The organism is Bacteroides parvus, assembly GCF_017309675.2.
GTDB lineage: Bacteria > Bacteroidota > Bacteroidia > Bacteroidales > Bacteroidaceae > Bacteroides > Bacteroides uniformis.
The window spans coordinates 3229606-3690978 of record NZ_CP084680.1 but is presented as its reverse complement, the minus strand read 5'-3'; the positions used below and the strand labels follow the sequence as shown (position 1 = coordinate 3690978).

The 461373-nt window shown below is 45.9% G+C and carries 372 protein-coding genes, 6 tRNA genes, 3 rRNA genes, 1 other RNA gene, 6 pseudogenes and 1 CRISPR repeat array (2 of these 389 cut by a window edge); of the genes and pseudogenes, 252 read left to right on the top strand and 136 right to left on the bottom strand.

From position 1 onward, the window contains the following. Together JXR92_RS15105 and JXR92_RS15100 are read left to right on the top strand one after the other, a co-directional pair. Positions 1 to 1249, top strand: the 3' portion of a protein-coding gene (locus JXR92_RS15105) for a DUF4374 domain-containing protein (RefSeq protein ID WP_119962075.1). Its footprint begins 155 nt before the window's first position; the window shows 1249 of its 1404 coding nt (coding positions 156-1404); its start codon lies beyond the left edge, outside the window; its stop codon occupies positions 1247 to 1249. Positions 1250 to 1256: 7 nt separating this feature from the next. Next, on the top strand, positions 1257 to 2450 hold the full coding sequence (locus JXR92_RS15100) for a PepSY-associated TM helix domain-containing protein (protein ID WP_117600343.1): 1194 nt from the start codon (positions 1257 to 1259) through the stop codon (positions 2448 to 2450). A 75-nt stretch (positions 2451 to 2525) separates the two neighbouring features. On the opposite strand, the gene JXR92_RS15095 is transcribed toward JXR92_RS15100, so the two are convergent. Continuing rightward, positions 2526 to 3164 (bottom strand): Crp/Fnr family transcriptional regulator, encoded by a 639-nt coding sequence (locus tag JXR92_RS15095; protein ID WP_117600342.1) that lies wholly within the window; start codon positions 3162 to 3164, stop codon positions 2526 to 2528. A 183-nt stretch (positions 3165 to 3347) separates the two neighbouring features. On the opposite strand from JXR92_RS15095, the gene hcp reads away from it, so the two are divergent. Further along, on the top strand, positions 3348 to 4997 hold the full coding sequence (gene hcp, locus JXR92_RS15090) for a hydroxylamine reductase (RefSeq protein ID WP_117600414.1): 1650 nt from the start codon (positions 3348 to 3350) through the stop codon (positions 4995 to 4997). A 40-nt stretch (positions 4998 to 5037) separates the two neighbouring features. Here the strand turns inward: hcp and JXR92_RS15085 are convergent, their stop codons facing one another. Further along, positions 5038 to 5913 carry a PfkB family carbohydrate kinase gene (locus JXR92_RS15085; RefSeq protein ID WP_061412187.1) on the bottom strand — a complete coding sequence of 292 codons (876 nt, stop codon included), beginning with the start codon at positions 5911 to 5913 and terminating at the stop codon, positions 5038 to 5040. A 114-nt stretch (positions 5914 to 6027) separates the two neighbouring features. On the opposite strand from JXR92_RS15085, the pseudogene JXR92_RS15080 reads away from it, so the two are divergent. Both JXR92_RS15080 and JXR92_RS15075 read left to right on the top strand, forming a co-directional pair. Further along, positions 6028 to 7117: pseudogene (locus JXR92_RS15080) on the top strand (MBL fold metallo-hydrolase). A 75-nt stretch (positions 7118 to 7192) separates the two neighbouring features. After that, the gene (locus JXR92_RS15075) at positions 7193 to 8026 is read left to right on the top strand and encodes a DNA-formamidopyrimidine glycosylase family protein (RefSeq protein ID WP_138345382.1); all 834 of its coding nucleotides are present in this window, start codon (positions 7193 to 7195) and stop codon (positions 8024 to 8026) included. Positions 8027 to 8205: 179 nt separating this feature from the next. Here the strand turns inward: JXR92_RS15075 and JXR92_RS15070 are convergent, their stop codons facing one another. Both JXR92_RS15070 and JXR92_RS15065 read right to left on the bottom strand, forming a co-directional pair. Then, positions 8206 to 8781, bottom strand: a complete 576-nt coding sequence (locus JXR92_RS15070) for a DUF4251 domain-containing protein (protein WP_008664890.1) — start codon at positions 8779 to 8781, stop codon at positions 8206 to 8208. A 125-nt stretch (positions 8782 to 8906) separates the two neighbouring features. Next, a complete protein-coding gene (locus tag JXR92_RS15065) occupies positions 8907 to 9632 on the bottom strand; it encodes an RDD family protein (protein ID WP_005832400.1) in 726 nt (241 codons plus the stop codon). Positions 9633 to 9732: 100 nt separating this feature from the next. On the opposite strand from JXR92_RS15065, the gene JXR92_RS15060 reads away from it, so the two are divergent. From JXR92_RS15060 to JXR92_RS14965, 20 genes and pseudogenes are all read left to right on the top strand, one after another. Beyond that, positions 9733 to 10695: a stage II sporulation protein M gene (locus tag JXR92_RS15060; RefSeq protein ID WP_005832397.1), complete on the top strand. Its 963-nt coding sequence runs from the start codon at positions 9733 to 9735 to the stop codon at positions 10693 to 10695. Further along, a complete protein-coding gene (locus JXR92_RS15055; RefSeq protein WP_022402021.1) occupies positions 10676 to 11620 on the top strand; it encodes a hypothetical protein in 945 nt (314 codons plus the stop codon). Before JXR92_RS15060 ends, JXR92_RS15055 begins: the two co-directional genes overlap by 20 nt. A gap of 9 nt (positions 11621 to 11629) precedes the next feature. Continuing rightward, on the top strand, positions 11630 to 12244 hold the full coding sequence (locus JXR92_RS15050) for a DUF4129 domain-containing protein (RefSeq protein ID WP_009038199.1): 615 nt from the start codon (positions 11630 to 11632) through the stop codon (positions 12242 to 12244). Further along, positions 12241 to 13464, top strand: coding sequence for a DUF4350 domain-containing protein (locus JXR92_RS15045; RefSeq protein WP_016274301.1), 1224 nt, complete (start codon positions 12241 to 12243; stop codon positions 13462 to 13464). Before JXR92_RS15050 ends, JXR92_RS15045 begins: the two co-directional genes overlap by 4 nt. 11 nt (positions 13465 to 13475) lie before the next feature. Beyond that, the gene (locus JXR92_RS15040; protein WP_117600335.1) at positions 13476 to 14450 is read left to right on the top strand and encodes an AAA family ATPase; all 975 of its coding nucleotides are present in this window, start codon (positions 13476 to 13478) and stop codon (positions 14448 to 14450) included. Then, complete coding sequence (locus tag JXR92_RS15035) at positions 14447 to 15757, top strand: DUF58 domain-containing protein (RefSeq protein WP_119962080.1); 1311 nt, start codon at positions 14447 to 14449, stop codon at positions 15755 to 15757. The genes JXR92_RS15040 and JXR92_RS15035 overlap by 4 nt, the downstream gene beginning before the upstream one ends. Positions 15758 to 15915: 158 nt before the next feature. Continuing rightward, the gene (locus tag JXR92_RS15030) at positions 15916 to 16809 is read left to right on the top strand and encodes a helix-turn-helix domain-containing protein (protein WP_138345384.1); all 894 of its coding nucleotides are present in this window, start codon (positions 15916 to 15918) and stop codon (positions 16807 to 16809) included. A gap of 50 nt (positions 16810 to 16859) precedes the next feature. Continuing rightward, on the top strand, positions 16860 to 17642 hold the full coding sequence (locus JXR92_RS15025; protein WP_138345385.1) for a Cof-type HAD-IIB family hydrolase: 783 nt from the start codon (positions 16860 to 16862) through the stop codon (positions 17640 to 17642). A 44-nt stretch (positions 17643 to 17686) separates the two neighbouring features. Next, the gene (locus JXR92_RS15020) at positions 17687 to 18265 is read left to right on the top strand and encodes a Crp/Fnr family transcriptional regulator (RefSeq protein WP_005832383.1); all 579 of its coding nucleotides are present in this window, start codon (positions 17687 to 17689) and stop codon (positions 18263 to 18265) included. A gap of 64 nt (positions 18266 to 18329) precedes the next feature. Then, positions 18330 to 18752: a GNAT family N-acetyltransferase gene (locus tag JXR92_RS15015; RefSeq protein WP_138345388.1), complete on the top strand. Its 423-nt coding sequence runs from the start codon at positions 18330 to 18332 to the stop codon at positions 18750 to 18752. A 717-nt stretch (positions 18753 to 19469) separates the two neighbouring features. Then, a complete protein-coding gene (locus JXR92_RS15010; protein WP_122203593.1) occupies positions 19470 to 20756 on the top strand; it encodes a site-specific integrase in 1287 nt (428 codons plus the stop codon). Positions 20757 to 20769: 13 nt separating this feature from the next. After that, positions 20770 to 21798, top strand: a complete 1029-nt coding sequence (locus JXR92_RS15005) for a hypothetical protein (protein ID WP_178495514.1) — start codon at positions 20770 to 20772, stop codon at positions 21796 to 21798. A 221-nt stretch (positions 21799 to 22019) separates the two neighbouring features. Continuing rightward, on the top strand, positions 22020 to 22328 hold the full coding sequence (locus JXR92_RS15000; RefSeq protein ID WP_008647321.1) for a DUF3853 family protein: 309 nt from the start codon (positions 22020 to 22022) through the stop codon (positions 22326 to 22328). Positions 22329 to 22339: 11 nt separating this feature from the next. After that, on the top strand, positions 22340 to 23410 hold the full coding sequence (locus JXR92_RS14995) for an AAA family ATPase (protein WP_122203592.1): 1071 nt from the start codon (positions 22340 to 22342) through the stop codon (positions 23408 to 23410). A 207-nt stretch (positions 23411 to 23617) separates the two neighbouring features. After that, positions 23618 to 23791, top strand: a pseudogene (locus JXR92_RS14990) (toprim domain-containing protein); the annotation flags it as partial. Positions 23792 to 24347: 556 nt separating this feature from the next. Beyond that, positions 24348 to 26156: a reverse transcriptase/maturase family protein gene (locus JXR92_RS14985; protein WP_004308094.1), complete on the top strand. Its 1809-nt coding sequence runs from the start codon at positions 24348 to 24350 to the stop codon at positions 26154 to 26156. A 4-nt stretch (positions 26157 to 26160) separates the two neighbouring features. Then, complete coding sequence (locus JXR92_RS14980) at positions 26161 to 27069, top strand: toprim domain-containing protein (protein ID WP_226791195.1); 909 nt, start codon at positions 26161 to 26163, stop codon at positions 27067 to 27069. Positions 27070 to 27253: 184 nt separating this feature from the next. Further along, positions 27254 to 28597 carry a MobV family relaxase gene (gene mobV / locus JXR92_RS14975; protein WP_122203590.1) on the top strand — a complete coding sequence of 448 codons (1344 nt, stop codon included), beginning with the start codon at positions 27254 to 27256 and terminating at the stop codon, positions 28595 to 28597. Positions 28598 to 28933: 336 nt separating this feature from the next. Beyond that, on the top strand, positions 28934 to 29494 hold the full coding sequence (locus tag JXR92_RS14970) for a hypothetical protein (RefSeq protein ID WP_122203589.1): 561 nt from the start codon (positions 28934 to 28936) through the stop codon (positions 29492 to 29494). A 43-nt stretch (positions 29495 to 29537) separates the two neighbouring features. Further along, positions 29538 to 30335, top strand: coding sequence for a TerB family tellurite resistance protein (locus tag JXR92_RS14965; protein WP_122203588.1), 798 nt, complete (start codon positions 29538 to 29540; stop codon positions 30333 to 30335). 267 nt (positions 30336 to 30602) lie between these two features. Here the strand turns inward: JXR92_RS14965 and JXR92_RS14960 are convergent. Next, positions 30603 to 30676, bottom strand: a tRNA-Asp gene (locus JXR92_RS14960). A gap of 360 nt (positions 30677 to 31036) precedes the next feature. Here JXR92_RS14960 and purU point away from each other — a divergent pair. The 9 genes from purU to JXR92_RS14915 all read left to right on the top strand — a co-directional run bounded on the left by purU (position 31037) and on the right by JXR92_RS14915 (position 38952). Continuing rightward, entirely contained in the window at positions 31037 to 31894 is an 858-nt protein-coding gene (purU, locus tag JXR92_RS14955; RefSeq protein WP_117600329.1) for a formyltetrahydrofolate deformylase, read from the top strand. A gap of 74 nt (positions 31895 to 31968) precedes the next feature. Continuing rightward, positions 31969 to 32559, top strand: a complete 591-nt coding sequence (gene hisH, locus JXR92_RS14950; RefSeq protein ID WP_117965314.1) for an imidazole glycerol phosphate synthase subunit HisH — start codon at positions 31969 to 31971, stop codon at positions 32557 to 32559. Positions 32560 to 32579: 20 nt separating this feature from the next. Next, entirely contained in the window at positions 32580 to 33302 is a 723-nt protein-coding gene (gene hisA / locus JXR92_RS14945) for a 1-(5-phosphoribosyl)-5-[(5-phosphoribosylamino)methylideneamino]imidazole-4-carboxamide isomerase (protein WP_117600327.1), read from the top strand. Between the two features lie 70 nt (positions 33303 to 33372). Next, complete coding sequence (gene hisF / locus JXR92_RS14940; protein ID WP_117600326.1) at positions 33373 to 34128, top strand: imidazole glycerol phosphate synthase subunit HisF; 756 nt, start codon at positions 33373 to 33375, stop codon at positions 34126 to 34128. A 120-nt stretch (positions 34129 to 34248) separates the two neighbouring features. Beyond that, entirely contained in the window at positions 34249 to 34854 is a 606-nt protein-coding gene (gene hisIE, locus JXR92_RS14935) for a bifunctional phosphoribosyl-AMP cyclohydrolase/phosphoribosyl-ATP diphosphatase HisIE (RefSeq protein ID WP_117600325.1), read from the top strand. Positions 34855 to 34890: 36 nt separating this feature from the next. Continuing rightward, on the top strand, positions 34891 to 35592 hold the full coding sequence (locus JXR92_RS14930; protein ID WP_117600324.1) for a cell division ATP-binding protein FtsE: 702 nt from the start codon (positions 34891 to 34893) through the stop codon (positions 35590 to 35592). Between the two features lie 115 nt (positions 35593 to 35707). Continuing rightward, positions 35708 to 37027 carry an aspartate kinase gene (locus tag JXR92_RS14925; RefSeq protein ID WP_117600323.1) on the top strand — a complete coding sequence of 440 codons (1320 nt, stop codon included), beginning with the start codon at positions 35708 to 35710 and terminating at the stop codon, positions 37025 to 37027. A gap of 146 nt (positions 37028 to 37173) precedes the next feature. Further along, the gene (gene lysA, locus JXR92_RS14920) at positions 37174 to 38334 is read left to right on the top strand and encodes a diaminopimelate decarboxylase (protein ID WP_117600322.1); all 1161 of its coding nucleotides are present in this window, start codon (positions 37174 to 37176) and stop codon (positions 38332 to 38334) included. Between the two features lie 135 nt (positions 38335 to 38469). Beyond that, complete coding sequence (locus JXR92_RS14915; protein ID WP_117600321.1) at positions 38470 to 38952, top strand: ferritin; 483 nt, start codon at positions 38470 to 38472, stop codon at positions 38950 to 38952. Positions 38953 to 39017: 65 nt separating this feature from the next. Here the strand turns inward: JXR92_RS14915 and kbl are convergent, their stop codons facing one another. Further along, positions 39018 to 40205, bottom strand: coding sequence for a glycine C-acetyltransferase (gene kbl, locus JXR92_RS14910; protein WP_117600412.1), 1188 nt, complete (start codon positions 40203 to 40205; stop codon positions 39018 to 39020). A gap of 154 nt (positions 40206 to 40359) precedes the next feature. Here kbl and JXR92_RS14905 point away from each other — a divergent pair, with 154 nt between their 5' ends. The 5 genes from JXR92_RS14905 (at position 40360) to JXR92_RS14885 (ending at position 45737) form a co-directional block, all read left to right on the top strand. Beyond that, a complete protein-coding gene (locus tag JXR92_RS14905; RefSeq protein ID WP_117600320.1) occupies positions 40360 to 41316 on the top strand; it encodes an NAD-dependent epimerase/dehydratase family protein in 957 nt (318 codons plus the stop codon). 20 nt (positions 41317 to 41336) lie between these two features. Continuing rightward, complete coding sequence (locus JXR92_RS14900; RefSeq protein ID WP_117600411.1) at positions 41337 to 42185, top strand: DUF4348 domain-containing protein; 849 nt, start codon at positions 41337 to 41339, stop codon at positions 42183 to 42185. Positions 42186 to 42202: 17 nt separating this feature from the next. Continuing rightward, positions 42203 to 43189, top strand: a complete 987-nt coding sequence (gene murB / locus JXR92_RS14895) for a UDP-N-acetylmuramate dehydrogenase (protein ID WP_117600319.1) — start codon at positions 42203 to 42205, stop codon at positions 43187 to 43189. A gap of 70 nt (positions 43190 to 43259) precedes the next feature. Further along, positions 43260 to 44027, top strand: coding sequence for an MBL fold metallo-hydrolase (locus JXR92_RS14890; protein ID WP_117600318.1), 768 nt, complete (start codon positions 43260 to 43262; stop codon positions 44025 to 44027). A 72-nt stretch (positions 44028 to 44099) separates the two neighbouring features. After that, positions 44100 to 45737, top strand: coding sequence for a DUF3352 domain-containing protein (locus JXR92_RS14885; RefSeq protein WP_138345395.1), 1638 nt, complete (start codon positions 44100 to 44102; stop codon positions 45735 to 45737). A 168-nt stretch (positions 45738 to 45905) separates the two neighbouring features. Here JXR92_RS14885 and JXR92_RS14880 read toward each other — a convergent pair whose 3' ends face one another. Beyond that, positions 45906 to 46274: a DUF3127 domain-containing protein gene (locus tag JXR92_RS14880; protein ID WP_117600316.1), complete on the bottom strand. Its 369-nt coding sequence runs from the start codon at positions 46272 to 46274 to the stop codon at positions 45906 to 45908. A gap of 187 nt (positions 46275 to 46461) precedes the next feature. Between JXR92_RS14880 and dnaN the strand changes: the two genes are divergently transcribed. From dnaN to JXR92_RS14845, 7 genes are all read left to right on the top strand, one after another. After that, positions 46462 to 47586 (top strand): DNA polymerase III subunit beta, encoded by a 1125-nt coding sequence (gene dnaN, locus JXR92_RS14875; protein WP_005831387.1) that lies wholly within the window; start codon positions 46462 to 46464, stop codon positions 47584 to 47586. 138 nt (positions 47587 to 47724) lie between these two features. Further along, on the top strand, positions 47725 to 48495 hold the full coding sequence (locus JXR92_RS14870) for a 3'-5' exonuclease (protein WP_005831385.1): 771 nt from the start codon (positions 47725 to 47727) through the stop codon (positions 48493 to 48495). Next, positions 48496 to 49725, top strand: a complete 1230-nt coding sequence (gene coaBC, locus JXR92_RS14865; protein WP_005832361.1) for a bifunctional phosphopantothenoylcysteine decarboxylase/phosphopantothenate--cysteine ligase CoaBC — start codon at positions 48496 to 48498, stop codon at positions 49723 to 49725. A gap of 26 nt (positions 49726 to 49751) precedes the next feature. Continuing rightward, positions 49752 to 51422, top strand: a complete 1671-nt coding sequence (recN, locus tag JXR92_RS14860) for a DNA repair protein RecN (RefSeq protein WP_117600315.1) — start codon at positions 49752 to 49754, stop codon at positions 51420 to 51422. Positions 51423 to 51450: 28 nt separating this feature from the next. Next, complete coding sequence (gene rlmB, locus JXR92_RS14855; protein WP_005831382.1) at positions 51451 to 52191, top strand: 23S rRNA (guanosine(2251)-2'-O)-methyltransferase RlmB; 741 nt, start codon at positions 51451 to 51453, stop codon at positions 52189 to 52191. Positions 52192 to 52194: 3 nt separating this feature from the next. Further along, positions 52195 to 53898 (top strand): serine protease, encoded by a 1704-nt coding sequence (locus JXR92_RS14850; protein ID WP_117600314.1) that lies wholly within the window; start codon positions 52195 to 52197, stop codon positions 53896 to 53898. 226 nt (positions 53899 to 54124) lie between these two features. Then, the gene (locus JXR92_RS14845; protein ID WP_008664867.1) at positions 54125 to 54499 is read left to right on the top strand and encodes a RidA family protein; all 375 of its coding nucleotides are present in this window, start codon (positions 54125 to 54127) and stop codon (positions 54497 to 54499) included. Here the strand turns inward: JXR92_RS14845 and JXR92_RS14840 are convergent. Further along, the gene (locus JXR92_RS14840) at positions 54467 to 55720 is read right to left on the bottom strand and encodes a bifunctional folylpolyglutamate synthase/dihydrofolate synthase (RefSeq protein WP_138345396.1); all 1254 of its coding nucleotides are present in this window, start codon (positions 55718 to 55720) and stop codon (positions 54467 to 54469) included. The genes JXR92_RS14845 and JXR92_RS14840 overlap by 33 nt on opposite strands. Before the next feature lie 168 nt (positions 55721 to 55888). Here JXR92_RS14840 and JXR92_RS14835 point away from each other — a divergent pair, with 168 nt between their 5' ends. Further along, positions 55889 to 57214: a PhoH family protein gene (locus JXR92_RS14835; protein ID WP_005832353.1), complete on the top strand. Its 1326-nt coding sequence runs from the start codon at positions 55889 to 55891 to the stop codon at positions 57212 to 57214. A 185-nt stretch (positions 57215 to 57399) separates the two neighbouring features. Continuing rightward, on the top strand, positions 57400 to 59304 hold the full coding sequence (locus JXR92_RS14830) for a polysaccharide biosynthesis protein (protein WP_117974367.1): 1905 nt from the start codon (positions 57400 to 57402) through the stop codon (positions 59302 to 59304). 92 nt (positions 59305 to 59396) lie between these two features. Here the strand turns inward: JXR92_RS14830 and JXR92_RS14825 are convergent, their stop codons facing one another. From JXR92_RS14825 to JXR92_RS14815, 3 genes are all read right to left on the bottom strand, one after another. Continuing rightward, positions 59397 to 60374: a dihydroorotate dehydrogenase-like protein gene (locus tag JXR92_RS14825; RefSeq protein ID WP_138345397.1), complete on the bottom strand. Its 978-nt coding sequence runs from the start codon at positions 60372 to 60374 to the stop codon at positions 59397 to 59399. 18 nt (positions 60375 to 60392) lie between these two features. Next, a complete protein-coding gene (locus tag JXR92_RS14820; protein WP_022402042.1) occupies positions 60393 to 61058 on the bottom strand; it encodes a YggS family pyridoxal phosphate-dependent enzyme in 666 nt (221 codons plus the stop codon). Positions 61059 to 61137: 79 nt separating this feature from the next. Then, positions 61138 to 61602 carry a DUF4494 domain-containing protein gene (locus JXR92_RS14815; protein ID WP_005831367.1) on the bottom strand — a complete coding sequence of 155 codons (465 nt, stop codon included), beginning with the start codon at positions 61600 to 61602 and terminating at the stop codon, positions 61138 to 61140. Positions 61603 to 62864: 1262 nt separating this feature from the next. Between JXR92_RS14815 and JXR92_RS14810 the strand changes: the two genes are divergently transcribed. From JXR92_RS14810 to JXR92_RS14710, 21 genes are all read left to right on the top strand, one after another. Next, positions 62865 to 63398: a UpxY family transcription antiterminator gene (locus tag JXR92_RS14810; RefSeq protein WP_117965293.1), complete on the top strand. Its 534-nt coding sequence runs from the start codon at positions 62865 to 62867 to the stop codon at positions 63396 to 63398. A gap of 45 nt (positions 63399 to 63443) precedes the next feature. After that, positions 63444 to 63935, top strand: coding sequence for a UpxZ family transcription anti-terminator antagonist (locus JXR92_RS14805; RefSeq protein WP_117965285.1), 492 nt, complete (start codon positions 63444 to 63446; stop codon positions 63933 to 63935). A gap of 103 nt (positions 63936 to 64038) precedes the next feature. After that, positions 64039 to 65580, top strand: a complete 1542-nt coding sequence (locus JXR92_RS14800) for a lipopolysaccharide biosynthesis protein (RefSeq protein ID WP_117965283.1) — start codon at positions 64039 to 64041, stop codon at positions 65578 to 65580. 44 nt (positions 65581 to 65624) lie between these two features. Then, positions 65625 to 66938: a UDP-glucose dehydrogenase family protein gene (locus tag JXR92_RS14795; protein ID WP_138345399.1), complete on the top strand. Its 1314-nt coding sequence runs from the start codon at positions 65625 to 65627 to the stop codon at positions 66936 to 66938. After that, the gene (locus JXR92_RS14790; RefSeq protein WP_138345401.1) at positions 66938 to 67870 is read left to right on the top strand and encodes a glycosyltransferase family 2 protein; all 933 of its coding nucleotides are present in this window, start codon (positions 66938 to 66940) and stop codon (positions 67868 to 67870) included. The genes JXR92_RS14795 and JXR92_RS14790 overlap by 1 nt, the downstream gene beginning before the upstream one ends. Before the next feature lie 73 nt (positions 67871 to 67943). Continuing rightward, a complete protein-coding gene (locus JXR92_RS14785) occupies positions 67944 to 69089 on the top strand; it encodes a hypothetical protein (RefSeq protein ID WP_138345402.1) in 1146 nt (381 codons plus the stop codon). A gap of 494 nt (positions 69090 to 69583) precedes the next feature. Next, the gene (locus JXR92_RS14780) at positions 69584 to 70420 is read left to right on the top strand and encodes a glycosyltransferase family 2 protein (RefSeq protein WP_117965275.1); all 837 of its coding nucleotides are present in this window, start codon (positions 69584 to 69586) and stop codon (positions 70418 to 70420) included. Between the two features lie 142 nt (positions 70421 to 70562). Beyond that, positions 70563 to 71696 carry a glycosyltransferase family 4 protein gene (locus JXR92_RS14775; protein ID WP_117965273.1) on the top strand — a complete coding sequence of 378 codons (1134 nt, stop codon included), beginning with the start codon at positions 70563 to 70565 and terminating at the stop codon, positions 71694 to 71696. A gap of 171 nt (positions 71697 to 71867) precedes the next feature. Further along, the gene (locus JXR92_RS14770) at positions 71868 to 72476 is read left to right on the top strand and encodes a sugar transferase (RefSeq protein ID WP_138346050.1); all 609 of its coding nucleotides are present in this window, start codon (positions 71868 to 71870) and stop codon (positions 72474 to 72476) included. Positions 72477 to 72487: 11 nt separating this feature from the next. Then, a complete protein-coding gene (locus tag JXR92_RS14765) occupies positions 72488 to 73132 on the top strand; it encodes an acetyltransferase (RefSeq protein WP_138346048.1) in 645 nt (214 codons plus the stop codon). A 34-nt stretch (positions 73133 to 73166) separates the two neighbouring features. Next, a complete protein-coding gene (locus tag JXR92_RS14760; RefSeq protein WP_117965268.1) occupies positions 73167 to 73397 on the top strand; it encodes an acyl carrier protein in 231 nt (76 codons plus the stop codon). Positions 73398 to 73419: 22 nt separating this feature from the next. After that, positions 73420 to 74457: a 3-oxoacyl-ACP synthase III family protein gene (locus JXR92_RS14755; RefSeq protein WP_117965266.1), complete on the top strand. Its 1038-nt coding sequence runs from the start codon at positions 73420 to 73422 to the stop codon at positions 74455 to 74457. A gap of 5 nt (positions 74458 to 74462) precedes the next feature. Further along, positions 74463 to 75221: an SDR family NAD(P)-dependent oxidoreductase gene (locus tag JXR92_RS14750; RefSeq protein ID WP_117965264.1), complete on the top strand. Its 759-nt coding sequence runs from the start codon at positions 74463 to 74465 to the stop codon at positions 75219 to 75221. Positions 75222 to 75235: 14 nt separating this feature from the next. After that, positions 75236 to 75472, top strand: a complete 237-nt coding sequence (locus JXR92_RS14745; protein WP_098032745.1) for an acyl carrier protein — start codon at positions 75236 to 75238, stop codon at positions 75470 to 75472. Next, on the top strand, positions 75465 to 76910 hold the full coding sequence (locus JXR92_RS14740; protein WP_117991333.1) for a class I adenylate-forming enzyme family protein: 1446 nt from the start codon (positions 75465 to 75467) through the stop codon (positions 76908 to 76910). Before JXR92_RS14745 ends, JXR92_RS14740 begins: the two co-directional genes overlap by 8 nt. Continuing rightward, positions 76898 to 77959 carry a ketoacyl-ACP synthase III gene (locus JXR92_RS14735; RefSeq protein ID WP_117965260.1) on the top strand — a complete coding sequence of 354 codons (1062 nt, stop codon included), beginning with the start codon at positions 76898 to 76900 and terminating at the stop codon, positions 77957 to 77959. The genes JXR92_RS14740 and JXR92_RS14735 overlap by 13 nt, the downstream gene beginning before the upstream one ends. 13 nt (positions 77960 to 77972) lie before the next feature. After that, positions 77973 to 78989: a sugar-transfer associated ATP-grasp domain-containing protein gene (locus JXR92_RS14730; RefSeq protein ID WP_171030457.1), complete on the top strand. Its 1017-nt coding sequence runs from the start codon at positions 77973 to 77975 to the stop codon at positions 78987 to 78989. A 19-nt stretch (positions 78990 to 79008) separates the two neighbouring features. Next, positions 79009 to 79998 (top strand): aldo/keto reductase family protein, encoded by a 990-nt coding sequence (locus JXR92_RS14725; RefSeq protein ID WP_310591133.1) that lies wholly within the window; start codon positions 79009 to 79011, stop codon positions 79996 to 79998. Positions 79999 to 80102: 104 nt separating this feature from the next. After that, positions 80103 to 80711, top strand: a complete 609-nt coding sequence (locus tag JXR92_RS14720) for an MBL fold metallo-hydrolase (protein WP_138346046.1) — start codon at positions 80103 to 80105, stop codon at positions 80709 to 80711. Between the two features lie 134 nt (positions 80712 to 80845). Then, positions 80846 to 82087: a DegT/DnrJ/EryC1/StrS family aminotransferase gene (locus tag JXR92_RS14715; protein WP_138346043.1), complete on the top strand. Its 1242-nt coding sequence runs from the start codon at positions 80846 to 80848 to the stop codon at positions 82085 to 82087. Between the two features lie 229 nt (positions 82088 to 82316). Further along, complete coding sequence (locus tag JXR92_RS14710; RefSeq protein ID WP_057089503.1) at positions 82317 to 82910, top strand: master DNA invertase Mpi family serine-type recombinase; 594 nt, start codon at positions 82317 to 82319, stop codon at positions 82908 to 82910. A gap of 63 nt (positions 82911 to 82973) precedes the next feature. Here JXR92_RS14710 and JXR92_RS14705 read toward each other — a convergent pair whose 3' ends face one another. After that, positions 82974 to 83573 (bottom strand): HdeD family acid-resistance protein, encoded by a 600-nt coding sequence (locus tag JXR92_RS14705; protein WP_005831320.1) that lies wholly within the window; start codon positions 83571 to 83573, stop codon positions 82974 to 82976. A gap of 126 nt (positions 83574 to 83699) precedes the next feature. On the opposite strand from JXR92_RS14705, the gene tpx reads away from it, so the two are divergent. Beyond that, a complete protein-coding gene (gene tpx / locus JXR92_RS14700; RefSeq protein ID WP_138346041.1) occupies positions 83700 to 84200 on the top strand; it encodes a thiol peroxidase in 501 nt (166 codons plus the stop codon). Positions 84201 to 84290: 90 nt separating this feature from the next. Here the strand turns inward: tpx and JXR92_RS14695 are convergent, their stop codons facing one another. The 4 genes from JXR92_RS14695 to JXR92_RS14680 all read right to left on the bottom strand — a co-directional run bounded on the left by JXR92_RS14695 (position 84291) and on the right by JXR92_RS14680 (position 89010). Continuing rightward, positions 84291 to 84929, bottom strand: a complete 639-nt coding sequence (locus JXR92_RS14695; RefSeq protein ID WP_005831315.1) for a DedA family protein — start codon at positions 84927 to 84929, stop codon at positions 84291 to 84293. Positions 84930 to 84957: 28 nt separating this feature from the next. After that, the gene (locus JXR92_RS14690) at positions 84958 to 86370 is read right to left on the bottom strand and encodes a tetratricopeptide repeat protein (RefSeq protein ID WP_117965856.1); all 1413 of its coding nucleotides are present in this window, start codon (positions 86368 to 86370) and stop codon (positions 84958 to 84960) included. Positions 86371 to 86374: 4 nt separating this feature from the next. Beyond that, the gene (locus JXR92_RS14685) at positions 86375 to 88114 is read right to left on the bottom strand and encodes a glutamine--tRNA ligase/YqeY domain fusion protein (protein ID WP_138346039.1); all 1740 of its coding nucleotides are present in this window, start codon (positions 88112 to 88114) and stop codon (positions 86375 to 86377) included. A 74-nt stretch (positions 88115 to 88188) separates the two neighbouring features. Further along, positions 88189 to 89010: a PstS family phosphate ABC transporter substrate-binding protein gene (locus JXR92_RS14680; protein WP_138346037.1), complete on the bottom strand. Its 822-nt coding sequence runs from the start codon at positions 89008 to 89010 to the stop codon at positions 88189 to 88191. Positions 89011 to 89267: 257 nt separating this feature from the next. Between JXR92_RS14680 and pstC the strand changes: the two genes are divergently transcribed. The 6 genes from pstC (at position 89268) to JXR92_RS14650 (ending at position 94360) form a co-directional block, all read left to right on the top strand. Beyond that, complete coding sequence (pstC, locus tag JXR92_RS14675) at positions 89268 to 90452, top strand: phosphate ABC transporter permease subunit PstC (RefSeq protein ID WP_005832300.1); 1185 nt, start codon at positions 89268 to 89270, stop codon at positions 90450 to 90452. Between the two features lie 12 nt (positions 90453 to 90464). Beyond that, entirely contained in the window at positions 90465 to 91325 is an 861-nt protein-coding gene (pstA, locus tag JXR92_RS14670; protein WP_117965847.1) for a phosphate ABC transporter permease PstA, read from the top strand. A gap of 17 nt (positions 91326 to 91342) precedes the next feature. Further along, positions 91343 to 92098, top strand: a complete 756-nt coding sequence (gene pstB / locus JXR92_RS14665; RefSeq protein WP_055288615.1) for a phosphate ABC transporter ATP-binding protein PstB — start codon at positions 91343 to 91345, stop codon at positions 92096 to 92098. A gap of 60 nt (positions 92099 to 92158) precedes the next feature. Continuing rightward, complete coding sequence (gene phoU, locus JXR92_RS14660; protein ID WP_057282083.1) at positions 92159 to 92854, top strand: phosphate signaling complex protein PhoU; 696 nt, start codon at positions 92159 to 92161, stop codon at positions 92852 to 92854. 351 nt (positions 92855 to 93205) lie between these two features. Further along, positions 93206 to 93808 carry a riboflavin synthase gene (locus tag JXR92_RS14655; protein ID WP_138346035.1) on the top strand — a complete coding sequence of 201 codons (603 nt, stop codon included), beginning with the start codon at positions 93206 to 93208 and terminating at the stop codon, positions 93806 to 93808. 12 nt (positions 93809 to 93820) lie between these two features. After that, on the top strand, positions 93821 to 94360 hold the full coding sequence (locus tag JXR92_RS14650) for a nitroreductase family protein (protein WP_138346033.1): 540 nt from the start codon (positions 93821 to 93823) through the stop codon (positions 94358 to 94360). A gap of 80 nt (positions 94361 to 94440) precedes the next feature. Here JXR92_RS14650 and JXR92_RS14645 read toward each other — a convergent pair whose 3' ends face one another. Beyond that, positions 94441 to 95760 (bottom strand): YihY/virulence factor BrkB family protein, encoded by a 1320-nt coding sequence (locus tag JXR92_RS14645; protein ID WP_117965840.1) that lies wholly within the window; start codon positions 95758 to 95760, stop codon positions 94441 to 94443. 201 nt (positions 95761 to 95961) lie between these two features. Between JXR92_RS14645 and JXR92_RS14640 the strand changes: the two genes are divergently transcribed. After that, positions 95962 to 96702: a hypothetical protein gene (locus JXR92_RS14640; RefSeq protein WP_226791193.1), complete on the top strand. Its 741-nt coding sequence runs from the start codon at positions 95962 to 95964 to the stop codon at positions 96700 to 96702. A gap of 14 nt (positions 96703 to 96716) precedes the next feature. Here JXR92_RS14640 and rnpB read toward each other — a convergent pair. After that, positions 96717 to 97118: RNase P RNA component class A (gene rnpB, locus JXR92_RS14635), an RNA gene on the bottom strand. A 202-nt stretch (positions 97119 to 97320) separates the two neighbouring features. Here rnpB and JXR92_RS14630 point away from each other — a divergent pair. The 10 genes and pseudogenes from JXR92_RS14630 to JXR92_RS17580 form a co-directional block, all read left to right on the top strand. Continuing rightward, positions 97321 to 98526, top strand: a complete 1206-nt coding sequence (locus tag JXR92_RS14630) for a C40 family peptidase (RefSeq protein WP_138346031.1) — start codon at positions 97321 to 97323, stop codon at positions 98524 to 98526. Positions 98527 to 98654: 128 nt separating this feature from the next. Further along, positions 98655 to 99827, top strand: a complete 1173-nt coding sequence (locus JXR92_RS14625; protein WP_131225303.1) for a dipeptide epimerase — start codon at positions 98655 to 98657, stop codon at positions 99825 to 99827. Next, positions 99824 to 101158: a transglutaminase-like domain-containing protein gene (locus JXR92_RS14620; RefSeq protein WP_138346028.1), complete on the top strand. Its 1335-nt coding sequence runs from the start codon at positions 99824 to 99826 to the stop codon at positions 101156 to 101158. The genes JXR92_RS14625 and JXR92_RS14620 overlap by 4 nt, the downstream gene beginning before the upstream one ends. Before the next feature lie 285 nt (positions 101159 to 101443). Next, positions 101444 to 102973, top strand: a complete 1530-nt coding sequence (locus tag JXR92_RS14615; RefSeq protein ID WP_005831283.1) for a Do family serine endopeptidase — start codon at positions 101444 to 101446, stop codon at positions 102971 to 102973. 192 nt (positions 102974 to 103165) lie between these two features. After that, a complete protein-coding gene (locus JXR92_RS14610) occupies positions 103166 to 104026 on the top strand; it encodes a sigma-70 family RNA polymerase sigma factor (protein ID WP_002561589.1) in 861 nt (286 codons plus the stop codon). Between the two features lie 120 nt (positions 104027 to 104146). Next, complete coding sequence (locus tag JXR92_RS14605) at positions 104147 to 104545, top strand: hypothetical protein (RefSeq protein WP_138346026.1); 399 nt, start codon at positions 104147 to 104149, stop codon at positions 104543 to 104545. A gap of 10 nt (positions 104546 to 104555) precedes the next feature. Then, positions 104556 to 105770, top strand: coding sequence for a clostripain-related cysteine peptidase (locus JXR92_RS14600; RefSeq protein WP_138346025.1), 1215 nt, complete (start codon positions 104556 to 104558; stop codon positions 105768 to 105770). Between the two features lie 177 nt (positions 105771 to 105947). Further along, on the top strand, positions 105948 to 108428 hold the full coding sequence (locus tag JXR92_RS14595; protein WP_138346023.1) for an FAD-dependent oxidoreductase: 2481 nt from the start codon (positions 105948 to 105950) through the stop codon (positions 108426 to 108428). Positions 108429 to 108439: 11 nt separating this feature from the next. Then, positions 108440 to 108796 carry a MarR family transcriptional regulator gene (locus tag JXR92_RS14590; protein WP_117601275.1) on the top strand — a complete coding sequence of 119 codons (357 nt, stop codon included), beginning with the start codon at positions 108440 to 108442 and terminating at the stop codon, positions 108794 to 108796. 280 nt (positions 108797 to 109076) lie between these two features. Further along, positions 109077 to 109259 (top strand): annotated as a pseudogene (locus JXR92_RS17580) (hypothetical protein); the annotation flags it as partial. A 26-nt stretch (positions 109260 to 109285) separates the two neighbouring features. On the opposite strand, the gene rlmH reads toward JXR92_RS17580, so the two are convergent. Further along, positions 109286 to 109759: a 23S rRNA (pseudouridine(1915)-N(3))-methyltransferase RlmH gene (gene rlmH / locus JXR92_RS14585; RefSeq protein WP_117601274.1), complete on the bottom strand. Its 474-nt coding sequence runs from the start codon at positions 109757 to 109759 to the stop codon at positions 109286 to 109288. Positions 109760 to 109853: 94 nt separating this feature from the next. Here rlmH and JXR92_RS14580 point away from each other — a divergent pair, with 94 nt between their 5' ends. From JXR92_RS14580 to JXR92_RS14540, 9 genes are all read left to right on the top strand, one after another. Further along, the gene (locus JXR92_RS14580) at positions 109854 to 110246 is read left to right on the top strand and encodes a DUF4783 domain-containing protein (RefSeq protein ID WP_119962138.1); all 393 of its coding nucleotides are present in this window, start codon (positions 109854 to 109856) and stop codon (positions 110244 to 110246) included. After that, the gene (gene nadC / locus JXR92_RS14575) at positions 110239 to 111087 is read left to right on the top strand and encodes a carboxylating nicotinate-nucleotide diphosphorylase (protein WP_117866338.1); all 849 of its coding nucleotides are present in this window, start codon (positions 110239 to 110241) and stop codon (positions 111085 to 111087) included. The genes JXR92_RS14580 and nadC overlap by 8 nt, the downstream gene beginning before the upstream one ends. A 230-nt stretch (positions 111088 to 111317) precedes the next feature. Further along, positions 111318 to 112028 (top strand): hypothetical protein, encoded by a 711-nt coding sequence (locus JXR92_RS14570; protein ID WP_117965814.1) that lies wholly within the window; start codon positions 111318 to 111320, stop codon positions 112026 to 112028. Positions 112029 to 112034: 6 nt separating this feature from the next. Next, positions 112035 to 112739, top strand: coding sequence for a hypothetical protein (locus JXR92_RS14565; RefSeq protein ID WP_117601270.1), 705 nt, complete (start codon positions 112035 to 112037; stop codon positions 112737 to 112739). Between the two features lie 50 nt (positions 112740 to 112789). Continuing rightward, the gene (locus JXR92_RS14560) at positions 112790 to 113398 is read left to right on the top strand and encodes an RNA polymerase sigma factor (RefSeq protein ID WP_117601269.1); all 609 of its coding nucleotides are present in this window, start codon (positions 112790 to 112792) and stop codon (positions 113396 to 113398) included. Continuing rightward, positions 113385 to 114485 carry a porin family protein gene (locus tag JXR92_RS14555; RefSeq protein ID WP_117601268.1) on the top strand — a complete coding sequence of 367 codons (1101 nt, stop codon included), beginning with the start codon at positions 113385 to 113387 and terminating at the stop codon, positions 114483 to 114485. Before JXR92_RS14560 ends, JXR92_RS14555 begins: the two co-directional genes overlap by 14 nt. A gap of 19 nt (positions 114486 to 114504) precedes the next feature. Then, a complete protein-coding gene (locus tag JXR92_RS14550; protein WP_117601267.1) occupies positions 114505 to 115062 on the top strand; it encodes a DUF4943 family protein in 558 nt (185 codons plus the stop codon). 55 nt (positions 115063 to 115117) lie between these two features. After that, positions 115118 to 115780, top strand: a complete 663-nt coding sequence (locus tag JXR92_RS14545) for a DUF4858 domain-containing protein (protein ID WP_138346020.1) — start codon at positions 115118 to 115120, stop codon at positions 115778 to 115780. A 78-nt stretch (positions 115781 to 115858) separates the two neighbouring features. Further along, entirely contained in the window at positions 115859 to 116809 is a 951-nt protein-coding gene (locus JXR92_RS14540; RefSeq protein ID WP_117601265.1) for an NAD(P)H-dependent flavin oxidoreductase, read from the top strand. Positions 116810 to 116902: 93 nt separating this feature from the next. Here JXR92_RS14540 and gadC read toward each other — a convergent pair whose 3' ends face one another. From gadC to JXR92_RS14520, 4 genes are all read right to left on the bottom strand, one after another. Continuing rightward, the gene (gene gadC, locus JXR92_RS14535) at positions 116903 to 118489 is read right to left on the bottom strand and encodes a putative glutamine/gamma-aminobutyrate antiporter GadC (RefSeq protein ID WP_206897517.1); all 1587 of its coding nucleotides are present in this window, start codon (positions 118487 to 118489) and stop codon (positions 116903 to 116905) included. Between the two features lie 103 nt (positions 118490 to 118592). Then, complete coding sequence (locus JXR92_RS14530; protein ID WP_117601288.1) at positions 118593 to 119336, bottom strand: potassium channel family protein; 744 nt, start codon at positions 119334 to 119336, stop codon at positions 118593 to 118595. A gap of 107 nt (positions 119337 to 119443) precedes the next feature. Continuing rightward, complete coding sequence (glsA, locus tag JXR92_RS14525) at positions 119444 to 120409, bottom strand: glutaminase A (protein WP_138346018.1); 966 nt, start codon at positions 120407 to 120409, stop codon at positions 119444 to 119446. Between the two features lie 8 nt (positions 120410 to 120417). Continuing rightward, positions 120418 to 121854, bottom strand: coding sequence for a glutamate decarboxylase (locus JXR92_RS14520; RefSeq protein WP_025833896.1), 1437 nt, complete (start codon positions 121852 to 121854; stop codon positions 120418 to 120420). A gap of 202 nt (positions 121855 to 122056) precedes the next feature. On the opposite strand from JXR92_RS14520, the gene JXR92_RS14515 reads away from it, so the two are divergent. After that, complete coding sequence (locus JXR92_RS14515) at positions 122057 to 123280, top strand: MFS transporter (protein WP_138346016.1); 1224 nt, start codon at positions 122057 to 122059, stop codon at positions 123278 to 123280. A gap of 65 nt (positions 123281 to 123345) precedes the next feature. Here JXR92_RS14515 and ald read toward each other — a convergent pair whose 3' ends face one another. Further along, positions 123346 to 124449: an alanine dehydrogenase gene (gene ald / locus JXR92_RS14510; RefSeq protein WP_117965796.1), complete on the bottom strand. Its 1104-nt coding sequence runs from the start codon at positions 124447 to 124449 to the stop codon at positions 123346 to 123348. 198 nt (positions 124450 to 124647) lie between these two features. Here ald and JXR92_RS14505 point away from each other — a divergent pair, with 198 nt between their 5' ends. The 3 genes from JXR92_RS14505 (at position 124648) to JXR92_RS14495 (ending at position 129819) form a co-directional block, all read left to right on the top strand. Beyond that, the gene (locus JXR92_RS14505; RefSeq protein WP_226791191.1) at positions 124648 to 126315 is read left to right on the top strand and encodes a M23 family metallopeptidase; all 1668 of its coding nucleotides are present in this window, start codon (positions 124648 to 124650) and stop codon (positions 126313 to 126315) included. Between the two features lie 36 nt (positions 126316 to 126351). Further along, the gene (locus tag JXR92_RS14500; RefSeq protein ID WP_117965790.1) at positions 126352 to 127995 is read left to right on the top strand and encodes a C69 family dipeptidase; all 1644 of its coding nucleotides are present in this window, start codon (positions 126352 to 126354) and stop codon (positions 127993 to 127995) included. Between the two features lie 81 nt (positions 127996 to 128076). Next, entirely contained in the window at positions 128077 to 129819 is a 1743-nt protein-coding gene (locus JXR92_RS14495; protein ID WP_138346014.1) for a phospho-sugar mutase, read from the top strand. A 289-nt stretch (positions 129820 to 130108) separates the two neighbouring features. On the opposite strand, the gene nudC is transcribed toward JXR92_RS14495, so the two are convergent. Then, positions 130109 to 130915: an NAD(+) diphosphatase gene (nudC, locus tag JXR92_RS14490; protein ID WP_131225297.1), complete on the bottom strand. Its 807-nt coding sequence runs from the start codon at positions 130913 to 130915 to the stop codon at positions 130109 to 130111. 120 nt (positions 130916 to 131035) lie between these two features. Continuing rightward, positions 131036 to 131674, bottom strand: coding sequence for an HU family DNA-binding protein (locus JXR92_RS14485; protein WP_005832241.1), 639 nt, complete (start codon positions 131672 to 131674; stop codon positions 131036 to 131038). 473 nt (positions 131675 to 132147) lie between these two features. Here JXR92_RS14485 and cas9 point away from each other — a divergent pair, with 473 nt between their 5' ends. The 6 genes from cas9 to JXR92_RS14455 all read left to right on the top strand — a co-directional run bounded on the left by cas9 (position 132148) and on the right by JXR92_RS14455 (position 143512). Further along, positions 132148 to 136674, top strand: a complete 4527-nt coding sequence (gene cas9, locus JXR92_RS14480) for a type II CRISPR RNA-guided endonuclease Cas9 (RefSeq protein WP_138346012.1) — start codon at positions 132148 to 132150, stop codon at positions 136672 to 136674. Then, positions 136667 to 137524, top strand: coding sequence for a BRO family protein (locus JXR92_RS14475; protein WP_005832239.1), 858 nt, complete (start codon positions 136667 to 136669; stop codon positions 137522 to 137524). The genes cas9 and JXR92_RS14475 overlap by 8 nt, the downstream gene beginning before the upstream one ends. Before the next feature lie 23 nt (positions 137525 to 137547). Next, on the top strand, positions 137548 to 138480 hold the full coding sequence (gene cas1, locus JXR92_RS14470; RefSeq protein WP_005832238.1) for a type II CRISPR-associated endonuclease Cas1: 933 nt from the start codon (positions 137548 to 137550) through the stop codon (positions 138478 to 138480). Continuing rightward, a complete protein-coding gene (gene cas2, locus JXR92_RS14465; protein ID WP_005832235.1) occupies positions 138480 to 138812 on the top strand; it encodes a CRISPR-associated endonuclease Cas2 in 333 nt (110 codons plus the stop codon). The genes cas1 and cas2 overlap by 1 nt, the downstream gene beginning before the upstream one ends. Before the next feature lie 103 nt (positions 138813 to 138915). Then, positions 138916 to 140346: direct repeats of the CRISPR family, unit length 47 nt; unit sequence GCTGTTTCCAATGGTTCAAAGATACTAAAATGAAAGCAAATCACAAC. A gap of 138 nt (positions 140347 to 140484) precedes the next feature. Continuing rightward, positions 140485 to 142038 carry an AAA family ATPase gene (locus JXR92_RS14460; protein WP_138346010.1) on the top strand — a complete coding sequence of 518 codons (1554 nt, stop codon included), beginning with the start codon at positions 140485 to 140487 and terminating at the stop codon, positions 142036 to 142038. A 22-nt stretch (positions 142039 to 142060) separates the two neighbouring features. After that, complete coding sequence (locus tag JXR92_RS14455; protein ID WP_138346052.1) at positions 142061 to 143512, top strand: vWA domain-containing protein; 1452 nt, start codon at positions 142061 to 142063, stop codon at positions 143510 to 143512. On the opposite strand, the gene JXR92_RS14450 is transcribed toward JXR92_RS14455, so the two are convergent. The 6 genes from JXR92_RS14450 to cdd all read right to left on the bottom strand — a co-directional run bounded on the left by JXR92_RS14450 (position 143509) and on the right by cdd (position 151620). Further along, the gene (locus JXR92_RS14450) at positions 143509 to 145380 is read right to left on the bottom strand and encodes a TonB-dependent receptor (RefSeq protein WP_373152902.1); all 1872 of its coding nucleotides are present in this window, start codon (positions 145378 to 145380) and stop codon (positions 143509 to 143511) included. The two genes, JXR92_RS14455 and JXR92_RS14450, sit on opposite strands and share 4 nt — an antisense overlap. 153 nt (positions 145381 to 145533) lie before the next feature. Then, positions 145534 to 146934 (bottom strand): aldo/keto reductase, encoded by a 1401-nt coding sequence (locus JXR92_RS14445; protein WP_206897518.1) that lies wholly within the window; start codon positions 146932 to 146934, stop codon positions 145534 to 145536. A 48-nt stretch (positions 146935 to 146982) separates the two neighbouring features. Continuing rightward, complete coding sequence (locus tag JXR92_RS14440; protein WP_117601252.1) at positions 146983 to 148479, bottom strand: 4Fe-4S binding protein; 1497 nt, start codon at positions 148477 to 148479, stop codon at positions 146983 to 146985. A 20-nt stretch (positions 148480 to 148499) separates the two neighbouring features. Next, positions 148500 to 149039 carry a flavodoxin family protein gene (locus JXR92_RS14435; protein WP_087333058.1) on the bottom strand — a complete coding sequence of 180 codons (540 nt, stop codon included), beginning with the start codon at positions 149037 to 149039 and terminating at the stop codon, positions 148500 to 148502. A gap of 105 nt (positions 149040 to 149144) precedes the next feature. Then, positions 149145 to 150779 (bottom strand): ABC-F family ATP-binding cassette domain-containing protein, encoded by a 1635-nt coding sequence (locus JXR92_RS14430; protein WP_117601251.1) that lies wholly within the window; start codon positions 150777 to 150779, stop codon positions 149145 to 149147. Between the two features lie 358 nt (positions 150780 to 151137). Further along, positions 151138 to 151620 carry a cytidine deaminase gene (gene cdd, locus JXR92_RS14425; protein WP_005837423.1) on the bottom strand — a complete coding sequence of 161 codons (483 nt, stop codon included), beginning with the start codon at positions 151618 to 151620 and terminating at the stop codon, positions 151138 to 151140. Positions 151621 to 151721: 101 nt separating this feature from the next. Between cdd and JXR92_RS14420 the strand changes: the two genes are divergently transcribed. The 13 genes from JXR92_RS14420 (at position 151722) to JXR92_RS14360 (ending at position 168694) form a co-directional block, all read left to right on the top strand. Beyond that, positions 151722 to 152645, top strand: coding sequence for a glucosaminidase domain-containing protein (locus JXR92_RS14420; protein WP_016274394.1), 924 nt, complete (start codon positions 151722 to 151724; stop codon positions 152643 to 152645). A gap of 143 nt (positions 152646 to 152788) precedes the next feature. After that, complete coding sequence (locus JXR92_RS14415; protein WP_117601250.1) at positions 152789 to 154036, top strand: efflux RND transporter periplasmic adaptor subunit; 1248 nt, start codon at positions 152789 to 152791, stop codon at positions 154034 to 154036. A 261-nt stretch (positions 154037 to 154297) separates the two neighbouring features. After that, positions 154298 to 154963 carry an ABC transporter ATP-binding protein gene (locus JXR92_RS14410; RefSeq protein WP_117601249.1) on the top strand — a complete coding sequence of 222 codons (666 nt, stop codon included), beginning with the start codon at positions 154298 to 154300 and terminating at the stop codon, positions 154961 to 154963. A 50-nt stretch (positions 154964 to 155013) separates the two neighbouring features. Further along, the gene (locus JXR92_RS14405) at positions 155014 to 156288 is read left to right on the top strand and encodes an ABC transporter permease (RefSeq protein ID WP_117601248.1); all 1275 of its coding nucleotides are present in this window, start codon (positions 155014 to 155016) and stop codon (positions 156286 to 156288) included. A 13-nt stretch (positions 156289 to 156301) separates the two neighbouring features. Further along, positions 156302 to 157564 carry an ABC transporter permease gene (locus JXR92_RS14400; protein ID WP_117601247.1) on the top strand — a complete coding sequence of 421 codons (1263 nt, stop codon included), beginning with the start codon at positions 156302 to 156304 and terminating at the stop codon, positions 157562 to 157564. 144 nt (positions 157565 to 157708) lie between these two features. Then, positions 157709 to 158323 (top strand): GIN domain-containing protein, encoded by a 615-nt coding sequence (locus JXR92_RS14395; RefSeq protein ID WP_138346004.1) that lies wholly within the window; start codon positions 157709 to 157711, stop codon positions 158321 to 158323. A 1-nt stretch (position 158324) separates the two neighbouring features. Continuing rightward, entirely contained in the window at positions 158325 to 159620 is a 1296-nt protein-coding gene (locus JXR92_RS14390) for an ABC transporter permease (RefSeq protein WP_117601245.1), read from the top strand. A 33-nt stretch (positions 159621 to 159653) separates the two neighbouring features. Continuing rightward, a complete protein-coding gene (locus JXR92_RS14385; RefSeq protein WP_117601244.1) occupies positions 159654 to 160892 on the top strand; it encodes an ABC transporter permease in 1239 nt (412 codons plus the stop codon). A 25-nt stretch (positions 160893 to 160917) separates the two neighbouring features. Next, complete coding sequence (locus JXR92_RS14380; protein WP_117601243.1) at positions 160918 to 162198, top strand: ABC transporter permease; 1281 nt, start codon at positions 160918 to 160920, stop codon at positions 162196 to 162198. Positions 162199 to 162201: 3 nt separating this feature from the next. Next, complete coding sequence (locus JXR92_RS14375; RefSeq protein ID WP_117601242.1) at positions 162202 to 163470, top strand: ABC transporter permease; 1269 nt, start codon at positions 162202 to 162204, stop codon at positions 163468 to 163470. A gap of 6 nt (positions 163471 to 163476) precedes the next feature. Continuing rightward, positions 163477 to 164709 (top strand): ABC transporter permease, encoded by a 1233-nt coding sequence (locus JXR92_RS14370; protein ID WP_117601241.1) that lies wholly within the window; start codon positions 163477 to 163479, stop codon positions 164707 to 164709. 39 nt (positions 164710 to 164748) lie between these two features. Further along, the gene (locus JXR92_RS14365; protein ID WP_138346002.1) at positions 164749 to 165996 is read left to right on the top strand and encodes an ABC transporter permease; all 1248 of its coding nucleotides are present in this window, start codon (positions 164749 to 164751) and stop codon (positions 165994 to 165996) included. A 94-nt stretch (positions 165997 to 166090) separates the two neighbouring features. Next, on the top strand, positions 166091 to 168694 hold the full coding sequence (locus JXR92_RS14360; protein ID WP_138345999.1) for a sensor histidine kinase: 2604 nt from the start codon (positions 166091 to 166093) through the stop codon (positions 168692 to 168694). Here JXR92_RS14360 and JXR92_RS14355 read toward each other — a convergent pair whose 3' ends face one another. Beyond that, positions 168695 to 169930 (bottom strand): fucose isomerase, encoded by a 1236-nt coding sequence (locus JXR92_RS14355; protein ID WP_138345997.1) that lies wholly within the window; start codon positions 169928 to 169930, stop codon positions 168695 to 168697. A 261-nt stretch (positions 169931 to 170191) separates the two neighbouring features. Between JXR92_RS14355 and JXR92_RS14350 the strand changes: the two genes are divergently transcribed. Both JXR92_RS14350 and JXR92_RS14345 read left to right on the top strand, forming a co-directional pair. Beyond that, the gene (locus JXR92_RS14350; RefSeq protein WP_117601237.1) at positions 170192 to 171391 is read left to right on the top strand and encodes a pyridoxal phosphate-dependent aminotransferase; all 1200 of its coding nucleotides are present in this window, start codon (positions 170192 to 170194) and stop codon (positions 171389 to 171391) included. A gap of 99 nt (positions 171392 to 171490) precedes the next feature. Then, entirely contained in the window at positions 171491 to 172735 is a 1245-nt protein-coding gene (locus tag JXR92_RS14345; RefSeq protein WP_005837409.1) for an ABC transporter permease, read from the top strand. A 5-nt stretch (positions 172736 to 172740) separates the two neighbouring features. On the opposite strand, the gene JXR92_RS14340 is transcribed toward JXR92_RS14345, so the two are convergent. The 7 genes from JXR92_RS14340 to JXR92_RS14310 are packed head-to-tail and all read right to left on the bottom strand — an operon-like array spanning position 172741 to position 179983. Next, positions 172741 to 173913, bottom strand: a complete 1173-nt coding sequence (locus JXR92_RS14340) for a glycosyltransferase (protein ID WP_117601235.1) — start codon at positions 173911 to 173913, stop codon at positions 172741 to 172743. A 29-nt stretch (positions 173914 to 173942) separates the two neighbouring features. After that, entirely contained in the window at positions 173943 to 174590 is a 648-nt protein-coding gene (gene bioD / locus JXR92_RS14335) for a dethiobiotin synthase (RefSeq protein ID WP_117601234.1), read from the bottom strand. Continuing rightward, positions 174590 to 175366 (bottom strand): malonyl-ACP O-methyltransferase BioC, encoded by a 777-nt coding sequence (gene bioC / locus JXR92_RS14330; protein ID WP_117601233.1) that lies wholly within the window; start codon positions 175364 to 175366, stop codon positions 174590 to 174592. Before bioC ends, bioD begins: the two co-directional genes overlap by 1 nt. After that, the gene (locus JXR92_RS14325) at positions 175351 to 176040 is read right to left on the bottom strand and encodes a pimeloyl-ACP methyl esterase BioG family protein (protein ID WP_057252819.1); all 690 of its coding nucleotides are present in this window, start codon (positions 176038 to 176040) and stop codon (positions 175351 to 175353) included. Before JXR92_RS14325 ends, bioC begins: the two co-directional genes overlap by 16 nt. Before the next feature lie 6 nt (positions 176041 to 176046). Beyond that, on the bottom strand, positions 176047 to 177237 hold the full coding sequence (locus JXR92_RS14320) for an 8-amino-7-oxononanoate synthase (RefSeq protein WP_138345995.1): 1191 nt from the start codon (positions 177235 to 177237) through the stop codon (positions 176047 to 176049). Positions 177238 to 177272: 35 nt separating this feature from the next. Beyond that, entirely contained in the window at positions 177273 to 179507 is a 2235-nt protein-coding gene (gene bioA / locus JXR92_RS14315) for an adenosylmethionine--8-amino-7-oxononanoate transaminase (protein WP_138345993.1), read from the bottom strand. Beyond that, complete coding sequence (locus tag JXR92_RS14310) at positions 179504 to 179983, bottom strand: hypothetical protein (RefSeq protein ID WP_117601230.1); 480 nt, start codon at positions 179981 to 179983, stop codon at positions 179504 to 179506. Before JXR92_RS14310 ends, bioA begins: the two co-directional genes overlap by 4 nt. Positions 179984 to 180463: 480 nt before the next feature. On the opposite strand from JXR92_RS14310, the gene JXR92_RS14305 reads away from it, so the two are divergent. The 21 genes from JXR92_RS14305 to JXR92_RS14205 all read left to right on the top strand — a co-directional run bounded on the left by JXR92_RS14305 (position 180464) and on the right by JXR92_RS14205 (position 203602). After that, positions 180464 to 180901 (top strand): hypothetical protein, encoded by a 438-nt coding sequence (locus JXR92_RS14305; RefSeq protein ID WP_117974371.1) that lies wholly within the window; start codon positions 180464 to 180466, stop codon positions 180899 to 180901. Between the two features lie 319 nt (positions 180902 to 181220). Beyond that, positions 181221 to 181523 (top strand): DUF4248 domain-containing protein, encoded by a 303-nt coding sequence (locus JXR92_RS14300; RefSeq protein ID WP_005831107.1) that lies wholly within the window; start codon positions 181221 to 181223, stop codon positions 181521 to 181523. Between the two features lie 187 nt (positions 181524 to 181710). After that, positions 181711 to 182367, top strand: a complete 657-nt coding sequence (locus JXR92_RS14295; protein ID WP_117601228.1) for a hypothetical protein — start codon at positions 181711 to 181713, stop codon at positions 182365 to 182367. Then, on the top strand, positions 182357 to 183736 hold the full coding sequence (gene dnaB / locus JXR92_RS14290) for a replicative DNA helicase (RefSeq protein ID WP_117601285.1): 1380 nt from the start codon (positions 182357 to 182359) through the stop codon (positions 183734 to 183736). Before JXR92_RS14295 ends, dnaB (JXR92_RS14290) begins: the two co-directional genes overlap by 11 nt. Before the next feature lie 252 nt (positions 183737 to 183988). Beyond that, positions 183989 to 184501: an HU family DNA-binding protein gene (locus tag JXR92_RS14285; RefSeq protein ID WP_005837397.1), complete on the top strand. Its 513-nt coding sequence runs from the start codon at positions 183989 to 183991 to the stop codon at positions 184499 to 184501. Positions 184502 to 184657: 156 nt separating this feature from the next. Beyond that, positions 184658 to 184759 (top strand): smalltalk protein, encoded by a 102-nt coding sequence (locus JXR92_RS14280; RefSeq protein ID WP_005837396.1) that lies wholly within the window; start codon positions 184658 to 184660, stop codon positions 184757 to 184759. Between the two features lie 46 nt (positions 184760 to 184805). Continuing rightward, a complete protein-coding gene (locus tag JXR92_RS14275; RefSeq protein WP_035448724.1) occupies positions 184806 to 185279 on the top strand; it encodes an N-acetylmuramoyl-L-alanine amidase in 474 nt (157 codons plus the stop codon). Positions 185280 to 185999: 720 nt separating this feature from the next. Next, positions 186000 to 187526, top strand: a 16S ribosomal RNA gene (locus JXR92_RS14270). 135 nt (positions 187527 to 187661) lie between these two features. Further along, positions 187662 to 187735 (top strand) — tRNA-Ile (locus tag JXR92_RS14265). Positions 187736 to 187791: 56 nt separating this feature from the next. Next, a tRNA-Ala gene (locus tag JXR92_RS14260) sits at positions 187792 to 187865 on the top strand. 122 nt (positions 187866 to 187987) lie between these two features. After that, a 23S ribosomal RNA gene (locus JXR92_RS14255) occupies positions 187988 to 190865 on the top strand. Positions 190866 to 190938: 73 nt separating this feature from the next. After that, positions 190939 to 191049, top strand: a 5S ribosomal RNA gene (rrf, locus tag JXR92_RS14250). The 16S, 23S and 5S rRNA genes sit together here with 2 tRNA genes alongside, the layout of an rRNA operon. A 312-nt stretch (positions 191050 to 191361) precedes the next feature. Further along, positions 191362 to 191952, top strand: a complete 591-nt coding sequence (locus tag JXR92_RS14245; protein ID WP_117601385.1) for a hypothetical protein — start codon at positions 191362 to 191364, stop codon at positions 191950 to 191952. 16 nt (positions 191953 to 191968) lie between these two features. Next, positions 191969 to 192808: a DUF2764 domain-containing protein gene (locus JXR92_RS14240; RefSeq protein ID WP_138345988.1), complete on the top strand. Its 840-nt coding sequence runs from the start codon at positions 191969 to 191971 to the stop codon at positions 192806 to 192808. A 19-nt stretch (positions 192809 to 192827) separates the two neighbouring features. Beyond that, complete coding sequence (locus JXR92_RS14235; RefSeq protein ID WP_117601383.1) at positions 192828 to 194582, top strand: V-type ATP synthase subunit A; 1755 nt, start codon at positions 192828 to 192830, stop codon at positions 194580 to 194582. Positions 194583 to 194722: 140 nt separating this feature from the next. Beyond that, positions 194723 to 196048, top strand: a complete 1326-nt coding sequence (locus tag JXR92_RS14230; protein WP_005827389.1) for a V-type ATP synthase subunit B — start codon at positions 194723 to 194725, stop codon at positions 196046 to 196048. A gap of 120 nt (positions 196049 to 196168) precedes the next feature. Continuing rightward, on the top strand, positions 196169 to 196774 hold the full coding sequence (locus tag JXR92_RS14225) for a V-type ATP synthase subunit D (protein ID WP_117601382.1): 606 nt from the start codon (positions 196169 to 196171) through the stop codon (positions 196772 to 196774). Further along, on the top strand, positions 196771 to 198597 hold the full coding sequence (locus JXR92_RS14220) for a V-type ATP synthase subunit I (RefSeq protein WP_117601381.1): 1827 nt from the start codon (positions 196771 to 196773) through the stop codon (positions 198595 to 198597). The genes JXR92_RS14225 and JXR92_RS14220 overlap by 4 nt, the downstream gene beginning before the upstream one ends. Before the next feature lie 33 nt (positions 198598 to 198630). Then, positions 198631 to 199050: an ATPase gene (locus tag JXR92_RS14215; RefSeq protein ID WP_005827396.1), complete on the top strand. Its 420-nt coding sequence runs from the start codon at positions 198631 to 198633 to the stop codon at positions 199048 to 199050. Positions 199051 to 199345: 295 nt separating this feature from the next. After that, positions 199346 to 201007, top strand: coding sequence for a glycogen/starch synthase (locus JXR92_RS14210; RefSeq protein WP_117601379.1), 1662 nt, complete (start codon positions 199346 to 199348; stop codon positions 201005 to 201007). Positions 201008 to 201037: 30 nt separating this feature from the next. Beyond that, a complete protein-coding gene (locus JXR92_RS14205) occupies positions 201038 to 203602 on the top strand; it encodes a glycosyltransferase family 1 protein (RefSeq protein WP_117601378.1) in 2565 nt (854 codons plus the stop codon). Between the two features lie 125 nt (positions 203603 to 203727). Here JXR92_RS14205 and fldA read toward each other — a convergent pair whose 3' ends face one another. Beyond that, entirely contained in the window at positions 203728 to 204234 is a 507-nt protein-coding gene (gene fldA / locus JXR92_RS14200) for a flavodoxin FldA (protein WP_138345986.1), read from the bottom strand. Between the two features lie 243 nt (positions 204235 to 204477). Between fldA and JXR92_RS14195 the strand changes: the two genes are divergently transcribed. Both JXR92_RS14195 and gpmA read left to right on the top strand, forming a co-directional pair. Then, complete coding sequence (locus JXR92_RS14195) at positions 204478 to 204774, top strand: hypothetical protein (RefSeq protein WP_005837364.1); 297 nt, start codon at positions 204478 to 204480, stop codon at positions 204772 to 204774. Positions 204775 to 204810: 36 nt separating this feature from the next. After that, entirely contained in the window at positions 204811 to 205557 is a 747-nt protein-coding gene (gene gpmA / locus JXR92_RS14190) for a 2,3-diphosphoglycerate-dependent phosphoglycerate mutase (RefSeq protein WP_138345984.1), read from the top strand. Between the two features lie 28 nt (positions 205558 to 205585). On the opposite strand, the pseudogene JXR92_RS14185 reads toward gpmA, so the two are convergent. Continuing rightward, positions 205586 to 206308, bottom strand: a pseudogene (locus tag JXR92_RS14185) (DUF6064 family protein). Positions 206309 to 206421: 113 nt separating this feature from the next. Between JXR92_RS14185 and JXR92_RS14180 the strand changes: the two are divergent. Continuing rightward, the gene (locus JXR92_RS14180; RefSeq protein WP_117601374.1) at positions 206422 to 207768 is read left to right on the top strand and encodes a threonine/serine exporter family protein; all 1347 of its coding nucleotides are present in this window, start codon (positions 206422 to 206424) and stop codon (positions 207766 to 207768) included. 50 nt (positions 207769 to 207818) lie between these two features. Here JXR92_RS14180 and nrdG read toward each other — a convergent pair whose 3' ends face one another. Further along, a complete protein-coding gene (gene nrdG, locus JXR92_RS14175; RefSeq protein WP_117601373.1) occupies positions 207819 to 208325 on the bottom strand; it encodes an anaerobic ribonucleoside-triphosphate reductase activating protein in 507 nt (168 codons plus the stop codon). A 123-nt stretch (positions 208326 to 208448) separates the two neighbouring features. Next, complete coding sequence (locus JXR92_RS14170; RefSeq protein WP_098032254.1) at positions 208449 to 210656, bottom strand: anaerobic ribonucleoside triphosphate reductase; 2208 nt, start codon at positions 210654 to 210656, stop codon at positions 208449 to 208451. A 419-nt stretch (positions 210657 to 211075) separates the two neighbouring features. Here JXR92_RS14170 and JXR92_RS14165 point away from each other — a divergent pair, with 419 nt between their 5' ends. Next, positions 211076 to 212047, top strand: coding sequence for a uroporphyrinogen decarboxylase/cobalamine-independent methonine synthase family protein (locus tag JXR92_RS14165; protein ID WP_117964508.1), 972 nt, complete (start codon positions 211076 to 211078; stop codon positions 212045 to 212047). Positions 212048 to 212201: 154 nt separating this feature from the next. Here JXR92_RS14165 and JXR92_RS14160 read toward each other — a convergent pair whose 3' ends face one another. From JXR92_RS14160 to JXR92_RS14140, 5 genes are all read right to left on the bottom strand, one after another. Continuing rightward, the gene (locus JXR92_RS14160) at positions 212202 to 213299 is read right to left on the bottom strand and encodes a TlpA disulfide reductase family protein (protein WP_117601371.1); all 1098 of its coding nucleotides are present in this window, start codon (positions 213297 to 213299) and stop codon (positions 212202 to 212204) included. A gap of 123 nt (positions 213300 to 213422) precedes the next feature. Continuing rightward, complete coding sequence (locus tag JXR92_RS14155; protein ID WP_117601370.1) at positions 213423 to 213971, bottom strand: 30S ribosomal protein S16; 549 nt, start codon at positions 213969 to 213971, stop codon at positions 213423 to 213425. A 174-nt stretch (positions 213972 to 214145) separates the two neighbouring features. After that, a complete protein-coding gene (locus tag JXR92_RS14150) occupies positions 214146 to 215456 on the bottom strand; it encodes a Na+/H+ antiporter NhaC family protein (RefSeq protein ID WP_117964510.1) in 1311 nt (436 codons plus the stop codon). 176 nt (positions 215457 to 215632) lie between these two features. Then, complete coding sequence (locus JXR92_RS14145; RefSeq protein WP_117601368.1) at positions 215633 to 217144, bottom strand: UxaA family hydrolase; 1512 nt, start codon at positions 217142 to 217144, stop codon at positions 215633 to 215635. Positions 217145 to 217258: 114 nt separating this feature from the next. Next, positions 217259 to 218314 (bottom strand): LacI family DNA-binding transcriptional regulator, encoded by a 1056-nt coding sequence (locus JXR92_RS14140; protein WP_117601367.1) that lies wholly within the window; start codon positions 218312 to 218314, stop codon positions 217259 to 217261. A 271-nt stretch (positions 218315 to 218585) separates the two neighbouring features. Between JXR92_RS14140 and JXR92_RS14135 the strand changes: the two genes are divergently transcribed. The 11 genes from JXR92_RS14135 (at position 218586) to JXR92_RS14085 (ending at position 231071) form a co-directional block, all read left to right on the top strand. Then, positions 218586 to 219611: a sugar kinase gene (locus JXR92_RS14135; protein WP_117601366.1), complete on the top strand. Its 1026-nt coding sequence runs from the start codon at positions 218586 to 218588 to the stop codon at positions 219609 to 219611. A 51-nt stretch (positions 219612 to 219662) separates the two neighbouring features. Further along, the gene (locus tag JXR92_RS14130) at positions 219663 to 220028 is read left to right on the top strand and encodes a four helix bundle protein (protein WP_138345982.1); all 366 of its coding nucleotides are present in this window, start codon (positions 219663 to 219665) and stop codon (positions 220026 to 220028) included. Positions 220029 to 220114: 86 nt separating this feature from the next. Then, positions 220115 to 220783 carry a bifunctional 4-hydroxy-2-oxoglutarate aldolase/2-dehydro-3-deoxy-phosphogluconate aldolase gene (locus JXR92_RS14125; protein ID WP_022401191.1) on the top strand — a complete coding sequence of 223 codons (669 nt, stop codon included), beginning with the start codon at positions 220115 to 220117 and terminating at the stop codon, positions 220781 to 220783. 639 nt (positions 220784 to 221422) lie between these two features. Continuing rightward, a complete protein-coding gene (locus tag JXR92_RS14120; RefSeq protein WP_117964514.1) occupies positions 221423 to 222592 on the top strand; it encodes a glycosyltransferase family 2 protein in 1170 nt (389 codons plus the stop codon). A 37-nt stretch (positions 222593 to 222629) separates the two neighbouring features. Next, a complete protein-coding gene (locus tag JXR92_RS14115) occupies positions 222630 to 224531 on the top strand; it encodes an asparagine synthase-related protein (RefSeq protein ID WP_117964515.1) in 1902 nt (633 codons plus the stop codon). A 16-nt stretch (positions 224532 to 224547) separates the two neighbouring features. Continuing rightward, the gene (locus JXR92_RS14110) at positions 224548 to 225582 is read left to right on the top strand and encodes a glycosyltransferase family 2 protein (protein ID WP_226791189.1); all 1035 of its coding nucleotides are present in this window, start codon (positions 224548 to 224550) and stop codon (positions 225580 to 225582) included. A gap of 6 nt (positions 225583 to 225588) precedes the next feature. After that, the gene (locus JXR92_RS14105) at positions 225589 to 226617 is read left to right on the top strand and encodes a glycosyltransferase family 2 protein (RefSeq protein WP_138345978.1); all 1029 of its coding nucleotides are present in this window, start codon (positions 225589 to 225591) and stop codon (positions 226615 to 226617) included. A gap of 33 nt (positions 226618 to 226650) precedes the next feature. After that, positions 226651 to 227697, top strand: coding sequence for a glycosyltransferase family 2 protein (locus JXR92_RS14100; RefSeq protein WP_117601360.1), 1047 nt, complete (start codon positions 226651 to 226653; stop codon positions 227695 to 227697). A gap of 26 nt (positions 227698 to 227723) precedes the next feature. Then, positions 227724 to 228629: a glycosyltransferase gene (locus JXR92_RS14095; RefSeq protein WP_117964516.1), complete on the top strand. Its 906-nt coding sequence runs from the start codon at positions 227724 to 227726 to the stop codon at positions 228627 to 228629. Further along, positions 228623 to 230152 carry a lipopolysaccharide biosynthesis protein gene (locus JXR92_RS14090; RefSeq protein WP_138345976.1) on the top strand — a complete coding sequence of 510 codons (1530 nt, stop codon included), beginning with the start codon at positions 228623 to 228625 and terminating at the stop codon, positions 230150 to 230152. The genes JXR92_RS14095 and JXR92_RS14090 overlap by 7 nt, the downstream gene beginning before the upstream one ends. A 145-nt stretch (positions 230153 to 230297) precedes the next feature. Further along, on the top strand, positions 230298 to 231071 hold the full coding sequence (locus JXR92_RS14085; protein WP_117601357.1) for a glycosyltransferase family 32 protein: 774 nt from the start codon (positions 230298 to 230300) through the stop codon (positions 231069 to 231071). 149 nt (positions 231072 to 231220) lie between these two features. On the opposite strand, the pseudogene JXR92_RS14080 reads toward JXR92_RS14085, so the two are convergent. Then, positions 231221 to 231406, bottom strand: a pseudogene (locus tag JXR92_RS14080) (N-acetylmuramoyl-L-alanine amidase); the annotation flags it as partial. Between the two features lie 871 nt (positions 231407 to 232277). On the opposite strand from JXR92_RS14080, the gene JXR92_RS14075 reads away from it, so the two are divergent. Next, on the top strand, positions 232278 to 233204 hold the full coding sequence (locus JXR92_RS14075) for a SecDF P1 head subdomain-containing protein (RefSeq protein WP_138345974.1): 927 nt from the start codon (positions 232278 to 232280) through the stop codon (positions 233202 to 233204). 416 nt (positions 233205 to 233620) lie between these two features. On the opposite strand, the gene JXR92_RS14070 is transcribed toward JXR92_RS14075, so the two are convergent. Further along, entirely contained in the window at positions 233621 to 234907 is a 1287-nt protein-coding gene (locus JXR92_RS14070) for a hypothetical protein (RefSeq protein WP_226791187.1), read from the bottom strand. Between the two features lie 362 nt (positions 234908 to 235269). On the opposite strand from JXR92_RS14070, the gene JXR92_RS14065 reads away from it, so the two are divergent. Further along, on the top strand, positions 235270 to 236301 hold the full coding sequence (locus tag JXR92_RS14065) for an acyltransferase family protein (RefSeq protein ID WP_226791185.1): 1032 nt from the start codon (positions 235270 to 235272) through the stop codon (positions 236299 to 236301). Here JXR92_RS14065 and JXR92_RS14060 read toward each other — a convergent pair. The 18 genes from JXR92_RS14060 to trpB form a co-directional block, all read right to left on the bottom strand. Next, a complete protein-coding gene (locus JXR92_RS14060; RefSeq protein ID WP_117964519.1) occupies positions 236281 to 237234 on the bottom strand; it encodes a phosphoribosyltransferase in 954 nt (317 codons plus the stop codon). The two genes, JXR92_RS14065 and JXR92_RS14060, sit on opposite strands and share 21 nt — an antisense overlap. After that, positions 237231 to 238433 (bottom strand): glycosyltransferase, encoded by a 1203-nt coding sequence (locus JXR92_RS14055; protein WP_131225280.1) that lies wholly within the window; start codon positions 238431 to 238433, stop codon positions 237231 to 237233. Before JXR92_RS14055 ends, JXR92_RS14060 begins: the two co-directional genes overlap by 4 nt. A gap of 12 nt (positions 238434 to 238445) precedes the next feature. Continuing rightward, entirely contained in the window at positions 238446 to 239567 is a 1122-nt protein-coding gene (locus JXR92_RS14050; RefSeq protein ID WP_138345972.1) for a glycosyltransferase family 4 protein, read from the bottom strand. Continuing rightward, positions 239564 to 240769 (bottom strand): glycosyltransferase family 2 protein, encoded by a 1206-nt coding sequence (locus tag JXR92_RS14045; RefSeq protein WP_117601351.1) that lies wholly within the window; start codon positions 240767 to 240769, stop codon positions 239564 to 239566. Before JXR92_RS14045 ends, JXR92_RS14050 begins: the two co-directional genes overlap by 4 nt. A 23-nt stretch (positions 240770 to 240792) precedes the next feature. Beyond that, positions 240793 to 242250, bottom strand: coding sequence for an O-antigen ligase family protein (locus JXR92_RS14040; protein WP_117601350.1), 1458 nt, complete (start codon positions 242248 to 242250; stop codon positions 240793 to 240795). Next, positions 242251 to 244410 (bottom strand): GumC family protein, encoded by a 2160-nt coding sequence (locus tag JXR92_RS14035; protein WP_119961504.1) that lies wholly within the window; start codon positions 244408 to 244410, stop codon positions 242251 to 242253. It abuts the gene before it with no gap. Positions 244411 to 244417: 7 nt separating this feature from the next. Beyond that, positions 244418 to 245266, bottom strand: coding sequence for a TolC family protein (locus JXR92_RS14030; RefSeq protein WP_119961505.1), 849 nt, complete (start codon positions 245264 to 245266; stop codon positions 244418 to 244420). A gap of 21 nt (positions 245267 to 245287) precedes the next feature. Then, on the bottom strand, positions 245288 to 246454 hold the full coding sequence (locus JXR92_RS17495) for a sugar transferase (protein WP_131226401.1): 1167 nt from the start codon (positions 246452 to 246454) through the stop codon (positions 245288 to 245290). Positions 246455 to 246472: 18 nt separating this feature from the next. After that, positions 246473 to 246832 (bottom strand): response regulator, encoded by a 360-nt coding sequence (locus JXR92_RS14020; protein ID WP_119961506.1) that lies wholly within the window; start codon positions 246830 to 246832, stop codon positions 246473 to 246475. Positions 246833 to 246857: 25 nt separating this feature from the next. Further along, complete coding sequence (locus JXR92_RS14015) at positions 246858 to 249140, bottom strand: LruC domain-containing protein (RefSeq protein WP_138345970.1); 2283 nt, start codon at positions 249138 to 249140, stop codon at positions 246858 to 246860. A 177-nt stretch (positions 249141 to 249317) separates the two neighbouring features. Next, entirely contained in the window at positions 249318 to 250361 is a 1044-nt protein-coding gene (ansA, locus tag JXR92_RS14010) for an asparaginase (protein ID WP_087333088.1), read from the bottom strand. A 64-nt stretch (positions 250362 to 250425) separates the two neighbouring features. Further along, on the bottom strand, positions 250426 to 251208 hold the full coding sequence (gene trpA, locus JXR92_RS14005; RefSeq protein ID WP_131225275.1) for a tryptophan synthase subunit alpha: 783 nt from the start codon (positions 251206 to 251208) through the stop codon (positions 250426 to 250428). Between the two features lie 156 nt (positions 251209 to 251364). Beyond that, complete coding sequence (locus tag JXR92_RS14000; protein WP_138345968.1) at positions 251365 to 251988, bottom strand: phosphoribosylanthranilate isomerase; 624 nt, start codon at positions 251986 to 251988, stop codon at positions 251365 to 251367. A gap of 110 nt (positions 251989 to 252098) precedes the next feature. Further along, positions 252099 to 252926: an indole-3-glycerol phosphate synthase TrpC gene (gene trpC, locus JXR92_RS13995; protein ID WP_138345966.1), complete on the bottom strand. Its 828-nt coding sequence runs from the start codon at positions 252924 to 252926 to the stop codon at positions 252099 to 252101. Between the two features lie 4 nt (positions 252927 to 252930). Further along, positions 252931 to 253926 (bottom strand): anthranilate phosphoribosyltransferase, encoded by a 996-nt coding sequence (gene trpD / locus JXR92_RS13990; RefSeq protein WP_005837316.1) that lies wholly within the window; start codon positions 253924 to 253926, stop codon positions 252931 to 252933. A gap of 64 nt (positions 253927 to 253990) precedes the next feature. Next, positions 253991 to 254659: an anthranilate synthase component II gene (locus tag JXR92_RS13985; protein ID WP_138345964.1), complete on the bottom strand. Its 669-nt coding sequence runs from the start codon at positions 254657 to 254659 to the stop codon at positions 253991 to 253993. Positions 254660 to 254805: 146 nt separating this feature from the next. Continuing rightward, the gene (locus tag JXR92_RS13980) at positions 254806 to 256206 is read right to left on the bottom strand and encodes an anthranilate synthase component I family protein (protein ID WP_117601341.1); all 1401 of its coding nucleotides are present in this window, start codon (positions 256204 to 256206) and stop codon (positions 254806 to 254808) included. Between the two features lie 76 nt (positions 256207 to 256282). Further along, the gene (gene trpB / locus JXR92_RS13975) at positions 256283 to 257458 is read right to left on the bottom strand and encodes a tryptophan synthase subunit beta (RefSeq protein WP_171030456.1); all 1176 of its coding nucleotides are present in this window, start codon (positions 257456 to 257458) and stop codon (positions 256283 to 256285) included. A gap of 628 nt (positions 257459 to 258086) precedes the next feature. Between trpB and JXR92_RS13970 the strand changes: the two genes are divergently transcribed. Continuing rightward, on the top strand, positions 258087 to 258662 hold the full coding sequence (locus tag JXR92_RS13970; protein ID WP_005827537.1) for an HdeD family acid-resistance protein: 576 nt from the start codon (positions 258087 to 258089) through the stop codon (positions 258660 to 258662). Positions 258663 to 258747: 85 nt separating this feature from the next. Here the strand turns inward: JXR92_RS13970 and JXR92_RS13965 are convergent. The 11 genes and pseudogenes from JXR92_RS13965 to JXR92_RS13915 form a co-directional block, all read right to left on the bottom strand. Further along, a pseudogene (locus JXR92_RS13965) lies at positions 258748 to 260047 on the bottom strand (S28 family serine protease). Positions 260048 to 260228: 181 nt separating this feature from the next. Then, positions 260229 to 262418, bottom strand: coding sequence for a glutamine synthetase III family protein (locus JXR92_RS13960; RefSeq protein ID WP_005837309.1), 2190 nt, complete (start codon positions 262416 to 262418; stop codon positions 260229 to 260231). A gap of 45 nt (positions 262419 to 262463) precedes the next feature. Further along, positions 262464 to 263732 (bottom strand): ammonium transporter, encoded by a 1269-nt coding sequence (locus tag JXR92_RS13955; RefSeq protein WP_005837308.1) that lies wholly within the window; start codon positions 263730 to 263732, stop codon positions 262464 to 262466. 58 nt (positions 263733 to 263790) lie between these two features. Then, a complete protein-coding gene (locus JXR92_RS13950; RefSeq protein ID WP_005827548.1) occupies positions 263791 to 264147 on the bottom strand; it encodes a P-II family nitrogen regulator in 357 nt (118 codons plus the stop codon). Positions 264148 to 264225: 78 nt separating this feature from the next. Next, positions 264226 to 264951, bottom strand: a complete 726-nt coding sequence (locus tag JXR92_RS13945; protein ID WP_005837306.1) for a hypothetical protein — start codon at positions 264949 to 264951, stop codon at positions 264226 to 264228. An 85-nt stretch (positions 264952 to 265036) separates the two neighbouring features. After that, positions 265037 to 266269, bottom strand: a complete 1233-nt coding sequence (locus JXR92_RS13940) for an LL-diaminopimelate aminotransferase (protein WP_138345962.1) — start codon at positions 266267 to 266269, stop codon at positions 265037 to 265039. Positions 266270 to 266296: 27 nt separating this feature from the next. After that, positions 266297 to 267145 carry a diaminopimelate epimerase gene (gene dapF / locus JXR92_RS13935; RefSeq protein WP_005827555.1) on the bottom strand — a complete coding sequence of 283 codons (849 nt, stop codon included), beginning with the start codon at positions 267143 to 267145 and terminating at the stop codon, positions 266297 to 266299. 339 nt (positions 267146 to 267484) lie between these two features. Then, complete coding sequence (locus JXR92_RS13930; RefSeq protein WP_005837303.1) at positions 267485 to 268249, bottom strand: glycerophosphodiester phosphodiesterase family protein; 765 nt, start codon at positions 268247 to 268249, stop codon at positions 267485 to 267487. Between the two features lie 59 nt (positions 268250 to 268308). Beyond that, the gene (locus tag JXR92_RS13925) at positions 268309 to 269010 is read right to left on the bottom strand and encodes a Lin1244/Lin1753 domain-containing protein (RefSeq protein WP_005827562.1); all 702 of its coding nucleotides are present in this window, start codon (positions 269008 to 269010) and stop codon (positions 268309 to 268311) included. A gap of 25 nt (positions 269011 to 269035) precedes the next feature. After that, positions 269036 to 269401: an SH3 beta-barrel fold-containing protein gene (locus tag JXR92_RS13920; RefSeq protein WP_008664384.1), complete on the bottom strand. Its 366-nt coding sequence runs from the start codon at positions 269399 to 269401 to the stop codon at positions 269036 to 269038. A 180-nt stretch (positions 269402 to 269581) separates the two neighbouring features. Further along, positions 269582 to 269941 carry a hypothetical protein gene (locus JXR92_RS13915; RefSeq protein ID WP_057097873.1) on the bottom strand — a complete coding sequence of 120 codons (360 nt, stop codon included), beginning with the start codon at positions 269939 to 269941 and terminating at the stop codon, positions 269582 to 269584. Positions 269942 to 270556: 615 nt separating this feature from the next. On the opposite strand from JXR92_RS13915, the gene JXR92_RS13910 reads away from it, so the two are divergent. The 18 genes from JXR92_RS13910 to JXR92_RS13825 all read left to right on the top strand — a co-directional run bounded on the left by JXR92_RS13910 (position 270557) and on the right by JXR92_RS13825 (position 286877). Further along, a complete protein-coding gene (locus JXR92_RS13910) occupies positions 270557 to 271093 on the top strand; it encodes a UpxY family transcription antiterminator (RefSeq protein ID WP_057097874.1) in 537 nt (178 codons plus the stop codon). A 23-nt stretch (positions 271094 to 271116) separates the two neighbouring features. Next, the gene (locus tag JXR92_RS13905) at positions 271117 to 271602 is read left to right on the top strand and encodes a UpxZ family transcription anti-terminator antagonist (RefSeq protein ID WP_057097875.1); all 486 of its coding nucleotides are present in this window, start codon (positions 271117 to 271119) and stop codon (positions 271600 to 271602) included. A 73-nt stretch (positions 271603 to 271675) separates the two neighbouring features. Then, entirely contained in the window at positions 271676 to 273244 is a 1569-nt protein-coding gene (locus JXR92_RS13900) for an ATP-binding protein (protein WP_057097876.1), read from the top strand. 10 nt (positions 273245 to 273254) lie between these two features. Continuing rightward, positions 273255 to 273407, top strand: coding sequence for a hypothetical protein (locus JXR92_RS13895; RefSeq protein ID WP_005827578.1), 153 nt, complete (start codon positions 273255 to 273257; stop codon positions 273405 to 273407). Between the two features lie 326 nt (positions 273408 to 273733). Continuing rightward, a complete protein-coding gene (locus JXR92_RS13890) occupies positions 273734 to 274351 on the top strand; it encodes an IS66 family transposase (RefSeq protein WP_158562836.1) in 618 nt (205 codons plus the stop codon). Between the two features lie 176 nt (positions 274352 to 274527). Further along, positions 274528 to 275772, top strand: a complete 1245-nt coding sequence (locus JXR92_RS13885) for an oligosaccharide flippase family protein (protein ID WP_206897519.1) — start codon at positions 274528 to 274530, stop codon at positions 275770 to 275772. Beyond that, the gene (locus JXR92_RS13880) at positions 275769 to 276395 is read left to right on the top strand and encodes a CatB-related O-acetyltransferase (protein WP_057097879.1); all 627 of its coding nucleotides are present in this window, start codon (positions 275769 to 275771) and stop codon (positions 276393 to 276395) included. Before JXR92_RS13885 ends, JXR92_RS13880 begins: the two co-directional genes overlap by 4 nt. Next, positions 276379 to 277266, top strand: a complete 888-nt coding sequence (locus JXR92_RS13875) for a glycosyltransferase family A protein (protein WP_005827587.1) — start codon at positions 276379 to 276381, stop codon at positions 277264 to 277266. Before JXR92_RS13880 ends, JXR92_RS13875 begins: the two co-directional genes overlap by 17 nt. After that, positions 277263 to 278357: a glycosyltransferase gene (locus JXR92_RS13870; RefSeq protein ID WP_005827589.1), complete on the top strand. Its 1095-nt coding sequence runs from the start codon at positions 277263 to 277265 to the stop codon at positions 278355 to 278357. The genes JXR92_RS13875 and JXR92_RS13870 overlap by 4 nt, the downstream gene beginning before the upstream one ends. Further along, positions 278354 to 279736, top strand: coding sequence for an O-antigen polysaccharide polymerase Wzy family protein (locus JXR92_RS13865; RefSeq protein ID WP_005827591.1), 1383 nt, complete (start codon positions 278354 to 278356; stop codon positions 279734 to 279736). The genes JXR92_RS13870 and JXR92_RS13865 overlap by 4 nt, the downstream gene beginning before the upstream one ends. Before the next feature lie 4 nt (positions 279737 to 279740). Beyond that, a complete protein-coding gene (locus JXR92_RS13860) occupies positions 279741 to 280736 on the top strand; it encodes a glycosyltransferase family 2 protein (protein WP_005827592.1) in 996 nt (331 codons plus the stop codon). Beyond that, complete coding sequence (locus tag JXR92_RS13855) at positions 280733 to 282109, top strand: bifunctional cytidylyltransferase/SDR family oxidoreductase (protein WP_005827593.1); 1377 nt, start codon at positions 280733 to 280735, stop codon at positions 282107 to 282109. Before JXR92_RS13860 ends, JXR92_RS13855 begins: the two co-directional genes overlap by 4 nt. Positions 282110 to 282111: 2 nt before the next feature. Further along, the gene (locus JXR92_RS13850) at positions 282112 to 283380 is read left to right on the top strand and encodes a CDP-glycerol glycerophosphotransferase family protein (RefSeq protein WP_005827594.1); all 1269 of its coding nucleotides are present in this window, start codon (positions 282112 to 282114) and stop codon (positions 283378 to 283380) included. Next, positions 283352 to 284158 (top strand): glycosyltransferase, encoded by an 807-nt coding sequence (locus JXR92_RS13845; protein WP_081027380.1) that lies wholly within the window; start codon positions 283352 to 283354, stop codon positions 284156 to 284158. Before JXR92_RS13850 ends, JXR92_RS13845 begins: the two co-directional genes overlap by 29 nt. Before the next feature lie 14 nt (positions 284159 to 284172). Next, complete coding sequence (locus JXR92_RS13840; RefSeq protein ID WP_005827596.1) at positions 284173 to 284763, top strand: sugar transferase; 591 nt, start codon at positions 284173 to 284175, stop codon at positions 284761 to 284763. A gap of 70 nt (positions 284764 to 284833) precedes the next feature. Beyond that, on the top strand, positions 284834 to 286075 hold the full coding sequence (locus JXR92_RS13835; RefSeq protein ID WP_005827597.1) for a DegT/DnrJ/EryC1/StrS family aminotransferase: 1242 nt from the start codon (positions 284834 to 284836) through the stop codon (positions 286073 to 286075). Positions 286076 to 286240: 165 nt separating this feature from the next. Beyond that, complete coding sequence (locus JXR92_RS13830) at positions 286241 to 286744, top strand: HU family DNA-binding protein (protein ID WP_005827604.1); 504 nt, start codon at positions 286241 to 286243, stop codon at positions 286742 to 286744. A 40-nt stretch (positions 286745 to 286784) separates the two neighbouring features. After that, positions 286785 to 286877: a smalltalk protein gene (locus tag JXR92_RS13825; RefSeq protein ID WP_005837261.1), complete on the top strand. Its 93-nt coding sequence runs from the start codon at positions 286785 to 286787 to the stop codon at positions 286875 to 286877. A gap of 68 nt (positions 286878 to 286945) precedes the next feature. On the opposite strand, the gene asnB is transcribed toward JXR92_RS13825, so the two are convergent. From asnB to gltB, 3 genes are all read right to left on the bottom strand, one after another. Continuing rightward, positions 286946 to 288673, bottom strand: coding sequence for an asparagine synthase B (gene asnB, locus JXR92_RS13820; RefSeq protein WP_117959159.1), 1728 nt, complete (start codon positions 288671 to 288673; stop codon positions 286946 to 286948). 41 nt (positions 288674 to 288714) lie between these two features. After that, a complete protein-coding gene (locus JXR92_RS13815) occupies positions 288715 to 290073 on the bottom strand; it encodes a glutamate synthase subunit beta (RefSeq protein WP_057097913.1) in 1359 nt (452 codons plus the stop codon). An 84-nt stretch (positions 290074 to 290157) separates the two neighbouring features. Then, positions 290158 to 294711 (bottom strand): glutamate synthase large subunit, encoded by a 4554-nt coding sequence (gene gltB / locus JXR92_RS13810; protein WP_394373477.1) that lies wholly within the window; start codon positions 294709 to 294711, stop codon positions 290158 to 290160. Between the two features lie 365 nt (positions 294712 to 295076). Between gltB and glmS the strand changes: the two genes are divergently transcribed. The 4 genes from glmS to carB all read left to right on the top strand — a co-directional run bounded on the left by glmS (position 295077) and on the right by carB (position 303480). Next, positions 295077 to 296921: a glutamine--fructose-6-phosphate transaminase (isomerizing) gene (gene glmS, locus JXR92_RS13805; RefSeq protein ID WP_138345958.1), complete on the top strand. Its 1845-nt coding sequence runs from the start codon at positions 295077 to 295079 to the stop codon at positions 296919 to 296921. A 134-nt stretch (positions 296922 to 297055) separates the two neighbouring features. Next, complete coding sequence (locus JXR92_RS13800) at positions 297056 to 298939, top strand: amidophosphoribosyltransferase (protein ID WP_138345956.1); 1884 nt, start codon at positions 297056 to 297058, stop codon at positions 298937 to 298939. 8 nt (positions 298940 to 298947) lie between these two features. Then, the gene (gene carA, locus JXR92_RS13795) at positions 298948 to 300024 is read left to right on the top strand and encodes a glutamine-hydrolyzing carbamoyl-phosphate synthase small subunit (RefSeq protein ID WP_138345954.1); all 1077 of its coding nucleotides are present in this window, start codon (positions 298948 to 298950) and stop codon (positions 300022 to 300024) included. 219 nt (positions 300025 to 300243) lie between these two features. After that, positions 300244 to 303480, top strand: a complete 3237-nt coding sequence (carB, locus tag JXR92_RS13790; RefSeq protein WP_138345952.1) for a carbamoyl-phosphate synthase (glutamine-hydrolyzing) large subunit — start codon at positions 300244 to 300246, stop codon at positions 303478 to 303480. A gap of 80 nt (positions 303481 to 303560) precedes the next feature. Here the strand turns inward: carB and JXR92_RS13785 are convergent, their stop codons facing one another. Continuing rightward, positions 303561 to 306689: an efflux RND transporter permease subunit gene (locus tag JXR92_RS13785; protein ID WP_138345950.1), complete on the bottom strand. Its 3129-nt coding sequence runs from the start codon at positions 306687 to 306689 to the stop codon at positions 303561 to 303563. A 20-nt stretch (positions 306690 to 306709) separates the two neighbouring features. Beyond that, complete coding sequence (locus JXR92_RS13780) at positions 306710 to 307780, bottom strand: efflux RND transporter periplasmic adaptor subunit (RefSeq protein ID WP_138345948.1); 1071 nt, start codon at positions 307778 to 307780, stop codon at positions 306710 to 306712. Positions 307781 to 307947: 167 nt separating this feature from the next. Here JXR92_RS13780 and JXR92_RS13775 point away from each other — a divergent pair, with 167 nt between their 5' ends. Next, a complete protein-coding gene (locus JXR92_RS13775) occupies positions 307948 to 308493 on the top strand; it encodes a methylated-DNA--[protein]-cysteine S-methyltransferase (RefSeq protein ID WP_117600898.1) in 546 nt (181 codons plus the stop codon). A 2-nt stretch (positions 308494 to 308495) separates the two neighbouring features. Here JXR92_RS13775 and JXR92_RS13770 read toward each other — a convergent pair whose 3' ends face one another. Then, positions 308496 to 309389, bottom strand: coding sequence for a helix-turn-helix domain-containing protein (locus JXR92_RS13770; protein WP_138345946.1), 894 nt, complete (start codon positions 309387 to 309389; stop codon positions 308496 to 308498). A gap of 191 nt (positions 309390 to 309580) precedes the next feature. Between JXR92_RS13770 and JXR92_RS13765 the strand changes: the two genes are divergently transcribed. The 6 genes from JXR92_RS13765 (at position 309581) to JXR92_RS13740 (ending at position 317030) form a co-directional block, all read left to right on the top strand. Further along, the gene (locus tag JXR92_RS13765) at positions 309581 to 310843 is read left to right on the top strand and encodes a TolC family protein (RefSeq protein ID WP_138345944.1); all 1263 of its coding nucleotides are present in this window, start codon (positions 309581 to 309583) and stop codon (positions 310841 to 310843) included. A 34-nt stretch (positions 310844 to 310877) separates the two neighbouring features. Further along, positions 310878 to 311768: an HlyD family secretion protein gene (locus JXR92_RS13760; RefSeq protein WP_005827632.1), complete on the top strand. Its 891-nt coding sequence runs from the start codon at positions 310878 to 310880 to the stop codon at positions 311766 to 311768. Then, on the top strand, positions 311746 to 313203 hold the full coding sequence (locus JXR92_RS13755) for an ATP-binding cassette domain-containing protein (RefSeq protein WP_138345942.1): 1458 nt from the start codon (positions 311746 to 311748) through the stop codon (positions 313201 to 313203). The genes JXR92_RS13760 and JXR92_RS13755 overlap by 23 nt, the downstream gene beginning before the upstream one ends. A gap of 47 nt (positions 313204 to 313250) precedes the next feature. Next, positions 313251 to 314354 (top strand): ABC transporter permease, encoded by a 1104-nt coding sequence (locus JXR92_RS13750; protein ID WP_016273869.1) that lies wholly within the window; start codon positions 313251 to 313253, stop codon positions 314352 to 314354. Positions 314355 to 314466: 112 nt separating this feature from the next. Then, on the top strand, positions 314467 to 315582 hold the full coding sequence (locus JXR92_RS13745; protein ID WP_138345941.1) for an ABC transporter permease: 1116 nt from the start codon (positions 314467 to 314469) through the stop codon (positions 315580 to 315582). A gap of 311 nt (positions 315583 to 315893) precedes the next feature. Further along, positions 315894 to 317030, top strand: coding sequence for an acyltransferase family protein (locus JXR92_RS13740; protein ID WP_138345939.1), 1137 nt, complete (start codon positions 315894 to 315896; stop codon positions 317028 to 317030). Between the two features lie 80 nt (positions 317031 to 317110). Here JXR92_RS13740 and JXR92_RS13735 read toward each other — a convergent pair whose 3' ends face one another. Then, positions 317111 to 317554: an Hsp20/alpha crystallin family protein gene (locus JXR92_RS13735; protein ID WP_171030452.1), complete on the bottom strand. Its 444-nt coding sequence runs from the start codon at positions 317552 to 317554 to the stop codon at positions 317111 to 317113. A gap of 246 nt (positions 317555 to 317800) precedes the next feature. Beyond that, positions 317801 to 318280 (bottom strand): alanyl-tRNA editing protein, encoded by a 480-nt coding sequence (locus JXR92_RS13730; RefSeq protein ID WP_138345937.1) that lies wholly within the window; start codon positions 318278 to 318280, stop codon positions 317801 to 317803. A 46-nt stretch (positions 318281 to 318326) separates the two neighbouring features. Here JXR92_RS13730 and JXR92_RS13725 point away from each other — a divergent pair, with 46 nt between their 5' ends. Beyond that, positions 318327 to 320357 (top strand): recombinase family protein, encoded by a 2031-nt coding sequence (locus tag JXR92_RS13725; RefSeq protein ID WP_226791181.1) that lies wholly within the window; start codon positions 318327 to 318329, stop codon positions 320355 to 320357. Between the two features lie 41 nt (positions 320358 to 320398). Here JXR92_RS13725 and JXR92_RS13720 read toward each other — a convergent pair whose 3' ends face one another. From JXR92_RS13720 to JXR92_RS13710, 3 genes are all read right to left on the bottom strand, one after another. Further along, a complete protein-coding gene (locus JXR92_RS13720) occupies positions 320399 to 321538 on the bottom strand; it encodes an IS481 family transposase (RefSeq protein WP_094582489.1) in 1140 nt (379 codons plus the stop codon). A 173-nt stretch (positions 321539 to 321711) separates the two neighbouring features. After that, positions 321712 to 323043 (bottom strand): hypothetical protein, encoded by a 1332-nt coding sequence (locus JXR92_RS13715; protein ID WP_138346477.1) that lies wholly within the window; start codon positions 323041 to 323043, stop codon positions 321712 to 321714. Between the two features lie 285 nt (positions 323044 to 323328). Then, a complete protein-coding gene (locus JXR92_RS13710; protein ID WP_138346474.1) occupies positions 323329 to 323574 on the bottom strand; it encodes a hypothetical protein in 246 nt (81 codons plus the stop codon). A gap of 143 nt (positions 323575 to 323717) precedes the next feature. On the opposite strand from JXR92_RS13710, the gene JXR92_RS13705 reads away from it, so the two are divergent. From JXR92_RS13705 to JXR92_RS13675, 7 genes are all read left to right on the top strand, one after another. Continuing rightward, positions 323718 to 324017: a hypothetical protein gene (locus JXR92_RS13705; RefSeq protein ID WP_138346471.1), complete on the top strand. Its 300-nt coding sequence runs from the start codon at positions 323718 to 323720 to the stop codon at positions 324015 to 324017. Positions 324018 to 324106: 89 nt separating this feature from the next. Beyond that, positions 324107 to 324775 carry a recombinase family protein gene (locus tag JXR92_RS13700; protein WP_138346468.1) on the top strand — a complete coding sequence of 223 codons (669 nt, stop codon included), beginning with the start codon at positions 324107 to 324109 and terminating at the stop codon, positions 324773 to 324775. 399 nt (positions 324776 to 325174) lie between these two features. Continuing rightward, complete coding sequence (locus tag JXR92_RS13695; protein ID WP_138346465.1) at positions 325175 to 326284, top strand: WG repeat-containing protein; 1110 nt, start codon at positions 325175 to 325177, stop codon at positions 326282 to 326284. Then, positions 326281 to 327387: an SPFH domain-containing protein gene (locus JXR92_RS13690; RefSeq protein ID WP_138346462.1), complete on the top strand. Its 1107-nt coding sequence runs from the start codon at positions 326281 to 326283 to the stop codon at positions 327385 to 327387. The genes JXR92_RS13695 and JXR92_RS13690 overlap by 4 nt, the downstream gene beginning before the upstream one ends. Positions 327388 to 327746: 359 nt before the next feature. Then, positions 327747 to 328901 (top strand): hypothetical protein, encoded by a 1155-nt coding sequence (locus JXR92_RS13685; protein ID WP_226791179.1) that lies wholly within the window; start codon positions 327747 to 327749, stop codon positions 328899 to 328901. Positions 328902 to 328924: 23 nt separating this feature from the next. Further along, positions 328925 to 329740 (top strand): hypothetical protein, encoded by an 816-nt coding sequence (locus JXR92_RS13680; protein ID WP_138346458.1) that lies wholly within the window; start codon positions 328925 to 328927, stop codon positions 329738 to 329740. Between the two features lie 17 nt (positions 329741 to 329757). Continuing rightward, positions 329758 to 330288 (top strand): hypothetical protein, encoded by a 531-nt coding sequence (locus tag JXR92_RS13675; protein WP_138346455.1) that lies wholly within the window; start codon positions 329758 to 329760, stop codon positions 330286 to 330288. 359 nt (positions 330289 to 330647) lie between these two features. On the opposite strand, the gene JXR92_RS13670 is transcribed toward JXR92_RS13675, so the two are convergent. Beyond that, positions 330648 to 331949, bottom strand: coding sequence for a GNAT family N-acetyltransferase (locus tag JXR92_RS13670; protein WP_138346452.1), 1302 nt, complete (start codon positions 331947 to 331949; stop codon positions 330648 to 330650). A gap of 206 nt (positions 331950 to 332155) precedes the next feature. On the opposite strand from JXR92_RS13670, the gene JXR92_RS13665 reads away from it, so the two are divergent. From JXR92_RS13665 to JXR92_RS13635, 7 genes are all read left to right on the top strand, one after another. Further along, positions 332156 to 333814 carry a DUF6377 domain-containing protein gene (locus JXR92_RS13665; RefSeq protein WP_117600890.1) on the top strand — a complete coding sequence of 553 codons (1659 nt, stop codon included), beginning with the start codon at positions 332156 to 332158 and terminating at the stop codon, positions 333812 to 333814. A 250-nt stretch (positions 333815 to 334064) separates the two neighbouring features. Next, entirely contained in the window at positions 334065 to 337067 is a 3003-nt protein-coding gene (locus JXR92_RS13660; protein ID WP_057089473.1) for a SusC/RagA family TonB-linked outer membrane protein, read from the top strand. A gap of 14 nt (positions 337068 to 337081) precedes the next feature. After that, positions 337082 to 338572 (top strand): RagB/SusD family nutrient uptake outer membrane protein, encoded by a 1491-nt coding sequence (locus JXR92_RS13655; RefSeq protein WP_171030471.1) that lies wholly within the window; start codon positions 337082 to 337084, stop codon positions 338570 to 338572. Positions 338573 to 338591: 19 nt separating this feature from the next. After that, positions 338592 to 340088 (top strand): SusF/SusE family carbohydrate-binding protein, encoded by a 1497-nt coding sequence (locus JXR92_RS13650; protein ID WP_016273861.1) that lies wholly within the window; start codon positions 338592 to 338594, stop codon positions 340086 to 340088. Positions 340089 to 340101: 13 nt separating this feature from the next. Then, entirely contained in the window at positions 340102 to 341907 is a 1806-nt protein-coding gene (locus JXR92_RS13645) for an endo-dextranase (protein ID WP_138346449.1), read from the top strand. Between the two features lie 34 nt (positions 341908 to 341941). Then, entirely contained in the window at positions 341942 to 344440 is a 2499-nt protein-coding gene (locus JXR92_RS13640) for a glycoside hydrolase family 31 protein (protein ID WP_138346446.1), read from the top strand. A gap of 21 nt (positions 344441 to 344461) precedes the next feature. Continuing rightward, the gene (locus JXR92_RS13635; RefSeq protein ID WP_138346443.1) at positions 344462 to 346615 is read left to right on the top strand and encodes a glycoside hydrolase family 97 protein; all 2154 of its coding nucleotides are present in this window, start codon (positions 344462 to 344464) and stop codon (positions 346613 to 346615) included. Between the two features lie 343 nt (positions 346616 to 346958). Here JXR92_RS13635 and JXR92_RS13630 read toward each other — a convergent pair whose 3' ends face one another. From JXR92_RS13630 to JXR92_RS13605, 6 genes are all read right to left on the bottom strand, one after another. Continuing rightward, positions 346959 to 348626 carry a long-chain fatty acid--CoA ligase gene (locus JXR92_RS13630; RefSeq protein ID WP_138346441.1) on the bottom strand — a complete coding sequence of 556 codons (1668 nt, stop codon included), beginning with the start codon at positions 348624 to 348626 and terminating at the stop codon, positions 346959 to 346961. A gap of 115 nt (positions 348627 to 348741) precedes the next feature. Next, on the bottom strand, positions 348742 to 350193 hold the full coding sequence (locus tag JXR92_RS13625) for a potassium/proton antiporter (protein WP_138346438.1): 1452 nt from the start codon (positions 350191 to 350193) through the stop codon (positions 348742 to 348744). Between the two features lie 94 nt (positions 350194 to 350287). Further along, positions 350288 to 351595, bottom strand: coding sequence for a sensor histidine kinase (locus JXR92_RS13620; RefSeq protein WP_117964543.1), 1308 nt, complete (start codon positions 351593 to 351595; stop codon positions 350288 to 350290). After that, positions 351585 to 352955: a sigma-54-dependent transcriptional regulator gene (locus tag JXR92_RS13615; RefSeq protein ID WP_138346435.1), complete on the bottom strand. Its 1371-nt coding sequence runs from the start codon at positions 352953 to 352955 to the stop codon at positions 351585 to 351587. The genes JXR92_RS13620 and JXR92_RS13615 overlap by 11 nt, the downstream gene beginning before the upstream one ends. 243 nt (positions 352956 to 353198) lie before the next feature. After that, positions 353199 to 353936 (bottom strand): hypothetical protein, encoded by a 738-nt coding sequence (locus JXR92_RS13610; RefSeq protein WP_044468800.1) that lies wholly within the window; start codon positions 353934 to 353936, stop codon positions 353199 to 353201. Then, a complete protein-coding gene (locus tag JXR92_RS13605) occupies positions 353911 to 354717 on the bottom strand; it encodes a metallophosphoesterase family protein (RefSeq protein WP_034525553.1) in 807 nt (268 codons plus the stop codon). Before JXR92_RS13605 ends, JXR92_RS13610 begins: the two co-directional genes overlap by 26 nt. 284 nt (positions 354718 to 355001) lie before the next feature. On the opposite strand from JXR92_RS13605, the gene JXR92_RS13600 reads away from it, so the two are divergent. From JXR92_RS13600 to JXR92_RS13585, 4 genes are read left to right on the top strand one after another with little or no spacing between them, the layout of a single operon-like run. Then, complete coding sequence (locus JXR92_RS13600; protein ID WP_138346359.1) at positions 355002 to 357317, top strand: ABC transporter permease; 2316 nt, start codon at positions 355002 to 355004, stop codon at positions 357315 to 357317. Between the two features lie 24 nt (positions 357318 to 357341). Continuing rightward, positions 357342 to 358025, top strand: a complete 684-nt coding sequence (locus JXR92_RS13595) for an ABC transporter ATP-binding protein (protein WP_057097889.1) — start codon at positions 357342 to 357344, stop codon at positions 358023 to 358025. Between the two features lie 21 nt (positions 358026 to 358046). Further along, entirely contained in the window at positions 358047 to 360350 is a 2304-nt protein-coding gene (locus JXR92_RS13590; RefSeq protein WP_138346356.1) for an ABC transporter permease, read from the top strand. Between the two features lie 22 nt (positions 360351 to 360372). After that, positions 360373 to 362676 (top strand): ABC transporter permease, encoded by a 2304-nt coding sequence (locus JXR92_RS13585; RefSeq protein WP_138346362.1) that lies wholly within the window; start codon positions 360373 to 360375, stop codon positions 362674 to 362676. Between the two features lie 86 nt (positions 362677 to 362762). Here the strand turns inward: JXR92_RS13585 and JXR92_RS13580 are convergent, their stop codons facing one another. Beyond that, a complete protein-coding gene (locus JXR92_RS13580; protein ID WP_117600880.1) occupies positions 362763 to 364118 on the bottom strand; it encodes an MATE family efflux transporter in 1356 nt (451 codons plus the stop codon). Positions 364119 to 364236: 118 nt separating this feature from the next. Here JXR92_RS13580 and JXR92_RS13575 point away from each other — a divergent pair, with 118 nt between their 5' ends. The 3 genes from JXR92_RS13575 to JXR92_RS13565 all read left to right on the top strand — a co-directional run bounded on the left by JXR92_RS13575 (position 364237) and on the right by JXR92_RS13565 (position 366733). Further along, positions 364237 to 364884, top strand: a complete 648-nt coding sequence (locus JXR92_RS13575; protein ID WP_138346353.1) for an HAD family hydrolase — start codon at positions 364237 to 364239, stop codon at positions 364882 to 364884. Positions 364885 to 364953: 69 nt separating this feature from the next. After that, positions 364954 to 365775 carry a 3-methyl-2-oxobutanoate hydroxymethyltransferase gene (panB, locus tag JXR92_RS13570; RefSeq protein WP_025832138.1) on the top strand — a complete coding sequence of 274 codons (822 nt, stop codon included), beginning with the start codon at positions 364954 to 364956 and terminating at the stop codon, positions 365773 to 365775. Next, entirely contained in the window at positions 365756 to 366733 is a 978-nt protein-coding gene (locus tag JXR92_RS13565) for an MFS transporter (protein WP_138346349.1), read from the top strand. Before panB ends, JXR92_RS13565 begins: the two co-directional genes overlap by 20 nt. On the opposite strand, the gene JXR92_RS13560 is transcribed toward JXR92_RS13565, so the two are convergent. Both JXR92_RS13560 and JXR92_RS13555 read right to left on the bottom strand, forming a co-directional pair. Continuing rightward, positions 366709 to 367080 carry a diacylglycerol kinase family protein gene (locus tag JXR92_RS13560; RefSeq protein WP_138346345.1) on the bottom strand — a complete coding sequence of 124 codons (372 nt, stop codon included), beginning with the start codon at positions 367078 to 367080 and terminating at the stop codon, positions 366709 to 366711. The two genes, JXR92_RS13565 and JXR92_RS13560, sit on opposite strands and share 25 nt — an antisense overlap. A gap of 16 nt (positions 367081 to 367096) precedes the next feature. Further along, a complete protein-coding gene (locus JXR92_RS13555; protein ID WP_117600876.1) occupies positions 367097 to 369316 on the bottom strand; it encodes a RelA/SpoT family protein in 2220 nt (739 codons plus the stop codon). A gap of 105 nt (positions 369317 to 369421) precedes the next feature. Between JXR92_RS13555 and JXR92_RS13550 the strand changes: the two genes are divergently transcribed. Then, positions 369422 to 370939: a DUF4301 family protein gene (locus tag JXR92_RS13550; protein ID WP_117600875.1), complete on the top strand. Its 1518-nt coding sequence runs from the start codon at positions 369422 to 369424 to the stop codon at positions 370937 to 370939. Positions 370940 to 371078: 139 nt separating this feature from the next. After that, complete coding sequence (purT, locus tag JXR92_RS13545; RefSeq protein ID WP_057089426.1) at positions 371079 to 372245, top strand: formate-dependent phosphoribosylglycinamide formyltransferase; 1167 nt, start codon at positions 371079 to 371081, stop codon at positions 372243 to 372245. 69 nt (positions 372246 to 372314) lie between these two features. On the opposite strand, the gene JXR92_RS13540 is transcribed toward purT, so the two are convergent. Continuing rightward, positions 372315 to 372809: a PepSY-like domain-containing protein gene (locus JXR92_RS13540; protein WP_117600874.1), complete on the bottom strand. Its 495-nt coding sequence runs from the start codon at positions 372807 to 372809 to the stop codon at positions 372315 to 372317. An 83-nt stretch (positions 372810 to 372892) separates the two neighbouring features. After that, positions 372893 to 373726, bottom strand: a complete 834-nt coding sequence (ispE, locus tag JXR92_RS13535; protein WP_117600873.1) for a 4-(cytidine 5'-diphospho)-2-C-methyl-D-erythritol kinase — start codon at positions 373724 to 373726, stop codon at positions 372893 to 372895. A 296-nt stretch (positions 373727 to 374022) separates the two neighbouring features. On the opposite strand from ispE, the gene dnaB (JXR92_RS13530) reads away from it, so the two are divergent. Continuing rightward, on the top strand, positions 374023 to 375594 hold the full coding sequence (gene dnaB / locus JXR92_RS13530) for a replicative DNA helicase (RefSeq protein ID WP_022402387.1): 1572 nt from the start codon (positions 374023 to 374025) through the stop codon (positions 375592 to 375594). A gap of 157 nt (positions 375595 to 375751) precedes the next feature. On the opposite strand, the gene JXR92_RS13525 is transcribed toward dnaB (JXR92_RS13530), so the two are convergent. Next, positions 375752 to 380224, bottom strand: coding sequence for a translocation/assembly module TamB domain-containing protein (locus JXR92_RS13525; protein ID WP_138346342.1), 4473 nt, complete (start codon positions 380222 to 380224; stop codon positions 375752 to 375754). A gap of 204 nt (positions 380225 to 380428) precedes the next feature. Here JXR92_RS13525 and tsaD point away from each other — a divergent pair, with 204 nt between their 5' ends. From tsaD to JXR92_RS13440, 17 genes are all read left to right on the top strand, one after another. Continuing rightward, on the top strand, positions 380429 to 381451 hold the full coding sequence (tsaD, locus tag JXR92_RS13520; protein ID WP_138346339.1) for a tRNA (adenosine(37)-N6)-threonylcarbamoyltransferase complex transferase subunit TsaD: 1023 nt from the start codon (positions 380429 to 380431) through the stop codon (positions 381449 to 381451). A 15-nt stretch (positions 381452 to 381466) separates the two neighbouring features. Further along, complete coding sequence (locus tag JXR92_RS13515; protein WP_138346336.1) at positions 381467 to 381934, top strand: CinA family protein; 468 nt, start codon at positions 381467 to 381469, stop codon at positions 381932 to 381934. A 121-nt stretch (positions 381935 to 382055) separates the two neighbouring features. Next, positions 382056 to 382316: a 50S ribosomal protein L28 gene (gene rpmB, locus JXR92_RS13510; RefSeq protein ID WP_004291052.1), complete on the top strand. Its 261-nt coding sequence runs from the start codon at positions 382056 to 382058 to the stop codon at positions 382314 to 382316. A 20-nt stretch (positions 382317 to 382336) separates the two neighbouring features. After that, positions 382337 to 382525 (top strand): 50S ribosomal protein L33, encoded by a 189-nt coding sequence (rpmG, locus tag JXR92_RS13505; protein WP_002560155.1) that lies wholly within the window; start codon positions 382337 to 382339, stop codon positions 382523 to 382525. Between the two features lie 14 nt (positions 382526 to 382539). Continuing rightward, positions 382540 to 382698 carry a DUF4295 domain-containing protein gene (locus JXR92_RS13500; RefSeq protein WP_005827735.1) on the top strand — a complete coding sequence of 53 codons (159 nt, stop codon included), beginning with the start codon at positions 382540 to 382542 and terminating at the stop codon, positions 382696 to 382698. A 250-nt stretch (positions 382699 to 382948) separates the two neighbouring features. Next, complete coding sequence (ftsY, locus tag JXR92_RS13495) at positions 382949 to 383908, top strand: signal recognition particle-docking protein FtsY (RefSeq protein WP_005827738.1); 960 nt, start codon at positions 382949 to 382951, stop codon at positions 383906 to 383908. After that, positions 383905 to 385203, top strand: coding sequence for a 30S ribosomal protein S12 methylthiotransferase RimO (gene rimO, locus JXR92_RS13490; protein WP_117964557.1), 1299 nt, complete (start codon positions 383905 to 383907; stop codon positions 385201 to 385203). Before ftsY ends, rimO begins: the two co-directional genes overlap by 4 nt. Before the next feature lie 78 nt (positions 385204 to 385281). Continuing rightward, positions 385282 to 385554 carry an HU family DNA-binding protein gene (locus tag JXR92_RS13485; protein ID WP_117600868.1) on the top strand — a complete coding sequence of 91 codons (273 nt, stop codon included), beginning with the start codon at positions 385282 to 385284 and terminating at the stop codon, positions 385552 to 385554. 27 nt (positions 385555 to 385581) lie between these two features. Then, a complete protein-coding gene (locus tag JXR92_RS13480) occupies positions 385582 to 386763 on the top strand; it encodes an HU family DNA-binding protein (RefSeq protein ID WP_138346333.1) in 1182 nt (393 codons plus the stop codon). 193 nt (positions 386764 to 386956) lie between these two features. After that, positions 386957 to 387952, top strand: coding sequence for an AAA family ATPase (locus JXR92_RS13475; protein ID WP_057256497.1), 996 nt, complete (start codon positions 386957 to 386959; stop codon positions 387950 to 387952). Between the two features lie 167 nt (positions 387953 to 388119). Then, a complete protein-coding gene (locus JXR92_RS13470) occupies positions 388120 to 388989 on the top strand; it encodes a DUF58 domain-containing protein (RefSeq protein ID WP_005827747.1) in 870 nt (289 codons plus the stop codon). A 7-nt stretch (positions 388990 to 388996) separates the two neighbouring features. Beyond that, entirely contained in the window at positions 388997 to 390076 is a 1080-nt protein-coding gene (locus JXR92_RS13465) for a hypothetical protein (RefSeq protein WP_117600866.1), read from the top strand. 95 nt (positions 390077 to 390171) lie between these two features. Beyond that, on the top strand, positions 390172 to 391155 hold the full coding sequence (locus JXR92_RS13460; protein WP_005827750.1) for a vWA domain-containing protein: 984 nt from the start codon (positions 390172 to 390174) through the stop codon (positions 391153 to 391155). 79 nt (positions 391156 to 391234) lie between these two features. Beyond that, complete coding sequence (locus tag JXR92_RS13455) at positions 391235 to 392263, top strand: VWA domain-containing protein (protein WP_117600865.1); 1029 nt, start codon at positions 391235 to 391237, stop codon at positions 392261 to 392263. Then, the gene (locus tag JXR92_RS13450; RefSeq protein WP_117600864.1) at positions 392260 to 392973 is read left to right on the top strand and encodes a tetratricopeptide repeat protein; all 714 of its coding nucleotides are present in this window, start codon (positions 392260 to 392262) and stop codon (positions 392971 to 392973) included. Before JXR92_RS13455 ends, JXR92_RS13450 begins: the two co-directional genes overlap by 4 nt. Before the next feature lie 21 nt (positions 392974 to 392994). After that, positions 392995 to 394842, top strand: coding sequence for a BatD family protein (locus JXR92_RS13445; RefSeq protein ID WP_138346330.1), 1848 nt, complete (start codon positions 392995 to 392997; stop codon positions 394840 to 394842). Positions 394843 to 394852: 10 nt separating this feature from the next. Then, the gene (locus JXR92_RS13440; RefSeq protein ID WP_117600862.1) at positions 394853 to 395698 is read left to right on the top strand and encodes a tetratricopeptide repeat protein; all 846 of its coding nucleotides are present in this window, start codon (positions 394853 to 394855) and stop codon (positions 395696 to 395698) included. A gap of 142 nt (positions 395699 to 395840) precedes the next feature. On the opposite strand, the gene JXR92_RS13435 is transcribed toward JXR92_RS13440, so the two are convergent. Further along, entirely contained in the window at positions 395841 to 397004 is a 1164-nt protein-coding gene (locus JXR92_RS13435) for an IS4 family transposase (protein WP_119961547.1), read from the bottom strand. Between the two features lie 269 nt (positions 397005 to 397273). Here JXR92_RS13435 and JXR92_RS13430 point away from each other — a divergent pair, with 269 nt between their 5' ends. Together JXR92_RS13430 and JXR92_RS13425 are read left to right on the top strand one after the other, a co-directional pair. Beyond that, the gene (locus JXR92_RS13430) at positions 397274 to 397549 is read left to right on the top strand and encodes a DNA-binding protein (RefSeq protein ID WP_085929906.1); all 276 of its coding nucleotides are present in this window, start codon (positions 397274 to 397276) and stop codon (positions 397547 to 397549) included. 79 nt (positions 397550 to 397628) lie between these two features. Beyond that, on the top strand, positions 397629 to 398762 hold the full coding sequence (locus JXR92_RS13425) for a universal stress protein (RefSeq protein ID WP_117601673.1): 1134 nt from the start codon (positions 397629 to 397631) through the stop codon (positions 398760 to 398762). A 186-nt stretch (positions 398763 to 398948) separates the two neighbouring features. On the opposite strand, the gene JXR92_RS13420 is transcribed toward JXR92_RS13425, so the two are convergent. Then, a complete protein-coding gene (locus JXR92_RS13420; RefSeq protein ID WP_117964559.1) occupies positions 398949 to 400190 on the bottom strand; it encodes a tetratricopeptide repeat protein in 1242 nt (413 codons plus the stop codon). A 30-nt stretch (positions 400191 to 400220) separates the two neighbouring features. Then, positions 400221 to 402749: a DNA gyrase subunit A gene (gyrA, locus tag JXR92_RS13415; RefSeq protein ID WP_117976680.1), complete on the bottom strand. Its 2529-nt coding sequence runs from the start codon at positions 402747 to 402749 to the stop codon at positions 400221 to 400223. A 301-nt stretch (positions 402750 to 403050) separates the two neighbouring features. Between gyrA and JXR92_RS13410 the strand changes: the two genes are divergently transcribed. From JXR92_RS13410 to JXR92_RS13390, 5 genes are all read left to right on the top strand, one after another. Continuing rightward, positions 403051 to 405579 carry an ATP-dependent Clp protease ATP-binding subunit gene (locus JXR92_RS13410; RefSeq protein ID WP_138345458.1) on the top strand — a complete coding sequence of 843 codons (2529 nt, stop codon included), beginning with the start codon at positions 403051 to 403053 and terminating at the stop codon, positions 405577 to 405579. A gap of 111 nt (positions 405580 to 405690) precedes the next feature. Further along, positions 405691 to 407739 carry a molecular chaperone HtpG gene (gene htpG, locus JXR92_RS13405; protein ID WP_138345456.1) on the top strand — a complete coding sequence of 683 codons (2049 nt, stop codon included), beginning with the start codon at positions 405691 to 405693 and terminating at the stop codon, positions 407737 to 407739. Between the two features lie 180 nt (positions 407740 to 407919). Beyond that, a complete protein-coding gene (locus JXR92_RS13400; protein WP_131225252.1) occupies positions 407920 to 410217 on the top strand; it encodes a patatin-like phospholipase family protein in 2298 nt (765 codons plus the stop codon). Positions 410218 to 410292: 75 nt separating this feature from the next. After that, positions 410293 to 410366 (top strand) — tRNA-Arg (locus JXR92_RS13395). Positions 410367 to 410390: 24 nt separating this feature from the next. Further along, positions 410391 to 410464 (top strand) — tRNA-Arg (locus JXR92_RS13390). Positions 410465 to 410958: 494 nt separating this feature from the next. Here the strand turns inward: JXR92_RS13390 and dapA are convergent. Continuing rightward, the gene (gene dapA, locus JXR92_RS13385) at positions 410959 to 411852 is read right to left on the bottom strand and encodes a 4-hydroxy-tetrahydrodipicolinate synthase (protein ID WP_087332404.1); all 894 of its coding nucleotides are present in this window, start codon (positions 411850 to 411852) and stop codon (positions 410959 to 410961) included. A 103-nt stretch (positions 411853 to 411955) separates the two neighbouring features. Continuing rightward, a complete protein-coding gene (ligA, locus tag JXR92_RS13380; protein ID WP_138345452.1) occupies positions 411956 to 413953 on the bottom strand; it encodes an NAD-dependent DNA ligase LigA in 1998 nt (665 codons plus the stop codon). 89 nt (positions 413954 to 414042) lie between these two features. Between ligA and trmD the strand changes: the two genes are divergently transcribed. Further along, the gene (gene trmD, locus JXR92_RS13375) at positions 414043 to 414720 is read left to right on the top strand and encodes a tRNA (guanosine(37)-N1)-methyltransferase TrmD (protein WP_005837186.1); all 678 of its coding nucleotides are present in this window, start codon (positions 414043 to 414045) and stop codon (positions 414718 to 414720) included. Between the two features lie 93 nt (positions 414721 to 414813). Here the strand turns inward: trmD and JXR92_RS13370 are convergent, their stop codons facing one another. The 5 genes from JXR92_RS13370 to JXR92_RS13350 form a co-directional block, all read right to left on the bottom strand. Next, positions 414814 to 415725 carry a dihydroorotate dehydrogenase gene (locus tag JXR92_RS13370; RefSeq protein WP_117601667.1) on the bottom strand — a complete coding sequence of 304 codons (912 nt, stop codon included), beginning with the start codon at positions 415723 to 415725 and terminating at the stop codon, positions 414814 to 414816. Beyond that, positions 415713 to 416489, bottom strand: a complete 777-nt coding sequence (locus JXR92_RS13365) for a dihydroorotate dehydrogenase electron transfer subunit (RefSeq protein ID WP_117601666.1) — start codon at positions 416487 to 416489, stop codon at positions 415713 to 415715. Before JXR92_RS13365 ends, JXR92_RS13370 begins: the two co-directional genes overlap by 13 nt. A gap of 117 nt (positions 416490 to 416606) precedes the next feature. Next, positions 416607 to 417068 carry a helix-turn-helix domain-containing protein gene (locus JXR92_RS13360; RefSeq protein ID WP_117601665.1) on the bottom strand — a complete coding sequence of 154 codons (462 nt, stop codon included), beginning with the start codon at positions 417066 to 417068 and terminating at the stop codon, positions 416607 to 416609. Between the two features lie 907 nt (positions 417069 to 417975). Further along, the gene (gene holA, locus JXR92_RS13355; RefSeq protein ID WP_138345450.1) at positions 417976 to 418995 is read right to left on the bottom strand and encodes a DNA polymerase III subunit delta; all 1020 of its coding nucleotides are present in this window, start codon (positions 418993 to 418995) and stop codon (positions 417976 to 417978) included. A gap of 39 nt (positions 418996 to 419034) precedes the next feature. Further along, positions 419035 to 419811 carry an AMP nucleosidase gene (locus tag JXR92_RS13350; protein ID WP_117601663.1) on the bottom strand — a complete coding sequence of 259 codons (777 nt, stop codon included), beginning with the start codon at positions 419809 to 419811 and terminating at the stop codon, positions 419035 to 419037. Between the two features lie 64 nt (positions 419812 to 419875). On the opposite strand from JXR92_RS13350, the gene JXR92_RS13345 reads away from it, so the two are divergent. Continuing rightward, positions 419876 to 420325, top strand: a complete 450-nt coding sequence (locus tag JXR92_RS13345) for a type I restriction enzyme HsdR N-terminal domain-containing protein (protein ID WP_117601662.1) — start codon at positions 419876 to 419878, stop codon at positions 420323 to 420325. Between the two features lie 30 nt (positions 420326 to 420355). Here the strand turns inward: JXR92_RS13345 and JXR92_RS13340 are convergent, their stop codons facing one another. The 10 genes from JXR92_RS13340 to JXR92_RS13295 form a co-directional block, all read right to left on the bottom strand. Beyond that, positions 420356 to 421246: a CblA family class A beta-lactamase gene (locus tag JXR92_RS13340; RefSeq protein WP_117964564.1), complete on the bottom strand. Its 891-nt coding sequence runs from the start codon at positions 421244 to 421246 to the stop codon at positions 420356 to 420358. A gap of 137 nt (positions 421247 to 421383) precedes the next feature. Then, positions 421384 to 424497, bottom strand: a complete 3114-nt coding sequence (locus JXR92_RS13335; protein ID WP_117974606.1) for an efflux RND transporter permease subunit — start codon at positions 424495 to 424497, stop codon at positions 421384 to 421386. 25 nt (positions 424498 to 424522) lie between these two features. Then, a complete protein-coding gene (locus tag JXR92_RS13330; RefSeq protein WP_120128887.1) occupies positions 424523 to 425626 on the bottom strand; it encodes an efflux RND transporter periplasmic adaptor subunit in 1104 nt (367 codons plus the stop codon). Between the two features lie 25 nt (positions 425627 to 425651). Continuing rightward, complete coding sequence (locus JXR92_RS13325; RefSeq protein WP_138345448.1) at positions 425652 to 427085, bottom strand: efflux transporter outer membrane subunit; 1434 nt, start codon at positions 427083 to 427085, stop codon at positions 425652 to 425654. Between the two features lie 93 nt (positions 427086 to 427178). Further along, positions 427179 to 427961 (bottom strand): porin family protein, encoded by a 783-nt coding sequence (locus JXR92_RS13320; protein ID WP_138345446.1) that lies wholly within the window; start codon positions 427959 to 427961, stop codon positions 427179 to 427181. 25 nt (positions 427962 to 427986) lie between these two features. After that, positions 427987 to 429141, bottom strand: coding sequence for a PCMD domain-containing protein (locus JXR92_RS13315; protein WP_138345444.1), 1155 nt, complete (start codon positions 429139 to 429141; stop codon positions 427987 to 427989). Between the two features lie 145 nt (positions 429142 to 429286). Then, on the bottom strand, positions 429287 to 430126 hold the full coding sequence (locus JXR92_RS13310; RefSeq protein WP_025836049.1) for a zinc ribbon domain-containing protein: 840 nt from the start codon (positions 430124 to 430126) through the stop codon (positions 429287 to 429289). Positions 430127 to 430131: 5 nt separating this feature from the next. Next, a complete protein-coding gene (locus JXR92_RS13305) occupies positions 430132 to 431226 on the bottom strand; it encodes a Nif3-like dinuclear metal center hexameric protein (protein WP_138345441.1) in 1095 nt (364 codons plus the stop codon). Positions 431227 to 431349: 123 nt separating this feature from the next. After that, the gene (locus JXR92_RS13300; RefSeq protein ID WP_117599751.1) at positions 431350 to 432159 is read right to left on the bottom strand and encodes an ABC transporter permease; all 810 of its coding nucleotides are present in this window, start codon (positions 432157 to 432159) and stop codon (positions 431350 to 431352) included. 11 nt (positions 432160 to 432170) lie between these two features. Further along, positions 432171 to 432794 carry an ABC transporter ATP-binding protein gene (locus JXR92_RS13295; RefSeq protein WP_117599717.1) on the bottom strand — a complete coding sequence of 208 codons (624 nt, stop codon included), beginning with the start codon at positions 432792 to 432794 and terminating at the stop codon, positions 432171 to 432173. Positions 432795 to 432886: 92 nt separating this feature from the next. On the opposite strand from JXR92_RS13295, the gene JXR92_RS13290 reads away from it, so the two are divergent. From JXR92_RS13290 to JXR92_RS13280, 3 genes are all read left to right on the top strand, one after another. Then, positions 432887 to 433423 carry a ferredoxin domain-containing protein gene (locus tag JXR92_RS13290; RefSeq protein WP_117599716.1) on the top strand — a complete coding sequence of 179 codons (537 nt, stop codon included), beginning with the start codon at positions 432887 to 432889 and terminating at the stop codon, positions 433421 to 433423. 138 nt (positions 433424 to 433561) lie between these two features. Continuing rightward, positions 433562 to 434677, top strand: coding sequence for an agmatine deiminase family protein (locus JXR92_RS13285; protein ID WP_138345439.1), 1116 nt, complete (start codon positions 433562 to 433564; stop codon positions 434675 to 434677). Between the two features lie 38 nt (positions 434678 to 434715). Continuing rightward, complete coding sequence (locus JXR92_RS13280) at positions 434716 to 435603, top strand: carbon-nitrogen hydrolase (RefSeq protein WP_117599714.1); 888 nt, start codon at positions 434716 to 434718, stop codon at positions 435601 to 435603. A 26-nt stretch (positions 435604 to 435629) separates the two neighbouring features. Here JXR92_RS13280 and JXR92_RS13275 read toward each other — a convergent pair whose 3' ends face one another. The 3 genes from JXR92_RS13275 to JXR92_RS13265 all read right to left on the bottom strand — a co-directional run bounded on the left by JXR92_RS13275 (position 435630) and on the right by JXR92_RS13265 (position 438965). Further along, positions 435630 to 436010 (bottom strand): GtrA family protein, encoded by a 381-nt coding sequence (locus tag JXR92_RS13275; RefSeq protein WP_005827823.1) that lies wholly within the window; start codon positions 436008 to 436010, stop codon positions 435630 to 435632. A 21-nt stretch (positions 436011 to 436031) separates the two neighbouring features. Beyond that, the gene (aspS, locus tag JXR92_RS13270; protein ID WP_117599713.1) at positions 436032 to 437789 is read right to left on the bottom strand and encodes an aspartate--tRNA ligase; all 1758 of its coding nucleotides are present in this window, start codon (positions 437787 to 437789) and stop codon (positions 436032 to 436034) included. A 132-nt stretch (positions 437790 to 437921) separates the two neighbouring features. Beyond that, positions 437922 to 438965 (bottom strand): diacylglycerol/lipid kinase family protein, encoded by a 1044-nt coding sequence (locus JXR92_RS13265; RefSeq protein WP_117599712.1) that lies wholly within the window; start codon positions 438963 to 438965, stop codon positions 437922 to 437924. 208 nt (positions 438966 to 439173) lie between these two features. Between JXR92_RS13265 and spt the strand changes: the two genes are divergently transcribed. The 3 genes from spt (at position 439174) to JXR92_RS13250 (ending at position 442299) form a co-directional block, all read left to right on the top strand. After that, on the top strand, positions 439174 to 440361 hold the full coding sequence (gene spt / locus JXR92_RS13260) for a serine palmitoyltransferase (protein ID WP_022402410.1): 1188 nt from the start codon (positions 439174 to 439176) through the stop codon (positions 440359 to 440361). A gap of 99 nt (positions 440362 to 440460) precedes the next feature. After that, positions 440461 to 441267: a M48 family metallopeptidase gene (locus JXR92_RS13255; protein WP_138345437.1), complete on the top strand. Its 807-nt coding sequence runs from the start codon at positions 440461 to 440463 to the stop codon at positions 441265 to 441267. 345 nt (positions 441268 to 441612) lie between these two features. Then, the gene (locus JXR92_RS13250; protein WP_117599711.1) at positions 441613 to 442299 is read left to right on the top strand and encodes a hypothetical protein; all 687 of its coding nucleotides are present in this window, start codon (positions 441613 to 441615) and stop codon (positions 442297 to 442299) included. Here JXR92_RS13250 and JXR92_RS13245 read toward each other — a convergent pair. The 6 genes from JXR92_RS13245 to JXR92_RS13220 form a co-directional block, all read right to left on the bottom strand. After that, positions 442270 to 444612, bottom strand: a complete 2343-nt coding sequence (locus JXR92_RS13245; RefSeq protein WP_138345434.1) for an ABC transporter permease — start codon at positions 444610 to 444612, stop codon at positions 442270 to 442272. The two genes, JXR92_RS13250 and JXR92_RS13245, sit on opposite strands and share 30 nt — an antisense overlap. A 150-nt stretch (positions 444613 to 444762) precedes the next feature. Continuing rightward, on the bottom strand, positions 444763 to 445437 hold the full coding sequence (locus JXR92_RS13240; protein WP_117974604.1) for an ABC transporter ATP-binding protein: 675 nt from the start codon (positions 445435 to 445437) through the stop codon (positions 444763 to 444765). A 37-nt stretch (positions 445438 to 445474) separates the two neighbouring features. Next, positions 445475 to 447874 (bottom strand): ABC transporter permease, encoded by a 2400-nt coding sequence (locus JXR92_RS13235; protein WP_138345432.1) that lies wholly within the window; start codon positions 447872 to 447874, stop codon positions 445475 to 445477. Positions 447875 to 447893: 19 nt separating this feature from the next. After that, positions 447894 to 448259, bottom strand: a complete 366-nt coding sequence (locus JXR92_RS13230; RefSeq protein WP_117599707.1) for an ABC transporter permease — start codon at positions 448257 to 448259, stop codon at positions 447894 to 447896. A gap of 11 nt (positions 448260 to 448270) precedes the next feature. After that, on the bottom strand, positions 448271 to 449521 hold the full coding sequence (locus JXR92_RS13225; RefSeq protein ID WP_138345430.1) for an efflux RND transporter periplasmic adaptor subunit: 1251 nt from the start codon (positions 449519 to 449521) through the stop codon (positions 448271 to 448273). 169 nt (positions 449522 to 449690) lie between these two features. Continuing rightward, positions 449691 to 451178, bottom strand: a complete 1488-nt coding sequence (locus JXR92_RS13220) for a TolC family protein (RefSeq protein WP_022402419.1) — start codon at positions 451176 to 451178, stop codon at positions 449691 to 449693. Positions 451179 to 451396: 218 nt separating this feature from the next. Here JXR92_RS13220 and JXR92_RS13215 point away from each other — a divergent pair, with 218 nt between their 5' ends. Both JXR92_RS13215 and JXR92_RS13210 read left to right on the top strand, forming a co-directional pair. Beyond that, on the top strand, positions 451397 to 452770 hold the full coding sequence (locus JXR92_RS13215) for a sigma-54-dependent transcriptional regulator (protein WP_138345462.1): 1374 nt from the start codon (positions 451397 to 451399) through the stop codon (positions 452768 to 452770). Continuing rightward, the gene (locus JXR92_RS13210) at positions 452767 to 453732 is read left to right on the top strand and encodes a sensor histidine kinase (RefSeq protein ID WP_138345428.1); all 966 of its coding nucleotides are present in this window, start codon (positions 452767 to 452769) and stop codon (positions 453730 to 453732) included. Before JXR92_RS13215 ends, JXR92_RS13210 begins: the two co-directional genes overlap by 4 nt. A 63-nt stretch (positions 453733 to 453795) precedes the next feature. On the opposite strand, the gene JXR92_RS13205 is transcribed toward JXR92_RS13210, so the two are convergent. Both JXR92_RS13205 and JXR92_RS13200 read right to left on the bottom strand, forming a co-directional pair. Further along, positions 453796 to 453870, bottom strand: a tRNA-Pro gene (locus JXR92_RS13205). 86 nt (positions 453871 to 453956) lie between these two features. Continuing rightward, positions 453957 to 454664: a tRNA1(Val) (adenine(37)-N6)-methyltransferase gene (locus JXR92_RS13200; RefSeq protein WP_117964583.1), complete on the bottom strand. Its 708-nt coding sequence runs from the start codon at positions 454662 to 454664 to the stop codon at positions 453957 to 453959. Between the two features lie 170 nt (positions 454665 to 454834). Between JXR92_RS13200 and lon the strand changes: the two genes are divergently transcribed. Genes lon through JXR92_RS13185 form a run of 3 tightly spaced genes read left to right on the top strand, consistent with a single transcriptional unit; the run spans position 454835 to position 459575 of the window. Next, on the top strand, positions 454835 to 457315 hold the full coding sequence (gene lon / locus JXR92_RS13195; protein ID WP_117964584.1) for an endopeptidase La: 2481 nt from the start codon (positions 454835 to 454837) through the stop codon (positions 457313 to 457315). After that, positions 457312 to 458442 carry a tRNA guanosine(34) transglycosylase Tgt gene (gene tgt / locus JXR92_RS13190; protein ID WP_005825470.1) on the top strand — a complete coding sequence of 377 codons (1131 nt, stop codon included), beginning with the start codon at positions 457312 to 457314 and terminating at the stop codon, positions 458440 to 458442. Before lon ends, tgt begins: the two co-directional genes overlap by 4 nt. Beyond that, positions 458439 to 459575 carry an LptF/LptG family permease gene (locus tag JXR92_RS13185; RefSeq protein ID WP_117964622.1) on the top strand — a complete coding sequence of 379 codons (1137 nt, stop codon included), beginning with the start codon at positions 458439 to 458441 and terminating at the stop codon, positions 459573 to 459575. Before tgt ends, JXR92_RS13185 begins: the two co-directional genes overlap by 4 nt. Before the next feature lie 273 nt (positions 459576 to 459848). On the opposite strand, the gene JXR92_RS13180 is transcribed toward JXR92_RS13185, so the two are convergent. Next, positions 459849 to 460349: a thioredoxin-like domain-containing protein gene (locus JXR92_RS13180; protein WP_117964585.1), complete on the bottom strand. Its 501-nt coding sequence runs from the start codon at positions 460347 to 460349 to the stop codon at positions 459849 to 459851. Between the two features lie 276 nt (positions 460350 to 460625). Between JXR92_RS13180 and serB the strand changes: the two genes are divergently transcribed. After that, positions 460626 to 461373, top strand: partial view of a phosphoserine phosphatase SerB gene (gene serB / locus JXR92_RS13175; protein WP_117599649.1) — the 5' portion only. 482 nt of this gene lie beyond the right edge of the window; 748 of the gene's 1230 nt are visible here — the first part of the coding sequence; it begins with the start codon at positions 460626 to 460628; its stop codon lies beyond the right edge, outside the window.

Here is a 461373-nt window from a genome sequence, read left to right as displayed (position 1 = left end):
CTCCGTTCCTGTCCTGCTGACAGCCGAGTCACTGGAAAGCGGTGAAATTACTGCTGCCGGCAATGGCCTTGTGAACGATGGGGCTACTTACTGGGTGTTCTACGGAAACAAATATCTGTATGCCTTGAATTATCACCAGGGAAATGCAGGCACTACCCAGTCGTTCATTATGAATACAAACGGTGAACTGGAAAAACGTAGCCAGGAGTATAACGTCAATCGTTTCACTACCTACGGCTATTATGACCAATTTATAATGACGACTTCTACCGGCGACGGCCCTACGGAACTGAATGATGCAAATGGATATACTCCCCAATCTTTTTTGATTTCCTATCTGGATGTCGAGAAACAGACTTATACAAAGAACTCGGTAACAAAGGATACTCCATTTCTTGCCGAAAATTTCCTTGAAAATGGTGAATACGTAACACTGGCCGGTATAGAACAAGTGGGCAGTAAGGTTTATGCAGCAGCCATTCCCATGGGGCTTAGCCAGTATGGTTGCATGCAGAAGAATGAAGACGGTAGTTACAAGTGGGTGCTTTCCGGTAATGAGGATTTAATAAAGACAGAATCCGGCGGGCAGGGTAGCGGTGCCTATGAGAAGGACGAATTGCAATGGACCCAGTATCCTAATGAATGCCATATCGCTATCTTTGGTGATCAGACACTGAATTCTCATAAGGTCATCACTACAGACAAAATCAGTTATGCTGCCGGACGCATGAAGTCACAGTACTACCAGATGAACTGGCTTGCCGACGACGGCTATGTATATGTATTTTCTCCGAGCTATGCCAAGACCATGAGTGATTCGCGTCAGCAGACTACATTGCCTGCTGGAGTTGTACGCATCGATACCAAAGCAGAGGAATTTGATGCCGCCTATTACTATAATCTTGAAGAGAAAGCCAATGGCGCCTCTTTCTTGCGCACTTGGTATATTTCAGGTAATTATTTCCTGTTGCTGATGTATGATAAGGCAATTACGGCATCAGACAAGGTTGCCAACCAACTTGCCGTCTTCAATGCCTCCACCGGAGCTTTGACTTATGTGAACGGCCTTCCAAGCGATGTCTCCGGCTTTGGTAATACCCCGTACATGGAAAATGGCAACGCATATGTGGCAGTCACTACCTCTTCCGGCTATCCTGCCATCTATAAGGTAGACCCTGCCAATGCAACAGCTACCAAGGGTCTGGTTGTCAATGCAACCCAACTGAACGGTGTAGGTAAACTGGAATAAAGCTCCTATGAAGAAAGTTTTTCGTAAAATACATTTATGGCTTTCAGTCCCCTTCGGGCTACTGATTACCCTTATCTGTTTTTCCGGAGCCATGCTGGTATTCGAGACGGAGGTGATGGAGCTCTGCCGCCGCGACCTCTACTATGTGGAGAAAGTCGGGCCGGCATCGCTTCCCATGGGCAAGGTGGCCGAAAAAGTGGCCGCTACTCTGCCGGATAGTGTTTTTGTGACGGGTGTCACAGCCTCGTCTGCTCCGGAGCGTGCCTGGCAGGTGAACCTTTCCAAACCTCGTCGTGCTTCCGTCTATGTAGACCAGTATACGGGTGAGATAAAGGGCAAGTATGAACGTGCGCCGTTTTTCACGACCATGTTCCGCCTGCATCGCTGGTTGCTGGACAGCATGAAGCCCGATGGAGGCATCTTCTGGGGAAAAATGATTGTGGGCACTGCCACGCTGATGTTTGTCTTTGTCCTGATATCGGGCATTGTCATCTGGTGGCCCCGTACAAAAAAGGCTTTGAAGAACAGTTTGAAGATTGTTTCCGGTAAGGGTTGGTGTCGGTTCTGCTATGACCTGCATGTGGCAGGCGGTATGTACACGCTGGTTCTTCTGTTGGTAATGGCGCTTACGGGACTGTCATGGTCTTTCTCCTGGTACCGCACCGGCTTCTACAAAGTTTTCGGAGTGGAAACCACGCAAGGGGGTGGAGGACATGGTGCTTCGGCACAAACTGCTGCCCAGGGAGGAGAACGGGCTCAAGGCCGGTCTGGTGGCAGACCAGGAGGTGAGCATCGTGAAAGAAATTCTTTCTCTCCTTTTACAAGCTGGCAGAAGGTTTACGAAGAACTGAAGGAACTCAATCCTGATTATAAACAGATTACCGTGTCCAAAGGCTCTGCTACGGTTTCTTTCAATCGGTTGGGCAACCAGCGTGCTGCCGACCGCTATACGTTCAATCCCCGTAGCGGTGAAATCACCGGGGCTACCTTATATAAGGATGCCGACGCTTCAGGAAAAATCCGTGGCTGGATATTCTCCGTTCATGTAGGCAGTTGGGGAGGGCTGACCACCCGTATATTGAGTTTTCTTGCCGCTTTGGTAGGGGCCAGCTTGCCGCTGACGGGCTATTATCTTTGGATTCGCAGATTGGTTCGGAAAGGCAGTAGGAAAGCGAACATGCAATTAAAGAAAGTTGCTTAGAAAAAGCAGGCAATTTTATAAAAGGATGAAGATGTCCGCAAGATGCGCAGGCGTGCGTGTTTTGTGGGCGTTTTTTTATAAATACTTTTGGGCGGAGATTTCATTTATCCGCATTTCCTTCTCTTCTATCCGGATGCATCCTTCGCTTGCCAGCTCCGATAAGGCACGTGCTAGCGAGGGACGAGCCACTCCCAGTATTTGTGCCACTTCCTGCTGGTTGAGTATCGTGCCATGCATGCGTAGATAGTTCAGTATGCGCGATTTTAGGCTTTGCAGGGCAAAGGCATTCAGCTTTTTGGAGAGAAACAGAGTTCTGTCCGATACCAGTTGCAGAAAGTTGCGCATCACAGTGGGGTGTCGATGCAGGAATTCCAGGAAGACATTCTTGTTTATGATGAGTATCTCACATTTCTCTTTTGCTTCGATATTTACCGGGAAGCGGTTTTCGGAGGCAAAGACAAAAGCCGGGGCAAGTAGTTGCGGGGCTTTCAGCGTTTCTATGGTGAGTTGCTTTCCCTCTGCACTGACCATTTGGGTACGCACACTGCCGCAGCACAATATGAATAGAGAACGGTATGCTTCTCCCTGCATGGCAATAAAGTCAGCAGGTTTGTATTGCCTGCGTGCATGTTCGGGTGCCAGGATGAGGGATAATAATTCTTCTTCTGTTATGCCTTGAAAAGGAGGCATTTTCAATAATGTATGGATTTCCATTCTCTTTTTTACTTTTTTGTGATTCGATGTAACATTCGTGACAGTTTTCGCGTTGTAGAACTCTCATCTTTGCACAAAGATAATGCAAACCGAAAGTAATAGAAAATAAGCTTGCTTATTTTTATTGCTGAGGTGCCGCTTATCTTATGGAAAGATGATGTAAACTTTTAAATGAATAAGAATATGGAACCGAACATGTTTTGTTATCAATGTCAGGAGACAGCCAAAGGAACCGGCTGTATACTGAAAGGTGTATGTGGAAAAGAAAGTCATACGGCTCAAGCTATGGACTTGTTGCTGTTTGTGGTTAGAGGTGTCTCTGTCGTTGCCGATGTTTTGCGCAAGGCAGATTGTCCGGTCTCCGAAGAAGTGAATATCTTTGTGACGGATGCTCTGTTCTGCACTATTACGAATGCAAATTTCGATGATGAAAGCATTTTGAAGCGGGTAGATAAAGGAATCACCATGCGTAATGGATTGATTCAAGAGGCCAAGCATAACAAAGTGCTCTTACCCAAAGTAGATGAACTGACTTGGCAGGGAACGCGTGATGACTATGCCGGAAAAGCGAAGACAGTAGGTGTTCTGCGTGAACAGAATGAAGACCTCCGCTCGTTGAAAGAATTGCTTGTCTATGGCTTGAAAGGTATGGCTGCCTATCTGGAGCATGCCATGCGTCTGGGATTCAATGATGATACGGTTCATGTTTTCATGCAACGCGCACTGGCTACCATTGCAGTTGAGTCTCTATCGGCAGAGGAGTGGGTGAAGCTGGTTCTCGAAGCTGGTGAGTTTGGAGTAAAGACAATGGCTCTATTGGATGCAGCCAATACTGGTACTTACGGTAATCCTGAAATTACAAAGGTGAATATCGGTGTGAAGAACCGTCCGGGAATTTTGATTAGCGGCCATGACTTGAAGGATATGGAAGAATTATTGAAACAGACTGAAGGCACAGGAATAGATGTCTATACACATGGTGAAATGTTACCTGCTCACTATTACCCGGCTTTCAAGAAATATTCCCATTTTGTAGGCAATTATGGCAATGCCTGGTGGAAACAGCGCGAAGAATTCACTTCCTTCAACGGACCGATTCTGTTTACCACCAATTGCATCGTTCCTCCTCTGGCAAATGCTGTGTATAAAGAACGTATGTTTACCACCAACTCTACCGGCTATCCGGGTTGCAAGTACATTGATAAGGATGCTGAAGGTAGGAAAGACTTTTCTGAAATCATAGAGATTGCCAAACAATGCCAGCCTCCGGTGGAGATAGAGCATGGAGAAATTATCGGCGGTTTTGCCCATAACCAGGTGCTGCAACTGGCAGACAAGGTGGTAGATGCCGTGAAGACCGGGGCCATACGCCGCTTTATCGTAATGGCAGGTTGTGACGGACGTATGAAGAGCCGTGACTACTACACGGAATTTGCTAAAGCCTTGCCGCAAGATACCGTTATCCTGACCGCAGGTTGTGCCAAATACCGCTATAATAAACTTGGTTTGGGAGACATCAACGGCATTCCCCGTGTATTGGATGCCGGGCAGTGCAATGACAGCTATTCACTGGCGGTAATAGCCATGAAGCTGAAAGAAGTATTCCAGCTGAACGACATTAATGAACTTCCCATAGTCTACAACATAGCGTGGTACGAACAGAAAGCAGTTATTGTATTATTGGCATTATTGAGCCTCGGTGTGAAGGATATTCACTTAGGACCTACATTGCCCGCTTTCCTTTCTCCAAATGTCGTCAAGGTACTGGTTGATATGTTCCATATTGCAGGTATTGGTAGTGTGGAAGATGATTTGAAGAAATTCGGATTGTAAATAAGATGATGGGGTGATATCCTGCTATCACCCCATCATCTTATCCTCTTATCACATTATTTATCGCTTCCTCCGTTCCGCAGAACGGCCCGTGCGATTGTAGCTTTATGGTACACATGGCGGCGGCAAAGCATCCGGCTTCTCGATAAGACGCGCCTTTGTCGCGCATATACAGATATCCTACCATATAGGTGTCTCCGCATCCCGTTGCATCTGTAATCTGCAGGGCAGGGTAGGCGGGTATTTCGTGGAATTCTCCTTGGGCATAAATCAGCGAACCTTTATCTCCCAGGGTCAGCAGCACTTCCTTCACGCCCCAGTCTGCAATCAGCAATGCAGCTTCGTGCGGTTCACTGCATCCGGTCAGCACTTCCATTTCAGCTTCGTTGGCTTTCAGGATATGGATATACTTCAATGCTTCTTTCTTTTCCGGCCAGTCTACGGCCAGCACCTTTTCATTCTCCACCTTGCGGAGAAATCCTTGCACGTCTACCGAGAGGAGTCCCTTGCCGGACAAGAACTTGATGACCTCCAAAGAGAAGTCGTCGGCAAGCAGACTGCCCAAGTGGATAATCCGTGCATCGGTATCTTTCAAACCTTCCACGGTGAAAGGGTCTGCTTTTGCCGTGACACGTTGTGTACGTTCGTTTTGATTTTCTCCATAAATATTCTCGAAACAGACGGAATGTGTGCTGTGCAAGGCTTTGACGGAAATACCTTCTTTCCGAATGTCTTCCACAATGCCCATGTCAGTATCAGCCAAAGCTGTTACCAATAGAAAATCGTTAGCATTCAAGTGCTTGATGGCATGTGCGAAGTAGAAGGAGGTGCCTCCCGGCATATATATGGTATTTTTAGGGGTTACGACTTTATCTTGGGTAATATAGCCGATGCAACATAGACTGTGTGTGTTCATTTCTTTGTTGGCTTTTTATTTCTTTATTGTATTGATTCCGTAAATTGGGCGCGAAGATAGTGATTTAATAACAATTCGACTATATTTGCAGCTGTAAATGTAGCCTCATTGAATATGAATTCATTAAAAACGAAAAGAGTACGTATGATAGTTGGCATTATAGTGGGTATTATGGCTGTTGCGGTCATAGCGGGATTCGTTTTTGTCAATCAGCCGAGTTTCGGGAGGGCTCCTCAAGGAGAACGGTTGGAGAGGATAAAGAAGTCGCCTCATTACAAAGACGGAGAATTCCGGAATCTGCACAGTACGATGATGATGACTTCCCAAAAGGGACGTTTGGGAGCTTTCTGGGGATTCTTATTTAAGAAAGAAACCGATTTGCGTCCAGAAAAAGAGATTCCGGTTATAAAGACGGACCTCAGCAAGATAAGCAAGGACGAGAATGTATTGGTATGGTTCGGACATTCATCCTATTTTATCCAGGTAGACGGAAAGCGTATACTGGTAGACCCCGTATTTTGTGTGGCTTCTCCGGTTTCGTTTGTAAACAAGCCGTTCAAAGGGGCGGATGCCTACAAGCCTGCCGATATGCCGGAGATTGACTATCTGGTGATATCACATGACCATTGGGACCATCTGGATTATGAGACGGTGATGCAGCTGAAAAACCGGGTAGGCAAGGTGGTCTGTCCTTTGGGGGTAGGCGAACATTTCGAGTATTGGGGATTTGACAAATCATCCCTGGTTGAGCTAGATTGGTTTGAAGATACTGTACTGGATAAGGGATTTCTGCTTCATTGCTTGCCCGCCCGGCATTTTTCGGGCCGCTCGTTGAAAGCGAATCAGGCATTATGGGCCTCTTTCCTTATCGAAACCCCTTCGCAGAAGATTTATATGGGCGGTGATAGTGGATATGATACGCATTTTGCCGAAATAGGCAAGCAATATCCTGGCATTGACCTTGCCATATTGGAGAATGGGCAGTATAACGAAGATTGGAAATATATCCATACCATGCCCCAATATTTGGGACAAGTGGCCAGGGACTTGAATGCGGAAAAGATTCTGACTGTCCATCATTCCCAAATATGCTTTGGCTAGACACCGCTGGGACGAACCGTTGAAGAATGCCATGAATCTGAAAGAGAAAGACTCTTTGAACGTGTTGATGCCTATTATAGGGGAAGTGGTCCGGTTAAAATAATGAACGATATTGATTAGCTATTGACGAGTTATTAACGGAAATATATATCCCTATCGAAAATAAAAGTAAGATAATATGTTGGAATTACCCGAAGTTATCACCCTGAGCAAACAAGTGAACAACGCCTTGAGCGGTAAAACAATCACGCAGGTATTCAATGCCACCAAACCGCATAAGTTTACGTTCTATAACGGCAATCCGTCGGAGTATGGTAAACTGCTCGTAGGCAAAACCATCCTTTCATCCGAAGGATATGGCATGTTTGTCTATTTCAATCTTTCGGATAATGTGATCATGAATATAGGCGACGGAGTCAGTGTCCGTTATTACAATGCGGGAGATAAGATTCCTGCCAATTACCAGTTGTTGCTGACGTTTAATGATGATTCATTCCTTGTCTTCACGGTTGTAATGTATGGTTTTATCAATGTTTATCCTGATAGCTATATCGACAATAAGTACTATAAATTGAGTCGGGAAAGCATTTCGCCGTTGAGCGATAAATACACCGAAGCGGAATTTGAGAAACTCGTTGCCGAAGCAAAGAAGACCCTCTCTGCTAAAGCTCTATTAGCAACCAATCAGCGTATTCCCGGTGTAGGTAACGGCGTAACGCAGGATATTCTGTTCAATGCACGGATAAATCCCAAACAGAAAGTGCTACTTCTGTCGGATAATCAGAAAGAAGTTCTTTTTAATGCTCTAAAAAAAACATTGGTGGATATGACTTCCGAGGGCGGACGCGATACGCAAACAGATCTTTATGGCAACGCCGGAGGTTACAAAACCATTCTTTCTGCCAAAACATGGAAGAATCCTTGTCTCCGTTGTGGCAGTACCATCATAAAAGAGGCTTATATGGGTGGTTCGGTATATTATTGCCCAACGTGTCAACAGATAAAAGAATAAATGTTCACATTCTGTTAGCTCCCTTTATGTACGATGCAAGGAATTAATATTCTGTATAACAGTTTATTAATTCCTTGTATCGCATTCTGTTAATATCGTGTCTACACGATATTCGTATCCTGCGAACACGATATGAATATCTTCTTTTCTTTATACTTTGTACGGACAAAAGGGGTGTTTTATAAAGCCCGCCCTTTGTAAACGTTTGACTGGGACAATGGAACCAGGACTCCGTTCAGCGTCAGGGTATTCGAATTGAAGTTCGGGCTGATTCTTGCCGATGCATTATTGCCGCCGTTGGTCAGTGTGATATACACTTGTGCGGATATTCCGATGCCTTGTACGCTGAAGCTGCAATTCACGTTTCCCTTTTTGTCGGTCGTGATTTTCATTTCCTTTCTGCTGCCGTCCACTGTGATGCCGCCTATTCCGTTGGGGCCTGCAAGGGCATTGTTGGCAGCTATTTGTACGGATGCGTGTTCACCGTCCATCAGAACGAAGTTTGTTGTCGATGAAACAAATGCGCTCCGTCCTCTCTTGAACACCAGCTGGTCTGCTTCCAATACAAACTTGCCCTCTTTCAATGCCTGGACGGCAATGGCATAGTTCCTTTCATTTTCTGCTTTTTCGCGTGCTTTCTGGGCTTCGCGTTGGGCTTTACGCTCTGCTTGGCGTGTTTCGCTGCTACTCTGTGCATACATCAGGGTCGATGCACTTACCAACACCAGTGTGATTAATGTAATGATTCGTTTCATAATTGTTCTTTGTTATTTAGTTAAGACCTTCTGGTTGATTAACAAATGAAAAGCCAAAAAGATGCAGCTTGAATCTTAAATAAGCGTAAGACTTAACACTTCTTTGGTTTTGTTGGAAGTTCGTATTAAATTTCTTCCAAGGCATAATACTGGTAATCCCGGAGAATGGTCTGAAGAAAGTTTTCCGGGTTACTGTCATGAGGAGTGATGGAGAGAAGTTCCTGCACTTTTTTCGCAAGGGAGGCAATGCGGCGTGTACGGTCTTTTTTACCCGATTGCAGGGTCCGGGTAATGACGTTGATTTGCTCCAATGACAAGTCGGAAGCTTGTGGATAGGTAGGTCGGTAGTCTTTGGTCAGGTAGTCGAACTCATCGAGGCTGACGTGTATCTTGCGGTAATTCTTTTCCTTGATTACCATGGTGCCGGCGGCAAGGTCTCCCATTCGCTGGCTGTTTTTGGTCAAAAGGACGACCAGAAGTCCCAGACCACCGGTCACCGGTCCGTCGATAGGGAAGAGAAGCCATCGGAGCAGGTACGAGCCTATGCCGGGCGTGGAGCCGTCTGCCTTTACGACACGAATGTTCATCAGCCGCTTGCCGAAACTTTGTCCCTGGTTGAACATTTCGCAGAGAAATGCATAAAGCAAGACTGGCAGGTAGACAATGGTAAAAAAGAAAAGCATCGTGAAATCAGAGGGTAGATGAATCCGTGAAAACAAGGCCAAAGTAGAAAATACATAGAATCCGAGCAGAATATAATCTATGGCCAGTGCAATGAGCCGCTCACCGATACTGGCAGGCGTTTGACTGATGCGGACAAATTGTCCGGTGATAATTGTAGATTCTGCCATTCCTGATAAAACATTTTTAGTATTTCATTGCAAATATATCATTATTCTCTTATTTTTGTTACCTATTTCAGACAAAACTTCTCTGAAATAGTCATGGGGTATGAAAGAAGTGACGTTTATCCGGCAGAACATCGAAAAATGGAAACGAGCAGAAACAATGGTGGAGCAGGCGGAAAGTCTGTCTCCCGATGAACTTGCCGACGCATATACGGAGCTTACGGCAGATCTGGCTTTTGCCCAAACGCATTTCCCCGCTTCCCGCATCACTATCTATCTGAACAATCTTGCCTCGGCATTGCACAACCGCATTTATAGAAACAAGCGCGAGAAATGGTCAAGAATTATCACCTACTGGACCCGTGAAGTGCCTTCGGCCATGCACGATGCACGCCGTGAGCTGGTGGCTTCCTTCATTATATTTGTGGTCAGCGCATTGATAGGAGTGGTATCCGCTGCCGGAGACCCCGATTTTGTGCGTTTGATTTTAGGAAACTCCTATGTGGATATGACTTTGAACAATATCGCTAATGGTGAACCTATGGCTGTATATAACGGTTCCTCCGAGTTCCCCATGTTTCTGAGTATCACGCTGAACAATATCATGGTCTCCTTCAACTGCTTTGCCATGGGGTTGCTGACCAGTTTTGGCACCGGATACATGCTCCTTAACAATGGTATCATGATAGGGGCTTTCCAAACCTTCTTTTATCAGCACGACTTGCTTTGGGAGTCCTTCCTTGCCATTTGGCTGCACGGGACACTCGAAATCTGGGCGATTATTGTAGCCGGTGCCGCCGGTCTTGCCCTGGGCAACGGATGGCTCTTTCCCGGAACCTATTCAAGGCTGGAATCTTTCAAACGGGGAGCCAAAAAAGGACTGAAAATAGTGGTGGGTACGGTACCCGTATTCATCATGGCAGGATTTATAGAAGGATTCGTTACCCGTCATACCGAACTTCCGGATGCTTTGAGGTTCGGCTTTATTCTACTCTCTTTGTCGTTTATCTTTTTTTATTATATTTATTTACCTAACAGAAAGAAGCATGGAAGCACAGAAACCTAAAATCGCACTGTATGTACAACGTTCTTTTGGAGAGAAACTAACTGCTACCTTTGATTTTATCAAAGAGAATTGGAAGCCGTTGATGAAATTCACCACATATCTGATGTTGCCGCTTTGTCTGCTTCAGGGACTGAGCCTGAACGGGCTGATGAGCGGTACAATGGCTCTGGGTGATATGACCGGAGGCTCGTTCGACTCTTCTGTTGTCGGAGCGTCCATCATGGCACTGGTGACTTATTACAGTCTGTATGCCGTTCTCTATCTGCTAGGAACTGTCATGCTGACCTCTTTGGTCTACGCATTGGTCCGTACTTACAATGAACGGGAAAAACGCTTGGAGGGAGTGACGTTAGGGATGCTGAAGCCCTTGTTGTTCCGTAATGTCAGAAGGGTATTTCTGATAATGATTGTCGGTGTGCTTTTGGTGCTGTTTGTAGGGCTTATTGTTGGTTTTATAGCCACCGTCATTCCGTTCATGGCGATTGCGTTCTTGTTCGTTCTGCTCGTTGTGGTGGTGTCTGTGCCACTTGCTATTTGGGCTCCAGTCTATCTGTTCGAAGATATCTATATCATAGATGCCTTGAAGAAGGCCTACCGACTGGGTTTCGCTACCTGGGGAGGTATCGTACTGATTTCCATTGTTATGGGATTCATCGCCGCCATCTTGCAGGGAGTGACGATGATTCCATGGTATATCGGGACCATTGTGAAATATATCTTTGCAATGACTGATGCAGGTGGCGGTGCCACTGTATCGGCAGCCTATAGCTTTGTGCTTTATCTGCTGGCGGTGGTCCAGGCATTCGGCGTTTATATGTCCATGATTTTCTCATTGCTGGGACTGGCTTATCAATACGGTCATGCTTCGGAAAAGATAGATTATGTGATGGTGGAGAGTGATATTGACAATTTTGATAAACTCTGATAACGGACTATGAATATGGCTCCGGCTGATACACTGGTTTGTGATACTGCACAGGTTGCCGCTTGGCAGTCTGACCCGGCGTTTGCTTACAGTCGTGAGTTGATAGCTCCCGAAATTAATGTACTTGAGTGGTTCAGCAGATGGTTCGGCAAGCTGCTGGACAAGATATTCGGGAATACGTTGGTGGCAGAATATTCGGAGGTCGTATTGATATGCATTGCCGTTCTTATCCTGGTATTGGTCATTTGGTTTGTGTACAAGAAGCGTCCGGAACTGTTCATGCGTTCGCGCAAGAGTACCCTGCCCTATACAGTGGGGGAGGACACCATCTATGGAGTGGATTTTGCGGAAAGAATTGCCGATGCGCTTGCCCGGACGGATTATCGGGAGGCGGTGCGTTTGCTCTATCTGCAGACGCTGAAACAGCTCAGCGATGGAAAACGTATAGACTGGCAGTTATATAAAACGCCAACACAATATATCTATGAAGTCCGTCTGCCAGCTTTCCGCCAAATGACCAACCATTTTCTACGAGTACGTTACGGAAATTTTGAAGCGACCGAAACTTTGTTCCATGCGATGCGGGATTTGCAGAAAGAAGTGGAGAAAGGAGGGGCGGCATGAAGGGGAACCATTGGTTTATAGCCGGTATCATTGTTTTTCTGGTGTTGATGTTTGCGATAGAGTGCCGTCTGCCAAAGAAGTTTGTCTGGAACCCTACGTTCAGCCATTATGACAAGCAACCGTTCGGCTGTGCCGTGTTCGATAGCCTGCTGTCTTCATCGTTGCCGAAGGGATATTCGTTGTCGAGAAAGACTTTTTATGAACTGGAGCAGGAAGATACGACGCTCCGCCGCGGAATACTGGTTGTTACCGATAACCTGCATTTGACGGATGTAGATGTGGAGGCGATGTTGAAGATGGCGGGACGGGGAGACCGGATTATGCTGGTGGGGAGCTCTTTCAGCCGTATTTTGAAAGATACGCTGGGATTTGAGTGCAGCTATTCCTATTTCAGTCCGTCGGCTTTGAAAAAATATGCCACTGCATTGCTTTCGAAAGACAGTTTGTGCTGGGTGGGGGATTCGGCGGTTTATCCGCAGCAGACTTTCTGTTTCTATCCCCAACTTTGTCAGTCTTATTTCTTTGCAGATTCCATTTCTAGTAAAGTGTTGGCGGAAAAAACTGTTACCGGAGAAGCTGCTCATCCGGTTGCCATGTCAGTTTCTTGGGGAAAGGGGGAGGTTATACTGGCTTCCACTCCCCTGCTTTTTACGAACTATGGTGTGCTGGATGGGAAGAATGCGGCTTATCTTTTTCGTATATTGTCCCAAATGGGTGGATTTCCCATTGTCCGTACCGAAGGCTATATGAAAGAAACAGCCCAGGCACAGATGTCTCCTTTTCGCTATTTCCTTTCGCAGCCTCCGCTTCGCTGGGCATTGTACTTGAGTATGGTTTCCATCCTGCTCTTTATGATATTTACAGCCCGTAGGAAGCAGCGTGCCATTCCCGTTATCCGCGAACCGGAGAATAAGTCTTTGGAGTTTGCAGAGTTGATAGGTACCCTTTATTATCAGAAGAAGGACCATGCTGACTTAGTCCGCAAGAAATATCTCTATTTTGCGGAGGAACTGAGGAGGGAAATGCAAGTGGATGTGGAGGAAGTGGCAGAGGATGAGCGCTCTTTCGGCAGGATTGCCCGGAAGACGGGTATGGAAGCGGGGGAAATTGCCGCATTCATCCGCGAGGTGAGGCCGGTGGTGTACGGAGGGCGCAGCATCTCTGAGGAGGAGATGAAACGGCTTGTCGATAAAATGAATGAAATAATCAATCATATATAAAGAAGATATTTATGGAAGAGAACACAGAAAAACGGGTGGACTTGACTCTCTTTTCCGAGAAGATACAAGCGTTGAAGGACCGGATTGCTACGGTCATAGTGGGGCAGGAGCAGATAGTGGACCTGGTACTGACGGCTGTCCTGGCAAACGGCCATGTGTTGCTGGAGGGAGTGCCGGGGGTGGCAAAGACGCTGCTTGCCCGTCTGGTTGCCCGTTTGATTAAGGCGGATTTCAGCCGCATTCAGTTTACTCCGGACTTGATGCCGAGTGACGTGTTGGGGACTACGGTCTTCAACATGAAAACCAATGACTTTGACTTCCATCAAGGACCGGTATTTGCCGACATCGTGCTGGTGGACGAGATAAACCGTGCTCCTGCCAAGACGCAAGCCGCCTTGTTTGAGGTTATGGAAGAACGGCAGGTCAGCATTGACGGCACCACGCATCAGATGGGAGAACTCTATACGATTCTGGCAACCCAGAATCCGGTGGAGCAGGAGGGTACTTATAAATTGCCCGAAGCGCAATTGGACCGTTTTTTGATGAAGATAACCATGGGATACCCTTCGTTGGAGGAGGAGGTGGATATTCTGGAGCTTCACCACACGAATGCTTCGCTGGTGAAGCTGGATAGTCTGACGCCTGTCCTTACAAAGGAAGAACTGCTGTCATTGCGCAGGCTGATGGAGCAGGTGTTTGTGGATCGTACACTGCTTCAATACATCGCGCTGATAGTGCAACAGACGCGTACCAGCAAAGCTGTGTATTTAGGAGCCTCTCCACGTGCATCTGTGGCAATGATGCAGGCTTCGAAGGCGTATGCACTGTTGCAAGGACGTGATTTCGTGACACCGGAGGACATAAAGTTCGTTGCTCCGTATGTACTTCAGCACCGCCTGATATTGACGGCAGAAGCCGAGATGGAAGGTTATTCACCGGTAAAAGTGACGCAACGTCTGATTGATAAAGTGGAAGTTCCGAAATGAGACTGGGCCGCCGCTTCTATATGACTCTTGTGCTGATTATCCTGCTGATGGGTATCGGGTATGCTTTTGCTCCGTTCTTTACAATCGGGCAGTGGGCGCTGTTTGTCCTGGCCTTGTCGGTGCTGGTGGATGGGGTTATGCTCTATCGCGTTCGTGGCATCCGGGCTTTCCGTCAGTGCGCTACCCGTTTCTCCAACGGAGATGAGAACGCTGTGAACATACGTGTGGAGAGCAGTTATCCGTATCCGGTAGCTGTGGAAGTGGTGGATGAGATTCCTTTTGAATTCCAGTTGCGGAATGTTGATTTCAGGATGAAGCTCCGGGCGAGTGAGGGCAGGACGATTACCTATCATCTGCGTCCCACGCGGCGGGGGATTTACTCTTTCGGACGGATTCGGGTGTTTGTGGCAGGCAGGATGGGACTGCTTTCCCGCAGATATACTTGCGGTGCTCCTCAGGATGTCAAGGTATATCCGTCCTATCTGATGCTTCATCGGTATGAGCTGCTGGCCATCAGTGACAACCTGACCGAGCTGGGGATAAAGCGCATCCGCAGGGTGGGGCATCATACGGAGTTCGAACAGATAAAGGAGTATGTGAAAGGGGATGATTACCGCACGATAAACTGGAAGGCGAGTGCCCGGCGGCACGAACTCATGGTCAATGTCTATCAAGACGAACGTTCCCAGCAAATCTATAATGTGATAGACAAGGGGCGGGTTATGCAGCAGGCATTTCGCGGAATGACTTTGCTCGACTATGCAATCAACGCCTCCCTTGTCCTTTCATACGTTGCCATGCGGAAGGAGGATAAAGCCGGACTGGTGACGTTTAACGAGCACTTTGATACATTTATCCCCGCTTCCCGACAGCCCGGACAAATGCAGGCGTTATTGGAGAACCTTTACAGCCAGCAGACTACTTTTGGGGAGACCGACTTTTCCTCATTGTGCGTACACTTGAACAAGCATGTCAACAAACGGAGCCTTTTGGTGCTGTACACCAACTTTTCCGGTATAAGCAGCCTGAACCGCCAACTGGCTTATCTACAGCAGTTGAACCGTCAGCACCGGTTGCTTGTCATCTTCTTTGAAGATACCGATTTGGAAGAGTACATCGCCACGCCTGCAAAAGATACGGAAGGTTATTACCGTCATGTCATTGCCGAGAAATTTGTATTTGAGAAGCGGTTGATTGTTTCCACCTTGAAGCAGCACGGCATCTGTTCTTTACTGACTACACCGGAGAATCTTTCTGTCGATGTGATAAACAAGTATCTGGAGATGAAGTCACGTAACCAGATATAAAGACAGTAACTAAGGTTATATAATCCGTAATAAGGGTAGTGAAAGTATCCGGATTTTCCTCTAATTTTGTAATTGGGATATTGTGAACGTTTGGAAAACATATCCTTAACGATTTTAGATATCTGAAGTTGCAATAATTGAGAATGGCTTTATAGGTGATGAAAGACAATACATTGGACATAAAGACTGTATGTGAGTGTAACCGGTGTTTGGGATGCAAAACGCTGCATCCCCAGGTAAGCATTATTAATCTGGAAAATCCTAATGTGTATCAGGATGCCGTGAAGTTTGAGTTCTATGCTATCCTGCTGATAGAGGATTGTGAAGGGGGATGCGACTGTTGCGGGCGGAAATATTATGATTATTCCAATGCTACGATGGTATTTCTTACTCCCGGCGAGATATTCCGGATGAACAAGAATAATACGCTTCCGGACAAAGGCTGGCTGCTGGCATTTCATCCCGATTTATTGCTTTGTACTACGTTAAAGAATCATATCGACAACTATACTTTCTTTTTCTACCGCAAAGAGGAGGCGTTGCATCTGTCACAGCGCGAAACGGCCAAAGTGACGTGTTGCCTTGAGAATATCGAGGATGAACTTCATCATTCCATTGATACGCATAGCAATACCATTCTGTCCCGTCACATCGAATTGCTGCTGGATTATTGCTCACGTTACTATGAGCGGCAATTTATCACCCGTGAGAATAAGAACAGGATGATTCTAGGGAAAATGGAAGGGATATTGGATGAATATATCACTTCCGGAAAGTTGCAGGAGGGGAAGCTGCCCACTTCCGGGTGCTGTGCCGAAAGACTGAATCTTTCGACGGCTTACTTTGATGATTTGCTGAGGTTTGAAACCGGCAAGACATTGGCTGAACATTTTCAGCTCAAATGCTTGTATACGGCCAGGAAGATGTTGTCGGAAGGCGGTAATACACCTGCTGCCGTAGCGCGTCGGCTGGGCTATCCGAGTGTGCAATATTTCAGTCTGGTGTTTAAGAAAGCAACGGGAGTTACACCGAATGAATATAGATATTCATAAAATTGAGATGAGGGAAATATATATAATTTATTAGACCAAAATATTTTATAATGGAGACCAAAGCTATATTTTTAGATGTAGACGGAACATTGGTGAGTTTCGACACTCACCGCGTTCCGCAGTCGGCTATCGAAGCGTTGCAGCAAGTTCATGAATCCGATATAAAAATCATAATAGCAACTGGGAGGGCGTTTACCGATCTTCACGAACTTGAAGAGATTCCATACGATGCAGTGATAGCTTTGAATGGGTCCGATTGTGTACTGAGAGATGGCACTCCTATATCTCGTAAACAGATTCCCGAAAAGGATTTTCAGAGGGTACTGGTATTGGCTCAACATTATGGGTTTGCTCTGGCTATCGAAACGAATAAAGGTATTTTTGTCAACGAACTCAATCCGACCGTCGTCGAATTGGCCAGGCTGGTCAACCACCCTACACTGCCGGTGGCAGACATTGAAAAGGAATTTATGGGAGGCGGATGCTGTCAGTTATGCATATATTGTGATGAAGAAATGGAAAAAGAAGTTATGGCACAACTTCCCGGACTTTCTGTTTCCAGATGGAACCCTTTCTTTGCGGATGTCAATGTGACGGGAGTAAACAAGGCTATGGGTATCAATGAGTTTGCTTCCTATTATGGATTTGATGTTTCAGGAACCATTGCTTTTGGTGATGGTGGGAATGATATTTCCATGATTCGTGCAGCCGGGATGGGAATAGCTATGGGAGGAGCTTCCGAGGCTGTGAAAAGCGTTGCCGATTATATAACGGAGACGGTGGATGAGCATGGTATCCGGAACGCTCTGGTTCATTTTGGTATTGTGGAATAAAAATCGGCTGTCAAAACTTATGAAAACTATAGTCAGTGAATATTATGCTTTTAGAAAAACTGCTTAAAGAATTTAATTTTAGCATCAATACTTTTAATTTGGAGGAATCTAAGTTATTTGACCGATATTTTGAGCGGATATTGATTGGTAAAGATACATTTTTGATTAAGGAAGGAGAAATAGAAAGATATAGTTATTTCGTTTATGATGGGATGTTACGTTGTTGGCTTTTGAATCATAAAGGGGAAGAGCAGATTTTTTGGTTTTGTAAAGAAGGTACGTTTTCAATGTCGAACATATCTTTTACCTTACAAACAAAATCTGCATTTAATGTGCAGACAATTGTAGATAGCGTTATTTACCGAATAGACAAGAAGCGAGTAGATGAACTGTATACTGCTATTCCTAAGGTGAAAACCGTATTTGAAGATTTGAATGCCATACTACTGAATAAACTCTTGAAAAGAAATATCGACTTGATTAAATATTCTCCTGAACAGTATTATCTACAGATGATTGAAGAATATGGCATTACATTAAACTATATCCCACTCAAAGATATAGCTTCTTATTTGGGTATCACGCCGCAAGCACTAAGCAGAATCCGTAAACGTATTTTTTAACCTGGGTTCAGTGCATTGAATGTATAAGTTCCGAACTTTGCGGCTTTAAATAGCAATTACAATTATGATTAGAAAAATTAAAGTTACGGATTATCCACGTTTGATGGAAATTTGGGAAAGTGCAGTATTGAGTACACATGATTTTCTTAAAGAGGAAGATTTTCTGTACTATAAGGAACAGCTTCCGGTATATTTTCAGTATGTCACTCTATTCGGATTTGAACAGGAGGGAATCTTAATCGGATTTATGGGAATTGCAGAAGGAAATCTTGAAATGTTGTTTATTGACAATAATTATCGAGGCACAGGAATTGGGAAAAAACTGGTTACTTATGCCATAAATCATTTGCAGGTAACGAAAGTCGATGTGAACGAGCAGAATATTCAAGCTGTCGGTTTTTATAAATATATAGGCTTTAACGTATACAAAAGGTCCGATTTGGACGGAGAAGGTAAAGAGTATCCTATTTTACACATGCAGTTGTAGCCCGCATCCAATTTTAAATAAAGATGTAATTGACAGCACTACTTTTTCTTTTCATTTACAGATTTAATTTCTGATAGATAAGAACTTAACGATGCTTTTTTACCCTAATATCTATTAACACCGATTTAGGGCTTATTCTTCACTTTCTTCGTACAAATACTGCATTTAAGGGGGCAATCCCGTTGCATGCAGTGTCGGAAGTGTGGCTTTTACTCTCCGGATGTGGGTACTTTTTCCCTTGATGTTCTATGTGTAATGTGGAGAAGCTTGATGTATAATTCCCAAATCCTTATCATAAAACCTCCGTGATAAAAAGTATGGGATATTATGGATTCTGCCTATATCTTCTTCAGGTCTTACCCTTATCCAGGGGGCGATCTATCCATTCATTGCTGCTCAGTTTCTTATTCTTGCGATGTAAATCTGAGAAGGCTGAAACCCGAAAGTTGCTTGTGCACCGGATATTTCGACTTCCCATTTTTGTCGGAAGAATAATAAAGTAAACCTCTGAAATTTAATAATTTCAGAGGTTTACTTTATTATTCGCGGTGCGTACGGTACTTTAACCTATTGTTTTTTCAAAATATCATAATATTGCAACTATCTACTAATAAACAACTTGTTACGATTGGTTCATACCGTAAAATATCACTAAAAATCTTTTGCTATCTCGATAATTGGGTGTATATTTGGGTGCTAATTTAATTACACCCGAATATGAATATCAAGAGAAACATCATCTTTTCTTTGGAAAGCCGGAAGAAGAACGGCGTACCAATCGTAGAGAATGTGCCTATCCGTATGCGTGTGATATTTGCCAGCCAGCGCATCGAGTTTACAACGGGCTACCGCATCGATGCAGCCAAATGGGACACCGACAAACAGCGTGTAAAGCCGGGCTGCACCAACAAGCTGAAACAGAGCGCATCCGAAATCAACACCGACCTGCTGCGCTACTATACGGAAATACAGAACATCTTCAAGGAGTTCGAGGTTCAGGGAACCATGCCTACCACCGCACAAGTAAAGGAGGCTTTCAACAACCTGCATAGCGAAAAGAGGGAGGAGGAACAGCAGAAGCCCTTGACGTTCGCACCTATGGAGGTGTTCGGGGAGTTCATCAAGGAATGTGGGACACAGAACGGCTGGTCTGACGCCACTTATGAGAAGTTCGCCGCAGTGAGAAAACACCTTGAGAAGTTCGACAAGGAACTGACCTTCGAGGCACTGGACGAACCCAAGCTGACAAGCTACGTGAATTTCCTCAAGGACGTGGAAGGCTTGCGCAACACGTCCACCATGAAGCAGATAGCCTACCTGAAATGGTTCCTACGGTGGAGTTTCAAGAAAGGGTACAATCAGAACATGGCTTATGACAGCTTCAAACCCAAACTGAAAAACACACCCAAGAAAGTGATATTCCTCACATGGGAGGAACTGAACAGACTGAAAGACTACAAGATACCCCCGACCAAGCAATATCTCGAACGGGTAAGGGATGTCTTTCTGTTCTGCTGTTTCAGCGGGCTGCGCTATTCGGACGTGTACAACCTCAAACGGAGCGACATCAAGCCCGACCATATAGAAGTGACCACCGTCAAGACTGCGGACAGTCTTATCATAGAGTTGAACAACCACAGCAAGGCGATATTGGATAAATACAAAGGCGTGCACTTTGAAGACCATAAGGCACTTCCGGTCATCAGCAATCAGAAGATGAACGATTATTTGAAAGAACTGGGAGAGCTTGCGGAAATCAACGACCCGGTAAGGGAAACTTACTACAAAGGAAACGAACGCATAGACACCGTCACACCCAAATACGCCCTGCTGGGAACCCATGCCGGAAGACGGACATTCATCTGTAACGCTTTGGCATTGGGCATCCCCGCACAAGTGGTGATGAAATGGACGGGGCACAGCGACTACAAGGCGATGAAGCCCTACATAGACATAGCCGATGACATCAAGGCTAATGCAATGAACAAATTCAACCAACTGTAACCGCAAGAATATCATGGAAGAAAGAATAACCTCAATGATACCCCGCTACGGGAAACTCAATAAGATATACACCGAAATAATGTCCGGCGGCAGTTTCTCTTTTGAGAAGCAACAGTTCATCTCTGATTTTTACAGAGAATACGGAGACACGCAGACCTTTGAGACGGCACTTATCAGCCTCATGCTTGAAATGGACGCCGCGCACTTCTCCATATTGCTGAACAGCCTGAAACGTGAGATTGAAAGCAACATCTCGACTTACAACGCCTGCAGGGAGTTTTTCGACTGTCTCGATACCGGATATGTCTGCCGACAGCATGAAAGCCGTTTTGACTGGGGTATTGACAGACAGATGAAAGTCACAAACGGATATTACCGGGAACTCATGGAAGCCAACGGCTCTTTGGAGGCGGTAGGTTTCAGGGAACATGACCGTCAGGAAGAGGAACTGCTGGAAAGAAGGTACGAACGGTGCAAACGGGAATACGACAAGGAGAAAGCCAAACTGGATGAACTGTACAGGCAGAAGGAGCAGGCAAGACGGGAAGCCCTGCAATGCCTGCAAAACCGTTGCGGGGACATTTGCAGGCTGGGCGGCTCACTATTGGCAATCCTTGAAAAATACCTGACCGACCAAAAGAAAAAGGAAGGGGAAGAAAAGGAAATGTCCGCATCCGGTACCACCCCGGCAAGCCCGCCCGCCTATTTCCCCATGCGGCTGCTGTCAGCCATTTATGAGAAATGCAACGGTGAACAGTTCGAAGCCGTTTCCGAACTGGACTTCTACGCCAGCATGAACCTGCAACCATGCGAAGGCAGACTGAAAACAAGACCGAGGGAGAAGGCGCGCGTATGCTATCTCATTTTCCTTATGGGTGAAACGCTGCCCAAGCCGGACAGAGAGAAATGGAAAGAGGACATCATGAACCTGCTGGGAATAGACGATACATACTACAAGTCAAAATACAAAGAGCCCGTTTCCGATTTCCCCAGTGACAGCAACCGGGAATTTGCCAAGGAAATGCGGTCAATATTCCGATAGTCGATGATATGTCCCGACATTCCACGATACCACCACTTTTACCACTCAAAATAATTTCCACCACTCTTTATTACTTACTGATATTTAATAAGATAGCGTGATATTCAAATCACGCTATCCACATCCTTACCACCCGTACCCGGAAGTAACTTTGCACTGTTCGAACGAGGTAAAAAGCCCATGCGCAGGGCTTGCAGTACAAACGTTAATTTCATTCTGATATGGAAATTAGAGACCTTTTATCAAAGCCCGTATGGCAGATGACGGGCGAAGAGTTCATATTCTTGAACCGGCACGCCTTGCAGGGAAGCGGAACGAAGCCAGCCCAACCGGCAGCCGACAAGGAAAAGAAGTATGTGTACGGGATAGGCGGCATAGCCCGGCTGTTCGGGTGCAGCATACCCACAGCAAACCGCATCAAGAAAAGCGGGAGGATAAACAGAGCCATTACGCAGATAGGACGCAAAATCATCGTCGATGCGGACATGGCGCTGGAACTGGCAGGACGCAAAAGCGGGGGACGCGGATAGGGAGGTGTAGTATGGACAACAAGGAAAGAAACATCACCCCCGAAGAGGCGGTAATCCTATGGCATGCCTCGCGGCTTGACCTCTCGAAAAACCACGAGCAGGCGCCCGAAATCCTGAAAGTGCAGGGCTCCGTCATCGGCACACTGGGAAATTTCAGCGCGTCAATCGGAAAAGCCAAAAGCAAGAAGACGTTCAACGTCTCCGCAATCGTGGCGGCTGCGCTGAAAAACGGGACGGTACTGAACTATACGGCGGAACTGCCCGAAAACAAACGGAAAATACTCTATGTGGACACCGAGCAGAGCACCTACCACTGTGAGATAGTGGCAAGGCGCAGCCTTCACATGGCGGGGCTGCCGACCGACAGCAACCATGAGAACCTCGAGTTCCTCGTCCTGCGGAAGTACACGCCCGAAGAGCGCATAGCAATCGTGAAGGAGGCAATCTACCGTACCGAGAATGTTGGGCTGGTAGTTATCGACGGGATACGGGACATGGTGTATGACATCAACAGTTCCAGCGAGTCCACGAAGGTAATCTCCCTGCTGATGACATGGACGGGTGAAAGGAATATCCACATTCACACCATACTGCACCAGAACAAGGGGGACGAGCATGCAAGGGGGCACATCGGAACCGAACTCAGCAACAAGGCGGAAACGGTGCTGCAAGTAGAAAAGGACGAGAAGACCCCCGGTGTAAGCACAGTCAAAACCGCACATATCAGGGCAGTGGACTTCGAGCCATTTGCTTTTCGCATCAACGGGGAGGCATTGCCCGAACTGCTGGAGGACTACCAGTTCAAGGACAAGGACGAGACAAAAGGGAATAGAGGGAAGTTCGACCCGTATAGGGACATCACCGAACAGCAGCACCGCATCGCACTGGAAGCGGCATTCACCCTGAAAGACGAATACGGTTACAAGGAACTTGAAGGGGCTTTGCGGGAAGCATACGCCTCTGTCGGTGTCAAACTCAGTGACCACAGACTGCGTGACCTCATCACCGTATTGAAAAACAAGCGGATGATAGTGCAGGAGAACGGAAGGAAATACACCTTCAAGCCGGACTTCCACTATTAGCGGCGCAGACTGGAAACCGCTTCACGTCAACCGGGGTATATATATATGGTGAAGTGAAGTGGAATATTCCGGAATATGGTAAAAACCGCTTCACTTCATTCCCGTACCTATATATACGGAAGTGAAGTGAAGCAGATATATACAGACCGTACCGCAAACATGTACGGGCGAAAAGAAAAAACAATATCCACTTAAACAGAAGTCTACATGAATACGAATGAAGCGAAGCAAATACGCATAGAGGAATATTTGCACAATCTTGGCTACAACCCGGTAAGACGGCAGGGAGACAGCCTATGGTACAAGTCACCGTTCAGGGACGAACAAGAACCGTCCTTCAAGGTGAACACCGAACGCAACCTATGGTATGATTTTGATGCGCCCATATAGGCTACACAATAAATATCTCTATGGCAAGAGATTAGGTTAGAGTTCAACAGACCTATCCTCAACGACTTAGCTGGAGGAGAAATCCAAAGGTGACAAAAGCATGTCGGTAAAGTCATTAGTCAGCTAAATACCAAGCTGCGACTGCATGGCGAGAGGAAAAGACAGACACAAGGATGAAGCCTGATTGGTTGAACGATAGTTCTGCTGCACACGTACCAGCCCCGACGAAAGGTATTTGATTCACGTCGGGCTGAAGCACCCCATGTAAACCGAAATTACAATGGAGCAGGAGCTGGCTTCAGAGCAACCACAATAAGTGGAATAGGAACGTAAGTCGCATCCGACAGTCTGCCGAGCCAAACAGTTATTGTGAAAGCAAATGGGGATTCCCTAAATCAGAATGCCGTAAGGCTATGGGCATAGGACCCTGAATATCTGACATGGGAACGGAGCTTCCGTAGTAGTCCGAGCAAGGGAAAGCCTTGTACATGGCGAAGGGAAGCAGTTAGATAACTTAATACAAATAATGGAAAATGTGTGAGACATTATGAGAAGTCCTGAGCAAGTATTAAAAGCTTTAAACAAGCATGGTAAAGTTTCGGATTACAAGTTCGAAAGGCTGTACCGTATCTTATTCAATGAGGAGATGTTTCATGTTGCTTACCAGCGTATTTACGCCAAACCAGGCAATATGACACCCGGTACGGATGGGAAAACCATCAATCGGATGAGTCTTCAAAGAATAAACAAAGTCATTGCATCTTTGAGAGATGAGTCTTACAAGCCTAATCCGGCAAAAAGGATATACATACCCAAGAAAAACGGTAAGAAAAGACCGCTTGGAATTCCTTCCTTTGAGGACAAACTTGTACAGGAGGTGGTGCGCATGATTCTTGAAGCCGTCTATGAAGAGGTGTTTGCAAACACCTCACATGGATTCAGACCAAACAGAAGCTGCCATACCGCATTGACCCATATCCAAAAGACATTTACAGGTACAAAATGGTTTGTGGAAGGAGACATTAAAGGATTCTTCGACAACATAGACCACAATGTATTGATTGCAACTTTGCGGAAACGGATTGCCGATGATAGATTTCTAAGGCTTATCCGCAAGTTGTTGAATGCGGGATATATTGAAGACTGGAAGTTTCATAATACAAACAAGGGAACTCCACAAGGCGGTAATATCAGTCCTATACTGGCAAACATTTATCTTGATAATTTTGACAAGTATATGGAAGAATACGCCCTACGCTTCAATAAGGGAAAAGAAAGACACATCACCAAAGAATACAAGCAACTTAGCGATAAGATGCAACGCATCCTTAAAAGCATCAAGAACATACAGGATGCAGATGTCAGATTACAGCTTAGGGATGAGTATGAGAAACTGAGACGTGAAAGGCAAAAGATTGAGAGCAGAGACAGTATGGATGAAACATACAGAAGGCTTCGATACGTAAGATACGCAGATGATTTCCTCATTGGTGTTATCGGAAGCAAGGCAGAGTGCGTTAAAATCAAGTCGGACATTACCAAGTATATGGAAGAAAACCTCAAGCTGGAACTGTCACAGGAAAAGACATTGATAACAAACGCACAAAAGCCCGCGAAATTTCTTGGCTTCGATGTTTCAGTCCGTAAGTCTGATGCTATCAAGCGGGACAAGAACAATGTGCCAGCCCGTTATTACAACGGTAAGATAGTCCTAAAGGTCGCCATAGAAACGGTGCGGAACAAACTGGAAGAATACAGCGCCATCAGATACAAGGTAGAAAATGGCCGACAAGTTTGGTTTGCAAAGTTCAGAGGCAATCTTATGAAGAAGAAAATCGAGGACATAGTGGCGGCATATAACTCTGAAATCAGAGGGTTCTACAACTACTACTGCATTGCCAACAACGTGGCATACGCGCTCTCAAAGTTTGGATACATCATGGAGTACAGTATGTACCATACCATTGCAGGAAAAACCAATAGCACTGTAAGCAAAGTCATTGACAAATATAAGGTTGGGAATGACATTATAGTGCCATATCAGGATGCAAAAGGTAAATTACGGTACAGGAAATTCTATAATGAGGGATTCAAACGTAAACCACCAATGTACTATACGGAGGTAAACGACTTATCCTACACAATCGCAATTCCACAGCCGACACTTACTGAGCGATTGGATGCGAGAACATGTGAATTATGTGGAAAAGTCGGACCTGTAGTCATGCGTCATGTCAGAAAGCTAAATCAGCTTAAAGGAAAAACTGAATGTGACAGGCTGATGCTTGAAAAGCATAGGAAGACATTGGTTGTCTGTGAAAAGTGTTATGCCAAAATACACAGCCATGCTAAATAAAGTCATGTTATCAACGGAGAGCCGTATGCGTGGAGACATGCAAGTACGGTTTGGGGGCAGGTACGGGAAAACCTACTGCCGAAAGGCAGTAAGGCGTTCTGTACCGAGCCTACGCGCGGGCAAGGGTGGCAACATCATCGCACTGGCGCGGGAGCTCTACGCGTCCGACAGCCTGCCCTACCTTTTGGAACGGATAGCAGAACAGGCACCCGGCGTGCGCCCGGTCTCCTTCTCTTTTGGCGGGCAACCACTCTCAAAACCGAGTTTCCAGCAGTTGGAGGCGGTACCGCTTTCTTCCCCCGCCCTATTGTCCTATCTGCGGCAGAGGGGGATAAATACGGAACTGGCAAAAAGAGAATGCAGGGAGGTGCGCTATCTGACTGGCGGCAAACCCTACTTTGCCGTTGGTTTTCCCAACCGTTCGGGAGGCTACGAGATACGCAACAAGCTCTTCAAGGGCTGCATAGCACCGAAGGACATCACCCACATACGGCAGGAACAGCCGAGGGAGACCTGCTACCTCTTCGAGGGCTTCATGGACTACCTCTCCTTCCTCACCCTGCGGCTGGAAAGGTGTCCTGACCGTCCCGACCTTGACGGGCAGGACTACATCGTACTGAACTCGACTTCCAACCTCTCCAAGGCAATCCGACCATTGGGCGGTTACGGGCGCATCCACTGTTTCCTCGACAACGACAAGGCGGGAATGGAAGCTGTTCAGGAACTACGGGAGGAATACGGGCTGCGCATCCGGGACGCGTCGCACATATACGGAGGATACAACGACCTGAACGATTTCCTGCGGGGTAAACAGAACGGACAATCCGAACGGAGGCGTGAGAAGCCGGAACCGGAGAAAAGCCAACAGAAGGCAGAGCAACCGAAAAAGAAAAACAAAGGTATCAGGATGTAACCGTACAGCCACCGGAAGGCTTTGAAAAAAGCCATAGCTCATTAGGGCTTTTTCTTCACGCAATGCACGCATCGCTAAAAAAGCCCCAATGAGCAAAAGGGACGCCGCCCCTTTTGAAACCCCGAAGCCATGCGGCATGGGAGCAAGGCAGGGGAAGTATTAACCGAAAAAATGTATTACAGTTATGGGATATGCAGTTTTGCATTTGGAAAAGGCGAAAGGTGCGGACGGCGCAATGTCCACGCACATAGAGCGCACCGTACACCCGAAGAACGCGGACAGAAAGCGCACGCACCTGAACCGGGAACTGGTGCAGTTCCCCGAAGGGGTGAGGAACCGCACGCAGGCGATAGCGCACCGGATAGAAACGGCGGGCATCAAACGCAAAGTGGGCACCAACCAGGTGAAGGCAATCCGGGTGCTGCTCACCGGAAGCAACAAGGACATGAAACAAATGGAAACGGACGGGCGACTTGACGGCTGGTGCAGCGATAACCTGAAATGGCTCCGGGAAACATACGGGGAGCGGAACCTCGTATCGGCAGTCCTGCACATGGACGAGAAGACACCGCACATACACGCCACTATCGTACCGATAGTGACCGGGGAGCGCAGGAAAGCCAGAAAGGAAGAACAGAACGGGAAAAAGAAATACCGCAAGAAGAGCACGCAGGATGTACGGCTGTGTGCTGATGACGTCATGGCAAGGCACAGGCTGAAACACTATCAGGACACCTATGCACAAGCCATGAGCAAATACGGCTTGCAAAGAGGAATAGACGGTTCACTGGCAAAACACATCTCCACCATGCAATACTACAAGGAACTGGTAGAGCAACAGGACAGCCTGCAGGAGAACATAGAAACCCTGCTGGGGCTGGAAGAGGAAGCACAGAAGAAGTTAAAGCAGGTCAAGGGGGAAATCAACACGCAGAAGATGAAGAGCGCAGCGGTGAACGCCACCACAGCCATAGCGGACGGGGTAAGTTCTCTTTTGGGCGGCAGCAAGGTCAAGAGGCTGGAAGCGGAGAATGAGGGGTTGAAGCAGGACATAGCCAATCTGCAAAGACAAGTACAAGCCGAACAGAGGGAACAGACAAAAATGGAGAACCGCCACAACAGCGAGATAAACAAGATAGACCGGAGTTACCAACAGAAAATTGCAGGGTACGCCAATAGACTGGAACAGATAGACACCTATTTCCCTATCGTAACAGAACTGCTGCCCATAGCCGAACAATGCCGGGAAGTGGGGTTCACCGAAGAACTGACAAGGCAAATCGTCAGCCTGCAGCCCGTAGGGTTCAAAGGCAGGCTCTATTCGAAGGAACACAAGGAGAGGTTCAGGACGGAGCACTCAACGGCAATCGTAGAGAGAAATCCGCAGGAGAAAGGACAGTTCCAGTTGTGCATTGACGGTATGCCGATACTTGAATGGTTCAGAATGAAGTTTCAGGAACTTAAAGAAAAACTGGGTGTAAACAACACCCAAAAAGAAGACAAACCAAAGCAGGGATTAAGAATGTAAAACACAACAAGTGAAAATATATCATTGTGTTTCATAGGATTTTTTGATTATTTCATTTACATTTGCATTGGATTGAACGTTAGGTTCTTCCAATACATATAGAAATTAAAGAAGCGTTATGCTTATCTTGTAGTTTGAAAACCTGAGAAACTTTCAAAATGAGATACAAGGAGGGCATAGTGGTTCTCACGCTATAGCGTGGGCTGCTATATCCATATCTGTATCTCAGGTTTTCTCAGGACCTTCAAACTAAGACATGGCATTGCAGTTCCACGCTTTACTATTTTAACAAAACTTCTCTGAAGGAACGGGAAAAGTGTTAAAGACATAATCAAAATGGGATTTTTTAAATTTGGTAGTAAAAAGCCTTCTATTAATCATCAGATTATTCAAGGCAAGAAATGTACAGTCTTTCAGTTTTCAATGAAAGCCACTGATTTTGTAATAACTTGCCATGTTGCTCCAGCTCCAGAACCTTTAATAAGTTTTCCTTCTTATGATCCTCGTTTGGGAAGATATGTGGAGATAGTTTACGGTGAGAAGGATTTTGCGGATGACATCCAAAAACTTATTGATACAATAGACTACGAAGATAGAGGAGAAGAAGCCTTTTATTACGCTTTTGATGTTTTCGTTACTGAACACATAAATGAATTTAATAGACTTATTGATACTGATCTTTTCCGGATTATTTCTGAAATCATTTTAATGATGGAAGCTATTTTAAAAGCTCGGGTAAAAGAACAACTGCCTGAGCAGGACAAAATAGACATTATGCACTCTTACATAAATCGTACTCTAACAAAGTTTGCTAATAATTTCTATATAACTAAGTATAGAAGAAGTAATTTCAATATTGAGCCTTATTTGGTGAAATATTCAGATACGGTTCGTTAAGTCTATATTCCAATATTATATTCTCTAAATTACATAAATTACAATGGAAACATATGACCAATTTCCCATAAACCTTTTAGAATCTCAAGGTTCTATTACAATACCATCCGTCAAGGTTATTTCAGACAATGTTAATATTTGGGAAAACGGAGGTGTTGTAGAACATAGTGTAACTCCAACCTCTATAATTTTAGATACTCAATCTGAAGGAGTAAGCTATATAATAACTAACCAAAAATTAGGACAGTTTATTAACTTAAACGGTTTTTTCAAAGAGAAATCCGAAAATAAAGATAGGATCTTATTGAGTACAGATTTATTCGCAGGTGGAATAGGAGAATACATGTGCCCCGACATGCTATCGCTATTTTATAAACAGGGAAAGTTAGCAAAATTACAATTTACAATAACTAATCCTTCGCGAATAGTAGAGTTTATTATTCCTATTTTCGACCAAATAGAAGTTACTCCCAAAGAAGATGATTCATATGAAACCAAAGTTAAGCTATGGCATTTGATGTGTGTTATTGCTATATCTAAAGCCAATGGAATTAGAAATCCAACTCAGCGACAATTAATAGAAACTATCATGAAACGTGAAAATATGACAGAGGAACATCTCAATCGGGTGAATAATAATGCTACATCTATTAGTTTCATGCCTCCTGCTGATGATCGTAAAAAGTTACGTATATTATACGATATGGTTGTTATAATGATTGCTGGTGGGCAAATGACAGATGAAGAAAAAGGACTTATTGGCGATATTGCATACAAATTCGGATTTGAGCCTGATAAAACTCTTGATTATTTGATGCAAACAGTCTTTAATGAAATGTAAGCCTATGCCCTTGTGTAAATAAATCATTGAATTTATAAACAAAAGAAAAGCGCAACTCTGATTGTTTCTGAATTGCGCTTATATTATTTACACACGTTGTTTCACTAATTCTATTACTTTAAAACTGCATTATGACGGGATATGTAAAGAAAGCAACGAGGAAATAGCAAAATGAAATCCTAAATGAAAACCAACACCCAATATTACAATATTAGGGTGTAATATCGGGTGTTGGTTTTGCAAATTATTGATAATCAATATTTATTGCGGTGCGTACGGGACTCGAACCCGTGACCCCATGCGTGACAGGCATGTATTCTAACCAACTGAACTAACGCACCATTATTTCATTTTTTTGTAGCTATCTCTCTCGATTGCGGTTGCAAAGGTAGGCATTTCTTTGATATCTGCAATAGCTATGACGAATTTTTTTTTCAAGCATTTTGTGCTGTATTTGCTTTATATCCTCATATTGAGAAGATTGTAAAAATGAGAGAAAGGTAAATTTAACAACTGTTTAGAAATTTGTTTATGCACTGTTTTGTTCTTGATATGAAAATCTCTCCTGGAGAAAACGAAACATTTCGGAGCTTGTTTTAAACTTCTTGCTCGAAAAGTTCTTTGTTTTGCAATAAATCGTTATTTTTGCGAACTCAAAACGAGAATGTTGTAATTTGAAAAATGATAAAAAACATTTTAGGATGATGAAAACAGCCAAACTGTTGCTGCACTGCCCTGACAAACCTGGCATATTGGCAGAAGTAACAGACTTTATAACGGTGAACAAAGGTAATATTATCTATCTAGATCAGTATGTAGACCATGTAGAGAATATCTTTTTCATGCGTATAGAATGGGAATTGAAGGATTTTCTGGTACCTCAAGAAAAGATTGAAGATTATTTTGCCACCTTGTATGCACAGAAGTATGAGATGAATTTCCGTCTCTATTTCTCCGATACAAAACCGCGCATGGCTATTTTTGTCTCGAAGATGTCCCATTGCTTGTTCGACTTGCTGGCGCGTTATACTGCCGGTGAGTGGAACGTAGAGATACCTCTTATCATAAGCAATCATCCTGATTTGCAGCATGTGGCAGAGCGTTTCGGTATTCCTTTCCATCTTTTCCCCATCACCAAAGAGACAAAGGAGGAACAAGAGAAGAAGGAAATGGAGCTACTGGCAGAACATAAGATAACTTTCATAGTGCTGGCACGCTACATGCAGGTCATTTCCGAGCAAATGATAAATGCTTATCCTAATAGGATAATCAATATCCATCATTCTTTCCTTCCGGCATTTGTAGGAGCGAAGCCCTATCATGCTGCGTTTGAACGTGGAGTGAAGATTATTGGAGCCACCAGCCACTATGTTACCACAGAGTTGGATGCCGGTCCTATCATAGAGCAGGATGTGGTGCGTATTACACACAAGGACACTGTGCAAGATTTGGTGAACAAGGGCAAGGACTTGGAAAAGATTGTACTTTCCCGTGCTGTTCAGAAGCATATTGAACGCAAGGTGTTGGCATATAGGAATAAAACAGTAATATTTAATTAGTTGATAATTGATGGTGTGGAACCAGTCATTACCTTTCAATTATCACCTTTCAATTGTCAATTCTCAATAAAAAAATGAAGGTTGCAGTTATCAAATATAATGCAGGCAATATCCGTTCGGTGGATTATGCTTTGAAACGCCTGGGAGTAGAGGCAGTGATTACAGCGGATGAGGCTGTGCTACGTGCTGCCGATAAGGTTATCTTTCCCGGTGTGGGAGAGGCGGAAACCACTATGGACTTTTTGCGTGCCAGTGGTATGGATAGGTTGATAAAGGAATTACGCCAGCCGGTATTGGGCATTTGTCTGGGCATGCAGTTGATGTGCCGTCATTCTGAAGAGGGGGATGTGGATTGCCTGGGGATTTTTGATACTGATGTGAAACGTTTCATTTCTCAGAGGCACGAGGATAAAGTGCCTCATATGGGATGGAATACCATTGCTCGGATAAATAGTGGCCTTTTTAAAGGCTTTACTAAAGAAGAGTTTGTCTATTTCGTACATAGTTTCTATGTGCCTGTCAGTGATTGTACGGCAGCCGTGACGGATTATATTCATCCGTTCAGTGCCGCTTTGCATAAAGACAATTACTACGCCACACAGTTCCATCCGGAAAAGAGTGGAAGTGTGGGAGAGCGTATTTTGCGGAATTTCCTGGAACTGTAAATCGCCAAATCGTAAATGAAATGATAGAACTGATTCCCGCTATTGACATTATTGACGGAAAATGTGTACGCCTTTCCCAAGGCAATTATGACAGCAAGAAGGTGTACAATGAAAATCCCGTGGAAGTGGCCTTGGAACTGGAGGCTCATGGTATCCGCAGACTTCATGTGGTCGATTTGGACGGTGCGGTTTCCCATCATGTGGTAAACTACCGCACGTTGGAACAGATAGCTGTGCGTACGTCTCTTATTATAGATTTTGGAGGTGGGGTAAAGAGTGATGAAGATTTGGTGATAGCTTTTGAGAACGGTGCGCAGATGGTGACTGGCGGCAGCATTGCTGTGAAGAATCCCGAATTGTTCTGCAAATGGCTTCAAATGTATGGCTCTGAGAAAATTATTCTTGGCGCTGATGTGAAAGAGCATAAAATAGCCGTCAATGGTTGGAAGGATGAGAGTGGTTGCGAATTGTTTCCGTTCTTGAAAGACTATGTGGAGAAGGGGGTTCATAAGGTTATCTGTACTGATATCAGTTGTGATGGAATGCTGCAAGGACCATCGATAGCGCTGTATAAGGAGATATTGGAGCACCGCCCTGAACTCTATTTGATAGCCAGTGGAGGAGTAAGTTGTGCTGATGATATCCGCCAGCTGGAAACTGCCGGTATACCTGCCGTTATTTTCGGTAAGGCTCTGTACGAAGGTCGCATTACCTTCAAAGAACTGGAAAACTTTGTTGGTTGAAAGGTGAAAATTGAAAATTGAAAATTAAAAATTAATCACTTATAACTTATAACTCATAACTCAAACCGCCGTGTTAGCAAAAAGAATCATTCCTTGCCTCGACATAAAAGATGGGCAGACCGTGAAAGGTGTCAATTTTGTGAACCTCCGCCAGGCAGGTGACCCGGTAGAACTGGCGCGTGCTTATAGTGAGCAGGGTGCCGACGAACTGGTTTTTCTCGACATCACAGCCAGTTTTGAAGGTCGTAAGACTTTCACAGAATTGGTGAAACGCATAGCTGCGAATATCAGTATTCCTTTTACTGTAGGTGGAGGCATTCATGAACTGGGTGACGTGGATAGGCTACTGAATGCAGGTGCCGATAAAATCTCCATCAATTCCTCTGCTATCCGCCGTCCCGGATTGATAGACGAGATTGCGAAGAACTTCGGTTCGCAGGTTTGTGTACTGGCAGTTGATGCCAAACAGACTGAGAAGGGATGGTGGTGTTACTTGAACGGTGGCCGTGTGGAAACGGATAAGGAACTGTTTGCGTGGACAAAAGAAGCCCAGGAACGTGGTGCGGGCGAGATATTGTTCACTAGCATGAATCACGACGGTGTCAAGACTGGTTATGCCAATGAAGCGCTTTCCAGCCTTGCCGACAATTTGTCCATCCCTATCATTGCATCGGGGGGAGCAGGTGTCAAAGAGCATTTTCGTGATGTCTTTTTGCAGGGAAAAGCAGATGCTGCTCTGGCAGCCAGTGTTTTTCATTTCGGAGAAATCAAAATTCCCGAATTAAAATCGTACCTTTGTGCCCAAGGAATTGCGATGAGAGGATGAAGGTGAGTTTACGATTGGACGATTTACGATTTACGATTGGGATTACTCAAGCAAATCATAAGTCTCCAGTCACTTAAAATAATTCAATCGTAAATAGTAAATAGCTAAATCGTAAATAAAATGGATTTTGACAAGATGAACGGACTTGTTCCGGCGATTATACAAGATGCAGATACCGCTAAGGTGCTGATGCTTGGCTTCATGAATAAGGAGGCTTATGACAAGACGGTGGAAACCGGAAAGGTGACTTTCTTCAGTCGTACCAAGAACCGTCTTTGGACGAAAGGCGAGGAGAGTGGTAACTTCCTGAATGTGGTTTCCATGAAGGAAGACTGTGACCGGGATACGTTACTGGTGCAGGTACATCCCGTAGGCTCGGTTTGCCATACCGGTGCAGATACTTGCTGGGGTGAGAAGAACGAACAACCTGTTATGTTCTTGAAGCTTCTTCAGGATTTTATCTGTAAGCGTTATGATGAGATGCCCGAAGGTTCCTATACGACTAGTCTTTTCCAGTCCGGTGTCAACAAAATGGCACAGAAGGTAGGCGAAGAGGCTGTGGAAACTGTCATTGAGGCTTGCAACGGTACGGACGAACGCCTGATTTATGAAGGAGCTGATTTGTTGTATCACCTCATCGTGCTACTCACATCCAAAGGATACCGCATTGAAGACCTTGCGCGTGAATTGGAGGAACGTCACAGTGCGACGTGGAAGAAACACTAAACAATTAAAAATTAACAATTAAAAATTAAAATAGGGGTGGGCGAGGCGCTGATAAGATATACGGACGTAGAGATACACCAGCAGGAGTTGTGCGTACTGAACGGTGTGAATTTGGAACTTCACAAAGGGGAGTTCGTGTACTTGGTAGGTAAAGTGGGTTCTGGCAAGACGAGCCTGCTCAAGACTTTCTATGGTGAACTGGATATTGCATCGGGCAAGGCTGAGGTATTGGGGTATGACATGCTCCATATTAAGCGTAAGCACATCCCACAGTTGCGCCGCAAACTGGGAATCGTATTCCAGGACTTCCAGTTGCTGACAGACCGTACGGTGTACGACAATCTTGAATTTGTTCTCCGTGCTACCGGTTGGAAGAGCAAAGGGGAGATTAAGGACAAAATAGAAGAGGTGCTGAACCTGGTGGGGATGAGCAACAAAGGGTATAAGTTGCCCAATGAACTGTCGGGCGGTGAGCAGCAGCGCATTGTGATTGCGCGTGCAGTTCTCAACTCTCCGGAGATAATCCTTGCGGATGAACCTACCGGAAACCTGGATTCGGAAACCGGACATGTTATTGCAGAGCTTCTGCACGGCATCAGTGAAGCCGGCGCACTGGTGGTGATGACCACGCACAACTTGCAGTTGCTGCGAGAGTTTCCCGGTAAGGTGTACCGGTGCGCAGACCACCTGATGACTGATGTTACGGCAGAATACGCCCCTACAATAACCAATGATTAGTAGTTATCTCTGACTACTGATTCTTATAAAGAACAGAAATTAACGATAGAGCTCCGTAGCTGCCTACTTGTAGCTCGTAGCTTGTAACTATAAACTAATTAATACAGAAACGAAAATGAAAGTTTTAAAGTTTGGAGGTACTTCAGTAGGTTCGGCTCAGCGAATGAAGGAAGTGGCCAAATTGATTACCGATGGTGAACGTAAGATTGTGGTTCTCTCTGCCATGTCGGGTACCACAAACACATTGGTTGAGATTTCGGACTATCTGTACAAGAAGAATCCGGAAGGTGCCAACGAGATTATCAACAAGCTGGAAAGTAAATATCGCCAGCACATTGATGAACTTTTTGCTACTCCGGAGTATAAACAGAAAGGCTTGGAGCTCATCAAATCTCATTTTGACTATATCCGTTCTTATACCAAAGACCTCTTCACTCTGTTTGAGGAGAAGGTGGTGTTGGCTCAGGGCGAGTTGATTTCCACCGCCATGATGAATTACTATCTGCAGGAATGCGGTGTGAAGTCTGTGTTGCTTCCGGCTTTAGAATACATGCGTACGGATAAGAATGCCGAACCCGATCCGGTCTATATCAAGGATAAGCTTCAGATTCAGCTGGAATTACATCCGGATGCTGAGATTTATATTACTCAGGGGTATATCTGCCGTAACGCCTACGGAGAGATAGACAATCTGCAGCGTGGCGGAAGCGACTATACGGCTTCGCTGATCGGTGCTGCCATCAACGCTTCTGAAATTCAGATTTGGACGGATATCGACGGCATGCACAACAATGATCCCCGTATTGTGGACAAAACTGCGCCGGTGCGTCATCTGCACTTCGAAGAGGCCGCAGAGCTGGCATATTTTGGTGCCAAGATTCTGCACCCCACCTGCATTCAGCCTGCCAAGTATGCCAATATTCCCGTCCGTCTGCTCAATACGATGGACCCCACTGCTCCGGGTACACTGATTTCTAACGATACGGAGAAGGGTAAGATTAAGGCGGTGGCTGCCAAGGACAACATTACGGCTATCAAGATAAAGTCCAGCCGCATGTTGCTTGCTCACGGATTCTTGCGTAAGGTTTTCGAGATATTCGAGAGCTACCAGACTTCCATTGATATGATTTGTACCTCAGAAGTGGGTGTGTCCGTATCTATCGACAATGTGAAGCATCTTAATGAAATTCTGGATGACTTGAAGAAGTATGGCACAGTGACGGTGGACAAGGACATGTGTATCATCTGTGTGGTGGGCGATCTCGAATGGGAGAACGTCGGTTTCGAAGCCAAGGCATTGGATGCCATGCGCGACATACCGGTACGTATGATTTCTTTCGGTGGTAGCAACTATAATATTTCTTTCCTCATCCGAGAGTGTGACAAGAAAGTGGCGTTGCAGTCACTCAGCAATGCGCTGTTTAACGGCGAATAAATATTTTTTTAGGGTGTAGATTACGCGGATTGTACAGATAAAAAACAAAAAGAATCCGTGCAATCCGCGTAATCCGTGCCTAAAAAGAGTTGCAAACACTTCTTTCATTTCCTTTTTTAAAACTAAACAAAGATTACAGCTATTATATGAAAGGAACATTTCCCATCAATAAATTCCGCGAATTGCGTACTCCCTTCTATTACTACGATACAAAGGTTTTGCGTGATACGCTTGCCTGCATTCGTACGGAGGCGGCGAAGTATGGTAATTATTCAGTGCATTATGCCGTGAAGGCCAACGCCAATCCCAAAGTGCTTGCCATTATCCGCGAGAATGGTTTGGGTGCCGACTGTGTAAGTGGCGGTGAGATCCGTGCTGCCATCAAAGCCGGTTTTCCCACTGGCAAGATTGTTTTTGCCGGGGTGGGTAAGGCTGATTGGGAAATTAATCTGGGGCTGGATTATGATATTTTCTGCTTTAATGTGGAGTCTGTCCCTGAGCTGGAAATTATCAATGAGCTGGCTGCCGCTAAAGGTAAGGTAGCCAATGTGGCTTTCCGTATCAATCCCAATGTAGGTGCCCATACCCATGCCAATATTACCACTGGGCTGGCCGAAAATAAGTTCGGTATCAGTATGCAGGATATGGACCGTGTGATAGACATTGCGCAGAATATGAAGAATCTGAGACTCATCGGACTGCATTTCCATATCGGTTCCCAGATATTGGATATGGGTGATTTCGTGGCTTTGTGTAACCGTGTCAACGAATTACAAGATAAGTTGGAAGCCCGTCATATCCGCATTGAGCACGTCAATGTGGGGGGGGGGCTCGGAATCGACTATGGTCACCCCAACCGTCAGCCGATACCTGACTTTAAAAGCTACTTCGAGACTTACAGCAGCCATTTGAAACTTCGTCCCCATCAGACGCTTCACTTTGAGCTGGGACGTGCGGTAGTGGGACAATGTGGTTCATTGATTTCGCAGGTACTTTATGTGAAGCAGGGTACCAACAAGCAGTTTGCCATCTTGGATGCTGGCATGACGGATTTGATTCGTCCGGCACTCTACCAAGCGTTCCATAAAATAGAGAATATCACTTCGGATGCGCCGGTTCAGGCTTATGATGTAGTAGGACCCATCTGCGAGTCTTCCGATGTATTTGGTAAGGCTATTGATTTGAATGGCGTGAAGCGTGGTGACCTTATCGCCCTCCGTTCGGCAGGGGCTTATGGTGAAATTATGGCTTCGGGCTATAACTGCCGTGAGCTTCCTCAAGGATATACATCGGACGAGCTGGTATAGAGCGGCTGGAGACGTGTTGCATGGATGACGAAGCATTCCAAGACCTTTGTTTTTGTATAAAAAATGTTATTGTGTGAACAACTTTTAAGGTTTCTTGTTACTTTTGTAATGATTTCAATTTTAATAAATACGATTATGATTACAGAAAAATTACAGAATGCAATTAATGAGCAGATTACGGCTGAGATGTGGTCTTCCAATCTTTATTTAGCGATGTCTTTCTATATGGAGAAAGAAGGTTATAACGGTATAGCTGCTTGGTTGAAGAAGCAGGCTTCTGAAGAAAAAGCTCATGCTTGCGAAATGGCTTCTTATATCATCAAGCGTGGCGGTAAGGCTAAATTGGATAAGATTGATGTTGTTCCCAATGATTTTGGTACTCCGTTGGAAGTATTCGAGCAGGTTTATGAACACGAATGCCGTGTTTCAAAGATGATTGATGCATTGGTGGATGTTGCTGCTGCAGAAAAAGATAAGGCTACACAAGATTTCCTTTGGGGATTTGTACGTGAGCAGGTAGAAGAAGAAGCTACTGCTGCTGGTATTGTGGATATGGTGAAGAAAGCTGGTACTACCGGAATCTTCTTTGTTGATGCAAAGTTGGGAGAACGCAAATAAGAAACAACAAAAAATCCCGCGGCTAATCAGTCGTGGGATTTTTTTGTTTGGTTATAACTTATAATTCACTTCAGCACTCCAAGCTCTTTCCCCACCTTAATAAATGCGGCAATACATTTGTCCAGATGTTCCTTTTCGTGTCCGGCAGAAATTTGTACGCGGATGCGTGCCTGGTCTTTGGGCACTACGGGGTAGTAGAAGCCGGTAACGTAGATACCTTCTTCTTGCATGCGGGCGGCATAAATCTGGGAAAGTTTGGCATCATACAGCATGACGGCGCAGATGGCGCTCTGTGTCGGCTTGATGTCGAAGCCAGCGGCAGTCATTTTGTCGCGGAAGTAATTCACGTTTTCCAGCAGTTTGTCATGCAGGGTATTACTCTCTTTAAGCATCTTGAATACCTCGAGACTGGCGCCGATGATACCTGGCGCCAATGAATTGGAAAAGAGGTACGGACGGCTGCGTTGGCGCAGCAGGTCAATGATTTCCTTACGTCCGGTAGTGAATCCTCCCAAAGCGCCGCCAAAGGCTTTGCCCAAAGTTCCAGTGTAGATGTCTACGCGTCCGTAGGTGCCATATTGTTCGCTTACGCCGTGTCCCGTGGGGCCTACCACACCGGCAGAGTGTGATTCGTCCACCATGACCAGCGCGTCGTATTTCTCGGCAAGGTCGCAAATTCGGTCCATCGGGGCAACGTTGCCGTCCATGGAGAATACCCCGTCCGTAACAATGATACGGAAACGCTGTGCTTGGGCTTCCTGCAGGCATTTTTCCAGGTCGGCCATGTCGGCATTGGCGTAGCGATAGCGTTTGGCTTTGCAGAGGCGTACGCCGTCAATGATGGAAGCATGGTTCAGGGAGTCCGAGATGATAGCGTCTTCTTCGGTGAAGAGGGGTTCAAATACCCCGCCATTGGCGTCGAAGCAAGCGGCATAGAGAATGGTGTCTTCAGTCTTGAAGTAGTCGGAGATGGCTGCTTCAAGCTCCTTGTGGATGTCCTGCGTTCCGCAGATGAAACGTACGGACGACATGCCGTATCCGCGGTGTTCCATAATCTGCTGGGCGGCGGCAATCAGCCGCGGGTGGTTGGACAGTCCCAGGTAGTTGTTGGCACAGAAGTTCAGTACCTCTTTGCCTTTTACGGTGATGGCAGCTTGTTGTGCACTCTCAATCAGTCGCTCTTCCTTGTAGAGTCCGGCTTCTTTTATTTCAGCAATAGTCTTGCTGAGATGGTCTTTCATTTTACCGTACATAGCATTTTTATTTTTTAGGTAATACGTTGTCGTTACATTTCCCACAAAGAACATCATTTTTCTTGGAATAAACAATAACAATATGGCAGAAATATGAAAAAAAAGTGTGTATATTTGCACCATATATAATAACGAAACCTTATAAATAACTCGTATGAAGAATATTTTGGTAATTGGAGCTACCGGACAGATTGGATCGGAACTCACACTGGAGTTGCGCAAACGTTATGGCGATGACCATGTTGTGGCAGGATACATTCCGAGTGCTATGCCCAAGGGAGAATTGAAAGCATCCGGTCCTTCGGCTATTGCCGATGTGACAGACCGTCAGTCCATCGAGGTGGTGGCGCGTCAGTTCAAGATTGATACAATCTACAACCTGGCTGCCTTGCTCTCGGTAGTTGCCGAAAGCCGTCCGGCCATGGCTTGGAAAATCGGTATCGACGGGTTGTGGAATGTACTTGAAGTGGCGCGCGAGTACAATTGTGCCGTGTTTACCCCGAGTTCCATCGGTTCGTTCGGCGAAGCTACGCCTCACGTGAAGACACCACAGGACACTATCCAGCGTCCGCGTACCATGTATGGCGTGACTAAAGTGACGACTGAATTGTTGAGTGACTATTACTATACAAAATATGGTGTGGATACACGCTCGGTACGTTTTCCGGGAATCATTTCGAACGTGACCCCTCCGGGTGGCGGCACTACGGACTATGCGGTAGATATTTTCTACTCTGCCGTGAAGGGAGAAAAATTCGTATGTCCGGTGAAGGCCGGTACGTATATGGATATGATGTATATGCCTGATGCACTGAATGCGGCCATCTCACTGATGGAAGCGGCACCGGCAAGGCTGAAGCACCGCAACGCCTTCAACATCGCCTCCATGAGTTTTGACCCTGAACAGATTTATCAGGAAATCAAGAAGCATGTGCCTGATTTTGAGATGGTATACGAGATTGATCCGCTGAAGCAGGCCATTGCTGATAGCTGGCCCGACTCTCTGGATGACTCTTGTGCACGCGAGGAATGGGACTGGATGCCGCAGTATGACTTGGAGTCCATGACCGTAGACATGCTTGAGAAATTGAAGGCTAAATTAAATAGGTGACCGTAAGCGGTCCGCAAAGAATGAAAAAACTTTTATTGGGATTTTTGTTACTCGCCTTTTTGATTTCGTGTGGAAACAAAAAGGCGAAAATGGATCCCTTTGCTACCATTGCGGAAATGGTGGATTCGGCCGGTTACAAGGCCGATACGCTGCAGGAAGCAGAAGTGAAGGAAGAACCGAAGCCGATGGTGGCAGACGAGCTGTTTGATGATTTTATCTTCAATTATGCTTCGGATGATGCCCTGCAAAGGCAGAGGACGGTATTTCCTTTGCCCTATTATGACCGTGATACTCCGCTGAAGATAGAGGCGGACTTCTGGAAGCACGATTATCTGTTTACCAAGGAGAACTGTTACACCTTGCTTTTTGATAAGGAAGAGGATATGGACATGGTGGGTGATACTACGCTGACATCGGTACAAGTGGAGTGGATTTTCTTGAAAACGCGTATGGTGAAGCGTTATTATTTTGAGCGGAAGCGGGGAATGTGGATGCTCGAGGCCATCAACCTGCGCGAGATGGAGAAAGGTGAAAATGAGGACTTCGTGGAATTCTATACCCGTTTTGTGAGGGACAGTGTCTATCAAAGCAAGCATATCAGCCATCCGCTACAATTCATCACCATAGACCCTGATGACGAGTTTTCTATCCTGGAAACTACTTTGGATGTGGACCAGTGGTATGCCTTCCGTCCGGTAATGCCTACCGACAGATTGTCTAATATCAATTACGGACAGAAGAATGAGGACTTGTCGGATACCAAGATACTGAAGGTAAATGGTATAGGCAACGGGTACTCCAATATCTTCTATTTCCGCAAACGCGGTAAGGGATGGGAGCTGTACAAATATGAAGACACGAGCATTTAAAATAGAGGAGGAAAGGTTTGAGGAAAATACCCAATACATTTGGAATTGACGTTACTGCTGCAAGATTTCTGGAATACGGTTCGGAGGATGAACTGCGGGAATTGATTGCGGCAGGACATGTTGTTGCACCTTGGCTACATATCGGTGGAGGGAGCAACCTGCTCTTTATCAAGGATTATGAAGGCACGGTGCTGCATTCACGCATCGGTGGCCTGGAGGTGACGTCAGAGGATGAGGAGCACGTGTCGGTGCGTGTGGGCGCCGGTGTGATATGGGACGATTTTGTGGCCTACTGTGTGGAGCGGCGTTGGTATGGTGCCGAGAACCTTTCGCTGATACCGGGTGAGGTAGGGGCGAGTGCAGTACAGAATATCGGTGCCTATGGTGTGGAAGTAAAGGACCTGATAACATCCGTGGAAACCATAAACATGGCAGGGGAGAAGCGTATCTACGGAGTGGACGAGTGCGGCTACTCTTACAGAAAGAGCTTGTTTAAGCAACCGGAGATGAAGACCGTGTTTGTGACTTATGTGAACTTCTGCCTGGGTAAACGGGAACATTATACATTGGGTTACGGTACTATCCGGCAGGAGCTGGAGAAATATCCGGTGCTGAATTTGGAAACTTTGCGCCGGGTGATTATAGACATCCGTCAAAGCAAATTGCCCGATCCGAAGGTGCTGGGCAATGCGGGTAGTTTTTTTATGAACCCCATTGTGCCGCGTCGGCAGTTGGAGTCCTTGCAACGGGAATATCCGGACATGCCCCACTATGATGTGGATGCCGGCCGGGTAAAGATACCGGCTGCCTGGATGATAGACCGGTGTGGCTGGAAAGGTAAAGCGCTGGGGCCTGCTGCGGTGCACGATCGGCAGGCGTTGGTATTGGTGAATTCGGGTGGTGCCACGGGAGCGGATATTGTCGCTCTTTCAGATGCCGTGCGCGCTTCTGTCCGCGAGAAATTCGGCATTGATATTCACCCGGAAGTTTGTTTGATAAAATAGTAAGAGAGTTTTGACACACCCAAACATCGTTGTATATAACCTGATTTTAGAAATTTATTTGATTTAGTCAATGGGGAAACTCAGAATATTAGGAAGCGGGACTTCGACCGGTGTGCCTGAGATAGGCTGTACTTGTCCGGTCTGTACTTCCACTGACCCGCGGGACAACCGCTTGCGTGCGTCATCCCTGCTGCATACGGATGATGCGGTGATATTGATAGATTGTGGTCCTGACTTCAGGGAACAGATGCTGTGCGCCTCTTCTTTTGAGAAGATAGACGGCGTACTGGTGACACACGAACATTATGACCATGTGGGCGGTCTGGATGATTTGCGCCCGTTCGGTCGTTTTGCCGATATTCCTATCTACTCCGATGCCTACACTGCTGCCCATCTGCGGACAAGGATGCCTTACTGTTTTGTCGATAAAGTATATCCGGGAGTTCCGCGTATTTATCTGCAGGAAGTGGAGGCGGGGCAAGTGTTTCACATCAACAGGACGGAGGTGCTGCCTTTACGGGTGATGCACGGCAGGCTTCCCATCCTGGGCTACCGCATTGGCGGCCGCTTGGGATATATCACGGATATGCACACAATGCCTGAGGAATCTTATGAACAATTGAAAGGCTTGGACGTTTTGGTAATGAATGCTTTACGGCCAAAGCCGCATCCTACGCACCAGAGTATTTCGGAGGCGTTGGAGGCTGCCGGACGTATTGGTGCCAAAGAGACCTATTTTATCCATATGAGCCATCATGCAGGGCTTCATACTGACATCGAAAAGCGGCTGCCACCCCATGTGCACTTTGCCTACGATGGACTTGAAATAGATTTCTAAACTTTTTGAAACATTTGTTTTGTTTTATTAGTAGAAAATGTTATTTTTGCCAAAAGTTGATGAATAAATGCCATGAAACTCCGACTCCTCATACAGATAGCTGTCGTTGTGTCCATAGTGCTGCTATGTACCGGCTTTGGCATGTATTCTTTCCTGCGGTTGAATTCGGTGGAGAACCGGCAGGATTTCAATCTTTATACTTTGGTGCCGCAAGATGCCACAGCCATACTCGAAACCGACCGTATGGCAGACCTCGTGGAAGATATCAATGAGTTGAATTGCAGCAAAGACAATCATTTTCTATACGTATCGGAGCTTTTTGTTTACTTGAAGAAGTATTTGTATACTTTGGTGGAAGATACTCCACATGGACTGAGTAAACAGATGAACAAGATGCTGATTAGCTTTCACGAGCCAGATACACCGATGAACCAAGTATTGTATTGCAGTTTGGGTTCGGGTGATTATGAGTTAGTGGAGTCTTTTGTGGAGAAGTACTGCTCCAGTTCGTTCCCTTCCAAGTATTTCGATTACAAGGGAGAGGAGATACGTATCTATCCCATGGCAGACGGTCGTTTTCTGGCTGCCTACTTCACTCCCGATTTTCTGGTTGTAAGTTTCCAGAAGCGTTTGATAGAACATGTGATTGATGCGCGGCGCAGCAAAAAGTCCTTAATGAACCTCCCTTCTTTCCGTACTATGCACGCGGGCAAACACAACAATGTAGCTGCCACAGTCTATGTGCGTATGAAAGGAGTGGGTATGGGGAAAACTACGGACGGTATTCGTTCGCAGACGCAGCTGGGCAGTTGGGCAGAGTTTGACATGAAGTTCAATGAAGATGCCATCTATTGTTCCGGTGTCAGCCACGGATCGGATTCCACACAGACGTTTATCAATGCCTTGCGGGTGCAGCAGCCGGTAGAGGACGGATTTTCCGGGTCTCTGCTTCCGTCTTCCACTTTCTTTTACGATCGCTGGGCAATGTCTGACAGAGATGCCTGGTTTGGCTTCACTGCCAGTCAGGAGTATGCCAAGGCCACCTATTCAGACTATATCAAGCAGCGCGACGAAGAGTGGATTGCTTACTTGAATGAGCATGCGGGGGAGAACGTGATGTCTTGCTTGTTTCAGTCGAAAGACACGTTGGACAAGCTGCCTTGCGCCGTGATGTGTATTCCTCTCAAGGATGAGCTGGCAGCGGAACGCTGCTTACAGTCTTTGCTTTACAGTACTCCCAAGGAAGAGGATGTTCCGCTTATGCCGAAGGTGGTTTCAAATAATTCGTTGTATCCCAAAGCAAGGAGGTTTTCTAAATATGTGCTGCCCCGTAACACGCTGCTTACCCAGTTGACGGGTATCACGGAGTCTGCCCTTTATACCTTTGCCTGTTTCTATCGGGGTAGTCTGTTGCTGGCTCCTGATGCACTGAGCCTTTCTGCCTATATTGAAGCGGTGGAGAGTGGAGATGTATTGGACGGAACACCGGTGTATGAAGAGGGTATCGGCAGTCTTTCACCCATATATAATTTTGTAATGATGGTGGATATGGAGATGATGCTGAGTCAGCCGGAAACGTATGTGCGTCTGATACCGAACTTCTTCTTCCGCCAATCCAACTTCTTCCGTCACTTCATGCTTGCAGTACAGTTCACTTGTACAGAAGGGGTGGTTTATCCGAATATTGTATTGCTTTATAAGGGGGGATGATTAATCAGTCGTGCTGTAGTGTGCTGAGGGATAATAGGCACAAGGAAAGTCAAAATATACATTCACCACAGAATTACACAGATTGCTGCAATTGAAGAAGTTGATTATCAATGTTTTATGGTAATATGCGTTAATCTGTACAATTTTGTGGTGAGTTATAACTTAGTTTTAGAACGGCAAGTCATCCTTTGCATCCCCTGCGAGGAATTCCGGTGCGGCAGTGGGAGCTGGCGGCGGAACGGGAGCGCCCGGAGTGGGTGCGGCAGTGCTTACGCGTTCTATCTTCCATGCGCGAATACTGTTGAACCAACGGTCTTGCCATTGGCGTGCGTCTATATCAAAAGATACTGTCAACTCTTCACCCATCTGAATATTGAACTGCTCTATTTTGTCTGCTCCAAACACGTCAAAACACATTTTACGCGGGTATTGACCATGATCTTCAATCACATATTCCTGTGCTTTCCATTCGTTACCCGACTTGGAAACTCCGCCTCTGGGCTGGAGTATAGCGATGATTTTTCCTGTAAATTCCATTGTTTTCTTTTTAAATGATGCGGCGAAGTTACAATTTTTTAGGAATATGAGACGAATATTCGGCTGTTTTTTCTTGCTATTTCTTTGTCGTAGGGAATTCTTTTTTTAACTTTGTCCGTCAGTTTGAAAAATATAAAAACGGTTTCTAAGACGTTAGCAAAATAAAAAACTTAAATATACAGAAGATATGAAATTTATCGTTTCGAGTACTGCGCTCTCCAGTCATTTGCAGGCTATTAGCCGTGTGATTAATTCGAAGAATGCGTTGCCTATTTTGGATTGTTTCCTCTTTGAACTGCAAGACGGAACCTTGTCTGCAACTGTTTCCGACAGTGAAACGACGATGGTCACTACGGTCGAAGTGAATGAAAGTGATATGGACGGCCGTTTTGCCGTCACAGCCAAAACCCTTTTGGACGCTTTGAAGGAAATTCCCGAACAACCGTTGACTTTTGAAATCAATACGGATTCCCTTGAAATCACGGTACAGTATCAGAACGGTAAATACAGCCTGATGGGGCAGAATGCGGACGAGTTCCCGCAGTCTGCCATGTTGGGTGACAATGCCGTACGTGTGGAAATGGATGCACAAGTGTTGCTGGGTGGTATCAACCGTGCCGTGTTTGCTACGGCTGATGACGAGCTTCGTCCCGTGATGAACGGTATCTATTTCGATATCACAACGGAGGACATCACGATGGTGGCATCAGACGGTCATAAGCTGGTGCGCTGCAAGACACTGGCCGCCAAAGGTAACGAACGTGCCGCCTTTATCCTGCCCAAGAAGCCGGCTTCGCTGATGAAGAATCTGCTGCCGAAAGAGCAAGGCATGGTGACTATCGAGTTCGACGAACGCAACGCTGTGTTCACACTGGAAAGCTACCGCATGGTGTGCCGTCTTATCGAAGGTCGCTATCCCAACTACAACTCTGTGATTCCGCAGAACAACCCTTATAAAGTGACGGTAGACCGCCTGCAACTGCTCGGTGCTTTGCGCCGCGTGTCCATCTTCTCTTCGCAGGCAAGCAGCCTTATCAAGCTTCGTATGCAGGAGAATCTGATTGTCATCTCCGCACAGGACATCGACTTCTCTACATCGGCCGAAGAAACACTGGTTTGCCAATATGCGGGCAATCCGATGAGCATCGGTTTCAAGTCCACTTTCCTGATTGACATTCTGAATAACATTTCTGCCGATGAAATCGTTATCGAACTGGCAGATCCTTCACGTGCAGGTGTCATTATTCCGGTAGAGCAGGAAGAGAACGAAGACTTGCTGATGCTGCTGATGCCGATGATGCTGAATGACTGATGAATATTAGCAATCGGATTATGAGCTACGAGCTACAAGTGGCTGCGCAATTATGCCGCACGGTACTTGTAGCTCGTGGCTTGTAAGTTAAACTTATAATTTATAGCTCATAGCCAGAGCTTATAAAACGAAAAAACAATGAAATTGAATCTGAAAAATCCGATAGTCTTTTTTGATTTGGAGACTACGGGTACCAATATCAACTCAGACCGAATTGTCGAAATTTGTTACCTCAAGGTATATCCCAACGGGAATGAGGAGTCCAAAACCATGCGTATCAACCCCGAAATGCCCATTCCTGCCGAAGCATCTGCCGTTCATGGCATCTACGATGCCGATATAGCCGACTGCCCCACATTCAAGGAAGTGGCGCGCAACATTGCCAATGACATTGAAGGATGCGACTTGGCGGGCTTCAACTCCAACCGTTTTGATATCCCCGTCCTGGCGGAAGAGTTCCTTCGTGCCGGTGTGGACATTGACATGAGCCGCCGCAAGTTTGTGGACGTGCAGGTCATTTTCCACAAGATGGAGCAACGCACGCTGTCTGCTGCCTATAAATTCTATTGCGGCAAGAATCTGGAAGACGCCCATACGGCAGAGGCTGATACACGTGCCACTTACGAGGTGCTGATGTCTCAGTTGGACCGCTATCCGGAGTTGCAGAATGACGTGGCTTTCCTTGCCGACTATTCCAGCTTCAACAAGAATGTGGACTTTGCCGGCCGTATGGTCTACGACGATAAAGGTGTGGAAGTATTCAATTTTGGCAAGTACAAAGGCATGTCGGTATCCGATGTCTTGAAGCGCGACCCCGGCTATTACAGCTGGATTCTGAACAGTGATTTTACCCTGAATACCAAAGCCACGCTGACCAAGATACGTCTGCGTGAAATGACTCAGAAATAAATGGCAAATATACTGAAAGGGAAGAAAATAGTATTGGGCATTACGGGCAGCATTGCCGCCTATAAAGCATGCTATATTATTCGCGGACTGATTAAGCGTGGTGCAGAGGTGCAGGTGGTCATTACGCCTGCCGGAAAAGAATTTATTACCCCTATCACGCTCTCTGCCCTGACCAGCAAACCGGTTATCAGTGAGTTCTTTGCCCAACGCGATGGCACCTGGAACAGCCATGTGGACCTCGGTCTGTGGGCAGATGCCATGCTGATAGCCCCGGCTACGGCTTCCACCATCGGCAAGATGGCGAATGGCGTGGCAGACAATATGCTGATTACCACCTATCTTTCCGCCAAAGCTCCGGTGTTTGTGGCGCCTGCCATGGACCTGGACATGTATGCCCATCCTTCCACCCAAAAGAATCTGGATACACTCCGCTCTTATGGAAACCACATCATAGAACCTGCTACGGGAGAACTCGCCAGCCATCTGGTGGGGAAAGGCCGTATGGAGGAGCCGGAGAATATCATCCGCCACCTGGAAATGTACTTTGCTGCCAAAGATGGCGACCTGGTGGGCAAGACAGTGATGATAACCGCAGGACCTACTTATGAGAAGATAGACCCGGTGCGCTTCATCGGCAACTATTCTTCCGGCAAGATGGGACTTGCCCTGGCAGATGAATGTACCGCCAGAGGGGCCAAGGTGATACTGATTGCCGGTCCGGTGCAGCAAGGCACTTACTTCCCGATGCACCAGTACCATGCGGTAGAGTCGGCGCAGGAGATGTTCGAGGCTGCATCCGCCGCCTTTGTCCATGCCGATGCCGCCATCTTGACGGCTGCCGTGGCAGACTACACCCCCGAACAAGTGGCGGATGAGAAAATCAAGCGCGAAAAGACCGGGGAGATGAGTTTGAACTTGAAACCTACCCGCGACATAGCCGCTTTCTTAGGCAATCTGAAGAACGATACAGAGCACCAACGGCGCCTCCTCGTAGGCTTTGCCCTTGAGACTCATAACGAGCAGATGAATGCGGAAGACAAGCTCAACCGCAAGAATCTGGACTTCATCGTGCTGAACTCCCTGAACGACAAGGGAGCCGGTTTTCGTTGCGATACCAATAAAATCAGTATCATAGACCACCAGGGAAAGACGGACTACCCCTTGAAGTCCAAAGCCGAAGTGGCTGCCGACATCGTAGACCGTCTGGTGAAAGATTTAAATAGTAAATAGTAAATCGTCAAATCGTCAATATCCTTATGTTGCGTTCGCTTTACATACAGAATTATGCGCTTATTGAAAAGCTCGATATCAGCTTCAGCAGCGGTTTCTCGGTGATAACGGGTGAGACCGGTGCTGGAAAATCCATTATTCTGGGCGCCATCGGTCTGCTGCTGGGACAGCGTGCCGATGTGAAAGCCATTCGTGTAGGAGCTTCGAAGTGCATTATCGAGGCCCGTTTTGATATTTCCGCTTACGGTATGCAGCCTTTCTTTGAGGAGAATGAGTTGGAGTACGAGGAAGAATGCATCCTGCGCCGCGAGGTGTCCGCTTCGGGCAAGAGCCGGGCATTCATCAATGACACGCCTGCTTCATTGGCTCAGATGAAGGAGTTGGGAGAACAGCTGATTGACGTGCATTCCCAGCATCAGAACCTATTGCTGAACAAGGAAGGATTTCAGTTGAATGTACTGGACATCTTGTCGCATAACGAAGAGGCCTTGTCTGCTTACCAGCATATCTTCGGAGCATGGAAGCAGGCACAGCAGGATTTGGAGGCCCTTGTTGCCCGTGCCAATCAGGATAAGTCGGACGAAGACTATATCCGTTTCCAACTGGAACAGTTGGAAGAGGCACACTTGTCTGCCGGTGAGCAGGAGGAGCTGGAGCAAGAGGCAGATACGCTGAGCCATGCGGAAGAGATAAAGGCCGGACTCTATCGGGTAGGGCAGACGCTCTACTCGGACGAAGGAGGCTTGTTGTCCGGGCTGAAGGAATGCCTGAACACGATGCTCGGCCTGCAGAGGGTTTATCCGGTTGCCGGGGAACTTGCCGAACGCATGGAAAGCACTTATATTGAGTTGAAGGATATTTCGCAGGAAGTGTCGGGTAAGGAGGATGAAATAGAGTTCAGCCCCGAACGTCTGGAAGAAGTGAACGAACGTCTGAACTTGATTTATACGCTCCAACAGAAGCACCGCGTTTCCACTGTCGGCGAACTTCTGGCGTTGACGGATGAATACGCCGCCAAACTCTCTGCTATCACTTCGTCCGACGAGCACATAGAGGAACTGAAAGCGCGTTGCGACGCTTTATATAATAAGGTGAAAAAGCAGGCTGTTGTCCTCACCAAGGCGCGTACTGCCGCTGCCCGTGAAGTGGAGAAGCAGATGGCTGCGCGGCTGATTCCGTTGGGCATGCCCAATGTCCGTTTCCAAGTAGAGATAGGTGCCCGCAAAGAGCCGGGCATACACGGGGCGGATACTGTGAACTTTTTGTTTTCTGCGAATAAGAACGGGGCATTGCAAAGCGTCTCCTCCGTAGCTTCGGGTGGTGAAATAGCTCGCGTCATGCTCTCCATCAAAGCAATGATAGCCGGTGCCGTCAAGCTTCCTACCATTGTATTCGACGAAATAGATACCGGAGTCTCCGGCGAGATAGCCGACCGCATGGCGGATATCATGCAGGAGATGGGTGAGCAGGACCGCCAGGTAATCAGCATTACCCATCTGCCCCAGATTGCTGCCCGCGGACGCGCCCATTACAAGGTGTACAAGCAGGACAACGAGACGGAAACAAACAGCCACATCCGTCGTCTGACCGACGATGAACGCGTGGAAGAAATAGCCCACATGCTGAGTGGCGCTAAGCTGACCGAAGCCGCACTGAACAATGCCAGAGCATTGCTGGAAGTATCAAATAGTAAATAGCAAATTGTCAAATAGTAAATACCCATATATGGTTGATAACAGTGAAATGATTTTCGGCGTCCGTGCCGTGATAGAAGCCATTCAGGCAGGAAAAGAGATAGACAAGATATTGGTAAAGAAGGACATTCAGAGTGATTTGTCAAAAGAGCTGTTCGCTGTCTTGAAAGGGACTTTGATACCGGTACAGCGCGTTCCGGTGGAACGCATCAACCGCGTGACGCGTAAGAATCACCAGGGAGTGATTGCCTTCATCTCTTCAGTCACTTACCAGAAGACGGAGGACTTGGTACCTTTCCTTTTCGAGCAGGGCAAGAATCCTCTGTTTGTGATGCTCGACGGCATCACGGATGTCCGCAATTTCGGCGCCATTGCCCGTACTTGCGAGTGTGCGGCGGTAGATGCCGTGATTATCCCCGCACGGAACAGTGTATCTGTCAACGCAGATGCCATGAAAACCTCGGCGGGAGCCTTGCACACCTTGCCCGTTTGCCGCGAACACAGCTTGAAAGAGACCCTGCAATTCCTCAAGAATAGTGGTTTCCATATTGTGGCAGCCACGGAGAAAGGCGATTACGACTATACCAAAGCCGACTATACCGGTCCGATGTGTATCATTATGGGTGCCGAAGACAAGGGGGTGTCCTATGACAACCTGGCGTTGTGTGACGAGTGGGTGAAGATTCCCATGTTGGGAACCATCGAGTCCCTCAATGTTTCCGTTGCAGCCGGCATTTTGATTTATGAAGCGGTAAAACAAAGAACCAACTAAGATATGAAAAAGAAATTGCTGTTGATGCTCACTCTCTGTTTATTGGCTCAGTGGAGTGTGGCACAAGCCCCGAAGTGGGTAGACAAAGCCAAACGTGCGGTTTTCTCGGTAGTGACTTACGACCAGAACGATAAGATACTGAATACTGGAAACGGCTTTTTTGTCACTGAAGATGGCATTGCGCTTTCTGACTACACCTTGTTCAAAGGTGCCCAGCGCGCCGTTGTGATGAGCTCGGACGGGGCACAGATGCCGGTGGAGGCCATTATGGGAGCTGATGACATGTACGATGTTGTCAAGTTCCGTGTCGGCATCCCCGGAAAGAAAGTCACGGCGCTCACTTTGGCTGCTGTGGCTCCGGCTGTCGGCGCGGATGTATATTTGCTGCCTTATTCCACCCAGAAGGACCGTTCTTTTACTACCGGGAAAGTAAAGGAGGCTGATAAGATTTCCGGCAACTATTCCTATTATACGCTCGATATGCGTCTGAAGGACAAGATGGTGAGCTGTCCGCTGATGACTGTGGACGGGCAGGTCTTCGGCCTGGCGCAGAAGTCCTCCGGACAAGACACGGCTACCATCTGCTATGCCATTGACGCTAATTTCGCCATGTCGCAGAATATCTCCGCATTGTCTTATGGAGATATGTCATTGAAGGGCATCGGTATCAAGAAGGCATTGCCCGATACCGAGGAGCAGGCTTTGGTGTTCCTCTACATGGCTTCTTCCCAACTGTCTCCGGAGAAGTATATGGAGACTCTGAACGATTTCATTGCACAATATCCTGCCAGTGCCGACGGTTATCTGCGCCGTGCTTCCCAGCATCTGTTCATGTCCCGTGAAGATGCTTCCATGGATAAGGTTGCTGCAGACATGGATAAGGCTTTGGAGGTTGCCGCAAAGAAAGATGATGTGTATTACAATCGGGCCAAGATAATCTATAATTATGCATTGGGCAAGCCCGAGAAAGTTTATAAGGACTGGTCGCTCGACAAGGCTCTGGACGAGGTACGGAAAGCGATAGCCATTGACGAACTTCCGGTTTATGTCCAGTTGGAGGGTGACATCCTGTTTGCCAAGCAGGAGTATCCGTCGGCATTTACCAGCTATGATAAAGTGAATAAGACCATTCTGGCATCTCCGGCTACCTTCTTCAGTGCCGCCAAGACCAAGGAATTGATGCAGGCACCTGCCGAAGAGGTACTGGCTCTGATGGACAGCTGTGTGGCCCGCTTTACCCAGCCCTATACGGAGGAAGCCGCCCCTTATTTATTGGAGCGTGCCCAAGCCCGCATGAATGCAGACCAGGCGCGCAATGCCATGCTGGATTATGACGCCTATTACAATGCCGTGAACGGTAAAGTGAACGACATGTTCTACTATTACCGTGAGCAGGCTGCTTTGAAGGCCAAGCAGTACCAGCGTGCGCTGGACGATATGGCGAAGGCCATCGAATTGAATCCGGAGGATTTGACCTACCGTGCCGAACTGGCAGTGGTGAATCTTCGCGTGGGACGTTACGAGGAGGCGTTGAATGTGCTGAAGGCTGCCTTGGAGAAAGACCCTAAGTATGCCGAGGCCTACCGTCTGATGGGTATCGCCCAGCTGCAGATGAAGAAGGACAAGGAAGCTTGTACCAGCTTTGCCAAGGCAAAGGAATTGGGTGATCCCAATGTGGATGCTTTGATTGAGAAGCATTGCAAGTAAAGGGATGGGATAGAATAAAGGCTCTGCTTTCGCAAGCAGAGCCTCTGTTTTGGGGAACTCCCCCGTGTTAAATGAGTTAAGTCTAGGTATAACAGGTTATGAGTGAAATTACGTTGTTTTATTTATAAAATGCGTGGATTTCCGGAATACTGCATATACTTCTGATTTTTTTTATTTCAAAAAAGAAAATAGACTCGATTATTAATAAAAACAAACTTTGACAATTATGAAGAAAGTGATTTGCAGCCAGCAGGCACCGGGCGCCATAGGCCCTTATAGCCAGGCTATCGAAGCTGGCGGAATGGTATTTGTATCAGGCCAGTTGCCCATTGACGCAGCTACCGGAATGATGGCTGAAGGTGCGGAAGCGCAAGCCCGCCAGTCCTTGGAGAATATAAAGCATATCCTGGAAGAGGCAGGGCTGGGTATGGCGAATATTGTGAAGACAACCGTTTTCCTGGCAGACATGTCCTTGTTCGCTGATATGAACAAGGTATATGCCACTTATTTTGACGGTGCTTTCCCGGCACGTTCGGCTGTGGCAGTGAAGGCGCTGCCTAAAGACGCCTTAGTAGAGATTGAGTGCATCGCGGTTCGCTAACAAGTCGGCAACAATGAAACTGCTGCCTCCCACGAAGATGAAATCTTCCGGGAGGCTTTTTTCTTGTGCGGCCCGCACAGCGGCGGGTACATCAGGATAGCAATCTCCTTCCAGACCTGCTGCTTCGGCAAGCTCCTGCAGTTCGCTTTCGGGCAATGCCCGCTTCACGCTGGCTTTGGTGAAGTAGTAGGTCGCTTCCCGGGGCAGCAGGGCCAGTACCCCCCGTATATCCTTGTCATTGACCATGCCTATGACGATGTGTAGCTGGCGGTAAGTTTGCTGTTTCAGTTGTTCTGTAATGTAGGTGATGCCTCCCACATTGTGGCCGGTGTCACAAATCAGGGTGGGCGACTCCTGCAGTTTTTGCCAGCGTCCCATCAAGCCTGTCAGTTCCACCACACGGGCAAAGCCACTGCGCACCGCTTGTCCGTCCAGCCGGTAGCCGGCTTCTTTCAGTAGCGGGAGGGCAGTGAGGACGGTCCGGGCATTTTTCTGCTGGTAGAGCCCTTTCAGTTCGTATTCTATTCCGGGATAGTCCTCACGGTCATTCTCTTCGGCAAAGTAGATGGGGGCACCCGTTGTCTGTGCTTTTTCCAGAAATACCGGTCTCGTTTCGGGAGTGGTTTCGCCGATTACAACGGGAATACCACCTTTAATGATTCCTGCCTTCTCTCCTGCGATTTTTGCTAAGGTGTCCCCCAGAAATTGGGTATGGTCAAAACTGATGTTGGTGATGATGCATACATCCGGATGGATGATATTGGTACAGTCCAGGCGTCCACCTAGTCCCACCTCGATTACGGCTACATCCACCTTCTCATCAGCAAAGTAGCGGAAGGCCATGGCGGTGGTCAGCTCAAAGAAAGAGGGATGGAGAGGTTCGAAGAAGCCACGTTCCTGCTCTACAAAACGGATGACGTATTCCTCGGGTATAGGCTGTCCGTTAATCCGGATGCGCTCCCGGAAATCCACCAGATGGGGCGAGGTATAGAGCCCGACCCTGTATCCTGCCTCTTGCAGTATGGCGGCAAGTGTATGTGAGCAGGAACCTTTTCCATTGGTACCGGCCACATGAATACTGCGGAAACTGCGGTGGGGATGTTCGAAGTGTGCGTCCAGGGTCAGAGTGTTTTCCAATCCTTCCTTGTATGCTGAGCCGCCCACTTGCTGAAACATGGGCACACTGTTATATAAGTAAGTTAAAGTGTTCTGATAATCCATCTTTTATAATATTTAACGGAGAAGCAATCCTTTCTCCCTATTAATTTGTTATCTTTAAAAGCGACAAAGATAATGCAGACCGAACGCAATCAAGCTTGCTTGAAATTGCTTGCAGTGTAGCTTATCTTAAGCTTATGCAAAGGTATTAACAATTTAAATCTAACGTGTATGGGAGCTAAGAAAAATTTTGTGATTGATACAAATGTGATTCTTCATGATTATAACTGTTTGAAGAATTTTCAAGAGAATGACATTTATCTTCCCATCGTAGTCCTTGAAGAACTGGACAAATTCAAGAAAGGTAATGAGCAGATTAATTTCAATGCGCGTGAGTTCGTCCGTGAGCTAGATTTGATTACCGATGACAATCTGTTCACCAAAGGAGCGCCATTGGGAGAGGGCTTAGGCCGTCTGTTTGTGGTGGCAGGCATGGTGGACTCTCCCCGGGTACGTGATTCCTTTCCCGAACGCATTCCCGACCATCAGATTCTGTCGGTAGTGGACTGGCTTTCTACCAAAAAGCCTAAAATGAAAACCATTCTTGTCACGAAAGACGTGAATCTGCGCATGAAGGCGCGTTCCATCGGTCTGCTGTGCGAAGACTACATCAATGATAAGGTAATCAATGTGGATATATTCGAAAAGTCGAATGAAGTGTTCGAGGGTATTGACCCTGCGCTGATAGACCGCATTTATTCTTCCAAAGAAGGACTGGACATCAACGAGTTTGATTTTAAGGACATCATTCGTCCTAATGAATGCTTTGTGCTGAAGAGTGACCGCAGCAGTGTGCTTGCACGTTATAATCCCTTTACCCATTCGATTTGCCGGGTCAACAAGACAAAGAACTATGGCATTGAACCGCGCAATGCTGAGCAGAGCTTTGCTTTTGAGGTGCTGAATGACCCGAACATCAAGCTGGTTGCCCTGACTGGTAAGGCGGGAACCGGCAAGACCCTGCTGGCACTGGCCGCTGCATTGGGAAAACTTACCGACTACAAGCAGATTCTTCTGGCACGTCCCATCGTAGCCCTATCCAATAAGGACCTTGGATTCCTTCCCGGTGATGCCAATGAGAAAGTGGCTCCTTACATGCAGCCTTTGTTTGATAATTTGAATGTAATCAAGCATCAGTTCGCTGCCAATTCCTCTGAAGTGAAACGCTTGGAGGATATGCAAAAAAGTGAACAATTGGTCATCGAGGCATTGGCCTTTATCCGCGGGCGCAGCTTGAGCGAAACCTACTGTATTATTGATGAAGCCCAGAACCTGACTCCACATGAGATTAAGACCATCATCACCCGTGCCGGTGAGGGCACGAAAATGGTGTTTACCGGTGATATTCAGCAGATAGACCAACCCTATCTGGACAGTCAGTCCAATGGACTTGTCTATATGATAGACCGTATGAGGGACCAGAACTTGTTTGCCCATGTCAATCTGGTGAAAGGAGAACGTAGCCAGTTGAGCGAGTTGGCAAGTAATCTGATGTAGCGGATATCGCATTTTCCGGGGTAAAACTATTTCTATCCCGCTTTCCGGCTGCTAAAACAGGGGAAGGCGGGATGGTTTCTTTATAGAGGATAGATAATTATTATAACATTTTTTTATCGATTTTTTGCCCGTTTTGACTAAAATAGTGTATCTTTGCCTCGCCTAAAACAAAACTGTCAAGCAAAATGAAGCGAAATTTTTTTCATCGGTATCTTTCCGCGAAAGTACTTCCGATATGGACTATTCTATTAATTGACGTATTTATCATCGTCATATCCAGTATGTTGGCCTATGCTCTCCGATATGATTTCAGAAGTATTTTTTTTGAATCCTCTACCATTGACAAGACCATTTTATGGACGGTTGCTGTCAACTTGATTTTCTTCCGTGTTTTCCGTACGTATTCCAATGTGCTGCGCTTTTCCTCCTTTGTGGATATCATGCGAATTTTTGTGTCATTGACTGTGTCGTATGCACTGCTGATGATAACGAGTGTCCTGACGGAAAGCTATTTGGAGTTTAACCTGGCTCCGGTCAGCGTGCTGTTCATGTCCTATATCATCAGCTTTGCCATGATGGCATGCTCCCGTGTGGTTGTCAAGACTTTCTTTGAGGCGCTGAACTTTGACGGCACCCATAGTGCCAATGTGTTCATTTACGGTGCCAAGGAAGCCGGGGTCAACATTGCCAAGGCATTGCGTGTCAATCTGCGCAACCACTACCGTCTGCGTGGATTCATTGCGGACGAACCTGAGCTTATCAATAAGGTGATGATGGGGGTCAAGGTGTTCCCCAACGATGATACGCTGATTGATGTGCTGAACGACCGCGATGTGCAGACCATTATCATTTCTCCCGCCAAGATGGAGGAACTGAAGAAGTCCGACATGGCTGATCGCCTGCTGGTGCACAACATCAAACTGATGACCGCGCCTCCCTTGAGCGAGTGGAACGGCCAGGCATTGAGCCGCACGCAGTTGAAGGAAATTCAGATTGAGGACCTGCTTCAGCGCAATCCTATCGAGATAGATATCCATAAGGTTGCCTCTCATCTGGAGGGCAAGCGTGTGATGATTACGGGCGCCGCCGGCTCCATCGGCAGCGAAATCATGCGCCAGGTGGCTTCGTTCAATCCCTATAAGCTTATTTTAGTGGACCAGGCCGAGACTCCTCTGCACGACATCCGTCTGGAACTTCAGGACCGTTGGCGCGACATCGATGCTGAGACCATCATAGCCGACATCTCCAATGCCACGCGCATGGAGGATATCTTCAGGGAGTTCAAGCCCCAGTATATTTTCCATGCGGCCGCCTACAAGCATGTGCCGATGATGGAGGACAACGTTTCCGAGTCCATCCAGGTGAACGTATTCGGTACGCGCACCGTTGCCGATCTAGCCGTGAAATACGGTGCCGAGAAGTTTGTGATGATTTCTACGGACAAGGCTGTTAACCCTACAAACGTGATGGGCTGTTCCAAGCGTATCTGCGAGATTTATGTGCAGTCTCTTGCGAAGAAGTTGCAAAAGGAGGGAGGCCATGCCACTCAGTTCATCACTACGCGTTTCGGCAATGTGCTGGGTTCCAACGGTTCTGTCATTCCCCGTTTCCGTGACCAGATTCAGCGTGGCGGTCCGGTGACGGTGACCCATCCTGAGATAATCCGTTACTTCATGACCATTCCCGAAGCTTGCCGCCTTGTTCTTGAGGCCGGCAGTATGGGCAACGGCGGTGAAATCTACATCTTCGACATGGGTAAGCCGGTGAAGATTGTGGACCTTGCCAAGCGTATGATCAGCCTTTCCGGACGTACGGATGTGAAGATTGAATTTACCGGTCTCCGTCATGGCGAGAAGCTCTACGAGGAACTCTTGAATGTGAAGGAGCTTACAAAACCCACCTACCATGAGAAGATTATGATTGCCACGGTGCGTGAGTATGACTATGACGAGGTGAAGGAGCGTATCCAGAAGCTGATTGATGTAAGTTACACTTATGACCAGATGAAAATTGTTGCTGCCATGAAGGATATTGTTCCGGAGTTCGTGAGCAAGAATTCCTGCTTTGAGGCGCTGGATAAGAAGAAATAAAAAGATAGGGTAAGTATAAAATGAAAGGGTGATAACACTGCAATGATGTTATCACCCTTTCATTTTTATTGTCTTCTTGTCACCCTTTTGTCTCATTCATGTGAAGAGAAGTATTTCAAGAACTGTGTACGTTCGAAGGTATTGACTCCCTTCGGGTCGTTTACGTTCAGAATACCTTTGAACTGGCTGATGGTTTCCATACCTTTGCGGTCCATCCACAAGTTGAGGAAGCGGATGTATTCTTCAATGATGGTAGCTGAATTCTGATAAAGCACACTGCATATCTCTACGGCCGAAGCACCTGCCAATATTGCCTTGACAACGCCTTCGGGCGAGTGGATACCACCGGAAGCAGCATAATCGAGTTTGTTTACGGCTGCCGAAGCGATGCCTATCCAGCGCAGGGCTTTGGACAAATCGGCTTCATTGCTGAATACGTTGCCGGATACTTGTAGCATTTTCTCAATGTTGATGTCCGGCTGGTAGAAGCGGTTGAACAGCACTACTGCGGCGGCACCGTTGGCATACAGCTGGTCTATCAGAGCTATCGGATTGGTCAGGTTGTCACCCAGCTTCATGATGACGGGTATCTTGACCGTCTTCTTGATGTGGCTCAGAATGTCGATGTGGCGTTGCTCGAAGGTTCCATATGTATACTGTACATCCGTCTGCAGTGCAAGGATATTGATTTCCAGTGCGTCTGCGCCGGCTTCTTCTATTTTGGCGGCAAATTCCACCCAGTCGGCATTCTGATAGCAGTTGATGCTGGCTATGATGGGGATATTGCAAACCTTTTTGCTTTCCTTAATCAGGTTCAGATATTCACCCAGCTTATGTTCGCGGATATATCCTACAAGGTAGTCACTGCCTTCGGGGTACATGTTCGGGTCTCCCATCCAGTCAGCCTCCATCATGATTTGCTCTTCAAAGAGTGATTTTAGCACAATGGCACCTGCGCCGGCCTCAGATAGTTTCTGATTCTTGGCAGCGCTGTCTGTCAGTCCGGAGCTGCTGACGATAATGGGGTTTCTGAGTTTCAGCCCTGCAAAAGTAGTTTCTAATGTTGCCATGATAATGATTTTTTATGGTTAATAGTTTCTTTCTCCAAAAATCTTGCTTCCTACACGTATCAAGGTGCTCCCGGCTGCAATGGCTTCGTGGTAATCGTGAGACATTCCCATGGACAGTTCCCGGAATGACTCTGCATCGGCAAACCACTTGGCTTTCACTTCATTGAAGAAGCTACTTAAAGAACAAAACTCTGTTTTGATTTGTTCGTCATTGTCCGTATTTGTGGCCATGCCCATCAATCCGCATATCCGGATATGCTTGAGCTCTCTCCATTCACCGGCTGCCAGCATTTCCCGGCATTCGTCAAAGCTGAATCCAAACTTGGTCTCTTCCCGGGCAATGTGCAGCTGCAGCAGGCAGTTGACGGTTTTTCCGGCTTTGGCAGCCTGCTTGTTCACTTCGGCCAACAGCTTGTAGGAGTCTATGCCATGAATCAGCGCTACGTAAGGAACGATATATTTTATTTTGTTTGTTTGCAGATGCCCGATGAAATGCCATTCTATGTCTTTGGGCAGACTTTCGTATTTGGCGGTCATTTCCTGCACCTTACTTTCTCCGAACACACGCTGGCCGGCACGATACGCTTCTTCTATCGCCTCGTTGGGGTGAAATTTGGAAACAGCCACCAGCCGTACCTTTTCAGGCAGTTCGCTCAGTACTTGTTTTAAATTCTCTGCAATCATCGTTTTTTTGAGTTATGAGTTATGAGTTATAAGTTATGGGTCGCAATAATAATTCATAACTTATAACTCATAACTTAAATTAAACTTCCGGTTTGTCGTCGGGCTCTGCACTGTACGGATATACATCCATAATGGCGGTTTCCGCTACAGATGCTATCTGGTAGTCGGCCATTGTGCCTTTCATGCCCTCATCCAGTTTCTTCACTGCATCACGCAGGTCGGCAGCCTGCACCAATACCTGGGTAGAGGTTTTCTTTTCCGCACCGCTTTTCTCGTCCAGTGTGATGAAAACCAGTTTACATTTAAACCAGCGGTCGGCAGCTTCCTCTTCGCTGGGGAACAATTCGCTATAGTTGGCACGTTTGATGTCCGATACGGTGAACTCTCCCGAAATGAACGGCGTCATCTCTTCGATGATGCGTGCTTCCGCTTCCGTAAAACTGAGGGCATCCACCAGGTACGGTTCGGTCACCTTCTTGTTCATTCCATTTTCCATTGTTTTCTCGTAACGGATCTTACATTCAAACCATGTATGCATTGCCATAATTTTCTGTTTTTAATTATTGATTTATTGTTAGTTAAGCTGCTTTATGCGTGCCTATGCCCGCCGAAAGCAGTGCAAAGATAGCCAAAAACTAAATGGATATAAAAAGTTGCCTTGCATTTTACGTGAAAAATTTATTGGAGAACCGGGACGGTACGTATGGGCATAAAAAAAGGAGTACCGCTGTACTCCAACCTTTGTTAACCTTAAATCTAATACTATGAAAAACACATTGCAAAGGTACGGACTTTTTCGACATTTGCAAGAGTGTCGGGGCATAAAATGTGTATTTGTAACACTTATTATATTTTATGCCTTTGTACTACATCTTTTTTAAAACTTGAGGCGCGTTGCTGAAACATAAATTTGCATCTGTTTTGCTTCCACACTTCCACCCACCTCCTGCATCTCCCTATCCATCGGCATTTACTCTGCGGTGGAAGCAACCTGAAAAGGTGGAAGCAAAATTTGCTTCCACCTGCCGAAAACGTCTGAGTTTTGTCTTAACTTATTGTTCTTTAATATAATACCGCGCGTGGGTTACATAAATCGGTCAGTGTAGTTTTCCTGCATTTTCGAGTTTGCCCGACTATGAATAGTGGAGTCTGATGTCTTTTAAGTTGCTGTACAATACGTTTGCACCTTGTGCGCAATAGGCGCGGGCTACGTACTTCATCTGTAAAAGCCTTGGAGTTAGTGACGCCTAACGGCCATGAACAACCCTGCTTATGGTCGTTAAACGATTGCTTCATGGCCATTAGCAGAGCTGTTCATGGCCGTTAGGCGTTATTAATTCCCTATGCAACAGTGGACATACTTACTTACGTAACTTCAATAATGCATTTATGAGGGTAAGATGTTGGAATGTAGAATGATATATTGGAAATGATGAGGTGTTTTTTAAACGTTCGTTTAATGAACGTCTATTTTTAAGAAAATAAGTAGAGGCATAAAAGTTAAAAAGGAACAGAACTTTAAGATGTCAAATGTTAGATATATACTACTGTTATTCAGCATATTATAATAAAGCAGGAAACACTTTGGAAATATTTTTATTAAACATTTTGTTAGTTCAAAAAATACGGCTTATCTTTGCGTTCATTAAACGAACGTTTATTGGACACTTATATGAGTCTAATATCTTCTTTAATAGCTTATTATCATTGCAAAAGTGTGCAATACGGTTTGGGTGAGAAAATGTCTCGTTCAAACCGCGAAGCGCACCCGGAACTGAGCTGATTCATTCGAAAGGAAATCCCTAAGTGACTGAACAACAGAAATATTGGTTTGCAGCCCGCACCCGTGACAAGCAGGAATTCACAGTCCGGAAATCTCTGGATCGACTCAAATCGGAAGAGCATTTGGATTTTGACTATTATCTTCCCACGCGTTTTGTCATTTCTCAATTGAAATATCGCCGTAAGCGTAGCGAAGTTCCGGTAATCCGTAATCTGGTGTTTGTTCATTCCTCCAAGCAGACAGCCTGCGATATTTCCAACATTTATAATGTCCCCCTTTTTTATATGAAGGATCTTGCCACGCATTCCATGCTAGTGGTACCGGATAAGCAAATGGAGGACTTTATGTTCGTGATGGATCTGAATCCTGACGGTGTCAGCCTTGATAGCGAAATTCTTACTGTTGGGCATAAAGTAAAAGTTATCAAAGGCGAACTCAGCGGTATTGAAGGTGAAGTTGCCGTCGAAGCCAATAAAACATACGTCGTCATCCGTATTAAAGACCTTTTGACTGCAAGTATCAAAGTCCCTAAATCCTATCTGAAAATAATCGGGTGACTTCTAAATAAATATAATCTTATATTTTAATCATATATCATAATAATGAATGATTTAACTTCCCGTGCTCTTGAGCTTCAGCATGCAGCTCATGAGCTGATGTATCTTGGTATGGACGGTGAGCCGGTCTATTCCGACACTTTTTGCCGGTTGAATAAGGAAGTGCTTGTTAAGTCTGATTCTCTTTTTTCTGCTCAGAGTTCCGATGTTGAAGAAGAGGCGAATTTGTGTCTGGCTCTTTTGATGGGGTATAATGCTACCATTTATGATGATGGGGATAAGGAGCAAAAGAAACAAATGGTATTGAATCGGATTTGTCATGTTTTGGAGCAGTTGCCTGCTTCTTTGCTTAAAGTTCGACTACTGACTTATACATATGGGGAGGTTTATGAAGAGGTCTTGTTTCAAGAAGCCTATGCGATTATTGAAGGTTGGAACAAAGATAATTTGACTTCGGAACAAACTGCAATCATCGAAGAATTGAAAAATATCGAAGAGAATCCATATCCATTTGAGGTAGTGGAATGTAAGCCGTAGAGCCCATTGTGTTTTTTCCTTCCTTTGAGAATATAAGCAAAACTATGGTTTAATATTTTGGTTATTAGGTAATAAACAAAAAGCAAAAAAGTTTAATACAATAGTGACGACAGAGCAAAATCTAGATAAACGCCGTATTGCTAAAAATACTTTGCTGCTCTATGTCCGTATGTTTTTAATGATACTTATTGGCTTGTATACCAGTAGAGTTATATTGAAAACATTGGGAGTCTCAGATTATGGAGTGTACAATGTCGTTGGGGGCATGGTCTCCATGTTCGCTTTTCTGAATTCTGCTATGGTTGCTGCTTCACAAAGGTTTATCTCGTATGAATTGGGACGTGGAGACAAGGAAAGGCTGAATCTTGTATTTTGTACGTCAATAAATATCCATATAATTATAGCGGTCATCATTTTTCTATTGGCTGAAACTATCGGATTATGGTTTGTCAATACTCAGTTGGTAATTGATGCGGATAGAATGGTGGCTGCCAATTGGGTCTATCAGTTTTCTGTATTGACTTTTATGGTAACTGTGTTAAGTGTCCCTTATAATTCATGTATAGTTGCGCACGAGCATATGAGGGCGTTTGCTTATATAGGTATTGTTGACGCATGTTTGAGGTTGGCAGTGGTATTCTTATTATTAGCCTTCCCCTATGATAAACTGATATTTTATGCTTTTGGTGTTTTTGCTGTAAGTATTGCAGTTCGTATTCTTTATAGTTTCTATTGTAAAAGGCATTTTGAGGAGTGTACATACAGTTTTATGATGGACGGGGGATTACTGAAAAGGATGTTTTCTTTTGCTGGATGGAGTGTTTTGGGTAATTTAGGCTTTTCATTCAAGGATCAGGGATCAAATATCATTCTTAATTTGTTCTATGGTACTCCTATCAATGCGGCAAGGGGCATAGCTATGCAGGTGAGTGGCTTGGTCTCCACTTTTTCATCTAATTTTTCAATGGCTTTGTTTCCTCAAATAACCAAGCAATATGCCGGTGGAAATGTAGAAAACTGTTTGGATCTGGTATATTCCGGTGCACGATATACTTTTTATTTATTAGCTCTGATTTCCATTCCATTTTTAATAAATGTGGATTATGTACTGATGTTATGGTTAGGGAATGTACCTGAATATACTTCTATATTTTTGATAATATCTATGGTTGTATCTATTCTTTATACGGTTACCGGTACAGTGACTACTGCTTTGCAGGCAACTGGAGAGATTAAGTGGTTTCAGATAGGTATATGTGTTATCATGTTGTCGGAATTACCTATTGGTTATATCCTTTTGTCATATGGTTATCCACCTTATTATGCATTATGTCCTGGCATCTTAACTGGTATAATTGCTATTTTTTTCCGTATTTTTCTCTTAAAAAGATATATACCAGAATGCAATATATCACATTATTTATTTGCAGTATTTGCTCGTAGTATGGCTATTGGAATTACAACTTGGATAATTTGTAACTATATCCATAGCTTTTTTCCAGATACATTCTTTACTGTTATTTTTACTTCGTTGATTTCAGTGGTTATTCTTTTAGTGCTTGTTTTTTCTTTTGGCTTGTCATCTGTTGAGCGTAGCATGATAAAGCGGAAGGTGGAGTTGGTAATTCATCGGATATACAAGTGAGTTTATTATGTTATGGGCCATTTGGTGTTATTAAAATTTAGAAAATGAATATAGCAATTGTCGGCACCGGTTATGTAGGTCTGGTGTCAGGAACATGTTTTGCAGAAATGGGCGTTCATGTCACCTGTGTGGATGTGAACGAAGAAAAGATTAATGCGCTTATCAGTGGACAAATTCCTATCTATGAGCCGGGACTTGATGAAATGGTCTTGCGCAATTACCGGGAGGGGCGTTTGAACTTTACTACAGACCTGACCTCAGTGCTTGATGATGTGGATATTGTCTTTAGTGCCGTAGGCACGCCTCCGGATGAAGATGGTAGTGCTGATCTTCAATATGTACTTGCCGTAGCACGTCAGTTTGGGCAAAATATAAAAAAATATACGGTATTGGTAACTAAGTCTACGGTTCCCGTTGGTACTGCTAAAAAGGTGAAAGCTGTTATTGAAGAAGAGTTGCAGCAACGAGGGGTAGAGATATCTTTTGATGTAGCAAGTAATCCGGAATTTTTGAAAGAAGGCGCTGCAATCAAGGACTTTATGAGTCCTGACCGTGTAGTGGTAGGTGTAGAGAGCGAAAGGGCCAAAGAAATGATGACTAGACTTTACCGTCCTTTTCTGCTCAATAACTTTCGTGTCATTTTTACCGATATTCCTTCTGCGGAAATGATAAAGTATGCGGCTAATTCTATGCTTGCTACCCGTATCAGCTTCATGAACGACATCGCCAATCTTTGTGAGTTGGTGGGTGCCGACGTGAATATGGTTCGTAAGGGTATAGGTAGTGATAGCCGTATTGGCAGCAAATTCCTTTATCCGGGTTGTGGATATGGTGGTAGCTGTTTCCCAAAAGACGTAAAAGCGCTTATAAAGACTGCAGAAAAGAATGGCTATTCAATGAAAGTTCTAAAAGCTGTGGAAGAAGTGAATGAGAAACAAAAGTCTGTACTTTTTAATAAACTTCATGACTTTTATCAAGGTGACTTGCAAGGTCGTACCATTGCCTTATGGGGGCTTGCTTTTAAACCTGAGACAGACGATATGCGTGAGGCTACTTCTTTGGTAACAATTACGTTGTTGTTGGAAGCGGGTTGCAAGGTTAGAGTCTATGACCCAGTTGCTATGGATGAATGTAGACGCCGTATCGGTGATGTGGTAACTTATGCTAATGATATGTATGATACGGTAGTTGATGCGGATGCATTATTGTTATTAACAGAGTGGAAACAATTTCGTTTGCCTTCTTGGAAAGTTATTAAAAGGAGTATGAAATACTCTTTGGTGATTGACGGACGAAATATCTATGATGTTGAAGAAATGAATAGATTAGGTGTTGAATATAAGTGTATTGGGAAATAATGGATTGTAATACAATAAATTATAGTATCATAATTCCTCATAAAAATATCCCAGAACTCCTTCAGCGTTGCTTAGATTCCATACCTCGTCGTGTAGATCTTCAGATTATTGTAGTAGATGATAATAGCGATTTGGATAAGGTTGATTTTTCGCATTTTCCAGGGATGAATGAGGAGTGTGTAGAAGTATATTTTACTAAAGAGGGTAAAGGCGCAGGATATGCTAGAAATATAGGATTACAACATGCTGTAGGAAAGTGGTTGATATTTGCTGATGCTGATGATTTCTTTAATTGTGGTTTTTTATATAGTATTGATAAATATAGAGATTCTTTATATGATATTATCTATTTTGGAGTGAATAGTGTATTTTCAGATAGTTTGAAAATTACTAATAGAGGTGAGAGAGTTAATGAATTTGTAGAGAGAGCAATATTGACTAATGATTTTAATCCGCTTCGTTTTAAACTGTATGGTCCGATGTCTAAGATGATAGCAAGAAGATTGGTTGTGGAAAATTCTTTATATTTTGAGGAGCGTACTGTTGCAAATGATATATGGTTTTCTATTACATCTGGTTTTTATGCGCAAAAAGTGATTGCTGATAGGACTATGATTTATTGTCTTACAGTACGTAAAGGTTCATTAGAATTGTTTGTGAATAAAGAACGATGTGACGAAAGATTAGCTGCTGCTTTTAGAATAAATGATTTTTTGAAAGGTAGGGGGCTTTTGAGATATAGATTTAATGTCTGTGTGTTTTTAAAATTTTATTCAAATTTTGGTTTAGTGGTGTTATTGTCTCGCTTTATGTGCATTTGTCAACACTATCAGGGAGCTTATTTATTGTTTATGGAGGATCTTCTAGAATGTTTTTTGAAACTATTCAGGAAAAGAAAAGCGGGATTCAAACACGTGATTGGTAAAAATTAGTTGTATGAGAATCTCTAAAACCAGAATAAGTCGTATATCATTATATTTAGTATCTTTTATAATGCTTTGTTCCATGAAACCTTGGTTTGTATGGAATAGTCCTATTATCTTGTATATTCTGGTTGTGTTATTTATATTAACTCGATTGATTTTTGTACGAAGCATCAATAAAAAGTATTGTTTCTTATTGATACTTTGTTTTATAGTGTATACAGTTGTCGATGTTCCTCATATCAATGATGTAAAGCGATTTGTAGAGTATATTTTTAGACATTTAATTTGTGTTTCATTGGTTATATTATTCTTGTCTGAAGAAAGAGCTTCATTGATAAAAATATTTATAAATCTTTATGCTGGGGTTCTTTTACTTTCTTTAATAATATATTTTATAGTGATATTGGGGGTGCCAGTTTACTCTTATGAAGTTCCTATTAGTGATCCATATTATTCATGGGGATTTAGAAATTGTTTGTTTTTGATACTCCCTATGCCTTCATTACCATATTATCGATTTCAATCAATTTTTTTAGAACCAGGTCATGTTGGTATGATTTCATCTTTAATATTATATACAATAAGGTATAATATTAAATCATGGCAAGGTATAATTATTTTGTTGTCTTCATTATTGTCAATGTCATTAGCTTCATATATGCTGTTATTTTTAGGGATGATTATTTATAAATTGTCTTTGGGGAATTTTTTTAAAACTATCACTCTGTTTTTAATGATAATAATGACATGTACTCTGATTTATAGTTTTCTCCCAAATTCGTATTTTTCTCAAGCTATATTGCTTAGATTGGAATATGATAAGGATAAGGGGTTTATAGGAAATAATCGGACAACAGAGGGCTTTGAGTATTATTATGATAACAAATTTTATAAAACAGAGTCTGTTCTTTGGGGTATTGGTAGTGACCTTGGTGATATTTCTGATAAAGGTGGTAACAGTTCATATAAAGTTTTTATTGTTCAACATGGCATTTTGGGACTTGTACTATTAGCACTCTTTTTTGTTACTATTGCTTTGTATTCTAAATCTCCATTTATTAAAGGTTTATTATTGTTGTATGCTGCTTCTTTTTGGCAGAGACCGTATGCATTATGGGAGGTCGAATTATTTCTTTTTATCTCAATTGCATTGTTGGTGAAGCAGAATGAAACATATAATTTATGTGCTAAATATCCAATTGCAACATTTTGTGTTAATTCTTGATAAACTTAACGTTCATAATTCTAATTACAAAATGTATAATTCTTATATAGTAGTTTTTTTGCTTATTACAGAAATGAATCAGTATTAAAATTTGTATAGGATTGTTTTTATAGGAACTTTTATAGAGCTATCAGTAATATAGAAATTATAAGTGAATATTGTTTGCAATTATTGGGACGGTAATTTTTGAAGATAATTATCTTGTTTATTTATAGAAGAAGATTTTTTAAAAGTAGTTTTTATATGATACCACTAGTGTTCCGTTAAATTTTCGTTCATGTCATTTTTGAGAAAATTAAAATCGTAACTATTTGATATTTAGGGAATAATAATTTCTATAGACTGAGTATTATTGTAATCTTCATTTCAAATCCATCTGCTTTATATGTGACTTTAATTTATTGAATATCAATAATATAAGAAATGTGAGACTGATTTTAACGGAATACTAGTGATCTGATACATTAAAATTGGATACTAAAATATGATATCTTATGCTTGTTACTATCGCTATTCCTGTTTATAATGGAGAAAGTTATCTGAGAGATGCAATACAATCTGTAGTAAATCAAACTTTTCAAGACTGGGAGTTATATCTCATAAACGATGGGAGTACTGATAACTCTTTAGCTATTATGCAAGAGTATGCTTTGAATGATATTCGAATTAAAGTGATAGATGATGGACAAAACAAGGGCTTGGTTACTCGATTGAATCAATCAATAGAGACGGCTATAGGTAAGTATTATGCTCGAATGGATGCAGATGATATCATGTATGTTACTCGTATTGAAGAACAAGTAAGGTTTTTGGAATCTCATCCTGATGTAGATGTATTAGGTACTTCTATTATGATAATTGATAATGAGAATAATATTGTGGGGTCTAATATGCATGATGGAAAGGTTAATGCTTTTATTCATCCTACAGTGATGGGGAAGTCGGAGTGGTTTAGGGCTAACCCCTATTGTGGTTGGGCATTAAGGGCTGAAGATATGGAATTATGGAGTAGAACAGCTTCTAAAAGTAATTTTTGGGCCTTAGATAAGCCTCTTTTATTCTATAGGGAGTTTGGTGTGCCTGTAACAAAGAAATATATTCAAACGCAAAAAACTTTACTTAGAATCTTTTTGCGTTATGAAAAATATGAGAAATCTTGCTTTTGGTGGTTGAAAAATAGTTTGTATGCTGTAGTAAAGATTGTTGCTTATATAATATTTGACCTGTTTGATAAGACAGATATACTGGTTAGTAAAAGACATAGAATGCCATTACCGGGAACAAAATTGTTATCTAAAGAAGATTTGATAAAATCTATTAGTCGTAAATAGTTTAGTAGATGATGCAAAGATATTGCCTAATGTTTCAATAGTAATAATGCTAAAGTAGGTGCTAATTGTGTGGCGGTGGAGGATGTGCCAGATGGGGCAACGGTGGTATTGCCAAAACAAGAATCATAATAAAGAGAACTGAATGAGGAAAAAGTTTATTGTTGTAACGACAATTCCTGCCTCTCTTCGATTTTTTGAAGGGCAATTGAACTTTCTGAATAAAACTTTCGAGGTGATGGCTATATCTTCAGATAAAAAAAACTTAGAAGAAGTTGGGCAGAAAGAGGGGATTTCTGTTCATTGTATTCCAATGCAAAGACCTATATCTTTGTGTAAAGATATAATTAGCTTTTATCGTTTTATTGTGTTTTTTCTGAAGTCTAATCCTTACATAGTACATGGAAATACCCCCAAAGGCGGTTTCTTATCAATGCTTTCAGCAAAAATTACGAATGTTCCTGTACGTATTTATATATGTCATGGACTTCGTTATCAGGGATATGGTGGACTAATGAAAAAATTGCTTCAAATGATGGAGAGGATTTCGTGCGTGTGCGCGACCGAAGTGATATGTGTTTCTGTTGGAGTGAAACAGACATTGTTGGCAGACCATATATGTAAGAAGCAAAAACTGAAAGTTATAGCTTATGGTAGTGCAAATGGTATTAATCTAAATAGATTTGATAAACAAAAAATAGGTACAATAGTTCTTCCTCAAATCTCGAAAGGTGGTTTTGTGTTTTGTTTTGTTGGGCGTATTGTTAAGGATAAAGGGGTGAATGAACTGATTACTGCTTTTGACCGATTATCGACTGAGAATGAAGATGTACATTTGGTTGTGGTAGGCTCGATAGAGAATGAACAAAATCCGATAGCAGAAATTACTAAAAACACGATGCAAGTGAATACTCGTATTCATACCGTTGGTTTTCAACCAGATGTAAGACCATATATGAACCAATCAGATGTATTTGTTTTGCCGTCTTATCGTGAGGGCTTTGGCATGGTGCTTATGGAGGCAGGAGCATTAGGAATTCCGTGTATAACTACTGACATAATAGGTTGTAATGAAATAATCCAAGATGGCGTTAATGGCAAAATAATTCCTCCTTGTGATGAAGAGGCTTTATACCATGCGATGAAGTGGTTCTATGAACATCGTGATGATGAAGTGAAAGAAATGGCAAAGCGCGCTCGCCCTATGATTGTAGAACGTTACGAACAGCGTAAGGTTTGGGAAGCGCTATTGGAAGAGTACCGTTCTTTGGGAAAGTAAGATTTAGTATTGCATAATATAGAAGATAATTTTGGGTAATGTTTACAGAGTAACATTATAAATACATCTAGGTAATAAACCGATTTTAGAGTTAGCTCGATAATTATCTGATGAAGATAAATTCGAGATGAACTGTACAGTCCTTTCGCACATAATTTTATTTTTTTAATCATGTACTCTCATTTTTTTAAAAGAGTGATTGACTTCATCCTTGTGTTTTGTGTGTTGGCTTTGATTTGGCCGATACTCCTTCTTTTTGCCCTATGGTTACATTTTGCCAACAAAGGTGCAGGAGCATTCTTTACTCAGGAGCGTCCGGGAAAAGATGGAAAGATATTCCAAGTGATAAAGTTTAAGACGATGACTGATGAACGGGATACGGATGGTAATCTGCTGCCGGATGCACAGCGTTTGACTAAGGTAGGGCGTTTTGTGCGTTCTACAAGTATTGATGAATTGCCACAACTGATTAATGTATTGAAAGGGGACATGGCTTTGATAGGTCCTCGTCCTTTATTACCTCAATACTTACCGCTTTATAGTAAAGAACAAGCTCGTCGTCATGAAGTCCGTCCGGGGATTACGGGTTGGGCACAAGTGAATGGGCGCAATGCTATCTCTTGGACGAGGAAATTTGAATTGGACGTGTGGTATGTAGACCATTGCTCTTTGAAACTTGATGTGAAAATTTTTTTTCTAACAATTAAGAAAGTGTTTATGAGGGATAGTATTTCCAAGGAAGGTCAAGCTACTACAATTCCATTTGATGGATATAATTAAGTTGATTAATCATGAATGATATTGCTATATATGGTGCAGGTGGTTTCGGTAAAGAGATTGCTTGCTTAATTTATTGGATAAATGAGGTGAAGCCTCAGTGGAATTTGATAGGCTTTTTTGATGATGGAGTAGAATGTGAAACTCAAATATCGCATTATGGTAAAGTGCTAGGAGGAATGGATACCCTCAATTCATGGAATAAGTCTTTGAGTGTGGTTTTTGCAATTGCTAACAATAAAGTACTTCGTAAACTCTCTTCGTTAATAAGCAATACAAATGTTCAGTTTCCTAATATTATAGCCCCTAATATTGTCATAAAAGATGTTGAGACCTTCAAAATAGGGAAAGGAAACATTATACAAGGCGGTTGTGTCGTATCTTGTGATGTAATAATTGGAGACTTTAATATATTCAACGGGGCTGTTGTCTTAGGACATGATGTGAAGATAGGAGATTACAATGTATTAATGCCTTCTGTCAGAATATCCGGTGAAGTGGTGATGGGCGACTGTAATTTCTTTGGAGTGGGTTCCATTGTATTGCAACAACTAAAAATAAAAAATGATACAAAACTTGCTGCCGGAAGTGTGCTTATGACTAAACCTAAAGAAGGAAATGTGTATTTAGGAGTACCGGCGAAAGTATTGAAACTATAGGTGTAAAGATAAGTAATGACTAAAAAAACAGTTTATGGAAATGAAAGAATTTGTGAGCAATTTTGCTGCTCAGTTTGATGAAACAGAAGAAAGTGTATTTACTCCGGAAACTCGCTTTAGAGAGATTGAGGAGTGGTCTTCATTAGTTGCTCTTAGCGTGATTGCCATGGTGGATGAGGAATATGATGTGACTCTAAAAGGAGACGACATTAAAAAATCGGAAACAATAGCGGATATTTATAACACTGTGGCAAGTAAACTTTAATAAGCTTGTTGATAAAAAGAATATGGCTATCATTCATATAAATAATATCCGTATAGCAGGTATTGCAGCTGGTGTTCCAAGAAACATTGTAAAGACTGTATCTACAACAGATAAATATGATGACGAAGCTTACATTGAGTCTGTTGGAGTGAGGGAAAAACGTTTTTCTAATGAATTTACTTCTTCGGATTTATGTGAAGCAGCGGCAAAAAAGCTTATGTGGGATTTGAACTGGGAAAACGAAGACATTGATTTACTGATGCTTGTAACTCAAACTCCGGATTATATATTGCCAGCAACAGCATGTGTGTTGCATGGAAAGTTAGGATTAAAGAAAAGCTGTCTCTGCTTTGACATTAATCTTGGATGTTCGGGATGGGTATATGCAATGTCAGTTGCACTCTCGTTAATGACTTGTGGCAGAATAAAACGTGCTATAGTATTAGCTGGTGATGCACGTAAACAAGTTCCGGAAGAACACGACCAACTTTTTGGATATGCAGGTACTGCTACTGCTCTCGAATATGATGAAAAGGCAAAACCTATCACTATTGATTTGGGAAGTGATGGAACTGGATATGATGCGATAATCCGTCCTGGTGGTGGGGCCCGTAATCCTATAACGCCAGCTTCGTTAGAGTTGCAGGATTGCGAGGATGGACGTAAGCGTCATGCTTGTCAAACGAGAATGAACGGCATGGATGTATTTGCATTCGGGATTACCACTGCTCCTAAATCCATTAAAAAGGTATTTGCAGAGTGTGGTATTACCATGGATGGAGTGGATTATGTATTGTTTCATCAGGCAAACATAAAAATGCTCGAAACTATCAAGAAAAAGTTGAAATTGACGGACGAAAAAGTTCCTTATAGCTTGAGACGGTTTGGCAACACTTCATCAGCATCCATTCCACTTACTGTTGTGACAGAATTGAGGGAACAGCTATATGGAAAAGCAGTTACTTTGGTAGGCTGTGGTTTTGGAGTAGGACTTTCATGGGGGACGATTCTTTTTCATACAGATGAAAATTTAGTGATTTCTGAATTACAAGAACTTTAAAAGTTATGTTGCATTATAATCCTTTTTCTTTAGAGGGAAAAACAATACTTGTCACGGGAGCTTCATCCGGTATAGGAAAAGCTACTGCTACAGAATGTGCCAAGATGGGGGCTAACCTTATTATAACGGCACGCAATGAAGAACGTCTCAATGCTACGTTTGCTGATTTGGATGTGAAGAACGGGCAGGCACACAAGGTTGTGGTAGCTGATTTGCAGGTGGTGGAACAAGTGGAAAATCTGATATCTGAAGCTGGTAAGATAGATGGACTGGTGCTTTGTTCGGGTAAAGGACTGACATTGCCGTTCCAGTTTTCGAGCCGTGATAAGTTTGATGATATTTTTGAGACCAATTTTTATGCTCCTATTGAATTAATGCGCGTGCTTTATAAAAAGAAGCAAATCAATAAAGAGGGGGCTGTCGTGATATTGGCTTCATTGGGTGGAACAGAGGTATTCAGCGGTGGTAACTGTATTTACGGTGCATCGAAGGCTGCCTTGAATTCCATTATGAAATTTTGTGCCAAAGAGTTTGCATCGAGAAAAGTACGTGTAAATAGTATTTGTCCAGGGATGGTTGATACTCCTTTAATTCATAGAGGTACAGTCAGCGAAGAGCAATTACAGGAGGATATGAAACGTTATCCTCTGAAACGTTATGGAGTACCTGAGGACATTGCATATGGTGTGGTGTATTTACTGTCTGATGCCTCCTCGTGGCTGACTGGTCATTCGATGGTGTTGGATGGTGGAGTGTCAATTTAAAGCTAAGAATAAAAATGGATATAAAATGTGAAATAATATCAGTAATTGCTAGAACACTGAATGTTGAAGAATCAGTGATTACTATGGAAATGGCTGCCGGTGATATTGAACAATGGGACTCGATGGGTAACGTGGCTATTCTTACGACTATTGAAAATGAATTAAATGTGGATTTTCCAGTAGAAGACCTTTTTGAGCTAAACACGGTAGGAAGTATTGTAAATAAAGTTATTGAGTTGAAGAATGTGTAGTTTAACACATAGCCAATTACTGCAAGCTATTTATCGGTATTCGGTGCAGAGTGCGGATAAAACGGCTATCATAGCAAAGGGCGTTTCGGTGAGTTATGCATTGCTGTGGAAAAACATACTTGGTGCGGCGGCTTGTCTTCAATCATTGGGATTGGAGAAAGGTGACTGTATTTTACTTTCTGCTTTGAAAGATGTTGAATTTGTATATTTATATTTTGCTGCTCATCTGTTGGGACTGGTTAATGTGATAGTTGACCCGACCTCGAATGAGGAAAGAAAAAAATATATCATTGAAACGGTTCGTCCGAAAAGAGTCTTTGGTCTTAAGGGAGGTATTGGGTATTCTGAGGTTTCTTTGGTGGGAAAACCTGCTGACATCGGACTGCTTTCTGCTCAAGATATAGCTGATATTATGTTCACAACCGGTACTACCGGAAAACCAAAAGGCGTGCTTTTGTCACATGCCAATATTAGTGGCTCTGCCAATAATATTAATCGATATATCGGGAATACAGCCGATGATGTAGAGGTATTGGGTTTACCTATTTGCCATTCGTTTGGTTTGGGTAGATTACGTTGTAATATGTTGTTAGGAGCAACATTTATCTTATTGGGTAGTTTTGCTAATCTAAAGTTATTGTTTAACACGATGGAACAATATCATGTGACAGGGATAGGCATGGTACCTGCTGTATGGGAGTATATCAAGAAATTGAGTGGAAATGTTTTTGGAAAGTTTGCAAGTCAGATGAGTTATATTGAAATTGGTAGTGCGGCAATGAGTGTGGAGAACAAGCGGTTACTGATGGAAATGTTTCCAAACACTCGTATTTGTATGCATTACGGATTGACAGAGGCATCCCGTTCACTCTTTATGGAATTTCATGAATATGCTGACGATTTGGTTACTATCGGAAAGCCTGTAACAAAGGAGGTGGATGTGAAAATCTTCAGTGATGAAGGTCTGGAACTTCCGATAGGAGAATCCGGTGAATTGTGCATAAAGGGGAATATGGTGATGAAGTCTTATCTGGTGGACGGTGATACTGTAGATTCTTTTTGGGGAGAATATTTCCGCACAGGTGATTATGCATATAAATCGGAAAATGAAAATTTCTATTTGGTGAGCCGTAAAAAAGAGATGATTAATGTCGGTGGTAAGAAAGTGAGTCCTATTGAAATAGAGGATGCAATTATAGCTTTGGGAGGTGTATCGGACTGTATTTGTGTTGCAATGAAAGATCCAAGAGGATTGGTTGGTGAGGTGCCTAAAGTATATGTACTAAGGGAGGGAACTACCAAATCTTTAGAAGAAATCGATACATTGTTGGGAAACAAAATTGAGAATTATAAAATGCCGGTGAAGTTTGAATGGATTGATAAAATTCCAATGACTTCATCGGGAAAAAAACAACGATTAGCTTTATGTCACAATTGACAATCAGAAATGTGAGAATAGCAGGAATGGCAGCTTGTGTCCCATCACGGGTAGAAGAAAATTTGTCACTTCCTATTTTCAAGGATGAAAGTGAAGCAAAGAAAGTTATGGCATCGACTGGCATCGAAAGGCGACGAGTGGTACAATTAGGAACGACAGCATCTGATCTTACAGTAGCTGCTGTTCATCGGATATTGACCGATTTGAGTTGGGAGATTTCAGAAGTGGATTGCTTGATTTATGTATGTACATCTCGTGATTTTATTGCTCCACAAACAGCATGTATCCTTCAAAACCGCTTGGGATTACGTAACGATTGTTACGTAATGGACTTACCTTTAGGGTGCTCAGGATGGATTTATGGGATTAGTGTGATAGGCTCTTTAATGTCACATGGCTCTTTTAAAAAAGGTTTGTTGATTGCAGCTGAGACAAATTCCATCAACCGAAATTCTAAAGATAGGACGGTTAAACCTTTGTTTGGCGACGCTGCCACGGTAACAGCATTTGAATATGATGCTTCATTCGGCAAACCTTTTAATTTTGTATTTGGAGTGGATGGTTCTGGCTATCAGGCTGTGTGGACAAAGTATGGAGGAATGCGATATCCGACAACTGTTGAAGCGGTTGTTGAAAAGGAAATAGAACCGGGCATTGTCCGCAAGGGAACTGATATGATAGTCAATGGTATGGATGTGTTTGCGTTTGCTATCAAGACACCGCCTCGTTCGTTGAAAGAACTTATAGAGGCTTATCATATCAATGTGGATGAAATAGATTATCTCTATTTACATCAAGCAAATAAATTCATTGACGAGAAGATTCGCAAATCGGTGAAGATACCTGCAGAGAAAGTTCCTTATTGCTTGGAAGATTTCGGCAATGTGACAAGTGCCTCCATTCCTTTGACCATGGTTACCCGTACTGCAGAAGCATTATGTAACAAAAAGAACCATTGCTTGGCTTGTGGATTTGGGGTAGGACTTGCTTGGGCATGTATGGAGTTTAATGTGGATAATATTGTTGTTTCTGAATTGGTGGAATACTAAGAAAAATTGGCATATGAATGCAATAGTAAGGAAGTTGAAATTATATCGTATATCAACAGTATTGAATTATTGTCGAAATAGTTGGGATAATAGTGCATTTGTCATAAAACAATGTCCTTCAAAAAGTAGATTCAGTGTATTTGTTGATTTATTATATTGGTATATTTTTTATGGTAATGATTTTAATGACTATTGTACTTTTACATTTTGGAATAAATCAATAGCTGAACGAAAAGCATATATATCATTGCGCAGAAATGATGTTCTAAGATATACTTTTAGTACTCCAGAAGTGTATGAATTGTTTCTTGATAAAGCTAAATTTAATCAACGATTTCGGAAATATATAAATAGGGGATGGTTAACAACAGTAAATAAGAGCTGGGATGAAATTGTGAAATTTATAATTCAATATAGAGATGTTATTGCTAAACCTTTAAAAGATTACGGAGGGCATGGTGTATTTAGAATATGTACTTCTTCTGATAACTATAAATATGTACTAGATATTTTGGAGCAAAAGATTATTACTGGAGAACAATTTATAATAGAGGAAATTATAACAAATTGTGAGAAACTAAAGAACTTAGCGCCAGGTTCATTGAATACGATTCGTATTGTTACCGTATTAGATCGGGAAAAACAATTACACATACTGGCCGCATTATTGCGTATGGGCAATGGGGTTGCATTAACTGATAATTATCATGATGGTGGTATGGCTTGTGTGATAGACTCTGAAAAAAGCATTTTGAAAGGTGATGCTTATGGCATGAACTGTGCAAGATATGAGGTTCATCCTTATTCTCATATTAAATTTGATGGTTTTATTATTCCACATTTTGATGAATGTATCTCAATTATAAAAGAAATTGTTTATTATGAACCTGATGCAAGATACGTTGGATGGGATTTAGCTATAGCTCAAAATGGGATAGAGTTGTTAGAAGGTAATATTCCTCCAGGAGAAGATATAACTCAAATTGCATCTGGATGTGGTTTATGGTATAAAATGCAAGCGTGGAAATAGTATATGAACTAATAATTATATGGATATGCAATATATAAAATTGAATAATGGTATTGAAATGCCACAAATTGGTCTAGGAACATTTCTTATACCGAAGGATAAGCTGGAGGATACTCTGATAAAAGCCTATGACATGGGTTACAGACAGTTTGATACAGCTTGGAGATATTATAACGAGGCTGATATTGCTCGGATTTTCAAAAAACATGGTATCAAGCGTGAAGATGTGTTTATTACTACAAAAGTGAATATTGATGCGCTTTACTGTGGAGGATATAAGTATGGAATTCATAGAATTCTTAATCGAAGGAATAATGTCAGTATTGAACAAGCTGTTCAAAAATCTTTTGATAACCTTGATACGGAATATATAGACTTGTTCTTGATTCATAATCCTTGGAAAATATTCATGGATATGTGGAAGGTTCTTGAGAAATTCTATAAAGAGGGAAGAATCAGGGCTATTGGGGTTTCCAATTTTCTGCAGCCACATATTGAAGCTTTGAGTGAGATTTCGGATGTTGTTCCTGCTGTGAATCAAATAGAAATTAGTCCGTTAAACGCTCAGATTGAGTTAATAAAATATTGTCAGGATAGGGGAATTGCAGTTGAATCTATGTCGACATTTAGCCATTTCCGTTCAGTAGAACCAAGACTGGAGATTATTGAACATCCTTTGATTTTGGCAATTGCAAAAAAACATGGTAAGAGCACCGTTCAAGTAGTCCTGCGCTGGCTTATTCAAAGGGGGATTATTGTGATTCCTAAAACTTGGAATGTAGTTCATTTGAAAGAAAATATTTCGATTTTAGACTTTGAACTGAGTGTCGATGAAATGGCTGATATTACTTCCTTGAATAAAGGTAAGTGCTTGAATTATAATTCATTTGTTGCACAAAGAGGTCTGCCTAAAAAATATAGAAATTGGGAAGGGTTTAAAAATCCTGATAATTTTACGGATATGTTCAACAATTTTCCAGCATGGAGGAAATGGTTATCAATTTATTGATAATATATTTTTAATTATAGAAGATTGTACTGATAGTCGGTGATTCAATATGTATCGGGTGTTAATTGTGATGTATATTGATTTTGCTCAATATCCTTAATATAATGCTAATCGTAAAATCCATTATCAATACTGTTTTAGAATCAAGAACATATATTCTTGAAGTTAGCAGAACTGAATTCTGGATTGTCGATCCTGGGGATATTGAACAAATTATGGAGACTGCGGGTGACGGCAAAGTGCTGAAGGGTATTCTGTTGACACACATTCACTATGATCATATCTATGGATTGCCTGCTTTAATACGGATATTTCCTGGTGCAATAATCTATACTAACGAAGCAGGTGTAGAGGCTTTGGCTTCCGCAAAACTGAATCTATCTAAATACCATGATAAACCAATAATATATTCAGGAAAGAATATTAAAGTTGTTCGTGAAGAAGATTCCATTACCTTATTAGATGGGATAAATGCAAAGGTAATAGAAACGCCAGGGCACAGTCCAACTTGCATTACTTATCTCATAGGGAGCTATGTTTTTTCTGGGGATTCATATATACCGGGATATAATGTTGTAACTAATCTTCCCAATGGAAATAAGAAGGAGGCGGATAAATCGAAAGCACTAATAATTCGATTGGCTGAGTCTCGGATATTATGTCCAGGACATCTTGAGAAAGTAACCCTTGCTAAAAAAGAAGCAATTATATAGTTTTAGATATGAAACGGCTTTGGAAAAAGCTCTGTAAAATCTTTGTTTTTTTGCTAATTCCATATTATGTAAAAAGAGAGATATCTTCATAATATTCATTGCACTTCTTTGAAAAGAAATTCATTTATAACTTTATGGACAAACGAATATATCTTTGCCTCGCTCACATGAGCGGCAAGGAGATGGGCTTCATACAAGAAGCCTTTGATACCAACTGGGTTGTTCCTCTCGGACCGAATGTGGATGCCTTCGAGCAGGATTTGGAATGCTTTGTGGGGCAGAATAAAAAGGTGGTGGCTTTAAGTGCCGGTACTGCCGCTGTGCATCTGGCCTTGCTTGCTTGCGGAGTTAGTCAGGGTGACGAAGTGATAGTACAGAGCTTCACTTTTTGTGCCTCTTCCCATCCGGTGACCTACCTCGGTGCCACTCCGGTATTTGTGGATTCTGAGGCTGATACTTGGAACATGGACCCGCTTCTTCTGGAGCAGGCTATCAGGGACCGTATCGACAAGATCGGCCGAAAGCCCAAAGCGATTGTTCCGGTGGCTTTGTATGGGATGCCCTACAAGATAGACCAAATTATGTCGGTGGCAGATAAATATGATATTCCGGTCATAGAGGATGCCGCCGAAGGCTTTGGAAGCAAGTTTGACGGGCAAGTTCTTGGAACTTTTGGCAAATATGGTGTGCTTTCTTTCAATGGCAACAAGATGATAACCACCAGTGGTGGCGGTGCTTTGATTTGCCCTGATGAAGAGTCCAAACGTGAGATAATGTTCTATGCTACCCAGGCCCGTGAGTCCTATCCCTACTACCAGCATGAGCGTATAGGCTATAATTATAGGATGAGTAACATTTGTGCGGGAATCGGCCGCGGTCAGATGACGGTGGTGGATGAGCACATAGCGCACCATAAGCATCTGTGCGGTCTGTATCGTGAGCTGTTGGCGGATGTGGAGGGAATCACGTTTCATGAGAATCCTTCCGGACGTTATGACAGCAATTATTGGCTGAACACGGTACTGCTTGACGGGAATCTGCATGTGAGAGGTGAGGAGGATGCCTACCGTGAGACAGTGAAAGGTGCCGTTGGTGGTGCCGCGGGTGTTACGCATGAGTCAATGAGTGCCCATACCTCTTGTGAGCCCAACCGTAATGTGGAAGCCATGCGTATTTGCTTGGACAGAGCCGGTATCGAGAGCCGTCCCTTATGGAAGCCTATGCATCTCCAGCCGGTTTATGCAGCTAATCCTGCCTATGTGAATGGTGTCAGTGAGGGTTTGTTCAGGCGTGGTCTTTGCTTGCCGAGTGGTCCTTATGTGACGGATGAGGATGTGAGATACATAGTGAATGAAATGAAGGAGAGTATACTATGAAATCTACATAGTATCAATTTTTTATGAACTAATTTCAGAAAACAGCTTCAGTGGGGCTGTTTTCTTTGTTTATAGGCATATTTGAGATGGGTACCGAGAATCTTCTCTGACTTCGGGGGATATCCATAATGTGATCTTCTGTGATAGAGAGCCATAGTTGTGTGTTGCCACTCTTATTTGAATAACCGTTCTTTGGCGGTGAATAATAACCAATAAACGTTTATCAATTATGGCAGTAGTAGCTTATTTAAGAGTAAGTACAGAAAAACAGTTTTTAGAGAATCAGCGCGAGGAAATTATACGCTTTGCGGAGAAGAACGGGTTGAGCATCGACAGATGGTACATGGAGACGGTCAGCGGAAAAGTGAGTAGCAAAGAGCGTAAACTGGCGGGCTTGTTGGACCGGATGAAACCGGGAGACTCCTTGATTATAACGGAGATTTCGCGGCTTAGCCGGACACTGCTGGAGATAATGACCATTCTTAACTCCTGCATCAAAAGGGGAGTGGTGCTGTACAGTACCAAAGAGGGGTATGTGTTCCAGAATGACATCAATAGCAAAGTGCTGGGATTTGCTTTTGGACTGATGGCCGAGATAGAGCGTAATCTGATTTCCATGCGCACCAAAGAAGCCTTGGAACGACGGAGGAAAGAAGGAAAACATCTGGGCAGGAAGAAAGGGGACACACCCAAAATGAAGATACTCTATGCGAACAAGAGGAAGCTTGTAAGGGAGCACCAAAGAGGAGAGTCGTGTGCTGAGCTTGCCCGGCAGATGGGAGTGTCACGGACTACGATGTTCCGTTTTCTGAGACACTATTGAGCAATTCAGCTAAACGAAGGTGTCAAAGGTGGGATTCCTTTTGACACGCTTCGTGTGGGCTACTTATTCGGCTGATACTTCTTTCTTTTCCTTCCACTCTTTCCCGCGCTTGTGCAGGTTTTTCAGCTCGAATGACAGCATGATACGGAAGAAACCTATAATCAGGAATGCAAACGAAATCATGTACACGGCGTAAAGGGCGCCTACTGCCGGTTGCCACAAGATGATGAGCGAGCAGATGACGGCAAGAATACCGAAAGCAACGTACCATCCCCAGTCTCTTGTCCCATATCTTTTGAGGTCCATGGCATAGCCTACGGATGAGAAGCCGCGGAACATCAGCCAGAAGGCGATGATGAACGGAATGACTTCCATGCTGAGCATCGGATAGGCTATCAGGTAGAATCCCAGAATCATGTCGATGATGCCTCCAGCCAGATACCATCCCCAACTGGATACCCTTCTACGGTTACTTACTGCAAAGGATATTTCCAGCAGACCGCTGAACAACATGGAGACGCTGAACAGAATGCTCAATACCGCATACCCGCTGAGAGGGGAGAACATCAGGCTTATAGCCACTATTACATAAAGAATACCAAGAATGAGTGAAATCCACCAATTCTTTACTTCCTGCTGAAGTTCGTCAAAAATAGTTTTCATGTGAATTTAATTTTTTAAGTGATTATCATTAATTCGTCCGTAGAATAACAGTTTATCCGGAAAAAAGTTTCGGGTGAACTTTTTCTGTATGTAATTTGTTATGTATACATATAATTTGATAAAACTATGGCTACAACAAAATTTAAAGGACAACCGGTAAAGGTTATCGGTGAATTTATAAAGGTGGGCTCTGTTGCCCCCGATTTCGAATTGGTAAAAACAGATTTGTCTTCATTCTCTTTGAAGGAACTGAACGGGAAGAATGTTATTTTGAATATTTTCCCCAGCCTTGACACTGGTGTGTGCGCTACTTCTGTACGTAAGTTCAACGAACTGGCTGCCGGCCTGCCCGATACCGTGGTGTTGGCAATCTCCAAGGACTTGCCTTTTGCACATGCACGTTTCTGTACAACGGAGGGTATTGAGAATGTGATTCCTTTGTCTGATTTCCGTTTTTCCGATTTTGATGAAAACTACGGGGTACGCATGGCCGACGGACCGCTTGCAGGTCTATTGGCGCGTTCGGTAGTGGTTATCGGCAAAGATGGTAAGATTGCCTATACGGAATTGGTACCTGAAATTACGCAAGAACCAGACTATGATAAAGCTATTGCAACTGTAAAGTAGAAAGTTTGGATCTGGGATAAGCAATAAAAAGCGGTGGACAGAATTTATCATGCTGTCCACCGCTTTTTTATTATCATGCCGTTTTCTTTTTTATTTCTTCTTCATTCCTTTATAGATGAAGAATGCCACGATGAGTACACCGATGCCGATAAATACATAACCTATCTCATGGCTGTATTCCGTTACTTTGGCAAGCAGCTGTTCCTCGTTCTCGATGCCGGGTACTGTGGACAAGTAATATCCGATGAAAGCCAGGATGGAATTCCAAAGGCCCGCACCCAAGGTAGTGTACAGCAAGAAAGTTCCCAGTTTCATGCGTGCCAGACCGGCAGGGATGGATATCAACTGGCGAACAGCAGGTATCAGGCGGCCGACAAAGGTTGATACGGCTCCATGCTTGTCAAAATATTCTTCCGCATGCTGCACTTTGGCTTCGTCGATGAGGCACATGTGCCCGAAACGGCTGTTGGCAAACTTGTAAATGATGGGGCGTCCCAGCCATTTTGCCAGATAGTAGTTTATCAAGGCTCCGATATTTGCCCCTATGGTTGCAAACAATACCACCAGATATATATTCATGTTGTCATTGTTGGCGGCTTTCCAAGCGGCAGGAGGGACTACAACTTCCGAAGGGAAGGGAATAAACGAACTTTCAATGGCCATCAATAAAGTGATGGTCCAGTAATTGAGGTGGTCGAGACACCATTGGATAAAGGCTACTGATTCCATTTGCTAGATTAGTGGTATATAATTACTGTTATTGTAATGCATTGAAAATATTCTTCATTACTAGGGCCAGCTCTTCCTGATTATCTTCTTGTAGTATCTGTTGCAATTTGTCCAGCTCTTCCAGCCTGAACGGATGTTCGCACAGCTGGTTGTACTTCATGAAGTTCTCTTTGTCTTTGAGCAGCATATACAGAGAGGTCAGCCTTTCGTTGATACCTTCAAAGTCCGGTTCCATCTCTTTGACATGTTCAAAGGCCAGCTTGGCATAGCTTAGTTGTCCTATCTCCATGCTACACATGCCTATTTCGTGCCAGGTATCCGCATAGGGGGCATACTCTAAGGCTTTGGCCCATTTTTTCACACCTTTCTCATACTCACCTTCTTCCATGTAGATGCGTCCCTCAATCAGGTACGGGTCTATCTCTTCGGGTGACAGGTCGTATGCTTTTTTACAATATTGGTGGGCTTTGCGCTTCTTTCCCATCTTGTGCAGGCATAGGGCCGCATTGGCATAAAGGGAGGGCAAGGCGAAGTCATGGCTGTCTTCGGCCGTTATGGCTTTTTCCAGATAGTCGTATCCTTCTTTCCACTCTCCTTTGGAGGCTTTGTTCAGGCCGATGAAGGTGTTGATGAAACCGTGGGAGACAAGATGGAATTTTTCGGCCTGCAGGTAGTTCTCCATGGCACTTTCCTCATTTCCCAATTGGAAGAAGGAATGTCCTTTCATCAGGTAGGCATCGGCAAACTCGTCATCGGCCACCGTGGCATAGTCGCATGCTTCGATTGCTTTGTCGAACATCTGCTGGTCAAAGTAGCAACGGGCCAGTCCAAACCAGTAAGGAGCTGAATACGGATTCTTGTCAATCAGCTTATTGAAGAAGAAGGTGGCTTTTTCAAACAGTCCCTGGGCGTAGTAACAATCGCCAGTGACGGCAAGGTAGGCTTCTTCTTCGGCATATTTTTCGAGTCCGCGCGTCAGCCATGTCAATGCTTTTTCCGGGAATCCCATGTCTATGTACATATAGGATACATCGACGATGTTGGCTAGGTCGTCCTTATCGTCTATACTATCGAGTATCGCTTCCGCTTCTTCTTCTTTGCCTTCGCCCAACAGTAGGTTGGCTTTCAGCACTTTCACTTCGGAAGATTCTTCGGCAATCCGTTCCAATATATCCTTGGCTTGCTCTTTATGCTGGGTGTCGAGGAACAAGTATGCCTGTTCCACCAGCAGGGCTGTATTATTCGGATGTATTCCCAAGCCATACTCTACGACCTCGGTAGCCATGGCATATTTATGATGCACGGCATACCAGTCTGCGAGGTCGGCTAAGTCGTCTGCGTCCAGATAGATGGTTCTGTTCTCTGCTTTGGCAGCTTCATATTGTTCTGCCATTTCTTGCAGTTCTTTGTCTCTTCCGGACAGCAGGTTTTTTTTACTCATATTCTTATTTATTGATTTTACCCCAAACGTCTTTCAGACCTACAGTACGGTTGAATACCATTTTTTCTGGCGTAGAATCTTTGTCAACATTAAAATAACCGATACGTTGGAACTGCAGGTAGGAGAGGGGCTGCATGCCGGCAGCGTACTTCTCGATGTAGCAGCAGGGCAGCACATTCAGGGAGTCGGGGTTGATCATTTCTTTCATGGCTGTCAGTGCGTCGCAGTTCTTCGCTTCGCGGATGGCGGCAAGCTCGTCGCGCGGGTTCTCCACTTTCCACAGACGGTCGTAGAGGCGCACTTCTGCTTCGAGGCAGTGGGCACAACTTACCCAATGGATGGTGCCTTTCACCTTACGGTTGGCTCCGGGTAGACCGCTCTTGGTATCGGGGTCGTATTCGCAATATACTTCGGTGATTTCACCGGCGTCGTTCTTCTTGCAGCCGGTGCACTTCACGATGTACGCGTTCTTCAGACGTACCTCTTGTCCCGGTGTCATGCGGAAATATTTCTTCGGAGCATCTTCCATGAAGTCGTCGCGCTCCATCCAAAGTTCGCGGCTGAATTCGATGACGTGGTTGCCTTCTTCGGGATGTTCGGGGTTGTTGACGGCTTCCATCTCTTCCACTTGTCCTTCGGGATAGTTGGTGATGATGAGCTTCACGGGGTTCAATACGGCGGATACGCGGGTGGCGCGGTCATTCAGGTCCTCGCGCACGGCGCTTTCCAGCAGGGCGAATTCATTAAGGGCGTCGTATGTGGTATAGCCAATCTTGTCGATGAACTTATGGATGGACTCCGGAGAGTAACCGCGACGGCGAAAACCGCAGATGGTCGGCATACGGGGGTCGTCCCAACCGTTTACCAAGCCTTCCTTGACCAGCATCAGCAGGTTGCGCTTGCTCATCAGCGTATAGCTGAGGTTCAGTTTGTTGAACTCATACTGATGGGGGCGGTTATCGTCGAGGTCTTTGCCTTCCTTCACCCAGTCCACGAAGAGGTCGTAGAGCGGACGGTGGGGCACAAACTCCAGTGTGCAGAGCGAGTGTGTCACGCCTTCGAAGAAGTCGCTTTGTCCGTGGGCGAAGTCGTACATCGGATAAGCCTTCCAAGTGGTACCCGTGCGATGGTGCGGATGCTTCACTACACGGTAGATGATGGGGTCGCGGAAGTGCATGTTGGGGCTTGCCATGTCTATCTTGGCACGGAGCACCATGGCACCTTCCTCAATCTCGCCGCTGTTCATCTTCTGGAATAAATCCAGTGTCTCTTCAATGGGGCGGTTGCGGTAAGGGCTTTCCACACCGGGCTGGGTGGGGGTGCCTTTCTGGGCGGCAATCTGCTCGGAAGTCTGTTCGTCGATGTATGCCTTGCCCTCTTTGATGAGGCGGATAGCGAAGTCCCACAATTGCTGGAAATAGTCGGAAGCGTAATATTCGTTACCCCATTTGTAGCCCAGCCATTGGATGTCTTCCTTAATGGCCTCTACGTATTCTACATCTTCTTTGGTGGGATTGGTGTCATCGAAACGCAGGTTGCAGACACCGCCGTGTGCGGCGGCAATACCGAAATCAAGGCAGATGGCCTTGGCGTGTCCGATGTGGAGGTAACCGTTCGGTTCGGGCGGGAAGCGTGTCTGTACTTTTCCCCCGTTTTTACCCTCTTTCAAATCGTTTTCTACTATTTGCTCAATGAAGTTCAAGCTCTTTTTTTCGCTTGTTTCTTCGCTCTTTATTTCTGCCATAATGTTACTATTTTCGTATCGTGGGGGCAAAGATAGGGTAAAAAAATGAAGAATGAAGAATGAAGAATGAAGATTTATTCTTTATGTACCGGGATATATCCGCTCTCTTTGATGATTTTCTGTCCTGCGGCAGACAAGATGAAATCGAGCAGAGGGGCTACGACCGAGGCGTTTTTCCGGTTATAATAATAGTATAGCGGGCGCACTATCGGATAAGTCTTATTGGTGGCATTCTCCAGTGTGGGAGCGGCATAATGCTGCCCGTCGTATGAAACGGCGAGTGTCTTGATACGCGGCGATACATAGGCTAGGCCCACATATCCGATGGCACCGCGTGTCTGGCTGACGGATTGGATAATGGCTCCCGTGGCAGGCATGGAGAGACTGCTGCTCATGTAGTTCTTGTTTTTCAGTACACTTTCCTTGAAGAACTCGTAGGTACCGGAGGAAGTCTCGCGGGAGTAGACTACGATTTTGCGGTCGTCTCCGCCCACTTGCTGCCAGTTGGTGATTTTGCCCCGGAAGATGTCTTCCAGTTGCTGCCGGGTCAGTTGTTTCACCGGGTTGGAGGGGTGAACCACTACGGCAAGGGCGTCGTAGGCGATGGGTACTTCTGCCAAGTCTTCTCCGGCAGCTTTGACTTTCATCTTTTCGCTGAACTTGATGGCGCGTGAAGCCATGGCGATGTCCGTGGTTTGGTCCAGCAGGGCTGAAATACCGACACCTGTTCCACCACCGGTCACAGTGACACGGGCAGACGGGTTTAGGGTCATAAAGCGTTCGGCGGTCTGCTGCGCTATGGGGAGCACGGTGTCGCTGCCTTTGATGCGTTGCGCCTGCATGCCGGTGGTGGCAGCTGCCAGGGCGAGGAGTAGGAGTAATTTTCTTGTCTTCATAAAACACATGGTGCAAATTGGGTAAACAGATAATGCAATTGGGGCAAACACATGATGTAAACCGATGGTATGCATCATGTAATCTGGCTCAACGCATGATGCAAATTAAGGCAATGGATATTACAAGTGTGTTACATGGGGTGTACTTTAAGTCGTTGTAATGGTTTTGTAACACGTTTGAAACATTTCTTTCAAACGTTAGTCACACTACCTTAACATCCGGTCCGTTCCTTTGCATACAGAAATCAATAGGCAACATGAAAAAGATTTTTGAGAAGATTGTAGAAGGTATACTGGCTTGTAGCGGCTTTGTGACGAGCCTTACCATCGTACTTATCGTCGTGTTCCTCTTTTCCGAAGCGCTAGGCTTGTTCAGCAGCAAGGTAATAGAAGAAGGGTATGTATTGGCTTTGAATAAGGAGAATCGGGTGGGCGAACTGACTCCGGCACAGATAAAGGATGTCTTTGATGAAGAGCTGACAAACTGGAACGAAGTGGGAGGGGAGGACCTTCCTATCCGCCTTTTCCGTTTGGAGGACATCACACAGTATTATACGGAAGAGCAGTTGGGCGCTTCCTATGAAAATGCAGGTGCTTGCATTACGGAGCTGGTGGAGCGTACGCCCGGTATTATAGCCTTTGTACCGCAGCAGTTCATCGTTCGTCCGGACTCAGTGCATTTGCTGAAAGACAACACCATTTCGGTGAAGGACGTCTTTGCCGGTGCCGAATGGTTTCCCACGGCAACACCTGCTGCACAGTTCGGCTTTTTGCCGCTCATTACGGGGACGTTGTGGGTCAGTCTGTTTGCCATCCTTTTTGCACTGCCGTTTGGTCTGTCGGTGGCAATCTATATGTCGGAGGTAGCCAATTCCCGGGTAAGGAATCTGCTGAAACCTATCATTGAGTTGCTGAGTGGCATACCGTCGGTGGTTTACGGCTTTTTCGGTTTGATTGTCATTGTGCCTTTTTTGCAGCAGGTCTTCGACTTGCCGGTCGGCGAGAGTGGGCTGGCGGGCAGTATTGTGCTTGCCATTATGGCACTGCCCACCATCATTACGGTGACGGAAGATGCGATGAGAAACTGCCCTCGTGCCATGCGCGAAGCCAGTCTGGCACTGGGAGCGTCGCAATGGCAGACTATATATAAGGTGGTGATTCCTTACTCCATTTCGGGCATCACCTCCGGAGTGGTGTTGGGCATCGGCCGTGCGGTGGGCGAGACGATGGCTGTGCTGATGGTGACGGGCAATGCTGCCGTCATTCCCCATACCATTCTGGAGCCGTTGCGTACTATTCCGGCTACGATTGCCGCGGAGCTGGGCGAGGCACCTGCCGGCGGACCTCACTACGAAGCATTGTTCCTACTGGGTGTCGTGCTGTTTTTCATCAGTTTATTGATAAATTTCACGGTGGAAGCAGTTTCGCCAAGACGAAAATAAAAGAAGGTAGATATGGTCAATAGAAAGCATCTTTCGCAAAACGTGGCATTCGGCTTGTTCCGTCTGTTGAGTCTGAGTGTGGTGGGAATTCTTTTTGCTATCCTCGGTTTCATTATATATAAAGGTATAGGAGTCATCGATTGGGAGTTCCTCACTACGGCTCCTGCCAACGGTATGACTGCCGGCGGAATCCTTCCTGCCATTGTAGGTACGTTCTGCTTGATGGTGGGCAGTGCCTTGTTTGCTTTTCCGGTGGGGGTGATGAGCGGTATTTATATGAATGAGTATGTGCCGAAGGGCTGGGTGGTACGCTTCATACGGATGATGACGAACAATTTGAGCGGCATCCCTTCCATCGTGTTCGGTCTGTTTGGCATGGCGCTGTTCGTCAACTATATGGATTTTGGAGACAGCATCCTGGCAGGTTCGTTGACACTGGGCCTGCTGAGTCTGCCTTTGGTTATCCGCACCACGGAAGAAGCGCTGAAAGCCATTCCCGACAGCATGCGTGAGGGAAGCCGCGCGTTGGGAGCTACCAGGCTTCAGACCATCTGGCATGTCATCCTGCCGATGGGGATGCCCAATATCATCACCGGACTGATTCTGGCGTTGGGGCGTGTTTCGGGCGAGACGGCACCCATCCTTTTCACTTGTGCCGCCTACTTCTTGCCACAGCTGCCTGCAAGTATCTTCGACCAGTGCATGGCGCTTCCTTATCACCTCTACGTCATCTCTACCAGCGGCACCGATATGGAAGCGCAGCTTCCTATTGCCTACGGCACGGCACTGGTGCTGATACTCATTATCCTCCTGGTGAACCTGCTGGCGAACGCCCTGCGGAAATACTTTGAGAAGAAGATTAAGACGAATTGAAAACATATACAATAGGTATGAAGAACAAGATAGAAACCCGTGACGTGAACTTCTGGTATGGCGATTTCCATGCCCTGAAAGGCATCAGCATGGACATTGAGGAGAAGTCTGTGATAGCCTTCATCGGTCCCTCGGGCTGTGGAAAGTCTACCTTCCTGCGCCTGCTAAACCGCATGAATGATTTGATTCCCGACACCCGTCTGACCGGCGAGATACGCATTGACGGACAAGACATCTATGGAAAAGGAGTGCAAGTGGATGAACTCCGCAAGAACGTGGGCATGGTGTTCCAGCGCCCCAATCCTTTCCCAAAAAGCATCTTCGAGAACGTTGCCTACGGACTCCGTGTAAATGGCATCACCGATAACGCTTTCATCCGTCAGCGGGTGGAAGAAACCCTGAAAGGCGCCGCCCTTTGGGACGAGGTGAAGGACAAGCTGAAAGTCTCCGCCTACGCCCTCTCCGGCGGTCAGCAGCAACGTCTCTGCATAGCCCGTGCCATGGCGGTGTCTCCTTCGGTCCTGCTGATGGACGAGCCGGCATCCGCCCTCGACCCCATCTCCACTGCCAAGGTGGAAGAGCTTATCCACGAGTTGAAGAAGCAGTACACCATCGTCATCGTTACCCACAACATGCAGCAGGCAGCGCGTGTCAGTGATAATACGGCTTTCTTCTATATGGGGCGGATGGTGGAGTTTGGAGATACCCGGAAGATATTTACGAATCCCGACAAGGTGGAAACGCAGAACTACATCACGGGACGCTTCGGGTAGCGGATTGTTCCATACAAGCAAAAATAAGTTGTACAAAAGTAATCTTAAAATAGAAACATTATGGTGAAGTTTATCGAATCTGAACTCGTCTTGCTGAAAAAGGAAATAGACGAAATGTGGACCCTGGTATATAATCAGCTCGACCGTGCAGGTGATGCCGTGCTTACGCTGGACCGGGAGCTAGCTCAGCAGGTATTGGTGCGCGAACGTCGCGTCAATGCTTTCGAACTGAAAATAGACAGCGACGTGGAGGACATCATTGCCCTTTACAACCCCGTTGCCATCGACCTGCGCTTTGTGCTTGCCATGCTCAAAATCAATACGAACCTGGAGCGTCTGGGCGACTTTGCAGAAGGCATCGCCCGCTTTGCCCTCAACTGCCATGAACCGGCATTGGATACTGAGTTGGTCAAGCAACTCCGTCTTGAAGAGATGATAGCCCAGGTGCTCTCCATGCTCGAGCTTGCCAAGCAGGCACTTCAGGAGGAGAGCCAGGAATTGGCTACCGCTGTGTTTGCCAAGGACAATATGCTGGACGAAATCAATGCTGATGCCACTGCCATCCTTGCCGACTACATCAGCCGGCATCCGGAGAGTGCACTTTCTTGTCTGAACCTGGTGAGCGTGTTCCGCAAGTTGGAGCGTTCCGGTGACCATATCACGAATATTGCCGAAGAAATAGTGTTCTTTATCGACGCAAAAGTGTTAAAACATAGCGGGCGGACAGATGAACACTACTTAAATGATAAGAAATAAACAAAATTTTAGGATAATTTCAGTATTTCATGGAAAATAGCCTTATATTTGTCCATTGAAAACGATTGCAGGTGTAGAAAAGTGCTTTGAAATGATAATAAACTTAAATGTTTTTTTCAAAAAGATGTTATAAGACATGTTTTTTAATTTGGTTAGTATCACGAAAAGCGCCTATATTTGCATCGTTATCCTGAAAACAATCTTTTTACCTTAAAAAAAACTAATACCTATTGAAAACTGAAAAAGGAGGCTTTGTGAAAAGCTTCCTTTTTTTGTACCTATACGAAGGGCTTTTTGTATCTTTGCGCATATTAATAATAAATCATGTATAATCTAAAAGTATATAGAACCATGTTTTCCGGAATAGTAGAAGAATGTGCCACATTGGTGGCGATGGTCAAAGACCAGGAGAATGTACATTTTACTTTCAAGTGTTCATTCGTCAGTGAATTAAAAATAGACCAGAGTGTGTCTCACAACGGTGTTTGCTTGACGGTAGTCAGCTTGACAGATGATACCTATACCGTGACGGCCATGAAGGAAACGCTGGACCGTTCCAATCTTGGCTTGTTGCAGGTGGGAGATGAAGTGAATGTGGAGCGTAGTATGATGATGAACGGCCGGCTGGATGGCCATATCGTTCAAGGACATGTGGACCAGACTGCCACTTGCATCGATATAAAGGATGCGGAAGGAAGCTATTACTTTACTTTCCGGTATGCTTTTGACAAGGAGATGGCAAAGCGCGGCTACATTACGGTAGACAAAGGCTCGGTAACGGTTAACGGTGTCAGCCTGACCGTGTGTAATCCCACCGACGATACTTTCCAGGTAGCCATCATTCCTTACACCTTCGAGCATACCAATTTCCATGCTTTCAAAGTGAGCAGTGTGGTGAATTTGGAGTTCGATATCATTGGTAAGTACATCAGTCGCATGATACAATATAAATAAGGTAACGGCGCTATGAACGATTTCCTGGAATTAGTGGCATCCCGTCAGAGTGACCGTGCCTATGATATGACTCGTGCCGTGGAGCCTGAGAAGCTGGAGCGGATATTGGCAGCGGCTTGTCTGGCTCCGTCCGCCTGCAATGCACAACCGTGGAAGTTCGTGGTAGTTACGGAACCGGAGCTGTCTGTCAAGGTGGGCAAGGCTGCTGCAGGATTGGGGATGAACAAGTTTGCCAAGGATGCTCCCGTTCATATTCTGGTGGTGGAGGAGTCCATGAATGTCACTTCCTTTCTGGGTGCAAAAATCAAGGGTAAGTATTTTCCATTGATTGATATTGGTATCGCTGCCGCACATATCACGTTGGCGGCAGAAAATGAAGGGCTGGGTTCCTGCATTTTGGGCTGGTTTGATGAGAAGGAGATAAAGAAACTTGTCGGTATCCCGGCCGGTAAACGCCTTTTGCTAGATATTACGATTGGCTATCCGGTGAAGGAAAAACGGAAGAAATCGCGGAAGCCAAAAGAGAAGACAGTATCTTATAATAAGTATTAGCATTAGCAGAAGAACACAGAGGTGCAGGGATTAAACCAATAGACGAGAAAAAATCTCTGTGCCTCCGTGTTTAAACCAAACTACAAATCCTTTAGCAGCACCTTGCTTGCATTCTTGTAGTATTCCTCCCGTGCCTTCAGCAATGCTCCCCATTGGCTGTTAAATTCATTTTCTTTATCAATTTTGAAGTCTTCTGAGCCGTGTGTGTCCAGCTTGTCCAGCAGGAGGGCCACATTCATCTTGTTGATGTCCATGGAAGGCTGGTAAGCGATGTCTTCACTTTTTTCATCGGTCACCACTTCATGCAGGAGGTTGATTTCTTGCAATTCATAAAGGGTTTCGTGTGTCAGCCGGATGGGAATCTGGCACTCTTCGGATATCTCCTCGGCTGTATAGGGTTGGGCGTCTTGTTCAAAGCGCTTGGCTATGAGGGACATTATCAGGATGGAGATAAAGTCGCGGTAGCGACGGCTGATGTTGCGCGCATCCTTGTCGAAGCTGAAGTTCCGGATATTCTGTCCGGCGTAGGTCAATTCGGCACCGAACAGGCAGATAGTCCAAGATACCTGCAACCATAGCAGAAACATCGGGAGGGCGGCGAAACTACCATAGATGGCATTGTAACGGGAAACCCACAACTGGCTGCTGATGTAGAGGAACTGGAATGCCTGATGTGCCGTACCTGCCAGAATACCGGATATGAGTGCGTGTTTTAGTTTGACTTTTGTATTCGGCATAAAGACGTACAGTACTGTAAACATGAACCAGGTCAGTACGAAGGGGATGAGGCGTACCATAAACTTGCCGACGGGTGCCAGTAGGGTAAAGTCTTCGAGGTTCTTCACCATCGTACTCATGAAGATGGAAAGACCACCGGACACTACCAGCAGAATGGGCATCAACAGAAGCATGGAGAAGTAATCCGTTATTTTGCGGTACATGCTGCGCGCCTTTTTTACCTGCCAGATGCGGTTGAAGGTGACTTCCATATTATTGATTAGGTTCAGGACTGTCCACAGCAACATAATCAACCCGATGCCGATGAATATTCCACTTTTGGTTTGTGAGAGATATGAGTTTACGAACTGTAGAATAACCTCTGTGGTTTCTGTAGGACCTCCGAACCCGTTGATAACCTGACTTTCCATCAGATTGTCGAATCCGAAACCGCGTGCGATGGCAAACAATATAGCGAGAATCGGTACAATGGCAAGCAAGGTGCTGTAAGTCAGTGCCGAGGCTTTGTTTACTATCCGGTCTTTGGTGAAGCGGTTGACACAAAGGTAGATGGTCTTGATGATATTGTATACGGAAAAAGTGGTTCGCGTAACTTCATCTTCTGTAATACGCCAGATGTCGTAAGTAAGAAACTTCCAGAAGGCTGCAATACGTCTATTCATAAAATGTCAATTAGCGTAAGTTCAAAGAGTTATCTTTAACGGATTCTCAATGATCTCTGTTTATATGAAGTGCAAAATTATATAAAATTTCTGGAATAAACGAATAAAAAGGTAGAAATGGAGTGGAGGTTTTGTTTAAGAATATTCTTTTTATGTATTTTGCGGGAAAGAAAGTTTATTAGAGATAAAAAGACTGAAAATATGCGCAAAAAGAGAATTCTGGTAGTTTTGTTGGCTGTATTGTTAGCATGGGTGGGGAGTAATTTAGTTATAGGAGCCCTACTTATGAATGATTATCCCGAAAAGATATGGCTGCATCGATGTAATTCGATAGAAAAACTTTATGAGCAAGGTGACGAGTATCCTAACGTGGAAGTTGATGTCGTTTTTCGGAAAAACCGGAAGTTTGATGTGACGCATGATGTGGATACAAGTTTTAATCTGGTTCTGGAGCCTTATTTCTCTTATATGAATGAGACTGATGGTAAAATTTGGTTGGATATTAAGAACTTGAAGGCAGGCAACAAGACGGAAATACTCGCTGAATTGAATAAGTTGGTTGAAACTTATCGTATGGAGAAAGATGAGTTGATTATTGAAAGTTCCAATTGGGAAGCATTGAGGCTTTTTACAGAAAACGGATATTATACATCTTATTATGTAGCTTTTGATAAACCTAATGATTTGAGCGATAGGGAACTGGATGCTTGCATTGCTGAATTGCAGAAGATTGTTGATGGAGGTGCTGTTCGTGCATTGTCTTTTCCGGGCTGGTGGTATTCTGTCATAAAAGAGGAACTGAACCGTCCCATTGACTTGCTGACTTGGAGACACCGGACTACCCAACTTGCATTGTTGGCTTCACATAAGGGACGGCAGATGTTGAAAGACCCCCAACTGAAGGTCATACTGATTAAAGATAAAGGGGATTATCACAGATAGGAGAAAAGAAATAAAAAAGCAGTCGGTCTGTAAGCCGGGTTCTGTTCTTCTGTTCCTGAAAAAGTCTAATTAGGAATTATCCATTCTTCATTAAAAGAAGTGTCTGTCATTTATCTGAGCCGCATGTCACCATACAAGCTTTAGCGGTCTACCCTCCGACATGGAGCGAGCAACTCTCATAACGTCGGTTTACATGACCTTACAACTCCCAAGACGCACAGCCCTTGTGTCGCCACAAGACTGGTAGGCTCTTACCCCACCTTCTCACCCTTACCATAGCCCGAGGGCGACGGCGGTTATTTTCTTCTACGTTACTCTACCCTCACGGACAGCTTTCTGTTAGGAAGTGGGACGCTCTGTGTTGCCCGGACTTTCCTCATACGCACGAAGGCGCAAGCGACAGACCGACCAACTGCTTTTATAGGGGTACAAAGATACGGAATATTAATGAAGAATGAAGAATGAAGGATGAAGAATTTGTTGTGCAGTGTGCGGATGCAGTACGGATGAATCCTTCATTCTTCATTCTTTACCCTTAATTATCTTAAAAACATGTATCTATTTCGGAATAAATTCGTAGCTTTGCTATTAGTAATAACCCCCAAATCCTTTTGACCAATGAAAAAGTTATCCTCTCTTTTTCCTTTATTTCTGTTAATCCCGCTTTTTGCTGTCGCTTCGGAAGTGGGTGACCGTACCATCCCTGCAGAGGTGGCGCAACTCGCTGACAGTTTGAAACAAAAGTTTGCACCGGACAAGCGCGTAGCTTTGTTCGATGTAGATTACTCTTTCTCCGGAAAGAATGTGATGTTGCGTGGTGTCACCACTTCGGCAGAAGCAAAGACGGCTTTGCTGGATGGTTTGGCAAAGAAAGGATATGCGGTGATGGATTGTCTGCAAGTGCTTCCGGATGAGACCGGACTTGAAGGCAAGACGTATGGCATTGTCAATGTGTCTGTGTGCAATCTTCGGGTAGACCCGGATTTCTCTTCAGAAATGATGACGCAAGGCTTGATGGGGATGCCGGTGCGGGTGTTGCAGCGCGACGGCTGGTACCGTATCCAGACACCGGACAACTACATTGCATGGGTACACCGGGTAGGCATACATCCCGTCACGCGGGAAGAGCTGACCGCTTGGAACAATGCGGAGAAAATAGTGGTGACTTCGCATTACGGCTTTGTCTACTCACAGCCCAGCCAGGTATCGCAGACCGTCTCTGATGTTGCTGCCGGAAACCGCCTGAAGTGGGAGGGGACAAAAGGTGCCTTTTATAAGGTGGCTTATCCCGACGGCCGCCAGGGATATATCTCCAAATCCATCTCTATGCCTGAAAAAAAATGGCGGGCAGCCTTGAAGCAGGACGCAGCCAGCATTATAGCTACGGCGCATAGCATGATGGGCATCCCTTATCTTTGGGCTGGCACTTCCTCCAAAGGGGTGGATTGTAGCGGCTTCATGCGCACCGTTCTTTTCATGCACGACATCATCATTCCGCGGGATGCTTCCCAGCAGGCATACGTGGGCAAGCATATCGATATCGTTCCTGATTTCAGTAACCTCCAGCCGGGCGATTTGATTTTCTTCGGGCGTAAGGCGACGCCGGAACGCAAGGAACGTGTGGTACATGTCGGCATGTATATCGGCAACAAGCGTTTCATCCATTCGCAAGGCGATGTGCGCGTCAATAGCTTCAGCCCCGACGACGAGCTGTTCGATGAATACAATCTCGGTAGACTGTTGTTCGCTACGCGCGTGTTACCTTATATAAATAAGGAGGCGTCGCTCAATACAACGGAAACGAATCCATTTTATTCAATGTAATAATGTGCTAATGTGCCAATATGCCAATGACCTCGGCGTGACGGTGCAAACATGACGTAGTATATATAGTGCAGCCCATTGGCATATTAGTACATTAGCATATTGGCACATTTAATACACACACAATTATGTCAAACAGAAGAGATTTCCTGAAAACCGCCGCTTTTGCCGCACTCGGCTCAGGCATGGCAATCAATCATGTATTTGCCGGAGGAAATGACGCTCCTTCCTTGTTCAACGTGAACAGTAGGGCAGGTGTAACCCCAAAAATGAAACTGCGTTTCTTCCCCTATGAACTGAAATTGCGCCATGTCTTTACAGTGGCCACCTACTCGCGTACTACCACTCCCGACGTTCAGGTCGAGATAGAATATGATGGCATTATCGGTTATGGTGAAGCCTCCATGCCCCCGTACCTGCAACACGAACTAGGTACGATGGACAGTGTATTAGCTTTTTTGAAGAAGGTGCAGGATGTCATCGGCCAATTCTCAGACCCCTTTCAGCTGGAAGATATACTGGCTTATATAGACAGCCTCTCGGCAGGGGATTCCGCTGCTAAAACTGCTGTGGACATCGCCTTGCACGACCTTGTGGGCAAACTGTTGCAAGCCCCTTGGTATAAGATATGGGGGTTGGACAAGGAGAAGACTCCCTTTACAACTTTCACCATCGGTATTGATACGGCCGACGTGGTGCGTGAAAAGACGAAAGAGTGTGCCGACCGGTTCAATATCCTTAAAGTGAAGCTGGGGCGGGAGAACGACAAAGAAATGATAGAGACCATCCGTTCGGTGACGGACCTTCCGATTGCCATTGATGCCAACCAGGGCTGGAAAGACAAACATCATGCGCTCGATATGATACATTGGCTGCACGAAAAAGGAATTGTCATGATAGAGCAACCGATGCCCAAGGAACAATTGGACGATATCGCATGGGTCGCTCAGCAAAGCCCGTTACCCATATTTGCCGATGAGTCCATCCAGCGTCTGAAGGATGTGGCAGGCTTGAAGGGCGCCTTTACGGGCATCAACATCAAGCTGATGAAGTGTACCGGCATGCGCGAAGCCTGGAAGATGGTGACTTTGGCACGTGCATTGGACATGAAAGTGATGGTAGGCTGTATGACCGAGACCTCTTGTGCCATTACCGCTGCCTCCCAATTCTCTCCGGCAGTGGACTTTGCTGACTTGGACGGTAGTCTGTTGATTGCGAATGACCGTTTCAAGGGTATGGAGGTTGTGAAAGGTAAGATAACGTTGCCCGAATTGCCGGGTATTGGAGTGGTGAAGTTATGAGAAAGCTATTGTATACCGTCGCTCTGTTTGTGATGGCTTCTGCATGCAGCACGAAGCCCGAGAGCAAGCCCTACAATTGGGAGGACGACCTGCACCAACGTCTGCTTACGGACTTCTGTATGACGGAATCCCAGGTGAAGGACTATATCCGCAAGTATATTCCCGACGTGACCGATGAGCAGATGCGCCAGTGGGAAGCCTCCAAAGCTTTGGAGTGCATGATGCTGGATGGAGAGAAACGCTATTTCCGCAATGCCGGACCTAATCTGTTTCGTGTGGACTCCACTTGCTATGACATCAAGATAGCCAAGGAAGGTACTTCGCCGAGTGGCAGCGAGAAAGTGAATATGGAGAACCTGCCCGAAATCATTTCTGCTGTGAAGAAGGAGGGCAAGGCCATTGTTGAGCCGAAGCGCATGCGCGTCACCTACACGTTGATCGTGGATACCAATGCCGTACCTGCCGGGAAAATCATCCGTTGCTGGTTGCCCTATCCCCGTCAGGACCAGGCCCGGCAGCAGGATGTCAAGTTCATTTCGGCCAGTGAACCGCAATACACCTTTTCGTCGCCCGAGTGCCGTCACAGTACATTGTACATGGAGAAACGTGCTGTCGAAGGCGAACCTACCGTATTCTCCGAAACCTTTGAGTTTACCGCCAACGGCGAATGGCATAATCTGAAGCCGGAAGACGTGCAGCCCTATGATACGACGACCGCTCTTTATAAGGAATATACTGCCGAGCGTGAGAAGCATATCGTCTTTTCCCCGCGCTTGCGCGAACTTGCTGCCAAATTGACAGCCGGTGAAACCAACCCCTACTTGAAAGCCAAACGTATCTTCCGTTGGGTGAATGACAACTTCCCGTGGGCTTCTGCACGCGAATATTCCACCATTGAGAATATCCCGGAATATGTGTTGGACAACCGTCACGGAGACTGTGGCCAAGTCAGCCTGCTGTTCATTACGCTTTGCCGCATCAGTGGAATTCCCGCACATTTCCAGAGCGGCTTCATGATGCATCCCCGTGCATGGAATCTGCACGATTGGGCAGAAGTCTATTTTGAGGGTGTGGGTTGGGTGCCTGTCGACCAGTCATTCGGCATTCCTGCCTTTGCCTGCAATGCCGACGAAGAATATTTCTTCCTGGGTGGTATCGACTCCTGGCGCATGATTGTGAACACTGATTACGGCATGCCGCTACAGCCCGAAAAGCAGTATCCCCGCAGCGAGACTGTCGACTTTCAACGTGGCGAGGTGGAGTGGAAGGGAGGTAACCTCTACTTCCCACAGTGGGACTACCACATGGACATTGATTACTTGAATTATTAAGGTACTATCTGCCCTCTAAAAACAGATGCATCATCCGTTTCGGCCGCAACGGGTGATGCGTCTTTTTATGCTCTATCTGTCAGTTCTTTAACAGTCAGCAATCGTACATAAATGCTAATTTGTCAGTCTTTGCCGTTAACCGCTGTTAAGCCCTAAATATCCTTTGTTAAAAGAGAACAAAAAAGAGTGACAAGCGGAATAACTGAACGTTTTTTGTCGTTATTTTAACGTCGTAATGTTAAACGAAACTTGAATATTAACAATTTAAAGAATAGGAAGAATAGTATGAAACAGACAACAAAAAACATCCTTGGAGTTGCGGCTATCGTGCTCTTGAGCTCTGGAGTGGCTGGATTGACCACTTATAAGATGCTGAATAAGGAAAAGCCTGCCGCATTCAGCGAGTTGTTCCAACAGAACCCGAATAATCTGCTGCCGGCAGCTTTCCATGCAACGGATGCCCAGCCTGTGGATTTGACACAAGCAGCGGAGAGTTCGCTCCATGCTGTAGTGCATATACGTGCCACTCAGTTGAGTAAGACTCAGACGGTGCAAGAACAACCGGATATTTTTGACTTCTTCTTTGGAGACGGTCGTGGACGCCAGCGCCAGATACAGACCCAGCCGCGTGTAGGTTTCGGTTCGGGTGTCATCATCTCCAAAGACGGATATATTGTGACGAACAATCACGTGGTGGAAGGTGCTGATGAAATCACCGTGAAACTGAATGACGACCGTGAGCTGAAAGGACGCATCATCGGTACTGACCCCAGTACGGACTTGGCGCTGATTAAGATTGAAGGGGATGACTTCCCGACAATTCCGGTTGGTGACTCCGATCAGTTGAAGGTGGGGGAATGGGTGTTGGCAGTAGGTAATCCGTTCAACCTGAACTCTACCGTAACAGCCGGTATCGTCAGTGCAAAAGCCCGTTCCATTGGTTCTTCTGCCTCCAACGGACAAGCTGCAAACATCCAGTCTTTCATTCAGACGGATGCTGCCATCAACCAAGGTAACAGTGGCGGTGCATTGGTGAATGCCAAAGGCGAGTTGGTTGGTATCAATGCCATGCTTTACTCACCCACGGGTGCTTATTCCGGTTATGGTTTTGCCATCCCTACCAGCATTATGACAAAGGTGGTAGCCGACTTGAAACAGTTTGGTACCGTGCAGCGCGCGCTCCTTGGCATCAAGGGTAGTGATTTGAGCACAGACCTGCAGATGGACGAACGCTGGACCGAAGAACTGAAGAAGAAGGCCGACGAACTTGGTGTGAAAGAGGGTATCTATGTGGCCGAAGTTGTTGAAGGTGGTTCCGCTGCCGGCATCTTGAAGGAAAATGATGTAATCATAGCATTGAACGGCAAGAAGATTCACAAGTTCTCGGATTTGCAGGAAATGCTGGCAAAACACCGTCCGGGCGACAAAGTGAAGGTAACGGTGGTTCGTGACAAGAAGGAAAAGGAATTCGAAATCACGCTGAAGAATGAGCAAGGCACTACGAAGGTAGTGAAGGATGCCGGAATGGAAATCTTGGGTGCAGCCTTCAAGCCCGTATCTTCCGAGCTGAAGAAGCAGTTGAACCTGGGTTACGGTCTGGAAGTTACCGGGGTTACCAATGGCAAGATGGCCGATGCAGGTATCCGCAAGGGCTTCATCATTCTGAAAGCCAACGGAGTGCCGATGAAGACGGTGGACGATTTGGAAAAGGCGATGAAAGAGGCAAGAAAGTCTCCTGAGCAAGGTTTGTTCATCACCGGTATGTTCCCGTCAGGAAAACGTGCAATGTATGCCGTTGATTTGACTCAAGAATAAAAAATAGGGATAGTTAGGTAAGAAGATTGTAATATTAGCTAACAATAGCGAAAAAGGGGGTGTCGGTACAATACATACCGGCATCCTTTTTGTTATATAGGATAAGATATAAATAAGGTGAAAAAGTTGGGATGAAATTATTGTAACAAAATAATTTGTCGTACCTTTGCAACCCAAATCTGTATTATAAGAATGAGACAACTTAAAATTACAAAAAGTATCACTAACAGAGAGAGCGCTTCTCTTGACAAGTATTTGCAGGAAATCGGTCGCGAAGACCTCATTACTGTTGAAGAGGAAGTGGAGCTCGCTCAGCGCATCCGCAAGGGTGACCGTGTTGCACTGGAGAAATTGACACGTGCCAATCTGCGTTTCGTTGTATCTGTGGCCAAGCAGTACCAAAACCAAGGTTTGAGTTTGCCCGACTTGATTAATGAGGGTAATTTAGGACTGATCAAGGCTGCCGAAAAGTTCGATGAAACACGTGGTTTCAAGTTCATCAGTTATGCAGTATGGTGGATACGTCAGTCCATTCTGCAGGCTTTGGCAGAGCAGTCGCGTATTGTACGTCTTCCGTTGAACCAGGTAGGTTCGCTGAATAAAATCAGCAAGGCCTTCTCCAAGTTCGAGCAGGAAAACGAACGTCGTCCGTCTCCTGAAGAGCTTGCCGATGAACTGGAAATCCCTGTTGACAAAATCTCTGATACGCTGAAGGTGTCCGGCCGTCACATTTCGGTGGACGCACCTTTTGTAGAAGGAGAGGACAACAGCTTGCTCGATGTGTTGGTCAACGATGACTCCCCTATGGCTGACCGCTCTTTGGTGAACGAGTCTCTTGCGAGGGAAATTGATAGAGCTCTTTCTACGTTAACCGATAGGGAAAAAGAAATCATACAGATGTTTTTCGGTATCGGACAGCAGGAAATGACATTAGAGGAAATCGGCGACAAATTCGGCTTGACCCGTGAGCGTGTGCGTCAGATTAAGGAAAAAGCAATCAGAAGATTAAGACAAAGTAATCGTAGTAAATTGCTCAAATCTTATTTGGGATAAATAAGAAATATCAGTTTCCGACAAATAGAAGGAATTAAAAACCGTACGTCTTTAGTAGGCGTGCGGTTTTTTTTATATCTTTGCCCCATTGATAATTCATAACTTATAACTCATAACTCAATGAAATACGTTCGTATACTTTGTGCCGTAGCTTTGGTTTTTGCGTTGTGTTCGGCTTTTACAATGAAAGATAAGGAAAAGGCTGTATATGCTTTTGGGGTGGCGGCTTCTTTCAATGATTCCATCGTATATTATACAGACATCCAGGTATTGGACAGCGTAGAGCTGGATAAGAATGGATTCTTGCCCAAGCGTGATTTATACACTTACCAGCTTAAGAACTATCTGGAGTACAATCTGAAGAAACCTGATTATACTTGCATGATTTATTTCTCTGAAAACAAGAAAAAGTTGGAAAAAGAGGCTGTAAAGGTAAAAGGCAAGTATAAAAAGAGTAAGAATATGGTTTTGCAGGTGGTGAAGCCTGAGGCTTTCACGTTTACAAAACCGCAGGAATAAGATTTCAAGTATGAAAACACAACTATATCTTCTTTTTTTCTTTGTTTTCCCCTTGTTCATGTCGGCGTGCCGTGGTGACGACCCGATACCTGATCCTCCGGTTGATGGGAAACGTACTGTGCTGGTATATATGGCAGCGGATAATAGTATAAATCCATTGGCTAGCTTTACGGATGGGGATTTGGAGGAATTGAAAGCTGGGATGGCTTCAATTGATAATACATCTGATATGCATTTATTGGTGTATATAGATACGGGATCTCCTCGTTTGATTGAAATTGAAAATAAAGGTGGTACTGTTGTTGAAACAATAGTCAAAGAATATGAAGATAGAAATTCGTGTGGAGTCGCTGAGACGCAGGAGGTATTCAATGATGTGTTTGGGAATTCTTTATATAAAGCGGAAAGTTATGGTTTGATTTATTGGTCGCATGGGGAAGGATGGATACCTACTCCATTGCCTTCTACTCGCTGGATAGGAAATGATAAGACTGGAGGAGGACATTATATGAATATTGAGGACTTGAAGTCAGTATTACAGAAGGCTCCTCATTTTGATTTTATTATGTTTGATGCTTGCTTTATGCAGTCGGTGGAAGTCGCGTATGAGTTGCGTGATTATTGCGATTACTATATTGGTTTCCCTGCTGAGAATCCAGGTCCTGGTGCTGCCTATGATAGAATGTTTCCATTTATATTTCAGAAAGGTGCAGCGGTAGAAATGGCTATTGGGACTTTTGCTGCTTATGATGAAATTTATACTGGAAAAATAGGGAGTAATAGCAATTGGACGATGGGCACTGCTATAGATGTGCTGAAATCTTCTGAGCTTGAGAACTTAGCTGCTGCTACAGCAAATGTTTTGTCGGGAGTGACAGCAGATAGAGAAGTTCTTCGGTCATTGGTCTTTAATTATGATCAGCGTAAAGTAGGATCGTCTTATTATGTAGGCTATTATGATTTCGTAGAAATGGTGGAAAAACTCGTTGTGGATGAAGTTGCCTTGGATGAATGGAAGCAAGCATATGATGCAGCTTCTGTCTGTTGGAAAAAAACACCGATGATTTATTCGATGTCTGTTGGTATGTTCTCCATGAAGCGGGCAAATGGGGTTAGCCATTATATACCTTCCACTGCTACTTCTGCTGTTGCCCAAGCTGCTAATGCCGCTTATCGTTCTACTTCATGGTATAGTGCTGTCGGTCTTGCTCGGCTTGGTTGGTAAGCTTATAAAAAACTGCATACTGAATGGATTATTATAGGTGTAACAACTTGTAATAATCCTTTTTTTATGTCCGTTCTCATTAAATATAAGTCTTTTAATAATATTTTCCTTTGGAAATTATGTTTTATTGAAAGTAATTCTTTTCTTTGTATCATCAAACTTAAAAGACGAAGAATTATGAAATATGTAATCATTGGCGGTGTAGCGGGTGGAGCCACAGCAGCCGCCCGACTGAGAAGAGTGGACGAAATGGCTGAAATCCTCTTATTGGAGAAAGGCCCTTACATCTCGTATGCTAATTGTGGTTTACCTTATTATATAGGCGGAGTGATAGCAGAGCGTGAGAAGCTGCTGGTACAGACACCCGAATCTTTCGGCAAGCGCTTCCGTATTGATGTGCGTGTGCAGAATGAAGTAATCGCCATCCATCCCAAAAACAAGACTGTTACCATACGCAACGCGGAAGGTAAGGAGTACGACGAAAGCTATGACAAACTTTTGCTTTCTCCCGGTGCCAACCCCGTGAAGCCCCCCTTGGAAGGCATCAATTCCGAAGGCATCTTCACGTTGCGCAATGTAGAAGATACCGACCATATCAAGGCTTATATCTCAGACAAGCAGGTGAAGCGCGCCGTGGTGGTAGGTGCCGGTTTCATCGGATTGGAGATGGCAGAGAACCTGCATCATGCAGGTGTCCATGTGTCCGTAGTCGAAATGGGTAATCAGGTAATGGCGCCTATCGATTTCTCCATGGCGGCACCCATCCATCAGCATTTGTTACAGAAAGGCGTCTCCCTCTATCTGGAAGAAGGCGTGACCCATTTCAAGCGTACGGACAACGGAATCACTGTATTCCTGAAAAGCGGAAAGACCATTCCTGCCGATATGGTGTTGCTCTCCATCGGTGTGCGTCCTGCCACTGTATTGGCGCAACAAGCCGGCTTGAAGTTGGGCGAGATGGGCGGTATCTGGGTAGACGAACACTTGGAGACTTCCGAAAAAGACATCTATGCCGTGGGCGATGCCATCGAATATCCTCATCCGCTGACCGGAAAGCCGTGGCTCAATTACCTGGCAAACCCTGCCAACCGCCAGGGACGTATCGTTGCCGATAATATGGTGTTTGGCAATACCGTCTCCTACGAAGGAGCTATCGGCACCTCCATTGCCAAAGTATTCGACATGACGGTAGCTTCTACGGGTCTTGCAGCCAAACGCTTGAAGCAGTGGGGCATGGAATACCAAAGCTCGGTGACGCACTCGGCATCTCACGCCGGTTACTATCCGGATGCCCTGCCTTTGACTTTGAAACTGACTTTCCATCCTAAAACCGGTAAACTCTATGGCGCGCAATGTATCGGTTACGAGGGGGTGGACAAGCGAATCGACCAGATTGCCGGACTCATCAAGCAGGGTGGCACAGTCTACGATTTGATGGAGACGGAGCATACGTATGCACCTCCTTTCTCCTCAGCCAAAGACCCCATCGCCATTGGCGGATATGTGGCATCGAATATTATTAGCGGTGCTATGCCCGTCATCTCTTGGCGCGAGTTGGTGGAAGAGAAGGATAAAGTGATGCTGATAGATACCCGTACGCCCGAGGAGTTCTCTTTCGGCACCATTCCGGGAGCTGTTAATATTCCGTTGGATGAAATGCGCGAGCATTTGGCAGAGATACCTACGGACAAGCCGGTAGTGCTTTTCTGTGCTGTGGGTTTGCGTGGTTATCTGTCCCTGCGCATCCTGATGGGACGCGGTTATCGCAATGTGCGCAATCTGATAGGTGGTTATAAGACCTATTCCATGGCAACAGCGCCTCTGCCGTCTCCATCTGCTCCGGCAGGAGGTGACTCTTCTTCTGCTTCTTCGGCTGCCTCTGCTGACAACGACGATGTTCCTGCGGCGGCATCTGTCTCCAAAAAGGAACCGTTGAAGATAAACGCTTGCGGCTTGCAATGTCCGGGACCTATCATGCAGGTGAAGAAGGCGATGGATAGCATTGCTGTGGGCGAGCGTGTGGAGATTGTGGCTACCGATGCCGGTTTTGCCCGCGACGCCTCTGCCTGGTGCGATACAACGGGAAATAAATTGATAGAGAAGCATGACGAGAAAGGACGCTATACGGTAGTCATCGAAAAAGGCGCTCCGGCTTGTACATCCGCTTCCAACACTCCCGTAGCCGGGGGGAGGGGAAAGACGCTGATTCTGTTCAGTGACGACCTGGACAAAGCGCTGGCAACCTTCGTTTTGGCAAACGGAGCAGCGGCAACGGGACAGAAAGTAACCATTTTCTTCACCTTCTGGGGACTGAACGTCTTGAAGAAAGTGCAGAAACCCAGCGTGCAGAAAGATTTCTTCGGCAAGATGTTCGGCATGATGCTGCCGGCCAGTTCTTTGAAACTGAAGTTGTCGCAGATGAATATGTTTGGCATGGGCAGTCGCATGATGCGCTTCCTGATGAAGCGCAAGGGTGTGGATTCTCTGGAGTCGTTGCGCTCGCAAGCATTGGCGCAAGGAGTGGAATTCATCGCTTGCCAGATGTCTATGGATATGATGGGCATCCGGCACGAAGAACTTCTGGATGAAGTAACCATCGGTGGCGTGGCTACCTATATGGAACGTGCGGACAAAGCAAATGTGAACTTATTTATATAGGAGAAAAAGATATGGAGACTTTATGTAAAATTCGTGATATTTATCGGGCTATTGCCGAATTCGAGGTGCAGTTTACGCAGATGTACGATTTGTCACTGAATGAAGGAATGCTGTTGTGCACGCTGCTCAATACTCCTAAGCTTACCTCCAGTAAGATAGCTGAGGCACTGGGTTTGTCTGCCTCCAACACTTCAAAGGTCATTCGTTCCGTAGAGGAAAAGAAACTCATTACCCGTCTGATAGGTAAGGAAGATAAGCGTCAGATGCGTTTTTTTCTTACGACAGAAGGCAAGAACCGGATTTCGGATATCAAGAATGCTACTTTTGAATTGCCGGGGCTGTTGCAGCAGGTGGTCAGCCTCGTATAGCTTTGTATAAAAGCAAATAAATATCGTGTTTGCAGGAGGTTAATATCCTGCAAACACGATATTTATTTTTTGTATGACACGTTGTTAACTTCTTGCACGACATGTTGTTAGTATCGTGTATTGCACGCTATTAATTGTTTGTATCTGTTCATGTGTATTTCCATCTTTTATTACTGAGAAATTTACTAAGAATCCTTAATAATATTTTTTCGACAATTCTTAACTCTTAATCAATTCTTTTCTCTGTTTTAAATAACGAACTTGATTGGAAAAGCCATTCCAGATAGTATGGGGGGCATAGCTCCGTACGTATGGATATGGTGGGAGGATGGACGAACACTCTGCCTTACTCCTTGTTTACCTGTGAGAATGTGGTGAGTATTGCTATTGAGCTGAACGGGCAGCACCTTTACAAGTGTACATCAAACCTTGCGTAGAACACCGCATAGTGTTGCGCTCTATTGTACGCTGGCTGCCCGAGCATTTTAATTATTCATGATGATACGGCCCCCCATTTAGTATGTTCATTGCCCTGTAGAGTTGTTCCACAAAAATGAGGCGTACCATCTGATGGGAAAAGGTCATGCGTGAGAGGGACATCTTCTCGTGTGCCGCTTCGTATACTTTTTGAGAGAATCCGTAAGGGCCTCCGATAATAAATACCAGCCGTTTGTTTACGGTATTCATCTTGCGCTTCATATAGTCTGCAAACTCTATGGAGCGCATCTCTTTTCCACCTTCGTCCAGCAGTACGACCACATCTCCCGGCTGGAGAGCTTTCAGTATCAGTTCCCCTTCTTTTTCCTTCTGAACTTCCATAGAGAGGCTTTTGGTGTTTTTCAGTTCGGGGATGACTTCCATCTCGAATGAGAGATAGCGCTTGGTGCGTTGCACATAGTCGTTGATGGCTGTTATAAAGTGTTGTTCTACAGTCCGTCCTACGACGAGCAGAGTAGTTTTCATACTGGTTCTGTTTTGATTAGCGCACAAATTTAGCATTTTTTTATTGTATTTTGAGACAAATGCTTACCTTTGCCTATCATAAATACTTGTGAAAATGAAAAAACGGGTAGTCTTTTTGTTGACCGGTCTCTTCATTTGGACGTCTGTGCTGCTGGCCCAGAACGTTCCCGAGGGAGTGATTGGGGCCTTCAAGGAAGGAAGCTCTCAGGAACTCAACAAGTATCTGGGTGACAAGGTCGATTTAATCATTCAGAATAAGTCGACCCACGCCGACAAGCGGACGGCAGAGGGCACAATGGCTGCTTTCTTCTCCAACCACAAGGTTGGCAGTTTTAATGTGAACCATCAGGGGAAACGTGATGAGTCTGGTTTCGTCATTGGTACCTTGACGACCGCAAATGGAAACTTTCGGGTGAATTGTTTCTTCAGAAAAGTACAGAACAAATATGTTATACATCAAATAAGGATAGATAAAACAGATGAATAAGGAAGAAGAATTGATTGACAGGCTGATAGACCTGGCTTTCGCCGAAGATATAGGCGATGGAGACCATACAACCCTTTCATGCATTCCTGCTACGGCAATGGGCAAGTCCAAACTGCTGATAAAAGAACCGGGCATACTGGCCGGTATCGAGATAGCCAAGGAGGTGTTCCGTCGTTTCGACCCTACCATGAAGGTGGAAGTGTTTATTAATGACGGTACAGCCGTAAAGCCGGGTGATGTGGCCATGATTGTGGAAGGCAAGATACAGTCTTTGTTGCAAACGGAGCGTCTGATGCTGAACATCATGCAGCGCATGAGTGGCATTGCCACCATGACACATAAGTATGCCGAGCAATTGAAAGGTACGAATACCCGTGTACTCGATACCCGCAAGACTACTCCGGGCATGCGTATCCTCGAGAAAATGGCGGTGAAAATCGGTGGCGGTGTAAACCACCGTATCGGCTTGTTCGACATGATTTTGCTGAAAGACAACCATGTGGACTTTGCGGGAGGCATTGACAAGGCCATCAACCGTGCGAAGGAATATTGCAAGGAAAAAGGTAAGGACCTCAAGATAGAAATAGAAGTGCGCAACTTCGACGAATTGCAGCAAGTACTCGACCTGGGTGGCGTAGACCGTATCATGTTTGACAACTTCACCCCGGCAATGACAAAGAAAGCTGTGGAGATGGTAGGTGGCCGCTATGAAACGGAATCTTCCGGTGGCATCACGTTTGATACGCTCCGCGACTATGCCGAATGCGGTGTAGACTTTATTTCCGTAGGAGCTTTGACTCACTCCGTGAAAGGATTGGACATGAGCTTTAAAGCATGTTGATAAAGGCGGAAAGCATTATTGCAGAATAATAAGGAAAGCCTCTCATAAAGAATGCTGCATTACGGCAGATTTATGAGAGGCTTTCTATTGGTAACTAGCAAAGTAGTGGCTCTTGGAAAAACAGAAGGTGTATTGGGGTGAAACAGATGGTCTGTTTGGGACGGATAGATGATGCGTTTGGCTATAACGGATGATGTGTTTCATAGTAATGGATAATAGTGTAGGAAGATATGAAAAACATAACATGGAATAAAGTAAAAACAACTGTCAAAGATTGGCAAGTGGGAGACTACATCCGGCAGACTTCCATTGTGGTGATTGGCGTACTGATTACTTTTGTCGGTAGTGAGTTGGTTACTCAAAACTCCGAGAAAAAGGATATTCAAGCCACCATGTCGCTGATTAGGGATGAACTGAAAAGTAACCGGGAAAATTATAAGAGTATCGTTTCAGAGTTTAGAGAGGATGAACGTCTTTCCAGCTTATTGGTGGAGCATGACTTAAAGCATCGGACGATACCGGAAGATTCATTGATACAGTTCCGCTTTCTTATGGGGCATATCCGCAGTTTTTATTATAGTCAGAATGCATTGGATATACTTAAAAACTCCATGTTGATGCAGAAGATTTCAGATAAAGAGCTACTGTTGCAGTTGACCGGAATCTATGAGGTATTGGATGGATTTAAGGCAACTATGAATGGCTATTACGATATGAAGGACGAAATTATGGTTCCTTTCCATTTGGCATTGACTGACGAACAGACGGACCAGATAAATCGTGGAGGATATGAGGCGTGGGATATTTACTTGTCGGACAGGTCGGTACGGAACTTTGTCAGGGTAGCGCAGAACTATTTCACGCCGGACTATGTAGAACGTGTGGGAAAACGTATAGACGAGGCAATACAAGCGCTTGAAAAGAAGTATCATTTAGAATAAAAAGATATGGGAAAGATAAACTTTAATAGGCTGAACCATACGGTAAAAAGTTGGCACATAGGTGATTATTTCCGTCAGTTCAGTATTGTGGCTGCGGGTATCATTGTCACTTTCTGGGGAAGTGACCGGATTACCGAGAATGCCCGTCAAAAGGAAGTGCGTGCTACGATGCAGTTGGTAACGGAAGAGTTGGAATATAATAGGCAGGAGCTCCGTAATATAAAGCACTTGTTGGATATTGACATACACATGAGTCTGTTGTTGAGGGAACATGATATGGATGTATCCAAGATACCGATAGATACTCTGTGGAAGTATGGCAAGCTTTTCAATAATATGGATGAATTCTCTTATAGGACAGATGCGCTGGACGTGCTGAAAGGTTCTTCATTGATGCAGTATATACCGGACAAACGTATGTTGCAGGATGTATTGCAGACTTATTTTGAGTTGGGCAGGAAACAAAAGGATGTCAGTGATTACTATGCAACGAAAACAGATGCTCTTATGAGTGCTGCCATGTCCAGGGAGTTGGCGCATGTTTTTGATGGTGACGACAGTCTTCGGGACCAGGCCTTGTTTCTTGTGCAGTATAAGAAATTTATCAATTACGTCAACATGGTTCCCGGTTTTCTGTATTGGCATGAATTTGATGAATTGGATGAGATGCTGGACAAGCAAATACAGGCTTTGAGAGCCAAATATAAATAATCTCCGTTCTTTAACTTCTTTTTAGAATTAATTCAGCAGCATTTTCCGCAATGCTGCGTCTAACTAACAAACGACGCGAAGAGGCGTCCGTAAAACGAGCACTGACATTGGAAAATGAGATAGAACTGATTGAGGGCTGCCGGGCAGGAAAGGATTCCGCCCGAAAGGAATTATACACCCTCTACTCCAAGCAGATGCTGGCGGTATGTTACCGCTATACGGGCGATGTCGATGCGGCCCATGACGTATTGCACGATGGCTTCATCAAAATTTTCACCCACTTCACCTTCCGTGGCGAATGTGCATTGGGTACCTGGGTGACAAGGGTAATGGTGACGCAGGCGATAGACTACCTGCGGAAACAGCAACGTTTCAGCCAACTGGTGGTGAATGAGGAACAATTGCCCGACATTCCGGATGAAGCGGGCATTGCCGAAACCGGAGGCCGCATTTCCGAAGAAATGCTGATGGCGTTCGTGGCGGAACTTCCCGATGGATGCCGTACTGTATTCAACTTATACGTCTTTGAGGAGAAATCGCACAAGGAAATAGCCGAAATCCTCCACATCAAAGAGCATTCGTCTACCTCGCAGTTGCATCGTGCCAAGTGTTTGTTAATAAAAAGAATTAAAGAATATACTGAATATGAGAGAAAATGATGAAATAACCGGTTTATTCCGCAGTCGTCTTGCCGGCGCAGAGATGACAGTGCGGGAGGACTTCTGGGAAGGGTTGCAACGTGACTTGCCGTCACCGGTTGCCGCAAAAGGCAGGAGGCAGCTTTTTCTTTCTCCGAGGTTTCACCGCGTAGCCGCAGCCGCCTCTGTTGTATTTGTACTGGGAGCTGCTTCTGCCGCTTTCTGGTATTTCTCTCCGAAAGAGGAAATCAAGGAGGCCTTTACACAAGTGGCGGCCATGACGCCGGAAGGTAACTTGAACGGGGATGTGGTGCAGGAAAGTTTTCCCTCTATCCATCAGGCCAACCCCATGGCACAAAAGCCCGGTACACAGCATCCCGCCAACGGCATTCCGGCAGGATTGACGGCGCAGGCCGATGAGGATGAATCCGTGTCTGTCCATGTTTCCATCCGGATTACCCAACGGGTGTACGGAAACCGGCAGCAGCCGGGAAACGGTTATTACAGTAACGGAACTCCGGCCGGAAACGGGAACTACCATTCAAATCCTGGCCATAAGGATGCTGATATAGATAGAATGCTGCCATCTTCTGAGGAAGAACCGGCAAAGTCTGTGGCTGTATCGCCATCCAAGCCCCGTAATTGGGCATTGAAAGCAGGCATCGGCATTTCCCTGCCGAAAGGGAATTTTCATATGCCGTTCACGGCCGGGGTAAGCGTGGAACGTCGTTTGAACAAGCATTTCTCCTTGGAAGCTGGTCTTCAGTATAATTGCTTGGATGGTGACCATACGTTGCATACGCTGGAAGTTCCGGTAAGGCTGAACATGATGCTGGCCAGTACGCCGAAAGTGGATTTCTATGCTATGGTAGGCGGAGCAGCCGAGAAATGCATTGCAGGTGCTCCGGACAATGATTTCGGCGCAGAGCCGGTACAGTTGTCGGTTGCTGCCGGAGTAGGGGTACGCTATAAAATGAACGACCGTTTTGCCTTGTTTGCAGAGCCGTCTGTATCCCATCATTTCGATACGGACTCGCAGACAAGAACCTTGCGTACGGAACGGCCCACCAATCTGAATCTGTTGTGCGGCGTGCGCATGACTTATTAATCTTAAATACCATACAAATATGAAGACTCTATACAATAAATTACATATATTCGGGCAGACTATGCTGCTCATATTCTTTACTCTTTCTGTTCTCTCTTTGGGCTCTTGCAGCAAAGAAACGTTGGACTACAACCATCCGGATGTAGACTTGTTTGTCAAGCAGTTGAAGGCTGGTAAATATTCTACCCAAAGTCCGGATGGATTGAGTAATATGCCCAAGTTCACTTCCGAAGATATAGAGGAATTGCTGAAGTATGCCGAGGACTTGACGGTTATTCCCTCTTTCCCCTTGGCTCCGGTATCCTATTCGGCAGGTGGTAAGTTGCGTTTGGGCGAATGCATCTTGTGGACGGTAGAGACTATCCGTCTCGGGAACAATGCTTCGATGGGATGCAAGATGGTGCATACGGATGCGGAGAATTATGAAGGTATTTACTTCCTTTCGGACGAAGAGGTGCTGGATGCCGCCTCGCGCTACCGCCGTTGGTGGGAAACCCGTAAGTATCCACGGACTATGTGGACGATTGATCCCTGCTATGACGAACCACTTTGTGGCAGTGGATATATGTGGTGGTGAAATGTTTTTAGGGATTAGGGATTAAGGATTAGGTATTAAGTAATCAAACTGTCAAGTGAAGAGATTTATACTTGTAATGGGGTTGCTCTGTGCAGTAGCCTTCCCTTTTTATGCCCAAAATTGGACTTCTCAAGACTCGTTGAGGCTGAACTGGTTGCTGAAGGGAGAAGGGGAGGTGAAGCTGAATCCGGAGGTATTGAAGGAACTTGAAATGAACAGTTCCTTAGGTACTCCGAAAGCGGTGACGGACAAGTCATGGATGGATTTTGATAATTCGCTGCCCGTCATACCGAAAGTGCCCGAGAAAAAGGTTGTGCTTACCCTACGCCCTTATACGGCCAATACTAAATATAATTGGGACCCCATTTACCAGAAAAAGATTAAGGTGGACAAAGATACTTGGCGGGGAGACGAATTTTATGCACTTAAGATTCTGATGATTCCTACGAACTGGGCTAAACATCCGTTTGATGCTGGTCCGCGTGAGACGGTGGAGCAGATTGAAGCAACCGGTTTGCGTTACCGGGTGACGGAGCGGGCCAATAATATGGCTGTGGGCGGTTGGCAGGGTACCAGTGGCGGTGGAATTTCCGGTTTAGACCTGATGGCGCCTTTTACCCGTGAGTTTTGGAATTTCAAAGGTCGCAAGCGCCGTGCCCGTACGCTGGAAGTATTGAAGGCGTATGGAGATTCGATAACTGTTTTGGAACAACAGTAATTTATCACTTTTTGTCAAATTTTGAACTTTCTTTCTCCCCTTCTTGTTTTCATTAGTAAACCTTTAAAAAAAGTAATAATGAACAGAGTGACTTCTCTATTCGGAATAAGATATCCGATAATTCAAGGTGGTATGGTGTGGTGTAGCGGCTGGAGACTTGCTGCTGCTGTAAGCAATGCGGGAGGGCTGGGCTTGCTCGGCGCAGGTTCGATGCATCCCGAAACGTTGCGGGAGCATATTAGGAAATGCCGTGAGGCTACGCATCATGCTTTTGGTGTGAACATTCCCTTGATGTATCCCCAGATAGAAGAGATAATGCAGATTGTGGCCGACGAGGGAGTGAAGATTGTATTTACATCTGCCGGCAGCCCGAAGAAATGGACCGGTTGGTTGCACGAGCGTGGCATCACGGTGGTGCATGTTGTTTCGTCCTCGCGTTTTGCCGTGAAGGCTGAAGAGGCGGGTGTTGATGCAATAGTTGCCGAAGGCTTCGAAGCCGGTGGGCATAATGGGAGGGAGGAGACTACCACTCTGTGTCTGATACCTGCTGTACGTGCAGTTACTACACTTCCGCTGATTGCCGCCGGTGGCATTGCAACGGGTGAGGCCATGTTGGCTGCCCGGGTGCTGGGTGCGGAAGGTGTGCAGATTGGTACACGCTTTGCCTTGACGGCAGAGAGTTCTGCAAGCGAGGTGTTCAAGGATTACTGCTTGCATTTGGAAGAAGGGGATACCCGTCTGCTTTTGAAGAAGTTGGCTCCGGTGCGTCTGGTGCGCAATAACTTTCGCAGCGCCGTAGAGGCTGCTGAGGCTGTGGGAGCTTCAGAGGAAGAACTTCGTATCCTTTTAGGGCGCGGCCGTGCCAAACGTGGTATTTTTGAGGGTGACTTGGAAGAAGGGGAACTGGAAATAGGGCAGGTATCTGCCTTGCTGCATGGAAAGGGAGTGCAGTCTGTGGCGTCGGTCATGCAAGAGTTGGTGGAGGAGAGCAGAAGGGCGTGGGAGAGAATGCAGGAATTGGATCTCTGACTATTCCCGTCTTCTGGTATCATATAACACTAAAAAAGGAATATCCCCGAAATCACCGGGAATATTCCTTTTTTAGTTTCAACTTATAACCTTTTATCCTTTGGGGATATTGGTTGTGTCTTTTGCCATATTTCCACTTGTGGTAGAATTACTTGTGCCATTGTTGCTGGTAGTGGCGCTACCGGTAGCCATATTTGTAACACTTTTACCGGTTGTCTGTACAGCGGGTTGTTCTTCCCAATGGAACGGTTCGAAGCTACTGTTCGGGTCAACCCAGGACGGTTTCTTGGAAGCATAAATAATGAATGGGGCAATGACTACAATCAGCGCACCGATGATGAGTACGGAGAACCATACTGTGTTGCTGCCTGTTGAAATCTGGCTGGGCGGGATAAAGCTCAGTACGAATGCCAGCAATGATCCGCAGAAACCAAGACCACCGATGAGCCACATCAATCCGTTGCCATTCTTGCCGATACGGAACGGACGGTTCAGCTTCTTCATCTTATAACGCAGCACGATGGCTCCGGAGAACATCAGCATATACATGATAAGATAGAGGACTACAGTCAGCTGTGACAGAATCTGGTAGAAACTCTGTACGGAAGGCATGACTACGAATAGAAGGCTCAACACGGTTACTGCACCACCTTGTACATAAAGGATATTCTTCTGTACGCCTAGCTTGTTTGTCTTTTGGAAGAACGGAGGCATGTAGCCTGCTTTTCCTACGGCAAAGATACCTTTGGACGGACCGGCAACCCATGTCAATACACCTGCCAGTACGCCGAATGCCAAAGCGATGGCAATAATCGGTGACAGCCAGGAAGCACGGATGTAATGGAAGTAGTTGTCGAAGCCTACAAGCAGACTCTGTGTCAGACTGATGTCTTTGGCCGGGATGATGATACCCAGTGAGAAAGTACCGAGTACGAAGATGATAACCGTAATGGCCGCACCGATGAACACTGCCTTCGGATAATTCTTGGAGGGATTGTTCACGTCTTTTACGTGAATACCGCCCATTTCCATACCGGCATAGAAGAGGAAGATACTGGCAGCAAGCACCACGTTGTCGAAGTTCGTCAAGTCGGGGAAGAAGCTGCTGTGGAAATCCAGGTTGGAGTGTCCGCCGGTGGCAAGGTAGATGATACCTAGGATAATCAGCAGTGCGGCAGGAATAATGGTCCCGACCAGGCCGCCGACTTTTGCCACTTTACCTACCCAGCTCATACCCTTCATGGAGATGAATATGGCTAGCCAGTAGATGGTGAGGACAACGACGAGCGAGTAATATTTGTTGTTGGCCAGTGACATGTCGTGTACGTCGTTCATGCCGATGAAAGCAATGGATACGGCACCGAATGTCAATACGGTAGGATACCAGATTGTACTTTCAATCCATTGTACCCAGATGGCAAGGAAGCCCAGCTTTTTTCCGTAGGCTTCGCCTACCCAGCGGAACACACCGCCTTGCTTGTCTTGAAACATGGCAGCCAGTTCCGCGGCGACAAGTGACGTCGGAATCAGAAAAACAATGGCTGCAAATAAGTAGTAGAAGGCCGAACTCATTCCGTACACGGCCTCGGCAGGAAGTCCACGTAGGGATACTACTGCCGTCACATTCATGATTGCCAGGGTAAATACCCCCAGCTTCACTGTTTGTTTAATATTTGCCATAAGTTAAGGTTTTAGATGAAAAATATATTCAAAATCAGCGTCTATAACAACACTTGGGAAGAGTTGTTCCCAACGGATAAGTGAAAATTCCGGTTTTAACTATTCAGGAAGCATCAGCTTTAGGCGCGGGCTTCTGTGCCGCTTTCTTGTAGAACTCTTCTTTTTCCTTATTGCGCCGTTCGACCAGGCTCGTTACATACACTGTAAAGATAGGGAACATCATCATGCCCAGCGCAGCCAGCAGTACAGACAGTACCCGTCCGGTGGGAGTGACTGCTATGATATTGGAACCTACCGTCGTCACATCCATAAATGCCCACCACAAAGCATCTCCATATCCTTTGACCAGAGGATTGGGACCATGCTCCATGACATAAAAGGCCAGGCTGGAAAAATAGACGGTGGCCAGCAGCATGGTAAGATAGGAAACGAACAGTCCCGATGCACGGTTGTACGTCAGCCAACCCACTACGATAGCCATGGCATATCCACCCCGTACTAATGGGATAAAGCGCAACATATAGGTTATTTCCGGTGAGAAAGTCCATCCCATATAGGCAATGATATTTTGGTAAGGTATGGCTACCAGTAGGAAAATGAAATGTGTGGCTACATAGTGCCCCTTCTTCTCTGCCAGAAACCATTCCAACACAAAATCAGCCAGGAACAGAGCGCATATCCACAGCTGTACTTTCATGTAGACTGACTGTTCGTAAAAGGGAATCCCCTTGAACGTGTCGACAGAGATACTGATGACTAAAAATAACGAAAGTATCAGTATGATGACATGTAATATGCCGTAAATACCTTTTTCCCGCAATACAAATTCTGATAGAGCCATTTTCATGATGAAGTCCATTATGAAGTTATGAGTTATTAGTTATAAGTTATTTGCTAATTACGATGCATATACCAACAAATAACTCATCACTTATAACTCATAACTAAAAAATCTTATTCTGTAATTGTCACGTTATCACCGTTGAACACACCCAGACCGAGCTTGTTCATGATGAACTTAATTGCCGATTGGGCCTTTACGGAATTTCCCGCTTCGTCCAGGGGAGGAGCGAAGGCCGATACCCCCATGACACCGGGCAATACGGCCATTACGCCGCCGCCCACACCGCTTTTGGCCGGTATGCCGGCGGTGTACATCCAGTCGCCTGAATGTTCGTAGAAGCCTACGGTAGAAATCATCGACGTGATTTTCGGTGCCAGGCTGGCTTCGAACACCGTTTGTTTGGTGACTGGGTTCACACCGTTATTGGCGATGGTTCCTGCGGCAATGCCCAGTTGCTGGGCCGTGATGCCGAGAGAACACTGGCGGGTATAGAGGTCGAGTGCCATATCCGGATCATCGTAGATGCGGTTGTAGTTTTTCAGCAACCAGGCAATGGAGCGGTTGTTGAAATTGGTAGCCGTTTCCGATTTGTACAGTTCGTCGATGAGTTGCGGGGCAGAGCCGCATAGCTCGGTAATGTTCTGTACAATGGCATCCCATTTCTTGTCGGAGTTTCCTACTGGCTGCACCATGGAACAGGCTGAAATGGCACCGGCATTTACTAACGGAGTGGAAGGGTGGTCGTTTTCCAGCAAAATGGCGATGATGGAGTTGAACGGTAGTCCCGTGGCATCGGCACCTATCATGTCCAGCACTTTCTGTGCGCCGTATTGGCGCAGGATAAGGATGGCTGTGTGTACCTTCGAGACGGACTCTATACCGAAACGATAGTCTGTATCGCCTATATTGATGGTCTGCCCGTTCATCAGGCAGATGCTGAGTCCGAACAGTTTGGTGTCTATGTTGGCAAGGTAGGGGATATAATCCGCATTCTTGCCTCCCGTACTGCCCTTCACCTCGTTGTAGGCTTCTTGGGCAACCTCCTTTATTTGTGAAATTGATATTTTCTTTTCCATATTAGCTGTTACTTTTTATGTGTACGGCATCCGTGATTGAATATTTTGGTTTCCACCGGCAGGTTCTTTTCCTGCGCCATACGGGTGGGAGTCGGGTAGTCCAGTTTCTCCAGCTCCGTGATGGCATTCTTGATGTCACCCAGCAGCATGTCTGCCATGTCGCGGCTGAATCCTTGGCGAACAACGACACGCATTACGACATAGTCTTCCAGCTTTGAAGGCAGAGTATAGGCGGGTACCATCCAACCGTGTTGTGACAGCTTGTCCTGCAGGTCATAGAGAGTCCATTTGGCAGCTTTTGCATATTCCGGTTTCAAGTACCAGATGAACAGCGGGTTCACAACTTCGTCGGAATAGTTTACGAACGGAGCCATCTTGCCGATTTCGTCATGGATATACTTGGCGATGGTCAGGGAGTTGTACTGTACTTCCTTGTAACCCTGGAATCCCAAACGGATGAACTGGTAATATTGACCCAGAATCTGTGCGGCAGGACGGGAGAAGTTCAGGCCTACCTGAGTAATGTTGGCACCGAGGTAGTTTACGCTGAATGACATTTCTTCGGGCAGATATTCCTTGCCTTTCCAGCAAACCCAACCCAGCCCCGGATAAACCAGGCCGAATTTATGTCCGCTGACGCTGATGGAGAGTACCCACTTCAGACGGAAGTCCCACTTCTTTTCGGGATAGAGGAACGGGAGGATGAAACCGCCGCTGGCGGCATCCACGTGGATAGGAATGTCGTAGCCGGTCTTTGCATTGTAGGCATCGAGGGCTTTGTCGAGGGCTTCGACGTCATCGTTCAGTCCTGTCCATGTAACACCTTGGATAGGCACGATACAGATGGTGTTCTCATCACACATCTTCAAGGCTTCTTCGGGGTCGAGCGTGGTCTTGTCGAGTGTCAAAGGCACTTCACGCATTTCAATCTGCCACAATTGGGCGAATTTTTCCCATACCACCTGGAAACCGGTTGAAATAACGAAGTTGGGTTTGTCGAACGGTTTGCCTTGTGCTTGACGTTTCTTGCGCCAGCGCAACCAGGCTGCCACACCACCCAGCATACATGCCTCCGAGGAACCGATAGCAAGTGCGCCGGTTTTCCAGGTTTCTTTTTCAGGAGAGTTCCAGAGGTTGGCCACGATGTTGATACATTTACCGTTCATTACGGCGATGCGCGGATATTCGGTCTCGTCGATGTAGTTGATGTTGATGGCTTCGTTCATCAGCTTGGTGGCATATTCGTCCATATAGGTAGTGACGAATGTAGCCAGATTCAAGCGAGGCTGCGTTTGGGCGAAGGTCTCGTCTTTCACCATCTGATAGGCGATTTCCGGGGTAGTAGGTCCGTCGGGAATCTTTTCTACGGGTGAGGGTTGTAACATACGGTTTGAGCCGAATACTTCAGTTTTTGCATCTCCTTTTCTGAAATTCAAATCTTCCATATTAATAAGTTTTTTAAAGGTTTAGGCGGCGGGGCTTTTCCCCGTCGAATATCCCACAACAACGGGGTTTGCGGATGAAAGTTCCGGGGTTTTGCATTATTTGGCGTTTATTAAAGGGCAGCGTAGTAAAATCTTAAAAAACGAACATTCTGAAGGTGGGTTTGTTGTTCCCACATTATTCATTTAATTAATATACTACTATATGAAAATCAATACCGGAAGGGGTACAATCCCCCTAATCACGCTTGTCGGCATTTGGTCTGTCTCTGCATTGACTTCCTTGCCGGGGTTGGCCGTGTCACCTATTTTGGGACAGCTTACCACCATTTTTCCACATGCCACGGAATTGGATATACAGATGCTTACCTCCCTGCCTTCGCTGCTGATAATTCCTTTTGTGCTGTTGGCGGGCAAGCTGGCCGAGAAACGTGACTTTGTGCGTCTGCTGAAAGCGGGACTTTGGATGTTTGCCGCCAGTGGGGTACTTTATCTTTTTTCGGACAAAATGTGGCAGTTGATGGTGGTCAGCGCTTTGCTTGGCATCGGTTCGGGGGTGATTATTCCGTTGTCCACCGGTCTGGTTTCACGCTATTTCACGGGGGAATATCGGGTGAAGCAGTTTGGTTACAGTTCTGCCATCACCAATGTGACGCTGGTTGTGGCAACGGCGGTGACTGGGTATCTGGCAGAGGTAAACTGGCACTTGCCTTTCGTGGTATATCTGCTTCCGTTGGTTTCTCTGCTGCTTGTCGGATATTTGAAGGGGGATACCGGTCAGCCGCAGATAGCAGAAGATACGGCTGCCGTTGTTCCGGAGGAATCCAAGCGTGCGGTTCCCGGTAAATACGGCATCCATATCCGCCATCTGCTACAGTTGATGCTGTTTTATGGCGTCACTACGTATATAGTGCTGGCGGTTACTTTTGACTTGCCTTTTTTGATGGAGGCCCATCACTTCTCCAGCGGAAATTCCGGATTGATGATCTCCTTATTCTTCCTTGCCATTATGGCTCCGGGTTTCTTCCTGGGGCATATCGTGAAGTGGATGGGGAAACACACAAAGTTCTACAGCCTTTTGTCCATTGCAGTGGGTTTGCTCTTGATATGGATTTCGCCTAAAGAATGGCTGATAATATCGGGATGTATGTTGGTTGGTTTGGGATATGGTGTCATTCAACCGCTGATTTATGACGAGACAGTAGATACGGCCATACCGGAAAAAACAACTTTGGCACTGGCTTTTGTAATGGTGATGAATTATCTGGCGATTCTATTGTCCCCGTTCATTACAGATTTCTTTCAGACCTTGTTCCACACTAATTCCAGGGAATTTCCGTTTATTTTCAACCTCTGCATCACACTGCTCGCTATGTGGTGGGAGTATGCGAGGAAGAAGGATTCTTTGTTGGGGAGGAGTTATGAGTGATTTGTTGGTAATTGTGCTGCGCTATCATGCTGAAAGAAAAACACCAACAAATCACTCATCACTTATCACTCAATGGCTTCATATTTCAGCCCGAAGACGTCGGCTACAGCTTTGTATGTTACTTTGCCTTCCACTACGTTCAATCCCTGCGCCAGAGCCGGGTCGTCCTTGCAGGCTTGTCTCCAGCCTTTGCATGCCAGGGCTACGGTGTAGGGCAGGGTGGCATTTGTCAGTGCCATGGTGGAGGTGAAGGGTACGGCGCCGGGGATATTGGCAACGGCGTAGTGTACAATTCCGTCCACAATGTAGGTAGGGTCGCTGTGCGTGGTGGGGTGGGAGGTTTCGAAACAACCGCCCTGGTCGATGGCTACGTCTACGAGTACCGTACCGGGTTTCATCATCTTCAGCATTTCGCTGGTGATGAGGTGTGGGGCCTTGTCACCGGGGATGAGGACGGAACCGATTACCAAGTCGATGTTCGGCAATTCCATCTTGATGTTATGGGTGGAAGAATAGAGTGTCTTTACGTTTTTCGGCATCACTTCACTCAGGTAGCGCAGGCGGGGAAGGTTGATGTCGGCAATCAGTACCTCGGCACCCATTCCGGCAGCTATCTGTGCGGCATTGGTGCCCACGATACCACCTCCAAGGATAAGTACGCGTGCGGGACGTACGCCCGTTACTCCGCCCATCAGTTTTCCCTTGCCGCCTTGTGGCTTTTCAAGGAAGCGGGCTCCTACTTGTGTAGCCATGCGTCCTGCCACCTCACTCATAGGAGTAAGTAGCGGAAGTGAGTGGTCTTCTTTTTCCACGGTTTCGTAGGCAATGCAGACGGCACCGCTTTCAATCATGGCTTCGGTTAGTAATTTATCGGCTGCAAAGTGGAAATAGGTGAATACCACTTGTCCCTTTTTAATCAGTTTGTACTCCGGTGCAATAGGTTCCTTTACCTTGACAATCATGTCGGCTGCGGCATACGTGTCTTCAATGGTCGGTAAAGTCTTTGCACCTACGGCGATGTAGTCATCGTCGGAGAAACCGCTGTTTACGCCTGCTGTGGCCTGCACATACACCGTATGACCTTTTTTCACCAATTCGGCTACTCCGGCAGGGGTCATTCCCACGCGGTTCTCGTTGTTCTTGATTTCTTTAGGTACTCCGATAATCATAACCTTAAAGTTTTAATTGGGGGGTTAAACATGGCGCAATATAGCGATTTCCCGGCTTGGGTGTTATCGGTGCATCTATGTTCTTCAACAGAATTTTTATGCATGTTTTAATCAATGATAATTGTAGCTTTCTGTAGGTAGAGAGAACTATTCTTTTTATATTTGCATGCATTTAAAATAATATTGACTGTACAAAATATGAAATATTCTATATTTTTCTCTCTTTTGTTCTTTATTGGTAGTGTGCAAAGCGGCTATGCCCAAGAAACCGATACAGACAAGCCTTCCTTCATCCCGCCTTTTGATTTTCCCATCACTTTCTCCGGTAACTTCGGCGAGATACGTGCCAACCATTTTCATGGCGGACTGGATTTCAAGACAGGTGGCACCATAGGCAAGCCGGTACGCGCTCTGGCAGACGGATATATTTCGCGTATCCGCGTCACCCACGGCTCAGGTTATGTGCTCGATGTAACTTATGACAACGGCTATTCGACGATAAACCGCCATTTGAGTGCTTTTGTGGGTGACATTGCCCGTCGGATAGAAGATTTACAATATGAAAAAGAAAGCTGGGAGGTGGAAATAACTCCCGACCCCGATGAATATCCCGTGAAGGCCGGTCAGATAATAGCTTTAAGCGGAAACACCGGTTACTCTTTCGGTCCGCACCTGCATCTGGATATGATAGAGACGGCTACGGACGAATATATAGACCCGTTGCCTTTCTTCATGAACAAGGTGAAAGACAAGACTGCCCCGCGTGCCGAAGGTATCATGCTGTTTCCACAGCCGGGAAAAGGAGTGGTGGAGGGCAAGCAGACGCGACGGGCTTTTCCGGCACATCCAACAAAACCCATTACCGCCTGGGGACTGATTGGTGCAGGTATCCGTGCCTACGACTATATGGACGGAGTGCAGAATAAATATGGCGTGAAGGCGGTGATTCTCGAAGTGGACGGCGAGGAAGTCTTCCGCAGTACGGTAGATCGCTTTGCCTATGAGGAGAACCGCTATATCAATTCGTGGACACACGGCCAGTACATGAAGTCTTTTATAGAGCCGGGCAACCACTTGCGCATGCTACAGGCATCCAACGGCAATCGCGGACTGGTGGACATCAACGAAGAACACCCTTACCGGTTTGTCTATACGCTGAGAGATGCGCTGGGAAATATCTCCAAGGTCCGCTTCACAGTGCAGGGACAGAAGACGATAATTGCTCCGGTGGAACATCGTGAGAAATACGCCCTCAAATGGGATAAGGTGAACTATCTGCAGGAGCCGGGGCTGGAGTTGGTTATCCCGAAAGGAATGCTCTACGATGACGTCTTGCTGAACTACTCCGTGCGGGCTGATAGTGGCGACATCGCTTTCACCTATCAATTGAACGATACCCGTATTCCTATGCACGGTGCCTGCGATTTGCGTATCGGCTTGCGCCGGCGTCCGGTAGAGGATATGACCAAATATTATGTGGCGGGCGTAACGGCGCGCGGTGGAAAATACCGCATCGGCGGTAAGTATGAGGATGGTGTCATGAAAGTGCGTATACGGGATTTGGGGACTTATACCGTAGCGGTGGATACGGTTCCGCCGGTGATAACTCCCGTAAACCAAGCCCAATGGGGACGTACGGGAAAAATCATCTTCAAGGCCAAGGACAAGGAAACCGGCATCAATACCTATCGGGGTACGATTGACGGGAAGTATGCCTTGTTTGGAAAGCCCAATTCCATCAGCGGTAACCTGGTGTGCGAGCTCGACCCGAAACATGTGGAGAAAGGCGGCAAGCACGTGGTGGAGATGACGGTGACGGATGGCTGTGGCAACCGTACCACCGAACAGTTTGATTTTGTATGGTAAAGACTGAAATATTTAGTAACATTATAATTTAGAAGTATGAAAAGTAAAAGACTGACTCTTTCCGTCTTGTTTGTTGTGGCAGCCGTGGCGAATGCGCTGGCCTGCACCAATCTTATCGTGGGCAAGAACGCTTCTGCGGATGGTTCTACCATTGTTTCCTATTCTGCCGATTCTTATGGTTTGTTCGGCGAGTTGTATCATTATTCTGCCGGTATGCACAAGAAAGGTACGCTGATTGACATACACGAGTGGGACACCGGCAAATACCTTGGGCAGATAGAGCAGGCGCGTCAGACGTACAATGTCATCGGCAATATGAACGAATTCCAGCTCACTATCGGTGAAACGACATTCGGCGGACGCCCCGAACTGGTAGACACTACCGGTATTATCGACTACGGTAGCTTGATTTATCTCGGACTGCAACGTTCACGCACTGCTCGCGAGGCTATCAAGGTGATGACGGAATTGGTGCAGGAATATGGCTATTACAGTAGTGGAGAATCCTTCACCATTGCCGACCCCAACGAGATATGGATTATGGAGATGATTGGCAAGGGACCCGGTGTGCGCGGTGCCGTATGGGTAGCTGTCCGCGTGCCCGATGATTGTATCTCCGCACATGCCAATCAGAGCCGCATTCATCAGTTCAATATGAATGACAAGGAAAACTGCATGTACTCTGCCGACGTCATCTCTTTTGCACGCGAGAAGGGCTATTTTGACGGTGTGAACAAGGATTTCAGCTTTGCCGATGCCTACGCTCCGCTCGATTTCGGTGCCCGTCGCTATTGCGAGGCACGCGTATGGAGCTATTTTAATATGTTTACCGACCGCGGCAACGAGTTCCTGCCTTATATATTGGGTGAGACGGACACTCCGATGCCTCTGTTTGTGAAGCCCAACCGCAAGGTTTCCGTGCAGGATGTGAAGAACGCCATGCGCGACCATTATGAAGGTACTCCTCTCGACATCAGCAAAGATTTCGGCGCAGGCCCGTATCATACCCCGTACCGCCTTTCTCCACTCTCTTTCAAGGTGGGTGACCAGGAATACTTCAATGAGCGTCCCATCTCCACCCAGCAGAGCGGTTTCGTATTCGTGGCACAGATGCGTTCCGAGTTGCCCGACCCTATCGGTGGAGTATTGTGGTTCGGCACGGATGATGCCAATATGACGGTATTTACACCTGTATACTGCTGTACGGACAAGGTTCCCGTATGCTACACCCGTGTGGACGGCGCCGATTACATCACTTTCTCCTGGAACTCCGCTTTCTGGATTTTCAACTGGGTGGCCAATATGGTTTATCCCCGTTATGACTTGATGATGGGCGACGTGCGTGCCACTCAGACAGAGTTGGAGACAACCTTCAACGAAGCGCAGGAAGGCGTTGAGGCTGCTGCTGCCAAACTGCTGGAAAAAGATCCTGCCAAAGCAAAGGCATTTCTTACCAACTATACGAACATGACCGCTCAAAGTACCTTCGATACTTGGAAACGTCTTGGCGAGTTTCTTGTCGTAAAGTATAATGACGGCGTTGTCAAACGTATGAAAAACGGTCAATTCGAACGTAATTCCATTGGCCAGCCGGCAGGCGTAATCCGCCCGGGATACCCGAAGGAGTTCCTTGAAGAGTATGTTAAGCAGACGGGAGACAGATATAAAATGCCTGAATAAAATTAGGATATTTGAACTTATTCTTCTACATTTGTGTCTTACAAAAAAGTTTATATTAACCCTTAAAATAATAACAGTCTTATGGAAAATCAGGAACTGATTAAGCAGGTGACTGAGAAAGCCGAAAAATGGCTTACCCCGGCATATGATGCCGAAACTCAGGCAGAAGTGAAACGCATGTTGGAAAATCCAGATAAAACCGAATTGATAGACAGTTTTTACAAAGACCTGGAGTTTGGAACGGGTGGTCTGCGTGGCATCATGGGTGCCGGTACAAACCGCATGAACATCTACACCGTAGGTGCCGCAACGCAGGGCTTGTCCAACTATCTGAACAAATGTTTTGCCGGAAAGAAGGATATTTCCGTTGTTGTGGGGCACGACTGCCGCAACAATAGCGACAAGTTCGCAAAGATTTCTGCCGACATCTTCTCTGCAAACGGCATCAAGGTATATCTTTTTGATGACCTTCGTCCTACGCCCGAAGTTTCATTTGCCATTCGCCACTTCGGTTGCCAGAGCGGTATCAACATTACAGCCAGCCACAACCCCAGAGAATACAACGGCTACAAGGCTTATTGGGATGACGGTGCGCAGGTGCTCGCTCCGCACGATACAGCCATCATAGACGAGGTGAATAAGGTGACGGTGACCGACATCAAGTTCAACGGCAACAAGGACTTGATTCAGATTATCGGCAAGGAAGTGGATAAGGTTTATCTGGACATGGTTCACTCCATCTCCATTGACCCCGAAGTCATCCGTCGCCAGAAAGACCTCAGCATTGTGTATACTCCGCTTCATGGCGCAGGCCGCGTGCTCATTCCGGACTCATTGAAGGAGTGGGGATTTGAGAATATCAACTGCGTGCCCGAACAGATGGTGAAGGACGGCAATTTCCCGACGGTGGTTTCTCCGAATCCCGAAAATGCCGAAGCCCTTTCCATGGCCATTGCGCTGGCCAAGAAGATTGACGCTGACATCGTGATGGCAAGTGACCCGGATGCCGACCGTGTCGGTATGGCCTGCAAGGACGATAAGGGCGAGTGGGTGCTTATTAATGGTAACCAGACTTGTCTCATTTTCTTGTACTACATCATCAAGAACCGTATTGCAATGGGCAAGATGCAGCCGAATGACTTCATCGTGAAGACCATCGTGACCACTGAACTCATCAAGGCTGTGGCAGATAAGAACAAGATTGAAATGCGCGATTGCTATACCGGCTTCAAGTGGATTGCCCGCGAAATCCGTCTGAGCGAAGGCAAGCAGCAGTATATCGGTGGTGGTGAAGAAAGCTATGGCTTCCTGGCCGAAGACTTTGTCCGTGATAAAGATGCGGTTTCTGCCTGCTCCTTGCTGGCCGAAATCTGTGCTTGGGCCAAAGACCAGGGCAAGACACTCTATGACGTATTGATGGAAATCTATGTAGAATACGGATTCTCAAAGGAAACCACCGTGAACGTGGTGAAACCCGGTAAGAGCGGTGCCGAAGAAATCAAGGCGATGATGGATAACTTCCGTGCCAATCCTCCGAAGGAAATCGGCGGTTCGGCTGTCAGCTTGATTAAGGATTACAAGACATTGGAGGCTACCGATGTCCGGGGTAATGTAAGCAAGCTGGATATGCCCGAGACTTCCAATGTACTTCAATATTTCACTGTAGACGGCACGAAGATTTCTGTCCGTCCTTCCGGTACGGAACCGAAGATTAAGTTCTATATCGAGGTGAAGGGCGAGATGGGTTGTCCGAAATGCTATGCCGGCGCTGATGCCGAAGCTGAAAAGAAAGTGGAGGCAGTGCGCAAGTCACTCGGCATTTGATAGGAAAGAGGAAAAAATGTGTATATAGTGTTTGGAGAGGCGTAACCCGTGAGGGCTGCGCCTTTTCTTTTTGCTTCTGTGTTGAAAGAAAACTTAAATAAAGACTTAAACCCGATGGTTGATGAACAAAACGTTTGCAGGGAAGTTTAGTATATGCAGATTGCGGTTACACACCGATTGGTTGATGTGAATGAGAGTCGTTTCATTCGTAGTTGTTCGTTTGTGAGTGTGTGTTTTCCGCAATTTGCTTTTTTAAATTTCTTCCCCCCTCTTTTTAATTCTTTAATTTTTAATTGTTCTCCATCCACCAGTCTATCAGCCTTCTTGCGATACTCAGCTTTCGTGGTATTTCGGGCAGGTTGTCTTTGGAATAGAAGGCGGCAGCGGTCAGCTCATCTTCCTGCAGTTTTATCTCTCCGCTTTCGTAGTCGGCAATGAAACCCACCATCAATCCGCTGGGGTAGGGCCAGGGCTGGTTGCTGAAGTAGGTGATGTTCTTTACCTTCAGCCCCGTTTCCTCAAAAACTTCCCGTTCCACACATTCTTCCAGTGTTTCGCCGGCTTCGAGGAAACCTGCCACCAGTCCGTAGAAGGTCCCGCGGAAATTGCGTGCATGCACCAGCAGGATTTCGTTTCCTTTGCGTATTAGTACGATGATGGCGGTGGAAACGGGAGGGTACATCTCATTGCCGCAGTTGGGACACTTCTTCATGATGGGGGTCTGGTGCTCCATGGCGGTGCCACACACGGGGCAGAAGCGGCTGTGCTCGTCCCAATAGAGTATCTGGAAGGCCTTTCCTGCGGAACGGTATTCGTCCGGGGTGATGTAGTCGTACGATGCGCGCAGGCCTATCATTACCCATTCGTCGCTCTCGGTCACAGGCTGTTTCAGGGCAAATGCACGTACTTGCTTGCCGTTGGGGGGGAACACTTCGTGTATATTACTTCCGGCTTCCGGTGTCAGAGGAGGCTCTATACTGACGGGTACGCTGTATTTTATTTCTCCTTTGTCTGTATATCCTTTTTTCAGTAGCAGTTGGTCTTTGAAGAAGACGAACCACTGAGTGCAGGGTTGGGGTTCTGTTGATTTTTCCATTGTTTGTTGTTTTATTATTTTTTGGGGGATGAACACGAAAATACAAAGGCACAGAGATTCTTTTCAAAGAGATAAAGCATTAATTTCTATGTCTTTGTGTCTCTGTGTTCGCCCCCCCCCCTAAATTTCGTTTGCTGTGTCTTTTTCTTGTCGTACATAGACCGTTGACCTTCCCATTCCGCGGCGGCGCAGGAACCCTTGCCGGATGAAGTTGTTCAGTTCGTCTATGGCGGCATGTCTGGTCAGTCCGCTCAATTGGATGTATTCGTTCTTGTTGATACATACATTCTGCTTGAGGAACAGTTCCAGTTCGGCTTTTCTTGTTTCTTCGGTGGTCTCTACTACTTTTTTCGATTTCTTGGTAGTGGAGTGTACACGTTCCAACGTCATTTTCTTCTTGATGTTGTTGCGGAACGTGCTGCTGATGCGCAGGTGTACGTTTTGGAATTGGACGGATTCGGAGCGGATTTTCTTTTTCTCGTCGTCGGTTTCGCGCAAGCATTTCAGTGAAGTGCTGAAGAATCCGAGTTCTCCCAGCTCCACGATGTTTCCGTTGGCAAGGAGGTCGCACAACTCGTCAATGCAGGCATCCAATGCTGCCCCTATCACATTCTTGGGCAGATGTTGGAAAGTTGCGATATGTTCCACAAACTCCTTTTGGGTATAAGTCCTTTTCGGGCAGATACGTGCGTGGAGTGATTTCTTGTCTTCTTTCCCGTCGGGCGAAGGCGTTTCGTAAAGGTCGTAATACGCGCTCATAAGATATTTATTTTTGTTTATAGCGATAAACAGTTCTCGTCGCTTCGGGGAATTATTTTTGTCGCTAAGCGGATTAATTTTCTTCTTCCTAAAAACTAATCGTCCGATAACTGTTGCATTATCGTCCAACAGTTGTTTAATTATCGTCCGACAGCTGTCGGACGAAACGGAAATGGGTATGTGACGATTATTTCTTAGTGAACAAAGGTATAAAATATAGTGATACGAAGAGTAGTGTTTGGGGAGGAAAGTTTTAGTTTTCGGCAAAAGGGGGATATTGGAAATGATAATTAGTTTTTGGAAATAAAAAATCCCCCGTTAAGGACGAGGGAACCTAATGTTTTCACAACGGAATAATCCTTATTGTGACTTGCTTCATTTTAGTATGACAAATGTATAAAATAAATATGGAAATACAATGCTTATATTGAAAAAAAAAATACCTTTGAAGAAAATATTCAAAATATAATACTATGAGAACGATACTTGGATTGGATTTGGGAACCAATAGTATAGGATGGGCTGTAATAAACTCTGTAATTAAAGAACAGACCGAGAAAATTTGGATAGAAATGGCTGGCAGTAGAATAATTCCGATGGATGCTGCTATCTTGGGAGACTTTGACAAAGGGAATTCTATATCACAGACAGCTGAAAGAACCCGTTTTAGAGGGGTGCGTCGATTGAGAGAGCGACAATTACTACGCCGTGAACGGTTGCATAAAGTTTTGAAGATTCTTGGCTTCCTGCCGGAACACTATTTAAAAGGAATAGATTTTGAAAAGCATACGGGTAAATTCTTGTCAGGCAGCGAACCGAAATTGCCATGGGTAAAGGATAGATGGGGAAAATACTCTTTTTTATTTCAGACAGCGTTTAATGAAATGTTGGCGGATTTTGCAAAGCACCAACCTTCATTGGTTTTTGATGGTAAAAAAATCCCTTATGACTGGACAGTTTATTATCTCCGTAAGAAAGCTTTGACAGAAATGATAAGTAAAGAAGAACTGGCATGGATTCTTTTGAACTTTAATCAGAAACGTGGTTATTATCAGCTTAGAGGAGAAGAGGAGGAAGACAATGCAGGAAAATCTGTTGAATTTTATGCATTGAAAGTCTTGTCGGTGGAAGCGACTGATGAAAAGAAAGGCCGGGATATATGGTATAATGTACATCTGGAGAATGGATGGGTATATCGTAGAAGCAGTAATGTCCCATTGGACTGGGAAGGATGGGTAAAAGAGTTTATTGTCACTACTGACTTAAATCCGGACGGTACTCCAAAGCTTGATAAGTATGGTGAGGTGAAGCGTTCTTTCAGAGCGCCTAAAGAGGATGATTGGATGTTAATAAAGAAAAGGACCGAAGCGGACATTGCCGGTACTCATAAAACGATTGGGAGTTATATATATGATGCTTTGTTGCAGGAGCCACAACAAAAGATAATAGGAAAATTGGTGAAAACAGTAGAACGAAAGTTTTACAAGGAGGAACTGAACTTGATTTTGCAGAAGCAATGTGCTTTTCATGCAGAATTGCAGGATAGAGATTTATACATGAGGTGTATTGAAGCGTTGTATCCGGGTAATGAAGTGCAACGGAGAAATATAGCTAACCGGGACTTTATCTATTTGTTAATAGATGATGTCTTGTTTTATCAAAGGCCGTTGAAAACCAAAAAGTCATTGATAGCTAATTGCCCTTATGAGGAAAATGAATATGTAAACCGCAAAACAGGTGAAATCAAAACAGCTCCGTTAAAGTGTATAGCCAAGTCACATCCTCTTTTTCAGGAATTCCGTTTATGGCATTTCCTTTCCAATATTCGGGTATATCAAAAGGAAAGGGAAGTAAATGGAACTTTATATTTGGATGTGGATGTGACAACGGAGTTTTTGAAAACAGAAGATGATTATGTGGCTCTATTTGATTGGCTGAACTCTCGAAAGGAAATAGATCAGAAAGCTTTTCTGAGATATCCTGCGTTTGGACTGAAAAAGGAAATAAATAATTATCGTTGGAATTATGTCGAGGATAAGTTCTACCCATGTAATGAGACGAGACATGCGATTCTTTCCCGTTTGGAAAAGGCCGGTATTGGTATTGACTTTTTATCTGATGAAAAAGAAACAGCCTTGTGGCATATCTTATATTCTGTAAGTGACAAGCAGGAAATAGAGAAAGCATTGGCGACTTTTGCGGTTAAGAACGGATTGAATGAATCCTTTGTGGAAGTGTTCAAGAAGTTTCCTCCTTTCAAGTCTGAATATGGCGCTTATTCTGCCAAGGCGATAAAGAAGTTGTTGCCTTTGATGAGGTGCGGAAAGTATTGGGATATGTCGTTGATTGATGGTACAACCAAGGAAAGAATAGAAAGGATAATAGCAGGTGAGTGTGATGAGAGTATAGGTGCCAAGGTTAGAGAAAAGGCGATGAACTTGTCGGATATATCTTGTTTTAAGAGGCTTCCGTTGTGGTTGGCTTGTTATGTAGTGTATAATCGTCATTCCGAAGATAAAGAAATAACCAAATGGGAAACCCCTGCTGATATTGATGCTTATCTGGCTGCTTTTAAGCAACATTCACTACGAAATCCTATCGTAGAACAAGTGATAACCGAGACATTGAGAGTTGTCAGGGATATTTGGAAACAGGTTGGGAAAATTGATGAAATCCATATTGAGTTAGGGCGCGAGATGAAAAATCCTGCGGACAAGCGAAAAAGAATGACTACTCAGATTCTGGAGAATGAAAATGCCAATTTACGTATAAAGGCATTGCTTGCTGAATTTGTGAATCCGGAATATGGGGTAGAGAATGTCCGTCCCTATTCACCAAGTCAACAAGAAATATTGCGGATTTATGAGGATGCAGTTTTAAAGGGGGAAGAACAGATTCCGGAAGATATAGATGTGATATTGAAAAAATTCAATACCAGTAAATTACCGACGAAATCAGAATTCTTGCGTTATAAATTATGGCTGGAACAGAAATATCGTTCACCTTATACCGGTGAGCTGATACCTTTGGCTAAATTATTTACTGCTGCGTATGAGATAGAACATGTTATACCTCAATCCCGCTATTTTGATGATTCATTCTCTAACAAAGTGATATGTGAATCTGCTGTGAACAAGTTGAAAGATAATCAACTGGGATATGAGTTTATCAAGAATCATCATGGACAGAAAGTGGAAGTGGGTTTTGGAAAGACAGTAGAAATCTTTTCTGTGGATAGTTACGAACGTTTTGTAAAAGAACAATATGCAAAATCGGGCATAAAAATGAAGAAATTGTTGATGGATGATATTCCCGAGCAATTTATTGAACGCCAATTAAACGATAGCCGGTATATCAGTAAGGTTGTCAAAGGACTTTTGTCGAATATCGTTCGTGAAAAGAATGATAGCGGTGAATATGAACCGGAGGCTGTTTCAAAAAACATATTAGTTTGTACAGGAAACGTGACGGACAGGCTGAAAAAGGATTGGGGCATGAATGACGTCTGGAATAGTATTGTAAGTCCTCGTTTTGAACGTTTAAATGCTTTGACCGAAACCCAGTGTTTTGGACATTGGGAGAATAAAGACGGAAAAAAAGTTTTTCAAACAGCAGTGCCCCTTGAATATCAGAAAGGATTCAGTAAGAAGCGTATAGACCATCGGCATCATGCTATGGATGCAATAGTAATAGCTTGTGCTACACGGAATCATGTAAACTATCTGAATAATGAGTCTGCAAGCCGGAATGCGAAAATTTCCCGTTATGATTTGCAGAGACTGTTGTGTGATAAGAGTAGGGGGGATGGTAATGGTAATTATAGATGGATTATAAAGAAACCATGGACTACTTTTACGCAAGATGCAAGGGAAGCGTTGAGTGGGATAATAGTTAGCTTGAAACAGAATTTGCGTATAATAAATAAAACAACCAATATCTATCAACATTTTGATGCAAATGGGACTCGTGTTTATGAGAAACAGAAAATCGGTGATAGTTGGGCTATCCGTAAACCGATGCACAAAGATACGGTTTTTGGAGCGGTAAATTTAAGAAAGGTAAAGGTGGTACGCCTATCTGTCGCTTTGGATACTCCTTCTATGATTGTTGACAAAAGAGTAAAAAATAAGGTTCTTGAATTGTTATCATATAAGTATGATAAGAAGAAAATTGAAAAATATTTCAAAGAGAATGCTTTCTTGTGGAAAGAGCTGGATATAGCCAAAGTCGCTGTTTATTATTTTACGGAAAATACTACTGAACCTTTAGTTGCAGTACGTAAATCATTGGACTCAACTTTCAATGAGAAGAAGATAGCATCGGTGACGGATACTGGCATACAGAAAATACTCCTGAATCATCTGAAATCAAAAGAAGGAAAGGCGGAGTTGGCTTTTTCTGCAGAAGGTATAGAAGAAATGAACCGTAATCTTTTACAACTGAATGATGGTAAAGGACATCAGCCTATATATAAGGTGAGGGTGTATGAACCGCGTGGAAATAAATTTAAAGTCGGTGTACTTGGCAATAAAGGTGCCAAATGGGTGGAAGCTGCTAAAGGTACTAACTTGTTCTTTGCTATTTACATAACAGAAGATGGAAACAGAACGTATGAGACTATTCCTTTAAATTGGGTTATAGAGCGTGAGAAACAAGGGCTTGTTCCTGTACCGGACAGAAATGAAAAGGGAGATAAATTATTGTTTTGGCTGTCTCCTAATGATTTGGTATATCTGCCAACCGAAGAAGAGCGGGATTTTGGTAGGATAAATGAACCGATAGATAGGGGGAGGATTTATAAGATGGTTTCATCTTCTGGTAATCAATGCTTTTTTATACCTCAAAGTATATCAAATGCTATTATTTCCACTAAAGAATTAGGTTCTAATAATAAAGCAGAAAAATCATGGGATGGTGAAATGATAAAGAATATTTGTATTCCAGTAAAAGTTGATAGGTTAGGCCGTATTATAGAAGTTAAGTATAGAGTAAATGAATAATATAAAGTTGTTTCAAGAGAAAAAGATCCGTTCCGTATGGAACGAGGAAGAACAGCAATGGTATTTCTCTGTTGTAGATGTAGTTGGTGTATTGACTGATAGTGTGAATCCTACGGATTATCTGAAGAAGATGCGAAAACGGGATGAAGAACTGGCTACTTACCTGGGGACAACTTGTCCCCAGGTAGAAATGGTGACAGATACAGGAAAAAAACGAAAAACGTTGGCGGCAAATGTGCAGGCTTTATTCCGCATCATTCAATCTATTCCTTCTCCTAAAGCTGAACCTTTCAAGCTTTGGTTAGCACAAGTAGGTTATGAGCGTGTACAGGAAATAGAAAATCCGGAATTGGCTCAAGAGCGCATGAAAGAACTATATGAGCAAAAAGGTTATCCAAAAGATTGGATTGACAAACGTTTGAGAGGAATCGCCATTCGTCAGAATTTGACGGATGAATGGAAAGAAAGGGGAATCACGGAAAAAAGTGATTATGCCATTCTTACGGCAGAAATATCTAGAGCAACGTTTGGATTGACTCCTTCGGATTATAAAATATATAAGGGGCTGACGAAGAAAAATCAGAATCTTCGTGACCACATGTCTGATTTGGAGTTGATATTTACAATGCTTGGAGAACGTGTCACAACGGAAATTTCTCAGAAAGAAAAACCAGATACATTTACTAAAAGTAAGCAAGTAGCACAACGTGGAGGAAATGTAGCCGGAGTAGCACGTGAACAAGCTGAAAAAGAGTTGGGTAGAAGTGTTGTTTCTCCTGAAAATTTTCTGTTGGATTCTGATAAACAGAATGATACTTTAGAGCTTCCTTTTCTTGAAAATGATGAATGAATAACTTGTAAAGTCTATATGCTATGATTAAGAAAACACTTTATTTTGGGAATCCGGTCTATTTGTCTTTAAAAAATGCCCAGTTGGTGATTAAATTGCCGGAGGTGGTGAAGAACAGTGCTTTACCCGAAGGGTTCAAACGAATGTCCGAAGTGACTAAGCCAATAGAAGATATTGGAGTAGTGGTGTTGGACAATAAGCAGATAACCATTACTTCGGGAGTATTGGAAGCTTTGCTTGAGAATAATTGTGCAGTCATAACCTGCGATTCTAAAAGTATGCCGGTTGGTTTAATGCTTCCTTTGTATGGGAATACTACACAAAATGAAAGGTTTCGTCATCAACTTGGTGCGTCTCTACCATTGATGAAACAACTTTGGCAGCAAACAATAAAAGCCAAAATAGAGAATCAGACGGTAGTATTGCATGAATGTGCTGGAGAAGAAATAAAGTGTATGAAGGTGTGGGCTGCAGATGTAAAGAGTGGAGATTCTGATAATTTGGAGGCTCGTGCAGCTGCTTATTATTGGAAGAATTTGTTTAAAATAGAAGGCTTTACAAGGGATAGAGAAGGTATTCCTCCTAATAATTTGTTAAATTATGGGTATGCTATTTTGAGGGCAGTTGTTGCTCGTGCTTTGGTGACAAGTGGGCTTCTACCTACTTTGGGAATACATCATCATAATCGTTATAATGCTTATTGTCTGGCAGATGATATAATGGAACCTTATCGCCCTTATGTGGATAGGTTGGTATATGATATATTCAAGGAAGCAGAACCGAATTGTGTTGAATTGACGAGAGAATTGAAAGCGAGGTTACTGACAATTCCTACATTAGAGACTGTTATTTCGGGAAAACGTAGTCCGTTGATGGTAGCTGTTGGGCAGACTACGGCTTCTCTGTATAAATGTTTCAGTGGTGAGTTGCGTAAAATATCCTATCCAGAGATGTGATGGACCGGTTTAGTGAATATCGCATTATGTGGGTATTAGTGTTGTTTGATTTGCCTACCGAAACCAAGAAGGATAAAAAGGCGTATGCGGAATTTAGAAAAAATCTGCAAAAGGATGGATTTACGATGTTCCAGTTCTCTATATATGTCCGTCATTGTGCGAGTTGTGAGAATGCGGAGGTACATATAAAAAGAGTTAAATCTTTCTTACCGGACTATGGAAGTGTCGGAATTATGTGCATTACGGACAAGCAATTTGGAAATATAGCACTTTTTTATGGGAAAAAGACTGTGGATGTGAATACGCCTGGACAACAATTAGAATTATTCTAAAAAAATCCCGCGCAATGGCGGGATTTTTTCAGAAGCAGCATTCTTTTTTTATATTCTAATACTATGTGTAATCGTTTGAATATTAGATTGTTACTTGTAATCAGCTGTTTCCAATGGTTCAAAGATACTAAAATGAAAGCAAATCACAACCCCGTACTCAGCCTGTTGAGACCTCTGCTTGCTGTTTCCAATGGTTCAAAGATACTAAAATGAAAGCAAATCACAACTCCAAGGGTCACAATCTAAACCACTACATCGCTGTTTCCAATGGTTCAAAGATACTAAAATGAAAGCAAATCACAACCAAAAGTTGGTCTGTATCCCAAGTAGAATGCTGTTTCCAATGGTTCAAAGATACTAAAATGAAAGCAAATCACAACTATGAATTGGACGGCAACACGTCCGGGGTTGCTGTTTCCAATGGTTCAAAGATACTAAAATGAAAGCAAATCACAACTGGATTGCGTAAAGTTTAAATGACATGAAAGCTGTTTCCAATGGTTCAAAGATACTAAAATGAAAGCAAATCACAACTTCTGAGCGCACGGTATCCGTTCAACTGACCGCTGTTTCCAATGGTTCAAAGATACTAAAATGAAAGCAAATCACAACGGAGTAACGGCTTCGATGACTGTATATGCGCTGTTTCCAATGGTTCAAAGATACTAAAATGAAAGCAAATCACAACTGCCGGGTTCATTTCTCCACTTACAATAGTGCTGTTTCCAATGGTTCAAAGATACTAAAATGAAAGCAAATCACAACAGCCGCTTCCCTCCTTAATTTCTTCCTCAAGCTGTTTCCAATGGTTCAAAGATACTAAAATGAAAGCAAATCACAACACATTGGTAAAATGCCTGTGCCAACGACAAGCTGTTTCCAATGGTTCAAAGATACTAAAATGAAAGCAAATCACAACCGTATGCGCTTGTTTCGGATATATGGATAAGCTGTTTCCAATGGTTCAAAGATACTAAAATGAAAGCAAATCACAACGGGGTGCGACAAACAAAGGTATCACCATAGGCTGTTTCCAATGGTTCAAAGATACTAAAATGAAAGCAAATCACAACTTTCCGTACACGTCTATGTATGCAAATTCGCTGTTTCCAATGGTTCAAAGATACTAAAATGAAAGCAAATCACAACAACGTTAAAGTAACGATATTCGTTTCATAAGCTGTTTCCAATGGTTCAAAGATACTAAAATGAAAGCAAATCACAACAGTTTGATATATACAAATTGCAAAGGTTAAGCTGTTTCCAATGGTTCAAAGATACTAAAATGAAAGCAAATCACAACTGATTCCCGGCAATGTATATATGGGTTCCAGCTGTTTCCAATGGTTCAAAGATACTAAAATGAAAGCAAATCACAACAGAAGGCAGTTCGAATGCCTGTCCGAAGATGCTGTTTCCAATGGTTCAAAGATACTAAAATGAAAGCAAATCACAACTATTGTTTCAATTTCACGTATATTCCTATCGCTGTTTCCAATGGGTCAAAGATACTAAAATGAAAGCAGATCACAACGTGTGTGTGCGTGTCTGTGTGTGTATTTGTTTTCCAAAAATAGTGAATCTTAATAAGAATCTCTCTGATTTCGCTACTATTTGGTATCTTTACACACTTTTCTTTATACATGAGTACTGACTATAAATAAATCATATTGTGGAAATGATCCAACGCATCCGCCTCCTCCTTTCCGAAATGAACCGGGGAGTATACGAAAAAGAAACCGAAATAAACCTCTCCCTGCTGGCAGCCCTGGCAGGTGAGAGCATCCTGCTCCTGGGGCCTCCGGGAGTAGCCAAGTCAATGGTAGCCAGGCGGCTAAAGTCTGCTTTTACAGATGCCCGTGCCTTCGAATACTTGATGTCCCGATTCTCTACACCCGACGAGATATTCGGTCCCGTCAGCATCAGCCGGCTGAAAGAATCCGATAAGTACGAACGTGCCATCGACGGCTATCTGCCCACAGCCGACGTCGTGTTTCTGGATGAAATATGGAAAGCAGGCCCTGCCATACAGAACACTCTGCTGACCGTCATCAACGAGAAACTTTTCCGCAACGGCGACAAGGAACTGCATCTCCCCCTCAAACTGCTCGTAGCTGCCAGCAACGAACTGCCTGCCCAAGGCGAGGGACTGGAAGCCCTATGGGACCGCTTCCTCATCCGCATTCTCTGCACCTGCGTCAAGCAGGAAGAGTCTTTCTACAAAATGCTGCTGGACGATTCTGCTGACCATCCGGAAACGACTGCCTGCGAATGGCAAATCTCCGACCGCGAGTATGCCGAATGGCAAGCAGAGATACGCCGCGTAACCTTGCCTCTCGATGTTCTTTCCTGCATCACAGCCATTCGCCACGGACTGACAAGCGTAGAGATGCAAGACTCCGACCTGCGCCGCAATGTCTATGTCAGCGATCGCCGCTGGAAGAACATCGTGAAGCTGCTCAAGACCTCCGCCTTCGTCCACGGCCGCACGGAAGTCTCCATGACCGACTTGCTTCCCGTCTACCACTGCCTATGGAGTGAGCCTGATGAGAGCGTTGCCATCCGTGACATTGTTATCCGTGCCTTATTCGTGTCCCACACAAAACAGATTGCCGGTATCGCCTCCTCGCTGAAATCCGATTTGAAAGTCAGCCGTGTGCGCGAAGCCCTCGACAAAGCCCGCCTTGCCGGCGACCGTAGGGACGATGACCTGCAGATAACGGACCACTTCTACTACCAGGTGGAGAAACATGGTACGGGCAACACCTACATCTTTATCGTGGACTACAAAAATCTGAAGGAGTATAGCACCAAAGATGCCCCCACCTTGGGTATAATGTATGCCGACCCCCTCAATCCCAAGCGTACAATCATCCGTGCCTTTGCCGACACCGGCGCCGTGAAAGAGGAAGGCACCGAACGCGTCACCCTCTACCGCGACGACAAGCATCTCTACATCAACGGTGTGTGCTTCCCCATGCGGCGTCTGCAACGGGGCGAGGAGCAACAACTCTGGCTGGGAAACCTCTCCGTCACCGACCGTGATTACGAGACGGAACTGGATACCGCCGCCACCAGCATAGACCGGCTGGTAAGAGATTTGTCCGCCAACCTTTTCGTCTCCGAAGAGGATAAAAAGAGCGTAGCTCAATACGTCTCCATCGTCCGCAAGGAGATAGCCTGGGCGCGTGTGGACATGCGCAAACTGAGATATGGAGACGAATAATCCTCCAGTAACCAAGAAGAAGATGAACACCACCGCCACCCGATATGACACCGCCTTCTATGTGCAGGCACTGGACCGTTTTGTAGCCACCGGAGAGTGTGCTGAGACGGATACCGAGCCCTTGTATGCCTATCTGCTCTCCGTGATGAACGACTCCATGGTCAAGGTGCAGGTGCTGGGCAATGAGGTCTGTGCACGTATCTTTTACGACACCATGATTCAGTTTATCCACTTGAATTTGGAGAAGGAGAGGTACAACCTCCGGAAAAGCCAGTCGGAACGAAATGAGATGAAACTCGTGCTGGAGTGGTCCATGGCAAAGCGGAAAGACGGCTGGCAAGCCTTGCTTCAGCAGATTTCCGACAAATACCGGGAGTACGGCTTCGACTCCCGCTTCTATCGCAGCCACTTCGGTACCGAAGGAGGATATGCGGACGATGAAGTCTGGGAGAAAATGGTGGACGACTGGGAAGACGCCTTCCAGCTGAAGATGCACGAAGAAAAGGAGAAAGAGATTGCTTTCCGCAAAGATGCCCTCGAGCGCAGGCTCCGTTCCAATCTGAAAGACATCCCCGAGTACATCCGCCAGAACCGCGTGGATAAGGACGAATTCTTCCAGACCTGGGGCATGATGAGCGGCTTGTGGAATACCGTCGACTTTGAGCGTATACGGAAAATCGTGCGCATCCAGCGCTCCTGCCCCGAGATAGTGAAAGTGACCCACAAGATGGGGCGTATGGCAGACAACGAAGGACGTGAGCAAATCCGCGTTGCCGAGGGAAACGTCTACAAAATGGAGCACTCCTCCAAATGTGACATCCTGGGCATCAGCACCGGCAACGACCTCAATGCTCTGCTTCCCATTGAGCTTGCCCATTCCGCCGACAGTGAACTGGAAGATTTGTTCGTCTACAAATACCTTACTCGCAAGCTCCAGACCTTCCGTTATAAATCGGAAATCATGCAGCCTGCCCGGCGTATCGAAACCAAGCCCGCCCGTCCCAAAGGTCCGATGATTGTCTGTCTGGACACCTCGGGAAGCATGGCTGGCAAGCCGGAGAAGATTGCTCACTCTCTGCTGATAAAGCTCCTGGAGATAGCCGACCGTCAACGGCGGAACTGCTTTCTGATAGCCTTTTCCGTCTCCATCCATCCGATTGATGTAAGGAAAGAGCGGGCAAGGCTGCTCGAATTCTTCTCAAAGACAGCTTGCGGGGATACAGATGCCACCTGCATGCTGGAAGCCACGTTCCGCCTGCTCAAAGAAGGCAAGGAGTATATGAATGCCGATGTGCTTTGGGTCAGCGACTTCAAGATTCCTCATTCTTCACCTGCCTTTATGGAGGAGATTCGCCGTTGTCGGGAAGCCGGTACACACTTCTACGGTCTGCAGATTGGCATCACGGACAATGAGTGGGCACCATTCTTCGACCATATCTATCGGGCGGAGTATACTCCTTCGCGACAGTATTAAAAGTTGATATTTACGCCTCCCATCACCGTGGCTTTCGGCATGGGGAAGCCTGCATTGATTTCATAGCGTTGTGCCAGCAGGTTTTCGCCCTTGACAAAGACGTCGGCAAAACTGCACAGACGGTAGTTGGCACGCAGGTTCCAGAGTACGAAGCTTTCCTGCTTCTCCTTACCCGGGGTGACCGAGGTATGGAGACCCTTCACGTATTGTATACCGGTAGATAGGCCCCAACGTCCTTGCGTAAAGTCCGCACCGGCATAGAGTTTGTGCTCGGGAGCTGCCAGTACCGGATTCTCCATGTGCAGCCAGCTATAATTGGCATTCATCTGCCAGTGTCGGTTGATGCGGTAGCCAAGGTTGGTTTCCACGCCCCAGTTCTCTATCTCTCCGGAGTTGACGTTCTTGCGCAGGGCAGGGTCTGTCATGATGATGTTGTCCCCGTTGATGTAGTAGAGGTTCACCCCATAGGACATGGCCCCTCCCAAAAGCTGCCCCGTAAAGGAGAGTTCATAGTTCATCAGGCTCTCCGCTTTCAAATCGGGGTTCTGTGGAGGGAACATGTACATCTCCCGGATGGTGGGGTTACGGAATCCTTTGCTCACCATTGCTTTCAGTTCCGCCTGCCGGGGCAGATGGAAAGCCAGTCCCCCTTGGGGAATCCATTCCGTGCCTACGTGCGAATGGTGGTCTATGCGGACACCGGCGTCCAGTGAAAGCCATCTGTTGATGTCCTGCCTGAAATCCACATAGCCTGCAAATTCATCCATCTGCTTGTCCACACCGGGGATATGGTCGCCAATCTGCTGTCCGGGTTTTGCCTCGTCGATGGCGACAACCTTGTTCCAGGACTCTCCGCCGAAGTGCTGGTAATCGAAACCTACGGTCAGGCGGTTGCCGGTGAAGAGCGTGGCACTTTGATACCAGGATATGCCCAGCATCCGGTCTTTGGAGTTGAAGTGCGACTTCTGGGGCTCTCCTCCGGGGTGGTAGCCGTCATTAATCTTGTGCCGGCCCCAGTTGTAGAAGAAGCTCACGGCGCCGGAAGTGCGGTCGTAACGATTTTCCAGTGCGAAGGAGGTCATGCCGCGTGTGATGCGCGAGTCGTTGTCTATATACGGATTGTCGGCTTCGCCGGGATTGGAGGCGTTGAAGCGGGTGATGTTCACGTCGCCCCACAGCTTCCAGGTGTCGCTGAAGTCGTATCCCAGTTTGGCATAGCCGCCATACTGCTCAAATTCCATATCGTCACGGTGTCCGTCGGTACGGTTGTACGAGCCGGTCACCACGCTGCTGAAACGCCCTTTCCTTACGCGGTTGGAGACTTCCGTCTGCAGGGTGTTGTAGGAACCGTATCCTATCTGCGCATTGGTTTTCACCCCGTCCTCCTGCATCTTGCGGGTGACGATGTTGATAACCCCGCCCATTGCATTGGACCCATAGAGGACGGAGGCGGGACCGCGCAGCACTTCCACCCGTTCGGCCATCATGCTCTGGTAGGCGTCGGCGATGGGATGCCCCATCAGGCCCATGTATTGCGGATGTCCGTCTATCAGCACCAGCAGGCTGGTCGTAGGTCCTCCGGCTGCGTTTACTCCGGCGCCTATACCGCGCAGGCTCATGCCTCCTGCGGCTCCCGTGGATACGCCGTAGCCCATGATGCCGCGGCTTGTGGTGAAAAGTCCGGGCACCTGCTCGGTCAGTGTAGGCAGGATGGAGGGCTGGTAGGTCTGTTCCAGTTGCCGACGACCCACTACGGAGATGGTCATTGGCAGGTGGCGGATGTCTGTTTCATTTCTTGTCCCGGTCACCACGACTTCATCAAGCTTGTAGCTTTTCAGCCGGAGGCTGTCGGCAGGTGCGGACAGCATACTACCCGGAAGGGCGATACTTATTAAAATTGCGATTAAAATCTTTTTATTCATCGTTTATCTATGGTTCTTTTTGCAAAGTTATACAAAAAGAAGAATCTGTATATGATTGGTAATCCTTAAAATGGACAACCAGGGTTGAAGGTAAGTCCGTTAAAGGGTTTCCTGCTTCAGCGCTTCCACAAATCGGTCTATCTCCTGCAGTTTCGCCGGGATGTCGATGCCTTGCGGACAGTGCGGGTTGCATTGGCCGCAACCGGTGCAGCGGTTGGCTTGGCGGAGACGGGGAACACTGCGGTCATAGCCTATCAGGAAGGCGCGGCGTGCCTCGCGGTAATTCTCGTCTTGGCTGTTCTGCGGCACGTTGCCCTCGTTGATGCAGCGGTTGTAGTGCAGCAGGATGGCTGGAATATCCAGCCCATAGGGGCACGGCATACAGTATTTGCAGTCGTTGCACGGCACGGTGGGGTATTGCAGCATTCGCTGGGCGGTATCTTCCAGCAGGGTAAACTCCTCTTCCGTACATGGAACAAGCGGGGAGAAGGTACGCAGGTTGTCTTGCAGATGCTCCATGTACGTCATTCCGCTCAGTACGGTCAGCACATCGGGGAAAGTACCTGCAAATCGGAAGGCCCAGGAAGCCACGCTCTCCTGCGGGCGGCGTTGTTTCAGACGTGCCATCAAGTGGTCGTTCAGGCGGGATAGGCGTCCGCCCAGCAGCGGCTCCATGATGACGGCCGGGATGTTTCGCTTCACCAGTTCGGCGTACGGATATTCGGCGTCCGTGTTGCGGGTATTCACTTCTTTGGCATGCCGCCAGTCTACGTAGTTCAGCTGGATTTGTACGAAGTCCCATTTCAGTTCGTCGTGGCGGGAGAGCAGGTAGTCGAAGACTTCGATGTCTCCATGATAGGAGAATCCGAGGTTGCGGATGCGTCCGGCTTCGCGCTCTTTCAGCAGGAAGTCCAGCATGCCGTTGTCCAGATAGCGGGAACGGAGGGCTTCCATGCCGCCCATGCCGATGCCGTGCAGCAGGAGGTAGTCGATGTAGTCCACTTGCAGGTCGCGGAAGGAGCGGTGATACATGGCAAGGGACTCTTCGCGGCTGTGCGTGCTGGGACTGAAGTTGGACAGCTTTGTGGCAAGGAAGAATTTCTCCCGTGGATGGCGTTTCAAGGCAATGCCCGTGGCGCGCTCCGACAGACCTTGCACATAGGCGGGGGAGGTGTCGAAATAGTTCACTCCGTGGGCAATGGCATAGTCTATCAGGTCGTTCACGGCTTCCTGGTCTATTTCGTCTCCATTCCCGTCGGTGCGTTTGCGGGTGGGCCATCGCATGCATCCGTATCCTAGCAGGGAAACCTGGTCGCCCGTGTTGGGATTGGTACGGTAGGTCATCTTGTCGGTTGGTATCTCGCCCAGCGCGGCCGATTCGCTCTCCCCGTTGTTCTTGTTGCCCGAACAGCCGTACAGGGCTGCTGCCGAGGCAAGCGTTCCTGCACCGGCGAGCTTGAAGAAATCGCGGCGGTTTATCTTGTTCTTGTCTTCTTTCATTGTGATAGGACTGAAATTATAAATGGATATTTGGGTGATAAAGCTGCTTTAGACAGTTCTGTGCATCACATGGCCTTCCACATAAATGGCACTGAACGGACGCGACGGACAAAGGTTCTCGCATGCTCCGCATCCGGTGCAGCGTTCGGCGTTGACTACCGGTATCTTGATGGAGGCTTCGTCTTCCGGGTCTGAAGGAACCATCTGTATGGCACCGGCCGGACAATGGCGGGCACAGTTCCCACATTCCATCTTGTCTGTGATGCAGATGCAATTCTCCTTAATCCATACGGCATGACCGATTTGGATGGCCGATTTCTCGGCGAGGCTCGTCAGATGGATGGCATCGGTAGGACACACCTCCGCACACTTGGCGCATTCGGGGCGGCAGTAACCGCGTTCGTAAGACATTTCCGGCTGCATCAGTTTTGTCAAGTCCGAAGAAGGACGGAGCACTTGGTTGGGGCATACCGATACGCAGAGCTGGCAGGCTGTGCAGTGTTGTGCAAAGTGGCGGGCGCTCAGTGAGCCCGGGGGAGTGATGGGAGTGGCGCGCTCGGGGATTTTTTTGTCCTCGATGACAGCCAGTCCACCGTCCACTTTCTTTTCTTGTGCCTTGAGGGCTGCCGTAGCAGCAAACACGGCGGTTGTAGAGAGAAATGCGCGGCGGGCGTCGTTTACCTGCTCCGGTGCCACGGAGGTTTCCTGAGAGACTGCAGCGGAGGCCGGCTTGCGGCGTGTGTAAGTGATGGCACCTTTCCTGCACTTGCTGATACAGTCCATACATGCCACGCAACGGCTGTAATCTATTTCGTGTGCCTTGATGTTGATGCACGATGCCTTGCAGTTACGGGCACAAAGTCCACAACTGTTGCACTTCTTTGTGTCAATTACCGGTTTCAGCAAGGAATACTTCGAGAGGAAGCCAAGCACTGTACCTACCGGACAGATGGTGTTACAATAGGTACGTCCGCCTCGCCATGCCAGCACGATGAGGACCACCAGAGTGACCGTGGCAATCAGCAGGGTAGGGAGACTCTTCATCCATACATCCGTTTCATAGAAGGCATAGCTGTCAGCACGTTCGGCCAGGTAGGCCAGTCCGTTGTTTGCCCATTGGTAGAGCGGGGAGAAAAGGCTGGAAACGATGCGCCCGTATGAGCTGTAAGGGGCCAGTAGCACGACAAAAGAGTTCAGTCCGCCGATAATGGCAAGTACGAATACTCCCAGCACACCGTAGCGTAGCCATTTCAGTACAGGCGAATAGCGGAAACGGTTCTTCTTCCGTTTGGCGGAGAGCCAGGAAACAATATCCTGGAATACTCCTAACGGGCAGATGACGGAGCAGTAGATGCGTCCGAATACCAAGGTCAGCACTGCAAGAAACAGTACTACACCGATGTTCAGTGCCAGCACGGCCGGCAGGAATTGTATTTTCGCCATCCATCCGAACCAGGCATGCAGTGTTCCCGTGAAGTCGAGGAACAACAGCGTGATGAATGCAAAGAAGATGACGGCAAGGGTCAGTCTGATGGTACGTAGCATAAATGTTTAGTATTCGTTCTTTATACTTTTTTCCCCATCTCGTAGGCTTCGTGCATGGAAGGCTTGTCGTTTATCTCGCCTACCTTCCAGGCACCCACGCCATAAATGGTGCCGCATTCTTTGGGCTCTTCCAGGCAGTCGAGGAAGCCACGGAAACCATCAATGGTACGTTCCATCATGGGGACACTTTCTTCGGCGGCGGCGATGATGAAGTAGAACTCCTTGTTCTTTATTTCAAGGTAGCGTGCACAACAACGGTCAATCAGTGTCTTCATCTGCGCGCTCATGGTGTAGAAGTATACGGGAGTTGCCATGACGATGACGTCGGCGGCAATCATCTTTTCCACCACTTCGGCGGCATCGTCCTTTTGCGGGCAGGGTTTGCCGTACATGCTGCATACGCTGCATCCCGTGCAGTAGTTGATGTGCTTGTCTTTCAGGAAAATCTTTTCTACTTGATGTCCGGCTTCTGCGGCACCGCGCATGAATTCGTTGCACAAGAGGTCGGAGTTTCCATTCCTGCGGGGACTGGAGGAGAGGATTAATACTTTTTTGCTCATATTCGTTGTTCGTTAGTTAGTAAATGATTACGTGCTACAAAAATAGGCCGGTTTTATGAGAACGGCAGTATACAAATTACGGTTGTTGTTACCTAAATTACTGATTCATTCCAAAAGTATCTCCCGTTCGATGCCGGTGTCTTTCAGAAATTCCCGGTCGTGGCTGATGGCAATTACGGTGCCGGCGTAGTTGCGTATCGTTGCCGTTATTATTTCTATGCTCTCGATGTCCAGATTGTTGGTGGGTTCGTCCAAAATGAACATGTCCGGGGTGTTGTCGGCAATCATCAGGCAGCAGAAGGAAAGACGCATCTTTTCGCCGCCACTCAGTTTGCTGCACGGCTTGTTCCACACGTCGCGGGGAAAGAGATAGCGGTTGAGGATGGTTTTCACTTCATGTTCCGGCAGGTGGCGGTGGTTGAAGGCTTCTGCTTGTTGGAGTACGCTGCGCTCATTACGGACGAGGGAGTATTCCTGGTCCAGATAGACGGAGGTGAAGCCGGCACGCTCCATCACTCCGTCGGTGGGGTGCAATTCGCCCATGATGAGTTTCAGCAGGGTTGTTTTTCCACTGCCGTTTTTTCCTTTCAAGCTGAGGCGGTCGCCGCTTCTTAGCTGGAAGGTGAGGGAGGAAGACCAGAGCTCCTTTACTGCCTCCGGACGGGTTGTCTCCATAGGAGAAGCCGCGAGGCTGGGATAATGAAAGTTGACGTCCTTTGCCTTGACTAGAACCTTCCCCACATGCAGATGAGAGGCATTGAAGTCTGTTTTCAGTTTGTCTGTCTGTGGCAGTGAACTTTTGATACCTGACATTTCTGCCTGCAATTTTTCCGTTTTCTCCGTATGAATGCTGCTGAGTCTGCTGCTGCTGTTTTCCGCATTGTTTTTCAGTGCTCCCATCATGATGCGGGGAATCCCCTTTTTAATGGAGTTTTTTTCTCCCCGCACATTCTGTTTGGCCTTCCGTTCTTCTACTTCGCGTGCCACTTTGCGTGCAAGGCGCAGGGCTTTCTGCTTCTCTTCCAGTTGTTGGGTGAGGGCGTTTTGTTGCAGGGTCTTCTGTTTTTTGTAGAAGTCGTAGTTTCCGCTGTAATACGTCAATCCCTGGGAGGAGAGTTCGCAGATGGCAGGCAACTGATTCAGTAGCGTGCGGTCGTGACTGATGACGAGCACGGTAGCCGATGTCCGTCGTATCAAGTTATACAGACGTTCCCGTCCATCCGCGTCCAGATAGTTGGTCGGTTCGTCCAGCAGGATGGCTGTTGGGTTGTGCAACTCCATGCCTGCCAGGAAGATGCGGGTCTTTTCGCCGCCGCTAAGTCCTTCCATCGGACGGGAGAGTGGGATACCGTCCAGTCCCCAGCTGTCGAGAGAAGTCTGGGCGCGTTCTTCCACGTTCCAGTCATCATTGAGCGTATTGAAGTGCTTTTCGGTAGCGTCACCGCTTAGGATGGCATGCAGGGCAGATAGCTTGTGGCTGATTCCCAAAGCTTGTGCTATTGTCTGCCGGTCGTATTGTCCGAAGTGCTGGGGTACGTAGTACAGATGTTCGGGGCGTAGCACCGTTCCCGAACTTGGAGACAAGTCTCCTACCAAAATACGCATGAGGGTAGACTTGCCGCAACCGTTATTTCCGGTCAGGGCTATTTTATCTCCGGAGTTGATACTCAAGTGGAGGTGTGAAAACAAGATTTCCTTATCTGCATGGATATAGCTAAGGTCTTTAATGATAAAGCTCATAAGTTTCTACTGTGTTTTTAGAAGTAAGAATGATAGGGGAGATGCAAGCATTCCCCGAAATTGAAATTCTCGAAGGGGAGGGGTACAGACAAACACAGTATTGGCTAAACATCTATATAGGTGATGCTCAGCGTTCAGTCTGAAAAAGCATGTTGATAGTGATGTTTACCGGAATGTGTTGTCTTTAGTCGGATATTCTCATCGGTGGAATTAATTGGTTAGTGGGCGCAAAGGTAATGATTTCCACTGAATAACAAAGGCTTTTTGCGATATTAATATCGTGTCGGCAAGAAGTTAATATCGTGTTTGCAAGAAATTAACTTCCTGCAGACACGATGTTAATACTTTATTGGTTCTGTTACTTCATGGCCGAAGCATCGAACGAGAGTGGCAGTAATTCTCCCACATTCTTCAGCTCGTAGATTCCCTTTTTGCCATACAGCAACACCCGCATTGGCTGCTTGAAGCGCTTCTCCGTTTCGAGCATCACTTGCCGGCAGGCGCCGCAGGGCGGGATGGGAGACTCCAGGAACTCGTCGTGCTCGTTGCGTGCAGCAATGGCGAGGGTGGTTACTGCCTGGTCGGGATGTTGGGAGTTGGCATAGAATAGGGTGGTGCGTTCTGCACACAGCCCGGAAGGATAGGCGGCGTTTTCCTGGTTGGTGCCGGTCACTACAATACCGTTTGCCAGTCTGGCTGCAGCTCCTACCGAGAAGTGGGAGTAAGGGGCATAGCTGCGGTTGGTAGCCTCGCGGGCGGCATCCATCAGTTCGCGGTCGGCGGCATCCAGTTCTTCATAGTCGTATATCTTGACGGCGATTTCGATATTTAATTCTTTCATAAGGCAAAGGGTTATATTGTAATTAATGTTACAAAGATAGAAAAGAGATTGGTTATTTCAATTCTTTTACGGACTTTTGTGCAGAACTCAACATTTTAAGCATGAAACGGATTTTCAGACTGACTGCTATCATAGCATTTCTTTTTATTTCCATTACAACAGTGCAGGCACAACGCCGGAATGCCCGCTACAATGAGTATATCAAACAGTATGCCCCCCTTGCCGTGGAGCAGATGCAGCGTCATAAGATACCTGCCAGCATCACGCTGGCCCAAGGGCTGTTGGAGAGCGGTGCCGGATACAGCGCGCTGGCGCGCAAGAGCAACAACCACTTCGGCATCAAGTGCGGAGGCAACTGGCGCGGACGGACAGTGAGGCATGATGACGATGCCCGCAATGAATGTTTCCGCGCTTATCGCAATCCGAAAGACTCTTATGAAGACCATTCCGATTTCTTGAAAAGGGGAGCACGTTATGCTTTTCTTTTCAAACTGAAGATTACGGACTATAAGGGTTGGGCGCGCGGCTTGAAGAAGGCTGGCTATGCTACCGACCCGTCGTATGCCAACCGACTGATAACCATTATCGAGGATTATGAACTGTATAAGTACGACAGCCGTGGCATGAGCAAGCGCGATGCCCGCAGCTGGGAGAAGGAACTGAAAAAGAAGCCTTGGCTGGCCAATCCGCATCAGGTGTACATTGCCAACGATATAGCTTATGTAGTGGCACGCGACGGAGACACCTTCCAGGTGTTGGGCAAGGAGTTTGACATCAGCTGGAAGAAGCTGGTGAAATACAACGACCTCCATAAAGAATATACACTGGAGGCGGGAGACATCATCTACTTGAAAGAAAAGCGTAAGAAAGCCGCTAAACCCCATACTGTCTACATTGTGAAGGATGGTGATTCCATGCACTCCATTTCCCAAAAGTACGGCATTCGTCTGAAGAACCTTTATAAGATGAATCGCAAGGATGCGGAATACGTGCCGGAGATTGGCGACCGTTTGAGATTAAGATAAAGAATCTATCCGAAAATGTACAGGGTGTCCGAAAACGGACACCCTTCTTTTTTGTCTTTTCGCTTACTTTCAGTGGGTTATGATTTTGGCATGAATTTAGTATATATTAAGCGTTATGTTCGCAAACAATAAAATTTAAAGATATGGATAGAGAAATTCCGAAAGAAGTGCGTAATAAAGAACGCAATAAGAAAATTATCCGCTACGGTGCTATCGGCGTGGCAGGTATCGTAGTGGTCAGTGTACTCATTTCATTGATGCGTGCGGGAGTGAAAGAGAAAGATCTTGTGTTCTCCAAAGTAGGCAAGGGCACGATTGAAGTCAGTGTCAGCGCCTCCGGCAAGGTGGTTCCGGCATTCGAGGAAATTATCAACTCGCCCATCAATACCCGCATTTTGGAGGTGTACAGAAAAGGTGGCGATAGTGTGGATGTCGGTACTCCTATCCTGAAACTGGACTTACAGAGTGCCGAAACCGACTACAAGAAGATGCTGGACGAAGAGCAGATGCGCAGCTACAAGCTAAAGCAGCTGAAACTTGACAACCAAACCAAGCTGACCGACCTTCAGATGAAAATCAAAGTCTCCGCCATGAAGCTTGACCGCATGAAGGTGGAGCTGCGCAACGAGCAGTACCTCGATAGCCTCGGTTCCGGCACCACTGACAAAGTGCGCCAAGCAGAACTGAGCTACAACGTTGCACAACTGGAATACGAGCAATTACAGCAGCAGTATGCCAACGAGAAGGAAGTGTTGGCTGCGGAATACCAAGTGCAGGAATTGGATTTCAGCATGTTCCAGAAGACACTGGCCGAAACCAAACGTACGCTCGATGACGCGCAGGTGCGTTCGCCCCGGAAGGCCATCCTTACTTATATCAACAATCAGATTGGAGCTCAGGTTCCTGAAGGGACCCAGATTGCCGTCATCTCCGACTTGAGCCACTTCAAGGTGGAAGGCGAGATTGCCGATACTTACGGTGACCGTGTGGCTGCCGGCGGCAAGGCCATTGTGAAGATTGGCAGCGAAAAGTTGGAAGGTTCCGTAAGCAGTGTTACTCCGCTTTCAAAGAATGGTGTAATATCCTTTACCGTGCAGTTGAATGAAGATAATAACCGCCGTCTCCGTTCCGGTCTGAAGACAGATGTGTACGTGATGAATGCGGTGAAGGAAGACGTGATGCGCATAGCCAATGCCAGCTATTATGTGGGACGTGGGGAGTATGAACTTTTTGTACGCAATTCCGATAAGGAAATCGTAAAGCGCAAGGTGCAGTTGGGCGATTCCAACTTTGAGTTTGTAGAAGTGGTCAGTGGCTTGCAACCGGGTGATGAAGTGGTGGTGAGTGATATGAGTAACTATAAGAACAAGAATAAGTTGAAATTGAAATGATAAAGTCTTACTTAAATAAGTCTGGGAACTGTTGAAGCAGAACAAACTGTGGCGCGCAGTATCAGTCGCATTCCACCTACGGAAGCCCTGCGTGACGGATAGATGAAAACGGACAAGGTGTTCATTTTCGGACACCTTACTGCATGTATAAATAGCAGATAATCAATAATAAACGATTTTGGTACAACTTTTGACCTCTTGAAGCAGAAATTGTGCGGAATAGAAACAGAACAGAATAATAACAATTAAATACTTACCATTATGATTAAGTTAACTGGCATCAACAAGATTTATCGTACAAACGAGATTGAAACCGTGGCATTGGAAAATGTAAACCTCGAAGTGAACAAGGGAGAATTTCTCAGTATCATGGGACCTTCCGGTTGCGGAAAATCTACGTTGCTGAACATTATGGGTTTACTGGATGCACCCACCAGCGGTACCATCGAAATAGCCGGTACGAAAGTGGACGGCATGAAGGACAAGGAGCTGGCTGCTTTCCGTAACCAGAAGCTGGGTTTTGTGTTTCAGTCTTTCCATCTGATTAACTCGCTGAATGTATTGGATAATGTGGAGCTGCCTTTGCTGTATAGAAAGGTGTCTGCCAAAGAACGCCGTCGTCTGGCGGAAGAGGTGTTGAAGAAGGTCGGTTTGAGCCACCGCATGCGCCACATGCCTACACAGCTCTCCGGTGGACAGTGCCAGCGTGTAGCCATTGCCCGCGCCATCATCGGCAATCCGGAGATAATCCTCGCCGATGAGCCTACCGGTAATTTGGACTCCAAAATGGGTGCCGAAGTCATGGAGCTGTTGCATCAGCTGAACAAGGAAGACGGACGTACCATTGTGATGGTGACTCACAATGAAGAGCAGGCCAAACAGACCTCGCGTACCATCCGCTTCTTCGACGGACGTCAGGTGGAATAATTACTGCTTAGAAACTATCAACTATTAATTATCAACTATCAATAAATGAAATGCAAACCGTAAGACAAGCTTTTACTATCTTGAAGCAGAATCCGCTGCTGAGTACAATTTCCATACTGGGTACGGCGTTTGCCATTACCATGATTATGGCTATTGTGATTATTTGGCAAACGAAGTATGCCGATTTGGAACCGGAAGTGAACCGTAGCCGGTGCCTTTACTTTTCTGCCATGCATATAAGCAGCAAGACAGAGGAGGGGGTACAAAACTATAATACTCCTTCACCGGCATTTATGAAAGAATGTATACAGCCGTTATCCGAAGTGGAAGCTTGTACTGCTTTTGTTCCGGCCAGTGCCGCTTTGGTGTCTCTTACAGATGGTAGCAACCGGGTAAAGGTGGATGCTATGCAGACCGATCAGGGCTTTTGGAAGGTATTCAGCCTGCAGTTCATGGCAGGACACGGTTTTGGCGAAGAGGATCGTGCAGGAGGTACAAAGGCTGTTGTGGTTTGTGCTTCTGTGGCACGGAAACTGTTTGGTACGACAGATGCGGTGGGACAGCAGTTATTGTTGAACCGCGAACCGGCGCGTGTGATAGGAGTGGTAAAGGATGTTTCTGTCACCGCAAAGGATGCTTACGCACAAGTATGGAGTATGTATCCGGCCGATAAGTTGGAAGTGACTTCGGTATGGAGTTATGGTGGTAGTGTTCATATTGCTGTGCTGGCACGTACATCCGACGATTTTCCGGCTATCAGTCAAGGTATTGCCAAACGGATAGAGGCTGTCAATGCAGGATTGGGAGATATGCAGATAGACATCATGGAGCAACCGGATGACATCGTGGCGCATGTGAACCATGTATGGGCTAACGTAGGACCGGATGTGACGATGCTATACCTGCAATATGCCATTGCATTGTTCATCATTCTGTTGGTGCCGTCGCTCAATTTGTGCGGGCTGAGTAACAGCCGGATGCAGCAGCGTACCTCGGAGCTTGGGGTACGTAAGGCCTTCGGAGGAACGCGCGGTGTACTGATACGCCAAATTCTGAATGAGAACCTGGTACTGACACTGCTTGGTGGTGTGGTAGGATTATTGTTCAGCTACGTAGCTGTATGGGGAATGCGTACCTGGCTTTTTACCAATAGCCAGAATGTCGGTACAGCCGGTGACTTTAGCTTGAGCATGGAGGCATTGTTCAGTCCCTGGGTATTTCTGCTGGCTTTTGCTTTCTGCGTGGTCATCAATACGCTTAGTGCCGGACTGCCTGCATGGATGGCAGCAAGACGGACAATTGTAGATTCACTGAACGATAAATAAAACAAGAAGTATTATGAAATTCATTTTACACAACTTACGCATGATATGGGCACGCCTGAGCAATAGTGGGTGGGTCTTGGCCGAACTTTTTTTGGTATTCATCGTGATGTGGTTTCTTTGCGACTCTCTGGGATGTATGAAATATACTTTCTATCGTCCGTTGGGATATGATATCGACCATGTTTATCGTCTTACTACGGTTCAGGGAGGCGAGAGTCGTGATACTGCATTGCTCGATGCCGACAAGTATCTGAATATCCTGAAAAGGCTGGAACAAGAACCGACTGTAGAGGCCGCTTCATTGAGTTATTGGAGTTTGCCTATGAGTGGCGCAAATAGTTATAACTCGCTGGCTGTACAAGATACCATCGGGCAGAACGGGCGTATGATTTATGCTACCGGTGGATATACCCGGGTTTTCCATATGCAGGAGGAACAAGGACGGACTTTTGCCGCTTTGCCTATCGGCATCAATAATGTGATGTTGAGTCAGGCTATTGCCGATGCCTTCAAGGAACGGCTACCGGAATTTTCACTCAACACACCGATGAAATGGCGTGGAGATACTGTGAATACTGTTACTCAAGGTGGCATTGTCGGCAGTTTCCGCGATTACCGCTATGGTAATGACGCTCATTGGATTTTTATGCGCCTGGGCGAGCAACTTATGCGTGAGGAATTCGGTAGTCAGCAGGCACAGATAGTTTTCCGTGTAAAGCCTGCAGCCGACGGACCGGACTATCGGGAACAATTTCTCCGCGAGATAGCACCGAGGCTGGATACGGACAATATATTTGTTGCCGATGCGGAACCTTACACGCAAATGCAGGCACAGTTTGAAGTGATGTATGGAGATACGGACAAAGTGAATAGTCAGACAATAGTGGTATTGTTCCTTTTGGGTAATGTCTTTTTGGGGCTGATAGGCACTTTCTGGGTTCGTACGCGCCGTCGTCGCTCGGAAATAGCCTTACGGTTGGCGATGGGTAGTACCAAGCATCAGGTTTTTTCCCTTCTTATGGGGGAGGGGTTACTGCTGTTGGCGTTGGTTACTTTGCCTGCTATGCTGGTATGTTACAACGTAGGTGTCGGCGAATTCACCATTGGACGTACTGCATTGATTGCGACCTGGCCGGTAGAGTGGAGCATGATACGTTTCCTGATAGGCTCATTAGGTGCTTGGCTGTTGATAGCACTGATGGTGATGATGGGTATTTGGTATCCGGCCCGGCAAGCCATGAAGATAGAGCCGGCAGAGGCGTTACATGAAGAATAAGAAAATAATATCAACGATAAAAAAGAACGTATCATCTGTTTGTATCGCACACATCACTTGTTTGGGGCAAATATATCATCCGTTCGTACTAAATATATTATCTGTTTTTTGAGTAAGTAATCATCGTAATAAATAAGCAAGAATATGAAGACAAATATTATAGGTGTTATCATCGCATTGGCATTGGCATTTGCAGGCGTAATTTGTGCATGGGGACAAGATAACAAAGTGAGTGAAGTACGTAAGGTGGAGGCATTCTCATCCATCAGGATAACTTCTGTGGGTACGGTTTATTTCACACAGAGCGACAGTTACTCCCTACAGATTGAAGGACGGGAGAAGTACGTGAAGAATACGGAGAGCACAGTGAAGGATGGTCATCTCACCATCGGCTTCAAGGATAAGAAGGTGCGCAACCAAAATGACGGTGTTACCATCCGTCTCTCGGCTCCGGACTTAAAGATGGTGGAATTTATCGGTGTGGGTGAATTCAACTGTGAGGAACCCTTGAAGCTGGATAAGCTGGAGTTTGAAGTGAAAGGCGTGGGTGATGTACATGTGAAGGATTTGACTTGCCGTGACCTGAGGGTGGCTTTACGTGGTGTGGGCAGTGCCGACATCCATGTAGTTTGCGATTATCTCTCTGCCAAAGTAGGTGGAGTCGGTGAAATTACTTTGAGTGGAACTGCCGGGCATGCTGACATTTCTAAAAGAGGCATAGGCGAGGTAAATACTGATAATTTGAAAATAGGCCGTTGAGATGATAAAGCAATTTTTCACACAAGCTTGGGCACAGTTGCGGCAGCAACCGATGATTAGTGCCGTCACCATAGCCGGTACGGCACTTGCCATCTTCCTCATCATGCTGGTGGTGATGATGCAGCAGGTGAAGGTGGCCCCGTTTGCCCCTGAAAGTAACCGTGACCGCTTTCTGCACGCCCATTATATGAGCATTACCAACAAGAGTTGGGGCGATGGAACCAGCAACGGACCGATGGGTATAAAGACGGCGCTCGAGTGCTTTAAATCGCTGAAGACACCGGAAGCGGTAACGATTTATACCTGCATGGTGGTTTCTACCCCCGTGAATCTGCCGGGACAACCTGCAACGGGTATCGATTTGTTGCAGACAGATGATACCTTTTGGCATGTATTCGATTTTTCGTTTGTTGCAGGAAAGGCCTATGACCGGGCTACGTTCGACGCCGGACTGCCCGTGGCAGTGATTACGGAAAGTGTGGCGCGCCGGCTATTCCAGACAACGGAGGCCGTGGGCCGTGAATTCCTCTTGAACCATGCTCCTTATACAGTGGCCGGCGTAGTGAAGGATGTTTCTACTTTAGCCAACACAGCTTACGCGCAGGTATGGGTACCCTATACCTCTACTGAGATAACGAAGGATACCTGGAGCGACGAACACATGGGGATGATGAGCGTCACCATCCTGGCAAAAAGCCGCGAAGATTTTCCAGCCATCCGCGAGGAAACGGAGCGCCGCCGTCAGGAGTACAACACGATAATCGGTGAGAACGGTTATTCGTTGATTTACCGCAACCGTCCCTACGACCAGGAGAAGAGTGCCGCGGGCATGGCTGCCAACATCGAACCGGACGTGGACCAGGCGCGCAGACAGCGCCTCATTATCTTCATCATCCTACTGATTGTTCCTGCCATCAACCTCAGCTCGATGACACAGAGCCGTTTGCGCCAGCGTGTGGCTGAGATCGGTGTACGCCGGGCATTCGGTTCAACAAGACTGGAACTGATGAGGCAAATCATTGCAGAGAATTTGGTGGTGACACTGTTGGCAGGGATTCTGGGATTGTTACTGAGCGTCGTGTTTGCTTATTTGGGAAATACCCTGCTGTTTGCCCAGGAATTCAGCCAGACGCTGAGCCCTCCCGCCGTGGATGCAAGTATATTGCTGCATGGCTCTACTTTTGGCTGGGCACTGCTGTTCTGCTTTGTGCTGAACTTATTGAGTTCCGGTATTCCCGCATGGCGTGCATCGAGGGTAGGCATTGTAAATGCATTGGGTGGACGCTTGCATAAATAATCCCGTGTCACTAAACATTAATCGCTGAAGAAAATGACTAAGAAACTTCTTATACAGATAAAGAATGAATGGCTCTCAAACCTATGGTTGGTGCTGGAGCTGCTGGTGGTGAGCGTAGTGATGTGGTACGTGGTGGACTATCTCTATACTCGCGCCGCTACCTACCTGGAGCCGAAAGGCTTTGATATCGAGCATTGTTACCTCATCGAGTTGGGTGAACTGACACCCAAAAGCCCCGACTACATAGCCGGGCATACCTCTCAGCAGACCCACGATGACATAGCCAAGTTGCTGGAGCGTCTGCGCCACCGGCCAGAGATAGAGGCGGTGAGCCTTTCACAGAATTCGTACCCTTACAATGGAAGCAATTCAAGCGCTGAAGTGAGCTACGATACGTTGCGTTCTCCCGGTTGGACTATCCGGAGGTTGGTGACACCGGATTTTCCCCGTGTATTTCGCTATCGGGGCACGCGTGGCGAGACACCCGAACAATTGGCTGAAATGTTGGAACGCGGAGATTTCATGGCTTCGGACAACCTTTTTAGTAAGTATGACCGTAGGATGACCGACTTTGTGGGCCAGCGGTTCCATCTCTTTGGGGACACAACGAAGACCTACCGGCTGGGTGCCGCATTGCAAGATGTACGCTATCACGATTACGACCAGGCACGAAGCTCATATTCCATGATGGTGAAGCAGAATTTCTACTATGTCGGTCTCGAACTTTGTGTCCGTGTCCGTGAAGGGCAGGACAATGACTTCATTGAGAGGTTGAAGGCAGACAGTGAGAGCCAGTTTCGCGTAGGAAACATCTTCATTTCGGAGATACGTTCTTTCAAGGACATCCGCCGCAACTTCCAGCAGGCATGGACCAATGATATCCGTAACTATGTGATGGGTATGGGATTCCTGCTGCTGAACATCTTCCTCGGCTTGCTCGGAACATTCTGGTTCCGTACGCAGCAACGCCGTTCGGAAATAGCGCTGCACAAAGCGCATGGAGCGACAGACCGTGCCATCTTCATCCGGCTGCTTAGTGAAGGGATATTATTGTTGGCAATTGTCACTCCTGTTGCATTGCTCATCGACTATAATCTGGCGAATCTGGAATTGAACTCCTGGAGGAACGGTACGACATTGGAGTGGGGCCGTCTGCTGCTCTGTGCCGCGATCAGCTTTGTGTTGATAGCCCTCATGATTATTATCGGCATCGGCATCCCCGCCCGCAAGGCGATGAAGGTACAGCCCGCCGAAGCTCTGCACGACGAATAATTTAATTTTCAATTTTTAATTATTTATGATACGTCTCTACTTTCAGCAAGCCTTCTACCATTTGCGGGAGAATCCCATTATCACTTGGGTGTCCGTGATAGGTACCGCTCTTGCCATTTGCATGATTATGGTGCTTGTCATCACCCTGCAAGTACGTATGGTAGATTGTGAGCCGGAGATAAACCGCTCGCGTTCGCTTTATGTTTCTACCATGGCAGTAAGGTATAAAGGAACTGACCATGGGGCATATGGGCACATGTCTGTACAGACGGGTAAGGGATGTTTTAAACAGCTTTCTACGGCAGAGGCCGTCACGCTTATATCTTTACCGGAAAAAGTGCGTGTGTCGTTGCTCGCTGGAGCAAAGCTGACAGCGGATATGGTGCAGACGGACGAACAGTTCTGGCACATCTTCCGTTTCCGTTTTTTGAGTGGTAAAGGTTTCAGCAAGGCAGACAGCGATGCCGGAATACCTTGTGCCGTTATCTCGGCTACCGTGGCGCGTCGGTTGTTCGGCACTACGGAGGTAACGGGGCAGACATTGCAACTGAATCATGTGGATTACCGGGTTTCAGGTGTCGTGGCCGATGTTTCCATGCTTGCCACTTCAGCATACGGGCAAGTGTGGGTACCTTATAATTCGACCGATGCTGCTGGTTTTGCCTGGTGGGAAAATACGATGGGGCAGATGAAGGCTGTGATATTAGCACATTCGTCGGCCGATTTTCCGGCTATTCGTGAAGAGGCGGAGAGATTGCGCCTTGCGTATAACGCCGGTCTATCCGAAGCGGAAACCTTTTATCGTGACCAACCCGATGGGGTGTTTGCCAATCTGTATCGTAAATGGGACCATTTGCCGGATATGAAGGGGATTGTTTTGCGTTACGCGCTTGTCATCACCATCTTGCTACTGGTGCCTGCCATCAACCTTTCTTCCATGACCCTCTCGCGGATGCGGAAGCGTATGAGTGAAATCGGGGTACGCAAAGCTTTCGGCGCTACGGGTAGTGAACTGGTAAGACAGGTGTTTTTCGAAAACCTGCTGCTCTCTCTGTTGGCGGGTATGCTGGGGCTGGCTTTGAGTTACGGTGCTACTTTTTTATTGAACGGCTTCCTCTTTGGCAATAGCGCCAATGCCTATTTAAATGGAGACACTTCACTGACACCTGGCATGTTACTTTCTCCATGGGCTTTTCTGTCGGCTTTCGGTTTCTGTTTGCTGATGAATTTGCTTTCAGCCGGTATCCCGGCATGGAGGGCTTCGAGGATGAATATAGTGGATGCAATCAATCAGAGGGGGGAATGACATATGAAGAATATATTGGTTCAGATTAAGAATGAATGGCGTTCCAGCCTTTTCCTTTTTACGGAACTGCTGCTGGTCTTTGTGGTGCTTTGGTACATTGTGGACTGGACACTGGTTACTCTTCGTGTTTACAATGCCCCGATGGGTTTTGATACGGAACATTGCTATAATATTGCAGTCAGTAAGCTTACTCTCAAGTCTACTGCTTATAATTTCGATTTGACCAAGGACGATGATATGCGGCATCTTGTGGAACTTGCCGAACGTTTGAGGCATCGTCCAGGTGTGGAAGCTGTGGCACTTTCTCAGAATTGCTTTCCTTATAATGACGGTAGCAACGGTCTCAATTTGGGGCTGGATACTATATCGGAGAATGTTCATCTGCTTTGGGTGGAACCTGATTTTTTCCGTGTGTTCCGTTATGGTAGCTCGGATGAGGAGATGTTGACCCACATGGCCGCTGCCATACGGGATGACCATATGGTCGTTTCTTCCAATCTTTTTGCAGCCTATCCTGAATTGCACCTGAACAATGCAGCTTCTTTACAAGACCGTGAACTTACACTGTTGAATTTCGGTAGTGATGAACGGTGCCGCGTAGGGGCTGTCGGCACACCCGTACGTTGGTCGCACTTCTATACTTCTTCAGAGTGGGGAGGTACTTATGCAGCTTTGCATCTTAACCTTGACAGACTGAAAGAATATGGAAATCCACGATACATCACTCTCAGTCTTCGTGTCCGTCCTGATGCCGATTCCGGCTTTATGGAGAAGCTTATGGAGGATGCTGACCGCCTCTATCAAGTAGGGAATCTCTATCTGCTCGATGTAACTTCTTTCAAGGATTTGCGCGAGATATGCGAACGTGAGGACATGAATGAAGCCAAAACCCAGCTTTGTGTGCTCGGCTTTCTGTTGATGAATATTTTTCTGGGCGTTATCGGCACTTTCTGGTTCCGTACACAGCAGCGTCGCCGTGAAGTGGCACTCCGTATGGCTATGGGAAGTTCGCGTCAAGGTGTCTTCCTCCGTCTGATGTCGGAGGGTATATTGCTGCTTACCCTTGCAGCCGTTCCTGCCGTCATTATTGCCTTCAATGTGGGAATGGCGGAGTTGGTGGATGTTGAGAAACTTCCTTTCGGCGGAGGGCGTTTTCTGGCAGCTGTTGTGGCAACCTGGTCGCTTATGGCTGTCATGATTGTTGCAGGTATTTGGTATCCGGCAAGAGGTGCCATGAAGGTGCAGCCTGCCGAAGCATTACATGATGAATAGAAAGTTATGAAACAAATTTTAGCTCTTATCCGCCAGAATCCCTTTTTCAGTGCTGTTTCCGTCATCGGTACGGCAGTGAGCATCACCTTTGTCATGGTCATTTACATGGTGTATGACATCCAGACGGCTGACTTGGCTCCCGAGTCGCACCGCAGTAGTATGGTATATTCTTCTTATGGATATTCTTACCGTAAGTCCGACCGCAGCAATTCCAATACGGGTATGTCTTATCGGGCTGTCAACGCTATTTTTAAGGAACTTCCGGGAGCAGAACTTGTCACCTATCTGGGACCTACCTATCTTAGATACTGTGGGGAGTCGCCAGCGCGGGGAATGCGCCGCACGGTTCGTCAGGTGGATTTGAACTATTGGCGTGTCTACGACATCCCTCTTGTGGCAGGTCGTCTTTTCAGTACCGAAGAGTTCGATGCTTGCCGGGATGTTGTGGTTATAGGTGAACAGCTTGCCCGCGAAGCTTTCGGGTCTGCCGAAGCAGCCATTGGCAAGAATTATTTTGTTAACTTTCGCCCTAAACGCATTGTGGGGGTCACCAAAGATGTGAGCTCTCTGTTCACATTTGCCTATGGAGAGTTGTGGATGCCTTATTCCACCCGGAATTCCGATTTGGGCAGTGAAGGGCTACGGGGAGATTTCGAGGCTGTGGCCCTTGTCAGGCCCGGTGTCGGTAGAGAGGAGCTCAAGCGGCAGATAGAACAGTCGCTTGCCCGCTTCAACGAGACACTGACTGAGTATAAACTGGAACTTCCCGATCTCAGCACTTATACGGAACGGCAGTTCTTCCGTAATGATACGATGAGCCCTGCCGTAACCTGCATAATTCTGGGTCTGATATTACTGATTGTACCTGCTATCAATGTCAGCGGACTTATATCTTCGCAAATGTCCCGTCGCATGGCTGAGCTTGCGGTAAGGAAAGCATACGGTGCCAGCCGTTCTACTTTAATGGTGCAGTTGCTCCGTGAGAATCTGGCTTTGGCATTTGCCGGCGCATTGCTCGGTTTTCTCTTTTCATGCATATTCCTATGGCTGGGTAAGGATTGGATGCTTGGCTATGGCGCTCCCGGAACGAATTTTGATGTAAGTGTCTGGCTTTTCTTCCGTCCCACGGTTTTCGTGGCTGTATTGGTGGTGTGCCTGTTGTTCAACCTGCTTTCTGTGTTTATTCCGGCCTGGCATGCCACCCGCCGTCCCATAGCCGAGGTTCTTGGTGGAGAATGAACGGATAAACGAATCCCAATTAAAAAAACAGTAACGAGTATGATACATTCTATTTTACATCAGATATGGAACCAGCGCCGCAGTAATGGCTGGCTGTTTGCCGAGCTGTTGATTGTATTTACATTGATGTGGTATTGTGTGGATGTGCTCTATGGCTTTACCTATGCAGAACGGCAGCCTAAGGGGTATGATTTGGAGCATGTCTATAAGATAAGGATTTCCTGCAACCCCACACAGATAGTGCCGTGCACGTCGGAAGACAGTCTGCAGACCTTCTGGTTCAAACCGATGGAGGAGGTGCTCCGGCGTATCAGGCGATATCCTGCTGTGGAGAGTGCGGCCATGTGGTTGGGTACCGATACCTATACCCGCGGGCGTGTTTACCAGGGGTATGCGACGGACAGCGTACATGTTGTCGAGACTACAGTACGCTATGTGTCTCCAGAATATTTCGACGTCATGCGCATTCCGTTGTTGCAGGGGAATGTCGTAGACTGGAATTCCACTGCCAGTCCTTTGCCTGCCGTGGTGACCTGTGATCTGGCAGACAGCCTTTTTCAGGCAAGTACTGGGGCGGTGGGCCGCGAGTTCCTGGATTATTACAGCGGAGGTCTCCGTTACCGTGTCTCTGCAGTCTGTGCCTTGCAGAAGACGGATGATTACGCCCGTTACGGACCTTTTGTCCTGACTCCTTTCCCTGGTTGGTTCTATGAGGCCCAGTACCTTCCGTTCATCTCCCTACGGATACGTCCGGAGGCAGATACGGATAATTTTGCAGCCTGTTTCTATCAGGATATGACGTCGCAGCTGCAGGTCGCTCCATTCTATCTTTTCGACATACAGAGCTATAAGGACCAGAAGATAGAACGGGATGCTGCCGAAGGAATCACCCCATATATCCGTAGTGCAAGGCTCATTGTGATATTCTTCGTTTTCAATGTATTCATTGGGCTGATGGGAACTTTCTGGTTCCGTACCCGCCATCGTCGCAGCGAGATTGCCTTGCGCATGGCCATGGGCAGCAGCCGTGGAAGGATACGTTGGCAATTGCTGGGTGAAGGGTTGCTGCTGTTGGCGCTTGCTTCTATCCCGGCTTTGATAATATGTATTAACATGGTTATGGCAGATGTCACTTTTACAGAAGCCACGGATGCCACTTGGGGGAGATTTGTCATATGCGTTTCTATTGTCTGGGTATTGATGGCACTAATGGTGATTGCAGGAATCTGGTATCCGGCTTCACGGGCCATGGAGGTGCAGCCTGCCGAAGCATTGCATGATGAATGAGTTTTTTTTGAGTAATCTGTACTCATTCTCAATATAACTTGTATATTTGCGTGACGAATAAGAGTTTTTGCGTTGAGTATACAAAATCTATATTATGATGAAACGCCTTTTCTTTCCATTGCTTGCAGGCTTGTTGTGGTTGATGTCGGGAACACTTTCGGCTGCGGAACGTACGTACAATGTACTTTTCATACAGTCTTATACAAAAAATACTCCTTGGCACAGCCTCCTGACAGAAAATCTGGAGAACGGACTGAAAAAGGGGGGAGTTAGAGCCAATATCATTACCGAATATCTGAATGCCGATTACTGGTCTTTCGCTTCCGAATGTTTCATCATGCGCCGCATTTGCCAGCGTGCCAGGCAACGGAAAACGGACTTGATTGTGACTTCCAGCGATGAGGCTTTCTTCACATTGACCCATTGCGGTGATTCCCTGCCTTATCAGATACCGGTGGTGGTTTCGGGCATCAAATACCCGGATGAGAGGGTCTTTGAAAGAATGCCCAACGTCTCTGGCCATGTTTCGAAAACGGATTTCGATGTCTTGCTGGATGCGGCTGTCCGTATGTTCCCTTCCCGCAGGGAGTTGGTTTGTCTGTCCGACAGCAGTTTCCTGAGCCTTAAAGGGGTCAGGGCTGTGGAAGACTCTTGGGAACGCATAAAAAGCAACTATCCGGAGCATGAGTTGAAAGTGCTGAACGTGCAGGCCAAGTCCTTGAACTCTATCATCACTTCCATTTGCTATGACTACAATGCCTACAAGCATATTGTTATAGCTCCCAAATGGATTCCTTTTCTTTCCTTGAAGTTGAAGGCTCCCGTGTTTACCAGCCAGAACCTGGCTATGACGAACGGTGTGCTGTGTGTGTATGATGCCGTTCCCGGAGAGGATGCCTTTGCTGCCGGCCGGCAGGCTGCAAGTATTTTGAAGGGCAAGTCACCCGCCTCATTGGGAGTAAAGGACTTTGGGGGCAAGTTGCTGTTCGATTACAAACAGTTGCAGTTTTTCCGTGTGGACACGAACCGTGCGGAGAGCAAGGGCATCATTTTGAATATACCGTTGATGGAGCGTTACCGTGTCTGGTTCATTCTGTTCTATTCGCTGATTGTCGGGGCATTGGTGCTGCTGGTTGCCTGGCTTTTCCGTGCCAACCGCAGGGAGTCGCGTAAGCGCATACATGCCCAGACCCGCTTGTTGATACAGCACCGCCTGGTGGAGCAGCGCGACGAGTTCGACAATATCTTCTGTTCCATTCGCGACGGCTTGATTACGTATGATACCGACCTGCGCATCCATTTTGTCAACCGTCCGTTGTTACAGATGCTGGGACTTTCTTCCGAAACCTATACGTCCCGTTTCTATGAAGGGCAGATGGCCGGCTCCATTTTCAGGATTTACATGAATGGAGAAAACATCCTGCAGGACTTGTTGAAGAAAGTACGTACCGGAAAGAGACCTATTTCTATTCCGGAGAAAGCCTTCATGCAGGAAAACCATCAGGGAACGTATTTCCCCGTTTCCGGCGAGGTAGTACCTATCTTTGCCAATGAAAAGATGACGGGAATGGCGATTGTATGCCGCAATATCTCCGAAGAAGAGATGCAGAGACGCTTCTTCAATATGGCGGTGGAGGAAAGCTCCATTTATCCGTGGCAGTACAACATGCATATGAACCGTTTCCATTTCCCGGGTGGATTGCTGCGCCGTTTCGGGTATACCGGTGATACGGACTTGCTGGCACGTGATGAGATGGACACCCTTATACATCCGGAAGACTTGCTACATACGCGCAGGAATTTTGATGCCATTCTGTTGGGCAATGAAATCAATTCACGGATGAGTTTCCGGTTGAAGAGTGCGGATGGGAGCTATGAATGGTGGGAGTTCCGCAGTACCGCTTATGACGGACTGACGGTTGATACCCCATACATGGTATTGGGAGTATGCCAGAGCATCCAGCGTTACAAGGATACGGAAGAGGCCTTGATTGCCGCACGTGACCGTGCCTTGCAGGCCGACAAGCTCAAATCTGCGTTTCTTGCCAATATGAGCCATGAGATACGCACCCCTTTGAATGCCATTGTCGGCTTCTCGGATTTGTTGAAGGATTTGGACGCTTTTTCTCCGGAAGAGGTAAAGCAGTTCGTCGAAACAATCAACATCAACTGTACATTGCTGTTGGCGTTGATAAACGATATTCTGGACCTCTCGCGCATAGAATCGGGCACGATGGACTTTAAGTTCGGAGCATTCAATCTGGCGTTCATCATGCAGGAAGTCCATGAATCCCAGCGTCTGAGTATGCCTCGGGATGTAGAGCTACGTATAAAGATTCCGGAAGGGGAAGACAAATTGGTCATCACCGATTCCGTCCGCTTGAAGCAGGTCGTGAACAACCTGATAAACAATGCCAAGAAATTCACGGTAACGGGCAGCATTACCTTCGGCTACGTCACGAACCGGGAAGGATATACCACCATCTTTGTCGAAGACACGGGAAGCGGTATCTCCGAAGACGCCCAGAAACATATCTTCGAACGCTTCTACAAAGAAGACAGCTTTACGCAGGGTGCCGGTTTGGGGCTGAGCATTTGCCAGACCATCGTAGACCGCTTGCATGGTTCTATCTCGGTCTCCTCAGAGTTGGGAAAAGGAACGCGTTTCGAGGTGGTGATACCGGATGCGAACGAATAATCATTCAATCCGTTTGCAGGCATTGGCTTGCAGAAACTCCTCCAATATATCCTCGTAATTGCCGTGTAACATGATGTGGTGGTTGCCCAGCGGTGTCTTGAGGAAATAGTCGGCAGGGGAGTTCATTTTTATCCGTACTTGGGTGCGGCACATATTGATGTAGTTTGTATTCTCAACAAGCGTGCCGGTGCTCAGGTAATATTCGTCCAGACTTTCGTTCCCGCATTTCACGATGGTTACATCTCCTGTCGGCAGGATTCCCTGAATACCGATGCCGATTTCCGTCTCAAAATGGTTGCGTATGATGAACTGCTCCGTTTGTGCGATACCGATGGTACAATGTGCCAATATGATTTCATTGGTACGGGCATTTATCATGGAAGGATTGGCCATGAAAGGGTTCTTCCCTGTCAGCACTTTTACGGCCAGCATGGTGAAGACGGATTGCAAATCGCCTTCACATCCGGCAATGATTCCTTCGTCGTTCAGCAAGGCAAGGGCAAGGCAGCCGGTGGTTCCCGTTTGGTCTATCAGACGGAAGCAGCTGAGGGTAATGGCGCTCAGTCGCTCTTCCTCTACAATCCTCTTGATGGCTCGATACAGCCGCATGGCCTTTATCATGTCTTCGGGGCTTGCCTCTCGGCAGGCAAGCGCTTTTCCTGCCAGTCCGGCGCATGCTTCGCCCACCTCGTCGTCCGTTATCTGTCCGTAGTATTCATAAATGCGGTCCAATGAGACGTCTGTGTACTCGATACCCCAGCGGCGTTTGGCAAGCAGATAATCCACATTGCTGGCAATGAGCCAACTGGACGGAGTGCCCATTACGCCGATGCGCATGCCGAAAAGGCTGCGTTGTGCCATGAAATTGCTGTGCAGGACAAAAATACGCTTGATGGTTTCGGGGAGCTCTCCGTGAAGAATCTCGCTTTTCATTCCCCGGCCGCGCAGCCAGGAAGATATTTCGAGAGCGGCGGCCAGTGAGTTCTGCATGCCGTCTGCCAGGAGGATGGCGGGGCGGGGAAGGGATTCGAAATGCTGGATTACCAGCCGTTCCACACCTCCGGTGGCAATGAATATAATACTGAAGTCATCGGGTGATAACTTGTCTATATCTTTGTAATCAATGAAGTTGACGGTAAAGTATTTTTCCAATTCAGTCAATATCACTTCGTGGGAGCTACGGACTGATGCTTGTTTATGCAGTATGGAAGCAAAAGTTATAAGGTTGATGACCATGGTGTTATTTACAATTTGACTATTTACTATTTACAATTGAGCCAGCTTGGTTCGTTTGCTTTTTCAAAGATACAAGTTTCCGTTTACATATCATAGAGTTTTTACGATAGATAAGTTTTTTAAAGTTTTTATGGTCTTGCCTTCCTTTTGGTTTCAAATAATTCGCTACATTTGCAACTTTAATGATAAAGTGATAGCAATATCACTTATAAATAGTCTATTAAATAGTAAATTGTAAATTGTCAAATAGTAAATAACCTCATGCCAACAATATCTATTCGCGGAATGGAGATGCCCGCATCTCCTATCAGAAAACTGGCTCCTTTGGCAGATGCTGCCAAGCAGAGGGGCATACATGTATTCCACCTGAACATCGGACAACCCGACCTGCCTACTCCGGAAGTCGCGATTGAAGCGATACGGAACATCGACCGGAAAGTTCTGGAATACAGTCCCAGTGCGGGGTATCGCAGTTACCGCGAGAAGTTGGTAGGTTACTATGCGAAGTACAATATCAATCTGACTGCAGACGACATCATCATCACTTCCGGCGGCTCGGAGGCGGTCTTGTTTTCTTTCCTGGCTTGCCTCAATCCGGGTGATGAAATCATTGTTCCCGAGCCGGCCTATGCTAATTATATGGCGTTTGCCATCTCTGCCGGAGCTAAGATACGCACCATTGCCACGACCATCGAAGAGGGTTTCTCGTTGCCCAAGGTAGAGAAGTTCGAAGAGCTGATTAACGAGCGCACGCGGGCCATTTTGATTTGCAATCCCAACAATCCTACGGGTTACCTCTATACACGCCGTGAAATGAACCAGATTCGCGACCTTGTGAAGAAGTACGATTTGTTCCTCTTCTCGGACGAGGTGTACCGTGAATTTATTTATACGGGTTCTCCCTATATCTCTGCCTGCCATCTGGAAGGCATTGAGAACAATGTGGTGCTGATTGATTCCGTGTCCAAGCGCTATTCGGAGTGCGGTATCCGCATCGGTGCCCTGATAACGAAGAACAAGGAAATCCGGGATGCTGTCATGAAGTTCTGCCAGGCGCGTCTCAGTCCTCCATTGATTGGCCAGATCGCCGCAGAAGCATCGTTGGATGCTGATGAGGATTATCTGCGCGACACATACGATGAATATGTAGAACGCCGTAAATGCCTGATTGACGGATTGAACCGCATACCGGGCGTATATTCGCCCATTCCGATGGGAGCGTTCTATACGGTGGCAAAGCTGCCGGTAGATGATTCGGACAAGTTCTGTGCCTGGTGCCTGTCGGAGTTTGAATACGAGGGACAGACGGTATTCATGGCGCCTGCGTCCGGCTTCTATACTACGCCGGGTTCTGGTCGCAACGAAGTGCGTATCGCATACGTACTGAAGAAAGATGACTTGAACCGCGCCTTGTTTATCCTGCAAAAAGCATTGGAAGCCTATCCGGGGCGAACCGAATAAAATGAAATAATTCATTAGGCGCGGATTACACGGAAAACTTAAGATAAAGACGTTTGTTTCAAATCTTCCGTGTAATCTGCGCCTAAAAAATAATGGCCCATGAATCTATCTCGCTTTATAGCGTTGCGCATTTATCGCAACTCGGAGCCGGGCAAGCAAGTTTCCCGTCCGGCTGTCCTTATTGCCATGGTGGGCATTGCCCTTGGACTGGCGGTGATGATTATTGCCGTGTCCGTCATTGTCGGCTTCAAGAGCGAGGTAAGGGATAAAATCGTGGGTTTCGGTGCCCATATCCAGATAGGCAACCTGGATGCTGCACGCTCATACGAGACGCGTCCGGTGGTGGTGGGTGACAGCATGATGGCTGCGCTTTCCGATTATCCCGAAGTGAAGCATGTACAACGCTACTCCACCAAGCCGGGGATGATAAAGACCGCCGATGCCTTTCAGGGAATGGTGCTGAAAGGTGTGGGGCAGGAGTATGATAGCACCTTCTTCCACCGCCATTTGCTGGAGGGGGAGTTTCCGCAATTCAGCGATTCTGCTTCGTCCAACCGCGTAGTCATCTCAAAGTCTCTTGCCAACAAGCTGCAATTGAAACTCGGTGACAAGATAGACACCTACTTCATCCAGGACGATGTGCGTGCCCGCCGCCTGAAGATTGCAGGTATCTACCAAACCAACTTCTCTGAATACGACAACCTATTCCTGCTTACCGACCTCTACCTGGTGAATCGCCTGAACAACTGGGAGCCAGACCAGGTGAGTGGCGTGGAGCTGGAAATACGCGATTATGACAAGCTGGAAGAAACCACCTATGAGGTAGCTGCCGATACGGACGGGAATCCCGACCGTTATGGCGCCGAGTATTGCGTCCGCAATGTAGAGCAGCTCAATCCTCAAATCTTTGCCTGGCTGGGCATCTTGGATGTCAACATCTGGGTCATTCTCATTCTGATGATTGGAGTGGCGGGGTTCACCATGGTATCCGGCCTGCTGATTATCATCATAGAGCGTACCTCCATGATAGGTGTGCTGAAGTCTTTGGGAGCCAACAACTTTACTATTCGTAAAGTTTTCCTTTGGTTTTCGGTCTTCCTCATCGGGAAAGGCATGCTCTGGGGGAACATAATCGGCCTTGCATTCTATTTTGTGCAGCGCTGGTCCGGCTTGTTCAAGCTCGACCCTGAGACCTATTATATGGCTACTGTTCCGGTATCTTTCAATATCTGGCTGTTCCTGCTACTGAATGCCGGTACATTGCTGGCTTCAGTCCTGATGTTGTTGGGCCCTTCATTTCTGATTACACGCATCCATCCGGCAACTTCCATCCGTTACGAATAAGAGAATCACTTTCTCAGAAAATCGCTTTTCTTGCGGAACAGACAGTACCATTTCCAACGTAAAGACTGTATCGGCTGCAATAGGTCGAAAGCCGGTAGTGTGAAGTAATATCTACGTTGTTCTTCCAGGTCGCGGGCAGTCTTGTTGACAATGACGGCCTGCAGGGTGAAACGGAACAGGAACAAAAGACAAGCGACGCCTGCTGCCAGCCAGTGGAAGTGCATAATGCCGATGAACATCGCTGCTATCCAGGATGCGTGGAATACCAGGCGAGTCAGGGTCTCAAAACCGGCCAGCCAGCGTTGCATCCCATGATACAGCCGTGCTGTGGAGGCGTAACCTATTTTCTCTTCTTTCCAGTCCTTGGCACGCAGAAGCGGTTGCATGCGTACAATGGCATTGGCATCCGTTTCTACCCGCGTGTTCTCCGGGGTAGCCACGTGGTTGATGAACAAATCGTCGTCTCCCCGTTGCAGGTTGAGGTGTGCGGAGAATCCTTTCTGTTGGTAGAAGAGTTCCTTCCGGTAGGCCAGGTTACGCCCGATGCCCATGTAGGGGCTGCCTGCCAGGGCAAATCCCAGATAGCGCATGGAAGTGAACAGATTGTCGAATGCCACCCGTTTGTGCAGCCAGCCTTTGCCGCGTTCGTAGCCGCTGTATCCTAGCACCACTTGGGTACGTGATGTGAAGTTGCGTGCCATCAGTCGCAGCCATTGGTTGCTTTGGGGCATGCAGTTGGCATTGGTAAACACCAGCCATTCATATTTGCTGGCCTTGATTCCAAGCGTCACAGCCAGCTTCTTACGGCTGATGTAGCGGGAGGAATCGGGCACGAAGCTGTGGTAGAGATGGGGGTATTTCTCCTCGAGGATGGTCAGGTAATCTTCGCTCTCATCAGTGTTGCCGTCGTTAATGACGATGACTTCAAATAGGGGATAGTCCTGCTCCAGCACGGCGCCCAGGTTGCGGCGCAGATTTTCGGATTCCTCGCGGGCGCAGATGATGACGGATATGGGGGGCAGTTCCTGGGTGAAGTGCATGTTTCCCTGCTTCACGGCACGGCGGCGTGCATGAATACGGTTGTAGAGACAGAGGTAGTAGATAATTTGAATAAGGAACAGACCACCCGCTACGGCGAGTACGATAATTTCAGTTGAATCTAATGTAAATGCTTCCATGTGCAGTAGGACGTTTATGTGCTGCAAATTTACGCAATTTCCGGCACTGCCTCAAACTTTGTTCCGGGAAAGTGCTTGGACAAATACTGCTTGATGTATTTCATCGTGTCTTCCTGGATAGTCTTATCCTCCACGGTGGGATAGAGGTTGTAGAGTACCGTATCGAGTGCGATGCCCCGGTTCTTGATGGCTTCGAAGCTCAGCAGGGTGTGGTTGATGCTACCCAGCTTTCCGGAGGTGACGAAGATAAGCGGGTACTGCTTTTCCACAATGTAGTCTATCGTCAGGAAATCTTCGGTGAGGGGAACCATCAGACCTCCGGCTCCTTCTACGAGCACGGTATCATAGCGGTGGGAAAGTTCCCTGGTGGCACGCTCTATTTTCACGAAGTCTATCGGGCGCTTGTCTATGCGGGCGGCGAGGTGGGGGGAGCAGGGGTAGGAGAATATCTCGGGCATGGTCAGCCCCTCTTTGTCTTCCGGCAGGTAGCCGGTTCCGGTGAGGTGGCGGTGCAGGTCGATGTCCTCGGAATGGCCGGTGTTGCCGGTCTGGATGAACTTTTGGGTGATGACGCGCAGGCCGCGTTGCATAAGCTCACGGGCATACCAGGCGGTGCAATAGCTTTTTCCGGCATCTGTATCAATGCCGCTGATGAAGTAGATGTTTTTTGTTTCCATTATTTTGTCTTTTTTCGTGCGATGATATAAATAGGGTGATAGGTTAGGCTTACGTTGCCTGCGGCATCACTGAACCGGGTTGTGTATTCTTCGCAGAAGGATTGCAGGCGGCCACGCGTCCACATCCTTTTTTCCGTACCCGTGACTCCGGTTTGCTTCAGATGCTTCAGCACTGCCTGGGGAGTGGGGAAGGGCAGGGATATCACCTCTTCTTCGGCATGGAGAATATCGAAGCCGGGAGACAGCAGGGCTTGCAGCTCCTTAATGGAGGGATAGTCCAGCCCGTGCCCAGTCAGTTGGCGTATTTCGTGCATGTTTGTGGCGCCGAAGGTGCTGAAGGCAAGCAGGCCGTCTGCCACCAGTGCTTGGTGGCAGCGGGTGAAGAAAGCACCTGGGTCGTTGAACCATTGTAGGGTGGAGCACGAGGTTATCAGGTCGGTTTCTCCGGGGAAGTCGATGGCTTCGGCATCACCGGGGACGAACTGCACGGTAGTGCCGTCGCAAAGTTCCTTGACGCACTCTTCCATTTCCCGGCACAAGTCGTTCAGCAGCAGGGTTTCCGGTTGCAAGGTGTGGAGGAGGATACGCGAGTAGCTTCCCGTTCCGCAGCCAAACTCTACGACACGGTGGAAACGTGTGTATGGTTCCTTTATGAGCTGCATCATCTTCTCGGCGACTTGTTGCTGCACGCGGGCCTCCCGGGTATAGGTATTCCGGGCTTTGGCAAAGCGGGAGGCTATCAGTTGTTTGTCCATCGGGTTCAGTGGCTTGTCCATAGGTCTTGCAGGTAATGTCTGAATAACTCTTCCTGATAGTGGGCATCCTCCGTTTGCAGCACGGGGGTGCCGAGTGTTTCCCAGGCTTGCAGCTGGTTGGCTGGCGGAATGATGCGGTCGTTGCCTCCCGTTACTGCCTGCTGCCAGTGGAAGGTGGCAGCAGGCAGTGTGTGGTACATCTTCTCAATCTCCGTCAACTCATCTCTCAACTCTTCCAGCGGACGGCGGGGAGTGATTTCCAGGAAAGCTTTGAAGGCTGCTCCGTTGGCGCACATGCGGCGGAGGAATTTGTGCAGTGAAGCCCCGGTCAGTCCGTCCAATGTCCCGTGGTAGATGGCGGGTGGAATACCCATATGCTGGTCTATGGGGTAGGGTGTTCCGTTGATGGCGATGCTGTTTGCCATATGGATACCTTCGCCGGACGTACCTGGCGATGAGAGCTGTGGCATGGTCTGCGAAGCCGCCCATACCCCCATAGACCAGCCGATGAGGTTGATTTCGCGGTATTTTTCCAGTCCGGAGGCGTCAAAATCCAGTGTGCGGTAGTCATAGCACACCATGAAGTCGCTGGCTGCCGGACGATACATTTTGAAAGGAGTCTCATCGGCTCCCCAGCCGGCAAAGAACAGCAATAGCCGGGGATGATGTTCGTGTATAATGTAACTTTGTTTCATCTGTTTTTAGAATCGTATAGCGTTAGTATTCTTCTCTTCCTTTAGGGGAATAAGGGGAATCAGTTCTCCAATCTCATCTTCCCGTATGTCCGCTGTCAATGAGAAGCGGATGCGTGATGTTCCTTCGGGCACCGTGGGCGGGCGTACCGGCAGTGCATAGAACCCATGCCTCTGCAGCAACTCTGCGCACAGCACAGTGTCGGCACTGGGGCCGATAATCAGAGGGACGATATGGCTTGCGCTGGGGCATCCGTACCCTTTGGCTTGTAATGCTTCGCGCAGCGTCCGGCCGATTCTAGCCAGATGCTCGCGGCGGTTCTGCATTCCGGCAAGTTTCCGCACGATAAACAGTGTCCAGGCAATACTTGTCGGAGGCAATGCCGTGGTGAAGATGAGGGTTCGCATCCGGTTGACGAGATACTCGCGTATCGTCCGGCAGCAGGCGATGTATGCGCCGGCAGACGCCGCTGCCTTGCCGAAGGTACCCACGAGGAAATCTATATCCCGGATGCATCCGGTTTCTTCGGCGCAGCCCAGGCCGCGCGGTCCCCTTACGCCGAATGCATGGGCTTCGTCCACATAGAGCAGTACGTTGGAGTATCTTTTTTTCAAACGCACCAATGCCTTGAGGTCGGCTTGGTCACCGTCCATGCTGAAGATACTTTCTGTGACGATAATCAGTTGCCGGTATGCTGCATGGTGTTGTTCCAGCAGGCGTTCCAGTTGCAGCAGGTCGTTGTGGCGGAAACGGATGCTGCGTGCGGTGGAGAGGCGGATGCCGTCGATGATGCTGGCATGCACCAGCTTGTCTGCCAGTATCAGGGTTTGTGTATCGCTCACGGCAGGCAGAATCCCCATATTGGCATGATAGCCGCTATTGAGCACCAGTGCTGTCTCTGTGCCGAAAAGTGTGGCGAGTTCCGTCTCCAGCTCTTCGTAAATCCCGAAGTTCCCCGTCAGCAGGCGGGAGGAGGAGGAAGTCGGCAGGAAGGTGTCCGGTGTCAGTGTCTGCAGGAATTCTTCCCTCAGCTGGCGGTCGGCAGCCAGGCCCAGGTAGTCGTTGGACGAAAGGTTCAGCATACGCCGGCCATCGGCTACAACCGTGCGCCCTTCGTGCGTCAGTTGCGGCAGGCGGCGCAGATTGCTGTGTTCTTTCAGTGTTTGCAGCTCTTGCTGCATATATTCGGTTATATTCATAAATTTTTTCACGCGCTAATTGGCATATTCAAAACTCAGTTCATCTCCTTTATAATCTTTATCACTCCTCCCGTCAGTTTCCTCAACTGTCCCGGCTCTATAATGAACGGAGGCATCAGGTATACCAATCTTCCGAACGGGCGTACCCAGATTCCCTCTTCAACGAAGCGTTTTTGCATCCACGCCATGTCTACGGGTTCTTTTGTCTCAATCACTCCGATGGCTCCCAGCACACGTACATCCGCCACTTGCGGCAATCGGCGTGCCGGTTCAAGCTCTTCCAGCAGTTGCCGGCTGATGCGGGTTACCTTGCCTTGCCAGTCGTATTCGGGCGAGGTCAGCAGCTTCACCGAAGCGCACGCCACGGCGCAGGCCAGTGGATTCCCCATAAAGGTGGGTCCGTGCATAAACACCTCCGGCGTATGGTTGGAGATGGTATCCGCCACTTCATTCGTCGTCAGTACGGCAGACAGCGTCATGTATCCACCCGTTATAGCCTTTCCTATACACATGATGTCCGGTTCCACACCTGCGTGCTCCCAGGCAAAGAGTTTTCCCGTCCGTCCGAAGCCCGTAGCTATCTCATCGAATATCAGCAGCAGGCCATGTTCCTTGCATATCTGTGCCGCTTCGCGCAGGTACTGGGGGTGGTAGAACCACATGCCGCCAGCGCCCTGCACCACAGGTTCGAGGATAAGCGCCGCCAGTTCCTCGTGATGCTCCTCTACCAGTTTCCGCAGTTCCGCCGCATCCCGTTCATCCCATTCGCCGTGGAAGCGCGAGCGCGGCTGCGGCACGAAATAGCGCACCGGCAATGATGCCCCGAACAGCGAATGCATGCCCGTCACCGGGTCGCACACAGACATGGCATTCCATGTATCCCCGTGATAGCCCGAACGGATAGTCACAAAATTATTCTTCTTCGCCTTTCCCTTGCCATACCAGTACTGCACGGCCATTTTCAAGGCCACCTCCACTGCCACCGAGCCCGAGTCGGCATAGAATATCTTCTGCATGGACGGTGGGACAAGCGGCAGCAGCAACTGGCCCAGTTCAATGGCAGGGTCGTGTGTCAGTCCTCCGAACATCACATGCGACATCTTGCCCAGCTGTTCCTCTGCCGCCCGGTTCAGTGTAGGGTGGTTGTACCCGTGGACGGCACACCACCACGACGACATTCCCTCTACGAGCGTTTCTCCGCTTTCCAGGGTGATGGTGGCGCCTTCGGCATGCTTCACCTTGTACACCGGCAGCGGGTTGGTTGTGGAGGTATAGGGGTGCCATAGGTGCTCTCTGTCGAACTGCGAGCCGCAGAACCGGTATCCTGCATCTTTTATCAGCACCTTGTCTTCCGACACTTTCGAACCGAGCGTTGTCAGCAGGTCGCCCACGATGGCGGAGTTGATGCCGATGTGCAGCGCTTGCTTCACGGCCTCCTTGCTCAGTTGCGAGCGTCCTCCGGCAAAGCGGAGGAAAGCCGTCGGGTTGATGAAGCGGAAGAGGGCGATGGTGGTCAGTATTTCCTCCTCGCTGAGTGGTGCCTGCCGTTCCAGCGGTGTGCCGGGAATGGGGCTCAGGAGGTTGATGGGGATGGATTGCACTTCCAGCTCGCGCAGTGTGAAGGCGAATTCGATGCGTTGCTCCATGCTCTCGCCCATGCCGATGATGCCGCCGCTGCAGATGTCCATGCCTACGTTGCGGGCGGCTTGCAGGGTACGCAGCTTCTCTTCCTGCGTGTGCGTGCTGCACAGTTGGGGAAAGTAGGAGGGGGCTGTCTCCAGGTTGCAGTGATAGCGGGTGATGCCTGCGTCGTGCAGTGCCCGCATTTCGTCTTCGTTGAGCAGTCCCAGTGATGCGCACAACTGGATGGACGAGTGCCGGCGCATGTGCCGGGCGGCTTCGCACAGTTTCTCCATGTTTTTGGAGGAGGGCTTCCGTCCACTGGTCACCAGCGAGAAACGTGCCACGCCCTGGGCTTCATTATGCAGGGCATGCCGCAGGCATTCTTCTTTATTCACCAGGTCGTACACGTCTGCCTGGGTTTTGTAGTGCGACGACTGTGCACACCACTTGCAGTTTTCCGGGCATCGTCCGGACTTGGCATTAATGATGGAGCACATGTCGAACTCCTCCGAGGCTCGGGCCCGGGTTATCTCGTGGGCAGCTTCGTATAGCGCTTCCTTGTCTGGTTGCACAGCCAGCCATTCGGCTTCTTCCTTACTGATGTGGCTGCCGCGCAGCACTTGTTCCTTTAATTTCTGTAGGGTCATATCTTTCTTGGGTTATGTTCATGGATAAAGACAGAGGTACGGATTGCCGGGGCGGTGCAGCTCGTCATTCTGCTGCATGGCTTCCAGTAATCCGTACCTCTTATTCTCTTTTGTTTCAGGCTATGTGTGTCTTGTCCGCCCGTATTTCCGCAGGGGCGGATGACTTGTGTTTCAAAAAGAATGTGTCGGTTCGTTCCAAGCTCCGTGAGGATACTTGTCAGGGCGCTGCTGCTACCCAGCGGAATGCCGATGTCGCTTTTCCTTCCTTCCGTTTTACCCCTCCAGGCACTCTCTTCCCTGCATCCGGCATGTCCGGCAGTTCCAGCAGCTTTCTGTTTGGAGAGAGAACTGTCTGCCACGTTTTTGCGCAGGCAACCGATGGTGACACACCGCCCTATGCTGGCAAATGCAGCGTAGGCTTTTCTGCTCCAGCGGCGGAAGCGGATGGTAGGTGCGGCGGGTGATGTATTCCTCATGTTTTTTCTGCCTGATGCGGTTTTGTTTCCTTTTAGCAGATGCAAATGTAGAAAAAATAATTTCATAACGGTAATGGTCATGCATGAAAAAAACGCGCAAATTGGACTTAAGAATACTTTAGTGGGTTGGAAGGTTGTATAAAGTGAAATTGAGGCTAATTGGATGAATTGAATGGTATGGGCATAAAAAAAGGCTATCTATCCCAGACAGCCAATCTTTTGTTAACCTTAAATCTAATACTATGAAAAACACATTGCAAAGGTACGTGTTTTCTGATAATCTCCAAATTTGCAGTAGATAATATCATGTTTTATAACAAGACTTAATGGTCATTAAGAACTTTATCTGCAATATTCATCGTACATTTGCTCCTGATATATCATCCGTTTGCCCTTTATGCATTATGCATTCGGTGCAGACGGATGATGTGTTTTCGTGAACTTATATACAGACAAACAACTATAAAACAGACGTTTATAATGAAATCAATCCAGAACAAAGGAATAAACCTCACCGCAGAAGACCTCAAAAATCGAATCGCTGACAGAAAAGAACGATATGCCAAGCAGCAGGCACGACGCGAGAAATTGGAACAAACCATGGAGAACACCCGCAATGACATCGAGCAACTGGAGTATACCCTTGCACAGATGGAACGTACCGCCAAGCGCTCCCGCAATGCTGCCGCACAGCCTTCCCGTTTTGTCCCCCGCGAGCGTATCGCTAGCTTCTTTGCCCGTGTTTCCCGTTTTTTCGACCACCTTCAGCACCGCTTGCACCGTAGCTTGAACTATACTTGGTTCTGCCTTGTGCTATGCTCCCGATATACTTTTCAGAGCCGCCTGAAAAGCGTGGAACGCTGCTGTCTTACACCGGCCACGGTGCTGGGGTACTTCAAGAGGGAGAGGGAGATGTAACCAGTGACTTCGCTCTTATGGTAGAAGCAGCCTTAGGGATTAGTGCGGAACTCCTCGTTAATAGGCAGGCGAGATATAATATGGCTGTCTCTCTTAAAAAAAATCGCTGACCGATAAGTTGCATGAAATACACAAAATGTGTGCTTCACTACTATAGTATGAAAGTGTTGCTTTTATCAATAAGACAGTGAGGGTGTGTCATCAACCGTTTTGACACATTCATTTTTCTTGAGCAAGTTTTCTTATTGCCACTCGAACTTTCCCAGTTTTCCCTCCCATTCTAACTTTGCAACATGTTTTATTAATAAATATATGCAAAATGATAAAAGAACAAAGTTTTGAATGGCTGCTCGAGGGATGCCATCGCATTGCAGATGTAGCAGTGGCCTATTACCCAAACTACGCGTATGCCTGCTCGGCCGTAAAGGCCCTGCGCCGTTCCATTGCGGAACACGCTTGCCTGCTGAAGGACCTGACGGACCAGGGCTATACCGCCAGGACTGCCCACCTCACCCCCGTACAGATAGGCATCCTCCTGAGCTACTGGGGGATGCCCGACCACGTGAAGGATATGACCGTGAAAAATCCGTATCTTCTGGTCTCTAAAAAATATGCGAAATAGAGAATGTATTTCTAATACATTCTGATTATTTTAGTATATTATTATATAGGGTGGTGGAGGATGAGGTGAAACCCTCTCTCGCCACCTTATGTATTTCATTAATTTTTAGCCGATTCTAACTGCTTATTTGTATCCCCCTGGCTGGTCTCTTACCTTTGTCGCATTATCGAATTAAGAATAGACAAAAATGGAAAAAGAAATGAGACCCATGACAACGGAGATGCTGAAGAAAGGCTATCTCCTCTTCCCCAAAGCCTTGTTTGAGGAACAAATGAATATGAAAACCGGAGAGAAAGCCGCCGATGCCTTCGAAGCCTTTGTCTTTGTGCTGACACACGTCAACTACAGCACGGTGACCTGCAACGTCAGGGGACACCTTTTCGACTGTGTACGTGGCGAGTCCGTACTTTCCCTGGCCCGCTGGATGGAGATATTGGGGTGGCCCCGCAACCGTACGCGCTACTTCTTCAACAAGATGTTCGACGCCGGTATCGTGGAGCGGGTGGCCAACCCCTACGTGATGCACATCCGTATCCCCGATTATGATTTCCTTACCGGCAATGCCCGTCCTAAAGCAGCCCCGCGGAAGAAGAAGGCAGCGCCGGTGGCTGGGGCGGGAGAGGACTTCTGCATCTTCTGGGAAAAGTTTCATGACATCACCGAGCATCCCAAGGTAAACATCGGCCGGGCCCGTCGCGAATGGAAAAAATTGACGGCAGGCGAGAAACAGCGGGCACTGGACAACATCGACGAATATTACGACCATCTGAACAACCAAAAATATTGTAAACAAGCCGCCACCTATCTGGCGGACAAATCTTTTGAAAATGAATATGATGACTGAAACTACTTTTTCCCACGACAGTGACCTCGAAGAAGCTGTCATCGGTGCCTGCATGATAGAGCGCGCTGCCATGCCTCTGGTGGCGGACAAACTGCGTCCCGAGATGTTCTACGAGGAGAAGAATCTGGAAATTTTTGCCGCCCTGCAATCGATGTATCGCAGCGCGAAGTCCATAGACACCATCACGTTGAAGAACGAACTGGCAGCCCGTGGCAAACTCGATGCCGTGGGCGGGCCTTACGAACTGTTACGCATCAGCTCGAAGGTCAGCTCCAGTGCTCATCTGGAGTATCATGCGCTCATCCTTAGGCAATTGCACACGCGGCGTATCATGCGTACGGGATTCCAGCAACTGCTGGCGTTCAGTGCCGACGAGTCGATGGATATTGACGACATCCTGGTGGAAGCCCATCGACTGCTGGAGGGGCTGGAGGACGAGAGCGGCGTAGCCGACCACCTTCGCTCCATAGACCGGCTGATGGACGACACGCTGGCCGAGGTGGAGCAGCGTATGGAGCACGGATGCAACGGCATTACGGGTATCCCTACGGGTTTTGACGCTCTGGACCACGTTACGGCGGGCTGGCAGCGCGGCGACTTGAACATCCTTGCTGCCCGTCCGTCGGTGGGGAAGACGGCCTTTGCCCTCCACCTGGCCCGTGCCGCTGCCATGGCGGGGCGTCATGTGGTGGTCTTCAGCCTCGAAATGCAAGGCGAGCGCCTGGGCGACCGCTGGCTGCTTGCAGCTACGGAGGGGGTAGACCCGCAACACCTGCGCAGCGGCCAGCTCACCCCCGGCGAGGTGAGGCAGGTGCATGAGGCATCTGCCGAGTTGTCGCGGTTGCCCATACTGATAGACGACCATCCGATGACGAGCATGGACCGCGTGCGTTCTTCCGCCCGTCTGCTGAAGAGCAAGAATCGCTGTGACATGGTGATTGTGGACTATCTGCAACTATGTGACATGAGGAGTGACCAGAAAAACCGTAACCGCGAGCAGGAAGTGGCGCAGGCAAGCCGCAAGGCAAAGCTGCTGGCCAAGGAGCTGGATATCCCCGTACTGCTGCTGAGCCAGCTGAACCGGGCGAGCGACGGTACCATAGACCATCGCCCCACCCTGAGCAACCTGCGCGAGAGCGGCGCCATAGAGCAGGATGCGGATATGGTAATGCTGCTTTGCCGCCCTGCCCTCTACGGCAAGACCGTCGATAAGAAGAGTACTTATCCCACCGATGGCTTGGGCATCGTCATCATAGCCAAGCACCGTAATGGCAAAACCGGTGAAGTCTATTTCCACCATAACCAAAGCATGACAAAACTGGTGGACTACATACCACCATTGGAGTGGCTGACGAGGAATGCAAAGTGATGGATGGAAATTTATAGAATGCAGAGACACAAAGACACGGAGATTTTTCTTATTGCTTGAAAAACTCTGTGTCTCCGTGTTTTTTGTAGTAAAAAAAATGGCAAAACACTTGACTTCCGCTTCTTAATGTTGTATCTTTGTAATGTGCTTAAGAAAAGGAATAATCATTGATTCGGGCGCCCTATCCCTTCCCTTACCCACTTCTCTCTTATAACTCATTTTTCTTAACTTAAACCTTAACTTTTCAAATTTATGGATGTAATTGTAGAGCGCTTCCAGCGCCGTAAAATCGTAAGCAACCCGGCTTCGCCCATGTTGTACTATCTCCGTCAGAAACCCAAGACCTGCGGCACCGTGGACATCGATGTCCTTGCCGCCTCCATTCAGAAAAACTGTGCCATGACGAAGGGCGACGTGAAGCACGTCATCGAAGCCCTGGTGGAGGAGATTCAAGGCAACCTTGCCAACGGCGACAAGGTGAAGCTGAACCAGCTGGGCACTTTCCACATGACGTTCCGCTGTCCCGGCATGGAGGCCTCGGACAAATGTACGGTGCGCAATATCTCGAAGGTGAATATCCGCTTTATCCCCGACAAGGAGTTGAAGCTGGTGAACGGCAGTACCGCCGTGACCCGTAGCCCGGCGAATGTGGGCTTTGTGCTCGACAAGCCCGAGGAGGGCGGCTCCGGCGGCGGCAATCAAGGCGGTGGTTCCGGAGGCGGCTCCGGCGACGACGGCGACCAGGGCGAAAATCCGCTGGGATAAAAAAGGAATGATTAATGGTTAGTGATTAAGGGTTAATGAACACAAGCAAATCGTTTATCGCTAATCAATCCCTAATGATTAACCATTAATCATTAGCCATTAATCCTTAATCACTAATCCTTAACCATTAATTCTTAACCATTAATCCTTAATTTTATGAGTACAAAATCATCCGTTTGGGATAAGATTCTGAAAGTGATAATCGCTGTAGCCTCCGCGCTTATTGGTGCCCTGAGCGCCCATGCCATGACAGTGTAGCGGGTTTCCTTCACTTTTAATTTTTAATTTCTAATTTTTAATTCTCATGAGATTCATCAATCTTATCGTCGTCCATTGTTCCGCCACCCGCTGCGACCGCTGCTATACGGAGCACGACTTGACGACAGACCACCTGCGCCGGGGCTTCTCCGGCGCAGGTTATCATTTTTATATCCGCAAGAACGGTGACATCAAGTCCCTGCGTCCCTTGTCCCTGCCTGGTGCCCATGTCCGGGGGTGGAATGCAGGTAGCATCGGTGTCTGCTACGAAGGCGGTCTTGACGAGTGCGGTCGCCCTGCCGATACACGCACCCTTTTCCAAAAGCACTCCCTGCGTGTGCTTGTGTTGCTGCTGCTGAAGGATTATCCCGGTTCCCGGCTTTGCGGTCACCGCGACCTGAGCCCCGACCTGAACCATAACGGGGAGATAGAGCCGGAAGAGTGGGTGAAACAATGTCCCTGCTTTGATGCGGCGACTATACTGACAGAACCGCCACCACCCAATCCGGCATGCTTATAAAATGTTTTTATTCTCTTTCTTTGTGCTTTTCTCGCGCACGTATATATATAATGTATAGTTATTTTCTCTCTTTTTCCTTTCTTCAAAATTGTTCATGCGAAATGCTTTTATGAATCAGTAAGTTACAAAAAAGTTTCATTTTTATTAAAAGAAAATGATAGATATGTTTGGCTTGTATTGTTAAATCCTATACCTTTGCACTCGCTTTCCAAGAGAAGGAAAGTGGTAAGATTGAAATACTGAGACAGAAGTGTGGAAGGTGACACAGAGAAATAAAGAGAGATAAAAATATTTTTCGAAAAATATTTGGAGCTTATTAATAATTCTCTTTATCTTTGCAGTCCGATTCGCAAAGAAAAAGAATTTTTCTTGTTTTACTTTTCTTATCCTTGTTTAAAGGATTTGAAAATACAGAAAAAAGAAAAAAAACTTCCGAAAATATTTGGAGGATATACTTAAAAGTTCTTACCTTTGCATCCGCTTTCTGAAAAGAACAGCAATCGTGAAACGAGCGATCTTTGAACAGATTTACATAAACAATACAAGTAGTACAAGAGCAAGGCTTTTCCTTATCAATGGGGAATTGCCTTGGGTAAAACAAGAGAACCGTCAATACTTATTTTATATAGGTAAAGATAAACTTTTGAATTCGAGCGTCCTGAACAGATAACAAGCTGTCGCACATTAATTTTTTTTAATTTGCGCAGTCACGATACTTTTACAATGAAGAGTTTGATCCTGGCTCAGGATGAACGCTAGCTACAGGCTTAACACATGCAAGTCGAGGGGCATCAGGAAGAAAGCTTGCTTTCTTTGCTGGCGACCGGCGCACGGGTGAGTAACACGTATCCAACCTGCCGATGACTCGGGGATAGCCTTTCGAAAGAAAGATTAATACCCGATGGTATATCTGAAAGGCATCTTTCAGCTATTAAAGAATTTCGGTCATTGATGGGGATGCGTTCCATTAGGTTGTTGGCGGGGTAACGGCCCACCAAGCCATCGATGGATAGGGGTTCTGAGAGGAAGGTCCCCCACATTGGAACTGAGACACGGTCCAAACTCCTACGGGAGGCAGCAGTGAGGAATATTGGTCAATGGACGAGAGTCTGAACCAGCCAAGTAGCGTGAAGGATGACTGCCCTATGGGTTGTAAACTTCTTTTATACGGGAATAAAGTTAGGCACGTGTGCCTTTTTGTATGTACCGTATGAATAAGGATCGGCTAACTCCGTGCCAGCAGCCGCGGTAATACGGAGGATCCGAGCGTTATCCGGATTTATTGGGTTTAAAGGGAGCGTAGGCGGATGCTTAAGTCAGTTGTGAAAGTTTGCGGCTCAACCGTAAAATTGCAGTTGATACTGGGTGTCTTGAGTACAGTAGAGGCAGGCGGAATTCGTGGTGTAGCGGTGAAATGCTTAGATATCACGAAGAACTCCGATTGCGAAGGCAGCTTGCTGGACTGTAACTGACGCTGATGCTCGAAAGTGTGGGTATCAAACAGGATTAGATACCCTGGTAGTCCACACAGTAAACGATGAATACTCGCTGTTTGCGATATACAGTAAGCGGCCAAGCGAAAGCGTTAAGTATTCCACCTGGGGAGTACGCCGGCAACGGTGAAACTCAAAGGAATTGACGGGGGCCCGCACAAGCGGAGGAACATGTGGTTTAATTCGATGATACGCGAGGAACCTTACCCGGGCTTAAATTGCAAATGAATGTTCTGGAAACAGATCAGCCGCAAGGCATTTGTGAAGGTGCTGCATGGTTGTCGTCAGCTCGTGCCGTGAGGTGTCGGCTTAAGTGCCATAACGAGCGCAACCCTTATCGATAGTTACCATCAGGTTATGCTGGGGACTCTGTCGAGACTGCCGTCGTAAGATGTGAGGAAGGTGGGGATGACGTCAAATCAGCACGGCCCTTACGTCCGGGGCTACACACGTGTTACAATGGGGGGTACAGAAGGCAGCTACACGGCGACGTGATGCTAATCCCTAAAACCTCTCTCAGTTCGGATTGGAGTCTGCAACCCGACTCCATGAAGCTGGATTCGCTAGTAATCGCGCATCAGCCACGGCGCGGTGAATACGTTCCCGGGCCTTGTACACACCGCCCGTCAAGCCATGAAAGCCGGGGGTACCTGAAGTGCGTAACCGCGAGGAGCGCCCTAGGGTAAAACTGGTGATTGGGGCTAAGTCGTAACAAGGTAGCCGTACCGGAAGGTGCGGCTGGAACACCTCCTTTCTGGAGTGACGTCTCGACTCGATCGTTGGTTCTTGAAGTTATGCTTCCATAAGAACCTCTTGTACTGCGCGTACTTGTTTATTAAAATATACGAGAAAAGTAGAAGCCGAGCCGTAAGGCGAGGGTTTGACTGACAGTCCTATAGCTCAGTTGGTTAGAGCGCTACACTGATAATGTAGAGGTCGGCAGTTCAACTCTGCCTGGGACTACTTCTCAGTTGGTGACCGACCGGTTACGATTTAGCGGGTCTTTCATCAATGGTGAAGGGGGATTAGCTCAGCTGGCTAGAGCACCTGCTTTGCACGCAGGGGGTCAACGGTTCGAATCCGTTATTCTCCACTTCTCAAGATTAGGAATTATCTTTAATCCTTAATCCTTGACAACGATCTTTGACATGATGTGACCAAAAAAAGTAAAGTTGAAAGCTGAAAGTATATATCGACCATACGTGATCGGTAAGACAAAAAGTAAGTAAGGGCACATGGCGGATGCCTTGGCTCTCGGAGGCGATGAAGGACGTGATAAGCTGCGATAAGCCGCGGGTAGGTGCAAATGACCTTTGATCCGCGGATTTCCGAATGGGACAACCCGATATCCTGAAGGGATATCATCCCGCAATGCGGGAGGCTAACGCAGGGAACTGAAACATCTTAGTACCTGCAGGAAAAGAAAATAAATAATGATTCCCCCAGTAGTGGCGAGCGAACGGGGAACAGCCCAAACCATCCATGTTACGGCATGTGTGGGGTTGTAGGACCACGTTGTGGCAAGAAAGTTGGTGAGCAGAATGTTCTGGAAAGTACAGCCATAGAGCATGATAGCTGCGTATGCGAAGCCAACCGAAGCCTAGTGGTATCCTGAGTAGCGCGGAGCACGAGGAATTCTGCGTGAATCTGCCGGGACCATCCGGTAAGGCTAAATACTCCCGAGAGACCGATAGTGAACCAGTACTGTGAAGGAAAGGTGAAAAGCACTTCGAACAGAAGAGTGAAATAGTTCCTGAAACCATGTGCCTACAAGCGGTCGGAGCACTTTTAGTGTGACGGCGTGCCTTTTGCATAATGAACCTACGAGTTACTTTTTCCGGCGAGGTTAAGGATCTCAGATCCGCAGCCGAAGCGAAAGCGAGTCTGAACAGGGCGTATAGTCGGAAGGAGTAGACGCGAAACCAAGTGATCTACCCTTGGGCAGGTTGAAGGATGGGTAACACCATCTGGAGGACCGAACCAATAAGCGTTGAAAAGCTTCTGGATGACCTGAGGGTGGGGGTGAAAGGCTAATCAAACTTGGAGATAGCTCGTACTCCCCGAAATGCATTTAGGTGCAGCCTTGACTTATACTGACATGAGGTAGAGCGACTGATAAGATGCGAGGGCTTCACCGCCTATCAAGTCTTGACAAACTCCGAATGCGTGTCAGTTCTATGTCAGGAGTGAGGGCATGGGTGCTAAGGTCCATGTCCTAAAGGAGAACAATCCGGACCAACAGCTAAGGTCCCGAAATGAATACTAAGTTGAACTAACGAAGTCAGATTGCTAAGACAGCTAGGATGTTGGCTTGGAAGCAGCCATTCATTTAAAGAGTGCGTAACAGCTCACTAGTCGAGGAGTTTGGCGTGGATAATAATCGGGCATAAGTATTCTACCGAAGCTTTGGGATGAGAAATCATCGGTAGGGGAGCATTCCACTCAGCGTCGAAGGTAAGGCGTGAGCCTTGCTGGAGCGTGTGGAAAAGCAAATGTAGGTATAAGTAACGATAAAGGGGGTGAGAAACCCCCTCGCCGAAAGACTAAGGTTTCCTGATCAACGCTAATCGGATCAGGGTAAGTCGGGTCCTAAGGCTCAGCCGAACGGCGAGGCCGATGGCAGAACCGGTTAATATTCCGGTACTACCTTAAGGAGTGACGTGGAGACGGAGTCGTGACAGCGCCGCGGACTGACGGAATAGTCCGTTGAAGGGTGTAGATGTTGATTGTTCCAGGCAAATCCGGAATGAGAGTCGAACCTGACAGTATGGAGCGTCCTTCTGGACAATCCAATAGTGCGTGTAATCATACTTCCAAGAAAATCCGCTAAACTTAATCCTTACGGTACCCGTACCGCAAACGGACACACGTAGTCGGGTTGAATATACTAAGGCGCTTGAGTGATTCACGGTTAAGGAACTAGGCAAACTGACCCTGTAACTTCGGGATAAAGGGTCCTCAAGCAATTGAGGCGCAGAGAATAGGTCCAGGCAACTGTTTAACAAAAACACAGGGCTGTGCAAAATTGAAAGATGAAGTATACAGCCTGACACCTGCCCGGTGCTGGAAGGTTAAGAGGAGACGTCATCGCAAGAGAAGCGTTGAATTGAAGCCCCAGTAAACGGCGGCCGTAACTATAACGGTCCTAAGGTAGCGAAATTCCTTGTCGGGTAAGTTCCGACCTGCACGAATGGTGTAATGATCTGGACGCTGTCTCAACCGTGAGCTCAGTGAAATTGTAGTATCGGTGAAGATGCCGATTACCCGCGATGGGACGAAAAGACCCCGTGAACCTTTACTATAGCTTAACATTGAATTTGGGTAATTGATGTGTAGGATAGGCCGGAGGCTTTGAAGCGGGCACGCCAGTGTTCGTGGAGCCGCTGTTGAAATACGGCCCTTTGATTATTTGAGTTCTAACCCGCTGTTGCGGGGACACTGTTTGGTGGGTAGTTTGACTGGGGTGGTCGCCTCCAAAAGCGTAACGGAGGCTTCTAAAGGTGCCCTCACGACGATTGGTAACCGTCGGCAGAGTGTAATGGCATAAGGGCGCTTGACTGGGAGACTCACAAGTCGATCAGGTAGGAAACTAGAGCATAGTGATCCGGTGTTTCTGTATGGAAAGGACATCGCTCAAAGGATAAAAGGTACTCCGGGGATAACAGGCTGATCCCTCCCAAGAGCTCATATCGACGGAGGGGTTTGGCACCTCGATGTCGGCTCGTCACATCCTGGGGCTGGAGAAGGTCCCAAGGGTTGGGCTGTTCGCCCATTAAAGTGGCACGCGAGCTGGGTTCAGAACGTCGTGAGACAGTTCGGTCTCTATCTATCGTGGGCGCATGAAATTTGCGTGGCTCTGACACTAGTACGAGAGGACCGTGTTGGACTGACCTCTGGTTTACCGGTTGTGCCGCCAGGTGCATTGCCGGGTATCTAAGTCGGGATTGGATAAGTGCTGAAAGCATCTAAGTACGAAGCCAGCCACAAGATTAGATTTCTCAGGGTCGTTGTAGACTACAACGTTGATAGGACGCAGGTGTACAGGCAGCGATGTCATAGCCGAGCGTTACTAATTGCCCGTTCACTTTTTGCCTTGCCTTGTATGGAGGTATATACGTTCAGCCATAAATGAATGCTTTGCTTTTTTCGCATCATGTCTACCTTATTCAGGTGACTACAGCACCGGGGTTCCACCTCTTCCCATTCCGAACAGAGAAGTTAAGCCCGGTCACGCCGATGGTACTGCGTAACAGTGGGAGAGTAGGTAGTCGCCGTTTTTCAGAAGAAGCCTCCGTGTCTGATAAGGATACGGAGGCTTCGTTCGTTTTAGATACCTCCGGAACTGCTCCCCTTAATCCTTGCCATGCGTTGTTGTAGACGTATTTTCTGCTTCTTTTGTCATTCTTTTGTTATCATTACAGAACAAAGTTGGTGTAAAACGAGTTTTTTTTGGAAGAGCAAGAACTTTTCTTCCTTTCTTTCTATTCAATATCAAATGGATTTTTGTAAATTTGGCGTGAATCTAATAGGAAGGGAAAAAATCACGCAATTAATATTGTAATATAAATCATATAATAACTCCTGCAAATATGGAAAACAAGATTCAAGAGCTGACCGATAAGATCTACCGCGAAGGCGTAGAGAAAGGAAATGAAGAGGCACAGAAACTTATCGCAAAAGCTCAGGAAGAAGCCAAGAGAATTATAGAGGATGCACGTAAGGAAGCGGATTCTATCGTGGCTACCGCCCATAAGTCTGCCGATGAACTGGCAGAGAATACAAAATCTGAATTAAAGTTGTTTGCCGGTCAGGCTGTGAATGCTCTGAAGTCCGAAATCGCTACGTTGGTGACGGACAACATTGTGAATGCCGATGTAAAGGCATTTGCTGCAAACAAGAATTATCTTAATGCCTTCATCGTTGCATTGGCGTCCAAATGGAGTGTGAACGAACCAATCGTTATCTCTACTGCGGATGCGGAAGGCTTGACGAAATATTTCGCAGCGAAGGCGAAAGACCTGCTGGACAAGGGTGTGAAGATTGAGCAAGTGAATGGCATCAAAACCTTGTTCTCCGTATCGCCTGCCGATGGTTCGTACAAGGTGAACTTCGGCGAAGAAGAATTTATGAATTACTTCAAGGAATTCCTGCGTCCGCAATTAGTGGAAATGCTGTTCTAAAAACTCCCACAGGATTATGAGTAAATACTATTACTTGGTAGCCGGTTTGCCTGAACTTACTCTGGAAGACAGTAAACTGAGCTATACAGTAGCCGATTTCAGGACGGAACTATATCCTGCCTTGTCGGAAGATGATAAAAAGTTGATAGATTTGTTTTATCTGAAATTCGACAATGCGAATGTCTTGAAACTATTGAAGGATAAGGATGCTGCCATCGACCCGCGCGGAAACTATTCGTCGGAGGAACTGGCGGAATATATCTCACGACTGAAGGATGGCGACGAAGTCTCTGACAGTGTATTCCCATCTTATCTCTCCACGTTCATTTCCGAATACTTCAGCCTGCCTGCCGAGGACGGTTTCTTGTATGAAGACCGCCTGGCAGCGCTCTATTACGCCTATGCCATGGAATGTAAGAATCAGTTTGTGTCTTCCTGGTTTGGTTTCAACCTCACTCTCAATAATATATTGGTGGCGCTCACAGCACGTAAGTTCAAGCTGGACATTGCTCCGCTGATTGTGGGTGATACGGAAGTGTGCGAGGCTCTGCGTACTTCCAATGCTCGTGACTTCGGTCTGGGTACTGAGGTGGATTATCTGGAGCAGCTGGTGAAAATCAGCGAGACGGAGGAACTGGTGGACCGGGAAAAGAAGCTGGACCAGCTTCGCTGGGACTGGATGGAGGAGGCCACATTCTTCGATTACTTTACCGTGGAACGTCTGTTTGTCTTCCTGCTACAGCTGGAGATGATAGAACGGTGGATTTCGTTGGATAAAGAGAAGGGTAACCAACTGTTCCGCAGCATTATCGCTGCCTTGAAAGACGATGTGCAGATACCCGCAGAATTCAGATAAAATAAACAACTAAAAATATATGGCAACAAAAGGAACTGTTAGTGGCGTAATAGCCAACATGGTGACCCTCGTCGTCGACGGACCGGTAGCGCAGAATGAGATTTGTTATATCTCGACCGGAGGAGACAAGTTGATGGCGGAGGTGATTAAGGTAGTAGGTACCCAGGTCTACGTGCAGGTATTTGAGAGTACCCGCGGACTGAAAGTGGGGGCCGAAGCCGAGTTTACCGGACATATGCTCGAAGTGACACTGGGGCCCGGTATGCTTTCGAAGAACTACGACGGTCTGCAAAACGACCTCGACAAGATGGATGGCGTTTTCCTGAAACGCGGGCAATATACCTATCCGCTGGATAAAGGAAGCAAATGGCATTTTGTGCCTTTGGCAAAGGTGGGCGACCAAGTGGAAGCCGCTGCCTGGCTGGGACAAGTGGACGAGAACTTCCAGCCTCTGAAAATCATGGTGCCTTTTGAACAGAAAGGTGTGTGCACCGTGAAATCCATCGCAAAGGAAGGTGATTACAGCATTGAGGATACCATTGCAGTGCTGACGGATGGCGAAGGCAATGACATCCGGGTGAATATGATACAGAAATGGCCCGTGAAGCGTGCCATGACCAACTATAAGGAAAAACCGCGTCCTTTCAAACTGCTGGAAACCGGTGTGCGCGTAATCGATACCGTGAACCCGATTGTGGAAGGTGGTACGGGCTTTATCCCCGGTCCGTTCGGTACAGGAAAGACGGTACTACAGCATGCCATTTCAAAACAGGCGGAAGCGGACATCGTAATCATCGCTGCCTGCGGTGAGCGTGCCAACGAGGTTGTGGAAATCTTTACAGAATTCCCCGAATTGGTTGACCCGCATACGGGACGGAAGCTGATGGAACGTACGATTATCATCGCCAATACTTCGAACATGCCGGTGGCTGCCCGTGAGGCATCTGTCTACACGGCAATGACGATTGCGGAATACTACCGGAGCATGGGATTGAAGGTGCTGCTGATGGCGGACTCCACCTCACGTTGGGCGCAGGCATTGCGCGAGATGTCCAACCGTATGGAGGAGTTGCCCGGTCCCGATGCCTTCCCGATGGACTTGTCCTCCATCATCTCCAACTTCTACGGCCGTGCGGGTTATGTGAAGCTGAACAACGGCGAGTCCGGTTCCATTACTTTTATCGGTACGGTATCGCCTGCGGGCGGTAACCTGAAGGAGCCGGTAACCGAGAATACGAAGAAGGTGGCTCGCTGCTTCTATGCCCTTGAGCAGGACCGTGCCGACAAGAAGCGTTATCCTGCCGTAAATCCGATTGACTCGTATTCCAAATACATTGAATACCCTGAATTCGAGGAGTATATCACCAAGCACATCAACGGTGATTGGATTGGCAAGGTGAATGAAATCAAGACCCGTTTGCAGCGTGGTAAGGAGATTGCCGAGCAAATCAACATCCTGGGTGACGACGGCGTGCCCGTAGAATATCACGTGACTTTCTGGAAATCGGAACTGATTGACTTCGTTATCCTGCAGCAGGATGCCTTTGACGAAGTTGATGCCGTGACTCCGATGGAGCGTCAGGAGGAGATTCTGAATATGGTAATAGAAATCTGTCATACCGAATTTGAGTTCGACAACTTCAACGAAGTAATGGATTACTTCAAGAAGATGATTAACATCTGTAAGCAGATGAACTACTCGAAGTTTAAGTCGGAAGAATACGAGAAGTTCCATAAGCAGTTGCAGGAACTGGTTGAGGAACGTAAAGCCTAAGGATGTACTATGTGACTGTTTACAATTTACTATTTGCCTTGCGGATGCAGGTGTACGGAGGTTGTAGATAGGAAAATAGTAGAATAGGATGGCAGAGATTTAAATAGTAAATAGTAAATTGCTAAATTGTAAATAAATAGATGGCAACAAAAGCATTTCAAAAGATATATACCAAGATTACTCAGATTACGAAAGCTACGTGTTCGCTGAAGGCAACCGGAGTGGGGTATGACGAGTTGGCGACCGTAAACGGCAAACTTGCCCAGGTGGTGAAGATTGCCGGCGACGAAGTGACTTTGCAGGTGTTCGAGGGTACGGAAGGTATTCCCACCAATGCAGAGGTAGTATTCTTGGGCAAGGCTCCTACAATCAAAGTGAGCGAGCAGCTTGCCGGACGGTTCTTCAACGCCTTTGGCGACCCCATCGACGGTGGTCCGGCCATTGAAGGCGAGGAGGTGGAAATTGGCGGTCCGTCCGTGAATCCGGTGCGCCGTAAGCAGCCTTCGGAACTGATTGCAACCGGTATTGCAGGCATCGACCTGAACAATACGCTGGTGTCCGGACAGAAGATTCCGTTCTTTGCCGACCCCGACCAGCCCTTCAACCAGGTGATGGCGAATGTGGCTCTGCGTGCGGAGACTGACAAGATTATCCTTGGTGGTATGGGTATGACGAACGATGACTACCTCTACTTCAAGAACGTATTCTCCAATGCCGGTGCGCTCGACCGTATCGTCAGCTTTATGAATACCACCGAGAATCCTCCGGTAGAGCGTCTGCTGATTCCGGATATGGCACTGACGGCAGCCGAGTATTTCGCTGTGAACAATAATGAAAAGGTGCTGGTGCTGCTTACGGATATGACTTCCTACGCCGATGCGCTCGCCATCGTGTCCAACCGTATGGACCAGATTCCTTCGAAGGACTCCATGCCGGGTTCCCTTTATTCGGACTTGGCGAAAATATACGAAAAGGCGGTGCAATTCCCAAGCGGCGGTTCCATCACGATTATTGCGGTGACGACTCTGTCCGGTGGCGACATTACGCATGCCGTGCCCGACAATACGGGTTATATCACGGAAGGCCAGTTGTTCCTCCGTCGTGACAGCGACATCGGTAAGGTTATCGTTGACCCGTTCCGTTCCTTGTCCCGTCTGAAGCAGCTTGTTACGGGCAAAAAGACACGTAAGGACCATCCGCAGGTGATGAATGCCGCCGTACGTCTGTACGCCGATGCCGCCAACGCCAAAACCAAGCTTGAAAACGGTTTCGACCTGACGAACTACGACGAACGTACCCTTGCCTTTGCCAAGGACTACTCCAACCAGCTGCTGGCCATCGATGTCAACCTCGATACCACAGAGATGCTCGATGTGGCATGGAGTCTGTTCGGCAAGTATTTCCGTCCGGAAGAGGTGAATATCAAGAAAGAGCTTGTGGACCAGTTCTGGCCGAAAGCAAACTAAATAAATGTACGATTAGACGATTTACGGTTTACGATTGATATTACTGAAATTGTAAATCTGTAAATTGAGAAATTGAGTAGCTTCAGTCGTCTAATCGTAAATCGTTAAATCGTAAATAAAATGGCTATTAAGTTTCAATATAACAAAACCTCCCTCCAGCAGTTGGAAAAGCAACTGAAGGTGCGCGTGCGTACACTCCCCATCATCAAGAACAAGGAGAGTGCCCTGCGTATGGAAGTGAAGCGTTGCAAGGGCGATGCTGCCGCGCTGGATGCGAGGTTGGAAAAGGAAATCCAAGCTTACGAAGCCATGTTCGCCCTTTGGAATGAGTTCGACGCTTCATTGATAAAGGTCAGCGATGTTCATCTCGGTGTGAAGAAGATTGCCGGTGTACGGGTGCCATTGCTCGAGAATGTAGATTTCGAGATACGTCCCTACAGCTTGTTCAATGCGCCCAAATGGTATGCGGACGGGTTGCATCTGCTCAAGTCGCTGGCACATACTGCCATCGAGCGTGAATTTATCGTTGCCAAGTTGAATTTGTTGGAACATGCGCGTAAAAAGACCACCCAGAAGGTGAATCTTTTTGAGAAAGTACAGATTCCGGGCTATCAGGATGCTCTGCGCAAAATCAAGCGGTTTATGGAAGACGAGGAGAACCTCTCCAAGTCATCGCAGAAAATCATGAAGTCCCATCAGGAGAAAAGGAAGGAGGCAGAGGCATGATTACGAAAATGAAGAAGCTCACGTTCCTTGTGTATCATAAGGAGTACGAAGCGTTTCTGGCACAGATCCGGGAACTGGGCGTGGTGCACGTTGTGGAAAGGCAGTGCGGCGAGATGGACGACACCTTGCAGCGATTCATGCAGAAGCGTACGCTCTACAAGAATATGCTTCAGAGCATGTACACCCTGGCGGACAAACAGCCGGAAGAAAAGGTGCATAAAGAGTTGTCTGCCGATGCTTTGGTGAAATCCTATGAGGATTTGCAGGCACGTATACAAGACTTGAACCAGCAGATTCCCGCCATTGACAAGGACGTGGCACAGATGGAGGCTTGGGGTGATTTCGATTGGGAATCCATCCGCCGGCTGGAAGATGCCGGCTGGTTCGTGCAGTTCTACACCTGCCCGGAGAAAGACTATAACGAAGCGTGGGCAGAGGACTACAATGCCATCGTGGTGAAAGAGAACGGCGGACATCTTTATTTTGTGACCGTCACTCCCCAGCCGGTAGAGCTGGATGTGGAACCGCTCCGTCTGCCTTCACTCAGCCTCTCCGAGCTGAGCCGGAAGAAAGCCGGTACGGAAGAAGCCCTTGTGCAGGCACATGCCGGGCTGAAAGACTTCTGCAAGGCGAATTACTGTACGTTGGAGAAATACAACCTCCAGCTTCAAGGAGAAATAGACCTGCTGAAAGTCAAGCTGAACAGCGAGCAGATGGCGGAAGGAGCCGTAGTGCTGATGGAAGGCTGGATTCCCGAAGACTGCGAGGCGGATGTGAGGAAACTTCTCGATGAAAACGGCACTTATTATGAGATAAGGGCGGCCAGACGCGAGGACAACGCTCCCATCAAGTTGAAAAACAACGCCTATACACGCATGTACGAAGTGCTTACAAAAATGTACGGCATGCCCGACTATGCAGAGTTCGACCCGACGCCAATACTTGCGCCGTTCTTCTCGCTCTTCTTTGCCTTCTGTATGGGAGACGCGGGCTACGGCTTGGTGCTGATAGCACTCGGGTTCATCCTGAAAAAGAAGATGTCCGAGTCCATGAAAGGCATGATGAATCTGGTGATTACGCTGGGTATATTCACGGCCGTCATCGGTGCCATACTGGGAACATTCTTCGGTGTAAGCCTCTTCGACCTGGAGATACCCGCCAAACTGAAGGAATTCATGATTGTGGGCAAGATAGGCGAGACCACCTATGACAAACAAATGCTGCTGGCGCTGATTATCGGTGCGGTACATATCTGTATTGCCATGACGGTGAAGGCAGTGGGGCAGACCGTGCGCTTCGGCTTCAAGGAGTCGCTCAGTGCCTGGGGATGGCTGTTGCTGGTAGTGGGATTTATCTGTACCGGCGGACTTTCCTTCTTCAAGATAATTTCGGAAGATGTGTCTACATGGGCATTCATCGTGATTGGCGGTGTTTCCGCCATTGGCATCTACCTGCTGAACAACATCCACCGGAATGTATTTGTCAACATCGGTGCCGGGGTATGGGACACCTATAATATGGCAACCGGACTGATGGGCGATATACTTTCCTACATCCGTCTCTATGCCCTCGGTCTGGCAGGCGGTATGCTTGGCGGCGTGTTCAATCAGCTTGCCTTCATGGTGAACGATGCGGCAGGACCTGCCCTGGGCTGGCTGTTCTGCGGACTGATACTGATATTCGGGCATACGCTGAATATCGCCATGTCTTGCCTGAGCGCTTTCGTCCATCCTCTCCGTCTGACATTCGTGGAATACTTCAAGAATTCCGGTTACGAAGGCAAGGGCGAAGCCTACAAACCTTTTACAGTAGTAAAGAAATAAACAAATTAAAAAACAAATAAAAATAGAAACATTATGAATGAAATTTTAGGTTATCTCGGTCTGGGCCTGATGTTGGCCCTTGCAGGAATTGGCAGTTGCTTCGGTACAACAATCGCCGGTAGTGCGGCAGAAGGAGCTTTGAAGAAAGACCCTTCCAAGTCAGCAAGTTATATGATTTTGTCGGCTCTTCCGGCTACGCAGGGACTTTACGGCTTCGTGGCTTTCCTGATGTCTATGGGCAGGGATTTTGCTACGGACGGCCCTTTGATGCTGGGTATCGGACTGGGTGTCGGGCTGGTATGTCTGTTCTCCGCTATCCGTCAGGGACAGATTTGTGCCAGCGGTATCGTGGGTATCTCACAAGGACACGACGTACAGACCAATACAATGATTTACGCCGCACTTCCTGAATTCTACGCTATTTTGGCGCTGGTAGCTGCATTGATGGTATAATCCGGATTATAAGAAAATAAGCTCCAGGGATTTACAACTGAAATCTCTGGAGCTTTTTGTTTAAATCCTTGGGGATTCAACTGAAAACTCCAGGGATTCTCCGTCTAAACTTCGGGAAGTTTAGACGAAAAATGCAGGGATGGGCGAACCCATGAGGCTTTTGTGGTTAAACTATGATATTCCGTAAACGATTGTTTATGCATATTTAATCAGTTTTTTCGATTAAAAGGCTATTTTTCAAAGAATAATACGTACTTTTGCAGCCGTAATTAAGATAAAGAGATTATAACATAATATGACTAAAGAACTACTTACCCCCGATTACATCTTCGAAGCGAGCTGGGAAGTGTGTAATAAAGTAGGCGGTATCTATACGGTTTTGTCTACAAGGGCAAATACTTTACAGACTAAATTTCGCGATAGATTATTCTTTATAGGGCCGGATTTCTGGCAGGGAAAAGAGAACCCTTTGTTCATTGAGTCTGATAACCTTTGCGCAGCGTGGAAAAAATATGCTGCGTTGAAAGACAATCTCTCTGTTCGTGTAGGACGCTGGAACATTCCGGGGGAACCTATTGTTATATTGGTTGATTTCCAACCGTTCTTTGCAGAAAAAAATGAGATTTATACAGAGATGTGGAACCGCTATCAAGTGGATTCGCTGCATGGATATGGCGATTATGACGAAGCATCCATGTTTGCTTTCGCTACCGGAAAGGTGATAGAGAGTTTCTACCGCTATAATCTGACGGAAACAGACAAAGTGGTGTTCCAGGCACACGAGTGGATGACCGGTATGGCCGCCCTCTATCTTCAGTCTGCCGTTCCCGAGATAGGGACTATCTTCACCACACATGCCACGTCCATCGGCCGTTCCATAGCAGGCAACAATAAGCCGCTCTACGATTATCTCTTCGCTTACAACGGCGACCAGATGGCGGAGGAGTTGAATATGCAGTCTAAGCATTCCATAGAAAAGCAGACGGCTCATTATGTGGACTGCTTCACTACCGTGAGCGAAATCACAAACAACGAATGCAAGGAGTTGCTTGACAAGCCTGCGGACGTTGTGCTGATGAACGGTTTTGAAGATGATTTTGTACCGAAAGGCGCCACTTTCACGGGCAAGCGCAAACGTGCCCGTTCCACCATGTTGCGTGTGGCAAACTGCCTGCTGGGTGAGGACTTGGGTGATGATACGCTGATTATCGGTACCAGCGGACGCTATGAGTTCAAGAATAAGGGCATTGATGTGTTCCTGGAATCATTGAATAGGCTGAACCGGGATAAGGATTTGAAAAAGAAAGTATTGGCGTTTGTCAACGTGCCTAGTTGGGTGGGAGACCCCCGCGAGGATTTGCAGAAACGCCTTAAGAGCAAGGATAAGTTTACCGAGCCGTTACAGTGCCCTTTCATCACTCACTGGCTGCACAATATGACGCACGACCAGGTGCTGGATATGCTGAAATACCTCGGTATGGGCAATCGTCCCGAAGATAAGGTGAAAGTGATTTTTGTACCCTGCTATCAGGATGGCCACGACGGTATTCTCAACAAGCATTATTATGACTTGATTTTAGGCGAAGATCTTAGTGTTTATCCGTCTTATTACGAACCATGGGGATATACCCCGCTGGAAAGCGTGGCTTTCCGCGTGCCCACTATCACCACCGACCTTGCCGGTTTTGGACTTTGGGTGAACAGTCTGAAGAATCAGCATGGCATTGACGACGGAGTGGAGGTGCTGCACCGTTCGGATTACAATTATTCCGAAGTGGCAGACGGCATAAAGGATACCGTAGCCTTGTTCTCGACCAAGACAGAAGCCGAAATCAAGGAAATCCGTAAACGTGCAGGTCAGGTGGCAGAGCAGGCCTTATGGAAGCATTTTATAAAGTATTACTATGAGGCTTATGATATTGCGCTGTGCAACGCCATGAAGCGTCAATTAAGATAAAAGAATTATTAATCAATTAGTTATCATACAATGAAGATTAAAGTTAGTAATGTAAACACTCCTAACTGGAAAGACGTGAATGTGAAATCGCACATTCCTGCCGAACTGGAGAAACTGTCTGAACTGGCACGTAACATTTGGTGGTCATGGAATTATGAAGCCACCGAACTCTTCAGAGATCTTGAACCTGCCCTTTGGAAAGAAGTGGGACAGAACCCCGTACTTCTGCTGGAGCGTATGAGTTATGCCAAACTTGAAGCGCTTGCCAACGATAAGGTTATTCTGCGCAGAATGGAAGATGTATATTCAAAATTCCGTACATACATGGATGTGACGCCTGACAGTAAGCGCCCGTCTGTTGCCTATTTCAGCATGGAGTATGGTTTGAACCACGTACTTAAGATATATTCCGGTGGTCTGGGCGTACTTGCCGGTGACTATTTGAAAGAGGCTTCCGACAGTAACGTTGACTTGTGTGCAGTCGGTTTCTTGTATCGCTATGGTTACTTTACCCAAACCTTGTCTATGGACGGTCAGCAGATCGCCAACTACGAGGCGCAAAACTTCGGACAGTTACCCATCGATCGTGTATTGGACGAGAATGGACAACAAGTGGTGGTGGATGTTCCTTATCTGGATTACTACGTGCATGCTTATGTGTGGAGAGTAAATGTAGGACGCATCTCCCTCTATCTGCTTGATACAGACAATGAAATGAACAGTGAGTTCGACCGTTCCATCACTCACCAACTGTATGGCGGTGACTGGGAAAACCGTCTGAAGCAGGAGATTTTGTTGGGTATCGGCGGTATTCTGACGCTGAAGAAGCTGGGCATCAAGAAAGATATTTATCACTGCAACGAAGGACATGCTGCTTTGATCAACGTACAGCGCATCTGTGACTACGTGGCCGAAGGTCTGACTTACGACCAGGCTATCGAGTTGGTACGTGCTTCCTCTCTCTATACTGTACATACTCCGGTTCCTGCCGGTCACGACTACTTCGACGAAGGTCTTTTCGGCAAGTACATGGGCGGCTATCCTTCAAGAATGGGTATCAGCTGGGATGACCTGATGGACCTCGGACGTAACAATCCGGGCGACAAGGGCGAGCGTTTCTGTATGTCTGTATTCGCTTGCAACACTTCTCAAGAGGTGAACGGTGTGAGCTGGTTGCACGGGAAGGTTTCCCAGGAGATGTTCGCTTCCATCTGGAAGGGCTACTTCCCCGAAGAAAGTCATGTGGGCTACGTTACCAACGGTGTACACTTCCCCACTTGGAGCGCTACGGAGTGGAAACATCTCTATGCTGCGCATTTTGATGAAAACTTCCTCTACGACCAGTCCAACCCCAAGATTTGGGAGGCTATCTATAACGTGTCCGACGAAGAAATCTGGAAGACGCGCATGGTGATGAAGAACAAACTGATTGACTATGTCCGCAAGCAATACCGTGAAACTTGGTTGAAGAATCAAGGTGATCCCTCACGCATCGTTTCCCTGCTGGACAAAATCAATCCGAATGCCCTGCTGATAGGTTTCGGACGCCGTTTCGCCACCTACAAGCGTGCACACTTACTGTTCACCGACCTCGATCGTCTGTCCAAGATCGTGAATAACCCTGACTATCCGGTACAGTTCCTTTTCACTGGCAAGGCTCACCCGCACGATGGTGCAGGTCAGGGCTTGATTAAGAGAATCATCGAGATTTCCCGCCGTCCGGAGTTCCTGGGTAAGATTATCTTCCTGGAAAATTATGATATGCAGTTGGCACGTCGCCTCGTTTCAGGTGTGGATATCTGGCTGAACACTCCGACACGTCCGCTCGAAGCATCCGGTACTTCCGGCGAGAAGGCGTTGATGAACGGTGTTGTAAACTTCTCCGTACTCGACGGCTGGTGGCTGGAGGGCTATCGCGAAGGTGCCGGTTGGGCATTGACCGAAAAGCGTACTTACCAGAATCAGGAACATCAGGACCAACTCGATGCCGCTACTATCTACAGCATTCTTGAGCAGGAAATTCTGCCGTTGTTCTATGCACGTAACAAGAAGGGATATTCGGAAGGTTGGGTGAAGACTATCAAGAACTCCATCGCACAGATTGCTCCCCACTATACAATGAAGCGCCAGTTGGATGACTATTACGATAAGTTCTACATCAAGGAAGCCAAACGTTTCAAGATGCTGGCTGCCGACGGTTATGCCAAGGCTAAGGAAATAGCTGCCTGGAAGGAAGAAGTTGCCGAAAAATGGGACAGCATTGAAGTGGTGTCTTGCGAAAAGACTGAAGACCTGGTGAAAGGCTCCATCGAGAGCGGTAAGGAATACACCATTACTTACGTTATCGACGAGAAGGGCTTGAACGATGCTATCGGTCTGGAACTGGTGACTACTTATACGGCTCAGGATGGCAAACAGCACGTTTACTCCGTAGAACCGTTCAATGTAGTGAAGAAAGAAGGTAACCTTTATACTTTCCAAGCTAAGCACAAGATGGAAAATGCGGGTAGCTTCAAGGTTTCTTACCGTATGTTCCCGAAGAATGCAGACCTGCCTCACCGTCAAGACTTCTGCTACGTTCGCTGGTTCGTATAAGAGCATAAAAAACAGATAATGTGTTTGCGATATGGCAGAACACATTGTCTGTTCAGATGAAAGATATCATCTGCATGATGCAGGCAGACCATCCGTTTACTTTAAACGGATGGTCTGTTTCTTTTCTAGAGCTTGCTTTTTATTTCGGCTGTCCAGGCGTCAATGCGTTCGGCGGTTTTGTCACTCTCGTTCACTTCGTCGAGGGGAAGTCCTACGAATGCATCGTCTACCACGGCGATGGAAGAGGAGAAGGAATACCCGTCCGTGCTGACTTTGTTGCCCAAGAAGGTACACCCGCTATCCTTCAAGTCCTCGTAGAGTACTCCGATGCCGTCGCAGAATGTGTCGCAGTAGGATTCGGAGTCGCCGCAACCGAATAGGGCTACGAGCTTCATGGAAAGGTCGGTGCTCTTCAGTACCTTTACGCCGTCATACCAGTCGTCCTGCAGTTCGCCGTCTCCCCAAGTGGAGGTACCTAGAACCAGCACTTCATACTCCTTGATTTTATCGGCGGTCATCTTGTCAACACTATGTACGTCGGTGGAGGAAACTCCCAACTTTTCGGCTATCTGGTTAGCCAACTCTTCGCAGGTTCCGGTACTGGAACCATAAAAAACACCAGTCTTTTTCATTGTAAATAAAGTGATTAAATTGTTTGCTGCAAAGTAAAGGCTTTGCCGGAGAACGTGAAATACCTACATGTAGGGCTTTGGGTGTTGTGCCACTCCCCATTTCGTGTTAGCTTGTTGCGTGGTCTATAGAGGTTGCGGTTACCTACTAATTGGGATGGTAGACTCTCTTTTTGATGAAAAGTAAGTATTGCCGGATTGTTAAAAATGAAGGACATTTGTACCGGTAATAATAGACAAGCGCTTATGGTTAGATTCGTACATTCCACTCATTCGCAATTCCATCCTTCCGTGGCTGGTAAGTGGCTGGTGTGGGGGACTTTGATGATGCTTCTTGCGGGGGTGGCTATCATTGTTTTTTCGGTATTCTCGCATGATGCACTCGATGCGTGCTGTAATTGCATAATCTGTACTTTCAACCGTGTCCCGAAGGAAGGGGAATATTTGTATAACCGCTACCTGCCGGTCATCAGCATGGTGTGGGTGGCGTTTCTGATACTTTTGGTATATGTGGTCCGCTATTGCATGAACAAGAGGAGGTAGCCGGGTGTTCTATAGGTAAAACTGAAAGGAGACTATATGAAAAAGATTGTTTTGCTTCGCCACGGCGAGAGTGCATGGAATAAGGAAAACCGCTTCACGGGGTGGACGGATGTTGATTTGACAGAGAAAGGCGTTGCTGAAGCTGTAAGGGCGGGTGAGCTGCTGGCAGAAAAGGGATTTCGCTTCAAGAAGGCGTATACTTCCTATCTGAAGCGTGCCGTGAAGACACTGGATTGTGTGCTGGACCGCCTCGACCAGGACTGGATTCCGGTGGAGAAATCGTGGAGGTTGAATGAGAAACACTATGGCCAGTTGCAAGGATTGAACAAGGCGGAGACGGCTGCCAAGTACGGTGACAAGCAGGTGCTGGTATGGCGCCGTAGCTTTGATGTGGCTCCGCATGCATTGGCCGAGGATGACCCACGTAATCCGCGTTTTGAGGACCGTTATCAAGAAGTGCCCGATGCCGAACTGCCCCGTACGGAGTCGTTGAAAGATACGATTGAGCGTATCATGCCTTACTGGAAGTGTATCATCTTCCCGAATCTGAAGACGGCCGACGAATTGCTGGTAGTGGCTCATGGCAATAGCCTGCGGGGTATTATCAAACATCTGAAGCATATTTCGGACGATGAAATCGTGCATCTGAACCTGCCTACGGCGGTGCCCTATGTTTTTGAGTTTGATGATGAGCTGAACTTGACGGAAGACTATTTCTTGGGTAACCCTGAGGAGATAAAGAAATTAATGGAGGCTGTGGCCAATCAAGGAAAGAAGAAATGATTTTGGTGCGCGGAAGCGCTCTATTTCTTTATCCTTTCATTCCATGAAGCAGCGTCATGCTGAGCAGTACCCCGACCACTATGCAGATGAGGATAAGGAAACAGTTCATGAGCCGTGCGCCCAGCTTGGTTTCCTTGTGTAAGTTCTGTTCAAAGTAGTTCTTGAAGAACAGATAGATGGCAGGTACGGTGGCGCTTGCCAGCAGGAGGTCTTCGGGAATCTTGTAGATGTAGACTTTGGAAAAGGCGATGAGCGCCCAGTGGCAAAGGAACAGAATGACGAGCAGGTTGACCCTGCGCGAGAAAGCCAGCAGTAGCCCGATGGTGAAAACTGCTACCGAGCAGGGCATCACGGTGGTGGTCATCATGGGAAATTCCATTCCGCGTGCCCACGAAAGGAGCGGGTAGAGGAAAGGCATTGCATAGAGTACCCCCACCAGTACTTTGTATTTCGGGTTGCGCTCGAACGGAGTGTAGTCGGTAAACAAATCCCATAGCCACAATAGTGCAATCACTCCCCAGAAGATGGCGAGTATATAGTGGTGTCAGCGCGCTCCGCAATACATCATGTAGTACACGACGGATATCCACCCGTTCAGAAATACCATGTAGATTTTCATGGAGCGTTTTGCCCATAAGGTCGGTTTCCGGTAGAGCTGCGTGGTGAGCAGGATACCTGCTGCGGTGATGAGGAGCTGTGTCCACCAGGTGGCCTCGTTGTATTGTGCGATAGTATTCCAGAATATTTCCATTTGTGTCCATTAAAAAAACGGCTGCAAAGGTAGAGTTTTCTGCCGAAAGAATGAAATCGTTTTCTACATTTTGCCTATCTTTGTGCCTCCAAAAAAAATAGGTAAAAAGATTCATGGATAAGACTTTGACTGAACAAGAGATTGCCCTGCTGCGCAGGAAACTCGATTTATTGCTTCGTACCGGACAGCTGCTGGTGGAGAGTGCGGCTGATACAAACCGTGTTGTTCGTAACCTGAACCGTGTTGCCGCCTATCTGGGGCTGCCGGAAGAAAAGCTCCACATCGACGTAAGTTATACCATGCTGGTGGTGAATGTGAGCGACGGCCTGCATTCGTTCTCCAAATTCCAGAAGTGCGAGAAGCATGGCATCAACATGACGGCCATTTCCGAAATCAGCAAACTGTCCTGGCGGGCCATTGAGAATGACTACTCCCTCGACCAGTATGAGGAGGAACTAGAAAGAATCAAAAACAAGAAGCGGAATTATGTGCCATACGTTGTTGCCATCGGTGCTGGCTTTGCCTGCGGAGGTTTCTGCAAGCTGTTCGGTGGTGACTGGATGGCGTTTCTGTTTACCTCCATCTGCGCTTTTGCCGGTTTTCGCGTCCGTGTCCGTTGTATGGAGTTCGGCATCAATCACTATATGAGTATTGCCATTGCCGCATTGATTTCGACCTGCTTGGCCTATGTGTCTTCTTTTGCCGGACTCTCGGAAACTCCCTATCATCCGTTGTTGGCGTGTGCACTGTTCATTGTTCCGGGTGTGCCGTTGATAAACTTTGTGGATGATATGATTGATAATTATATCCAGGTGGGCATTGTCCGGGCTGTGAATACGGTGCTGATGGTCTGTGCAATGGCCTTCGGCATTGTGATAGCCATGCGTCTGCTGACGGTGGAGGATGTTGTGATTGACAAGAAGTTTAGCGAATTGAGTATGGTGCCTCATGATAGTTATCTGGTGTATGCCATTGCGGCGGCGATAGCTGCCATGGGATTTTCCATGATATTCAATATACAGCGGCGCTTGTTGTGGGTTGTTGCGGTGGGCGGTATCATCGCCGTTTGTACGCGTAACTTTGTCAATTTCGAGCTGGGTTACGGACCGGTGATAGGTTCGTTCATGGGCAGCATGGTTGTCAGCCTGATAGCCGTGAAGGCAGTGCATTGGTTCCATGTTCCCAATCACGTCTTGACGATTCCTTCCGTCATCCCGATGATTCCGGGAGTGTTGATGTATCGTTCGCTTTTCGGGCTTATCAATATGCACGGTGTGGTAGGCGAGGTGACGGCGGTTGTTTCCAACGGCATCACGGCTTCACTGATTATTCTCTGCATAGCGCTGGGGGTAGCGGTGCCCAATATTTTTGCCCGCCGGTATATCGCCAAGGATAGGCAGCGCTTTCTTCAGGAGGAGCTGCAGAAGCGCAGGGAAAGAGGGAAATTTATAGAATGGTGATGTAGGTATCCCGTCATTCGGAGCGAAGCGAAGAATGACGGGATACTTTTTTAAATGCCCTTTTGGGGATTATAGTGGTAAATTACGGTTTCCCCCTTTTGCAGGGATGTCTGTACGTCAATCAGACGCTGGTTGCGGCTTCCCCGGAAATAGAGTTCCTCATCCCTCAGTTCTTTCTTGAATTTGCCGTCCACCAGTACGTCGATGTACTTCAGCAGTTGGGCTTGGCGCGGGTTGCGCAGTAGCTTTTCGAAAGTATAGCCCGTATAGCACCAGATGTTTTTCCGGCTCCGCTCCTTGATGGCATGCGCCAGTTGGGTGAATCCTTCCGGCTGGAACATCGGGTCTCCACCACTGAAGGTGACGTCTGCAAAGTTGTCGGCAAGGACTTTTTCCAGAATCTCTTCCGTACTCATCCAGTGCCCGCGGTTGATGTCCCACGACTCCGGATTGTGGCAACCGGGACAACCGTTGGGGCATCCGGCAGCATAAATGGCAGTCCGGAAGCCCGGACCGTCTACTGTGGTATCTTCTAAAATGTCGAGAATAGAAAGCATGAGTAGGGAATTAAAAATTAAAAATTAAACATCGCAGGTAGAAAGCTGAACATTAATCATTAAAAATTAAACGTCAACCATTAAAAATGAAGCTCCGCTTTGCACTGCGCAGCCCTTTAATTTTTAATTATGAACGACCCTGTCGTTCAACTCTGCCAGCTTGGCATTGTTCCAGCGGTCGGTTGTCCCCACCAGGTAGCCGGTGATGCGTTGCAGCTTGTCGATATGCTTGCTGCCGCACTTCGGGCATTCTTCCAGGTTTGGGGTGGAGTTTTCGTGGCCGCACTCCAGACAGCGGTTACGGTTGTGGTTTACCGAACCGTAGCCGATGTTGTATTGGTCCATCATGTCCACTACACGCATAATGACTTCCGGATTGTGGGTGGCGTCACCGTCTATCTCCACATAGAAGATGTGTCCGCCGCGGGTCAGCTCATGATAAGGAGCCTCCACTTCCGCTTTGTGGCGGGCGCTGCATTTGTAGTATACGGGCACGTGGTTGGAGTTGGTGTAGTAGTCACGGTCCGTAATGCCCGGCAGCGTGCCGAACTTCTTACGGTCGATGCGGGTGAACTTGCCCGACAGCCCTTCGGCAGGAGTGGCAAGCACGCTGTAGTTGTGCTGGTATTGCTCCGAGAACTGGTTGGCACGGTCGCGCATATAGGTCACGATTTTCAGTCCCAACTCCTGGGCTTCGCCAGATTCGCCGTGATGTTTTCCGAGCAATGCCACGAGACATTCTGCCAATCCGATGAAACCGATTCCCAGTGTTCCCTGGTTGATGACGGAAGCAATCGTATCGTTCGGTTTCAGCTTCTCGCTGCCTATCCACAAGGCAGACATCAGTAGCGGGAACTGCTTGGCGAAGGCGGTCTTTTGAAACTCCATGCGCTCGTGCAGCTGGCGTGCGGTCACTTCGAGCATACTATCCAGCTTGGCAAAGAACCGGGCGATGCGCTGTTCCTTGTCTTCGATGTTCATGCACTCAATGCCCAGACGGACGATGTTGATGGTAGAGAAAGAGATGTTGCCGCGTCCGATGGAGGTCTTCGGTCCGAAACGGTTTTCGAATACACGGGTACGGCATCCCATGGTAGCAACTTCATGCTGGTAGCGTTTCGGGTCATCGGCTTTCCAGTCCTCGCTTTGGTTGAAGGTGGCGTCCAGGTTCAGGAAGTTCGGGAAGAAACGCCGTGCCGTCACCTTGCAGGCCAGTTGGTAGAGGTCGTAGTTGCGGTCTTCAGGCAGGTAGCTCACACCCCGTTTCTTTTTCCATATCTGGATGGGGAAGATGGCGGTTTCTCCGTTTCCTACCCCCTGATAGGTGCTTTTCAGCAGCTCGCGGATGATGCAGCGCCCCTCGGCAGAGGTGTCTGTGCCGTAGTTGATGGAGCTGAACACCACTTGGTTGCCGCCGCGTGAGTGGATGGTGTTCATGTTATGGATAAACGCCTCCATGGACTGGTGCACGCGCGATACGGTCTTGTTGACAGCATGCTGCACGATGCGGTCCTCGTCCGTCAGTCCGTCCAACGGCTGTAGCAGATAGTCGGCCAGTTCCTTCTGATAGAGGTGTGAATAGTCTTTTCCATTCAGTTCTTCCAGGTTCTTGACTTCCTCGATGAAGCTGTTGCGCACGTAGGGGGCAAGGTAGAAATCGAATGCAGGGATGGCTTGTCCGCCGTGCATCTCGTTCTGGGCTGTTTCCAGCGAGATGCATCCCAGGATACTGGCAGTCTCGATGCGTTTGGCCGGGCGCGATTCGCCGTGTCCGGCAGAGAAGCCGTATTTCAGAATATGGTCCAGCGGATGTTGCACGCATGTCAGGCTCTTGGTGGGATAATAATCCTTGTCATGGATGTGCAGATAGTTCTGGGTGACGGCATCCAGAACTTCTTCACTCAGCAGATAGTCGTCCACGAAAGGCTTGGTGGTTTCGCTGGCAAATTTCATCATCATGCCTGCCGGGGTATCAGCATTCATATTGGCATTTTCGCGTGTGATGTCGTTGGACTTGATGTTGATAATCTCCAGGAACATGTCGCGCGTCTTTGCCTTGCGGGCAATGCTTCGCTGGTTGCGGTAGGCGATGTATTTTTGGGCAACGTCCTTGCGGCTGCTCTTCATCAGCTCCACTTCCACCAAATCCTGGATGGCTTCCACCGTCATCTGCGAATCCCCCTTGAAAGAGATGCGGTCCGTAATCTGGTGTATCAGTTGCAGGTCTTCACCTTTATCTGTATGCAACATGGCTTTCCGGATGGCGGTGGCTATTTTTTCTTCGTTGAATCCGACGACGCGTCCGTCGCGCTTGAGTACTGTCTGTATCATAACCTTTTATACTTAAATGTGACTATCTATTTAGTTTAAATGCGGAAACAAAGGTATTATAGTTATTGATAGGTTTTACTTTTTGGGAAACTTTTTGTGATTTAAAAAGTGTTAATCGTTTGATAATTAGTGGTGTTTTATTTGTAAATAGAAAACTTTGAATAAAAATTACTTTTTAAAGTTGTTCGTTATAGGCTGTTGTTGTATACTTGAGCATTCTCTGAATTTTCAAGTGTCAAATGAAGATAAATCTTTGGAGCGGATTGTGGATTTTCGGATTCTTTAGTTATATTTGTAACGAATTGGTTTATTTAAGGTTCTCAATCCTTGATAATGTCTCTTGTTACCGTTCAATTGTATTGCTTTATTGCCCGTGGCATAGGGGCTGAAGTATCATTATTTTAATAATCAAAGAAAGGATGAATATGGCAAATGTATTTCCTCCGTTTAAAATAGACATCGCTGGAGCTTTTTGCGTACCTCGTGCATTGAAGGATGCCCGCGAGCAATATCAGAACGGACAAGTGAGCCGGCAGGCTTTGCAGGCGGTTGAAGATGCGTCAGTGCGCAATCTTGTGGAACGGCTGGAACAGGGAGGCATGAAGGTGGTTTCCGACGGTGGTTTCCGAAGTCGTGATTTTTTGGAAAGCTGGGAGGGTATCCGTTCCAAAGACGGCCAGTTTTTCTCCGAAGGTTCTCCTTTGGAGGTTACGGAACGGCTCGGCTTGCTCCGGCATCCGGTTCTGGAAGAATTTGCATTTCTTGATTCCATTGCGGGTGGGGAGGTGATGAAGAAACAGCATATCCCCTCGCCGGCAGAACTCTTGACCCAGATTATTCAACGCGTGGAGCGGACTCAGATAGAAACCGTTTATTCCGACATTCGGCTTTTGACGGATGATATTGCTTCCTGCTACAAACTTTTGCTTACCCAACTCTATGATGCCGGTTGTCGCTACGTCCAGTTCGACGGGGTGCATTCGGTGATAATGGAAGATACCGTTCGGCTGAATAACCGTGTTTTGCGCGAGCGTCCTGCAGGGATGTATGTTGCATTCCATGCACCTACGGATATGTTGGTGCAGCTGCATGGGGCCGATGCCTATTTCTTGAATTACGACTGTGGCGCGTGCGACCGCAACCGTCTGCTCTGGTTTATACACGAGAAAGAGGCGGTATTCGGTTTCGTGCTGTCCCATTATCCCCAGGAAGACGAACTGGATGAATTGCAGGCGAAGACCGAGAGCGTGTTGAACTATATCCCCTTGAAACGTTTCACTTTGTGCCTGCCGGATGCGAATGCGCTTCTTTCCCCTTCGGAGGCCGATGAGGAAAAGCAGTGGGAAACCGTACGGTTGGGTATGGAAATGGCGGCACGCATCTTCTCTTGAAAATGCCGCACTTCATCATCCCGAATGCCGCACTTCATTGACCGAAATGCCACATTTTATCAATTGAAATGCCACACTTCGCAAGGCGCAATCAATAGCATTTGCCTTTGCGAAGTGTGGCATTCTTCTTTAGCTTCCGGTGTGTCCGGCTTTATTATTTAACAGCTTCAGCTATCTTTTCCTGAAGTTCGTCACCGTGCAATCCGCGTGCAAGGATAGTTCCTTCACCGTCAATCAACACAGTGTGGGGGATGCTGCTTACGGCATAAAGCTGTGCGCCTTCGCAGTTCCAGTATTTCAGGTCGGACATTTGCGGCCAAGTGATGTTCAGCTTCTTGATGGCTTCTTTCCATGCGTCAGCACTCTGGTCCAGGGATACGCCTACAATCTCGAAGTTCTTGTTCTTGTATTTGGCGTAAGCTTCCACCAGGTTGGGCATCTCGCGACGGCAGGGGCCGCACCAGCTTGCCCAGAAGTCAACAAGGACAACTTTGCCCTTGCCTACGTAGTCGGATAGTTTTACCGTTTTTCCTTCCGGCGTCTGCATCTCGAAGTCTGTGAACTTCTGGCCTACGGCAGTGGCTTTCATTTTCTCAACGTTGTTCTTTATCTTGACGATGGCTTCGTCGTTGTCGTAAGCTGCGGGGATTTGGGGCATCAGCGGGTTGAGGTCTGCCACATCCATGTAGTAATAGTTCTGCTTCAGCAGGAGTACACCCACCGGGTTGGTGATGTTCTTTTTGATGCCGGCTTTGATGGCAGATATCATGCTGTTTTCCAGATTTTCCATCTCTTTGCCTTTGGTTTCACGCTGTTCGTCGGTCAGTGTGGTGTCCGACATGGATTCGTAGATGCTCATCATCTGTTTGTTCAGACCGTTGATTTGGGCTCTGATTTCCTGGTAGGCATCATTGTTGGCAGTACCGGTGGCAGAGTTGTTTTCCTGCGACAAGTTGATTATAATCTTGCCGTTTTCCAGGAAGAAGTCGATGGCTGCGCCGTCTTTTCCTTCGGCTTTGTAAGAGATGTAGCGGTTGACAGCAGTATCTTGTGTGCCCTTGAAGGTAAATGTTCCACCTTTGATGACAGCAGAATCCAATTTGACGAATTGGCGTCCTTCCACGGTTTCCAGATATACGGTGTCGCCGTCGGCTGCACCCTCTACAGTTCCGGTTACGGTGTAACCGTTGTTTCCACTGTTACAAGCCGTAAACACAGCGGCTACAGCGAGCAGATAAGTAAACTTTTTCATTGCTTGTTTTTTTAATGAATGATTATAGCTGCAAATATAGTAATAAAAAATCCCCTCCGATATGAACCGGAGAGGATTTTTATAGTTTTAATCCCATTTTTAGCGATAATGCTGTGCTTACTATTATTCGGCAGCAGTTTCTTCAGCAGCAGGGGTTTCTTCTGCAGGAGCCTCTTCAGCCGATGCTTCAGCAGCAGCTTTTGCGGCAGCTTCAGCAGCTTTCTTTTCTGCCAATGCTTTTGCTTTTTCTTCGTTTACTTTCTTTTCTGCTTCCAGACGTGCCTTTGCTTCAGCTTTCTTAGCTTCGTCTTCCTTAGCCTTCAGAGCAGCCAAACCGCTTTGTTTGTTGTTCTTCCAAGCTTCGAACTTAGCGTCAGCTTCCGCTTCGCCAAATGCGCCTTTTGCTACACCGCCCAGCAAGTGCTTCTTCATGTAAACACCTTCGCGAGAGAGGATGTTACGAACTGTGTCAGTAGGTTGTGCACCCTTCAACACCCAGTCAAGTGCGCGGTCGAACTTCAAATCTACTGTGGCAGGATTGGTGTTAGGATTGTAAGTACCAATCTTCTCAATAAATTTACCATCACGTGGTGCTCTTACGTCTGCAATAACGATAGAGTAAAAAGCGTAGCTCTTACGTCCATGTCTTTGCAATCTGATTTTTGTTGCCATTTAATTAAAATATTTTTAGTTAATGATTTGAATTATGCTACTATCTCGTAATAGCGGGTGCAAAGGTAAGAAAAGATTTTGAGTTATGAGTTATGAGTTATGAGTTATTTGTTGGCATGAGGGTGTTTTTTTTAAATGTTCACACAACACCACTCATCACTCATCACTTATCACTCATCCTTCTCCCGAGTATTTCCTGGGGTATCTCAGGAGAATGGCGAGTATGGCGCAGGCTCCCATGCAGAAGGGGTAGTATAGGTTTCCGATGATGCTGATGGGGGAGATGCCGGCAAGTCCGGCGGCTATCAGCATTTGTGCTCCGTAGGGGATGATACCTTGCACAAGGCATGAGAAGGTGTCCAGTATGCTGGCTGTTTTCCGGCGGTCCAGGTGGAAGCGGATGGCGATGTCCTTGGCTATGGGGCCGGTGGTGATGATGGCAATGGTGTTGTTGGCGGTGCAGAGATTGGCGATGCTGACCAGGGCGGCGATGCTGAATTCGGCTCCCCGCTTGCCGCTGACGTGGCGGGTCAGCCGGGAGATGATGAAGTCGATGCCGCCGTTGTAGCGGATGGTTTCGAGCATGCCTCCGGCCAGCAGGGTGATGATGATGAGCTCGCCCATGCCGGTGATGCCCGTTCCCATGGCTCCGAACCAGTCGAAGAAGGCGGTGCCGGTATAGACACCGATAATTCCGGTAGAGAGGATGCCCAGCAGCAGTACCAGCATGACGTTGACGCCTGCTACGGCCGTACCCAGTACGATGAGGTAGGGGATTACCTTTATCCACTCGATGGTCTGTACTTGTGGTGGGGCAGAGACGGACAGTCCTTGAAAGATATAGATGCCCAGTATGATAAGTGCTGCCGGTACCACAATCATAAAGTTGACGCGGAACTTGTCCCTCATCACGCAGTCCTGCGTCTTGGTCGATGCAATGGTGGTGTCGGATATGAAGGAAAGATTGTCTCCGAAGAACGAGCCTCCCACCACGATGGCAACCATGTAGGGCAGGTCGATGCCCGTCTTTTCCGCCAGCCCCACGGCTACGGGAGTCAGTGCGACGATAGTTCCTACGCTTGTTCCTATCGAGAGGGAGATGAAGCAGGCGGCGATGAAGATGCCCGCCAGCAGCAGGTTGTCCGGCAGTATATGCAGGGTCAGATTTACGGTCGCATCAATGGCGCCCATCTGCTTGGCGCTTTGGGCGAATGCTCCTGCAAGGATGAATATCCATACCATCAGCATGATGTTCTTGTTACTGGCGCCCACGGAAAACTGGTAGATGCGCTGTTCCAGATTCAAGCCGCGCGTGATGGCGATGGCATAGCAGGACGAGGCGAGGAAGGCTACCGTGATGGGGACTTTATAGAAGTCGTTCACCAGGAGCGAAGTCACCAGATAGAGGCAAAGGAACACCGCCAACGGGCTGAGTGCCCACCAGCCGCTTTGGGTTTTAGGGGTTGTATCGGTTGTTGCTGACATAGTTGTATTGTTTGGTTGAGATTAATGGTTCACCACAGATTTCTACCTTTCAATCAATTCCATGTTAATCGGGGTAATCTGTGGTGAAATCAATTCCGCCGCAAAGGTAACAAAAACAAAGGGCGGCACAAAATGGTTTTGTCCCGCCCTCCATCTATCAGTCTTTAATTTTCAATTTACAAAGTTACTCCGGTCTTGAAGATGGCTATTTCCTTGTAGCCTTTCTTTTCGTTGTTCACGAATTCACCGCTTGCTACTTTGATGATATACTCGATGAAGCGTTCGCAGGTTTGCTTCATCGGTTCGTTCTCGACGATAACTCCGGCGTTGAAGTCTATCCAGCCCGGTTTGTTCTTTGCTAAAGTGGAGTTGGTGGAAATCTTCATGGTCGGCACATAGGTTCCGAAGGGCGTTCCGCGTCCTGTGGTGAACAGCACCATGTGGCATCCGCAAGAGGCAAGGGCAGTGGCGGCTACAAGGTCGTTTCCCGGAGCAGACAGCAGGTTCAGTCCCTTTACTTTCAGGCGTTCGCCATATGGAAGTACCCCTTCCACGTAGCTTGTGCCGCATTTCTGGGTGCATCCCAAGGCCTTGTCCTCCAATGTAGAGATGCCACCTGCCTTATTTCCCGGAGACGGGTTTTCGCCTACCGGTTCACCGTGTGAGAGGAAATATTCCTTGAAGTCATTAATCAGCTTCACCGTGTCCTCAAACAACTCTTTGGTGCGGCAGCGGTTCATCAGAATGGTTTCTGCACCGAACATTTCCGGTACTTCCGTCAGTACGCTGGTGCCGCCTTGTGCTACCAGGAAGTCGGAGAACATGCCCAGTAGCGGATTGGCGGTGATGCCGGAGAAACCGTCCGAACCGCCACACTTCAAGCCTACGCGCAATTCACTTAAGGGAATATCCTCGCGCTGGTCCTGGATGACTTTGGCATAAAGTTCGCGCAGCAGCTCCATGCCTTCTTCGTATTCATCACCCACTTTCTGGGTCACCATAAACTTTACGCGATCCCGGTCATAGTCTCCCAGAAACTCGCAGAATACATCTGGCTGGTTATTCTCACATCCCAGGCCTACCACGAGTACGGCTCCCGCATTGGGATGCAGCACCATGTCGCGGAGGATTTTCTTTGTATTCTCGTGGTCGTCACCCAACTGGGAGCAGCCGTAATTATGGGGATAAGCCATGATAGCATCCACGCCCTTTCCGCCCGTTTCGCGGCGCAGGCCTTCGGCAAGTTGGTTGATGATTCCGTTTACACAGCCCACTGTCGGAATAATCCATATCTCATTGCGCACGCCTACATCTCCGTTTTTGCGTTTGTACCCTCTAAAGGTCAGGTTTGGCGCGCCAGTATTGAGGTTTAGGACCGTAGTATTGAGGTCTACATTGACGGGGTTGTATGTGTATTCCAGCAACCCGGACAAGTTGGTCTTGATATTGTTTTCATTCATCCAGTCTCCCTGCTTCTGCGCTTTCCGGGCATGGCCGATGGGGTATCCGTATTTAATGACGTTTTCGCCTTCCTCAAAGTCTTTCAGTGCAAATTTGTGTCCGGCAGGAACATCCTCATTCAAGGTGATTTCCTTTCCGTCCACCGTGAGTTTTTCACCAGCCGGAAGTGCTGTGATAGCCACTGCAACATTGTCGGAAGGATTGATTTTCAGGTACTTTGCCTCCATTTTTTAAATTCCCCATTTACCATCTACAATGTACAATTTGGCTGCGCTGCACTAGTATTAGTCCCCTTCCGCATGCCCGAATTGTACATTGTAGATGGTACATTGTACATGCAACTATTTATTGTAATAAAACTCTATATTCTCCTTCGTTAGTAAGTCAATTGGCATGAAGTTTTCCCTTGTGATTTCCTTCTTCAGAATCAGGTATTCGCACAAGGCCTTGATGCCGTCGAATCCTTGCAGGGTGGGCTGTTGTGCTATGAGGAAGAAGATGCTTCCTTGTTTCAGACAGTCTACATTGCGTTGCAGCAGGTCATAGCCCATCAGGTTGAAGTTTTTTTTCTGCTTCTTCAGCAGGTATTCCCCGATGATGTATGCTTTGGAGTTGAAGGTGATTCCGTTCTTTACGGTAGGATGCTCTTGGAAGAACTCGTCTAGCATCAGTGTGTCCTCGCTGTCGCGCTTGGCATGCAGGTCCAGTTCCCAGATGCGGCAGGCGGGATGATGCTTCTGCATGTATTCGCGGAAACCTATTTCGCGGCGTTCCTGCTGGTTCGACCCAACGATGCCTTCGTTTATTTTGCGGAAGATGACGATTTCCTGCGCGTCTTCTCCGGCAAGCAGCATCAGCATGCGGGCGGCAAAATATCCGCTTTGGTGCGAGTTCTGCCCGTAGAAGGATAGGGCGGGCTCTTCCTTTATATTGGAGTCTATATATATATAAGGTATATTATGTTGCGTCAACTCATCCGTAAAGGGCTTGGTGTATTGCGGAACGGTGGGGGCAAACATCACTCCGTCCGGCTCCAGTGACAGAATCTGTCTGGAGGCTTCCGCGAATGAATGATAGTCATACGGGTCATAGTAGGAGAGGTGCACGGCGACGTTAAAGTCAGAATAAGTCTCTACGGCGTTGTGTATGCCTGTCTCTACGTCTGTCCAGTATTCGCCTTTCTCGTGCAGTGGCAGTAGGCAGGCAAATGTGTACTTCTTGTTCGAAGCCAGTGCACTGGCATACATATTTGGTTGGTAATCCAGCTGTTTCAGGATTTCTTCCACCCGTTTCCGGCTGGATTCGGACACACCGCTGCGTCCGTGAATCACACGGTCGACGGTTCCCACTGATACGTCTGCCATCTTGGCAATATCTTTTATTCTGACTCTTTCCATCTATATTTATAATTTACAATGTACCAAGTAGAGTATATGTCTTGTGCTCGTGCACAATAATAATCTTGATATTTCCGCTACAAATATATGATAATTTTTTGTATTTCAAAAATTGTTGTATCTTTGTGCCCGCACACGAAGACTGTGAGGAATGAATGTTGTTTTGATTTACTATTCATATTTTCAAGTGTTTAAGTTCTTTTTATACCTCGTGATGATAAATTGAAAGGAAATAAATTAATTTCATATTAAAATAAAATATAGAAAGATTATGGGAAAGAAAGTAGTTACATTAGGTGAAATAATGCTGAGACTGTCTACTCCGGGAAATACCCGTTTTGTGCAGTCCGACTCTTTTGATGTGGTATATGGCGGTGGTGAGGCCAACGTAGCTGTCAGCTGTGCCAACTACGGGCATGATGCTTATTTTGTAACCAAGTTGCCGAAACATGAAATAGGCCAGTCGGCTGTCAACGCATTGCGCAAGTATGGCGTAAAGACAGATTTCATTGCGCGTGGTGGTGATCGTGTAGGTATCTACTATCTTGAAACTGGTGCTTCCATGCGTCCCAGTAAGGTAATCTATGACCGTGCACACTCTGCCATTGCCGAGGCAGATGCGGCAGACTTTGATTTCGATGCCATCATGGAAGGTGCAGACTGGTTCCATTGGTCAGGTATCACTCCCGCCATCTCCGACAAGGCTGCGGAACTGACTCGCTTGGCTTGCGAAGCTGCCAAGCGTCACGGCGTTATGGTGTCGGTAGACCTCAATTTCCGTAAAAAACTCTGGACCAAAGAAAAAGCCCAGTCCATCATGAAGCCTTTGATGCAGTATGTGGATGTCTGCATCGGCAATGAAGAGGATGCTGAACTCTGTCTGGGCTTCAAGCCCGATGCAGACGTGGAAGGCGGCAAGACGGACGCTGAAGGCTACAAGGGAATCTTCAAGGCGATGGCGAAGGAATTCGGCTTCAAATATGTCATCTCTACGTTGCGCGAGTCTTTCTCTGCCACCCACAACGGCTGGAAGGCAATGATTTACAACGGTGAGGAATTCTACGAATCAAAGCGTTACGACATCAATCCTATCATCGACCGCGTAGGTGGTGGCGACTCTTTCTCAGGCGGCATCATCCACGGCCTGCTGACAAAACCTAACCAGGGTGCCGCCCTCGAATTTGCAGTAGCGGCTTCTGCCTTGAAGCATACTATCAACGGTGACTTCAACCTCGTTTCTACAGAAGAGGTAGAAGCGCTGGCAGGAGGGGATGCAAGCGGACGAGTACAACGCTAAGCTCATTTACGATTTGACGATTTACGATGTACGATTGAAATTACTTCTACAGTGAACTCGGAGGAATTGAAAATACGATTGAAGGTGTTCTCTTTGAGAATAATCAAGATGGTAGATTGTATGCCTAATCGGATTTCGTCAATGGCTATAGCTAAACAAATAGTACGTTCAGGGACTTCACCTGCTGCCAATTATAGGGCAGCTTGTTTGGGAAAGTCTGATAAGGATTTTCTGAATAAACTGAAAATGGTAGAGGAAGAACTGGATGAAACTATACACTGGTTGAAAATTATTGCTGAAAGTGAGATGATTCCTGCTAATAAACTGCTTGGGTTGCAACAAGAGGCGCATGAATTGTATAAAATAATAGTGAGTTCTATTGTCACTACAAGAAATCGGTTAGCAAAGGAAGTTTGAATCGTCAAATCGTAAATAAAAAGAATAGATATAAAGTAAAGTAATATTAATCGTAAATCGTAAATCGTCAAATCGTAAATAAAAAGATGAGTAAATTTGATAAAATCGCAGTATTGAATAAGATTGGTTCTACTGGAATGGTGCCCGTCTTTTATCATAAGGATGCAGAAGTTGCAAAGAAAGTAGTAAAGGCTTGTTACGATGGAGGTGTTCGTGCGTTCGAGTTCACGAACCGTGGTGACTTTGCCCACGAGGTGTTTGCGGAAGTTGTGAAGTTTGCGGCAAAAGAGTGCCCGGAGATGGCTATGGGTGTAGGTTCCATCGTCGACCCTGCTACTGCGGCGCTGTATTTGCAGTTGGGGGCATGTTTCGTTGTAGGCCCGTTGTTCAACCCGGAGATTGCTAAGATTTGTAACCGTCGTCTGGTAGCTTATACTCCGGGGTGCGGCAGCGTTTCAGAAGTAGGCTTCGCGCAAGAAGCAGGTTGCGATCTCTGCAAGATATTCCCGGGCGATGTGCTTGGTGCCAAACTTGTGAAAGGTTTGCTGGCTCCGATGCCTTGGTCCAAGCTGATGGTGACCGGTGGAGTGGAGCCGACCCAGGAAAACCTGACCTCTTGGATTAAGGCGGGTGTGTTCTGCGTAGGTATGGGTTCCAAACTCTTCCCGAAGGATAAGGTCGCTGCTGAAGACTGGACTTATGTTACGGAAAAATGTAAAGAAGCTTTGGGCTATATTGCTGAAGCGAGGAAATAAATAAGAAATTCATTTTGTTTAAAGGTGTTTAAAGGGGACAGTCATCGAAGCGTTTCGGCGTTTCGGTGGCTTGTTTTTTACTGGAAAGTATGCTCCCGATGAACAACAAATTGTTTATAAGTGTAAACTATACCCTTAAACTCTAAAACAATGTTATAAAACGCGCGAAAAATGTGTCGGCATTTTGTGCGCGCGGATAAAACACTTACCTTTGCAGTGCAGTTGGGAAACTGCATTTGGATTTGATAAATAATAAAACAGTTTTCAATAAAGGATATTAGTTATTAGGTAAAAGGATTGAAAATAGATTTTTTTCATAAGCTAAATGTTTTGAATAAATAGGTAAATTAGGTAAAGGTAAAATTGGATTTTGAAGTTTTCAGAATAGGTAATTGAAGTTTTATTTTTTTAGGTAAAGAGAAAGATTGATTTTTAGGTAACATTGATGTAGTTTAAAAGAAAAGCCTTAAAGGCTTTTCTTATAGGGGCGAGGGGTTCGTGAGAGCTTGCTCGTTTTTTTATTCCTATATTCTTCGCATTTTTTGTATATTTTATCCAAACTCTACTTCTTTTTTGTATCTTTGTGTCGGATACCCATTAAAAACAAGCAGCAGCTCTAAAGCTTAAATAGCCCTGAATTTGGAACATATATTGAATATACTTGATTGGCTTTTGTACATATTGTTTGCAATAAACATACTGTATCTATTGGTTTACAGTCTGGCGTCACGCCGACGTGACCTGCCTCTACCCCCTCCAGCCAAGGAACACAAACGTTTTGCCATATTGATTCCTGCCTACCGCGAAGATGCCGTGATACACGAGTGCGTTCATTCATGTCTGGAGCAGGATTATCCCGCCGACTGTTTTGATACGGTTGTCATTTCGGACCGTATGCAGCCCGAAACCAACGCTTCCCTCGCTATGCTTCCTGTCCGCTTGGTTGAAGTGCATTTTGAGAAAAGCACCAAGTCCAAATCTCTGAATGCCGCCATGACTGCCATCGGTAATGATTATGACATCGCTCTGGTGCTCGATGCGGACAATGTCATCCCTTACGATTATCTGAGTGATATTAACGACCTCTTCGCCAATCCGGAAGTCGAGATTGTGCAGACCCACCGGAGTGCAAAGAACCTGAACAATGACATGGCCTTGCTCGATGCCATCAGTGAGGAAATCAATAACACCATTTTCCGTTTGGGGCATGCCAAGCTGGGCTTGTCGGCCGCCCTTATCGGTTCCGGCATGGCGTTCCGTTATGACTTGTTCCGTGATACGATGGCTGACATCAAGGCTGTAGGCGGTTTCGACCGTGAATTGGAGCTGACCCTGCTCTATCGCGGCAAGCGCTTTTATTATCTGCCCGAAACCTTTGTATTTGATGAGAAGATACAGAACACCGGTGATTTCTCCCGTCAGCGCCGCCGCTGGCTGTCGGCACAATGGCACTACTGCCAGACTTTCGCCAAGTTTCTGTGGAAGGCGCTTGTTGCGCGTAATTGGGACTTCTGCGACAAGCTTTTCCAGCAGCTTTCCATTCCTCGCCTGCTGTTGGTGGGCTTCACGTTCCTCTTCTCCGTGTTGTTCACGGTTTATCGCTGGACATGGGGGCTGAAGTGGTGGCTGCTCTTGGTGTTGCTCGCTGTCGCACTGCTCGTTGCCGTTCCCAAAAGGTTCTGCACCAGCCGCCTGGCAATGGCCCTGCAAAAGATACCCTATACATTCCTGCTGATGGCAGGAAACATCTTCAAGCTGAGGGGAGCAAACAAGACCTTTATACATACCAGGCATGGGGTGGTGGAATAGAAAGGGATACACAATAAACAAGTCTATAAGCAAACAAATGATATACGGAAAAATCACTTTAGAAGATTGGCGTACAGCCTGTGTAGAGGGAGAAGAGCCGGAATCTTCTTTTGAAAGTTATAATCTGAGACTTTTCTTTTTCGGAACTTTGTATAATCGGGACACCTTGCAGGCAACTCCGGATGATACCAATGCCAAGCTTGCTGCCGATGCGTTTCTATCCGATCCGGCATATGGCTTTTCACGTCTGGACGGTTCGTTCACCATAGTATATTATTCAGAAAATGAATGCGGAGTGGTGCGCGACCATCATGGCACGCATTATCCCGTCTATTGTCACATTGATGGTAATTTTGCCACTTCCTGGCAATTTTTAGAGGACCAACTGGAAGAAAATTTCGAGCCTAATCTGGTTTCATTGAGTACATTCCTTCAGCGTGGCATTTTGAAGAAGAATAATTTCGCCCTATTCGATGTTCATTCTTTAGGTGCCGGCGAAAAGTTCTACATGTTGACAGAGCTTGGTTATCTGATGCCGGTTTGGGCTTCTGTAAAGTTAGAGACACAAGCGAACGTACATTCCATGTTTGATTCGCTGAAGGAAAGAAATCCCGGCTTATATGAGAAGGTGGCAGATGACATTTATTGTCTGAAGCGCGACAGCGTTTTTGAGCATGAACCCAAGGTGGCGACTGAACGGAATCCGGATGTCGAGGCCTATTCCCGCCGTTATGGAGAATTGCATGCGCAAGCCATCCGTCGGCGTATCGGAGACAGCCGCAAGGTAGGCATCCTGCTGAGTGGCGGCTATGATTCCGGGTCCAACCTTGCTGCGCTGCGCAGCATTTACGACGGCCAGATTGACTCCTATTCCGTGGGCTTTAAAGGAGATGCCTGGACGGAGCTGCCCATGGCCCGTCTGATGTCCGAAACCTTCGGCACGCGCCATCATGAGTACGAGATTGACGGTACGGAAACCAGTGCCTTGCCCGACATTGTCCGTTTTCTGGGTGAGCCTTTTATGGAAGGCGGGCTGATGGTAAACTATTGTGCCATGCGCATGATAGGCGATGACAAGCCCGACGTGATTCTGGGAGGTGACGGCAGTGACCAGTATTTCGGTACTTCCGGTCGCGAAGTGGCGTTGCATTATCTAGCCGCCCGCATAGGATTGCGTCCCTTGCTGCGTGGCATCAGCCGTCTGCTGGAGCATGAAACCTTTGATACCGGCGGAGAGCTTTCCCGCATCAATTTCCATTTGGATAAGATACTTCATATTCTGGAAGGGGAGCGTTTCGGCTTTTCCGACTCTGCCTTGTGTGCCCTTCTGCAAAATCCGGAAGAAGATTTTGAGCCGGTAAAATCACTACGGCCTGATATCCATAGTTTCGAGCATCTTTACGCGCAGCATGCCATTCTTTCCGATTTGGAGACTGTAATCAACCGTATCATTCTTTTCAAGGCTTCCAGCATGGCACGCATGTTCGGTAACAATCTGACGTATCCTTTTATGGACCTGGAGCTTTTCCATTTCCTGCAGGAGCTACCGGTAGGGTTGAAGTGCAGGGGCAGCAGTGTACTGGACATTGCGCGGGGTCGTTCCGTTTCTAAATATCTGTTAAAGCACCATTATAAACCTTTACTTCCCGAGGCCATTACCTTGAAGAAGAAGCAGGGCGGTTTTGCACCTATGCCACTGTTCTTCCGTGATAGGGCCCGACGTGCTCTCTTTAAGGAATTCATTCTTGCTTCCGGCATTATGGACAACTATCTGCGTCGTGATGCAGTGAAGAAGTTTCTTACAGATTATGAACAAGTTGCAGAGAAGGAGGGCGGTTGGTTCTGGCATAGGCAGAACAAGGCTTTGCAATATTTCAATCTGTTGACGCTTGTTGTGTGGTGGGAAGAGTTTGTGGAAGGCCATGAGGTGAAATTCTGAAAATATGATTGAAAGTATGAAAGTTTCCATTATTGTTCCGGTTTATAATGTTGCCAAGTACATAGAACGGTGTCTGCTGTCTGTGTTGAACCAGACCTGGCCGGATTTGGAAGTTATTCTTGTGAATGACTGCACTCCGGATAACTCTATGGAGATAGTCAGACGGGTGGTGGCTTCGCATCCGCGCGGAGCGGTGGTGAGATGTCTGGAACATGAAGAGAACAGAGGGCTTTCTGCTGCAAGAAACACCGGTATTTTAGCGTCTGTTGGCGATTATCTGTACTTCTTGGATAGCGACGACTATATTTCTGCGAATGCAATAGAGCTTTTGGCAGATGCAGCGGTGCAGAAGCGACCGGATTTTGTGATAGGCAATTACGAGGTGACCGGTGCCAGACGTTGGGCTCCTCCTTTATCATTAGGCACCGGGTTTTATGAAGGGAATGCTCTTGTACTTTCCACTTATGTGCAGGGAAAATGGTATGTCATGGCATGGAACAAACTGGTGAGTCGTCCCCTCGTTTTGCAGCATAAACTCTACTTCCAGGAGGGAATTGTACACGAGGATGATTTATGGTCATTTAAGTTGGCATGTATGGCTCAAAGTATGTATGTCGTCGGTGAGACCACTTACTATTATTCTATGCAGCCAGACTCCATCATGCGGGCGCCGTCTATGCGTAATTTGGAATGTCGTGTGCTGGTGCTGGGTTATATCTACGATTTTATCCGGTCTTCTCGGTGTTTGCAGGATAACCGGGATATATATATTTTTTTTGAGACTCTGAAGGCAAAATATTTTGACCGTATTCTGTATTTCACGAAAGACACATCCTTTCATTATCAGAGTTATTTGGTATTCAGGAACAAAAAGTATGCGTCTTTGTTGGAGATGACGGGCCTGCGTCCCGAATGGAAGCTGATGTTGCAGAACATCCATTATGTGCTTCCTACGTATGCCGGCTATCTGTATTTTAAGGCTTTTGTAAAGTCAGCCTACTATTTGTTGGTGTTGTCTATAAAAATGAAGGCAATGTTGCATACAAAATGAGCGAATATGAATCATGTCCCGGAAATATCCGTTATAGTACCCGTTTATAAGGTGGAAGAGTACTTGCCCCAGTGCATTGACAGTATTCTTGCACAGACCTTTACGAATTTTGAGTTGTTGCTGGTAGATGATGGGAGCCCAGACCGTTGCGGGGAGATTTGTGAAGAGTATGCCGGGAAGGATACGAGGATACGGGTGTTCCATCAACAGAACAGTGGCGTTAGCGCTGCACGTAATATAGGATTGCAGCATGCTAAGGGTACATATATTGTTTTTGTGGATTCAGATGATTGGGTTTCCACGGATTATTTGTTGCATTTATATAAGAGCCTGCCCGATACGGGTATTGGTTTGGTGCTGGGAGGAGCTTTAAAATATTCAATTGATGGTAAGTTAATAGGAAAGATTACACTTCCAGAAATATTCATAGGAAGTAATATAGGTGAAGGTTTCGCGGAGTATGGCCTTGACCGTTTTGGATTTTCTTGTTCAAAACTATATAGTGCAGAATTGATTCGTGAAAATAAATTATGTTTTGATTGTAATGTCCATTGCATGGAAGATTTGATTTTTATGATAGATTACATATTGCTTTCAGATTATATCCGTCTTTGCAATTTCATGGACTATAATTATAGGATAGCCTATTCTGCAGAAACGCTTTCTTCCCGTATGAATATATACAGCGATGAGTACAATATTTTTTCAGCTTATAGAAGCAGAATGGAAAGATTTGAGGACGTTTGTTGCCTGTCGGATGAACTTATCTGCTATTTGAGGCACTCCGTAAGTCTGGTTTTTCAGCGTGTACTGCTATCCCTCCATACTAATGGCTACCCATTCAGGCAGCGGGTGGCTTGTCTGGACGATTTATTGTCCAAGGAAAAGGAATGGATAGAAGAAAGATTCATGCCAGATTATAAAGCAGATTGCATAGCGAAATATCTTCTTTGCCACATGGGAGGCGGTTTCTTTGATTGCTGGATTTCTTTGTTACGTTTTCTCCGGTTCAAAAAAAGTTTCGGGATGCATTGACTATAAATATGATAATATAGATAGAAATTCAAGATGAAAGAAGAACCTATTATATCCGTCATTGTTCCTATTTATAAAGTGGAACAATATTTGTCGCGCTGTGTTTCCAGTATTCTTTCGCAGACATTTGCAGATTTTGAACTATTGCTGATTGATGATGGTAGTCCCGATCGTTGTGGAGAAATTTGTGACGAATGGGCATCTAAGGATTATCGTGTCAGAGTATTTCATCAGGAGAACTCTGGAGTCAGTGTTGCACGAAACCGAGGGCTGGATCACGCCACCGGGAAGTATGTGGTTTTTGTAGATCCGGATGACTGGATACTGCCTGATTATTGCTTGGGGCTTTATAATTTGCAGGCAGCCTATTCAGGAAGAGGATTAGTGATTCAAGGGATGTTGTGTAGGAGAACTGATGGTACCTCTTTGCCTTCTTTATCTTTGCCGGACCGTTATTTGCCTTTCTCCAGTATAGGTAAATCTTTTGCAGAGAATAATATTTGTGAAATGGGATATGCTGTGTCAAAAATTTATGCAAGGAGTATAATAGAAGAATTTTCAATTCGCTTTGATGAGAATATACATTGTCTTGAAGATTTGTTGTTTATGTATCAGTACTTGTTGCATTGTGATTATCTTGTATTGAACCATATGCAGAATTATGTGTACGTGAAACATTCCTTTTCACTATCCCACCGTATTCATTCATTTGAATCTGAATACTGTTGTTTCGTGAAATATCAACAGCTTCTGGCAGAAATGATGAAAGTATGGAAAATACCAGCGGGAGATATGGTAGTTACAGTTAATTCTATGCTGGTTCCATTCCGAAGAGCTTTGAAAAGTGATTATCAGCCGGATAGGACTATCCCGCGTGAGATGAGGGTAAAGCATCTGAAGAGGATGATTTCAGAAAGTAGGGATGTCTTTTTGAAATATTATCATCCGGTATTTAAGACAGATAAATTGGGAAAGGTTCTTTTAGGATTCAACTGCTATATATTATATGATTTCTATATTCGTCTTTTGTTCCGTTTGAATATAGGGCCGGTGTTTTATGGGCCTAAACATATGTATTAACTGATTTGTTGTCAAAAGTAAGGAGTATGGATTATACTTATACTATTATTATACCTCATAAGAATGCTCCGTTGTTGTTGCAGCGCTGTTTGGATTCTATTCCTTTCCGTGATGACATCCAAATTATTGTGGTTGATGATGACAGTTCTTCTGATGTCGTGGATTTTATGGACTTTCCGGGAAGTAGTCGGGAAGATGTAGAAATCATTTTCACCAAAGAAGGGAAGGGAGCTGGATATGCCCGTAATTGTGGCCTGCTTCATGCTCGAGGCAAGTGGCTGCTGTTTGCTGATGCTGATGATTTTTTTCTGCCCGGTTTTTTAGAGGTACTGGATTGTTATTGTGCTACGGACTACGATTTGATAACATTCAGAGCTACAAGTGCAGATTCGGAAACTTTAGTTCCTATGCGTTCACGTCAATCTGATTTTTTAGGTTTTGATGTGACTGAAAGCATAGATGCGGAGAGACTAAAATATCGGAATGATGTACCCTGGGCAAAAATGGTTTCCAGAAATATAGTTCAGAAGCATTCCATCCAATTTGATGAGACATTGGCTGGAAATGATGTAATGTTCTCTTATTATTTGGATTATTACGCTCGGAATGTGGCAATATGCTCTGTAGCCATTTATTGTGCTACAATACGTGAGGGTTCTTTACAATATAGTGTTTTGCTCGACAATTTGTTGGCACGGGTTTGGGTAGCATGTCGCTGTAACCGGTTTCTGAGAAAAATAAATCGGGAAGATAGACTTGTGAGCAGCTATTACCGTGTGATGCAATGCAGAAAGTATTTCGGAAGGCGGGGATATTACAAAGCCTTGTGGATTTTTATATGCAATGAACAATGGAATATCGTGTATGGTACCTTTAGGGGTGTTTTTATGGATAAAATGAAAAATATTTGCGAAAAGTTGAAATTATGGTAGAGTCTCGTCTCAAAAAAAGCTATTTGAATGCCCGGGTAAATGTGCTTTTTTATTTTATTACCCTATTCATCTCTTTTTTTTCTCGCAAGATATTCTTGGATATGTTGGGAGCAGATTTTGTGGGTCTAATGGGGACATTACAAAATTTATTGGGTTTCTTGAATTTGGCCGAATTAGGAATTGGGGCATCTATTGGTTTTGTACTTTATAAACCTTTATTTAATGATGACAAGGACAAGATACGAGATATTATTTCTGTATTGGGGTATCTTTATCGCAACGTCGGATTGATAATTATAGGGGTAGGGCTCATATTGGCTTGTTTTCTTCCTTTGATATTTGCAAATATCAGTATTGATTTAGGTGTAGTCTATTTTGCCTATTTTGCTTTTTTGTCTTCTGCCCTCATCAGTTACTTTATTAATTATCGGCAAACTTTGTTAGGAGCCGATCAACGTAATTATGTTGTAACGGCCTATTTCCAGACTGCAAATATTATAAAGATATTGGTACAGATGATGCTTGTTTGCTACATAGGTAGTTTTTATCTATGGATTGCCATTGAATTACTTTTTGGCATCTTATATTCATATATACTTAACTGGAAGATAAATAGGGTATATCCATGGCTGAAGTGTGGTATTGCTGAAGGTCGTCGAAAATATCCGGAGAATAAGATAATCGTACGCAAGGCACGCCAAATGTTTGTACATCAATTGGCAGGAATGGGGCGGTCTCAATTACTTCCTTTTTTGGTTTACGCGTTTACTTCCTTAAAATTGGTAGCCTATTATAGCAATTACATGTTGCTGTTGACGAAATTGAACCAGCTCGTTAATAATTTCTTAGGAAGTACGGGAGCAGGAGTGGGTAATTTGATTGCCGAAGGTGACTCAAAGCGCATACAACAAGTATTTTGGGAACTCAGCTCTTTACGTTTTATGGTAGCTTCCTTTTTAACATTTGCTCTCTATCATTTGATGGATTCTTTTATTATTGTATGGTTAGGAGCAGAGTATGTGCTGCCTCATTCTGTATTGATAGTGATTCTTGCCAACTTTTTTATCAGTCAGTTCCGTGGCACGAATGATCAGTTTATTTATGGTTATGGGCTTTTTCAAGATACTTGGGCGCCTATTGCTACACTTGGAATTACGATATTGGTAGCATTGGTTGGCGGGTATTATTGGGGGTTGCCGGGAGTGTTACTGGGGGATGTTGCCAGTTCCATAACTGTCATAAGCATTTGGAAACCTTATTTCTTATATCGTGACGGTTTTAAAATGAACGTTAGTGTTTATTGGAAGAATATCTTGTTGTATTTATGTCTGTGTGCTTTGTCTTGGCTATTAGCGGATGTCATTCTTTCATTATTACCTTTATCAGAACCTATGGAAGGCTACTTGGAATGGATTTTCTATGCTTTGATTTCTTCACTGTTATTTTTGGTGATTTTAACCATTTTCTTTTATTGCTTTTCAAAGGGTATTCGAACGTTGTTGGGACGTTTTATTCATTTGTAATTTTCAAGGTGTATGATGCGTTATATTGGAAAGCTGTGTGTATGGATAGAGGACGATTATTTCGTTATTCTTATGCTGATTCTTAGAATTTTATTTTATCTTTGTGTGGTAGGCTTTTTGCAAAATAATCTAAAGATGACTTGAAATGATACCCAAAACGATTCATTATTGCTGGTTCAATGATACGCCGATACCTTATAGTTTACAGGTGTGTATGGATTCATGGAAGAAAAATCTCCCTGACTATAAATGGAAATTATGGAGTTTAAAGGATTTTGATGTAAATTCTTTGTCATGGACCAAAGAGGCCTTTAGTGTAGGTGCTTTAGCTTTTGTGGCAGATTATGTGCGTTTACATGCATTATATACCGAAGGAGGAATATATATGGATACCGATGTCATGGTGAAAAAATCTTTTGATCCACTATTATCCAATGGCTTTTTTACTGCTATAGAATATCATCCGGAAATGATAGAGGGAGATGAGATGGCAGGTAAACGTCTTGGACCGGATGGAACAAATCGTTTCCCTGGTGTACGTGTACCAGGCTTAGGTTTGTTATCAGCCATATTAGGAGCTGAAAGGGGACATCCTTATTTAGTGGAAGCTATGAAATTCTATGAAGGTCGCCATTTTATACAAGAAGACGGTAGTTGGTATACAAAGGAGATAGCACCAGATGTGCTGGCGTTGGCTGCTGAAAAATTCGGATTAAAGTATAATAATGAAATAGAACAACAATTAGAAGAAAGAATGCTCATTCTTCCTTCTCGTATATTAGGAGCTGCTTGGAAACAAGTCACAGATGATACTATTGCCGTTCATTTAAGTAAAGGAAGTTGGCGTAAGCGTACATGGTTACGGAGCATTCTTACAAAACTTAATTTTTATCGAAAGATTTTCAGGGCTCAGAAGTAATCATTGGAGGTAGTAAAAGATTTACTCTCTCATTTATATTATACGGCTAAACTTTGTTGGATGCGCATTTTGCTTAATTAGAACAGATGTATGAATAAAAAATGAGGTGACAAAGCTTTTGTCATGCTTTGCCATCTCCATTTTCTTAGTTACCACTTCTCTTTTTTCACTTCAAAACACGGGCATTGTTTCGTCCATTCCATCGGTTCCACTTCTCCGTTGTTGTTATGGTCGGGACTGAGGTTGTGATGTCCCGCTACTTTTGCTCCCGGATAGTCCATCAGCAAAGCACGTACCAATACGCGGAGCGAGTGGTGTTGCCATTCCGTGCGTGTGGTCAGGATTTATCTGTCACGTTTAAATTGATTTTTTTCCATGATTGCCATTGTTTTTTCGTTTGTACTTAAAAAATGGTGTGAAGGTATGAAAAAATAAGAAGAGGATGAAGTTTTATAGGAATAATACAGCACCATTGGAATAAGGTGGAGATTCCTTATTCTATGGATCGCATTGTAAAAACTTACTTCTTATTCCTATTCAGAAAATACATCAGTACAAAATACATGACAGCGGATAAAGAGATTTCAATTATATGAACTTCTTCTGTAAAAAGGAAATCGAGACAAAGATAAGTGGCAAAGAAACCAAACGTTTGAATGAATAGAATTTTCTTTTTCATGATTTAAACACTAAAAGTATTTGGCGGGAATAATAAGTTTAACCTATACTGCAAAGGTATTGAATATTATTTTATATCCTATATTTAGAATTGATAAAAGCATGTGTGCTGATGTCTTTTCTGCAATGGCTTTGATACAATAAGAGAAGAATGTAGTTTGTATCACTAATGAAGGAACCAGGATAGTGATGTTCTTGAAGCTGGCATTCCACTTATTGTTTTTTAAAGTCCAAATCCATGACTGCATGATTTTGGGGCATTTTTTAGACAATATATAAATATCATGCTTTTTGATTGTTTTTATTATTAAATTTGCGTAAACTTTTAGAATTTCGGTTTAATAGTGATTTCTACAATGAATAGCATGAAATACTCGGAACTCATAAAAAATAATAGTTGTAACAATTACTGTCGTTGTTATTCTCATCATTTTTTGAATCTTAATAAGTGTATGTGTCCGGAACTCTGTTAGAATTGTACCCGAAGGAGAACGGTATTTGAAATCAGAATTTAAAAAACATTAGGTTATGTGTAAAAAATTATTTGGAATATTGGCATTGTTTTCTTTCCTTCCATATTTTTCAGTTTGCCAAAATAAATTTCGGGAAAATGGTTGGTATCATATTTTATCCGGACAAACAGATAGTATCTCCCGAGAACCTATCGTGACGATAAAAGATTTTATTTCACTTAGATTGGAAACGGACTATTTTGGGAAAAATGTGATTAGTGGGCAAATCAGTAAATACAAATTGAACAAATGGGCTAAAGAAACGGAAAAGGCAATAGGCAGGCAGATCGCTTTTGTATTCAACGACTCTATCATAACCAATACACGTGTTAATTGTAGAATAGAAAGTGGGGCTTTCCAGATAACTTCCATTCTTGATAAAGAATTACCGGATATATATGAACGACTGAAGCAAGAGAAGATCAATTCTATTGAAGCTCTTTTTGAAGGCTGGGAAAAAGACTCCTTGTTTTACGCGATGTCTCCGGAACAAAGAGATTCCATAAGAATGGTAACCGATTATTGGGAAGCCAGTGCATGGGTGGATCTAATAACTAAACCCGATGAACATTATTGGTACAGTATAACGGACTCTACTGAGTATAAAAAACTGGAAGAGGCATTAAAAGAAGAGCTTGGTAAACTCAATTTCAGCAGCAGGGTTTCAGACTATATGAAGTCTAAAGCATATCAGGCATATAAAACGTATATATGCAATAATCCTATATATATCAACCTTATGTTCAAAAGTTTCCTTTTCAAGCAATTCAAGGGGCTGAACGGCTATCTGATAGATGATATTATCCGGGCCAAATATCCTTCCGCCCCAAGTATAAGAACATATGTGGAAAAGACTGACGACTCCGATGATGAGAGATTTGCAGTGTATGAATGGCAGCGAAAAATCTGGTTTTTGATGAATAAGGAAAAAAAGAATCTATAGTTTTTTACTTCATGAAAGAAAATCTTTAATATGTATTTTTTGATAAAAGTAAGGACTTTGGCGTTAAAAATATTCGCCTGCTACCTGATTTATAATGCAAAAAAATCAATCGGACAATTGAACAACTGAATAAATCTTGGGGTGCTCGGTCTGAGGTCAGTGATCATTTCGTCGTGAATGAATACCAGAATGGAGAAATTACCACTCTTGGAAACATAAAAAATAACCGGAGTCGGATTATGATTTCCTTCTCCGGTTCGTAATTCCGGGCAACTCTGTATCAACAATCTTCTCAGCCAGCTTCGGATCCATTTCTGACCTGGGTATCGGAACGATAAGAAACCTCCTGAAATACCCATTGGACTTGTTGTTGGTTCTTGTAAGCTCCTTTAGACAGAAAAGGTTTTTGCATGCCCTTATTTTTCTAGCCAACGATTCAAGTGATTACCAGGAGCAACGATGACAAACTTATAGAACTTCGATTCTGGCAAAGCTTGTAGATCGACTGTGTAACTTCTCTTTCCGGCCGGTAGCGTCACCAATTTGATCCATTCGTCTTCATCTCCCTCTTTGAATTTATTTGTGACGGCAACATAAACGGTCACTGGAACATTCTCCGAATAACATTTCCAGGATAAACCGACCGTATTATCATAAGGCATTGTCTGCAAATCGTAAATGTCAGCATCCCCGACAAAGGACATGCCATCTTGTTCCCACAAGACAGATTGTGGAACCTCAAAGTCCATGAACCGGCAGATGGAAGGTGCAATATCGGTGATTGCCAAATTGCCGGATGTGAAATGACTGTTTACCGGTACATTCGTTGAAACCCAGGTCGTACGTTCACGCCAGGACTGTCCCCCGTGGTCGTGTCCATTCTCTCCGCGTCCATGATCGGTGGTAATAACGACCATCCATTCTTCATCAAAATTGGCCTCCCTATATTTCACGGCTTCCCAAATGCGGGCAACCTGCTCGTCTGCTTTACGCACATATTCATCGAAAAATGCTCCGTTACCGGCAATATGCCCTGCATCGTCAGTGTACCATAAATACACCCAACTCAGATCGGGCGCATCTGTGCGGATACCTTCAGCTGCATCTTTCGAAATTTGTTCGTCTATATCGAAAATATGCAAATCCTTCTCTTTTTTCGGAAAACGGATGCTGTCCAAATCGTAACCGTCTTTTACATAATCAATCTTGAGATAGTTTGTTTCCTTTTTCCCCTCCCCAATCAAAACTGTCCGGTTATTCGTCCAACTGGAATAGATAGCCGTTTTATATTTTTTGGGTTGCTCTTTGGCAATCCGAAAGATCGTCCAGTAATTGTAATTCGGTTTCAGGTCGGAATTGCCTCCTACGTTATGCTTATTAAACCAAGTTGCTGTCAGCAGATTGGTATAGCCAATAGCTGAGATTGTCGCCGTCTGTGAATATCCACCAATTTCTCCTCCGGTATATGCCCGACTGTAAGCGCCTTTTGAAGCAATATCGAATATAGCCGGTGTATGAAGCCTTTCAATCTGGTCGGCAGGAATTCCGTCAACAATTACATATACTGCCTTCTTTGCCTTAGCAAACGTCTGTGCAGACAATAACCAAGGATATAACGCAAGTATAACCACCCAAAGAATTTTAAAAAAACGTTTGCTATCTGAATTCCGCAAACCGGCTTTTAAAAAAACATTTGTCCCCATTATAAAAAAAGTTTTAGAAAATTATTAACTGATGCAATCTAAATTTGCAATCATAATTTAAATTGATATTGTTTGACGATTTAAATCTATAACTTTTTTTTTAATTCATTGTTGTTTTAACAATTAATTATATTTAGTAAAACAGACACTTACTCTTGTGTGTACATCTCTTGTTTTCCTCATACTCTATGCTTGAATTTATAATGGAAGATAGTTAATATGCTCACGTGTTATCCCAAATCTCAGCTTTCGGTAAACGGAAATTACTTTTGTATTATTCTGCAAGACCTTTAAGAGATACATAAGGCGGTTCTTTAAATCCGTTCTTTTTTCACGTTCTTTAATTCTGTTCTTTCGAACAAATGCACTATATTTGTTTCATGGTGAATCAGGAAAAAAACTTATCTATTGAAACTTTGCGTGGTATCGCTATTTTATTGGTAGTGGTGGGGCATGTCATCGGTTCCGGACCTGGTGGGGGCATGAAAATTGATTTTCCACATCCATTGCGTTATCTTTACGTATGGATAGATTATATTCAGATGCCGTTGTTTACGGCTATTGCCGGCTGGGTTTATGCGTTGAAGCCTTTCTCTGCATCTTCCGGTTTTGGAAGTTTTGTCCGGAAGAAAGCTTTGCGTCTGCTGGTGCCGATGGCGGCGGTGGGCACGTTGTATTTTCTGGTACAGTATCTGATGCCGGGCACTAATAATAAAGGGGAGCTTAGCCAAATGTGGCGCATTTATGTATTCCCTTATACCATATATTGGTATCTGCCGTCGTTGTTCTTGATTTTTGTAGTGCAATGGTGGATGGACAGCCGGAAGTGGATGGACACTCCGGGCAAGTGGGCTGTTTGTTGCATTGTGGCGCTGATTTTCAGTAGGATAAATGATGTATGGATTCTGCATGAGGTTCCCGACCTGTTCAGTTTCAAGGGCGCTTTGGGACAGTTGCCCTATTTCTTTGTCGGCGTGGCTGCCTGCCGTTTTGCTGTGTCGCTCTACAGTCGTCTGGCTGTCAGGCGTGTCTTGCTTGCCGTGGCGCTATGGGGGATTGTCTTGATACAGATAGTGTGGTTCTATCCCGGTAAATACGCCTCTTTGAGCATGTTGCTTTATCCCGTGACGTTGATTCCCACCTTGTTCCTGCTGCTGGCATTGAAGTGGCACAACCGTTTTTTTGTCTGGATAGGCGGCTATGCGTACAGTATTTATCTTTTTCATGGTTTCGGTACTTCCGGTGGGCGGATTATACTGAAAATGATGGGGATTGATGCGATTGTCCCCATATTGCTGTCTGCAACTTTTATTGCAACAATCGGGCCGGTATTAGTAGACAAACTGTTTAACTGTTCCAAAATGCTGCGAATGCTATTTCTTGGAAGGAGATAATGCTCTCAGTCTGTTGCGCACCCTTATCATAAAACGCCGTAGCCACGGGAATGTTTCTCCCGACTTCAGATTATAGTATAGTGATTTGGATTCATAAATCATCTGGAAAGTTTCTGTACAAAGCACCGGTTTCTTGGTCAGGCGGTTGATTTCCGCAGCCTGCGGCATAGAGCTTTCTACAAACAGCATGTAGTCGGTGGATGAACCGTATTCTTTGGCTTTGAAGGAGGCGTGGCAATTCGCCCGTTGGCGTGCAGCCATATCCGGCAGGTCCAGCATGACGAGCTTATTGTATTTCACATGGTTCTTCTGGAGCCAGGCTTCCGTCTCCGGACGGTATTTCTCCAAGCGTGAAGTGACCAGTGTGCCAATGGTGACTTTGGGAATGAATAGCGGAAGAGCGTTCAGCAGGAAATGACGGTACTTCTCGCCGTCATCGTTCTCTTCCGGAGTGGGGTCTGCGCAAAGCACACCGTCGATGTCCATGCACGTTTTTTGCAGAATAGAGTGGTTCATGATGTTCCATTGGAAGAAACGGGGATAATCGACTATTTCGAAAAAATAATCAACAGAATGAGTGTGTAGTGGAACTGCATAAATGGCACAGTATTTGATGTTGTATAAATGTTCTATGTCCTTCAGGAGCTCGCGGCATTTCTTCACAGCTTTTCCCGTGGCTATGCTGTCGTCCACAACCAGTACTTTGTGTATGTGGGTCATGTTGAAAGTTTTCCCCCGTTCTCCGGTCTGATAAATATGCCCGTTGCGGAAAGAATCAATGTCCGTGACGGGCAGGTTCAGATAGAGTGCCAGCAGGTTGGCGGGAAACATGCCACTGCGGGGTACACCGACAATGAGGTCGAAATCCCGTGGCAGAATGCTGAGATGTTGCAGGATGCAATGGTTCAAGTCGTCTATGTTACGATAGTTCATGTAGTTTTCTTCTTTAGGAATGAGTCGATTATTTCATAGATTTTCTTCACACTATGCCCCCAACTGTGGGTCTCGGCAAAGGCTATGCGCTGTTTGGCCAGTTCTTTGTCGTCAGCTTCGGTCACAGCACGGTCTATGGCCGCAAGCCATTCCTCCGGGTTGATGGCCAGGTGCGTGTGACCTGTGAATATGTTGCGCATGGTGTGGGTACTGGTTGCGACAGTGGGTTTACCCATAGCCAGATATTCGTCTATTTTCAACGGATAGTTGCCGTTGGTAATCTTGTTCACCATTTGCGGATTGATGCAGACATCGTAGGCAGCTATGTAGGCCGGTAATTCGTCCACTTTTTTTTGTCCGGTGAAATAGGCATTTTTCAAACTATGGATACGGTCCCGACGGAAAATGTCATCTTCCGGGCCGGTGAACACAAAACTATAATCGGGACGCTGACTTATTATCTGATAAAGCAGTTCTCCGTCAAGGCGGGTACTGTTTATCGTACCCATATATCCGATGATAGGATGTGGAATATTTTGTACATCATCGGGTGTTCCGTACTCTTTGGCGGGGTCGTATAGCGTCAGGTTTACTCCGGTTTCGATGGGGTAGGTATGGGGATTGTAGGCTTGCAACTCTGCGGCAAAACGGGTGGAGTTTGCCAGAACAATGTCTGCAGAGGCTGCTAATTCTGGCTCAAGACGGGTGCCGTGCCTGCGCCAGTAAGCTTCGCCTATGACGTAGTCGCGCCGATAATAGATGCTGACAGCCGGATGAATATACTCCTTCAGATAGCGGCTGCGGTAAATGTCTGTATCAATGAGGTGAATGTAATTCTTGAAGCCGAGTGCGGTGGCCTGCTCTACAATCCATCGGGCTATGCGGGCATTGTTTTTTCTGTTGACGATATTGAAAAGCGATGCGGGCAGGAAATTGGCCGAGAGCACTGTGAAAGGACAGTCCAGTATCCACATGTTGGCGTTGATTTGCCGGAGCGGTGAAGTCTCTCCCTTGATGACAGCCATGCGCCGGATGTAAGACGGAGATTGTCTGTCCCCTCTCAGCCGGATGGAAATGTCCATCGGAGTGTTTATGTAGAGCACCCGGTTCTGCTTTGAAATTTCCAATGCAGTATTCTTGATGGTACTACCTATTTCGATGTCCCATGTTTGCAGGCTGGTGATGATGAAGTCTCTCATGATGTTTGCCGATTACTGGTGAATACTGTGATATATCTTTACATATTCTTCTGCTGTGTGTTTCCAGGAGAACAGTTTTACACGTTCCAGACTGTAATTTACTTGTTGCTGATAGAATGTTGCATCATTCTCCAGACGTAGCAAGGCATCTGCTATTTTTTGCGGTTTTTGAGGGTCGACTAAAATGGCACCTTTACCGGCAACTTCGGGCATTGCCGAAACGTTGCTCGTCACTACAGGAGTACCGCAAGCCATAGCCTCCAGCATAGGAATTCCGAAACTTTCACGCAAGGAAGGATAGAGGAATGCAAATGCTGCATTATAAAGGGTTACTAAATCTTTGTTGCCGATATATCCTGGATAATACAGATGTTTTTTTATCCTGGTGATTCCTTCTTGCTGAAGAAGCTGGTCGATATATTCTTCTTTTAAATCGGCAATGAGAAGGGGGCGTTTCGTTTGGGATGCTTGCAGATATAACGCGTATGCTTTCAGGGTACGCGCCGCATTCTTTTTGGGGTCTGTATTTCCAAGAAAGAAAAGAAAGTCCGGATGCGGTATGTATTTCTGCACAATACTCTTATCGGGTGTTTCCTGCATCGTAAAGTAAGCGCTGTAGCCGTTGTACACGGCTTTAATGACTTCTTTGGGAAGCTGCAAAGCTTCCTGTATGCGGGTACACTCGAACTGCGAAACTGTAATAATCTTTCTTGCTTTCTTCAGGATGCGGGGAACAATCAGGCGACGGTAATGCCATCCCATTTCCTGATAGAAGGAAGGACTGCGATGCTGACGCGGCTCCAGATAGATAATGTCATGAAGCGTCAGCACCAAAGGGATGGGACACCATAGCGGGGCTGTGTTCGATGTACAATGCAGCAAGTCCGCTTTCAGCTTCCTGGCGGCCTGGGGCAATGCTATCTGCTCCCACAGTGGATAAGTAGGGCAGCAAAGCTCAATGATATGGAGGTTTTCCGATTCTTCCAGGCACCGGTCCTCCCCCGGAGCAACGAATACGTAATATTCATTACTGTCTTTCCGCTTTTGCAGTTCTTTCAGTGTCTCCAGGATGACAAAGTCCATACCATGCTTGTCTTTGCGGAAAATGCGTTGGGCTTCGATGGCGATTCTCATTTTGCTGCCTTTCTTTTCTTTTTCCGTTTAAAGATTCTTGTGATGTGGCTCATGGAAGAGGTGACTACCAATATGGGCAGAGACCAGAAAGCGCTCCGGAATTTGCGGCTGATTTCCCCTTCGGGCATGGCCATCAAAAAAGTGATGAATAAAACGGCTAAAAGTGCATACCATTTTGTAGCAAGCGGCCACTCCAGGAATGTTATTGCCACGGCACATATCGTGATATATAAGATGAGCAGAAAACGGGATGGAAGTAGCCATTGGAATAATTTTTCGCATAAATCCCACTTTCCTTGTAAGAAGGCTATCGGAAATTGTTGCAATGCCAGTATGGAGCTGCGATACTGTGAGCCCAACCAGCGTTGGCGTTCTTTGCTGTACCCCGATGTATCGTCCGTCTTTTTGCAATAGCAGACTATTTCTTCCATGTATTCGGTATATATGTTTTCCTTCAAGAGTTCCATTTCTGTAGCTTTGGCCAAATCGCTTCCTGATAATCTGGGAGCGATTTCCTGAAACATCTCAAAATCAAACATCATGCCCGAACCGATGAGGGCGGAGGAGAATCCCAGTGCCGTATGTGCCTTGCGGAAGAGGTGGTTGTTGATTTCTTCGCTGGTGGCGTTTAATACGGCGATGTTGGTATTCAGGTTTTCCGTCATGCGGTGGGCTTGGATGGCATCGCATCCGGAGTAGTAGGCGTTGTTGAAAAGCTCCAATGCGTTAGGAACAACTTTGTTGTCTGAATTGAATATGGTGATGGCATCGTACTCATGAGGAGAATAACGCTCCATAACCTGCTGTATGGCATATATCTTTGTGCAATGCTCTTTATCGGGCACGACAATATTGACCGGCATCTGGAGCAGCGTAACTAAGTCTTCTTCGGACAGTTGTGTGGCAGCTACTGCGATGTCGTATTTTTCTCTCGGATACATCTGCGTATCAAGGAAATGATTGATGGACTCTATCACTTCCTTGCCGTTTTTCAACACAACAAAGAGGACCAGGAAACGATGTTGCTTGGGGGACGGTGGATAGGGATTCTTGTATTTCCGCAAGGAGGCCAATGCATAGATAAACAAGTAGGCTACGGGGATGGCCAGCAATAAGAAAAGAACCGCGTCTGTCATTTGCAAGGCATTGTTGTTCTCGTCCATCCACCAGTCGGGATTGAATATGGAAAAAATGTCGTTCATATATGTTTTCTATTTAATATTTTCTATTTCTTTTTCATTTTTTGTTGGGTCAGCAGTTGGTCGATATGCTCCCCATTAATCAGGACTGACAAAAATAAAATAACCATGAATCCTGTAGGGAATTGGAAGAAAAAAGCATTTCCATAGGCGCTTATCATTAGTCCGAAAATGCCGCAAGCAATGGCCGTGAGTATTCCACGTAGCTCGTTATTCTTAATCCGAAACATGATAAGATAGCAACCTCTTAACAATGTACTGACATATATGGTAAGAAAAAGCACTAATCCTACAATACCGGTTTCCATCCATATCTTGACATAAAAAGAATCATGGGGAATGAGTGTTGTGAGACGGGAACCATATTTTCTGGCTTCTACCCCTCCCAAACCGAGTCCTTCTCCGAAAGGTTTGTATTTTAGATATTCAGCCAATCTTTTTTGGTTTTCTTTGCGGACAGTGTATGAGGCATCTTCTGTAGGTCTGAAAGCTGTGCGCATGCGTCTGATTGAAGAGTTACTTTCACCGATATAGGTATGGGCGAAAAAGATATAAAAAAATAAGCCGAATATGACTGTAGCTCCCATGAGCTTGATATTTTTACTGAGGAAAGTAAACAATATGCTTCCTCCGATGGGGACAAACAGTGCACCGCGAGTTCCGGAAATGAACAAGGCATATATGGAACAAAGGGCAATAATTATATAATAGAGTCTTATGAAACGTTCTTTCACGAAGATAGCCGAGATACCGAACAGAATGGCAGCAAAACCCATGTTGGAACCGAAATTTCCAGCATCTGTGAAAAAGGAAAAATATCGGGTGACATCGGATAAAAGGTGTGTCTTGTACATTTCCGTTTCAATCAGCATGGTTGTTTCTGTCTCATCAAAACCTACATATTTCTGGTAAACAGTTTTGGCTACGGCTGTCAATGTGAATATGGACAGAAAAAGCATAATGATGCGCAATCGCTTATAGGAGGTCATTGTTAAAACGCCAATTAATGACATGACAAGGGTGCTGTATATGATTCCACGAGAGTAAATCCAAGCTTCCGTGAGAGCTGTTGGGTTTATGATTTCAGCCGCAGTATATATGGCCCATATGCAACCTCCAAACGTCAGAATATTTTTGGTGTATTTCCATGCAATCTTACCTTGTTGATGATAGGAATATATCAAAAGTGTTATAAGCAGGGTGACGGTTGCAACATCATACCAGACACTCAACCCACTACCTTGCGTGTATCTGTACCAGGGAATGAAAAAGTAATTGAATGTGAATAGGAAACATACACCGGCAAAAGGGTTTCTTAATGCTTGTATTGCTATTATCAAGAAGAAAGGGGAAAGGCAAACGTATGCAATGATATCCCAAGTACTGAATAATATGCTATAGATGAGTGCACCCAGTCCGATGATGAACACTAATAATGTTACCGCCAAGGGAGATATGCTATGTCCTTTGATATCCGTTTGCATTTATTTGACAGCTGCTGATTTTGATGTTAAACCTAATTGTGCCAACCGGCTGAAGAAACTGTGGACCGGAGTATGAGGAGGTAATTCTCCGGTAAAGCTTTCAACCACTTCGCGGTCTGCATTGTTGAGATACATAAATAGAGGAGTTCCTTCCAATTCTTCCTTTAACGGTTTCAATCGGGTGTCGTCATCTCTGCCCCACAATCGGGCAGCGTTGGCTATCAGCAAATTGAAATCTGCTTTTTTCAATACCGACATAGGTAAAGTGGCGGTACTGACAGCAGGATATTCCACTAAAATAATGTCCGGTATTTCTTCTGCTTCATTTAAAGCCCAGAAGTCAGACAATTCTTGAGCTTGTACATATCCCTTGTTTTGGGTGTCGAAATCGTGGTCGTATTTTACAAGGCGCACTTTCATACCCTCAGTTTCCCAGTAATCGATGAAATATTTGGCAAGGAATGATTTCCCTTCACGTTTCTCCATGCTGAGCAGGTTTATGACGGTGGGACGATCCGGATGTAAGTAGTTGTTGAATTGTCGGCAACTGTAGGCTGCGGCAAGCCGGTTGCAAGCCTTGAGGAATCCACGGAATTTTAAGTTGCTTACACCGTTGAATGCTGCAATGACAGATAGTCCGGTCAGACGTTTGCTGCGGTCAGGGTCTCGGAGAGTGCGGTCTAACAATTCAATCAGCAGGAAGTAACCGCTTATGAATATTAAACTGCCGAAGAATGCCGCAAGGACGTAGATAATTCTTTTTCTGCCATTGTCTGTCAGCGGATACTCGGGTGATGCTATGACCTGCAGGTTGGCAGTTGTCATCTTGATATTCTGCAAACGGAGGTGTGCTTCAGCAAGGCCTCCTATTTGTCGGCGGTAATTGTCTTCGGCAATGCCTACGGCACGTTCTTTTCGCTTGATTTGAGTGCCTACGGGTGAGAATTCCCGGTATTGGCCGATAATGTCCCGTTGGCGGTCAACCAATACTTTCACTTCAGCTTTGGCTTTCGCCTCATTGATGCATGCCGTCAGCCATTCTGTCACCATTTCTCGAATGCCTACACCCTCCTTGGAGAAACCATACTCGTTTAAATTATCGGAGAGATGGCTTATTTTTTCTTCTGCCTTTTGCAGAGCATCTTTTTCTCTTTGAAGTTTATCACTTTTCTTCTGACTTTGTTCTGTGGTAAAAATTTCTTGTTCGAGAATGCTTTGGTTCAAGGTGCTGACTTTTTCCAACTCTTGTAATAAATTCGTATTTGTGCGTATAATCTTGGCCCGTATGTCCATTTTATTCTCTAACATTTGGCGCAAGGCTACTGCACTTCCATAATTTCGTTGCACTGCTTCCATACGGTCGTCTGTCGCATATTTGGTCAAAGCCAATGCCTTGGATTGTTCGTCGTAGTTGATGACTTGTTTTTGAACACTATAGTCTGTCAAATCATCTTCTTCTGCAGTAAGTGCTTTTTTGGCTATTCGCACTTGTTCTTCAAAATAGGCGATAGCACTGTTTGTGGCACTGAACCGGAGTTGCTCATAAGCCTTTAACAGTTCATCTTCCAATATCTTGAGGGTGTTTTGCGTAATACCGGGATCGGAGGAGGTATATACCAATTCTATCAGGTCACTGGTACCCAATCGTTTAATGGTGATTGAATTTAATGCGTTATAGCTATAAAACGGATAAGGGCGGTTGAATATGGAATAGACAAAATTGCTACTGTTCTCCTTTCTGTAATTCATTAAATTAGTTACGGTTTTATCCAAAGAGGAACGGTCTACCAAAGCCAATACTTCTTTTGGAAGGATTTGGACAAGTTGTCTGTAATGTTTGGCTTGAATGTACATATTGTCTTTCCATTCATCACCGTGTACAAGATTGGTTGCAAGCAGTCGAACGGAAACCTTTGCCAAAGTGTTTTTGGACTTGCCAATATTAATGATATTGTCGAAAGTACTGTTGATGTTGATAAGCTGGCTTCCATCCAAATTGGTACTATTGGTTACGCCTGCATATAAACTACTGTTTACCGTATAACTGTATGGTAAAAATTGGGTAAAGTATATGACCAATGCCGTAACAAGAAGACTTCCCCACAATAACCAATAACGGATGCGGTAAAAGAAGCTTGCCAAAAATTGTACTATATTCATAATTAGTTTACTTGTCTGTTATAACTTTTACATTAGTCAACATTTCCAATAATACAATTGAATTGTGTAAAGCTACACGACTCTGCTCATACGTGGTCACGGCACCGGTGCGGCGCGCACGCTCTAAAGAAAGTGCAATGATGTCGATGGCTCCTTGTATGAAATTGTTTTCAGATATTTTCATTTGTGCATTATACAAGGCAGCCGTTTCTGCTTTGGCTTTGATGGTGGCTAATTGTTCGGTAACTGCATTGTAGGCTTCCAAGACCTTTAGTCTCCGTTCTTCCATGACATCTTCTTGTACATATTGCAATTGTTCTATCTGGTAGCGATAATCTTTCAGTTTTAACGGACGGTTGAATAGATCACCCAGGCTGACACCGACGCTGGCCCCGACATTGAAGTTGTGCTGGGCACTTGACATCGTTGTCTGGTACATAGGGGTGAACTCGTCACTGGCATTGCCTATGATGTTGTAGCGTCCGTAAGAATAGTTACCGTTCAGCCTGAAGTAGTTCCACCAATTCCTTTTTTCCAGGCGATATTGGTTCTTGACTTGCTCTACTTGGGATTGGGCTCTTTTTACTGACGCATTCTCTGTTACTGCATCAAGAAAGACGGATAGAGGAGGCAACTCTAAATTCTCAATATCTATTGATGTCTTCGAACTGATTAAACCCAATGTGTTGACTTCTATTTTTTTGTCCTCCATTTTGAGCTGTTCCAATATCTTGATGCGCTCCTCCCGTGTCAACTCCTGCTGCGCAGCCACAGACAAAGACACCCCCAACAATCCTAAGAGGATTACACTGTAAATGATGGAACTGATATATCTTTTTATTGTCTCTAAAGCCATATAATTCCTGTTATCTTTATTTTATACATTCTCTTTTTGTACAAATGCCGTCAGCGTTTTGCACAGTATCTTCATGTCCAGCCAGAATGAGAATTCTTTGGCGTATTTAATGTCCAGTTGTTTGCGTTCTTCGGCCGACATCTTCCCGGCGCCACCTCGTTTCTCCACTTGCCACAGTCCTGTCAGTCCGGCAGGGGCCATGAAGCGTTCGATATATGCGTCGCTGGTCAGCAGCTCGGCTTCGTAGAGGGGGAGCGGGCGGTTGCCCACGATGCTCATGTCCCCTTTGAGGACGTTGAACAGCTGCGGCAGTTCGTCAATGCTGTACTTGCGGATGAAACGGCCTACGCGGGTGACACGGGGATCGTTCTCTATCTTGACAAACGTATTCTGTTTTTCTTGGGCCTTCTTTTTAAGGAAATCTTCTTCGGAGATGACAAAATCGTCCGAAATCAGCAGGGTAGCCTCCTCTTCGGAAGTGCCGGTCAGGTCGTCGAAGCGGATATCGGGCTGCTCGTCCGTAAGCTCTTCCTCTATCTTATATTGGTTGAGGGCATTCAGTTCTTTCAGGCGCTTGTCTGCATTGGTGTACATGGAGCGGAACTTCAAGAAGTTGAATATCTGGTAGTTGCTGCCTACACGCTGGGATTTGTAAATCACTTTGCCTTTACTCTCCATGCGGATGGCTATGGCTGTGGCAATGAGTAGCGGAGAAAGCACAACGAGCACTGCACACGCAAACAGTATATCGAAGATACGTTTCCACATAGGCAGGTGGAAGGTGTTGAATATCTTACGGTGTGACTGGCTGAATTCCTGCAGTTTGTGCTCCTTGCGCAACCGGAGGAATTTCGTCATTTGCTGGAGGCTCTCTTCGCTGGCCATAGGGGAAAGGGTGTTGTTGACACCTGCCTGCAGATAGAGCTTGCGGTGTTCCTTCTGCAACCCTTCGGTGATGAGGATGATGTAGACACGGGGGAAGCGCTTGTGCAGGAAAGTGATGTCCTGGCTGTCCTTTTGAGGGGTACTTTCTTCGTAAAGAATGGATGTGTTGTACCGTTCGCGGATACCGTCGATGACTTTCGCCGCTTTGTTGCAGGATGAAACAGCCATGAACATGCCTCCCGCAATTTTGCTCAAGTGGCCGATGGTGACGCGGTTGCTACCTATGTAGATATAATATAACATATCCATTGATTTTGTTGTTTAGAGAAATTTCTTGATGCGGGCCTTCAGCTCCATAGGATTGAAAGGTTTCAGTATGAAATCCTCGGCTCCTGCTTCGAGCAGGTTGATGCGCTCGGTGGTACTTTCCTCACTGGAAAGCATCACAACCGGAATGTCCTTGAACAGTGAATTGCCTTTCAGATATGCCAGAAATTCACCTCCGGTCATTTTGGGCATGCGTATGTCCGAAATGATGAGAGCGGGCTCGTTCCCCTCATTCAGCCATTCTATGGCTCTGACGGGATCTTCGAAATAGACCAGCTCATTTTCTTTTCCTAAATAGACCGAGAGTACCTTGCCTATGGCAGGTTTGTCATCTACAAATAATATTTGTTTCATTGCTTATGATAATTGTTTGCTATATTTATCTATATACATTTTCTTCTACCGGGTGTTCGTACCATTCCGTATACTGGGTTCTGTCTTGGGCCCAATAGATGAATTCCGGATATGCGCTTGCTTCGGGGATATCAGTGCGTGAAATATTGATGGTTTCCTTGGGATAGCGGAAGCCATACGGCACGCAGATTGCCCATGTGTTGTTGCCTGCTAAGTCAAGATTCTCTTGCTGTATGGTTCCGGCGGCAGTGGCGCCATATCCCCAAAATTCGTAAAGATGGACTTCCATGCGTTGTTCCATGCTTTTATATTGATAACAGATGAAGAAGTCCAGATTGTCTTTTGAGAATAGGGGTTCTGTCCGGTTTTGGTCTGCCAGTTCAATAATGACTTTATAAGTATACTCTTTGGCGGTCACTCCAATGCCGGTATTTACCATCTCACCCGATTCAACTCCAAATACATTGTGTACTTCGCCTGCGATGGGGATTATGACATTCGGATCGGAATCTTCCATATAAGTAGCGTTATTGTACCTGAATTTGTTGTACGAGCTGTTGAATGACTCCTGGAAACGCGAATCGTCGCCTCCGGTCTTGATTTCCCGGATATCGGATTTATTGATTCCGGTAATCCGGAGCCCTACGCCCAACGGCTTGCTTGCTCCTGCCGCAGTAAGGGTCACGTCGAGCTGTATGCGCTTGATGTGGTTCGTCTTTTTCTCGCGGTGATAGTAGGTCTCCACGTCCAAGACCACGTCGTTGAAGTCATAGTCGCCTACCAACGGGAAGTTGTCTTCGAATACGTACGTATAGGAGACTGGGTCTGTAGGGGGCTCTGAGCCGGACTCGTTCGGAGTATTGCCTTCGCCCGTGCAGTCTCCGGCGGGAATGGTGATGGGGGATTCTCCCCATTTGGATATGGTTCCTTCGGTATTCTTGATGGCATCAAGGAATTTGGCTTCCCACCAGATGTCCTCAGTGATATCATCGTCAATTTCTTTCACTTCATAATGAATGTTTCCCTGGCTGGAAAAATTCCCTATATCTTCAACTTTATTGATTTTTACCAGTGCATATTCATTGTTTGAGCCCATAAATTGTGCTTGTGACAATTCTGCTTCATCAAGTACGGTTATCATGGAGTTGTCACCCATTGTGATTCTGGTGTTGTAATTGTTGCTATGGTCCCCGAAATCCTCTATCTCTGCAGAAGAGGTGTCTCCCATGTTCAGTGTGCCTACAAATTCTTCCGTATATAGATAGCATCCGTTGTCTATAGTGATGTTGCTGTGGGTTTTCCCGATGTAGGCTTTGCCCTGGTTGATGAATTTGCATCCGCTGTCGAAATTCATTTCATCGACACGTACGGTACCGCAATTATAGAATACTCCTCCCTGGCTGACATGGAAATCATCTATTTCTATGGTGCCGGCATTGTAGTTGTAGCTGCCTCCGGATGCATTGGTCAATTCGATGTCGTTCCCTTTGATGGTTCCACCCGCGTAGACGATAAACCGGCTGGATTGCACTAAAGTGAAGGTGTGCTCGTCCGGTATCACGATTTCCCCTCCGTCAATCACATAGAATTCGAAGCCTCGTTCAACGGTCATGTTGTTTCCATTGGGTTCCCAGCTGCCTTCAATGATGATGATGGCCGGATTGTCACTTCCCATGCCGTCCTTGCTGATTTTATTCCTATATATATTGTCTTTGGAGATTTTGTAGGCTTTTCCGTTTTGAAAATCGGTATTCGGCCTTATTTCTTCGGCGCTTGATAGCATTGCGGTGATTTCCGCCTCAGACTTTTCCGGTGAATAGGTCTCGATGCTGACACTGCGCGTCCATGCGGTACGTGTAGTTGCAAGGGAATTGCCGAAAGCGGCATGGAGCTGACCGTTTTGGATGGATACATATTTTACTATGTTGCGGCTGTGTGTATCGGTGCGGCACACAAAAGCGCTCGTCAGTACAGAAGGGCAGTCCATGACGGTAGTAAATACTGTTGTATTATTGGCGGTGCCTTCTGCCAGCAGTTTGGCAGATGACCGGCTGATTAAGGGGTTCTTGTCGTAAATACGTATGGTATAGTCGATGCCGGTATCTTCGGATACAGAAACATTGACCCGGACCTGCTGAGTCATTTTCCAATCCATAGCCGGGTCTATGTTCTTGACCGGAAACCTGTCTTGATAGGCTGCTTTCACTTTTTCGGGGTTAAAAACATCGTCTTTACAACCCTGCAGCAGTATGCCTACTGTAAGAATAACAAGCGGCAGAAAGCGTTTGTATAGGGTATTTTCTCCCATATTTTACATTTGTTTTGCTTGATTGTAAGCAAAAGTACGTTTATTTAAACTAATAAGCTTTATTAATGGGGGATAAAAGCATGGTGATTAACCCTTTTTAACGCTTTTGTGCGAATAGATAAAACAAGTTTATTTTGAAAATTGTCAATATAACTATATACCCTCTGTGTTGCTGCTTTACTGAATCTTGGTGATTTCTCCTGCCAGGTCGGAATTCATGCGGTGGCGGATTTCGGCTTGGTCCAGTCCGTGTCCCAGGAGGAACATGAGTTTGGTGACGGCACATTCGGGGGTACTGTCATAGCCGCTGATGACACCTGCCTGGAGAAGTTGCAGACCGGTTTCGTAACGTCCCATCTCGACGGCGCCACTTTGGCATTGGGTGATGTTGACGATGACAATGCCACGTTCGCTGGCTTCTTTCAGCTGGCGGATGAACCATTCTTTCTGGGGGGCATTGCCGGAACCGAAGGTCTTGAGGACAACAGCTTTCAGGCCGGGAACATGAAGCACGGAGTTGATGATGCTTTCCTGGATGCCGGGAAAGAGGGTGAGCACTACGACATTGGTGTCGAAAAGGTAGTGCGGCTTCATAGGGCGTGACGGGTCGGGACGGTGGATGAGGTGCTCGTTATAACGGATATGGATGCCTGCCTTTGCCAGTGCGGGATAGTTGAAGGAGCGGAAAGCATTGAAATTCTCGGCATTGATTTTGGTGGTACGGTTGCCCCGCATCAGCTCGTTCTCGAAGAAGATGCACACTTCGGGGACGATAGGAGTACCGTCCGGATGCTTGGCGGCGGCTATTTCAATGGCGGTGATGAGGTTCTCTTTCCCGTCGGTGCGCAGGGTGCCGATGGGAAGCTGGGAACCGGTGAGGATGACCGGCTTGGAAAGGTTCTCGAGCATGAAGCTGAGTGCGGAGGCTGTATAGGCCATCGTATCGGTACCGTGCAGGATGACGAAGCCGTCGAAATTGTCGTAGTTGTAGTTGATGATTTTTACAATCTTTGCCCAGAGGGAAGGTTCCATATCGGAAGAGTCGATAGGCGGGTCGAACTGATAGGAAGAGATGCGGTAGTTGAAGCGCTTCAGTTCGGGGACATGCTGCAGCAGTTGGTCGAAGTTGAAGTTCTCAAGCGCACCGGTCTCGGGATTTTCTATCATTCCGATAGTTCCACCAGTGTAAATCAATAGTACGGAAGGGCAATCGACTTTCATAAATTTCGTATTTGGGTTCTTTTTGGGGTACAAAGATAGCGAAAAAAGTCATGAGTGATATCACTCATAACTTTCTTACCTCTTCTTTCAACTGCCTGATAGCTTTTTCCGCATCTCCTTCCTTCTCGTTGAGCAGCGTGACGAAGCGGCTGCCGATGATGGCACCGGATGAATGGGTGCAGGCGGCATCGAATGTCTGCTTGTTGCTGATGCCGAAGCCTACCATGCGTGGATTGCGCAGGTTCATATCTTTTATCTTCTTAAAGTAGGCTTGCTTCCGGGTGTCGAAGTCTTTCTGGGCACCGGTGGTGGCGGCACTGGACACCAGATAGATGAAGCCGTCGGTGTGGGCGTCTATTTCGCGGACGCGGGCTTCGCTGGTTTCGGGGGTGATGAGCATGATGACACGGATGTCATACTTCGAGGCGATGGCTTTGTAACTCTTTTCGTAATCGCGGAAAGGGAGGTCGGGAATGATGACGCCGTCGATGCCGCATTCCACGCACTTCTGGCAGAAGGCTTCGAAGCCGAACTGCATGATGGGATTGAGGTATCCCATAAGGACAAGCGGGATGCGGACATCGCGACGGATGTCGCGCAATTGTTCGAAAAGCAGACGGAGGGACATGCCGTTGTGCAGGGCGCGGGTGGCGGCATTCTGGATGACAATGCCGTCGGCCATGGGGTCACTGAACGGAATTCCGATTTCAATCATGCTGACTCCGTTTCTTTCGAGGGCACGGATAACGTCGGCAGTACCGTCGAGGTTGGGACAGCCTGCACAAAAGTAAATGGACAGCAGATTCTTGGGGCTGTCCTGGAAAAGTTGGTTAATGCGGTTCAACATACTATTTACAATTTTACAATTTACTATTTACTATTTGGCTGCGCAATATATGCTGCATGTTACGATTTACAATTTTACAATTTACTATTTACTATTTGGCTGCGCAATGTACGCCGCATGGCAAATTGTACATTGTACATGGTAAATCGTAAATCGTCAAATAGTAAACCCATCGAGTTCTTTCAGGAAGTTTGAGATGCGTTCCACATCCTTTATTCCCGGTGCCGTTTCGAAACGGCTGTTGATATCGATACCTGCGAAATAGGGGTGGCGGAACTCCCGCAGGGCTTTTACGCTGTAGGGGTTGATGCCGCCGCTGAGCAGGAACGAGGTGGGACCGTTGTAGCGGTGCAGGAGGTTCCAGTCGAACTGGTTGCCGGAACCGCCGTACTGCGGGGTCTTGGTGTCGAAGAGGTAATAGTCGCACAGACCATTGTAGGCAGATACGGAAAGCAGGTCCTTGGGCAGCAAGATAGAGAAAGCCTTGATGAGGTGCAGGCCTGCATTGCGCAGGGAACGGCAGTACTCGGGAGCTTCATTGCCATGCAGCTGGATGTAGTCCAGGCTGAAACGGTCGGCATACATCAGGATGTTTTCCTTACTTTCGTTGACAAAGACACCGACACGCTTGGCGCAGGCTGGCAGATACCCGGGCATCTGGCACAGACAACGGGGAGATTTTGGGTAGAAGATGAAACCAATCATATCTACACCTTGCAGTTCTACATTGCGGATGTTTTCTGCTTCGGTCATTCCGCATACTTTGATGAGAGGAGACATTTTATTTACGATTTACAATTTACGATTTACAATTTGGCTGCGCGATGTAACGCTGTATGAGAGACTTTTGTATTTACAATTATCAACTTTCAATTATCAACTTTCAACTTTTAATTATCAATTAAGAGACTGGCTTGGATGAACTCTTTCAGGGTTTCGCCCGGATTGGCTGTTTTCATGAAGGTTTCGCCGATGAGGAAACCGCGGAAGCCGGCGGCACGCAGGCGGCAGATGGCTTCGGGGTCGGAGATGCCGCTTTCGGAGACAAGGAGCGGGGATGCCGGTCCGTGGGTGGCTTCGCGCAGTTGCCGGGCTATCCGGAAGGAGTTCTCCACATCGGTGACGAAAGAGCCGAGGTTGCGGTTGTTGACACCGACCATGTCGACCTCCTTATTTATATAGGAGAGTTCCGAAGGGCTGTGGATTTCGAGCAATACCTCCAGCCCGAGTTCGTGGGCTTGGGTGGTGAGGGTGCTGCACTGCTCCGGACTGAGGCAGGCGGCAATGAGCAGTACGGCGTCGGCACCTACGATGCAGGCTTGCAGAAGCTGGTACTCGTCGATGATGAAGTCCTTGCGCAGAATGGGGATGCGGACGAGCGGACGGGCCGTGCGGATGTCGCGCAGCGTACCGCCGAAGAACTTCTCATCCGTCAGGATGGAGAGGGCGGCGGCGCCGGCGGCTTCGTAGGAGGCGGGTATTTCCTCTGCTTGGGCAGCCTCGTTTATCCAGCCTTTAGAGGGTGAACGGCGTTTGAACTCGGAGATGATTCCTGTAGAAGAAGCGGCAAGGGCCTGCTTCATGCTGCGGTGGTGGGCCGCATTCTCCCGGATGATGATTCCGGCCTGCTCCTGCAACTGTTCCGGAGAGACGGTCTGCTTCTGCAGTTCAATCTCTGTTTGCTTATGGGCGATGATTTCGGACAGTATATCTTTCATTGCTTCATTTATTAATCTCGATAAATTTTTTCAGTGTCGCCAGCGCCCGTCCGCTATCCAGTGATTCGCGTGCGATGGCGATGCACTCTTCAATCTCTTTCTGCGGCTCCATCACCTGGATGGCAAAGGCGGCGTTGACAATGACGCATTGCGTTTGTGCAGGTGTGGCATGCCCCGTAAGGATATTGTCGAAGATGCGGGCGGCATCTTCCTTGCATGCGCCGCCGAAGAGTTCTTCGGGACGGGCATCCTTGAAGCCGAGAGCCTGCGGACGGTAGATGCGCTCGTAGTTGCGGGTCATCACCTTGAACTCGTCCGTTAGGGAGATTTCGTCGTAGCTGTCGAGGCTGTTGACCACGGCAAAGTCAATGCCGAGTTTATAGAATACGTTGGTGTATAGGCGCATCTGCGAGAGGTCTGCCACACCGAGCAGCTGGTATGCCGGACAGCATGGATTCACCAACGGGCCGAGCAGATTGAACAAGGTGCGTACTCCCAGCGTCTTGCGTACGGGACCGACAAACTTCATCGCCGGATTGAAAAGCTGGGCATGAAGGTAGGCGATGTTGCACTCCTCCATGCTGCGTTTCAGTGTGTCGGGGTTGTTGGTGAAGCGTACGCCGTGCTGCTCGATGACATTGCTGGCTCCGCTCACGGAAGTGGCTCCGTAGTTGCCGTGCTTGGCAACCTTGTAGCCGGCGCCCGCCACCACGAAACAAGCGCAGGTGGAGATGTTGAAGGTGTTCTTTCCGTCGCCTCCCGTACCCACAATGTCGATGGGGCGATAGGGGGCGAAGTCGATGGGGAGGCGTGTCTCCATCAGTGCTTCGCGGAAACCGATAAGCTCGTCCACAGTGATGCTTCGCATCTGGAAGGCAGTGAGCAAGGCTGCTATCTGCGCCTCAGGATACATTTCCTTGGTGATGTTGAGGAGGATTTGTTTGGTTTCCTCCGACGTAAGCTCTTCGTGGTTGAAGAGACGGGTGAGTATTGCTTTCATCTTTTTATTTACGATTTGACGATTTACGATTTGACGATTGAATTTACTCTTTTTCTGAAGTGCCTCATTTGAAAAGCCAGTTTTTTACGATTGTTTTTCCGTCGGGTGTCAGTACGGATTCCGGATGGAACTGAATGCCGTGTATGTCATATTCCCGATGTTTCAGCGCCATGATTTGTCCTTCGGGGCTGATGGCGGTAATGGCCAGCGCTTCGGGAAAGTCCTTCGTATCCACTACCCAGGAGTGGTATCGTCCGACGGGAATCCTATTGGGTAAACCGCAGAAGATATAGTCTTCTTCGAGAGAAATACCTTCATAATCCTTTCCCCCCAATCCTTCATCACTAATCCCCAATCCTTCATCACTAATCCCTAATCCTTCCTCCCTCGTCCCTAATCCCTCACTCCTAATCCTTATCTCCGTCTGTACCCCATGGAATACCTCTTCCAGATTGACCAGCTTTCCGCCAAACACTTGTCCTATGGCTTGTTCGCCCAGGCAGACGCCAAGTATGGGTTTCCGTCCGGCATAGGTGCGGATGACATCCAGCAACAGTCCGGCTTCCTCGGGGACACCGGGGCCGGGTGAGAGGATGATTTTATCGTATGGCTCCAATTCTTCGAGCCGGAATTTATCGTTGCGCAGCACATCCACTTCTGCGCCAAGCTCTTTCACCAGATGGGCAAGGTTGTAGGTGAAGGAGTCGTAATTGTCTATGATAACTGTTTTCATCTTTTGTATTTACAATCTATTTTATTTACTATTTGACGATTTACGATGTACGATTGAAGTTACTTTATTTACGATGTACGATTTGGCTGCGCAATGTACGCCGCATGGCAAATCGTACATCGTAAATCGTCAAATCGTACATAAACTCACATTTTTTCTGCCATCTCAATCGCCTTTTTCAGTGCGCCGAGCTTGTTGTTCACTTCTTGCAGTTCGTACTCGTCGTTGCTCTTGGCTACGATACCGCCGCCTGCCTGGAACCAGAGGACACCGTTGCGGCTGACAAAAGTACGAATCGTAATCGCCTGGTTCAGCGAGCCGTTCAGTCCGATGAAACCGATGCAGCCGCCGTAGGCTCCACGGTTGTGCGGTTCCAGCTGGCTGATGAGTTGCATGGCGCGTACCTTGGGGGCGCCGCTCAGGGTACCGGCAGGGAAGGTGTCGATGAAGGCCTTGACGGGGTCGGCCTCTTCGCGGAGCGTTCCGCTGACACGGCTGACGAGGTGGATGACATGGCTGTAATACTGCATCTCCTTATAGAAGTCCACCTTTACATCGCGGCAGTTGCGGGAGAGGTCGTTGCGGGCAAGGTCCACCAGCATCACGTGTTCGGCGTTCTCTTTGGGGTCGTCGTGCAGGTACCGGGCATTGAGGGCGTCCTGCTCTGCATCGCCGGTGCGCTTCGTGGTTCCGGCAATGGGGTCGATGTAGGCATGGCGGCCTTCGATGCGGCAATGGGTTTCGGGAGACGAGCCGAAAATGCGGAAGCCCCCGAAGTCGAAATAGAACAGATAGGGAGAAGGGTTGATGCTGCGCAGGGCACGGTAGAGCTTGAAGTCATCGCCTGTGAAACGCTGCTCGAATCGGCGGGAGAGGACTATCTGGAAAACGTCGCCGCGCAGACAGTGGGCGATGCCGCGGCGGATATTCGCCTTGTGCTCCTCGTCCGTAAGTGGGGAGGTGGTGGGGCCGACGGCGCGGAAATCGTAGGCGGTGTAGTTGCGGTTATGGATGGCCTTCTGCACCTGGTCCAGTTCGCTGGTCTCGCCGGGAGCCAGCATCTCGAGGAGCAGCATCTCATTCTTGAAATCGTTGAAGACGATGAGGTACTTATATAATATGTACAGCATGTCCGGCGCATCGTTGGTAGCTTCGCGGCTGTCCTTCACGGGGATATTCTCGAAGTAGCGGACAGCATTGAAGGAGGTGTATCCGTAGAGTCCGCAGTAATTGCTGTATTCGCCCTCCACGCGGAAGCGGGCGCGGAAATCGTTCAAGGCATTCTCCACCCGGTATGCATCGGTTATGGGATGCTCTTCGCGGCTGTCGTCCGGCAGGCGGAAGATAGCCGTGCCGTGGTCTATGCTGACACTAGCCAGCGGACACAGAGCGATGAACGAACGGTTGTTCTCACTGCCGTGATAGTCGGAACTCTCCATAAGTGCGCTCTGCGGAAAGATGTCACGCACCTTCAGATACGTGCTCACCGGCGTATGCAAGTCACCGAGCATGGTGCGGCTGATTGTTTTATAATCATATTGTTTCATTGTATCTTGTATTTTATTTCATTGTATCTCGTATTTTCAAATAACTCATCACTTATAACTCATCACTTATAACTCATCACTCATCACTCAAATACGTCTCTATATCCTTATCCCCCCGTCCCGACACCGTCAGCACCACCACGTCCGTTGGCTTGAACTTCATCTTCTCCAGCGCACCCAGTGCGTGGGCACTTTCCAATGCGGGGATGATGCCTTCGAGCCGGGTCAGTTCGTAGGCGGCGCGGATGGCTTCATCGTCGTTGACGGCGAGGACGATGGCACGTTTCTGCTTGGCAAGGTTGGCGTGCATGGGGCCGATGCCCGGATAGTCCAGTCCGGCAGAGATGGAATAGGGCTCTTCTATCTGTCCGTCCTCGTTCTGGATGACGTAGGTGCGCGAGCCGTGGATGATGCCCATCTTGCCGAGGGCGATGGTGGCGGCTGTCATTCCCGTTTCAATGCCTTTTCCTCCGGCTTCGGCGAGGACGATTTGCACGTGCGGGTCGTTGACGTAGTGATAGATGGTGCCGGCTGCATTGCTTCCTCCGCCTACGCAGGCGATGAGGTAGTCGGGGCATTCGCGTCCCTCGTGTTCAAGGAGCTGCTTCCTTATTTCTTCGCTGATGACAGACTGCAGGCGTGCCACCATGTCGGGGTACGGATGCGGGCCGACGGTGGACCCTATCACGTAGTAGGTGTCCGACGGATGGCAGCACCAGTCGCGGATGGCTTCGTTGGTGGCGTCCTTCAACGTCATATTACCACTGGTGACGGGAACGACGGTGGCGCCGAGCATCTTCATCTTCTCCACATTGACGCGCTGGCGCTCTACGTCGGTCTTACCCATGTAGACGATGCATTCCATGTTCATCAAGGCGCAGACGGTGGCTGTGGCCACACCGTGCTGTCCGGCTCCGGTTTCGGCGATGATGCGGCGCTTGCCCATGCGGCGTGCCAGCAACACCTGCCCGATGCTGTTGTTGATTTTGTGGGCACCGGTGTGGTTCAGGTCTTCACGCTTGAGGTAAATCCGGCAACCGTACTTCTCGGACAAGCGGTGTGCCAAGTAGAGTGGGGAAGGGCGTCCCACGTAGTCGCGCAGCAACTGGTCGTATTCACGCTTGAAGTCCTCACTTTGCAGCACCTTGAGGTAGGTGTTCTGCAACTCTTCTACACATTTGTGGAGGATTTCGGGAACGTATGCCCCGCCGAACTCTCCGTAATAACCTTCTTTGTCAACTAAGAAATTCATCATGTTATTTACTATTTGACGATTTACTATTTACTATTTCAGAAATCAAAACGCATTATTGCTTAAACGAAAAAAGCCCCGTCGCTTGGTGCGACAGGGCTCTTTTTGTTTTTTACTATATATTACATATATACATACGAGCGCTGCTCCCTTACGACTGTCGGAGTTGTAACGGGTGCCACCACCAATATGTATTTACTAACATTGTTTTCATTGACTTTTTTTGTTTTATCGGGGGCAAAGACAGTGCAAACCGAATGTATAATAAAATGAACTTGTTCATTTTTTATGCTGAGGTGCAGCCTGTCTTCGTTTTCGCGACAAATATAAGCACTTTGTTTTAACTGCCAAAATAAATATGACTTTTTTTCTGGATAAGAACATTTTTCTTGAAATATTGTTCTTATAAGTGTAGTAAAAACGAATATTCATTCAAAAAAAGAAAGGAACAAACTATGAATAGAAAACATTTAGTTGCCATAGGCGTGGTTATTGCTGTACTGTTGTTATTATACTGGCTTTTTGTGGCCGAAGATATGAATGCCTGGCTGAATGTAAACTGATTTTTCGGGATTTTCGTGTGGAGTTATTCGGATAAAGATGTATCTTCGCAAAAAAACATAGACTCATGAAAGGATTAAGTTATTCATTTTTGCGTGCTATATGTGCGCTGGTTATCGGTTTGGTGCTGGTGATGTTTCCCGACCAGGCGGGTGATTACTTTGTGATTACGATAGGTGTCATTTTCCTGGTGCCTTCGCTTATCAGCATCATAGGCTACTTTGCACAGAGCACGGAGATGCGCAGCCGTTTCCCTATCGAGGGAGTGGGCAGCCTGCTGTTTGGCTTGTGGCTGATTATCATGCCCGGTTTCTTTGCCGATTTGCTGACATTTGTATTGGGATTTATCCTGGTGATGGGAGGAGTGCAACAGATTGCCTCGCTTTCCGCTGCCCGTCGCTGGATGCCGGTACCGGGAGGTTTTTATGTGGTTCCGGTATTGATTCTGCTTGCCGGCTTGGTTGCGCTGTTCAATCCTACGGGAGTACGCTCCACGGCATTTATCATTATCGGTATCAGCAGTCTGGTCTATGCGGCTTCGGAACTGCTGAACTGGTTCAAGTTTACGCGTCGCCGCCCGAAGACACCGGATGCTTCAGTAAAGGCAGTGGACGATATTGAGGATGCACAAATTATAGAATAAAAAAACAGACCATCTGTTGAGGTAGAACAGATGGTCTGTCAGGAGTAAACGGATGGTCTGTTCATGCCACACGGACCATCCGTTTTTATTGTTTCAACCATTCATTTATCAGCTCCATCACTTGCTTCTTTTCCTCTTCGGGCAGTGTGCCGATGCGTGCCCGATGGCTTCCGCCGGGCTCGACGAATACATGGATGTTCTTTTTACCTTTCAGCCAGGTCACTCCGGCAGCTGTCCACGGGTCGTTCTGTCCGTAGATGAATATCATTTTCGGGTCATTCTCTTTCAGGAACTTCGTGATTTTCTTGCTTAGGGTCTTGTCGAAGGGCATGTCTTTCAGCTCTTCGGGGAGCATGAGGCGGTGCAGGTAATCCTTGCTCGATTGGATGGAAAGATACTTCTTGAAAGGCTTCGTATCGTAGCCGTAATAGCCCAGTTCGTGGGCGGCCTGCACGAAGAATGAGGCTGTGGGACTGTCGGCAATGAAGTAGTCGGGATTACTGATGTCGAGCAGATGGGCAAATATCTCATCGTCCGAGGCCGTGGTGGCAGGGATGCTGCTGACGGGAGTTCCCCACTGCCAAAGGGCAAAAGAATACTCCAGCACGCAATAGTCGTATATCTCTTCAACGGGCGCACGGAACTTGAGTCCTTTTTCATTGCAATATTTCTCAAAGCGGGGGAGCAGTGCGGCTTTCCGTTTCAACACTTCCAACTGGAAGTCCTCAATCCGTTTGCGGTCCTCCGGAGTAGACACTTTCCTGAGGAAAGGCTCGTGGCGTCCGTCTTCCGCCCCGTAGCAGAGCGGAGCTACATAAGGCACGGAAATATCCACATCGTCCGGATAGAAAGTGCGGTAGAGCAGGGTAGTCTGCCCGCCCTTGCTGATGCCGGTCGCAATCCATTTGCCGGGATAGATGCTTTTAAAGGCGTTGCGGACGGCGTGCAGGTCGTCGGCAGAATTCTCGGCGGTGAGGTATTGCCAGTCTTTGGGCTCAGGGGTGGGATTCCAGGAAATAACGGTATTCCACAAAAATCATGTTGGCATCGAGCAGCTCGGAAAGTTCCTCGCGATACTTGGGATTGAGGGCATAGGCGGCTCCATAGCCTTCGGTTACAATCACCGTGGGACGGTCGAAGCCGACGTGGGAGACAATCACACGTTGGCGGAAACTGCCCTTTTCGGGACGACAGTGGTCCAACGGCTGGGTGAAATAGGTTACATACTTCTCGGAGAACCGGGTGGACTCCAACGGACGGGTTTCCGTAATGGCGGAAATCCGACCCAGTTTTTGCTGCAGATCGGTTTGTGCCGGGGCAGCAGCCGAAACGAACAGCAAGGCAAACAGCAGGAACGCTGCATAGCAGTTACGTAAATTCTTCATGATGACAGGATTGTTTTATCTGACGGGCAAAGATAGGTTATTTCTCGCTTACCGCCAACAGTTGGCATGGACGAAAAAAAGAGAGAGAACTGCCTCGCGGCACCTCTCCCCCCTGCAAACTTAAAACAACCAACAAAAGAATGAGATAGGGATTAAGGATTCATCCTTCATCCTCCATTTTTCATCTTATAAACAGTAACTCGCGATATTTGGGCAACGTCCACATCTGATTGTCGACGATGAGTTCCAGCTTGTCGATGTGGTAACGGATTTCCTCCATCATCGGTACGATGTTGTCGTGGTAGGCGATGGCTTTTTCACGTTCACTCTCAATTTTGTTGGCCACTTTGCGCGCCTCGATCATGGCATCCACATGCTCCTTGATGAAGGCGGTGCGGTCGGCAATCTCTTCGATGAGTTCCAGATTCTTGGCAGACAGTTTTGCAGCCTTCTCTGCGGGGAACAGGTCTTTCATCTTGTAGACGTTGTCAATCAAATCCGACTGATACTGTGTAGCTACGGGGATAATGTGGTTCATGGCCAAATCTCCGAGCACGCGGGCTTCAATCTGTATTTTCTTGGTGTACATTTCCCATTTCACCTCGTTACGGGCTTCCAGTTCCTTCTTCGTCATGACACCGATGGACTCGAACATCCGGATGCTCTCCGGTTTCAGGTAGTTGTCGAAGATGACGGGAACACTTGTCTCGCAGTCCAGACCGCGGCGGGCTGCTTCGGCTTTCCATTCATCGCTGTAACCGTTGCCGTCAAAGTGGATGGGTTTGCAGACTTTGATGTACCGGCGGATGACTTCGAGGATGGCGGAGATTTTCGGCTCCCCCTTTTCAATCAGTTCGTCCACATCTTTCTTGAATTCCACCAACTGCTCGGCAAGGGCGGAGTTCAGCGCAATCATGGCACTGGCGCAGTTGGCTTCGGAACCCACGGCGCGGAACTCGAAGCGGTTGCCGGTGAAGGCGAACGGGCTGGTGCGGTTGCGGTCGGTATTGTCTATCATCAGTTCCGGAATCTGCGGGATGTCCAGCTTCATGCCTTGCTTGCCGCTGAGGCTGACGAGGTCGTCCTTGGTGCTCTCTTCGATGTGTTCCAGCACCTGGCTCAACTGCTTGCCCAGGAAGGAAGAGATGATGGCCGGAGGCGCTTCGTTGGCACCCAGCCGGTGGGCGTTCGTCGCACTGGAGATGGAGGCTTTCAGCAATCCGTTGTGACGGTATACGGCCATCAGCGTATTCACTACGAAGGTGATGAAACGCAGGTTCTCTTCGGGCAGTTTGCCGGGTGCGTGGAGCAGGATACCGGTGTCCGTACCCAGCGACCAGTTATTATGCTTGCCGCTACCGTTGACACCCTTGAAGGGCTTTTCGTGCAGCAGTACGCGGAAACCGTGGTTACGTGCCACTTTACGCATCAAGGCCATGATGAGCATGTTGTGGTCTACCGCCAGGTTGCATTCCTCGAAGACGGGAGCCAGCTCGAACTGGTTGGGAGCCACTTCGTTGTGACGGGTCTTGACGGGGATGCCGAGTTTCAGCGCTTCGATTTCCAGTTCCTTCATGAAAGCGGCCACACGGCTGGGGATGGCCCCGAAGTAGTGGTCTTCCAGCTGCTGGTTCTTGGCGCTGTCATGGCCCATCAGCGTGCGTCCGGTCATCAGCAGGTCGGGGCGTGCGGCGTACAACCCTTCGTCAACCAGAAAATATTCCTGCTCCCAGCCCAGATAGGCAACCACTTTCTTTACTTCCGGATTGAAATAGTGGCATACGTCGACGGCAGCCTTGTCTACGGCACGCAGGGCTTTCAGCAACGGTGCCTTGTAGTCCAGAGACTCACCGGTATAGGCGATGAAAATAGTCGGGATGCAGAGCGTGTCGTCTACGATGAATGCCGGGGAGGAGGGGTCCCATGCCGAGTAGCCACGTGCCTCGAACGTATTGCGGATACCGCCGTTCGGGAAACTGGAAGCGTCCGGTTCCTGCTGCACGAGCAGTTTGCCGGTGAATTCCTCCATCACGCCGCCTTTGCCGTCGTGTTCCACAAAAGCATCGTGCTTTTCGGCAGTACCTTCGGTCAGCGGATGAAACCAGTGCGTATAGTGGGTCGCCCCCATTTCAACCGCCCATTTCTTCATACCTGCGGCAACCTCGTCGGCTATGCTGCGGTCCAGCGGAGCTCCGTTGTCAATCACATCCGTCAGTTTGGCATACACCTTGCTCGGCAGATAGCGGAACATCTTCTCCTTGTTGAATACATACTTGGCAAAATACTCTGACGGACGTTCCGCCGGGACTGCCACTGCAACGGGTTTCTTCTTGAACGCCGTCTCTACTACTCTGAATCTCAATTTTGACATAATACCTTAGAGTTGTAATTGTTGGTTTAATAAAATATAAAATCATTATGCACCGTAGGCAGACTCGCCGTGTTCGTAAATGTCGAGTCCTTCTTCCTCCACACGTTTGGAAACGCGGAGGCCGTGGATTTTGTCGAGTCCTTTGAAGATGATGAATCCCATGCCTGCTGCCCATGCGCCTACTACGAGTGCACCGAATACCTGCGCTCCGAGAAAGCTCCAGCCTGCACCGTAAAACAGTCCCTCACTGGTGGAAAACAGTCCGGTGAGGATGGTTCCCGTGAAACCGCAGACGCCGTGTACGGAACTGGCCCCTACGGGGTCGTCAATTTTCAGTGTCCGGTCGATGAATTCCACCGAATAAATCATCAGGATGCCGCAGATGGTGCCGATGATTACCGCCCCGAAGGGAGAAACCATGTCACAACCGGCCGTGATGCCTACCAATCCGGCCAGAATGCCATTCAGTGTCAGAGACAAGGAGGGTTTGCCATATTTCATCCAGCTTACCGCCAATGCAAAGAAACCGCCTGCGCAGGCTGCCAGATTGGTGGTGAGGAATACATGCGAGATGGCCCTTGCATCGTCCGTAGTGGCTGCTGCCAACTGTGAACCGGGGTTGAAGCCGAACCATCCGAACCAAAGGATGAATACACCCAGTGCCGCAATCGTGAGGTTATGTCCCGGAATGGCTCTTGACTTGCCGTCTTTGCCGTATTTCCCGATGCGCGGGCCGAGGATGGCCGCACCTACCAGGGCAATCCAGCCGCCTACGGAGTGGACGATGGTGGAACCTGCGAAGTCATGGAAAGTTGTTCCGAATGTTTCCATCATGAAGGAACCTGCCTCACCGTTCATCAGCCAGCCGCCGCCCCAAGTCCAGTGACCGGAAACGGGATAAATCAGCACACTGATGAAGATGGTGTAAACCAGGTACATGGAGAATTTGGTACGTTCTGCCATAGCGCCGGACACGATGGTGGCAGCCGTTGCGCAGAATACAGTCTGGAATACCAGGAAACCTTCCGTGGGAAGCCCGCCTCCGTCGTAGAACGAGAGGTCGAAGAAATGGGGCATTCCTATGAATCCGCCTGCACCGAACATCAGTCCGAAACCGATGAACCAGTAGAGCAGGCTGCCAAACATGAAGTCAACGAAGTTCTTCATCAGGATATTGGCCGTATTTTTTACTCTGGTGAAACCGGCTTCGACCAGTGCAAAGCCCGGCTGCATGAAGAATACCAGCATGGCTGCAAGCAGCATCCATACAGTGTTCAGTCCGTTGGTCAGTTCACTTAAAATAAGTTTATCCATAATTTCTTGTTGCTTTTAGTTGTATTGTATTTTCTTGGTTGTGGTTTGTAGCTGCCCGTTATCTTTCTTGTTCGGCATTGTAGAGTGCGATGTCGCCTCTCTCTGCAGTACGTATGCGTATGGCATCCTCAATGGGGATGACGAAGATACGTCCGTCGCCGATTTCACCGGTTTGTGCAGATTTGATGATGGCTTGTACGGTCTTTTCCGCATTCTTGTCGCGCACCACGATGGAGATAAGGATGCGCTCGATGGAACTGGTGTCGTACATGACACCACGGTAGATACGGGCTTGTCTGGATTTCCCGATGCCCCGTACATCATAATAGGAGAACCATTCGATGTCCGCTTCGAGCAGCGCGTCCTTCACGTCCTCGAACTTGGTCTTTCGGATAATAGCTTCAATCTTTTTCATACCTTAAATAATTTACGATTAGACAATTTACGATTTACTATTTGCCTTTCGGTGTGTGTAAATCATAGGTTTTTCATCTTAGAAACTTAGTCCGACTACGAAATAGGCACCTTCAGACCTTGGATTCCAGGTTGCTTTGGCAAACAACGGGAGGGAGAAGGAATCGGTGATTTTGATGTCTTTTGATACTCCCAGGCTGACGTCGCATACGGCAAATCCGTTGGCTCCATAGAAGTCCGTGGCCCAAGGGGTAGCGCCTATCTCGGCCGTCCAGTCCAGACCGCCCAGTGTGAAGGGAGCTGCCACGGAGATGTAGGATGAATAAGCACGGTCACCGTCTTTGTCAACACCGTCGTCGCCTGCAAAGTTGGTGTACCAGTTTACGGCTACGGGGCCGAAATCATAGCCGATTTGCGCTTCGAACAGATGTGAGTTGGCAGCATTGTGTGCACCGTACTGGAAGTATTTGGCTGTCACCCCATCTCCGGTCACATTGTACCAGTAGTCCGTCACCGATACGCTGAAGCCTCCGGTTGAATATCCCAGTATGAGGTCGAACTCTTTCGTGTCCGAACTCTCGATGCCTACGGAGCCCCAAGCTCCCAGAGAGAAACCTTTGTAGGCGATGGATGCGCTCGGCTGGAGGCTTACCCCTCCCAAATCCTGGCCACGCCACACGTAACCGCTTACGAGGTCGACGCCTGCCGACGCTTCCACTTTATCCTGAGCCTTTGCCGTGAAAGGCATTGCCATTGATAACAGCGCCATTGCCATTATTCCCCATTTTACACTTTTTGTTTTCATACCTTTTTACCTTTAAGTTTAGAAAAATTCCGGATGATCAGTCCGACTCGATTATAGCAAGTACCTCGCTAATTCAATTGTTTTTTTATTTCAGCCACTTCCGGATGCGCTTCATGGCTTCCACGCAGTCTTCGTGCTTGCCGAAGGCCGTCAGCCGGATATATCCTTCACCGCTGGGGCCGAAACCTACACCCGGTGTGCCCACTACATTGGCTTCGTACAGCATTTGTTCGAAGAACCGCCAGGAGCTTGTTCCGTCGGGCGTTTTCAGCCAGATGTAAGGAGCGTTCACACCGCCGTAGACTTTCAGCCCGGCCGCTTCAAGGCCCTGCTTCATGGTCCGGGCATTGTCCATATAATAATCTATCGTTTCCTTTATCTGCCGCTGTCCCTCCGGTGTGTAGATGGCTTCTGCCGCCCGCTGGGTGATGTAGCTGGTACCGTTGAACTTGGTAGATTGGCGGCGGTTCCAGAGCTTGTTCAGTGGGATGCGTTCGCCTTCCAGCGTGGCGGCAGTGAGTTCTTTCGGCACAACGGTGTAGCCACAGCGTACTCCCGTGAATCCGGCAGTCTTCGAGAAGCTGCGGAACTCGATGGCGCATTTCTTCGCTCCCTTTATCTCATAGATGGAGTGGGGCACGTCGTCTTCGCGGATGAAGGCTTCGTAGGCGGCATCGAACAGAATCAGCGTGTCGTTGGCGAGCGCATAGTCCACCCATTTCTTCAGCTCGGGCTTGGTCAGGGTGGTGCCCGTGGGGTTGTTGGGGTAGCAGAGGTAGACGATGTCGATGCGCTTGTCTGGAATCTCCGGGATGAAGTCGTTCTCGGCGGTACAAGGCATGTAGGTGACGTTGCTCCACTGGCCGTTTTCCTCCAGTACTCCGGCACGTCCGCACATCACGTTGCTGTCTATATAGACCGGATAAATAGGGTCGGTCACTCCCACGCTGTTGTCGTGGCGGAGAATGTCGCCGATGTTTCCCGTGTCGCTCTTTGCTCCGTCGTTCACGAAGACTTCCGTAGGACCGAAATGGATGCCTCGCGGAAGGTAATCGTGCTTGAGGATGGCTTCTATCAGGAAGTCGTATCCCTGCTCGGGACCATATCCACGGAATGTCCGTGCGTCAGCCATCTCCTCCACTGCCTTGTGCATCGCTTCGATGCAGACCGGTGGCAGTGGCCGGGTAACGTCTCCGATACCCAGACGGATGACCTCTTGCTTGGGATGTGTTATCCTGAAAGTATTTACCTTCTTGGCTATGTCTGAAAACAGATAACTGCCCGGTAGCTTTAAAAAATGTTCGTTTACTAATGCCATAATCTTTTCTTGGTTGATAGTTGGTGGTTAGTCAATTAATTCAATTTTGCCGTCGAATACTTTGGTGGCTTCTCCCGTCATCAGTACATGCCTGGTGGCGATGTCCCATCGGATGGTGAGTGAGCCTCCGTCCATGATGATGATGGATTCCCTTCCTGCGCGTCCGGTGAGGAAGGCTGCCACGGCGGTGGCACAAGCTCCGGTTCCGCAGGCTTGGGTGATGCCCGAGCCTCGTTCCCAGACACGCATCCTTATTTTTCCTTCTCCCAATATCTGGGCAAATTCTACATTGATGCGTCCGGGGAAGAGAGGGTGATTCTCCAGTTTGGGACCGATGACTGTAAGGTCGATGGCTTCAATATCATTGACAAAGATTACCAGATGCGGGTTTCCCATGGATACGGTGGTCCCTACATATCGTTCTCCGTCCACTTCGATGGGCTGTTCTTTCATCGGTTTGGCTCCTTTGCCGTCGTAGTCTGCCGGTTCGTCGGCAGGTATGCCCATGTCTACGGTTACAGAGTTGACCTTTCCGTCTGCCAAGTGCAGGTTTAGCATCCTTATACCTGACAGTGTATCGAGTGCGATTTCTGTTTTGGAGGTCAGTCCGTAGTCAAAAAGATATTTTCCGATGCAGCGGCTTGCATTGCCGCACATCCGGGCCTCCGAGCCGTCGGCATTGAATATCCGCATGCTGAAATCGGCCTTGTCCGAAGAACCGATAAGTACCAGACCGTCACTTCCAATTCCCGTATGCGGTGCACTCCATGCCCTCGCAAGTTCTTCCGGATGGCTGATAGGATATTGGGTCGTATCTACATAAATGTAGTCGTTTCCGGCACCGTGCATCTTGGTGAATTTTATAGCTCTTGTCATTTTGTCCTTTATCGGTTGGTTAATATATCCTTTTGTTTTATTTCGATGCAAATATACGACGTTTTGTTTTATAATTAACTGTAAGGCATATCTATTTTCTATTATTTTTAGCGAAACTTTCATTCAATGAGAATATCTACTGTCAGGCTTTCAATTTAAAAGCATATGGCTTTGTTTTTATATAAATTGTAATCCATGTGAAAGTTTAGTTTGATTCAAAATAAGAAAAAAGATTTTTTATAGGGCTAATTGCTATCTTTTTGAAAACAATAAACCGCTCCATTGCGGACATAATGAAGCGGTTTGTTTGGTTTTTGTTTCTAAATGTATAAGGAGCGGCTATTTTTTCTTTAAAATTTCTTCCAGCACTACCGGCTCATTGGTTGTAATGAAATCTACTCCTTGGCTGATGAGCCATTCCATGTCTTTGGCTTCGTTTACGGTCCAGGCGTTTACTTTCATGCCGAGGTCGTGGCATTCCTTTATCCATTCAGGATGTTTTTGGAAGACACTGAAGTGATAGTCGGGACCGGCACAACCCCATGCTTTCAACTCCTTGGGGGTAAGGTCACCGGTCAGGTAGTAGACGGGGGTGCCTTTGGGTGCCAGACGGATAAACTCCTTGGTGGCATGTTGGGAGAAGGTGATATATTCCGTACGGTCCTCCAGTCCTTTGTCCTTTATCATTTTTACGATACCCTCTACGGCTCGTGTTTCCTGTTCGGGGGTCTTGTGGGCTTTCAGTTCGAGGATAAGGCGGGTTTTCAGGCTTTTTGCCTTGTCCAGATACTGTTGCAGGGTAGGGAGTTGTTCGCCGTTGTCCAGTTGTACGGCGGTGCATACCTTGGCTGTGGCATCTTGCATAGTCACGCCTTTAAAGGTGGCGTCATGATTGACAACCAGCTGATTGTCTGTGGTGAGCCAAACGTCGAACTCGGAGCCGTAGCAGTGGATAGAATCAGCCTTTACAAGTGCGGCAAGGGAGTTCTGGGCCGAGCCGTCCGTAGTCCAGAAACCACGGTGGGCAATGACTTCCTGGGCCTGGATAGTGCCGCATGCAGCAAAGAGCAGGGCGGAAGCAAAAAATAGTTTTTTCAGATTCATAATGATTAGGGTGTTTTGTTATGGACACAAAGATAAGTATTATATTTCTTTTATTAAATCTAACCTCTGAGTAATTTCAGTATGTACTTTCCAGGCATCACGATACGGGCTTTCAGTTGGGGTGAGCTGTTCAACTCGTATAGGATTTTCCAGATTTTCCCTCCCAGTTTTCCAAAATCCGTCAGTCTCAGGATGGCATTCAAATCGTGTATGTCGGTTACTTTCTGCCTTGCCAGTTCTTCCATTAGGCCTTGGTAATTATGCGTCTGTCTGTTGAGCGTGTACTCCGGTGGAGTCAGAAGAATCTCCTCCTTCCTTCTTCCCGTCTCCCCTTGGGGAGATAGAGAGGGGTTTTCTTTATTCTCTTTATTTAGTTTATTTGCTAAAGCGCTGCTTGTCTTGGCATCCCTGATTCTCTGCTGGTTAACCAGTCCACCGCGACGTCCGGCTTCCTTTTTAGCTTCTTGTTGGGCGTCCCATGGCTCCATGCGGCGGCTTAGTCCGGGGGATGAGAAGCTTGTCTCGTTCACCTCGAACAGCGCATAGTCATAGATGATTCGCTTCAGTGTGGCAGTTGTCACCCTTGCTTTTTGTGCCAGTATGGGAATCACTTTCAGGCTGGCTTTATATTCGTTCTGCAATCTGAGGAATTCGAGCACTGTCCAGTAAATGCCATATCCTTTCATACCTTCTTCTTGTATCATAATCATTAATTTTAGGTTGCTGCCGGCATTGGCATCATGTAGTAAATAAGCCTCCATAGCTTTTGATATTGGTGTTTTTTTGTTAGTTTACTATCGGTCTCCATTCCATAAAGTTCTCAATCAGAAAAGTCCGCCAGCCTTGTTGTTCCGCGTCCCAATAGGCTACGTGAGCTTTAATGCTTGTCATGTCATGTTTCTTTTTGAAGTCGCTTTCGTAGGAAACAAGGGTTCCTCTTCCCATGTAGAAGCTGCCGTCCTGCTTTCGGTAGGCTATCAATGCATATCCGTATCGCATGTATTCCAATAGGGAATTTATGCGTTGTGCCATCCATTGTACAGACTCCATGCTCAATGTCGTGTTTTCCGTAATCCGTTTTTCCCATAGCTTTTTTGCTTTTTCTGTTTTGGATACAAATTTCTCCTCAAATTCAGTTTTTTCTTTTCCCATTTTTTATGTTTTTAGGGTTAGTAAATGTATGATAATCAGCAATGAAAAAGGGCTACTCCTTTCAGTACGGATGGCTACGCCCTTGCCTTGTTGAGGCTACACCATCCGACAAGAAAGGTGTAGCCCTTCTGTCCGGTTGCTGACGGCGGCAAAATTACTGCCTTTCCAGGTACTGAACTATCAGTGATTTATCCTTACATCATATCCGTATGGGTCAATCAGTGTGGTGTCTTCCTGTTTTATGATGGCCCATACCTTCTCCAATTCGGTGATTATCGTACTGTAAGTCAAAGGCTTTTGCTCTCCTCTGGTTCTCTTTGTGAAGTTTTCGGAAGCAACGAATAGTTTGGCTATATCTGTAATTTTCTTGATATTTGTTCCTTCAAAATAGCCTGATTTAAAGGCTCTTAAGTAACCTACATAAACATGGGTCTGGTCTCCGTAGTAAACCCGTTCTGACAATAGATTTTCGTTCACTATGGAGCAGTGCTCTTTGACTTTTGTTACTTTTATTTTCTGTGTATCAGATTGATACGACATGCTTCTCTGTTCGTTACTGTTGAGATGCTTCTTTTTTTGAGTTCTTTCATTTGTGTAATTCTTCGTTCGTTTAACTGTTTTTTATTCTGGTTAAAAAATGCGAAAGTATAAAAAGTGAGGGAGAAATAAGGGGATTTTGGAGGGAAATGTGAAGGGTGAGTTGTAAATGGTTGATATATAAGATGATATGCTGTTTTAAAAACGTACGTTTAATGAACGCAAAGATAGAGACGTTTTTTGTAATGGCAAAATGTTTGATAGAAAAATGTTCCTAATAATAAATAATGATAAGTATATTGCATTGAATTTCAGTAGTATATGCAATATATGTAATCAGTTAAAATCTTCTTATTTTTAGCTCTTTGAGTATGTCTTGTATAAGTTCGAAATAGGTGTTTTTTAAACGTACGATTAAAAAACGCTTTTTTGTTTCTAATACGTTCGTTTATAGTCTCTTACCAAAAGGTAATGAACAACCGCAGAGAATCTGTTGACAAGAAGAGCATAGTGCTTGTCAAACTTCCCATAAAATGCTCGCAAGTGATTGAACTACAGTTCTGTAATAGTAGTTCAAAGCCCCCAAGGAATACCTTTTTCTAAGTAAAATTAGCAAGAATAGAAATGGATAAAGAGACCGAAGTTTGGTTTGCCATGCGTGCCACATACCGCAGGGAGCTTGAGGCTATGCATCTTCTCGAAAAGGCAAATCTTGGCTGTTTCATTCCCATGCAATATAAGATAAGTATCCGTAGGGGCAGGAAAGTCCGTGCTTTGGTTCCCGTCATCCGTAACCTGGTTTTTGTCCATGCACGTCCTTCCGAAGTACAGCGATTTAAATCTCAAATTACTTATTTGCAATATATCACCGATACCCGTAGCGGTCGGAAAATAGTCATTCCCGACCATGATATGCAGCGTTTCATAGCCGTCGCCGGTACCTACAATGACCATCTTCTCTATTTCCAACCCGAAGAACTGAATCTCTCCAAAGGTACGAAAGTCCGTATCACCGGTGGCGACTTCGAGGGTCAAGAAGGTGTTTTTCTAAAAGTAAAAGGTGCCCGTGATCGTCGCGTAGTGATTGCTATACAAGGTATCATTGCCGTTGCCATGGCGACCATCCATCCAGACCTCATTGAAGTAATCCGCTAGTCTTTAATTTATAATTACTACTCATGTCTCTTTTAGAAGAAGCACTCCTCCTTCAGCGTGCCGCGCACGATCTGATGTATTTGGGTATGGACGGTAGTCCTATCTATAGCGATGATTTGTCTCGTCGTAACAGCGAAGTCTATCGCTTGACCACAACTTTGTATAATTCCGGCACCTGGGGCACCACGGTGGAGGAGCAGGCAAATGTCTGTCTTGCTCTCTTGAAGGGGTATAGTGCCTCGTTCATTGACCATGGTGAAAAACTACAGCATGTGCAGGAGGTATTGAGGCGTTGCTGGGATACCCTTGATTCCCTTCCTTCCTCTTTGCTGAAACTCCGCTTGCTTACGGCTTGTTATGGAGAGGTTTTCGATGAGCCTTTGGCCGACGAAGGCCGTTCTATCATTGCTTCTTGGAGTGTTGCATCACTGACTGCCGAGCAGCAGGAAGCAGTTGACGAGTTTCAGAATGTGGTGGATAATCCTTATCCATGGGAGGAAATGGAATAAAAATGTATAAATAGGATTTCTCTTTGAAGAAAAAACGTATATTTGCATATAGCTTCTAAAAAAGAGAAATAAGATGGAACAGATGCGTAAACTGCCAATTGGTATACAGACTTTTGAAAAGCTGCGTGAAGAAAATTATCTTTATGTAGACAAAACAGCAATGGTCTATAAGATAGCATCCAATTCCACTCCCTATTTTTTGAGCCGTCCTCGCCGTTTCGGTAAGAGTTTGCTTATATCTACCTTCGAAGCTTACTTTCAAGGACGTAAAGATTTGTTTCACGGGCTTGCCATCGAAAAACAGGAAACCCGGTGGGAGGAATACCCTGTATTGCATCTGGACTTGAATGCACGTAAATATGAAACAGCCGGAGATTTGGTAGCCATGCTTAATCAATATCTGGAAAAGTGGGAATTGAAATATGGTGCGGAAAAGCAGGAGCGTAGTCCCGAAGAGCGTTTTGCCTATGTGATAGAGCAGGCGTATGCCCAGACGGGTAAGCAAGTGGTAGTGTTGATTGATGAATACGATAAGCCTTTGCTTCAAGCTCTTTCGGATGAAAAGTTAACGGAAGAGTATCGTCGGATATTGAAAGCCTTTTATGGGGTACTGAAAAGTGCCGACCGTTATCTCCGCTTTGTTTTTTTGACGGGTGTGACGAAGTTTGCGCAGATTAGCGTGTTCAGTGATTTAAATCAGTTGCAGGACATCAGTACATGGCCCGACTATTCTTCTTTATGTGGTATTACTAAGGAAGAACTGCTCACAACGTTTACTCCGGAGATAGAACGTTTGGGTGTTTCCAATGGGATGGACTTCGATACAACTTTGGAGCGGATGACGAAGCTGTATGACGGTTATCATTTTTACCCTCATTGTGAAGGGGTTTTTAATCCTTTCAGTGTGTTGAATGCATGCAAGTCGAAGATTTTGGATAATTTCTGGTTTCAGACCGGTACTCCTACCTACTTGGCTAACTTGTTGAAAAAGAGTGATTATGATTTGCGCCTTTTGATTGAGGGAGTTGAAGTGACGGCTTCTGCTTTTTTTGAGTATCGTGCAGAAGTAAAGAACCCGCTTCCCATGATTTACCAGAGTGGTTATCTGACCATCAAAGACTACGACAGGGATGTTTTATTGTACACTTTGGGTTTTCCCAATGATGAGGTACGCTATGGTTTCTTGAATTTTCTGGTACCTTATTATACGGAAGTGACCGATGATGAAACCGGTTTCCACATAGCCAAGTTTATGCGTGAACTCCGTTCCGGTGATGTGGATGCTTTCATGGAACGTCTCCGGGTGTTTTTTGCCGGTATGCCATACGATTTGAGCGATAATACGGAACGTCACTACCAGGCTGTCTTTTATGTGGTTTTCACTTTGATGGGACAATTTGTTGAGACGGAAATCCGTAGTGCCCACGGTCGTGCCGATGCCGTGGTGAAGACGAAAGATACCATTTATGTTTTTGAGTTTAAACTGAACGGCAGTGCCGAGGAGGCTTTACGGCAGATTGATGAAAAAGGGTATCTGATTCCTTATAGGTTGGACGGGAGGCGTCTTGTCAAAGTGGGGGTGAATTTCAGCAAGGAAAGGCGTAATGTAGACAGGTATATTGTGGAAGATTTTGTTTTCTAAAATTGGAAATATGGTTACCATCAAAAATAAGGAATACGGTTCTAATATCAGCCTTGCTGCCATCTGCAATTCTCTTTGCAAGGCGGAACATCAGTTGCTTGAGGAGTTTGTCACGGTCGGTGCCAATGCATACGTGGTACGCAATACGCAAAACTCCCTATAAACTCTAGAAGTTCGGTCTTGTGCTGACATATGAGGATGATGTTAAAGGTGAATGGCACATGCTGATGCCTGACTCTGTACGAGATTCCCTTTCGGACCTCGTCCCTCAGTTTATGAATTATATAAATGCCGGCCAGCTGATACCTTCGGTAAAGGAAATCCGGATGCGGATGGCGTTGCATCGCTTTTTGGATAGGGAGAGTTGGTGCCGGATTCAAAAAATAACGTATTATTGCTTACCCATATGGACGGTAAGCACTCAATTGTTTATTTGCTTTACCGCCCCGTATGCTAGATTTTTGTGCCATAAAGATAAAACGAATGCTTATGGCAAGCAGCACGGATTTCAAGAATTTATGGAAACGCTATCAAAAGGAGGGAGTTTCCAAGTTCATCTCTCATGTCCGGGCAAAGTTCAAACTTGCTGCAGACATCGCCAAAGACGAAGAGGCGGCATGGTTTGTGGAACAAATTGGGCGGTTGTATCTGATAGAGGCTGAATGTTTGATGCGTCGGCTCACTCTCGGGGAGATAAGGAAAAGAAGAAATAAATCCGATGTCAGTGAGATATTGAAAGGCTTGAGGAAACAGGTATTGGAACTTCAGCAGGATAAACGCTGTCACTACGGTAAAATGATGGAGACAGCTTTGGCTTATATGTTGAACGGCTGGGATGACCTGCTTAAATATCGCCACTGGGGCGACTACACGATAGACAACATGGTGGCGGAACGTGCGATACGTCCCTTTGCCGTATCGCGAAATAATTCTCTTCACTTCAGCAGTGAGGAGGGTGTCAATGTGGCAATGACTTTCTATACCATTATCGAAACGGCCAAGATGTACCTCTCGGATATCAAGGGATATCTTATACATGTATTCCGTGAACTATTGTCAGGAAACAAGAACTACGAAATGCTGATTCCATCAGGCATTTCGGTTTGAATTAAGTTAAATCGAAGTCAAATATAATAAGACCAATTCCCTTTCTCGCTGATTTTCAGTAGGGAAAAAGGTATTGAGTGCTTACTTTTAAACCTTTTCAGGTCTAAAATGACTGCTTACTTATTTTCAGAAGAGTCCAAAGTGATTGAGTGCTTACGATGATGTTAATTTGCAAAGTGAAAAATATATCTGACTATATATATAGGTATAAAACCTTAATTGAAAATTTTGGCTATCTAACTTTATTACAGATATGTAATTTATTGATACCACTTGTTACATATCCTTATTTAATTAATACTTTAGGAAAAAATTTATATGGTGTAATCATATATTCTCAGGCAATAGTTAGTTATTTAGCAATATTTGTAAACTGGGGATTTAATATCTCAGCTACGAAATATATTAGCATTAATAGAGAAGATTCAAAGAAGATAAACGAAATAGTTAGTGTGGTATATATTGTAAAAACCTTGCTTTTAATTATAGTATTTGGATTCTTATTTTTAATATTTCTTTTTCCTGAAATTCGAGAATATAAATTATTATATATTTTTTCAATGTGGCAATGTATTTATGAATGTTTATTTCCTATATGGTTTTTTCAAGGTATAGAAAAAATGAAATATATTGCAATTTTTTCTTTCATAGGACGTGTAGTGTTTATTCTATTGATATTTATATGGGTCACTACACCGCAAGATTATTTATTGGTTCCACTTATAAATGGCATTGGAGCTATTATTACATCTCTTATAGCCATATATATACTAATATATAAATTTAAAATTAAGTTTAGATGGCAGTCTTTAGCGACTATATTTTATCATACAAAAGATTCAACCAAACTTCTCTTAACGTCAATAACAGGTATAGTGAAAGATAGGACTAATACTATAGTTATTGGTAGCGTTTTGGGAATGGGAGAAGTTGCTTATTATGATTTTGTAGAAAAAATAGTAAATGTATTATCTACTATATTTTATACAATAAGTAATGTTGTATTTCCATATTATAATAAAAATGCTAATAAAATATTTGCCCGTAAACTTTTAATATATACTACTGTAATAGGAGTTTTATTATATTTTATTGTTGGATGTTCTTTGAAATCATTTATTCTTTTATTTTTTAATAATGATATGCTAATGGCAATTCCTGTGTATTGGATGTTGGGAACTCTGTTTATATATCGCCATTTAAGTTATTTTCTTGGAACTGTTATATTAATAAGTCACAATCATGTAAAAGATGTTATTGTCAATATGTTTTATAGTATGTTCGTGTATTTGTTCGTAATAATGTTTTTGGGAATTATTGATTGTTTAAATATATATACTTTATCTATATCATTGGTAATATCTGTTTTCTTTGAAACTTTACAGAGATGGTATTATTGTATAAAATATGGTATAATATGATGAATTTCATAAATCGGTTTATGAGACTCTTTAGGAGAAGGACTGTCAATATAGGACGAGATGTACAATTATTAGGAAATACTGTTATAGGCTGTGATTGTTCTTTTTCAGCTCGCGTTATTTTCAGTAATTCTATTATTGGAGATTATTCATATGTAAATTATAACTCTATTATACATTGTTGCCATATAGGAAAGTTTTGTTCAATAGGTCCTAATGTCGTAGCTGGCTTGGGTAATCATCCAGTAGAAAAGAACGTTACGACTTCTCCGAGGTTATTTTTAAAAGGAAAGTTCCTTTTAGAAGATAGGTATGACCAGTTTGCTATAGTTACTATTGGAAATGATGTATGGATTGGTGCTAATGTGACTATTGTAAATGGAGTTACAATTGGTGATGGTGCAGTAATAGGAGCAAATTCTATTGTAACTAAAGATATACCGCCTTATTCAATTTATGGTGGAGTACCGGCTAAATGTATTAGAATGCGCTTTGAGCAGAATCAAATAGATTTTTTGTTAAAATTAAAGTGGTGGAATATGGATGAGGAATGGATAAGAAGTAATAGTTTACTTTTTTCAGATGTTAATTGTTTAATGGAAAAATATGGAATTTCTCTTTAGTGTATTTACTCCGACTTACAATAGAGCGAATACTATAGGACGTACCTATGAATATTTGTGTAAACAAACATTACGTAGTTTTGAATGGATTATTGTGGATGATGGTTCCACAGATAATACAGAAGAAATAGTTCAGAAATGGATAAATACAAATAAAATTTCCATTGTATATTTGAAGCAGGAGAATGGGGGAAAGCATCGTGCATTTAATAGAGCAGTGCAGATAGCTAAAGGGGAAATCTTTATTTGTTTAGATTCTGACGATTATTATATTGAAACTGCACTAGAAATAATTTATTCATATCATTTGATACATAAGGATAATCCTTGGATAGCAGGATTTTCATGTAATTCTTTAGATTTACATGGAAATCTAATAGGAACTTCGCTACCTGTAGACGAGTTGGTTGTTTCACATTATAACCTTTACAATTCATTGTCAGTAAAAGGAGATAAAGGGTTAATTTATTATACTCGTATTTTGAAAGAATATCCATTCCCTGAATTTGAGAATGAATTCTTTGTAACAGAAGCATTGGTTTTAAATAGAATTTCTTTGCGATATAAAATATGTTGTATTAAGCGAAGTTTAGAAATAAAAGATTATCAAAGAGATGGTCTGTCTAGCAAATACAGACATCTGTGTTTAAGAAATCCTAATGGTTATGCTCTGTATATAAATGAGAGGAATTATTTTAATTTATCATTTACTAACTATGTTATTAATGCTGCAAGTTATGTGCGTTATAGTCTATTTGCAGGAAAAAGTTTTAGGAATATATATAAAGAAGCTATAAATAGAAGATGGACTTTTATAATAGCCTGTTTCTTAGGAATTTTATTATATATTAAAGATAAAAGTAGGTCATGAAAAAAAATCTTTTATTCATTATAGATAATTTGAAAGGTGGTGGAGCAGAAAGGATATTGATAACAATACTTCAACATCTTGATGCAAAAAAATATAATGTAGATCTTTTTTTAATAAATAGAGAGGGTGTTTATCTTGATAGTGTTCCTCGGAATATATGTTTATATTCTGCTTTGGGGGATTCAAATCTGCTAATAAATAAAATTAAGAGACGTATTTTACTAACGTTTCCTAGCTTGTTCTATATCTTTCATATAAGGAAACTATACGATTGTTATATTGCTTTTAGAGAGGATACTGCTACCAGAATTTTATTTAAAGCTCCTGCTACTGCGCAAAGAGTGGCTTGGCTACATACAGATTTAATAAAGCATACCTACTGTAAAACAACTAATAAGCGGAGATATTTTCGTGACCTTCCTTCTTTAAATCAAATAGTATGTGTTTCTAAAGCTTGTCAAAAGACATTGATAAATTTATGCCCTGCTGTCAAAAATAAATCGATTGTTTTATATAATCCTATTGATATTTCTGATATTATACAAAAATCAAATGTACATATTAATGTACCATTTAGTCGGGATAGAATAAATTTATTGGCTGTAGGTAGGATTGACAAAGGTAAAAATCATCGATTTTTGATTGAGTGTATGCCTTTATTGTTGAACAAGGGAAATTTTACATTATGGATTTTAGGTGTGGGGCCTTTACAAGTTGAGTTGGAAAAACTGAGAGATGATATGGGATTGCAAGATTATGTACATTTTTTAGGGTTTAAAGAAAATCCATATCCTTTAATAAAATCCTGTGACGTATTTGTTTTATCTTCCCTATATGAAGGATTACCGACTGTAATAATAGAAGCTTTAATTTTAGAAAGAAATATTGTTTCCTCTCCTTGTGTAGGTGCTGAAGAAGTATTGTGTAATGGAGAGTTTGGATATGTGGCTTCATTGGATATAAATTCTTTTTCGGAAGCAATTTGTAAAGCGTCAGAACATTCTTTGTTGATATCCACTAAATTAAGGCATAGATTATCTGATTTTGATTTGAATCAGCAAATATGTAAAGTTAATACTTTATTTAGATGATAAGTTTTACGTGGAAATATTCCATTTTTCAAGTAATACAGATTTTTATTATTATTTGCTATTTTCTCCAATTTTTATTTTGTATTGGATTTGGATATAATGATGTAACAATTAATATACTACAATATGAATTGTTACTCATTTTTTTGTGGTCACTTTTTTCTGCGATACATGAAAGTGGAACATTCAATTTGTATGTTCTTTTTCTATATATGCTATGTGTGTTTATTTATTCGCGTATATTCTTGGATATTTATGGTTTGTTTAATTGGACATGGGCAGATAAATATAATGATTTCATTTTCCCTATAAACGTACAGTTTCAAATATTAATATTGTTAACATTTTCATTGCTATTTATGCATCTTGGATGCTTGATGGGTAGAAAATATTTGTCTTATAGAAAGATAAATTTTGAATATTCGAGGTATCTAGATAAAATATCTACTTTCTTATTTCTATTCTCCGTTCCAGGTACTTTTATTAAATATTTGATTCAGTTTAAAGCTGTGTTGGAGCATGGATATTTAGCTGTATATGATGGAACTATTGCAAATTTGAAATATCCAATATGGACGACGGGAGCAATATCTATTTTTGAATTTTCATATTGCTTATTTTTAGCATCGAAACCTTCTAAAAAGAAGTTCTTTATCATATCGTCAATTTTCTTTGCTTTAAGAATTGCAGATGTTTTAAAGGGTGGACGTTCTAAACTATTTTTACCTATTATATTTTTATTATGGTATTATTATTCATTTTATTCTGAACAACAAAAACAAAAAATAGGCAAATTATTATTGATTTCAATCGTGTGTATTATTCTGTCACAAGTATTATTGGAGTTCCGGAGGGGGGACGTTGATACTGGTTATGATTCTGATTTATTTATGATGTTTTTTTCTCAACAAGGGGTTTCGTTATTAGTATTTGCATATATGATATTTTATAAATCAACATTTGTAAATACTGGATTACCATATATTTTGTATCCTTTATCCTTAACATCAACTTTTGAAGGTCAATCTATGGAATTTGTGGAGCAAACTAATAGTTTAGGACATCGATTGACTTATTTTTTAGCACCGGATGCATACTTGGGGGGAGAGGGAGTTGGTTCTAGTTTTCTCGGAGAGTTTTGGGATTTGGGATTAATCGGATTTCTACTAATGAGTTTTTTAGCTGGATATATTATTCGTTATTTTGAGAAAAGTGTTCGTAATACTCGTGTTATCATGTTTTTGGCTTTTATATTAGTTCCTAATATAGTGTATATGCCTCGTGCTTCATTTTTCCCTTCATTGATAAATATTTTGATATTCTTATTTTTTTATAGTTTAATTCTATATGTTCCGAAACTTAAAATAAAATTCATTTAGTTTTATGCTTATTTCAATTATCATTCCTATATATAATGTTGAAAAATATTTGAACAGATGTTTAGATAGTGTCATGAAACAGTCTTTTCAGGACATTGAAATTATATTGGTAAACGATGGTTCGACGGATAATAGTGATAATATCATAAAAAGTTATTTATTTGATGAAAGAATTAAATATATATATCAGAAAAATAAAGGTTTAAGTGAAGCTCGTAATACAGGATTAAATATAGCATCAGGAGAATATGTTTTATTTTTAGATAGTGATGATTCTATAGAGCCTAATACATGTTATGAGTTATCGCAAGTAATAGAGAGATTTGAGGTTGATATAGTGGTTTTTGGTCGATATTTGATAAAGGATTGCATAGAAAAAGTTAGAGATCCTGCGTATTGGGGAAATAATCTGTTAGATGGTAAGGAATATTTGGTCCAGGCTAAGCTGAATAATCGCTTTAGCGCATCAGCCTGTAACAGATTATATAAATTATCATTTTTACGACAAAGAGGGTTGAACTTTAAATCGGGAATTGTTTATGAAGATTTGTTGTTCAATTTCCAATGTATGATACAAGGGGCACGAGTTTATGTGTTAAATGAATTGTTATATAATTATTATATAGGACGTAACGATAGTATTATTAATACTATAAAAGAAAAGGATTTGGATATTTTGTTTACTGTTAATGAATTATTTGTGATATATGAAAAATATAAATATCCAGTTATTAAAGATGTTTTTTATTGGATTATTTATGATTGGGTTTCTAATGCAGTGAGTTATAAATATCCTCGAATAGCCATATTCAATAAGAAAGCTATTTCAATAACTCGAATTATAACTCAAGACTCCAGGTACAAATCAGTTTTATTATATTGTAGTACTTGCCATGTAATAGGGTTTAAGAGGAGGATTTTGTCTTGGTTACAGGTAAGAATGTTTTATGTTTACTATTTTTTAATTGGATTATTAGTTAGAATAAAGAAATTAGCATGAGAAATGTTGCTGTAATTTTAGCAGGTGGTGTCGGAACTCGTATGGGAGGGACAATGCCTAAACAATTTTTTAAAGTTTCGGGAAAAACAGTTTTAGAACATACCATTTCTGTATTTGATAACCATCCGCTTATTGATGAAATTGCAATTGTGGTACACCCTAATTATCTTGAAAAAGTGGAGGAATTGTGTTGCATTAATAATTTTAAGAAAGTAGGACGAATTCTACAAGGAGGAAGTGAACGTTATTATTCAAGTTTGTCAGCTATAAATGCCTATGCTTCTACAGAGAATGATATTAATTTAATATTTCATGATAGTGTACGTCCCTTAGTTACTAAAAGAATAATATCAGATTGTATTACTATGTTGGGTAAGTATGGAGCTGTTGATGTTGCAATTCCTGCAACAGATACCATTATCAAAATGAATCTGAATACGCATGAAATAGAGGATATTCCTAACCGACAATTTTTATACAATGGACAGACCCCACAAGCATTTAAATTATCCGTTATTAGGGAAGCATATAAACGTGCATTGGTAGATCCTAATTTTAAAACAACCGATGATTGTGGGGTTGTTTTAAAATATATGCCTGATATACCAATAGGAGTTGTACCGGGAGAGAAATTTAATATGAAGTTAACGCATAAAGAAGATTTGTTTTTGTTGGATAAGCTTTTTCAATTAAAATCTGTAAGTGATGTTTCTTTATATGGACAAGAAACCGCATTAGAGCATAAAGTTATAGTCATTTTTGGGGGAAGTTATGGTATAGGACATAGTATTGCAGAACTGTGTACCGGATTGAAAGCTAAGGTTTATTCGTTTAGTCGAAGTGAGACTGGAACAGATGTTGCTGATGCATCATTAGTAAAAGAAGCTTTGGAAAAAGTATATCTGATTGAGAAAAAGATTGATTTCGTTATAAATACAGCAGGTATATTATTGAAAATTCCTTTGATGACAATGAAATATGATGATATTTTAAATTTAATACGTGTAAATTATTTGGGAGCGATAAATGTAGCGAAGGAATCATTCTCATATTTAGCGAAGTCTCATGGAGGTTTATTACTATTTACTTCCAGTTCATATACACGAGGCAGAGCGATGTATAGCCTATATTCATCTTCAAAAGCTGCAATTGTGAATTTAGTTCAGGCTTTATCTGAAGAATGGAAAAGTTATAATATAAAGATTAATTGTATTAATCCGGAAAGAACTAAAACACCTATGCGTATCCAAAACTTTGGTATAGAACCGGAAAATAGTTTATTAAGTCCCCAATTTGTTGCAGAAACTTCAATAATGACATTACTTTCTGGATTGACGGGACAAGTTATAGATGTCAGACGTAAAACAGACTGACTATGAATAATCTTCATTTTATAAAATGGGTATTTAGTAATAGAAATTATACTGATATAATATATCGTTTAATTTCCTTATTTCTAGGATATCCATTATTGTTACTTTCATACTTAATTCCAAGAAGTAAGAGAAAATGGGTTTTGGGATATAAAGTGGGTTTTACGGACAATGTGAAATATTTATATAGATATTTATATAAATATGAGAAAACAGTAATTCCTATTTGGATATCTTCTAATAAATCGGAAATATTGTTATTAAGAGAAAAAGGTATTAATGCATATTATAGATGGAGTTTATATGGGCTATATCATTGTTTGACATCCTACTATTATATTTTTTCTTCTCATTTATCAGATATTAATTATTGGACTTCGGGAGGATGCTTTGCTGTAAATCTATGGCACGGTGTTGGAATAAAAAAAATTGAGTTTGCAACAACTGTTGGCATTGATTCTAAGATATATGTAAAAAATATATTTAATCGTATTTTATTTCCTTATTTATTTCGTAAGCCTGATTTATTCCTTTCTACTTCAGTGTTTATGTCAATGCATTTTTCTAAATGCTTTCAAATAGATATACGTAAATGTCTTAATTTGGGATATCCTAGATGTGAGTTATTCTTTTTAAATGCAAATTTAATAAAGAAATATGTAGAAGAATATGAACCGCAAGGAGTTAATAGGCTGATAAAGGATATACAAGAATTTTCCCATACTATTATTTATATGCCAACTTTCAGAGATGACCAATCTGATTTTATGTTAGCCTCAGGTATTAATTTGGATTTATTGAATGATTTTTTGGAGAAACGTGATGAACTTTTTTTATTTAAGTTACATCCTGCCACTGTAGTATCTAATGTTTCAAGTATATTTTCTAACATTCGTTTCTTAGATAAGGATGTAGATGTTTATCCAATATTACCATTTACGGATTTACTAATAACAGACTATTCTTCTATTTTTTACGATTATTTGTTATTGGATAAAGGTATTGTTTTATTCCCTTTTGATTATGAAAAATATATTTGTCAATGTAGGGATTTGGCTTTTGATTTTGATGATTATACTCCAGGTGTTCGAGCCTATAGTTTTGATTCATTAATGGAAATATTATCTGATTGGAATTATGGTAATAGTTTGACTACTGAACAAAACAGAATAAAAAAAATATTTTGGGGAGATATTCCGATGCAAAATTCATGTAAGGTATTAACTCGTTATATTATAAATAATGGTAGCAGTAATAATGTCGATTTATAAAAATGATAAATTGATATATGTAGCACAATGTGTTGACAGTTTGCTAAAACAAACATTTAAGGATTTTCATGTTTATGTTCAATATGATGGAGTTGTTGAAAGTGGTATAGAACACTTCTTCATGGAGTTAAATGATAGTCGGTTTCATGTTTATGGTAGAGATGAAAATTATGGGTTGGCATATTCATTGAATGAGTTGTTAACTATTGTACTATCTAAAGGGTATGATTACGTTCTCCGTATGGATGCTGATGATATTTGTCTTTCAAATAGATTTGAAAAACAAATAATCTATATGAACAATCATAAAAATATAGATATATGTGGAGGACATATTGAAGAAATGGATGAAAACAAAAAATCTATAGGGGTTATAAGATATCCTCTATCACATGATGAAATGAAATGTTTCTTTGGGAAAAGAAACCCATTGGCACATATGAGTGTTATTTTTAGAAAATCTTATTTTCATAAAGCAGGTTTATATCCCGTTGATACGGATAAAGATGAAGATACAATATTTTGGCTAAATGGTTTTTTATCAGGATGTAAGTTTGCCAATATAGATGAAGTGTTGGTACGGGTACGTGTAAATAAGGATTTTTATTTAAGAAGAAATGGTTTATCAAAAAGTCTATCTGATTTGAAAAATAGATGTCTTGTTATTAGAAAACTGAACTTATCATATGTGAATTATATATTTGCTTGTGCTCGTTTTGTTATATTTATTATTCCTATCCCTCATGTAACTCAATTTGCTTATAAGTTTTTAAGATAATTTTACAAGATTGAATGTTTATCAAATCTCTCTTTGACCGTGGTGCATCACTCTTCGGTTTAATCTTTTTATTCCCGGTTTTAATTATAATCAGCATTTTGATTCGTATCAAGATGCCCGGAGGTCCTGTCATATTTAAACAGAAAAGAGTTGGACAATATGGGCGGTTGTTTACGATGTATAAGTTCCGTTCAATGACTGTCGCCCATTCTGGAAGTTCCATTTCTGTAAAAGGAGAGAGTCGTATCACTCCGTTAGGAGCAGTACTCCGGAAATATAAATTGGATGAATTGCCGGAGTTATGGAATGTGTTGATTGGTGACATGAGTTTCGTTGGCCCTCGTCCCGATGTTCCCGGTTATGCTGATAGGCTTGAGGGGGAGCATCGGAGAATACTTCTCTTAAAACCCGGCATTACCGGCCCCGCAAGTTTAAAGTATCGGAACGAGGAAGAATTATTGGCAGAACAGAAGGAACCTCAAAAATATAATGATGAGTTTTTGTTTCCGGACAAAGTGCGGATAAATATTGAATATTTGGATAGTTGGTCTTTTTGGAATGACATCAAAATCATCATTTACACAGTGCTTGGGAAAGATTTATAAAATCCTTTCTTTCCTTTTTATTCCCCACTACGTGAGGAAATCGAATCATTAGAATAATCACATATATTTTATGGATAAGAGAATTTATCTTTGCCTCGCTCACATGAGCGGCAAGGAGATGGGCTTCATACAAGAAGCTTTCGATACGAACTGGGTGGTTCCACTCGGTCCGAACGTAAGCGGCTTTGAACAGGATTTGGAGGCTTTTGTAGGTGAGAATAAGCATGTGGTGGCTTTGTCTGCCGGTACGGCTGCTGTACACTTGGCTTTGGTGGCTTGTGGAGTGGGACAGGGTGATGAAGTGATGGTGCAGAGTTTTACGTTTTGCGCATCGAGCCATCCTATGACTTATCTGGGTGCTACTCCTGTGTTTGTGGACTCAGAAGGGGATACCTGGAATATGGATCCGCAGCTGCTGGAAGCGGCAATCAAAGACCGCATCGCTAAAACTGGTAAGAAACCAAAGGCTATTGTCCCGGTTTATCTATATGGTATGCCAGCCAAGTTGGATGAAATAATGGCTGTGGCGGAGAAGTATGGCATTCCGGTGATTGAGGATGCTGCGGAAGGTTTCGGCAGTAGGTACAAAGGACGGGTTTGTGGTACGTTTGGCAAATATGGTGTGCTGTCTTTCAATGGCAACAAGATGATAACCACCAGCGGTGGCGGTGCCTTGATTTGTCCGGATGCGGAGGCAAAGAAGGAGGTTATGTTCTATGCCACACAGGCACGTGAGGCTTATCCTTATTATCAGCATGAGAAGATAGGCTATAACTATCGCATGAGTAACATTTGTGCGGGTATCGGTCGCGGCCAGATGACGGTGGTGGATGAGCACATAGCACACCATAAGCATCTGTGCGGTCTGTATCGTGAGCTGTTGGCCGATGTGGAGGGAATCACGCTTCATGAGAATCCTTCCGGACGTTATGACAGCAACTATTGGCTGAACACGGTACTGCTTGACGGGAATCTGCATGTGAGAGGTGAGGAGGATGCCTACCGTGAGACAGTGAAAGGTGCCGTTGGTGGTGCTGCGGGTGTTACTCATGAGTCAGTGAATGCCCATACTTCTTGTGAGCCTAACCGTAATGTGGAGGCCATGCGTGTTTGTTTGGATAAAGCCGGTATCGAGAGCCGTCCCTTATGGAAGCCCATGCATCTCCAGCCGGTTTATGCGGCTAATCCTGCCTATGTGAATGGTGTCAGTGAGGGCTTGTTCAAGCGTGGTCTTTGCTTGCCGAGCGGTCCTTATGTGATGGATGAGGATGTGAGATACATAGTAGATGAAATGAAGAATTGTATATTGTAGAAATATTTTTTGTTGATTTATAGCACTTTATCACTTTTCTCAGAAAAACTACTCCCAAGCACCTTTTTTCTTTGGCTACATAGTTTTTAATCCTCACCTTTGCATCGTTGATCAACGAAACGTGTGAATAGGAAAACGAATTTAAATCTCTAAAGAAAAAAAAGTATGAGTGTAATTTTCAGGACGGTGGAGAGACCGTCGGACCCCAGGGTTGAAAACTCTCCCAAGAAGTATTATCCGCAGTTGGTAACATTGGGGCAAAGCGTGGATTTGGCGTTTATTGCACAGAAGATGCAGGACCGCTCTTCTCTGTCTATCGGTGACATCAAGAGTACGATGCAGAACTTTGTGGAAAAGCTGAAAGAGCAGTTGCTGGAAGGAAAGACGGTTAATATAGCCGGGCTGGGTGTTTTTATACTGGCAGCCAAATCGAAAGGTGAGGAAAAGGCTGATGACGTGACAGCCAAGAGTGTGGAGAGCGTCCGTATCTGTTTTCAGGCGAATAGGGAACTGAAGATATCGAAGGCTGCTACCCGCGCTGGAGAGAGGCTGGATTTGGTGAGTTTGGATGATTATCTTAAGGGGAAGACTTCTACAGATGGCGGCTCCGGTTCGGAAGGAGGAGGCTCGGATTCGGATGGAGACCAAGGTGAGAATCCACTGGGATAACAGTAGCTATGAATTATTAATCAGATAATGGATAATCTTTATGAAGAAAACGTGGAATGTGATTTTGAAACTTATTATTGCCGTAGCGAGTGCTGTGGCAGGTGTGATTGGTGGACAGACAATGATGTTTTAGTCCGATAGGATTTGATAAATAAAAAATGAGAAGAGCTGCTGGCAGGAAATCTGTCGGCAGCTCTTTTTTTAATCCTTGTATGCTTCTTCGTGTACCCCCGCTACAGCCCGTCCGCTGGGGTCGTTCTTTCCTTGGAAAGAGACGTCCCATGCCAGCGCTTCGGCGGTGGAGCATGCCACACTGGGCACGCTGGGAACGCTTCGGGCCGCGCTTTCACTGGGGAAATGCTCTTCGAAGATGGTGCGATAATAGTACTCTTCCTTGTTTTGCGGGGTATGTACTGGGAAGCGTTCGGCGGCATGTGCCATCTGTTCGTCGCTGACGGCAGCGGCAGTGACGGCTTTCAGCGTATCAATCCAACTGTAGCCCACACCGTCGGAGAACTGTTCTTTCTGCCGCCAGGCAACGTTCTGTGGGAGCATGTCGGCAAAGGCTTCGCGGACTACTTTCTTTTCTATCTCCTTGCCGGGGCACATCTTGACTGCCGGATTGATGCGCATGGCAACATCCAGGAATTCTTTGTCGAGGAAGGGGACACGTCCTTCCACTCCCCAGGCTGCAAGGCTTTTGTTGGCACGGAGGCAGTCGTACAGATGCAGTTTGGAGAGCTTGCGCACGGTTTCTTCGTGAAAGGCTTGCGGTGTGGGCGCCTTGTGGAAGTAAAGGTAACCGCCGAACACCTCGTCCGCACCTTCGCCGCTGAGTACCATCTTGATGCCCATGCTTTTGATGACACGTGCCAGCAGATACATGGGGGTGGAGGCGCGGACAGTGGTTATGTCGTAAGTCTCAATGAAATAGATGACGTCGCGGACAGCATCGAGGCCTTCCTGAACGGTATAGTTTATCTCGTGATGCACGGTACCGATATGACGGGCCACTTCGCGGGCTTTAATCAAGTCGGGAGCACCCTTCAAGCCGACGGCGAAGGAATGGAGCTGCGGCCACCAGGCATCTGCCTTGTTGTCTGTCTCGATGCGTTTGGCGGCATATTTCTTGGCGATGGCAGAGATGACGGAAGAATCGAGTCCGCCACTGAGCAGGACACCGTAGGGGACGTCGGACATCAACTGGCGCTGTACGGCGGCTTCAAGGGCGTCGTGCACAGCCGTGACTTGTGTGCTGTAGGCTGTCCGGCCTATCGAAGCCGGCGCGGCATTGCGTTCGGCGGCAGGAGTGTAGTTGTCCTTCACAGCGGCATAGTCCATCCAGTCGCGGGTGTACCAGCGGTGCATCTTGCCCTCGCGCCCACGGTAGTAGTGGCCGGGAAGGAAAGGCTCATACTCGTCGCAGAAACCCTCAAGGGCTTTCAGCTCACTGCCGAAGTAGATGTGTCCATCCTTGTCGCGTCCTATATAAAGGGGGATTACGCCGATGGGGTCGCGAGCGATGAGGTAATCGTCCGTTTCTTCATCATAGAGGGCGAAGGCGAAGATGCCGTTCAGCTCTTCGAGGAAGCGGATGCCTTTGTCTTTGTAAAGGGCAAGGATGACTTCGCAGTCGGAACCTGTCTGGAAGGCGTATTTTCCGGCATAGCGGGCACGGATGTCGCGATGGTTGTAAATCTCGCCATTGACGGCAAGCACCTGCTTGTGGTCGGGTGAATATAAGGGTTGTCCGCCGGATTCCGGGTCGACAATGGAGAGGCGTTCGTGGGCGAGGATGGCGGAGCCGCCTACGTAGATACCACTCCAGTCCGGTCCGCGATGACGGATTTTCTGCGCCATCCGTAGCGCTTTGTTTCTCAATTCAGGAGTTTGAGACTGTATGTTGAAGATTCCTGCTATTCCACACATGAGAATTAAAAATTAAAGGTTAAAAATTAAAGAAAGGGAAATCATTTCTTGTTTTCTTTTAGAGGTTCGAGGTAACGATCTATTTCTGTTGCCACTCGTCGTCCGTCGGCCAAGGCACGTACCACGAGGCTGGCGCCGTGGGCGGCATCGCCTGCCACGAATACGTTCTCTGCAAACTTCGGTTGCTCGGGCTTGAGGAAACCCATGGCAAGAAGCACCATATCGGCTTCGATGACCTCTTTCTTACCCGTAGATTTCATGGTAGGGCGGTTACCGTCTGTTGCCGGAAGCCACTCCACTTCTTCCACTTCCACACCGCATACCTTGCCATTCTTCCCGATGAACCGGGTAGAGGCGAGGGACCATCGACGGGTACAGCCTTCTTCGTGGCTGCTGGTGGTTTTCAGTACGACGGGCCATTGCGGCCAGGGAGTATCCGGGTTGTGTCCTATGGGCGGTTGGGGCATAATTTCAATCTGGGTTACGCTGACGGCTCCCTGGCGAATGCTGGTGCCTATACAGTCGGACCCGGTATCGCCGCCGCCGATGACGAGTACCCGTTTGCCGCGGGCGTTGACGAGCTGGTCTTTCGGGAAGGTATCTCCATCCAGAATATGGTTCTGCTGTGCCAGCATGTCGAGGGCAAAGTAGATGCCTTTCAGCTCCCTGCCCGGAATGGAGAGGTCGCGGGCGGTGGGCGTACCGGTACAAATGGCGTAGGCATCGAATCCGACGGGCAGTTTCTGCACATCGACATGGACTCCCATCTTGAACAAGATTCCTTCGGCCTTGAGGATTTTCATGCGGCGGTCGATGACGGCTTTGTCCAGTTTGAAGTTGGGGATGCCGTAACGCAACAGTCCTCCCGGCATCGGTTTGCTGTCGAATAGGGTAACTTCGTAACCTTTGGCGTTCAGCCGTACGGCAACGCTCAATCCGGCAGGGCCGGCGCCGATGACGGCTACTCTCTTTCCGTTGCGTTCGGGCTGGAGGGGGGTGATGTAGCCCTCGCGAAAAGCAGCCTCGGCAATGGCGGCTTCGTTCTCGCGGATAGTGACCGGTTCGTTGCACGAGAGTTTCAGTACGCACGACTTCTCGCAAAGGGCAGGGCAGATGCGTCCCGTAAATTCCGGAAAATCATTCGTACTGTTCAGTATTTGATAGGCTTCGCGCCATTTGCCCCGGTAGAGCGCGTCTTGGAATTCCGGGTCTTTATTGCCCAGCGGACATGCCCAGTGGCAGAAGGGTACGCCGCAGTCCATACAGCGCGAGGCCTGGAGCTTGCGGTCGTGGCTGTTCAGTGTCTGTTCCACTTGGCTGAAGTCTGTGATACGTTCGTGTATCGGACGGTAACCCGCCTCTTGGCGGGGGATATTGAGGAATGCTTTTGGATCTCCCATGATGAACAAATTAAAAAGTTAAAGAATTAAAGAATGAAAGGGGAATTTCCTCAGTCTTTCATTCTTTCATTATTAATTCGCGATTCAATAATCGCGTTGCATTTCTGCAATCTTCTGTTGCAATTTCTGCATCTGCTCCTCTTGCAGCACTTTTTTGTATTCGATAGGGACTACCTGGATGAACTGGTCGGCATAGCGTGGCCAGTCATCGAGCATGGTGCGTGCCAGTTTGGAACCGGTGTACAGGTAGTGCTGGCGGATGAGCTCGTGCAGTTCCTTGCGGTAGGAGGCCTCTTCGATGAGGCTCAGTTCTACCATTTCCATGTTGCAGAAATAGTCGAAGTTGCCGTCCCGGTTCCATACGTAGGCCACACCGCCGGACATGCCTGCGGCAAAGTTGCGTCCCGTCTGTCCGAGTACTACCACGCGCCCGCCGGTCATATACTCGCAGCAGTGGTCGCCTACACCCTCCACTACGGCTGTGGCACCGGAGTTGCGGACGGCAAAGCGCTCGCCTGCACGGCCGTTGATGTAAACTTCACCGCTTGTGGCGCCGTAAAGCAGGGTGTTGCCTGCAATCGTGTTTTTCTCTGCCTCGAAGTTGCTCCGTACCGGAGGCAGGACGGCGATACGTCCGCCACTCAGACCTTTGCCCAGATAATCGTTGGCCTCGCCTTCCAGCTTGAAGTTGACACCCGGGACAAGGAATGCCCCGAAACTCTGCCCGGCGGAGCCTTTGAACTTCACGTTCAGCGTATGTTCGGGCAGCCCTTTTTCTCCGTACTTTGCGGCAATGACACCGGAGAGCATGGCGCCGCAGGCACGGTCGGTATTGGCGATGGTGTATTCCAGCGAGACTTCCTTTCGGCTCTCTACGGCTTGGGCGGCGGCATGCAGTATCTCCACATCTTTCACATGGTCGATGCCGTGCTGCTGGTCGGTGACGTGGCGGATAGCGGCTTCATTATCCACGCGTGCCAGTAGTTTGTCAAAGCTTATCAACTGATGTTTCCTGATTCCATCATCCGGCTTGCGGACGATAAGGTCTGTGCGTCCAATGATGTCGTCCAGGCGTTCCACACCGATTTCCGCCAGGTATTCGCGTACTTCCTGCGCCAGGAACGTGAAGAAGTTCACCAGATACTCGCTGCGTCCGCGGAAGCGCTTGCGCAGTTCTTTGTTCTGTGTCGCCACCCCTACGGGGCAGGTGTTCTGGTGGCATTTGCGCATCATTACGCAACCCAGTACAATCAGGGCGCTGGTGGCGAAACCGAATTCCTCGGCTCCGAGCATTGCCATCAGTATGATGTCGCGGCCTGTTTTGAGTTGTCCGTCCACTTGCAACATCACTTGCCCGCGCAGGCCGTTCAGCACCAGTGTCTGCTGCGTTTCGCTCAAACCGAGTTCGGGCGAGATACCTGCATAGCGGATGGATGATGCAGGAGAAGCTCCCGTACCGCCTTCTGCACCCGAGATGACTATCAAATCGGCCTTTGCCTTTGCCACACCGGCGGCAATGGTGCCCACACCGCTTTCTGCCACCAGCTTCACGCTGATTTTTGCCCGTGGGTTCACGTTCTTCAGGTCGAAGATGAGCTGTGCCAGGTCTTCGATGGAGTAAATGTCGTGGTGGGGCGGGGGGGAAATCAGAGAGATGCCCGGAATGGAGTGGCGTGTCTTGGCAATCACTTCATCTACTTTGAAGCCCGGCAGCTGCCCACCTTCGCCTGGCTTGGCGCCTTGGGCAATCTTTATCTGTATTTCGTCCGCATTCACCAGATATTCTGCGGTGACACCGAAACGTCCTGAGGCCACCTGCTTGATGGCGCTGCGCAGACTGGTGCCGTCTTCGCGCGGCATGAAGCGTGCCCGGTCTTCGCCTCCTTCGCCCGTATTGCTCCGGCCATGCAGCTTGTTCATGGCAATAGCCATGGCTTCGTGGGCCTCGCGGCTGATGGAACCGTAGGACATGGCGCCGGTGACAAAGCGCTGTACGATGTTCTCTACCGGTTCCACCCGGTCTATGCTGATAGGAGCGCGGTGGAAGTCGAGGAAATCGCGCAGGAAGATGGGAGATTCCTTGCTGTCTACCATGGCAGTGAACTCCTTGAATTTCTTATAGCTTCCCAGGCGTGTGGCAAGTTGCAGTGTGCTGATGGTTTCCGGGTTCCAGGCGTGCTTCTCACCATCCTTGCGGAAGGCATACAGTCCGCGGTTCGGCAATAGCTCCGCTTCCCCCTTCTTTTTAAGAACCTCCATCCCTTCCTTGTGGAAGGCGATGGCGTCGCGTGCCACTTCATCCAGGCGTATGCCTCCGATGCGTGAACTCAGTCCGCCAAAGTAGGCATTGCTCAACTCCTCGCTCAGTCCTACGGCCTCGAAAATTTTCGCGCCCCGGTAAGAACGGATGGTGCTGATGCCCATCTTGCTCATAATCTTGAACAAGCCTTTGCAGACGGACTTGATATATTTCTTTTCGGCAGTGGCGTAGTCGAGCTGTATTTCCTTTTCGTTCACCAGTTTGTCGATGACGGCAAAAGCCATATACGGATTCAGTGCGCTGGCTCCGAAGCCCAGCAGCAGTGCGGCGTGCATCACTTCGCGGATTTCGCCGCTTTCTACAATCAGTGCCGTCTGCACCCGTTTGCCCACGGAGATAAGATGGTGGTGTACCGCCGACACGGCAAGCAGTGACGGAATGGCGGCATGGGCGGCGTCTACGTCGCGGTCGGAAAGCACGATGTAGTTCACTCCTTCGTTGACGGATTCTTCCGCCTGCTTGCAGAGGGTTGCCAATGCTTCCTGCAATCCCTGGCACCCTTTTGCCACTTCGAAGAGCAGGGGCAGTTTCACGGTCTTGAAGCCTTTGTACCGGATGTTGCAGAGAATATCCAGTTGGGCGTTGTTCAGGATGGGATGGTTCAACCTCACCATCTTGCAATGGTTTTCGCTGGGTGTCAGTATGTTCATGCCTACGGCTCCGATGTATTCGGTCAGCGACATTACCAGTTCTTCGCGTATCGGGTCGATAGGAGGGTTGGTGACTTGGGCAAACTGCTGGCGGAAATAGTTGTACAGTAGTTGCGGCTTGTCCGAGAGTACTGCCAGCGGGGTGTCATTGCCCATGGAGTTGATGGGTTCGGCACCGGTGGTACACATCGGGACAATCAGCCGTTCCACGTCTTCTTTGGAGTAGCCGAAGATGCGCAGCATGCTGTCGTAGTTCTCCACGCTATGGGAGACTTTGCGACCGCTTTTCAGTTCGTCCAGCTCGATGCGGTTGCCGGCCAGCCAAGTGCGGTATGGTTTGGCTTCGGCAAGTTGTTTCTTCAGTTCGCCGTCATAATATATTTCGCCTTTCTCGGTGTCTATAAGCAGTATCTTGCCCGGTTGCAGGCGTCCTTTTTCCTTGATGTCTCCCGGCTCGAAATCCATCACGCCGACTTCGCTGGCCACTACCATCATGCCGCCCTGCGTAATCAGGTAGCGTGCAGGGCGCAGTCCGTTCCTGTCGAGCATGCCGCCTGCATAGCGCCCGTCGCTGAAAAGCAGTGCCGCCGGTCCGTCCCACGGCTCCATCAGGATGGAGTGGTATTCATAGAAAGCTTTCAAATCTTCGCTGATGGGATTCTTTTCGTTGAAGGATTCCGGTACGAGCATGGCCATGGCGTGCGGCAGGCTCAGGCCCGACATGATGAGAAACTCGAGCACATTGTCCAGTGAGGCACTGTCGCTCATGCCCGGTTGCACGATGGGGCGTATCTCCCGGATGTCTCCCAGGGTGGGAGAGGAGAGTACACTCTCACGGGCTTCCATCCAGCCGCGGTTGCCGCGGATGGTATTGATTTCGCCGTTGTGTGCCAGCAGGCGGAAAGGCTGTGCCAGTCCCCAGGTGGGGAAAGTGTTGGTGCTGAAACGGGAGTGCACCAATGCCAGCCCGCTGGTGAAGTAGCTGTTGGTGAGGTCGGGGAAGTAGTTGCGCAACTGCAAGGAAGAGAGCATGCCCTTGTAGACGATGTTCTTCGTAGAGAGCGAGACGATGTAGAAATCCTCGCGGGTGGGGATGTCCGACTTGCGTATTCTGTTCTCTATCCTTTTCCTTATTATATAGAGTTTGCGGTCGGCGGTTTCGCTTTCCGTAAATCCGGTGATGAAAATTTGCTTGATGTCCGGTTCGTTGGCAAGAGCCGCTTCTCCCAATATTTCGGGGCAAGTGGGCACGTTGCGCAGATGCATCAGGGTCAATCCCTCCTTTTCAATCTCTTCGATAATGACGCTCAAGATGACAGCCTGGTCTTTTCCGTCTTTGGGAAGGAAAAGCAGGCCGGTGCCGTATTTTCCTTTCTCGGGAACGGGAATGCCTTGCAGCAGAATGAATTCGTGCGGTATCTGCAGCATGATGCCGGCGCCGTCTCCGGTTTTGTTGTCCGCCCCTTCCGCTCCACGGTGGCGCATGTTTTCCAGTACCTTCAATGCCGATTCTACCAGTTCATGTGATTTCCCTCCCTGGATATTGACCAGCATGCCTACTCCGCAGGCATCGTGCTCGTGGGATGCCTTATACAAGCCCAACTGTTTGGGCTGTCGCTGGTAATCCTCTACTTTTGTCTTGTTGTTAAAAAGTTCTTGTTTCATGATTATAAGCTTTCTTTATTGCTATATAATATTATTTGTGGTGTCAAAATGTTTGGTAAATATATAATATTAATTGCAAAATGATAGTGTATATCCCTGCCTTCTTTCTTGCAAAATTCCTACGATAGGAGATGATGTTATGAATTGATAGAAAATACCCTCTGTTTTCTTTTAATCCTAAATCAAAATCAGACGGTTTGGTTTTGATTTGTAAATTAGGCCTTTTGCTTTTAAAATAATATTTTCTTTAACTTTTTGATGTAAAAACAACTTTTTTCTATTCTTTTGATAAATAAATAGTGGAAAGATTAACTTTATGTTCTTAAGAATATGTATATTTGCAGCGCAAAATCAAATACTGATACATTATGTGTGGAATAGTAGGCTATATAGGTCAAAGGAAAGCCTACCCCATTCTTATCAAAGGTCTGAAGCGGTTGGAGTACCGTGGATATGATAGTGCAGGGGTAGCATTAATCAGTGATAACCGACAGTTGAACGTGTACAAAGCGAAAGGTAAGGTTTCGGAACTTGAAACTTTCGTTGCTCAAAAAGATATTTCCGGTAGCATTGGTATTGCACATACACGTTGGGCCACTCATGGAGAACCTTGTTCCGTCAATGCCCATCCCCATTATTCCTCTTCCGAACGCCTCGCCCTCATCCATAACGGCATCATTGAAAACTACGCCATCCTTAAAGAAAAACTTCAAGCCAAAGGTTATGTATTTAAAAGCAGCACTGATACCGAGGTGCTGGTACAGCTCATTGAATACATTCAGGTGACAAACCATATTGACCTGCTGACGGCGGTGCAACTTGCCTTGCAGGAAGTGATTGGGGCGTATGCCATTGCGGTGCTCGACAAGGACAATCCGGATGGGATAATCGCTGCACGCAAGAGCAGTCCGCTGGTGGTGGGCATCGGTGAAGGAGAGTTTTTCCTGGCTTCGGATGCCACGCCGATTGTGGAATATACGGATAAGGTGGTGTATCTGGAAGACGAAGAGATTGCCCTCATCCGTCGGGGAGAGAAGCTGAAGGTTGTTAACCTGAAGAATGTGGAATGTCCGCACGAGGTAAAGACGGTAGCGCTCAATCTCGGCCAGCTGGAGAAGGGCGGTTATCCGCACTTCATGCTGAAGGAAATCTTCGAACAGCCCGGCTGCATTCACGACTGCATGCGCGGACGTATCAATGTGGAGGGTACGAACGTGGTTCTTTCTGCTGTGATTGATTATAAGGAACGTCTGCTGGCGGCCAAACGCCTCGTCATCGTGGCATGCGGTACGTCATGGCACGCCGCCCTCATCGGCAAGCATTTGATTGAAAGCTTCTGCCGTATTCCGGTAGAAGTGGAGTATGCCAGTGAGTTCCGTTACCGCGACCCGGTGATTGACAGCAACGATGTAGTGATTGCCATCTCGCAAAGCGGAGAAACGGCCGATACGCTGGCTGCCGTGGAGCTTGCCAAAAGCCGTGGGGCATTTATATACGGCATCTGCAATGCCATCGGTTCCAGCATTCCCCGTGCCACGCATACGGGTTCCTATATCCACGTGGGACCGGAAATTGGTGTAGCATCTACCAAAGCCTTCACCGGGCAGGTAACGGTGCTTACCATGCTGGCTCTGACACTTGCCAAAGAGAAAAAGACGATGGACGAAGGGTTGTACCTGGCAGTTGTCAAGGAATTGGGACATATCCCCGACAAGATGAAGGAGGTCTTGAAACTGAACGACCGCATAGCGGAACTTTCCAAGATATTCACCTATGCACACAACTTTATCTATCTGGGACGCGGATACAGTTATCCCGTGGCCTTGGAAGGTGCTTTGAAGTTGAAGGAGATTTCGTATATCCATGCCGAGGGCTATCCTGCCGCCGAAATGAAGCATGGTCCCATTGCCTTGGTAGATGCCGAGATGCCGGTGGTGGTCATTGCCACCCAGAATGGGCTTTATGAAAAGGTGCTGAGCAATATTCAGGAAATAAAGGCGCGTAAAGGAAGGGTTATCGCCATTGTGACAAAGGGAGATACGGTCATCAGTAAAATAGCCGACACTTGCATCGAGCTTCCCGAAACAATGGAGTGCCTTGATCCGTTAATAACTACGGTACCTCTGCAATTACTTGCCTATCACATTGCCGTGTGCAAAGGAATGGATGTGGACCAGCCGAGGAATCTTGCGAAGTCGGTGACTGTAGAATGAGGACATGTACAATTTACTATTTACTATTTAATGGTAAATACTTTATCAAATCGTAAATTGTCAATCGTCCAATAGCAAAAGCATATCTATCAAATCGTCAATAGTAAATCGTCAAATAGTAAATAAATAGATAGATGGAACAACTGAAGCATGAATGTGGCGTTGCCATGATACGCCTGCTGAAACCATTGGAGTACTATGAAGAGAAGTATGGTACATGGATGTACGGGCTCAACAAACTCTATCTCCTGATGGAGAAACAACACAATCGCGGGCAGGAGGGTGCCGGGCTGGCCTGCGTGAAACTGGAAGCCAATCCCGGCGAGGAATATATGTTCCGTGAGCGTGCGCTCGGTCCGGGTGCCATTACCGAAATTTTCGGTACGGTGCAGAGCAACTTCAAGGACGTGGCAAAGGAACAGCTGCACGATGCGGGATATGCCAAGCGTGTACTGCCTTTTGCCGGGGAGGTTTATATGGGGCACCTGCGTTACTCCACTACCGGCAAGTCCGGCATCTCGTACGTGCACCCGTTCCTCCGGAGAAACAACTGGCGTGCCAAGAATCTTGCCCTCTGCGGCAATTTCAACATGACGAATGTGGATGAAATCTTCGCACGCATTACCGCCATCGGCCAGCATCCGCGCAAATATGCCGATACCTACATCATGCTGGAGCAGTTGGGGCATCGCCTCGACCGCGAAGTGGAGCGCCTCTTCAACCTTGCCGAAGCGGAAGGGCTGGCAGGCATGGACATCACCCATTATATAGAAGACCACATCGACCTTGCCAACGTGCTGCGCACCTCGAGCAAGGAGTGGGACGGGGGATACGTGATGTGCGGTCTCACCGGCAGCGGAGAGACTTTTGCCGTACGCGACCCGTGGGGCATCCGTACAGCCTTCTGGTATCAGGACGACGAAATAGCGGTGCTTGCCAGTGAACGTCCCGTGATACAGACAGCCCTTAATGTCCCTGCCGGCTCCATCAGGGAGCTGCAACCCGGACAAGCCATGTTTATCAACAAGGCCGGCAAGGTGCGCACCGTGCAAATCAACAAGCCGCGCGAGGTGAAGCCTTGTTCCTTCGAGCGCATCTATTTTAGCCGGGGCAGTGATGTGGACATTTACCGGGAACGTAAACTGCTGGGTGAGAAACTCGTGCCCAACATATTGAAAGCCATCGACAACGATGTGGACCATACCGTCTTTTCCTTCATCCCCAATACGGCGGAAGTTGCTTTTTACGGAATGCTGCAAGGATTGGACGACTACCTCAACGAGGAGAAGGTACAGCAGATTGCCGCCCTGGGGCATAGTCCCAGCCACGACGAGCTGGAGCATATCTTGTCGCGGCGCATACGGAGCGAGAAAGTGGCCATCAAGGACATCAAGCTGCGTACCTTCATTGCCGAAGGAAACAGCCGGAATGACCTCGCCGCCCATGTGTACGACATCACTTACGGAAGCCTTGTCCCGGGAGTGGATAATCTGGTCATCATCGACGACTCGATAGTGCGCGGAACCACCCTGAAGCAGAGTATCATCGGCATCCTCGACCGTCTGGGGCCGAAGAAGATAGTCATTGTAAGCTCTTCACCGCAGGTGCGCTATCCCGACTACTATGGCATCGATATGGCTAAGATGAGCGAATTCATCGCCTTCAAGGCTGCTGTGGAACTGCTGAAGGAGCGTGAGATGCGCGATGTGATTGCCGCCGCCTACCGCAAGTCCAAAGAGCAGGTAGGCCTGCCCAAAGAGCAGATGGTGAATTACGTGAAGGAGATATACGCTCCCTTTACCGACGAGGAAATCTCTGCCAAGATGGTGGAACTGCTCACTCCCAAAGGGACGAAAGCCAAAGTGCAGATTGTCTACCAGCCTCTCGAGGGGCTGCATGAGGCCTGCCCCAAGCATCCGGGTGACTGGTACTTCAGCGGCGATTATCCTACGCCGGGCGGTGTGAAGATGCTGAACAAGGCATTTATTGATTATATAGAACAAGTTTATCAATTTTAATTGAATCAATGAGAAATGTAACTCTAATCCTCGACGACGGGAGCCGCTTCCACGGCAAGTCGTTCGGCTTTGAAAAACCGGTAGCGGGAGAGGTGGTCTTCAATACAGCCATGACGGGTTATCCCGAAAGCCTGACCGACCCTTCGTATGCCGGACAGCTGATGACGCTCACCTATCCGTTGGTGGGCAATTACGGTGTGCCGCCTTTTACTCTCGAACCGAATGGGCTTGCCACTTTTATGGAGAGCGAGCATATCCATGCCGAAGCCATTATTGTAAGCGATTATAGCGAAAATTATAGCCATTGGAATGCCATAGAAAGCCTTGGCGACTGGCTGAAACGCGAACAGATTCCGGGCATCACGGGCATCGATACCCGCGAACTGACAAAGGTGCTTCGCGAGCATGGGGTGATGATGGGACGTATCGCCTTTGATGATGAATCGGATGAAATGCCTGAGGCTTCTTATGCCGATGTGAATTATGTGGATAAAGTCAGCTGCAAGGAGATTATCCGTTACAACGAAGGAACTGGTAAGAAGAAAGTGCTTCTTGTGGATTGCGGCGTCAAGCATAACATCATCCGCTGCCTGCTGAAACGTGACGTGGAAGTGATTCGCGTTCCTTGGGACTATGATTATACTGGAATGGAGTTCGACGGGTTGTTCATCTCCAACGGTCCCGGTGACCCTGATACCTGCGATGCTGCCGTGCAGCATATCCGCAAGGCAATGCAGAACGAGAAACTGCCCATCTTCGGCATATGTATGGGAAACCAGTTGCTTTCCAAAGCTGGGGGCGCCAAGATATACAAATTGAAATACGGCCACCGCAGCCATAACCAACCGGTGCGCATGGTGGGTACGGAACGTTGCTTCATCACCTCACAGAATCATGGGTATGCTGTAGACAACAACACGCTGACAGAAGACTGGGAACCGCTTTTCATCAATATGAACGATGGTTCTAATGAAGGGATCCGCCACAAACGCAACCCCTGGTTCTCCGCACAGTTTCATCCCGAAGCTGCCAGCGGGCCGACAGATACGGAGTTTCTTTTTGATGACTTTGTGAAGTTGCTTTAGTAAGAGAATTTTATCAAGAATGGCAGCGTTCGTAATCTCTTGATAATCAGTATGCAAAAAAGACGGTATAATGAGTCCCATACTGAATACCATTCAGTCCCAGAGTGAATGCCTTTCAGTCCTATACTGAATGCCATTCAATTAGTGACTGATTGTGTAAGGTAAGAGAAAGATAAGGTTTTATTACTACTATTACATTTTTAATAAACAGATATGCAAATGAAAGAAAACAATATAAAGAAAGTCCTGCTGCTTGGCTCCGGTGCACTGAAAATCGGTGAGGCAGGAGAGTTTGACTACTCCGGTTCGCAGGCGCTCAAGGCATTGAAGGAGGAAGGTATCTACACGGTTCTCATCAATCCGAACATTGCCACGGTACAGACCTCGGAAGGCGTTGCCGACCAGATTTACTTCCTGCCCGTCACTCCTTACTTCGTGGAGAAGGTGATAGAGAAGGAGCGCCCGGATGGCATCATGCTTGCTTTTGGCGGACAGACGGCACTGAACTGCGGTGTTTCCCTCTACAAGGACAAGATTTTCGAGAAGTACGGCGTGACGGTTCTCGGCACTCCCGTACAGGCTATCATTGACACGGAGGACCGTGAAATCTTTGTGCAGAAACTGAATGAGATTGATGTAAAGACCATCAAGAGCGAAGCTGTGGAGAATGCGGCAGATGCCCGTCGCGCAGCCCGGGAACTGGGATATCCGGTCATTGTCCGTGCCGCATACGCGCTTGGCGGACTGGGTTCGGGCTTCTGCGACAATGAAGAAGAGCTGAATGTGCTGGTAGAGAAAGCCTTCTCCTTCTCCCCGCAGGTGCTGGTGGAGAAATCGTTGAAGGGCTGGAAGGAAGTGGAATACGAGGTGGTGCGCGACCGTTTTGACAACTGCATCACGGTCTGTAACATGGAAAACTTCGACCCCCTGGGCATCCATACGGGCGAGTCCATCGTTATTGCCCCGTCACAGACGTTGAGCAATACGGACTATCATAAATTGCGTGAACTCGCTATCCGCATTATCCGTCACATCGGCATTGTGGGAGAGTGTAACGTGCAGTATGCCTACGACCCGATGAGCGAGGACTACCGGGTAATCGAGGTGAATGCACGCTTGAGTCGTTCCTCTGCATTGGCCTCTAAAGCAACGGGTTATCCGTTGGCATTTGTGGCGGCAAAACTCGGCTTGGGCTATGGTTTGTTCGACTTGAACAACTCCGTAACAAAGACCACAAGCGCTTTCTTCGAACCTGCTCTGGACTATGTGGTCTGCAAGATACCGCGTTGGGATTTGGGCAAGTTCCATGGAGTGGACAAGGAACTGGGTTCGAGCATGAAGTCGGTAGGCGAGGTAATGGCTATCGGGCGTACTTTCGAAGAAGCTATTCAGAAAGGCTTACGTATGATAGGCCAGGGCATGCACGGCTTTGTGGAGAACAAGGAACTGGTGATTGCCGATTTGGACAAGGCTCTGCGCGAACCGACGGACAAGCGTATCTTTGTCATCTCCAAAGCCTTCCGTGCCGGATATACGGTGGACCAGGTGCACGAATTGACCAAGATAGACCGTTGGTTCCTGGAAAAGCTGATGAATATCATGGATACCAGCAGGGAACTGCACTCTTTTATGGCTGATGGAGAGTTGCCAATGATTCCCGTAGACTTATTGCGTAAAGCCAAGGTACAAGGCTTCTCTGATTTCCAGATAGCCCGTGCCCTCGGCTTGGAACAAGCAATGGACGGCGAAGAAGCCATCCTTGCCGTCCGCAATTTCCGCAAGAGTGCAGGCATTCTGCCCGTAGTGAAGCAGATAGATACCCTTGCCGCCGAATATCCCGCACAGACCAACTATCTCTACCTGACGTATAGCGGTACGGCAAATGATGTCCGTTACCTCGGCGACCGCAAGTCCATCGTCGTATTGGGCTCCGGCGCCTACCGCATCGGTTCTTCCGTAGAGTTCGACTGGTGCGGCGTGCAGGCCCTGAACACCATCCGTCAAGAAGGCTACCGCAGTGTCATGATAAACTACAATCCCGAAACCGTGTCTACGGACTATGACATGTGCGACCGTCTTTACTTCGACGAACTTACCTTCGAGCGCGTGATGGATATTCTCGAACTGGAGAATCCCCACGGGGTGATTGTCTCTACCGGTGGTCAGATACCGAATAACCTTGCCCTGCGCCTTGATGCGCAGAAGGTACCTATTCTCGGCACAAGCGCCAAGAGTATCGACAATGCCGAAGACCGTGACAAGTTCTCCGCCATGCTCGACCGCATTGGTGTAGACCAGCCCGAATGGCGGGCGCTGACCTCCCTGGAGGACATCAACGCTTTTGTAGATAAGGTGGGTTTCCCGGTATTGGTCCGTCCTTCCTATGTATTGTCCGGTGCTGCGATGAACGTCTGCTCCAACCGGGAGGAACTGGAACGCTTCCTGAAGCTGGCAGCGAATGTCAGCAAGAAACATCCCGTGGTGGTGAGCCAGTTCATCGAGCATGCCAAGGAGGTGGAGATGGATGCGGTGGCACAAAACGGTGAGATTGTCGCATATGCCATCAGTGAGCATATCGAGTTTGCCGGGGTGCATTCCGGAGACGCCACTATCCAGTTCCCGCCACAAAAGTTGTATGTGGAGACGGTGCGCCGCATCAAGCGCATCAGCCGCGAGATTGCCCGTGAGCTGAACATCTCCGGTCCGTTCAATATCCAGTATCTGGCACGCGAGAACGACATCAAGGTGATTGAGTGCAACCTCCGCGCCAGCCGTTCGTTTCCGTTTGTCAGCAAGGTGCTGAAGATAAACCTTATTGAACTTGCCACGAAGGTGATGCTCGGCATTCCGGTGCAGAAGCCGGACAAGAATCTGTTCGATTTGGATTATGTAGGCATCAAGGCGAGTCAGTTCTCCTTCAACCGTCTGCAGAAGGCCGACCCGGTACTGGGGGTGGATATGGCAAGTACGGGCGAGGTGGGTTGCATCGGCAGCGATACTTCCTGCGCCATTCTCAAGGCGATGCTCTCCGTGGGCTACCGCATTCCGGAGAAGAATATCCTGCTTTCTACCGGTACTCCGAAGCAGAAAGTGGACATGCTTTCTGCCGCGCGTATGCTTCAGGAGAAAGGGTATAAAATATTTGCCACAGGTGGTTCCAGCAACTTCCTTACGGAGAACGGTGTGGAGAATACGCGCGTCTACTGGCCCAGCGAACCCGAACGCCAGCCGCAGGCACTCGACATGCTGCACCGCAAGGAGATAGACATGGTTGTCAATATTCCGAAGAACCTCACCGCAGGCGAGTTGGATAACGGCTACAAGATACGCCGTGCCGCCATCGACCTCAATATTCCGTTGATAACGAATGCCCGTCTGGCAAGTGCGTTCATCAATGCATTCTGCACGATGACGCCGGATGATTTGGCCATCAAGTCGTGGGCGGAATATAAATGATAAATATTTTTCGGACAGAAAAACAGAAGGACAAGGGAGAGAAGAAAAAATGTGCCGTCTTTTTTTCCCTTGTCTCCTTGTCAGTCTTGTGTATTAATATGGAAAAACAACGCATACAGTACCGGTATGAACAGCAACGTTATCAGTGTGCCGAATGTCAGCCCGCCCATAATGGAAGCTGCCAGCGAGCCGAACATGGCATCGGGCAGTAACGGTATCATGCCCAGAATTGTAGTCAGCGCCGCCATAGATACCGGGCGCAAACGACTCTGTGAACTGTCTATCAAGGCTTTCATCGGTTCCACTCCCTGATTAATCTGCAAGGTTATTTCATCCATCAGTACGATGCCGTTCTTGATGAGCATCCCTATCAATCCCAGTGTCCCTACGATTGCCACGAAATTGAATGTCTTTCCCGTAAGCAGCATCACTGCTACCACGCCTACCACAACCATCGGAATGCAGCAGAAGATGATAAGCGGTTTACGGTAATCCTTGAACAGCATGATCAGAATGGCAATCATCAGGATGATGGCCAGTGGGAAGTTCTTGAACAGATACTTCATGGACTGGTCACTGGCGCTTTTCTCACCCTGCCACTGCAGTGTGTATCCCTCGGGAAGCTCTATCCTTTCAATCTGCCGTGCGATGGCCTGCCTTGCCTTTTCCGTCTCTATGCCCGGTGTGGGAGAGCATTGCACGCGTTGGCTCCGTTGTCCGTTGTAGCGCGGCACTACCGGGTCTTCCCAGCGTATGTCGATACTTTTGCTGATTTGTTTCAGTGGAGTGCTGCCCATCAGACTTTCCACCAGCTCTTCTTTGGAGAGGGTACCGGCTTTCAGCTTTACCATTGTTTCTTCGTTCAGCAGTCCGTTCAGCGATGGCAGCGAGGAGAACACTTGCGTATTGGAGAGGTCCTCTATCGGTTGTCCTTCCTCGTCCAGGCATTTCAGGTAGATATTGTCCCGATGGATGCCTTCGTAGAAGAATCCGATGGGGATACCTCCATTGGCCGAGAGCAGTGACAAGCTTACGTCATTGCGGCTCAACCCCAAAGTACGGGCGGCGGCTTGGTCGTACTCGATGGAGAGTACCGGAACCTGCGGTTCCCAATCGGTGGTGATGAGGCATATCTCCGGCGTGTTCTCCATGATACTGCGGGCGCTGTCTGCCAACCGGTGCAGTACGGCAGGGTCCGGTCCCATGAACTGGACTTCGATAGGATATTTTTTGAACATTAGGTTGTAGCGCTTCATCTTGACGTAGGCATTGGGATAATGATGCGTCAGGTAGCTTTGTATCTCGTCCATGTTGTCTACCAGCTCTTCGGGAGAAGTGAAATCTATAATCAGTTCGCCGTATGCCAAAGACGGGTTGGCGATGCTCCTTACCAGATTGTAGCGTCCCGGTGTACCGCCTATGGAAGTGGTGACGTGCGTCACTTCCTTGCGTGTTTTCAGGTATGCTTCTATCTCCCGGAGGTCTTGAACCACTTGTGTGGAGTTATTGCCTTCGGGCAGTTTATATTCCATATATAGTTGGTCGTAAACCATGTCGGGGAAGAATCCCTGGCGCATGTACTGGTAGCCGAAGGCAGACAGTCCGAGCAGGACGAGCATTGTCAACACAAAGCTCCAGCGGTGTGCCAGTCCCATCCGCAGGGCGGCGCGCAAGACAGCATAAGTGCGTCCTTTGTATTCTCTCGCTCCTGTGGCGTTGGTTTCGACGGCAGGATGCAGATACCGATTGGCCATCAGTGGTACATGAACCAACGCCAGTACCCAGCTTAACAGCAAAGACACTGCCAGGACGATGAAAAGGTCACGTGTGTAGACCCCTGCCGTGTCGGGCGACATGAAGATGGGCAGAAAAGCTATGATGGCTATCAGCGTAGCTCCCAGCAGCGGCATGGCTGTCTGTCTCCCTATGGCTGTCATGGCTTCCATCCGTTTTTTTCCGGCTTTCAGGTCTACCAGTATGCCGTCAATGATGACGATGGCATTGTCTACCAACATACCCATTGCGAGGACAAATGCGGCCAGTGATACACGCTGCATTGTTCCGCCTGCCGTATATAGAAACATAAATGAACCGAAGACGGTGACCACCAGACTGATTCCGATAATGACCCCACTTTTGAATCCCATAGCCACCATCAGAATGAGCACTACGATGATGACAGACTCTATCAGGTTGATGATGAATGTCCCCAATGAAGCACCGACGCGTTCCGGCTGGTAGAAAACCTTATGGCAGTCTACGCCTGCAGGCAGACGGGTTTCTTTGAGCTGTGCTAACCTCTTTTCTACTTCAGCGCCTACTTTCACAATGTCTGTTCCGCTGGAGGCGGCAATCAGGATACCTTGTGCCCGTTCGCTGTCGAAGAACATTTCGTTGCGGGTAGGCTCTTCGTATCCTTTTTCTATCTGTGCGATGTCGCGCATGCGGAGCTGGTCGTCGTCATGTCCTTGTATAAGCATGTTGCCGATGTCCTCCACAGTCTTGAATTTGTCGCTTACAGTTACACGGATGCGGTGGTCACCATTGTCGTAATAGCCGCTGTAAGTGGTCTTGTTCTGCCCGTTCAGGGTGGCAAGCACCTCAGCTGGTTTCACACCCAAATTTGCCATGCGGTCTTGCAGCAGGGAGATGTTGATGCACTCGGAGCGTTTTCCGTAGAGTTCCACCCGGTCAATTCCTTCCATGTCGCTGATTTCCCGCTTCACGAGTTCCGCATAGTCGGACAATTGCCGATCGGACAAGCCGTCGCCGGTCAGTGCGTAGAACATACCATATACATTCCCGAAATCATCTTTGACGATAGGTGTACCGGCCCCGTCGGGCAGTGAGGCACGGGCATCGTTCACTTTGCGGCGTAGCATGTCCCAGCATTGTTCCACCTCATCGTCTCGGGTGGTTGTTGTCAACTCTATCTGTATCAGTGAAAGGTCGTTGTAGGAGTAACTTTCCACATTGTCTATGTGGCCCATGCTGCGGATGCTCTTTTCCAGTACATCCGTCACTTCCAGTTCCACTTGATGAGCCGAGGCTCCCGGATAGGGTGTCACTACCATGGCGAGTTTCACCTTTATTTCCGGATCTTCCAGTTTGCTCATCTCATAGCTGGAATAAGCTCCTCCCAGCAGCAGGACAGCTACTAGGAAGTATATCAGATTACGGTTCTGAAATGCCCATTTACTTATATCCATAGTTTTTTAGGGATTAGTGGTTACAATAGTCCTCCAATATTTGTTCCGCTGGTTCTGGCGAGCGGTTTTACGGTTTCTCCGTCTTTGATGTGGTGGACTCCGGAAGACACGACCAGTTCGCCCGGTTTCAGATGGTTGGAGCTGATGAGGCTGCGACCATTGCTTGTCAGGCGAAGGAGGGTCACTTCGCGGGCGGTAATCCGGTTGTCGGACGGGTTGTAGACAAATACCTGCGCTTTTCCGTCTATTTGCAGTACGGCGCCGCTCGGAACGGACAGTTGGCATGAATTCTCTTCGTCGTACTGGATGGTAACCATCGTATTCATTCCCGGAGAGGGTACGGGCTGCTGCTTGTCGGCAAGCAGTTGCAGGCGTACGGTATAGAGCTGGTTGGCATTGGCTTTGGGAGTGATGCTTATCAGTTTCAGCCGGTAGGTCTTGCCTGGATAGACATCGAATGAACAGTAATAGCTGTGGAACTGTCCGCGCCGGATGTATTCCGCTGCCGGAAGATTGATTTCCACTTCGGGCATACTGCTGCTGATTATGGAGAGAACAGGCATACCGGCGCCTATCGTTTCGTGCGCCTCAAAAAGACGTTTCTGTACAAAGCCGTTGAAGGGGGCGTAGAGCTTGGTGTAGTTGAGCTGGTCCTTGTGGTGCCGGTATTTGGCTGCAATCTGCTTTAATCCATATACCGCCTTGTCGTTGGCGCTGGAAGTAGTGACGGAGTCTTTGTAAAGTGACATCACCCGTTTGGCATCCGCCTTTATCTGTTTATATTCGGCTTCTGTGGCATCCAACTGCACCTGATAGTCTGTCGGGTCGAGTTCGGCGAGCAGTTGTCCCTGACTTACGCGTGCACCGTTCTCCACATATATTTTCTGGATGGTTCCGCTGACTCTGAAAGCAAGGCTGATATCCTGTGCTGCTTTCACTTTGCCTGGATATTGCAGATAGGTCTGTTCGTCTGCTGAAATAACTGTATCTATTTTCACTGTCTGGCAGTCTCTTGCCATCTTGACCTTTCCCTTGCAGGAAGCCAGTGAGAGTAGGGAAATGCCTACTATAAGCCAATAGAACTGTTTCATTGTATATTATTTAATCATATGTTTTTATATATTTACAAATATACCCCGATACTGTCAAATGGAAAAGGTCGGAATGTATTATAATATGTTCTATCTTGTACATCCGGATATAAATATCTATTTTTGTCGGAAGCATCGGAAGTGCAAATATACAAAAAAGCAAGTTTATGGAAACAATTCGGATTCAGCATTATCGGTCTCCTTATGGCGAGTTGATGCTCGGCTCTTTAGGAGACAAACTTTGTCTGTGCGACTGGGTAAGCGAAAAGCGCAAGGAGAAAATCGGCAGGCGGATGCGGAATACGCTGCATGCCGTTTATGAGGAGGGCACTTCGGAAGTTATTTCAACGGCAATCATTCAGTTGGATGAATATTTTGCCCGTAAGCGGACGGCGTTCGACATGCCGTTACTGTTGGCAGGGACGGATTTCCAGAAAACGGTATGGCAGGAGTTGCTGAATATTCCTTACGGGAAAACGGTGTCCTACGGCGAGCTGTCCCGAAAGTTGGGCAACCCGAAGGCCGTACGGGCTGTAGCGGCTGCCAATGGGGCGAATGCCCTCTCCATATTCATTCCCTGCCATCGTGTGGTGGGCAGCAACCGTCAACTGATAGGCTATGCCGGTGGACTGGCAGCAAAACAAGGGCTGCTGGCATTGGAAGCAGACTCCTGCGATGGATTGCCGAATTCTCGTGTAGTACAATTGTTCTAAGGTCAGGTTTGTTTCTGGTATTCCGCCGGTGTCATCCCCGTCATACGTTTGAAGAACTTCGAGAAGAACGACGGATTGGGAAAGTTCAGTTCGTCTGATATTTGAAACACCAGCAGATCACTGTGTTTCAGCAATACTTTGGCTTCGAGGATAACTGCTTGATTAATCCATTGCATCACGGTTTGCCCGCTTGTTTCACGTATCACCGAACTCAGATAGTGCGGTGTCAGGCATAGCTTGTCGGCATAGAAGTTGACGTTGCGTTCGTGCTTGCTGTGTTGGTTTACCAAAGCGATGAAGCGGCGGAATAGCTCTTCCTGGCGTGAAAGGCGTGCCGGAGTTGACTTGCATGTGTGCTCGTGGATATACTTAAGGTTATAGAGAAGTGAGACAATCAAGTGCTGTACAGCTCCGCGGCGGTAGGGCAAACAATGTAGTATATTCCACAATAAAGAGAAGAAGCTGCTGATGTGTGCCCATTCCTCGTTGTTGCATGAAAGGCGGATTCCGTTTCGTGTATAAGCTTCCGAAAGAATGGAATTCTGTAGTACGGGCAGAAAATTGGCAGTGGGCATGATGACTTGGAATTCGTAGTCGGGACTGACTTCCGATATTTCTATCAGCGAATTGTCAGGGATGATAATAATATCGTGGGCTGTAGCTTCATATTCGATAAGATTGATGGAGATTCGGCCCTTACCTTGCATGATGCGTACAATCCTTCCTTCTTTGGCACGATAAGGTTGCTGGGTGCGGAATAGCCTGAATCCCATTGCTTGAAAACTGATGACCATTCCCAAATCGTCGTTTATAAATCTGTATTCGGAATGTTCTATAAAATCCGGATTGTTGCGGATGTCCTCGAATGCGACGCTTATCGGTTTGTTCTTTTCCATATCTTTCCCTTTATGAATAATGTATATTTCCACCGCAAAGATAATAAAGTGTTCCTATTATTTGTCTTTTTCTACGAAATGTCGTACTATTAGAACATCTTTGCGCACAAATGGATTGTAAGGTTATAGGGTTATGCCTTTATCTTTGCATGTGTATAGAACAAAACCATGTAGAATAAACAAGAAACAGAATGGATATGAAACGAACCGTTTTCTTTTTTACCCTTTCTCTTGCCGCCATGCTGGCACATGCCCAGCTCACGTTGGAAGAGTGCCAGCGCCGGGCGCAAGACAATTATCCGTTGGTCAGGCAATACGGACTGATAGAAAAGGCACGCGGGTACGACCTCTCCAATGCCGGAAAAGGTTACTTGCCCCAGTTTTCCCTATCCGGCAAGGCCACGTACCAGAGTGACATCACCCGGCTACCGGTCGAAATCCCTAATCTCGACATCAAGACTGCTTCGAAAGACCAGTACCAGGTGATGCTCGAAGTGCAGCAGACCCTCTGGGATGGTGGGGATATACGTTCCAGAAAACGATTGACGCGTGCCGCCTCGGAAGTGGAACTGGAAAAACAGCATGTAGACATGTATGCCTTGACTGACCGGGTGAACCAGCTCTTTTTCGGCATCCTGCTGTTGGACGAACAGCTGAAACAGAACAGCCTCTTGCAAGAAGATTTAGGAAGAACCCACAAGCAGGTAGCCGACTATATAGCCAATGGCATCGCCACCCTGAGCGACCTGGATGCAGTCAGCGTAGAGCAACTGAACACCAGGCAGCACCGTGTGGAATTGGAGACCACCCGCCGTGCATACCTCAGCATGCTTGCTGCCTTTACGGGCAAGGATCTCTCTTCCGAAACGGTTTTATTGAAACCGGCTGCCGAAGAAAACATAGACCGGCAGATGAACAACCGCCCCGAACTTCGTTGGTACGATGCGCAGGGAGAGCAACTCCACCAGCAGGAGGCAGCCTTGAACACCCGGTTGATGCCGCGTTTCGGCCTTTTTGTACAAGGGGCATACGGCAATCCGGGATTGAATATGCTGAAAGATGAATTCAACGCCTATTACATGGCGGGGGTGCGCATGTTCTGGAATTTCGGCAGTCTGTATACGTTGAAGAACGACCGCCGCAGGATAGACAATACCCGCCAACAGATAGAGACCGGCCGGGATGTGTTCCTTTTCAACATTCGCCTGCAGGCTACGCAGCAGGATGCGGGCATTGTATCCATGCGCCGCCAGATGGCGGATGATGACGAGATTATCCGTCTGCGTGGGAATATCCGCCGTGCAGCCGAGGCCAAGGTACAGAACGGGACAATGACCGTGACCGATATGCTGCGGGAGATTACCAATGAAAGTATGGCACGACAGACCAAGGCATTGCATGAGGTGCAGTTGCTGATGAACATCTGGCAGCTGAAATATACGCTGAATAATTAATGACTATAATCCGTAATTTATAACTTGAAATAGTATGAAATCATTGAAATTATTTCCTTTTTTATTTCTCCTTGCCGCCTGTACCGGCGGTACTCCGAAATATGATGCGACGGGAACGTTCGAGGCTACCGAAGTCATCGTTTCTGCCGAGGCGTCTGGAAAACTGCTGAGTTTCGATATCGAGGAAGGCACGACACTGATAGACGGGCAGGAAGTAGGCATTATAGATACCGTCCAACTCTATCTGAAGAAACTCCAGTTGGAGGCCAGTGTCAAGTCCGTGGAAGGCCAGCGGCCTGATATCCTGAAACAAGTAGCCGCCACTCAGGAACAGATTGTGCAGGCTCGACGCGAACGCGACCGTGTGTCCAATCTGCTCCGTGTGGGTGCCGCCAACCAGAAGCAGCTCGATGATGCCGAGTCCCTTCTCGAAGTCCTCCGCAAGCAGCTCGACGCACAGAACTCCACCCTGCGCAACAGTGACCGCAGCCTGACGTGGCAAAGCTCCTCTGTCGGCATCCAGGTGGCGCAGATAGAAGACCAGCTGCGCAAATGCCACATCACCTCTCCGCTGACGGGAACCGTCCTTGCCCAATATGCCGAAGCCGGAGAACTGGCTGCTCCCGGCACCCCTCTTTTCAAAGTGGCGGATATGGAGCAGATTTACCTCCGTGCCTACATCACCTCCGAGCAGCTTGCCGAAATCAAGCTGGGGCAGCAAGTGAAGGTTTATGCGGATTATGGAAAGGAAGTGCGGAAAGAATACCCCGGCATCGTCACCTGGATTTCCGATACGTCCGAATTCACTCCAAAAACTATCCTGACGAAAGACGAGCGCGCCAATCTGGTCTATGCCGTAAAGATTGCCGTGAAGAATGACGGGATGCTGAAAATAGGAATGTATGGAGGCTGTAACTTTAACTAATATCTCCAAACGTTACGGCAGCGTGGAAGCCCTGCGGGGTGTCTCTCTGTCAGTGGCTCCCGGTGAGCTTTTCGGCATCATCGGGCCGGACGGTGCGGGCAAGACATCGCTTTTCCGCATCCTCACCACTTTGCTGCTTGCTGACGGAGGCTCGGCCTCGGTCTGCGGTCTGGATGTGGTGAAGGACTACAAAGCCATCCGCAGGCGGGTGGGGTATATGCCCGGACGCTTCTCCCTCTATCCGGACTTGACGGTGGAGGAGAATCTCAATTTCTTCGCCACCGTCTTCCACACCACCATCGAGGAGAATTATGATTTGGTGCGCGACATTTACCGGCAGATAGAACCTTTCCGCAAGCGCCGCGCCAGAGCGTTGTCCGGCGGCATGAAGCAGAAACTCGCCCTTAGCTGTGCCCTTATCCATAAACCGGATGTCCTCTTTCTGGACGAACCCACTACGGGCGTCGACCCCGTGTCCCGCAAGGAATTCTGGGGAATGCTTCGCCGACTGAAGGAGCAGGGTATCACCATCATTGCTTCCACCCCCATCATCGACGAAGCGCGCCAATGCGACCGCATCGCCTTCATCAACGAAGGAGAGATAAAAGGCATCGATACCCCCGACCGTATCCTGACACGCTTTGCGGGCATCCTCTGCCCTCCGGGCTTGCAGCACGAACGGGTGGAAAACCACGAAAACAAGGTGATTGAAGTGGAAGGGTTGACCAAGCGGTTCGGTAATTTCACCGCTGTAGACCACATCTCCTTCCAAGTCCATCGGGGCGAGATTTTCGGTTTCCTGGGAGCCAACGGGGCAGGCAAGACCACCGCCATGCGCATGCTTACGGGACTTAGCCGCCCCACCGGCGGCAAGGCATGTGTGGCAGGTTTCGATGTGGCTTCCCAACCTGAAGAAGTGAAGAAGAACATCGGCTACATGAGCCAGAAATTTTCCCTTTACGAAGACCTCAAGGTGTGGGAGAATATCCGCCTCTTTGCCGGTATCTACGGCATCCCCGAAGCGGAGATTGCCCCCAAGACGGATGAACTGCTCCTCCGCCTCGGGCTGGAAAAGGAACGGGATACACTGGTGAAAAGCCTTCCGCTGGGCTGGAAGCAGAAGCTGGCCTTCTCCGTCTCCATCTTCCACCGTCCCAAGATTGTCTTTCTGGATGAGCCTACGGGTGGGGTGGACCCTGCCACGCGCCGCCAGTTCTGGGAGCTGATTTACCAGGCTGCCGACGAGGGCATCACCGTCTTTGTCACCACCCACTTTATGGACGAGGCAGAGTATTGCGACCGCATCTCCATCATGGTAGACGGCGTCATCCGTGCACTCGACACTCCCGGGGAGCTGAAACGGCAGTTCAATGCCACTACGATGGACGATGTATTCCAACAACTGGCTCGCCAAGCCGTGCGAACCGCCGACTGAGAATCCGTGAAATCCGCATTATCCGAGCCTAAATATAAATATAGACAATGAAACAATTCATATCTTTCATCCGAAAAGAGTTCTTCCATATCTTCCGCGACCGGCGCACGATGCTGATTCTGCTGGGCATGCCCATCGTGCAGATAATCCTTTTCGGTTTTGCCATCACCACCGAGGTGAAGAACGTGCGTGTGGCGGTGCTCGACCCGTCGAATGACGTAGTTACCCGCCGTATCATCGACCGCATGGATGCAAGCGAATACTTCACCGTCATCTGCCGCCTGCATTCTCCCGCCGATATGGAGGCTTCTTTCGGAAGAGGGGAGATTGACATGGCGCTTGTTTTCAGCGAGCGTTTCTCGGACAAGCTTTATACCGGCGAGGCGCGCGTGCAGCTTGTCTCCGACGCCACAGACCCCAATATGGCGACTATGCAGGCAGGCTATGCCGCAAACATCATCTCCTCTGCCGGGCAGGAGATGCTTCCGCCGGGAGTGCATGCCGCTGCCATTGTACCCCAGCTCAAGCTGCTGTACAATCCGCAGATGAAGAGTGCCTACAACTTCGTGCCGGGTGTCATGGGACTTATTCTGATGCTGATTTGCGCCATGATGACCTCCATCTCCATTGTGCGCGAGAAGGAGACGGGGACGATGGAGGTCCTGCTGGTTTCTCCCGTCAAACCGCTTTTCATCATTCTGGCAAAGGCGGTGCCCTATTTTGTGCTGTCGTTTGTCAACTTGACCACCATTCTTCTACTTTCGGTCTATGTGCTCGATGTTCCCGTGGCGGGCAGCTTGTTCTGGCTGGTGGTGGTGTCGCTGCTATTCATTTTTGTCTCCCTGGCGCTGGGGCTGCTGATTTCCACGGTCACCCGGACGCAGGTTGCCGCCATGCTGGTGTCCGGACTGATGCTGATGATGCCCACCATGTTGCTTTCGGGCATGATATTCCCCATTGAGAGTATGCCCGTTATCTTGCAGGCCATTTCAGCTGTGCTTCCTGCACGCTGGTATATCCAGGCGGTGCGTAAGCTGATGATTGAGGGAGTGGATGTTTCGCTTGTGCTGATGGAGGTCGGCATACTTGCCACGATGGCGGTATTGCTGATAACGGTGAGTTTCAAGAAATTCAAGCATCGGCTTGAGTAAAGAGCGGATATGAATTTTATATTAATTATTCAGGCAGAAGAACATAAGGACAAAAGGATACGGGAAATCTGTTCTTTTGTTCTTATGTCTAAAATCTTTAAAATATCGTCTTATGATAAAGTTTCTCATTGAAAAGGAATTCAAGCAGTTGTTCCGCAACTCCTTCCTGCCCAAGCTGATTTTCATTTTCCCGTGCATGATTATGATACTGATGCCCTGGGCCGCCAATCTGGAGATAAAGAACATCAATCTGAATATAGTGGACAATGACCACAGCGTCTTGTCTCGCCGTCTGGTAGATAAAATCGGTGCATCCACTTATTTCCGCCTGACAGCGCTTCCCGATACATATGATGAGGCTTTGCTGGCCATTGAAGCAGGTTCGGCAGATGTCGTGCTGGAGATTCCCCGTGATTTCGAAAAGGATTGGGTGAAGGGAGAGGCGCCCCGCCTGCTGGTGGCGGCCAATGCCGTGAACGGCACGAAGGGCAGTCTGGGAGGATCCTACTTGTCTTCCATCATCAGTGACTATACCCGTGAACTGGGTTCGGAGTCGTCTTCGCAAGGGCTTGCCGGGAAGCCGCTTCCCCGGGTGGACATCACTACGCAGAACCTTTACAACCCCACGCTGAACTACAAGCTTTTCATGATTCCTGCCCTCATGGTAATGCTGCTGACGCTGATTTGCGGTTTTCTCCCTGCCCTCAATGTGGTGGGCGAGAAGGAGGCGGGCACCATCGAGCAGATAAATGTCACCCCCGTCGGCAAGTTCACTTTCATTGCCGCCAAGCTGATACCTTACTGGCTGATAGGTTTTGTGGTGCTGACCATCTGTTTCGTTCTGGCATGGGTACTTTACGGCATTCTGCCGGCGGGACATTTCCTCACTATCTACGGCATGGTGCTGTTTTTTCTACCGGTGGTGTCGGGGTTCGGGCTGGTCATATCCAATCATTCGACCACGTTGCAGCAGGCCATGTTTGTCATGTGGTTCTTCATGCTTATCCTTATTCTGATGAGTGGTCTTTTCACCCCTATCCACAGTATGCCTGAGTGGGCGCAATGGATTACGCGTATCAATCCGCTGCGCTATTTTGTAGAGGTAATGCGTACCATCTATCTCCGTGGCGGCGGATTTGCCGAACTGCTGCCGCAGTTGGGAGCCTTGTTGGTCTTTGCATTGGTCTTCAATCTGTGGGCGGTAAAAAGTTATAAGAAAAGCAGTTAACTGATTTTTCCATATTAGCATCCCATTTGGCTCTTTTTCTTGAAAAAGGGCTACACCATTTGCCTTGGATAGCTACACCCTTTTGTGTTTAAGGCTACGCCATGAGGAGGAAAAGGTGTAGCCTTTTTATTATGGATAATAAAAGCTGTTTTTTGTGCGGAAAAAGAGTACAAGTAGTGATATGTATCTAATGATAAAGACAACTGTTATACTTGTCAATTAATTGATAGAGTTTATATGATATTTATCAGTTTCATTATTGGAGAAAACTCTTATCTTTGCACGCGAATAAATAAATATCTTATACCAAAATGAATACACAGACTACTTATCTTGCCTCGAAACCGCATTATGAGATTCTTGACGGACTTCGTGGCGTGGCGGCTGTCATGGTTATTATCTTCCATCTTTTTGAAGCACATGCAGGCGGCAGTCATCTTACTCAAATTATCAATCATGGCTATCTGGCAGTGGATTTCTTTTTCATGCTCTCCGGTTTTGTTATCGGTTATGCTTATGATGACCGTTGGAACCGGATGACCGTGGGCACTTTCTTCAAACGCCGTATCATTCGCCTGCATCCTATGGTGATTATGGGAAGCATTGTGGGCGCTGCCTTTTTCTATTTTCAAGAGTCGCCTTGTTTTCCACCTATCGAGAATACGTCTGTTGGAACCATGCTGCTGGTAATGTTACTAGGCTGTACTTTGCTTCCCCTTCCGCTGAAGTTCGACATTCGTGGCTGGACGGAAATGCATCCGTTGAATGGTCCGGCATGGTCGCTCTATTATGAATATATCGGTAATATTCTGTATGCGTTGTTTGTACGCAAGTTCAATAAGGTGGCCTTATCGGTGCTGGTATTTGTGGCAGGGTGTTTTACGGTGTACCGTTGTCTGACTGCTCCTGCTGGTGATATTGTGGGTGGTTGGGCCTTGAACTGGGAACAGCAGTATGTGGGCATGGTCCGGCTGATGTATCCGTTTTTCGGCGGATTGCTTCTGTCACGCCTCGGCTGGCTGATACGGCTTGAAAAGCGTGCTTTCTGGTGGTGTAGCCTGCTGATTGTGGTGGTTCTTTCCCTTCCCCGTATCGGAGGTGAGGACGGCTACTGGATGAACGGGCTTTACGAGGCTTTCTGTATTATCTGCATCTTCCCGGTCATTGTTTCGATGGGAGCCGGCGGCAAGGTGACCGGTAAGCGCTCTACTGCCGTATGCAAGTTCCTGGGAGATATTTCCTATCCGATTTATATCACCCATTATCCATTGGTATATACTTATACGGCTTGGGTATGCAACAATAACGCTACAATGGTGGAAGGCATCCCTTATATGATGCTTACTTTCGTTGGAGCTTTTGTTCTTGCTTATGCTTGTTTGAAACTGTACGACGAACCGGTGCGCAAGTGGCTGACAGATCGTTTTCTGAAAGGGAAAAAGAAATAGTTCCGCATAGCTATGGATATAAAAAATCTCCCGTTGCATTATCTTGTGCAGCGGGAGATTTTCTTTTTAATGGCCGGGCGTTATTTTACGTCGATGAATTTCTTGGCCTTTTCTTTTTCTGCTTCTGTAAACTTAGGCAATGTAATGTTCAACACGCCGTTTTCTACATGGGCGCCAATCTTTTCCTTGTCTACATCGTCCGGAAGAATCATGGTTTGCTGGAACTTGGTGTATGAGAATTCGCGACGCAAGTAGCGGCCTTCCTTCTTTTCGTCCTTGCTGTTCTCTTCCTTGCTTTCTGTTTTCTTTTCCATGCTGATGACCAGATTGTTTTCTTCGTCGATGTGAACGTTGAAGTCTTCTTTTGTCATACCGGGAGCAGCCAATTCAACTTTGTACTCTTTTGCTGTTTCGAATACGTTGATGGCAGGGGCGGTGGCATTTGCTTTTACCATCCAATCATTGTCAAAGAAATCATTAAAAATACTCGGTAACCAATTTTGGTTTCTTCTTACAGGCATCATAGTTATAGTCTCCTATTGTTTAAGTTAAACATGCTATTTAGTTTTGAACTCCGGTTCTTTGTCTTCGGGTGCCTGCCTTTTGGGTTTTTCACCATCCGTTTCTTGAACCGTCGTTCGCTAACTATATTGCAAACCTTATGCCAACCGGTCTTTGCTGACTCTATTGACTATTTGTCATTGAAAAACTGACTTATTTGCTTGTTTAATGTCATTTTGCTATCTTATTTATTTAAAATTGATAGATTTTCAGACTAATTTAAAACGCATTCTCCAACGCTTGGCTTCTTCGTCCCAATCGTGACTGATGATTTTGAAGGTTCCGATTTCTGATGTATTCTCCACATGTACTCCGATGCAGAGGCATTCGTCGTAATCGCCTACTTTCACGACACGTACCGTTTCCGAAGCACCATCGGGCAGGCGTTCCAAGTCGAAACGTCCTTGCGCTTCCTCTTGCGTAATGAATTCTGTTGTGACGGGCAGCTGTCGGGCGATTACCTCGTTTACGGCCTCTTCCAGCTTCTCTATTTCTTCTTCCGTGGGGCAGGCGGCAAGACGGTAGTCCAGCTTGCTTTTCTTCCGTTCTATGTGTGCTGATATGGAGCGGCTGCAACCGAATAACCTTATCATAGTCTGGTTGATGATGTGCTCCGTTGTATGCATAGGTGCAATTGACACATCCTGAAACTTGGGACTTGGCTTATTTATTACTATATTTGTTTCCATATAAACTGATATTGATGTAATTAACAGCGCAAAGATAATGAATAATATGGATAAGAAGGTACTAATCTATTGTCGTGTTAGTACGCAACAACAGACAACTGATAGACAAAAAGAGGAATTGTTGAAGTTTGCAGCAGAAAATCATTGGAACGTTGAAGAAGAGGATATTTTCATAGATGTTATTAGTGGTTTTAAAAAGGGAGAGTTCCGTCCTGAATATGTGAAGATGCTTGAAAGAGTTGAATATGGGGATATTGATATAATTTTATTCTCTGAATTTTCTCGTCTTGCAAGAAATGCTACGGAGTTATTAGAACAAATCAAATTGTTTATAGATAAAGGTATTAACTTGTATTTTGATAAACAAAAATTGTGGGTAAGAGATAGTAATAAAGATGTAGGTAGTATTATTTTATTGCATGTGCTTGCTGTTATGTCAAGCTATGAGATAGAATTGTTTGTTGAACGTTCATTAAGTGGCAAGATAACAAAAGTGCAAGCAGGTCATGGAGGCGGGGATGAACGTGCGTATGGTTATATGCACAATGAAAATAAACAGATTGTTATAAATCCTATCGAAAGTAAGATTGTTACCCGTATTTTTGAAATGTATGTTGGTGGATATTCTTCAATTCAAATATCAGAGATATTGAATGCTGAGAAAGTACCTGCTCCATACGTAAGAAAATTGAATGAGTACAAGAAGAATAGAGAAGCAAAAGGATTGGAGGTGAAAGAGTATAAATTTGATACAGATAATTTAAAATGGCGTATTTCTACAATAAACAGACTTATGCACAATGAGTTATATAAAGGTAATCGTAGAATAACATTTTATAAACCAGACCCTACCAATCCACTTCCGTTATCCGAAAGGCAAGATAGAGAGATTGTTTATGAATATTCGGAACATGTGGAAAGTCTGCGAATTGTATCAGACGAGTTGTTTCAGCAAGCCCAAGATAAACTTTCCAAAGCGCATTATAATAAGAATAATGCAGTCAGGCATGAGAATTTATTAAAACATTTAATGGTATGTGGCGAATGCGGTGCTAATTTTTCTGTAGGGAAATCAAATGAAACATCTAAAAATTATATCAGTGGTGGACGTACTTACAAATGTTATGGTAGAGTGAATCGTAAAGATAAACCACGAACATGCACGAATGGGGCAGAACTTCGACAGTGGAAATTGGATGGACTTGTTTTACAGTTGTCAATTCAAATGTTTGCTGAGATTAATATTCAGCAGACCAATATTTTAAAGATAGAAAATTTAGGGAAAGAAATCGAAGAGTTGGTTCAAATAAAATCATCAAAGAATACAGAATTGGTTGAAGCGGAGAATCTTTATAAAAAGACACTTAAACGTCTTATTGCGATTGAAGACGATGAGGTTGCAAAGAATTTGATTTCAGATGCAAAACATAAATATGATGAAACTAAAAACGTGTTGAACAAAACTATGGATAAATTGTCACGAGAAATTACAACAAAGAGAATTACTATTGATAATTTGAAGCGTTTGAATGCCAATCCTTTGTTGATTAATAAAATGGATGAGATTAGGAAAAATAGGGATTTGGTAAAGACTATGGTTGATGAATATATTGATAAAATTACTATATTTCGTTTACATGAACTTTGGTTGTTGGTCGTAGTATCTTATAAAGGAGGTGAGGAGATGTGGGGAACAATTAAATGCGCTCGTTATAAAAAAGAGGAGATGTTTTATGATGAATTGCATTGTCATTATGGTGTTGAATTTCAGGGATGGTTACTTAATAATACGGAACGTTGTTTTTCGTATGATAAAAGCACACATATTATTACTTATAATGGTGAAAGTAAAATATATGTGGAATTTAAATCAGGTGAGTATGATTACGGTACATTTAATCAAATGATACAAGAAACAGGATGGATGGGATGTTTCCCTTTTTATGCTTATGAAGATAGTGGTAAGGATTTAAGTGTACCTTCTAATGAAGGCTTTGGAAAATCTTTACAAGAGAATAGAATTGATTGGAAAGCACACAATGAAAAGGTCTTGGAACGTTTATTATCCAAGTTATAGATAAATTGTAATAGTCAAGACTTGTTCTGACATTTGTTTTACTATCGGACAAAAAAACTGTCAGATGTTTGTTGCGAAGTTACACAAGTTTCATCATCCTCACAACCGAATGAGATTTTATCCTGCTCATTCGGTTTTATCATTTCCTGATTTTGCAGTTGATACTTTCTTGCCACAGCGATTCCTTCGATAAAAGTTTGCATGGGCGTTTTCCCGAAACAGTACTTTCCAGAGTGTGTTCTTTGGGTATTGTAGGAGTTCATCCACATATCAAGGTCTGCTTGCAGCTGTTCGATAGAGGTATAGATTTTCTTTCTGAATGCAATAGCATAGAACTCATTCTGCACGGTTCTGTTAAATCGCTCACATATACCGTTTGTCTGAGGGCTTTTCGCCTTAATCTTAGAATGATCAATGTCTTCCACAGCCAAATACAATTCATACTCATGATTTTCTCTGTTTCCGCAGTATTCTGTTCCTCTATCTGTTAGCATACGCATCAGTTTCAAGTCATGCTGCTCGAAAAAAGGAATAACCCTATCGTTAAGCATATCGGCAGCAACAAGCGCATTCTTTCTGTCATACAACTTGGCAAATCCGATTTTGGAGTAAGTATCAATGACGGTCTGCTGATAAATGTGTCCCACACCTTTGATATATCCTACATAATAAGTGTCTTGGGCAAGTAGAAAACCGGGATAATAAGTTTCTATCTCTCCATGAGCCTGCTTTTCTTCTTTTGCTTTTTCCAATGCCGCCACTTGGTTCTCATCAAGGATAATGCCCTCTTGTTCCACTTTGGCTGACAATGCTTTCAGGCGTTTCTGGAAGGTCTCCATATCGTGCCGTAGCCAAATGGAACGCACTCCGCCCGGCGAAATAAGAATACCTTTCTTACGTAGCTCATTGGATACACGGACTTGCCCCAATGCAGGATTGTCTATCGCCATCTGTACGACTGCCTGCTCGATGTGTTCTTCCACACGGTTCTTTATGACAGGCTTACGGCGAGAAATCTCCTGCAAGGCGACTTCACCGCCTTGTTCATACAACTCTTTGAAACGATAAAAACTGTCACGACTGTAGCCCATAACCTTACAAGCACGTGATACGTTTCCTAACTGTTGGGAGAGTTCAAGCAATCCCAGTTTGTTCTTGATGACCTTTTCTGATGTTGTCATAACTTAATCTGTTTTCTGTTACAAATTTATTCTTTTTATACGTAACTGTCAGATTAAGTCTTGACTAATTCAGATAAATCTCTACCACCGTAACCCCTCACTCAGGGAGGAGGAAGTCCTCCCTATGGGGGGTATTTTGCATGTGGTTTGCTTTCGGGAGTCCCAAATTTTGGCTATATTTTTTTTGATTTCACCCAATTGTAGAGACTGCTTTTGCCGATTTTAATGCCCTGATTTTTCAGTGATTCCATATTTTCTTTAACTGATAAATTCATATCGTATAATTGTTTGAGTTGCATGTCTAATAACATTTTGGCAGCTATGTTTCGGGCTGCTTGTTTACTTATTCCATGTTTTTCGCAATACTTGGGATTGACAACAAACTGTTTTTCTTCTTTTTTCGGCTTAATACTTCGTTTAGTGTCATTCCAAGCGTCTTTTGCAATCTGATATAGTATCTTGTTGGAAATAACCTTATCTTGGTTATCGACGTAGTATCTGCGCTCACATACAAGGCAGTATAGTAAGTGCTCTACTGTAATATCAGGTAGCATTATCTTTCGGAGTAAACAACCATCATATAACAGTTTTCGTCTGTGTCCTGATTTTAATTTAACTGCATGGCTTTTATAGACAATTGTTCCGTCACCTTTGGTTAATGGCTCTTTATACCAATATCGGGTAATCTTTACATAATTGTCGGGCAGCAATATATAAGGTATATCCGAATCTGTTTCAGGTAATGGGGTAGCTTCAATAAATGGGTATTTTTCGGCATACTTACGTATGAAAATTTCTTCATTCATTTTATATCCCATACTCCAAAAGTCCTTCATAAATTCAGAATTAGCAATCGGACTTTCCAAGTCAGTTTGTATGTTGTTCTTCCTCTCTCTTTTTAATATACTATCTGAATTGGAAAAATAATTTTCATCAAATCCAAAATCCGTAGGACAAAATATATTATCATTATAATAATATACAATGTTATCATTGCCATTGCCTGCGAATTGCTGTGTAGCGTTCAAACATGTCTTATCTTTTAAATCAAAACCTTCAATCTCTTTCTGAATATTATAAACAATAGTATTAACTATACTTCTATAATATTCATTGCTTCTTATCGGTTCATTAAAAACATAAATCAGTCTAAATCTATTATTTACATTATCAATATTACTATATGTAGTATAAATGATGGTTGGCTTATGCTCGTCTTTTAATGATAAATAAAAGTCATTCATACTTAGAAAAGTATCATCAATATCTAAAATTATGCAGTCTGCAAAGTCAAAATTGGCAATCGTTTTTTCTCGTAGTCCAAATATTTTACCTACTGTTTTGAAGTTTTGACAAATGCAATGCCCTTCGCAAATATGGTTTACAAGTTCCTCTATCGTTATTGTATGGCGTTGGTAAGTTAGTGTTTTCCAATTATTAGGCTTGCTCTCAAATTTTTGCACGCTAACGCCAAGCGTGATTTTCTTTTTGTCATTATTAATCATTTTATATTATTGTGCAGTAGCCTTTTATCTACGCACTGACTTGAAAGGATTCCTATTCAAGTATTTTCAATGCAAATATACAACTTAGAACATATCACTACCACTTTTTTAATTAGAATTGGTAAAAAAGTTTTTTTGAGTTAAAGAAAAATATGCAAGTACGGTATATAGAATATGTTTTCTCTTTTTATATTATGTATCTCGTTTATATACCTTATAATAAAGCAGTTATAACTTATTTATATGGACTTAATAGTGTGGATTTATAGGTGTGATAACAGTTAGCTATCTATTTTTACCCCTATTTCCCGATTTTGATAGAAGTATTCCTTTCCTAATGATACATTTGCTATTTTGGTATGAATTTTCATTAGAAAGTCCATAATTTCTTAACGAGCCGTAACTTATTCCAAGTTCTTCGGGTGAAAAGTATTCAAATACATTGGCGATACTTCCAAAATAGTGGTGAGTATCATTCTCTTTTATATAAAGATGAATAACTGTTCGTTCTTTTTTCTCTTTTTCAGTCATAATTACAATAGTTTTATTGCAAAAATAGGAATTATATGGCATAAAATGAATAAATGTCATATATTTAACTATTTCTAGCGAAAATAAATTGCATGTATTAAGTATATGTCATATATTTGCATTGTAATTAAAACGAAGACGATATGAAACGATATAATAAACAACAGGTGATGAAGGATGCTCACAGACTTTACAAAAATGATTTTCAACGTAGGGGGCGCACATGGTCGGAGTGTTTGACAGCGGCTTGGAGTTGGGAAAAAGATGCTGTTAGAGTTCGTGAGGCGAAAGCGGCAAGACTTGATGCTATGATAGCTGCGAGTTGGGTGGCACACAATGCACGCAAAGATGAAAAGTCCAATAAAAACGAGTTTGAAGGTTTGTCTTCTGATGTCGTTTCTTATGCGATGGGTTATGGGCGGAACTTGTATTGCGGAGATTAAAAAAGTGTGAAATCAGCTATTTCTGATAGTAACTTACATTTATTGAATGGTCGTTTAGTAACTGTAAGTAATTAACTAAAAGTAGAATTATGGGTAACTATGTGGCATATTTGAGGCAATCTACTACCAAACAAGAAAAAAGCGGGCTGGGGATTGAGGCGCAAAGAAATATTATTCATTCTTTTGTGAAAGAAGGTCTAATAATAGCTGAATTTGTGGAAACCGAAAGTGGAAAAAAGTCAGACCGCCCTAAATTACAAGAAGCATTGGCTCTGTGCCGAAAAACAAATTCTATCCTTATTGTGGCGAAACTTGACCGATTAAGTCGTAATGTAGCTTTTACCTCAAAGTTATTGGAAAGTGATGTTGAAATTACATTTTGTGATTTTCCCCAAGCGAATCGCTTGATATTACACATTATAAGTAGTATTGCGGAATATGAAGCCAACTTGATAAGCCAACGTACACGATTGTCATTGAAGGCAAAAAAGGAACGAGGTGTTCAGCTTGGAAAAAGTGAAAATCTAATGAAAAAACATAGTGAGGCAATTGAACACAGCAATCAGACCAACAGAACCAAAGCGCAAAATAACGTCAACAACATGCGTGCGGTTGCATTGCTTCGTTCAATGGTAAAAGAGGAATTAACACTATCGCAAATGACAATTCGACTGAATGAACAAGGTTTTGTTACCTCTAAAGGCTGCAAGTTTCAGATTGTTCAAGTTCAACGATTGATACAAAGATATATAGTGTAGTGTTTTATCTTGCTTTAAAACACTACCTTTGTGAAAAATAAACAGCTCACAGAACGTTGCTAAGTTCGCTTTTTATATTTATATTTGCATTGTCATTGCATCGCAATGACAGACATAATAATTTATAGGAAGCGTTTTAGCTTTATTCCACTTTGATGAATCTCGACACCTCATCTTTGTGTAACATGGAATAATAAAGAACGTTCTTCCTTTGGTTTGTTATATATGTTTTTAAACAACATATACAGCCAAAGGTGTGAGCTGTTTTTCTTATTACTCAATTTGTTACACGGCAGTCGAGAGCCAATCAAAGGTTGGGAATAAGTCTATTCAGGCTCACACTTCTTTTTTATAATCCTTCCTTTTTGAGCCTACGGGAAACAGATTTTTACGGATATTATGGCACATGAAAAAATAACTTGTCCCTTTTGTGGTGGGATGGTTACTGTTGGTTCTGTGTGTGAATATTGTGGAAACTTTGTTTCTTCAACATCCTTTAAAGTAGATGGAGAAAAAAAAGACGCAATACACACTTCAAAACAAGAAACCATTAGGGCTGTTCAAAATGCAGAAAATGGGAGATGGGGTGTGTTGGATTCAGAAGGATTGCAAATTGTTCCTTTTGAATATGATAGTGTGCGTATAGTTCTTCCCTTTGTGATTATAGGCAAAAAAATGTCTTTGCGAAATAATGGAGAAAAACTATTGTTGGGGGCGTACAGTATCAAGTCAAAGAAGATATTAGTTCCTATTGAATATGATTGGATTGACGTTAAAAGTTATCGTTTGGAAGATGGTAAATGCTTTTACTTGGAAACAGCAAAAAATGTACTTGCTACGGTTCGTAATGAATTGAGGAGGGTTCGCAAATATGGCTTATATAATGGCAATAGTGAAATAGAACTGTTGCCATGTAAATATGAACGGTTTTCTTATTATGAAGGTGGTAGTTACCTTATATTTAGTGAAAACGATAAAAGCGGATTATGCAACATTCGAGAAGGAGAAGTTATGTTTCCTTGTATTTATAAAAATATATGGCTAATAGGCAAATACGTTGAAGTAACAGAAGATAAATACAGAGGATTGTACGATATTTCAAGTAATTATCCGATTCAAATATTACCAATTCTTTATGAGGAAATACGTTTGACTGATAATTGGTTACTTGTAAAAAAACAATATTGGGGAATATCAAATTATGCAGGTGAGGAAATTATACCTTGCCGATATGATAAAATAGAATATGATGGAGAGAATAAGCTACGTTTGTTTTATGATAATCAAACTAAACATGTGTTACAAATTGAATTAGATGGTGATAAGGTGGTGAAAGGGGATGCTCCTCATTTATCATCTGTAATATTGTCGCTCATTTTTTCTTTCTTTTCTTTTTTCTTTCTTAGTTTCCTTGCGGATGATTATTGGGTAGGAGTTGTTTTTTCTTCAATAACTGTTTGTTTTCCTTTGTTTCTTTATATTCATAATAAAAAATATGAAATACGATGAACCTTGTAGATGTAATTAAGTGTGAGGTAAACGACAAGGAACTTGTGTACAAGTTTTCGCCTGAAAATTTGCGATTAGGTTCGCAATTGGTTGTATATCCAACTCAGACAGCTTTTTTTGTAAAAGGCGGTGTGATTTTGGATGAATTTATTTGTGGTACATACACTTTAAAAACGGAGAACATTCCGTTATTGGGTAAACTGATAAATCTTCCCTTCAATGGGCAGACACCTTTTAAAGCGGAGGTTTGGTTTATCAATCAAATAGCCATTCTTGATTGTAAATGGGGTACAGCAAGCCCAATACAGATTGAAGACCCGAAATATGGGATTATCGTACCAATAAGGGCATTTGGACAGTATGGGTTTAAAATTATTAGCCCACGACAATTCTTGGAAAGTTTGGTAAGCAATATGACTTCGTTCACTGTAGAGAAACTTACCAATTATTTTAGGGGGATTATAATGTCTAAACTGACAAATATTGTTTCTGAAAAATTGTCCCAAGATGGAATATCGGTGATTAATATAAATTCACACATAAGTGACATATCCGAATTTTGCCAACAACGCATTGGCGTTGAATTTGAGAAGTACGGACTTAAACTTGAAAATTTCAATGTAATAGGAATTAATGTTCAAGAGAACGACCCAAGTTTTATCCGTTTGAAAGAAGCTAAAGACTTGGCAGCACGTTTAAAAATAACGGGAAAGGATGTGTACCAAATGGAGCGTAGTTTCAATGTTTTGGAGAATGCGGCTTCCAATGAAGGAGGTGGGCTTGTCAGCTCAGGCGTTGGAATTGGAATGGGACTAAATATAGGTAATCAAGTCGGTAGTATGGCGATGAACACATTAAATGTTAATCCCCCATCATTAACAGTGCCTCCCCCATTGCCCGTCCAAGAATATTATATTGCGGTCAATGGGCAGCAACAAGGGGCTTTTGACTTCAATACTATTAAAGTGAATATTGAAAACGGGACAATTCAGGGAAATACTTTAATTTGGAAAAAGGGGATGGCTAATTGGGGATTTATATCCCAACTTCCTGAATTTTCATCTTTCTTCAATGAATTACCTCCCAAGTTACCAACCATGTAATTTTATCGGCTATGAAACAGATTATAATAGTAATAGGAATAATCCTTTTAGTTGCCAATCTACTGTTTGGCTTGATACTTTCATCTTATGAAGTGTTCAACTTGTTTGTCAGTAGTTTGGTTATAGTCGCTACTACTGCGCTATTATTTTGTTTGAATGTGATAGCACTAAAAGATGGTTTTAAAATATCGTTGCATGTACTGTTTTCCATATTGGGAGCTATAGAGTTTGTATTATCGTTGTTTTCTTCCAAAACTTTTGAAAACAATTGGTTTCTATTGGTTATAGTATTGTCTCTTGCAGTACAAAGTATCATTCTGTTAATTACTAACAAGGTCTCAATTAAAATTAAATAGGAAGTGGAATACATTACATGTAAAAAGTGTGGTTGCCAAATGTCTGCCATGTCGGAAGCGTGTCCCATGTGTGGCACACCGACTAACGAGAATGTACAGACGACAAATACTTCATCCAAGAATGAAACAGAGAAATGCGAGCAAACATCCAATGTTTCAATCTTAAAAAGTGGCAAAAGAGTATATTGGGGTGTTGCTGCGGTTCTTACTATCCTTTTTATTGTGTATGTTGGATATAAGGTTGGTAATCGTCAGAATGAAAATAAAAAAAACGTCACGGGCATACAACAGACCAATAACGAACAACGTGATACGTTTAAACGGGAAATCCCCATTAAGAACACAGAAACGAAAAAAAAACTGACAGAAACGGATATAAAAGAAGCATTTCTGCGACATTGGAAACACTACAAAGGTGATAGAGAGCTTATTCCGTTAGAAAAGTGCAGTGAAGGGTATAATATCTTTATTGGGGATTTGGATGGTGACGGTATAGATGATGCGGTAGTTAATGCGTATGTTACTCCGAGTGCGAAAGAAATATCCGACAATGATTATGAAGACAAGTCCTATATATTTTGTTTTCTGAATAATGGTAAATCTTACAAACTTGCTGTTGCAACAAAATTATATACTATGTTCTTTGTTACAAATATAAACAATGGAGAAATACATGCCTATCGCATTGAATATATGAAGAGAATGAATGACGGAAAAAGAACTGCCATAAAAGACAGCCATATTTTCAAATATGACGGTGATAAATTGGTGGATTTGGGTGGAACTAAAAGGCTTGTTGATGAAGAAAATCCCCAAATAGAGCGAAGAAGCGAAAATGCAGGATTAATAGAAGGATATTTTTACCGTTATGAGGGTGATATGAAAGGTTTTCCCATAAAGGTGGATTTTGGAGTTTTGTCAAATGGCATGATAAATGGTGAATACCAAAATGTAAAGTATGGTACGGTGTTAGATTTGACAGGGCAATTAATATCCGATAAATTGCAGTTGGTTGGTGAAAGCCAAAATGAGAAAATTGTCTTTGAACTTTCTTTTTCTTCTCCCGAACATTTAAAAGGATATGGGAAGGTTGGTGATAATTCACTGTTTGTCAATTTGAAACAGATTTCAAATGAAATAATAAACGATAGTCATTAACGAGCACTTAAAAATACAGAAGTATGAAAAATATTTTAGTAACAATCATTTTAACAAGTGTCAGTGTATGCGTATTCGCTCAAAAAACGAATAACAAAGGTGAGTATATGGTGAAAAGCATACATTGGGTTAATGCTTTTACTCAAAAAGAGGTTGGCAACAAAGGGGATAAGTGGTATCATTTCAAGTATAACGATGATGGAAACCTGATTGAAGTACGGAAAGAGTATTATCAGAATTTCAAGAACAAGACAGTTGAAATTTTTACCCTTTCCAATAATCGGTATCAATTCATTTCTTATGTGAATGGCAAACAAGACCCCTATACCAAATGTGAATTTACTTTTAATGAACAAGGATATATAGACAAACTATATGATTATTCTACAAAAGGTGTAGAAGCAGGAACTCTTTTTACATTAATATATTACGATAATGGAGATTTAAAAAGCATTGATGATTTATTTGAGGAGAAAGGCGGTAATCGGTATAAAATCCATAACTACGAGGAATATACTTGGGAAAATGGCAATATGATTAAGTACCATTATACCAATGACGATAATATTACACAGACTTTTGATATTCATTATGGTAATAAAGCCAATAATACCAACATTAATTTATCATCATTGATAAAGCATTATAATTCCCCTTATAATGAACATATACTGTTTGCAACTGAATGGTGTGGCAATAAGCCAAATAATCTTATTTCATATCAGGATATGAAAGATGATACTTTCGATTACATTTATGAAGGTAATCTATTGAAGAAAATCAATAAAAAGAATAGTTCTTACTCCAAAGGATATTACTTGATTGAATATGTATATTAATTGCTAATACGTTAATTATGAACTTTATACAAAAAATATTCAATATTTCTACTACTAATAATAATCCTCTAATTCCATTTGATGAAGTGGTGGCGAAAAAAATGTGGCGATATTTACAACATGGATTTGTGCTAATAGGAGTTAATGATGTTGATTGCGTAGAGAAAGGAGTAATAAAAGAACTACAAACGGATATTATGAAAAAAGATTTCCGTTATATTCCAATATTCGATTACTGCATAAATGAGGGCTATTTGCTTACCTTTGCTGTCGTCAATTTTAATAAGCGTAAAGAACAGTGCGATTTTACTATTTTAAAAAGTTTTGTATCAGAAATATCGGTTAAATACCAACAGAAGGTGTCTATTTGCAAAGTATCTTCATGTACTTCCGTAATTTCTTTGATTGATGCTTTCTTTGAAGTTTGCTTAAAAGAAAATGGTTTGCCTCACGTATGTAAGGGTTATTATCTCAATCCTTCACCGATGTCTTATTCGGAAAGATATATGCGTGATATGAAAATGAATGAGATATTTATTGATATATGACAATGGGTAAGATTGACTTACTCAAAGTTGTATATGATTCTTTAAGTACTAGAGAAGTATGGCGATACTTCTCTATTCATTATCTTTTTTGAGGGAGTAATCTCGTTTTTCGGGGTTACTCTTTTTATTGTCTTTGCGCAAATTTAGGTGCGTAAAAGAGTGCGTAAATTGATTTGCGTAAGATAAATGCGCAATTATGATTTTTTAGTATATGATTTAATGCTCTGTATTATAGTTGATTAATTAAGGATGTGTTCATTTCTGCTGTATGCATAGGAGGGTACTCCTGCTTGTTGTGGTCATTGAGATGAGGTTGTTGTTCCATGTATAATTTCAATAGTTGATATATATTTGATATTTTATTGTTTGAGGTTGGCCAGCACTTCTTCTTTCAAGATGCTGTATATATGTATATCTGTATATTCTCCAGAAGCCAGCAGTTCTCCGCAACGTTCTGTTCCTTCATGGATGAAACCGAGGCGAACCGGTATCGCGTTGCTGGCTGCATTGCCCACGGCACAGCGAATTTGTATCCGCTTTATCTCTTTTTCTTGTACGGCCCACAGACACAGCTTGCGGACACTTTCAGTAATGATGCCCCGGTGCTGGTATTCCGGCAGTAGCCAATAGCCGAGTTCTGTACGGTGGTTGTCGAAATCGGAGAAATGGAAACCTATCAGTCCGCAGATTTCATGCTGCTGGTTCCAAATACCGAATATAGGTTCATTTCGTTCGGCAGGAGCAGATAGTACCTGACGTAAAAAAGCTTCTTCATCAGCTGTTGTGCGCATATTATCCACAAATGGCAGCCATGTTCTTAAGTAATCTCGGTGTGTGTCGATGGCATAGTAGATGGCTGCGGCATCTTCCATTCTGATTTCCTGCAGATAAATGTCCGGAAGGATGGGGAAGGAGATGGGAGAGGGGAGGATATGTACGTCTCTTGATTGGGAAAGCTGTATCCTTTCCTTGATTTTTCCCCAGGCATGTGTATCGAACAGACAGCTTTCACGCATGGTGTGATACATCTCCTTGAACCGGGACATGGGGATAGTGAAGCTCAATAAGTCCGCTTCGAAGTATGGGCGGACGGAGGGGTCGAAGAATCCCAGGAAAGTGCGTTTCCCTTGTTTCCGGTTTTCAATGATGGTTTGGGTAATGACGGAGCAACAGCCGGAGCCGAATGGGGCTGCCACGGCATCCAATGCATTGTTGTCGAAGAAGGTCCATGTCACCAGTCCGGATAGAATGTCGGGAGTTGGCAGGAACAGCACGCCTTCCACCTCGTCAAAGGAAGGTATCTTGTCTATGCGGGCAAAATGCAGATAGGCTTTGTCCGCTTTGGGAATCTGTAGCTCATTGACAAAATCTACCACCATTTCGGGAGTCTTCTTGTATTTCTCTTTCAAGGAGACAAAACCCGGGACGCGCTCGGGCATTTCTGTAAATCCGGTATAGAACTTGCCTCCTCCGCAAGTGATTGTTTCATTGCTGAGACTGACGGTTTTGCCGTCTCCGACTTGTTTCATGCATTTGAAGAGACAACCGGTTACTTTCTCTGTAGATGCCTCCATTCGGTCTGAATACCAAAAGGCGATGGGGAGTTCGGCATGTTGGCCGAAAGCTTCTTGATAATTGGCAATAAATGTGTGTATATCCATGATGCTCGGATGATATTTATGATATGGTCTTTCTTTGGATTTTCCGTAAAGGTAATTCAATATTTTGATTCTTTTGCTTGCAGTATGCCTTTTTATCACTCTGCTTTCGAGCTTTTAATGATAGTAGAATAGGTTTTTATGGTATTTTAATTACTTTTGCATGAGGATTCTCAAAAAGTATTGCCTTTAACTAATCGGAAAGCCGGATGAAAAATATAATCATATTCTTGTGTCTTTGCACCATCTGTATGTGCCGCCTTCATGCTGCAGACAGCAGCCGGGCGGATTCTTTGCTGCTGAAACTGGACCAGGCGATAAAGGAGCGTCCCATATATATGGAGCAGAAGGAGCTGAAACTGGCGGAATTGAAAAGACAGTTGCATCGGCAGATACCGGATGAAGAACGTTTTGCCATTCTTGGCACATTGCTGGATGAGTACCGTTCGTTCAATACGGATTCTGCATTGCACATGGCCGAGGAAAGGGAACAGATAGCCATACGTCTTGGAAACCGGGAATACATAGACAATGCCCGCATGAATAAAGCAGATGTTTTGGGAATGACCGGTATGTATAAGGAAGTTATGGATTTGATGCGGAATATCCATATAGACCGGTTGTCGGTGGATATCCATCCATATTATTACCATATCTACCGTACGGTCTATGGCCTTATGGCCGATTATGCCGTGACGGCATATGAAAAGAAGCTTTATACGGAGCTTACGGACAAATATCGTGATTCGTTGCTGTTGGTCAATAAAGATAATCTTCTGATACATACCTTGATTCAGTCCGACCAGTATAATGTACGCAATGAATATGACAAGGCCATCCGTTTGCTGACGGATTATCTGGCGCTGCAGAAGGACTATGAACACGACGTTGCGATTTGTGCCTATACTTTATCAGAGTCTTACCGGCTGAAAGGGGACAAAGAGAAGGAAAAGGAATACTTGATTGTTTCTGCTATGGCGGATATGAAAACCGCTGTCCGTGAATATATCTCTTTACGCAAGCTCGCCGTACTGCTTTACCAGGAAGGAGACATCGAGCGTGCCTATTCTTATGTAAAGATATGTATGGAAGATGCAGCCGCCTGCAATGCCCGGTTGCGCAAGCTGGAGATTCTGGAAATCTTTCCCATCATTAATGATGCTTACCAGCAAAAGACGGAGAAGCAGCAGGAGCAGATGAAATGGGCACTGGTATCTATCAGCCTGCTTTCACTTTTTCTGTTGCTTGCCATATTTTATGTATACAAGCAGATGAAGAAAGTGGCTGCTGCCCGCAGGGAAGTGATTGACGCCAACAAACGGTTGAAGGAGCTGAATGATGAGCTTCACCTTTCCAATGCACAACTCAAGGAGGCCAACCACAGCATTGCCGAAAACTCCTATCTGAAGGAGGAGTATATCGGCCGTTATATGGACCAGTGCTCGGTCTATTTGGAAAAGATGGACAATTACCGCCGGTCGCTGGGAAAGATTGCCGCTACCGGAAATGTGGAGGAACTCTACAAGAACATCAAGTCTTCTAAATTCATAGAGGGGGAATTAAAGGAATTCTATACCAACTTTGATAATACCTTCCTGCAGCTGTTTCCTACTTTTGTAGAAGACTTCAATGCCCTGCTTGCCGATGATGAGCAAATATCCTTGAAAGCCGGCGAACGGATGAATACAGAGTTGCGCATCTTTGCATTGATACGTTTGGGCATTACTGACAGCGTGAAGATAGCCCAGTTCCTTCGGTATTCTGTTACCACCATTTATAACTATCGTACGAAGGTTCGCAACAAGGCTGCCGGTGACCGCGACTTGTTGGAACAGGAAGTGATGACAATTGGCAAGTCGAAGAACTGAGAATAGGGGTTTTGAAGCTTGGAAGTGTCTCTTTTTACGCTTATATTTTCACTACTTTTTTAGTTGGGTAATGATTTTATATATTATTGGTATATAGCGGTTTAAGCCTTTTTGAATGATGTAAACCACTACTTTTTTACTCTTTCCTCCACTATTGGCTTCTCTTATCTGATACATTTGCATTGTTCCTCTTCGGAAAGAGTGACACATGTGATTTATGTTTTTATTATTAACTTTAAATTCTTATATTATGCAAAAGTACAAAATGCCAATCAGCAGGCTACGGATGATGGTTTGTCTGATAGGAATGTTACTTCCGATGTGCATGTTCGCACAGCAAATTACAGTACAAGGTGTAGTGAAAGACCAGACCGGTGAAACGGTTATTGGCGCCAGTGTAATGGAAAAAGGAACCACAAATGGGACAATAACCGGTATTGACGGTGATTTCTCTTTGAACATGTCTTCGAACGGTACTCTTGTCGTTTCATTTGTAGGCTATAAGACTCAAGAGGTGCAGGTGAAGGGACAGAAACAGCTTCAGGTAGTTTTGTCTGAAGATGCCGAAATGCTGGATGAAGTGGTGGTGATAGGGTATGGCACCATGAAGAAAAGCGACCTTACAGGAGCAGTGTCCTCCATCGGTAACAAGGATATCAAGGATTCCCCCGTATCCAATTTGGGACAAGCCATCCAGGGAAAAATCTCAGGTGTGCAGATTGTAGATGCCGGTAAACCGGGAGACAATGTATCCATCAAGATTCGTGGTTTGGGTTCTATCAACAACTGCGACCCGCTGGTCGTGATTGACGGAGTGCCTACCGACTTGGGCTTGTCTTCCTTAAATATGGCCGATGTGGAACGTTTGGATGTATTGAAGGATGCTTCGGCCACAGCCATCTACGGTTCCCGGGGAGCTAATGGAGTTGTGATGATTACCACCAAACGCGGTACGGAAGGAAAAGGAAAACTTGCTGTATCTGCCAATTACTCTTTCCAGAATGCTACGAACGTACCTTCTTTATTGAACGCGGCGCAGTATGCCGAGTTGAGTAATGACATGATGGTGAACAGTGGACGCAATCCTAATCCGGAATGGGCCAATCCTTCTGAATTGGGTGCAGGTACCGACTGGATGGATGAATTGCTCCGTACGGGTGTGATGCAGAACTATACGGTAAGTTATTCCGGCGGTAACGAGAAATCCCATTATTATGTGTCCGGTGGTTTTCTGGATCAGTCCGGTATCGTGAAGAGTGTGAATTACCGTCGCTTCACATTCCAGTCCAACAGTGATGCGCAAGTCTTGAAATGGTTGAAGTTCTCCAATAACATTACGTTCAGTGCCGATACGAAGAAGTCGGGCAGCTATAATATAGGTGATGCGCTGAAAGCGCTCCCCATTTATCCGGTGAAGAATGAAGATGGCAGTTGGAGTGGCCCTGATGGTAACTCGGAATGGTATGGCAGCACGCGCAACCCCATTGGACCGACGGAACTGAACAAGAGTCAGACTGATGGATATAACTTCCTGGCCAACTTGACGGCAGAACTTACTTTTACCAAATGGCTTAAGTTTAAAAGTACTTTCGGCTATGATGCCAAATTCTGGTTCATAGACAACTTTACCCCCAAGTATAACTGGAAACCCACTCCCACAGAGGAGACTTCACGTTATAAGAGCGATAACAAGTCGTTCACTTATTTGTGGGACAACTATTTCCTATTCGACCATACTTTTGCAGAAAAACATCGTGTGGGATTGATGGCCGGTATGTCTGCCCAATGGAACACCAACGACTACCTGAATGCGCAGAAGAATGTGTTTATGTTCGACAATGTGCACGAAATGGATAATGGCGAGGAAATGTATGCCATCGGTGGAAACGAGACAGAGTGGGCATTGCTCTCTTACATGGCACGTGTCAACTACTCTTACGAAGACCGCTATTTGCTGACTGCAACCATTCGTCGTGACGGTTCCAGCCGTTTCGGTAAGAAACATCGCTGGGGTACTTTCCCTTCCGTATCTGTGGCATGGCGTGCCTCTCAGGAAAAGTGGTTTCCAAAAAACGACTATATCAATGACCTGAAAGTGCGTGCGGGATACGGTGTGACCGGTAGCCAGGCAAGTGTTGGAAACTACAGCTATCTGGCATCCTACAATACCAGTGTATATCCTTTCGGCATTTCGAGCGGCAATCAGACAGCGCTGGTTTCTTCTACTCTCGCCAACCCGTATATCCATTGGGAAGAGGTGGCACAAACCAACATCGGTTTTGATGCCTCACTGTTCAATTCACGCGTTATGTTCTCGTTCGATGCTTATCTGAAGGAGACGAGAGACATGCTGGTAAAGGCGTCTATCCCCATCACATCGGGATTTGAAGATACTACAACCACGTATACCAATGCCGGAAAAGTACGTAATCAAGGTATTGAAATGAGTCTGCATACCATCAATCTTACCGGTGAACTGGGATGGGAAACGAACGTGACCGCCACTTACAACAAGAATAAAATTAAGGATTTGAACAGCGACGTTCCTTATTACATTAACCAAATCAATAACTCCTATGTAACGATGCTGGCAAAGGACTATCCCATTAATGTCTTCTACGGCTATGTTACGGACGGAATCTTCCAGAACCAGTCTGAAGTGAATACACATGCCGTGCAGCCGGGAGCTGAGCCGGGTGATATCCGTTTCAGGGATTTGAACAACGATGGTGTCATCAATGATAGTGACCGTACCGTCATCGGTAACCCGAACCCAAGTTGGCTGTTCTCTATGAACAATAGCCTTTCCTATAAGGGTTTCGAACTTTCTGTTTTCTTACAAGGTATAGCCGGAAATAAGATATACAATGCCAACAATATCGACAATACCGGTATGGCAGCCGCCTATAACCAGACTACCGACGTACTGAAGCGTTGGCAAGGAGAGGGGACCAGCAATTCGATGCCGCGTGCCGTGTTCGGCGACCCCAATCAGAATACACGCGTGTCGGACCGCTTTGTGGAGAATGGTTCTTATCTGCGTTTGAAGAATATCACACTTTCATACACTTTCCCAAAGCAGTGGTTACAGAAAGCCCAGATTGAGAATGCACGCCTTTCCCTATCTTGTGAGAATGTGGCTACCATCACCGGATATTCCGGTTTCGACCCCGAAGTGGGTATTAACGGAATAGACCAGAACCGTTACCCCATTTCCCGTACGTTCAGCTTAGGATTAAACTTTAACTTTTAATGATTGACTCGGATATGAAAAAGATAACAAATTTACTATATATGCTGGCAGTATTGCTGCTGGCTTCCTGCAGCGACTTTCTGGACAAGTCTCCTAAAAATACGGTTGACCCGGAAACGACGGTGACCGATGATGTGGCCATTGCTCTGACCAATGCCTGCTATCGCACCCTTCAGTCTTCCAATATGTACAACCAGCGTATCTGGACACTGGATATTGTGGCGGGTAACAGTCTGGTGGGTGCCGGTGGCGGTACCGACGGCCTTGAAACGATACAAGCTTCTAACTTCATAACGCAGAGCGACAATGGCATGGCATTGTACATGTGGCGTTCTCCCTGGGTGGGGATAGGACAATGCAACATTGTGTTGAATAGTCTTCTGGAGGCTGAAGCCGTGTCAGAGAGAATCAAGAACCGCTGTCTGGGAGAGGCTTATTTTCTCCGTGCACATTATTACTATGTATTGGTACGTCTGTACGGTGGTGTTCCACTGCGTTTGGCTCCTTATAATCCGGGAGAACCGACAGACATTGCACGCGCTACAGTCGAAGAGACTTATGCCCAGATAATTTCCGATTGTAAGAATGCGGTTGACCTGCTTCCTGCCAAGTCTTCTTACGACGACGAGAACGTGGGACGTGCCTGCAAAGATGCAGCTTTGGCCATGTTGGCAGATATTTATCTGACGCTGGCTCCTAATCATACGGAATATTATCAAGAGGTGTCTGATTTGTGTGATGAGATAACAAATTTGGGGTATGACCTTTCTTCCTGCAAGTATGAGGACAATTTCGATGCATTGGTCAATAACGGGCCGGAATCTTTGTTCGAGGTCCAGTATTCGGGCAATACGGAATATGATTTTTGGGGAAACAATCCGCAGTCTTCCTGGCTTTCTACTTTCATGGGTCCCCGTAATTCGGACTTTGTTGCCGGCAGTTATGGCTGGAACCAGCCTACAGAAGAATTTGTGGGTCAATATGAGAGCGGTGACAAACGTAAGGATTTGACCGTGCTTTATGCCGGATGTCCGGATTTTGACGGTAAGGCTTACAAAAGCTCTTATTCCAATACGGGATACAATGTACGCAAGTTCCTGGTGTCGAAAACGGTTTCTCCGGAATACAATACCAATCCTGCCAACTTCGTGATTTATCGTTATGCGGACGTCCTGCTGAAGAAGGCCGAAGCTTTGAATGAAATGGGACGCTCTGACCAGGCTGCCGTGCCTTTGAATATTGTACGTAAGCGTGCCGGACTGCCGGAGGTTTCGGGCTTGTCACAGGAAACCATGCGTGAAAAGATTATCCATGAGCGCCGCATGGAACTAGCTTTCGAAGGGCATCGCTGGTTCGACATGATTCGTGTCAACAATGGAGAGTATGCCATTAAATTCCTGCAGTCCATTGGAAAGAGCAACGTGAACAAGAACCGCTTGCTGTTCCCTATTCCGCAGACGGAGATGGATGCTAATACCTTAATGGTGCAGAACCCGGGTTATTAATTAATTTAATCAGAAGAATATGAAGAAATATATTTCACACCTTGTATTTGCCTTACTGGGCTGTGCAGCCTTATCTGCTTGTGTAGATGATGATTACATGGAATTGGATAAAGGACAGAATGAACTTGTACTGACGGCCAGCAAGACGGAAGTTGTTTTGAATGAGCAGGCACATGCCGATGATGCCCTGGAGCTTTCCTGGACTACGGGAACCAATTATGGGACGGGTAATAAAATTTCCTATACGCTGGAATTGGCCAAGACCGGCAGTGATTTTGCAGATTCTTATGTAGCTGTGGAGAATGCCGTACAAGAATACTCATGGAAAAAGAGCGTAGAGGAATTGAATGACATCCTGCGCAACCATTTTGGGGCAACTGCCGGGGAGAACATTTCGTTGGAAGCGCGCTTGACAGCTACTGTAACGGAACGGGACGAAAAACAGGTGTCTACCACTGCTTTCAGTGTTACAGCCTATAAACCGCTCACATCCACCCTTTATCTGATAGGTAGTGCCACTCCGGGCGGCTGGAGTGCCGATGATGCGACAGAGATGACCCGCAAGGACAATGGTATCTTTACATGGACGGGTCGGCTTGTGGCCGGTGAATTTAAGTTCATCACGACCTTAGGCTCATTCCTGCCCTCTTACAACAAAGGAACAGATGGATTGCTGGTTCTTCGTAGCAGTGATGACCAGCCGGATGAACCTTTTGTTGTCGAAGAAGACCATAATTACATCGTCGAGGCCAATCTGTTTACCGGTGTTCTTACATTGACCCAGACAGAGACGTTGGCACCTGCCTACGACCAGCTTTATTTTGTGGGTAACGCTACGGATTGGGGATTCGTGAAGATGAAACAAGATGTGCTCGACCCATACTTGTTCCGCTTCGGCAAGTTCTTTGAAGTGGGCAAAGGAGGGGAATTCAAGTTCGGAACCTCCGATGGAAGTTGGGAGAACATGTATAAGGCCAAGAATGCCGATGCTGCTTATACCGATACAGAAGTGGTGTTTGTGAAAGGGTTCGACCCGGACAATAAATGGGTGCTGAAAGACGGGGAATGCGGCAAGGCCTACAAGATTTGCATGGATATCCGTAGTGGTAAGGAACGCATGATGATGAGCGAATTTACTCCGTATGAGATGATTTATATGGTAGGTGATGCTACTCCGGCCGGTTGGACGATTGGTGATGCTACGCCGATGCAGACAACGGATAATCCGTATGTGTTTACTTGGAAAGGTACGCTGAATGCCGGTGAGTTGAAATTTACTTGTGATAAGCAGGAAGATTGGAATGGAGCCTGGTTCATGCCGGCTGTAGCAGACAAACAGCCTGCAGGAGAAACAGAACCGATGCTTTTCCTTGATAAATCAGACGAAGCGTTCAAAGCGCAATATCTGGACGTGATGGTAGGCGGCATCGACCAGAAGTGGAAGATTACGACAGCAGGTTCCTATCTGATTACTTTGAATCAGCTGGAAGAGACAATTTCAATCGTGAAACAATAGGTATCTACAATAGATGAAGAAGATAGTTTATACAACAATGGTAGCCTTGCTGCTGGTTGCATGCAGCAAGGAGAGTGATGATACCGGTAGCGGTACCGGTGGAGGCGGAGAGAGTGGAGGGGTTACGGAAGTAACCCCAGTCACCTCGGACTTGACGGTCAATCTCACTATCGACAAGGCATGTTACCGGCCGGGCGAGAGTGTTTCTTTTACAGCTGACGCCCTTCCTGCCGGAGCTAAAATCCGCTACCGGACAATGGACAAGGTTGTATCGGAGCAGGCTGCTGTCGGTACTACTTGGACTTGGACTGCTCCGGCAACCGATTATACCGGTTATCTGGTGGATGTATACCGTACAAAAGAGAATGGAACAGAGGTTATTCTTGGTACTATTGCCGTAGATGTATCCAGTGACTGGACACGTTTTCCACGTTATGGTTTCGTTGCCACTTTTGATGCTTCGAAAAAGGTGGATGGAGTGATAGAGAAGGAGATGGCTTTCCTGAACCGTTGCCACATTAACGGGGTACAGTTTCAGGATTGGCACAACAAGCATCATTGGCCGTTGGGCGGTACGCGTGAGCATCTGGACGAGGTCTATAAGGACATTGCCAACCGGGAGGTCTATACCGAGGTAGTGAAGAAGTATATCTCTACACAACACAGCCTGGGCATGAAGTCCATGTTCTACAATCTATGTTTCGGAGCTTTGGACGATGCCGTTTCCGACGGGGTAAAGGAAGAATGGTACATATTCAAGAACACGGGACGCATGGATAAGGATTCGCATGACTTGCCCTCCAGTTGGAAAAGTAATATCTTCCTGCTCAATCCCGCCAATACGGAATGGCAGGCATATATTGCCCAGAGAAACGATGATGTTTATGCCAATCTGGACTTTGACGGTTATCAGATAGACCAACTGGGAAACCGGGGTGACCGCTATGACTATGATGGCAATAAGGTAAATCTGCCTAAGGGATATGCCTCGTTCATCGAAGCCATGAAACAGAAGCATCCGGACAAGCGTTTGGTGATGAATGCCGTCTCCAGCTATGGAGCTTCCCAGATAGCTGGTACGGGTAAAGTGGATTTCCTTTATAATGAAGTATGGGGCGATGAGGCAGGCTTCAAGGATCTGCACACCATTATCAAAGCGAACGACCAGTATGGCAACCATGCCTTGAAAACGGTGTTTGCCGCATATATGAACTATGACAAGGCAGGTAGCAGTACCGGTGAGTTCAATACACCGGGTGTGCTGCTGACGGATGCTGTGATATTTGCTTTGGGAGGCTCTCATTTGGAATTGGGTGACCACATGCTATGCCGCGAGTACTTTCCAAGCACGGCTTTGCAGATGAACGATGTACTGAAAATAGCCATGATTCGTTATTATGACTTTATGACGGCTTATCAGAACCTGCTTCGTGATAAAGATACGGAGGCGGAGATTTCCGTTTCTCTGAACTGTACGGATGCTGCGCGGAATCTTTCTCTGAATGCATGGCCGCCGCAGAAGTCTGCCATCACTGTATATGCCAAGAATGTAAATGGCAGGCAAGTCATTCATCTGCTCAACTTCCTCAATGCGGATAACTTAAGCTGGAGGGATCTGAACGGAACAATGCCCGAACCGCGTCTGGTGTCCGACGTGCCGTTGAAGATGAATGTTTCCGGTAAAGTGAACAAGATATGGGTTGCATCGCCCGATTTCCATGCCGGTGCTTCGCAGGAACTGGCATTCGAACAGAAGGACGGCACGGTTACCTTTACCTTGCCCTTGCTGAAGTACTGGAGCATGCTTGTGATGGAATAAGAATATCCAATAAAGGAACAAACAAATTATAGTAATGAAGAAATATATATTTTTATTTTTTGCCGTCTGTGCATTTTCAGTATATGCGAATGCACAGAACCGCACCGGAGACTGCACTTCCTATACCAGTGACGACCGGAGTGTGACCTTCTATTTAAATGACAGTTCTGCCATACAATTACGTCTGTGTAGTCAGTCTACGGTACGTATATGGTTTTCTCCCGACGGTAGTTTCCAGCGGAATAATCCTTCCTTTGCCGTCGTCAATGAGGACCTGGAGGATGTCGGTACCGTCCATGTGGACGAACAGAATGCCTGCTACGAGATTTTTACCCCTAAACTCCGTATCCGGGTAAACAAGTCTCCGTTTAACTTACAGATATTCGACAAGTATCAGAAACTGCTGTTCAGTGATTATGCCGATAAGGGGCATATCAGTAACGGGCAGCGCAAATTGGAATACAAGACCCTCCGTCGTGACGAACACTTCTTCGGCTTGGGAGAAAAGACCGGCAAGCTGGACCGTCGCGGCGAAGCCTACAAGATGTGGAACAGTGACAAGCCTTGTTATAGTACCGTTGAGGACCCGCTCTACAAGAGTATTCCGTTCTTTATGAGCAGTTATCGTTATGGTATTTTCCTGGACAATACGTATAAGACCGAATTTAAGTTTGGTACGGAAAGCCGCGATTACTACAGTTTCGAGGCTCCTGGGGGAGAGATGATTTATTATTTCATCTTCGGGAAGGATTATAAGGAAATCATGAAACAATATGTCGACCTGACGGGAAAACCCATAATGCCTCCTAAATGGGCATTGGGCTTTGCACAATGCCGGGGACTGCTGACGAGCGAGAAATTGTCTTATGAAATAGCTGAAGGCTATCGTAAGCGTGGAATTCCTTGTGATGTTATTTACCAGGACATAGGCTGGACACAGTATTTGCAGGATTTTGAGTGGCGGAAAGGGAACTACGAGAATCCGAAAAAGATGCTTGCAGACCTCAAGGATATGGGCTTCAAGGTGGTGGTTTCGCAAGATCCGGTCATTTCACAAGCCAATAAGCGGCAATGGGAGGAAGCCGATAGGTTAGGGTATCTGGTAAAGGACTCCACCAACGGCAGGAGTTATGGCATGCCCTGGCCCTGGGGTGGTAATTGTGGAGTAGTGGACTTCACCCTTCCTGCTGTGGCAGACTGGTGGGGAGCTTATCAGCAGAAGCCCATTGATGATGGCATTGCCGGTTTCTGGACTGATATGGGTGAACCTGCCTGGAGCAATGAGGAGCAGACGGAACGCCTGGTGATGAAACACCATTTGGGCATGCATGATGAGATTCACAATGTTTATGGTCTTACGTGGGATAAGGTGGTGAAGGAGCAGTTTGAGAAACGGAATCCTAACCGTCGCGTATTTCAGATGACACGTGCCGCTTTTGCGGGCTTGCAACGCTATACCTTCGGCTGGACCGGTGACTGTGGAAACGGTGATGACGTGACGCAGGGCTGGGGACAGATGGCCAATCAGATTCCGGTACTGTTGTCTGCCGGTTTGGGAATTATTCCTTTTACTACTTGTGACATTACCGGTTATTGCGGAGATATAGAGAATTATCCTGCGATGGCTGAACTTTATACGCGGTGGATACAGATGGGCGCTTTCAATCCCCTGAGCCGCATTCATCATGAGGGCAACGTGGCTGTGGAGCCGTGGCTGTTCGGCGAAGAGGCCGAGAAGAATGCCAAGGCAGCCATCGAATTGAAGTATCGTCTTTTGCCTTATATCTATACGTATGCCCGCGAAGCACACGAAACGGGGTTGCCTCTCATGCGACCGATGTTTCTGGAATATCCGGCAGATATGGAAACGTTCTCAACGGATGCCCAGTTCATGTTTGGCAGCGAACTGCTGGTTGCTCCGGTGGTAAAGAAAGGAGCGCGAAACAAGAATGTGTATCTTCCTGAAGGAACTTGGATTGACTACAACAACAAACACACAGCATATAGCGGTGAGCAATGGATGACGGTGGATGCTCCCCTCAATACTATTCCTATGTTTGTAAAGCAGGGAAGTATCATGCCTCAAATGCCGGTCATGAACTATACGGATGAGAAACCGGTCTATCCGGTTACGTTTGAGATATTTCCTGCTGCAGCGGGCAGTGAAACTACCTTCTCGCTTTATGAAGATGCAGGAACTGATTTAGGATATTTGCGTGGAGAGTTCATGCGCACTCCTATTACTTGCCAGACTACCGACAAAGGCTATACGCTGAAAGTAGGTACACGGACTGGTGAGAAATATAGCTTACCCGGCCAACGAAACCTGATGTTCTGCATCTATACGGAACAGATGCCGAGAACAGCTTTGCTGGACGGTCAGAAAATCAAGAAAACGAATGTCGGAAAGCTGGAAGAAAATCGGGAGACAGAGTTTACGATAACTACCTGGTGTCCTGACAAGAAGCTGGGGACTTGCCTGCTGAGGTTGCCGGATGATGGAAAGGAACATATCATTGAGTTTATCTATTAACACAAAAAACATATCATTATTATGAAGAAATTTGTACTTAGCGCGGCTTTGCTTTTTTCTGCCCTGGCGGGGAATGCTGAAGGCATTTCATCCCCTTCGGGCATGGTGAAGCTGGATTTTGAACTGACAAAAGACGGGAGACCAGCCTATCAGGTGGATTATAAAGGGGCTCCTGTCATCAATCCCAGTACGTTGGGATTGGAACTGAAAGGAGCTACCAGCCTGATGGATGGTTTCAAAGTAGTAAGGACTTCTACTTCCACTTTCGATGAAACCTGGCAACCGGTGTGGGGGGAAACAAAAGATATCCGCAACCACTACAACGAATTGCTGGTAGAACTTGAACAACCGTCTACCACTCGTTTTATGAATATCCGTTTTCGGGTATATGATGACGGCGTGGGATTCCGTTATGAGTTTCCGCAACAGAAGAATCTGGTTTATTTTGTGATAAAGGAAGAGCATTCCCGGTTTGCCATGACCGGCGACCATACTGCCTGGTGGATTCCGGGAGATTATGATACCCAGGAATATGATTACACGGAGTCCAAACTCTCTGAAATCCGTGGACTGCTGCAGGGAGCTGTGAGTGACAATGCGTCACAAACTGTCTTTTCGCCGACGGGTGTCCAGACTTCCATACAGCTTAAAACAGCTGATGGAGTGTACCTTAACCTGCACGAGGCAGCCTTGGTAGACTACTCTTGCATGCATCTCAACCTGGATGACAAGAACCTCGTTTTTGAATCCTGGCTGACTCCGGATGCCCAAGGAAATAAAGGGTATATGCAGTCTCCCTGCCATACTCCCTGGCGTACGGTCATGGTCAGTGATGATGCCCGTGAGATACTGGCCTCCAATTTGATTCTCAATCTGAATGAGCCTTGCAAGTATGATGATGCCTCCTGGATTAAGCCGGTGAAATATGTCGGCGTATGGTGGGAAATGATTGCAGGGGGAAAGCCCTGGGCATATACTTTTGACCTCCCTTCTGTGAAACTGGATGATACGGACTATTCCAAGGTGAAACCGAACGGCATTCATCCGGCCAACACGGCTAATGTGAAGAAGTACATAGACTTTGCTGCCGAACACGGTTTTGACCAGGTATTGGTGGAGGGTTGGAATACGGGTTGGGAAGACTGGTTCGGTAATTCCAAGGATTATGTTTTCGATTTCGTGACTCCTTATCCCGATTTTGACATCAAGTATCTGAATGAATATGCCCATTCCAAGGGCGTCCGTCTGATGATGCACCATGAAACATCGGCTTCCATCCGTAACTATGAGCGGCACATGGAAGCTGCCTACCGTCTGATGAATAAATATGGATATAATTCGGTAAAGAGTGGCTACGTAGGCAATATGATTCCCCGTGGCGAGCATCACTATGGACAATGGATGAACAACCATTACCTATACGCCGTGACCGAAGCTGCCAAACACAAGATAATGGTCAATGCCCATGAAGCGGTACGTCCAACCGGTTTATGCCGTACCTATCCCAATCTGATAGGCAATGAATCTGCCCGAGGCACGGAGTACGAGGCTTTTGCCGGTAACAAGCCCTTCCACACAACGGTACTTCCGTTTACCCGTTTGCAGGGTGGTCCGATGGACTATACGCCCGGTATCTTTGAAATGGACATCAATAAGTTGAATCCGAACAGCCATACGCATGCCAATACTACCTTGACGCGTCAGCTGGCACTTTATGTCACTATGTACAGCCCTCTACAAATGGCTGCCGACCTTCCTGAGAATTATGAGCGTTTCATGGACGCTTTCCAGTTCATCAAAGATGTGGCTGTGGATTGGGACGACAGCCGCTATCTGGAAGCTGAGCCGGGACGTTACATCACTGTTGCCCGTAAGGCAAAAGGTACGAATGACTGGTTTATCGGTTGCACCAGCAGTGAGCACGGACATGCTTCAACTCTGAAACTGGACTTCCTGGATGCAGACAAGCAGTATATTGCAACCGTCTATGCCGATGCAAAAGATGCCGATTATAAAACAAATCCGCAAGCTTATGTTATCCGTAAAGGTATCGTTTCTCCCAAAACGGTCTTGAAACTGAAAGCTGCCTCCGGTGGTGGCTATGCCATCAGCATCATGGAGGTGAAAGATAAATCTGTATTGAAGGGACTGAAGAGGCTTTCCGGGAATATCTGATTTACGGGCATAAAAAAAGGAGTACCGCTGTACTCCAACCTTTGTTAACCTTAAATCTAATACTATGAAAAACACATTTCAAAGATACGGACTTCTGATAAATCTGCAAATTATCCAACTAAAAAAGTATGTTTTATAACACTTATTAGCTGTTTATTCCTTTGCTTCTATTTTTGTTAACAAAAAGGATGCGAATGTGTCAAAAGCACATGAAGACTTTTATAATGTTATAATATTAGGCGCGGATTACGCGGAATAACGCAGATTCAATAAACTGAATCCGTAAAATCTGCGTTATCCGCACCTAAAATAAAGCGTTAAAGAAGGTTTTGATACATTCCCCTTACCCTTTTGCTTCCTGATACATAAATCTTTTAATGCTCTTCTTTGCCGTTTTCTCGAACTCCTCGAAGTGTATCTTGACTTTTGTAATCTGGCTGTAGGCCGGTAATTGCAGATTCAATTCATTCCGATTGTTCTCCATAACCTTTTCGATGTCCGATTGTTCCATACCGTGGGCGAATGCATCGTCAAAGTCCGGATAGATAAGAGCCACGAGCTTGTCGTTCTGCAATACGATCAGTGATTCGGACACATAGGGCATGTTGTTCAGTTTGCTTTCAATCTCTTCGGGATAGATGTTCTGGCCGCTGGCTGTGAGCAACATGTTCTTGCTACGTCCGCGGACAGTGACATATCCTTCGGCATCCATCGTTGCAAGGTCGCCGGTGTGCAGCCAGCCGTTTACATCGATGATTTGGGAAGTCGCTTCGGCATTTTTGTAATAGCCCAGCATCAGATTGGCACCTTTACAGATTATTTCTCCTGCCACGTTCTGAGGGTCGGGAGAGTCTATCTTTACTTCCATGCGGGTGGTTGCCTTGCCACAAGAGGCCAGTTTCAATGTTTCCCAGCGGCTGGAACAAATGATGGGGCCGCATTCCGTCATTCCGTATGCAATGGTATAGGGGAAGCCTATCTGCTTCAGGAAGCGTTCCACTTCGGCATTGAACGGTGCCCCTCCGATGATTATTTCATCGAAATTACTGCCGAATACTTCCATTGCCTTTTTGCGCATGTCAGCCTTGATTTTATCGTTGACAATGGGCATCCGCAATAGCAGCTTGCCTATTTTATTGTCTATCCGGGGCAGGATATCCTTCTTGATAATCTTTTCTACGATGAGCGGTACACACGAAATGACCCGTGGCCTGATTTCGGAGAATGACTGTGCAATAATCTTGGGAGACGGCATACGGGTAAGGAAATACAGATGGGCGCCTGCGGAAAAACCGTATAGAAAATCGTACACCATACCAAATACATGTCCCAGAGGCAGCATGGATACAATATGGTCGCCCGGACGTACGGGGAGCATCTCATGGCAATATGCAACATTGGACCAAAGGCTGCGATAGGGGAGCATGACCCCTTTGGAATATCCCGTGGTGCCCGAAGTATAGTTTATGACAGCCAGTTCTTCGGGTGATTCCTCCTTGCGGTAGCTGATATGCTCGGGGCGGAAATTCTTGGGGAAACGTGTGCCATAGAGGACGTTGCGATGTTCGAAAGCCTCCATCAGCTGCTCGTTGCGGCAAACTACCGGAGTGAAGTCCGTCAGCAGTACGATACCCATCAGCAGGGGCATTGCCTCTTCATTGAGGTTTTCCCATGCCCGGTCGCCGACAAACAGCAGCTTGGCTTCGGAATGGTTGACGATGTTGTGGATATTGTCGGCCTTGAACTCATGCAGAATGGGAACGATGACAGCTCCATAGGTAACTGTCGCCAGAAAAGCGACTGCCCAATGTGCACTGTTACGTCCGCAAACGGCAATCTTGTCGCCGGGCCTAATGCCGGCGTTTTCCAATACGATATGGAATTTGGCTATTTTCCGTGCTACATCTTTGTATTGCAGTGTAATTCCTTTGTAGTCTGTCAGGGCGTTGCGATCCCAGTTTTTAATAATGCTTTGTTCTATATAATCGATGAACCCTTGTTCTTGTTCCATTCAGCTGTTGCACACTTTAGTTAAAACTGCGCAAAGATAGGTCTTATAGTGATGCAAAGCAAATAGTTTCCACTTTTTTCTTGCCCTGAAACGGATAGAAACTTATCTGTAATTCTTATTCCTTGCTATTTTCCGAAATAAGAAGCAGCTTGTCACCGGCATGAAGTTTTAATGTTCCGTTCGGAATGAGGTACTCATCGCCACGTTTTACAATCATCACCAGTGTGCCTTTGGGCAGGTTCATGTCTTTCAGGGTGTCTGCCTGCTCCAGCATTTCTTGTGTAATGGTCATGTCGTGCAGGTTGGAGTCAATCTCTTCGGGCAGCTCAACTCCGAAATCATTTCCGGTCTTTTCCAGCGGGGTGGAGAGGCCCAGCAGCCGGGCTACCCAGGAGACTGTGGTACCCTGGATGATCAGTGAGACGATGGTTATGAAAAATACGATGTTGAAGATGACATGGGCACCGGGCACATTAGCCACCACGGGATAGGTGGCAAAGATAATGGGTACTGCGCCACGTAATCCTACCCACGATACGAATAGCCGTGACTTGAGGGTGATTCTCTTGCCAAAAGGCAGCAGGCAGAGAAAAACGCTGAGAGGACGTCCCACAACAATCATGAAGACGCCGATGAGCAATGCCACGACTGCCACTTCCAGCATCTCATGGGGGTTGACGAGCAGACCGAGGCAGAGGAACATGATGATTTGGAAAAGCCAGGTCAGTCCATCCATAAAAGTATAAATCTCTTTCCGGTGCATGATTTTGTTATTGCCTACCATCATTCCGGCGATATACACGGCCAGGTAACCGTTGCCTTTCAGCAGGTCGGTGATGGAGAAAGTGAAGAATACAAAGGACAGTAACAGGATAGGATAGAGTGCCTGGTTGTCTATATTCAGCCGGTTCAGCATAAGGATAGCCAGCTTTCCGAGGAAATAACCGGTTGCGGCACCGACAATGAACTGTATGGCAAAAGAGCCTAATATCTGGGGAACTCCCATTCCGGAGGACTGGATGAATTGAATCAGCACGATTGTCAGCATATATGCCATCGGGTCGTTACTACCGCTTTCCAGTTCCAGCATGGGGCGCAGATTATGCTTCAGGTTCATTTTTTGTGAACGCAGAATGGCGAATACAGAGGCTGAGTCGGTAGATGACATGGTGGATGCAAGCAAAAGGGAGGTTATCAACGGCAGGTGGATGTTGGTCCAGCTCATGCCGGACAGCCACCAGATAAATAATCCGGTAAAGAGGGCCGTGAGCAGCACTCCTGCAGTTGACAAAACAATGCCGGGAGTCAATATGGGCTTTATCTCCGTAAACTTGGTGTCCATGCCACCGGAGAACAGAATGATGCTGAGTGCAACCATGCCGATGAACTGTGCTTCCTTGGCGTTGTGGAACTGCAATCCCAATCCGTCACTGCCGAACAGCATGCCGACGACAAGAAAAAGCAATAACGCAGGCACTCCGAAACGGTAGCCGGTCTTGCCGACAATGATGCTGACAAAAAGTAATACAGAACCTATAAGTAGTATGTTTCCTGCTGTAAATATCATAAATTCTATGCTATATAGTTTGAAATGTGATGTTTCTTATGTCTAATAGTACAAAGATATGCATTGTGTTTAACAAATACAAATCTAAAATAGTTCAATTGAACTTTAAAATAAAGGTGGTTTCTTTACTGGGCAATAAGGATAAATTTCCACCGGAAAGCCTCATTATTTGCCGGGAAATACTCAATCCAATACCGCTTCCACCCTCTTTGGTCGTAAAGAAGGGGATAAATATGTGTTCGGCAATGTCATTGGGAATGGCAGGTCCGTTGTTGGAAATTTCTATCAGTATGGCTTCCGCCTCATTGCAGTAGGCACGTATGTTGATATGTCCTTCTTTATCTGTATTTTTATCCGATTCGATGGCTTGTATGGCATTTTTCAGTAAGTTGATGACTACTTGTGATACCAGGTTCTCATCGGCATATAGAATAAGGTCGCTTGGCGCGATGTCCATATGAAAGGTGACCCGAACATCGGGGTGCTGGTGACGGGCGAGTTCGACCATCCGTCCGATAAAACTTTTTACGTAGAACAAGGATGGTTCGGGGGTGGGAATACGGGTGAATTTCCGGTATGATTCCACAAAAGAGAGCAGGCCCTTGCCCGTACTGCTGATAGTCTGCAGGCCGTTTCTGATTTCTTCTTTGGAAACTTGCGCTTCGGTCAGTCCCAGCAGTGTATCGCTCAGGGAGGTTATGGGAGTGACAGCGTTCATTATTTCGTGCGTCAGTACGCGGGTAAGCCTAATCCAGGAATCTATTTCCTTTTCATCCAGCTCGTTGTTGATGTCGTTCAGGGCGAGGATACGCAGATGCTCTTTACGGACTGTAATGTCGCTGACGCGGACAGACATGTTTACAGTGCCTCGTTCGTTGTTGAAAGGCATTTGCAATTTGTCTCCCGGGCGGCAATTGGCAAGAAGGGACGAAAGACGCGGGTCTACGCGGTTCAGCTGGCTGACGTGGGTAAAGACATTGAGGCCCAGCAAACGGAGGGCTTCACTGTTTTTTTGATATACGGCACCATTGTCGTTCAGGACAAGGATACCGGTATTCACGCAGTCCAGAATGAGTTCGTAGTACTTTTCTTGCTGGGCTGTTTCACTTTTCACATTATAAAGTATATGGGCAACCCGGTTCAATGCACGGTTCACGAGGCGTGCGTCGGCAGTGTTTTCCGTTTCGGAGAAGTGGATGGCATTGTCGTTGTTTTCGATGGCGTCGAGCATGAAAAGCACCTTCCGCACATGATGGCGGTATAGCCTTTGCTGCCAGTACAGGGCTATGGGAAGCAGCGCAGTGCAGAACGCGCCCCAAAATACGTCTACAGTCCACATCACCCCTGCAAGGAGTGCTACTGCCAGACTGACGGCAACGCGGAATGAATAATTAAAGGCCATACTTCTTCATTTTGTTGTACAACGTCTGGCGGGTGATACCCAGCTGTGCGGCGACGGCAGAGAGATTTCCGCTGCATTTGTCGAGCGTCTTCCGTATCATCTGCATTTCCATTTCTTCGAGCGTGGATGCGGTTGCTTCGGGAGTGCCGGTTCGCCGTGCCAGCTGGAACAGTTCTGCAGGAAGGGTTTCGTTGTCACAGATGATAATGGCTTTTTCGATGGCATGTTCCAGTTCGCGGATATTGCCGTACCAGGGGTGGAGCGTAAGCTTCTCGCAGGCGCCGTCCGTCAGCTTGACGGGGGGCTTGTCATATTGCTTGCAGAAGCGGGCGATGAAAAGTTCTGCAAGGGGGATGATGTCTTCGGGCCGCTCGCGCAACGAGGGTATCTCAAGATGTATCGTGTTGATGCGGTATAGCAGGTCCTCGCGAAATTCGCCTTTTGCCACCATCTCGGGCAGATTGCGGTTTGTAGCGCAAATCAGCCGTATGTCTACGGGAATGGGAGTGTTGCTGCCTACACGGACAATGCTGCGGCGTTGGATGGCGGTCAGCAGTTTGGCTTGCAGATGGTAGGGGAGATTGCCTATTTCATCGAGAAAGAGGGTGCTGTGGCTGGCTGCTTCGAACTTGCCGGCACGGTCGGCATGGGCATCGGTGAAAGAGCCTTTCACGTGGCCGAACAGTTCGCTTTCGAAAAGGCTTTCGGTGACTGCACCCATATCCACACTTACCATGTCCTGCCGGTTGCGCGGTGAAAGGGAGTGGATTTCGCGTGCCAGCATCTCTTTACCGGTGCCGTTCTCGCCCGTAATAAGAATATTGGCATCGGTAGAGGCCACTTTTTCCACCAAGAGGCGAAGTTGCTGCATGGCGGAGCTGTTTCCCCAATACATGTTGCGGATATCCGCAAGCGGGTGGTTGTTTTCTGCCGTACGTCTGGCATTTGGGCCGTTGGCCGGAGATTTTGTTTCAGAAGCTGATACGGCATTCAGTAAGGTTTCCACCAGTTTCTGATTGTTCCAGGGTTTCACGACGAAGTCTGTGGCTCCTTCCTTGATTCCCCGTACGGCAAGGTCAATGTCGGCATAAGCGGTAAACAGCACTACGGGCAGGGTGGGACATAGCTTCTTTATTTCATGGAGCCAGTATAGTCCCTCGTTACCGGTGTTGATGCCCGAGGTGAAGTTCATGTCAAGAAGAACCACTTGCCATGACTTTTCCCGCAATACGCTGGGCAGGGTTACGGGAGAGGGAAGTGTGATTATCCCTTCAAAATATGGCTTCAACAAAAGCTGCAAGGCGGTAAGTACGCCTCGGTTATCATCGACAATCAGGATGTTTCCGTTTTTTTTTGCCATAAACTATTTCTGTTTTCTGCAGGCAAAGTTAATGATTTATCTGTATTATATGCTTTATTTTATATTTTTGCTTACTAAGAATTAATCGTCCGACAGTTGTTGAATTATCGTCCGACAGCTGTCGGACGATAATTCAACAACTGTCGGACGATAATATAACGATTGTGGGACGAATAGATTTAAGTAAAACAGAAATTAGTTTGTAGCAACTTCAGTAAGAGCTCATGGCGGTACTGAAAAAATTTATAGCAGTTGCAGTTTGATGCCAAATGACAAGCTCAGATAATCCTTGGGTTTCAGATACTTGTTGGTGAAGGCGCTGACTACATATAGGTCACATGTACTTATTTCATAGAAGAAAGTGATTTCTTTGGCCGTGAACCGTCGTTGTGGGTCGATGTCGTAAGTGATGCGCTGTCCTAAGAATACATGGATGCGTACCTTGGAGGAGAAACCATAATATCCTTTAGGGTAGCGTTCCGGCTCATTGACCCAGAACTCATCGCCGAATACCGTGTTCAGATACATGCCGCAAGCCAGCGGTTCTACAGAAAAACGGCTCTGTTTTATTTGCAGGCTCCAGGGAAGGTAGTTCTGCTTGACAGTGAATGTCAGCTTGGTACGTTTGGAGTCATATTTGGGCAATACTCCGAAGAATACGTCTGTTTCCCATTGGTTTCTTCTGCCGTAATCCCATCCGGTACCGAATGACAGCAACCCCATATTGCCGGCAAACTGAATTTTGGTGTGCGTCGGAATCAAGGCCTCCCAATGCCTGCGGTAGCGGTGTACGCGGCGGTCATAACGGTTCTCCCTGGTTCGGCTTTCAATGACGGCATCCGGTTGCGGGTCCATCCATACAGTATCGTGTTCTATGATGAAGATGGTATCTCTCTCTTGTGAAAAAGCAGAAAAAGAGCATACCGACAAGAAGACGACGGCGCATGCCAGGTGATTAATAATATGCCACTTCGCGTTCATATCCGTCGGGGGTTATGGTGAATATATAGTAATTGCGGTTCTTCATGCAGTCGCTCATGTAATACATTATCCCATCTTCAAAGAGGTCTTTCTCGAAGCGATGGTGTTCGTGTGCGGATGTACAGAACTGCAGTCCGGGAAATTCCTTGATGTAACGCTGGAATACGTGTGCCACATTATTGTTGAACTCGTTGCAGAACGGGCGTATATGCATGGACACAACGGTTTTATCGAATTCCTCTTCACGGTCGCGTATCTGTGCGGCAAGAAACTCGAAGTCGGGAATGGGGCGGGAGTAGTCAAATTCGATGGCGTTGGTATTCAGGCAGACAAACTTTACCCGTCCTGCAATGAAGGAGAAATTGGGGTCTCCGAATATTGCACGATAAGTCTCTTCGCCCGTGCCCAGGCAGTCGTGATTGCCGAGAAGTACCACATAGGGTATCTTGAGTTTGTTCATAATGTCCCGTTGCCAAAGGAACTCGTCTGTTACACCGAAGTCACTGACGTCTCCGCCATGAATGACGAAATCTATGTCGTCCCGCTTGTTGAGGTGGCTTACAAAGTCGTCGGTCTCGTCATACCAGCGCTGGGAGTCACCCATTGTTACGAACCGGATTGTTGTCTTGTTCTGGCAGTTCTGCTCTATTTGGGCAATGTTGTGGGCATTGACATCGGTTTCACCGCTGATGTGTACATCGTAAGGGTGATAATCTATCATGTCGCAGCCGGCTATAAGCAGGCATAGGAATGAAGGATATAAGAGTTTGGGGAATTTCATGTGCAGGTGCTTCATTTTACGTTTATACTCTATCTTTAGAAAACTGTGGGCAAAGGTAAAGTTTTCATTCTTATGGATTCTTTTCTAATTTCCCTTTTTTTTGTTCTATGAGGCTGAACAGAGATTCGGCCTCTGTCTAATTTTTAGACGGGAGTGTCTAAAAATTAGACACCTTTGTCTTCTTTTGAAATACGATATGTGCTGATAATCAGGTTTGTGTATTCTTTGGCACGCTTTCTGCAATATGAAAAGCAAGAAAATAAATCTAATAAACGATAAACGGAATGAAACAAATCTATTATGTAATTCAGACTTTACTGCGGGGACGCGGTTCGAATATCATCAAGGTCATTTCTTTGGGATTGGGATTGACGATGAGTATTCTGCTTTTCTCCCGCGTGGCATATGAACAGAGTTTTGACACTTGCTTCAAGGATTATGATAACTTGTATCAGGTATGGTCGATATTCTCGGTGAAAGGAGAGAAGTTTGAGCCTCAGGAGTGGAATTGCGGTCCCGTGGCAGGGGCCATTTTGGAGAACTTCCCCAAAGAGGTGGAGTCGGCAGTAAGTTTGAGCACGTCTATGGTATCTGCTCCTCTTTACAATGGAAGCGTGCGTCTTGATGACAGGAAGATTGCAGCCGATTCGCTGTTCTTCCGTACCATGGGTATCGACGTCCTGAACGGGAATCCCGAAAAGGACTTGGTGCAGAAGGATATTATTTTCTTGAGTGAACGCTTTGCAAGGAAAGTGTTCGGTGAGGAGAATCCTATAGGGAAAACGCTTAATTATGACCATCAGTTTGACCTGACGGTGAAGGGAATCTATGCCAATTTGCCTGAGAACGCCACAATCAATCCGGAAGCGGTTATCTCGATGCCTACCTTGTGGAGCCGCAACTGGAATAACTACTCGTGGAGCGGGGGAGACAGTTGGGTAGAGTTTATCCGTTTTCGTCCCGGTGCCGACAAATCTGTTGTCAATGCGCGTATTGATGCCATGATAGACAAATATCGCCCGGCAGAAGATAAGAAAGAGTACGGCTACACGGCTTTTGTGCAGCCCATCCGTGATACATACCGCAATTATGATGATGTGCAGCGGATGCGTGTCATCATGAGCATTCTTGGTTTTGCCATTCTTTTCATTGCGGCGTTGAACTATGTGCTGATTTCCATTTCTTCTTTGAGCTACCGCGCCAAGTCGGTAGGCGTACATAAATGCAGCGGTGCGAGCGGTGGCACGGTTTTCAGCATGTTTTTGCTGGAAACGGGTATCATCATTGTGGCGGCATTGCTGCTGATGGCGTTGATAATGCTCAACTTCCGCGATTTTGTGGAAGACACGGTCGTTGTAAAGCTCTCCACCTTGTTGGCTCCGGAGCGTATCTGGGTACCGTTGTCGGTAGTGCTTCTGCTGTTTATAGTGGGAGGCGTGTTGCCGGGCCGGCTCTTTGCGCGTATTCCCGTGTCGCAGGTGTTCCGCCGCTATACCGAGGGGAAAAAGGGGTGGAAGCGTCCGTTGCTGTTTGTCCAGTTTGCAGGCGTGGCATTCATTAGTGGATTGATGTGTGTGGTGATGTCGCAATATCAGTATGTACTGAAAAAGGATATGGGGTATAATCCCAAGCAGATAGCCATAGGCAATGCCTACTGGGATAATGAAGCGACGCGTGACGCGGCTTATCAGTTCTTCAAGGGATTGCCCTACGTGGAAGCGGTGTCCAGCGCCAACAGTACGCCCATTAGCGGATATAGCGGTTCGATGATTCATAGTGAGAGCGGGCAGGCACTTTTCTCTTGCCGTTCTTCTTATTTCATGCGCGAGGACTTTCCTGCTTTGATGGGCATGACTATGAAGACGGGACGTATGGCGCGCGATAAAGAGGAAGTCGTGGTGAACGAGACCTTTGCCGAGATGATGCGTTGGGGAGACGACGTCGTGGGCCGTACGGTATATACCGAAGGGAATACATTCAAGGTCGTAGGGCAGTTGAAGGATTTCCAGATAGAGAGTTTCAGAACCGAGAAGATGCCTTTCATAGCCCGTGGGAACAAGAATTTTTATGGAACGGTACATGTTCGTTTGAAAGAACCCTTTACCGAAAATCTGCAGAAGTTGAACCACGATGTAGCCGAGGCTTTCCATGACCAGACCATTGACTTTACCGGTTATGAGAAAAGGATAGAGAACAGCTATAATTCTGTCCGTGTATTCCGCAATGCCACTTTGATGGCGGCAGTGACCATGTTCTTCATCATGCTGATGGGGCTGATTGGGTATACTACCGACGAGGTGCGCCGCCGCAGTAAGGAGATTGCCATCCGTAAAGTGAACGGGGCAGAGGCTTCCGGTATCTTGGAAATGCTGTCGAGGAATATACTTGTGGTGGCGGCTCCGGCAGTTGTCATCGGTACGGTATTGGCATGGTATGTCAACGGAATGTGGATGGAACAGTTTGCGGAGCGTATTCCCATCAGTTGGGCAGTATACGTACTGGTAGTGATGGTCAATTTGGTGATTATCGTAGCCTGCGTACTTTGGAAGTCCTGGCGGATAGCGAACGAGAATCCGGTGAATAGTATTAAGAGCGAATAAAACAATATTAAAACATTAAATATCATGATTGAGATTAACAACATCAGCAAAGTATTCCGTACTTCGGAAGTAGAGACGGTAGCATTGAATCACGTAAACCTCGATGTAAAGGAGGGAGAGTTTGTAGCCATTATGGGGCCGTCCGGTTGCGGCAAATCCACCTTGCTGAATATTCTGGGACTGCTGGACAATCCTACTGAGGGCAGTTACAAGCTACTCGGCCAGGAAGTGGCGGACTTGAAAGAAAAGGAACGTACACGCGTACGTAAGGGGAAACTGGGATTCGTGTTCCAGAGCTTCAACCTGATAGACGAACTGAACGTCTACGAGAATGTGGAACTTCCCCTTACGTACCTCGGCGTGAAGGCAAGTGAGCGCAAACGCATGGTAGAGGATATTCTGAAGCGGATGAACATCAGCCACCGTGCCAAACACTTCCCGCAACAGCTTTCCGGCGGTCAGCAGCAGCGTGTGGCGATAGCCCGTGCGGTCGTAACCAATCCCAAGCTGATACTCGCCGATGAGCCTACCGGTAACTTGGACTCCAAGAACGGAGCTGAGGTGATGAATCTGTTGACAGAACTGAATAAAGAGGGTACTACGATTATTATGGTGACCCACAGCCAGCACGACGCCTCGTTTGCACACCGCACGATACATCTTTTCGACGGTAGTGTGGTGGCAAGTGTGGCAGCACAGGATTTGTAACGGACTTTTAAAACAACTTCCATGAGACAACTATATTACACTCTCCAGACATTGATACGAGGAAAAGGCTCCAACCTCATCAAGATTGTTTCCCTGGGACTGGGGTTGGCAGTCAGTATCCTCATTTTTTCCCGTCAGGCATTCGAGCTCAATTATGATACCTGCTACAAGGACCATGAACGTTTGTGTCTTGTCAAAACAGTATGGTATTACAACAACGAGTATCATCCTTCGCATATAACTCTTGGACCGGTGGCTGGTACCATTGCCGAAAACCTGCCTGACGAGGTGGAGAGTGTTACCGTCACCCAGCAATGGTGGAGCAATTCGGCTTGGTTTGCCAATGAACGCCGTTTCCAGACCAATGCCATGACGGCCGATTCTTGTTTCTTTGCCACTATGGGCATTGATGTTGTCAGTGGAGACCCTCGCGAGCTGAATAATCCGGAGGTGGTCTTCATCAGCAGGGAGCTGGCCGGCAGCATGTTTGCCGATAAGAATCCCATCGGGCAGACGGTGGTCTATAACAAACAGATGCCAATGACCGTGAAGGGCATTTTTGAAGATTTTCCCGAAAACTCCAGTTTCTATGGAAGTGGTGTCGTGATGTCTCTGGCTACCTCCTTCAAGCATCATTGGGGATACTGGGGATGGGGAGGTGGAGACAGCTATATGTCCTTTGTCCGTCTGCGCCCGGGGGTGCAACTGGACGATGTGAACACCCGAATAGAGAAACTTGCCGGGCAGGTGCGCAAGAGCGATGATGTATTTATCAGTCTGGTTCCGATAAGGGACTACCGTATGGAATTTGGTATCAGTACCATGCGTATGGTATGGATTCTGTTGACGCTGGGAACCGCCATACTTTTTATTGTGGCGATGAATTATGTGCTTATTTCCATCTCAGCCATGAACCGTCGTGCCAAAGCTATAGGCGTACATAAATGTAGTGGGGCAAATACGGGAACTATTTTCGGTATGTTCTTATGGGAGACCGGAGTCATCATGCTTTTTTCCTTGCTGCTTGTAGCGCTGCTTCTATTTAATTTCCGTGAGCCGTTGGAGGACATGCTCGACGTTAGTCTTGCCGGTCTTTTCTCTTGGGAAAACATTTGGGCACCGCTTTCAGTGATAGTCATTTTGTTTATGATAGGCGGCATGTTGCCCGGGCAGCTTTTTGCCCGCATTCCGGTGACGCAGGTTTTCCGCCGGTACACCGAAGGCAAGAAAGGCTGGAAACGTCCGCTCTTGTTTGTGCAGTTTGCCGGTACCTCCTTTATTTTCGGCTTGTTGGGGCTGGTGCTTATGCAGAGCCATTACATCACCAATAAAGAACGTGGATTCGATTACCACCGGGTGGCTTATGCTTCGGGCGTATCCTTTGACTCGGATGCGGAAAGCGATGCCAATCGTAGTGTGATGCTTTCTTTGCCTTATGTGGAAGATGGAGCTTGTAGCAGTAATCTTCTTACAGACGGATTGAGCGGAGAAGGGGTTACGACTGATAACGGGCAGTGGATGAGCATGCGTTGGGTGGAATTTGGCAAGGACTATGCCCCGTTTATGAAGTTGGAATTTGCGGAAGGCAAGAATATGGATGCTCCTGGGCAGATATTGGTCAATGAAACATTTTTGAAAATGATGCATTGGGAAGATAAACCGATAGGCAGGCAAGTGCGCAACGGCGATCGCATAGCGGGCAATATTGTAGGTGTACTGAAAGACTTTGCCACATCCAATGCCGCTTATGTGGCGGTGCAACCTATGTATGCAACTTATCTTGACCGATTTTCCGGAAACATCCAATTACGTCTGAAAGAGCCTTTTGACGATAACCTCAAGCGTTTGAATGAAGACATGGAAAAGCTGTTTCCCACCCGTGACATTGTATTTTCCTCGTTCCAAAAGGTCATTGACGACCAGAACAGTACCGTCACGGATTTCCGTAATGCAGCTTTACTGGCTGCCATAACCATCCTTTTTGTTACGTTAATGGGGTTGATTGGCTACATCAATGACGAGATACAACGCCGCAGCAAGGAAATTGCCATCCGTAAAGTGAATGGTGCGGAAGCGTCATCCATTCTCCGGCTTTTCTCGAAGGATATATTCTGGATATCCTTGCCGGCCGTTTTTCTTGGAGGGCTGGGAGCCTGGTATATAGGCGGTGTCTGGATAGAGCAGTTTGTGGAGGGAGTGGATTTTGGTATCTGCGGATTCTTGCTTATTGCATGCATTGTACTATTGCTCATCATCGGTTGTGTAGTATTCAAGGCATGGCGGATTGCCAATGAGAATCCGGTAGACAGTATCAAGAGTGAATAAAGAATAACTTCAGGAAATTATGATGAGTAGTCACATTTATTATACATTGCAAAGTTTATTGCATAGACAGGGGACCAATGCCATTAAAATCGTATCGTTAGCATTGGGACTGTTGATGTCCGTATTCCTATTTGCGCGGATTGCATTCGAGTTGAATTTTGATAGCTTTTATCATGATCCGGATAACCTTTATATTGTGAAGACGGGTTGGATGAAGAATGGTGTATTGGAAGGAGGAGAGAGTTTCTACACCATTATTCCGATTCCTGGCATTATAGCTAAAGAATTTTCAGATAAGGTGCAAGGGGCTACGGTCAGTTGTTCACTATTCGATGACGATTATAAGTTGGGTAACCGTCCGTTGGAATTGAAGACAGTGATTGCTGATACGCTCTATTTTTCTGTTCTCGGTTTGGATGTAGTAAAAGGAAATCCGCAGGATTTAGCGAATCCAGATGTAGTTTTCCTTTCAGAAACGGCAGTACGGCAGGTATTTGGTGATGAAAATCCCATAGGTAAGACTGTGTCATACGATTTCTGGGGGCATGAAGCTACTTTGCTTGTTAAAGGTATTTTTCGGGATGTTCCTTTGAATACTTCTTTGTATAAGCGTCCCGAAGCAGTTGTGTCTTTCTCGAATATAGAGAAGTACACGCAGTGGGGAATGGGATGGCAGAGTGGTGGGAATTATGACGGTTTCGTTCGGTTACGCAGTCCGCAAGATGCCGATTGGTTGAACGAACGGATATCAGCGGCTGTCGCACGGCACTTGCCATCGGATAGCGGGCTGGAACTGTCGGTCCATATTGTACCTATCCGCAGTGTGCATCTGGGTGAAGCGCAAGTCCGCAAAATGGTTTGGATTATGTTTTTCTTGGGTGCTGTGTTACTTTTCACCACGACGTTGAATTATGTATTGATTTCCATTTCTTCGTTGACACAACGTGCCAAAGCGATAGGCGTACATAAATGTAGTGGTGCATCAGGTGGCAGTATCTTCTGTATGTTTCTGGTGGAAACGGCGATAGTAATAAGTGCGGCATTGTTGGTAGTCGGAATATTGGTTTATGTCTTCCATGAGCGGATGGAGGAGTTGGCGGCAGTCCCTCTTGCCGTATTGTTCGATTGGCAGCATTTATATGCGCCTTTGGCGGTAGTGGCGGTCTTGTTTGTTTTTGGAGGATGCTTACCTGCCATGCTCTTTGCCCGTATTCCCGTGACGCAAGTATTCAGGCGTTACACTTCCGGCCGCAGGGGATGGAAGCGGGTATTGCTCTTCGTACAGTTTATGGGTGCAGCATTCATTATAGGTATGATGCTGATGGTGTTCTTGCAATACCGCTATATGGTAGGGCGCGACCGTGGTTGGCGACCGGAACGTGTAGTGTCTATCTTCCAGAGAAAAGTGAATGCAGATCTGTTACGTACACAACTTCGTAACTTGCCCTATGTAGAGGCGGTTGCCTCGGCCGAACGCTCTATAACGGGCTTTGGAGCCAATCGCCCGATACTTGACGCTCAAGGCAACGAGATGTTCTATCCGCGTAATTCGTGGTTCGATAGTGACTACTTGCCTTTTATCGGTTTGAAATTGAAAGAGGGACATAACCTCACAGGGAAACACCAACTGCTGGTCAACAGCACGTTCTGTGAGAAAATGCATTGGACGGACAGCCCCATTGGCAAGCAGGTGAATGATTATGGTACGGTGGTAGGTTTGTTGGATAGTTTTGCATTTGTCGGCTGTACCAACGACAGTGAAGCCGTTATGATAGAATGGTTTGAAGGTACCGCATTTTGTCTGGAAGCCCGTCTTAAAGAACCGTTTGATGACAACCTGCGCCGACTGAATGAGGAAATGAGCCGTCTATATCCACAAGATGACCTTGTGTTCCGTTCTATGGAGCAAATGTTGGGCAATTATGCCGAATCTGTACGTGTCTTCCGCGATGTCACTTTATGGGCATCTTTCACCATTCTTTTTATCATTTTAATGGGGCTGGTGGGATATGTGGATGATGAAATACGTTTACGTTCCAAAGAGATTGCCATTCGTAAGGTGAATGGAGCGGAAACATCCGGTATATTGCGATTGCTGTCGCGTGATGTGCTTTGGATTGCCATACCGTCTGTAGTGCTTGGAACACTTGGAGCTTATGAGGTAGGGCAAATCTGGATCAGTCAGTTTAGTGATGTGGTACTACTGCCTATCGTCGGATATATCAGTATCGGCTTTTTGTTGCTTGCATTTATCGTGGGATGTGTAGTGATGAAATCATGGCATGTTGCCAACGAAAATCCGGTAAAGAGCATCAAGAGTGAATAAGATATTTTCCCACTTGGATGGCCTGCTCAAGGTAAACACATCATGCGTTTGGGGTGTATGGATGATGTGTTTTCCGGGATCCACCGTTAATCTTTCGTAAATCTACTCTTGACAGATAATCGGGTATTATATATCCATAAAGCTATAACAGCCGTTACAAAAGCAAAGAAGTCCGATACCGGCATACATATCCAGATGCCGTCCAGCCCAAAGTAATGCGGGAATATCAGTAGTCCCGGCAACAGATACAGTAATTGGCGTGTCAGCGATAAGAAGATACTGATTTTCGCTTTCCCGATGCTTTGGAAGAAATTGCCGATGACAATCTGTGCGCCTACCAGCGGGAATATGGCTACGGCAATGCGCACGCCTCTGGAAGCAATATCTATCAACTCTTCATCACTGGTAAAGATGGCAGATATGGCATGGGGGAACAATTCGCAGATAAGGAAACCTGTACTGGTGATACATACTCCGGCAATGATGGTCAGACGCAGGGTAGCCTTCACACGGTCGTGTTTTTGCGCACCGAAGTTATAGCCTACAATCGGTTGCATTCCCATCGTCAACCCCAATACAATCATTACATAGAGTACCAGCAGCCGGTTGATAATGCCATATGCCCCGATGGCCATATCGCCTCCGTACTGTTGGAGGCTGTTGTTTACGATAATCACAATGACACATGCCGTAACATTCATTAGGAACGGTGACATACCGATGGATAATATACTGCTGATGATGCGTTTTTTCATCTTCCAGAACCCCCGTTGCAGACGTACCACACTTGTCTTTTGCAGGAAATGGCTTACTACCCACACCATGCCGATGAACTGCGAGATGACCGTTGCCGTTGCAGCTCCCCGTATTCCCCAGTCAAATTGGAAGATGAAAATGGGAGCGAGGATTATGTTACAGACTACCGTTACCATAGACGTAAGCATCGCTTTCTTGGGATATCCCGTGGCACGCATGATATTGTTCAGGCCAATCATGGTATAAGTGACGGGGGTACCCAGTAATATCACCTGCATGAAGTCGCGGGCATATGGCAACGTATCATTGCTGGCACCGAAGAAGCGCAGAATATCATCCAGGAATATGAATGAGATGCCGCCGAATATGAATGCATTGACCAGGCAGAACATCAGTGTGTTTCCCAGGACTTCGGTAGCTCCGTCCAGGTCTTTCTGTCCCAGCCGGATGGATGAAATGGTAGAGCCGCCTGCCGATACCATCGTACAGAAAGCTACGACCAGATTCATCAGAGGGAAGGTGATGGCAAGTCCGGCAATGCCCATGGGACCTACGCCATGGCCAATGAAAATGCTGTCGATGATGTTGTACAACGAAGTAATCGTCATGCCTATAATGGCCGGAATGGAATACTGCACAAGCAGTTTGCCAATGCGCTCGGTTCCTAATATATGCGGGTTGTTCATTTGATATGAGTCAATTAAGGAGTGCAAAGATAAGAAATATTTGTTTGGTTCGCAGATTATTCTCACCTTTGTGCACTATAGTGTTTTGGTATTAACAGATTTAGGTAAAAGAAAGTTTATGGACACAACAAAAGCAACCGCCGTACTTTTTGATTTCGACGGCGTGGTGGTAGACACGGAGACACAGTACAGTCACTTCTGGCATGAAATGGGAAAGCAGTATTTGGGTATGGATGATATTGAAGGTAAAGTGAAGGGCCAGACGCTGGTCTATATTTATGACACCTTTTTTCCGGGCATGGTGAAGGAGCAGACTGAAATTACAGAACGGTTGAACCGCTTTGAACAGGAAATGTCATTCGACTTTATTCCCGGAGTGCTTGACTTCATTGCCGACCTACACCGGAATGAGGTGAAGACTGCCGTAGTGACCAGCTCCAACGAAGCGAAGATGGCAGCTGTCTATCGGGTTCATCCCGAAATAAAGACTCTTTTCGACCGTATCCTTACGGCCGAGATGTTTACGGCTTCCAAGCCTGCACCGGATTGTTTTCTGTTGGGTATGGAGGTTTTCGGCACAACTCCCGACACCACATATGTATTCGAGGATTCCTTCAACGGGCTGAAAGCCGGCATGGCTTCAGGAGCTACCGTTATAGGGTTGGCAACCACCAATTCCCGTGAAGACATAGCCTCGTTGTGTCATTATGTATTGGATGACTTTCAGGGTTTCACTTACGATAAATTAACTCAATTGTACAAGTAATCAGAAAAAGGATTACCTTTGCGCCGAAAATTAAATTGAGTAATTGTAAATTGCCAAATTGTAAATACTATCATGGGTTATATTTCAGACGACACTCGTAAAGTGACTACACATCGCCTTGTTGAAATGAAGCAAAGAGGCGAAAAGATATCAATGTTGACATCTTATGACTATACTATGGCGCAGATTGTAGACGGTGCCGGTGTAGACGTGATTCTGGTGGGAGATTCCGCTTCCAATGTAATGGCAGGCAATGTCACCACGCTTCCCATCACGCTCGACCAGATGATTTATCATGGCAAATCCGTGGTTCGCGGTGTGAAGCGTGCTATGGTCATCGTCGACATGCCTTTCGGTTCTTATCAGGGCAACGAACTGGAGGGATTGGCTTCCGCTATCCGTATTATGAAAGAAAGCCATGCCGACGCCCTCAAACTGGAGGGAGGCGAGGAAATCATCGGTACGGTGAAACGTATCCTTAGCGCCGGTATTCCTATCATGGGACATCTCGGACTGATGCCCCAATCCATCAATAAGTATGGAACATATACTGTCCGTGCCAAGGATGATGCTGAAGCTGAGAAACTGGTACGCGATGCGCATTTGTTGGAAGAAGCCGGATGCTTCGGACTGGTATTGGAGAAGATTCCCGCCGCATTGGCTGCCCGAGTGGCCAGTGAGTTGACTATACCCGTTATCGGCATCGGTGCCGGTGGCGATGTGGACGGCCAGGTGTTGGTGGTTCAGGATATGCTGGGTATGAATAACGGTTTCCGTCCTCGTTTCTTGCGTCGCTATGCTGACCTGCATACAGTGATGACGGATGCCATCAGCCGTTATGTATCTGATGTGAAGAACTTAGATTTCCCGAATGAGAAAGAACAGTACTAACAAACTTATGACACTCAATTTTTGGCGGATGTGTACGGCAAATCTGTTGCTGTACATATCCGTCTATATGCTTTTTCCTTTGCTCCCTTTTGTGATGGGAGAGCAGTTGGGTGTTTCCGTCGGACAGGCGGGCAGCATGTTTCTGGTTTTTGCGGTGGCCATGTTTGCTGTCGGTCCTTTTCATGCCTATCTGGTCGATGAATATAAAAGGAAGCACGTGCTCCTTTACTCCACACTCATTATGCTGGCGGCTGTTCTGGGATATGCCTTTGTGGATGGTTATACGAAATTTCTGCTGCTTGCCGCTGTGCAGGGAGTATGTTTCGGGCTGGCAACCACAGCGGGCATTACGGTGGCCATCGACATAACGACTTCCACACGCCGCAGTGCAGGAAACATGGTATATGCATGGGCTGCATGCTTGGGCATGCTGGTGGGTGTTATGTTGGGCATTGGAATGTATAAGATGTATGGTTTCCGTATGGTGACCTATCTGTCCGTAGCGGCCGGACTGGCCAGCATATTTTTCGCATCGAGGGTATATGTGGCTTTCCGTGCTCCGATAGGCGTGTCGCTGTGCAATATGGACCGTTTCTTATTGCCGCGTGCATGGGTACCTGCCATCAATATGCTGCTGATTGCTTTTGTACCGGGAGCATTGCTACCGCTGATGTTTGTGGGCGATTATTGGTCATTGGCGGCATTGGCTGTACTGGTGTTCATTACAGTCCCGTTCATGAAGATGTTTGTCAAATTGTCGCACCACTGCCAGCGTGGAACGGCAAACACCACTTGCCATTTGTTTATGGAGGCAGGGCTGCTGGTGGGCATGGCTGTGGCTTGCCACCTGATGGACAAAGTACAGATATACCATGTGGCATCTGTTGCCGCTATGCTTACCGTATTTTTCTTTGTGCTGCTGACCTATCCTTATTATAAGAAAAAGCGGGTGAGGTAAGGGATAAATACAATCAATCCTATAATGGCCGCCGTTGCAGCACATACCAGTACTGCTCCGGCGGCTATGTCTTTTACTTGCCCTGCCACGGGATGCTGTTGGGGAGACACCAGGTCGACCAGCTTCTCAATGGCGGTATTGAACAGCTCAGCTGCTATCACCACTCCGATGCAAAGAATAACAATCATCCAATCGATCCGGGTAATCTCCAATAAGAATCCGGCAATCACCGTAACCACCGTGGCAATCAGATGGAAGCTCAGGTTCTGTTCTTTTCCTATGCAGCACCGGATACCTTTCCAGGCATATCCGAAACTGCGCAACTGCTTTTTAAAGTCGTACTTCATGGATTATAGTTGTCATTTAATTCCTTGAAACTTGTTTCACTCCCTTTACCGTCCTTAGTTTTTTGACAAGTGCTTCCAAATGTCCCGTGTCGCTTACCATGATGGTCAGCGTTCCGGAAAACAGCCCGTCATGCGAGTCAATACCGATGCTTCTCAAGGTAATACCCGTTTCTTTGGAAATGATGGAAGTGATGTTGGTCACGATGCCGATGTCATCGTGTCCCACTACGCGCAGGGTGATGGGGTACTGTGTACCTTGTGACTTTCCGGCCCAGCGTGCTTTCACGATACGGTAGCCGAAACGTGAGTGCAAATCACTGGCATTGGGACAATCGCAACGGTGTATCTTGATACCTCCCGTTACACTGACAAAGCCGAATACATCATCTCCATAGATGGGATTGCAGCAGCGTGCCAACTTGAAATCTAATCCTTTCAGATTTTGGTCAATGACCAGTACATCTTCTTTAGTACCTATCTCTTCCGGTATGCCTTGTTGAAGGTTATAGCCTTCAGCACTGCGGTAGACAATATCGTCACGTGTGTCGTTTTCCCGTTTTTGCTGTTCAAGATATTTGTCTATAATCTCGTTGACATCCAGCACTTCATCGGCAATAGCCTGGTAGAAGTCTGTCACTACCTTGAAGCCAAGGCGCTTGATGAGGCGCATCATGGTTCCTTCATCATACTCTATTTTCCGGTTCTTGAACTTGCGTTCCAGGGTTTCCTTGGCGAAGGCGTGCTGGCGTGCAGCCATTTCCTTCAACGCCTGGCGTATTTTGGTACGCGCCTTAGAGGTGGTTACGATGTTCAGCCAGTCCTGCTTGGGTGTCTGCGTATTCGATGTCATTATCTCTACTTGGTCACCGCTATGCAGCATTTGCTTCAACTGTACATTTTTGCCGTTCACTTTGGCACCGATGCATTTGCAACCTAGTTTGCTGTGAATATGAAAAGCAAAATCGAGCACGGTGGAGCCTTTAGCAAGTTTGAACAAATCGCCTTTCGGGGTAAATACAAATACCTCGTCTTCGTACAAATCCAGTTTGAACTGGTCCATCGTTTCCAGTCCGTTGCTGTCCGAGCTCTCTAAGGCTTCGCGTACGGAAGTCAGCCATTCGTCAAGACCAGATTCACCTTTCACTCCTTTGTATCGCCAATGGGCGGCCAGGCCTCGTTCGGCAATATCATCCATGCGTTCGGTACGTATTTGTACTTCCACCCATTTGCCTTCGGGACCCATCACGGTGATGTGCAGTGACTCATATCCGTTGCTTTTAGGTACGGACAGCCAGTCGCGTAGCCGTTTCGGGTTAGGCTGGTACATATCTGTTACGATGGAGTAGGCCTGCCAACATTCCAGTTTCTCCTTGTCCAGGCAAGAGTCCAGAATGATGCGGATGGCAAACAAGTCATACACGCCTTCGAAGGGGCATTTCTGCTTCTTCATTTTTTGGTAGATGGAGTGGATGGACTTGGTGCGTCCTTTAATGTGGAACTTTAGTCCGGCGTCTTCCAGTTTCTTTTGTACCGGTGCAATGAAAGAGGCGATGTACTTGTCGCGTGATGCCTTTGTCTCGTTCAGCTTGTCCTTGATATGATAGTAAACCTCTTTTTCGGTATATTTCAGCGAGAGGTCTTCCAGTTCCGACTTCAATTTATACAGACCCAGCTTATGGGCAAGGGGCGCATAGAGATAGGCCGCTTCGTTGGCTACCTGCCGGCGGGCTTCATCGTTCTTGCAATCTTTTATCTGCCGCATGATGTTTACGCGGTCGGCAATCATAATGAGAATGACACGCATGTCCTCGGCGAAAGTCAGCAACAAGTTGCGGAAATTCTCGGACTCGATGGTAGGGCTTTTGGAATAAAGTTCGTTTACACGTATCAATCCCCGGATGATGCCTGCCACGTCCTCGCCATAAATTTGCTCTACTTCTTGGGCGGTGCAAGTACCGCAGCGCACGGAGTCGTGCAGCATGAGTCCCAGAATGGAGGCGCGCTTCATGCCAATTTCTTCCGCTACGATGACAGCCGTTTGCATATCTTTGATGACGGGATTCAAACCGAATATATCACGCTGGATACGGTTGTTCTGTATAGTGTTGACAAGATGTGTTTTCAGCTTTTTGCAGTCCCCCTTCTGGAGGGTTTCTCCGGAAAGTTGCAACAGTTTGCGGTAGAGCGAGAAGAGTAAATCTTTCTCTTTAGTAGTGAAAAATTCATCAGTTTCCATAATCGTCCGTATTTTATGCTTCAAAGGTAAGTTTTTTCTTCATTTTCTTGACGGCAGTTCTGCTTTTTTTGTATTTTTGGGCATGAATTAATAAAACAAGATATTATGATAACACCGCAAGACAAAGAGTTGCTCGAAAATAAAGGCATCTCCGAAGAACAAATAGCCGAACAGTTGGCTTGTTTTGAAAAGGGTTTTCCATACTTGAAACTGTCTGCCGCTGCTTCTGTAGAGAAGGGGATATTGGCTCCGGATACGGATGAACAGAAGAAATACCTGGACGCTTGGGAGGCATATACACAGACCGATAAGGTGGTAGTGAAGTTTGTACCGGCTTCGGGTGCTGCTAGCCGTATGTTCAAAAACTTGTTTGAGTTTCTTGGAGCAGATTATGATGCCCCCCAGACAGGCTTTGAAAAGACTTTCTTTGAGAAGATAGAGAAGTTTGCCTTCTATGACGACCTGAATATCGCTTGCCGGAGAACTGCCGGAAAGGATATATCGGCTCTGCTTGCTGCCGGAAACTACAAGGCGGTTGTTGCAGCCTTGCTCGAAGGGGCCGGACTGAATTATGGTGCGCTGCCCAAAGGACTGCTGAAGTTCCATAAGTATGAAGACGGTAGCCGTACGCCGTTGGAAGAACATTTGGTAGAAGGGGCCTTGTATGCTGTCAATAAAAATGGTAAAGTGAATGTACATTTCACGGTTTCGCCCGAACACCGTGCCTTATTCAAGGCTTTGGTGGACGAAAAGGCTGCCGCTTATGCTAAGAAGTACGGGGTGGATTATAACATCACCTTTTCGGAACAGAAACCGAGTACTGATACCATTGCTGCCGATATGGAAAACAAACCGTTCCGTGACAATGGCAAACTTTTGTTCCGTCCGGGCGGTCATGGTGCATTAATTGAAAACTTGAACGACCTTGATGCGGATATTATCTTCATAAAGAATATCGACAATGTGGTACCCGACAAACTGAAGGGTGACACCGTATTATATAAAAAGCTGATTGCCGGTGTACTGGTAGCTTTGCAGCAGAAGGTATTTGCCTATTTGCAGTTGCTTGAAAGCGGGAAATATACACACGAACAAATTCTTGAAATCCTGCAATTCCTGCAGAAGCAACTCTATTGCAAGAACCCGGAGACGAAGAATCTGGAAGATGCCGAACTGGTGATATACCTGAAAGAAAAACTGAACCGTCCGATGCGCGTCTGCGGTATGGTGAAGAACGTAGGCGAACCAGGTGGAGGTCCGTTCTTGGCATACAACAGTGACGGCACTATCTCTCTGCAGATTCTGGAAAGTTCGCAGATTGATATGGACGATCCGGAAAAGAAGGAAATGTTTGAAAAGGGTACCCATTTCAATCCGGTGGATTTGGTTTGCGCTGTACGTGACTATAAAGGACATAAGTTCAATCTTGTGAAGTATGTGGATAAAGCCACGGGGTTCATCTCCTATAAGTCCAAGAACGGCAAGGACCTGAAGGCGCTTGAACTTCCCGGTTTGTGGAACGGCGCCATGAGTGATTGGAATACTGTATTTGTAGAAGTGCCTCTGACTACATTCAATCCGGTAAAGACGGTGAATGATTTGTTGAGAGAACAGCACCAATAAAGGAATTTACTATTAGACGATTTACTATTTACTATTGGCTGTGCTGTAATCGGGTAGCGGATGGTGAATAGTAAATCGTCTGATTGTATAGTGTTGAATAGTAAATTGAAAATTGTCAAATAGTAAATAAATAGATAGGATGAAAAAGATTTTATTGTTGGGTTCTGGTGAACTGGGCAAGGAGTTTGTAATTTCCGCCCAACGCAAAGGTCAGTATATTATCGCCTGCGATTCGTATGCCGGAGCGCCTGCCATGCAAGTGGCAGATGAATGTGAAGTATTCAGCATGCTTGATGGAGATGCTTTGGAACGCGTGGTACGCAAACACCAGCCGGATATCATTGTTCCGGAAATCGAGGCTATCCGTACGGAACGTCTGTACGATTTCGAGAAAGAAGGCATTCAAGTGGTGCCCAGTGCACGCGCTGTGAACTTTACTATGAACCGTAAGGCTATACGCGACCTTGCAGCTAAAGAGTTGGGACTGAAAACAGCTAAATATTTTTATGCCAAATCTCTGGATGAACTGAAAATTGCAGCTGAAAAGATAGGTTTCCCATGCGTGGTGAAACCGCTGATGTCCTCTTCCGGCAAAGGCCAGTCTCTCGTAAAGAGTGCCGACGAATTGGAGCATGCTTGGGAATATGGCTGTAATGGTAGCCGTGGAGACATAAAAGAACTTATCATTGAGGAATTCATCAAGTTCGACAGTGAGATAACATTGCTCACCGTAACGCAGAAGAATGGCCCGACCTTGTTCTGCCCACCTATCGGCCATGTACAGAAGGGTGGGGACTATCGTGAAAGCTTCCAGCCTGCCCATATTGACCCTGCCCATCTAAGGGAGGCGCAGGATATGGCAGAGAAAGTGACCCGTGCCTTGACCGGTGCCGGATTGTGGGGAGTGGAATTCTTTCTCAGCCATGAGAACGGTGTCTATTTCTCCGAACTTTCTCCACGTCCGCACGATACGGGTATGGTAACCCTGGCCGGAACCCAGAATCTGAATGAGTTTGAATTGCACTGTCGTGCGGTGCTTGGTCTGCCTATCCCTGGCATCAAGCAGGAGCGTATAGGAGCCAGTGCTGTCATCCTCTCTCCGATAGCCAGTCAGGAACGTCCCAATTATCGTGGCATGGAAGAGGTTACAAAAGAAGAGGATACTTATCTGCGTATTTTTGGCAAGCCTACTACCCGCGTAAACCGCCGTATGGGTGTAGTGCTGTGTTATGCACCTCTTGACAGTGATCTTGACACGTTGCGCGACAAAGCGAAGCGTATTGCTGATAGGGTAGAGGTATATTAATGATTGGTGATGAATGATTGGTGATTTGTTGATGAATGGATACCATCGACAAATCACCAATCGTCAGTATTAATCATTGAAAAAGAGTCCGGGATAGATCTCTCCTCCAAGTTCTGTTACATCGAGGCTTTGTAATAGTTTTCCATCCGGAGCATAGAACAGTTGGAATTCTTCATCGGAATTGTATTGTTCCACCTCAATTATAATCACTGTGGGATGTTTGGGAAAGGTGATGATTCTTACGTCCCTTAACTTCATGCCGGCCATTGTACTGCTCATGAATGCTTCTGCCACGGGAGCCGGCACTTTTTCCAGTGACTCTACATCCGTTTCAGTCATGACCCACTCCGCTTGTTTATTGAACCAGACATCAACTTCCTGACCATCTGCAATAAATTCTGCCACGTAGCAACTGGCCATTTGCTCCCATTCCACATCCGTTGCTTGAGGATAGAGCTTTTGAAAAGCTGTTTGTATATTTACGGGAAGACGTCCTTCCGCAAAAGCGGACACTGACAGCAAGACAAGTAGTCCTGCCAGAATACCGAATTTGAACTTTTTCATAATCAAGGTTGTTTTGAGTTTTCTGTAAGAACAACCTTGTTGTGTTTTTGTTTCCGGAAATCAGTATATTGGTTGATGCATTTTTAAACATCAGTGAACCGGCCTTTGTATACAAAAGCTTTTTCTCCGAAATCCACTTCCGGCAATACGGCATCTTCCTTGAATAATCCGTAAACAGATGACCCCGAACCACTCATGGAGGCATATACAGCTCCTTGCCGATACATCTCTTCCTTGATTTCTCCGATAGTGGGAAATTGGGGGAATACGCTTTCTTCAAAGTCATTGACCATTCGTCCGTTCCATTCTTCAACGGGAAGTTGGGCAATTTCTTTCAGAGACATTTCCGGATGATGCGGTTTTATTTTTGCAAAGGCATCCCGTGTAGAGACGAAAATGTCCGGCTTCACCAACCATATCCGATATCCTTTCAGTGAGAGGGGAAGGGGAGAAAATATGTTTCCGATACCTTCTGCGTAAGTCGGACGGTTTTTGATGAAGAAGGCACAATCGGCACCCAGCTTGGCGGCATACTCTTCCAGAGTGTCATCCGGCAGTCCGAGTTCAAACTTATTATTCAGAAGCTTCAGCATGAAGGCTGCGTCGGCCGAACCGCCACCCAGTCCGGCTCCCGAGGGAATATGCTTGAAGAGATGGATGTCTACCGGAGGAAGGTTGAATTGGTCGTCCAGCAACTTGTAGGCTTTCACTACCAGGTTGCTCTCTGCTTCTCCCTCAATTTCCAGACCTGCCTGATGCAGACGGAACTTTCGGTTTCCTTCGTTCAAGATATTTATTTCCAAAGCATCTTCTATGGGAACCGGATAGAAAATGGTTTCCAGATTATGGTATCCGTCCGGACGCTTCTCTGTGATATTCAGTCCCAGGTTTATTTTGGCATTTGGAAAAGTCAGCATGGCGTTGAAAATTAAGAATTAATAATTTAAAATTAAAAGGGGAAGCTATGAAGTGCAGCTTCCGAAGACAAAGTTAGTGATTTCTGTTCATAGTAGATTGAAAACTTAGCAATGATTTATTTACCGCTTATAAATAAATTCGCTTATCTTTGCCATACGAGCGAAGATAGGCTGCACCTCAACATAACTTTTTCATGCAAGCATGAAAGTTATGTATTCGGTTTGCATTATCTTTGCTTCCCCTTTCTAAAAGGGAAGTTCATTTAATTTTTAATTTTCAATTATTAATTCTTAAAGTGGCAGAACAAAGAAGAACATCCCGTACTCCGAAAGGAAAGGCACCACAGCCCGTAACAGACTACGGACGTATCCAGCCGCAAGCGCCGGAGCTGGAAGAAGCAGTCTTGGGAGCCTTGATGATTGAGAAGGACGCTTATTCGCTGGTAAGTGAAATTCTTCGTCCGGAGTCATTCTATGAGCATAGACATCAGCTGATATATTCCGCTATTACCGATTTGGCCGTGAATCAGAAGCCGGTCGATATCCTCACCGTGAAGGAGCAGCTTTCAAAGCGGGGAGAATTGGAGGAAGTGGGCGGCCCGTTCTATATTACCCAACTTAGCAGTAAGGTGGCATCTTCTGCACACATCGAATATCATGCACGTATCATTGCGCAGAAAGCTTTGGCACGTGAATTGATTACTTTTACCAGTAATATCCAGAGCAAGGCTTTCGACGAGACGCTGGATGTGGACGATTTGATGCAGGAGGCCGAAGGAAAACTGTTCGAGATTTCCCAGCAGAACATGAAGAAGGATTATACACAAATTAATCCTGTCATTGCCGAAGCCTATGATTTGATTCAGAAAGCTGCTGCCCGTACCGATGGTTTGAGTGGCTTGGAAAGTGGGTATACCAAGCTGGACAAGATGACTTCCGGATGGCAGAAGTCCGACCTCATCATTATTGCAGCCCGTCCTGCCATGGGTAAAACGGCGTTCGTACTTTCCATGGCGAAAAACATTGCCGTGAATTTCCGCAATCCCGTAGCGCTGTTCTCGCTTGAAATGAGTAACGTGCAGCTGGTGAATCGTTTGATATCCAACGTGTGCGAGATTCCGAGTGAGAAAATCAAGAGTGGTCAGTTGGCGGACTATGAATGGCAGCAGTTGGATTACAAACTGCGTGACTTGCTGGATGCTCCGCTTTATGTGGATGATACGCCTTCTTTGTCGGTATTCGAACTCCGTACGAAGGCACGGCGTCTGGTACGTGAGCACGGAGTGAAGATTATCATCATCGACTACCTTCAGCTGATGAATGCAAGCGGAATGTCTTTCGGCAGCCGTCAGGAAGAAGTTAGTACCATTTCGCGTTCATTGAAAGGTTTGGCCAAGGAGCTGAACATTCCTATCATCGCTCTGTCGCAGTTGAACCGTGGTGTGGAGAACCGTGAAGGCGAGGAAGGCAAGCGTCCCCAGTTGAGCGACCTTCGTGAATCCGGTGCCATCGAGCAGGATGCCGATATGGTGTGCTTCATCCACCGTCCCGAATATTACAAGATTTATACTTCTGCCGATGGCAGTGACTTGCGCGGTATGGCGGAAATCATCATAGCAAAGCACCGTAACGGTGCCGTGGGGGATGTGCGTCTGAGGTTTATCGGACAGTACACCCGTTTCCAGAATCCCGAGGATGATATGGTTATTCCACCTCCGACGGAGGGTGGAGGAGCTACATTTGGTTCACGTATGAATGCGCCTATCGGAAGTACGGCAACACCGCCACCTCCATCGGCTGCTGATTTTCCGCCACAGACGGACAACCCGTTTGGAGGTGTGGGGGCGGACGGGCCATTGCCTTTCTGATGTATTTTTATGGCTACACCCTTTGCCTTGAATGCCTATACTATCGTAGAGTGATGGCTACACCTTTAGGTACAAAGGGTGTAGCCATTTAAAATGCTGTATTCGGGCCTATTTGCTTATTCTAAAACCTTCAATGTGGACAGTAAGAACGTCAATCTTACTTTTGCTCCCTTTTCCGTTTTGATTGTGCCTCGGGCATCTGCTGTTCTGTGTTTATTTTATCAGTGGATAGGGTATCTTGCTTTATTTCTTGTTCCTTTCTCAGCCGCTTGAGTTTCCATCTGTTCCAGAAAAGGAGCTCACTCCATTTGTTGAAATCCTTTTTGAAGATAATGCCAATACCTTGTGTTGTCAGATTTGTCCGGGTGTAGTAGCGGTCGTTCGTTTCGTTGTACGCTTTCAGGCGGATGTCTCCGGAACGGTTGACGAGCCATTCCGCTTCAAAGTCTCCCACAAAATTGGTATTTGCCATCGGATTATCACGATAACCAAAATTACCATTGATAAGTAGTCGGTTATTCAATAATTGTCCTGAAAGCATAGTCTCGAACTCCATGTCTGTCCAGCCTCTTTCACCGGTACTGAAATTGGTGCCGAAGTTCCAGTTATTGACATCGAGAATGTTCGATAAAGCGTTATTCAACTGTCCGGAAAGGGTGGATGAAACAACACTGGACATCATATTCGAATTCTGGGTGGCTCCTAAGTTTTCCGGGGTATAGAACTTGCCGATAGCCAACAGATAGAGTATCTGCATGTTCATTTGCTCGTCGGTAGGAATATAGTTACGGACAATGGCCTGCACTTCATCGCGTTCGTTGGGCAGTTCGATGTCGAATTTTACATCAGGTGAGGTCAATTGTCCGGTAAGGTCCATCATACAGTTCACTTTTACATTTGTCTGGCTGATGTAGCCGGAGGTTGCCTCGTTGGGCATTAGGTCATTTAAGGATGCTGAGTTGACCGTATAACCTGCTTTTATGTCCAGAGTGGCATCCAGTGGCGAGCCGTTGAATGTAATGGAACTTCCATCCCTGATAATAAAGTCCTTTCGGATAACCTCTTGCAGACTGAATTTATAGACTCCCTGGCTTATCCGGTAACTGCCAAACATCTTTACATCTCCTTTATTGAAGAACTCAGTACGGATATTTCCAGTTCCCCGTCCACTGATATAGTCGCCAGCGATAGGGTCCATGATAATCTTCATGGTAGCGTCGGGAGTGGCGTCTATCAAGAGATTCAGCCGGATATCAGTGTCGCTCTCTCTTTCTTCCTCGATTTCCTTTTGGGCAATTTCGTAGTCGGAAAGGCGGATAGAGTCTTGTACGGCACGGCGTGGTGTCTTGTCCACAAACTTGATGAACTGGTTGCTGACTGCTGTAGATACGTTATCTTTTATATAGGTAAAGGTAGTGTTGCGATTGGTAGTCATTGCAACATCAATGTTAACGCCATCTTGGGCATTACCGGCAATAGTGGCATTTCCCGTACCGTAGACGGTGCCGTAGAAGGGATAGTCCGGTGATTCTTTGGTATTCATCACCAGCATGTCGTTGACATTGAAATTGAAACGGTACTCCAGGTTCTTAAAATGCTGATAGTGCAGATAGCCGCTCATACTTCCTTGATGCCCTTGCGTGTCGAAAATGCGGTTGTTGCGGAAGGTCAACCCGCCGGGCTCGATGTAGATGCTGTCTTTGACGGAGAAAGTGGTGTTGAGCACGTCTACCTTCATAGAAGCATCGCCGAATACACGCCCTTCCATGGTGAGAGCCTTGAATTTGCCATAGAAATGTACATGGCCGGTAGCACGTCCGTTGAATTCGGGCGTGATGCTACTCATATAATGATGTATAAACTTCAAGTTGGTACCGTCCGCTTCAATTTGGAGATCCAATGAACTAGTGGGCTTCAAAGGATAGATATAGCCATACACATGGCTTTTGGCAATATCTTTCTCCCGGATATGGGCATCCAGATAGATGCCCTTCACGTCGTGGTGCCATTCTCCGTGTATGTTGGCATCACCCAGCAAGCCTTCGTTCAATCCGAGGTTGCGGATAAACAAGTCGGTGCTCATGACGGGGTTTTCCAATACTCCGCTGGCGAAAGCCGGACCGGTGGCTTCTCCTTTGAAATTGACTCCGAGGTCTGCAATGTCGAACACATAACCGATGTTGATTTCCTTCAAATCCAGACGTACTGTATCTTCGGGTTGTGGTGAAACGATACCATTGATACGCAAGTGCCGGTCTTTATGGCTGAAGTAGAAATCATTGACATACACTTTGCCGGAGTCGAGTACTACTTGGGAAGGATGTATATCCCACAGCGTATCGTTCAGTATCACGTTGGTGGGCTGGACATCAATGACGGTTTTTAAGGGGGGAAGTTTCCTCTTGCTTTCATTCGCTTCGTTCTGTTCACGGATGAAGTGGGCGACGGCGGCGAGTTTCCCGCTGTAGGTTACAGTGCTACTGTTACCCCAATTCAGCGTGGTCTGTATGTTATTGTTCCGGGCTTGCGCTTCTAAAGCTATATTGACAGCGCCGTTTGATTTGCGGTTGCTGAAGCGTAGGCGTGTATGGAACTGGTCACCGGGATTCTCGCAAAGGAACATTCCGGATTCGATGAATTTGTTTCCATAACGGAGACGGGGAAAATAGCCTTCTACGCGGAGCCGCTGTGCCTTGTCATTGAAGTATCCCTTAATGGTGGAATGGGTATATACTTTTACCGGAATCTGAAAGACGGTGGAGAACAGTTCCGTATTGTAAATGTGCATGTCAAAATGGAAATTGTTCTCTGTCTCTATGGGTTTCTTGTCTGGCAGAATCAAGGCGGGGATATAACGTCGCATGATATTCAGTACACTGGCAGGCAGGGTACGATAAGAGTAGTCACCTTCTATGCTACCTTGGAGAAAGTTGGATTGGATGGTCAGCCGTTTCTGGCCTTCGCTTTCTCTTATGGCAGATATCTTCAGATTGTCCAGGAAGTATTGTGTTTCCGGAGCTGCGAATAGTAAGCTGTCAACGTTGATTTCACCGTTCATCTCGTCAATGGAACCGCCGGTGAAGTCTGCCTTGACTTTGACTGATATTTCCGTATCTTCATAGTTGGGTGTAAGATGTAGGGCATGAGGACGAAATTTGTCGATGCTTGCCTGAAAGTTGAAAGTCGGTACCCGACTGGCGGTATTGATGGTGCCGTTCAAAATAACAGAACCATTGGTGTCATCCAAGGCGACTTTTCCCGTGAAGCCTCCCTGCTTGTATTCTCCATCTAGGGTGATATTTTCGTAATTGTAGTCGCTGTAATCAATGGAGGCAACCAGCCCTTTCAGCAGTACGGACGGGTATTGGTTTTCGTAATGGTTGCTGTTGACATCTAGATTGAAAGTTACTTTACCCAGTTTCTTGTTGCCCAGCATCTTGCCCAGCTCAAACTCTTTGGTTTTCACTGCACCGGAATAGGCAAAATAACCTTTATCTTTGTTAGAACTTAGTTTTACGTCAGTTTGGATGGTTCCGATGTCAGTGCGTACTTGTCCGTAAGTTACGAGGTCTGTGAAGTAGCCCGAGACTTCTCCACGGAAGGAAACCGTTCCTAAGTGTTGCAGGACGGGAGGTACTCCATTGTAGTTCTTGCTGAAATTCCGGACAAAGAAGGCAATTCCTTCCGGGTCTGCGTACAAATTGGACAAATTACCGAATACATAAGCATTTTCCGGATGGGAAAGGTCTTGTAGAGATACGTCTCCCCTCAGATAAAAATGATTTCCGACAGAGACGGAAAGGTGCGGGCAATTCAGTTGATTGATGGTGCCGTCCGTCTGTACCTCTACTTGCAATTTTTCCTTGAAAGAACCAAAAGCCGGAACAAAAGCCGATAAATCCTGCAAGGCGATTTGAGAGGGCAGCAAATGGAATGAGAAACGGACATCTTGGGCAAGATTGTCAAACGCCCCCAGACTGTCATAATCCATGTGTATAGTATCCATTGCCAAAGAGGTGTTGGGGAGGTCGATAGCGAAATTTTCGATTTTCATCCGTTGGTCATTGCCGATAACCTTTAGACTTAGTTTCTTCAATTCAAATCCGGAATGTTCTTCTTCGATGCTCAGACGCTTGATGGCGGCATTGATAGAATCATTTTGTAATGCTTTTAGGGAGATGTTTGCAATAATGTTACGTAAACGGAGATGCTGTGGATTGAATTTTCCCGGAGTCTCTTTCTCGGACAGCACATCATACGAAACCTTTCCGCGGCGTATCAGTAAGGAATTGATACGGAGATCCAGGTTGTTTTTCTTTTGAACTGTATCTTTGGATGCGAATGCGTCGAGTACAAACTGAAAATTAGGTTTATCCTTGGGAGTCTGCTTGCTTAGATTGATGTTAAAGCCGAACAATTGTATGTTACTAATGGATATTTTGCTGCTGAATAGGGGGAGAATATCGAATTTGGCAGAAAGACGGGTCACTTTCAGCATTTCCTTGCCGGATTGGTCGTTCAGGAGCAGGTCGTCGATGATGATGCGGTTCAACAATCCTATGTTTATTCGCCCGATGGAAATCTTGCTGTCCAGTATGGAAGCCAGTTCATTGGCAACAAATACAGACATTTGTCGCTGAACAGATGGAATGTTCAGCAACAATATGGTACCAATGTACAATCCCAATACAATACCGAGTACCCAGCGTACTGTTTTTTTTAGCTTTCTGATAGGCGGTTAATTTTTATAATCAGCCAACAAAAATATGAAATAATACGTTATGAATCGTACTTTTATCACTACTTTTGCAGCGTTTAAACGTAAATAAACATTATGAGTACAATAATCTTGGGAATAGAATCTTCTTGTGATGACACTTCTGCAGCTGTCATCAAAGATGGTTATCTGCTTTCGAATGTGGTGGCCAGCCAAGCTGTGCATGAAGCATACGGTGGGGTAGTGCCTGAACTGGCTTCCCGCGCGCACCAACAAAATATAGTTCCGGTAGTGCATGAGGCATTGAAACGCGCCGGAGTAACCAAAGAGGAATTGAGTGCTGTGGCCTTTACGCGTGGACCGGGATTGATGGGATCATTGTTGGTGGGGGTATCTTTCGCCAAAGGGTTCGCCCGTTCATTAGGTATTCCAATGATTGATGTTAATCATTTGACTGGTCATGTGTTAGCTAATTTTATTAAAGTAGAAGGTGAAGATAATGTGCAGCCGGGATTTCCTTTCCTCTGCTTGCTGGTTTCCGGTGGAAACTCACAGATTATCTTGGTGAAAGCCTATAACGATATGGAAATTTTGGGGCAGACTATTGATGATGCCGCCGGTGAAGCCATTGACAAATGCTCAAAGGTGATGGGATTAGGATATCCGGGTGGTCCAATTATTGACAAGCTGGCTCGGCAAGGTAATCCTAAAGCCTTCTCGTTCAGCAAACCGCATATTCCAGGGTTGGATTATAGTTTTAGCGGACTTAAGACCTCGTTCCTTTACTCTCTGCGCGACTGGATGAAGGACGACCCTGATTTCATCGAACATCACAAGACGGATTTGGCGGCATCGCTGGAAGCTACCGTCGTAGATATCTTGATGGATAAGTTGCGCAAAGCCGCCAAGCAATATAAAATAAAGGAAGTGGCTGTTGCCGGAGGTGTTTCTGCCAATAATGGATTGCGTAATGCTTTCCGTGAGCATGCCGGGAAGTATGGTTGGAAAATATTTATTCCGAAGTTCAGCTACACAACGGATAACGCTGCCATGATTGCCATTACCGGATATTTCAAGTATATGGATAAAGATTTTTGTCCGATGGAAGCACCTGCTTATTCACGGGTAACTTTAAGATAATATATATAATAAGGTATGAAGCTGGAAGAAAAGGTAGGAGAGCTGCTGAAAGCAAAGAAATTGTCCCTTTCCACCGCAGAAAGTTGTACGGGTGGAGGAATTGCCGCTCTGATAACTTCCGTTCCTGGCAGTTCGGAATACTTTAATGGTAGTATAGTGGCGTATTCCAATGAAATAAAGATGTCTTTGTTGCATGTATCTGCCAAAACATTGGAAAAATATGGAGCAGTAAGTCGTGAAACTGTTACAGAAATGGTGAAAGGTGCGATGAAAACGCTGAAAACAGATTGTGCAGTGGCTACTTCCGGTATTGCAGGTCCTGGAGGTGGGACTTCGGAAAAACCGGTGGGTACGGTGTGGATAGCTGTTGCCTATAAAAATGAAATCGTTACCATGAAGCAGGAGGGAGACGAGGGAAGAAAGGGAAATGTGGAAAAAACAATTCAAAATGCCCTTTTGTTGCTTTATGAGAAGCTGAAATGAGGAAAAAATGCTATCGTACAGTGAATTATTTTAAGAAAAACTTGTTTGGTAACGATAAAAGTGCTTACTTTGCGCTCTGTTTGAAATAGGCAAAAAAGAAAACTATAAAATTAAGATAGAAATGTCAAAGATTTGTCAAATTACCGGAAAGAAGGCCATGATTGGCAACAATGTTTCACACTCAAAGAGAAGAACGAAGAGAACCTTTGATTTGAACTTGTTTAACAAGAAGTTCTACTATGTAGAGCAAGATTGCTGGATCAGCCTTAGCATTTGCGCTAATGGTTTGCGCATTATTAATAAGAAAGGACTGGACGCTGCTTTGAAAGATGCGGTAGCTAAAGGTTATTGTGATTGGAAAAGCATTAAAGTTATTGGCTAAAGTAGAGGAGAATACTGATTATGGCAAAGAAAGCAAAAGGTAACAGAGTACAGGTGATTCTGGAATGCACAGAACACAAGGATAGCGGTATGCCGGGTACTTCTCGTTATATTACGACGAAGAACAGAAAGAATACCACAGAGAGATTGGAGTTGAAGAAATACAACCCGATTCTGAAGAGAGTGACAGTACATAAAGAAATTAAATAATAAATCTATAACTTATGGCAAAGAAAGCGGTAGCAACCTTGCACGAAGGAAGCAAAGAAGGACGTTCTTATACAAAGGTTATCAAAATGGTGAAGTCTCCTAAGACTGGTGCTTACATCTTTGATGAACAGATGGTCCGTAATGAAGATGTTCAGAACTTCTTTAAGAAATAAGATAAATACAGTGGCTGTAAAGCGCTAATGACTTATAAAGATCCCCTTGTCGGTATTTCCGGTAAGGGGATTTCTTTTTAAAAAGAGGACGAAGTTTTTAATATTCGTCAGTTTTGTTATATCTTTGCTGAAAATGCGAAGATAGGCTGCACCTCAGCATAAAAAATGAACGGGTTCATTTTATTCTGCATCCGGTTTGCACTATCTTTGCAGGGAATGCGAAAACAGGTTGCATAAAAATAATTAGTGTATGGGATTTTTTAGTTTTTTCTCCAAGGAAAAAAAAGAAACATTAGATAAAGGATTATCTAAGACCAAAGAAAGTGTATTTGGCAAGATTGCGCGTGCCGTGGCAGGAAAGTCAAAAGTTGATGATGAAGTATTGGATAACCTGGAAGAGGTGTTGATAACTTCGGATGTGGGCGTGGAAACGACACTGAAAATTATTGAACGTATCGAAAAGCGTGCAGCAGCCGACAAATATATGAATGCCACTGAGCTGAATCATATTTTACGTGATGAAATCGCAGCGTTGCTTACAGAGAATAATTCGGAGGATGTGGATGACTTTGAAGCACCGATTGCGAAGAAACCATACGTCATTATGGTAGTGGGCGTCAATGGTGTAGGGAAGACTACTACGATTGGCAAACTGGCTTATCAGTTCAAGAAAGCCGGAAAGTCTGTTTATCTGGGTGCTGCCGATACTTTCCGTGCTGCTGCTGTGGAGCAGTTGGTGATATGGGGTGAACGGGTAGGTGTGCCTGTTGTGAAGCAGAAAATGGGTGCTGACCCGGCTTCTGTCGCTTTTGACACACTGAGTTCCGCAACTGCTAATAATGCCGATGTGGTAATTATAGATACGGCAGGACGCCTTCATAATAAAGTCGGTTTGATGAATGAACTGACGAAAATCAAGAATGTGATGAAGAAGGTTGTCCCTGATGCTCCGAATGAGGTGTTGCTTGTGTTGGATGGCTCAACCGGGCAGAATGCATTCGAGCAAGCCAAGCAGTTCACTCTGGCAACGGAGGTTACGGCAATGGCTGTTACAAAGTTGGACGGAACAGCCAAGGGTGGCGTAGTCATCGGCATTTCAGACCAGTTTAAAATTCCGGTTAAATATATTGGATTGGGTGAAGGCATGGAAGATTTGCAGGTGTTCCGTAAAAAGGAATTTGTTGATTCACTGTTCGGGGAGAATGCATGAAACGGAAGACTATAGATATCATTACTTTAGGATGTTCTAAAAACCTGGTGGATTCGGAACATTTGATGCGCCAGTTGGAGGAAGTGGGATTCCATGTGACACATGATGCGGAAAGGCCGAAAGGGCAGATTGCCGTGATCAATACTTGCGGTTTCATTGGTGACGCCAAGGAGGAATCCATTAATATGATTCTGGAATTTGCACAGGCCAAGGAGGAAGGAAGCTTGGAGAAGCTTTATGTAATGGGCTGCCTTTCGGAACGTTATCTGAAGGAATTGGCCGTTGAAATTCCCCAGGTGGATAAATTCTATGGTAAATTCAATTGGAGAGAGTTATTGCAGGATTTGGGAAAGGCCTATCATGACGAGTTGCACATAGAGCGTACATTGACCACTCCAAAGCATTATGCCTATTTGAAGATATCCGAAGGATGTGACCGTAAATGTTCTTATTGCGCTATCCCTATCATTACGGGGCGGCATGTGTCGCGCCCGATGGAGGAGATACTTGACGAGGTGAAGTATCTGGTTGCACGGGGTGTAAAGGAATTCCAGGTTATAGCCCAGGAGTTGACCTATTACGGAGTAGATTTATATAAGAAGCAAATGTTGCCCGAGCTTGTTGAGCGGATTTCGGATATTCCCGGAGTGGAGTGGATACGCTTGCATTATGCTTATCCGGCACATTTTCCGACTGATTTATTCCGTGTGATGCGTGAGCGTGACAATGTATGCAAATATATGGATATTGCCTTGCAGCATATCAGCGACAATATGCTGCAAAAGATGCGCCGTCATGTGACGAAGGGTGAGACATATAAGTTGATAGAGCAATTCCGTGAAGAGGTTCCCGGTATCCATCTCCGTACTACACTGATGGTGGGGCATCCGGGAGAAACTGAAGCCGATTTTGAGGAGCTGAAAGAGTTTGTCCGTAAAGTGCGTTTCGATAGAATGGGGGCTTTTGCGTATTCGGAAGAAGAAGGAACGTATGCCGCTGCTGAATATGAGGATTCTATTCCCCAGGAAGTGAAACAAGCCCGCCTGGATGAGTTAATGTCTATTCAGCAAGGCATTTCAGGGGAGTTGAGTGCGGAGAAAGTAGGCAGGCAGATGAAAGTAATCATTGACCGGCTGGAAGGCGAATATTATATTGGACGTACAGAATTTGATTCTCCCGAAGTGGATCCGGAGGTTTTGATTGAGCGTGGAGACAAAGCGTTGCATATAGGTAACTTTTACCACGTAGAGATAGTAAATTCCGATGATTTCGACCTTTTTGGGCGAATAATTTAAAGATTTTTCCTTATCTTCTTGCTTATGTGAAGAAGATTTGCTAATATAGCACCGTAGTTCAATTTAAAGGCTTACATTTTGAATAACAAAGAGTTTACTTCTGAATTATCGCGGAGGTTAGGATACACATTGAAAGATACTTCTGAGCTGGTTGCTTCATTGCTGTCGGATATGGCACGGCAGTTGGAGGAGGGGAATATTATCTCTATACAAGGGTTCGGTACATTCGAAGTGAAAAAGAAGGCAGAACGTATATCTGTGAATCCGACTACAAAGCAGCGTATGCTGGTACCTCCTAAATTGGTGTTGACTTATAAGCCGAGTACATTATTAAAGGATAAGTTTAAGTAACCGGCTTTTAAAAAAATCTCCCGTATTATGAATGAGAAACTGAACATACAAGACTTGATTGACACGCTGGCTGAAAGGCATGGCATGAGCAAGAAGAATGCGGATAGTTTTGTGAAAGAATTCTTTCAGCTGATTGAGGAGTCATTGGAGAAGGATAAGTATGTGAAGATACGAGGTTTGGGGACTTTCAAACTGATAGATGTCGGGAGTCGTGAAAGCGTTAATGTGAATACGGGGGAAAGGTTTGAGATACAAGGGCATACAAAAGTGTCGTTTACACCGGAACCGGCCTTGAAAGATATTATCAATAGACCATTTTCGCATTTTGAAACTGTAGTTTTGAATGACGCTACGGTACTTGAGGATACCCTGCAGGAAAATGACAGTGAAGATGATGAAGATACTGAAATCAAAACTCTGGAACAAGAGGTGGAGGAGAAGGTTACCTTAGTGGAAGAAGCTACGATAGAAGAACCTTTGGTGGAAACTGTAATAGAAGAGCCGTTAATTGAGCCCGAACCGGCAGTTGAAGAGGAGAAACCGGAAAAAACGGAACCTGAAGCAATGCCTGAAAATATAGTTGCTGTTGAGCCGGAACCGTCTGAGCCAGTGATAAAAGATATGGCAGATTCTTCGACTATGAAATATTTTATAGGCATCGTTGTTTTTGTAGTGTTGCTGTGTGGTGGTGCCGTAGCTTTCATGTATTATCCGGACTTGCTTGACGCACTTACTGCAAAGCCTCTTGTAGAAGAAGTTGCAGACTCGGATGTGAGGGAATCTGTTACTGAAAAGGTGGAGGTTCCTGCCGGTCAAGACAATATTGCCTTGACAGACAGTATTGTTTCAAAAGATGTTGTAGCTCCTGCTCGGATAGATACTGTGGCAGAAACTGTTGCTGCAACAACTCCTACGCTTAAAAAAACTCCAAAGGAAAATGTACAAGTACAGTCTCCCACTCCTAAAAAAGAGCAAAAAAAGACAGTTGTACCGTTTGAACCGGATTCTGTGGGGTATACGATTGTGGGAACAGAAACCACTTATACCATCAAGGAAGGGGAAACGCTGACTAGGGTAGCGCTTCGTTTTTATGGAACAAAAGCTCTTTGGTCTTATATCGTGAAGCATAATCCCGGTGTAATCAAGAATCCGGATAATGTGCCTTATGGTACTACTATCAAGATACCAAAATTGGCCAAGAAGCAGTAAAAAATTACTGCTTCTTTTTTTGTTAAATACTAAACTCTATGAAAGTAGTTTAATCTAAAGGTTTCGCATAGTTTTTTAATAAAAATTAGTTGGTATGGTTAATTTATTCCCGTACTTTTGGGAGCGAAAAAATAATTACCGGTTCAAAACCGGATAAATGAGGAAATTAAACATTAAAAAAATAGAATGATTTATGGCTGAAACAATTGACATCCGCGAACTGAATGAGCGGATTGAAAGACAAAGTGCTTTCGTTACCAATCTTACCACAGGTATGGACCAGGTCATTGTAGGACAAAAGCATCTGGTAGAGTCGTTGTTAATTGGTTTGTTGTCCGATGGACACGTGTTGTTGGAAGGTGTGCCCGGTTTGGCAAAGACTTTAGCTATCAAGACGCTTGCTTCGTTGATTGATGCGCAATACAGCCGCATTCAGTTTACGCCAGACTTGTTGCCTGCCGACGTAATAGGTACAATGGTTTACAGCCAGAAGGATGAAACGTTCCAAGTAAAAAAAGGTCCGGTCTTCGCAAATTTTGTTTTGGCTGATGAAATCAACCGTGCTCCCGCCAAAGTACAGAGTGCTTTGCTGGAAGCCATGCAGGAACGTCAAGTTACTATCGGCAATGAAACTTTCGGGTTGCCCAAACCATTTTTGGTGCTTGCCACGCAGAATCCTATTGAGCAGGAAGGTACTTATCCGCTGCCCGAAGCGCAAGTGGACCGTTTCATGCTGAAAGTTGTAATTGACTATCCGAAGCAGGAAGAGGAGAAACTGATTATTCGCCAGAATATCAATGGAGAGAAGTTCAACGTGAAGCCAATCTTGAAGGCTGACGAGATTATCGAAGCCCGCAAGGTGGTTCGCCAGGTATATCTGGATGAGAAAATCGAAAAATATATTGTCGATATTGTATTTGCTACTCGTTATCCGGAAAAATACGATTTGAAAGAGCTGAAAGACATGATTGGTTTCGGCGGTTCGCCCCGTGCCTCCATCAACTTGGCCCTGGCTGCCCGTAGCTACGCGTTCATCAAGCGTCGCGGTTATGTCATTCCGGAGGATGTGCGCGCTGTGGCACACGACGTACTTCGCCACCGTATCGGCTTGACTTACGAGGCGGAAGCCAGCAATATGACATCTGATGAAATCGTCAGCAAGATACTGAACAAGGTTGAAGTGCCCTAACGCATAATAGAGGTTTTCGTAAACTTGAGGTTTACAATCCAATACCTGAGGTTAGCGTCGTAAACCTTAGGGTTGAGTACCGAAAACTTCACCCCTTTTCATAGGGAAGTTTCTGTTATAAACTAAATTGCGCTTGTGTGCTTAAATGAGATTATTAAAATAAATCAATGGAAACAACAGAACTTTTGAAGAAAGTCCGTCAGATTGAGATAAAGACGCGCGGACTGTCCAACAATATCTTTGCCGGGCAGTATCACTCTGCCTTCAAGGGTAGAGGTATGGCATTCTCCGAAGTGCGCGAGTATCAGTTTGGCGACGACATACGCGACATTGACTGGAATGTGACCGCCCGCTTCAACAAGCCTTACGTCAAGGTGTTTGAGGAGGAGCGCGAATTGACAGTGATGTTGTTGGTAGATGTTTCCGGTAGTTTGGAATTCGGTACGGTAAAGCAGATGAAGAAGGATATGGTGACGGAAATTGCCGCCACACTGGCATTCTCTGCCATTCAGAATAATGACAAGATTGGTGTCATCTTCTTTTCGGACCGGATTGAGAAGTTTATTCCGCCCAAGAAGGGACGTAAGCATATACTTTACATCATCCGCGAACTGATAGATTTTCATGCGGAAAGCCGGAGGACGAACATTCGTCTGGGCTTGGAGTATCTGACAAACGTAATGAAACGCCGTTGCACGGCATTTGTCTTGTCCGACTTCATCGACCAGGAAAGTTTCAAGAACGCCATGACCATTGCCAATCGTAAGCATGACCTGGTTGCCGTTCAGGTGTACGACCGTCGTGTGGAAGAATTGCCTCCCGTGGGACTGATGAAGATTAGGGATGCCGAGACGGGACATGAGCAGTGGATTGACACCTCCTCGCGTGCCGTGCGTCGTGCCCATCATGACTGGTGGGTGAACAAGCAGGCGGAACTGAATGAAACGTTTACCAAGAGTAATGTCGACAATGTGTCGGTACGTACCGACCAGGATTATGTCAAGGCATTGATGAATTTGTTTGCGAAACGAAATTAATCGGAAAATGAAAAGATATTTATTTCTGATAGCGTTATTAATAGCATGGTCGGGAAGGGTAGTAGCCCAGTCGGTAACGGTAGATGCTACGATTGACTCTTTGCAGATTCTTATTGGAGAGCAGGCAAAGATAAAGCTTCAAGTATCTCTAGATGCCGATAAGCGTGCCATATTCCCGGTATATACCGATACGCTGGTGAATGGGGTTGAAATTATTGATGTGGCCAAACCGGATACGCAATTGCTGAATGATGGCCGGCGTGCATTGATAACTCAAGAGTATACAGTTACCTCTTTTGATTCGGCTCTTTATTATCTGCCGCCTATGGAAGTGACGGTGGATAATGAGAAGTATCGCTCCAAAGCGTTGGCATTGAAAGTATATTCGGTGAATGTCCCGTTAGATCCGGAGAATCCGGAACAGTTTTTCGGTCCCAAAACAGTGATGCAAGCGCCTTTTGCTTGGGAAGACTGGTATGGTCTTATGGCTTGTGGTGCGCTGATTATCCCGATAGGGATATTGCTTGTCTATCTGATAATGCGTTTCTTCGACAATAAGCCTATTATCCGTAAGGTGAAGGTAGAACCTAAGTTGCCTCCCCATCAGTTGGCTATGCAGGAGATAGAACGTATCAAGAATGAGAAGGTATGGCAGAAAGGGGAGCCGAAGGAATATTATACGGAATTGACTGATGCTCTTCGTACATATATAAAAGACCGTTTTGGTTTCAATGCTTTGGAAATGACTTCTACGGAAATCATAGATAAGTTGCTGGAAATGAAAGATAAGGAAGCTCTATCAGATTTGCGTGAATTGTTCCAGACTGCTGATTTGGTGAAATTTGCCAAGCATAATCCATTGGTGAACGAAAATGACGCTAACCTGATTAATGCCATTGACTTTATTAATGAAACCAAGGAGAAAGAAGAGGAGAATGCTAAACCGCAGCCTACGGAGATTACCATTATCGAGAAACGTTCTTTGCGTACCAAGATTTTGCTGGGAGCGGGTATTGTAGTGTTGGCTGTAGCCCTTGTCAGTTCCTTGATATATATTGGATTGGAGTTGTATAATTATTTTGCTTAATACTGAAAAAGTGACTTCAATCGGATATACATGAGTGAAAAATGAGGGATGTTTGGAGCGAAGCTGAATTGTAAATCGTTAAATCGTACATAAATATGGTTTTTGCCAATATTGAATATTTATTTTTGCTGCTGTTGCTTATACCTTATATAGTATGGTATATTATGAAGCGGAAGAATAGTGAAGCTACGCTTCAGATTTCGGATGCCCGTGTGTATGCCCATACCCCTAAAAGCTATAAGAACTACTTGCTGCATGTACCGTTTGTATTGCGGATAATTGCCTTGATACTGATTATTCTTGTTTTGGCACGTCCGCAAACCACCGATAGCTGGCAGAACAGTGAGATTGAGGGTATTGATATCATGCTTGCCATGGACGTTTCTACCAGTATGCTGGCCGAAGACCTGAAACCTAACCGGTTGGAAGCGGCGAAGGATGTAGCGGCAGAGTTTATTAACGGACGTCCGAATGATAATATAGGTATAACTTTGTTTGCTGGAGAAAGCTTTACGCAATGTCCATTGACAGTAGACCATGCCGTATTGTTGAACTTGCTTAAAGATATGAAGTGCGGGCTGATTGAAGACGGAACGGCAATCGGTATGGGGATTGCCAATGCCGTTACCCGTTTGAAGGATAGCAAGGCAAAGTCGAAAGTCATTATTCTGCTGACGGACGGTGTCAATAATAAAGGTGATATTTCTCCTTTGACAGCTGCTGAAATAGCCAAGAGCTTTGGCATTCGCGTTTATACTATTGGGGTAGGAACCAATGGTATGGCTCCTTATCCTTATCCGGTAGGTGGAACAGTGCAATATGTCAATATGCCCGTCGAAATTGATGAAAAGACTTTGACACAGATTGCTGGAACAACGGAAGGTAACTATTTCCGTGCCACCAGCAACTCGAAGTTGAAGGAAGTGTATGAGGAGATAGACAAGCTGGAGAAAACAAAATTGAATGTAAAAGAATACAGCAAGCGCCAGGAAGAGTACCGCTGGTTTGCGTTGGCTGCTTTCTTGTGCGTATTACTGGAGGTACTGTTACGCAACTCTATATTGAAGAAGATACCGTAAAAAGGAGAATGTCTTTTAGTGTATCAGTCATTGCGTAGCCAAATTGTAAATTGTAAATTGCTAAATTGTAAATAAAAAGATGTTTCGATTTGAAGAACCTGCATATTTGTACTTGTTGCTGTTGCTGCCTTTATTGGCGGCCTTCTACTTGTACTCCAATTATCGGAGGAGGAAAGCCATTCGTAAGTTTGGTGACCCTATACTGATGGCACAGCTAATGCCGGATGTTTCCAAATACCGTCCGGATGTGAAGTTTTGGTTGGTTTTTGCGGCTATCGGGTTGTTCACGGTACTGTTGGCACGTCCGCAGTTTGGTTCCAAACTGGAGACGGTAAAACGTCAGGGAGTGGAAGTGATGATTGCGTTGGATATATCCAATTCCATGCTGGCACAAGACGTACAGCCAAGCCGCTTGCAGAAGGCAAAACGGCTGGTGGCACAGTTGGTAGATAAGATGCAGAATGACAAGGTCGGTATGATTGTTTTTGCGGGTGACGCATTTACCCAGTTGCCTATTACGAGTGATTATATTTCCGCCAAGATGTTTTTGGAGTCCATCGACCCTTCGCTGATTTCCAAGCAGGGTACGGCAATTGGAGCTGCAATAAATCTGGCTGCCCGGAGTTTTACACCTCAAGAAGGGGTGGGACGTACTGTTATTGTCATCACCGACGGTGAAAACCATGAAGGTGGTGCCGTAGAAGCTGCTAAGGTTGCTGCAGAGAAAGGTATCCAGGTCAATGTATTAGGGGTAGGTATGCCCGAGGGTGCCCCCATTCCAATAGAGGGTACTAATGATTATCGTCGTGACCGTGAAGGTAATGTAATCGTTACTCGCTTGAATGAGCAGATGTGTCAGGAAATTGCTCAGGCGGGAAATGGTATTTATGTGCGCGTAGACAATACCAATGGTGCACAGAAAGCGATTAGTCAGGAAATCAATAAGATGGCAAAGGCAGATGTGGAAACACAGGTGTACACGGAATTCAATGAACAGTTTCAGGCAGTGGCATGGATTATTCTGCTGTTGTTACTGGCTGAGATGTTGATATTGGAGCGCAAGAATCCTCTGTTCCGCAACATTCATTTATTCTCTAATAAGAAATGATGCGTATGTTACAGAAAAAATATATTGGAATAGTTTTGCTGCTGTTAGTGGCAGCTTCAGCTTCTGCACAGAAGGCGGAACGCGATTATATCCGTAAGGGAAACCGTTTTTTTAAGGATAGCGTATATGTGGATGCAGAAGTGAACTATCGGAAGGCTTTGGAGGTAAACCCGAAGTCAACGGTTTCCATGTTCAACTTGGGAAATACATTGACCCAGCAGAACAAGCTGCAGGAAGCGATGGAGCAATATGTGGGAGCTACCAAGATAGAAAAGGACAAATCGAACTTGGCACAGATTTATCATAATATGGGAGTCATCTTTCATTCTCAGAAGGATTATGCAAAGGCGGTAGAAGCCTATAAGGAGTCGTTACGCAATAATCCGAAAGATGATGAAACGCGCTATAACCTTGCTTTGGCACAGAAACAGTTGCAAGACCAGCAGCAGAACCAGGATCAGAATCAAGATCAGGATAAACAGGACCAACAGAAGGAGCAGGATAAACAGCAGGATCAGCAGAAAGACCAGCAACAGAATCAAGACCAGCAACAACAACAACCTTCTCAGCCGGAAAAGAAAGATAATGAGATGTCTAAGGAAAATGCCGAACAGCTGTTGAACTCTGTCATGCAAGACGAGAAGGATGTGCAGGATAAAGTGAAAAAGCAGCAGGTACTTCAAGGAGGTCGTCTGGAAAAAGATTGGTAACAAACATAATAGGAATAATATATGAGAAAAATAGTTTTCTTATGGATAGCACTGATTGCAGCCAGTATGAATGCCTTTGCCGATGGCAAGGTATCGTTTACTGCGTCTGCTCCTGACGCTGTGGCGGTAGGAGACCAGTTCAGACTGTCGTATACGGTGACTACACAAAAGGTAAGGGATTTTCGTGCTCCTTCTATGAAGGGATTTGATGTGTTGATGGGGCCCAGCCGCTCGCAACAGAGTAGCGTGCAGATGATTAATGGGCAGACGACTTCAACCAGCAGTATTACATTCACTTATATTTTAATGGCGACTGCAGAAGGTGATTTTACCATTCCAGGAGCCACTATCACTGCTGATGGTAACCAAATGGTTTCTAATTCTGTACGAGTAAGGATTCTTCCGGCAGATCAGGCTACCAATGGAGCATCCTCAGGAAATGGTGGCGGACAGAGCAGTGGCACTGCCAGCCGCGCTTCTTCCGGGACATCTGTATCGAATAGTGATTTGTTTATTACAGCTACTGCCAGTAAGACGACGGTGTATGAACAAGAAGCATTCCTATTGACATATAAGATATATACCTTGGTGGACTTGCGTATGTTTGACAATGTGAAGTTGCCCGACTTCAAAGGATTCCATTCTCAGGAAGTGGAACTTCCTAATGACAGAAGATGGGGATTGGAGCATTATAAAGGTAGAAATTATCAGTCTACAATCTATCGTCAGTTTGTGTTGTTCCCACAACAAGCCGGTAAGTTGACGATTGATGCTGCACGCTTTGACGCTTCCATTGCAAAGGCTACACAAGTTGCTGATCCGTTCGAGGCATTTTTCAATGGAGGAAGCAATTACGTAGAAGTTAAAAAGACAATTTTGACTCCGCAATTGACGATTGACGTAAAACCCTTGCCAGTAGGTAAGCCAGCTGATTTTTCTGGAGGAGTGGGAGAGTTCAATATAACTTCTTCTATCAATAGTACAAATGTCAAGACCAATGATGCCGTTACTGTCAAACTTGTCATCTCTGGTACCGGCAATCTGAAGTTGCTTTCTAATCCGGAAGTCAAATTCCCCGAGGATTTTGAGGTATATGATCCGAAGGTGGACAATAAATTCCGTCTGACAAATTCGGGCCTCTCCGGTAGTAAGGTCATTGAGTATCTGGCAATTCCCCGTAATGCGGGAACTTATAAGATTCCTGCCGTAAAGTTCAGTTATTTTGATATTAATTCCCGTTCGTATAAAACGCTGACTACGGAAGAGTATGAATTGCATGTGGAAAAGGGAGCAGGTAATGCAGCTCAGACCATTGCAAACTTTACAAGCAAGGAAGACTTGAAAGTATTAAACGAGGATATTCGTTTTATCAAGCAGAATAATGTCACTTTGTCTCCCAAAGGTGATTTCTTCTTCGGTTCGTTGACGTATTGGTTGCTTTATTTGATACCGGGTATTGCATTCATTACATTCTTTATCATCTATCGTAAGCAAATAGCAGCCAATGCAAATGTAGCAAAGATGCGTACTAAGAAAGCCAATAAAGTGGCGGTGAAACGTATGAAACAAGCTGGTAAATTATTGGCCGAGAATAAGAAAGACGCATTTTATGATGAGGTTTTGAAGGCTCTTTGGGGGTATATCAGTGATAAACTGAACATTCCGGTATCCCGTTTGTCTAAGGATAATATCGAAGAGGAACTTCGTAATTATGGTGTGAATGATGCGTTGATAAAGGAATTCCTCGATGCATTGAACAACTGTGAGTTTGCCCGCTTTGCTCCGGGTGATGATAACCAGGCTATGGATAAGGTATATTCAGCTTCTTTGGAAGTTATCAGCAAAATGGAAAACTCGATAAAACATTAATCAGGAGGAAATGGTAATGAATAGAATATTGTTTTTTACTCTTAGTCTAGTGATGGCAATTACTGCCTATGGGCAGAATCCTGCATCTGTAGATACATTACAGACTGGTAGTGACTCTACATCCGTCGGTTCACATGCGGAATTCTCTGCTGCAAGACAAGAAAGCAATGTGACAAAGGCTGAAGGTGACAGCGCCTATATACGGAATGATTATGCTTCTGCCATTCAAATATATGAGAATCTGTTAAAGAAGGGAGAGGCTGCAGAGGTCTATTATAATCTTGGCAACAGTTATTATAAGGCAGATGATATAGCAAAAGCTATATTGAATTATGAGCGTGCCTTGTTGTTGGAACCTGGTAATGCTGATATTCGTGCAAATTTGGAAATAGCACGTTCTAAGACAATCGATAAGGTAATCCCAGTTCCTGAGGTTTTCTTTGTATCTTGGACTAAATCGTTGATTAATTGTCTTAGCGTAGATGCATGGGCTAAGTTGGGGATTGTGTTCTTTGTACTATTACTCGTTTCATTCTATCTCTTTTTCTTTTCAAAACAGATTATGGGGAAGAAAGTGGGATTTATTGCAGGAATAGTATTCCTGGCTCTTGTTATATTGAGTAATGTGTTTGCTGCTCAGCAGAAAGGCGAACTGATGGAACGTAGTGAAGCTATAGTGTTAGCACCTAGTGTCACAGTGCGTAGTACTCCCAGTGAAAGTGGTACAAGTCTGTTCATTCTTCATGAGGGACGTAAAGTTGAAATAAAAGACAACTCTATGCGTGAATGGAAAGAAATTCGTTTGGAAGACGGTAAAGTAGGGTGGGTTCCAGCTTCCGCCATAGAAGGTATTTAAATTTTCCCTATATTCTAAAAACAGCTCGTATAAGCCCGATAATTCTGCTTTATACGAGCTGTTTCTGTATGTTTTTAGGAGCTTTTTCTTCGTATTTATAATTCTGTATACTTCATTAGTGTCCCATTAAAATTGGGACGAATTAAAAATTAAACAAACTTGGCCCATTTGGTCCGAATCGTTCTTTGTCATTTTGAAATTTAGTTTTATTAAAGAGGTCTCTCAGATAAGTCTTATCAGTCAATGAGATGCTCAGTATTTGTAACACTTCATATGTACTTCTGTCCAGTTGCATATCGTGTTGAATGATTGCCACCAAACAGTAAGCGCATATAGCAGCATATATCTGTATTCGAACAGCATTCTCTGTAGTTCCCCAAAATCTTTTGATTTTAAGGTGCTGCTTGAGCCATTTGAAAAACAGCTCTACCTGCCAGCGATTTTTATAAAGTTCAGCAACTTGAAGCGCAGATATATGCATCGCATTGGTTATGAATATAAATTCTCGTTCTTGTTCTTCATCCCAATATTTAACCAGCCTAAGTGGCTCTGGGTAATATTGTTTAGGATAGAATCCTGTCAGAAGTACACTCGCGTCTGAAAGCACATTCTTAGGCAGCCTACGTTTCCATTGGATGGATTTGTACCCGAGATTCTTTTTTGCTCTGACAACAAAGTAGGCTTCAATTTGATGAATTTTATACAGCATTTTGAAGTTGCTATAACCGCGGTCAAAGATGTAATAAGAGCTTGGTTCATAAGGAATTTCAATCATGACTTTAGAATCGTGTACGGATGCTTCCGTGATATGAAAGAATGCAGGAATCTGTGTTTCCACATCATATAATGTATGCACTTTAGTACCACCTTTCTTTTTGCGGAATTTTGCCCACCAAAAGACTGAAAGGCACAGGTCAATAGTTGTCGAATCGAAAGCATAAACGTTACCGCCAAGTTTGAAAATATGATTAGCACACTTTTGTCGTGCTTCGCTAACTAGGTAGTAAGCATATTCTTCAAAGATGTGATAGTCTCTATCTTGATTTGCTCTTGCCAGCGATGACTTTGATACATTTTTACCCATTCCTAAATGATAACATTTGGAATGATGAGCTTCAAGAGCAACTATCAAATCTCGCAGACTTTCACGATTAGAAAGTTGGCCAAATATCAAAGCAAGTAGTTGATTCCAGCAGGTGAAGTGCTTCACATATTTATCGCCATCATACTTGGTGACTATGCGGTTAAACTTACTTCGATTCAGAAATGAAGCCAATTGAGCGAAAACGTATTTGTCTTGGAACATATGCCATCGGATTAATCTGATGCAAAGCTACAAATTCAAGTCCGTTCGCTCGGAGAATAGCTGTAACTAACTAAATTTCAAATATTTCAAAGAACTCTTTTAGATTTTAATGGGACAGTAATGTGTATACTTAAAAAATGATTATTTTTTGGAGAGGCAATATTCTTTTTGAAAAAAGATAAAGAAATAGTTTGTTTTATCCTTTTTTTTCCTTAAGTTTATAGCGTGATAATAAAAAATACAGAGTATTAACCATTAAATTTATGAATATGAGAACAATAACATTTAATGAATTACGTAAGATTAAAGACTCATTGCCTAGTGGTAGTATGCATAGAATAGCCGATGAACTTGGACTGAATGTTGACACTGTAAGAAATTTTTTCGGTGGACACAATTTTAAGGAGGGGAAAAGTGTTGGGATTCACTTGGAACCTGGACCAGATGGTGGATTGGTTATGATTGATGATACTACTGTTTTAGAGCGAGCTTTAAAAATTTTAGATGAAATGGCAGGTAAGACTGAAGAAGCTGTTCGAGCTTAAGAAGAGAAAGTTAGAAGAATCCCAATTGCTGACAACAATTGGGATTTCTTATTTGTTTTAATCTCAAAATCAATGATATATGGAAGATAAATTAGTTACTTTGGCAATCTTAACGTACGCGAAAGCTCAAATATTGAAGAATGTTCTTGAAAATGAAGGTATTGAGACTTATATCCACAATGTAAACCAGATACAACCAGTTGTTTCTTCTGGTGTACGTGTGCGTATTAAGGAGAGTGACTTACCCCATGCTCTGAAAATTACTGAAAGTTCTGCATGGTTATCTGAAGAGGTAGTGGGGGGGAAGTCACCTAAACTGGAGAAGATTAGTAATAAAGTGCTAATTCCAGTGGATTTTTCCAATTATTCTTTGAAGGCTTGCGAGTTCGGTTTCAATTTCGCTCAGAATATAGGTGCAGAAGTTGTTTTGCTACATGTTTATTTTACTCCTATATATGCAACTTCTTTGCCATACGGAGATGTATTTAACTATCAGCTAAGTGATGAGGAGAATGTAAGGAGTATCTTACAAAAAGTTCATGCTGATTTGAATGAATTATCTGATAAAGTAAAAGAGAAGGTAGCTTCCGGCGAGTTTCCAGATATTAAATATACTTGTGTTTTGCGTGAAGGTATTCCTGAAGAAGAGGTACTCCGCTATACCAAGGAATATCGGCCACGCATTATCATAATGGGAACTCGTGGTAGAAATCAGAAGGATATTGATTTGATTGGCAGTGTAACAGCTGAAGTGATTGAACGTAGCCGTGTACCGGTATTGGCCATTCCTGAAAATACTCCATTCAAGCAATTTTCTGAGGCTAAGCGTATTGCATTTATTACTAATTTTGATCAACGTGATTTAATAGCTTTTGATTCGCTAATAAATAATCTGAAATCATTTAAGTTTTCAGTGTCTCTGATACATCTTTCTGATGTTCAGAATACATGGAATGAAATAAAACTGGCTGGTATTAAGGAATATTTTCAAAAACAATATCCACAATTGGAAATACACTATGATGTGGTAAAGAATGATAATCTGCTTAGTAGTTTAGACAGTTATATCAAGAGTAATCATATTGATATTATGACATTAACTTCTTATAAAAGAAATATATTTTCGCGCTTATTTAATCCTGGTATTGCCAGAAAGATGATTTTCCATTCTGATACACCATTGTTGGTAATTTACGGAAGACCGAATACGTAGGTGTTGAATTGGATATATATGGTTTGATCAATATCAGGATTATGTTTAATATAATGCCGGGATAATTTAATCTAATTTTAGTTCTTCTTCTCTCTCACTTAAGAAATAATATTCTTTACTTTCTTTCAGAATAATAAAAGCCTAATTAAATTATTAATTAGGCTTTTATTATTCTGAAAGAAAGTATTACATCAACTTTTCAATTTCTTCGAATTCAGGGCCCATCTGCAAATTATAATACACTCTATATAGACCATTTAACCATAAATCTTTTTGATCAGGTTTCAGTTCTCTTGCCTTTTCATAATAAGGTTTTGCCTTTTCATAGAAAGTCTTCAGAGTAGCTTGGTCTTCTTTATACTTAGGATCATTAATATCTGTAGTTGCTTTTTCTGAGAAATCTTGTGCTTGTAAGCAGTAAATTAAACCTAAATTAGAGTATGCTTCTGCATAATTAGGATCTACTTCTATAGTTTTCTTATAGAATTCAATAGCTTTATCATAGTCCTTCATATTGTGATAAAGGTAGCCTTTTACATACAAATAGAATGTATTGTTAGGATCTTTAGCCAACATATCATCAGCAAACTGCATAGCCTCGTCATATTTGTTGTTATTGCTATAATAATCAATCAAATGACCGAAGAAGAATGAATGTTCAGGATATTTCTGGATACCTTCTTTCAAAGAAGCAATCCATTTAACAGTATCACCTTCGGCTTTCAATGCAGTAGAGATAAATTCCATAGCGTATTTCCCAACTTCTTTATCGTCTTGCGCATAAGGAGCATACTTCAAAATACTAGGATAATCTTCCATCTTAGCAGCTGCTAAACTTGCATAATATGCTATTTGAGGTAATACAGTATCTGTTTGTAACAGATTTTCCTTTTCAAACATCGGGTTGATAGCAATATCAATGTAGGTTGCAAAGAAATCCAACGCTTTTTTATTGCCTTCCTTGGCTGCATCGCCTTCTTTTTGTGAGGCCAAATTAAAGAATTGGATGCCGCCATTGATCAGATTGCCGCGTTCTGCTAAAATTGTAGCAGAATTAGATTTTCTATATTTATTCTTGATTTTGCCCTTTTCATTGGGAATTTGTGCTAATTCGTCACATTTGAAGTAGAATTTACACATGTTTAATGCACTATTATATACCTGAAGAGTGTCATAAGGTTTTCTCAGATAGGCATTTTCCATTTCTTTCTCACTTCTTTTTCTTTGGATAAGACCTGCTACATCCCACGTTTCGGCATTGTCCTTTGTTTCGGGATTAGTTAAAGCTTGATTTATCAGTTCCTCTGCTTTGGCAAAGTCAGGATTTACTCCGTTAGCAATACTTTTAGCCTCTTTTACGTTCTTTTCTTGGGCGAAAGTAAAACTTGCGGCAAGTAGTAAAACCATTGAAAATAATACTCTTTTCATGATTGTAGAAAATTTAAATTAATATTATGTCTATTCTTCATTTTCACTGTTTACCTCGTTCTGAGGGCTTTCAAGGGTATTTTCTTCCCCCTCCTCTATAAGTTCCTCTTCATTTTCTGAAGTGACTTTGCATACAGAGCCAATTTCGTCATTACGTTTCTCAAGGTTGATTAGGCGTACACCTTGTGTAGCACGTCCCATGATACGAACATCGGCAACTTTCAGACGGATGGTAATACCGGATTTATTAATAATCATCAAGTCATTTTCATCTGTAACAGACTTGATCGTTACTAATTTACCCGTTTTATCGGTGATATTCATTGTTTTCACACCTTTACCTCCACGATTGGTTTTGCGATAATCTTCAATATCCGAACGTTTGCCATATCCTTGTTCCGATACAACCATAATTGTTTCCGCCTCAGGATCTTTGATGCATATCATACCTACTACTTCGTCTTGACCGTCCTCATCCAATGTCATGCCACGTACACCGGTGGCAGTACGTCCCATAACACGCACAGCACTTTCATGGAAACGAATGGCACGTCCGTTACGGTTGGCAATGATGATTTCATTGTCGCCGTTTGTCATACGCACTTCGATTACACGGTCGTCTTCACGGATAGTGATAGCATTTACACCATTTTGGCGAGGGCGTGAATACTGCTCAAGCAATGTTTTCTTAATGACACCATTTTTGGTACAGAACAATACATAATGGCTGTTGATAAACTCTTGGTCGTTCAGGTTCTTCACGCGCAAATAGGCGTTTACAGCATCGTCAGAGTCGATATTCAACAAATTCTGGATGGCGCGACCTTTCGAATTCTTAGTACCTTCAGGGATTTCGTATACCTTCAGCCAGTAACATTTACCTTTCTGTGTAAAGAACATCATGGTATTATGCATGGTTGCAGGATAAATATGCTCTACAAAGTCTGCATCGCGGGTTTCGGTACCTTTGGAGCCTACCCCACCACGGTTTTGCGCACGGAATTCGCTCAGCGGTGTACGCTTGATGTATCCCATGTGTGAGATGGTGATAATCATTTCATCATCTGCATAGAAGTCTTCCGGATTGAATTCTTCTGATGAGTAGACGATTTCTGAGCGACGTTCGTCACCATACTTCTCTTTTACTTCAATCAGTTCATCTTTAATGACTTTGCGGCAGAGTTCGTCATTGACAAGGATCTCTTCCAAATAAGCAATCTGCTTCTGAATTTCCTCATATTCGGCGTGCAGTTGGTCTTGCATCAGGCCTGTGAGCTGGCGCAAACGCATTTCAACAATAGCACGTGACTGAATTTCACTGAGTTGGAATCGCTCCATCAAACCAGATATCGCATCATTCGGTGTTTTAGCAGCACGGATAATCTTAATTACTTCGTCGATATTATCAGATGCAATGATTAATCCTTCCAGAATATGTGCACGTTCTTTGGCCTTGCGCAAATCGTACTGAGTACGGCGGATGACTACGTCGTGTCTGTGCTCAACGAAGTATTTTATCAAATCTTTTAGATTCAACAGACGTGGACGGCCATGTACCAATGCAACATTGTTCACACCAAAAGATGTCTGCAGCATTGTCATCTTGTAGAGCTTGTTGAGTACAACGCTGGCATTTGCATCACGTTTTACATCAATAACGATACGCATACCTTCACGGTCGGATTCGTCATTAGCATTGGCAATACCTTCAATTTTCTTTTCGTTGGCCAAATCGGCTATATTCTTAATCAATTCAGCTTTGTTGACGCCATAAGGAATTTCTGTCACAACGATTTTATCGTGCGTCGAACCAGTCTCAATTTCGGCTCTAGCACGCATTATGACACGTCCGCGTCCCGTGAGATAGGCTTCGCGAACACCGTTCATACCGTATATATAGCCTCCGGTCGGGAAGTCGGGAGCTTTAACATACGTCATCAACTCTTCTATATCGATGTCATTATTTTCGATGTATGCAATACAAGCGTCAATAACCTCAGATAGATTATGAGTCGGCATATTGGTAGCCATACCTACAGCAATACCAGATGCACCATTTACCAAAAGATTTGGAATACGGGCCGGCATGACGGTAGGCTCTTGCAGAGAGTCATCGAAATTGTTCTGCATGTCAACAGTCTCTTTTTCAAGGTCTGTCATCATGTCTTCACCAATTTTTCGCAAACGACACTCGGTATAACGCATGGCAGCAGCGCTGTCACCGTCTACTGAACCGTAGTTACCTTGTCCGTCTACCAACATGTAACGCATTGCCCAAGGCTGAGCCATACGTACAAGAGCTCCGTAAACGGACAAGTCGCCATGAGGGTGATATTTACCTAATACTTCACCTACAACTCTGGCTGATTTTTTATAAGGTTTGTCGGAGGTATTTCCCAATCCCATCATTCCGAAAAGAATTCTTCGGTGAACGGGTTTAAAACCATCTCTAACATCCGGAAGGGCACGTGAGACAATGACCGACATAGAGTAGTCAATGTACGATGACTTCATTTCCTCCTCGATGTTAATCTTTATAATTCTGTCTTGTTCAAGCATTTAAAAAGATTATTAATTATACATTTTCGGGTTCGTGAAAAACCACGCTAAAGTACTGCTTTTTTACGATATACAAAAGTTTTCCTCCATAAACTTTGTTGCCTGCGGCATAAATATAGAAGTACTCCCTCCTTTCCTCCCCAAGTTGCCATTAATATATAAGGTATAAAATGGAAAAACAGATTTGAAATTTGTGGCACGGGATTTGTATACTATTAAATCAGTTAAATATGATACGTTGAATTAATAAATGCGTATCTTTGTCGTGGATAACCTTTTTAATTGAGGAGAATTATAAAATATGAACAATCAATTTTCACAAAGAGTTTCAGACATAATTACTTATAGCAAGGAAGAAGCCAATCGATTGAGAAATCGTTATATTGGTCCGGAACACCTTCTGCTCGGCATGTTGCGTGATGGCGGAGGAAAAGCTATTGAAATATTGTTGAAACTTGATATAGATTTAAAACGAGTAAAAAGTCGCCTGGAGGGTTTCCTGAAAGATGCCGAGGACGATACTCTCTTGCCGGACGCTGAAGTGCCCTTGTCCCCGATGACGGCTAAGATATTGAAGATGTGTATGCTTGAAGCGCGTTTGCTGAAAAGTGCAACTGCCGATACGGAACATGTATTGCTGGCTATCTTGAAAGACGGAGACAATCTTGCTGCAACTGTTTTGGAAGAACACCGGGTGGATTATCAGGCTGTATTTGAACAGCTTTCGATGAAATCGACCAATCCGAATGCGGGAATGGGATTCGCTGAGGATGATGAAGAGGATGAAGAAGACATGAGTATGTCTCGCTCCTCCCGTACTGGAGGGGCTGGTTCGGCTTCGGCTGCACAGACTGCATCTAGAAAGCCGTCCAATGATACCCCCGTGCTGGACAATTTCGGCGTAGACATGACCCGGGCTGCCGAAGAAGGCAAGCTGGACCCGGTTGTGGGTCGCGAACGCGAGATTGAACGTCTGGCGCAAATCTTGAGCCGCCGCAAGAAGAACAATCCGGTGCTTATCGGTGAACCAGGAGTCGGAAAATCTGCCATTGTAGAGGGTTTGGCATTGCGTATTGTGCAAAAGAAAGTTTCGCGCATTTTGTTTGAAAAGCGCGTGGTGATGCTTGATATGGCCTCTGTGGTGGCGGGAACAAAATATCGTGGTCAGTTTGAGGAACGTATCCGCTCTATTATCAACGAGTTGCAGAAAAATCCGAATGTCATCCTTTTCATCGATGAAATCCATACGATTGTAGGTGCCGGTGCTGCTGCCGGTTCCATGGATGCTGCCAATATGCTGAAACCGGCTTTAGCGCGTGGTGAAATCCAGTGTATTGGAGCTACCACTCTCGATGAATACAGAAAGAATATTGAGAAAGACGGTGCTTTGGAACGTCGTTTCCAAAAGGTGATTGTAGAGCCTACCACAGCTGAAGAAACGCTTCAGATATTGAAGAATATCAAGGAGAAGTATGAAGACCATCATAACGTGAGCTACACGGATGAAGCCTTGGAAGCATGTGTCAAGTTGTCAGCACGCTATATAACCGACCGCAACTTCCCGGATAAAGCTATTGATGCTTTGGACGAGGCGGGGTCGCGTGTGCATTTGACGAATATTAATGTTCCGAAAGAAATTGAGGAGCAGGAAAAGCTGATTGAAGAGGCACGTGGCTTGAAGGCTGAAGCTGTAAAATCACAGAATTTTGAGCTGGCTGCTAGCTACCGTGACCGTGAGAAGGAACTTTCTGTCCGCTTGGAGGAGATGAAGGTCGAGTGGGAAGCCCGTTTGAAGGATGACCGCCAAACGGTAGGCGAAGAGGAAATAGCCAATGTTATTTCGATGATGTCCGGTGTACCCGTACAGCGCATGGCGCAGGCAGAAGGACTTAAACTGGCCGGAATGAAGGAAGAACTACAGGCGAAGGTGATAGCTCAAGATGCTGCGATAGAGAAACTTACCAAAGCAATCTTGCGTAGCCGTGTAGGGTTGAAAGACCCGAACCATCCCATCGGAACCTTTATGTTCCTTGGCCCTACTGGTGTGGGTAAGACGCATTTGGCAAAGCAATTGGCAAAATATATGTTTGGCTCTGCCGATGCCTTGATACGTATCGATATGAGCGAGTATATGGAGAAATACACCGTATCTCGTATGATTGGTGCCGCTCCGGGATATGTGGGCTATGAGGAAGGCGGCCAGTTGACCGAAAAGGTTCGTCGCAAGCCGTATTCCATTGTCTTGCTGGATGAGATTGAGAAAGCTCATCCGGATGTGTTCAACATCTTGCTTCAGGTACTGGATGAAGGTCGTTTGACTGACAATTATGGCAGAACCATTGATTTCAAGAATACGGTTATCATTATGACCTCCAATATCGGTACGCGACAGTTGAAGGAATTTGGCCGTGGCGTAGGTTTTACGGCGCAAAACCGCACGGATGGCAATGAACATTCGCGCAGCGTGATACAAAAGGCTCTGAACAAGACCTTTGCTCCCGAATTCTTGAATCGTTTGGATGAAATCATTACTTTCGACCAGCTCTCCTTGGAGGCCATCACAAAGATTGTGGACATTGAGCTGAAAGGCTTGTACGAACGGGTTGAAGCAATTGGTTACAAGCTGGTTGTGGAGGATGATGCAAAGACATTCCTTGCTTCGAAAGGGTACGATGTACAGTTTGGTGCGCGTCCATTGAAGCGTGCTATTCAGAACCACTTGGAGGATGGACTTTCCGAGCTGATAGTGGCGGCGGAGTTACAGCCGGGTGATACGGTAAACGTATCAGTAGACAAAGAAAAAGACGAGTTGAGCATCAAGAAGGCATAAGCTGTTCTTTATAAAAACCGTCAAAATGTCAGTCCTTATGGGCTGGCATTTTTTTTGTGCTATATCTGCCGGAATAATTAAAAATATAAATCTAAAAAATATAAATGTAGTATGCAAAAAGGTAATATTGGGGTAACTACTGAGAATATCTTCCCCGTCATTAAAAAGTTCTTGTATAGTGATCATGAAATTTTTCTCCGTGAGTTGGTTTCTAATGCGGTTGATGCTACACAGAAGCTGAGAACGCTCTCCTCTATCGGTGAGTTCAAGGGTGAAGTTGGCGATTTAACCGTACATGTTTCGCTGGGAAAAGATACCATTACGGTGTCCGACCATGGTATAGGTCTTACGGCTGAAGAAATAGACAAGTATATTAACCAGATAGCTTTCTCTGGCGCCAATGACTTCCTTGAGAAATATAAAAACGATGCCAACGCCATCATCGGCCATTTCGGATTGGGTTTCTATTCGGCTTTTATGGTTGCCAAGAAAGTCGAAATCATCACTAAATCCTATCGGGAAGGCACCCAGGCTGTAAAGTGGACATGCGATGGCAGTCCGGAGTTTACGATTGAAGACACTGATAAGGCAGAACGTGGTACGGATATCGTTCTTTACATAGACGATGACTGCAAGGAATTCCTTGAAGAAGCACGCATCTCCTCTTTGTTGAAGAAGTATTGCAGTTTCCTCCCTATTCCGGTTGCATTCGGCAAGAAGAAAGAATGGAAAGACGGCAAGCAGGTTGAAACTGCCGAGGATAATATCATCAATGATTCCAACCCGTTGTGGACGCTGAAACCCAGCGAATTGAAAGATGAAGATTATAAGAAGTTCTACCGTGACCTTTATCCTATGTCCGACGAACCTTTATTCTGGATTCATCTGAATGTGGATTATCCGTTCCACCTTACCGGTATTCTGTACTTCCCTAAAGTGAAAAGCAACATTGAGTTGAACAAGAATAAGATTCAGCTCTACTGTAACCAGGTATATGTAACGGATTCGGTGGAAGGTATTGTTCCTGATTTCTTGACCCTGCTGCATGGTGTGCTCGATTCACCGGACATTCCATTGAACGTTTCCCGTTCTTATCTGCAGAGCGATGCCAACGTGAAGAAGATTTCTACATATATCACGAAGAAGGTGTCAGACCGTTTGCAGTCTATCTTCAAGAATGACCGTAAACAGTTTGAGGAAAAGTGGAATGACTTGAAAATCTTCATCAACTACGGAATGCTTACGCAGGAAGATTTCTATGATAGAGCCAAGGATTTTGCCCTTTTCACCGATACAGACAGCAAATATTATACTTTCGAAGAGTATAAGACGTTGATTAAAGATAACCAGACGGATAAGGATGGAAATCTGATTTATCTGTATGCCAACAATAAAGATGAACAATACAGCTATATAGAGGCCGCTACGAATAAAGGATACAATGTGCTGTTGATGGATGGACAGCTGGACATTGCGGTGGTGAGCATGTTGGAACAGAAGTTCGAAAAGGTTCGCTTCACTCGTGTAGACAGCGATATTATTGATAATCTGATTGTCAAGGAAGACAAGAAGAATGAAGCGTTGGAAGCCGGCAAGCAGGAAGTTCTTTCTTCCATCTTCAAGAGCCAGTTGCCCAAGATGGATAAGACGGAGTTTAACATCACGGCGCAGGCTTTGGGCGAAAACGCCACTCCTATCATGATAACTCAGAGCGAGTACATGCGCCGTATGAAGGAAATGGCCAATATTCAGGCTGGAATGAGCTTCTATGGCGAAATGCCGGATATGTTTAACCTAGTATTGAATTCAGACCATAAGCTGGTGAAGGAAGTGCTGGCAGATGAGGACAAGGAATGTGCTGCTGCCGTTGCTCCAGTTCAGGCAGAGATGGATGAAGTGAACAAGCAACGTAATGAGTTGAAAAAGAAGCAGGAAGGAAAGAAAGATGAGGATATACCGACTGCCGAAAAAGATAAGGTAAGTGAGCTGGATAAGAAGTGGAATGAACTGAAAACGCAGAAAGAAGGTGTCTTTGCCGATTATGCAGCCAAGAATAAGGTTGTCCGTCAGCTGATAGATTTGGCACTGTTGCAGAATGGTATGTTGAAAGGTGAAGCTTTGAACAACTTTGTCAAGAGAAGCATTGACCTGATAAAATAAGTCCCTTTAAATTTGCATTTAATATATGCAAGGGTATTGTGATTCTTCAGAGTCGCAATACCCTTTTTTATTCATTTTCACCAATTATAAAGTGATTTTCTCCGTTGAATACGGCATTTTTAGAAACTATTGTTTATATTTGGGGCAATGAACATTTATCTTACTCGGAATCGCATAGTTATGAAAAGAGTTTTATTGTTTTTGTCGTTTCTTCTATGTACCTTTATTTTACAAGCTCAGAAAGTGGGGCTTGTATTGAGTGGCGGTGGAGCAAAAGGCATGACTCATATTGGCATTATCCGGGCTTTGGAAGAGAATAATATACCCATTGATTATATAACCGGAACCTCTATGGGAGCTATCATCGGTTCGCTGTATGCTATGGGGTATTCTCCGGACGATATGGAGGCGCTGTTGCGCTCTCCCGACTTTAAGCGTTGGTATTCGGGTAAAGTGGAGCCCAAATACGAGTATTATTTTAAAAAGAATCGTCCTTCACCGGAATTTTTCAATATCCGTTTCGCTTTTAGGGACTCGCTGCATATAAAGCCCCAGATACTTCCTACAAGCATGGTCAACCCTATACAGATGAATTTGGTATTTGTGGAATTGTTTGCACGCGCTACAGCTGCATGTGGCGGTAATTTCAACAATCTGTTTGTCCCTTTTCGCTGTATAGCATCCGATGTGTACAATAAAAAGCCATTGGTATTGGGTAAAGGGGATTTGGGAGATGCGGTACGTGCTTCCATGAGCTTTCCATTTGTCTTTAAACCGATAGAAATAGACAGTACACTTGCTTATGATGGCGGTATTTATAATAATTTCCCTACGGATGTGATGCGGGAAGATTTTCATCCGGATGTCATTATTGGCAGTGTGGTGGCGGCAAATCCCGGTAAGCCGAAGGAGAATGACCTGATGAGCCAATTGGAGAATATGATTATGCAGAAGACCGATTATTCCATTCCGGACTCATTGGGTATAGTCATGACCTTCAAGTACGATGATGTCAACCTGCTGGATTTTGACCGTCTGCAGGAATTGCACGATATAGGCTACAACCGTACTCTTAATATGATGGATTCCATCAAAAGCCGTGTTCACCGTAGGGTGAATGCTGATAATGTGCGTTTGAGGCGCCTTGTCTTCCGGAGTAACCTACCTCAATTCCGTTTCCGGGATATTATTATTGAAGGGGCGAATGCCCAACAGCAAGCCTACATCAAAAAAGAATTCCATGATGAGGAGCATGAAGTCTTTACTTATGAAGACTTGAAGCGCGGGTATTTCCGTTTGCTGGCAGATAATATGATTTCGGAAATAGTTCCTCACGCAGTGTATGATTCGGAAGCCGATTTATATCAGCTGCATTTGAAGGTGAAGATGGAGGATAATTTTTCCGTGCGTCTGGGGGGCAGTGTCTCTACCACGAGCTCAAACCAAATCTATTTGGGAGTAGGATATCAGAACTTGAATTATTATTCCAAGGAAATAACTTTTGACGGTCAGTTGGGTAAGATTTATAATAATGCACAGTTGATGGGTAAGATTGATTTGCCTACCCGCATACCTACATCCTTTCGTTTTATTGCTTCAATCAGTACCTTCGATTACTACAAGAAGGATAAGTTGTTTTCCAAGAATGACAAGCCTTCATTCAATTCAAAAGATGAGCGCTTTGTGAAGTTGATGGTTGCCTTGCCGTTTCTGGCTAATAAGCGTGCGGAGTTCAGTCTGGGGTATGGCCAACTGGAAGATAACTATTTTCAATCCAGCGTAATAGATTTCGATAAGGACCGTTCGGACAGAAGTACATACAAACTTTTGGGAGGTTCCATCGGTTTCTATGGGAGTACCCTAAATACGCGGCAATACGCGACAAAAGGTTATTTGGAGAAGTTGATAGCCCAGGTCTTTACCGGGAGGGAAAGATTTGAACCTGGGAATCCGCAAGAAGGGTACAGTCCTTCTCCGCAAGAACGGCAATCATGGTTGCAAATTTCTTATATGAAGGAGGCATATCACACAATGGGACCGAAGTTCACCTTGGGATGGATGGCAGAAGCACTGTATTCGTCGAAAAATTTTTCTGAGAATTATACGGCAACTATGATGCAGGCAGGAGAATTTGCACCGACTCCACATAGTAAACTGATGTACAATGAAGCTTTTCGTGCCAACCAATATGTGGCTGCCGGCATCAAACCGATATATGTTTTGAATGATATGTTCCAGTTTCGGACAGAATTTTATGGCTTTACGCCGATTTTTCCGATAAAAAAGAATGCATTGAATAAAGCGTATTATGGAAAAGCATTCTCCCGCTTTGAGTATATGGGAGAAGTTTCTGTTATTTGTCATTTGCCCTTCGGAGCCATCTCTGCTTATGTAAATCATTATAGCTCACCGAGAAGGGAGTGGAATGTGGGGATGACAATCGGCTGGCAGTTGTTTAATTATCGCTTTGTCGAATAAATTTCTTCAAAAAAAGTTTGTATATTGTTTGCTAATTCGGAAAAAGTACGTATCTTTGCACCCGTTAAACAAAGAGGCCGCGTAGCTCAACTGAATAGAGTAGCTGACTACGGATCAGCCGGTTACAGGTTTGAATCCTGTCGCGGTCACAAGTTTTCATAATTTTTTTTAAGGGTCGCGTAGCTCAACTGAATAGAGTAGCTGACTACGGATCAGCCGGTTACAGGTTTGAATCCTGTCGCGATCACAAAGGATCTCCGCAAGAAAACTTGCGGAGATCCTTTGTTTTTACAGCTATGGGATATAGTTGATGTTCTCCCCTTGTATGGCACTGGCGCGTGTTTTGCTAAGTAAAACAAACTGTTTCCCTTAACTAAACACTTTGTTTCATTATGGAGAACACTTTGTTTCCCTTGACAGAACACTTTGTTCCATCATATAAAAACAAAGTGTTTTTCTCTGCTGAAACAAAGTGTTCAGTATTGTGAACTAATAGATTAGCTGAAATAATAGTCTTGTCTTGATTGAGCTAGAGACGTCTTTTTCTCGATTTAACCAGATGTCTTTTTGCTTTATAACGTAATCAGTAGACTGTTTTGGGATTATTGTACTGATAAATATAGTCACATAGGAAAAAAAGAAGGAGTTAATTCCGTGTTTCCACAAAATTAACTCCTTGCATAGCTGATATTAATATGTTGTATACTGGAAATTAATATCCTATAGGGGCGGTATAAGACCTTAGCATTTGATGTTCAATTCATCCAGAATCTTGCGCATGGCTTCGAAGGTGGTGATTCTGGTCGGTACCAATGGCAGGCGGAGCTTGTTCTCAATCATTCCCATTGCGTTCAGCATGGCTTTTACTCCGGCAGGGTTGCCGTCTACAAACAGAAGCTTGAATAATTCGGCAAATTTGTGGTGAATGGTCAATGCATTGGCATAGTCCCCTTGCAGTGCCAGACGTACCATACGGCTGAACTCACGCGGGAACGCGTTTCCAATGACCGAGATGATGCCGACGGCCCCCAAAGTAATCAGAGGGAAGGTGATGCCGTCATCGCCCGAAATAACGTCGAAATTGGCCGGTTTGTTTTTGATGATGTCGTCCATCTGCGTGATGTCGCCCGAAGCTTCTTTGACGGCTATCACATTCTTGAAATCACGTGCAATGCGCAGGGTTGTTTCCGCCTTCATGTTCACGCCGGTACGACCGGGGACATTATAAAGCACAATCGGTAAATCCGTTGCTTCAGAAATGGCCTTATAATGCTGATATATACCTTCTTGCGATGGCTTGTTGTAATATGGAACGACGGATAGAATGGCATCTACTCCGGTGAAATCGTCATTTTTCAGTGTTTCCACTATGGCCCGGGTGTTGTTTCCACCTACGCCCAGCAGGATAGGAATTCTTCCGTTCACTCGCTCGATGACCATTTTCTTGATTTTCTTTTTCTCTTCTTCAGTCAGAGTCGGAGTTTCTGCTGTGGTGCCGAGCACACATAAAAAGTCGGTATTGTTTTGAAGTTGATAGTCTACCAAACGCATCAACGCATCGTAATCAACGCTTTCATCCTCTTTAAATGGAGTAATCAGCGCTACCCCCATTCCTTTCAATCTTGTCTGTATCATGAGTATTATAAAGTAATCTCTAATTAAATGACTCGCAAAAGTACGAATTTTTTCGATTTACCCTACAAATATAAGCCATAAAAAAGCTTTTTGTGGAAATTTGTTAGGATAGCAATGCCAAAAACTCATCTTCGCTCATAATCTTTACTCCCAGTTTCTGCGCTTTCTCCAGTTTGGCAGGTCCCATATTTTCTCCGGCCAGGATAAAGCTGGTTTTGGAGGAGATACTTCCGACGTTTTTTCCACCGTTCTTTTCAATCATCTCTTTGTATTCGTCCCGTGAGTGGTGGGTGAATACGCCGCTGATGACGATGGACTGGCCCGCCAGTTTGTCGGTGTATCCGCTGAGGTCTTCTTCTGTCCGGTGGAGTTGCAGACCGTTCGATTTCAGCCGTTCCACCAGCTCTCTGTTGGTAGGATTGGAGAAGTAAGTTATAATGCTCTGCGCTATTTTTTCACCGATTTCATCGATGTTTTTCAGCTTTTCGAGGTCTGCGTTTTCCAGCTCTTCGATGTCCATAAAGGACTTGGCTATTTTCTTGGCAACCGTTTCTCCCACGAAGCGTATGCCCAGTGCAAAGAGCACTCTTTCGAATGGCACTTCTTTACTTGCCGCAATACCGTTGACTATGTTTTCTGCCGATTTTTCGCCCATCCGTTCCAGGTTCTTGATGTCGTCGGTTTTGAGCCGGTATAAATCTGCAGTATCTTTTATCAGTCCCAATCGGTAGAACATATCTACAGTTTCAGGTCCCAGTCCGTCTATATTCATGGCTTTGCGGCTGATGAAATGCTCTATCTTCCCTTTAATCTGCGGAGGGCAAGCGGTTTCATTGGGGCAATAGTGGGCTGCTTCTCCTTCAAAACGTATCAGTTTGCTGCCGCATTCGGGACAATGGGTGATGAATTTCACTTTTTCACCGATAAGCATACTGCGGGCATCCTTATCGACACCGGTTATTTTGGGGATGATTTCACCGCCTTTTTCCACATACACCATGTCGCCTATATGCAGATCCAACCCCTCGATAATATCTGCATTGTGCAGGGAGGCACGTTTCACAATGGTGCCGGATAGTTGTACGGGGTCCAGGTTGGCGACCGGAGTCACTGCACCGGTGCGTCCTACCTGGTAGGTAACCTTGTTCAATCGTGTTAGTGCCCGTTCTGCCTGGAATTTATATGCGATGGCCCATCGGGGAGACTTGGCTGTGAATCCTAAATTCTTCTGCTGCCTCAAGCTGTTGACTTTTAGTACAATACCATCAGTAGCCACCGGAAGGTTCTTACGCTCCGTGTTCCAATAATTGATGTACTCGAAGACTTCCTCCAGGCTGTGGGCTTTTCTGGCGTGCTCTGATGTTTTAAATCCCCAGCTGGCGGCAGCTTGCAGGTTTTCGTAATGGCCGTCGCAGGGCAATTCTTCTCCCAATAGATAGTAGAGATAAGCATCCAGCTTTCTGGATGCTACGATGGCGGAATTCTGCAACTTCAAGGTACCGGAAGCAGCGTTGCGCGGATTGGCGAAAAGCGGTTCCTCACGTGCTTCCTTTTCCCGGTTCAGTTCTTCGAAAACCACCCAGGGCATCAGGATTTCCCCTCTGATTTCGAATGACTTAGGATAATTCCCGTGGAGGACCAGCGGAATCGTCCGGATTGTCTTTACATTGTCCGTCACATCATCGCCCTTTTCGCCGTCGCCACGGGTGACGGCACGCACCAGTTTGCCATCCTCGTAAGTCAGCGAGATGGAAGTACCGTCATACTTCAGCTCGCAGCAGATTTCAAACTCCTCGTTCAACGCTTTTTTTACCCGTTCGTAAAAGTCGGTCACTTCGTTTTCGGAATAGGTGTTTCCCAATGAAAGCATGGGATATTTGTGTGCCACTTGTGTGAAGTTCTTATTTAAATCACTTCCTACACGCATCGTGGGCGAATTATCATCTTGGTATTCAGGATGTTCTTTCTCTAAATCTTGTAGCTCGCGCATCAGGTCGTCAAACTCCTTGTCGGATATTTCAGGAGCATTCAGCACATAATAATTGTAGTTGTGCTGGTGTAATTCCGCACGGAGCTGGTCTATTTTTTCTTTTACAGTCATAGGGTTTTCGGATTGTTTGAACGCAAAAATACGGGTTTCTCCCCGAATATTTGTACTTTTGCAGCTTGAAATAGCTAAAATAAAGTTATATGCGCATTGACATTATCACAGTTTTACCGGAGATGATTGAGGGATTCTTCAACTGCTCCATCATGAAACGTGCTCAAAATAAAGGGCTTGCAGAGATACATATCCATAATCTTCGTGATTATACGGAAGATAAGTACCGTCGTGTAGACGATTATCCGTTTGGTGGCTTTGCCGGAATGGTCATGAAAATAGAGCCGATAGAGCGGTGTATCAACGCTTTGAAGGCTGAGCGGGATTACGACGAGGTTATCTTTACCACCCCCGATGGTGAGCAGTTCAATCAGCCGATGGCAAATACTCTTTCCCTTGCCCAGAATCTCATCATTCTCTGCGGGCATTTCAAAGGGATAGATTACCGGATTCGCGAGCATCTCATCACCAAGGAAATCAGTATCGGTGACTATGTGTTGACTGGCGGAGAACTGGCGGCTGCTGTCATGGCAGATGCCATCGTCCGTATCATTCCGGGAGTGATTTCCGATGAGCAGTCTGCACTTTCAGATTCCTTTCAGGACAATCTGCTGGCTGCACCGGTCTATACGCGTCCCGCTGATTACAATGGATGGAAGGTTCCGGATATTTTACTTTCTGGACACGAGGCCAAGATTAAGGAATGGGAGCTGCAACAGTCATTAGAAAGAACCCGTAGACTGCGCCCAGATTTGTTGGGAGAGTAAGTTTACTGATGTAAATAAAAAGAAAAAGGACATTCGTCAATGAATGTCCTTTTTTGTGAATATATATTGCGAATGGCAATCTCTTGTTATTCTTTATACCTCAAGTGCACCGATAATGTCCTTTACAGACTGATAACCGTGTCTGTCGAGATAGTCATTTATTCCTTCTACCACTTTCACCGTAACCGCCGGATCAATGAAGTTTGCCGTACCAATCTGGATGGCGGAGGCACCTGCAAGCATGAATTCCACAGCATCTTTCCAGTTCATGATACCTCCCAAGCCTATGACGGGGATTTTTACCGCCTTGGCCACTTGCCATACCATACGTAAGGCAATGGGTTTCACAGCTGCACCAGACATACCACCGGTTACAGTGGAGAGTATCGGACGCCTGCGTTCCGCGTCTATAGCCATTCCTAGCAGGGTATTGATAAGGGAAACGCTGTCTGCACCGCCATTTTCGGCTGCGCGGGCTATTTCGGTGATGTCGGTAACGTTCGGTGAGAGCTTTACGATAAGTGTCTTTTTGTAAACTGAGCGCACGGCTTTCACCACTTCTTCTGCTCCTTTGGCGGTAACACCGAATGCCATTCCTCCTTGCTTCACATTGGGGCAAGAGATGTTCAACTCTATGGCAGGAATTTTGTCAAGTTCATTAATGATTGCGGCTGTTTCGGCATAGTCTTCGATGGCAGAACCCGAAACATTTACAATCATGTTGGTCTGAATGTCCTTGATGCGGGGATAGATGTGTTCAACAAAGTAATGTACACCCTTATTTTGCAGTCCCACAGCGTTTAACATTCCCGAAGGAGTCTCTGCCATGCGCGGATATGGATTGCCTTCACGTTTGTGAAGGGTAGTTCCCTTTACAATTATACCACCTATTCGCGATAGTTCGATGAAATCGGCGAATTCTTCACCATATCCGAATGTTCCGGACGCAGTCATCACCGGATTATTCATTTGTAATTCACCGATATTTACATTTAAATCTGCCATAATAGTTTGTTTATATTAAAAACCGGACCTTCTTTACATACACACAAATGGCCTTCCGTGGTATTTTCCACACAGCATAGACAAGCGCCTATGCCACACGCCATCATATTCTCCAGAGATACTTCGCAACTGATGCCTTTACTTTTGGCATACTTTGCTACTGCCATCATCATCGGTTTGGGGCCGCAAGTATATATCTGCTCAAAGCACACCTTATTTAATATGGAGTGTTGCGTTACGTATCCCTTCTCTCCGTGGCTGCCATCTTCGGTGGTGGTATACACCTCGCCATAGGCGGCAAACTGTTCCAATTGAAGCAAATCTTTGTCACTTCTGGCACCCAGCAGGAAGGTTGGCTTGCAGCCTCTCTTGGCGAGCTGTTCGCCTAAATATAACATAGGAGCTGTACCTACACCTCCACCTACCAATAAGAGCTTGTCTGAGGGCTTTTCAGGCATTGTGAAGCAGTTTCCCAGCGGAAGCACTACATTGATTATGTCGCCTGCTTTTGCTTCGCCTAATCGCTTGGTTCCGTCACCTACGAGTTGGATTAAGAACCATACTTCGTTCCGTTGTCTATCTACATAATTGATGGAGATGGGGCGGCGCAAAAAAGTGGCAGGCGAACCGTCCACACGAATCTCTGCAAATTGTCCCGGAAGCATTTCCGGAAGTGGGGACGGAGAAGTCAGCTTCAACAACACATAGTTGGCATGCAAGCGGAGGTTCTCTGTCACTGTCAGATCTAAAATATACTTTTTCATATCTATAAAGAGGGATGTTTTTCTTTCGGGTGCAAAGATAGTGTAAACCGAGTGCAGAATAAAACGAACCCGTTTCTTTTTTATGCCGGGGCGTTAGTCTATTTCCATTCTCATTCCTTAATTTTCCGGTTTGAAAGTCTCGTAGGTATTGTCATCAAAGAAAATTCTTATTTCAGTGATTTTTCTGGGAGGTCTTTCTTTGTAGATAATCTCTTGTCTTACAATCTCTTTAGGTGCTTTTAGAGATGTTTCTAATGCAATTTCCTTGCGATTTTCAGTTTCATCCGGCCCTTTGGTCAGGTTTTCCGGATTCTCAGCGAATAAAGGATAGTCGAATCCATCGTTTTCGGGTGAATCCGGATTATTACTCATATTACCTTTTCCGGTAAGCAGCCACTCCAAGTTTATATCATTGTAGCGTTGATGTAATCGGAGAATAACTTCCGTACTTGGATATTTGTTACGCGGACCCAAGATGTGGGAAATGGTGGCTTGGGCCACGCCAATACTCTCGGCAAAAGCTCCTGCTGTCAGTTTCTCCCGGTCCATAACCATTTTGAACCTATCTTTTATACTCATGGTTTATGTGTTATTACAATTGTACATGCTATTTATTGGATTACAAAAGTAAAAAAATGACATCACAAAAGCAAATTAAAAATGTGATATTTTATGATTTACAAATGAAATGTTATTGTTACAATATTCATCATTACAAATGCTATAATACAAATCATGGGTAAAATAGGTGTTTATTTTAAGTTTAATAAAATGGTATATTTATCTAATTATTAGTGTATTATATTGGTGATTTCTGATAATAAATACTATATTACATTTGTTTGTCGTTTATTTTATATAAAATATAATCTAATAATTTGATTAATCATTGTATATAATTTATATACATCTATTTATTGCTTGTAACTACATGGGTTAACCCCTACTCTATCATTTTTGTAAACTAATAGTTTACGATGTTGAATGTCGCTTATTACATTTGTTTTTTTAGATGTAATATTACATGTGTTATAATACACTCGTCATATAGATATATATGTAATGTGTTGAATTCACAATAGTCAATTATCCTAGTTGTGTATTACAACTATTGTACTCTTGAAAAGTGTAGCAGATTTCTTATATGACGTAAAGCTGAATTGCTCCATCTCTTCTTTTTTACTAAAGGAGAAAAAATGTGACATAAATAAGAGAATAAGATGCTTTATTTATTTTCTAGTCTTCAAGACTTAAATCCTTGCTTTATTTCTGTATAATTGGTCGATTCGTTATAAAAACGCGATTCTCAGAGCTTATAAATGGACGTAATTTGCTGTAAATATGAGTATTATCTTCTATTTTATAGTCTATGCTAAGGAGTAAAATAGAAAAAAGGGGGATAAATCCCCCTAAAAATGACATAATGATATCAAATCAGTCTGTTTTATGCTTTTTCCCTTTTATGGAAAAGTATACTGTATGGAAGTTAATGTAGAATCTTAAAGACCAATTCCCGGAGGATATCTCCATCGCTTAGGGAGGAATTTCCTACTCCTTTGGATTTGGCATCTGCATATCGAATCTCCCCGATTATCTGCATGGTCTTTACTCCGCTGTAACGACGCATGGCACTTAGGTATTCGCGCGACTGCCAGGGAGTCTTTAATCCTATGAAACTGGCAATACCCTGCTCCGTCTTTTCGGGCGCATAGTAAGCCAACATTAAGTTGGAGAAGAAGCCGAAAAGTAAAGATAAAGTCATCTGGATAGGATTCGTTTTCGGATTTTCTTCAAAATATTTTATTATTTTATTGGCCTTTAGTATGTCTTTTTCTACGATGGCACTGCGAAGTTCAAAGTTATTATAATCTTTGCTGATTCCGATGTTGCGTTCTATCTGTTCGGGGGTGACGCGTGTCTGACCTTTTGGAAGAGTTATAATCAGTTTTTCCAGTTCTCCCGTAAGGCGGCTGAGGTCCGTACCTACGAAATCGGCAAGCATGGAGGTAGCTTTGGGATCCAAATCTACACCTTTGCGCTTCATGTATGAGGTGATGAATGCCGGTAACTGGGCATCCTTTACCTTCTTGGATTCAAATAGAACCCCCACCTTCTCTATTTCGGCCACCAGCTTTTTTCTTCTGTCCAGCACCCCATGTTTGTGGCATAGAACAAGAATGGTGGAGTTCAACGGCTTTTGCAGGTAGTATGAAAGCTCTTCCATGTTGCGGATGGCCTGCGCTTCCTTTACGACTACGACCTGGCGTTCGGACATCATCGGATAGCGCTTGGCCGCATTGATGACAGTGGCTATATCCACATCTGCACCGTAGACTACGGTCAGGTTAAATTCCTTTTCGGTGTCAGTGAGAACATTGTCTACAATATAGTCGGAGATGAGGTCTATGTAATACGATTCCTCGCCCATGAGATAGTAGACGGGGCGGTATTGTTTGGCTCTCAACTTTTTTAGAATATCATCACAGGTCGTTTCTTGTTTTGCCATATAAAGTAAGTGTTACGAGGGTATGTCCCGTAAAGAGGATTACCAGTCGAACTTCAAGTGTTTTACGGTTTTCTTCTCATCAATAATCATGCGCAGGGATGCAATTCCGATTTCAACATGCTCATTTACATAGTTCTGGGTAACCATGTTGTCGCTCTTGTCGGTTTTTACACCTTCCGGAATCATCGGTTGGTCCGAAACCAGCAGAAGGGCTCCCGTAGGAATATGATTGGCAAAACCACAACTGAATAAGGTTGCCGTTTCCATATCGACAGCCATGGCACGGGTTTTCTTCAGATATTCCTTGAACCCCTCGTCATGTTCCCAAATGCGGCGGTTGGTGGTGTATACGGTACCGGTCCAGTAGTCGCGGGCATAGTCGCGGATGGCGGAAGAAACGGCGCGTTGCAGCATAAATGCCGGGAGTGACGGGACTTCGGGCGGGAAGTAGTCGTTGGAAGTACCTTCGCCGCGGATGGCGGCTATGGGGAGGATGAGGTCCCCTATTCTATTTTTCTTGTCTATGCCGCCACACTTGCCTAGGAACAGACATGCCTTGGGCTTGATGGCGCTCAGCAAGTCCATGATAATGGCGGCATTAGGGCTTCCCATACCGAAATTAATGATGGTCATTCCTTCTGCGCTGGCAGATGTCATATTGGCATCTTTACCGAGAATGGGAACATTGAACTTTTCTGCGAAAATCTCTACATACTTGTTGAAGTTGGTCAACAGAATGTACTCTCCAAAATCCTCCAGGTTACGCTTTGTGTAACGGGGCAGCCAATTGGCTACGATTTCTTCTTTTGTTTTCATAAGATTTCATTAAATTTGTGTTCCCGAAAGACGGGAACCATTATTTAACTTACAAATGTAGTAAATGTTATCGTTAAACCTACCAGCATTCGATGCTAAAATTGCCGCAAGGAACGGAAAAAATGTTATTTTCGATGTAATCCGTCGTCGTTATGTTGCTTTGACGCCCGAAGAATGGGTGCGGCAGCACTTCGTCCACTTTCTTCTTGCTCACAAGGGGTATCCTCAGGCGCTTATGGCAAATGAAGTGCAGGTACAGCTGAATGGTACAAAGAAACGCTGTGATACGGTGCTTTATCGGCGTGACCTCACCGCCCGGATGATTGTGGAATACAAGGCGCCCGAAATAGAAATCACCCAAAAGGTTTTCGACCAGATTACCCGCTACAACATGGTGCTGAAAGTGGATTATCTGATTGTCAGCAACGGGCTTCAGCATTATTGTTGCCGCATAGATTACGAGCATAACAGCTATACTTTTCTGCAGGATATACCTGAGTATCAAGATTTATAGGAGGAGCTACCGATAGCCTTCTTGCCTTTCTCATCTCATCGCATCATATACCATGCGTGATATGCGGGCGATGATGTCTGCATTGTCCTCATCCGTCTCGTATGAGTCCATGATGAAGGTGGCAATGTAGTATTTCCGACCGTCGGGAAGAATAACGAGCCCGGCATCATTATCTGCAGTTTTCATACCGTCGGCATTGCGGTCGGAAGAACCGGTCTTGTGTCCTACCACGGTTTGGGCTGGCAACATACCTTTCAATTTGTTGGCGCCGGTTTCAGTATCTATCATGGTCTGCCACAAGAAGTCTTTCAGTTCCTTGTTGGAGAACAACTCTTTTTCATCGGCCGTTCTCAGTAGCTGGGCCATAGCGGAAGGAGTACTCCAGTTGCGGTATACAGCCTCGAAGCTGGAGTGCATGTCGTCTTCTGTTTCCGAGAGGTTGAAGGAGTCTATACCCAACCGGCGGATATAGTCATTGATATGTTTGATACCTCCTGCATATTCTATCAAGATGTCGCAGGCATTGTTGTCGCTTTGGGAAATGCTGTATTGCATCAGCTCCCTAAGCGTAATCGTGAAATCCTGGTCGGGAAACTTCTTCCGCAGGGGGCTGTAGGTATTGGGCAGCATTTGGGATGCCTTTATGGAAACAATGCTGTCCAGGCTGATGCTTTGCTTATCCATCTTGTCCAGTACGGCCAGTGCCACATGGAATTTGAATACACTGAGCAAGGGGAAGTGTACATGGTCGTTATACCGGAGCATGTCTCCTTTGTCTGTCCATACGGCTATACCAACGGTGGCTTTCTTGCCATTGAGAAGACTGTCAATCCGGTTTTCAAGTTCAGACATTTGCTGCGTCCGGACGACGGTAGCTATACAAGTGAATAAGGTAAGTATGGCGATGAAATATGCTTTCATAACTTCAATTTCTTTAAGAGGCAATTCGCACGCAAAGATACAACTTTTAGCAGCAAGTTGCTAAAATGAGTTATGGATTATGGGTTATAAGTGTGATAGCTTATAACCCATAATCCATAACTTGTAGCTCATCCTCCCTATTGTTTCTTACTGAACTTCTCCTGCAACTTCTGCATCAATTCGTAAAAATTAGGAATATAGACCGTGGCAAGCAAGGTATTCAGTGCCATACCAAACACTACAGCGGCTCCCAGTGCAACACGGCTTCCCGCCCCTGCTCCGGTTGCAAAAAGCAATGGCATAACCCCGAATACAAATGCAAGTGATGTCATCAGAATAGGCCGCAGACGGATATGCCCTGCCTGAAATGCCGCATCGCGGATTGAATTGCCTTGTGCACGAAAGTCACGTGCAAACTCCACAATCAGAATACCGTTTTTGGCAGACAAGGCAACCAGTAGGATGATACCGATTTGTGTGTAGATGCTGACCGGAGTTCCCATGACATAGCATCCCAGCATGGCACCGAGCAGCGCCACCGGAAGTCCCATTACGGCAGCTACCGGACTGGTCCAGCTTTCGTATTGTGCGGCAAGCACAAGGAAGGCAACCAACAGTGCCATGACGAATACGACGGTTGTAGTGGTTCCCGCCTGCGTCTCCTGATAGGCCACCGAAGTCCATTCATATCCGAACTCGTCTCCGAGATGCTCCTTGATTAGACTTTCCATTTGCCGGATGCCCTCTCCCGAACTGCTGCCCGGAGCCACATTGCAGGTCACGGCTGCTGTGGAGTACATGTTGTAGCGGTTTATCTGGTCCATGCCAAGCTGTTCTTCCACTCGGGTGAAGGAGGAGAAAGGTACCATTTCGCCCGATGCATTGGGAACGCTCAGTTTCAGGACATCGTCGATGACACGCTGGGCATGGTCACCTGCTCCCAGCTTCACTTGGTAGATGTGGCCGAACTGCACATAATCATTGACGTAGGCCTCTCCCATATAGTAGCCCAGGGCAGTGAATACGCTGTTCAGCGGAATGCCCATCAGTTGCACCTTGTCGCGGTCGATATTCAGGAAATATTGCGGGACATTGGCTTGGTACTGGCTGCTGACCGATGCCAATGCCGGATAATTGTGGTAGTGCTCCATCAAGGTCTCTACGGCACGTTGCATCTCGGTGGCACCGAGGTTGTGGCGGTCTTCCAATTGGAGTTGCAGGCCTCCGGTGGCTCCCAGCCCGGGGATGGCAGGCGGAACCATGGCAAATATCTCTGCTTCCTGGATGCCATACACTTCCATATTGAAGCGTTGCACTACGGCTTCAGCCGTATGTTCCTTTCCCTTGCGTTCATTCCAGTTCTGCAGTACGATGAAGTAGGTGGCCGCATTGCTCTGTTCCCCTCCTCCCATCACGGAGAAGCCGGATATGCCGATGTAGTCCTTTACTTCGGGGTAAGAATCGAGAATCTTATTTATTTGTTTCCCTACGGCTTGGGTACGCTCCAGACTCGATGCAGGGGGAAGTTGTACGACTGCGAGGAAATAGCCGTCATCTTCTTCCGGAACAAACGTGGACGGCCATTTGACAAACAGCAGGACGGCAATCAGTGTGAACACCGCATACGAAACGATGGAAGCGCCGGGACGCCGGAGCAGATACTCCACTATCCGGTCGTAGACTCCTTGTGTCTTGTCGTACAGACGATTGAATCCTCGATACAAGGGATTCTTGGAAGGCCGGGTAGGTTGCAGCATCAAGGCACAGAGCGCCGGAGTAAGGGTCAGTGAGTTGAATCCGCTTAGTACGGTGCTGGCTGCAATGGTCAGGGCGAACTGTTTGTACAGTTGCCCCGAAATGCCACTGACGAGCGTTGTCGGGATAAATACGGCAAGCAGCACCAGCACTACCCCGACAATAGGTCCGGTAATCTCTCCCATCGCTTCGGTCACAGCCTGGCGGGAGGTGTAGCGCCCCGTGTCCAGCAGACGCGTGGAGTTCTCCACCACCACGATGGCATCATCCACCACGATGGCCACGGCAAGTATCAGCCCGAACAGCGTCAGCGTATTGATGGAGAAGCCGAACAAGGACATGACGGCCAGTGTGCCGATGAGTGATACCGGAATAGTGATACAAGGAATGACGACCGCCCGCCAGTTCTGCAGGAACAGGAAGATGACGAGGACTACCAGCAGGGTCGTTTCAAGGAACGTCACCATCACTTCGTCTATGGAGGCATGAATGACATCCGTAGTGTCCAGGGTTACATTGTATTGTATGCCTGCAGGGAAATTTTGCGAGAGTTCCTGCATTTTTGCCTTTACTCCTTTGGAAACGTCCAGCGAGTTGCTGCCAGGTTGCTGATAGATAGCGATGGCAGCGGTGGGTTTCCCGTCCAGTTGGGATACTACGCTGTAAGAGGCCGAGCCTAGGTCGATGTGCGCCACGTCGCGCAGACGGAGTATCTTCCCTCCGGCTTCGGTACGCAGGATGATGTTGCCGAACTCTTCGGGCGAGGTAAGGCGCCCTTTTACGGTCAGGCTGTATTGATAGGCATTTTTATTGTCTGTGCCGATGGGTTGCCCTACGTTACCTGCGCTGACCTCCACATTCTGTGATTGGATAGCTTGGTATACATCGGCCGGCGAAAGATAGCGGATGCGCATGGCGGCAGGGTCGAGCCAGATACGCATGGAGTAGTCCCCTGCTCCCATCACATTGACGGCGCCTACACCGGGCACGCGTGTTAACTGGTCTACGAGATTCAGCTTGGCATAGTTGCTGAGGTAAAGTCCGTCGTAGTCTTTGCTGTCCGACGTCATGGTGAGGAACATCACGATGTTCGATGACTGTTTCTGCACCGTGACACCTTGTACCACAACGGGAGTAGGCAGTGACGATTGGGCCACGCTTACCCGGTTCTGGACCTGCACGGTAGCCATATCAATGTCTGTGCCTACGGCAAAAGTAATGGTAAGAGAGTAAGCGCCCGATGAGCTGGAGTTGGAGGACATGTAAAGCATTCCGTCCACTCCGTTGACTTGCTGCTCGATGGGGATGCCGACGGTTTGTGCCACCGTCTGCGCATTGGCTCCGGGATATACGGCACTGACCTGCACAGTGGGTGGTGTGATGTCCGGATATTGGGCAATGGGCAGGATGCCCAGTGTGACCAGTCCTGCTACGACGATGAGCAGCGCCAATACGGTAGCAAAGATAGGACGGTCTATGAAGAATTTTGAAAACATAGGCTTTGGTATTAATCAATTCATATTAGTTGTCAATGGGATGTACTTTCATTCCATCCCTTACCTTCATCAGTGCTTTGGTGACATAACGTTCCCTGGGAGTGATGCCTGCCCTTATCTGGCGCAGGCTATCCCCTATCAGTTGTCCGGTTTCTATATGGCGGTAGCGCACTATATTCGAATCGTTGACTACGTATATGTATTTCCCCAACTGGTCGGTACCGATGGAGGCGTCCGGCAGCAGGATGGCCTGCTGTTGCTCTCCGTAGGGCAAGGTGATGCTGACGTAGAGGCCGCTTTTCAGGAGTCCTTTAGGATTGTCGAGACGGGCGCGGATGTTCAGAGTTCCGGTGTTCAAGTCTACGTTGGGCGAAAGATAATCCAGTTGTGCAGGATAAGTGAGAAGCCCGTCTTTGCCCAGGCTGACGGTTACTTGCCGGGGAATACTGTCTCCTTGCTGCATCAGCATGGAGAGCCATTGGTTGTCTGCTACATTGAAGTACGTGTACAAATGGTCGTCTTTGTAGATGGTTGCCAGTGTGACGGGCTGCACGCTGCCGCCTACATAGCCTCCGGCATCCACCAGGTTACGGCTTACGGTGCCGTCGAAGGGGGCACGGACGGTGCAGTAGCTCAGATTGGTGCGTGCCGTGTTCAGGGCTGCTTCCGCATTGCTCACTGCAGCCTGCGAGGTTGCCACGTCGGATTGTGCTTGCAGCACTTGTATACGGCTTACAGCATCGCTTTTCACGGCCTCCTGCATACGTGTGTAGTTGTTTTGGGCGTATTCCAGGTTGGCGCGGGCAGTGTTGAGTTCTGCTTCTGCCTGCCGCACATTGTCTTGATAGACTGTCGGTTCGATGACAAAAAGCACTTGTCCCTGGCGTACCCGGCTGCCGGGAGCGTAAGAGATGGTCTGTAAGGTTCCGCTGACTCTGCCTACCAGGTCTACGGTCTTTTCAGAAGTCAGGTAGCCCGGATATTCTTTTGTCAGCGTGATGTTCTGCACTGTCGGACGGGCCACGCTTATCTCGGGAATGGGCATCGTTTGTGCCGTTTCTTTCCTTCCCCCGCATCCCGTTGCCAGCAATGGCAGGATGAGCAGGGTGATGTACATTTGATTTTTCATATACGGTTCGGTTTAGTTTATATTCTTATTTCTGATTCATTTCATATCCGCCTCCCAATGCCTGGTATAAGGCTATCAGATGCAGCAAGGAGCTGCCTTGTGCCTGCACCAGTTGATTTTCGTATGTCAGGAGTGAGCGTAGTGCGTCCAGTACGTTCTGGAAGGGAGTAAGCCCTTGTTTGTACAAATCGAGGGAGAGCTTTAGCGTTTCTTCTCCCTGGTTGCATACTTCGCGCATGGCAACAATCTGTTGGATGGAGTTGCGGTAGGAGTTCATGGCATTATCTGTTTCCTGCACGGCGGTAAGCACTGTCTGGTTGAACTGGTGAATGGATTCATCGAGCTGGGCACGTGCCAGACGGGTGGCGTTCACCAGTTTGGTACCGCTGAATAAGGTCCAGCTGATGCTTGGAGCAATTTCAAATGTCATACTGTTCCGTTTAGTCAAGTCCTTCAAGTCATGGGAGGAATAGCCGATGGAACCTTTCAGGAACACTTGCGGCAGCCAGTCACTTTGGGATGCGCCAAGTGTTGCCGCCTGCGCGTTGACTTGGCGTTCGGCTTGCCGTATATCGGGGCGGCGGAGCAGCAGGTCGGCAGGAATACCGATGCCTATGGGTTCCATATAGTCGGGCAGTTTGCCGGGCTTCTCCAATATGGGGCGGATATGCTGGGGGTAAGTACCGAGTAAGATTGCGAGTGTCGTGATGTATTGATTGATGCCTGCCTCCAGTTGTGGGATGGAGGCTTTGGTACTGTAATATACGGATTTGGCTTGCGAGACGTCCAGCTTGGATACCAGTCCGGTTTTGTAGCGTACTTCGGTGATGTTGAGTACGGCTGCCTGGGTATGGCAATTGTGGGTCACTACACTTAGTTCTTGCTGCAGTTCGCGGAGTCCGATGTAGGCAGAGGCTATCTGGGCACAGAGGGAAATCATGACGGAGGTATATTCCTCCTTGCTTGCCATGAAGGTTTCCCGCTGTGCCTTTACCCGTTGGCGGATACTTCCGAATACGTCCAGTTCCCAACTGGCGTTGAGTGAGGTGCTGTATGCACCGGTAATGGATTGCGGAAGTGCGTTGACATTGCTGCTGCTTTGCTGCCGTGCCCATCCTCCGTCCAATGAGATGGAAGGGAAAAAGCTGCCGCGTTCTATCCGCAGGTTGGATTTAGCCATATCCATACGGTCCATGGCAGAAAGTACGGAATAGTTTTGAGTGGAGGCTACCGTAATCAATGAATCCAGCATCGGGTCATCGAATGCTTTCCACCACTTGTCGTCAATGGGGGGTATCTGTTCGCTGAACAGATTATCATCTCCGGGAATGGCATGGGAGGCGTCCCTTCCCCAGCCTTGTGGGAGTGGCTTCTCAAGATAGCGGTTGGCTTTCTGTGCCATAGCCGCAGGACATAGGCATAATATGAGCAACGCAGTGCTCCAAGCTTTTATATTCATAAATAAAGGTTTAGGTGGTTATCTTTTTATGGGATTGATAACAACCTAAACCTTTATTTGTTTATGAGTATTTACTCGGTATACCCGAGTATCTTAGAAGGCATACCCGAAACCCACATTCAAGTAGATGGGATACATGGCAAAGGTAATTGTATTGAAATCTTTCTTGAAAATATCATTCAATCCCCATGTAAGGTCGGCAAATACACTCAGATGTTTGAAGGCACGCCAGTCTACACCAGCTTGCACGCCCCAGGCAAACTTGCGCAAGTCATCCGAAAAGTCGTAAGTGGCAATGGCACCGTCGGAGAAGTTCACCTTTTCTCCGGTGGAGTCTCCTTCACGCAAATAGCCTTCATATACATGTCCGGAGAATTCCTCATCCATCAGATATGAGACATATATACCTGCTTTGGCCCGCAATCGTGAGTTGATTTTATATGCACCCAGCACGGGGACGGTGATGTAGGCATTGCGTACTTTAGTTTTTACTCCCCCAGTCCAGTTGCCTTTTAAACGGTTACCGTCATTTCCTATGATTTCCATGCCATAGTTCTTTACTGTCGCTTTGGTAATCATATTTTTGGTTTCCAGTCTTACACCGGTTATTACACCCCATTTTTTTGTTGTGCCCAACCATTTAATGGCATTTCCTTCCAGCATAAAGGCTAAAGTAGGATTATAGGCATCAATACTTCGTATTTCTACGGGTAATGGAAGCGGAGAAGTGCCGCCGATACTGACACCGGCCCTTATCTCATATTCCCAACCGTGTAGAGCGGCGTTTATAAGCGTACGGTTCTGGTTTTCTTGAGCGTATAAGGCAGTCTGCATGCATCCCACCAGTACGATAAATGCTAATATTTTCTTTATCATGTTGTATTCCAATTCTATATGATTCTTATTCGTAAATCAGTTCCACTTCGTCTATAAGTAAGGTGCTTCCTGGAGCACCCTCAAAAGTGGCACCGTCCTTGCTTGAGGCAAATATGATGCTTATCTTATATTCTCCTTTAGTCAGTCTGGCTTCGTCAATCTTCTTTCCGTAGCGTTGGTAGTCGAAAGGTATATCAAAGAATTTCCATTCGTCTCCTTCTGTTTCTTGCGGATTGGAAACTAAAGCAAGAGCCACCATGCTGGGGTGTTCGTAGTTTTGATTCGGCAGATTTCCATCCAGTGTTACATCTGTCCCCTTTCCTGCACTGTCATATTTTACTCCATCATAAAATATTGCATAGATATTGAATATATCTTTTCGGGAGGTATATTCGCCATTTTCATAAAATTGTTCTCCGGCCTTGTACTTATAGTATCCAGTCAGTCGTAGAGGTTTATTGTAGAAAGGAGTACCGAAGCGCGTAGCACTAAGCGGATTGGTAATAGCATTCAGCATGTCAAAACTGCCGATAAACAGATTACCGGCGGCGATGGGCATACCTACCATGTTACCTAAGTCGCCAGTGAGGCGTGTTTCCAATTTCACACATTTTCCAGTTTTGCCATTGTCTATTTGGGTAGTAGGATAATCTTCTGTTGCGGCTCCACTCATAGCCCATTTGAATCCCTTATTACCACTTGCCCATGTCAATTCGTTACCGGAATCTTGCTCTTCGTAGAATTCCTGCCATACATTTTGCATGATTCTTACCTTTTCAAAGTGGTATGTGGTCGGAATGTTACTTGCCTTTTGTTCTCTGGCAGTAATGGCGTAGACACGATGCCAGGCCTTGTCTTCCGAAGTGACTGTATATCGTACTGGAGTCGTGAAGTCCTGAACACTCCCACTGGCAGGACTGATGGTAGCCCCCGGAGTCAATTCAAATATGGGGGCCAGACTTGTCATGTCCGTACCTTCTTTCACACTGATTCGTATTGGGTAGGCGTTCTGGCTTTCGTCGTACGACGGGTTCAGATCAATGTATGAATTTGCCAGTACATCTTCTTCAAAAGAGATGCCTGTTATATCAGCTTCAGCATTGGGTGCTTCATCTTTTATGCACGATGCCATCAATATTCCGAAAAGTGAATAGAGTATGAATAATTTGTTTAGTCTCATGCTTTTTAATTTAATTCTATTAATTTTTTCAAGCAGCAAAACTACTTCTTTTTTCTCTAATAGCAGGTTTTTATGAGCTTATTTAACAAAAAAACGGCAATAGGTGCTTGACTATTGCCGTTTTATATATAAAAATGTTCTATTTTTAATTATCTGAGCCGATATGTACGATTTTTCTTTTGGCTCTTACTGGCTTTTCCTTTACAACTTCCACTTTCTGTTCGGGAGTTATACCTGCCAGTTCCGGGTCAATCATGATACGGCCACAATATTCGCAAACGATGATTTTCTTGCGTGAGCGGATGTCCAATTGTCTCTGAGGCGGAATCTTGTTGAAGCAACCACCGCAAGCATCACGCTGTACGTATACGATACCCAGTCCATTGCGTGAATTCTTACGGATACGTTTGAAGGACTGAAGCAGACGGGGTTCAATCTTTGTTTCCAGTTCTTTGGCCTTGTCTCTCAGCTTCTCTTCCTCTTGTTTGGTCTCGGAGATGATTTCGTCCAGTTCGCTCTTCTTTACGTCGAGGTCTTTTTGTCTTTCTTCCAGCGCAGCAGTGCTTTCTGCTACTTCCTGAGATTTTTCTTCCTCTTGTGCGGCAAATTCCTTGATACGCTTTTCGCAGAGTTCGATTTCCAATGTCTGGAATTCGATTTCCTTGCTCAAGAAGTCATATTCGCGGTTGTTGCGTACGTTGTCCTGCTGGTCTTTATATTTAGCTACAGAAGCCTTTGCGGTTTCAATTTCAACTTTCTTTCCTGCGATGGAGGATTTCAACTCGGATACTTCTGCCTTGATTCTGTCTATACGGGTACTCAGACCGGCTATTTCGTCTTCCAAGTCTTGCACTTCCAGTGGAAGTTCACCTCTCAACGTCTTGATTTCATCGATTTTGGACAGCATTGTCTGCAATTGGAACAAAGCTTTCAACTTCTGTTCTACGGTTAATTCCTGAGGATCTTTTTTTGCTTCTTTAGCCATTTTACTTACATGTATTTTATGGGGTTTGTATTCACCTTGGTCATCTGGACCTCAAAATGAGGAAACAAATCCCGGATTATTGTATAAAATATTTCTTTCGTATATTGCTCACTTTCATAATGCCCTATTTCAGCCAATAATATATCGGTATCATGTCCGAAATAGTCATGGTATTTTATCTCGCCGGTGATAAAGACATCTGCACGGTTGCGGATGGCAAGCGGCATTAGGAAAGCGCCGGCGCCGCCACATAATGCAACAGTCTGTATTTCCCGTCCGAGGAGTTTGTTATGTCTGAGACACCCTACTTCGAAGGTTTTCTTTATCCGTTTCAGGAATTCAAGTTCTGTCTCCGGTACTTCCAGTTCACCAATGACACCGGCTCCGGCTTGTACCCATGAGTTTTGCAAGGGATAAATATCATAGGCCGGTTCTTCATACGGGTGTGCCGCAAGCAGTGCCTTGACAGCCTCCGCTTTTTTGTAGGCGGGTATGATTGTCTCAATACGTACTTCACACTCGGTATGCAGCTCCCCTATCGCTCCACAGTATGGATTGGCGCCTTCTCGGGCTCGGAATGTCCCCTCGCCTTCCAGATTATAACTGCACGAATCATAGTTGCCGATATTGCCGCATCCGGCGTCGAACAAGGCTTTTCTCACGTCTTCCGCTTGGGCGGTCGGTACAAATGCGGTCAGCTTCACCAGCGCATTTTCTTTGGCTTCCAGAATACGGACATTCTTCAAACCGATTTTCTCGGCAATCTTGAAGTTCACTCCTCCCGGCGCATTATCAAGGTTAGTGTGCGCAGCATAAACAACGATGTCATTCTTGATGGCTTTCAAGATACAACGTTCCACATAATCCCTGCCCGTGATGGACTTATACCCTTTGAAAATGAGAGGGTGATGTGATATAACCACATTATATCCCAATGCAATGGCTTCATCCAGTACGGCTTCAGTAACGTCAAGACACAACAAAGCCCCTGTTGCTTCCGCATCTGTCAATCCGATTTGCAGGCCGGCATTATCAAATCCGTCTTGCAATGGCAGAGGCGCGAACCGTTCAAGGGCGCTTACTAATTCCTTAATTTTCATTGTGAACAGAAAATTTGGTTGCAAATATAGTAAAAAGCAGTGGATTAAAAAGAATTCCAGTTTAAAAAAGTCTTGTAGACTGTATATTTATATGCAATTGAACTCTTTGCGGGTATGATGTGGTTATTTTTGCTCCTTTTTTCCCTTCTTCTCCACCATCACCGGCAGTAGCTTGCCGTAGGCGTCGAACGACTTGCAGGAAGCCAGAGAGATTGTAATCATCAGTGACAGCATGGAGGCGGTAAAGGTGATGACCATAATCATCATCTGATATTTGATGGCTACATTCGGGCTGCTGCCACCCAATATCTGGCCAATCATGGTTCCCGGAAAAGCAACCAGCCCCATCACGGATATATTGGCAATCAGCGGACTGAAGGATTTGATGATGGCTTGGCGGATGAAAGGTGCCTGTGCTTCTGCTCTTGTAGCACCATTGCCGAGAAGATATCGGTAAAGCTGTTGTTCTCGTTTCAATCCGCTATAATAGGTATTGAGGGCTATGACGTTACTGGATAGCATGTTGCCCATCAGTATGCCGAAAATAGGGATGAAATACCGGGCGCTGAATACGTTTTCCACTCTCAGTACTATTCCGATAAAGTACAAGCCTACACATACTACACTGCATAAGAAACCTGCGGATATGGGCAGGAACAGAATCTTCCTCTTCAATTGCGTTCGTGCCAATGCCGTCTGCGATGCTACGAATATCATGACAATTACCCATAGAAAGTTTATCCACGGGTTATCCCATAAGAAGAGGTAGTTCAAGTATATGCCGATGAAGAACAACTGGACAATCATGCGTGCCGTACCTATCACAGTAGCGCGCAACAGTCCGGTCTTGAACTTCCATATGTAAAACAACGGTATTAATAATAGCAATAATCCGATGCCCAGGCTGAGGTATGATATATCTATGGTTCCCAATAGTGTGTATGTTATTTCATGATTATATGTCGGTCGCATCCGTCGGCAAATCTTTTGTCATGGGATACGGTCAGTATGGTATTTCCCTTTTCTGTCTGCCTGCGGAAGAAAGAAAGTACTTTTTCCGCGGAACCGGAGTCGAGAGCGGAAGTCGGCTCATCGACAATGGTCAGTGGCTTGCCAATCATTGAGGCTACGGCTATCATCATCCGTTGGCGTTGGCCTCCGGATATTTCGTTTACCCGTTTGTAATATAACTCCCGCTCCAGACCCAAATCCTCGAAACATGCAAATAAGCGGGTTTCAGAAAAAGGCGTGCCCCGGTTTGCCTTTAGACCGAAGGGCAACTGTACCATGTCCTTTACCCACTCCAGCGGCAATGCCAGTTCTTGTGGAATCCATGCAGTCTGCTTACGGACAACGTCGACGTTTCCTTTATCCAGCGGAATGCCGTCTAATACGATACGTCCTTCTTTTAACGGGATAAACCCGAGTATGGCATTCAGCAGTGACGACTTTCCGCATCCCGAAGGGCCGGAGATACTGGCTATCTCTCCCCTTTCCAATTGCAGGTTGAAACCCGAGAAAAGTATATCGTTGCCGTAGGCGATACTGGCATTTTCTATTTGCAGCATGGTGTTCCTTTAATCTTTCTGTATCGCAAAGATAGTGCAAAAAAATATTTGTGCTATCTTTGACGCACTAATTAATTCAGGAAAGAAAGACTATGATACAGAATGAACGGGATTGCCGCCACGAACATGTGCTTGATGTGGCAAGGCAAATGCTGACTGCTGCGCGCACGGCACCGAAAGGAAAAGGTATTGATGTGATTGAAGCTGCGCTGGTTACGGGTGAAGACATTAAGAAGCTGTCTGAAAAGATGGTCGCTATGGTTGAAGAGCATGGTATGAAGTTCTTTCTCCGTGATGCGGACAACATTTTGCAGGCTGAATGTGTAATTATAATAGGTACGCGCGAGCAAGCGCAAGGTTTGAATTGCGGACACTGCGGTTTTCCCACTTGTGCCGGCCGTCCGGAGGGAGTGCCTTGTGCCTTGAATACGGTGGATGTAGGGATAGCCATAGGCTCGGCTTGTGCCATGGCTGCCGATTTGAGGGTGGATACCCGTGTCATGTTTTCTGCCGGACTTGCCGCCCAGCGTTTGGATTGGCTGAAAGGATGCAAGACTGTTTTTGCCATTCCGGTGAGTGCATCCTCCAAGAATCCGTTCTTCGACCGGAAACCGAAGGAAGATAAGTGATAATTGACGAGTAGAGGTTTGTAATCATAGAGTAGAGGTTTAGAAGTCTGAAGTAGAGGTTTGGCAATTCTAAACCTAAGGTTTATTCTCCCTCTCTCTGCTAACTTAAAAAGTAACGAATTAGAAAAGATAAATAATATGGGATATTTTGTAGGACTTCCGTTGGGGGGTGCCGCAGAGAAGGACTGTCAGGTGCGTTTTGGCAAGAATATGACTTTTCAGGTAGAGACACGTGCTCCCCACTTGCCTGCCGAATGGGCTTTGCAAAGCGGCATACAGCTTACATGGCCCCATGCAGATACAGACTGGGCCTATATGTTGGACGAAGTGCAGGAATGTTTTGTAGCCATTGCCCGCGAAATAGCCGCGAGGGAGTCATTGCTGATTGTAACTCCGGAACCGGATGAGGTGAAGAAACAGATTTTCGGCAGGGTGAATATGGAAAATGTCCGTTTCCTGAAGTGCGAAACGAATGATACTTGGGCACGCGACCATGGAGCCATCACCTTATTGGATGCTGACGGTGTATCTCTGCTCGACTTTAAGTTCAACGGATGGGGATTGAAGTTTGCATCCGATAAGGATAATTTGATTACGCGTCGTGCTGTGGAGGCGGAAGTGATGAAAGGAAAGTATGTAAATCGCTTGGGGTTTGTCCTTGAAGGCGGTTCTATTGAAAGTGACGGTATGGGTACGCTGCTTACCACTTCTGAATGCCTGCTTTCTCCTAACCGTAACGGGCAGATGAACCGAGTGGAAATTGAGGAATATCTTCGTTCCGTCTTTCACTTGCAACGTGTCCTTTGGCTGGATCACGGTTATTTGGCAGGTGACGATACAGACAGCCATATAGACACGCTGGCCCGTTTCTGCCCTGCCGACACGATAGCCTATGTGCAATGCAAGGATGCGGATGATGAGCATTACGAAGAACTGCATCGCATGGAGGAGCAACTAAAGACTTTCCGTACGTTAAAGGGGGAACCTTACCGTTTGCTGGCTCTGCCCATGGCCGATAAGATAGAAGAGGAAGGGGAACGGCTTCCTGCCACTTACGCTAATTTCTTGATTCTGAATGATGCAGTGCTTTACCCCACCTATCGCCAGCCGGAGAATGATGCCCGTGCGGGGAAAGTGTTGCAGGAGGCTTTTCCCGGTTATGAAATTATCGGGATAGATTGCTGTGCTTTGATTAAGCAACACGGTTCTTTGCATTGTGTTACCATGCAATATCCAGTAGGGGTGTTGAAGTAATGTTGATTACATAGTAAAACAATAAATTATAGAATAAGATGACAAAGAAAATAAAAGTAGGTATTATCCAGCAGGCCAATACCAAGGACCTCAGGACTAATTTAATGAATTTGGCCAAAAGCATAGAGGCATGTGCGGCGCATGGAGCCCAATTGGTCGTTTTGCAGGAACTGCATAACTCTCTGTATTTCTGTCAGACGGAAAACACGCAGTTGTTCGACTTGGCAGAACCGATTCCCGGTCCTTCTACGGGGTTCTATTCCGAATTGGCTGCTGCCAACGATATTGTACTGGTCACTTCTCTGTTCGAGAAACGCGCTCCCGGATTGTATCATAACACAGCGGTTGTTTTTGAACGTGACGGCAGCATTGCCGGGAAATACCGGAAGATGCATATTCCTGATGATCCCGCCTATTATGAGAAATTCTATTTTACTCCCGGTGATATAGGCTTCGAACCTATTCAGACATCTTTGGGTAAGTTGGGGGTATTGGTATGCTGGGACCAGTGGTATCCGGAAGCAGCACGTCTGATGGCACTGAAGGGAGCTGAAATACTGATATATCCTACGGCTATCGGTTGGGAAAGCAGTGATACGGATGATGAAAAGGCGCGTCAGCTCAATGCTTGGATTATCTCCCAGCGTGGACATGCTGTAGCCAACGGTTTGCCGGTGGTTTCAGTGAACCGCGTGGGACACGAACCGGACCCTTCCATGCAGACCAATGGTATCTTGTTTTGGGGAAATAGTTTTGTGGCCGGACCGCAAGGTGAATTCTTGGCCCAAGCAGGGAACGAACGACCGGAAAATATTGTTGTAGAGGTGGACTTGGAACGTTCGGAGAATGTACGCCGTTGGTGGCCTTTCCTGCGCGACCGCAGAATTGATGCCTATGCCGGATTGACAAAACGATTTCTTGACTGATAACGACGGGGATTTCTGGGGGAGAACTAACGGAATGTCACCCGTTTGTTCATCAGGAAATTGACACTTCCGTAGATGAATAATCCCAGGAACTGGGCAAGGTACTCGTTGCAGTCCAGTCCTTCTACCAATCCGATGAGGAAAAGGAATTGTGCTCCATAAGCCATTCCGAAAGCTATGGAAAAGAGCAGCACTTGTCGCCAAGTGTTGCTCTTTTTTTCTGTAGGGAATATCCAGTACTTGCACCAGATGAAGTTGTGTATCTGTGCAAGTATATATGCGGTTACATTGGAGAGCATATAGTTGATGTCCAGTTCGTCCATCATTACCCAAACGGTAACAGCCATAATCAAGGCATTCAGCGTGCCGATTACCGCAAAACGAAAAATGCGTGCAGACTCTTTCACTCTCCTACTCTGTACCTGCTTTTACTCTTTCACTTCAACAATCAGATTCAGTTCGTCCAGCTGCTTCTGGTCAATAACTGAAGGTGCATCCAGCATTACATCGCGTCCACTGTTGTTTTTGGGGAATGCAATGCAGTCGCGGATACTGTCGAGACCTGCGAAGATGCTGACCCAACGGTCCAGACCGTATGCCAGACCACCGTGAGGAGGTGCACCGTATTTGAAGGCATTCATCAGGAAGCCGAACTGCTCCTGAGCCTTCTCCGGAGTGAATCCCAGAATCTCGAACATTTTGGCCTGCAACTGTGCATCGTGGATACGGATGGAACCTCCACCCACTTCAATACCGTTGCACACCATATCGTATGCATCTGCACGGACAGCTGCCGGGTCTGTATCCAGCAAAGGAATATCTTCGTCTTTCGGATGAGTGAACGGGTGGTGCATAGCCATCAGGCGGCCTTCTTCATCGCTCCACTCAAACATCGGGAAGTCAACCACCCAAAGGCAGACGAACTTGTTCTTGTCGCGTAATCCCAGTTGGTTACCCATTTCAAGGCGCAACTCGTTCAGTTGCTTGCGGGTCTTCATGGCATCGTCACCGCTCAGAATCAGAATCAAGTCACCCGGCTTGGCGTTGAAAGCAGCCTTCATTTCCTGCAATACTTCCTGCGTATAGAACTTGTCGACACTTGATTTTACGTTACCATCTGCCTCCACACGCGCGTATACCATACCTTTGGCACCGATTTGCGGTCTTTTCACGAATTCGGTCAGTGCATCCAGCTGTTTGCGTGTATAGTGTGCAGCGCCTTCTGCGCAGATACCGCCGATGTAAGCTGCATTGTCGAATACCGGGAATCCGTGTCCCTTCATGATGTCCATCAGTTCCACGAACTTCATGCCGAAACGGAGGTCGGGCTTGTCACTGCCGTAGTACTTCATGGCGTCTGCCCATGGCATGCGCATGAACGGCTCGTTCATTTCTACGCCACGGATTTCCTTGAACAGATATTTAGCCATGCCTTCGAAGAGGTTGATGACGTCATCCTGCTCCACAAAAGACATTTCGCAGTCAATCTGTGTGAATTCCGGCTGGCGGTCGGCACGCAGGTCTTCGTCACGGAAGCATTTGGCTATCTGGAAGTAACGGTCGAAACCGGAAACCATCAACAACTGTTTCAGTGTCTGCGGGCTTTGAGGCAAGGCATAGAATTGTCCCGGGTTCATGCGTGAAGGAACGACGAAATCGCGTGCACCTTCGGGTGTGGAGCCTACCAGAATCGGAGTTTCCACTTCGATGAATCCCTGGCTGTCCAGGTATTTGCGTACTTCAATTGTCATTTTATGACGAAGCTCCAGATTGCTGCGTACGTTGGCACGGCGCAGGTCCAGATAACGGTACTTCATGCGGATATCGTCGCCACCGTCCGTATTTTCCTCGATGGTGAAGGGAGGGGTCAGCGATGAGTTCAGAACATCCAGTTCCGATACGATGATTTCAATATCTCCCGTCGGGATATGTTGGTTTTTGCTGAAACGTTCGTTGACGGTACCTTTAACCTGGATTACGAATTCACGGCCCAAGCGGTTGGCACGCTCGCAAAGTTCGGCATTCACCTCTTCGTTGAACACTAATTGGGTAATTCCGTAACGGTCGCGGAGGTCAATGAAAGTCATGCCTCCCATCTTACGGCTGCGCTGTACCCAACCTGCCAGCGTCACTTGCTTGTTAACATCGGAGATACGGAGTTCTCCGCAGGTGTGTGATCTATACATCTTTTTATTTACTGTTTGACGATTTTACTTATTTACTATTTTGAACATGCAAAAATACATAAAACATATTATATGGCGCATCAAAAGGGGAAAGTTATTTTCAGAAACTCCTTATACAGCCTTTTTACAACATCACATTTTCGTCAGTTTCTTGAATTGCCTTTTGCCTTTATCCAGTATCATTTTGTTTTTATGGGCGATGTCTTCCACAAAAGCATCATTAATCTGTTTCAGTCCGTTGATGTAGTCTTGTGCTCGCTGCAAGACGTTCGAAGTGTCTTTTTCCGCATCCCGGGGGACAATGACCTGCAGTCCTTTCTTCATAATCTTTACATCTACATTCTCTCCCATCATCATCGGGTCGCCGTCAAAGTGGACTACTCCCGGTTTAGAACGGTGAATGCGGAGTGCTTGGCAGCGGAACGTCTTAATCCGGCTGTTCTGGTCGATGGTCTTGTTGAAGAGCTGGAAAGAGAGGGACGGTACATCGAGTACGGTGAACGGTTCAAGTATGGTGACGTCCAGCAGTCCGTCGTTCAATGTGGCTTGTGGGGCAATATACGCATTGTTCCCATACTGCGATGCGTTTCCGCAGGCTATCAGGAACGCTTTGTATCGCAGGGTACTGCCGTCCATTTCCAGTTCATAGGTTTCCGGACGGTACTTTAGGCTTTCGAGCAGGGTCTTTTCCAGATAAGTGAGCGGCCCTCTCCTTCCCGCCTTGGAGAATTGCAGGCTTACAAATGCGTCGAATCCCACGCCGCAGGTACAGAAGAAGGGCACATCGTTGATTTTTCCGTAGTCAATGATGTCTATCAGTCCGTCATTGATGATGTCGATGGCCTTTTTCGGCTCCATCGGAATCTGCAGGTGGCGGGCAAGTCCGTTGCCGGAACCGCAGGGAATGATGCCCAAAGCGGTTTTTGTATGTACCAGTGAGCGGGCTATCTCATTGATGGTACCGTCTCCTCCTATAGCGATGACGGCATGTGCGTTTTCTTGTGCTTTCTGTGCCGCTATCTCTACGGCATGGCCTGCCCGTTCGGTATAAATCACTTCTTGTGCATACCTTTCCTTATCCAGCTTTTCATCGAGCCATTTCAGTATCTGCTCCTTACTTTGAGTGCCGGATATGGGGTTTATGATAAATGCTATTTTCTTCTTGTTTTCGTTCATGCAAAGGTTGTTGCTATGCAGGTTTTCCAACTGGCAAAAGTAATATAAATATCTGAAAAATTAACCACATAATTCTTTTTAAAATAAGTATAAGTAGTTTTTTTAATGTAAATAGAACATATACCGACATATTTTGCTATCTTTGCCCCCTGTTTTTTTAAGACTTGCATTTAATAGAATTAAATATTCATTATATAAAAGATATTTCATGGGTTTACTACAAGACAAATTTGCGAAATACGACCTGCCGCAACAGTTCATGGCAAAAGGCGTATATCCTTATTTCCGCACAATTAACAGCCATCAGGATACAGAGGTAATGATGGATGGTAAAAAGGTTCTGATGTTCGGCTCTAATGCATATATGGGACTGACATATGACAAGCGTATCATTGATGCCTCGATAGCTGCCACAGAAAAATATGGCACCGGTTGTGCAGGTTCCCGCTTTCTGAACGGAACACTCGATATACATGTTGAACTGGAGAAGGAATTGGCTGAATTCGTAGGAAAAGATGAAGCACTCTGTTTTTCTACCGGATTTACTGTAAACGAAGGTATTATTCCTGCCGTTGTAGGCCGTGGGGATTATATTATTTGTGATGACCGTGACCACGCTTCCATTGTAGATGGCCGTCGTCTTGCATTTGCCACTCAGTTGAAGTACAAGCATAACGATATGGAGGCTTTGGAAAAAGAACTCCAGAAATGCGAACCGGATGCTGTAAAGCTGATTGTTGTGGATGGAGTATTTTCCATGGAAGGTGACTTGGCCAATCTGCCTGAGATTGTCCGCCTGAAGAAGAAATACAATGCCAGCATTTATGTGGACGAAGCTCACGGCTTGGGAGTATTCGGAAAACAAGGCCGTGGCGTTTGCGATCATTTCGGTGTTACCGAAGATGTAGACCTGATTATGGGTACATTCAGCAAGTCGTTGGCTTCTATCGGCGGTTTTGTGGCTGGAGACAAGGCGGTAATCAATTGGCTGCGCCACAATGCCCGTTCCTATATATTCCAGGCAAGTAGCACACCTGCTGCTACGGCTGCAGCTCGCGAGGCGCTTCACATCATCAAGTCCGAACCTGAACGCATCCAACGTCTGTGGGACATCACTAACTATGCTTTGAAGAAGTTCCGCGATGCAGGCTTCGAAATCGGTGAGACAGAATCTCCTATCATTCCTCTCTATGTGCGTGATACAGAGAAGACATTTATAGTAACGAAGCTGGCTTTTGACGAAGGTATCTTCATCAACCCGGTTATTCCGCCCGCGTGTGCCCCACAAGATACGCTGGTGCGCGTAGCGTTGATGGCTACCCACACCGTAGAACAAGTGGATTACGCTGTAGAGAAGTTGACCAAATGCTTCAAGGCACTGGATATTATCAAGTAAACTGATTCAAACAGATATTAGGAAAGCCGTTTAATAATGATTAGGCGGCTTTTTGTTTAATACGAAACGGAATAGGGTTAAGATTAAATCGTAAAGTATATGAAAAAGAACTTCTTCATCATTGCTGCTGTAGTATGCGGAATGAGTTGTACCACCACTGCCTATGCGCAGTTCAAAATCGGTGGAAAGAAAATCAATGTGACCAAAGTTGTCCAAGCCGGTACAGATGCCGTCAAGGCCATTTCATTGTCCGATGCTGACATTGCAGCGATGAGCAAGGAATATATGGAATGGATGGATACACACAATCCGCTGACAAAGCCCGATACGGATTACGGCAAGCGTCTGGAGAAGCTGACTGGAAATATCAAGGAAGTGGACGGCTTGAAGGTGAACTTCGGTGTTTACGAGGTAATAGATGTGAATGCCTTTGCGTGTGGTGATGGCAGTGTACGTATCTGCGCCGGACTGATGGACATCATGACGGATGATGAAGTGATGGCAGTTGTCGGTCATGAGATAGGTCACGTCATCCATACGGATTCCAAAGATGCGATGAAGAATGCTTACCTCCGTTCGGCTGTGAAGAATGCTGCCGGTGCGGCAAGTTCTACAATATCCAAATTGAGTGATTCTGAACTGGGTGCCATGGCCGAGGCATTGGCAGGTGCTCAATACTCCCAGAAGCAGGAGACAGAAGCGGATGATTATGGCTTTGAATTCTGCATCAAGAATAATCTCGATCCGTATGCCATGTACAATGCTTTGAACAAATTGCTTGAACTTTCAGCGGAAGCACCGAAGGAATCTAAGTTCCAGAAGATGTTCTCTTCTCATCCGGATACAGCCAAGCGCGTGGCACGTGCCAAGGAGAAAGCGGATGAATATATGAAAGATAAGAAATAACTATCCGTTGCTTACTATGATGAAGTGGGATCAGAGGTTTCTCTGAATCCCACTTTTTTTGTGCCGAGACTATGATATAGGCTTCTGGGGAAGCTGATAGGGATAATTCGTTAGTTCACAGTGCTGAACACTTTGTTTTAGCTATAGAAAACAAAGTGTTTTTATATGATGAAACGAAATGTTCTTTTAAGGGAAACAAAGTGTTCCCTTTAATGAAACAGACTGTTCGGTTAAGGGAAACACTTTGTTCTGTTTGGCAAAACACCTTTTATTTGCTTATTTGCTTTTAAATCAGAATAATTTTAGTATGTTTGCCACATTATTTATGAAAAACATGACTTTTGTATGAAAAAGCAAGACTTCCTCTTTATTTTTGTTCTGGTGATAATATTCCTGCCATTCTTTGTGAGTGAACCCGTTTACGATTGGTATAAGTCTTTCAACGCTGCACATGGAATGGTAATGAGTTTCATTAAATTCGGAATTCTTGCTACACTGGGTGAGATGCTGGGGCTTCGTATCAGTGCCGGAGTCTATAACCGAAAAGGATTTGGTGTACTGCCGCGTGCCGTAGTGTGGGGACTGTTGGGAATGGGAATCAACGCGGCCATGATTATCTTCTCCAAAGGTGTACCGCAATTTATGGAATATATGGGAATGGCAAATGCCGCTGCTATCATAAACGGGGAGTTTTGCTTTGATAAATTATGGATAGCTTTTGCTATTTCAGTTGCCATGAACACTATATTTGCTCCGGTATTCATGACATTCCATAAGATTACGGATACACATATTCTGGATTGGGGCGGCTCTCTTCGCAGCCTCCTCACCCCTATCCCGATGACCCGCATCATTACGCATCTGAATTGGGATGCACAATGGAATTTTGTCTTCAAGAAAACAATTCCCTTTTTCTGGTATCCGGCACACACCATTACATTCCTCCTGCCAGGAGAAATGCGGGTGCTGTTTGCTGCGATATTGGGTGTGGTGCTTGGGGTATTACTGGCTATTGCGGCGCGGATGAAATGAGGTGACAGCTACCCGATATCCATTCAGGCATATCGTAAAGTAGGTGATGCCTATAGTAAAAAGCAAGGGTAGCAGAAAGTGAAAGGCGTTTGGAGTGGCATGGTATGCAAATTGCTGTAGCCAATATGTCATAAAGAGATAAATGACAGGGACGGCTACGACGAATGCGATGCCTACATAGCTAAGGAACGGATAATTGATAAGCCATAGAATCTGACGGGCGGATGCACCGTGAATTTTACGGATGCTTATTTCACGTTTACGCTGTGAGACGGCATAATGTGTGATGCCAAATAATCCGAAAAGAGTAAGGAATATACTGACACAGGCGTACATGAATAAGATATGCGAGAAGTGTGTTATGTCCTGATTGTAGGACATAAATTTCTGATACATATCATCATATTTCAAAGGAATGCCTGGATTTTTCTTTTCGTATGATTCTCTTAGGCAATTAATGACTTTATCTTTATATCCGGCTTTTACCTTTATAACTAGAGTTGAGAAATTATCTTGTGGAGTATCATAAAGGAGTATTCGTAAGGGAGCCACTTGGTCTGTCATGGAGTACTTTTTGAAATCCTTTACTATACCGATAATTGTACCTTTTGTAAGTTCTTCTCTTTCGTGTACATACTTGGAAATGGGCTGTCCGATAGGATTTTCTCCTTCGGGCACCAATAAATCCACGAATGTTTCATTGATTAGTGCAGGTTGTGGAGTACGGGACATTAGATGGAATATTTGCAGGGAGTCTTGCAGTTCAATATGATGCATTGTTAGGAATTCCGGACAATCCTCGTATAATTCCAACATGAGCAGATTGTCACCGGAATCATCCTTGCCCGGGATTCCTAAACTCATCGGATATATTCCGGTATTGGAGGTTATTACCGCTTCTACCCCTTCTATATTCTTCACCTCATCTATCCGGGTCTTTAGCGTCGGTTGTGCATTGGCATCTGTATATACATTAATAATATTCTCATAGTGCTTTTCTTCCTGCTTAATCAGATACATCTGTGAACGGATAATCATGAATGTACTCATCAAGCCAATGGAGATGATGAATTGTATGGTTACCAATAAGGCCACAATGAAACGTTTTTTGCGTCCGGTAAAGAAATGACGGTAATTAGTTTCGGATATGGAATGCAACCTATGACCCATATAACTTGCCGGTATGACAGACAATATTATGATAAACAACAAGATAAGAGGGAACACTTGCCATGAGAACAAATATTCCATTGTCAGTTTGGCAGAAACCATATGATTAAATGCAGGCAATAAGTCATTCATCAACAATAAAGATAAAAGGAAAGCGACAAGAACCATCAGAAAAGTATCCAAGAACAGTTGTTGGCGCATTTGTGATCTTGTGGCTCCCATTATGGATTCAATGTGAAGCATGTGCACTTGACGCAACAAACGGGAGAAACTCAGATTTATAAAGTTGAAACAACCGATGAATAGAATCAGTAATGCGGACAACAGCCCTACACCCAATAAGGTGCTCTGCTGATGTTTGATAACTTGATTACTGTCTTTTACCGTAGCGTCGAAATAAGATTCTTGCAATGTTTGGGTACGAAGATGTCCGTTTCCCAACAAAGTGGGCAGTTCTGTTTCTCCGAAACGTTGGCGGAATTTCTTTATATCCGTACCTTCTTTCAGCAATAGCATACAATCAGAGCTTTCGGTAGCTTCCAATGGTAGGAGTATGTCTGTCTGCATCATGCTTTGCTCCGGTTGGCCGAATACGGCAACGATGCGTCTGATGCCTATTTCGTTCAATAGTATATCTACATTTTTTCCTATACAATCTGTTGTACCGAAACATCTCTTGGCAAACAGTTCACTTACAGCTATGTCTCCTGGTTTCAGTAATGCGTCTTGAACATCCCCTACTATATTATGGAAAGGGAAAAAAGCCGTTAATGTTGAATCTGCTGCTACCAAGCTCCAGCTTTGAAATTCTTGTCCTTCAATCTTTACCCTTACATTCTTGAATGTTTGCGTACGTAAGCAAGACTCTATTTCCGGAAACTGGGATACTATTTGAGGAACAGTTCCACCGTATATGAATGTACCTTCCACTGCCTGTTGGGCAAAAGGTAGAGTCTGGACTAAACGCAGAATACGATTTTTGTTGGGATTATTGTTCTCAACGTTATATTCGTGTATCACAAATGCCATCAACAAAGTGGTGCAGGCAATACCGACGACCAGACTGACAAGGGAAATGGCAACAAACAGTTTATTGCGTTTCCAGCTTCTTATGACTAATTTTAAGGAAAGGTAAGAATTCATATCATGTATATAAAAGGTTCGGGAAATCTATAGGTTGACGTTGTACGACCGAAATTTGTATTGCCAAACGCCCGCTTGCTGACAGGCACTTAGTAAATTCAAAAGTGGCATCAATCGTACATTGTCAACTCATAAATGAAACAGGGGCTATCACAAATTGGCTTCTGTCACCACTTGTCCGTCAAACAGATTGATGATGCGTCCGGCAAAACCGGCATCATGCTGTGAGTGTGTCACCATAACAATTGTGGTACCTTCTTTATTCAGCTCACTCAGCAGTTCCATCACTTCTTTTCCATTCTTTGAATCGAGGTTACCGGTAGGCTCATCGGCAAGTATCAGCTTAGGATTTGATACAACTGCACGTGCGATAGCGACACGCTGTTGTTGTCCGCCGGACAACTGTTGCGGAAAATGCTTACTGCGGTGCATGATTGCCATACGTTCCATGGCGGTTTCTACCCGGCGCTTGCGTTCGGCGGCAGGAATGCCCATGTAGAGTAGCGGCAGTTCGATGTTCTCGTATACATTCAGCTCATCAATCAGGTTGAAGCTTTGGAATACAAAGCCGATGACTCCTTTGCGCAAGTTGGTACGTTGGGCTTCTGTATATTTGGATACTTCCGTCCCATTCAAATAATATTCTCCGGATGTAGGATTGTCCAACAGACCGAGGATATTTAGTAAGGTGGATTTTCCGCAGCCCGAAGGTCCCATGATAGCGACAAACTCCCCTTCTTTCACTTCCATGTTTACGTCGTTCAAAGCCAGAGTCTGTACTTCCTCGGTCTTGAAAATCTTTTGTAGATTTACTGTCTTAATCATAATGCTTGGTTTTTATGGTTTATAAATATTTCATTTCTTATTCGTTTTTAATGACTTCTGCCGGATTTGTCCTTGCTATTTTCAGAATGCGGAAAATAATAGTCAGAGTAGTAATGACAGCTACGATTATGAAGATTGAAATCCAAAATAGCGGGCCGTCATTAAAGAATACGATATACATGTTTTTCCATAACTGCAGTATGGCATAACATAAAGGAAATGCTAGCGCTGCCGAGAGTACAAGCTGATAAATATACGTACGGGCAAACAATATGATAATCTGTTTCAATCCCGCACCATTTACTTTACGGATTGCCACTTCCTTTTGTCTGCGTTCCGTATCCAGTGTGATTGCCGAATAAACACCTAATAAAGTGATTATAAGGCTGACAAATGAGAAGAATAAGATTATCCCTTTCATGTTGTTCTCGATGGCTTGTGCTTGGTGAATGTCTTCCAGTAAGGTCGAAATGTGTAATTGTATACTCGGTGGAAGATTCTCTTCCAGCATTTTCTTAACGTAAGTCTTTATTTCTTCTGCTTTTCCGGGTACACACTTCAAATAGCAATGACCTACATAATATTTGAAATCACAAGGCAGAAAGACGAAGCCCTGGCTCTGATTGTAAGTGTCGGCTACAAAATCGGAGCAAATGCCGCATACCGTGTAGCTGTCTTGATAATTGTACAAGGTGGTTCCCAGTAAATCCTTCTTCATACGTTTTGCCAATTTACGGTCTGCTACCATGTCACTATTTGTCTTCAGGGCATGCCCGGAGAGAATAGGGATATTCATAAATTCGAAAAAGTTATTAGGAACATTCATTATATTGACTTCAAGGCTACTTTCCCGGTTATCTTTTTCTGTCTGCATGCTTGTTCCCGAAATACCTTTCAGATAATTAATTTCTGTCAGTATTTTATCTTTTATATCCGGATGTTGACTGATGCGCTCTATGAGAGCAAGCTTTTCGTCATTTTTTAGAAAACGGTAATCCATAGGAATACTGATGATTTCGGACTTTTCTTTTTCTGTCAGTGTGTTGAACAGTGTGGAACCGGTCTTGTTAGCCTGCAAATATAAAGCGACTGTAAAGACTATGAATAACCAACAGATGAAAAACTGGATACCCAAAAGACAATTTCGTATCTTCTGTTTGTGGCGTTTGGATTTGTTTTTGTAAATACTTGACTGGATGGAGGCATGCTTCATCCTCCATACGGTAAACAAGCAGAGTAATAAGCATAGTAAAATAATGCCTGCCATATATTCTGTTGTCTGTATCAATAATAGGTCCCGTTCAATGACTAATGTGAAATCAAATAAAGAGAATGAAAGGTAGGGGTTAAATATTTCTATCAGACAGAAAGTCAATAAGAAGGTTATGAACGAAATGATAATGGCTTGGGTAAAAAGTAACCAAAATAGTTGGTTGCCATTACTTCCATTCACTTTACGAATGCCGAACTCGTGCGAACGGTTCAGATAACTCCCCGTCAAAAAATGAAAAAAGTTGAGTAGACCAGTCAGTAGAATCAAAAGGCCGACAATGAATGTGATTCCGGCAAAGTAAGGGGCAACGGATTTCTCCCGAAAAAGTTTTCCGAAATTCGAGGCTGATACGGTATTTTTCTCATTGAATATTGTGTGCTTCAAGTCCATTGCACGGAAACTTGCTTCAAGTTGCGCGGATGTTTTGCCCGGACGAAGAAGAGCAAAAGTAAGTCCACCGGTCATACTGTCTCGTCCATCGAATTGTATAAGTCCTTCGCTGTCGTTCAAGATTAACATATCAATCTTTTGGAGAAAGCTAAGGCTGGTATTCAATGGAATATCTTCTATTATCGCTTGTATGGTATAGATGGTACCTCCTGTTCGTGGTGTGGTATCAGGTGAAGAGAAAAGCCGTTGTGCTAAGGTCATTCGCTTTCCTATCGGATTCTCTCCGAGACCAAATATTTTGTGTGCCAGAGAGCGGGTCAGTATCACGGCATTGGGAGTTTGCGATGCTACAGTCCATGAACCTTGTAATACTTCCGGGGTGAACACGCTATGGTAGGTTGTATCTACTTCCATAGCATATAAATCTTCGTAAGGCAGTTCTTCCTTGTCGATAGTTTCCACATTGTAGCTACGTGGGCGGGGATAGGCAACAAAAGTAAATGCTTCTACTTCTTGGAATTGCAATTGGCGCAGACTCTCAAACAACGTAGCGGGAGTTCCGGAATAAAGTTCTTCTGCTGGAGTGTATAGGTTTATGTCTGCAATGCGTTCCCAGTGGGTAAAGCACTTGTCGGTAGAATTTATATAGCGGCTGCAATATAGGCAGATACTGAAACAAAGTATGCCTACCGACAGTCCGATGATAGAGATGATATTCTGTGCCTTGTACTTTAATAGGTTTCTGAATGCTGTTTTAATATAATGTCTTATCATAATAGTATTTATTATTGTATTATTCGCTTTTGATTACTTCCGCCGGATTCTGCCGTGCTGCCTGAACGACTTGCTGCAATATCGTGAAGAGCACCATGATTATAACAATTCCCAACCAAACAATGAATAAATCCATGCCAATAGATATGTGGTAGGCATATTGTTCCAGCCAATGATGCATCACCGCGTATGTGCAAGGAAAGGCCACAATCGCTGCGATGTAGGCCATCCATAAATATTCGCGGAAGAACATGCCGATTATTTTATTGACATTAGCTCCCATAATCTTGCGTACTGCTATCTCCTTCCTTCTTTGCCGGATGGTGGAAGAAGATATGGAGAAGATGCCGAACAAAGAAATGACGGCTAAGATTATTTGTCTCATAGTGCGTCGTTTTATTTCATTATCAATTCTTCCGCCTCGCCAAAGGTATCATATCCCGTTGTAATTACCCAATCTCCGGGCTGCAAACCTTCCGTAATCTCGTATTGTTGCGGATTTTGGCGACCGATGCCAAGCGGCACGCGCACGGCTTTTGTCTTTGCGGCGTTCAGTTTGTAAATCCATTGTCCTCCGGTACTCTGGTAGAAGTTGCCGCGCGGAATGACGAGCGCCTCCTCCGGCTGGCCGAGTTCTATCTGTACCCGGAAGTTTTTGCCTACACGTACGTTGTCGGGCATGTCACCGGTGAAGACGAGGTCTACGTCGAACGTGCGGTCTTTGACTTCGGGAACCACTTTCGTGATGCGCAACGGGTATTTTCTTCCCTGATAATTGATGGTGGCAGGCAATCCGGTGATAATGCGGTCGATGTAGTATTCGCTCAGGGAAGTATGCACTTTATATTGGTCCAGCACCTTGATTTCCGCAATGCTTTCACCGGAAGCGACCTGCTGTCCCGGAGTCACCTTGACAAAACTGAGCTGGCCGGCGACGGGAGCTTTCACCACCAGGTTGCCGAGCCGTTCGCAGGCGCGTTCATACTTCTTCCGTTCCCGTTCACGGTCGTTCCTGATGAGGTCTTTGCGGATGACGGTGACGGCAGAGTCATGACGGAGGCTTTCCCTTTGAAGATGGGCATTTTTCACTTTATAGTTGTATTCGTCCTCGGAAACTTCGAGCTGCGCCTTGCTCTTGATGCCCATGCGGTACTCCTCCTTGTCAAGGGCAAAACTCTTGCGCAGGCGGTTGAGGTCATAATCGGTCTGCAGGGCTTGTTGTTGCAGGTTCAGGCTTTTCTGCTCCATTTCAATTTCTTTTTCGCGGTAGGTGATAAGCTGCTTTTCCCAGTCGTCGCGCTGGTCTTCGATACTGCGCAGCAGGTCGGGGTTTTCCATGACGAGGATGGTATCTCCTTGCCGGAGCAGGTTCCCCTCCTCTCCTATGATGCGTTCCACGCTTCCGGCTTCACGTGCATTGACCTTGATGGTAAGGATGGGCTGAATCACTCCCTCCACATCTACATATTCCATAAATTTGCCGTTCTTGACTTCGGCTATCTGTATGTTGTCTTGCTCGATACGCAGTTTGCTGGGACCCAGCGAAAGGGTGACTACATAAATCAGGAAGGCAAGGAAGGCAACGCCTCCTGCCAGATAGTAGCGGTAACGGATGTACCAGGGTTTCTTTTCAAGTTTTATATCCATAATGCAATATTTTATATACTCTTTTTTTACTTTTCAGATACCCCCTTCAGAAGTACTTCTGAATAAGGGTTCCGAGTTTTACTAAAACTTTACCGGAGATTTAGTAAATCGTCACCGGAGTTTTAGTAAATCTCCGGCCAGCTTTTACTAAAACTATTCCACGATTCTATTACTGTATAGATTCTTCATTAGTAACCCTTTCCAAGTCTTCTGCCAGTGGCCTCTCTTTTTCAAAGTCATATAGCGTGATGCTTCTCAGTGCATAGTACAAACTCCAATAGTTGTACAAAGCCGTTATATAGCTTCTCCGGGCCGTATCTTTTTCCGTGATGGATGCATTGAGGTCGAGTACCGAGGACTTGCCGAGCAGATAGAGTTTTCGGGCTACTTCGGCGCGTCGTTGGGCTGTATGGTCCGTGCGGGCGGCTATGTTTACCCGTTGCGCCTGCAGGTTGAATTGCTTTACGAGTTTCCGTACGTTCAAGTCGAAATCCGTCTTGTCTTGCTCTACCTGCGTGTAGACAAGGTCTCGGTTGGAACGGGCCACGCGTACTTGTCCCCTTCCGCGCCCCCAGTCCAGGATGGGGAGGGTAATGCCCAAGCTGACGTACTGCTGGTCCAGTGGATTCCGGTAGGCATCTTTCAGCTTGTCGGCAGTTTGTGTCAAGCCGAAGCGCAGGTAGATGTCTGCCTTCAGTCCGGCATTGGCCTTGGCGCGCGACACGGCACTCTCGCTTTCCACCTTGCGGCGCAGCATGTTCTGTATCTCCGGACTGTTTTCGTTGGCAAGCATCAGCGCGGCATCCAGGTCGATGTGCAGGTCGGGCACGCGGTTGTCTATTCTCACCTTTATAAGGAGGTCTTCTTGGATGCCGAGGTAGGAACGGAGTTCCTGCATGCAGTTTTCCACTTCGATGCGGGCATTCATGCAGTTGGTTTCTTCGGTCAGTTTGTTGAGTTCGAGCTGCAACATTTCGTTTTCGCTGATGGTGCCGATGTTATATCGTCCTTGCGCATATATATATAAGGTGTCGGCATTGGCGTAGTTGGCGTTGGCTATTTCGTAGTTGCTTTGTGCTTTGGCCAGGTTGAAGAACTTCTCTGTGGCATTGGCGGCAACAAGCTCAAGGGTTTCTACGTAGGTTTTCTTGGCTTCGCGATAACGGATAGGTTCGATGCGCCGGTCCCACTTCAGGCTGTTGTAGCCAAACAAGGACTGGCTGTATCCGATGTTGACGGGTGAAGTCTGCCAGGAATAGGTGTCACTGCTGAAAAGGTCGAGGCGCTGCGCAGCCGTTTCAATGAAAAAGGTTCCTCCGGTCCACGGCACGTTTTGTGTCAGGCTCAGTGTCAGGTCAGTGCTCAGCAGGTTCTGCTCTATGAACTTGACGTTGCCATCGCTTTGGGTCACTTTGTTGATAGCACGGTCCAGATAGGGATTGGAAGTAAGCTTGAGCGTCGGCAGGTAGTTGGCACAGTAGTATTTGTAGTTCCAATAAGCGGAACGGAAGCTATGGCGGGCATTTTGGGCGTCGGGCGACTGCTGGCGGGCCTGCTCGATGGTTTCTTCCAAAGTCAGCTCCAACGTGTGCTCTTGAGCAACGGCACTCGACATCAGACTGAATGTAATAAGCAATAAAAATATATTCCGGTGCATAGTTGTTTTCTTTACTCTATAAAGTTCAAATTCTATGCCATAAGTATAAGTTGTTGTATTATAAGTGTTTGTTGTGGTTCGAAGCTTTCCAAACGTGTGCAGTTGCGCACAAAAATAGTGCGATAATGCACGCACAACACATGGATATTATACTTATCTTTGCCCGTACAAGAGATGTGGGATTGTGTAGGCCTTGCCTACACGAAAAGAAAACAGATATGGAGCAGTTTGGTAAAATATTGATTGTAGATGATAACGAGGATGTCCTTTTTGCGCTGAACCTTCTTCTCGAACCCTACGCCGAGAAGATAAAAGTGGCAGTGACTCCCGACCGCATCGAGCATTTTATGACCACTTTCCGTCCGGACATTATTCTGCTGGATATGAATTTCAGCCGTGATGCCATCAGTGGTCAGGAAGGTTTCGACAGCTTGAAGCAGATTCTGAGTATCGACCCGCAAGCAGTGGTCATCTTCATGACTGCCTACGCGGATACGGACAAGGCGGTGCGTGCCATCAAAGCGGGGGCTACGGATTTCATTCCCAAGCCGTGGGAGAAGGAGAAGTTGCTGGCCACCCTTTCTTCGGGCATGAAGCTGCGTCGTTCGCGGACTGAGATAAATTTGCTGAAAGAGCAGGTGGAAGTTCTGAGCAATGTCACAGCAGGAGGCTCCGAAGAGATTATTATAGGTGATTCTCCTGTCATGCAGCAAGTCTTCTCTACTGTGGAGAAGTTGCGCGATACGGATGCCAACATACTTATATTGGGTGAGAATGGAACCGGAAAGGATGTGATTGCCCGTATGCTTTACCGCAATTCTCCCCGCTATGGAAAGCCGTTTGTCACGATAGACCTCGGCAGTATTCCCGAACAGTTGTTCGAAAGCGAGTTGTTCGGCTACGAGAAAGGCGCCTTCACCGATGCACGGAAAGCGAAAGCTGGACGTATGGAAGTGGCAACCGGCGGTACGCTTTTTCTGGACGAGATAGGTAACCTTTCCCTGCCCATGCAGGCCAAATTGCTGACTGCCATCGAAAAGCGTTGTATCAGTCGTTTGGGAAGTACGCAGGCTACGCCCATTGATGTGCGGCTCATCTGCGCCACCAATGCAGACATCCGTCGGCTGGTGGACGAAGGAGACTTCCGCCAAGACCTGCTGTATCGCATCAACACCATCGAACTCCATATCCCCCCTCTGCGGGAACGCGGAAACGACATCCTCTTGCTGGCAGAGTATTTTCTGCAACGGTATGCCCGCAAATATCAGAAAGAGATGCGCGGGCTGACCCGCGAGGCGAAGAACAAGTTGCTGAAATATGCCTGGCCGGGTAATGTACGTGAGTTGCAGCATACCATGGAACGTGCCGTGATACTGGGAGACGGCTCTTTGCTTCGTCCGGAAAACTTCATGTTCCAAGCTTCGGCTTCCCGCCAGAAGAAGGAAGAAGAAGTCCTCAACCTGGAACAATTGGAACGGCAGGCGGTGGAACGTGCCATGCGGCTCAGCGAGGGAAATGTGACCCGTGCCGCCGAATACTTGGGCATTACCCGCTTCGCCTTGTACCGGAAACTTGAAAAATTAGGCTTATGAAACGATATTCATTGATTGTGGTACTGCACATCATCGGCATAGCCTTCCTTTCGGTCGGCGTTTATCTGCTGGTGGATGCCGGACTGTGGTTCAGTACGCTGATGGCTTTTTTGATATTGCTGGCGATTGCCGTTCATCTTTACCGCCTGCAGATGATGCAAGTGCGTATGATGCGCCATCTGGCAGAGAGCCTGCGCTATGACGACATGATGCTGTCGTTCCGTTCTCCCTACAAGAACCGGTCTATGGAGGATATGGTGGATGAGCTTTCAGAAGCGATGAGGAATTTCCGTACCCGCGTGCTGGAACGCAATGAGATGGAAGCGTGGCAAAAGCTGATACGTGTGCTGACGCACGAAATAATGAATTCGATTACTCCTATCATCTCCCTCTCCGAGACCTTGAGCGAACGGGAAGTGTCGGAAAAGAACTACCCCGTCATGCGGCAGGGAATGCAAACTATCCACCGCCGTAGCAAGGGTTTGCTGGAGTTTGTGGAGAATTACCGGAAGCTGACAAGACTTCCCGCCCCCGTTCGTCGTCCGGTTGCTGTCCACGAATTGCTGCAGGATTTGCAGAAGCTGTTTTCGGAAGAGTATATCCGGATAGAGCTTCCGGAGATCGACCGCATACTCCAGATAGACCGGACACAGATAGAACAAGTACTGATTAATCTGATTAAAAACGCCAAAGAAGCATGTAGCAGGAAGGAACATCCCCTGATAGAAGTGAAGATGCTACCCGCCCTCTCGTGGCAATGCCTTATTACTGTCAGCGACAATGGCGAAGGTATCTTACCGGAAGTGCAGGATAAGATTTTTGTACCGTTCTTCACCACCAAGCCTTCCGGCTCGGGCATCGGGCTCAGTTTATGTAAACAAGTGATGAATCGGCATGGCGGCAATATTACGGTGCAGTCTGCTGTGGGAAAAGGGAGTTGCTTTACGTTGCTATTTGGATAAATGGAAAAGAGGGTATATACAAAAATAAGCTACTGAAAAAATCAGTAGCTTATTTAATTTCTGTCGGGGTAGCGGGATTCGAACCCACGACCCCCTGCTCCCAAAGCAGGTGCGCTAACCGGACTGCGCTACACCCCGAATGCTTTACTTCTGAAAAGCGAGTGCAAAGGTAAAAACAATTCTGATACCAACCAAATATTTAGGCAAGTTTTATGCAATTAAAATTACATTTTCAGATAGAAATCTTTCGTTAAAGCTACATATTCAGGGGTAAACTCATTGTGATTCATCTCAATACAAAGTTTCTCTTCTCTACACTCTTTTGCTTCAAAACCAAAGTTCAGCAATACCCGTCTGCACGGTTTTCCGGGTTTGGTGAAGACTTGCACACGATGCAATGGAAACAACTTATGGTTCCAAGCTGTATCCACAACCGTTTTTTCAGCTTCCGCTGGAATAATGATGCTTACGACTCCTTGCTCTTCAAGCAAAGATGCCGAACGACGAAATAGTAAATCGTAATTCAAATTGCCCGCATGCCGTGCTGTGCACCTTTGTTCGTCAGGACATTTCAACGCATCTATAAAATAGGGAGGATTGGAAATGATGAGGTCAAATCTGTTTTCCGGCTGATAATCTCGGAAATCATGACATATGACCTCTACTCTACCGGCCCATGGAGAGTGAGATACATTTTCTGTGGCTTGTCCGGCTGCAGCTGCATCTATTTCGATTGCAGTAATCCGGGCATGCGGATTCCTTTGCGCTAACTGTAAGGCTATTAATCCGGTACCGGTTCCAACGTCCAGTATACGCTTCGCTTTGTCTGCCGGGGCCCATGCCCCAAGTAGTACACCATCTGTGCCGACCTTCATGGCGCATTTATCATGAAATATGGTAAATTGTTTAAACTTAAAAGATGATTTCGGCATGTTTATCTTCTTTAATTGGGTTCAAAAATAATCAAAACCTGCATATTTGTCATAAAATTGGCACTGTTTTTGTCTTTTTAAAGGATGAGAATGTCTATTTATGAAGAAATAGCTTAACTTTGCAAGCGCTTTATTGGCCTGCCAATATGACATAAACTAAAAAGAAAGAAATGAAGAAAAGAAATTACCTGAGTGATGTCGAAGATAGAAGCGGAAACGCTTTCTCTGTAATTGCTGATTTTGAGGGGAATGAGGAACAATTGATGGACATTGAGGTAGAAGAGGTTTTACCGATATTGCCTCTTCGAAATATGGTATTGTTCCCTGGGGTGTTTATGCCGGTATCTGTAGGAAGGAAATCTTCCCTCAAATTGGTGCGTGAAGCAGAAAAGAAAAATTCTTATATAGCTGTTGTATGCCAAAAGGTGGCTGAAACAGAGACACCTCTGCTTGAGGATTTACATACCATCGGTACAGTTGCCAAGATAGTACGTGTGCTTGAAATGCCAGACCAGACAACTACCGTCATTCTGCAAGGCTCCAAACGTATGGAACTGAAGGAGATTACGGATACGACTCCTTATCTGAAGGGACGGATAGTTACGCTGAATGAAGAACTTCCGGAGAAGAATGACAAGGAATTCCATGCATTGGTAGAGGCGTGTAAAGACTTGACAGTACGCTACATCAAGTCATCCGATATGTTTCCGCAGGATTCGGCATTTGCCATCAAGAACATTACCAATCCAATGTTTTTGGTAGACTTTATCTGTACGAACCTGCCACTCAAGAAAGACGAAAAGATAGAACTGCTCCGTATCGACTCTTTGCGGGCGCGTACTTACCGCCTGCTCGAAATTCTGAATCGTGAAGTGCAGCTTGCCGAAATCAAAGAATCTATCCAGATGCGTGCACGCGAGGATATAGACCAGCAGCAGCGTGAGTATTTCCTGCAGCAGCAGATTAAAACCATTCAGGATGAGCTGGGTGGCGGCGGTCAAGAGCAGGAAATAGAGGAAATGCGTAAGAAGGCGGAGACCATCAAATGGAATGATGAGGTGAAGGCTACGTTCCTAAAAGAGGTGGATAAGTTGGAACGCACCCATCCCCAGTCTCCCGACTATAGCGTGCAGCTGAACTATCTGCAGACGATGCTTAGTTTGCCGTGGGGCATTTATACGACGGATAATCTGAGCCTTGTCAATGCAGAAAAGACATTGAACAAAGACCATTATGGTTTGGAGAAGGTGAAAGAACGTATTTTGGAACATCTTGCCGTATTGAAGCTGAAGGGCGATATGAAATCCCCCATCATCTGTCTGTATGGCCCTCCGGGTGTGGGAAAAACCTCTTTGGGACGTTCCATTGCGGCTGCCTTGAAGCGTAAGTATATCCGTATGTCGCTGGGTGGCGTGCATGATGAAGCCGAGATTCGCGGTCACCGCAAGACATATATCGGTGCCATGCCGGGACGGATTATCAAGAATCTGATAAAGGCAGGTTCCTCCAATCCGGTATTTATTCTGGATGAAATAGATAAGGTGAGTGCCGACCGCCAAGGAGACCCCTCCTCTGCCCTCCTCGAAGTGCTCGACCCGGAACAGAATACTACATTCCATGATAACTTTCTGGATGTGGACTATGATTTGTCTAAAGTGATGTTCATCGCTACTGCCAATAATCTGAATACCATCCCCGGACCGTTATTGGACCGTATGGAGCTGATTGAGGTAAGCGGCTATATCACGGAAGAAAAGATTGAAATTGCTCGCCGCCATCTGGTTCCGAAGGAATTGGAGGCAAACGGTATGAAAAAGAATGATATCAAGATTCCGAAGAACACGCTGGAAGCCATTATAGAGAATTATACTCGTGAGAGCGGTGTGCGCGAACTGGAAAAGAAAATCGGAAAGATACTCCGTAAATCTGCACGCCAATATGCTACGGACGGTTATTTTGCGAAGACCGAAATAAAACCGGGAGACTTGTATGAATTTCTGGGGGCACCCGAATATACCCGGGACAAGTATCAGGGTAATGAGTACGCAGGAGTAGTGACCGGTCTGGCGTGGACTGCCGTAGGTGGTGAAATACTTTTCGTGGAAACCAGCCTGAGCCGTGGCAAGGGCGGACGTTTGACATTGACCGGCAATTTGGGTGATGTAATGAAAGAGTCGGCCATGCTGGCATTGGAATACATCAAGGCGCATGCCTCCCTGCTGAATCTTGACGAAGAGATTTTTGATAACTGGAACATCCATGTCCATGTGCCCGAAGGCGCCATTCCGAAAGACGGTCCGTCTGCCGGTATCACGATGGCTACCTCCCTCGCTTCTGCCCTCACCCAGAAAAAGGTGAAGGCTAATCTTGCTATGACGGGAGAGATAACACTTCGCGGTAAGGTACTTCCGGTAGGAGGCATCAAGGAGAAGATACTGGCTGCCAAGCGTGCCGGTATCAAGGAGATTATCTTGAGCGATGAGAACCGCAAGAATATAGAAGAGATACAGGATATATATCTGAAAGGACTGACTTTCCACTATGTGAAAGATATTAAGGAGGTGTTTGCCATTGCGCTGACTGATGAAAAAGTAGCCGATGCCATCGACTTGTCCGTAAAGAAAGAAAAGACTGAAAAGAAAGAAGAATGACATTCGAGTTACAATATACAGACAGCAAGACCAATGCACGTGCCGGACTGATTACTACTGACCACGGGCAGATTGAGACACCTATCTTTATGCCGGTAGGTACAGTGGGAACAGTGAAAGGCGTGCATCTGCCCGAATTGAAAGAGGACATAAAGGCGCAGATAATATTGGGTAATACCTATCATCTTTATCTGCGTCCGGGACTGGAAGTGATAGAGAAAGCCGGTGGACTGCATAAGTTCAACGGCTTTGACCGTCCTATGCTGACAGATAGTGGCGGCTTCCAGGTATTTTCGTTGTCCGGTATCCGCAAGTTGCGCGAAGAAGGTGCGGAATTCCGTTCACACATCGATGGTAGCAAGCATATCTTTACACCGGAGAAGGTGATGGATATAGAACGGACTATCGGTGCAGACATCATGATGGCCTTTGATGAATGTCCTCCGGGGGATTCGGACTACGAATATGCCAAAAAATCACTGGGATTGACACATCGCTGGCTGGACCGCTGTATCAAGCGTTTCAACGAAACAGAACCGAAGTACGGTTATCAGCAATCCTTATTTCCCATTGTGCAGGGGTGTGTCTATCGCGACCTCCGCGAGCAGTCAGCAGAGTTTGTTGCCTCTAAAGGTGCTGACGGTAATGCCATTGGTGGTCTGGCTGTGGGCGAGCCTGTAGACAAGATGTACGAGATGATTGAGTTGGTGAACGGGATTCTTCCCAAAGACAAGCCTCGCTATCTGATGGGAGTCGGGACTCCGGTAAATATCCTGGAAGGCATTGAACGCGGTGTCGATATGTTCGATTGCGTGATGCCTACCCGAAACGGACGCAATGGCATGCTGTTTACCAAGGACGGCATCATGAACATGCGCAACAAAAAATGGGAAATGGATTTCTCTCCCATTGAAGCGGATGGCGCCTCTTACGTGGATACCATGTACAGCAAGGCATACTTGCGCCATCTGTTCCACGCACAGGAGCTGCTTGCCATGCAGATAGCATCTATCCACAACTTGGCTTTCTACTTGTGGCTGGCGGGCGAAGCACGTAAGCATATCATTGCAGGCGACTTTGCAACTTGGAAACCGATGATGGTGAAACGCGTATCGACAAGATTATGAGAAAAATGGACTGGAGGATATGGAAGAATATAAAGCTGCCGAGAGGTAAATTCTTGAAGCGGCTGGACTGGTACATCATTAAGAAGTTCTTAGGTACGTATGTCTTTGCCATTGCATTGATTATCTCCATTGCAGTGGTGTTCGACTTCAACGAGAAGATGGACCGCTTCATGTCTCATGAAGCGCCGTGGAATGCGATTGTCTTTGATTATTATCTGAACTTCATCCCCTACTTTGCCAATCTGTTCAGTCCGCTGTTTGTGTTTATCGCTGTAATCTTCTTTACTTCCAAACTGGCAGAGAACTCGGAAATCATCGCCATGTTCTCTACGGGAATGAGTTTCAAGCGTATGCTGCGTCCTTACATGGTGTCTGCGGCAATCATTGCGGTAGTGACGTTCTGCCTCGGATCTTATGTCATCCCCAAAGGTAGTGTGACACGTATTAATTTTGAGGACAAGTACTACAAACCTCGTAAGGCGAATACGGCACGGAACATCCAGCTGGAAGTGGATTCGGGGGTAATTGCCTATATCGAACGTTTTGAAGACTACAGCAAGACCGGTTATCGCTTTTCTTTGGACAAGTTCAATGACAAGCAACTGGTTTCCCACCTTACAGCCCGTTCCATTACCTACGACACGACGGCCGTGCATAAGTGGAAAATCAAGGATTATATGATTCGTCAGATGGATGGCATGAAGGAGAGTATTATAAAAGGAGGTCGCATAGATACCACTCTGTTCATGGAGCCTGCCGACTTTCTGATTATGAAGAATCAGCAGGAGATGCTGACCAGCCCTCAATTGAGCGAGTACATCAGCAGGCAGCGGCAACGCGGCTTTGCCAATATTAAGGAATTTGAGATAGAGTATCACAAACGCATTGCCATGTCGTTCGCCTCCTTTATCCTGACGTTGATAGGAGTGTCTTTGTCTTCCAAGAAAACGAAAGGCGGAATGGGATTGCATTTGGGTATCGGCTTGGCATTGAGTTTCTCTTATATTCTGTTTCAGACCATTGCTTCCACATTTGCCGTAAACGGCAACATGCCTCCAGTCATAGCTGTGTGGATACCGAATATAATGTATGCCTTCATTGCATTTTATTTATATAGGAAAGCGCCGAAATAAGCATCCTAAACCTCTACTTCAGTCTGCTCAAGTTGAGGTTTGGCGTACTAAAGTAGAGGTTTAGGATGCTTGTCTCCGGAAGTCTATTAAAATAAGAAACCCCTCCCACTCTTGCGTTCTACAAGTGTGGGAGGGGCTTTTTGTTGTATTCATTTTCCTCTTTTGTTTTGTTCCCTTTTTTGCCGGAAAGAGACGCCGGTTTCCAGGGAACACCCTCACTTTCGTCTTACTGGTTCTTTAAGTTGCTGTTGTATGCACCGGGCATCAGCAAGCTTAATTCAAGTAAGCGGAAAGTTCTGCAGCAGAGATGTTTTTGGCAATAATTACACCATTATCATCCAGTAAATAGTTAGTGAATCCGCGGCCCAAGCGATACTTTTTAAAGAGGCCGGAATATTCGCCTTTAGTTTCCACGAAACAAGTGGGCGTAACTATTTGGTCCTTACGGATGGTTTCTTCAAAGATTGACTGATACTCATCGAATGAAACTGAAACCATCTTCACATTGTTGCGGGCAGTAGAGCGAAGCGCATTGCTCAAACTTGCGTTCTGCATCCGGGACTGCGCGTCGTAACTTGCCCAAAAGCTGAGCAACACATACTTTCCTTTCAAATCGGAAAGGTCGGTTTGGGATTGCTCTGCTGACATGGATTGGATTTTGAAATCCGGGGCCATGTCACCCACATTCAAACCTCCGGTAGGTTTGTCTTTTTCTACAAAAGAAGTCAAGGAACTTATTAGTAATACAACAAAAATCCATTTTGCATATTTCATGCGGCACGGTTTTGGTTAATACTATCCGGGACTGTCCTTCAACAGTGATTTCTTCCCGGAACATCGTCTTCTCAGAGCTTGAAATGAGTAGAAACCCATTGATATTCAAAGCTTTTAATTCTGAAATCGGCTGCAAAGGTAAGTAATTCTTAAACAAACTTCCAAATAAACAAGCATTTTTCTCACTTTTTAGAGTCATATTTTTATGTTATTTAGCATAAATAGCGGGAATTTTCCTTACTTTTGTAGCCTATTATTCTATCAAAAAGATGATTTATGCAACCATTGAACACTGAACTCATCCTGATACGTATTACGGGTGAAGACCGTCCGGGACTGACAGCTTCCGTGACGGAAATTCTGGCCAAATATGATGCTACTATTCTTGATATTGGTCAAGCAGACATTCATAATACTCTTTCATTGGGCATTTTATGCAAGACGGAAGAACAACATTCGGGGTTCATTATGAAGGAACTGCTTTTCAAGGCTTCCTCCCTGGGAGTGACTGTCCGTTTTTACCCTATTACTGCCAAAGAGTACGAGGATTGGGTGAATATGCAGGGAAAGAACCGCTATATTCTTACTTTATTGGGGCGCAAGTTGTCTGCCCGTCAAATATCTGCTGTGACCCGTATTCTTGCAGAGCAAGGCATGAATATCGATGCCATCAAGCGCCTTACAGGACGTATTCCGCTGGACGAATGTGAATCGCGTACACGCGCCTGCATCGAATTTTCCGTTCGGGGCACTCCGAAAGACCGCATTGCCATGCAAGAACAGTTGATGAAACTGGCAACCGAACTGGAAATGGATTTCTCTTTCCAGTTGGACAATATGTACCGCCGGATGCGTCGCCTCATTTGCTTCGATATGGACTCTACTCTGATTGAAACGGAAGTGATTGATGAATTGGCCATACGTGCAGGTGTGGGCGACCAGGTAAAGGCTATTACTGAGCGTGCCATGCGTGGTGAGATAGATTTCATTGAGAGCTTTCGCGAACGAGTGGCTTTGTTGAAAG

Bases quoted from the DNA above. Each gene is read 5' to 3' on its own strand.
- JXR92_RS15045 (WP_016274301.1), top strand. From the start codon at position 12,241: ATGAAGGGGAACCATTGGTTTATAGCCGGTATCATTGTTTTTCTGGTG.
- JXR92_RS13220 (WP_022402419.1), bottom strand. From the start codon at position 451,178: ATGCACCGGAATATATTTTTATTGCTTATTACATTCAGTCTGATGTCG.
- JXR92_RS14715 (WP_138346043.1), top strand. From the start codon at position 80,846: ATGGACAAACGAATATATCTTTGCCTCGCTCACATGAGCGGCAAGGAG.
- nudC (WP_131225297.1), bottom strand. From the start codon at position 130,915: ATGGAAAAATCAACAGAACCCCAACCCTGCACTCAGTGGTTCGTCTTC.
- tsaD (WP_138346339.1), top strand. From the start codon at position 380,429: ATGAGTACAATAATCTTGGGAATAGAATCTTCTTGTGATGACACTTCT.
- JXR92_RS13210 (WP_138345428.1), top strand. From the start codon at position 452,767: ATGAAACGATATTCATTGATTGTGGTACTGCACATCATCGGCATAGCC.
- JXR92_RS14685 (WP_138346039.1), bottom strand. From the start codon at position 88,114: ATGGCAGAAATAAAGAGCGAAGAAACAAGCGAAAAAAAGAGCTTGAAC.
- JXR92_RS14430 (WP_117601251.1), bottom strand. From the start codon at position 150,779: ATGAGCTTTATCATTAAAGACCTTAGCTATATCCATGCAGATAAGGAA.
- JXR92_RS13525 (WP_138346342.1), bottom strand. From the start codon at position 380,224: ATGTCTGTATTTGTTGCCAATGAACTGGCTTCCATACTGGACAGCAAG.
- JXR92_RS14345 (WP_005837409.1), top strand. From the start codon at position 171,491: ATGAATCTATCTCGCTTTATAGCGTTGCGCATTTATCGCAACTCGGAG.
- glsA (WP_138346018.1), bottom strand. From the start codon at position 120,409: ATGGAAAAGAAAATATCAATTTCACAAATAAAGGAGGTTGCCCAAGAA.
- JXR92_RS14785 (WP_138345402.1), top strand. From the start codon at position 67,944: ATGAAACCTTGGTTTGTATGGAATAGTCCTATTATCTTGTATATTCTG.
- JXR92_RS14830 (WP_117974367.1), top strand. From the start codon at position 57,400: ATGAAGCGAAATTTTTTTCATCGGTATCTTTCCGCGAAAGTACTTCCG.
- JXR92_RS14015 (WP_138345970.1), bottom strand. From the start codon at position 249,140: ATGGGAGAAAATACCCTATACAAACGCTTTCTGCCGCTTGTTATTCTT.
- JXR92_RS14580 (WP_119962138.1), top strand. From the start codon at position 109,854: ATGAAAAAACGGGTAGTCTTTTTGTTGACCGGTCTCTTCATTTGGACG.
- JXR92_RS13690 (WP_138346462.1), top strand. From the start codon at position 326,281: ATGAACCTTGTAGATGTAATTAAGTGTGAGGTAAACGACAAGGAACTT.
- JXR92_RS14040 (WP_117601350.1), bottom strand. From the start codon at position 242,250: ATGCAAACGGATATCAAAGGACATAGCATATCTCCCTTGGCGGTAACA.
- JXR92_RS13595 (WP_057097889.1), top strand. From the start codon at position 357,342: ATGATTGAGATTAACAACATCAGCAAAGTATTCCGTACTTCGGAAGTA.
- JXR92_RS13475 (WP_057256497.1), top strand. From the start codon at position 386,957: ATGGCTGAAACAATTGACATCCGCGAACTGAATGAGCGGATTGAAAGA.
- asnB (WP_117959159.1), bottom strand. From the start codon at position 288,673: ATGTGTGGAATAGCAGGAATCTTCAACATACAGTCTCAAACTCCTGAA.
- JXR92_RS14780 (WP_117965275.1), top strand. From the start codon at position 69,584: ATGCTTGTTACTATCGCTATTCCTGTTTATAATGGAGAAAGTTATCTG.
- JXR92_RS14350 (WP_117601237.1), top strand. From the start codon at position 170,192: ATGCCAACAATATCTATTCGCGGAATGGAGATGCCCGCATCTCCTATC.
- JXR92_RS13280 (WP_117599714.1), top strand. From the start codon at position 434,716: ATGACAAAGAAAATAAAAGTAGGTATTATCCAGCAGGCCAATACCAAG.
- JXR92_RS14655 (WP_138346035.1), top strand. From the start codon at position 93,206: ATGTTTTCCGGAATAGTAGAAGAATGTGCCACATTGGTGGCGATGGTC.
- JXR92_RS14450 (WP_373152902.1), bottom strand. From the start codon at position 145,380: ATGCTGTCCGCACCTGCCGACAGCCTCCGGCTGAAAAGCTACAAGCTT.
- JXR92_RS14885 (WP_138345395.1), top strand. From the start codon at position 44,100: ATGAAACTCCGACTCCTCATACAGATAGCTGTCGTTGTGTCCATAGTG.
- JXR92_RS14605 (WP_138346026.1), top strand. From the start codon at position 104,147: ATGAAATACGTTCGTATACTTTGTGCCGTAGCTTTGGTTTTTGCGTTG.
- JXR92_RS14445 (WP_206897518.1), bottom strand. From the start codon at position 146,934: ATGAAAGAAGACAAGAACAAGATAAACCGCCGCGATTTCTTCAAGCTC.
- JXR92_RS14215 (WP_005827396.1), top strand. From the start codon at position 198,631: ATGAATGAAATTTTAGGTTATCTCGGTCTGGGCCTGATGTTGGCCCTT.
- JXR92_RS14965 (WP_122203588.1), top strand. From the start codon at position 29,538: ATGGAAACATATGACCAATTTCCCATAAACCTTTTAGAATCTCAAGGT.
- JXR92_RS13330 (WP_120128887.1), bottom strand. From the start codon at position 425,626: ATGAAAAATCAAATGTACATCACCCTGCTCATCCTGCCATTGCTGGCA.
- JXR92_RS14705 (WP_005831320.1), bottom strand. From the start codon at position 83,573: ATGAAAACTATTTTTGACGAACTTCAGCAGGAAGTAAAGAATTGGTGG.
- JXR92_RS13480 (WP_138346333.1), top strand. From the start codon at position 385,582: ATGAATGAGAAACTGAACATACAAGACTTGATTGACACGCTGGCTGAA.
- JXR92_RS14980 (WP_226791195.1), top strand. From the start codon at position 26,161: ATGTTATCAACGGAGAGCCGTATGCGTGGAGACATGCAAGTACGGTTT.
- JXR92_RS13970 (WP_005827537.1), top strand. From the start codon at position 258,087: ATGAAAGGATTAAGTTATTCATTTTTGCGTGCTATATGTGCGCTGGTT.
- JXR92_RS14320 (WP_138345995.1), bottom strand. From the start codon at position 177,237: ATGAATATAACCGAATATATGCAGCAAGAGCTGCAAACACTGAAAGAA.
- JXR92_RS15095 (WP_117600342.1), bottom strand. From the start codon at position 3,164: ATGGAAATCCATACATTATTGAAAATGCCTCCTTTTCAAGGCATAACA.
- JXR92_RS14845 (WP_008664867.1), top strand. From the start codon at position 54,125: ATGAAGAAAGTGATTTGCAGCCAGCAGGCACCGGGCGCCATAGGCCCT.
- JXR92_RS14245 (WP_117601385.1), top strand. From the start codon at position 191,362: ATGGAAAACAAGATTCAAGAGCTGACCGATAAGATCTACCGCGAAGGC.
- JXR92_RS14135 (WP_117601366.1), top strand. From the start codon at position 218,586: ATGGGAAAGAAAGTAGTTACATTAGGTGAAATAATGCTGAGACTGTCT.
- cas2 (WP_005832235.1), top strand. From the start codon at position 138,480: ATGGACCGGTTTAGTGAATATCGCATTATGTGGGTATTAGTGTTGTTT.
- JXR92_RS14090 (WP_138345976.1), top strand. From the start codon at position 228,623: ATGGTAGAGTCTCGTCTCAAAAAAAGCTATTTGAATGCCCGGGTAAAT.
- JXR92_RS13290 (WP_117599716.1), top strand. From the start codon at position 432,887: ATGATACAGAATGAACGGGATTGCCGCCACGAACATGTGCTTGATGTG.
- JXR92_RS13310 (WP_025836049.1), bottom strand. From the start codon at position 430,126: ATGGCTAAAGAAGCAAAAAAAGATCCTCAGGAATTAACCGTAGAACAG.
- JXR92_RS13680 (WP_138346458.1), top strand. From the start codon at position 328,925: ATGAAAAATATTTTAGTAACAATCATTTTAACAAGTGTCAGTGTATGC.
- JXR92_RS14375 (WP_117601242.1), top strand. From the start codon at position 162,202: ATGAAGAATATATTGGTTCAGATTAAGAATGAATGGCGTTCCAGCCTT.
- JXR92_RS14020 (WP_119961506.1), bottom strand. From the start codon at position 246,832: ATGAAACAAATATTATTTGTAGATGACAAACCTGCCATAGGCAAGGTA.
- JXR92_RS13460 (WP_005827750.1), top strand. From the start codon at position 390,172: ATGGTTTTTGCCAATATTGAATATTTATTTTTGCTGCTGTTGCTTATA.
- JXR92_RS15065 (WP_005832400.1), bottom strand. From the start codon at position 9,632: ATGGCAGAATCTACAATTATCACCGGACAATTTGTCCGCATCAGTCAA.
- JXR92_RS15070 (WP_008664890.1), bottom strand. From the start codon at position 8,781: ATGAAACGAATCATTACATTAATCACACTGGTGTTGGTAAGTGCATCG.
- carA (WP_138345954.1), top strand. From the start codon at position 298,948: ATGAGAAATGTAACTCTAATCCTCGACGACGGGAGCCGCTTCCACGGC.
- gyrA (WP_117976680.1), bottom strand. From the start codon at position 402,749: ATGCTTGAACAAGACAGAATTATAAAGATTAACATCGAGGAGGAAATG.
- carB (WP_138345952.1), top strand. From the start codon at position 300,244: ATGAAAGAAAACAATATAAAGAAAGTCCTGCTGCTTGGCTCCGGTGCA.
- JXR92_RS14355 (WP_138345997.1), bottom strand. From the start codon at position 169,930: ATGGTCATCAACCTTATAACTTTTGCTTCCATACTGCATAAACAAGCA.
- JXR92_RS14505 (WP_226791191.1), top strand. From the start codon at position 124,648: ATGAAATATTCTATATTTTTCTCTCTTTTGTTCTTTATTGGTAGTGTG.
- JXR92_RS14000 (WP_138345968.1), bottom strand. From the start codon at position 251,988: ATGTCTCCTCTCATCAAAGTATGCGGAATGACCGAAGCAGAAAACATC.
- JXR92_RS14095 (WP_117964516.1), top strand. From the start codon at position 227,724: ATGGATTATACTTATACTATTATTATACCTCATAAGAATGCTCCGTTG.
- JXR92_RS14625 (WP_131225303.1), top strand. From the start codon at position 98,655: ATGTCAAACAGAAGAGATTTCCTGAAAACCGCCGCTTTTGCCGCACTC.
- JXR92_RS13850 (WP_005827594.1), top strand. From the start codon at position 282,112: ATGAATAATCTTCATTTTATAAAATGGGTATTTAGTAATAGAAATTAT.
- JXR92_RS14645 (WP_117965840.1), bottom strand. From the start codon at position 95,760: ATGAATAGACGTATTGCAGCCTTCTGGAAGTTTCTTACTTACGACATC.
- JXR92_RS13560 (WP_138346345.1), bottom strand. From the start codon at position 367,080: ATGAAGTACGACTTTAAAAAGCAGTTGCGCAGTTTCGGATATGCCTGG.
- JXR92_RS13785 (WP_138345950.1), bottom strand. From the start codon at position 306,689: ATGGATATAAGTAAATGGGCATTTCAGAACCGTAATCTGATATACTTC.
- JXR92_RS14725 (WP_310591133.1), top strand. From the start codon at position 79,009: ATGGATATGCAATATATAAAATTGAATAATGGTATTGAAATGCCACAA.
- JXR92_RS14530 (WP_117601288.1), bottom strand. From the start codon at position 119,336: ATGAAAATGGCTCTATCAGAATTTGTATTGCGGGAAAAAGGTATTTAC.
- JXR92_RS14720 (WP_138346046.1), top strand. From the start codon at position 80,103: ATGCTAATCGTAAAATCCATTATCAATACTGTTTTAGAATCAAGAACA.
- dapA (WP_087332404.1), bottom strand. From the start codon at position 411,852: ATGATACAGACAAGATTGAAAGGAATGGGGGTAGCGCTGATTACTCCA.
- JXR92_RS14805 (WP_117965285.1), top strand. From the start codon at position 63,444: ATGAATGATTTAACTTCCCGTGCTCTTGAGCTTCAGCATGCAGCTCAT.
- JXR92_RS13305 (WP_138345441.1), bottom strand. From the start codon at position 431,226: ATGAAAATTAAGGAATTAGTAAGCGCCCTTGAACGGTTCGCGCCTCTG.
- JXR92_RS14300 (WP_005831107.1), top strand. From the start codon at position 181,221: ATGATAAAAGAACAAAGTTTTGAATGGCTGCTCGAGGGATGCCATCGC.
- JXR92_RS14405 (WP_117601248.1), top strand. From the start codon at position 155,014: ATGCAAACCGTAAGACAAGCTTTTACTATCTTGAAGCAGAATCCGCTG.
- ligA (WP_138345452.1), bottom strand. From the start codon at position 413,953: ATGACTGTAAAAGAAAAAATAGACCAGCTCCGTGCGGAATTACACCAG.
- JXR92_RS13645 (WP_138346449.1), top strand. From the start codon at position 340,102: ATGAAGAAGATAGTTTATACAACAATGGTAGCCTTGCTGCTGGTTGCA.
- JXR92_RS13745 (WP_138345941.1), top strand. From the start codon at position 314,467: ATGATAAAGTTTCTCATTGAAAAGGAATTCAAGCAGTTGTTCCGCAAC.
- JXR92_RS14160 (WP_117601371.1), bottom strand. From the start codon at position 213,299: ATGAAAAAGTTTACTTATCTGCTCGCTGTAGCCGCTGTGTTTACGGCT.
- JXR92_RS13625 (WP_138346438.1), bottom strand. From the start codon at position 350,193: ATGATATTTACAGCAGGAAACATACTACTTATAGGTTCTGTATTACTT.
- JXR92_RS13770 (WP_138345946.1), bottom strand. From the start codon at position 309,389: ATGGAAAAGAACAAACCGATAAGCGTCGCATTCGAGGACATCCGCAAC.
- spt (WP_022402410.1), top strand. From the start codon at position 439,174: ATGGGTTTACTACAAGACAAATTTGCGAAATACGACCTGCCGCAACAG.
- JXR92_RS13345 (WP_117601662.1), top strand. From the start codon at position 419,876: ATGTTATCGTTAAACCTACCAGCATTCGATGCTAAAATTGCCGCAAGG.
- JXR92_RS13635 (WP_138346443.1), top strand. From the start codon at position 344,462: ATGAAGAAATTTGTACTTAGCGCGGCTTTGCTTTTTTCTGCCCTGGCG.
- JXR92_RS14870 (WP_005831385.1), top strand. From the start codon at position 47,725: ATGAAATTGAATCTGAAAAATCCGATAGTCTTTTTTGATTTGGAGACT.
- trpA (WP_131225275.1), bottom strand. From the start codon at position 251,208: ATGTTGAACCGCATTAACCAACTTTTCCAGGACAGCCCCAAGAATCTG.
- JXR92_RS15000 (WP_008647321.1), top strand. From the start codon at position 22,020: ATGGAAATTAGAGACCTTTTATCAAAGCCCGTATGGCAGATGACGGGC.
- JXR92_RS14760 (WP_117965268.1), top strand. From the start codon at position 73,167: ATGGAAATGAAAGAATTTGTGAGCAATTTTGCTGCTCAGTTTGATGAA.
- purT (WP_057089426.1), top strand. From the start codon at position 371,079: ATGAAAAAGATTTTATTGTTGGGTTCTGGTGAACTGGGCAAGGAGTTT.
- JXR92_RS14410 (WP_117601249.1), top strand. From the start codon at position 154,298: ATGATTAAGTTAACTGGCATCAACAAGATTTATCGTACAAACGAGATT.
- JXR92_RS14145 (WP_117601368.1), bottom strand. From the start codon at position 217,144: ATGGAGGCAAAGTACCTGAAAATCAATCCTTCCGACAATGTTGCAGTG.
- ftsY (WP_005827738.1), top strand. From the start codon at position 382,949: ATGGGATTTTTTAGTTTTTTCTCCAAGGAAAAAAAAGAAACATTAGAT.
- JXR92_RS14590 (WP_117601275.1), top strand. From the start codon at position 108,440: ATGGAGACTTTATGTAAAATTCGTGATATTTATCGGGCTATTGCCGAA.
- dnaB (WP_117601285.1), top strand. From the start codon at position 182,357: ATGATGACTGAAACTACTTTTTCCCACGACAGTGACCTCGAAGAAGCT.
- glmS (WP_138345958.1), top strand. From the start codon at position 295,077: ATGTGTGGAATAGTAGGCTATATAGGTCAAAGGAAAGCCTACCCCATT.
- ansA (WP_087333088.1), bottom strand. From the start codon at position 250,361: ATGAAAGTCGATTGCCCTTCCGTACTATTGATTTACACTGGTGGAACT.
- JXR92_RS15100 (WP_117600343.1), top strand. From the start codon at position 1,257: ATGAAGAAAGTTTTTCGTAAAATACATTTATGGCTTTCAGTCCCCTTC.
- JXR92_RS14680 (WP_138346037.1), bottom strand. From the start codon at position 89,010: ATGAAGACAAGAAAATTACTCCTACTCCTCGCCCTGGCAGCTGCCACC.
- trpB (WP_171030456.1), bottom strand. From the start codon at position 257,458: ATGAATTTCTTAGTTGACAAAGAAGGTTATTACGGAGAGTTCGGCGGG.
- JXR92_RS13285 (WP_138345439.1), top strand. From the start codon at position 433,562: ATGGGATATTTTGTAGGACTTCCGTTGGGGGGTGCCGCAGAGAAGGAC.
- JXR92_RS13895 (WP_005827578.1), top strand. From the start codon at position 273,255: ATGGTTACCATCAAAAATAAGGAATACGGTTCTAATATCAGCCTTGCT.
- JXR92_RS13900 (WP_057097876.1), top strand. From the start codon at position 271,676: ATGGAACAGATGCGTAAACTGCCAATTGGTATACAGACTTTTGAAAAG.
- JXR92_RS13855 (WP_005827593.1), top strand. From the start codon at position 280,733: ATGAGAAATGTTGCTGTAATTTTAGCAGGTGGTGTCGGAACTCGTATG.
- JXR92_RS13915 (WP_057097873.1), bottom strand. From the start codon at position 269,941: ATGTCGTATCAATCTGATACACAGAAAATAAAAGTAACAAAAGTCAAA.
- JXR92_RS13740 (WP_138345939.1), top strand. From the start codon at position 315,894: ATGAATACACAGACTACTTATCTTGCCTCGAAACCGCATTATGAGATT.
- JXR92_RS13200 (WP_117964583.1), bottom strand. From the start codon at position 454,664: ATGCCGAAATCATCTTTTAAGTTTAAACAATTTACCATATTTCATGAT.
- JXR92_RS13715 (WP_138346477.1), bottom strand. From the start codon at position 323,043: ATGATTAATAATGACAAAAAGAAAATCACGCTTGGCGTTAGCGTGCAA.
- JXR92_RS13265 (WP_117599712.1), bottom strand. From the start codon at position 438,965: ATGAACGAAAACAAGAAGAAAATAGCATTTATCATAAACCCCATATCC.
- JXR92_RS13250 (WP_117599711.1), top strand. From the start codon at position 441,613: ATGAAAAAGCAAGACTTCCTCTTTATTTTTGTTCTGGTGATAATATTC.
- JXR92_RS14890 (WP_117600318.1), top strand. From the start codon at position 43,260: ATGGGGAAACTCAGAATATTAGGAAGCGGGACTTCGACCGGTGTGCCT.
- JXR92_RS13950 (WP_005827548.1), bottom strand. From the start codon at position 264,147: ATGAAAAAGATTGAAGCTATTATCCGAAAGACCAAGTTCGAGGACGTG.
- JXR92_RS14615 (WP_005831283.1), top strand. From the start codon at position 101,444: ATGAAACAGACAACAAAAAACATCCTTGGAGTTGCGGCTATCGTGCTC.
- JXR92_RS14770 (WP_138346050.1), top strand. From the start codon at position 71,868: ATGTACTCTCATTTTTTTAAAAGAGTGATTGACTTCATCCTTGTGTTT.
- JXR92_RS13610 (WP_044468800.1), bottom strand. From the start codon at position 353,936: ATGAACGCGAAGTGGCATATTATTAATCACCTGGCATGCGCCGTCGTC.
- JXR92_RS13725 (WP_226791181.1), top strand. From the start codon at position 318,327: ATGGATAAGAAGGTACTAATCTATTGTCGTGTTAGTACGCAACAACAG.
- JXR92_RS13600 (WP_138346359.1), top strand. From the start codon at position 355,002: ATGAAACAAATCTATTATGTAATTCAGACTTTACTGCGGGGACGCGGT.
- JXR92_RS13825 (WP_005837261.1), top strand. From the start codon at position 286,785: ATGAAGAAAACGTGGAATGTGATTTTGAAACTTATTATTGCCGTAGCG.
- rpmB (WP_004291052.1), top strand. From the start codon at position 382,056: ATGTCAAAGATTTGTCAAATTACCGGAAAGAAGGCCATGATTGGCAAC.
- JXR92_RS13420 (WP_117964559.1), bottom strand. From the start codon at position 400,190: ATGAAAAGAGTATTATTTTCAATGGTTTTACTACTTGCCGCAAGTTTT.
- JXR92_RS14900 (WP_117600411.1), top strand. From the start codon at position 41,337: ATGAAAAAACTTTTATTGGGATTTTTGTTACTCGCCTTTTTGATTTCG.
- JXR92_RS13440 (WP_117600862.1), top strand. From the start codon at position 394,853: ATGGTAATGAATAGAATATTGTTTTTTACTCTTAGTCTAGTGATGGCA.
- JXR92_RS13665 (WP_117600890.1), top strand. From the start codon at position 332,156: ATGAAAAATATAATCATATTCTTGTGTCTTTGCACCATCTGTATGTGC.
- JXR92_RS14730 (WP_171030457.1), top strand. From the start codon at position 77,973: ATGAATGCAATAGTAAGGAAGTTGAAATTATATCGTATATCAACAGTA.
- JXR92_RS14775 (WP_117965273.1), top strand. From the start codon at position 70,563: ATGAGGAAAAAGTTTATTGTTGTAACGACAATTCCTGCCTCTCTTCGA.
- JXR92_RS13865 (WP_005827591.1), top strand. From the start codon at position 278,354: ATGATAAGTTTTACGTGGAAATATTCCATTTTTCAAGTAATACAGATT.
- JXR92_RS13340 (WP_117964564.1), bottom strand. From the start codon at position 421,246: ATGAAAGCATATTTCATCGCCATACTTACCTTATTCACTTGTATAGCT.
- JXR92_RS15010 (WP_122203593.1), top strand. From the start codon at position 19,470: ATGAATATCAAGAGAAACATCATCTTTTCTTTGGAAAGCCGGAAGAAG.
- aspS (WP_117599713.1), bottom strand. From the start codon at position 437,789: ATGTATAGATCACACACCTGCGGAGAACTCCGTATCTCCGATGTTAAC.
- JXR92_RS14595 (WP_138346023.1), top strand. From the start codon at position 105,948: ATGAAATATGTAATCATTGGCGGTGTAGCGGGTGGAGCCACAGCAGCC.
- JXR92_RS15075 (WP_138345382.1), top strand. From the start codon at position 7,193: ATGTTGGAATTACCCGAAGTTATCACCCTGAGCAAACAAGTGAACAAC.
- JXR92_RS14600 (WP_138346025.1), top strand. From the start codon at position 104,556: ATGAAAACACAACTATATCTTCTTTTTTTCTTTGTTTTCCCCTTGTTC.
- JXR92_RS13580 (WP_117600880.1), bottom strand. From the start codon at position 364,118: ATGAACAACCCGCATATATTAGGAACCGAGCGCATTGGCAAACTGCTT.
- JXR92_RS13815 (WP_057097913.1), bottom strand. From the start codon at position 290,073: ATGGGAGATCCAAAAGCATTCCTCAATATCCCCCGCCAAGAGGCGGGT.
- JXR92_RS14275 (WP_035448724.1), top strand. From the start codon at position 184,806: ATGAGATTCATCAATCTTATCGTCGTCCATTGTTCCGCCACCCGCTGC.
- JXR92_RS13320 (WP_138345446.1), bottom strand. From the start codon at position 427,961: ATGATAAAGAAAATATTAGCATTTATCGTACTGGTGGGATGCATGCAG.
- JXR92_RS13710 (WP_138346474.1), bottom strand. From the start codon at position 323,574: ATGACTGAAAAAGAGAAAAAAGAACGAACAGTTATTCATCTTTATATA.
- JXR92_RS13905 (WP_057097875.1), top strand. From the start codon at position 271,117: ATGTCTCTTTTAGAAGAAGCACTCCTCCTTCAGCGTGCCGCGCACGAT.
- JXR92_RS14740 (WP_117991333.1), top strand. From the start codon at position 75,465: ATGTGTAGTTTAACACATAGCCAATTACTGCAAGCTATTTATCGGTAT.
- JXR92_RS13630 (WP_138346441.1), bottom strand. From the start codon at position 348,626: ATGGAACAAGAACAAGGGTTCATCGATTATATAGAACAAAGCATTATT.
- trpC (WP_138345966.1), bottom strand. From the start codon at position 252,926: ATGAAAGATATACTGTCCGAAATCATCGCCCATAAGCAAACAGAGATT.
- JXR92_RS13945 (WP_005837306.1), bottom strand. From the start codon at position 264,951: ATGAAAACAAAAAGTGTAAAATGGGGAATAATGGCAATGGCGCTGTTA.
- JXR92_RS13370 (WP_117601667.1), bottom strand. From the start codon at position 415,725: ATGGCAGATTTAAATGTAAATATCGGTGAATTACAAATGAATAATCCG.
- JXR92_RS13585 (WP_138346362.1), top strand. From the start codon at position 360,373: ATGAGTAGTCACATTTATTATACATTGCAAAGTTTATTGCATAGACAG.
- JXR92_RS13465 (WP_117600866.1), top strand. From the start codon at position 388,997: ATGAAAAGATATTTATTTCTGATAGCGTTATTAATAGCATGGTCGGGA.
- JXR92_RS13735 (WP_171030452.1), bottom strand. From the start codon at position 317,554: ATGATGCCTGTAAGAAGAAACCAAAATTGGTTACCGAGTATTTTTAAT.
- coaBC (WP_005832361.1), top strand. From the start codon at position 48,496: ATGGCAAATATACTGAAAGGGAAGAAAATAGTATTGGGCATTACGGGC.
- JXR92_RS13515 (WP_138346336.1), top strand. From the start codon at position 381,467: ATGAAGCTGGAAGAAAAGGTAGGAGAGCTGCTGAAAGCAAAGAAATTG.
- JXR92_RS13835 (WP_005827597.1), top strand. From the start codon at position 284,834: ATGGATAAGAGAATTTATCTTTGCCTCGCTCACATGAGCGGCAAGGAG.
- JXR92_RS15035 (WP_119962080.1), top strand. From the start codon at position 14,447: ATGAGACTGGGCCGCCGCTTCTATATGACTCTTGTGCTGATTATCCTG.
- JXR92_RS13955 (WP_005837308.1), bottom strand. From the start codon at position 263,732: ATGGATAAACTTATTTTAAGTGAACTGACCAACGGACTGAACACTGTA.
- JXR92_RS13335 (WP_117974606.1), bottom strand. From the start codon at position 424,497: ATGTTTTCAAAATTCTTCATAGACCGTCCTATCTTTGCTACCGTATTG.
- pstB (WP_055288615.1), top strand. From the start codon at position 91,343: ATGAAGAACAAGATAGAAACCCGTGACGTGAACTTCTGGTATGGCGAT.
- JXR92_RS13410 (WP_138345458.1), top strand. From the start codon at position 403,051: ATGAACAATCAATTTTCACAAAGAGTTTCAGACATAATTACTTATAGC.
- dnaN (WP_005831387.1), top strand. From the start codon at position 46,462: ATGAAATTTATCGTTTCGAGTACTGCGCTCTCCAGTCATTTGCAGGCT.
- JXR92_RS14485 (WP_005832241.1), bottom strand. From the start codon at position 131,674: ATGAGCGCGTATTACGACCTTTACGAAACGCCTTCGCCCGACGGGAAA.
- JXR92_RS13400 (WP_131225252.1), top strand. From the start codon at position 407,920: ATGAAAAGAGTTTTATTGTTTTTGTCGTTTCTTCTATGTACCTTTATT.
- JXR92_RS14880 (WP_117600316.1), bottom strand. From the start codon at position 46,274: ATGGAATTTACAGGAAAAATCATCGCTATACTCCAGCCCAGAGGCGGA.
- JXR92_RS13700 (WP_138346468.1), top strand. From the start codon at position 324,107: ATGGGTAACTATGTGGCATATTTGAGGCAATCTACTACCAAACAAGAA.
- JXR92_RS13360 (WP_117601665.1), bottom strand. From the start codon at position 417,068: ATGAGTATAAAAGATAGGTTCAAAATGGTTATGGACCGGGAGAAACTG.
- JXR92_RS14390 (WP_117601245.1), top strand. From the start codon at position 158,325: ATGATAAAGCAATTTTTCACACAAGCTTGGGCACAGTTGCGGCAGCAA.
- JXR92_RS14280 (WP_005837396.1), top strand. From the start codon at position 184,658: ATGAGTACAAAATCATCCGTTTGGGATAAGATTCTGAAAGTGATAATC.
- JXR92_RS13675 (WP_138346455.1), top strand. From the start codon at position 329,758: ATGAACTTTATACAAAAAATATTCAATATTTCTACTACTAATAATAAT.
- JXR92_RS14075 (WP_138345974.1), top strand. From the start codon at position 232,278: ATGTGTAAAAAATTATTTGGAATATTGGCATTGTTTTCTTTCCTTCCA.
- JXR92_RS14165 (WP_117964508.1), top strand. From the start codon at position 211,076: ATGAATATGGCAAATGTATTTCCTCCGTTTAAAATAGACATCGCTGGA.
- JXR92_RS14125 (WP_022401191.1), top strand. From the start codon at position 220,115: ATGAGTAAATTTGATAAAATCGCAGTATTGAATAAGATTGGTTCTACT.
- bioA (WP_138345993.1), bottom strand. From the start codon at position 179,507: ATGACCCTACAGAAATTAAAGGAACAAGTGCTGCGCGGCAGCCACATC.
- JXR92_RS15060 (WP_005832397.1), top strand. From the start codon at position 9,733: ATGAAAGAAGTGACGTTTATCCGGCAGAACATCGAAAAATGGAAACGA.
- JXR92_RS14220 (WP_117601381.1), top strand. From the start codon at position 196,771: ATGATTACGAAAATGAAGAAGCTCACGTTCCTTGTGTATCATAAGGAG.
- dapF (WP_005827555.1), bottom strand. From the start codon at position 267,145: ATGACAAGAGCTATAAAATTCACCAAGATGCACGGTGCCGGAAACGAC.
- JXR92_RS14035 (WP_119961504.1), bottom strand. From the start codon at position 244,410: ATGAATATAGTACAATTTTTGGCAAGCTTCTTTTACCGCATCCGTTAT.
- JXR92_RS13240 (WP_117974604.1), bottom strand. From the start codon at position 445,437: ATGATTAAGACAGTAAATCTACAAAAGATTTTCAAGACCGAGGAAGTA.
- JXR92_RS14395 (WP_138346004.1), top strand. From the start codon at position 157,709: ATGAAGACAAATATTATAGGTGTTATCATCGCATTGGCATTGGCATTT.
- hisH (WP_117965314.1), top strand. From the start codon at position 31,969: ATGAAGGTTGCAGTTATCAAATATAATGCAGGCAATATCCGTTCGGTG.
- JXR92_RS14905 (WP_117600320.1), top strand. From the start codon at position 40,360: ATGAAGAATATTTTGGTAATTGGAGCTACCGGACAGATTGGATCGGAA.
- lon (WP_117964584.1), top strand. From the start codon at position 454,835: ATGAAGAAAAGAAATTACCTGAGTGATGTCGAAGATAGAAGCGGAAAC.
- JXR92_RS13230 (WP_117599707.1), bottom strand. From the start codon at position 448,259: ATGAGACAAATAATCTTAGCCGTCATTTCTTTGTTCGGCATCTTCTCC.
- JXR92_RS14435 (WP_087333058.1), bottom strand. From the start codon at position 149,039: ATGAGCAAAAAAGTATTAATCCTCTCCTCCAGTCCCCGCAGGAATGGA.
- pstC (WP_005832300.1), top strand. From the start codon at position 89,268: ATGAAAAAGATTTTTGAGAAGATTGTAGAAGGTATACTGGCTTGTAGC.
- JXR92_RS13755 (WP_138345942.1), top strand. From the start codon at position 311,746: ATGGAGGCTGTAACTTTAACTAATATCTCCAAACGTTACGGCAGCGTG.
- JXR92_RS14695 (WP_005831315.1), bottom strand. From the start codon at position 84,929: ATGGAATCAGTAGCCTTTATCCAATGGTGTCTCGACCACCTCAATTAC.
- JXR92_RS13765 (WP_138345944.1), top strand. From the start codon at position 309,581: ATGGATATGAAACGAACCGTTTTCTTTTTTACCCTTTCTCTTGCCGCC.
- JXR92_RS14365 (WP_138346002.1), top strand. From the start codon at position 164,749: ATGATACATTCTATTTTACATCAGATATGGAACCAGCGCCGCAGTAAT.
- JXR92_RS13760 (WP_005827632.1), top strand. From the start codon at position 310,878: ATGAAATCATTGAAATTATTTCCTTTTTTATTTCTCCTTGCCGCCTGT.
- rlmB (WP_005831382.1), top strand. From the start codon at position 51,451: ATGGTTGATAACAGTGAAATGATTTTCGGCGTCCGTGCCGTGATAGAA.
- JXR92_RS13620 (WP_117964543.1), bottom strand. From the start codon at position 351,595: ATGGCCTTTAATTATTCATTCCGCGTTGCCGTCAGTCTGGCAGTAGCA.
- JXR92_RS13565 (WP_138346349.1), top strand. From the start codon at position 365,756: ATGAGAAAGAACAGTACTAACAAACTTATGACACTCAATTTTTGGCGG.
- JXR92_RS14105 (WP_138345978.1), top strand. From the start codon at position 225,589: ATGAATCATGTCCCGGAAATATCCGTTATAGTACCCGTTTATAAGGTG.
- tpx (WP_138346041.1), top strand. From the start codon at position 83,700: ATGGCTACAACAAAATTTAAAGGACAACCGGTAAAGGTTATCGGTGAA.
- JXR92_RS13590 (WP_138346356.1), top strand. From the start codon at position 358,047: ATGAGACAACTATATTACACTCTCCAGACATTGATACGAGGAAAAGGC.
- JXR92_RS13870 (WP_005827589.1), top strand. From the start codon at position 277,263: ATGAAAAAAAATCTTTTATTCATTATAGATAATTTGAAAGGTGGTGGA.
- cas9 (WP_138346012.1), top strand. From the start codon at position 132,148: ATGAGAACGATACTTGGATTGGATTTGGGAACCAATAGTATAGGATGG.
- JXR92_RS13455 (WP_117600865.1), top strand. From the start codon at position 391,235: ATGTTTCGATTTGAAGAACCTGCATATTTGTACTTGTTGCTGTTGCTG.
- JXR92_RS14820 (WP_022402042.1), bottom strand. From the start codon at position 61,058: ATGATTGCAGAGAATTTAAAACAAGTACTGAGCGAACTGCCTGAAAAG.
- JXR92_RS13650 (WP_016273861.1), top strand. From the start codon at position 338,592: ATGAAGAAATATATTTCACACCTTGTATTTGCCTTACTGGGCTGTGCA.
- hisA (WP_117600327.1), top strand. From the start codon at position 32,580: ATGATAGAACTGATTCCCGCTATTGACATTATTGACGGAAAATGTGTA.
- JXR92_RS13960 (WP_005837309.1), bottom strand. From the start codon at position 262,418: ATGTCAAAATTGAGATTCAGAGTAGTAGAGACGGCGTTCAAGAAGAAA.
- trpD (WP_005837316.1), bottom strand. From the start codon at position 253,926: ATGAAAGCAATACTCACCCGTCTCTTCAACCACGAAGAGCTTACGTCG.
- JXR92_RS14150 (WP_117964510.1), bottom strand. From the start codon at position 215,456: ATGTCAGCAACAACCGATACAACCCCTAAAACCCAAAGCGGCTGGTGG.
- JXR92_RS13445 (WP_138346330.1), top strand. From the start codon at position 392,995: ATGAGAAAAATAGTTTTCTTATGGATAGCACTGATTGCAGCCAGTATG.
- JXR92_RS14240 (WP_138345988.1), top strand. From the start codon at position 191,969: ATGAGTAAATACTATTACTTGGTAGCCGGTTTGCCTGAACTTACTCTG.
- JXR92_RS14985 (WP_004308094.1), top strand. From the start codon at position 24,348: ATGAGAAGTCCTGAGCAAGTATTAAAAGCTTTAAACAAGCATGGTAAA.
- JXR92_RS14360 (WP_138345999.1), top strand. From the start codon at position 166,091: ATGATGAAACGCCTTTTCTTTCCATTGCTTGCAGGCTTGTTGTGGTTG.
- JXR92_RS14500 (WP_117965790.1), top strand. From the start codon at position 126,352: ATGAAAAGTAAAAGACTGACTCTTTCCGTCTTGTTTGTTGTGGCAGCC.
- rpmG (WP_002560155.1), top strand. From the start codon at position 382,337: ATGGCAAAGAAAGCAAAAGGTAACAGAGTACAGGTGATTCTGGAATGC.
- JXR92_RS13720 (WP_094582489.1), bottom strand. From the start codon at position 321,538: ATGACAACATCAGAAAAGGTCATCAAGAACAAACTGGGATTGCTTGAA.
- JXR92_RS14050 (WP_138345972.1), bottom strand. From the start codon at position 239,567: ATGAGAATCGCCATCGAAGCCCAACGCATTTTCCGCAAAGACAAGCAT.
- JXR92_RS14650 (WP_138346033.1), top strand. From the start codon at position 93,821: ATGAACGATTTCCTGGAATTAGTGGCATCCCGTCAGAGTGACCGTGCC.
- JXR92_RS13800 (WP_138345956.1), top strand. From the start codon at position 297,056: ATGGAACAACTGAAGCATGAATGTGGCGTTGCCATGATACGCCTGCTG.
- JXR92_RS14755 (WP_117965266.1), top strand. From the start codon at position 73,420: ATGGCTATCATTCATATAAATAATATCCGTATAGCAGGTATTGCAGCT.
- JXR92_RS13470 (WP_005827747.1), top strand. From the start codon at position 388,120: ATGGAAACAACAGAACTTTTGAAGAAAGTCCGTCAGATTGAGATAAAG.
- pstA (WP_117965847.1), top strand. From the start codon at position 90,465: ATGGTCAATAGAAAGCATCTTTCGCAAAACGTGGCATTCGGCTTGTTC.
- JXR92_RS13860 (WP_005827592.1), top strand. From the start codon at position 279,741: ATGCTTATTTCAATTATCATTCCTATATATAATGTTGAAAAATATTTG.
- JXR92_RS13215 (WP_138345462.1), top strand. From the start codon at position 451,397: ATGGAGCAGTTTGGTAAAATATTGATTGTAGATGATAACGAGGATGTC.
- ispE (WP_117600873.1), bottom strand. From the start codon at position 373,726: ATGCTGACTTTTCCAAATGCCAAAATAAACCTGGGACTGAATATCACA.
- ald (WP_117965796.1), bottom strand. From the start codon at position 124,449: ATGATTATCGGAGTACCTAAAGAAATCAAGAACAACGAGAACCGCGTG.
- JXR92_RS14225 (WP_117601382.1), top strand. From the start codon at position 196,169: ATGGCTATTAAGTTTCAATATAACAAAACCTCCCTCCAGCAGTTGGAA.
- JXR92_RS13365 (WP_117601666.1), bottom strand. From the start codon at position 416,489: ATGAAAAAGTATATTTTAGATCTGACAGTGACAGAGAACCTCCGCTTG.
- JXR92_RS14570 (WP_117965814.1), top strand. From the start codon at position 111,318: ATGAAAAACATAACATGGAATAAAGTAAAAACAACTGTCAAAGATTGG.
- JXR92_RS13780 (WP_138345948.1), bottom strand. From the start codon at position 307,780: ATGAAACAGTTCTATTGGCTTATAGTAGGCATTTCCCTACTCTCACTG.
- JXR92_RS14540 (WP_117601265.1), top strand. From the start codon at position 115,859: ATGAACAGAGTGACTTCTCTATTCGGAATAAGATATCCGATAATTCAA.
- JXR92_RS14140 (WP_117601367.1), bottom strand. From the start codon at position 218,314: ATGGAAAGAGTCAGAATAAAAGATATTGCCAAGATGGCAGACGTATCA.
- gpmA (WP_138345984.1), top strand. From the start codon at position 204,811: ATGAAAAAGATTGTTTTGCTTCGCCACGGCGAGAGTGCATGGAATAAG.
- JXR92_RS14970 (WP_122203589.1), top strand. From the start codon at position 28,934: ATGGGATTTTTTAAATTTGGTAGTAAAAAGCCTTCTATTAATCATCAG.
- JXR92_RS13180 (WP_117964585.1), bottom strand. From the start codon at position 460,349: ATGAAATATGCAAAATGGATTTTTGTTGTATTACTAATAAGTTCCTTG.
- JXR92_RS14995 (WP_122203592.1), top strand. From the start codon at position 22,340: ATGGACAACAAGGAAAGAAACATCACCCCCGAAGAGGCGGTAATCCTA.
- JXR92_RS14155 (WP_117601370.1), bottom strand. From the start codon at position 213,971: ATGGCAACAAAAATCAGATTGCAAAGACATGGACGTAAGAGCTACGCT.
- JXR92_RS14610 (WP_002561589.1), top strand. From the start codon at position 103,166: ATGAGACAACTTAAAATTACAAAAAGTATCACTAACAGAGAGAGCGCT.
- trmD (WP_005837186.1), top strand. From the start codon at position 414,043: ATGCGCATTGACATTATCACAGTTTTACCGGAGATGATTGAGGGATTC.
- JXR92_RS14370 (WP_117601241.1), top strand. From the start codon at position 163,477: ATGAAACAAATTTTAGCTCTTATCCGCCAGAATCCCTTTTTCAGTGCT.
- JXR92_RS15050 (WP_009038199.1), top strand. From the start codon at position 11,630: ATGAATATGGCTCCGGCTGATACACTGGTTTGTGATACTGCACAGGTT.
- JXR92_RS14340 (WP_117601235.1), bottom strand. From the start codon at position 173,913: ATGGAAGCATTTACATTAGATTCAACTGAAATTATCGTACTCGCCGTA.
- JXR92_RS14325 (WP_057252819.1), bottom strand. From the start codon at position 176,040: ATGAAACAAAGTTACATTATACACGAACATCATCCCCGGCTATTGCTG.
- JXR92_RS14210 (WP_117601379.1), top strand. From the start codon at position 199,346: ATGACTAAAGAACTACTTACCCCCGATTACATCTTCGAAGCGAGCTGG.
- JXR92_RS13640 (WP_138346446.1), top strand. From the start codon at position 341,942: ATGAAGAAATATATATTTTTATTTTTTGCCGTCTGTGCATTTTCAGTA.
- JXR92_RS13875 (WP_005827587.1), top strand. From the start codon at position 276,379: ATGGAATTTCTCTTTAGTGTATTTACTCCGACTTACAATAGAGCGAAT.
- JXR92_RS14045 (WP_117601351.1), bottom strand. From the start codon at position 240,769: ATGAACGACATTTTTTCCATATTCAATCCCGACTGGTGGATGGACGAG.
- JXR92_RS14420 (WP_016274394.1), top strand. From the start codon at position 151,722: ATGAAACGGATTTTCAGACTGACTGCTATCATAGCATTTCTTTTTATT.
- JXR92_RS14925 (WP_117600323.1), top strand. From the start codon at position 35,708: ATGAAAGTTTTAAAGTTTGGAGGTACTTCAGTAGGTTCGGCTCAGCGA.
- rlmH (WP_117601274.1), bottom strand. From the start codon at position 109,759: ATGAAAACTACTCTGCTCGTCGTAGGACGGACTGTAGAACAACACTTT.
- JXR92_RS14620 (WP_138346028.1), top strand. From the start codon at position 99,824: ATGAGAAAGCTATTGTATACCGTCGCTCTGTTTGTGATGGCTTCTGCA.
- JXR92_RS13225 (WP_138345430.1), bottom strand. From the start codon at position 449,521: ATGGATATAAAACTTGAAAAGAAACCCTGGTACATCCGTTACCGCTAC.
- JXR92_RS13435 (WP_119961547.1), bottom strand. From the start codon at position 397,004: ATGTTCCAAGACAAATACGTTTTCGCTCAATTGGCTTCATTTCTGAAT.
- JXR92_RS14850 (WP_117600314.1), top strand. From the start codon at position 52,195: ATGAAAAAGAAATTGCTGTTGATGCTCACTCTCTGTTTATTGGCTCAG.
- JXR92_RS13705 (WP_138346471.1), top strand. From the start codon at position 323,718: ATGAAACGATATAATAAACAACAGGTGATGAAGGATGCTCACAGACTT.
- JXR92_RS15005 (WP_178495514.1), top strand. From the start codon at position 20,770: ATGGAAGAAAGAATAACCTCAATGATACCCCGCTACGGGAAACTCAAT.
- JXR92_RS14815 (WP_005831367.1), bottom strand. From the start codon at position 61,602: ATGGCAATGCATACATGGTTTGAATGTAAGATCCGTTACGAGAAAACA.
- JXR92_RS15040 (WP_117600335.1), top strand. From the start codon at position 13,476: ATGGAAGAGAACACAGAAAAACGGGTGGACTTGACTCTCTTTTCCGAG.
- hcp (WP_117600414.1), top strand. From the start codon at position 3,348: ATGGAACCGAACATGTTTTGTTATCAATGTCAGGAGACAGCCAAAGGA.
- JXR92_RS15085 (WP_061412187.1), bottom strand. From the start codon at position 5,913: ATGAACACACACAGTCTATGTTGCATCGGCTATATTACCCAAGATAAA.
- JXR92_RS14710 (WP_057089503.1), top strand. From the start codon at position 82,317: ATGGCAGTAGTAGCTTATTTAAGAGTAAGTACAGAAAAACAGTTTTTA.
- JXR92_RS14205 (WP_117601378.1), top strand. From the start codon at position 201,038: ATGAAGATTAAAGTTAGTAATGTAAACACTCCTAACTGGAAAGACGTG.
- JXR92_RS13605 (WP_034525553.1), bottom strand. From the start codon at position 354,717: ATGAAATTCCCCAAACTCTTATATCCTTCATTCCTATGCCTGCTTATA.
- JXR92_RS14475 (WP_005832239.1), top strand. From the start codon at position 136,667: ATGAATAATATAAAGTTGTTTCAAGAGAAAAAGATCCGTTCCGTATGG.
- JXR92_RS13845 (WP_081027380.1), top strand. From the start codon at position 283,352: ATGGTAGCAGTAATAATGTCGATTTATAAAAATGATAAATTGATATAT.
- nrdG (WP_117601373.1), bottom strand. From the start codon at position 208,325: ATGCTTTCTATTCTCGACATTTTAGAAGATACCACAGTAGACGGTCCG.
- JXR92_RS15055 (WP_022402021.1), top strand. From the start codon at position 10,676: ATGGAAGCACAGAAACCTAAAATCGCACTGTATGTACAACGTTCTTTT.
- JXR92_RS15020 (WP_005832383.1), top strand. From the start codon at position 17,687: ATGCTTTTAGAAAAACTGCTTAAAGAATTTAATTTTAGCATCAATACT.
- JXR92_RS14795 (WP_138345399.1), top strand. From the start codon at position 65,625: ATGAATATAGCAATTGTCGGCACCGGTTATGTAGGTCTGGTGTCAGGA.
- JXR92_RS13255 (WP_138345437.1), top strand. From the start codon at position 440,461: ATGAAAAAGAACTTCTTCATCATTGCTGCTGTAGTATGCGGAATGAGT.
- JXR92_RS13540 (WP_117600874.1), bottom strand. From the start codon at position 372,809: ATGAAAAAGTTCAAATTCGGTATTCTGGCAGGACTACTTGTCTTGCTG.
- JXR92_RS15030 (WP_138345384.1), top strand. From the start codon at position 15,916: ATGAAAGACAATACATTGGACATAAAGACTGTATGTGAGTGTAACCGG.
- JXR92_RS13830 (WP_005827604.1), top strand. From the start codon at position 286,241: ATGAGTGTAATTTTCAGGACGGTGGAGAGACCGTCGGACCCCAGGGTT.
- JXR92_RS13730 (WP_138345937.1), bottom strand. From the start codon at position 318,280: ATGGAAACAAATATAGTAATAAATAAGCCAAGTCCCAAGTTTCAGGAT.
- JXR92_RS14495 (WP_138346014.1), top strand. From the start codon at position 128,077: ATGGAAAATCAGGAACTGATTAAGCAGGTGACTGAGAAAGCCGAAAAA.
- JXR92_RS13670 (WP_138346452.1), bottom strand. From the start codon at position 331,949: ATGGATATACACACATTTATTGCCAATTATCAAGAAGCTTTCGGCCAA.
- htpG (WP_138345456.1), top strand. From the start codon at position 405,691: ATGCAAAAAGGTAATATTGGGGTAACTACTGAGAATATCTTCCCCGTC.
- JXR92_RS14230 (WP_005827389.1), top strand. From the start codon at position 194,723: ATGGCAACAAAAGCATTTCAAAAGATATATACCAAGATTACTCAGATT.
- JXR92_RS14825 (WP_138345397.1), bottom strand. From the start codon at position 60,374: ATGGCAACATTAGAAACTACTTTTGCAGGGCTGAAACTCAGAAACCCC.
- JXR92_RS14415 (WP_117601250.1), top strand. From the start codon at position 152,789: ATGGATAGAGAAATTCCGAAAGAAGTGCGTAATAAAGAACGCAATAAG.
- JXR92_RS14060 (WP_117964519.1), bottom strand. From the start codon at position 237,234: ATGAACTATCGTAACATAGACGACTTGAACCATTGCATCCTGCAACAT.
- JXR92_RS14765 (WP_138346048.1), top strand. From the start codon at position 72,488: ATGAATGATATTGCTATATATGGTGCAGGTGGTTTCGGTAAAGAGATT.
- JXR92_RS13930 (WP_005837303.1), bottom strand. From the start codon at position 268,249: ATGAATCTGAAAAAACTATTTTTTGCTTCCGCCCTGCTCTTTGCTGCA.
- JXR92_RS13695 (WP_138346465.1), top strand. From the start codon at position 325,175: ATGGCACATGAAAAAATAACTTGTCCCTTTTGTGGTGGGATGGTTACT.
- JXR92_RS14030 (WP_119961505.1), bottom strand. From the start codon at position 245,266: ATGGCTTTAGAGACAATAAAAAGATATATCAGTTCCATCATTTACAGT.
- JXR92_RS13325 (WP_138345448.1), bottom strand. From the start codon at position 427,085: ATGAATATAAAAGCTTGGAGCACTGCGTTGCTCATATTATGCCTATGT.
- mobV (WP_122203590.1), top strand. From the start codon at position 27,254: ATGGGATATGCAGTTTTGCATTTGGAAAAGGCGAAAGGTGCGGACGGC.
- JXR92_RS13575 (WP_138346353.1), top strand. From the start codon at position 364,237: ATGGACACAACAAAAGCAACCGCCGTACTTTTTGATTTCGACGGCGTG.
- JXR92_RS13985 (WP_138345964.1), bottom strand. From the start codon at position 254,659: ATGAAAACAGTTATCATAGACAATTACGACTCCTTCACCTACAACCTT.
- JXR92_RS14195 (WP_005837364.1), top strand. From the start codon at position 204,478: ATGGTTAGATTCGTACATTCCACTCATTCGCAATTCCATCCTTCCGTG.
- JXR92_RS13660 (WP_057089473.1), top strand. From the start codon at position 334,065: ATGCAAAAGTACAAAATGCCAATCAGCAGGCTACGGATGATGGTTTGT.
- JXR92_RS13425 (WP_117601673.1), top strand. From the start codon at position 397,629: ATGGAAGATAAATTAGTTACTTTGGCAATCTTAACGTACGCGAAAGCT.
- JXR92_RS15015 (WP_138345388.1), top strand. From the start codon at position 18,330: ATGATTAGAAAAATTAAAGTTACGGATTATCCACGTTTGATGGAAATT.
- JXR92_RS15025 (WP_138345385.1), top strand. From the start codon at position 16,860: ATGGAGACCAAAGCTATATTTTTAGATGTAGACGGAACATTGGTGAGT.
- JXR92_RS14170 (WP_098032254.1), bottom strand. From the start codon at position 210,656: ATGATACAGACAGTACTCAAGCGCGACGGACGCGTCGTCGGATTCAAC.
- JXR92_RS13880 (WP_057097879.1), top strand. From the start codon at position 275,769: ATGATGAATTTCATAAATCGGTTTATGAGACTCTTTAGGAGAAGGACT.
- JXR92_RS14555 (WP_117601268.1), top strand. From the start codon at position 113,385: ATGAGAGAAAATGATGAAATAACCGGTTTATTCCGCAGTCGTCTTGCC.
- JXR92_RS13315 (WP_138345444.1), bottom strand. From the start codon at position 429,141: ATGAGACTAAACAAATTATTCATACTCTATTCACTTTTCGGAATATTG.
- rimO (WP_117964557.1), top strand. From the start codon at position 383,905: ATGAAACGGAAGACTATAGATATCATTACTTTAGGATGTTCTAAAAAC.
- JXR92_RS14690 (WP_117965856.1), bottom strand. From the start codon at position 86,370: ATGAGTAAAAAAAACCTGCTGTCCGGAAGAGACAAAGAACTGCAAGAA.
- JXR92_RS13245 (WP_138345434.1), bottom strand. From the start codon at position 444,612: ATGAATTCTTACCTTTCCTTAAAATTAGTCATAAGAAGCTGGAAACGC.
- purU (WP_117600329.1), top strand. From the start codon at position 31,037: ATGATGAAAACAGCCAAACTGTTGCTGCACTGCCCTGACAAACCTGGC.
- JXR92_RS13430 (WP_085929906.1), top strand. From the start codon at position 397,274: ATGAGAACAATAACATTTAATGAATTACGTAAGATTAAAGACTCATTG.
- JXR92_RS13775 (WP_117600898.1), top strand. From the start codon at position 307,948: ATGGAAACAATTCGGATTCAGCATTATCGGTCTCCTTATGGCGAGTTG.
- JXR92_RS14305 (WP_117974371.1), top strand. From the start codon at position 180,464: ATGAAATCAATCCAGAACAAAGGAATAAACCTCACCGCAGAAGACCTC.
- JXR92_RS14235 (WP_117601383.1), top strand. From the start codon at position 192,828: ATGGCAACAAAAGGAACTGTTAGTGGCGTAATAGCCAACATGGTGACC.
- JXR92_RS13940 (WP_138345962.1), bottom strand. From the start codon at position 266,269: ATGGCATTAGTAAACGAACATTTTTTAAAGCTACCGGGCAGTTATCTG.
- JXR92_RS14285 (WP_005837397.1), top strand. From the start codon at position 183,989: ATGGATGTAATTGTAGAGCGCTTCCAGCGCCGTAAAATCGTAAGCAAC.
- JXR92_RS14565 (WP_117601270.1), top strand. From the start codon at position 112,035: ATGGGAAAGATAAACTTTAATAGGCTGAACCATACGGTAAAAAGTTGG.
- JXR92_RS14455 (WP_138346052.1), top strand. From the start codon at position 142,061: ATGAACACCACCGCCACCCGATATGACACCGCCTTCTATGTGCAGGCA.
- phoU (WP_057282083.1), top strand. From the start codon at position 92,159: ATGGTGAAGTTTATCGAATCTGAACTCGTCTTGCTGAAAAAGGAAATA.
- JXR92_RS14380 (WP_117601243.1), top strand. From the start codon at position 160,918: ATGATACGTCTCTACTTTCAGCAAGCCTTCTACCATTTGCGGGAGAAT.
- JXR92_RS13350 (WP_117601663.1), bottom strand. From the start codon at position 419,811: ATGAAAACAAAAGAAGAAATCGTAGCCAATTGGCTGCCCCGTTACACA.
- cdd (WP_005837423.1), bottom strand. From the start codon at position 151,620: ATGAAAGAATTAAATATCGAAATCGCCGTCAAGATATACGACTATGAA.
- JXR92_RS17495 (WP_131226401.1), bottom strand. From the start codon at position 246,454: ATGTTATATTATATCTACATAGGTAGCAACCGCGTCACCATCGGCCAC.
- nadC (WP_117866338.1), top strand. From the start codon at position 110,239: ATGAATAAGGAAGAAGAATTGATTGACAGGCTGATAGACCTGGCTTTC.
- bioC (WP_117601233.1), bottom strand. From the start codon at position 175,366: ATGGACAAGCCACTGAACCCGATGGACAAACAACTGATAGCCTCCCGC.
- JXR92_RS13840 (WP_005827596.1), top strand. From the start codon at position 284,173: ATGTTTATCAAATCTCTCTTTGACCGTGGTGCATCACTCTTCGGTTTA.
- JXR92_RS14385 (WP_117601244.1), top strand. From the start codon at position 159,654: ATGACTAAGAAACTTCTTATACAGATAAAGAATGAATGGCTCTCAAAC.
- JXR92_RS14515 (WP_138346016.1), top strand. From the start codon at position 122,057: ATGAAAATCAATACCGGAAGGGGTACAATCCCCCTAATCACGCTTGTC.
- holA (WP_138345450.1), bottom strand. From the start codon at position 418,995: ATGGCAAAACAAGAAACGACCTGTGATGATATTCTAAAAAAGTTGAGA.
- JXR92_RS13550 (WP_117600875.1), top strand. From the start codon at position 369,422: ATGATAACACCGCAAGACAAAGAGTTGCTCGAAAATAAAGGCATCTCC.
- JXR92_RS14440 (WP_117601252.1), bottom strand. From the start codon at position 148,479: ATGCTACGTACCATCAGACTGACCCTTGCCGTCATCTTCTTTGCATTC.
- JXR92_RS13235 (WP_138345432.1), bottom strand. From the start codon at position 447,874: ATGATAAGACATTATATTAAAACAGCATTCAGAAACCTATTAAAGTAC.
- JXR92_RS13555 (WP_117600876.1), bottom strand. From the start codon at position 369,316: ATGGAAACTGATGAATTTTTCACTACTAAAGAGAAAGATTTACTCTTC.
- gadC (WP_206897517.1), bottom strand. From the start codon at position 118,489: ATGGCAAATATTAAACAAACAGTGAAGCTGGGGGTATTTACCCTGGCA.
- JXR92_RS14630 (WP_138346031.1), top strand. From the start codon at position 97,321: ATGAAAAAGTTATCCTCTCTTTTTCCTTTATTTCTGTTAATCCCGCTT.
- JXR92_RS14790 (WP_138345401.1), top strand. From the start codon at position 66,938: ATGGATTGTAATACAATAAATTATAGTATCATAATTCCTCATAAAAAT.
- JXR92_RS13615 (WP_138346435.1), bottom strand. From the start codon at position 352,955: ATGGCAAAAAAAAACGGAAACATCCTGATTGTCGATGATAACCGAGGC.
- JXR92_RS14070 (WP_226791187.1), bottom strand. From the start codon at position 234,907: ATGGGGACAAATGTTTTTTTAAAAGCCGGTTTGCGGAATTCAGATAGC.
- JXR92_RS14110 (WP_226791189.1), top strand. From the start codon at position 224,548: ATGAAAGTTTCCATTATTGTTCCGGTTTATAATGTTGCCAAGTACATA.
- JXR92_RS13655 (WP_171030471.1), top strand. From the start codon at position 337,082: ATGAAAAAGATAACAAATTTACTATATATGCTGGCAGTATTGCTGCTG.
- JXR92_RS13920 (WP_008664384.1), bottom strand. From the start codon at position 269,401: ATGGGAAAAGAAAAAACTGAATTTGAGGAGAAATTTGTATCCAAAACA.
- recN (WP_117600315.1), top strand. From the start codon at position 49,752: ATGTTGCGTTCGCTTTACATACAGAATTATGCGCTTATTGAAAAGCTC.
- JXR92_RS14085 (WP_117601357.1), top strand. From the start codon at position 230,298: ATGATACCCAAAACGATTCATTATTGCTGGTTCAATGATACGCCGATA.
- JXR92_RS14745 (WP_098032745.1), top strand. From the start codon at position 75,236: ATGGATATAAAATGTGAAATAATATCAGTAATTGCTAGAACACTGAAT.
- JXR92_RS14550 (WP_117601267.1), top strand. From the start codon at position 114,505: ATGAAGACTCTATACAATAAATTACATATATTCGGGCAGACTATGCTG.
- JXR92_RS13925 (WP_005827562.1), bottom strand. From the start codon at position 269,010: ATGGAGGCTTATTTACTACATGATGCCAATGCCGGCAGCAACCTAAAA.
- fldA (WP_138345986.1), bottom strand. From the start codon at position 204,234: ATGAAAAAGACTGGTGTTTTTTATGGTTCCAGTACCGGAACCTGCGAA.
- JXR92_RS14400 (WP_117601247.1), top strand. From the start codon at position 156,302: ATGAAATTCATTTTACACAACTTACGCATGATATGGGCACGCCTGAGC.
- JXR92_RS13980 (WP_117601341.1), bottom strand. From the start codon at position 256,206: ATGAAACAATATGATTATAAAACAATCAGCCGCACCATGCTCGGTGAC.
- JXR92_RS14100 (WP_117601360.1), top strand. From the start codon at position 226,651: ATGAAAGAAGAACCTATTATATCCGTCATTGTTCCTATTTATAAAGTG.
- JXR92_RS14295 (WP_117601228.1), top strand. From the start codon at position 181,711: ATGGAAAAAGAAATGAGACCCATGACAACGGAGATGCTGAAGAAAGGC.
- JXR92_RS14750 (WP_117965264.1), top strand. From the start codon at position 74,463: ATGTTGCATTATAATCCTTTTTCTTTAGAGGGAAAAACAATACTTGTC.
- JXR92_RS14180 (WP_117601374.1), top strand. From the start codon at position 206,422: ATGGATAAGACTTTGACTGAACAAGAGATTGCCCTGCTGCGCAGGAAA.
- JXR92_RS14115 (WP_117964515.1), top strand. From the start codon at position 222,630: ATGATATACGGAAAAATCACTTTAGAAGATTGGCGTACAGCCTGTGTA.
- JXR92_RS14520 (WP_025833896.1), bottom strand. From the start codon at position 121,854: ATGGAAGATTTGAATTTCAGAAAAGGAGATGCAAAAACTGAAGTATTC.
- JXR92_RS14840 (WP_138345396.1), bottom strand. From the start codon at position 55,720: ATGGATTATCAGAACACTTTAACTTACTTATATAACAGTGTGCCCATG.
- JXR92_RS14055 (WP_131225280.1), bottom strand. From the start codon at position 238,433: ATGAGAGACTTCATCATCACCAGCCTGCAAACATGGGACATCGAAATA.
- JXR92_RS14735 (WP_117965260.1), top strand. From the start codon at position 76,898: ATGTCACAATTGACAATCAGAAATGTGAGAATAGCAGGAATGGCAGCT.
- JXR92_RS13500 (WP_005827735.1), top strand. From the start codon at position 382,540: ATGGCAAAGAAAGCGGTAGCAACCTTGCACGAAGGAAGCAAAGAAGGA.
- JXR92_RS14835 (WP_005832353.1), top strand. From the start codon at position 55,889: ATGGGAGCTAAGAAAAATTTTGTGATTGATACAAATGTGATTCTTCAT.
- kbl (WP_117600412.1), bottom strand. From the start codon at position 40,205: ATGTACGGTAAAATGAAAGACCATCTCAGCAAGACTATTGCTGAAATA.
- tgt (WP_005825470.1), top strand. From the start codon at position 457,312: ATGACATTCGAGTTACAATATACAGACAGCAAGACCAATGCACGTGCC.
- cas1 (WP_005832238.1), top strand. From the start codon at position 137,548: ATGATTAAGAAAACACTTTATTTTGGGAATCCGGTCTATTTGTCTTTA.
- JXR92_RS13185 (WP_117964622.1), top strand. From the start codon at position 458,439: ATGAGAAAAATGGACTGGAGGATATGGAAGAATATAAAGCTGCCGAGA.
- bioD (WP_117601234.1), bottom strand. From the start codon at position 174,590: ATGGAAACAAAAAACATCTACTTCATCAGCGGCATTGATACAGATGCC.
- JXR92_RS13890 (WP_158562836.1), top strand. From the start codon at position 273,734: ATGGCAAGCAGCACGGATTTCAAGAATTTATGGAAACGCTATCAAAAG.
- JXR92_RS13295 (WP_117599717.1), bottom strand. From the start codon at position 432,794: ATGCTGCAAATAGAAAATGCCAGTATCGCCTACGGCAACGATATACTT.
- JXR92_RS14915 (WP_117600321.1), top strand. From the start codon at position 38,470: ATGATTACAGAAAAATTACAGAATGCAATTAATGAGCAGATTACGGCT.
- JXR92_RS13750 (WP_016273869.1), top strand. From the start codon at position 313,251: ATGAAACAATTCATATCTTTCATCCGAAAAGAGTTCTTCCATATCTTC.
- JXR92_RS14310 (WP_117601230.1), bottom strand. From the start codon at position 179,983: ATGAGGAATACATCACCCGCCGCACCTACCATCCGCTTCCGCCGCTGG.
- lysA (WP_117600322.1), top strand. From the start codon at position 37,174: ATGAAAGGAACATTTCCCATCAATAAATTCCGCGAATTGCGTACTCCC.
- JXR92_RS14560 (WP_117601269.1), top strand. From the start codon at position 112,790: ATGCTGCGTCTAACTAACAAACGACGCGAAGAGGCGTCCGTAAAACGA.
- JXR92_RS14065 (WP_226791185.1), top strand. From the start codon at position 235,270: ATGCACTATATTTGTTTCATGGTGAATCAGGAAAAAAACTTATCTATT.
- JXR92_RS13450 (WP_117600864.1), top strand. From the start codon at position 392,260: ATGATGCGTATGTTACAGAAAAAATATATTGGAATAGTTTTGCTGCTG.
- JXR92_RS14640 (WP_226791193.1), top strand. From the start codon at position 95,962: ATGCGCAAAAAGAGAATTCTGGTAGTTTTGTTGGCTGTATTGTTAGCA.
- hisIE (WP_117600325.1), top strand. From the start codon at position 34,249: ATGGATTTTGACAAGATGAACGGACTTGTTCCGGCGATTATACAAGAT.